Source organism: Bradyrhizobium sp. USDA 3397 (assembly GCF_054060965.1).
In genome coordinates, this window is record NZ_JBSSDS010000001.1 from 1960556 (window position 1) to 2409334 (window position 448779).

420 protein-coding genes, 1 tRNA gene, 9 pseudogenes and 1 riboswitch (2 of these 431 only partly in view) are annotated in these 448779 nt (G+C 64.9%); of the genes and pseudogenes, 205 read left to right on the top strand and 225 right to left on the bottom strand.

The genetic code is table 11. The features are described from left to right. The 4 genes from ACVWYQ_RS09290 to ACVWYQ_RS09305 all read left to right on the top strand — a co-directional run. Nucleotides 1-646: the 3' portion of an ABC transporter permease gene (locus ACVWYQ_RS09290; protein WP_157280642.1), read on the top strand. The gene continues 308 nt to the left of window position 1, outside the view; 646 of the gene's 954 nt are visible here — the last part of the coding sequence; its start codon lies beyond the left edge, outside the window; its stop codon occupies nt 644-646. Nucleotides 647-649: 3 nt separating this feature from the next. Then, on the top strand, nt 650-1528 hold the full coding sequence (locus ACVWYQ_RS09295) for an ABC transporter permease (protein WP_271544712.1): 879 nt from the start codon (nt 650-652) through the stop codon (nt 1526-1528). A 21-nt stretch (nt 1529-1549) separates the two neighbouring features. Next, complete coding sequence (locus ACVWYQ_RS09300; protein ID WP_271544714.1) at nt 1550-2281, top strand: aspartate/glutamate racemase family protein; 732 nt, start codon at nt 1550-1552, stop codon at nt 2279-2281. A gap of 180 nt (nt 2282-2461) precedes the next feature. Then, entirely contained in the window at nt 2462-2953 is a 492-nt protein-coding gene (locus tag ACVWYQ_RS09305) for a hypothetical protein (protein WP_271544716.1), read from the top strand. A gap of 180 nt (nt 2954-3133) precedes the next feature. Here ACVWYQ_RS09305 and ACVWYQ_RS09310 read toward each other — a convergent pair whose 3' ends face one another. The 4 genes from ACVWYQ_RS09310 to ACVWYQ_RS09325 all read right to left on the bottom strand — a co-directional run bounded on the left by ACVWYQ_RS09310 (nt 3134) and on the right by ACVWYQ_RS09325 (nt 6418). Further along, nucleotides 3134-3502, bottom strand: a complete 369-nt coding sequence (locus ACVWYQ_RS09310) for a hypothetical protein (RefSeq protein ID WP_404546179.1) — start codon at nt 3500-3502, stop codon at nt 3134-3136. A 145-nt stretch (nt 3503-3647) separates the two neighbouring features. Next, nucleotides 3648-5342: a PAS-domain containing protein gene (locus ACVWYQ_RS09315; protein WP_404540128.1), complete on the bottom strand. Its 1695-nt coding sequence runs from the start codon at nt 5340-5342 to the stop codon at nt 3648-3650. Nucleotides 5343-5473: 131 nt separating this feature from the next. Then, nucleotides 5474-6004, bottom strand: coding sequence for a gamma carbonic anhydrase family protein (locus tag ACVWYQ_RS09320; RefSeq protein ID WP_404540125.1), 531 nt, complete (start codon nt 6002-6004; stop codon nt 5474-5476). Between the two features lie 84 nt (nt 6005-6088). Continuing rightward, nucleotides 6089-6418: a DUF6949 family protein gene (locus ACVWYQ_RS09325; RefSeq protein ID WP_157280648.1), complete on the bottom strand. Its 330-nt coding sequence runs from the start codon at nt 6416-6418 to the stop codon at nt 6089-6091. 222 nt (nt 6419-6640) lie between these two features. On the opposite strand from ACVWYQ_RS09325, the gene ACVWYQ_RS09330 reads away from it, so the two are divergent. Together ACVWYQ_RS09330 and ACVWYQ_RS09335 are read left to right on the top strand one after the other, a co-directional pair. Further along, nucleotides 6641-7348 (top strand): hypothetical protein, encoded by a 708-nt coding sequence (locus tag ACVWYQ_RS09330; RefSeq protein ID WP_404540121.1) that lies wholly within the window; start codon nt 6641-6643, stop codon nt 7346-7348. 256 nt (nt 7349-7604) lie between these two features. Then, entirely contained in the window at nt 7605-9428 is a 1824-nt protein-coding gene (locus ACVWYQ_RS09335; protein ID WP_456725587.1) for a caspase family protein, read from the top strand. A 284-nt stretch (nt 9429-9712) separates the two neighbouring features. Here the strand turns inward: ACVWYQ_RS09335 and ACVWYQ_RS09340 are convergent, their stop codons facing one another. Beyond that, the gene (locus ACVWYQ_RS09340; protein ID WP_007602550.1) at nt 9713-9931 is read right to left on the bottom strand and encodes a DUF3126 family protein; all 219 of its coding nucleotides are present in this window, start codon (nt 9929-9931) and stop codon (nt 9713-9715) included. A gap of 130 nt (nt 9932-10061) precedes the next feature. Beyond that, nucleotides 10062-10886 (bottom strand): serine O-acetyltransferase, encoded by an 825-nt coding sequence (cysE, locus tag ACVWYQ_RS09345; protein WP_145640657.1) that lies wholly within the window; start codon nt 10884-10886, stop codon nt 10062-10064. A gap of 274 nt (nt 10887-11160) precedes the next feature. Between cysE and ACVWYQ_RS09350 the strand changes: the two genes are divergently transcribed. Then, nucleotides 11161-12519 (top strand): hypothetical protein, encoded by a 1359-nt coding sequence (locus tag ACVWYQ_RS09350; protein WP_404540115.1) that lies wholly within the window; start codon nt 11161-11163, stop codon nt 12517-12519. A gap of 123 nt (nt 12520-12642) precedes the next feature. Here the strand turns inward: ACVWYQ_RS09350 and ACVWYQ_RS09355 are convergent, their stop codons facing one another. After that, complete coding sequence (locus tag ACVWYQ_RS09355; RefSeq protein ID WP_404540112.1) at nt 12643-13056, bottom strand: hypothetical protein; 414 nt, start codon at nt 13054-13056, stop codon at nt 12643-12645. A 106-nt stretch (nt 13057-13162) separates the two neighbouring features. Here ACVWYQ_RS09355 and ACVWYQ_RS09360 point away from each other — a divergent pair, with 106 nt between their 5' ends. Then, nucleotides 13163-14098: a LysR family transcriptional regulator gene (locus ACVWYQ_RS09360; RefSeq protein WP_404540109.1), complete on the top strand. Its 936-nt coding sequence runs from the start codon at nt 13163-13165 to the stop codon at nt 14096-14098. Nucleotides 14099-14164: 66 nt separating this feature from the next. On the opposite strand, the gene ACVWYQ_RS09365 is transcribed toward ACVWYQ_RS09360, so the two are convergent. Continuing rightward, entirely contained in the window at nt 14165-14920 is a 756-nt protein-coding gene (locus tag ACVWYQ_RS09365; RefSeq protein WP_404540106.1) for an alpha/beta fold hydrolase, read from the bottom strand. A 117-nt stretch (nt 14921-15037) separates the two neighbouring features. Further along, on the bottom strand, nt 15038-16174 hold the full coding sequence (locus ACVWYQ_RS09370) for a hypothetical protein (RefSeq protein ID WP_275503286.1): 1137 nt from the start codon (nt 16172-16174) through the stop codon (nt 15038-15040). Nucleotides 16175-16482: 308 nt separating this feature from the next. On the opposite strand from ACVWYQ_RS09370, the gene ACVWYQ_RS09375 reads away from it, so the two are divergent. Both ACVWYQ_RS09375 and ACVWYQ_RS09380 read left to right on the top strand, forming a co-directional pair. After that, a complete protein-coding gene (locus ACVWYQ_RS09375) occupies nt 16483-16728 on the top strand; it encodes a zinc-finger domain-containing protein (RefSeq protein ID WP_008562814.1) in 246 nt (81 codons plus the stop codon). A gap of 20 nt (nt 16729-16748) precedes the next feature. After that, nucleotides 16749-17951: an FAD-dependent monooxygenase gene (locus ACVWYQ_RS09380; RefSeq protein WP_404540103.1), complete on the top strand. Its 1203-nt coding sequence runs from the start codon at nt 16749-16751 to the stop codon at nt 17949-17951. A gap of 25 nt (nt 17952-17976) precedes the next feature. Here the strand turns inward: ACVWYQ_RS09380 and ACVWYQ_RS09385 are convergent, their stop codons facing one another. Beyond that, nucleotides 17977-18387, bottom strand: coding sequence for a twin-arginine translocation pathway signal (locus ACVWYQ_RS09385; protein ID WP_157280657.1), 411 nt, complete (start codon nt 18385-18387; stop codon nt 17977-17979). Nucleotides 18388-18556: 169 nt separating this feature from the next. On the opposite strand from ACVWYQ_RS09385, the gene ACVWYQ_RS09390 reads away from it, so the two are divergent. From ACVWYQ_RS09390 to ACVWYQ_RS09400, 3 genes are all read left to right on the top strand, one after another. Then, a tRNA-Leu gene (locus ACVWYQ_RS09390) sits at nt 18557-18645 on the top strand. 93 nt (nt 18646-18738) lie between these two features. Further along, nucleotides 18739-18939 carry a hypothetical protein gene (locus ACVWYQ_RS09395; protein WP_456725588.1) on the top strand — a complete coding sequence of 67 codons (201 nt, stop codon included), beginning with the start codon at nt 18739-18741 and terminating at the stop codon, nt 18937-18939. A 198-nt stretch (nt 18940-19137) separates the two neighbouring features. Beyond that, nucleotides 19138-19527 (top strand): Fic/DOC family protein, encoded by a 390-nt coding sequence (locus ACVWYQ_RS09400; RefSeq protein ID WP_456727133.1) that lies wholly within the window; start codon nt 19138-19140, stop codon nt 19525-19527. A 124-nt stretch (nt 19528-19651) separates the two neighbouring features. Here ACVWYQ_RS09400 and ACVWYQ_RS09405 read toward each other — a convergent pair whose 3' ends face one another. Then, nucleotides 19652-20959: a hypothetical protein gene (locus ACVWYQ_RS09405; RefSeq protein ID WP_404540096.1), complete on the bottom strand. Its 1308-nt coding sequence runs from the start codon at nt 20957-20959 to the stop codon at nt 19652-19654. A gap of 326 nt (nt 20960-21285) precedes the next feature. On the opposite strand from ACVWYQ_RS09405, the gene ACVWYQ_RS09410 reads away from it, so the two are divergent. Then, nucleotides 21286-22536: a multidrug effflux MFS transporter gene (locus ACVWYQ_RS09410; protein WP_404540093.1), complete on the top strand. Its 1251-nt coding sequence runs from the start codon at nt 21286-21288 to the stop codon at nt 22534-22536. Between the two features lie 393 nt (nt 22537-22929). On the opposite strand, the gene ACVWYQ_RS09415 is transcribed toward ACVWYQ_RS09410, so the two are convergent. Then, complete coding sequence (locus ACVWYQ_RS09415) at nt 22930-24537, bottom strand: ABC transporter substrate-binding protein (RefSeq protein ID WP_404540089.1); 1608 nt, start codon at nt 24535-24537, stop codon at nt 22930-22932. A 266-nt stretch (nt 24538-24803) separates the two neighbouring features. Here ACVWYQ_RS09415 and ACVWYQ_RS09420 point away from each other — a divergent pair, with 266 nt between their 5' ends. The 8 genes from ACVWYQ_RS09420 (at nt 24804) to ACVWYQ_RS09455 (ending at nt 35147) form a co-directional block, all read left to right on the top strand. Then, nucleotides 24804-25934, top strand: coding sequence for a M20/M25/M40 family metallo-hydrolase (locus ACVWYQ_RS09420; protein WP_157280662.1), 1131 nt, complete (start codon nt 24804-24806; stop codon nt 25932-25934). Nucleotides 25935-26154: 220 nt separating this feature from the next. Beyond that, nucleotides 26155-27096, top strand: a complete 942-nt coding sequence (locus ACVWYQ_RS09425; protein WP_271544761.1) for an ABC transporter permease — start codon at nt 26155-26157, stop codon at nt 27094-27096. Between the two features lie 18 nt (nt 27097-27114). Then, a complete protein-coding gene (locus tag ACVWYQ_RS09430) occupies nt 27115-28002 on the top strand; it encodes an ABC transporter permease (protein WP_271544763.1) in 888 nt (295 codons plus the stop codon). 128 nt (nt 28003-28130) lie between these two features. After that, nucleotides 28131-29780 carry an ABC transporter ATP-binding protein gene (locus ACVWYQ_RS09435; protein WP_271544765.1) on the top strand — a complete coding sequence of 550 codons (1650 nt, stop codon included), beginning with the start codon at nt 28131-28133 and terminating at the stop codon, nt 29778-29780. A gap of 233 nt (nt 29781-30013) precedes the next feature. Continuing rightward, the gene (locus ACVWYQ_RS09440) at nt 30014-31519 is read left to right on the top strand and encodes a M81 family metallopeptidase (RefSeq protein WP_404540085.1); all 1506 of its coding nucleotides are present in this window, start codon (nt 30014-30016) and stop codon (nt 31517-31519) included. 14 nt (nt 31520-31533) lie between these two features. Then, nucleotides 31534-32706: a M20 aminoacylase family protein gene (locus ACVWYQ_RS09445; RefSeq protein WP_404540083.1), complete on the top strand. Its 1173-nt coding sequence runs from the start codon at nt 31534-31536 to the stop codon at nt 32704-32706. Continuing rightward, a complete protein-coding gene (locus ACVWYQ_RS09450; RefSeq protein WP_404540080.1) occupies nt 32699-34117 on the top strand; it encodes an amidase in 1419 nt (472 codons plus the stop codon). Before ACVWYQ_RS09445 ends, ACVWYQ_RS09450 begins: the two co-directional genes overlap by 8 nt. 139 nt (nt 34118-34256) lie before the next feature. Next, a complete protein-coding gene (locus ACVWYQ_RS09455) occupies nt 34257-35147 on the top strand; it encodes a crotonase/enoyl-CoA hydratase family protein (protein ID WP_404540077.1) in 891 nt (296 codons plus the stop codon). A gap of 104 nt (nt 35148-35251) precedes the next feature. On the opposite strand, the gene ACVWYQ_RS09460 is transcribed toward ACVWYQ_RS09455, so the two are convergent. The 3 genes from ACVWYQ_RS09460 to ACVWYQ_RS09470 form a co-directional block, all read right to left on the bottom strand. Continuing rightward, nucleotides 35252-36229 carry an NADPH:quinone oxidoreductase family protein gene (locus tag ACVWYQ_RS09460; RefSeq protein WP_271544773.1) on the bottom strand — a complete coding sequence of 326 codons (978 nt, stop codon included), beginning with the start codon at nt 36227-36229 and terminating at the stop codon, nt 35252-35254. Further along, a complete protein-coding gene (locus ACVWYQ_RS09465) occupies nt 36229-36837 on the bottom strand; it encodes a 2-hydroxychromene-2-carboxylate isomerase (protein WP_271544775.1) in 609 nt (202 codons plus the stop codon). The genes ACVWYQ_RS09460 and ACVWYQ_RS09465 overlap by 1 nt, the downstream gene beginning before the upstream one ends. A 126-nt stretch (nt 36838-36963) precedes the next feature. After that, a complete protein-coding gene (locus tag ACVWYQ_RS09470) occupies nt 36964-37665 on the bottom strand; it encodes a glutathione S-transferase N-terminal domain-containing protein (RefSeq protein ID WP_271544777.1) in 702 nt (233 codons plus the stop codon). A gap of 118 nt (nt 37666-37783) precedes the next feature. On the opposite strand from ACVWYQ_RS09470, the gene ACVWYQ_RS09475 reads away from it, so the two are divergent. Then, the gene (locus ACVWYQ_RS09475) at nt 37784-38806 is read left to right on the top strand and encodes a methionine synthase (RefSeq protein WP_404540072.1); all 1023 of its coding nucleotides are present in this window, start codon (nt 37784-37786) and stop codon (nt 38804-38806) included. Nucleotides 38807-38824: 18 nt separating this feature from the next. On the opposite strand, the gene ACVWYQ_RS09480 is transcribed toward ACVWYQ_RS09475, so the two are convergent. The 3 genes from ACVWYQ_RS09480 to ACVWYQ_RS09490 are packed head-to-tail and all read right to left on the bottom strand — an operon-like array spanning nt 38825 to nt 40812. Further along, nucleotides 38825-39487, bottom strand: a complete 663-nt coding sequence (locus ACVWYQ_RS09480) for a hypothetical protein (RefSeq protein ID WP_271544781.1) — start codon at nt 39485-39487, stop codon at nt 38825-38827. Nucleotides 39488-39510: 23 nt separating this feature from the next. Further along, complete coding sequence (gpt, locus tag ACVWYQ_RS09485) at nt 39511-40038, bottom strand: xanthine phosphoribosyltransferase (protein ID WP_404540069.1); 528 nt, start codon at nt 40036-40038, stop codon at nt 39511-39513. A 36-nt stretch (nt 40039-40074) separates the two neighbouring features. Beyond that, a complete protein-coding gene (locus tag ACVWYQ_RS09490) occupies nt 40075-40812 on the bottom strand; it encodes a competence/damage-inducible protein A (protein ID WP_271544785.1) in 738 nt (245 codons plus the stop codon). Nucleotides 40813-41090: 278 nt separating this feature from the next. Between ACVWYQ_RS09490 and ACVWYQ_RS09495 the strand changes: the two genes are divergently transcribed. The 7 genes from ACVWYQ_RS09495 to ACVWYQ_RS09525 all read left to right on the top strand — a co-directional run bounded on the left by ACVWYQ_RS09495 (nt 41091) and on the right by ACVWYQ_RS09525 (nt 48207). Next, the gene (locus ACVWYQ_RS09495) at nt 41091-42509 is read left to right on the top strand and encodes a circularly permuted type 2 ATP-grasp protein (RefSeq protein WP_036015353.1); all 1419 of its coding nucleotides are present in this window, start codon (nt 41091-41093) and stop codon (nt 42507-42509) included. A gap of 4 nt (nt 42510-42513) precedes the next feature. After that, the gene (locus ACVWYQ_RS09500) at nt 42514-43458 is read left to right on the top strand and encodes an alpha-E domain-containing protein (protein WP_036015356.1); all 945 of its coding nucleotides are present in this window, start codon (nt 42514-42516) and stop codon (nt 43456-43458) included. A 118-nt stretch (nt 43459-43576) separates the two neighbouring features. Then, nucleotides 43577-44425: a transglutaminase family protein gene (locus ACVWYQ_RS09505; protein WP_404540064.1), complete on the top strand. Its 849-nt coding sequence runs from the start codon at nt 43577-43579 to the stop codon at nt 44423-44425. A 70-nt stretch (nt 44426-44495) separates the two neighbouring features. Then, complete coding sequence (locus tag ACVWYQ_RS09510) at nt 44496-44903, top strand: carboxymuconolactone decarboxylase family protein (RefSeq protein ID WP_456725589.1); 408 nt, start codon at nt 44496-44498, stop codon at nt 44901-44903. 214 nt (nt 44904-45117) lie between these two features. Then, a complete protein-coding gene (locus ACVWYQ_RS09515; RefSeq protein ID WP_025037198.1) occupies nt 45118-45876 on the top strand; it encodes a proteasome-type protease in 759 nt (252 codons plus the stop codon). Between the two features lie 26 nt (nt 45877-45902). After that, complete coding sequence (locus tag ACVWYQ_RS09520; protein WP_275511250.1) at nt 45903-46661, top strand: SDR family oxidoreductase; 759 nt, start codon at nt 45903-45905, stop codon at nt 46659-46661. A 295-nt stretch (nt 46662-46956) separates the two neighbouring features. After that, complete coding sequence (locus tag ACVWYQ_RS09525) at nt 46957-48207, top strand: NupC/NupG family nucleoside CNT transporter (protein WP_404540059.1); 1251 nt, start codon at nt 46957-46959, stop codon at nt 48205-48207. Between the two features lie 118 nt (nt 48208-48325). Here ACVWYQ_RS09525 and ACVWYQ_RS09530 read toward each other — a convergent pair whose 3' ends face one another. Beyond that, on the bottom strand, nt 48326-49525 hold the full coding sequence (locus tag ACVWYQ_RS09530) for a rhomboid family intramembrane serine protease (RefSeq protein ID WP_404540056.1): 1200 nt from the start codon (nt 49523-49525) through the stop codon (nt 48326-48328). A gap of 150 nt (nt 49526-49675) precedes the next feature. Continuing rightward, nucleotides 49676-50203, bottom strand: coding sequence for a cupin domain-containing protein (locus ACVWYQ_RS09535; protein ID WP_404540053.1), 528 nt, complete (start codon nt 50201-50203; stop codon nt 49676-49678). 419 nt (nt 50204-50622) lie between these two features. On the opposite strand from ACVWYQ_RS09535, the gene ACVWYQ_RS09540 reads away from it, so the two are divergent. Continuing rightward, nucleotides 50623-52758 (top strand): O-linked N-acetylglucosamine transferase, SPINDLY family protein, encoded by a 2136-nt coding sequence (locus ACVWYQ_RS09540; RefSeq protein ID WP_404540050.1) that lies wholly within the window; start codon nt 50623-50625, stop codon nt 52756-52758. A 115-nt stretch (nt 52759-52873) separates the two neighbouring features. On the opposite strand, the gene ACVWYQ_RS09545 is transcribed toward ACVWYQ_RS09540, so the two are convergent. Then, nucleotides 52874-53161 carry an usg protein gene (locus tag ACVWYQ_RS09545; RefSeq protein WP_036015394.1) on the bottom strand — a complete coding sequence of 96 codons (288 nt, stop codon included), beginning with the start codon at nt 53159-53161 and terminating at the stop codon, nt 52874-52876. A 399-nt stretch (nt 53162-53560) separates the two neighbouring features. Here ACVWYQ_RS09545 and ACVWYQ_RS09550 point away from each other — a divergent pair, with 399 nt between their 5' ends. Continuing rightward, nucleotides 53561-53875, top strand: coding sequence for a co-chaperone GroES (locus ACVWYQ_RS09550; RefSeq protein ID WP_025037205.1), 315 nt, complete (start codon nt 53561-53563; stop codon nt 53873-53875). 47 nt (nt 53876-53922) lie between these two features. Further along, on the top strand, nt 53923-55563 hold the full coding sequence (gene groL, locus ACVWYQ_RS09555) for a chaperonin GroEL (protein WP_057029537.1): 1641 nt from the start codon (nt 53923-53925) through the stop codon (nt 55561-55563). A 241-nt stretch (nt 55564-55804) separates the two neighbouring features. On the opposite strand, the gene lepB is transcribed toward groL, so the two are convergent. The 3 genes from lepB to ACVWYQ_RS09570 all read right to left on the bottom strand — a co-directional run bounded on the left by lepB (nt 55805) and on the right by ACVWYQ_RS09570 (nt 58711). Continuing rightward, nucleotides 55805-56548, bottom strand: coding sequence for a signal peptidase I (gene lepB, locus ACVWYQ_RS09560; protein ID WP_404540046.1), 744 nt, complete (start codon nt 56546-56548; stop codon nt 55805-55807). 638 nt (nt 56549-57186) lie between these two features. After that, on the bottom strand, nt 57187-57471 hold the full coding sequence (locus ACVWYQ_RS09565; RefSeq protein ID WP_456725590.1) for a hypothetical protein: 285 nt from the start codon (nt 57469-57471) through the stop codon (nt 57187-57189). A gap of 400 nt (nt 57472-57871) precedes the next feature. Then, nucleotides 57872-58711 carry a LysR family transcriptional regulator gene (locus tag ACVWYQ_RS09570; protein WP_456725591.1) on the bottom strand — a complete coding sequence of 280 codons (840 nt, stop codon included), beginning with the start codon at nt 58709-58711 and terminating at the stop codon, nt 57872-57874. Nucleotides 58712-58837: 126 nt separating this feature from the next. Here ACVWYQ_RS09570 and ACVWYQ_RS09575 point away from each other — a divergent pair. The 3 genes and pseudogenes from ACVWYQ_RS09575 (at nt 58838) to ACVWYQ_RS09585 (ending at nt 61512) form a co-directional block, all read left to right on the top strand. Continuing rightward, nucleotides 58838-59418: pseudogene (locus ACVWYQ_RS09575) on the top strand (isochorismatase family protein). A gap of 13 nt (nt 59419-59431) precedes the next feature. Further along, nucleotides 59432-60070 (top strand): glutathione binding-like protein, encoded by a 639-nt coding sequence (locus ACVWYQ_RS09580; protein WP_271544811.1) that lies wholly within the window; start codon nt 59432-59434, stop codon nt 60068-60070. A 104-nt stretch (nt 60071-60174) separates the two neighbouring features. Beyond that, a complete protein-coding gene (locus ACVWYQ_RS09585) occupies nt 60175-61512 on the top strand; it encodes a caspase family protein (protein ID WP_271544813.1) in 1338 nt (445 codons plus the stop codon). A gap of 34 nt (nt 61513-61546) precedes the next feature. Here the strand turns inward: ACVWYQ_RS09585 and ACVWYQ_RS09590 are convergent, their stop codons facing one another. Then, entirely contained in the window at nt 61547-62626 is a 1080-nt protein-coding gene (locus tag ACVWYQ_RS09590) for a tlde1 domain-containing protein (RefSeq protein ID WP_225139793.1), read from the bottom strand. Between the two features lie 661 nt (nt 62627-63287). On the opposite strand from ACVWYQ_RS09590, the gene ACVWYQ_RS09595 reads away from it, so the two are divergent. Next, nucleotides 63288-63812 (top strand): FecR domain-containing protein, encoded by a 525-nt coding sequence (locus ACVWYQ_RS09595; protein ID WP_271544817.1) that lies wholly within the window; start codon nt 63288-63290, stop codon nt 63810-63812. Between the two features lie 56 nt (nt 63813-63868). Continuing rightward, on the top strand, nt 63869-65758 hold the full coding sequence (locus ACVWYQ_RS09600; RefSeq protein WP_271544819.1) for a CHASE2 domain-containing protein: 1890 nt from the start codon (nt 63869-63871) through the stop codon (nt 65756-65758). A 254-nt stretch (nt 65759-66012) separates the two neighbouring features. On the opposite strand, the gene ACVWYQ_RS09605 is transcribed toward ACVWYQ_RS09600, so the two are convergent. The 4 genes from ACVWYQ_RS09605 to ACVWYQ_RS09620 all read right to left on the bottom strand — a co-directional run bounded on the left by ACVWYQ_RS09605 (nt 66013) and on the right by ACVWYQ_RS09620 (nt 69633). Beyond that, on the bottom strand, nt 66013-67515 hold the full coding sequence (locus ACVWYQ_RS09605; RefSeq protein ID WP_404540036.1) for a glycosyltransferase family 39 protein: 1503 nt from the start codon (nt 67513-67515) through the stop codon (nt 66013-66015). 6 nt (nt 67516-67521) lie between these two features. Beyond that, on the bottom strand, nt 67522-68649 hold the full coding sequence (locus ACVWYQ_RS09610; RefSeq protein WP_404540033.1) for a glycosyltransferase family 2 protein: 1128 nt from the start codon (nt 68647-68649) through the stop codon (nt 67522-67524). Nucleotides 68650-68891: 242 nt separating this feature from the next. Further along, nucleotides 68892-69095: a hypothetical protein gene (locus tag ACVWYQ_RS09615; RefSeq protein ID WP_036043631.1), complete on the bottom strand. Its 204-nt coding sequence runs from the start codon at nt 69093-69095 to the stop codon at nt 68892-68894. Between the two features lie 142 nt (nt 69096-69237). Then, a complete protein-coding gene (locus ACVWYQ_RS09620) occupies nt 69238-69633 on the bottom strand; it encodes a hypothetical protein (RefSeq protein WP_404540030.1) in 396 nt (131 codons plus the stop codon). A 98-nt stretch (nt 69634-69731) separates the two neighbouring features. Here ACVWYQ_RS09620 and ACVWYQ_RS09625 point away from each other — a divergent pair, with 98 nt between their 5' ends. Together ACVWYQ_RS09625 and ACVWYQ_RS09630 are read left to right on the top strand one after the other, a co-directional pair. Then, complete coding sequence (locus tag ACVWYQ_RS09625) at nt 69732-70568, top strand: DUF72 domain-containing protein (RefSeq protein WP_404540027.1); 837 nt, start codon at nt 69732-69734, stop codon at nt 70566-70568. A 5-nt stretch (nt 70569-70573) separates the two neighbouring features. Beyond that, nucleotides 70574-71035, top strand: coding sequence for a DUF488 domain-containing protein (locus tag ACVWYQ_RS09630; RefSeq protein ID WP_404540024.1), 462 nt, complete (start codon nt 70574-70576; stop codon nt 71033-71035). A gap of 59 nt (nt 71036-71094) precedes the next feature. On the opposite strand, the gene ACVWYQ_RS09635 is transcribed toward ACVWYQ_RS09630, so the two are convergent. From ACVWYQ_RS09635 to ACVWYQ_RS09660, 6 genes are all read right to left on the bottom strand, one after another. Continuing rightward, nucleotides 71095-72009: a PhzF family phenazine biosynthesis protein gene (locus ACVWYQ_RS09635; protein ID WP_404540021.1), complete on the bottom strand. Its 915-nt coding sequence runs from the start codon at nt 72007-72009 to the stop codon at nt 71095-71097. 151 nt (nt 72010-72160) lie between these two features. Next, nucleotides 72161-73468 carry an adenylate/guanylate cyclase domain-containing protein gene (locus ACVWYQ_RS09640; protein WP_404540018.1) on the bottom strand — a complete coding sequence of 436 codons (1308 nt, stop codon included), beginning with the start codon at nt 73466-73468 and terminating at the stop codon, nt 72161-72163. Nucleotides 73469-73505: 37 nt separating this feature from the next. Then, entirely contained in the window at nt 73506-74669 is a 1164-nt protein-coding gene (locus tag ACVWYQ_RS09645; RefSeq protein WP_036012821.1) for an ABC transporter permease, read from the bottom strand. After that, complete coding sequence (locus ACVWYQ_RS09650) at nt 74666-75598, bottom strand: ABC transporter ATP-binding protein (RefSeq protein WP_456725592.1); 933 nt, start codon at nt 75596-75598, stop codon at nt 74666-74668. The genes ACVWYQ_RS09645 and ACVWYQ_RS09650 overlap by 4 nt, the downstream gene beginning before the upstream one ends. Further along, nucleotides 75595-76398, bottom strand: a complete 804-nt coding sequence (locus ACVWYQ_RS09655; protein WP_404651090.1) for an HlyD family secretion protein — start codon at nt 76396-76398, stop codon at nt 75595-75597. The genes ACVWYQ_RS09650 and ACVWYQ_RS09655 overlap by 4 nt, the downstream gene beginning before the upstream one ends. Then, nucleotides 76395-77090, bottom strand: coding sequence for a TetR/AcrR family transcriptional regulator (locus ACVWYQ_RS09660; RefSeq protein ID WP_275502256.1), 696 nt, complete (start codon nt 77088-77090; stop codon nt 76395-76397). The genes ACVWYQ_RS09655 and ACVWYQ_RS09660 overlap by 4 nt, the downstream gene beginning before the upstream one ends. A 112-nt stretch (nt 77091-77202) precedes the next feature. Here ACVWYQ_RS09660 and ACVWYQ_RS09665 point away from each other — a divergent pair, with 112 nt between their 5' ends. From ACVWYQ_RS09665 to ACVWYQ_RS09675, 3 genes are read left to right on the top strand one after another with little or no spacing between them, the layout of a single operon-like run. After that, entirely contained in the window at nt 77203-77538 is a 336-nt protein-coding gene (locus ACVWYQ_RS09665) for an ArsR/SmtB family transcription factor (protein ID WP_036043607.1), read from the top strand. Then, nucleotides 77535-77996 carry an SRPBCC family protein gene (locus tag ACVWYQ_RS09670; RefSeq protein ID WP_271544839.1) on the top strand — a complete coding sequence of 154 codons (462 nt, stop codon included), beginning with the start codon at nt 77535-77537 and terminating at the stop codon, nt 77994-77996. Before ACVWYQ_RS09665 ends, ACVWYQ_RS09670 begins: the two co-directional genes overlap by 4 nt. A 15-nt stretch (nt 77997-78011) precedes the next feature. After that, nucleotides 78012-78425 carry a GFA family protein gene (locus ACVWYQ_RS09675; RefSeq protein ID WP_404651089.1) on the top strand — a complete coding sequence of 138 codons (414 nt, stop codon included), beginning with the start codon at nt 78012-78014 and terminating at the stop codon, nt 78423-78425. Between the two features lie 120 nt (nt 78426-78545). Here ACVWYQ_RS09675 and ACVWYQ_RS09680 read toward each other — a convergent pair whose 3' ends face one another. The 10 genes from ACVWYQ_RS09680 to ACVWYQ_RS09725 form a co-directional block, all read right to left on the bottom strand. Continuing rightward, a complete protein-coding gene (locus ACVWYQ_RS09680; protein WP_198399601.1) occupies nt 78546-78956 on the bottom strand; it encodes a DUF2000 family protein in 411 nt (136 codons plus the stop codon). Between the two features lie 154 nt (nt 78957-79110). Then, nucleotides 79111-79500, bottom strand: a complete 390-nt coding sequence (locus ACVWYQ_RS09685; RefSeq protein ID WP_271544842.1) for a DUF4189 domain-containing protein — start codon at nt 79498-79500, stop codon at nt 79111-79113. Nucleotides 79501-79709: 209 nt separating this feature from the next. Next, on the bottom strand, nt 79710-81314 hold the full coding sequence (locus tag ACVWYQ_RS09690) for an NTP transferase domain-containing protein (RefSeq protein ID WP_456725593.1): 1605 nt from the start codon (nt 81312-81314) through the stop codon (nt 79710-79712). Next, nucleotides 81311-82012, bottom strand: coding sequence for an XdhC family protein (locus ACVWYQ_RS09695; RefSeq protein WP_404651088.1), 702 nt, complete (start codon nt 82010-82012; stop codon nt 81311-81313). Before ACVWYQ_RS09695 ends, ACVWYQ_RS09690 begins: the two co-directional genes overlap by 4 nt. 2 nt (nt 82013-82014) lie before the next feature. Then, nucleotides 82015-82338, bottom strand: coding sequence for an XdhC family protein (locus ACVWYQ_RS09700; protein ID WP_025037240.1), 324 nt, complete (start codon nt 82336-82338; stop codon nt 82015-82017). Nucleotides 82339-82348: 10 nt separating this feature from the next. Next, nucleotides 82349-83551 (bottom strand): vWA domain-containing protein, encoded by a 1203-nt coding sequence (locus ACVWYQ_RS09705; protein ID WP_271544848.1) that lies wholly within the window; start codon nt 83549-83551, stop codon nt 82349-82351. A gap of 138 nt (nt 83552-83689) precedes the next feature. Further along, entirely contained in the window at nt 83690-84613 is a 924-nt protein-coding gene (locus tag ACVWYQ_RS09710; protein ID WP_271544850.1) for an AAA family ATPase, read from the bottom strand. A gap of 62 nt (nt 84614-84675) precedes the next feature. Continuing rightward, complete coding sequence (locus ACVWYQ_RS09715) at nt 84676-85482, bottom strand: FAD binding domain-containing protein (protein WP_271544852.1); 807 nt, start codon at nt 85480-85482, stop codon at nt 84676-84678. A gap of 27 nt (nt 85483-85509) precedes the next feature. Beyond that, nucleotides 85510-85995: a (2Fe-2S)-binding protein gene (locus tag ACVWYQ_RS09720; protein ID WP_014494194.1), complete on the bottom strand. Its 486-nt coding sequence runs from the start codon at nt 85993-85995 to the stop codon at nt 85510-85512. Nucleotides 85996-86144: 149 nt separating this feature from the next. Then, nucleotides 86145-86591: an SRPBCC family protein gene (locus ACVWYQ_RS09725; protein ID WP_126260910.1), complete on the bottom strand. Its 447-nt coding sequence runs from the start codon at nt 86589-86591 to the stop codon at nt 86145-86147. A gap of 172 nt (nt 86592-86763) precedes the next feature. Here ACVWYQ_RS09725 and ACVWYQ_RS09730 point away from each other — a divergent pair, with 172 nt between their 5' ends. The 3 genes from ACVWYQ_RS09730 (at nt 86764) to ACVWYQ_RS09740 (ending at nt 89421) form a co-directional block, all read left to right on the top strand. Continuing rightward, nucleotides 86764-88119, top strand: coding sequence for a 3-carboxy-cis,cis-muconate cycloisomerase (locus ACVWYQ_RS09730; protein ID WP_404651085.1), 1356 nt, complete (start codon nt 86764-86766; stop codon nt 88117-88119). 15 nt (nt 88120-88134) lie between these two features. Continuing rightward, entirely contained in the window at nt 88135-88917 is a 783-nt protein-coding gene (gene pcaD, locus ACVWYQ_RS09735; protein WP_404651084.1) for a 3-oxoadipate enol-lactonase, read from the top strand. Between the two features lie 111 nt (nt 88918-89028). Further along, nucleotides 89029-89421, top strand: a complete 393-nt coding sequence (locus ACVWYQ_RS09740; RefSeq protein WP_404539967.1) for a carboxymuconolactone decarboxylase family protein — start codon at nt 89029-89031, stop codon at nt 89419-89421. On the opposite strand, the gene ACVWYQ_RS09745 is transcribed toward ACVWYQ_RS09740, so the two are convergent. Both ACVWYQ_RS09745 and ACVWYQ_RS09750 read right to left on the bottom strand, forming a co-directional pair. Further along, nucleotides 89383-89922, bottom strand: a complete 540-nt coding sequence (locus tag ACVWYQ_RS09745) for a hypothetical protein (protein ID WP_404539964.1) — start codon at nt 89920-89922, stop codon at nt 89383-89385. The two genes, ACVWYQ_RS09740 and ACVWYQ_RS09745, sit on opposite strands and share 39 nt — an antisense overlap. A gap of 321 nt (nt 89923-90243) precedes the next feature. Next, nucleotides 90244-90411: a hypothetical protein gene (locus ACVWYQ_RS09750; protein ID WP_271544864.1), complete on the bottom strand. Its 168-nt coding sequence runs from the start codon at nt 90409-90411 to the stop codon at nt 90244-90246. Between the two features lie 265 nt (nt 90412-90676). Here ACVWYQ_RS09750 and ACVWYQ_RS09755 point away from each other — a divergent pair, with 265 nt between their 5' ends. The 5 genes from ACVWYQ_RS09755 to ACVWYQ_RS09775 all read left to right on the top strand — a co-directional run bounded on the left by ACVWYQ_RS09755 (nt 90677) and on the right by ACVWYQ_RS09775 (nt 95762). After that, on the top strand, nt 90677-91594 hold the full coding sequence (locus ACVWYQ_RS09755) for an ABC transporter permease subunit (protein WP_271544866.1): 918 nt from the start codon (nt 90677-90679) through the stop codon (nt 91592-91594). 12 nt (nt 91595-91606) lie between these two features. Next, nucleotides 91607-92926: a high-affinity branched-chain amino acid ABC transporter permease LivM gene (livM, locus tag ACVWYQ_RS09760; protein ID WP_271544868.1), complete on the top strand. Its 1320-nt coding sequence runs from the start codon at nt 91607-91609 to the stop codon at nt 92924-92926. Further along, nucleotides 92923-93756 (top strand): ABC transporter ATP-binding protein, encoded by an 834-nt coding sequence (locus ACVWYQ_RS09765; protein WP_271544870.1) that lies wholly within the window; start codon nt 92923-92925, stop codon nt 93754-93756. The genes livM and ACVWYQ_RS09765 overlap by 4 nt, the downstream gene beginning before the upstream one ends. Beyond that, nucleotides 93753-94490: an ABC transporter ATP-binding protein gene (locus ACVWYQ_RS09770; RefSeq protein ID WP_271544872.1), complete on the top strand. Its 738-nt coding sequence runs from the start codon at nt 93753-93755 to the stop codon at nt 94488-94490. The genes ACVWYQ_RS09765 and ACVWYQ_RS09770 overlap by 4 nt, the downstream gene beginning before the upstream one ends. A gap of 153 nt (nt 94491-94643) precedes the next feature. Then, entirely contained in the window at nt 94644-95762 is a 1119-nt protein-coding gene (locus ACVWYQ_RS09775) for a branched-chain amino acid ABC transporter substrate-binding protein (RefSeq protein WP_271544874.1), read from the top strand. Between the two features lie 108 nt (nt 95763-95870). On the opposite strand, the pseudogene ACVWYQ_RS09780 reads toward ACVWYQ_RS09775, so the two are convergent. Continuing rightward, a pseudogene (locus tag ACVWYQ_RS09780) lies at nt 95871-96256 on the bottom strand (response regulator). A gap of 235 nt (nt 96257-96491) precedes the next feature. Between ACVWYQ_RS09780 and ACVWYQ_RS09785 the strand changes: the two are divergent. Genes ACVWYQ_RS09785 through ACVWYQ_RS09795 form a run of 3 tightly spaced genes read left to right on the top strand, consistent with a single transcriptional unit; the run spans nt 96492 to nt 100620 of the window. Beyond that, nucleotides 96492-99305 carry a PAS domain S-box protein gene (locus tag ACVWYQ_RS09785; RefSeq protein WP_404539959.1) on the top strand — a complete coding sequence of 938 codons (2814 nt, stop codon included), beginning with the start codon at nt 96492-96494 and terminating at the stop codon, nt 99303-99305. Nucleotides 99306-99360: 55 nt separating this feature from the next. Further along, on the top strand, nt 99361-100359 hold the full coding sequence (locus tag ACVWYQ_RS09790; protein ID WP_404539956.1) for a P1 family peptidase: 999 nt from the start codon (nt 99361-99363) through the stop codon (nt 100357-100359). 48 nt (nt 100360-100407) lie between these two features. Further along, entirely contained in the window at nt 100408-100620 is a 213-nt protein-coding gene (locus tag ACVWYQ_RS09795; protein ID WP_404539953.1) for a KTSC domain-containing protein, read from the top strand. A gap of 13 nt (nt 100621-100633) precedes the next feature. Here the strand turns inward: ACVWYQ_RS09795 and ACVWYQ_RS09800 are convergent, their stop codons facing one another. After that, nucleotides 100634-101386 carry an EF-hand domain-containing protein gene (locus ACVWYQ_RS09800; RefSeq protein WP_456725594.1) on the bottom strand — a complete coding sequence of 251 codons (753 nt, stop codon included), beginning with the start codon at nt 101384-101386 and terminating at the stop codon, nt 100634-100636. Between the two features lie 253 nt (nt 101387-101639). Here ACVWYQ_RS09800 and rpe point away from each other — a divergent pair, with 253 nt between their 5' ends. From rpe to ACVWYQ_RS09825, 5 genes are all read left to right on the top strand, one after another. Beyond that, nucleotides 101640-102341, top strand: a complete 702-nt coding sequence (gene rpe / locus ACVWYQ_RS09805) for a ribulose-phosphate 3-epimerase (protein ID WP_404539947.1) — start codon at nt 101640-101642, stop codon at nt 102339-102341. Between the two features lie 47 nt (nt 102342-102388). Further along, nucleotides 102389-102988 carry a hypothetical protein gene (locus ACVWYQ_RS09810; RefSeq protein ID WP_404539944.1) on the top strand — a complete coding sequence of 200 codons (600 nt, stop codon included), beginning with the start codon at nt 102389-102391 and terminating at the stop codon, nt 102986-102988. 90 nt (nt 102989-103078) lie between these two features. Further along, nucleotides 103079-103219 (top strand): hypothetical protein, encoded by a 141-nt coding sequence (locus ACVWYQ_RS09815; RefSeq protein WP_167361692.1) that lies wholly within the window; start codon nt 103079-103081, stop codon nt 103217-103219. Nucleotides 103220-103223: 4 nt separating this feature from the next. Then, nucleotides 103224-103403, top strand: a complete 180-nt coding sequence (locus ACVWYQ_RS09820; protein ID WP_157280726.1) for a hypothetical protein — start codon at nt 103224-103226, stop codon at nt 103401-103403. 21 nt (nt 103404-103424) lie between these two features. Next, nucleotides 103425-103613, top strand: a complete 189-nt coding sequence (locus tag ACVWYQ_RS09825) for a hypothetical protein (protein WP_109143246.1) — start codon at nt 103425-103427, stop codon at nt 103611-103613. A 28-nt stretch (nt 103614-103641) separates the two neighbouring features. Here ACVWYQ_RS09825 and ACVWYQ_RS09830 read toward each other — a convergent pair whose 3' ends face one another. From ACVWYQ_RS09830 to ACVWYQ_RS09850, 5 genes and pseudogenes are all read right to left on the bottom strand, one after another. Beyond that, nucleotides 103642-105075: a protein kinase domain-containing protein gene (locus ACVWYQ_RS09830; protein ID WP_404539940.1), complete on the bottom strand. Its 1434-nt coding sequence runs from the start codon at nt 105073-105075 to the stop codon at nt 103642-103644. A gap of 3 nt (nt 105076-105078) precedes the next feature. Next, a complete protein-coding gene (locus ACVWYQ_RS09835) occupies nt 105079-105819 on the bottom strand; it encodes a metallophosphoesterase family protein (protein ID WP_338122542.1) in 741 nt (246 codons plus the stop codon). 117 nt (nt 105820-105936) lie between these two features. Next, nucleotides 105937-106543, bottom strand: a pseudogene (locus ACVWYQ_RS09840) (hypothetical protein). Beyond that, nucleotides 106536-107222 (bottom strand): hypothetical protein, encoded by a 687-nt coding sequence (locus tag ACVWYQ_RS09845; RefSeq protein WP_036043556.1) that lies wholly within the window; start codon nt 107220-107222, stop codon nt 106536-106538. Before ACVWYQ_RS09845 ends, ACVWYQ_RS09840 begins: the two are co-directional and overlap by 8 nt. Further along, nucleotides 107219-107989: a MotA/TolQ/ExbB proton channel family protein gene (locus tag ACVWYQ_RS09850; protein WP_404539934.1), complete on the bottom strand. Its 771-nt coding sequence runs from the start codon at nt 107987-107989 to the stop codon at nt 107219-107221. Before ACVWYQ_RS09850 ends, ACVWYQ_RS09845 begins: the two co-directional genes overlap by 4 nt. A 200-nt stretch (nt 107990-108189) precedes the next feature. Between ACVWYQ_RS09850 and ACVWYQ_RS09855 the strand changes: the two genes are divergently transcribed. Both ACVWYQ_RS09855 and ACVWYQ_RS09860 read left to right on the top strand, forming a co-directional pair. Further along, a complete protein-coding gene (locus tag ACVWYQ_RS09855; protein WP_404539931.1) occupies nt 108190-109560 on the top strand; it encodes a sensor histidine kinase in 1371 nt (456 codons plus the stop codon). 7 nt (nt 109561-109567) lie between these two features. After that, nucleotides 109568-110221, top strand: a complete 654-nt coding sequence (locus ACVWYQ_RS09860; protein WP_404539928.1) for a response regulator — start codon at nt 109568-109570, stop codon at nt 110219-110221. A 451-nt stretch (nt 110222-110672) separates the two neighbouring features. Here ACVWYQ_RS09860 and ACVWYQ_RS09865 read toward each other — a convergent pair whose 3' ends face one another. Further along, entirely contained in the window at nt 110673-111260 is a 588-nt protein-coding gene (locus tag ACVWYQ_RS09865; RefSeq protein ID WP_404539926.1) for a TetR family transcriptional regulator, read from the bottom strand. A gap of 562 nt (nt 111261-111822) precedes the next feature. On the opposite strand from ACVWYQ_RS09865, the gene purB reads away from it, so the two are divergent. Together purB and ACVWYQ_RS09875 are read left to right on the top strand one after the other, a co-directional pair. Continuing rightward, nucleotides 111823-113130 carry an adenylosuccinate lyase gene (gene purB, locus ACVWYQ_RS09870; RefSeq protein ID WP_404539923.1) on the top strand — a complete coding sequence of 436 codons (1308 nt, stop codon included), beginning with the start codon at nt 111823-111825 and terminating at the stop codon, nt 113128-113130. A 167-nt stretch (nt 113131-113297) separates the two neighbouring features. Next, nucleotides 113298-114470, top strand: coding sequence for a M20 aminoacylase family protein (locus ACVWYQ_RS09875; RefSeq protein WP_271544902.1), 1173 nt, complete (start codon nt 113298-113300; stop codon nt 114468-114470). Nucleotides 114471-114490: 20 nt separating this feature from the next. On the opposite strand, the gene ACVWYQ_RS09880 is transcribed toward ACVWYQ_RS09875, so the two are convergent. The 3 genes and pseudogenes from ACVWYQ_RS09880 to ACVWYQ_RS09890 form a co-directional block, all read right to left on the bottom strand. Then, nucleotides 114491-116320: a caspase family protein gene (locus tag ACVWYQ_RS09880; RefSeq protein ID WP_404539916.1), complete on the bottom strand. Its 1830-nt coding sequence runs from the start codon at nt 116318-116320 to the stop codon at nt 114491-114493. A gap of 199 nt (nt 116321-116519) precedes the next feature. After that, nucleotides 116520-117167: an AMP-binding enzyme gene (locus tag ACVWYQ_RS09885; protein ID WP_456727134.1), complete on the bottom strand. Its 648-nt coding sequence runs from the start codon at nt 117165-117167 to the stop codon at nt 116520-116522. Between the two features lie 27 nt (nt 117168-117194). Then, nucleotides 117195-118428: pseudogene (locus tag ACVWYQ_RS09890) on the bottom strand (AMP-binding protein); the annotation flags it as partial. Nucleotides 118429-118654: 226 nt separating this feature from the next. Between ACVWYQ_RS09890 and ACVWYQ_RS09895 the strand changes: the two are divergent. The 7 genes from ACVWYQ_RS09895 (at nt 118655) to ACVWYQ_RS09925 (ending at nt 125522) form a co-directional block, all read left to right on the top strand. Then, on the top strand, nt 118655-119734 hold the full coding sequence (locus ACVWYQ_RS09895; protein ID WP_404539910.1) for a SecDF P1 head subdomain-containing protein: 1080 nt from the start codon (nt 118655-118657) through the stop codon (nt 119732-119734). 228 nt (nt 119735-119962) lie between these two features. After that, complete coding sequence (locus tag ACVWYQ_RS09900; RefSeq protein ID WP_404539907.1) at nt 119963-120769, top strand: Crp/Fnr family transcriptional regulator; 807 nt, start codon at nt 119963-119965, stop codon at nt 120767-120769. A gap of 137 nt (nt 120770-120906) precedes the next feature. Next, nucleotides 120907-121704 (top strand): glutamate racemase, encoded by a 798-nt coding sequence (gene murI / locus ACVWYQ_RS09905; RefSeq protein WP_271544911.1) that lies wholly within the window; start codon nt 120907-120909, stop codon nt 121702-121704. A 60-nt stretch (nt 121705-121764) separates the two neighbouring features. Next, nucleotides 121765-122538, top strand: a complete 774-nt coding sequence (locus tag ACVWYQ_RS09910; protein WP_157280734.1) for an HpcH/HpaI aldolase family protein — start codon at nt 121765-121767, stop codon at nt 122536-122538. Nucleotides 122539-122758: 220 nt separating this feature from the next. Then, nucleotides 122759-123526 carry an acyltransferase gene (locus ACVWYQ_RS09915; protein ID WP_404539903.1) on the top strand — a complete coding sequence of 256 codons (768 nt, stop codon included), beginning with the start codon at nt 122759-122761 and terminating at the stop codon, nt 123524-123526. A 223-nt stretch (nt 123527-123749) separates the two neighbouring features. Further along, nucleotides 123750-124367, top strand: a complete 618-nt coding sequence (rpsD, locus tag ACVWYQ_RS09920) for a 30S ribosomal protein S4 (RefSeq protein WP_036012915.1) — start codon at nt 123750-123752, stop codon at nt 124365-124367. An 87-nt stretch (nt 124368-124454) separates the two neighbouring features. After that, nucleotides 124455-125522, top strand: coding sequence for a threonine aldolase family protein (locus ACVWYQ_RS09925; RefSeq protein WP_271544936.1), 1068 nt, complete (start codon nt 124455-124457; stop codon nt 125520-125522). Nucleotides 125523-125634: 112 nt separating this feature from the next. On the opposite strand, the gene ACVWYQ_RS09930 is transcribed toward ACVWYQ_RS09925, so the two are convergent. The 4 genes from ACVWYQ_RS09930 to grxD are packed head-to-tail and all read right to left on the bottom strand — an operon-like array spanning nt 125635 to nt 129110. Continuing rightward, on the bottom strand, nt 125635-126894 hold the full coding sequence (locus tag ACVWYQ_RS09930; RefSeq protein ID WP_404539900.1) for a serine hydrolase domain-containing protein: 1260 nt from the start codon (nt 126892-126894) through the stop codon (nt 125635-125637). Nucleotide 126895: 1 nt separating this feature from the next. After that, the gene (locus ACVWYQ_RS09935) at nt 126896-128182 is read right to left on the bottom strand and encodes a serine hydrolase domain-containing protein (RefSeq protein WP_404539897.1); all 1287 of its coding nucleotides are present in this window, start codon (nt 128180-128182) and stop codon (nt 126896-126898) included. Between the two features lie 43 nt (nt 128183-128225). Further along, nucleotides 128226-128780 (bottom strand): O-acetyl-ADP-ribose deacetylase, encoded by a 555-nt coding sequence (locus ACVWYQ_RS09940; protein ID WP_404539895.1) that lies wholly within the window; start codon nt 128778-128780, stop codon nt 128226-128228. A 3-nt stretch (nt 128781-128783) separates the two neighbouring features. Then, complete coding sequence (grxD, locus tag ACVWYQ_RS09945) at nt 128784-129110, bottom strand: Grx4 family monothiol glutaredoxin (RefSeq protein WP_018647423.1); 327 nt, start codon at nt 129108-129110, stop codon at nt 128784-128786. 239 nt (nt 129111-129349) lie between these two features. On the opposite strand from grxD, the gene egtB reads away from it, so the two are divergent. Together egtB and egtD are read left to right on the top strand one after the other, a co-directional pair. After that, entirely contained in the window at nt 129350-130645 is a 1296-nt protein-coding gene (egtB, locus tag ACVWYQ_RS09950; RefSeq protein ID WP_404539893.1) for an ergothioneine biosynthesis protein EgtB, read from the top strand. A 48-nt stretch (nt 130646-130693) separates the two neighbouring features. Beyond that, nucleotides 130694-131665, top strand: a complete 972-nt coding sequence (egtD, locus tag ACVWYQ_RS09955; protein ID WP_275502209.1) for an L-histidine N(alpha)-methyltransferase — start codon at nt 130694-130696, stop codon at nt 131663-131665. A 409-nt stretch (nt 131666-132074) separates the two neighbouring features. Here the strand turns inward: egtD and ACVWYQ_RS09960 are convergent, their stop codons facing one another. Together ACVWYQ_RS09960 and ACVWYQ_RS09965 are read right to left on the bottom strand one after the other, a co-directional pair. Continuing rightward, nucleotides 132075-133250: a low temperature requirement protein A gene (locus ACVWYQ_RS09960; RefSeq protein ID WP_275502208.1), complete on the bottom strand. Its 1176-nt coding sequence runs from the start codon at nt 133248-133250 to the stop codon at nt 132075-132077. Nucleotides 133251-133291: 41 nt separating this feature from the next. Beyond that, on the bottom strand, nt 133292-133528 hold the full coding sequence (locus ACVWYQ_RS09965; protein WP_036012929.1) for a BolA family protein: 237 nt from the start codon (nt 133526-133528) through the stop codon (nt 133292-133294). A gap of 196 nt (nt 133529-133724) precedes the next feature. On the opposite strand from ACVWYQ_RS09965, the gene ACVWYQ_RS09970 reads away from it, so the two are divergent. After that, a complete protein-coding gene (locus ACVWYQ_RS09970; RefSeq protein ID WP_036043505.1) occupies nt 133725-134084 on the top strand; it encodes a DUF427 domain-containing protein in 360 nt (119 codons plus the stop codon). A 104-nt stretch (nt 134085-134188) separates the two neighbouring features. On the opposite strand, the gene ACVWYQ_RS09975 is transcribed toward ACVWYQ_RS09970, so the two are convergent. Further along, on the bottom strand, nt 134189-134362 hold the full coding sequence (locus ACVWYQ_RS09975) for a DUF1328 domain-containing protein (protein ID WP_157280741.1): 174 nt from the start codon (nt 134360-134362) through the stop codon (nt 134189-134191). Nucleotides 134363-134537: 175 nt separating this feature from the next. Between ACVWYQ_RS09975 and ACVWYQ_RS09980 the strand changes: the two genes are divergently transcribed. After that, a complete protein-coding gene (locus ACVWYQ_RS09980; protein WP_157280742.1) occupies nt 134538-135725 on the top strand; it encodes an acyltransferase family protein in 1188 nt (395 codons plus the stop codon). A 124-nt stretch (nt 135726-135849) separates the two neighbouring features. Here ACVWYQ_RS09980 and purL read toward each other — a convergent pair whose 3' ends face one another. Next, nucleotides 135850-138060, bottom strand: coding sequence for a phosphoribosylformylglycinamidine synthase subunit PurL (gene purL, locus ACVWYQ_RS09985; RefSeq protein ID WP_271544953.1), 2211 nt, complete (start codon nt 138058-138060; stop codon nt 135850-135852). Nucleotides 138061-138246: 186 nt separating this feature from the next. On the opposite strand from purL, the gene ACVWYQ_RS09990 reads away from it, so the two are divergent. From ACVWYQ_RS09990 to ACVWYQ_RS10000, 3 genes are all read left to right on the top strand, one after another. After that, nucleotides 138247-138726, top strand: coding sequence for a PaaI family thioesterase (locus ACVWYQ_RS09990; RefSeq protein ID WP_025037294.1), 480 nt, complete (start codon nt 138247-138249; stop codon nt 138724-138726). A 76-nt stretch (nt 138727-138802) separates the two neighbouring features. Further along, nucleotides 138803-139786, top strand: coding sequence for a DMT family transporter (locus tag ACVWYQ_RS09995; protein ID WP_271544956.1), 984 nt, complete (start codon nt 138803-138805; stop codon nt 139784-139786). A gap of 117 nt (nt 139787-139903) precedes the next feature. Continuing rightward, on the top strand, nt 139904-140572 hold the full coding sequence (locus ACVWYQ_RS10000) for a CPBP family intramembrane glutamic endopeptidase (RefSeq protein WP_404539887.1): 669 nt from the start codon (nt 139904-139906) through the stop codon (nt 140570-140572). An 8-nt stretch (nt 140573-140580) separates the two neighbouring features. On the opposite strand, the gene ACVWYQ_RS10005 is transcribed toward ACVWYQ_RS10000, so the two are convergent. Together ACVWYQ_RS10005 and ACVWYQ_RS10010 are read right to left on the bottom strand one after the other, a co-directional pair. Further along, nucleotides 140581-141324, bottom strand: a complete 744-nt coding sequence (locus ACVWYQ_RS10005; RefSeq protein WP_404539884.1) for a tetratricopeptide repeat protein — start codon at nt 141322-141324, stop codon at nt 140581-140583. Between the two features lie 133 nt (nt 141325-141457). Further along, nucleotides 141458-142063 (bottom strand): TetR/AcrR family transcriptional regulator, encoded by a 606-nt coding sequence (locus ACVWYQ_RS10010; protein ID WP_128264536.1) that lies wholly within the window; start codon nt 142061-142063, stop codon nt 141458-141460. 132 nt (nt 142064-142195) lie between these two features. Here ACVWYQ_RS10010 and ACVWYQ_RS10015 point away from each other — a divergent pair, with 132 nt between their 5' ends. Beyond that, nucleotides 142196-142594 carry a RidA family protein gene (locus ACVWYQ_RS10015; protein ID WP_404539881.1) on the top strand — a complete coding sequence of 133 codons (399 nt, stop codon included), beginning with the start codon at nt 142196-142198 and terminating at the stop codon, nt 142592-142594. Nucleotides 142595-142638: 44 nt separating this feature from the next. On the opposite strand, the gene ACVWYQ_RS10020 is transcribed toward ACVWYQ_RS10015, so the two are convergent. Beyond that, nucleotides 142639-143628: a tripartite tricarboxylate transporter substrate binding protein BugD gene (locus ACVWYQ_RS10020; RefSeq protein WP_456725595.1), complete on the bottom strand. Its 990-nt coding sequence runs from the start codon at nt 143626-143628 to the stop codon at nt 142639-142641. Beyond that, entirely contained in the window at nt 143625-144326 is a 702-nt protein-coding gene (purQ, locus tag ACVWYQ_RS10025; protein WP_109143222.1) for a phosphoribosylformylglycinamidine synthase subunit PurQ, read from the bottom strand. The genes ACVWYQ_RS10020 and purQ overlap by 4 nt, the downstream gene beginning before the upstream one ends. A gap of 168 nt (nt 144327-144494) precedes the next feature. On the opposite strand from purQ, the gene ACVWYQ_RS10030 reads away from it, so the two are divergent. After that, a complete protein-coding gene (locus ACVWYQ_RS10030) occupies nt 144495-145511 on the top strand; it encodes a magnesium and cobalt transport protein CorA (RefSeq protein WP_271544965.1) in 1017 nt (338 codons plus the stop codon). A 104-nt stretch (nt 145512-145615) separates the two neighbouring features. On the opposite strand, the gene purS is transcribed toward ACVWYQ_RS10030, so the two are convergent. Both purS and purC read right to left on the bottom strand, forming a co-directional pair. Beyond that, on the bottom strand, nt 145616-145858 hold the full coding sequence (gene purS / locus ACVWYQ_RS10035; protein ID WP_028137374.1) for a phosphoribosylformylglycinamidine synthase subunit PurS: 243 nt from the start codon (nt 145856-145858) through the stop codon (nt 145616-145618). Nucleotides 145859-145872: 14 nt separating this feature from the next. After that, nucleotides 145873-146640 carry a phosphoribosylaminoimidazolesuccinocarboxamide synthase gene (purC, locus tag ACVWYQ_RS10040; protein WP_172782948.1) on the bottom strand — a complete coding sequence of 256 codons (768 nt, stop codon included), beginning with the start codon at nt 146638-146640 and terminating at the stop codon, nt 145873-145875. A 320-nt stretch (nt 146641-146960) separates the two neighbouring features. On the opposite strand from purC, the gene ACVWYQ_RS10045 reads away from it, so the two are divergent. Then, nucleotides 146961-147284, top strand: coding sequence for a DUF1476 domain-containing protein (locus ACVWYQ_RS10045; protein ID WP_157280749.1), 324 nt, complete (start codon nt 146961-146963; stop codon nt 147282-147284). Nucleotides 147285-147289: 5 nt separating this feature from the next. Here the strand turns inward: ACVWYQ_RS10045 and ACVWYQ_RS10050 are convergent, their stop codons facing one another. Beyond that, on the bottom strand, nt 147290-148387 hold the full coding sequence (locus ACVWYQ_RS10050; protein ID WP_456725596.1) for a LysR family transcriptional regulator: 1098 nt from the start codon (nt 148385-148387) through the stop codon (nt 147290-147292). On the opposite strand from ACVWYQ_RS10050, the gene ACVWYQ_RS10055 reads away from it, so the two are divergent. Next, nucleotides 148368-149195: an isocitrate lyase/PEP mutase family protein gene (locus tag ACVWYQ_RS10055; protein WP_456725597.1), complete on the top strand. Its 828-nt coding sequence runs from the start codon at nt 148368-148370 to the stop codon at nt 149193-149195. The genes ACVWYQ_RS10050 and ACVWYQ_RS10055 overlap by 20 nt on opposite strands. Here ACVWYQ_RS10055 and cynS read toward each other — a convergent pair. The 4 genes from cynS to ACVWYQ_RS10075 all read right to left on the bottom strand — a co-directional run bounded on the left by cynS (nt 149182) and on the right by ACVWYQ_RS10075 (nt 153042). Further along, on the bottom strand, nt 149182-149670 hold the full coding sequence (gene cynS, locus ACVWYQ_RS10060; protein ID WP_025037304.1) for a cyanase: 489 nt from the start codon (nt 149668-149670) through the stop codon (nt 149182-149184). The genes ACVWYQ_RS10055 and cynS overlap by 14 nt on opposite strands. Before the next feature lie 66 nt (nt 149671-149736). Next, nucleotides 149737-150669 carry an ABC transporter ATP-binding protein gene (locus ACVWYQ_RS10065; protein WP_456725598.1) on the bottom strand — a complete coding sequence of 311 codons (933 nt, stop codon included), beginning with the start codon at nt 150667-150669 and terminating at the stop codon, nt 149737-149739. Between the two features lie 5 nt (nt 150670-150674). Further along, nucleotides 150675-151514, bottom strand: coding sequence for a nitrate ABC transporter permease (ntrB, locus tag ACVWYQ_RS10070; protein ID WP_456727135.1), 840 nt, complete (start codon nt 151512-151514; stop codon nt 150675-150677). 148 nt (nt 151515-151662) lie between these two features. Next, the gene (locus ACVWYQ_RS10075) at nt 151663-153042 is read right to left on the bottom strand and encodes a CmpA/NrtA family ABC transporter substrate-binding protein (RefSeq protein WP_404651069.1); all 1380 of its coding nucleotides are present in this window, start codon (nt 153040-153042) and stop codon (nt 151663-151665) included. A 160-nt stretch (nt 153043-153202) separates the two neighbouring features. Here ACVWYQ_RS10075 and ACVWYQ_RS10080 point away from each other — a divergent pair, with 160 nt between their 5' ends. Next, entirely contained in the window at nt 153203-155149 is a 1947-nt protein-coding gene (locus ACVWYQ_RS10080; protein ID WP_404651068.1) for a sigma 54-interacting transcriptional regulator, read from the top strand. Between the two features lie 117 nt (nt 155150-155266). On the opposite strand, the gene ACVWYQ_RS10085 is transcribed toward ACVWYQ_RS10080, so the two are convergent. The 3 genes from ACVWYQ_RS10085 to ACVWYQ_RS10095 are packed head-to-tail and all read right to left on the bottom strand — an operon-like array spanning nt 155267 to nt 157899. Further along, entirely contained in the window at nt 155267-156145 is an 879-nt protein-coding gene (locus ACVWYQ_RS10085) for a sulfurtransferase (protein WP_456725599.1), read from the bottom strand. Nucleotides 156146-156187: 42 nt separating this feature from the next. After that, nucleotides 156188-157321 carry an acyl-CoA dehydrogenase family protein gene (locus ACVWYQ_RS10090; RefSeq protein ID WP_456725600.1) on the bottom strand — a complete coding sequence of 378 codons (1134 nt, stop codon included), beginning with the start codon at nt 157319-157321 and terminating at the stop codon, nt 156188-156190. Nucleotides 157322-157356: 35 nt separating this feature from the next. Then, the gene (locus ACVWYQ_RS10095; RefSeq protein ID WP_027576569.1) at nt 157357-157899 is read right to left on the bottom strand and encodes an OsmC family protein; all 543 of its coding nucleotides are present in this window, start codon (nt 157897-157899) and stop codon (nt 157357-157359) included. Nucleotides 157900-158146: 247 nt separating this feature from the next. Between ACVWYQ_RS10095 and ACVWYQ_RS10100 the strand changes: the two genes are divergently transcribed. Beyond that, a complete protein-coding gene (locus ACVWYQ_RS10100; protein WP_271544983.1) occupies nt 158147-158794 on the top strand; it encodes a TetR/AcrR family transcriptional regulator in 648 nt (215 codons plus the stop codon). Between the two features lie 191 nt (nt 158795-158985). Here ACVWYQ_RS10100 and ACVWYQ_RS10105 read toward each other — a convergent pair whose 3' ends face one another. Continuing rightward, nucleotides 158986-160185 (bottom strand): TrmJ/YjtD family RNA methyltransferase, encoded by a 1200-nt coding sequence (locus ACVWYQ_RS10105; RefSeq protein WP_404539855.1) that lies wholly within the window; start codon nt 160183-160185, stop codon nt 158986-158988. 287 nt (nt 160186-160472) lie between these two features. On the opposite strand from ACVWYQ_RS10105, the gene ACVWYQ_RS10110 reads away from it, so the two are divergent. The 3 genes from ACVWYQ_RS10110 to ACVWYQ_RS10120 all read left to right on the top strand — a co-directional run bounded on the left by ACVWYQ_RS10110 (nt 160473) and on the right by ACVWYQ_RS10120 (nt 162956). Then, a complete protein-coding gene (locus tag ACVWYQ_RS10110) occupies nt 160473-161033 on the top strand; it encodes a hypothetical protein (protein ID WP_271544996.1) in 561 nt (186 codons plus the stop codon). 115 nt (nt 161034-161148) lie between these two features. After that, nucleotides 161149-162363, top strand: coding sequence for an NADP-dependent isocitrate dehydrogenase (locus tag ACVWYQ_RS10115; protein WP_036043844.1), 1215 nt, complete (start codon nt 161149-161151; stop codon nt 162361-162363). 98 nt (nt 162364-162461) lie between these two features. Continuing rightward, nucleotides 162462-162956 carry a DUF3455 domain-containing protein gene (locus ACVWYQ_RS10120; protein WP_404539851.1) on the top strand — a complete coding sequence of 165 codons (495 nt, stop codon included), beginning with the start codon at nt 162462-162464 and terminating at the stop codon, nt 162954-162956. Nucleotides 162957-163022: 66 nt separating this feature from the next. On the opposite strand, the gene alaS is transcribed toward ACVWYQ_RS10120, so the two are convergent. Beyond that, the gene (gene alaS / locus ACVWYQ_RS10125) at nt 163023-165704 is read right to left on the bottom strand and encodes an alanine--tRNA ligase (RefSeq protein WP_404539848.1); all 2682 of its coding nucleotides are present in this window, start codon (nt 165702-165704) and stop codon (nt 163023-163025) included. Nucleotides 165705-166014: 310 nt separating this feature from the next. Next, a riboswitch (glycine riboswitch) is annotated at nt 166015-166105 on the top strand. A gap of 145 nt (nt 166106-166250) precedes the next feature. Between alaS and gcvT the strand changes: the two genes are divergently transcribed. The 3 genes and pseudogenes from gcvT to gcvP all read left to right on the top strand — a co-directional run bounded on the left by gcvT (nt 166251) and on the right by gcvP (nt 170794). Further along, nucleotides 166251-167396, top strand: coding sequence for a glycine cleavage system aminomethyltransferase GcvT (gene gcvT / locus ACVWYQ_RS10130; RefSeq protein WP_404539845.1), 1146 nt, complete (start codon nt 166251-166253; stop codon nt 167394-167396). A gap of 9 nt (nt 167397-167405) precedes the next feature. Continuing rightward, nucleotides 167406-167774: a glycine cleavage system protein GcvH gene (gene gcvH, locus ACVWYQ_RS10135; RefSeq protein WP_404539842.1), complete on the top strand. Its 369-nt coding sequence runs from the start codon at nt 167406-167408 to the stop codon at nt 167772-167774. Nucleotides 167775-167928: 154 nt separating this feature from the next. Continuing rightward, a pseudogene (gcvP, locus tag ACVWYQ_RS10140) lies at nt 167929-170794 on the top strand (aminomethyl-transferring glycine dehydrogenase). Between the two features lie 130 nt (nt 170795-170924). On the opposite strand, the gene ACVWYQ_RS10145 reads toward gcvP, so the two are convergent. Both ACVWYQ_RS10145 and recA read right to left on the bottom strand, forming a co-directional pair. After that, nucleotides 170925-171857 (bottom strand): hypothetical protein, encoded by a 933-nt coding sequence (locus ACVWYQ_RS10145; protein WP_404539839.1) that lies wholly within the window; start codon nt 171855-171857, stop codon nt 170925-170927. A 106-nt stretch (nt 171858-171963) separates the two neighbouring features. Further along, a complete protein-coding gene (recA, locus tag ACVWYQ_RS10150; protein WP_027577058.1) occupies nt 171964-173052 on the bottom strand; it encodes a recombinase RecA in 1089 nt (362 codons plus the stop codon). Nucleotides 173053-173375: 323 nt separating this feature from the next. Between recA and ACVWYQ_RS10155 the strand changes: the two genes are divergently transcribed. After that, nucleotides 173376-173576: a hypothetical protein gene (locus ACVWYQ_RS10155; protein WP_404539836.1), complete on the top strand. Its 201-nt coding sequence runs from the start codon at nt 173376-173378 to the stop codon at nt 173574-173576. Nucleotides 173577-173732: 156 nt separating this feature from the next. Then, nucleotides 173733-173903, top strand: coding sequence for a hypothetical protein (locus ACVWYQ_RS10160; RefSeq protein ID WP_225114240.1), 171 nt, complete (start codon nt 173733-173735; stop codon nt 173901-173903). A 556-nt stretch (nt 173904-174459) separates the two neighbouring features. Here ACVWYQ_RS10160 and ACVWYQ_RS10165 read toward each other — a convergent pair. Next, nucleotides 174460-174711: a DUF2798 domain-containing protein gene (locus ACVWYQ_RS10165; RefSeq protein ID WP_271545012.1), complete on the bottom strand. Its 252-nt coding sequence runs from the start codon at nt 174709-174711 to the stop codon at nt 174460-174462. Nucleotides 174712-174947: 236 nt separating this feature from the next. Here ACVWYQ_RS10165 and ACVWYQ_RS10170 point away from each other — a divergent pair, with 236 nt between their 5' ends. Next, entirely contained in the window at nt 174948-175136 is a 189-nt protein-coding gene (locus ACVWYQ_RS10170; protein ID WP_109143203.1) for a hypothetical protein, read from the top strand. A 30-nt stretch (nt 175137-175166) separates the two neighbouring features. Here the strand turns inward: ACVWYQ_RS10170 and ACVWYQ_RS10175 are convergent, their stop codons facing one another. Both ACVWYQ_RS10175 and ACVWYQ_RS10180 read right to left on the bottom strand, forming a co-directional pair. Continuing rightward, on the bottom strand, nt 175167-175421 hold the full coding sequence (locus tag ACVWYQ_RS10175) for a hypothetical protein (protein WP_271545014.1): 255 nt from the start codon (nt 175419-175421) through the stop codon (nt 175167-175169). A gap of 98 nt (nt 175422-175519) precedes the next feature. Then, entirely contained in the window at nt 175520-175816 is a 297-nt protein-coding gene (locus tag ACVWYQ_RS10180) for a hypothetical protein (RefSeq protein ID WP_109145724.1), read from the bottom strand. A gap of 361 nt (nt 175817-176177) precedes the next feature. Between ACVWYQ_RS10180 and ACVWYQ_RS10185 the strand changes: the two genes are divergently transcribed. After that, nucleotides 176178-176642 carry a PaaI family thioesterase gene (locus ACVWYQ_RS10185; RefSeq protein WP_271545016.1) on the top strand — a complete coding sequence of 155 codons (465 nt, stop codon included), beginning with the start codon at nt 176178-176180 and terminating at the stop codon, nt 176640-176642. 114 nt (nt 176643-176756) lie between these two features. Here ACVWYQ_RS10185 and ACVWYQ_RS10190 read toward each other — a convergent pair whose 3' ends face one another. After that, entirely contained in the window at nt 176757-177050 is a 294-nt protein-coding gene (locus tag ACVWYQ_RS10190; RefSeq protein WP_404539831.1) for an HdeA family protein, read from the bottom strand. Nucleotides 177051-177251: 201 nt separating this feature from the next. Here ACVWYQ_RS10190 and ACVWYQ_RS10195 point away from each other — a divergent pair, with 201 nt between their 5' ends. The 3 genes from ACVWYQ_RS10195 (at nt 177252) to ACVWYQ_RS10205 (ending at nt 178742) form a co-directional block, all read left to right on the top strand. Next, on the top strand, nt 177252-177494 hold the full coding sequence (locus ACVWYQ_RS10195) for a PilZ domain-containing protein (protein WP_404539828.1): 243 nt from the start codon (nt 177252-177254) through the stop codon (nt 177492-177494). 407 nt (nt 177495-177901) lie between these two features. Beyond that, nucleotides 177902-178306, top strand: a complete 405-nt coding sequence (locus ACVWYQ_RS10200; protein ID WP_157280773.1) for a hypothetical protein — start codon at nt 177902-177904, stop codon at nt 178304-178306. 103 nt (nt 178307-178409) lie between these two features. Further along, the gene (locus ACVWYQ_RS10205; RefSeq protein ID WP_042336798.1) at nt 178410-178742 is read left to right on the top strand and encodes a hypothetical protein; all 333 of its coding nucleotides are present in this window, start codon (nt 178410-178412) and stop codon (nt 178740-178742) included. Between the two features lie 56 nt (nt 178743-178798). Here ACVWYQ_RS10205 and ACVWYQ_RS10210 read toward each other — a convergent pair whose 3' ends face one another. Further along, nucleotides 178799-179266: a DUF6691 family protein gene (locus ACVWYQ_RS10210; protein ID WP_271545026.1), complete on the bottom strand. Its 468-nt coding sequence runs from the start codon at nt 179264-179266 to the stop codon at nt 178799-178801. Nucleotides 179267-179271: 5 nt separating this feature from the next. Next, a complete protein-coding gene (locus ACVWYQ_RS10215) occupies nt 179272-179700 on the bottom strand; it encodes a YeeE/YedE family protein (protein WP_271545028.1) in 429 nt (142 codons plus the stop codon). Nucleotides 179701-179931: 231 nt separating this feature from the next. On the opposite strand from ACVWYQ_RS10215, the gene ccoG reads away from it, so the two are divergent. Continuing rightward, on the top strand, nt 179932-181368 hold the full coding sequence (ccoG, locus tag ACVWYQ_RS10220) for a cytochrome c oxidase accessory protein CcoG (protein WP_404539824.1): 1437 nt from the start codon (nt 179932-179934) through the stop codon (nt 181366-181368). 154 nt (nt 181369-181522) lie between these two features. Beyond that, nucleotides 181523-182692: a GNAT family N-acetyltransferase gene (locus ACVWYQ_RS10225; RefSeq protein ID WP_404539821.1), complete on the top strand. Its 1170-nt coding sequence runs from the start codon at nt 181523-181525 to the stop codon at nt 182690-182692. A 6-nt stretch (nt 182693-182698) separates the two neighbouring features. On the opposite strand, the gene ACVWYQ_RS10230 is transcribed toward ACVWYQ_RS10225, so the two are convergent. Next, a complete protein-coding gene (locus ACVWYQ_RS10230) occupies nt 182699-183364 on the bottom strand; it encodes a DsbA family oxidoreductase (RefSeq protein WP_404539818.1) in 666 nt (221 codons plus the stop codon). A gap of 171 nt (nt 183365-183535) precedes the next feature. Between ACVWYQ_RS10230 and ACVWYQ_RS10235 the strand changes: the two genes are divergently transcribed. Further along, nucleotides 183536-184336 (top strand): thioesterase family protein, encoded by an 801-nt coding sequence (locus ACVWYQ_RS10235; protein ID WP_404539815.1) that lies wholly within the window; start codon nt 183536-183538, stop codon nt 184334-184336. Here ACVWYQ_RS10235 and ACVWYQ_RS10240 read toward each other — a convergent pair. Together ACVWYQ_RS10240 and ACVWYQ_RS10245 are read right to left on the bottom strand one after the other, a co-directional pair. Further along, a complete protein-coding gene (locus ACVWYQ_RS10240) occupies nt 184324-185148 on the bottom strand; it encodes a helix-turn-helix domain-containing protein (protein ID WP_275502152.1) in 825 nt (274 codons plus the stop codon). The two genes, ACVWYQ_RS10235 and ACVWYQ_RS10240, sit on opposite strands and share 13 nt — an antisense overlap. A gap of 40 nt (nt 185149-185188) precedes the next feature. After that, entirely contained in the window at nt 185189-186010 is an 822-nt protein-coding gene (locus tag ACVWYQ_RS10245) for a helix-turn-helix domain-containing protein (RefSeq protein WP_275511327.1), read from the bottom strand. Nucleotides 186011-186110: 100 nt separating this feature from the next. Here ACVWYQ_RS10245 and ACVWYQ_RS10250 point away from each other — a divergent pair, with 100 nt between their 5' ends. From ACVWYQ_RS10250 to ACVWYQ_RS10260, 3 genes are all read left to right on the top strand, one after another. Next, nucleotides 186111-186341 carry a hypothetical protein gene (locus ACVWYQ_RS10250; RefSeq protein WP_197424487.1) on the top strand — a complete coding sequence of 77 codons (231 nt, stop codon included), beginning with the start codon at nt 186111-186113 and terminating at the stop codon, nt 186339-186341. 34 nt (nt 186342-186375) lie between these two features. Further along, nucleotides 186376-186774 (top strand): hypothetical protein, encoded by a 399-nt coding sequence (locus tag ACVWYQ_RS10255; protein WP_157280781.1) that lies wholly within the window; start codon nt 186376-186378, stop codon nt 186772-186774. 833 nt (nt 186775-187607) lie between these two features. Beyond that, nucleotides 187608-187847 carry a hypothetical protein gene (locus tag ACVWYQ_RS10260; RefSeq protein ID WP_456725601.1) on the top strand — a complete coding sequence of 80 codons (240 nt, stop codon included), beginning with the start codon at nt 187608-187610 and terminating at the stop codon, nt 187845-187847. Nucleotides 187848-187893: 46 nt separating this feature from the next. Here ACVWYQ_RS10260 and ACVWYQ_RS10265 read toward each other — a convergent pair whose 3' ends face one another. After that, nucleotides 187894-188457, bottom strand: a complete 564-nt coding sequence (locus tag ACVWYQ_RS10265; protein WP_404539809.1) for an SET domain-containing protein — start codon at nt 188455-188457, stop codon at nt 187894-187896. Between the two features lie 162 nt (nt 188458-188619). Between ACVWYQ_RS10265 and ACVWYQ_RS10270 the strand changes: the two genes are divergently transcribed. Continuing rightward, complete coding sequence (locus ACVWYQ_RS10270; protein WP_404539806.1) at nt 188620-189225, top strand: hypothetical protein; 606 nt, start codon at nt 188620-188622, stop codon at nt 189223-189225. A gap of 10 nt (nt 189226-189235) precedes the next feature. Here ACVWYQ_RS10270 and ACVWYQ_RS10275 read toward each other — a convergent pair whose 3' ends face one another. Beyond that, nucleotides 189236-189967, bottom strand: coding sequence for a TetR/AcrR family transcriptional regulator (locus ACVWYQ_RS10275; protein ID WP_404539803.1), 732 nt, complete (start codon nt 189965-189967; stop codon nt 189236-189238). Nucleotides 189968-190074: 107 nt separating this feature from the next. On the opposite strand from ACVWYQ_RS10275, the gene ACVWYQ_RS10280 reads away from it, so the two are divergent. The 5 genes and pseudogenes from ACVWYQ_RS10280 (at nt 190075) to ACVWYQ_RS10300 (ending at nt 193929) form a co-directional block, all read left to right on the top strand. Next, on the top strand, nt 190075-191472 hold the full coding sequence (locus ACVWYQ_RS10280; RefSeq protein WP_275502139.1) for a carotenoid oxygenase family protein: 1398 nt from the start codon (nt 190075-190077) through the stop codon (nt 191470-191472). 80 nt (nt 191473-191552) lie between these two features. Further along, nucleotides 191553-191810: a hypothetical protein gene (locus tag ACVWYQ_RS10285; RefSeq protein WP_404539800.1), complete on the top strand. Its 258-nt coding sequence runs from the start codon at nt 191553-191555 to the stop codon at nt 191808-191810. 225 nt (nt 191811-192035) lie between these two features. Beyond that, nucleotides 192036-192590: an inner membrane-spanning protein YciB gene (locus ACVWYQ_RS10290; RefSeq protein WP_225128851.1), complete on the top strand. Its 555-nt coding sequence runs from the start codon at nt 192036-192038 to the stop codon at nt 192588-192590. 105 nt (nt 192591-192695) lie between these two features. Next, nucleotides 192696-192992 carry a hypothetical protein gene (locus tag ACVWYQ_RS10295; RefSeq protein ID WP_036013050.1) on the top strand — a complete coding sequence of 99 codons (297 nt, stop codon included), beginning with the start codon at nt 192696-192698 and terminating at the stop codon, nt 192990-192992. Nucleotides 192993-193009: 17 nt separating this feature from the next. After that, nucleotides 193010-193929 (top strand): annotated as a pseudogene (locus ACVWYQ_RS10300) (SH3 domain-containing protein). 148 nt (nt 193930-194077) lie between these two features. On the opposite strand, the gene ACVWYQ_RS10305 reads toward ACVWYQ_RS10300, so the two are convergent. Then, nucleotides 194078-195733 (bottom strand): fumarate hydratase, encoded by a 1656-nt coding sequence (locus ACVWYQ_RS10305; protein ID WP_404539797.1) that lies wholly within the window; start codon nt 195731-195733, stop codon nt 194078-194080. 212 nt (nt 195734-195945) lie between these two features. Here ACVWYQ_RS10305 and ACVWYQ_RS10310 point away from each other — a divergent pair, with 212 nt between their 5' ends. The 3 genes from ACVWYQ_RS10310 (at nt 195946) to ACVWYQ_RS10320 (ending at nt 197692) form a co-directional block, all read left to right on the top strand. Beyond that, nucleotides 195946-196419 carry a hypothetical protein gene (locus ACVWYQ_RS10310; protein ID WP_404539794.1) on the top strand — a complete coding sequence of 158 codons (474 nt, stop codon included), beginning with the start codon at nt 195946-195948 and terminating at the stop codon, nt 196417-196419. A 308-nt stretch (nt 196420-196727) separates the two neighbouring features. Beyond that, complete coding sequence (locus tag ACVWYQ_RS10315) at nt 196728-196901, top strand: hypothetical protein (protein ID WP_167361693.1); 174 nt, start codon at nt 196728-196730, stop codon at nt 196899-196901. Between the two features lie 116 nt (nt 196902-197017). Continuing rightward, nucleotides 197018-197692, top strand: a complete 675-nt coding sequence (locus ACVWYQ_RS10320; RefSeq protein WP_271545061.1) for a methyltransferase family protein — start codon at nt 197018-197020, stop codon at nt 197690-197692. 22 nt (nt 197693-197714) lie between these two features. Here the strand turns inward: ACVWYQ_RS10320 and ACVWYQ_RS10325 are convergent, their stop codons facing one another. The 10 genes from ACVWYQ_RS10325 to flgB all read right to left on the bottom strand — a co-directional run bounded on the left by ACVWYQ_RS10325 (nt 197715) and on the right by flgB (nt 206863). Continuing rightward, nucleotides 197715-198422, bottom strand: coding sequence for a glutathione S-transferase (locus tag ACVWYQ_RS10325; RefSeq protein ID WP_057030310.1), 708 nt, complete (start codon nt 198420-198422; stop codon nt 197715-197717). A gap of 204 nt (nt 198423-198626) precedes the next feature. Beyond that, nucleotides 198627-199307, bottom strand: a complete 681-nt coding sequence (locus tag ACVWYQ_RS10330) for a lectin (protein ID WP_404539789.1) — start codon at nt 199305-199307, stop codon at nt 198627-198629. A 144-nt stretch (nt 199308-199451) separates the two neighbouring features. Further along, nucleotides 199452-200465 carry a Tim44 domain-containing protein gene (locus tag ACVWYQ_RS10335; protein ID WP_128264483.1) on the bottom strand — a complete coding sequence of 338 codons (1014 nt, stop codon included), beginning with the start codon at nt 200463-200465 and terminating at the stop codon, nt 199452-199454. Nucleotides 200466-200695: 230 nt separating this feature from the next. Then, on the bottom strand, nt 200696-203281 hold the full coding sequence (cckA, locus tag ACVWYQ_RS10340) for a cell cycle histidine kinase CckA (RefSeq protein WP_271545069.1): 2586 nt from the start codon (nt 203279-203281) through the stop codon (nt 200696-200698). A 155-nt stretch (nt 203282-203436) separates the two neighbouring features. Further along, the gene (gene flhB / locus ACVWYQ_RS10345) at nt 203437-204516 is read right to left on the bottom strand and encodes a flagellar biosynthesis protein FlhB (protein WP_271545070.1); all 1080 of its coding nucleotides are present in this window, start codon (nt 204514-204516) and stop codon (nt 203437-203439) included. A 13-nt stretch (nt 204517-204529) separates the two neighbouring features. Beyond that, a complete protein-coding gene (gene fliR / locus ACVWYQ_RS10350; RefSeq protein ID WP_157280795.1) occupies nt 204530-205300 on the bottom strand; it encodes a flagellar biosynthetic protein FliR in 771 nt (256 codons plus the stop codon). 17 nt (nt 205301-205317) lie between these two features. Beyond that, complete coding sequence (fliQ, locus tag ACVWYQ_RS10355) at nt 205318-205581, bottom strand: flagellar biosynthesis protein FliQ (RefSeq protein WP_025037372.1); 264 nt, start codon at nt 205579-205581, stop codon at nt 205318-205320. Between the two features lie 107 nt (nt 205582-205688). Continuing rightward, entirely contained in the window at nt 205689-205997 is a 309-nt protein-coding gene (gene fliE / locus ACVWYQ_RS10360) for a flagellar hook-basal body complex protein FliE (protein ID WP_036043790.1), read from the bottom strand. 16 nt (nt 205998-206013) lie between these two features. Further along, entirely contained in the window at nt 206014-206439 is a 426-nt protein-coding gene (gene flgC / locus ACVWYQ_RS10365; protein ID WP_036013073.1) for a flagellar basal body rod protein FlgC, read from the bottom strand. A 19-nt stretch (nt 206440-206458) separates the two neighbouring features. After that, nucleotides 206459-206863: a flagellar basal body rod protein FlgB gene (gene flgB, locus ACVWYQ_RS10370; protein WP_271545076.1), complete on the bottom strand. Its 405-nt coding sequence runs from the start codon at nt 206861-206863 to the stop codon at nt 206459-206461. A 351-nt stretch (nt 206864-207214) separates the two neighbouring features. Here flgB and ACVWYQ_RS10375 point away from each other — a divergent pair, with 351 nt between their 5' ends. Together ACVWYQ_RS10375 and fliP are read left to right on the top strand one after the other, a co-directional pair. After that, nucleotides 207215-208189, top strand: coding sequence for a flagellar biosynthetic protein FliO (locus tag ACVWYQ_RS10375; RefSeq protein ID WP_456725602.1), 975 nt, complete (start codon nt 207215-207217; stop codon nt 208187-208189). Further along, nucleotides 208186-208944 carry a flagellar type III secretion system pore protein FliP gene (gene fliP, locus ACVWYQ_RS10380; RefSeq protein WP_271540224.1) on the top strand — a complete coding sequence of 253 codons (759 nt, stop codon included), beginning with the start codon at nt 208186-208188 and terminating at the stop codon, nt 208942-208944. Before ACVWYQ_RS10375 ends, fliP begins: the two co-directional genes overlap by 4 nt. Before the next feature lie 189 nt (nt 208945-209133). Here the strand turns inward: fliP and ACVWYQ_RS10385 are convergent, their stop codons facing one another. The 3 genes from ACVWYQ_RS10385 to ACVWYQ_RS10395 all read right to left on the bottom strand — a co-directional run bounded on the left by ACVWYQ_RS10385 (nt 209134) and on the right by ACVWYQ_RS10395 (nt 214691). Next, a complete protein-coding gene (locus ACVWYQ_RS10385; RefSeq protein ID WP_456725603.1) occupies nt 209134-212856 on the bottom strand; it encodes a tetratricopeptide repeat protein in 3723 nt (1240 codons plus the stop codon). Nucleotides 212857-213070: 214 nt separating this feature from the next. Next, a complete protein-coding gene (locus tag ACVWYQ_RS10390) occupies nt 213071-213976 on the bottom strand; it encodes a tetratricopeptide repeat protein (RefSeq protein ID WP_271540228.1) in 906 nt (301 codons plus the stop codon). A gap of 64 nt (nt 213977-214040) precedes the next feature. After that, nucleotides 214041-214691, bottom strand: a complete 651-nt coding sequence (locus ACVWYQ_RS10395; RefSeq protein ID WP_157280800.1) for a FecR family protein — start codon at nt 214689-214691, stop codon at nt 214041-214043. A gap of 369 nt (nt 214692-215060) precedes the next feature. Between ACVWYQ_RS10395 and ACVWYQ_RS10400 the strand changes: the two genes are divergently transcribed. After that, on the top strand, nt 215061-219152 hold the full coding sequence (locus ACVWYQ_RS10400; protein WP_404539775.1) for a VCBS domain-containing protein: 4092 nt from the start codon (nt 215061-215063) through the stop codon (nt 219150-219152). 21 nt (nt 219153-219173) lie between these two features. Here the strand turns inward: ACVWYQ_RS10400 and ACVWYQ_RS10405 are convergent, their stop codons facing one another. Further along, nucleotides 219174-219512, bottom strand: coding sequence for a hypothetical protein (locus ACVWYQ_RS10405; protein ID WP_456725604.1), 339 nt, complete (start codon nt 219510-219512; stop codon nt 219174-219176). Between the two features lie 136 nt (nt 219513-219648). Here ACVWYQ_RS10405 and ACVWYQ_RS10410 point away from each other — a divergent pair, with 136 nt between their 5' ends. Next, nucleotides 219649-219888 (top strand): hypothetical protein, encoded by a 240-nt coding sequence (locus tag ACVWYQ_RS10410; protein WP_456725605.1) that lies wholly within the window; start codon nt 219649-219651, stop codon nt 219886-219888. 81 nt (nt 219889-219969) lie between these two features. On the opposite strand, the gene ACVWYQ_RS10415 is transcribed toward ACVWYQ_RS10410, so the two are convergent. Genes ACVWYQ_RS10415 through fliL form a run of 4 tightly spaced genes read right to left on the bottom strand, consistent with a single transcriptional unit; the run spans nt 219970 to nt 222903 of the window. Continuing rightward, nucleotides 219970-220731 (bottom strand): MotE family protein, encoded by a 762-nt coding sequence (locus ACVWYQ_RS10415; RefSeq protein WP_036013086.1) that lies wholly within the window; start codon nt 220729-220731, stop codon nt 219970-219972. A 9-nt stretch (nt 220732-220740) separates the two neighbouring features. Next, complete coding sequence (locus ACVWYQ_RS10420; protein ID WP_074448249.1) at nt 220741-221187, bottom strand: DUF6468 domain-containing protein; 447 nt, start codon at nt 221185-221187, stop codon at nt 220741-220743. Further along, complete coding sequence (gene fliM, locus ACVWYQ_RS10425; protein WP_036027916.1) at nt 221184-222386, bottom strand: flagellar motor switch protein FliM; 1203 nt, start codon at nt 222384-222386, stop codon at nt 221184-221186. The genes ACVWYQ_RS10420 and fliM overlap by 4 nt, the downstream gene beginning before the upstream one ends. Nucleotides 222387-222405: 19 nt before the next feature. Next, nucleotides 222406-222903: a flagellar basal body-associated protein FliL gene (gene fliL, locus ACVWYQ_RS10430; RefSeq protein WP_157280803.1), complete on the bottom strand. Its 498-nt coding sequence runs from the start codon at nt 222901-222903 to the stop codon at nt 222406-222408. Nucleotides 222904-223285: 382 nt separating this feature from the next. On the opposite strand from fliL, the gene flgF reads away from it, so the two are divergent. Genes flgF through flgH form a run of 4 tightly spaced genes read left to right on the top strand, consistent with a single transcriptional unit; the run spans nt 223286 to nt 226762 of the window. Then, a complete protein-coding gene (gene flgF / locus ACVWYQ_RS10435) occupies nt 223286-224047 on the top strand; it encodes a flagellar basal-body rod protein FlgF (protein WP_128264476.1) in 762 nt (253 codons plus the stop codon). Between the two features lie 16 nt (nt 224048-224063). Further along, nucleotides 224064-224852, top strand: a complete 789-nt coding sequence (flgG, locus tag ACVWYQ_RS10440; RefSeq protein ID WP_036013098.1) for a flagellar basal-body rod protein FlgG — start codon at nt 224064-224066, stop codon at nt 224850-224852. A 10-nt stretch (nt 224853-224862) separates the two neighbouring features. Next, entirely contained in the window at nt 224863-225993 is a 1131-nt protein-coding gene (flgA, locus tag ACVWYQ_RS10445) for a flagellar basal body P-ring formation chaperone FlgA (protein WP_404539766.1), read from the top strand. A 4-nt stretch (nt 225994-225997) separates the two neighbouring features. Further along, nucleotides 225998-226762, top strand: coding sequence for a flagellar basal body L-ring protein FlgH (gene flgH / locus ACVWYQ_RS10450; protein ID WP_271540245.1), 765 nt, complete (start codon nt 225998-226000; stop codon nt 226760-226762). A 134-nt stretch (nt 226763-226896) separates the two neighbouring features. Here the strand turns inward: flgH and ACVWYQ_RS10455 are convergent, their stop codons facing one another. The 3 genes from ACVWYQ_RS10455 to ACVWYQ_RS10465 form a co-directional block, all read right to left on the bottom strand. After that, entirely contained in the window at nt 226897-228063 is a 1167-nt protein-coding gene (locus ACVWYQ_RS10455) for a PcfJ domain-containing protein (protein ID WP_404539763.1), read from the bottom strand. Between the two features lie 322 nt (nt 228064-228385). Beyond that, nucleotides 228386-229165, bottom strand: coding sequence for a 2-keto-4-pentenoate hydratase (locus ACVWYQ_RS10460; protein WP_404539760.1), 780 nt, complete (start codon nt 229163-229165; stop codon nt 228386-228388). Nucleotides 229166-229248: 83 nt separating this feature from the next. After that, nucleotides 229249-230277, bottom strand: coding sequence for an SDR family oxidoreductase (locus ACVWYQ_RS10465; RefSeq protein ID WP_404539757.1), 1029 nt, complete (start codon nt 230275-230277; stop codon nt 229249-229251). Between the two features lie 15 nt (nt 230278-230292). Here ACVWYQ_RS10465 and ACVWYQ_RS10470 point away from each other — a divergent pair. Next, nucleotides 230293-230567 (top strand): annotated as a pseudogene (locus ACVWYQ_RS10470) (winged helix-turn-helix transcriptional regulator); the annotation flags it as partial. A 284-nt stretch (nt 230568-230851) separates the two neighbouring features. On the opposite strand, the gene dksA reads toward ACVWYQ_RS10470, so the two are convergent. Together dksA and ACVWYQ_RS10480 are read right to left on the bottom strand one after the other, a co-directional pair. Then, complete coding sequence (gene dksA / locus ACVWYQ_RS10475; RefSeq protein WP_085966600.1) at nt 230852-231217, bottom strand: RNA polymerase-binding protein DksA; 366 nt, start codon at nt 231215-231217, stop codon at nt 230852-230854. Nucleotides 231218-231434: 217 nt separating this feature from the next. After that, the gene (locus ACVWYQ_RS10480) at nt 231435-232046 is read right to left on the bottom strand and encodes an NAD(P)-dependent oxidoreductase (RefSeq protein ID WP_404539754.1); all 612 of its coding nucleotides are present in this window, start codon (nt 232044-232046) and stop codon (nt 231435-231437) included. A gap of 163 nt (nt 232047-232209) precedes the next feature. On the opposite strand from ACVWYQ_RS10480, the gene ACVWYQ_RS10485 reads away from it, so the two are divergent. Next, on the top strand, nt 232210-232581 hold the full coding sequence (locus ACVWYQ_RS10485) for a winged helix-turn-helix transcriptional regulator (RefSeq protein ID WP_025037390.1): 372 nt from the start codon (nt 232210-232212) through the stop codon (nt 232579-232581). 12 nt (nt 232582-232593) lie between these two features. Here ACVWYQ_RS10485 and ACVWYQ_RS10490 read toward each other — a convergent pair whose 3' ends face one another. Next, entirely contained in the window at nt 232594-233007 is a 414-nt protein-coding gene (locus ACVWYQ_RS10490) for a flagellar assembly protein FliX (protein WP_404539751.1), read from the bottom strand. 283 nt (nt 233008-233290) lie between these two features. On the opposite strand from ACVWYQ_RS10490, the gene ACVWYQ_RS10495 reads away from it, so the two are divergent. From ACVWYQ_RS10495 to ACVWYQ_RS10510, 4 genes are all read left to right on the top strand, one after another. Continuing rightward, the gene (locus tag ACVWYQ_RS10495; protein ID WP_036027924.1) at nt 233291-234415 is read left to right on the top strand and encodes a flagellar basal body P-ring protein FlgI; all 1125 of its coding nucleotides are present in this window, start codon (nt 233291-233293) and stop codon (nt 234413-234415) included. Continuing rightward, nucleotides 234415-234783: a flagellar assembly peptidoglycan hydrolase FlgJ gene (gene flgJ / locus ACVWYQ_RS10500; RefSeq protein ID WP_036013115.1), complete on the top strand. Its 369-nt coding sequence runs from the start codon at nt 234415-234417 to the stop codon at nt 234781-234783. Before ACVWYQ_RS10495 ends, flgJ begins: the two co-directional genes overlap by 1 nt. Before the next feature lie 11 nt (nt 234784-234794). Next, on the top strand, nt 234795-235292 hold the full coding sequence (locus tag ACVWYQ_RS10505; RefSeq protein WP_157280811.1) for a hypothetical protein: 498 nt from the start codon (nt 234795-234797) through the stop codon (nt 235290-235292). 158 nt (nt 235293-235450) lie between these two features. Then, nucleotides 235451-235810 carry a hypothetical protein gene (locus ACVWYQ_RS10510; protein WP_404539746.1) on the top strand — a complete coding sequence of 120 codons (360 nt, stop codon included), beginning with the start codon at nt 235451-235453 and terminating at the stop codon, nt 235808-235810. A 159-nt stretch (nt 235811-235969) separates the two neighbouring features. Here ACVWYQ_RS10510 and flaF read toward each other — a convergent pair whose 3' ends face one another. The 5 genes from flaF to ACVWYQ_RS10535 all read right to left on the bottom strand — a co-directional run bounded on the left by flaF (nt 235970) and on the right by ACVWYQ_RS10535 (nt 246660). After that, a complete protein-coding gene (flaF, locus tag ACVWYQ_RS10515) occupies nt 235970-236338 on the bottom strand; it encodes a flagellar biosynthesis regulator FlaF (RefSeq protein WP_018642830.1) in 369 nt (122 codons plus the stop codon). A 294-nt stretch (nt 236339-236632) separates the two neighbouring features. Next, the gene (locus tag ACVWYQ_RS10520) at nt 236633-238927 is read right to left on the bottom strand and encodes a DUF1522 domain-containing protein (RefSeq protein ID WP_157280812.1); all 2295 of its coding nucleotides are present in this window, start codon (nt 238925-238927) and stop codon (nt 236633-236635) included. 220 nt (nt 238928-239147) lie between these two features. Further along, nucleotides 239148-241427 (bottom strand): DUF1522 domain-containing protein, encoded by a 2280-nt coding sequence (locus tag ACVWYQ_RS10525; protein WP_404539741.1) that lies wholly within the window; start codon nt 241425-241427, stop codon nt 239148-239150. Nucleotides 241428-241743: 316 nt separating this feature from the next. Continuing rightward, a complete protein-coding gene (locus ACVWYQ_RS10530) occupies nt 241744-244023 on the bottom strand; it encodes a DUF1522 domain-containing protein (RefSeq protein ID WP_404539738.1) in 2280 nt (759 codons plus the stop codon). Between the two features lie 357 nt (nt 244024-244380). After that, the gene (locus tag ACVWYQ_RS10535; RefSeq protein WP_404539735.1) at nt 244381-246660 is read right to left on the bottom strand and encodes a DUF1522 domain-containing protein; all 2280 of its coding nucleotides are present in this window, start codon (nt 246658-246660) and stop codon (nt 244381-244383) included. A gap of 319 nt (nt 246661-246979) precedes the next feature. On the opposite strand from ACVWYQ_RS10535, the gene flbT reads away from it, so the two are divergent. Then, a complete protein-coding gene (gene flbT / locus ACVWYQ_RS10540) occupies nt 246980-247423 on the top strand; it encodes a flagellar biosynthesis repressor FlbT (protein WP_404539733.1) in 444 nt (147 codons plus the stop codon). Nucleotides 247424-247497: 74 nt separating this feature from the next. Here flbT and ACVWYQ_RS10545 read toward each other — a convergent pair whose 3' ends face one another. From ACVWYQ_RS10545 to ACVWYQ_RS10585, 9 genes are all read right to left on the bottom strand, one after another. Beyond that, nucleotides 247498-248994 (bottom strand): pyridoxal phosphate-dependent decarboxylase family protein, encoded by a 1497-nt coding sequence (locus ACVWYQ_RS10545; protein WP_404539731.1) that lies wholly within the window; start codon nt 248992-248994, stop codon nt 247498-247500. Next, nucleotides 248991-250244 (bottom strand): ATP-grasp domain-containing protein, encoded by a 1254-nt coding sequence (locus tag ACVWYQ_RS10550; protein ID WP_404539729.1) that lies wholly within the window; start codon nt 250242-250244, stop codon nt 248991-248993. Before ACVWYQ_RS10550 ends, ACVWYQ_RS10545 begins: the two co-directional genes overlap by 4 nt. Before the next feature lies 1 nt (nt 250245). Continuing rightward, complete coding sequence (locus tag ACVWYQ_RS10555) at nt 250246-251844, bottom strand: hypothetical protein (RefSeq protein ID WP_404539726.1); 1599 nt, start codon at nt 251842-251844, stop codon at nt 250246-250248. Between the two features lie 40 nt (nt 251845-251884). Next, the gene (locus ACVWYQ_RS10560; RefSeq protein ID WP_271540503.1) at nt 251885-252670 is read right to left on the bottom strand and encodes a hypothetical protein; all 786 of its coding nucleotides are present in this window, start codon (nt 252668-252670) and stop codon (nt 251885-251887) included. Nucleotides 252671-252743: 73 nt separating this feature from the next. After that, nucleotides 252744-254627 carry a flagellar protein gene (locus tag ACVWYQ_RS10565; RefSeq protein ID WP_157280820.1) on the bottom strand — a complete coding sequence of 628 codons (1884 nt, stop codon included), beginning with the start codon at nt 254625-254627 and terminating at the stop codon, nt 252744-252746. Between the two features lie 21 nt (nt 254628-254648). Then, complete coding sequence (gene flgK, locus ACVWYQ_RS10570; RefSeq protein ID WP_275502469.1) at nt 254649-256532, bottom strand: flagellar hook-associated protein FlgK; 1884 nt, start codon at nt 256530-256532, stop codon at nt 254649-254651. Nucleotides 256533-256566: 34 nt separating this feature from the next. Next, nucleotides 256567-258819 (bottom strand): flagellar hook-basal body complex protein, encoded by a 2253-nt coding sequence (locus ACVWYQ_RS10575; protein ID WP_157280822.1) that lies wholly within the window; start codon nt 258817-258819, stop codon nt 256567-256569. A gap of 223 nt (nt 258820-259042) precedes the next feature. Continuing rightward, complete coding sequence (msrB, locus tag ACVWYQ_RS10580; protein WP_036015643.1) at nt 259043-259555, bottom strand: peptide-methionine (R)-S-oxide reductase MsrB; 513 nt, start codon at nt 259553-259555, stop codon at nt 259043-259045. A gap of 87 nt (nt 259556-259642) precedes the next feature. Beyond that, entirely contained in the window at nt 259643-261100 is a 1458-nt protein-coding gene (locus ACVWYQ_RS10585; protein ID WP_404539718.1) for an NAD(P)/FAD-dependent oxidoreductase, read from the bottom strand. Nucleotides 261101-261192: 92 nt separating this feature from the next. Between ACVWYQ_RS10585 and ACVWYQ_RS10590 the strand changes: the two genes are divergently transcribed. Further along, complete coding sequence (locus ACVWYQ_RS10590) at nt 261193-261729, top strand: SixA phosphatase family protein (RefSeq protein ID WP_275502468.1); 537 nt, start codon at nt 261193-261195, stop codon at nt 261727-261729. A gap of 56 nt (nt 261730-261785) precedes the next feature. Continuing rightward, on the top strand, nt 261786-262211 hold the full coding sequence (locus ACVWYQ_RS10595) for a universal stress protein (RefSeq protein ID WP_036015633.1): 426 nt from the start codon (nt 261786-261788) through the stop codon (nt 262209-262211). A 178-nt stretch (nt 262212-262389) separates the two neighbouring features. Here ACVWYQ_RS10595 and ACVWYQ_RS10600 read toward each other — a convergent pair whose 3' ends face one another. Continuing rightward, nucleotides 262390-262626 carry a DUF1127 domain-containing protein gene (locus tag ACVWYQ_RS10600; protein WP_456725606.1) on the bottom strand — a complete coding sequence of 79 codons (237 nt, stop codon included), beginning with the start codon at nt 262624-262626 and terminating at the stop codon, nt 262390-262392. A 186-nt stretch (nt 262627-262812) separates the two neighbouring features. Between ACVWYQ_RS10600 and ACVWYQ_RS10605 the strand changes: the two genes are divergently transcribed. Next, nucleotides 262813-264156, top strand: coding sequence for an aminotransferase-like domain-containing protein (locus tag ACVWYQ_RS10605; protein ID WP_275502467.1), 1344 nt, complete (start codon nt 262813-262815; stop codon nt 264154-264156). Between the two features lie 59 nt (nt 264157-264215). Here the strand turns inward: ACVWYQ_RS10605 and ACVWYQ_RS10610 are convergent, their stop codons facing one another. Beyond that, entirely contained in the window at nt 264216-264797 is a 582-nt protein-coding gene (locus ACVWYQ_RS10610; RefSeq protein WP_456725607.1) for a hypothetical protein, read from the bottom strand. A gap of 76 nt (nt 264798-264873) precedes the next feature. Here ACVWYQ_RS10610 and ACVWYQ_RS10615 point away from each other — a divergent pair, with 76 nt between their 5' ends. Next, complete coding sequence (locus tag ACVWYQ_RS10615) at nt 264874-265308, top strand: hypothetical protein (RefSeq protein ID WP_275511895.1); 435 nt, start codon at nt 264874-264876, stop codon at nt 265306-265308. 4 nt (nt 265309-265312) lie between these two features. Here the strand turns inward: ACVWYQ_RS10615 and ACVWYQ_RS10620 are convergent, their stop codons facing one another. After that, a complete protein-coding gene (locus ACVWYQ_RS10620) occupies nt 265313-267712 on the bottom strand; it encodes a bifunctional diguanylate cyclase/phosphodiesterase (protein ID WP_456727136.1) in 2400 nt (799 codons plus the stop codon). A gap of 678 nt (nt 267713-268390) precedes the next feature. Between ACVWYQ_RS10620 and ACVWYQ_RS10625 the strand changes: the two genes are divergently transcribed. After that, complete coding sequence (locus ACVWYQ_RS10625; protein WP_271540526.1) at nt 268391-268729, top strand: hypothetical protein; 339 nt, start codon at nt 268391-268393, stop codon at nt 268727-268729. A gap of 38 nt (nt 268730-268767) precedes the next feature. Here ACVWYQ_RS10625 and ACVWYQ_RS10630 read toward each other — a convergent pair whose 3' ends face one another. Beyond that, on the bottom strand, nt 268768-269274 hold the full coding sequence (locus ACVWYQ_RS10630) for a YciE/YciF ferroxidase family protein (protein WP_275511897.1): 507 nt from the start codon (nt 269272-269274) through the stop codon (nt 268768-268770). 427 nt (nt 269275-269701) lie between these two features. Here ACVWYQ_RS10630 and ACVWYQ_RS10635 point away from each other — a divergent pair, with 427 nt between their 5' ends. From ACVWYQ_RS10635 to garD, 7 genes are all read left to right on the top strand, one after another. Further along, a complete protein-coding gene (locus tag ACVWYQ_RS10635) occupies nt 269702-270784 on the top strand; it encodes a lysylphosphatidylglycerol synthase transmembrane domain-containing protein (protein WP_271540529.1) in 1083 nt (360 codons plus the stop codon). A 98-nt stretch (nt 270785-270882) separates the two neighbouring features. After that, nucleotides 270883-272829: an SGNH/GDSL hydrolase family protein gene (locus ACVWYQ_RS10640; RefSeq protein WP_271540530.1), complete on the top strand. Its 1947-nt coding sequence runs from the start codon at nt 270883-270885 to the stop codon at nt 272827-272829. Nucleotides 272830-273305: 476 nt separating this feature from the next. Further along, nucleotides 273306-274211: a LysR substrate-binding domain-containing protein gene (locus ACVWYQ_RS10645; RefSeq protein WP_456725608.1), complete on the top strand. Its 906-nt coding sequence runs from the start codon at nt 273306-273308 to the stop codon at nt 274209-274211. A 123-nt stretch (nt 274212-274334) separates the two neighbouring features. Continuing rightward, a complete protein-coding gene (kdgD, locus tag ACVWYQ_RS10650) occupies nt 274335-275279 on the top strand; it encodes a 5-dehydro-4-deoxyglucarate dehydratase (protein ID WP_271540535.1) in 945 nt (314 codons plus the stop codon). A 23-nt stretch (nt 275280-275302) separates the two neighbouring features. Further along, nucleotides 275303-276646, top strand: coding sequence for a glucarate dehydratase (gene gudD / locus ACVWYQ_RS10655; RefSeq protein ID WP_456725609.1), 1344 nt, complete (start codon nt 275303-275305; stop codon nt 276644-276646). Nucleotides 276647-276669: 23 nt separating this feature from the next. After that, entirely contained in the window at nt 276670-278118 is a 1449-nt protein-coding gene (locus tag ACVWYQ_RS10660) for an aldehyde dehydrogenase family protein (RefSeq protein WP_057028773.1), read from the top strand. Nucleotides 278119-278262: 144 nt separating this feature from the next. Continuing rightward, on the top strand, nt 278263-279804 hold the full coding sequence (garD, locus tag ACVWYQ_RS10665; RefSeq protein ID WP_404539696.1) for a galactarate dehydratase: 1542 nt from the start codon (nt 278263-278265) through the stop codon (nt 279802-279804). A gap of 60 nt (nt 279805-279864) precedes the next feature. Here the strand turns inward: garD and ACVWYQ_RS10670 are convergent, their stop codons facing one another. Next, complete coding sequence (locus ACVWYQ_RS10670) at nt 279865-280605, bottom strand: hypothetical protein (protein WP_404539693.1); 741 nt, start codon at nt 280603-280605, stop codon at nt 279865-279867. A gap of 3 nt (nt 280606-280608) precedes the next feature. Beyond that, complete coding sequence (locus ACVWYQ_RS10675; protein WP_275511903.1) at nt 280609-281496, bottom strand: MipA/OmpV family protein; 888 nt, start codon at nt 281494-281496, stop codon at nt 280609-280611. A gap of 353 nt (nt 281497-281849) precedes the next feature. Here ACVWYQ_RS10675 and ACVWYQ_RS10680 point away from each other — a divergent pair, with 353 nt between their 5' ends. The 3 genes from ACVWYQ_RS10680 to ACVWYQ_RS10690 all read left to right on the top strand — a co-directional run bounded on the left by ACVWYQ_RS10680 (nt 281850) and on the right by ACVWYQ_RS10690 (nt 284353). Continuing rightward, nucleotides 281850-282530, top strand: a complete 681-nt coding sequence (locus ACVWYQ_RS10680) for a response regulator transcription factor (RefSeq protein ID WP_036015597.1) — start codon at nt 281850-281852, stop codon at nt 282528-282530. After that, the gene (locus ACVWYQ_RS10685; RefSeq protein WP_275511904.1) at nt 282527-283891 is read left to right on the top strand and encodes a sensor histidine kinase; all 1365 of its coding nucleotides are present in this window, start codon (nt 282527-282529) and stop codon (nt 283889-283891) included. Before ACVWYQ_RS10680 ends, ACVWYQ_RS10685 begins: the two co-directional genes overlap by 4 nt. Nucleotides 283892-284083: 192 nt before the next feature. Continuing rightward, nucleotides 284084-284353: a hypothetical protein gene (locus ACVWYQ_RS10690; RefSeq protein ID WP_271540550.1), complete on the top strand. Its 270-nt coding sequence runs from the start codon at nt 284084-284086 to the stop codon at nt 284351-284353. Between the two features lie 56 nt (nt 284354-284409). On the opposite strand, the gene ACVWYQ_RS10695 is transcribed toward ACVWYQ_RS10690, so the two are convergent. The 3 genes from ACVWYQ_RS10695 to ACVWYQ_RS10705 form a co-directional block, all read right to left on the bottom strand. Beyond that, the gene (locus ACVWYQ_RS10695; RefSeq protein ID WP_271540552.1) at nt 284410-284763 is read right to left on the bottom strand and encodes a hypothetical protein; all 354 of its coding nucleotides are present in this window, start codon (nt 284761-284763) and stop codon (nt 284410-284412) included. 257 nt (nt 284764-285020) lie between these two features. After that, nucleotides 285021-285614, bottom strand: a complete 594-nt coding sequence (locus tag ACVWYQ_RS10700) for a DUF2147 domain-containing protein (protein ID WP_157280838.1) — start codon at nt 285612-285614, stop codon at nt 285021-285023. Nucleotides 285615-285787: 173 nt separating this feature from the next. Further along, complete coding sequence (locus tag ACVWYQ_RS10705) at nt 285788-286816, bottom strand: NAD(P)/FAD-dependent oxidoreductase (protein ID WP_271540555.1); 1029 nt, start codon at nt 286814-286816, stop codon at nt 285788-285790. A 182-nt stretch (nt 286817-286998) separates the two neighbouring features. On the opposite strand from ACVWYQ_RS10705, the gene ACVWYQ_RS10710 reads away from it, so the two are divergent. Beyond that, nucleotides 286999-287466, top strand: a complete 468-nt coding sequence (locus ACVWYQ_RS10710; RefSeq protein ID WP_225114188.1) for an acyl-CoA thioesterase — start codon at nt 286999-287001, stop codon at nt 287464-287466. Between the two features lie 28 nt (nt 287467-287494). Here the strand turns inward: ACVWYQ_RS10710 and ACVWYQ_RS10715 are convergent, their stop codons facing one another. Together ACVWYQ_RS10715 and ACVWYQ_RS10720 are read right to left on the bottom strand one after the other, a co-directional pair. Further along, a complete protein-coding gene (locus ACVWYQ_RS10715) occupies nt 287495-287815 on the bottom strand; it encodes a 2Fe-2S iron-sulfur cluster-binding protein (RefSeq protein WP_008143731.1) in 321 nt (106 codons plus the stop codon). Between the two features lie 165 nt (nt 287816-287980). After that, nucleotides 287981-288355 (bottom strand): Hpt domain-containing protein, encoded by a 375-nt coding sequence (locus ACVWYQ_RS10720; RefSeq protein WP_271540558.1) that lies wholly within the window; start codon nt 288353-288355, stop codon nt 287981-287983. Nucleotides 288356-288751: 396 nt separating this feature from the next. On the opposite strand from ACVWYQ_RS10720, the gene ACVWYQ_RS10725 reads away from it, so the two are divergent. Beyond that, nucleotides 288752-294454 (top strand): apolipoprotein A-IV repeat region-like domain-containing protein, encoded by a 5703-nt coding sequence (locus tag ACVWYQ_RS10725; RefSeq protein WP_404539683.1) that lies wholly within the window; start codon nt 288752-288754, stop codon nt 294452-294454. Between the two features lie 143 nt (nt 294455-294597). Here the strand turns inward: ACVWYQ_RS10725 and ACVWYQ_RS10730 are convergent, their stop codons facing one another. From ACVWYQ_RS10730 to ACVWYQ_RS10740, 3 genes are read right to left on the bottom strand one after another with little or no spacing between them, the layout of a single operon-like run. After that, entirely contained in the window at nt 294598-295464 is an 867-nt protein-coding gene (locus ACVWYQ_RS10730; protein WP_057028765.1) for an MlaD family protein, read from the bottom strand. Between the two features lie 28 nt (nt 295465-295492). Continuing rightward, nucleotides 295493-296275 (bottom strand): ABC transporter ATP-binding protein, encoded by a 783-nt coding sequence (locus tag ACVWYQ_RS10735; protein WP_271537463.1) that lies wholly within the window; start codon nt 296273-296275, stop codon nt 295493-295495. Nucleotides 296276-296277: 2 nt separating this feature from the next. Beyond that, nucleotides 296278-297411, bottom strand: coding sequence for an MlaE family ABC transporter permease (locus ACVWYQ_RS10740; RefSeq protein ID WP_157280843.1), 1134 nt, complete (start codon nt 297409-297411; stop codon nt 296278-296280). 131 nt (nt 297412-297542) lie between these two features. Here ACVWYQ_RS10740 and dgcA point away from each other — a divergent pair, with 131 nt between their 5' ends. Beyond that, a complete protein-coding gene (gene dgcA / locus ACVWYQ_RS10745; protein ID WP_271537461.1) occupies nt 297543-298538 on the top strand; it encodes an N-acetyl-D-Glu racemase DgcA in 996 nt (331 codons plus the stop codon). On the opposite strand, the gene ACVWYQ_RS10750 is transcribed toward dgcA, so the two are convergent. Further along, nucleotides 298508-299704, bottom strand: coding sequence for an MFS transporter (locus tag ACVWYQ_RS10750; RefSeq protein ID WP_271537459.1), 1197 nt, complete (start codon nt 299702-299704; stop codon nt 298508-298510). The genes dgcA and ACVWYQ_RS10750 overlap by 31 nt on opposite strands. A gap of 75 nt (nt 299705-299779) precedes the next feature. On the opposite strand from ACVWYQ_RS10750, the gene ACVWYQ_RS10755 reads away from it, so the two are divergent. Further along, nucleotides 299780-301204: a hypothetical protein gene (locus ACVWYQ_RS10755; protein WP_271537456.1), complete on the top strand. Its 1425-nt coding sequence runs from the start codon at nt 299780-299782 to the stop codon at nt 301202-301204. Between the two features lie 127 nt (nt 301205-301331). Continuing rightward, on the top strand, nt 301332-301685 hold the full coding sequence (locus ACVWYQ_RS10760) for an ADP-ribosylation/crystallin J1 (RefSeq protein ID WP_271537479.1): 354 nt from the start codon (nt 301332-301334) through the stop codon (nt 301683-301685). A gap of 12 nt (nt 301686-301697) precedes the next feature. Here the strand turns inward: ACVWYQ_RS10760 and ACVWYQ_RS10765 are convergent, their stop codons facing one another. The 3 genes from ACVWYQ_RS10765 to ACVWYQ_RS10775 all read right to left on the bottom strand — a co-directional run bounded on the left by ACVWYQ_RS10765 (nt 301698) and on the right by ACVWYQ_RS10775 (nt 303248). Continuing rightward, entirely contained in the window at nt 301698-302057 is a 360-nt protein-coding gene (locus ACVWYQ_RS10765; protein WP_271537454.1) for a hypothetical protein, read from the bottom strand. Nucleotides 302058-302260: 203 nt separating this feature from the next. Then, a complete protein-coding gene (locus tag ACVWYQ_RS10770) occupies nt 302261-302797 on the bottom strand; it encodes an AAA family ATPase (protein WP_271537452.1) in 537 nt (178 codons plus the stop codon). A 7-nt stretch (nt 302798-302804) separates the two neighbouring features. Next, nucleotides 302805-303248 carry an RbsD/FucU family protein gene (locus ACVWYQ_RS10775; RefSeq protein WP_157280848.1) on the bottom strand — a complete coding sequence of 148 codons (444 nt, stop codon included), beginning with the start codon at nt 303246-303248 and terminating at the stop codon, nt 302805-302807. Nucleotides 303249-303412: 164 nt separating this feature from the next. Here ACVWYQ_RS10775 and ACVWYQ_RS10780 point away from each other — a divergent pair, with 164 nt between their 5' ends. Beyond that, on the top strand, nt 303413-305236 hold the full coding sequence (locus ACVWYQ_RS10780) for a caspase family protein (RefSeq protein WP_271537449.1): 1824 nt from the start codon (nt 303413-303415) through the stop codon (nt 305234-305236). Between the two features lie 182 nt (nt 305237-305418). Here ACVWYQ_RS10780 and ACVWYQ_RS10785 read toward each other — a convergent pair whose 3' ends face one another. The 4 genes from ACVWYQ_RS10785 to thiD form a co-directional block, all read right to left on the bottom strand. Further along, complete coding sequence (locus ACVWYQ_RS10785) at nt 305419-306402, bottom strand: threonine/serine dehydratase (RefSeq protein WP_157280849.1); 984 nt, start codon at nt 306400-306402, stop codon at nt 305419-305421. 157 nt (nt 306403-306559) lie between these two features. Then, the gene (locus tag ACVWYQ_RS10790) at nt 306560-307603 is read right to left on the bottom strand and encodes a glycosyltransferase family 4 protein (protein ID WP_404539664.1); all 1044 of its coding nucleotides are present in this window, start codon (nt 307601-307603) and stop codon (nt 306560-306562) included. Nucleotides 307604-307616: 13 nt separating this feature from the next. After that, nucleotides 307617-308429, bottom strand: coding sequence for a UDP-2,3-diacylglucosamine diphosphatase (locus ACVWYQ_RS10795; protein WP_128264429.1), 813 nt, complete (start codon nt 308427-308429; stop codon nt 307617-307619). 194 nt (nt 308430-308623) lie between these two features. Beyond that, complete coding sequence (thiD, locus tag ACVWYQ_RS10800) at nt 308624-309424, bottom strand: bifunctional hydroxymethylpyrimidine kinase/phosphomethylpyrimidine kinase (protein WP_404539661.1); 801 nt, start codon at nt 309422-309424, stop codon at nt 308624-308626. Nucleotides 309425-309781: 357 nt separating this feature from the next. Between thiD and ACVWYQ_RS10805 the strand changes: the two genes are divergently transcribed. Both ACVWYQ_RS10805 and ACVWYQ_RS10810 read left to right on the top strand, forming a co-directional pair. After that, the gene (locus ACVWYQ_RS10805) at nt 309782-311725 is read left to right on the top strand and encodes a PAS domain S-box protein (protein WP_456725610.1); all 1944 of its coding nucleotides are present in this window, start codon (nt 309782-309784) and stop codon (nt 311723-311725) included. 101 nt (nt 311726-311826) lie between these two features. Further along, nucleotides 311827-312072 (top strand): Lrp/AsnC ligand binding domain-containing protein, encoded by a 246-nt coding sequence (locus ACVWYQ_RS10810; protein ID WP_018642903.1) that lies wholly within the window; start codon nt 311827-311829, stop codon nt 312070-312072. A gap of 136 nt (nt 312073-312208) precedes the next feature. On the opposite strand, the gene ACVWYQ_RS10815 is transcribed toward ACVWYQ_RS10810, so the two are convergent. Further along, the gene (locus tag ACVWYQ_RS10815) at nt 312209-313132 is read right to left on the bottom strand and encodes a c-type cytochrome (RefSeq protein ID WP_271537437.1); all 924 of its coding nucleotides are present in this window, start codon (nt 313130-313132) and stop codon (nt 312209-312211) included. A 148-nt stretch (nt 313133-313280) separates the two neighbouring features. On the opposite strand from ACVWYQ_RS10815, the gene ACVWYQ_RS10820 reads away from it, so the two are divergent. Continuing rightward, nucleotides 313281-313700 carry a CHRD domain-containing protein gene (locus ACVWYQ_RS10820; RefSeq protein ID WP_157280854.1) on the top strand — a complete coding sequence of 140 codons (420 nt, stop codon included), beginning with the start codon at nt 313281-313283 and terminating at the stop codon, nt 313698-313700. 212 nt (nt 313701-313912) lie between these two features. On the opposite strand, the gene ACVWYQ_RS10825 is transcribed toward ACVWYQ_RS10820, so the two are convergent. The 4 genes from ACVWYQ_RS10825 to ACVWYQ_RS10840 all read right to left on the bottom strand — a co-directional run bounded on the left by ACVWYQ_RS10825 (nt 313913) and on the right by ACVWYQ_RS10840 (nt 318772). Then, nucleotides 313913-315196, bottom strand: a complete 1284-nt coding sequence (locus ACVWYQ_RS10825; RefSeq protein WP_157280855.1) for a cystathionine gamma-synthase family protein — start codon at nt 315194-315196, stop codon at nt 313913-313915. A 225-nt stretch (nt 315197-315421) separates the two neighbouring features. Next, the gene (locus ACVWYQ_RS10830) at nt 315422-315871 is read right to left on the bottom strand and encodes a cytochrome c (RefSeq protein WP_404539653.1); all 450 of its coding nucleotides are present in this window, start codon (nt 315869-315871) and stop codon (nt 315422-315424) included. 128 nt (nt 315872-315999) lie between these two features. After that, nucleotides 316000-318309, bottom strand: coding sequence for a xanthine dehydrogenase family protein molybdopterin-binding subunit (locus ACVWYQ_RS10835; protein WP_456725611.1), 2310 nt, complete (start codon nt 318307-318309; stop codon nt 316000-316002). A 181-nt stretch (nt 318310-318490) separates the two neighbouring features. Further along, entirely contained in the window at nt 318491-318772 is a 282-nt protein-coding gene (locus ACVWYQ_RS10840; RefSeq protein WP_275511920.1) for a hypothetical protein, read from the bottom strand. Nucleotides 318773-319039: 267 nt separating this feature from the next. Here ACVWYQ_RS10840 and ACVWYQ_RS10845 point away from each other — a divergent pair, with 267 nt between their 5' ends. Beyond that, nucleotides 319040-319504 carry a hypothetical protein gene (locus ACVWYQ_RS10845; protein WP_275511921.1) on the top strand — a complete coding sequence of 155 codons (465 nt, stop codon included), beginning with the start codon at nt 319040-319042 and terminating at the stop codon, nt 319502-319504. Between the two features lie 14 nt (nt 319505-319518). On the opposite strand, the gene ACVWYQ_RS10850 is transcribed toward ACVWYQ_RS10845, so the two are convergent. The 6 genes from ACVWYQ_RS10850 to ACVWYQ_RS10875 form a co-directional block, all read right to left on the bottom strand. After that, a complete protein-coding gene (locus tag ACVWYQ_RS10850; protein ID WP_456725612.1) occupies nt 319519-319863 on the bottom strand; it encodes a DUF1127 domain-containing protein in 345 nt (114 codons plus the stop codon). Between the two features lie 307 nt (nt 319864-320170). Then, nucleotides 320171-321697 (bottom strand): murein biosynthesis integral membrane protein MurJ, encoded by a 1527-nt coding sequence (gene murJ / locus ACVWYQ_RS10855; RefSeq protein ID WP_271537423.1) that lies wholly within the window; start codon nt 321695-321697, stop codon nt 320171-320173. 225 nt (nt 321698-321922) lie between these two features. Next, complete coding sequence (locus ACVWYQ_RS10860) at nt 321923-323074, bottom strand: DegT/DnrJ/EryC1/StrS family aminotransferase (protein WP_404546170.1); 1152 nt, start codon at nt 323072-323074, stop codon at nt 321923-321925. Between the two features lie 50 nt (nt 323075-323124). Continuing rightward, nucleotides 323125-324129: a Gfo/Idh/MocA family protein gene (locus ACVWYQ_RS10865; RefSeq protein WP_404539641.1), complete on the bottom strand. Its 1005-nt coding sequence runs from the start codon at nt 324127-324129 to the stop codon at nt 323125-323127. Between the two features lie 182 nt (nt 324130-324311). Then, the gene (locus ACVWYQ_RS10870) at nt 324312-325724 is read right to left on the bottom strand and encodes a mannose-1-phosphate guanylyltransferase/mannose-6-phosphate isomerase (RefSeq protein WP_404539639.1); all 1413 of its coding nucleotides are present in this window, start codon (nt 325722-325724) and stop codon (nt 324312-324314) included. A 7-nt stretch (nt 325725-325731) separates the two neighbouring features. Next, nucleotides 325732-326721, bottom strand: coding sequence for an SDR family NAD(P)-dependent oxidoreductase (locus ACVWYQ_RS10875; protein WP_271537419.1), 990 nt, complete (start codon nt 326719-326721; stop codon nt 325732-325734). 211 nt (nt 326722-326932) lie between these two features. Between ACVWYQ_RS10875 and ACVWYQ_RS10880 the strand changes: the two genes are divergently transcribed. Beyond that, nucleotides 326933-327892 (top strand): lysylphosphatidylglycerol synthase transmembrane domain-containing protein, encoded by a 960-nt coding sequence (locus tag ACVWYQ_RS10880; RefSeq protein WP_157287992.1) that lies wholly within the window; start codon nt 326933-326935, stop codon nt 327890-327892. Then, nucleotides 327889-328908 (top strand): MraY family glycosyltransferase, encoded by a 1020-nt coding sequence (locus tag ACVWYQ_RS10885; protein ID WP_271537413.1) that lies wholly within the window; start codon nt 327889-327891, stop codon nt 328906-328908. The genes ACVWYQ_RS10880 and ACVWYQ_RS10885 overlap by 4 nt, the downstream gene beginning before the upstream one ends. Here ACVWYQ_RS10885 and ACVWYQ_RS10890 read toward each other — a convergent pair. The 5 genes from ACVWYQ_RS10890 to rfaD form a co-directional block, all read right to left on the bottom strand. Then, the gene (locus ACVWYQ_RS10890; RefSeq protein WP_275511927.1) at nt 328896-329843 is read right to left on the bottom strand and encodes an NAD-dependent epimerase/dehydratase family protein; all 948 of its coding nucleotides are present in this window, start codon (nt 329841-329843) and stop codon (nt 328896-328898) included. The genes ACVWYQ_RS10885 and ACVWYQ_RS10890 overlap by 13 nt on opposite strands. A 35-nt stretch (nt 329844-329878) precedes the next feature. Continuing rightward, nucleotides 329879-331792, bottom strand: a complete 1914-nt coding sequence (locus tag ACVWYQ_RS10895) for an SDR family NAD(P)-dependent oxidoreductase (RefSeq protein WP_198400047.1) — start codon at nt 331790-331792, stop codon at nt 329879-329881. A gap of 84 nt (nt 331793-331876) precedes the next feature. Further along, on the bottom strand, nt 331877-333163 hold the full coding sequence (locus tag ACVWYQ_RS10900) for an O-antigen ligase family protein (protein ID WP_338122906.1): 1287 nt from the start codon (nt 333161-333163) through the stop codon (nt 331877-331879). Next, complete coding sequence (rfaE1, locus tag ACVWYQ_RS10905) at nt 333160-334644, bottom strand: D-glycero-beta-D-manno-heptose-7-phosphate kinase (protein ID WP_275511954.1); 1485 nt, start codon at nt 334642-334644, stop codon at nt 333160-333162. The genes ACVWYQ_RS10900 and rfaE1 overlap by 4 nt, the downstream gene beginning before the upstream one ends. 13 nt (nt 334645-334657) lie before the next feature. Then, entirely contained in the window at nt 334658-335638 is a 981-nt protein-coding gene (gene rfaD, locus ACVWYQ_RS10910) for an ADP-glyceromanno-heptose 6-epimerase (protein WP_404539629.1), read from the bottom strand. Between the two features lie 158 nt (nt 335639-335796). Between rfaD and waaF the strand changes: the two genes are divergently transcribed. Continuing rightward, nucleotides 335797-336861, top strand: coding sequence for a lipopolysaccharide heptosyltransferase II (gene waaF, locus ACVWYQ_RS10915; RefSeq protein WP_404539626.1), 1065 nt, complete (start codon nt 335797-335799; stop codon nt 336859-336861). Between the two features lie 183 nt (nt 336862-337044). Here the strand turns inward: waaF and ACVWYQ_RS10920 are convergent, their stop codons facing one another. Beyond that, nucleotides 337045-338082, bottom strand: a complete 1038-nt coding sequence (locus ACVWYQ_RS10920; RefSeq protein ID WP_404539624.1) for a glycosyltransferase family 4 protein — start codon at nt 338080-338082, stop codon at nt 337045-337047. A 126-nt stretch (nt 338083-338208) separates the two neighbouring features. Here ACVWYQ_RS10920 and galE point away from each other — a divergent pair, with 126 nt between their 5' ends. The 3 genes from galE (at nt 338209) to ACVWYQ_RS10935 (ending at nt 341878) form a co-directional block, all read left to right on the top strand. After that, nucleotides 338209-339222 carry a UDP-glucose 4-epimerase GalE gene (gene galE, locus ACVWYQ_RS10925; RefSeq protein WP_275514412.1) on the top strand — a complete coding sequence of 338 codons (1014 nt, stop codon included), beginning with the start codon at nt 338209-338211 and terminating at the stop codon, nt 339220-339222. A gap of 118 nt (nt 339223-339340) precedes the next feature. Next, entirely contained in the window at nt 339341-341143 is a 1803-nt protein-coding gene (locus tag ACVWYQ_RS10930) for an ABC transporter ATP-binding protein (protein WP_404539620.1), read from the top strand. A gap of 33 nt (nt 341144-341176) precedes the next feature. Continuing rightward, nucleotides 341177-341878, top strand: a complete 702-nt coding sequence (locus ACVWYQ_RS10935) for a fumarylacetoacetate hydrolase family protein (protein ID WP_157288072.1) — start codon at nt 341177-341179, stop codon at nt 341876-341878. Between the two features lie 72 nt (nt 341879-341950). On the opposite strand, the gene ACVWYQ_RS10940 is transcribed toward ACVWYQ_RS10935, so the two are convergent. Continuing rightward, nucleotides 341951-342409, bottom strand: coding sequence for a YybH family protein (locus ACVWYQ_RS10940; protein WP_404539617.1), 459 nt, complete (start codon nt 342407-342409; stop codon nt 341951-341953). A gap of 165 nt (nt 342410-342574) precedes the next feature. Here ACVWYQ_RS10940 and ACVWYQ_RS10945 point away from each other — a divergent pair, with 165 nt between their 5' ends. Beyond that, nucleotides 342575-343123: a hypothetical protein gene (locus ACVWYQ_RS10945; protein WP_404539614.1), complete on the top strand. Its 549-nt coding sequence runs from the start codon at nt 342575-342577 to the stop codon at nt 343121-343123. 94 nt (nt 343124-343217) lie between these two features. Here ACVWYQ_RS10945 and ACVWYQ_RS10950 read toward each other — a convergent pair. From ACVWYQ_RS10950 to ACVWYQ_RS10960, 3 genes and pseudogenes are all read right to left on the bottom strand, one after another. Beyond that, nucleotides 343218-344110, bottom strand: a pseudogene (locus ACVWYQ_RS10950) (aspartyl/asparaginyl beta-hydroxylase domain-containing protein). A 140-nt stretch (nt 344111-344250) separates the two neighbouring features. After that, nucleotides 344251-344406 (bottom strand): hypothetical protein, encoded by a 156-nt coding sequence (locus ACVWYQ_RS10955; protein WP_007612486.1) that lies wholly within the window; start codon nt 344404-344406, stop codon nt 344251-344253. A 146-nt stretch (nt 344407-344552) separates the two neighbouring features. Continuing rightward, nucleotides 344553-345476 (bottom strand): LysR family transcriptional regulator, encoded by a 924-nt coding sequence (locus ACVWYQ_RS10960; RefSeq protein WP_404539611.1) that lies wholly within the window; start codon nt 345474-345476, stop codon nt 344553-344555. Between the two features lie 213 nt (nt 345477-345689). Here ACVWYQ_RS10960 and ACVWYQ_RS10965 point away from each other — a divergent pair, with 213 nt between their 5' ends. The 3 genes from ACVWYQ_RS10965 to ACVWYQ_RS10975 are packed head-to-tail and all read left to right on the top strand — an operon-like array spanning nt 345690 to nt 346851. After that, nucleotides 345690-346400, top strand: coding sequence for an SDR family NAD(P)-dependent oxidoreductase (locus tag ACVWYQ_RS10965; RefSeq protein ID WP_271537399.1), 711 nt, complete (start codon nt 345690-345692; stop codon nt 346398-346400). 16 nt (nt 346401-346416) lie between these two features. Further along, the gene (locus tag ACVWYQ_RS10970; protein ID WP_404539607.1) at nt 346417-346653 is read left to right on the top strand and encodes a tautomerase family protein; all 237 of its coding nucleotides are present in this window, start codon (nt 346417-346419) and stop codon (nt 346651-346653) included. Between the two features lie 30 nt (nt 346654-346683). Continuing rightward, nucleotides 346684-346851, top strand: a complete 168-nt coding sequence (locus tag ACVWYQ_RS10975; RefSeq protein ID WP_404539604.1) for a hypothetical protein — start codon at nt 346684-346686, stop codon at nt 346849-346851. A gap of 25 nt (nt 346852-346876) precedes the next feature. Here ACVWYQ_RS10975 and ACVWYQ_RS10980 read toward each other — a convergent pair whose 3' ends face one another. From ACVWYQ_RS10980 to ACVWYQ_RS11035, 12 genes and pseudogenes are all read right to left on the bottom strand, one after another. Then, nucleotides 346877-347506: a phasin family protein gene (locus ACVWYQ_RS10980; protein WP_198399873.1), complete on the bottom strand. Its 630-nt coding sequence runs from the start codon at nt 347504-347506 to the stop codon at nt 346877-346879. Continuing rightward, entirely contained in the window at nt 347475-348137 is a 663-nt protein-coding gene (locus tag ACVWYQ_RS10985) for a nucleotide-binding protein (protein ID WP_404539601.1), read from the bottom strand. The genes ACVWYQ_RS10980 and ACVWYQ_RS10985 overlap by 32 nt, the downstream gene beginning before the upstream one ends. 142 nt (nt 348138-348279) lie before the next feature. Beyond that, nucleotides 348280-349740, bottom strand: a complete 1461-nt coding sequence (locus ACVWYQ_RS10990) for a flavin-containing monooxygenase (protein ID WP_404539598.1) — start codon at nt 349738-349740, stop codon at nt 348280-348282. A gap of 158 nt (nt 349741-349898) precedes the next feature. Beyond that, a complete protein-coding gene (gene ahcY / locus ACVWYQ_RS10995) occupies nt 349899-351320 on the bottom strand; it encodes an adenosylhomocysteinase (protein WP_157285529.1) in 1422 nt (473 codons plus the stop codon). 199 nt (nt 351321-351519) lie between these two features. Further along, the gene (metK, locus tag ACVWYQ_RS11000) at nt 351520-352716 is read right to left on the bottom strand and encodes a methionine adenosyltransferase (protein ID WP_271537390.1); all 1197 of its coding nucleotides are present in this window, start codon (nt 352714-352716) and stop codon (nt 351520-351522) included. 60 nt (nt 352717-352776) lie between these two features. Further along, nucleotides 352777-354132 carry a hypothetical protein gene (locus ACVWYQ_RS11005; RefSeq protein ID WP_157285531.1) on the bottom strand — a complete coding sequence of 452 codons (1356 nt, stop codon included), beginning with the start codon at nt 354130-354132 and terminating at the stop codon, nt 352777-352779. A 626-nt stretch (nt 354133-354758) separates the two neighbouring features. Beyond that, nucleotides 354759-355878, bottom strand: a pseudogene (locus tag ACVWYQ_RS11010) (cobalamin-independent methionine synthase II family protein). 19 nt (nt 355879-355897) lie between these two features. Beyond that, nucleotides 355898-356614, bottom strand: coding sequence for an ABC transporter ATP-binding protein (locus ACVWYQ_RS11015; RefSeq protein WP_404539593.1), 717 nt, complete (start codon nt 356612-356614; stop codon nt 355898-355900). Next, the gene (locus ACVWYQ_RS11020) at nt 356607-357362 is read right to left on the bottom strand and encodes an ABC transporter ATP-binding protein (protein ID WP_456725613.1); all 756 of its coding nucleotides are present in this window, start codon (nt 357360-357362) and stop codon (nt 356607-356609) included. Before ACVWYQ_RS11020 ends, ACVWYQ_RS11015 begins: the two co-directional genes overlap by 8 nt. After that, nucleotides 357359-358387, bottom strand: a complete 1029-nt coding sequence (locus ACVWYQ_RS11025; RefSeq protein WP_128266401.1) for a branched-chain amino acid ABC transporter permease — start codon at nt 358385-358387, stop codon at nt 357359-357361. Before ACVWYQ_RS11025 ends, ACVWYQ_RS11020 begins: the two co-directional genes overlap by 4 nt. 8 nt (nt 358388-358395) lie before the next feature. After that, the gene (locus ACVWYQ_RS11030; RefSeq protein WP_036015727.1) at nt 358396-359265 is read right to left on the bottom strand and encodes a branched-chain amino acid ABC transporter permease; all 870 of its coding nucleotides are present in this window, start codon (nt 359263-359265) and stop codon (nt 358396-358398) included. A gap of 198 nt (nt 359266-359463) precedes the next feature. Beyond that, a complete protein-coding gene (locus tag ACVWYQ_RS11035; RefSeq protein WP_404539589.1) occupies nt 359464-360642 on the bottom strand; it encodes an ABC transporter substrate-binding protein in 1179 nt (392 codons plus the stop codon). Nucleotides 360643-361217: 575 nt separating this feature from the next. Here ACVWYQ_RS11035 and ACVWYQ_RS11040 point away from each other — a divergent pair. Beyond that, nucleotides 361218-361499, top strand: a complete 282-nt coding sequence (locus ACVWYQ_RS11040) for a hypothetical protein (protein ID WP_271537376.1) — start codon at nt 361218-361220, stop codon at nt 361497-361499. Between the two features lie 76 nt (nt 361500-361575). Here ACVWYQ_RS11040 and purU read toward each other — a convergent pair whose 3' ends face one another. Next, nucleotides 361576-362439, bottom strand: a complete 864-nt coding sequence (gene purU, locus ACVWYQ_RS11045; RefSeq protein ID WP_404539586.1) for a formyltetrahydrofolate deformylase — start codon at nt 362437-362439, stop codon at nt 361576-361578. A 141-nt stretch (nt 362440-362580) separates the two neighbouring features. On the opposite strand from purU, the gene ACVWYQ_RS11050 reads away from it, so the two are divergent. Further along, complete coding sequence (locus ACVWYQ_RS11050; protein ID WP_036043312.1) at nt 362581-363423, top strand: uroporphyrinogen-III synthase; 843 nt, start codon at nt 362581-362583, stop codon at nt 363421-363423. 124 nt (nt 363424-363547) lie between these two features. After that, nucleotides 363548-364810: an MFS transporter gene (locus ACVWYQ_RS11055; RefSeq protein WP_338122748.1), complete on the top strand. Its 1263-nt coding sequence runs from the start codon at nt 363548-363550 to the stop codon at nt 364808-364810. Nucleotides 364811-364829: 19 nt separating this feature from the next. Here ACVWYQ_RS11055 and ACVWYQ_RS11060 read toward each other — a convergent pair whose 3' ends face one another. The 4 genes from ACVWYQ_RS11060 to ACVWYQ_RS11075 form a co-directional block, all read right to left on the bottom strand. Beyond that, complete coding sequence (locus ACVWYQ_RS11060; protein ID WP_404539582.1) at nt 364830-365231, bottom strand: DoxX family protein; 402 nt, start codon at nt 365229-365231, stop codon at nt 364830-364832. 10 nt (nt 365232-365241) lie between these two features. After that, nucleotides 365242-365460 (bottom strand): DUF4287 domain-containing protein, encoded by a 219-nt coding sequence (locus tag ACVWYQ_RS11065; protein WP_036015710.1) that lies wholly within the window; start codon nt 365458-365460, stop codon nt 365242-365244. Between the two features lie 61 nt (nt 365461-365521). Further along, nucleotides 365522-366136 carry a helix-turn-helix domain-containing protein gene (locus ACVWYQ_RS11070; RefSeq protein ID WP_157285539.1) on the bottom strand — a complete coding sequence of 205 codons (615 nt, stop codon included), beginning with the start codon at nt 366134-366136 and terminating at the stop codon, nt 365522-365524. A gap of 115 nt (nt 366137-366251) precedes the next feature. After that, nucleotides 366252-366932: a Crp/Fnr family transcriptional regulator gene (locus tag ACVWYQ_RS11075; RefSeq protein WP_036015705.1), complete on the bottom strand. Its 681-nt coding sequence runs from the start codon at nt 366930-366932 to the stop codon at nt 366252-366254. A gap of 334 nt (nt 366933-367266) precedes the next feature. On the opposite strand from ACVWYQ_RS11075, the gene ACVWYQ_RS11080 reads away from it, so the two are divergent. The 6 genes from ACVWYQ_RS11080 (at nt 367267) to ACVWYQ_RS11105 (ending at nt 374431) form a co-directional block, all read left to right on the top strand. Further along, nucleotides 367267-368088, top strand: coding sequence for an ABC transporter ATP-binding protein (locus ACVWYQ_RS11080; protein WP_128266395.1), 822 nt, complete (start codon nt 367267-367269; stop codon nt 368086-368088). Then, a complete protein-coding gene (locus ACVWYQ_RS11085) occupies nt 368085-370016 on the top strand; it encodes a long-chain fatty acid--CoA ligase (protein ID WP_404539577.1) in 1932 nt (643 codons plus the stop codon). The genes ACVWYQ_RS11080 and ACVWYQ_RS11085 overlap by 4 nt, the downstream gene beginning before the upstream one ends. Nucleotides 370017-370134: 118 nt before the next feature. Beyond that, nucleotides 370135-371028, top strand: coding sequence for a branched-chain amino acid ABC transporter permease (locus ACVWYQ_RS11090; RefSeq protein ID WP_036029874.1), 894 nt, complete (start codon nt 370135-370137; stop codon nt 371026-371028). A gap of 3 nt (nt 371029-371031) precedes the next feature. After that, entirely contained in the window at nt 371032-372105 is a 1074-nt protein-coding gene (locus ACVWYQ_RS11095; protein ID WP_157285543.1) for a branched-chain amino acid ABC transporter permease, read from the top strand. A 42-nt stretch (nt 372106-372147) separates the two neighbouring features. Then, nucleotides 372148-373431, top strand: coding sequence for an ABC transporter substrate-binding protein (locus tag ACVWYQ_RS11100; RefSeq protein ID WP_036015698.1), 1284 nt, complete (start codon nt 372148-372150; stop codon nt 373429-373431). Between the two features lie 160 nt (nt 373432-373591). Then, nucleotides 373592-374431 (top strand): ABC transporter ATP-binding protein, encoded by an 840-nt coding sequence (locus ACVWYQ_RS11105; protein WP_404539572.1) that lies wholly within the window; start codon nt 373592-373594, stop codon nt 374429-374431. A gap of 12 nt (nt 374432-374443) precedes the next feature. On the opposite strand, the gene ACVWYQ_RS11110 is transcribed toward ACVWYQ_RS11105, so the two are convergent. Next, entirely contained in the window at nt 374444-375595 is a 1152-nt protein-coding gene (locus ACVWYQ_RS11110; RefSeq protein ID WP_157285545.1) for an AGE family epimerase/isomerase, read from the bottom strand. A gap of 86 nt (nt 375596-375681) precedes the next feature. Here ACVWYQ_RS11110 and ACVWYQ_RS11115 point away from each other — a divergent pair, with 86 nt between their 5' ends. From ACVWYQ_RS11115 to ACVWYQ_RS11150, 8 genes are all read left to right on the top strand, one after another. Then, nucleotides 375682-376905 (top strand): phenylacetate--CoA ligase family protein, encoded by a 1224-nt coding sequence (locus ACVWYQ_RS11115; protein ID WP_456725614.1) that lies wholly within the window; start codon nt 375682-375684, stop codon nt 376903-376905. A 229-nt stretch (nt 376906-377134) separates the two neighbouring features. Beyond that, nucleotides 377135-378511 (top strand): GHMP family kinase ATP-binding protein, encoded by a 1377-nt coding sequence (locus tag ACVWYQ_RS11120; RefSeq protein ID WP_404539566.1) that lies wholly within the window; start codon nt 377135-377137, stop codon nt 378509-378511. Between the two features lie 22 nt (nt 378512-378533). Beyond that, complete coding sequence (locus tag ACVWYQ_RS11125) at nt 378534-380453, top strand: N-acetylneuraminate synthase family protein (RefSeq protein WP_456725615.1); 1920 nt, start codon at nt 378534-378536, stop codon at nt 380451-380453. Then, on the top strand, nt 380453-381142 hold the full coding sequence (locus ACVWYQ_RS11130; protein ID WP_404539561.1) for an acylneuraminate cytidylyltransferase family protein: 690 nt from the start codon (nt 380453-380455) through the stop codon (nt 381140-381142). Before ACVWYQ_RS11125 ends, ACVWYQ_RS11130 begins: the two co-directional genes overlap by 1 nt. Then, entirely contained in the window at nt 381135-381899 is a 765-nt protein-coding gene (locus tag ACVWYQ_RS11135) for an SDR family oxidoreductase (RefSeq protein WP_404539558.1), read from the top strand. The genes ACVWYQ_RS11130 and ACVWYQ_RS11135 overlap by 8 nt, the downstream gene beginning before the upstream one ends. Beyond that, on the top strand, nt 381896-382744 hold the full coding sequence (locus ACVWYQ_RS11140; RefSeq protein ID WP_271537342.1) for a sugar phosphate isomerase/epimerase family protein: 849 nt from the start codon (nt 381896-381898) through the stop codon (nt 382742-382744). Before ACVWYQ_RS11135 ends, ACVWYQ_RS11140 begins: the two co-directional genes overlap by 4 nt. Then, the gene (locus ACVWYQ_RS11145; RefSeq protein ID WP_271537340.1) at nt 382741-383502 is read left to right on the top strand and encodes an SDR family NAD(P)-dependent oxidoreductase; all 762 of its coding nucleotides are present in this window, start codon (nt 382741-382743) and stop codon (nt 383500-383502) included. The genes ACVWYQ_RS11140 and ACVWYQ_RS11145 overlap by 4 nt, the downstream gene beginning before the upstream one ends. A 13-nt stretch (nt 383503-383515) precedes the next feature. Continuing rightward, a complete protein-coding gene (locus ACVWYQ_RS11150; protein ID WP_404539554.1) occupies nt 383516-384355 on the top strand; it encodes an SDR family oxidoreductase in 840 nt (279 codons plus the stop codon). Nucleotides 384356-384366: 11 nt separating this feature from the next. Here the strand turns inward: ACVWYQ_RS11150 and ACVWYQ_RS11155 are convergent, their stop codons facing one another. The 4 genes from ACVWYQ_RS11155 to rfbF are packed head-to-tail and all read right to left on the bottom strand — an operon-like array spanning nt 384367 to nt 388396. Next, nucleotides 384367-385308 (bottom strand): Gfo/Idh/MocA family oxidoreductase, encoded by a 942-nt coding sequence (locus ACVWYQ_RS11155; RefSeq protein ID WP_271537336.1) that lies wholly within the window; start codon nt 385306-385308, stop codon nt 384367-384369. After that, nucleotides 385301-386542 (bottom strand): class I SAM-dependent methyltransferase, encoded by a 1242-nt coding sequence (locus ACVWYQ_RS11160; RefSeq protein ID WP_271537334.1) that lies wholly within the window; start codon nt 386540-386542, stop codon nt 385301-385303. Before ACVWYQ_RS11160 ends, ACVWYQ_RS11155 begins: the two co-directional genes overlap by 8 nt. A gap of 25 nt (nt 386543-386567) precedes the next feature. Further along, on the bottom strand, nt 386568-387629 hold the full coding sequence (gene rfbG / locus ACVWYQ_RS11165) for a CDP-glucose 4,6-dehydratase (RefSeq protein WP_271537332.1): 1062 nt from the start codon (nt 387627-387629) through the stop codon (nt 386568-386570). Continuing rightward, the gene (gene rfbF, locus ACVWYQ_RS11170; protein ID WP_271537330.1) at nt 387626-388396 is read right to left on the bottom strand and encodes a glucose-1-phosphate cytidylyltransferase; all 771 of its coding nucleotides are present in this window, start codon (nt 388394-388396) and stop codon (nt 387626-387628) included. Before rfbF ends, rfbG begins: the two co-directional genes overlap by 4 nt. Before the next feature lie 238 nt (nt 388397-388634). Between rfbF and ACVWYQ_RS11175 the strand changes: the two genes are divergently transcribed. Continuing rightward, entirely contained in the window at nt 388635-389576 is a 942-nt protein-coding gene (locus ACVWYQ_RS11175) for a glycosyltransferase family 2 protein (RefSeq protein WP_271537329.1), read from the top strand. A 32-nt stretch (nt 389577-389608) separates the two neighbouring features. Here ACVWYQ_RS11175 and ACVWYQ_RS11180 read toward each other — a convergent pair whose 3' ends face one another. The 4 genes from ACVWYQ_RS11180 to ACVWYQ_RS11195 all read right to left on the bottom strand — a co-directional run bounded on the left by ACVWYQ_RS11180 (nt 389609) and on the right by ACVWYQ_RS11195 (nt 394308). Further along, complete coding sequence (locus tag ACVWYQ_RS11180; RefSeq protein ID WP_271537327.1) at nt 389609-391054, bottom strand: DUF6056 family protein; 1446 nt, start codon at nt 391052-391054, stop codon at nt 389609-389611. 297 nt (nt 391055-391351) lie between these two features. Further along, nucleotides 391352-392554: a hypothetical protein gene (locus ACVWYQ_RS11185; protein ID WP_271537325.1), complete on the bottom strand. Its 1203-nt coding sequence runs from the start codon at nt 392552-392554 to the stop codon at nt 391352-391354. Nucleotides 392555-392635: 81 nt separating this feature from the next. Further along, nucleotides 392636-393511 carry a hypothetical protein gene (locus ACVWYQ_RS11190; protein ID WP_271537323.1) on the bottom strand — a complete coding sequence of 292 codons (876 nt, stop codon included), beginning with the start codon at nt 393509-393511 and terminating at the stop codon, nt 392636-392638. A 59-nt stretch (nt 393512-393570) separates the two neighbouring features. Next, nucleotides 393571-394308 (bottom strand): hypothetical protein, encoded by a 738-nt coding sequence (locus ACVWYQ_RS11195; protein ID WP_271537321.1) that lies wholly within the window; start codon nt 394306-394308, stop codon nt 393571-393573. Between the two features lie 725 nt (nt 394309-395033). On the opposite strand from ACVWYQ_RS11195, the gene ACVWYQ_RS11200 reads away from it, so the two are divergent. The 6 genes from ACVWYQ_RS11200 (at nt 395034) to neuB (ending at nt 403435) form a co-directional block, all read left to right on the top strand. Beyond that, nucleotides 395034-397538: a hypothetical protein gene (locus ACVWYQ_RS11200; RefSeq protein ID WP_404539545.1), complete on the top strand. Its 2505-nt coding sequence runs from the start codon at nt 395034-395036 to the stop codon at nt 397536-397538. Nucleotides 397539-397622: 84 nt separating this feature from the next. After that, on the top strand, nt 397623-398825 hold the full coding sequence (locus ACVWYQ_RS11205; RefSeq protein ID WP_404539543.1) for an HAD-IIIA family hydrolase: 1203 nt from the start codon (nt 397623-397625) through the stop codon (nt 398823-398825). A gap of 133 nt (nt 398826-398958) precedes the next feature. Next, nucleotides 398959-399978, top strand: a complete 1020-nt coding sequence (locus ACVWYQ_RS11210; RefSeq protein WP_404539540.1) for an NAD-dependent 4,6-dehydratase LegB — start codon at nt 398959-398961, stop codon at nt 399976-399978. Beyond that, entirely contained in the window at nt 399971-401197 is a 1227-nt protein-coding gene (locus ACVWYQ_RS11215) for a LegC family aminotransferase (protein ID WP_271537313.1), read from the top strand. Before ACVWYQ_RS11210 ends, ACVWYQ_RS11215 begins: the two co-directional genes overlap by 8 nt. Next, a complete protein-coding gene (gene neuC / locus ACVWYQ_RS11220; RefSeq protein ID WP_404539537.1) occupies nt 401190-402368 on the top strand; it encodes a UDP-N-acetylglucosamine 2-epimerase in 1179 nt (392 codons plus the stop codon). Before ACVWYQ_RS11215 ends, neuC begins: the two co-directional genes overlap by 8 nt. Next, nucleotides 402365-403435, top strand: a complete 1071-nt coding sequence (gene neuB, locus ACVWYQ_RS11225; RefSeq protein ID WP_157285559.1) for an N-acetylneuraminate synthase — start codon at nt 402365-402367, stop codon at nt 403433-403435. Before neuC ends, neuB begins: the two co-directional genes overlap by 4 nt. Here the strand turns inward: neuB and ACVWYQ_RS11230 are convergent. Next, the gene (locus ACVWYQ_RS11230) at nt 403432-404043 is read right to left on the bottom strand and encodes an acetyltransferase (RefSeq protein WP_404539532.1); all 612 of its coding nucleotides are present in this window, start codon (nt 404041-404043) and stop codon (nt 403432-403434) included. The genes neuB and ACVWYQ_RS11230 overlap by 4 nt on opposite strands. Before the next feature lie 198 nt (nt 404044-404241). On the opposite strand from ACVWYQ_RS11230, the gene ACVWYQ_RS11235 reads away from it, so the two are divergent. From ACVWYQ_RS11235 to ACVWYQ_RS11285, 11 genes are all read left to right on the top strand, one after another. Further along, nucleotides 404242-405291, top strand: a complete 1050-nt coding sequence (locus tag ACVWYQ_RS11235; protein WP_404539529.1) for a nucleotidyltransferase family protein — start codon at nt 404242-404244, stop codon at nt 405289-405291. Next, nucleotides 405288-406196 carry a Gfo/Idh/MocA family protein gene (locus ACVWYQ_RS11240; RefSeq protein WP_271537304.1) on the top strand — a complete coding sequence of 303 codons (909 nt, stop codon included), beginning with the start codon at nt 405288-405290 and terminating at the stop codon, nt 406194-406196. The genes ACVWYQ_RS11235 and ACVWYQ_RS11240 overlap by 4 nt, the downstream gene beginning before the upstream one ends. Further along, nucleotides 406193-406894 (top strand): acylneuraminate cytidylyltransferase family protein, encoded by a 702-nt coding sequence (locus ACVWYQ_RS11245; RefSeq protein ID WP_404539526.1) that lies wholly within the window; start codon nt 406193-406195, stop codon nt 406892-406894. The genes ACVWYQ_RS11240 and ACVWYQ_RS11245 overlap by 4 nt, the downstream gene beginning before the upstream one ends. A gap of 13 nt (nt 406895-406907) precedes the next feature. Beyond that, nucleotides 406908-407729 carry an SDR family oxidoreductase gene (locus ACVWYQ_RS11250; protein ID WP_271537301.1) on the top strand — a complete coding sequence of 274 codons (822 nt, stop codon included), beginning with the start codon at nt 406908-406910 and terminating at the stop codon, nt 407727-407729. 10 nt (nt 407730-407739) lie between these two features. Beyond that, complete coding sequence (locus ACVWYQ_RS11255; RefSeq protein WP_404539523.1) at nt 407740-409266, top strand: MATE family efflux transporter; 1527 nt, start codon at nt 407740-407742, stop codon at nt 409264-409266. After that, nucleotides 409263-410153, top strand: coding sequence for an SAM-dependent methyltransferase (locus tag ACVWYQ_RS11260; RefSeq protein WP_404650986.1), 891 nt, complete (start codon nt 409263-409265; stop codon nt 410151-410153). Before ACVWYQ_RS11255 ends, ACVWYQ_RS11260 begins: the two co-directional genes overlap by 4 nt. Next, a complete protein-coding gene (locus ACVWYQ_RS11265) occupies nt 410150-411082 on the top strand; it encodes a hypothetical protein (RefSeq protein WP_157285565.1) in 933 nt (310 codons plus the stop codon). Before ACVWYQ_RS11260 ends, ACVWYQ_RS11265 begins: the two co-directional genes overlap by 4 nt. A gap of 25 nt (nt 411083-411107) precedes the next feature. Beyond that, complete coding sequence (locus ACVWYQ_RS11270; protein ID WP_271537294.1) at nt 411108-412496, top strand: surface carbohydrate biosynthesis protein; 1389 nt, start codon at nt 411108-411110, stop codon at nt 412494-412496. 4 nt (nt 412497-412500) lie between these two features. Next, entirely contained in the window at nt 412501-413904 is a 1404-nt protein-coding gene (locus tag ACVWYQ_RS11275; protein WP_271537292.1) for a capsular polysaccharide export protein, LipB/KpsS family, read from the top strand. Nucleotides 413905-413915: 11 nt separating this feature from the next. Beyond that, nucleotides 413916-414665 carry a glycosyltransferase family 2 protein gene (locus ACVWYQ_RS11280; RefSeq protein ID WP_271537290.1) on the top strand — a complete coding sequence of 250 codons (750 nt, stop codon included), beginning with the start codon at nt 413916-413918 and terminating at the stop codon, nt 414663-414665. Between the two features lie 156 nt (nt 414666-414821). Then, nucleotides 414822-415784 (top strand): UDP-glucuronic acid decarboxylase family protein, encoded by a 963-nt coding sequence (locus ACVWYQ_RS11285; RefSeq protein ID WP_271537288.1) that lies wholly within the window; start codon nt 414822-414824, stop codon nt 415782-415784. A gap of 119 nt (nt 415785-415903) precedes the next feature. Here the strand turns inward: ACVWYQ_RS11285 and ACVWYQ_RS11290 are convergent, their stop codons facing one another. Beyond that, nucleotides 415904-418855: a M10 family metallopeptidase C-terminal domain-containing protein gene (locus ACVWYQ_RS11290; RefSeq protein ID WP_404539517.1), complete on the bottom strand. Its 2952-nt coding sequence runs from the start codon at nt 418853-418855 to the stop codon at nt 415904-415906. A 197-nt stretch (nt 418856-419052) separates the two neighbouring features. Here ACVWYQ_RS11290 and ACVWYQ_RS11295 point away from each other — a divergent pair, with 197 nt between their 5' ends. After that, entirely contained in the window at nt 419053-419355 is a 303-nt protein-coding gene (locus tag ACVWYQ_RS11295) for a hypothetical protein (RefSeq protein ID WP_057028692.1), read from the top strand. 118 nt (nt 419356-419473) lie between these two features. Next, entirely contained in the window at nt 419474-420667 is a 1194-nt protein-coding gene (locus ACVWYQ_RS11300) for a CaiB/BaiF CoA transferase family protein (RefSeq protein ID WP_404539514.1), read from the top strand. Between the two features lie 89 nt (nt 420668-420756). Here ACVWYQ_RS11300 and ACVWYQ_RS11305 read toward each other — a convergent pair whose 3' ends face one another. From ACVWYQ_RS11305 to ACVWYQ_RS11335, 7 genes are all read right to left on the bottom strand, one after another. Continuing rightward, on the bottom strand, nt 420757-421623 hold the full coding sequence (locus ACVWYQ_RS11305) for an outer membrane protein (protein ID WP_271537280.1): 867 nt from the start codon (nt 421621-421623) through the stop codon (nt 420757-420759). A 168-nt stretch (nt 421624-421791) separates the two neighbouring features. Next, complete coding sequence (locus ACVWYQ_RS11310; RefSeq protein WP_271537278.1) at nt 421792-423309, bottom strand: tripartite tricarboxylate transporter permease; 1518 nt, start codon at nt 423307-423309, stop codon at nt 421792-421794. Nucleotides 423310-423325: 16 nt separating this feature from the next. Further along, nucleotides 423326-423868, bottom strand: coding sequence for a tripartite tricarboxylate transporter TctB family protein (locus ACVWYQ_RS11315; RefSeq protein WP_036007459.1), 543 nt, complete (start codon nt 423866-423868; stop codon nt 423326-423328). Between the two features lie 74 nt (nt 423869-423942). Then, nucleotides 423943-424917, bottom strand: a complete 975-nt coding sequence (locus tag ACVWYQ_RS11320; protein ID WP_271537272.1) for a Bug family tripartite tricarboxylate transporter substrate binding protein — start codon at nt 424915-424917, stop codon at nt 423943-423945. 155 nt (nt 424918-425072) lie between these two features. Beyond that, a complete protein-coding gene (locus tag ACVWYQ_RS11325; RefSeq protein WP_404539509.1) occupies nt 425073-425870 on the bottom strand; it encodes an enoyl-CoA hydratase/isomerase family protein in 798 nt (265 codons plus the stop codon). Between the two features lie 57 nt (nt 425871-425927). Continuing rightward, nucleotides 425928-427127, bottom strand: a complete 1200-nt coding sequence (locus ACVWYQ_RS11330; RefSeq protein ID WP_404539506.1) for a pyridoxal-phosphate-dependent aminotransferase family protein — start codon at nt 427125-427127, stop codon at nt 425928-425930. 146 nt (nt 427128-427273) lie between these two features. Beyond that, nucleotides 427274-428476, bottom strand: coding sequence for a pyridoxal-phosphate-dependent aminotransferase family protein (locus ACVWYQ_RS11335; RefSeq protein ID WP_404539503.1), 1203 nt, complete (start codon nt 428474-428476; stop codon nt 427274-427276). Nucleotides 428477-428607: 131 nt separating this feature from the next. On the opposite strand from ACVWYQ_RS11335, the gene ACVWYQ_RS11340 reads away from it, so the two are divergent. From ACVWYQ_RS11340 to ACVWYQ_RS11350, 3 genes are all read left to right on the top strand, one after another. Beyond that, nucleotides 428608-429342: a GntR family transcriptional regulator gene (locus ACVWYQ_RS11340; RefSeq protein ID WP_404539500.1), complete on the top strand. Its 735-nt coding sequence runs from the start codon at nt 428608-428610 to the stop codon at nt 429340-429342. 104 nt (nt 429343-429446) lie between these two features. Continuing rightward, nucleotides 429447-432422: an FAD-binding and (Fe-S)-binding domain-containing protein gene (locus tag ACVWYQ_RS11345; RefSeq protein ID WP_404539497.1), complete on the top strand. Its 2976-nt coding sequence runs from the start codon at nt 429447-429449 to the stop codon at nt 432420-432422. After that, nucleotides 432415-432843 (top strand): GlcG/HbpS family heme-binding protein, encoded by a 429-nt coding sequence (locus tag ACVWYQ_RS11350; RefSeq protein ID WP_157285577.1) that lies wholly within the window; start codon nt 432415-432417, stop codon nt 432841-432843. The genes ACVWYQ_RS11345 and ACVWYQ_RS11350 overlap by 8 nt, the downstream gene beginning before the upstream one ends. 134 nt (nt 432844-432977) lie before the next feature. On the opposite strand, the gene ACVWYQ_RS11355 is transcribed toward ACVWYQ_RS11350, so the two are convergent. Then, a complete protein-coding gene (locus ACVWYQ_RS11355) occupies nt 432978-433760 on the bottom strand; it encodes an enoyl-CoA hydratase/isomerase family protein (protein WP_404539494.1) in 783 nt (260 codons plus the stop codon). Nucleotides 433761-433926: 166 nt separating this feature from the next. On the opposite strand from ACVWYQ_RS11355, the gene ACVWYQ_RS11360 reads away from it, so the two are divergent. After that, complete coding sequence (locus ACVWYQ_RS11360; RefSeq protein WP_456725616.1) at nt 433927-435306, top strand: caspase family protein; 1380 nt, start codon at nt 433927-433929, stop codon at nt 435304-435306. Here the strand turns inward: ACVWYQ_RS11360 and ACVWYQ_RS11365 are convergent. The 8 genes from ACVWYQ_RS11365 to ACVWYQ_RS11400 form a co-directional block, all read right to left on the bottom strand. Then, the gene (locus ACVWYQ_RS11365) at nt 435279-437405 is read right to left on the bottom strand and encodes a molybdopterin oxidoreductase family protein (RefSeq protein ID WP_404539490.1); all 2127 of its coding nucleotides are present in this window, start codon (nt 437403-437405) and stop codon (nt 435279-435281) included. The genes ACVWYQ_RS11360 and ACVWYQ_RS11365 overlap by 28 nt on opposite strands. A 166-nt stretch (nt 437406-437571) precedes the next feature. Further along, nucleotides 437572-438378, bottom strand: a complete 807-nt coding sequence (locus ACVWYQ_RS11370) for an SDR family NAD(P)-dependent oxidoreductase (RefSeq protein ID WP_404539487.1) — start codon at nt 438376-438378, stop codon at nt 437572-437574. Between the two features lie 22 nt (nt 438379-438400). After that, nucleotides 438401-439693 carry a TRAP transporter large permease gene (locus tag ACVWYQ_RS11375; protein WP_404650976.1) on the bottom strand — a complete coding sequence of 431 codons (1293 nt, stop codon included), beginning with the start codon at nt 439691-439693 and terminating at the stop codon, nt 438401-438403. Next, nucleotides 439684-440235 carry a TRAP transporter small permease gene (locus ACVWYQ_RS11380; RefSeq protein ID WP_275511421.1) on the bottom strand — a complete coding sequence of 184 codons (552 nt, stop codon included), beginning with the start codon at nt 440233-440235 and terminating at the stop codon, nt 439684-439686. Before ACVWYQ_RS11380 ends, ACVWYQ_RS11375 begins: the two co-directional genes overlap by 10 nt. A 65-nt stretch (nt 440236-440300) precedes the next feature. Then, nucleotides 440301-441272: a TRAP transporter substrate-binding protein gene (locus tag ACVWYQ_RS11385; protein ID WP_275511422.1), complete on the bottom strand. Its 972-nt coding sequence runs from the start codon at nt 441270-441272 to the stop codon at nt 440301-440303. A 321-nt stretch (nt 441273-441593) separates the two neighbouring features. Beyond that, on the bottom strand, nt 441594-442322 hold the full coding sequence (locus ACVWYQ_RS11390) for a Crp/Fnr family transcriptional regulator (RefSeq protein ID WP_271537244.1): 729 nt from the start codon (nt 442320-442322) through the stop codon (nt 441594-441596). 303 nt (nt 442323-442625) lie between these two features. Then, nucleotides 442626-442751 carry a hypothetical protein gene (locus ACVWYQ_RS11395; RefSeq protein WP_404539482.1) on the bottom strand — a complete coding sequence of 42 codons (126 nt, stop codon included), beginning with the start codon at nt 442749-442751 and terminating at the stop codon, nt 442626-442628. A gap of 95 nt (nt 442752-442846) precedes the next feature. After that, on the bottom strand, nt 442847-443560 hold the full coding sequence (locus ACVWYQ_RS11400) for a helix-turn-helix domain-containing protein (protein ID WP_404539479.1): 714 nt from the start codon (nt 443558-443560) through the stop codon (nt 442847-442849). Nucleotides 443561-443711: 151 nt separating this feature from the next. Between ACVWYQ_RS11400 and ACVWYQ_RS11405 the strand changes: the two genes are divergently transcribed. Beyond that, nucleotides 443712-444029, top strand: a complete 318-nt coding sequence (locus ACVWYQ_RS11405) for a c-type cytochrome (protein ID WP_404539476.1) — start codon at nt 443712-443714, stop codon at nt 444027-444029. 7 nt (nt 444030-444036) lie between these two features. On the opposite strand, the gene ACVWYQ_RS11410 is transcribed toward ACVWYQ_RS11405, so the two are convergent. From ACVWYQ_RS11410 to ACVWYQ_RS11420, 3 genes are read right to left on the bottom strand one after another with little or no spacing between them, the layout of a single operon-like run. Next, complete coding sequence (locus tag ACVWYQ_RS11410) at nt 444037-445140, bottom strand: ABC-type transport auxiliary lipoprotein family protein (protein WP_404539474.1); 1104 nt, start codon at nt 445138-445140, stop codon at nt 444037-444039. 3 nt (nt 445141-445143) lie between these two features. Next, on the bottom strand, nt 445144-445911 hold the full coding sequence (locus ACVWYQ_RS11415) for an ABC transporter ATP-binding protein (protein WP_036029007.1): 768 nt from the start codon (nt 445909-445911) through the stop codon (nt 445144-445146). A gap of 2 nt (nt 445912-445913) precedes the next feature. Further along, entirely contained in the window at nt 445914-447050 is a 1137-nt protein-coding gene (locus ACVWYQ_RS11420) for an MlaE family ABC transporter permease (protein WP_404539471.1), read from the bottom strand. A 169-nt stretch (nt 447051-447219) separates the two neighbouring features. Here ACVWYQ_RS11420 and ACVWYQ_RS11425 point away from each other — a divergent pair, with 169 nt between their 5' ends. Then, entirely contained in the window at nt 447220-447486 is a 267-nt protein-coding gene (locus ACVWYQ_RS11425) for a hypothetical protein (RefSeq protein WP_404539468.1), read from the top strand. Then, nucleotides 447487-447975 carry a phage holin family protein gene (locus tag ACVWYQ_RS11430; protein WP_404539466.1) on the top strand — a complete coding sequence of 163 codons (489 nt, stop codon included), beginning with the start codon at nt 447487-447489 and terminating at the stop codon, nt 447973-447975. A 546-nt stretch (nt 447976-448521) separates the two neighbouring features. Here ACVWYQ_RS11430 and ACVWYQ_RS11435 read toward each other — a convergent pair. Then, on the bottom strand, nt 448522-448779 hold the 3' end of the coding sequence (locus tag ACVWYQ_RS11435; RefSeq protein WP_404539463.1) for a bifunctional acetate--CoA ligase family protein/GNAT family N-acetyltransferase. 2436 nt of this gene lie beyond the right edge of the window; 258 of the gene's 2694 nt are visible here — the last part of the coding sequence; its start codon lies beyond the right edge, outside the window; its stop codon occupies nt 448522-448524.

Genomic DNA, 448779 nt, shown 5'->3' on the forward strand with positions numbered 1-448779 from the left:
GAAGCTCTGCTTCCTGGTCTGGGCCATCACCCTCTTCATCGGCTTCTGGGTCGCCTACTTCCTCGCCTTCCACGTCAAGTCCAAGACCTGGCAGATGGGCTTGTCGCTGCTCTGCACGATCCCGTTCTGGACCTCCAACGTGATCCGCATGATCGCCTGGATCCCGCTGCTCGGGCGCAACGGCCTGGTGAACACCGGCCTGATGAAGACGGGACTGATCAACCATCCGATCGAATGGCTGCTGTTCTCCGAATTCTCCGTCGTGCTGGCGCTGGTGCACCTCTTCACCTTCTTCATGGTGGTGCCGATCTTCAACTCGATGGTGCGCATCGACAAGTCGCTGATCGAGGCCGCCTATGATGCCGGCGCCAGCGGCTTCCAGACCCTCGTCAACGTCATCATTCCGCTGGCCAAGCCCGGCATCGTGATCGGCTCGATCTTCGTCATCACCATCGTGATGGGCGACTTCATCACCATCGGCGTGATGGGCGGCCAGCAGATCGCCGCCGCCGGCAAGATCATCGAGACGCGGGTCAACGCGCTGCAATTCCCCGCCGCCGCGGCCAATGCCGTGATCCTGCTCGCAATCACCTTCCTGATCATCACCATGATGTCGCGCATCGTCGACATCAAGAAGGAGCTCTAGAGCATGAAGGAAGGACGCCCGCGCTCGTTCTACGTGCTCGCGATCTTCTTCGCGGCCTATGTGCTGTTTCTCTACGGGCCGATGATCGCGATCTACGTGCTGTCGTTCCAGGGGCCGCAGGGCGGCCTCACCTTCCCGATGAACGGCGTGTCGACCTTCTGGATCGCGAAACTGTTCCAGGGCACCGGCATCGTCGATCTCGGTGCCGCCTTCCGCCGCTCGCTGCTGCTTGGCATCGTCGTGATGATCGTCACCGTCGTGCTGTCGGTCGCCGCCGGCATGGCATTCCGGCGCAAGTTCAAGGCGCAGAGCATCCTGTTCTACTCGGCGATCGCCAGCCTCATCGTGCCCTCGATCATCACCTCGCTCGGCATCTCGCTCGAGTTCCGAATCATCGACGACCTGATCAAGGCGCATTGGAACGAGAATTTCGAGACCTCGATGGGCCTGCTCACGTCCGGGCTCGGCGCGCACCTGACCTGGACGCTGCCGTTCGGGCTGCTCATCATGTTCGCGATCTTCAACCGCTTTGATCCGCGGCTGGAAGAGGCCGCGCGCGATCTCGGTGCGACACCGTGGCAGACGTTCCGCTATGTCGTGCTGCCGATCATCCTGCCCTCGGTGATCGGCATCGGCCTGTTCGGCTTCACGCTGTCCTGGGACGAGCTCGCACGCTCCAGCCAGGCGATCGGCGCGGTGAACACGTTGCCGCTGGATCTTCAAGGCCTCACCACCACCGTGACCAACCCCGACATCTACGCGCTCGGCACCGTGATCTCGGCAGTCTCGTTCACGGTCATCACGCTTGCGCTCGGCACCATTCACGTGCTCAACAAGCGGCAGGCGGCCAAGGGCTCGGACGCCGGCAAGGGACTCGTCTGAGATAAGGACTCGTCTGTTCTGATGCGGCTTCACGTCGTCAATCCCAACACAACCGCGTCGATGACGGCGAAGATCGCCGCTGCCGCGCGCAGCGTTGCCCTCGCGGGCACCGTGATCGATGCGCGTCAGCCGGCGATGGGCCCGGTCTCGATCGAGGGATTTTACGACGAAGCTTTCGCGGTGCCCGGCATGCTCGGCTGCATCCGCGAGGCCGATCGCGACGGCGCGGACGCACACATCATCGCCTGCTTCGACGACACCGGCTTGGATGCCGCGCGCGCCGCCGCCAAAGCGCCTGTGATCGGCATCGGCGAGGCCGGCTTCCACCTCGCGAGCCTGATCGCCGCTCGTTTTGCCGTGGTGACCACGCTCGGCGTCTCCATCGTTCCGATCGAGCACAATCTGCGCAAGTACGGCCTGGCCGAACGCTGCGTCCGCGTCCGTGCCGCCGAGGTCCCAGTGCTGGCGCTGGAAGAGCGCAACAATGATGCGCTCGGCAAGATCTCGGCGGAGATCACCGCCGCCATCCGTGACGATCGCGCCGAGGCCATCGTGCTCGGCTGCGCCGGCATGGCCGATCTCGCAGGCGAACTCGCCGCCACGCACGGCCTGCCCGTGGTCGACGGCGTCGCGGCCGCGGTGACGCTGGCGGAATCACTCGTGCGACTTGGACTGAAGACCTCCCGGCTCGGGCCCTATGCGGCACCGCGCGCAAAGAGCTATTCCGGGCCGTTCTCGCAATTTCAGCCTTGAGCCCTGCCCCCCGCGCTGCGCTCCGGGGCTGCAAGGGCCGCTGATCACTGGCTTTTTGCCGCTCAGCCTCTTTTTGGTCCCATTCCTTGCCGAAACGTAAGGCTTTCGGGACGCCCCGGTGACCCCTCTGGGTTGCCGGTCTTCGCCACTCACCAAGTTTCAATTTGGGTTTTGTCAGCGATGATCGATCTCGCCCAGGACAGGCCGTCCAACACCCTCCTTCGCCTTGGCGCCCAGCCGATCGCGCTGACTGCTGCAGCCCTCCTGCTGCTGATCGCCGGCGTGACGTCGATCGCAATCTGGCGGGCCTATACCGGCGCCGCCCCCGAGAGCGACCGGGTGGTGGCCTCGCGGCAGCTTCAGGCCCGCGCCGCCCAGGCCTCCGAGCAGCTGGTCGAGAAGACCAAGGGGCTGGAGGCGACCCAGCAGGAATCGATCGACCAGCTCCAGGTGGTGCAGGACCAGCTTCAGACGATGAAGCGGCTGCTGGCGGCGCAACAGGCCGACACCAAGCGCCTGTCCGAGCAAGTCACGGCCTTGAACGAATCCATCGACGGCCTGCGGCAGTCCTTTGCCAGTGCACGGGCGACCGAGGTCGAGACGCCCACGGTTACCCGCAGGAAACCGGCGCGCCGCGTCCACGCCAGCGCACGCAAGCGCTCGGGCGGCTGAGCCGGTCACGGTGCGGGAACTTTATTTTCGCCACTTGTGAACTGGATCACATTCGCCGGTATGATTCCGCGCGATGCTCGCCGTTACCGGATGGCGTGAGCCGATTTCAATATCCGGGGCTGGCAAGGTCGTTGACGGTATACTGCGTCAACGACCTTGTTTTTTAACAGCTATTCCGCCTCACTCGCAGACGTCGACCTGGCGGTAGCGCCATCCCGACGGGGTCATGACGCGCTTGCGCGCGACGTAGCAGCCGCCATAACCGTCGTTGTAGCCGGCGCCATAATAGGTGGGGCCGCCGTAGTAGGGGTAGCCGTAATAACCGCCGTAGTAGCCGGCGCCGGCGAGACCTACCCCGATCCCGACCCCTGGCCAGAAGCCGCCGCCATGCCAATGACGGTGCCCCCAGCCATGGAAGCCGCCACCATGGAAGCCGCCGCCGTGAAAGCCTCCACCACGTCCGAAACCGCCGCCCGCCTCGGCCTTTTGTGGCGCCGACAGCCCGACCGCCGCCACGGCCAGCGCCGCCATCATCATCCTGCGTAACATCACTCGATCCTCCGCGCGGAGGTCGCTCCACGCTTCAAAGCAGGACCAAGCTACCGTCAGTCGGCCATTCGTGACAGCCACGCTGTCTCACTTCCGCGCGAGCATCGGCGGCAGATGCTCTTCATTGTCCTACCTTGCCCGTCCACTACGCGGCAGCACCCATCTCCGCCCCGAGATCCTCGACCATGGTCACGAAGATATGCGAATCCTCTCCGTCGCCGCCGATTTGAAGGCGCCGCCACGACACCTTGCGCCGGCCGCGGATCGGGTTGTTGATCGTATCGGTGATGGGCTCGAGTTGCTGCTGCTGGGCGAGCAGCTGCTTGTCGCGCCGCTCGATCAGATCGGCAGTTTCCCTGGAGAACAGTTCGCGCGCGGTCTTGCCGACGATTTCGGCGCGCGACATGCCGATCTGCTTCTCGGCAGCCTTGTTGATGAACAGATAGCGCAGGTTGCGCGCATCCTTGGCGATGATGCCTTCGGTCACGTTCTCGACGACGATGGCGAGCAGGCGCTCCATGCGCTCGTGCATGCGCTCGCGCTGACGCTGTTCGGTGATGTCCTCCTGCACCGACACCCAGCCGCCGCCGTCCATCGGGCGCTCGTAGATCTTGATGACGCGGCCGTCGTTCAAGGCAAGCTCGTAGGCCGTCGGTTCGCGCCTGGCGATCCGGTCGAGCACCGCCGCGACATATTTCGCGACGTCGCCGCTGAACAATCCGCTCTTGACCCTGTGCTCGAGGATCTCCTCCAAGGTCGAGCCGGTCTGGATCGTCTCCGGCAGATCGTACATCTTCCGGTAATTGGCATTCATCGCGACCACATTGGCCTTGCCGTCGAGCATGATCAGCCCCTGCGGCATGTTGTTGATCGCCGCCGAAAGCTGCCACTTCTTGGCCTGGTACTTGTCGTTGAACTTGTCGCGCTCGGTCATCGCCGCGTCGCGCGCCTGCGCGGTGCCGAGCTCGAGCTCCTCGAGCTCGAAGATGCGCGCCACCGCGTCACGGAAATTCTGCACCGCGCGCGCAAGGCGCCCGATCTCGTCGTGACGGCGCAGATGCGGCACCTCGCTCTTGACGTCGCCCTGCGCGATCCGGTCGGTCGCCTGCGTGATATCGGCGAGGGCGCCGACCACCGAGTTCCGCATGACGACGACGTTCAACGCCGCGAGCATCAGCGCCACGAGCCCCAGCGCGAACAGATAGGCGGCTGCGTAACGGTGGCTGTCGGCGAGCTCGTCCGCCTCGCGGGCGCGCTGTTCGTAGATGCGCTCGAGCGCTTCGAGATCGCTGTTGAGCTTGCTGCGCAAGGTGCGGTTGGCGTCGTTGTCGCCCCACTCGCGGGCCGCGGCCGGGCTGATCTCGACGCCGCGGCGCACCAGCTCCTTGCGGAAGTCGATGAACTGCTGGATGCGCTGGCGGAAGGACGAGAACAGCTCGGCGTCGTCGTCGCGCACCGTGCGCTCCATGCTCTTCACGGCCTCGGCGAGCTCGCGGTTGCGCCGCACCAGCCCATCCGCGAACTGCTTCATCGCGGCACGATCGGCGGACATGTAGATGCCGCGCGATTCCATCACGACGGCGTAGATCAGGGCGTTGATGCGCCCGACGCCGACCGCCGCGTCGGCGGAGGTGGCATGCAGGTGGCGATACGTCGTCTGCAGGCGCACCGACTGGACCGACATCACCAGCAGGAACGTGGTGACGATCGCGAGAAAGGCGGCGATGCTGTAGACCTTCTCCGCGACGGTCAGCGTATCGACGCCGCGCACGAAACGGACCAATTTCTTCAAGAATTTGGTTCCGGCACTGAAGCCGGATTCCAGCGCCGCAGCGTTCATCGCGCCGCTCCTCCTGGTTGAAAACGCTGGATGATAAGCGTGATCGCGCTAGCAGAGGATTAAAGCGCCAACCTGTATTTTTACGGTCGAGCCGTGGCCGGGCTGGGGAGAAGCGCGGCCGGGCGGGCCGGTCAGTCGATCCGCTTCAGGCCCTGCTTGAAGCGCGGACCGTTGGCTACGTAGAACCGGGCCGCGCTCCCCATCTTCTGCACCTGGGCGTCGTCGAGCGTGCGGATCACGCGGGCGGGCGAGCCGATGATCAGCGAGCGTTCGGGGAACTCCTTGCCCTCGGTGATGACGGAGCCGGCGCCGACGATGCTGTTGCGGCCGATCTTTGCCCCGTTCATCACGATCGAGCCCATGCCGATCAGCGCGCCCTCCTCGATGGTGCAGCCGTGCAGGATGACGTTGTGGCCGACCGTGCAGTTCTTGCCGATGACCAGCGGAAAGCCGAGATCGGTGTGGCAGGTCGAGCCGTCCTGCACATTGGCGCCCTCGCCGACCTCGATCCACTCATTGTCGCCGCGCAGCACCGCGCCGAACCAGACGCTCGCGCCCGGCTTCAGGCGCACCCGGCCGATCACGGTCGCGGTCTCGGCGATGAAATAATTGCCGTCGGCGGGAAGGTCGGGCGCCTGCCCGTCGAGCTCGTAGATGGCCATGGGGGTCTCCTGTCGCGTTGACGAGTGGCATAGCCAAACAGCAGCCGCGACGCAAAGGGCCGGCCGCGCTCGAGGCGCTTCGGATCAGACCAGAAGGCCGGCGGCGCGCAGCGTCATCAGGAAGAAGGTGCCGCTCATCATGCTCCAGAACCCGGCGATGACGGTTGCCATCATCACGAATTCGACGCGGCGGCTTTCCACCCGCACGCCGCGCAGCGTGTTGCGCATGATGATGAAGGGCGCGGCGAACACCAGGAAGGGAACCGCCGCGAAGGTTTTCGGGGCCACGCCGTCCTGCAGCAGGCCGAAGCCGGCGGGCCGCTGCGCCAGCGCCTGGTATCCGTTCACGAGCGCGCCCGCGAGCGCGAAACCGATGCCGATCGAGAAGAAGGTGTTGAGAGCTTCAGGTGTCATCGGAAGTGCTCCGCCCTTACGCAACGCGCGTGCCTTCCTGTGACAAACAGAGCCCGTTAACGCTACATTATCCTTAAGGAAAGGTTAACGCGGCCGGGCGTCCGGTGCAGGGGCGTCCCCGATCCAAGCAGCCGGGAACGCTGCGCGAGAGCGCCGTCGCATGGCATATTCGCCGCTGATTCGTCGGCCATCGGCCGACCTCCGGTCGACCTCGCGCAATTCATGACATTGTTCTCGGCAGCTCCCCTCAGGTCCCCCCGCCCGCGCACTCGGGCGCATGTCGTCCCGATCGTGCTCGGCGGCGCGGCGGCGATCGCAGCTGTCGCGCTTGTCGCCTATCTGCTGTGGCCGACCTGGGGCAGCCGGGGCGCGAACGCGCCGGACAAGCTGCCGGTGAGCGTCGGCGGCACGTTGTTCAACCTGCCGGTGACCGCGATCCGGATGAAGATCCAGCGGCACTCGGGGCCGCAGGAGCGCATCGATCTCGACTTCCTCTATCCGTCGCTGGAGCCGCCGGGCGCGCCCAAGCACGTCACCTCCGACACGGCGGAAGCGGCGCTGCAGTCGATCGACCGCATCTTCCTGTCGATCGCGGCCCATCACGATGCGCTCTCGCCCGAGCAGCGCACGGCCATGATCTATCCGCGCTACCTCGACCAGGCAGCAGTGATGCCGGCGGACGGCCTGACGATGCGGATGTTCCGAAGCGATACGCCCTACGGCAGCGAGGACCTCTATTCGGCTGCGAGCCCGGCGCTGACCGCGCGCTGCACGCGCGATGCCGCCACCCCGGGCATGTGCCTCTCCGAGCGCCGCGTCGGCGGCGCCGACCTCACCTTCCGCTTTCCACGCAGCTGGCTGTCGCAGTGGCGCGAAGTGGCAGAGGCGATGGAGAGGCTGACCGCGCAGCTGCGCGGGCCGCGGGGCTGAGCGGGGTCGGCTGGAGCCTCCAAAAACAAAACGTCGAAAACAACCCCATGCACAGTAGCCAAGCGTTGGCAGCATCGAGTCTTTTCGTTTTTTTCGAATAATGATTGACCCATCGGGCCAAAACAGGGCATGATGGCCGCGATGCGTGGCACGGGGTTGCCCGGAGGGCGCATGGATGTGTGACTGATATCACTGAGCACAGATTGCGATTGGCCATGCTGCGAATAATCTGACGCTATTGCATTCGGGGGCTGGAATGCGGCTTCGGCTGTTTGTTTTGTTGATTGTTGCGAGCTGGGTCGGAGCCGGACCGGCGCTGGCTGAGAAGCGCGTCGCGCTGGTGATGGGCAACTCGGCCTACAAGAACGTGGCGCGGCTGGCGAACCCCGCGAACGATGCCACCCTGGTCGGCGGCATGTTCAGGAAGGCCGGGTTCGATACCGTCGACATCAAGCTCGACCTCAACGGTTCGGAGATGCGCCGGGCGCTGCGTGACTTCGGCGGCAAGGCGCGGGATGCTGGGGTCGCGGTGGTTTATTACGCCGGTCATGGCATTGAACTGGACGGCGTCAACTACCTGATCCCGACCGACGCGACGCTTGAGACCGACAGCGACGTGCTGGACGAAACGATCGCGCTGGACCGCGCGCTGTTCGCGGTCGAACCTGCAAAGCAGCTGCGCCTGATCATCCTCGATGCCTGTCGCGACAACCCGTTTGCCAAGACGATGAAGCGTACCATCGCCTCGCGTGCCATCGGCCGCGGCCTCGCCAAGGTCGAGCCAACCAGCCCGAATACGATGATCGCGTTCGCGGCGAAAGCGGGCTCGACGGCGTCCGACGGCGACTCCAAGAACAGCCCGTTCGCGGCGGCTCTCGTCGAACGTCTGCCGACGCCCGGGCTCGATCTGCGCAAGGCGTTCGGCTTCGTGCGCGACGACGTGCTCAAGAATACCGGCTACAAGCAGGAGCCGTTTGTGTACGGCTCGCTCGGCGGCGACGACGTGGCCCTGGTTCCGGCGAAGCCGGTCGCAGCGCCGGGCCCGCAAGCCAATCCTGACAGCGAAATCCGGCGCGACTACGAACTGGCGCTCCAGCTCGGCACGCGCGACGTTTGGACCGCGTTCCTCAATCGTTATCCCAGCGGCTTCTATACCGATCTCGCCAAGGCTCAACTCAACCGGATTTCTGCCGAAGACGCCCGCGCTGCAGCGGCGGAGAAGGCGCGGGCGGCCGAGGAGGAGAAGGCAAAGCTTGCCGCCGAACGGGCCAAGAGGGCCGAGCAGGAGAAAGCCGCAGCAGCGGCCAAGGCTGCCGAAGATGCTCGGATCGCCGCGGAGAAGGCCAATCGGATCGAAGAGGCCAAGGCGGCCGCCGCCGAGCAGCGCAGGAAAGACGCAGAAGCAGCCGCCAAGGCGCTGGCCGACAAGCAGGCTGCCGAGAAGGCGCTGGCCGAGAGGATCGCCAGCGAAAAAGCAGCGGCTGAGCTAGCCGCCAAAGAGAAGGCTCAGCGTGACGCTGAGCAGAAGGTCGCGGCCCTGGCCCCTGCTCAATCGGCGCCGAGTCTGTCGCCGCAGGAGACGGCCAAACTCGTGCAGTCAGAACTCCGTCGAGTCGGATGCCTCGCGAGCAATGCGGACGGCGACTGGAATGCGAACTCGCAGCGTTCGCTCACCCTCTTCAACAAATATGCCGGCACGAAGTTCGACGCCAAATTCGCGAGCTTCGAAGCGCTCGATGTCATCAAGGCCAAGCCGGGGCGCGTCTGCCCGCTGGTGTGCAATCACGGCTTCAAGGCGGACGGCGATACTTGCTTGAAGATCACCTGCCGCGCCGGCTTCCGCGTCAACGACGACAATCAATGCGAGAAGGTGCAGGACAAGAAGCCGATCGCGACCCGTGAAGATGCCCAAAAGCGAGACACGGAGCGCAAGCAAACCGAAGCTGCACCCGCGAAGCCGCAGTCGTCTGGTCAAATGGTCTGTTCCAGTGGAATCTGTCGTCCAGTTCGGTCAGGCTGTCGCCTTGAATCAAAAAGCACTACCGGCGGCTACAGTATAAACGTCGAAGTCTGCAATTGAAGGCGCGTGCCAGGATTCCTTGCTGCGGAAGAATTCCTGGATTGCTTCGCTTCGCTCGCAATGACGATGGGGAGAGCGCGCGCCTCGATCTCGATGCGTGCCCCGGACGCAGCGCAGCGTCACTTCGACGGTGCGCTGCTGAGCCGGGGTCCATGTCGGAGAGATGGGGTGTGTGGCTTCTGGGTTCCGGCTCTGCACTGCAACGCTAAGCAGCGTTGCAGTGCGTCCGGGACACGCGCGCGACCGAAGGCTCCGCTTCGCTCGCAACGACGGCATGACAACAATTATTCCTGATCGACCAGGTCGTCCTCGAGGATCGCCATCTGGAACTGGAACGAGCGATCGTCGTCCTCGTCGTCGACGAAGAGCACGCCGATGAATTCCTCGCCGATATAGACCTCGGCGGAATCGTCCTTCTTCGGCCGCGGCACGACGCGGATCTTGGGATTGCCGAATACGCGCTTCAAATATGCGTCGAGTTTTCTGACTTCTTTGACGTCCACGGCAAGTCTCCGATCGAAAATGGTCGGCGGGTTTTAGGACGAGATGCGGCGAACCGCCAGCACGAATTGTCAAAGAATTTAGGAACGAAAAGGGCCGGAAAATCCGGCCCTTCGCAGCATCAAGGCCTTCTCAGAGCCCCATCGCGTTGATCATCTGGTCCATGGTGCGCGACGGCTCGGCGCAGCCGGCTTCGCCGACGATCTTGGCCGGAACGCCCGCAACCGTGACGTTGTGCGGCACCGGCTTGACCACGACCGAGCCGGCGGCGATGCGCGCGCAATGGCCGATCTCGATATTGCCAAGGATTTTTGCGCCGGCGCCGATCAGCACGCCGTGGCGAATCTTCGGGTGACGATCCTCGTTCTCTTTGCCGGTGCCCCCTAACGTGACGCCGTGCAGGATCGAGACGTCGTCCTCGATCACAGCCGTCTCGCCGCAGACGAAGCCGGTGGCGTGGTCGAGGAAGATGCCGCGGCCGATGCGCGCGGCGGGATTGATGTCGGTCTGGAACACCGCCGACGACCGGCTCTGAAGGTAATAGGCGAAATCCTTGCGGCCCTTCAGATAGAGCCAGTGCGCGAGGCGATGGGTCTGGATGGCATGAAAGCCCTTGAAGTAGAGCAAGGGATCGATGAAGCGCGAGGTCGCGGGATCGCGATCGTAGACGGCGACGAGGTCGGCGCGGAAGGCGTTGCCGAGATCGGGGTCGTCGCGCAGCGCCTCGATATAGGCCTGGCGCACGAGGTCGCCCGACAGCGCGGAATGATCGAGCCGGTCGGCGACGCGGTGGACCACCGAATCCTCCAGCCGGCCGTGATGCAGCACCGCCGAATAGATGAAGGTCGCAAGCTCCGGCTCGCGGCGGACGATGTCCTCCGCTTCGCTGCGGATCCGGTCCCAGATCGGATCGAGCGATGCGAGCTTTCCTCCCGGATTGACCTGATGCACTGCCATGGGATCTGCTCTTTCGAATTGGCTGATTTTGTTGGCTCTATAGCACAGTCTAGGCGACTAAGTCCTGACGGGCTTGCCTGAGAGTGAACAGTGCCTTGCCCCGGAGAGCAAGCCAAAGCATTGATAAACAAGACTTTCTTCTGACGCCCGAGCGGCAAGGTTGGCTCAAGGTGGTCAGAGTTCCGCCAAATTCAAGGCGGGCCGCGTCAAACTATTGGTGAATTCGCCCCCAACCGTTATTGCGGGCATGATCCGAACTGGGGGCAGTGCCGATTTGACCATCACCACCGATCAACTGCGCGCGCGCGCCGCGGGCTCATTTTGGCTGCGGCTGGCGGCGGTGGCCCTGCCCCTCCTGATGATCGCGCCGGCGGTCTGGAACGGCTATCCGCTGTTGCAATGGGATACCGGCGGCTATCTCGCGCGCTGGTACGAGGGCTATCTCGTCCCCAGCCGCTCCACGGTGTTCGGCCTCTATTTGCACTATGGCGAGGGTTTCGGCTTCTGGATCAATCTCGCGATCCAGTCGCTGGCGACGCTATGGCTGCTGCAGCTCACGCTTCGCGTGTTGGGCTTGATGCAGACCTTCCGCTTCGTCGCGATCAGCCTCTCCCTGATGCTGTCGACCGCGCTGCCCTGGCTTGCGAGCATGCTGCTCACCGACATCTTTGCCGGGCTCGCGGTGCTGTCGCTGTTCCTCCTGGTGGTCGGCGCAAACCGGACCTCGACGCTCGAGAAGATCGCGCTGTTCGTCTTCACCGCCTTTGCCGCGGCAACGCACAGCGCCACGCTCGGCGTGCTGCTCGGACTTTGCGCAGCGGGTTGGATGGCGCGGCCGTTCGTGGGCAAACGGCTGCCCATTGCGGGATTGGCGCAGGCGAGCCTCACCATCGTTGCAGGCGGCCTGATGCTGGTCTCGGCGAATTACGCGCTGTCCGGCAAGCTGGCCTGGACGCCCGGCGGCTACGGCGTCGCCTTCGGCCGCATGATGCAGGACGGCATCGTCGCGCAATATCTCAACGACCGTTGCCCGCGCGAACGTTACAAGCTTTGTCCCTACCGCAACGAGCTGCCGGCGAGCGCCGACGAATTCCTGTGGGGCAAGAGCGTGTTCAACACGCTCGGCCGTTTCGCAGGCATGAATGAGGAGATGGGCACCATCGTCGTGCAGTCGCTGAAGGATTATCCGGCCTGGCAGGCCGGCGCGGCGCTCCGCGCGATGGGACAGCAATTGCTGCACGTGGCGACCGGCGAAGGCACCAACGGCTGGATCCCGCACACCCGCGGCATCATCGAGCGCTATATCCCCGCACAGGCCGCGCCGATGCGCGCGGCGCGGCAGCAGAACTGGGGCGTCAATTTCGATGTCGTGAACTGGCTGCATGTCCCGGTCGCGCTGGCCTCGATGCTGGCGCTGCTGGCGCTGCTCGGCCATGCGCTCGTGAGGCGCCGGCTGGACGATCTGACGCTGCTGGCGGCGACCGTGACGCTGGCCCTGCTCGGCAACGCCTTCATCTGCGGCGTGATCTCAGGGCCCCACGACCGCTACGGTGCGCGCATGGTGTGGGTCGCGACGTTCGTGGTGCTGATGGCGCTGGCGCGGCGTTGGGGCGATGATACCAAAGCGGAATGAACTTTGGTTCGATCGCGACAACGAGATACGCCCCTCTCCCGCTAGCGCAGGGCTATCGCCTATGACTTTTCGGACGGCCTGAGCACGCGCCTCGTCTTTCGAGATGACCGTAATGCCGTCATTTCACATCGCCTTGGCCAGCGCGAACAGCCGGAATTCCTCGAGTGCCGCGTGCCGATGCGGCGCGACTTCGCGCCGATAGGTCTCGGTGTCCACGATCGAGCGGAAGGTGGCGAAATCACCGTATTCATTGATGGCCGCTTCGTCCCAGCGTTCGCCCGGCGCGCCGACGAGGCTCGTCAGGACCGGGCCGGAAAACATCGGCGCGAGCGGCTTACCGGCTGCAAGACGCCGGAATGCCGGCCTGTAGCGTTCGTGAAAGGCTTCGCGGCCCGTGCACGGCGTGGCGTCGAAGCCGTCCTCGTAGCGCGCCTGCGCGCGGTAGCGCAGCAGATTGAGCATATAAACCGGCTGGCCGGGTGGGATTGCGCGCTCGGCGGCGTCGAGGGCTTGCAGCGTGATTTCGACGAGGTTCATGGGACTTCCCGCGTTTCGAGCGCCGCAGAATGCGGCTGACACTCCCTGAGTAGCCGTTCTCGAATGGGTCTTGTAGTGACCGCCTAGCCATGGCTATGTGGACTTTATGTCCACAACGACTTTGCCTCCCGATCTCTCGCGCCTGCTCGCCTTCGTCCGCGTCGTCGAGGCAGGCTCCTTCGCCGAAGCCGCGCGGCGGGCGGGTACGACCACCTCGGCGATGTCCAAGGCGGTCGCCCGCTTCGAACAGGCTCACGGATTGCGGCTTTTGCATCGCTCCACCCATTCATTGGCGCTGACCGAAGAGGGCGACAGGCTGATGACGGCGGGACGCGCGTTGGTCGAAAGTCTCGCCCGTGTCCAATCCGCCCTCGGCGAAGTCGCGCGCGACGATGGCGGACGGGTGCGCGTGACCGCCCCCGCCTCGTTCGCGCGCGCCTGCATACTGCCGCGACTGCCCGCGTTCCTGCGGGAACGGCCGGAAATCGAGATCGAGGTCAAGTTCCGCAACGAGATTCTCGATCTCGCGGCGGAAGGCGTCGACATCGCGATCCGCACAGGGCCCCTCGACCGCGCGCCCGGCCATCAGGCGCGGCGGCTTTGCACGTTCTCCTGGATCGCTTGCGCCTCGCCCGCCTATCTGAAAGCGCGCGGCGCGCCGGCCACTCCCTTCGAGCTCTCCGCGCACGACCACGTCGGCTTCCGCAATCCCGCAAGCGGTCAGATCCTGACCTGGCGCTTCGCCGACCCGCGCGGCAAAGGACCCATTCGCATCACGCCCAAACCCAAGCACATTTGCGACGACGCGCACGCTTCGCTGGCTTTGTTGACGAATGGGTTCGGTGTCGGCTGGGGGCCGGCGTGGCTCGTTGGCGAAGACCTTCGCGCCGGCCGGCTGGTCGAGGTGCTGGCGCCCTGGCGCGCGCCTGGGGAACCCCTATGGATGCTGCGCACCTCGGGCCGCCGCCCGCCCCTGCGCACACAGCGCGTCATGTCGTTCCTCAACACGCTTCCCGCACGGTTCAGCGACAAGGCGGTGTGAAGCAGCGGTCGTCACCCAAATTGAGGCGCTGAGAAACTGAGCTAAAGGTCCTAGGGATTTGCCGACTCAGCCGCGGCGTGAAAGGAAGTCGAGCACGCCGGTCTTGTAAACCTTGTCGCCGACCGCGCGCATGTGGTCGCGGTTCGGAATGTCGAGCACTTCCGCGCCGGGGATGATGGCGCCGAGCGCGCTGGCGCTTCCTGCGACGTCGTCGGCGCTGCCGACAGCGATCAGCACCGGCACCTCGATGCGCGCGGCCTGCTGCCTCGTCATGAGATCGCGCGTGCCGCGCAGGCACGCGGCGAGCGCGCGGCGGTCGGAGCGGGTCTGGTCGGCGAACGCGCGAAACGTGCGGCCGACGGGATCGGTGACGTCGTCCAGCGCGGGCGCCTCCAGCGCTTTGGCAACGTTCTCGCCGGGACCGGTGCCCTCGATCAGGCCGCCGATGCCGATGCCGCCAAGGATCGCCGAGCGCAGGCGCTGCGGCTCGTTGAGGGCGAGCCAGGCCGTCATCCGCCCGCCCATCGAATAGCCCATGATGTCGGCCTGCGGGATGGCGAGTTGATCCATCAGCGCGAGCACATCGCCGGCCATCACGGGTATAGAATATTGCGCGGGCTCGTAGAGCTTTGCGCTCTCGCCGTGGCCGCGATTGTCGAGCGCGATGACGCGGCGTCCGTTCTTGCGCAGTTCCGACACCCAGGTCGGATAGACCCAGTTCACGTTCTTGCTGGAGGCAAAGCCGTGCACCAGGATGATCGGATCGCCCTCGCCTTCGTCTAGATAGGCAATTTCAACGGCGCCGTTGTGAAAGCTCGGCATCAGCAGTTCCGTGAGGTTTTGAGGGGAATGACGCGATGTTAGAGCACGATCCGGCAAAGTGTGCAGCGGTTTTCCGGCAACATCATGCTCAAACAATAGCCCGAAGCGGATCGCGCCTCAGGCCGTCGCGGCCGCGTTAGCCAAAGCAGCGTCGGCCGCCATCTGCGCGCGGCGCAGCCGCCGCGCCCGCCTGCGATCGCACCAGGCCTGGGTCAGGCGCTCGGTCGTCGCCTTGATGGAGGAGAGCAGGCCGAACAGCGTCACGACCGCGCCGAACAACCACATCGCCAGATCGAACGCGCCGCCGACGAGCAGCAGCGCGCCGCGGCCGAGCAGCTTGATGATCGCGCGCGTCTTGCCGCCTTGCGCTTCCGCAAGCCGCACAGCGCGCGCGACGTCCTTGGGACCCTCGGCGATGCGGAGCGTATCCATGGCCCCGCGCGTGCCGGTCTTTCCGGCGACGCGCGTGACGTCCTTGCCGAGCCGGACCAGCGCACCGGCCTTCTCGGCCCGGAACGCGGCCTTGATCGCGCTCACGGTCTGGCCAGGGCGCAGCACCGAGCCCGATGCCACCGCGTTCCGCAGCATCGGCGCGTCGACGACCTCGCGCGCGGACCGACCGGCCCACGCGGCGAGCCCCTCGCCGAGCCGTCCGAGCTTGCGCGCATCCTTCACCAGCGTCAGTCCGGCGCGCACCGGCGCGGCACCGCCGACGGAGACATAGGTCGCCGCCGTCACCGCAAGGCCGACCGCCGCAAGGGAGAGTACGAGGCGGTCGGTGTCCTCGCCCATGGCGAGGTGCTTGCCCTCGCGCACCACGTCCCTGATGTCGCCGAACACGAAGAGATCGCCGGCCACGGTCCCGGACAGGCTCGCGACATCGTCCGCGTTGCCGGTGACGAGACCGGTGGCGAAGCGCTTGGCGAAATGCGCGGTGGAATTCTCCGCTTTCACGGCGTCATTGACGCGGCTCAGGAGGTCGTCGGGAAGCGCGATGTTGCGCTCGCGCGCCAGCGTGACGAAACTGTCGGCGAGATCGGCGTCGCCGGAGGCGAGCGCGGCCTCGATATTGTCCTGAACCAGGCGGTCGTTGTGCCGGAGTAGTGCATCGAGCTTCAGCTCGGAGAGCGCGACCGGATCATCCTGGGCGGCCAGGATCGCGCCGGCCTCGCGGGCATGCGGCGCCACCTGCGCGAGCACGAACCCGCACACGGCCATTCCCGCCAACGCCGTACTGATTCGCAGCCACTTCATGTGGAAAAGCCCGGATGCCCTGAGATCGCTTGCGCGGAACACTACGTCTTTCGTCCCGGTTTCACGCAACCACAGAGATAGTATGCCAAAATTGCGACACAACGTCCCCGACGAAAGAAGGGCTTCTCTCAGGCCGCAAGATTGTGTCGAATTTGCATGAGCAAATGAGCATGGGGCGCTTGCGAAGCTTTTCGGTTCCGCTGGACTAGCAATCACCTGTACCCGCCAGTATGGTCCGCAGCGCCTCAAAGATGCCGCGTCGGTTCGTGATTGTATCTGCCGCCATTGCCACTCCAGGATGAACTTCGATGTCCGACCATGTCGTCCCGCACTTCCATAACGATGCCGGTGTTCCCGTCATCGAGATTGGTTCGCAAGAGTTCATGTGCGTGGGCGCCAATCCTCCGTTCGACCATCCGCACGTCTTCCTCGACCTCGGCAACGACAACGAGATCATCTGCCCCTATTGCTCGACGCTGTACCGCTTCGCGGCCGACCTGAAGCCGGGCGAAGCCCGCCCGCCGGAATGTGTGCTGAAGGACAAGGTGGCCTGACCGCGTCCATCGGTTAAGGGGTGGCGCTCTCCCGAACGATTGTCATCGCCGGTGCCGGCATTGGCGGCCTGACGGCCGCGCTCGCGCTCGCCGCCCGCGGCTTCCGCATCGTCGTGCTGGAGAAGGCCGAACGCCTCGAGGAGGTCGGCGCCGGCCTGCAGCTCTCGCCCAATGCCAGCCGCGTGCTGGTCGAGCTCGGCCTCACCGAACGCCTCAAACTGCGCGCCGTCACCCCCGAAGCGCTCTCGATCATGAGCGCGCGCGCCGGCGGCGAGCTGCTGCGCATGCCGCTCGGCGAAGCCGCCTCGCTGCGCGCCGGAGCGCCCTATTGGGTGGTGCACCGTGCCGACCTGCAAGCGGCCCTCGCCGGCGCCGTCGCCGACCATCCCGACATCGACCTGAAGCTGGGCGCGACCTTCGAGGACGTCGCGCCTCACGCCAAGGGCCTGACCGTGGTCCATCGCAGCGGCACGATCCGCCGCAGCGATCTCGCCAGCGCACTGATCGGCGCCGACGGCATCTGGTCGACGGTGCGCCAGCATCTGTTTCCTGAGGTGCAGCCGCGCTTTTCCGACCTGATCGCCTGGCGCGGCACGCTCGATGCCACGCAATTGCCGAAGGACTATACCGCGCGCCGGGTGCAGCTCTGGATGGGACCGAACGCCCATCTGGTCGCCTATCCCATTGCGGGCGGACGCCAGATCAACGTGGTCGCGGTGCTGCCCGGCACCTGGAACCGGCCGGGCTGGAGCACGCCCGGCGATGTCAGCGAGGTGATGGACGCCTTTGCCGGCCCGCGCTGGCCGCCGGCGGCGCGGATGCTGCTCGCCGCGGTCGACAGCTGGCGCAAATGGGCGCTGTTCGGCGTTCCCGAGGGATGCCCCTGGAGCAAGGGTTCGGTGGCGCTGCTCGGCGATGCCGTGCACGCGATGCTGCCGTTCGCAGCGCAAGGGGCCGGCATGGCGATCGAGGATGCCGCCGTGCTCGCCCGGCATTTGAGCCTGGAAGCCGCCGAGGGCAGCAAAGCGGTTGCCGCCGCGCTGACGCAATACGGCCGTGCCCGCCAGGCGCGGGTACGGCGGGTGCAGCGGACCGCGCGGCAGCAGGGCCGCATCTATCATCTCAGCGGGCCGCTCGCGCTCGCACGCGATGTTGCGATCCGCGCGCTCGGCCCGCAGCGCATGCTGGCGCGACAGGATTGGATCTACGGCTGGCGGCCCTGATGCGGAGCGGCGCCGGCAGCATGCCTCAGCGGGCCGCTTTGCCGGATTTGGCGCTGGCCGCGGGCGATGCCGGAGGCGGCGGCGCCTCGGGCGGCGTCTCCCGGCATCTGTTGCGGCGCCAAGCGTCCTCGGCCAATTGGGCCTGCCCGCGCACGGCGACATAGTCGTTGCGGTAAGCGAGCTCGGACACGACGGCACCGCCCGCCCCGGTCTCGGCCTTCTCCATCAGCCGCTGCAAATCGGCGGTGCGCTTGGCGAGGTCCTTGCGCTCGGTCTCAAGCTGCTTGCAATCGTACAATTCGTATTTGGCGGGATCGGCAAAGGCCGGTGCGATCGTCTCGCTCACGCCGGCGCAGCCGGACAGCGCGAGGCCAGCCGCAAGCAGCGCGAACAGCGCGCCAACGCCGCGCAGCGAAAAGGAAAACGAAGCAGCCATGCCGGATGAATAGCCCCCGTGGATTGAGAATGCCTAAAGCAGCAACAGATGTCCGGATTGAGGCTTTGCCTTGTGCCCCCGGCTCGCTTAAGGAAGAACCGTCCCTCCGGCGAACGCGCCAATTCCAGACCGCCGGAACGGACTTAAGTGTTTGATCTCGTTGGATCAAGCGGGCATGGCGGAATTGGTAGACGCAAGGGACTTAAAATCCCTCGGTGCGCAAGCGCTGTGCCGGTTCGACCCCGGCTGCCCGCACCACTTCCTTGCAAGTACGCCAAAAGGGCCACTGCCGCTTCGCATTGATGTTCAATGCCTCGGGCGAGTCGGCCCGATCTGTGCTATGGTTTGCGTATGACAACCAAGAAATCATCCTCCAAGAAGGGCAAGGGCTCCGGTTTTGTGATCGGCAGCGCACGCTTCAGGAAGATCAGCTCCGTGGAAGGGATCGTTTATTCGGCCGAGATGAAGGGCAGCTCTGCTATCACGGCGAGCAAGGCACGCACGCCCGAAGAGCGCAGGAAGGCCATCATCAAGGCCTGCCGCAAGCCCTAGCCTGATGTACGACGCCGTCGCTGACGACTACTGTTATCCCGGCACAACAGTTCTAAAGAACAAGCTCGATCTCAGAAACCCTGAGGAGCTTCATTCCTTCGAAGCGGAAGTGAGCGATGCCCGGGCCGATGAGGAACTTCCGGCCGGCAAACTCGATTCGCGCATTTCAAGGCAGTGCACGAACACCTTTTCCAGGATGTGTACGACTGGGCTGGCAAGATTCGGACCGTTCGCATGTCAAAAGGCGGAAACCCATTCTGCTTTCCCGAGAACATCGAAGACCAGGCGAAGCTACTGTTCGCACAGCTGAAGCAGGACAAATTTCTGGCCGGCCTTGAGCCGGAGGCATTCGCAGAAAAGGCGGCCCATTTCCTATCCGAACTCAACGTCATCCACGCTTTTCGCGAAGGCAATGGTCGCGCACAGCTGTCGTTCTTCCTGCTGCTGGCGGACCGAGCTGGGCATCCGATTGATCTTAAGGACCTTGATCCCTACGCCTTTCTCAATGCAATGATCACTGCCTTCGATGGCGACGAAGCGCCTCTTGCGGGCGTGATTCAGGTCCTTGTCGAGAACAAAACCGACTAGCTCCTACATTCCGCTTGAAACGGAATGTTGCCTTGGTTGTCGGACGCAAACGCCGTCTGCTGACGGCGAAATCCCTCGGTGCGCAAGCGCTGTGCCGGTTGGCTGCCCGCACCACTAGCTTGTATCACCCTTGCTCGAGTCGCTTTGGCTCTGCGCGGAAATCGAGCAGCACGATCCAGAAGCAGATCAGCGCGGTGACGAGGAGGATGAAGGTGCCCTCGATCGGCGCGCCCAGTAGCGAGATCAGTGCCGGGAAGGCGAGGCCGATGCCGAGACTGGCGGCGAGCGCCAGGGGCGGAAGATCGACGATGAGGATCGCGGCAAGAAGCGCGAGCTCGAAGAAGGCATATTCCTTCAGACGCGGCGAGCTGAGATAGAGCGCGAACATGGCAAGCACCGTGATGCGCATGGCCGTGCGCGGGTGATCCATCAGCCAGCGATCGAGCTGCGTCAGCAGCGATGCTCCTCCCCGCACCGATCCGCTCGCGGCCGCGCGCAGGACGGACAGCGCGAACGGTACGAGCACGAGCGCGAGTGCCGCGAACGCATAGGCCGCCAGCATCGCCGGCTTGCCGCCACCGAAGCCGGCCTGGGCCATGAGGTCACGCGCCAGCAGCAACAGCGACGGATTGGTCTCGACGAGACCGACGGCGTGCTGGCCGGGAATTTGGCCTGCGATCGCGAGCAGCCAGCTCGCGAACAGATCGGGATACAGCAAGCGCGACAGCGCGACCGGCAACGCGAAGGCGAAGGCGGCCACCGCGATCAAGGCCAGCTTGCGGCCACGCGGCAGCGGCAGGAAATAGAGCGCCGCCAGCACCGGGACGAACACCAGCTTGAACGAGGTCACGAGGCCGAGCACCGCAGCACCGGCGAGGCGCGAGGAAAAGTTCGAATTCTGTTCGGATGCGAGCGGGCGTAGCAGGAGCTTCAGCGCGATCGCGGTCAGCACTCCGCTCAGCAGCGCAAAATTCCCCGACGCCACCACGAATTCGAAACCGACGAACGCGCCGAGCGCGCAGAGCACCTTCAAGCCAGCATCGCGCGCGCTGGCACGCGTTCCAAAGCCGGGCAAAAGCAGCGCGCAGAGCATGGCGAGAACGAGAAAGATGCTTCTGTAATGATCGAGCAGAACGCCGCCCGCGCAGAGCGGACGGAAGACGTCCAGCGTCACCGGCAGATAGGGATAAGAATAGGTGGTGCCCTTCAGGTTCTTGACGAAGTAGGGATCGAGCCCGTCGGCATGCGCATCGACGGCCGCGCAATTGACCCGGACGTCCCAGCCATACGGCAGGTCGAGCGAGGCATCGTTGGCGAGATTACCGAGCACCAGCAGCGCGGTCAGCGTGACCACGCCGGCAAGCCAGACGTTGCGCCCGGCAGCCTTGGCCGCAGGCGCCAACCATCGTGCTGCACCTGATATGTCGGACACGGGCGATACCCTGTTTGGCTTCTCGCGGCGCCGTTGCGGCAGCCGGTCCGACCACAATGGACAGGACGGGTTGCCGATTCATCTCCCCGGCGTGCCGGGCGCGTCCTATGGTGAATCCCTGGTTGCCGGCCCCAGCCGTCCGCTGACGCGGCTTCGGAAAACGTTTCGATGTGCGCGGCGATGCGGTCGAGGACGACCATCCGGCCGGCGACGGGCCCTCACCTGATCTTGACCTCTCCTGCCCCGCCTGCCAGCCATCCCGAAACATGGGTTGTGCGACGCAGCATCGAAGCTAGATAAGTGGCTCGATTGCAGAGGTAAGCTTCTTGTCCGACGTCAATGCCGACGGTTGGGTGTCCTCGGGACACCGCCCAATGGGTTTTCCGGAATTCGTCATCGTGATCGCGTCCATCATGGCGCTGAATCCGCTCGCGATGGACATGATGCTGCCGGCGCTGCCCAATATCGGCGCCGCCTTCAAGATTCCCGTCGAGAACCATCTGCAACTGGTGCTGTCGATCTTCCTGATCGGCTTCGGCGCCGGTCAGTTCGTCATGGGTCCCCTGTCGGACCGCTTTGGGCGCCGACCGGTGCTGCTCGGCGGCATGGCGGTCTATGCGGTGGCGAGCGTGCTGGCGGTCGCCGCGCCCTCGTTCGAGACGCTGCTGCTGGCGCGCGCGCTCCAGGGGCTCGGCACCGCGGCGACGCGCGTGATCGCGACCTCGATCGTGCGCGATTGCTATGTCGGCCGCCGCATGGCGAGCGTGATGTCGCTTGCCATGATGGTGTTCATCGCGGTGCCGGTGGTCGCCCCCTCGTTCGGACAGGCGGTGCTGCTGGTGACGGCGTGGCGCGGCATCTTCGTCGTGCTGATGCTGTACGGCCTGCTCGCGCTCGCATGGTGCGTGCTGCGGCTGCCTGAAACTCTCCCCCGGTCGGAGCGCCGATCGCTGGCGCCCGCCGACGTGCTCTCCGCGTACCGGCAGACCGTGACCCATCGCCAGACCATCGGCTATGCCACGGCTGCCGGCAGCGTGATGGGCGCACTGTTCGCCTACGTCTTCTGCGCCCAACAGATCTTCACCGGCATCTATCACCTCGGCCACTACTTCCCGCTTGCTTTCGCGGCGATCGCGGCCGGCGTCGCCATCGCCGGATTCCTCAATGCAAGACTGGTCGGGCGGCTCGGCATGCGCGTGATCTCGCACGGCGCGCTGACGCTCTACACGGCCGTGGCCGGCGTGATGCTGCTGACGGAAAGCCTTAGCGTGCTGCCGCTCGCCTTGTTCATGGTGCTCTCGGCCCTGATGATGTTCTCGTTCGGCATGATGGTCGCCAACTTCACCGCGCTGGCGATGGAACCGCAGGGCCACATCGCAGGCACCGCCTCCTCGCTGTACGGCTCGATCACCACGCTGATCGGGATCGTGGTCGGCATGGCGATCGGGCAGAGCTTCGACGGCACGCTGCTGCCGTTCTCGATCGGCTTTTTCCTGTCCACCCTCGCCGCGCTGGCGATCGTGCTGGTGGTCGAGAAGGGACGGCTGTTCAGGCCGCAACATCGTCCGATCAGCTAAAGCGCGATGAGATTCGGATGGATCGTCATCGTGATAGTTGTTGCGCATGATCTTTCCGGAAAGCCGCTTCGCACCTTTCCGGATCATGCTTTTAGGAACTTCCCGCCCCTCGCGATGTTGTACCGCAGCAATTCAAAGGATTGGCGAGATGGAACAAGAGAACAGGTCGGATCAGCCCGCGTCCGAGATCGAACAGCCGATTTCGCAGCCTCGTTCCGATGAACGAAAGGACTCGAGCTTGGCATTCGTGAGGGAAGGGCTCGAGCAGCTGCGCGACAGCCACTGCTAGACGAGAGCGATCACCGACTGCTTCATAGAAGCGCTGCTTGATAAAAAACGGCGCCGCAGGAGACTGCGGCGCCGTTCGTTTTTCACATGCAAGGCGCGCGGCGCTTACTCCGTCTTGTCGACGTTCCAGAATACCGGGGTCGCGGGACCGTCGAGCACACCGTTCAGCGACTTGCGCCAGCCGCTCGGGATGAGATACTGCCCCAGCGGAATGTAGATCACCTGCTCATAGGCCTGCTTCTGGATGTCGGCCGCGATCTTCTTCTGCTCGTCGACCGAAGCCGTGCGGACGAAAGCGTCCTTGAGCTGCTCGATCTTGGCATCCTCCGCCCAGCCGAACCAGCCCTTCTTGCCCAGGCCGCTGATCGAGAGATTGGCGATCGGGTTCGAGACGTCGGCCGCGACCCAGTTGGTGAAGAACATGTTCCAGCCGCCTTCCTTCGGCGGCTTCTGGCTGGCGCGGCGGCTCACCACCGTTTGCCAGTCGGTCGCCTGCAGGTCGACCTTGAAGCCGGCCTCGCGCAGCAGCTGGGCCGCAACGATCGGCTGCGCCTTCAACGTCGTGACGTCGCCAGGGGCCATGATCACGATCGGCGTGCCGTCATAGCCGGACTCGGCGAGCGCCTTCTTGGCTTGCGCCATGCCGTTCCCCTTGACCAGGGTCTCGGAGCCCACATCGGTCGCGAGCGGCGTGTCGCACACGAAGAAAGCGCCGCAGATCTTTTGGTACTTGGCATTGCCGACCAGCGCGTCGAGCACGTCCTTCTGGTTCATCGCCAGCAAGGCAGCCCGCCGCACCTTCACGTTGTCGAACGGCGGATGAAGGAAGTTCATCCGGCCGAGGGTCTGAAAGCCGAACTTGTTCAGGACCTCGATCTTGAGCTCCTTGTTCGCTTCCAGCACCGGCAACATGTCGAACGGCAGGTTCTCCATGAAGTCGATGTCGCCCGACTGCAGCGCGTTCACCGCGGTCTGCGAGTCCGGCATGGTGATCCATTCGACGCGGTCGACCTTCACCACCTTGCCGCCGGAGGTCCAGCTCGCCGGCTCCTTGCGCGGAACGTAATCGGTGTTCTTGACGTAGACCGCCTTCACGCCGGGCTGAAATTCGCCCTGCACGAACTTGAAGGGGCCCGAGCCGATCTGCTCGGGAATCTGCTTGTCCGCCGGCGTCTCCGCAAGGCGCTTCGGCATCATGAAGGCCACGCGCGAGGACGGCTTGCCGATGGAATCGAGGACGAGCCCATAGGGCTCCTTCAGCTTCAGCGTGATGGTCTTGGCGTCGGTCGCCTCGATGCTGGCGGTGAAGTCCATGAGCTTCTGGCCCATGCCGTCGACCGCGGCCCAGCGCTTCAGCGAAGCGACGCAATCTTCCGCCGTCACCGGCGCACCATCATGCCACTTCAGACCGTCGCGCAGCGTGAAGGTGTAGGTGAGCTTGTCGTCGGAGATCTTCCAGTCAGCCATCTGCGGCTGGACCTTGAAGTTCGAATCGGTGGCCACCAGCGTGTCGTAAACCATGTAGCCATGGTCACGCGTGATGTAGGCCGTGGTGAAGATCGGGTCGATGATGCGCAAATCCGAGTGCAGCACCGCCGTGAGGGTCTTGCCGGCTGCAAACACCGGCGAGGCCAGCGCGGTCGAGAGCGCGACGACTGACAGCGCGAGTGTGGAGGCGAACGCGCGAGGCCCCCGGCGCATGAAATGGAACATGGAAAGTTCTCCTGACGTGAAACTGTTCAAAGGCAGGTTATTGATTGAGCATGAAGTCCGTTCGTTGGGCGAACTAACCTCATGCATGCCTTTATCTTTTCGAGACTTGCAGACAGTGCCGAGCGCGTCAATCCGGTTTCGTTGCAAGCCCTTGCGGCGCAGGCACGGGCTCCACAGGGATCGATTTGGCTCTACAACACCTCCACTCGTCCTGCCCGCGCCGATGCAATGCGCGTTCCATCTTTCCAAGCTCGAGAGACATTGAGATGAATCCTGCCAATCTCCCCTTTGATTCCGAGGCAATGCTCGCGGGCCTGCGCACCTGGGTCGAATGCGAAAGCCCGACCTGGAACGCGGGCGCCGTGGACCGCATGCTCGATATCGCAGCGCGGGACATGGCGATCATGGGTGCGACGATCGAGCGCATCGCCGGTCGGCAGGGTTTTGGCGGCGTGATCCGCGCGCGCTTTCCGCATCCAAAGCAGGGCGAGCCCGGCATCCTGATCGCCGGACACATGGATACCGTCCACCCGGTCGGCACCATCGAGAAGCTGAAATGGCGGCGCGAAGGCAACAAGTGCTACGGCCCCGGCATCTTCGACATGAAGGGCGGCAATTATCTCTCGCTGGAAGCGATCCGGCAGCTGGCGCGCGCATCGTTCACCACGCCGCTGCCGATTACCGTGCTGTTCACGCCGGACGAGGAAGTCGGCACGCCCTCGACACGCGACATCATCGAGGCCGAGGCCGCGCGCAACAAATACGTGCTGGTGCCGGAGCCCGGCCGCGCCGACAACGGCGTCACTACCGGACGTTATGCCATCGCACGCTTCAACCTCGAAGCGACAGGCCGGCCGAGCCACGCCGGCGCCACGCTGTCGGCGGGACGCTCGGCGATCCGCGAGATGGCGCGGCAAATTCTCAACATCGACGCCATGACGACGGAGGACTGCACCTTCTCGGTCGGCGTTGTGCATGGCGGGCAATGGGTCAATTGCGTCGCCACCACCGCGACCGGCGAAGCGCTGTCGATGGCCAAGCGCCAGGCCGATCTCGATCGCGGTGTCGAGCGGATGCTGGCGCTGTCCGGCACCAAAGACGACGTCACTTTCAAGGTCACGCGCGGCGTGACGCGGCCGGTCTGGGAGCCGAATGCGGGCACGATGGCGCTGTACGAGAAGGCGCGCGGCATCGCCAGATCTCTTGGCATGGAACTGCCGCATGCAAGCTCCGGCGGCGGCTCCGACGGCAACTTCACCGGCGCGATGGGAATCCCGACGCTCGACGGCCTCGGCGTGCGCGGCGGCAATGCCCACACGCTCGAGGAGTATATCGAAGTCGAGAGTCTCGTTGAGCGAGGCCGCCTGATGGCGGGGCTGCTGGCGACGCTGGCGTGATCGCGAAGCGATCCCGTAGGTGGGCAAAGGCGCAAAGCGCCGTGCCCGCCGTATTCCCGACTGAAAGCAGGTGGGCACGCTCCGCTTTGCCCACCCTACGAAGATTGGCTGCACCGCAAAAACTGTGGCCCTCGTGGCACGGGAATTGCTGAAATGTTAGGCTGATGGCAGGCTGGCCGAAGAGCCCTGCCCAATTTGACTCTAAACTGACGGATCCAACTTGCTCGGATATCTCCTTCGCCGAATTCTCGCCGCCGTGCCCGTGATGGGCGTGGTCGCGCTGTTCGTTTTCCTCCTGCTCCGCCTCACCCCCGGCGATCCCGCCGCGATCCTCGCCGGCGACAACGCGACCCCGGAACGGCTGGAGCGCATCCGCGAATCGCTCGGCCTCAACGAGCCGCTGATCGTGCAGTTCATCACCTGGGTGAACAAGCTGCTGCACGGCGACCTCGGGACGTCGCTGATCTCCAATTTGCCGGTGATGAAGATGATCGGCCAGCGCGTCGAGCCGTCGATCTCGATCGCGTTGTGCACCATCATCCTCGCCGTCATGGTCGCAGTTCCCTTGGGGGTGATCGCGGCGTGGAAGCACGGCACCTGGATCGACCGTTTCGTGATGGGTCTGTCCGTGCTCGGCTTCTCGGTGCCGGTGTTTGTGGTCGGCTATGTCCTCATCCAGGTCTTCGCGATCGAGCTGCGCTGGGTGCCGGTGCAGGGCTTCCGGAGCATCTTCAACGGCTTCGGTCCGTTCTTCGAGCGCATGATCCTGCCGACCTGCGCGCTGTCCTTCATCTACGTCGCACTGATCGCGCGCATGACGCGTGCGGCGATGCTCGACGTGCTCGGCGAAGACTACGTGCGAACGGCGCGCGCGAAGGGCATCAACGAGGTTGCGGTGATGATGCGCCATGCGCTGCGCAACGCCGCCGTGCCCGTGATCACCGTGATCGGCACCGGCTTTGCGCTCTTGATCTCCGGCGTCGTCGTCACCGAGAGCGTGTTCAACATCCCCGGCATCGGGCGTCTCACCGTCGATGCGGTGCTGGCGCGCGACTATCCGGTGATCCAGGCGATGATCCTGCTGACCTCGCTGATCTACGTCGTCGTCAATCTTCTCATCGACGTCGCCTACACCCTGCTCGATCCCCGGATCCGGTACTGAGGCAAGGACAAGAACAAAATGTCGGTCGATACCCTTCCCCAGTCCTCCATTCCGATCACGTCGCCGCTGCGGCCGCGATTCGGATTCCTCACCTCGACCCCGATCATCGCCACCGCGACGTGCCTGCTCGCGCTGATCGTGGTGGTCTCGATCCTCGCGCCGCTGATCGCGCCGCATGATCCGGTCCAGCTCGCCCCGTCGCAGCGGCTCAAGCCGTCCTCCGCACAGTTCCTGCTCGGCACCGACGCCTACGGCCGCGACGTGTTGTCGCGCGTGATCTATGGCGGCCGCATTTCGCTCCTGATCGGCATCGGCGCGGCGATCCTGTCGATCGCCATCGGGCTCGCGATCGGCCTCGTCTCCGGCTTCTTCAAGCTGGTCGATTCCATCATGATGCGCGTCATGGACGGCCTGATGGCGATGCCGAGCATCCTGCTCGCGATCGCCGTGGTGTCGTTGTCAGGCGCCAGCCTCTGGACCGTGCTGATCGCGATCACGATCCCCGAGATTCCGCGCGTTGCACGCCTGGTCCGCTCGGTCGTGCTGTCGGCCCGCGAGGAGCCTTACGTCGAGGCCGCGATCTCGGTCGGCTCGAGCCTGCCGAAGATCATGTGGCGCCACCTGATGCCGAACACGATCGCACCGTTGATCGTCCAGGGCACCTATATCTGCGCCAGCGCAATCCTGACCGAAGCGATCCTGTCCTTCCTCGGCGCCGGCATCTCGCCGGAGACGCCGACCTGGGGCAACATCATGGCCGAGGGCCGCCAGTACTTCCAGATCAAGCCGTCGCTGATCTTCTGGCCGGGCCTGCTGCTCTCCATCGCCATCCTCAGCATCAACCTGATCGGCGACGCCGCCCGCGACGCCCTCGATCCGCGCATGAAGCAGCGGGAGGGGAAGTGACTTGTCTCGCCGGCCCATCCCCTTGTTCCGTCATTGCGAGCGAAGCGAAGCAATCCAGTCTGCATCTGCGGAGAGATTTCTGGATTGCTTCGTCGCTTCGCTCCTCGCAATGACGACGGAGTGACCTGATGACCAACACCATCCTCGACATCAACAATCTCGTCGTCTCCATCGGCAAGCAGCCGAAAGGCGCCAACATCATCGACGGCATCTCGATCCAGGTGCGCGAGCGCGAGACGCTGTGCCTCGTCGGCGAGAGCGGCTCGGGCAAGTCGGTGACCTCGCTCACCACCATGGGCCTGTTGCCGAAGGGCACGCTGGTGCCGACCGGCGGCAGCGTGAAGCTGGTCGGCGAGGAGCTGCTCACCGCCACCGACCGCCGCCTGCGCCAGCTGCGCGCGACCAAGATGGCGATGATCTTCCAGGAGCCGATGACCGCGCTCAATCCGGTGGTGCCGGTCGGCCGCCAGATCGACGAGGTGCTCCGCGCCCACACCAGCCTCGACGCGAGGGCTCGCAAGCAGCGCATCCTCGACATGATGGAGCAGGTGCGCCTGCCCCAGGTCGAGCGCATCTTCGCCTCCTACCCCCACCGCCTCTCCGGAGGCCAGCGCCAGCGCATCATGATCGCGATGGCGCTGGTGCTGGAGCCGAAGCTCCTCATTGCCGACGAGCCGACCACCGCGCTCGACGTCACCACACAGAAGCAGATCCTGACCCTGATCCGCGACCTCCAGCGCGATCACGGCACGGCGGTGCTGTTCATCACCCATGACATGGGCGTGGTGGCCGAGATTGCCGATCGCGTCGCGGTGATGCGGCAGGGCCGCCTGGTCGAGACCGGCCCGCTCGAGACCGTGCTGCGCAATCCGACCATGGAATACACCCGCAACCTGCTCTCCTCGGTGCCGAGCCTGGTGCCGCGCCCGCCGCGCGAGGAAACCCGCGAGCCAGTGGTGCTGGAGGCCAACGAGCTCGGCAAGGTCTACAAGGAGCGCTCCTTCTTCGGCAAAGGCCGCGAGGTCGTCGCTGCCGACAAGGTCACGCTCACCCTGCGCAAGGGCCGCACGCTCGGCATCGTCGGCGAAAGCGGCTCGGGCAAGTCGACGGTTGCGCGCTGCATCGTGCGCCTGATCGATCCGACCTCCGGCGGCGTGCGCCTCGCCGGCCGCGAGATCGCCGACATCTCGCGTCGCTTGCTGCAGCCGCACCGGCAGAAGATCCAGATCGTGTTCCAGGATCCCTATCGTTCGCTCAATCCGCGCATCACCGTCGGCGAGAGCATCGCCGAAGGCCCGGTCAATTACGGCGTGGCGCACGCCGACGCGATGAAGCGGGCGCGCGAGCTGCTCGAGCTGGTCGGCCTGCCCGCCGACGCCGTGACGCGCTATCCGCACCAATTCTCCGGCGGCCAGCGCCAGCGCATCGCGATCGCCCGGGCGCTCGCGCTCGATCCGGACGTGCTGGTCGCGGACGAAGCGGTCTCCGCGCTGGACGTCTCGGTGCAGGCGCAGGTGCTGGAGCTGCTCGACGAGATCCAGAAGCGGCTCGGCATCGCCATCCTGTTCATCACCCACGATTTGCGCGTCGCAGCCCAGATCTGCGACGAGGTCGTGGTGATGCAGCACGGCCGCGTCGTCGAACAGGGACCCGCCGCCGAAGTACTGACGCATCCGAAGGAGGCCTACACCAAGGCGCTGCTGGATGCGGCGCCCGGGCGGGGTTGGGATTTTGCGAACTTCCGGCCGGTGGCGGAAGGCGTGGGGGCGACGGCTTAACTCTCTCCGCCGTCATTCCGGGGCATCGCGAAGCGATGAGCCCGGAATCCATCAGGCTGCGAACTCTGTCGCACGATGGTTTCCGGGCTCGCGCTACGCGCGCCCCGGAATGACGGCGGAGCAGCATTCCCAAAACGATCTGACCCTATGCGTGGCACGATTGCTTCCTGCCTTGCTCTCTTCGCAAGGCCAAGGCTAACGTCGCGCACTTTCCAACGCTGGACCTGAACTGAATGACACGCATCGCCGTCGGCGGCTTCCTGCACGAGACCAACACCTTCGCTCCGACCAAGGCGACCTTCGCCGACTTCCAGCACGGCGGCGGCTGGCCGGCGATGACCAGAGGTAGCGACGTCTTGAAGGTGATGCGGCGCATCAATGTCGGCCTCGCCGGTTTCGTCGACAGTGCCGAGGCGAACGGCTGGGAACTCGTTCCGACCATCGCCTGCGGCGCGAGCCCGTCCGCTCACGTCACCAAGGACGCCTTCGAGCGCATCGTGAAGGTGATGGTCGACGGCATCGCAGCCGCCGGGCCGATCGATGCGGTCTATCTCGACCTGCACGGCGCCATGGTGACCGAGCATCTCGACGACGGCGAAGGCGAAATCCTCGCGCGCGTGCGCCGCGTCATCGGCAAGGATGTTCCGCTGGTCACCAGCCTCGATCTCCATGCCAACGTCACGCCCGAGATGATGGAGCATGCCGACGCGCTGATCGCCTACCGAACCTATCCGCATGTCGACATGGCCGAGACCGGCCGCGCCTGCGCGCGTCATCTCGCGCTGCTGCTGCAGACGAAGCAGCGCTTCGCAAAGGCCTTCCGGCAATTGCCGTTCCTGATCCCGATCAGCTGGCAATGCACCAACGACCAGCCCACGAAGAGCATCTACGAAAAGCTCGCCGCGCTGGAGGGCGATGCCGTTCCCACCCTCTCTTTCGCGCCGGGCTTCCCCGCCGCCGATTTCCGCGACTGCGGCCCGAGCGTGTTCGCCTATGGCAAGACGCAAGACGACGCCGATCGTGCGGCCGACGCGCTTCTGACGCTGATCGAAAGCCACGAGAACGATTTCGACGGCAAGATCTGGACGCCCGACGATGGCGTGCGCCACGCCATGGAACTTGCCAAGAGCGCGCGCAAGCCGATCATCATCGCCGACACCCAGGACAATCCGGGCGCCGGCGGCGATTCCGACACCACGGGCATGCTGCGCGCGCTGGTGCGCAACAAGGCGAGTGCCGCAACCGGCGCGATCTACGATCCGGAATCGGCCAGGGCCGCGCACGCAGCCGGCGTCGGCGCCACCGTGACGCTGTCGCTCGGTGGCAAGTCCGGCATCCCCGGCGACGAGCCCTATCGCGAGACCTTCGTGGTCGAGCAGCTCTCGGACGGCCGCTTCATCGCGCCCGGTCCCTATTACGGCGGCCGCGAGATGGAGATGGGCCCGTCCGCAGCCCTGCGCATCGGCGATGTCCGCATCGTCGTCTCCTCGCACAAGGCTCAGCTCGCCGACCAGGCGATGTACCGCTATGTCGGCATCGAGCCGACCGAACAGAAGATTCTGGTCAACAAGAGCTCGGTGCATTTCCGCGCCGATTTCGAGCCGATCGCGGAAAAGCTGATGATCTGTGCCGCCCCCGGTGCGATGCCGGCCGACACCGCTTCGCTGCCCTGGACGCGCCTGCGCCCGGGCATCCGCATCAAGCCGAACGGCCCCGTATTCACGCCTCCCTCACGCTAACCGGACAGGACCACATGCCCACGATCGATCGCATCGACGGCTACGCCGACGAGCTCACCGCAATCAGACGCGACCTCCACGCCCATCCCGAGATCGGCTTCGAGGAAGTGCGCACCTCCGGCATCGTCGCCGACAAGCTGAAGAGCTGGGGCATCGAGGTGCATCGCGGCCTCGGCGGCACCGGCGTGATCGGCGTCATCAAGGGCAAGGGCACGGGCAGCAAGCGCATCGGGCTTCGCGCCGACATGGACGCGCTCCCGATGGAAGAGAACACCAATCTGAAGTGGAGCTCGAAGATCCCCGGCCGCTTCCACGGCTGCGGCCATGACGGCCACACCACCATGCTGCTCGGCACCGCGCGGTATCTCGCCGAGACCCGGAACTTCGACGGCACGGTACATCTGATCTTCCAGCCGGCCGAGGAAGGCCTCGGCGGCGCCCGCGCCATGATCAAGGACGGGTTGTTCGAGAAATTTCCCTGCGACGAGCTCTACGGCCTGCACAACGCGCCCGACCTCAACCATGGCGAGATCGCGATCCTTCCGGGCCCGGCCATGGCCAGTGCCGACTTCTTCGACCTGCGCATCACCGGCTACGGCGCGCATGGTGCGATGCCCGAGCGCTCCAAGGATGCGGTGGTCATCGCAACGACGCTGGCGCAGGCGATCCAGACCATCGTCAGCCGCAACGTCGACCCGCTGCAGGCCGCGGTGATCTCGATCACCCAGATCCATGCCGGCTCCGCCTACAACGTCATTCCGGGCGATGCGCATCTGTGCGGCACCATCCGCACTTTCTCGAACGAAGTCCGCGCCCTGATCGCCGAGCGCATCCGCACCATCTGCGCCGGCATCGCAAGCGCCTATAGTTGCGTGATCGACGTCGACATCCGCGACACGTTCGGCGTTCTGGTCAACCAGGTCGAGCAGTCCAAGGTGGTCGAGGAGGTCGCGCGCACGATCGTCGATCCCGCCAACGTGATCACCCGCATCCAGCCGAAGATGGGCAGCGAGGATTTCGCCGACATGCTGGAGACGATTCCCGGCGCTTACTTCTGGGTCGGCCATGACGGCTCGGTGCCCGTGCACAATCCCGGCTTCGTGCTCGACGACAAGATCCTGCCGATCGGCGCCAGCATGTTCGCCCGCATCGTCGAGACGCGCATGCCGGTGGGTGGCAATGCATAAGCGCGTCGAGGAAGCGGTCACCTCGCTGCACGATCTTTCCGCGGTCGACCTGATCGCGGGTTATCGCGCCAAGCAATTCTCGCCGAGCGAGGTGCTGGAGGACGTGCTCGCGCATGTCGCGGCGTGGGAACCGCATCTGAAGGCGCTCTATGCGTTCGACCCCGATGGCGCGCGCGAGGCCGCAAAGGCCTCGACCGCGCGCTGGACCGGCGGCGAGCCCTCCGGGCCGCTCGACGGCGTGCCCGTGACGGTGAAGGACAACATCGCGACCAAGGGCGTACCGGTGCCGTTGGGGGCCGCCAGCGTCAAGCTCGTGCCGGCCGAGAAGGACGCACCGCCCGCCGCGCGGCTGCGTGAGGCCGGCAGCATCATCTTCGCCAAGACCACCATGCCCGATTACGGCATGCTGTCCTCCGGGCTCTCCTCGTTCCACGCGCTCGCGCGCAACCCGTGGGATCTCAGCAAGAACCCGGGCGGCTCCAGCGCCGGCGCTGGCGCCGCCGCCGCGGCTGGCTACGGTCCCCTGCATCTCGGCACCGATATCGGCGGCTCGGTCCGCCTGCCCGCCGGCTGGTGCGGCCTCGTCGGCCTGAAGCCGAGTTTTGGCCGCGTGCCGATCGACCCCACCTATGTCGGCCGTGTCGCAGGCCCGATGACCCGCACGGTCGACGATTGCGCGCTGATGATGAGCGCGATCGCAAAGCCCGACCGGCGCGACGGCATGAGCCTGCCGGCCGAGCTGCTGAACTGGAAGGGGCTGGAGAAATCTCCGCGCAAGCTGCGCATCGGGTTGATGCTCGATCCCGGCTGCGGCCTGGCGCTGGAGAAGCCGGTGCGCGAGGTCGCAGTGAAGGCCGCGAAGGCGTTCGAGTCCGCAGGCAGCGTCATCACCGAGGTCGAGGGCATCCTCACGCGCGAGATGCTCGACGGCCTCGACAATTTCTGGCGCGCGCGGATGTGGGACGATCTGTCCAAGCTGACGCCGGCCGAGCAGGCCAAGGTGCTGCCCTATATCTTCAAGTGGGGCGAGTCCGGGGCCAAGCTCTCGGGCGTCGACGTCATCCGCGGCTTCAACCAGACCATGGCGATCCGCGCGGCTGCGGCAAAGCTCTTTTGCGAGCTCGACTATGTGATCTCGCCGACCGCGCCGAACGTGAACTATCCGGCGGAATGGGCTTCGCCCACCAACGATCCGATGAAGCCGTTCGAGCATATCGCCTATACCGTGCCGTGGAATATGTCGGAGAACCCGGCGATCTCCCTCAACGGCGGCTTCGACGCCAAAGGTTTTCCCATCGGCGTGCAGATCGCCGGCCGCCGCTTCGACGACATCGGCGTGCTCGGCATGGCCAAGACCTTCGAAGGTCTGCGCGGCCCGCAGCGGCCCTGGCCGAAGCCGCCGGCAACGTAGCGGCGCGCATCTAGCGTCTCAGCACAACTCGTCATGCGCGGGCTCGCCCCGCGCATCCATCCTCTTCAAAAAGATGGATTGCCGGGTCAAGCCCGGCAATGACAGAATTGATTCAAGAATGACAGGGAAGGAAACCACCATGGCGTATGAGACGATCAAGTACGAGGTCGCCGATCAGATCCTCACCATCACGCTGAACCGGCCCGACAAGCTCAACGCCTTCAACGCGCAGATGCAAGCCGAGCTGATCGACGCGTTCGACGCCGCCGACAAGGACGACGATGTCCGCGCCATCATCGTCACCGGCGCCGGCCGCGGTTTTTGCGCGGGCGCCGATTTGTCCTCCGGCGCCGACACGTTCGACCGGGACGCGCGGCGCGGGCCGGTGAAGCGCCTCGCTGACGGCAAGGTTGATTATAGCGACCCGCAGGTGCGTGACGGCGGCGGCCAGGTGACGTTGCGCATCTTCAAATGCCTCAAGCCCGTGATCGCGGCGGTGAACGGCCCGGCCGTCGGCATCGGCGTCACCATGCAGCTTGCGATGGATATCCGCATCGCCTCGGAGGCTGCGCGGTTCGGCTTCGTGTTCTCCCAGCGTGGCATCGTGCCCGAGGCGGCCTCGAGCTGGTTCCTGCCGCGCATCGTCGGCATCTCGCAGGCGCTGGAATGGTGCTATTCGGGCCGTGTCTTCCCGGCGCAGGAAGCGCTTGCGGGCCGCCTCGTCAGCAAGGTCGTGGCCCCCGATGATCTGCTGCCGACCGCCCGCGCGCTCGCCAAGGAGTTTGCAGCAAAGACCGCGCCGGTGTCGGTCGCGCTGATCCGCCAGATGATGTGGCGCATGATGGGCGCCGACGATCCCATGGAAGCCCACAAGGTCGACAGCCGCGGCATCTATGCCCGCGGCCGCTCCGACGACGTCAAGGAAGGCGTGGTTTCGTTCCTGGAGAAGCGTCCCGCGCAGTTCAAGAACAAGGTGTCGACCGATATGCCGGATTATTTCCCGTGGTGGACGGAGCGAGAGTATAAATAGCGCTCTCGTAGGGTGGGCAAAGCGAAGCGTGCCCACGCATTTTTTGCAATCGGGAGAGATGGTGGGCACGGCGCAAGGGCGCCTTTGCCCACCCTACGGCACCGTCATTCCATCACCAGCGCGACCCGCCCGATAGCCTTGCGGTCGATTAGCAGCCGCATCGCCTTCGCGTAGTCTTCCAGCGGCAGGCGGTGCGAGACGTTGGGGCGCAGCTTGCCCTCCTCCGCCCATTGCAAAAGCGCCTTCAGGCGGACCTCGCCGAGCGCAGGATTCTTGCGCACCGCTTCGCCGGCGCGTACGCCGAGCACGCTGGCGCCCTTGATGAGCAAGAGATTGGTCTTGGCCGAGCCGATGCCGCCGGTGAAGCCGATCACCAAGAGCCGCGCGCCCCAGGCGATGCAGCGCATCGAATCTTCGAAGACCTGGCCACCGACGGGGTCGAACACGACGTCGGCGCCGCGGCCGTCGGTGATGCGCTTGACGGCATCGCGGAACGGCTCGCGGTCGTAGCGGATGAGATGATCGGCGCCGCGCGATTTCGCGATTCCGAGCTTCTCGTCGCTGGAGGCGGTCGCGATCACGGTCGCGCCCAGCATCTTGCCGATCTCGACGGCGGCAAGGCCGACGCCACCGCCGGCGCCGTGGACCAGCAGCACCTCGCCGGGCGCGACCCGGCCGCGATCGATCAACGCATGATAGGCCGTGCCGTGGCCTGCGAGATAGGTGGCAGCCTCCGCATAGTCGAAGGTGGACGGCATGGGAGTGAGCTGCGACGGCGTGACCACCGCTTCATCCGTGAAGGCACCAAAGCGCATCTTCACGATGACCTTGTCGCCGACGGCAACGCCGCTTGCCTCCGACCCCACCTCGATGACGTCGCCGGCCGCTTCCATGCCCGGCGTGAACGGCAGCTCCGGCTTGAGCTGGTATTCGCCGGCGGCCATCAGCACGTCGGGGAAGTTCAGCCCGGCGGCGCGGATGGCGACGCGCACTTCGCCCGGCTTGAGCGCGCGGGGCGGAAACTCCTCCAGCAGCAAACGCTCGGGCGCGCCGAGCTCGCGGCAGACGACGGCGCGCACCATCAGGCCGCGCTCGCCTTGCTGCGCTGAAGCGCTTCGCGGATCAGCGGCAGGCGGTCATTGCCGAAATACATGTCGGTCTTGTTCACGAAAATCGTCGGCGAGCCGAAGCCGCCGCGCGCGACGACCTCCTCGGTATTGGCCTTGAGCTGGTCCTTGATGCCCTGCTCGGCAATGCCGGCGAAGAACTTCTGTTCGTCGATGCCGACCTTTCTGCAGATCTCCGCAAGCACCGCGTCCTGCGAGATGTCCTTGTCCTCGCCCCAATAGGCCTCGAACACTGATGTCGCGAACGGCACCATGTCCTGACCGAGCCACAGGCAGCCGCGCATCGCCTTCACGCTGTTCACCGGAAACACCGTCGGCGGCATCTTGATGGCAAGGCCCGCCGAGCGCGCCCAGTCGGCGAGGTCCTTCTTCATGTAGCGCGCCTTCAGCGGCACCGGCTTCTCGCGCTGCGCGTAGACGCTCGGATTGACCGAATTGAAGATGCCGCCGACCAGGATCGGACGCCAAGTTATCTCGGCGCCCAGTTCCTTGGCGAGCGGCTGGATGTTGTGGAAGGCGAGATAGGTCCAGGGGCTGGAGCAGTCGAAGAAGAATTCGATCATGGGGGTTCCTTTTTGCTGTCATTCCGGGGCGCGCCCCCTTTGGCGCGAACCCGGAATCCATTTTGCCTCTCGGTACGCTGCCTGATGGATTCCGGGTTCGCGCTTCGCGCGCCCCGGAATGACGAGTCACTTCCTTCCCAACACTTCCTTAGCCCTTTGTCCGAACATGATCTTGCGTGATTCCTCGTCGAACGGCTCTTTCACGAATTTTCCGATCGCAAGCCCCGCCTGCACCTGCGGCCTTGCCCGGACCTCGGCATACCAGCGTTTCACATTGGGATAGTCGTCAAGCGTAAAACCCTGCGCCTTGTGGGTCATGGTCCAGGGGAAGCAGGCGATGTCGGCGATGGAATAATCGCCGGCGACATAAGCGCCGGTCCTGGCCAATTGGCGATCGAGCACGCCGTAGAGCCGCGCCGCCTCGTCGCGATAGCGCTCGATCGCGTAAGGGATCTTCTCGGCCGCATAGAGCGCGAAATGGCCGTGCTGGCCGAGCATCGGCCCAAGGCCCGCCATCTGCCACATCACCCACTGGATCGTGGTGGAGCGGCCGCGCCAATCGGCGGGCAGGAAGCGTCCGGTCTTCTCCGCGAGATAGATCAGGATCGCGCCGGTCTCGAACGCGGAGAACGGCGCGCCGCCATCTGCGGGCTCGTGATCAACGATCGCGGGAATGCGGTTGTTCGGAGAGATTTCCAGGAACTCAGGATTGAACTGCTCGCCGGCGCGGATATTCACGGGGATCACCCGATAGGGAAGCCCGAGCTCCTCCAGCATGATCGAGATTTTCCAGCCGTTCGGCGTCGGCGCGTAATAGAGGTCGATCATGGGCCTTCCCTTGCGCCGTCCCTATCGCTGCCGCCAGCCAATGACGACTTTTGTTGTTCTGTACCTCGACGTTAGGACATGGCAGGAAGGGGCGCAACAACCCGCCGGGAGGGCCGCCATGCTGTTTCCAACCACGATCGCCGGCTCCTTGCCGAAGCCGGAATGGCTCGCCGAGCCGAACATGCTCTGGGCGCCCTGGAAGTCCGAAGGCGACGAGTTGCTCCGCGCCAAGCGCGATGCGACGCTAATCTGGCTGAAGCTCCAGGAGGACGCCGGCATCGACATCGTCACCGAAGGCGAGCAGGCCCGGCAGCACTTCGTGCACGGCTTCCTGGAGAAGATCGAGGGCATCGATTTCGCCCACAAGGTCGAGATGGGCATCCGGAAAGACCGCTACAAGGCGATGGTGCCGCAGGTGGTCGCGCCGCTGCGGCTGAAGGATCGCGTCCATGCCTTCGAGGCGCGCGTCGCGCGCACGCACACCAGGAAGCAGCTGAAATTCACCCTGCCCGGCCCGATGACGATCATCGACACCATTGCCGACCGCTATTATGGCGACAGGGTCAAGATGGCCTTTGCCTTCGCCGAGCTCTTGAACGAGGAAGCCAAGGCCTTGCAGGCCGACGGCGTCGATCTCGTGCAGTTCGACGAACCCGCCTTCAACGTCTACATGGACGAGGTCAACGATTGGGGCATCAAGGCGCTCGAGCGCGCCGCACAGGGCCTCACCTGCGCCACCGCCGTGCACATCTGCTACGGCTACGGCATCAAGGCCAATACGGACTGGAAGGAGACGCTCGGCAGCCAATGGCGGCAATACGAGCAGATCTTCCCGGCCATCGACGCGAGCCCGATCCAGCAGGTCGCAATCGAGTGCCGCAATTCCAAGGTGCCGCTCGACCTGCTCGCGCTGCTGAAGAACAAGATCGTGCAGGCCGGCGTGATCGACGTCGCCAGCGATACGGTCGAGGCCGCCGAGGACGTCGTGAAGGTGATCGAGGCGGTGTCGCAATTCGTGCCGAAGAGCAACATCATCGCCACGACCAATTGCGGCATGGCGCCGATGCGGCGCGAGATCGCCGAAGCCAAGCTGATGACGCTCGGCGCCGGCGCGGCGCTGGCGCGCGAGAGGCTGGGATGATCACGAAACGTCGGCGCTTCAGCCCGACGCCGTCGGATGCAGCACGGGCCGATAGCCGGCCATGATGGCGCGCAGCGTCGAAGGCGGTGTCAACAACATCGCTTGATCGACCAGGCGTGCATGCGACGCGTAACCCGCCGGCGACCACAGCAGCGCCTGTCCCTGCCTCACCAGAAAGCTGTCTTCGCCCTGCTGCACCATTGCGCCGTCGGGCAGGTCTGCCAACGGCATCGGGAGCGGGTGCAATTGCTTGCGACCGCGATCGAGACGCTCGCGATGCAAAACGGCATCCATCGCCTTGGCGCTGATGTCGCTCGCGCCATTGCCCTTCTCCCACGCCGCGCGAAACCGCTTGGCGTCGTCGCGCCGGCAGAAGAAGCAGGGCCGGTGTCCTGCCGCGAAGGCCGTCGCCTCGTCGAGGAAGAACAGCTCGGTCCAGCTCCGCCGCGCCATCACCGGACGACGCCAGCCGCGGAATTCGCACAGGCATGTGATCCAGGCCGGCGTCGACCAGCGCTTCTTCAATAGCGTCTTCGTCGCGGGATCGTGGATGATGCCGCGATTGCCGGTGAACAGACCGCGGTGTGGGGTGGCGATGATGTCGCCGGTGGGCGTGACGCGGTTTTGCAGGGGGTGAGTGGCGAATGGCGAATGGCGAGTGGGGACGGTCTTACTCGCCATTCGCTACTCGCCATTCGCTCTGGTCACGCCGCGCCGTCGCGCAGCGGCGGGTGGTAGGACAGTGCGGTGTCCCAGGGGAAGAAGATCCAGGTATCCTGGGAGACTTCGGTGATGAAAGTGTCGACCAGCGGGCGTCCCATCGGCTTGGCGTAGACGGTGGCGAAATGCGCATCGGGCAGCATCTCGCGCACCATCCTGCCGGTCTTGCCGGTGTCGACGAGGTCGTCGACGATCAACAGGCCTTTGCCGGTGCCGCCGCCGAGCGTCATGGTCGCCTCGGAAATGCCCTTGAGCACCTGGAGCTCGCCCTGCTTGTTGTGGTCGTAGCTGGCGATGCAGACCGTATCGATGATGCGCACCCCTAACTCGCGCGCCACGATCGCGGCGGGCACCAGGCCGCCGCGGGTGATCGCAATCACCGCTTGGAACGGACCGACCTCGTTGAGCCGCCAGGTCAGCGCCCGGCAATCCCGGTGGAACTGGTCCCACGAGACGGGGAAGGCCTTGCCTGCCCGCTCCTGCGCGCTCAGTTCCGGTGCTTCACCAGCCATCGCCTGTCTCCTGCAATCTCCTCCGGCAATTCCCTGCTAGCGGTTGACGTTCAATCCCGCCAGCATTTCCTTCACCGCGGCCATTGCCGCCGCGAGCTTCTCCGGATCGCGCGAGCGCACCACCAGATTGGTGTTGGGCTTCTGCTCCTCGTCCATGAAGGGATAGCTGCCGATGATGGTGTCGGGATGGGCGGCGGCGATCTCCCGCAGCGGGCCGCCGATGTCGCCCTCGCGCGCATTGGCGCGGACCGAGTCCGACAGCATGCGCACGCCGGACTTCAGCTTGGGCGAGACGATGTCCATCATCGCCTGCATGATCGAGGGCACGCCGGCCATGACGATGACGTTGCCGATCTTGAAGCCGGGGGCGAGAATGGTCGCACTCTGGATCAGCTCGGCGCCGTCGGGGATGCGGGCCATGCGCAGCCGGGCCTCGTTGAGGTCCTGCTCGCTCCAGCGCTCGCGGAAGCGGGCGACCACTTCCGGATGATGGTCGATGCCGACGCCGAACGCCTTGGCGACGGCATCTGCGGTGATGTCGTCATGGGTCGGCCCGATACCGCCCGTGGTGAAGACGTAGGTGTAGCGATGCCGCAATGCATCCAGTGCAGCGATGATGTCGGGCTCGTCGTCGGAGACGACGCGGACCTCCTTCAGGTCGATGCCGATATTGGTCAGGTATTCGGCGATGAAGCCGATATTCTTGTCCTTGGTCCGGCCGGACAGGATTTCGTCTCCGATGACCAGAATGCCCGCCGTGACGATCTCGCTCATGCCTTAAGTCCCTCACCTGTGACGCCGACTTTGCCGAGGTAACGCGTTGAAGTCACGCGGTTTTGCTTCTGAAATAAGCAGTCTTCAGCCATTTTTTCAGGCACGCCGTCGGCCGTCGCCGGCAAATGCCCCCTCTCCATGCTTATCGCGCTGGCCCGGCCCTTGCTACCACATGAAAGTCATGCACTGTTGACGCATGGCCATAGGACGTTGCGGTCTCATCAAGGCCGACGCGACCTGGCGCATGGCGCAACGCCTGGGGAGACAAGTCGGGATCTATGGCAGTCGCGTTTGACGAAATGAACATTCCCGGCGGGGACCTCCGCCCCGCCTACCAGGAGCTGGCGCGCTGGCTCAAGGAGACGCCTCCCGAGGCGCTCGAATATCGCCGCCAGGAAGCCGAGCTGCTGTTTCGCCGGATCGGCATCACCTTCGCGGTCTACGGCGATTCCGAGTCCACCGAGCGCCTGATCCCCTTCGATGTGATTCCGCGGATCATGTCCGGCAAGGAATGGGCGCGGCTGGAGAAGGGCCTGAAGCAGCGCGTGCGCGCGCTCAACATGTTCCTGCGCGACATCTATCACGGCCGCGACATCCTCCGCGCCGACATCGTGCCCGACGATCTGATCTTCCAGAACCCGGTGTTCCGGCCCGAGATGAACGGCCAGCAGGTGCCGCACGACGTCTACGTGCACATCGCCGGCATCGACATCGTCCGGGTCGATGCCGAGGACTTCATCGTGCTGGAAGACAACGCCCGCACGCCGTCGGGCGTGTCCTACATGCTGGAAAACCGCGAGATCATGATGCGGCTGTTTCCGGATCTGTTCGCCCGCCACCGGGTGGCGCCGGTCGAGCGCTATCCGGACGAGCTGCTCGCAGCGCTCCGCTCGGTCGCGCCGCAAAGCGCCTCCGGCGAGCCGACAGTCGCCCTGCTCACCCCGGGCGTCTACAATTCGGCCTATTACGAGCACTCCTTCCTCGCCGACAAGCTCGGCATCGAGCTGGTCGAAGGCCGCGACCTCGTCGTCAAGAACAACGAAGTGTTCATGCGGACGACGGAAGGGCTGAAGCGGGTCGACGTGATCTATCGGCGCGTCGACGACGACTTCCTCGATCCCCTCACCTTCCGTCCCGATTCGGTGCTCGGCGTGCCCGGACTGATGTCGGCCTACGCGGCCGGCAACATCACGCTCGCCAACGCCGTCGGCACCGGCATCGCCGACGACAAGGCGATCTACTCCTACATGCCCGACATCGTGAAATTCTATCTCGGCGAGGAGCCGATCCTGAAGAACGTGCCGACCTGGCGCTGCCGCGAGCCGAAGGACCTCGCTTATGTGCTGGACAATCTAAGCGAGCTCGTCGTCAAGGAAGTGCACGGCTCCGGCGGCTACGGCATGCTGATCGGCCCCGCCGCGACCAAGGCGACGATCGAAGCGTTCCGCGACAAGCTCAAGCGCGAGCCGGAAGGTTTCATCGCCCAGCCGACCCTGGCGCTTTCGACCTGCCCGACCTGCACGGCGTCGGGCCTCGCTCCACGTCACGTCGATCTTCGCCCCTTCGTGCTCACGGGCAGCAAGAGCACGACCATCGTGCCGGGCGGGCTCACCCGCGTCGCGCTCAAGGAAGGCTCCCTGGTGGTGAACTCGAGCCAGGGCGGCGGCACCAAGGACACCTGGATTCTGGACGAGTAGAGAGATGCTGTCGCGTACCGCCGAAAACCTCTACTGGCTCGCCCGCTACGTCGAACGGGCCGAATATCTCGCGCGCACCATCGATGCGACGCTGCGCGTCACCGCGCTTCCCGCCGCCTATATCGGCAAGACCAATGAATGGGATTCGGCGCTGCTCACCGCCGGCGTCGCCGCGAGCTTCTATCAGGCCTATGAGGAAGCCAACGAGCACAACGTCGTCGAGTATCTCTCGTTCTCGCAGAACAACCCGTCCTCGATCCGAAACTGCATCGAAGCGGCGCGGCTGAACTCGCGCTCGGTGCGTACGGCCCTCACCAGCGAGATGTGGGACACCATCAACTCGGCCTGGATCGAGCTTCAGGCGGTGTGGAGCAAGGGCACCTCGACGCGCGAGGACCTCGCAAAATTCCTGCGCTTCGTGCAGGAGACCTCGCTGCGCTTCGACGGCTCGGCCTATCGGACCATGCTGCGCAACGACGCCTATTGGTTCTCGCGCATGGGCGTGCACCTGGAGCGCGCCGACAACACCGCGCGCATCCTCGACGTGAAGTATCACGTGCTGCTGCCCGAGGAGGAGCATGTCGGCGGGCCGCTCGACTTCTACCAGTGGAGCTCGATCCTGCGCTCGGTCTCGGCGCTGACGGCCTATCACTGGGTCTATCGCGAGACGCTGAAGCCCTGGCTGATCGCGGACCTCTTGATCCTCAACGACACGCTGCCGCGCTCGCTCGCCAGCTGCTACGGCAACCTCGTGCGCAACCTCGACCAGATCGGCGTCGCCTATGGCCGCCAGGGCCCGGCCCAGCGCCACGCCCGCGGCATCCGCAACCGGCTGGAACACAGCAACATGAACGACATTTTCCAGCATGGCGTGCATGAATTCATTCAGGAATTCATCGCGGACAATTCCAGGCTGGGCGAAATCATCACGAAGCAGTATTTGATCTAGTCGAACAGGGACCTACCTCAGCCTTCGTCATTCCGGGGCGCGCGCAGCGCGAACCCGGAATCTCGAGATTCCGGGTTCGGTCCTGCGGACCGCCCCGGAATGACGGAATCAAAACACCATGCGCCTGCGAATCCAGCACAGCACGACCTATCGCTACGAGCCGCCGGCCACCAGCGTGATCCAGATCCTGCGCATGACGCCGGGCAGCCATGACGGGCAGTACGTCGCGGAATGGCAGATCGACGTCTCCACCGACACCAAGCTCGACATGCATGAGGACGCGTTCGGCAACGTCACCCACGTGCTGTCCTGCGGGCCCGTCGGCGACATCCAGATCATTGCCGAAGGGCTGATCGAGACCCACGACACCGGCGGCGTGCTGCGCGGCAGCGACGAGCGTTTTCCCCCCGGCATGTTCCTGCGCGTCACCGACCTCACCTCGGTCAATCCGGCGATGACGGCGGTCGCGCGCCAGTTGCGCAGCGAGGCCGAGAGCGACACGCTGGGCTTCCTGCACACGCTGATGACCCAGGTGGCCGATCACATGACGTTCGACGAGGACCCCACCAACAGCGGCACGTCCGCAGCGGAGGCGTTCACGCTCAAGCGCGGGGTCTGCCAGGATTACGCGCACATCTTCATTGCCTGCGCCCGCGCCGGCGGCGTGCCGGCGCGGTTCGTCTCCGGGCATTTCCTGCGCGCAGATGATACGGTTCATCAGGAAGCGGGCCATGCCTGGGCTGAGGCCTACGTGCCCGATCTCGGCTGGGTCGGCTTCGATCCCGCCAACAGCATCTGCGCTACCGATGCTCATGTCCGCCTCGCGATCGGGCTCGACTATCTCGGCGCGGCCCCGGTGCGCGGCACGCGCTACGGCGGCGGCACGGAGACGCTGACGGTGGCGGTGAAGGTCGAACAGGCCGGCCGCGGCGGGCAGTCGCAATCGCAGTCCCAGCGGCAGGGCTAGTTAGCAGCCGCCGGCCGAACACATTCGGCGTGCTACAATCGCGGGATCGGATGAGACCCGCGAGGTAGCCATGGCGACTGTGAAACTGCTTTCGGATGATGAACTCTCGGCTGAAGCGCGCGCCGTCTTCGACGACATCCGCAAGGTGCGGAAATCGGACTTCGTCAACAATTTCTGGCGCGCGCTGGCGCATGATCCGAAGACGCTGCGGCGAACCTGGGAGAGCATCAAGGAGGTGATGGCTCCCGGCGCGCTCGATCCCAAGGTCAAGGAAATGCTCTACGTCGCGGTGTCGGTCGCGCACGGCTGCAGTTATTGCATCCACTCGCACACGGCCGCCGCACGGGCCAGGGGCATGACCGAGGCCGAATATGGCGAACTGCTCGCCATCGTGGGCATGGCCGCGGAGACGAACCGGCTGGTGACGGCGCTCGGCGTGCCGGTTGACGAGGTGTTTCTGGTGGATGCGGCGGGTTGAGGTGGGCGGTCGCCGCAGCGTACCTTGCTCGTCATTCCGGGGCGCGTCGCGCGAGCCCGGAATCCATTTATCCACCAACGCTGCGGCTCGATGGATTCCGGGCTCGCGACTTCGTCGCGCCCCGGAATGACAGCCTTCCCCCGCGGGAATCGGGGGTTTCATGGCTCCCTGAAATTGGCTAGTAATTCCGCGCAAACGCGTTCGGGGACTGGAAATGACCTATTGCTGCGGAATCCTGGTTCGGGACGGTCTGGTGATGATCGCCGATACCCGCACCAATGCCGGCCTCGACAACGTCTCGACCTTCCGCAAGCTGCACATCTTCTCCAAGCCCGGCGAGCGCATCATGGCGATCGCCAGTGCCGGCAACCTCGCCATCAGCCAGTCGGTGCTGTCGACGCTGACCGAGGGCCTCGAAGACCCCAATACGGGCGAGATCGAGACGCTGATGAACGCGCCGACCATGTTCCAGGCCGCCCAGCGCATCGGCCGGGCGATCCGGGCGGTGCACGCCACCGAAGGGCCGGCGCTGAAATCCGAGGACGTGTCCTTCGACGTCTCCTTTCTGTTCGGCGGCCAGATCAAGGGCGCGCGGATGCGCCTGTTCATGGTCTACACCGCCGGCAATTTCATCGAGTGCACCACCGACACGCCTTACTTGCAGATCGGCGAGCACAAATACGGCAAGCCGGTGCTCGACCGCGCCATGCATTACGACGTCGAGCTCTATGAGGCGCTGAAGACCGGCCTGATCTCGATGGATTCGACGATGCGCTCGAATCTCGGCGTCGGCCTGCCGATCGACGTGCTGGTGGTGCGCACCGACGCCTGCGAAGCCGATCTCAACCATCGCATCGAGGCGGGCGAGCCCTATTTCCACGACCTTCGCTCGCGCTGGTCGGCGGCCTTGCGCGCGGCTCATCAGAACATTCCGCGCCCGCCCTACAAGAACGACAAAGAACCCAAAACCTGACAGCAGAAGAGAGAAGGCAGGAAACGATGAGTGAAGCGAAAAAGATCGCATTGGTGACGGGCGCCGGCACCGGCGTCGGGCGCGCGGCGTCGCTGGCGCTGATGAACAGTGGCTTCACCGTGGTGCTCGCAGGCCGCCGGCTCGACATGCTCGAGGAGACTGCAAAGCTCGGTCCCGCGGGAAAAAGCCTCTGCGTCACCGCCGACATGACCAAGCCGGACTCCATCGCCGCGCTGTTCGACAAGGTGAAGGCGACCTATGGCCGGCTCGACGTGCTCTTCAACAATGCCGGCATGGGCGCGCCGGCCGTCAACTTCGAGGACCTCAGCCTTGAGCAATGGCAGGCCGTGGTGAACACCAACCTCACCGGCCCGTTCCTGTGCACCCAGCACGCCTTCCGCATCATGAAGGACCAGACCCCGCGCGGCGGCCGCATCATCAACAACGGCTCGATCTCGGCGCACGCGCCGCGGCCGTTCTCGGCGGCCTATACCTCGACCAAGCACGCCATCACCGGCCTCACCAAGGCCTCTAATCTCGACGGCCGCATGTACGACATCGCCGTCGGCCAGGTCGACATCGGCAATGCCGCAACCCCGATGACCGACCGCATGGTCAACGGCCCCGGCGTGCTGCAGCCCGACGGCACCACCAAGCACGAGCCGCGCATGGACGCCAAGGCCGTCGGCGACGCCGTGGCCTACATGGCCAGCCTGCCGCTCGATGCCAACGTGCTGACCATGACTGTCATGGCGACCAAGATGCCGTTCGTGGGGCGGGGCTGAACAAAAAACGCGAAAACAACCCCATGCACAGTAGGCGTCAAGAGGCGCCTGCTGCTGCCGGGCCGCGGGTGTGACGCGAGTTAAGTCTCCACGCCATCTCAACAATCGTCATTGCGAGCGCAGCGAAGCAATCCAGGCTGCCGCCGCGGTGAGATTCTGGATTGCTTCGTCGCAAGAGCTCCTCGCAATGACGCGAAGAGAGCGGAGCCCCAACAACGCGGCCCGCTTCCCCGCCCCGTCGGCATTGCCTTTGCAGCGCAGGCACGGCCATAATCATCGAGGGGCTTGGGACATCATGCTGCGCCTGCAATCTGCACTCGGCATTTTCGCATTGCTGCTGATCGCCTTCGCGCTGGCGGAGAATCGGCGCGCCGTGTCGCTGCGCCAGGCGGCGATCGGCCTCGCCGCGACCTTCGTCACCGCCCTCGTGCTGCTGAAGCTGCCGGTCGTCGCTCATGCCTTCGGCGCCATCAACGAGGCGGTCGGCGCGATCTCGGCGGCCTCGCGGGCCGGCTCCGCGTTCGTGTTCGGCTATATCGGCGGCGGACCCCTGCCGTTCGATCTGAAGGCGCCGGGCGCGGACTTCATTTTGGCGTTCCAGGCGCTGCCGATCGTGCTGGTCATGAGCGTGCTCACGACGCTGCTGTTCTATTGGCGCGTGCTGCCACCGATCGTCCGCGGCATGGCCTGGCTGCTGGAGCGCACGCTCGGCGTCGGCGGCGCGGTCGGGCTTTCGACCGCTGCCAACATCTTCCTCGGCATGGTCGAGGCACCGCTGTTCGTGCGGCCGTATCTGGCACAGATGACGCGCAGCGAGTTGTTCCTGGTCATGACCGGCGGCATGGCCGGCATCGCCGGCACGGTGCTGGTGCTCTATGCGACGCTGCTGGCCCCGCTTATTCCCGACGCCGCCGCACATTTCGTCATCGCCTCGGTGCTCGGCGCGCCGGCGGCGATCCTGATCAGCCTGATCATGGTGCCTGAAACCTCCGACAAGCGCACCGGCGGCGCGCTGGAGGATCCGCAAACGGAGGTCGTCAGCACGATGGACGCGATCGTGAAAGGCACCAGCGCGGGCATCGAGCTGCTGATCAACATCGTCGCGATGCTGCTGGTGCTGGTGGCGCTGGTCTATCTCGTCAACGCAATCCTCGGCCTGCTCCCACACGTCGGCGGCGCCGCGATCTCGCTGCAGCGGCTGCTCGGCCTCGTCATGGCGCCGGTGTGCTGGCTGATGGGGTTGCCGTGGGATCAGGCGATCACCGCCGGCAGCCTGATGGGCACCAAGACGGTGCTGAACGAATTGATCGCCTATGTCGACTTCTCGAAGCTGCCGCCCGATACGCTCGATCCGCGCTCGCGCCTGATCATGCTCTATGCGATGTGCGGCTTCGCCAATTTCGCCAGCCTCGGCATCATGATCGGCGGCTTAGGGGTGATGGCGCCGGAGCGGCGCGAGGAGATCAATGCGCTGGGGCTGAAGTCGATCGTGTCGGGGACGCTCACGACGTGTCTGATGGGAGCGGTGGTGGGGGTGTTGGCGTAGGTCTCTCTCCACCGTCATTGCGAGGAGCTCTTGCGACGAAGCAATCCAGACTGCCTCTGCGGATACATTTCTGGATTGCTTCGCTGCGCTCGCAATGACGACCGAAGGAGTATAGGCCTCAACCGCACAATTTCGACTTCTGCAGGATGCGACGCACCTCAGGCATCTTGGCACGGCACGGCTCGGCCGCCATGGCCTTTGCCTCGTCGGTTCGACCCTGCACCCACAGCAACACCGCCATCAAGCCCTGCGCCCCGGAGCGGACCGGCCCACCCGCCACATCCGAAGCTGCGAGCGACATGGCGGTTTGCGCTTCCCTCTCGGCGGCCTTGATATCCGCTTGTTCCAGGAAGAAGACGGCACGGTAGACGTGAGCCCGCGCGTCTTTCGGGTAGCGATTAACGAGATCGAGCGACCGGCTGGCCATCTCATCGCCCTTCATCGGCACTTCCGAGGCGCGGATATAGTGCGCGGCATCGGCCATGTAGGCCGAATAATGCGCGGCGGCGAAGCCGGCGCAGATGAGAGATCCGATGGATCCTGCCAACAAGGTCATGCTCGCGCTCCGCGGCAGGCTGTCATAGGACCAGAAGGCGAGCCACGGCGTGACGGCGAGCGCGGCGCCGGCCACGGCGCCACCTGCATGGGCGTAATAGTTGACGTTGCCGGACGCACCAAAGGCCATTGGCAGCAGTGCGGGAACGCCGAAAAACAGCGACGTCTTCAGCCGCGATATAGTTTGATCGGCGTCCGCTTCGGGATCGAAGCTCGCCACGAACAGCGCGGCGATCAGCCCGGTGATGGCGCCCGATGCACCGACGCCGACCGTGCCGGGACCGTTGCCCAGCAGCGAGCCGGCCTCTCCGGCCAGTGCACTGGCAACGAAGATCAGCGCAAACCAGCCGCGGCCGATCAGCGACTCCAGCCTGACGCCGACGATGAACAGCGCAACGCAATTGCTCACGAGGTGCCATCCGCTGCCATGCAGAAGCGGTGCAAGGCCGATCCGCCACCACTCCCCCCGTCCGACGACGAGATCGTAGCCGGACGCGCCTTGAGCGATCAACGAGCGGACATCGAGGTCGCCGTCTCGCGCGATGTCGATGGCGAGACTACGTTGCAGAACGAAGATCAGGAGCAGACCGAAGATCAGGCCGATGGTGAGGAAGGGAATGTCGGCCAGAAGCTTGTTGTCGGCAAACAGCGTCTCCTCGCTTGAGGAGGGCTTCTCTATGACGATCGGCGCGGCGGCGGGTCGAAACGATGCTGTTGGAGCTGGCGCCACGGTGCCGCGTCGGCCAAAAGTGTTGGTCGCCATGAAGCATCTCCCGCGTTGTCACAGCCTTGAGTTGACGCGAGAGGTATTTTCGACTGGTTAGCGCCAGGCTTGCGGGGCGGCTGAAATCATCCCGATTGCTGACCGCCCGGTTTCTCGGATCGACCGCATTTTAGCGATCGAGAGTTGCGCTTACGCCTTCAGCTCCACCGTCTTGAACTCAGCGGGGAGGATCACCTCCAGCAGCTCCACGTCGTCCGAATAGTCCAGGATCATGTGCCTGATCTTCGGCGGCTGGGTCCAGGCGCTGCCTTGCTGCATCAAGGTCTCGCCCTGGCCTTCCATATAGGTCTTCACCCAGCCCTTGAGCACGTAGACCATCTGGAATTCGACGTCGTGATAGTGGAGCTTGGAGACCTCGGCCGGATTGCAGGGGCCTTGCAAGCGGATCACATGCGCCTGCGCGAGGCCATGGGTCGCCTCGGCGATGCCGAGATCGCGATACTTCGCGTAGGCGCGCAGGCCGTCGGCCTTGAAGTCTTCCTCGCGGTGATGGCTGACGGCGATGCGCTGCTTCGGACGTGCGGGCTTTTTCGCAGCGGCGCTACGCGCCTTCGCCTTCACGACCTTGCGTGCCGAGGATCGCGCCGCCGCCTTGGCGCCGCTCCGCTTCTTCACCGCGGTCTTCAATGCGGGCCTCGATGCCTTTTGCTTGGCCATTGTGTGCCTCCCTGTTCTGAGCCGCGCCCGTCGCACGGGTATGGCTTGTACGCCAGCTTACCCTAGTCCCGCGCGAGGCAGCAATTGCAGAGCTCGTTGGGTTGAGTAGCGCCGCATCCGCGATCATACCCTCCCCTGGAGGGGGAGGGTCGGTTCACATTGAGCGCAGCGAAATGTGAGACGGGGTGGGGTGACGGTCTCTCCACGTCGCATACTGCCCGTGTGGAGAGATCACCCCACCCCGCTCGCGCTTCGCGCGATCGACCCTCCCCCTCCAGGGGAGGGTAAGAGGATGTTGCCCAGTCACGCGATCGCGTTGTCGATCGTAGCTTGCCCCAAGCTGTCGTGGCGGGCGGGGGTCGTCTCGTCTTCGTTCTCGCGTTCAACTAGTCTCGCCGGGACATTCGGGGAATTGATTCATGGGCAGCAATGTCGGTCAGCGTGCATTTCAAAATGCCCGGCTTCAGAAGCGGCAACAGGCCGACGTGCTGCCGTTGCTCGGGCAAGCGCTCGAGTTGCACAAGAAGGGCCGCCTCTCCGAAGCCAAGGCTGCCTATCGCCAGCTCCTGCAGATCGCGCCCAATCAATTCATCGCGCTGCATATGCTCGGCGCGTTGGAGTCCGATGCTGGGAATTATCAGCAGGCCGAGATCCTGCTGAGCCGGGCGGTTGCCGCGGATCCGCGCTCGGCCGAAGCCCATATGAGTCTGGGCGTCGCGCTGAACGGGCTGAAACGTCACGCTGAGGCCCGCGAGAGCTACCGCAAGGCCCTCGCCTTGCGGCCCAACTACGCCCTCGCCCTCTCCAACCTCGGGAACGCGAGCGCGGCCCTTGATCGCTACCAGGAAGCGCTCGACAGCTACGATCGGGCGCTCGCCATCGACGCAAATCTTGCCGAAGCCTACAACGGCCGTGGCTCTGCGCTCTGCCGTCTGCGCAACTACGACGAGGCTCTTGCAAGCCTGAACCGCGCGCTCGCGATCAAGCCCGACTATGCGGCGGCGCTGGCGAACCGCGCCGTGGCACTCCGGGAGTTGCAGCGATTCGACGAGGCCATGGCGGATTGCAACCGGGCAATCGCCCTCGCCCCTGACGACGTGAACGGATGGCTTTGGCGCGCCAATGTCTTGCTCCAGACCCGGCAGGTGGCCCAGGCACTATCCGATTGCGAGAAGGCGCTCGCGATCGCGCCCGATTCCGATCAAGCTCATCTGGTGCTGGGCCTTTGTCTTGCCGGACTGGGCCGGGTCGACGAAGCCCTCGCCAGTTTCGACAGAGCCCTCGACATCAGGCCCGACCTCGAGAGTGCGATCTCCAGCAAGATCTTCACGCTCGATTTCGTGCCGGACGCCAGCGTCGAGCGGCATCAGCAGGCGCGACGCGTATGGTGGGAGCGGATCGGGGCGAAAATCGCTTCAGAAGCGGCGGCACCGCATGACAACAGCCGCGATCCGGATCGTCGCCTGGTGCTGGGCTACGTCTCCTCAGACTTCAACGCGCATTCGGCTGCGTTCATCTTCAAGCCTGTCCTGCAACACCACGACCGCGCCCAGTTCGAAATCGTTTGCTATTCGTGCTCGGCGAGAGTGGATGCGACGACACGCGAATTTCAAGGCATTTCCGATCGCTGGCGCGACGCCTCGCAATGGAGCGACGATCGCCTTGCCGTCCAGATTCGCGCCGATCGCATCGATATCCTGATCGATCTGTCCGGCCATACAAGAGGAAACCGCCTCGGCGTATTTGCGCGCAAGCCGGCACCGATCCAGGCGCACGGCTGGGGCCACGGCACCGGCACCGGGTTGCCGGCGATCGACTATCTGTTCTCGGATCCGGTCGGGATTCCGCACGAGGTTCGGCATCTGTTTGCAGAGAAGGTGGTCGACCTGCCGTGCTTCGTGACGCTGGCGCCGCTGCCGGCCGGGATTGCGCGAGCCGCAACGCCGGCTCTCTCGAACGGCTTCGTCACGTTCGGTGTCTTCAACCGCATCAGCAAGATCTCGGACGAGGCGGCGGCAGTCTGGTCCAGGATCCTCGAGTGGGTGCCGGGCTCGCGCCTCCTGATCAAGGACGTTGCGCTCGACGACCAGCTGGTCCGCGACAAGCTGCTGGCGCGATTTGCGGCCTGCCGATTGCCGGCCGAACGCGTCGATCTGCTCGGGGCCACCTTGCGCGACGAGCATCTGGCATCGTTCAATCGCATCGATATTGCTCTCGATCCGTTCCCGCAGAACGGCGGCGTCAGCACATGGGAAGCCCTGCAGATGGGCGTGCCCGTGGTGGCGAAGCTCGGCAACAGCCTGCCCGGCCGCGCTGCCGGCGCCATCCTCACCGCACTTGGCCTGCCGGACTGGGTCGCCGACAGCGAGGAGGCCTATGTCGAGATCGCGGCCAGCCGCGCGGCCGAGATCGGCGAGCTCGACAAATTGCGCCGCGAACTGCCCGCAACGATCAACGCCGCGGCCGCGGGCAACCCCATCTCATATGCACAAGCGGTGGACGCGGCCTATCGCGCGATGTGGACACGCTATTGCAACGGCGCTGTCGGTGCGTGACATCGTAGGGTGGGCAAAGCGCAGCGTGCCCACGACTTCTCTCAATCGGAAACAGACGGTGGGCACGGCGCGCGAAGAGCGCGCCTTTGCCCACCCTACGAGACCGGTGCTCCGTTCAATGCAGACGGAACACGCCGTCGACGGCGCGAAGCTCGGCCGGCTTGATCAGCTTGGAATGGGCCACCGTCACCGAATGGAGGGGACCGTCGAGCTTCTCCTGCCAGAACGCCAGGAAATCGGTCAGCGCGGGGAATTTCGGAAACATGTCGTAGTTCTGCCAGACATAGGTCTGGAGCAGCGAGGGATGATCCGGCATCCGATAGAGAATTTGTGCCGTCGTCAGCCCGTAGCCCAGCATCTGTTTCCGGAATTCCTCGGAAACGCCCCCAACGCGCAGTCCCATGCCAAACCTCCTTTGCAGGAGCGCATCCGGCGAGTGGCTTGGTCCGTGCCCCGGGGAGCCACCCGGAAACGATGCGCTCACATGAGAGAAATGTGACGCAAACTGACAACTCATCTCAAGCCCAAAAGTTTAACAAGCTGTTGAAATTCAATGCTTTAGCAGCAGAGACGACTCCGTGCTAATACGGTCACCCAAGAGGCGTCGAGAGGCCTCCAAGGCGGTTAACGATGGCGAGGGGTTTCTGGCAGTCCGCGCTTTCGGCTGCTAATTTTTCTGCTACAAACCCTTGCCCCCGCAAAATTCCTGTCCTATTTCAGGCTCGCCCGTGCTAGCACTCACGGGCAACGACTGCTAACAATCTCAAAATCCTCAACACGTGCAATTGCTTAGGAGGACTGCATGAAATTCCGTCCGCTTCACGACCGCGTCGTGGTCAAGCGCATCGACGCAGAAGAGAAGACCGCTGGCGGCATCATCATTCCCGACACTGCCAAGGAAAAGCCCTCCCAGGGCGAAGTCGTCGCCGTTGGCCCCGGTGGCCGCGACGAAGCTGGCAAGCTGATCCCGATCGACCTGAAGGTCGGCGACCGCGTGCTGTTCGGCAAGTGGTCCGGCACCGAGGTCAAGATCGACGGCCAGGACTTGCTGATCATGAAGGAGAGCGACGTGATGGGCGTTCTCGAAGTCAGCGAGTCCAAGAAGAAGGCGGCTTAAGAGCCCCTCTCCTCCCTCCAGTCAAACTCACCTAAGGAAAACTCCAGATGGCAGCCAAAGAAGTCAAATTCTCGGTTGAAGCGCGCGACAAGATGCTGCGCGGCGTCGACGTTCTCGCCAACGCGGTGAAGGTCACGCTCGGTCCCAAGGGCCGCAACGTCGTGCTCGACAAGTCGTTCGGCGCTCCTCGCATCACCAAGGACGGCGTCACCGTCGCCAAGGAGATCGAGCTCGACGACAAGTTCGAGAACATGGGCGCGCAGATGGTGCGCGAAGTCGCCTCCAAGTCCGCTGACGCCGCCGGCGACGGCACCACCACCGCCACTGTGCTCGCCCAGGCGATCGTGAAGGAAGGCGCCAAGTCGGTCGCCGCCGGCATGAACCCGATGGACCTCAAGCGTGGTATCGACCTCGCGGTCGAAGCCGTCGTGGCCGACCTCGAGAAGAACTCGAAGAAGGTCACCTCGAACGACGAGATCGCCCAGGTCGGCACCATCTCGGCGAACGGCGATGCCGAGATCGGCAAGTTCCTCGCCGACGCCATGAAGAAGGTCGGCAACGAGGGCGTCATCACCGTCGAGGAAGCCAAGTCGCTCGAGACCGAGCTCGACGTGGTCGAGGGCATGCAGTTCGACCGCGGCTACATCTCGCCCTACTTCGTCACCAACGCCGACAAGATGCGCGTTGAGATGGACGACGCCTACATCCTCATCAACGAGAAGAAGCTCTCCTCGCTGAACGAGCTGCTGCCGCTGCTCGAGGCCGTGGTGCAGACCGGCAAGCCGCTGGTCATCGTCGCCGAGGACGTCGAAGGCGAAGCCCTGGCGACCCTGGTCGTGAACCGCCTGCGCGGCGGCCTGAAGGTCGCGGCCGTCAAGGCTCCGGGCTTCGGCGATCGCCGCAAGGCCATGCTGCAGGACATCGCGATCCTGACCGGCGGCCAGGCGATCTCGGAAGACCTCGGCATCAAGCTCGAGAACGTCACGCTCAACATGCTCGGTCGCGCCAAGAAGGTGATGATCGACAAGGAGAACACCACGATCGTCAACGGCGCCGGCAAGAAGGCCGACATCGAGGCGCGCGTGGCCCAGATCAAGGCGCAGATCGAGGAGACCACCTCGGACTACGACCGTGAGAAGCTCCAGGAGCGTCTTGCCAAGCTCGCGGGCGGCGTCGCGGTGATCCGCGTCGGCGGCGCGACCGAGGTCGAGGTGAAGGAGCGCAAGGATCGCGTTGATGACGCGATGCATGCGACCCGCGCAGCCGTGGAAGAAGGCATCGTTCCGGGCGGCGGCGTCGCTCTGCTCCGTGCCTCCGAGCAGCTCAAGGGTCTGCGCACCAAGAACGACGACCAGAAGACCGGAGTCGAGATCGTGCGCAAGGCGCTGTCGGCCCCCGCTCGCCAGATCGCGATCAACGCCGGTGAAGACGGCTCGGTGATCGTCGGCAAGATCCTGGAGAACAAGGCCTACAATTACGGCTTCGACTCCCAGACCGGCGAATATGCCGACCTCGTCAAGAAGGGCATCATCGACCCAACCAAGGTGGTCCGTACCGCGATCCAGAACGCTGCCTCGGTGGCCGCGCTCCTGATCACCACGGAAGCCATGGTCGCCGAGCTGCCCAAGAAGGGCGGCGCCGGCCCGGCGATGCCCCCGGGCGGCGGCATGGGCGGCATGGATTTCTGAGGTCCAACCACCTCGAGAACTACGAAACCCCGGCAGCGATGCCGGGGTTTTTGTTTTGGGGGGCCTCTGTTCTCTCAACCAGTCATTCCGGGGCGCGCCCCTTGGGCGCGAGCCCGGAATCCATAACCACGAAACTCACGGGCGACGGGCATAGCGGGCCCACTCCATCTGGCTGTGATTATGGATTCCGGGCTCGCGCCCAAGAGGGCGCGCCCCGGAATGACGGCGGAAAGGCTCCCCCTCACTCCGCCTTCCCGATCCGCTCGAAGCGCGGCTCGCCGTCTTCGTCGAGCGACCAGAAGATCCGCGTCACCTTGCCGATGAGATTGTCCATCGGCACGAAGCCGAATGTCGACATGCGGCTGTCGGTGGAATTGTCGCGGTTGTCGCCGAGCACGAAGATGTGGCCCGGCGGCACGGTGAAGACGTTGGTGTTGTCAAGATAGCCGTCGTCGAGGCAGTCATATGTCACATAGGACGCGCCGCTCGGCAGCGTCTCGCGCCAGCGCTTGACGGCCGCACCGTCGTCCACGCCGCAGGCCTCGTCGGCAAATGTCGCTTCCAGGGCGACGCGGGTCACCGGGCGATCGTTGAGGATGAGGCGGCCCTGCCGCATCTGGATGCGGTCTCCGGGCAGGCCGACGACGCGCTTGACGTAGTCGGCAGAACTGTCCTTCGCCGTCCGGAATACCACGATATCTCCGTATTCGGGATCGGCGGCGAGGATGCGGCCCGAGATCCAGGACGACGCGAAAGGGAGTGAATAGCGGCCATACCCGTAGGGATATTTCGCGGCGAAGACGTAGTCGCCGACCATCAGCGCCGGTGTCATCGAACCGGACGGAATGTTGAACGGCTGATACAGGACGAAGCGAAACAGGATCACCGGCGACCACAGCACCGGGATCATGAGGATCAGGACGACGATCGCCTTCCAGTCGCTGGATCGTGCTGCGGGGCGGATCGATTCCTGAAGAACGGTCATGTGCCTTCCCTGATCAAGACGTTGCGGCTCCAGGATGACGCAACCTGCGAGCGCGCTCAATCCCCGACGAGCTCAAATTGGTCGCGCCTCGCGCCGATCGCGTTCATCGCAGACCGCGGCAACACCGATGTGAAGGGCCGCTTGCTGCATTGCAGCCCGCCTCCGAACTTTTCGCTGGAGCACCTTGCGCCGCCCGCGTGTTTTCCGTTGCCGGTCCAGAGGCCGGAAGCAACAATTGGCATACATGGGCGGGCAGTCGCTTGAGCAAGGAGCCCACCAATCGCGCATCAGTCTGCCCTCGCTTTCAAATAAGATATAGGCGGGACGGCCGGGCGGCTTGAGGCTCTTGAACGAACCCTGAAGATTCGTGTGCAAAGGACCTAGTCGCAGCGTCCCAATAAGAATTCTTTCCGCTCTTATGGGACACCTTTGGTGGCGAGCTTCCTCTCGGTCACACCCGACTCCGCTACGCTCAAAACAAAACGCCCCGGGCGCGAGGCCCAGGGCACAAATCGGTATTGAATGTGATTTGCTGTTCAGTAGCAGGGCAGCAGCTGCACTACAAAGTTTTTTGTATCGACCTGCAAGTTATCAAGTGCAGCAAGTCGATTCACAACTGATCCTGATCGTCTGGGGCACTATTGGCGGACGACAGCCCAATCCACGGTCACCACAACGTTGAATCTGCCACCCTGAATGTCATAAACGAGAATTTCAAAGGCCTCCTGATTTTTCTCGCTGATGAAGGCGCAATAAAGGGGCCCCTTTCCTTCAGGGCCAGACGGGCCACCGTTCTGCGTGTATGGGGTTAGAAGTATCAGGTCATGGGGTTTCAATCCGGGCACATGAACAACTTCCGTGCCAAATTCTCTATGCCGGGTCTCAATCCTCGAGGTACCAGCCGCAAATATCGAATGGGGCATGCAATTCCTCCAATGATCTGAGTTGAAAGGTTGGTTTTCGAGCGTGTCTCCCGAGAGTTGGGACGCGCACTCACCTTCCGCTTAGGCATCGAACGATTATGGAGATGATTGTTGGCGCTTACGAATTGGTAGCGCAAATAACGGCGGGCTAGGGCAATGACCGGGTTGAATGACACGAAGACCACCACCCGAAAAATACTACCCGCTGAAGTAGCATCCATAAAAGCGGGAGCTAAAGATACAATCAATACGCTCTGCTACTTCTGCGTTCATCGGTCGCATATACGTAAGGGCCGATGACCATTCCAACTACACAGACTTAGCGGCGGCTGCGCCCGAACTTCTCCGTCCACTTCGATCTGCTTGCGCCGTGGTGCGACGATCACGGTAACATGCGATGTCAATTGCGCGAGACGTCCTGGAAGCACGCCCTCACCCACGCGATCGTCACGCGTGTCGCAGGATCGCGCTTGAGGTGGTTCTGCACGAGCAGCCAGACGTCGCGGCGCTTCGGCAGCAGGGTGGCGCGCAGGCTGCGGTCGGCGAGCAGCGGCCCGCAGCTGTGCTCGGGCAGCACGCCGATGGCCTGATGCGACTGGATCATGGTGCGGATGATGCCGATATTGTCGGTGACGCAGCGCACGTTCGTCAGCCGCTTCGCACGCAAGAACTGCGCTTCCGGAATCGCGTCGAGCTCGTCCGGATAGACGCACGCAATGGGCTCACTGCCGCCGCGGTCCGCGGGCTCGAAGAAGTACAGCCTGACGTCGCCGAGCTTGGAGATGGTGAAGTCGCCCTTCTCCGGCTTGCGCAGGCGGATGGCGAGATCGGCCTGCCAGCGCGAGAACTTGACGTTGCCGCTCGCGGTGAGGAATTGCAGCGTCAGTCCCGGATGATCGCGCAGGAAGCTGCTCGCATGCGGCGCCAGCAGCTCCTCGGCGACCGCATTGGTCGAGGCGATGCGCAGCCGCCCGACCGGGCCGACCTGGCTTTCCTTGATGCGGTCGATCGCCGCCGCATGCGCGGCCATCGCACCGACATGCGCGAGCACCGCCTCGCACTGGCGCGTCGGCCGCCGCACGCCGTCCACCGCATCGAACAGCTTCACGCCGAGATCGCGCTGGATGCGCGCAAGCCTGCGGCCGACGGTGGTCTCGTCGATGCGCAGCCGCGCGCTGGCGCCGGCATAGGTGCCCTCGTCCCTGACCGCAGCGATGATGCGCAGATCGTCCCAATTCATCGGGCGAGCCTAGCAGGCGCCGCCGCTGCCTGCAAATTTGCAGCCATCAGCTGCAATAGTCCTGCACAATGGCAGGCTGCTGCTGCGCTAATGTCAACGCATCCGAATTCACGAGGGCCTGACGGCATGACCGCTCCAAAGACGCTGCTCGAACTCGCCGGCGCCGATCTCGATCCGCCCCAGCTCAACGAGACATGCCTCGTTCTGATCGACATTGCGCCGGCCCGCTCGCCCTGCCCGATGCGCAAGCGGCGATCGCCGCGGCTGCGCGCCTGCTCGCGCGCGCACGGGAGAGCAAAGCTGCGATCTTCCACGTCGCGCACAAGGGCCGCGCCGGCGGCCTGTTCGACCGCGAGGCGGCGCGCGGCGCCATCGTCGAGCGCCTGACGCCGCTTGCGACCGAGCCCGTGATCGAGAAGGCGCTGCCGAATGCCTTCGCCGGCACCGACCTGCAGGCCCGGCTGGCCGCCACGGCGCGCAAGAACATCGTGCTCGCGGGGTTCATGACGCATATGTGCGTGTCTTCGACCGCGCGCGCCGCGCTCGATCTCGGCCTGCGCACGACCATCGCGGCCGACGCCTGCGCCACGCGCGATCTTCCCGACGGGCGCGGCGGCACGCTGCCGGCGAGAATTGTTCACGAGGTCGCTCTGGCCGAATTGTCGGATCGCTTCGCGATCATCGCGCAGAGCGACGCACTGACCTGAGGAGACCGTCCCGATGCTGCAGCTCTATTTCTTTCCGATGGCCTGCTCGCTCTCGAGCCGCATCGCGCTGCTGGAGGCCGGGATCGAGGCGCAGTATCACCTCGCCCATATCTGGACCAAGCGGCTCGTGGACGATGGCGGCGATTTCCTCCGCGTGTCACCGAAGGGCGCGGTGCCGGTCCTGGTGCTGGAGAACGGCGAGCGGCTGACGGAAAGCGCAGCGGTGCTGCAATACATCGCCGATGTGAAGCCGGAGGCACGCCTTGCGCCGCGGCCCGGCGACTTCGATCGTTATCGCCTGCAGGAATGGCTGAGCTTCGTCAGCGCCGAGATCCACAAGGCGTTCCTGTTTCCGACCTTCTGGTACAAGGACGACGGCTCGCTGGCCAAGCCGCGCGCGAGGATCATGCAGACCTTGTCGGTGCCGGCAGCGCATCTGGCGGGCCGCGAATTCCTCGTCGGCGACGGCTTCACCGTGGCCGATGCCCATCTCACCTGGACCTTGCTGCTGCTCCGTCCGGCAGGGATCGACATCGCGCAATGGCCATCGCTCGCGGCCTATCTCGAACGCATGCAGGCCCGCCCCGCGGTCCGGCGCGCGATCGCGACCGAGATGGCGCTGCGCAAGACCGTTGCGGCGAGCGCGGCGTGACGGGATGCGGTGCGATCTGCGCCGCAGGCAAGGCAGAGCATTGATGTCGGCGCGGCATGCGCTAATCTCAGGGATATTTTTCGATATTTCCTGGGACGGCATTCATGCGTGCTTCTTCCGGAATGTGCCTGGCACGGACTTGCGTCGCTCTCCTCGCCTGCTGGCTGGGCCTTGCTCCGGCATCGGCGGACACGCGGGTCGCGCTGGTCATCGGCAACGGCGCCTACGTCTCGACCGCGAAGCTTTCCAACCCCCTGCATGATGCCGAGGACGTCGCTGCCTCGCTGAGGCGCAGCGGCTTCGAGGTGCTCCAGGGCATCGATTTGCGCCAGGCCGACATGCAGGACCTGACCATCCGCTTTGCGCGAGCGGCGAGCCGAGCAGATGTTGCCATGTTCTACTACAGCGGCCATGCGATGCAGTACAACGGCGTGAATTACCTCATGCCCGTCGATGCCGTGCTCACGGATGAGGCGGATCTCAAACGCTTCGTGCGGGTCGACGATATCGTGAACGATCTGCAGCAGGCCAAGAACCTGCGCATCCTGGTGCTGGATTCCTGCCGCGACAATCCGCTGGCGGAAACTCTCAAGCGTTCCGCCGGCACGACGCGCGCCGCCTCGATCGGACGGGGGCTGTCGAAAGTCGATGCTCCTCGCGGCACGATCGTGTCGTTCTCGACGCAATCAGGTCAGGTGGCCGCCGATGGCACCGGCCGCAACAGTCCCTATACCACCGCGTTCCTCAAGCACATCGAGCAGCCCCAGGAGATCGGCGATGTCTTCCGCGACATCAGCAGCGACGTCTACGAGAGCAGCGGCAAGACCCAGCTCCCGGAGCTTTCGCTGTCGATCATCGGGAGGTTCTACCTGAACGGACCGGTATCGGTCACGGTTGCGGCTCCGCAAGGTGCATCTCGGCCTGATCCTTGCGCATCCGCGGAAGTACATTGGAGGGCCGCCGATGGAATCGGCACCGTCGGCGCCTTTGAGGATCACCTCGCACGTTTTCCGAATTGCACCTTCGCCAATCTGGCCAGGGCGCGGATCGAAAGCCTGAAACAAAAGGTGGCACTTGCGCCGACGAGCGGCGAGAACAAGACGTTCGATGGCAAGTGGGACGTCACCGTGAACTGCGCCAGCTCGGGCAAGGCATTGGGCTATACCCGCGCGCTGTCGGCCACGGTCGCGAACGGCGTATTTCATGCAGAGGACCGGGACCCGCGTACGAACAGTACGCTCGAAATCGACGGTCAGATATCGGCTGATGGGAAGAGCACGCTCAGTGCACGCGGCCTCACCGGTCCGAGCGCCTACACCATCAACAACGTCGCCCCCGGCTCATCCTACGCATACACGATCGACGCGCAATTCGAGCGCAGTCGTGGCAGCGGCAAACGCAACGAACAGCGTCCGTGCAGCTTCACCTTCGTCAAGCGATAGCTGGCTGTGCCCGCACCGGCGGCCACGCTACGCCTCACTCCACCCGCGCCAGCACCGCGAGCTTGCGGATGCCCTTGTTGCGGTAGGCGTCGAGGAACGCGTAGTAATCCTTGAACGACACGCAGCCGTTGGAATCGCCGCCCGGCCCGAGCATGAAGGTGTGGGCGAGCAGGCCGTCACGGCCGTAGATCGCGCTCTCGCCGCCGATCGGGGTGAGGCGCAGCGCCGGCACGCCGTGGAACAGCGCCTCGCGCGGCTTCAGCGTATAGATGTGCGGCGGCGTCACGCCGCGCATGCGCAGGCGGCGGGAGTCCGGATCGTCGCGGTTGGCGCCAAGGCCGGAATGCGCCTCGAGCCTGGTGCCGTCGGGCAGATACACCATCTTGGCCGTGATGTCGTAGACCGCGGTGTCCCGCTCATAAGGCGGAGCGCCGCCGAACATCGGGTTCTGCTCCTTCGGGGCGATGGACGCGGTGATGCTGGCATCGGCCGAGGCGTAGGCGAGCAGCCCGCCGGACGCTTCGCGCTTGCCCCACAGCTTTTCCACCATTGCCTGGCGCGGAGCGGTGATCGACATCACCGCGGCCTTGGCGCGATCGGCAAAGGATTTTTGCTTGGCTTCGGGCGCCGGCACGATCTCGGCCGGGTCGGCCGAGGCGAGTTGCAGCTGGGCAGCCGGCGCGCGCTTGGTCTTGTCCGCGGCGTTGTCGGCGCCCTTGGCTGCCGGCTTCAGCGCCTCCGCGACCTTCGCGATCACGCCCTGCTTCGGGGCGTCTTTGGCCACCGCAACGACCTGCGCCGGGGGTGCGGCGCTTGTGGCATTCGACGGCACGCCCTGCGTTGCGGCCGCCGCAAAGCGCTCGTTGAACATTTCGCGCGAGATCGGAGCTGCGACCTGGAGGCGGTCGGGCAGCAGCGCGAAGGTTTCCTTGATGGCCTCGCCGGCCTCGCGCAGCACCACCCTGGGCGCGCGCTTGATCACCGGCTCGTCGTAGCCGACGCTGCCGACCGAGGGATAGACGCTCGCGCCGAAGATGTTGCTGTGGATAGTCCAGCCGGCGCCCATCACGGCACAGCCGATCGCCGCGGCGCCAAGCCAATTGGTCGTGGTCATTTTCCGGGAAGATTTCCGCGAATTGGTCTTCGAGAAATTCTTGGACTTCCGTGCCGCGTTACTCTGCGCAGCGATACTCGTACTCATTCGCCTTGCGTCCAGGACGGTGTCACTCAGTCCCCCTTCGAAGTGCCGCTGGTCACGATCCGGGAACAGCATCTCGCAGAGGGTCGGAGCGTCATTAAGGCGACTTTTAGTTAAATGCGGATTAAGTTCGGGCGGATCTGCGGCAGCTCGTTAATGCTGTCCCGTTTTGAGAAAAAAGCCCGCAGAACTACGGACTTAGTCGGGTCTGTTAACTATAATTCTCGGCCGGTTCAGCACGCTCTGCGGACGTCTGCGGCCACATCCATGACGCACTTGAGAACGTCATTTTCGTGGTCCTCAACTGCCCCTGAACGTAACGTGCCAGCGTTGCGCGAGGCTGGTGGACGATGCGTCGGATTGGCCTCGTCGGCCGCGCGGGAATGGTGCATGCTTATGGCGCCGGGCGACCTCACGCGGCACGGCGCCGTGATTGAAAGTTGATCGTCGCGGTTCTGGACATCGCCGCCGCGAGAAAATAGCTCCCACTTCGGCACTTTTCAGCAGCCTCTGCGCGTGATACGGTACCGTATCATCCTGCCCTGAGCTGTGCCGAGCACGCAAAACGGAGGCTGGCATGAGAGGGATCGCGCGCGCAGGGTTTTTCGCCCTGGCGGGGTCGTTTCTGTTGATCGGATCTGCGACTGCGCAGCCTGCGGCGAATGCGGGCTGCACGGCATCGCCGTCGGCTGCCGGGACGCAGACCTGGCGCTGCGACAACGGCATCACCATCGTTGCGGAAAACGGCGCCAGATTTGAACTTAAGGACGCCAACCGCGACGGACATATAGACTCCGTGGAGTTGAGCAGCAAAGCGCTGCTGATCGAGGTGCCCAAGAAGCCGCGCGGCAATCCCTTCAAGGTGCTGACGCCGCAAGCGATTGCCGCGGTGCGCGGCACGAAATGGGCGGTCGATGTCGCTGACGCCAAGACTTCCGTGTTCGTCGCAGACGGCCGGGTTGGCGTGAGCCGCAGGGCTCGTGGACGCGCCGTCGTGCTCGGCCCCGGAGAAGGCGTCGATGTCGAGCCAACCGGTCCGTTGACCGTCAAGACCTGGGGCCAGCCGCGCGTTGACGCGCTCATGGCCAGACTCGGGCAATGAGCCCGGGCCGGCAAAGCCGGGCCCATGAGATTTGGATCATACGATTGCAAGACCGCATGCGCAGCCGACGCGTTCAGATCCTGGTGGCACTCGTCCTCACCGCACTGTGGGGCGCGGGCATCTATGCCATGCACGCCGACGGCCATCTGCGCTTCCTGGACCGCCTCGAAGCCACGTTGACGGATTGGCGGACGCAGGCGCGCGGCGTGCGGCGTCCGCCGGATTTCGTCACCATCGTTGCGATCGACGACACCGTCGTGAAGCGCGGCGGCACCTATCCACTGCCGCGCGCCGATCTTGCCCGCGTCGTCGACACCATCGTGCAGTTCAAGCCGAAGGTCGTAGCGATCGACCTGCTGCTGGTCGACCGCAGCGCCGCGATCGGCGATGCGACGCTGGCCAACACATTGGCCACCGGTCCCATGGTGCTCGCCGCCGCCGCGATCTTCCCCTCCGCCAGCGAAACAGTGGCACCCAGCCGAGAAGGTCCCCTCGCCGTGCTGCCGGAGGCCGAGCGTTTCCTGCAGCCATTGCCCGCATTCGCCGAGCACGCCGAGGTCGGCATCGTCAATGTCGCGACCGGGCAATCAGGCTCGCCGCTCTCGGTGCCGATGCTGTTCCGGACCCGCGACAAGGTCGAGCTGTCGTTTCCGTTGCGCGTCGCGGCCCGCGCGCTCGACGAGCCGCTGACCGTCGCGCCAGGCCATCTCATGCTCGGGGATCGCGTGGTGCCGACCGACAGCAATCTGGCATTGCCGATCACCTATTACGGCCCGCGCCGCACCATCCGCACCGTCAGCGCACAGAGCATCTTCGACGGCACGCTCGATCGCGCGGCCATCGAGAACCGTATCGTCGTGATCGGCGCCTCCGTCGCCGGCGGCGGCGACTTCTATCCGACGCCGTTCGATTCCCTGATGCCCGGCGTCGAGGTGGTCTCGACCGCAATCACGCATCTCGTCGCCGGCGATGCCATCCTGCGTGACCACCGGGTCCGCATTGCCGACGCGCTCACGGCGATCCTGCTGCCGGTGCTGCTGGTCGGCCTGCTCGCCTGGCGGCGCATCGCGCTCGGCACCATGGCGGCGGCCGCGGTGATGATCGCCTGGGCCGGGCTCAACCTGTTCGCGTTCACGCACGGCGTCTGGCTGAACGCCGCGACCACGCTCGCCGCCGCCGTGCCGCCGGTTGCGGTCTTTGCCGGCGTGCAGCTGTGGGCCGGAGGCCGCCGCACGCAATATTTCGCCGCTAAGAGCAGGTCGCTTGCGCAATTCCAGGCTCCGGCGCTGCGGGATTGGCTCTCGCGAGATCCGAACTTCCTGTCGAAGCCGGTGCGGCAGGATGCAGCCGTGGTGTTCGTCGATCTCTCCGGTTTCACCGGTTTGAGCGAGCGGATCGATCCGGACGAGCTCACGGATATTCTGAAGGCGTTTCATGCGCTGGTCGACCGGATCGCGATCGATTGCGGCGGCATGATCACGGGCTTTCTCGGCGACGGCGCCATGATCCTGTTCGGGCTACCGCGCGCGATGCCCGACGATTCGGCGCGCGCGCTGAAATGCGCGGTCGATCTGCATCGCGGCCTCGCACGCTGGATCGCCTCGCTGCCGCCGGCGATCGCAGGTCAACTCGGCTACAAGATCGGCGCACATTGCGGCCCGATCGTCGCCTCGCGACTCGGCGAAAGCCATCAGCACATCACGGCGACAGGCGACACCGTCAACGTCGCAAGCCGGCTGATGGAGATTGCCGCCCAGAACGATGCGCGCCTCGCGCTGAGCGACACGCTGCTGGATGCGGCCGACTTCCAGGGCGCGCCCGACGGTGTTCTGTCCGGCCCCTTGCTCGCCCAGGTCCGCGGCCGTTCCGGCGTCGTAACCGTCTGGTTCTGGCGCGATCGCGACGGGCCGGGACAGGATGCTGACAAGGCCGAGATGATCGACTAAAGCGCGATGAAGTGATGCTCGATCGTAGCAAAGACGGAGGTGCGCTCCCTCTCCCGCTTGCGGGAGAGGGTTGGGGAGAGGGTGTTTCCGCAATGGGACAATCCCCTAGAGGAGAAAACCCTCACCCGCGCCGGAGCCTGTCATCGGGCGCGCCTACGGCGCGACCCGGTGGGCGCGACCTCTCCCGCAAGCGGGAGAGGTTGCACCGAGCGCGCGGCAATTGATTCGACCTCAAGCCATTCCGCTCTAAGGCGCTACCGCGCTTCCGGTGGCGGCGAGCGGTCCAGCACTTCGCCTCTGGCGCCTTCCAGCAGGTCGATGCCGTAGGTCTCGACCACGAGCGGCCCGCGCTTGCGCTGCAGTTGCGCCACCTGCGTCACCTTTGCAAAGAGAGCATTGAGGGCGGGATGACCGTCGGCGCGCAGCTCGTCGACATAGAGCAGCTTGCCCGCGAGCAGCTTGGGATCCGGCTCAGCCATGTTGACCCAGCGGATACGCTGGCTTTGCTGCACGACGCAGGTGCCGCGCGGCAGATAGAAGGCGAGCCAGCTCGTGGTGCCGTAATCCTGTGCAAGCACGCAGCTCGCACCCACGCGCACGCGCACCGCTTCGATCTCCGAGGCGAGCTCGCGCCAGCCGACACCGACGCTGCGGACCGTGGCGTCACGGCGGTAGCCCGAAAGCCAGCCAGTGTTGGCCTGCACGATCAAGGCTGCAAACATCACGATGCCCACAGGCGCGGCCCAGCGCAAGCAGAAGTCGACGAGGCGCCGTTGGCGCGGCTTCCATTGCGCAAGATTGGCAGCGGCGGCCGCGGCAATGACGAACGGCGGATACACCGGCGCGAACCAGTTGGCCTCGACCCGGGCATGCAGCGAATGCCAGACGAAATAGGCGACGATGGTCCAGAACATCGTCTCGATCAGCACGCGCGAGGCGAGCGCGCCGGCGCGCTGCCAGGTCAGCGCGTGCAGGCCCATCGCACCGAGGATGAAGACCAGCGGCGTTGCGAACGCGATCTGGGTCGGGATCAGTTCGGCGATGAAGACGGGGCGGAAGTCCTCGATCTTGGCACGCCCGAGCTGCTTTGCGAACGAGACCCATTGATGGTCGGCATTCCAGAGGATCACCGGCGAGAACAGTGCCAGCGCCACGAGGCCGCCGAGATAGGGCCAGGGCGAGAGGAACCAGCGCCGCAGCTTCGGCACGCAAGCGAGCCAGATCAGGATCGCGGCGCCAAAGAACATCGCGGTGTATTTCGACAATAGCGCCGCGCCGACTGCGGCGCCGACCGCGAGCCACCAGGCGCCCCGTCCCGTCTCCAGCACCTTGGCGAGGAAGAACAGCACGAAGCTCGAGGCGACCAGCAGCGGCGCATCGGGCGTGACGATCAGCGTGCCGACGGAGGCCAGCAGTGTCACGTTGAGGAGGATGGCGCTGGTCGCGGCCACGCGTGTGCCGCCGAACAGGATCGCGGCCGAGCGATAGACCGCATAGCTCATCGGCAGCGCCAACAGGACCGAGACGAGGCGGACGCCGAGCTCGGTATCGCCCGCGATCATGGTGCCGGCGCGGATCACATAGGCGACCATGGGCGGGTGGTCGTAATAGCCCCCGGCGAGGCTCTTCGACCACATCCAGTAATAGGCTTCGTCGAACGTGATCGGCGTGAAGGCGGCTGCGACGAGCCGCAATCCCACCAGCGCGACAATCAGCAGCGCGGTGTTGCGGACGATCCGCGCATCGGCCCCGCCCATCACGCGCTATTTCTTGCGCCAGACGAACAGTCCGGACATCGCGTAGTTCCACACCACGCCCATCAACGCGCCGGCCAGGCCGGCCAGCCACCAGATCGGCTCCTGGTCGTAGACCGAGAAGGCGACGCCGACATTGGCGAGCAGGCCGACGCTGCACACGATGTAGAAGGCGATCAGGCCGCGCAGCAGCGCAAAGCCCTTCAGCCGCTGGTCGCGATAGGTGAGGAAATTGTTGAGGATGAAATTGCTGGTCATGGCGACGATGGCGCCGGCGGCCTGCGCCTCCGGGAACGGCGCGTTGAACAGGCGAAGCGCGATGAACAGCGTGGTCAGGTGCACAACGAGGCCGATGCCGCCGACCATCGCAAACAGGATGAAGCGCAGCGAGACGACGTCGTTGGTCAGCTTGGCGAAGACGAGACCGAGGAAGTCGAGCGCGACCATGGAATCGAGCTTGCTCTCGCCGTGCTGGCGGGCGCCGAAGGTGTAGGGAATCTCGACCGCCCGCAAGCTGCCATGCGCGGTCGCGACGATGTCGAGCAGGATCTTGAAGCCGTGCACGGAGAGTTTTGGCGCGAGCTGCTCGAAGCGGTCGCGGCGGATCATGAAGAAGCCGCTCATGGGGTCGGCAATCTCGACCCGCAGCATCTTCTTGGCGACCTCGGTCGCGAGCGCGCTGGCGCCGGCGCGCTGCCTGTTGAAGCCTTCGCTCCTGTAGCCCTCGATGTAGCGGCTGCCGACGACGAGGTCGGCCTGATCGCTCGCGAGCAAGAGCAGCATCTTGGGCAGCTGCGTCTCGTCGTGCTGGAGGTCGGCATCGATCACGGCCACATAGGGCGCGCTGGAGGCAAGGATGCCCTCGATGCAGGCGCCCGACAGGCCGCGGCGGCCGATGCGGCGGACGCAGCGCACGCGGCTGTCGCGCTGCGCCAGCTCGCGCACGACATCCCAGGTGCCGTCGGGCGAATTGTCGTCGACGAACACGACCTCCCAGGCGACGTTGGCGAACGTCGCCTCGAGGCGCCGGTACAGCACGGTGACGTTGTCGCGCTCGTTGAAGGTCGGGACGATGACCGACAGTTCCGGCCCCTCTTGAGCCCAGTTGTCGATGCCCGGTCTGATCGCTTCGTTCATGACGGCAGCGTATATCCGCCGCATCCTGCGCTGCCAAGCCGAGGTTCTGGGGAATGGCCGAAAAGAGGCCTAAAATGCCAACGACCCCGGAACGGCGGGCTGCGCGTACATCCGGCGCAAGCCTTAAGCTATTCCAAGGTCGTTCCAGCGACGGAGGTCTTTACGCTCAACGCCGCCGTTAGAAGCTAGATGGGGATGGCAAAGGCGTTCCGCAAGGGGGTTGGAAGCCCGATTCTCATGTCCTATTGGTTGGGCACTTCCCGGATGACCGGCCCGCGCGGCGCGGGCGCGACCGGGGCTGCGGGCGCCGCCGCAGGAGCCGGCTCGGCCTTCGCCGGCTTGGGCGGCTTGCCGTACTGGCCGATCGGCCCGAACACGACGGCAACCGCAAGGACGACCGCCGCGACGATCGCCCCCAGAATGCCACCCACCGACTCAGACGACATGCAAGTTCCTGCTCCAGACGGGCTCACTGATACCATGGATGAGCGCGCGACTGGAAGGCCCAGGGCGAATAGCGAATGGCGAGTGGCGAATGAGCATGGCCTGCCTTGTCGCCCTATTCGCTATTCGCCATTCGCCACTCCCCTACTTCTGGGGCGGCCGGTGCTTGACGAAGGCCATCACGATGTCCTTCTGCGCCGCCTCCACCGCTCTATTCGCGGTGGCGAGATGGGCGCCGGCATCGATATCAGGATATTGCGTGGTGAGATAATCGAGCAGCGTGACCCGGTAATATTGCCGCTCCGACGGACAGGCGCCCGCAACCGAGCGGCCGAAATCCTGCTCCGACAGGCCCTGATTGGACTCGCGCGAATATTCCCGCGCGAGGCAATGCCAGTAGCCGTCGCGGCCCTGCTGAGCGAGCTTTTGCGCGCCCTTCGTGTCGTCGTCATCCGCCACGGCAGAACTTGTCACGGCAGAACTTGTCATGGCAGCAGATGTCATCATGACGAGCGCGACCCCCACCGGCAGCATCCGCATCTTGTTCTCCTTCTTCGCGGGTCCGTCGCGAGCTTAGACCGGACCGGCCAACTGGCCAATCACATCTGGTTTGATTAGGATGAGATCCCTCCCCGTCGATGCGAGATACTCCCGTGGCCAAAGCAAAAACTGCGTCCAAAAAATCCGGCAACATCTTCATCGGAATCGGCGGCTGGACCTTCGAGCCCTGGCGCGGCGTGTTCTATCCGGAGAAGCTCGCGCAGGCGAAGGAGCTGTCCTATGCCGCCTCGAAGCTGACCTCGATCGAAATCAACGGTACCTATTACGGCTCGCAGAAGCCGGAGAGCTTTCGCAAATGGGCGAGCGAGGTGCCTGACGGTTTCGTATTCTCGGTGAAAGGACCGCGCTTTGCGACCAACCGCCGCGTGCTCGCGGAGGCCGGCGATTCCATCAAGCGGTTCTACGATTCCGGCGTGCTGGAACTCGGCGATCATCTCGGGCCGGTGCTGTGGCAGTTTGCGCCGACGAAGAAGTTCGATGGTGCCGATTTCGGCAAGTTCCTGGAGCTGTTGCCGCGCAAGCTTGAGGGGCGCGCGCTGCGCCATGTCGTGGAAGTGCGCCATGACAGCTTCTGCACGCCGGACTTCGTGGCGCTGATCCGCGAGTTCGAGACGCCCGTGGTTTTCGCCGAGCACGGCAAATATCCCGCCATCGCAGATGTCGCCGGCGATTTCGTCTATGCACGGCTGCAGAAGGGCAATGACGAGATCAAGACCTGCTATCCGCCGAAGCAGCTCGACGCCTGGGCCGAGCGCTTCCAGGACTGGGCTTCGGGCGGTGAACCCGACGATCTCCCGAAGGTTGACAAGGCCAAGCCGAAGAAGGAGCCGCGCGACGTGTTCGCTTACGTCATCCACGAGGGCAAGGTGCGCGCACCGCACGGCGCCATGGAACTGATCGCACGGGTGAGTTGAGGCCCATGGCAAAGGCGAAGAAGCTCTTCACCATCGGCTACGAGCAGACACCGCCGAAGGCCGTGCTGGACGAGCTGGAACAGGCCGGCGTCAAGCTCGTGGTCGACGTGCGCGCGGTGACCTCGTCGCGCCGGCCAGGCTTTTCCAAGAAGCAGCTTTCGGCGGGCCTCGACGAGCGCGGCATCGGCTATGTCCATCTCGCCGCGCTCGGCACGCCGAAGGAAGGCCGCCTCGCCGCCCGCAGCGGTCAATACGACGTGCTGGAGAAGATATTCTCCAAGCACCTGAAGACGCCGCAGGCGAAAGAAGAGATGGACGAGCTTTCTGCGCTGGTGAAAAAGGCCGGCCCGGTGTGCCTGCTGTGCTACGAGCGCGACCACACCCACTGCCACCGCCAGATGATCGCGGAGATCATCGAGGAGCGCGATGGGGTTGCGGTGAAGAATTTGGCGGGGCGGCAGGTGTAGTTGTCGCCGTCATTCCGGTTCGCGACTTCGTCGCGCCCTGGAATGACGGATAGATTGACCTACCCCTCCCCCGCCAGCCGGAACGTCCCCTCCATCATCTGCACGCAAGCGCCGCCGACGTGGGCGGAGACGATCTTGCCGTCCTGCTTGCGCACGCGGGTCGAGAGGATGCTTGGACGACCCATGTCAAAACCCTGGCCGACGGTCAGCTTCAGCTCGCCGTCGCGCGTGGGATCGAGATCGGCGAACAGCGCGGCGGCGGCAACCGTGGCGCTGCCGGTGGCGGGATCCTCGACGAGGCCGCTGGCACCGCGCATGAACATGCGCGCCTGTCGCTCGCAAGGCGCCTCCGCCGCCGGCACATCGCGCGTATAGAACCACACCGCGCGGGCACCATCGCGCGGCAAGACCTTGCCAAAGGCCGCAGCATCGGGCCGGGCCCGCTTCAGCGCCTCACGCGAATGCAGCTCCATCACCAGAAACGCGTTTCCGACGGTGACAATCTGCGGCTCGTGATTGTCGGCCCTGATGTCGTCGGCAACGAGCGAGATGCAGCTCGCGGCTTCCGCTGTTGACAGCGTTGAGAGCCGCTGCAGCGGCTGCGGCGCGGTGAGCTCGGTTCTGATCACCCTGCCCTGCTCTCGCACGATCTCGACCGGGACCAACCCGGCCTTTTCCTCGAACAGCAGGCGTGGCTTCGGCTCCTTCGCCATCGAGGCCAGCACGAAGGCGGTGCCGACATTGGGATGGCCTGCAAAGGCGATCTCCTGCACCGGCGTGAAGATGCGCACCTCGGCGTCGTTGGCCCTGTCGCGCGGCGGCAGCACGAAAGTGGTCTCGGAATAATTGAACTCGGTCGCGATCGCTTGCATCTGCTGCGTCGTCAGCCCGCCGGCATCGAGCACCACGGCGAGCTGGTTGCCGCCGAAGGCGCGGTCGGTGAACACGTCGACGGTGATGTAGCGGCGCTGCATCGTCACTTCCTCATGCAAGTCGCGGCCGCGACCGGCCGCATCGCGCAGCACTCTACAAGCCGAAAACATCGCCCGTCATGCCCCAAAATTGAGTGCAATCGGAGCAATCGCTTGCATGAAAGTGAACTGCGCGCGCCGATGTGTGATGCAGTTACCCCAGCTGAAACACCGGTACTTTCCGCTCGTAGCCGCGCACCTCGACCTCGCCGAGCGCGACGGCATCGCTCCCGTCATCGCCCAGCGCCTCGCGCACGGATGCGGAGATCAGGAGCTGCGAGCCGAAATCCTTGTTCAGCGCCTCGAGTCGCGAGGCGAAGTTCACGGTATCGCCGATGACCGTGTATTCCTTGCGCCGGGGCGAGCCGATATTGCCGGCGACGACCTCGCCGAAATGGATGCCGATGCCGATCCGCAGCGGCCAGCTCGTCTGCGCGTTGATGCGGTCCATTGCGGTCAGCATCTCACGCCCTGCGGCAACCGCACGGTGCGCTGCGTCGGAGGCCTCCAGCGGTGCGCCGAACAGGGCGAGAAACCCATCGCCCAGGAACTTGTTGACGATGCCGCCATGTCGGTCGAGGATATCCACCAGCACGGCAAAGGCGCCGTCGAGCCGGTCGACCACCTCCTGCGGACTGCGCGACTGCGCGCCGGCCGTGAAGCCGCGGAAATCGACGAACATCACCGCAACGCGGCGGACGTCGCCGCTAGCGCCCGTTCCCGCCGTCATCAGCCGCTCCACCACCTGCGGCGAGACGTGCTGGCCGAACAGATTGGTGACCCGGTCGCGTGCGGTCGCGGCCGCGATGCTCGCGGCGAACTGGCGGCGGAGCTGAGCGCCGACGGCGCCAGCGAGTACGCCGCAGATCAGGATGACGATGCTGCGCACGGCGTGGAGATAGACCAAGGGCTCATCCGTCTCGCCGGTCGAGTTGTAATATAGTGCGACTGCCAGGAGCCCGGCCGCGGCGACGAAACCAGTGAATGCAGAGAGCCAGAAGTCGAGCCGCAGCGTCGAGAGGATCACGAAGATGAAATACATCAGCGGCACGGCGAAGCCGAGGGCCTGGGGCGCGCCCATGGTCCGGATTTGCAGAATGAGAATCAGCGTCGGCAGCGACGTCTCGATCAGCGTGCCGATATAGCGCCTGATCACCGGCAGGTCGCGATCGAGGCGGAGGTTCTTCCTGATCTGGGTGTGGACCCAGGCCTCGAACAGGATGAAGCCGGCCAGAAGGCCGTAGACCTCCATGATCCCCTCCGTTCCGCGCCAGACCCGGTTCACCACTGCGGGATCGATCAGGTAAATGGCCGTCAGTAAAAACATCATGCAGCAGCCGGTCGCGATCAGCGCTCGCACCCGCAGCAGCTCGGTGCGCAGCACCTCCCGCGTCAGCTCGCGCTCGAAGTCCTCCGACAAGACGGCATGCTGCCGCGCTTTCCTGCTCGCAAACTTGGCCATTCCACCCCTCGATTCCGGGATTCCGGGGTATTGTGCCTCAATCCAGCGTGCGGCGGAAGCGCGTCACCGCGACGGTCATGGCGAGCAGCATCAGGGCCGCCAGCGCCAGCGTATCGAAGCGCAAATTCTCCATGGTCGCGCCCTTTAGCATGATGGCGCGGACGATCCGCAAATAATGGGTCAGCGGCAGGCATTCGCCGAGATATTGCGCCCAGGCCGGCATGCCTGCGAACGGGAACATGAAGCCGGAGAGCAGAATGCTCGGCAGGAAGAACATCATCGACATCTGCATGGCCTGGAGCTGGTTCTGAACCAGCGTCGAGATGGTGTAGCCGACCGCCAGATTGGTGGTGATGAACAGCGTCGACAGCAACGCCAGCAGGACGAGATTGCCGAGCACGGGCACGCCGAACAGGCCGACACCGATGCTGATGATCAGGAAGGCCTGGACGAAGCCGACCAGCACGTAGGGCACGATCTTGCCGAACATCACCTCGACCGGCTTGATCGGCATCGACAACAGGCTCTCCATGGTGCCGCGTTCGACCTCGCGCGTGACCGAGAGCGCGGTGAAGATCAGCATGGTCATGGTGAGGATGGTGCCGACGAGGCCTGGCACGATATTGAGGCTGGAATTCGCGGCCGGATTGTAGCGGGCGTGGGCGCGGATCTCGAACGGCATCTCCGGGGGCTCGCCGATATAGAGATCGTGCGCAAGCGCGGTCTGCACGATCATGCCGAGCGAGCCGAGCGCAGCGCTTGCGGCGACTGGATCGGTGGCGTCGGCCGCGACCAGCAGCGCCGGCCTGTCGCCGCGCCGCACCGCCCGCTCGAAGCCGCGCGGGATCTCGACCCCGAACAGCACCTTGCCGGACTTCAGGAGGTTGTCGAAATCGTCGACGTCGTGAACCTCGTAGAGGAAGCGGAAATATTTGGTGTTCTCCAGCGCCTTCAGCACCGAGCGGGCGAGATCGGAATCCTCCTGGAGCAGCACCGCGCTCGGCAGATGGCGCGGCGTGGTGTTGATGGCATAGCCGAACAGCATCAGCTGCATCACCGGCAGCATCACGATCATCGCGAACGAGACGCGGTCGCGCCTCAGCTGGATGAACTCCTTGACCAGCATCGCGTAGGAACGCCGCAGGAAGCCGAAACGCTCGCGGATTTCGCGCCGTGGTTCGGGATGTTCTACCGCGCTCATTGGAAATTGTCCTTGGAGCGTCCCATCAGCTCGATGAACACGTCTTCGAGCGAGGGCTTGGACTTCTGCCAGTGCAGGCCGCCTTTCTCGCGCCAGGGCGCGATGCTGGCTTCGAGCGCCGGGACGTCGCGGCCGGAAACATGCAGCGAGGTGCCGAACGGCGCCACCATGTCGATGCCGGGCTTGCCCGTAAGCGCGGCGCCAAGCTCGTTCAGGGCGTCGCCCGTGACGGTATAGGTCGTGAGCGCGGATTTCGCGATCACCTCCTCCACCGTGCCGTGCGCCAGCAGATAGCCGTAGGCGATGTAGGCGATCTCGTGGCAGCGCTCGGCCTCGTCCATGTAATGGGTCGAGACCAGCACTGTGAGGCCCTCGGCGGCCAGCGCATGGATCTCGTTCCAGAAATCGCGCCGCGCCTTGGGATCGACGCCGGCGGTCGGCTCGTCCAGCAGCAACAATTGTGGATTGGGCAGCGTGCAGGCCCCCAGCGCCAGCCGCTGCTTCCAGCCGCCGGAGAGCTCGCCGGCGAGCTGCTCCTCGCGGCCCGAGAGCCCGAGCCGCTTGATCATGTCGCGCGCGGCACCGCGCGCGTCAGCGAGGCCATAGAGCCGCGCCACGAATTCGAGGTTCTCGCGCACCGAGAGATCCTGGTACAGACTAAAACGTTGCGTCATGTAGCCGACCTGGCGCTTGATCTTCTCGGCATCGCGGCGGATGTCGTAGCCGAGGCAGGTGCCCTCGCCACTGTCGGGCGTCAGCAGCCCGCACAGGATGCGGATGGTGGTGGTCTTGCCCGAGCCGTTGGGACCGAGGAAGCCGTAGATCGAGCCGCGCTTCACCTGCATCGACAGATCGTGCACGACCTCGCGGCCACCGAATGACTTGGTCAGGCCCTTGACGTCGATTGCGATGCCGTTGCCGTTGCTCATCGCTTGTCCGCCACCGGTGTCTTGGTCTCAGGAGTTTTGGGATTGAGGTGGATGTCGATCGGCTGTCCGACGCGCAAAGCATCGGGCCGCGAGGGTCGCGCCTGGATCAGATAGACCAGCTTGTTGCGCTCTTCGAGGCTGTAGATGACGGGCGGCGTGTATTCGGCCGAGGTCGCGATGAAGTAGATCTTCGCGGTGAGGTCGGCGGCGCAATTGTCACAGGAGACACGCACCGTGTCGCCGATCGCGAGCTTCGGCAACTTGGTCTCCGGCACGAAGAAGCGCAGCTTCATGTTGCCGGGCGGCATGATCGAGAGCACCGGCCGCTGCGCCGCCACCATCTCGCCTTCGCGGAAATAGATCTGCTGGATGGTGCCGGCGACCGGCGCAAAGCCCTTGCGCCGCGCCATCCGCGTCTCCGAGGTCGCCACCCGCGCCTCCGCGACGCGCAAGGCGGACACGGCGGAATCGAGATTGGCCTGCGTGCCCGAACCGGTCTTGTTCAGCGAGGCCGCACGGTCATAGGTCTGCTGCGCATTCGCAAGCGTCGCCTTCTGTTGGTTGAGGTCGGCAAGCTGGAGATCGTCATCGACGGAATAGAGGTGATCGCCGACCTTGACCTCGTCGCCTTCGCGGACGTTGAGCTTGGTGACGCGCCCGGCTTCGTCCGGACTGACGAAGATCATGTCGGCCTCGACCCAGCCCTGGAAGCCGGGATCGCGCTTCTCCTTGCACCCGGCAAGCCCGGTGGCCAGCACCGCGAACAATACCACAACAGAAATTGCTTGCGACGACCTCATGTCGTCCTCCGTTCGCCAAAAATCAAATCGAGATGAACGCGCAGCATCTCCTGCGCGTCGAGCGGCGCATGCCGCGCAAACAGGCTCTGCCAGATCACGGCGATCATCGCGGGCGCGACCAGGATCTGTGGATAGCGCGCGAGGTCCTTCTGCCGGATCTCGCCGCGGGCGATGCCGAGCTCGATCAGCGCGCGCATGGCAGTGATCCCGCGCGAGACCACCTCGCGGTAGTAGAAGTCGGCGACGGACGGAAAGCGCGGCCCCTCCGCCACGATCAGACGCACCAGATCGCCCCGCCTCGTGCCGATCACCTCCTTCAGGAAGTTGCCGGCGAACGTCTCGATGAGGTCGCGCACCGAGCCTGCCGGCGGCGGCAGCGTGGTCAGCCGTGCGACCACGGGAACGATGACGACGCGCACCAGCTCCTCGAACATCGATTCCTTGTCCTTGAAGTGCAGGTAGATCGTGCCCTTGGCGACGCCGGCGCGCTTGGCGATGTCGTCGAGCCTGGTGGCGGCAAAGCCGCGGGCGATGAACTCCTCCATCGCTGCCTCGACGATCGCCGCACGCCGCTCCGCCGCGCGCGAGGCGCGGTTCGAGGCAGGCGCTGCATCGGGGCCAGTAGCCGCAGGGCCGTTCGCGAGGGTGGGAGCCGCAGGGGGCGAGGCGGCTTTGGTCGGCTTCTTCGTCATTCGAGATATATGACTGACTAGTCAGTCATAGTCAAGAGAGTTCAACGGTGAACTCGCCCGTCGCAGACGAATTAGCATTGACTAATGCATTAGCATCCGCTAATTTGATTTTATGATCGAAGCCACCCCAAACCCCGTCACCACCGTGATGCGCGCCCTCGCCGATCCGACCCGCCGCGCCGTGTTCGAGCGTGTGTTCGAGAGCAAAGAGATCAGCGTCGCCGAGCTGACGCGCGGCAGCGGCGTCACGCAAGGAGCCGTCTCGCAACACCTGAAATCGTTGAAGCAAGCGGGCCTCGTCGCCGAGCGCGCCGAGGGCCGCAACGTCTATTACCGCGCCGCGCCGCAGGGGCTGGAGCCGCTGGTCACCTGGATGGACCATTACGGCGTCTTCTGGCGCGAGCGTTTCCAGAACCTGCGTGACCTCTTGAAGGAGATCGACCCGTGAGTGCTGCCGCCTTGAAAGCCGACACAAGAGACATCGTCATCGACGAGGTCTTCCCTCACACAGCCGAGACGATCTGGAAGGCGCTGACCAGCGCACAGCTGATCGGGCGCTGGCTGATGCAGCCGACCGGCTTCGAAGCCGTCGAAGGCAAGGCCTTCACCTTCCAGACCACGCCGGGCGGCAACTGGGACGGCGTGATCCATTGCCGGGTTCTCGAGGTCGTGGCGCATCGCCGCCTCGTCTACGCCTGGAAGGGCGGCGACGAGCGCAACACCGGCTATGGCGCCCCGCTCGACACCGTCGTGACCTGGTCCCTCACCCCAGTCGAAGCCGGCACGCGGATCCGCCTCGTCCATGCGGGCTTCGTCCTGCCCAGGAACGAGTCGGCCTACACGGTGATGAGCGGCGGCTGGAAGCAGGTCGTTCGCAAGCTCGACGAGATCAGCGGCGAAGATTGAGCGGGAGAGATCGCGATGGAGAAGCCCTATACCGGCGGCTGCGCCTGTGGCGCGATCCGCTATTCGATCGAAGGGGAGCCCCTCTTCAGCAATCACTGCCAATGCCGCGACTGCCAGCGGGAAAGCGGCAGCGGCCATGGCTCGTACGCGACCTTCGCGCGCGCCGGTGTGACGCTGACGGGCGATGCCAAGCACTGGGACATGGTCGCCGACAACGGCCAGGTGAAGACGCGCAGCTTCTGTCCGCAGTGCGGCGTCGCCGTCTACATGACCTTCGCGGCACAGCCCGACGTGTTCACGATCCGCGCTGCGAGCCTCGACGAGCCCGCCCGCTACAGGCCGCAGGCGGTGACCTTCGCCGCGCGCGCCCATGAGTGGGATCCTCTCGATCCTGGCCTGGTGAAGTTCGACGGCATGCCGCCGGGGTGAGCACACCCTCCGTCATTGCGAGGAGCGAAGCGACGAAGCAATCCAGAAAACCTGCGCCGAACAATTCTGGATTGCTTCGCTTCGCTCGCAATGACGGATGTGGAGGCTATCGAGCGGCAACTAACTATGAAACTTCAACCCGTCGACGATCTTGTCGATCACCTTCCGCTCGGCGCGCATCGCAATGCCAACGAGATTGAGGTCGCCACGCGCAACCGCCCTCACCGCCTCCCGATTGGCAGCATCGTGCGTGGTCTTGAACATGTCCTCGGTGTAGACCGCCGCCTTGACGTTGCGGGTGAGCGCGCGGTCCAGCGCGCGCGACAATGCAGGACCGTCGGCGCCGTAGATCAGGATCGGCTGCCCGATCAGCGCATGATACTTCGTGCCTGAGGCGTCCTCATAGGCTTCGCCGATGCATTCCGGAAAGGCCGCGGCGATGCCGCTGGTGAGGAAGGAGGCTACGTTCAGCTTCTGCCAGGCTTGAAGATCGGTACGGATCACGACCGCGATCTTGGTGTCGAATTGCATGTAATTCCTCAAGTTGTCATTCCGGGGCGCGCCACTTGGCGCGAACTATGGTGCGCAATTGCGCACCTGAGAATCCATTCGTCCACCCGCTCTGCGGCACGATGGATTCCGGGTTCGATGCTACGCATCGCCCCGGAATGACAGCAAGAGAAAATCAGCCTTTCGCGTCGCAGGCCCAGGCGCGGATCACGCATTCCTTGCCGCCGTATTTGTAGCATTCACGCGTGGCGGCGTTGAGCGAGGCGGAAATCTTCGGCTTGACGGCATAGCCATAGGCGCCGCAGGGATTGGTCATATCGACCGACATCGCGGCACAGGCGCGCTTCATCGTCACGGTGGTGCAATCGCCCTTGCATTGCTTCTGCGCGGCGGCGCGGGCCTCGTGCTCGTGGCCATAATCATAGGCCTGGCCATAGGCGCCGCACTTGCCGACCGCAAAGGCGCCGGCGGCATGGGCTTCCGTAATGTGGCGAGCGCCGGCAACGCAAATGGACAACGCAAAGAAAAACATCGCGCAACGGCGCGCGACGATGTTCGAAGCCATGGAAAACCCCTCCCCCCAAGGCAGGTGGAGGCAACTCTAAGCGGCGGTCGTTTCCAGATGGTGAATGAGGCGTTGAAATCGAGAGGATGGGTAGATGCAGTAGGGTGGGCAAAGCGAAGCGTGCCCACCAATTGTCAATCGCCACGAAGAGGCCGTGGGCACGGCGCTCCGCGCCTTTGCCCACCCTACGGCCGTCGGTTACGGCACCTTCAGCCTCGCCGTGCCGCCTCCAGCGCCTGCGGCGTGTCGATGTCGAGGAAGGCGCTCTCGCCGTCGACGGGCACCTCGGCGACGGCCTCAGTGTGCTTGGCGATCAGATGCCGCGCGCCGACGTCGCCGTCGAGCGTCATCAGCTCCTTGAAGAAGCGGCGCGACCACAGCACGGGGTTGCCGCGGCGGCCCTCGCTGACGGGAACGACGATGAGATTGCCGCGGTCGGGCGCGAAACTGTCGATCAGCCTGTCGATCAGGCCGGCGTCGATCAGCGGCATGTCACCGAGACACACGACGGCGCCATCGCAGGTCTCGGGAACGGCGGCGATGCCGGCCTTCACCGAACTGGCGATGCCGCCGGCGAAGTCCGGATTGCGAACGAATGTCACCTTCAGGCCTTGAAGCGCCTGCTCGACGAGCTCGGCCTGATGGCCGGTGACGACGATCACCTCAGATGCCCTAGAGGCCAGCGCCTGCTCGGTCGCGAGGCGCACCAGCTTCTTGCCGTCGAGCTCGGCGAGCAGCTTGTTCGGCCCGCCCATCCGGGTCGAGCGGCCCGCCGCGAGCACGATAGCCGCGACCTGGCGGTTGCCTTCGGTCTCCGGCTTGGCGCGCGGCTGCGGCCGCGTCACGATCTCCATCAAGAGGCCGCCGACGCCCATGCCCATCAGCTCGGAGCGGGTCACCTTGATGCCGGCGAGAAGCCGCATCAAGACCCAGTCAAAACCGTTCTCGACCGGCGAGCGCGCACAGCCCGGCGCGCCCAGCACAGGCACCTCGCCGGCGCGGGCGATCAGCAGGAGATTGCCGGGGTCGACCGGCATGCCGAAATGCTCGATCTCGCCGCCGATTCCGGTGACGGCCGCCGGAATCACGTCGCGGCGGTCGGCGATCGCGGATGCACCGAACACGATCACGAGCTCGGCGCCGAGGCCGAGCAGTTCCTTGATCGCGGCCGACAGCGCCTGCTCCTCGTGCGGGACCCGGCGCTCGGCGATGATGCCGGCGCCGGCCGGCGCCAGCCGTTCGGCGGTGACGCGCAGCGTCTTGTCGATGACCTTGGTGGACAGGCCCGGCAGCAGCGTCGAGACCACGCCGACGCGCTTGATCACGTAAGGCGCGACCTTCAGCACATCCTTGCCCGCCGCCTTCACCGCGGCATCGCGCAAACTCGCCTCGACGCCGAACGGGATGATCTTGACGGTACCGACCATCTCGCCCTCGACGACCGGCTTGTAGGCGGCGAGCGTCGCAAAGGTAATGGCTTCGTCGATGTTGTTGATGCGGTCGACCGCGGCGCGGTCGATCACCAGCACGCCCGCTCGCGCGGCGAATAGATTGGCACGCCCGGTGAAAGCGCGCTCGACATGGATGCCCTCGCCGCCAATGGCGAGCGCAATGCTGGCGGCCGCAACGTCCTCGGAGACGTCGCCCGCCTCCATGCGCACCACGACTATGTCCTTGATGCCGGCGCGTTCCAGCGACTCGACCTCGGCAGGTCCGATCGTCGTGCCCTTCTTCAGCACCAGCGATCCCTGGCGCAGGGTGTGGACGGTCACCCCGCCAATCGCATCCCTGGGGCTCGCCGGGCCGAACTTCATGCCGCTTCTTCTTTTTCCTTTGGAGGCAGCCGAAGCACGGCCGTGATCTCGGCCATGATCGCCACCGCGATCTCGGACGGCGAGACCGCGCCGATAGCAAGACCAATGGGCGCGTGGATGCGCGCGATGTCGCTTTCCCTGGCGCCTTGCGCCCGCAACCGGTCGCCACGCTTGGCATGCGTCTTTCGCGAGCCGAGCGCGCCGATATAGAAGCAGTTGCGCTCGAAGGCGTGCAGCAGCGCGGGGTCGTCGATCTTGGGATCGTGCGTCACCGCCACGAACGCGGTGTAGGCATCGACATTGAGCGGCGGCAGCGCAGTATCAGGCCATTCGGCGATCAACGGAATGTCGGGAAAGCGCTCGGGGCTCGCAAAGGCCGTGCGCGGATCGACCACGGTCACGTCATAGCCGAGCGAGCGCGCCAGCGGCGCCAGGGCCTGGCTGATATGAACCGCGCCGATGATGACGAGCTTTGCCGTCGGGGCGTAGACGTTGAGGAACAGCTTCTTGCCGCCGGCCTCGACACTGGCGCTCTTGCCCATGCGAAGCTGCTTTTCCAGCTCGGCGCGCAGCGGATCCCTGGCGAAATCCTTCGCCTTCACCAGGCGCTGCTCGCCGCTCTCGGTGTCGGTTACCAGAATGACGGGCCGGCGCGCGGCGCGTTCGGCATTGAGTTCGTGCAAGATGTCGAGCTTCACGGCTAACCGACCTTCTCGACGAAGACGCGGATGGTGCCGCCGCAGGACAGCCCGACGTTCCAGGCGGTCTCGTCGGCGACGCCGAACTCCAGCATCTTCGGCTTGCCGCTCTGGATCACATCCATGGCCTCCGTAACCACCGCACCCTCGACGCAGCCGCCGGAGACGGACCCCAGGAACGTGCCTTCGTCGTTGATGACGAGGCTGGAGCCCGCCGGGCGCGGCGCCGAGCCCCAGGTTTCGACGACCGTCGCGAGCGCAACGCCACGGCCGGCCTTCTGCCAGTCCTCCGCCGCCTTCAGGATGTCCTCGTCGCGATCGAGCATGGCTGGCCTCTCAAGCTGCGGAGCGGATCAGGCTGCGGTGATGCGGCGGCAGCGGCTGGGAGAGCGTCGTGATCAGCTCCTGGATCGAACTCAAATTATGCACGGGCCGGAATTCGTCAACGTGGGGCAGCATCATTTTGATGCCCTGCGCCTTGGCCTCGAAGCCGCCAAACCGCAGCAGCGGGTTCAGCCAGATCAGCCGCCGGCAGGACCGGTGCAGCCGGTCCATCTCGAAGGCGAGCTTGGAATCGGCCTCCCGTTCCAGCCCGTCGGAGATCAAGAGCACGATGGCGCCCTGGCTCAGCACCCGCCGCGCCCACAATTTGTTGAAGTTATGCAGCGAGGCCGAGATGCGGGTGCCGCCGGCCCAGTCCTCGACCGAGGCCGAGCAGCTCGCCAGCGCCTCGTCCGGGTCGCGCTGGCGCAGCGCGCGGCTGACATTGGTGAGGCGCGTGCCGAACAGGAACACCGAGACGCGCTTGCGGGCATCCGTGATGGCATGCAGGAAATGCAGGAACAGGCGGGTGTATTCGCTCATCGAGCCCGAGATGTCGAGCAGCGCCACGATCGGCGCCGGCTTCTCGATCCGTCCGAGGCGATGGATGTCGATGATGTCGCCGCCGGTGCGCAAGGAGGCGCGCAACGTGCGGCGGAGGTCGAGGCGCAGGCCGCGCGCATCGGGCCGGCGCCGGCGCGTCAAGAGCTCGGCCTGCGGCAGATGCATCCGCTCGATGGCATGGAGCGCCTCGGCGATCTCCGCCGCGCTCATCTGCGCAAAATCCTTCTTCTGAAGGATCTCCTTGTCGGAAACCGACAGGCGCAGATCCTGCTCCTGGTGCTGCGGCGTCTCGGTCATGCGAGGCTGCGCCATCGCCTCCTGGACGCGGCGGGCGCCGGCCTGGGGCTTCTTCTTGGCCTCTTCCGGCAGCGGCACCGAATCCAGCATGTGCTTCCATTCTTCCGAGGCGCGGAAGAACAGGTTGAAAGCCTGCTTGAAGATCAGCGCATGCTCATGGCGCTTGACGAAGATCGCCTCCAGCGTGGTGAAGACGTCGGATCGGCTGCCGATGTCGATCACCTGCAGCGCGCTCATGGCATCGATGACAGCGCCCGGCCCGACCGGCAGGCCGGCCGCACGCAGCGCGCGGGCGAAGCCGACGATGTTGTCGGCGAACTGCTCGGTCTTTTCGGGGGCAAGGTGGTTGATGGCCATGGTCTACACTCTCAGCCGTCATTCCGGGGCGCGCCTCTTGGCGCGAGCCCGGAATCCATACTCCCGATCGTGGTTATGGATTCCGGGCTCGCGCTGACGCGCGCCCCGGAATGACGAGCTAGTTACGACGCCCGCGCGTCAATTCTCGCTCGTCGCGTCCTTCAACACCTTATGCAGAGCATCGCCCTGCATGCGGGTGATGTCGTCCTGGTACTTGAGCAGCGCGCCCAGCGTGTCGCCGACCACTTGCGGGGTCAGCGAGCGGGCATCGAGCTCGGACAGCGCCGTGGCCCAGTCGATGGTCTCGGCAACGCCCGGCGACTTGTAGAAGTCCTGGTTGCGCAGCGCCTGCACGAAGCGCACGACCTGCTGCGACAGCTTGGCGGAGATGCCGGGCACGCGTGTCTTGACGATCGCGAGCTCGCGCTCGGCGGCGGGATAATCGACCCAGTGATAGAGGCAGCGCCGTTTCAGCGCGTCGTGGATCTCGCGGGTGCGGTTGGAGGTGATGATGACGATCGGCGGGTGCGGCGCCTTCACGGTGCCGAATTCGGGGATGGTCACCTGGAAGTCACTGAGGATCTCGAGCAGGTAGGCTTCGAACGCCTCGTCGGCACGGTCGAGCTCGTCGATCAGCAGCACCGGCGGACCGGCGACATCAGGCTCCAGCGCCTGGAGCAGCGGCCGCTTGATCATGTAGCGGTCGGCGAAGATATCGCTCGAAAGCTGATCGCGATCAGTGTCGCCCGCGGCTTCCGCCATCCGGATCGCGATCATCTGCGACGCGCTGTTCCACTCATACACCGCGGAGGAGACGTCGAGGCCTTCATAGCACTGCAGGCGGATCAGCTTCCGCCCCAGCGCCGCCGAGAGCACCTTAGCGATCTCGGTCTTGCCGACGCCGGCCTCGCCTTCCAGGAACAGCGGCCGGCCCATACGCAGCGACAGATACGTCACCGTCGCCAGTGAGCGCTCAGCGAGATAGCCGCGCGACGTCAGGAGTTCGAGCATCGCATCGACCGATGCCGGCAAAGCACCGGAAGAAGTGGCCGCTGAAGTCATGGAAAAGCCAGTCTCGCTACGCCCTCACCGGGGACAGGTCTGGACCGAGGAATGAGGTCAGCTCATTCCTTGGCATTGGCAGCATCGACGGCGCGCCGCGTCAGCACCCCGATGAGATGCGCGCGGTATTCGGCGCTGCCGTGGATGTCGCTGTTGAGGCCTTCTGCCGGTACCGCGATGCCCTCCAGCGCCTTCGAGGCGAAGCGCTTCCTCAAGGCTTCCTCGAATGCGGTGACGCGGAACACGCCTTCGGAGCCCGCACCGGTGACGGCAACGCGCACGTCCGAAGGACGCCGCGCCACGAACACCCCGACAAGCGCATAGCGCGAGGCCTGGTTGCGGAACTTGACGTAAGCGGCCTTCTTCGGCAGCGGGAACATCACCTTGGTGATGATCTCATCCGCTTCGAGCGCGGTCGTGAACAGGCCCTGGAAGAACTCTTCCGCCTTGAGGCGGCGCTTGTTGGTGACGATGGTGGCCCCGAGCGCGAGCACCGCGGCCGGATAATCGGCAGTCGGATCGTTGTTGGCGAGCGAGCCGCCGATCGTGCCCTTGTGACGCACGGCGGGATCGCCAATGCCGCCGGCAAGGTTCGCCAGCGCTGGAATGGCTTCACCGACGATGGCGGAGGTCGCGACCTCGGCATGCTTGGCGGTGGCGCCGATCACCAGCGAGCGGCCCTTCATCTCGATCGTGTTGAGCCCCTCGATGTGGGAGAGGTCGACCAGATGCGGGGGGCTGGCGAGGCGCTGCTTCATGACTGGAATCAGCGTGTGGCCGCCGGCGATCACCTTGGCGTCCTCGTTCTTCACCAGGAGGTTGGCCGCCTGGCGAACGGTCCCAGGGCGATGATATTTGAATTCGTACATCTGTATGTCCTGATCGCGGGAGGCGCGTTACGCGAGGTCGGATTTGGCCATCGCCTTCGCGCCGGCGGAGATCGAGGCGACGATGTTCTGGTAGCCCGTGCAGCGGCAGAGATTGCCTTCGAGCTCCTCGCGAATGGTGTGGTCGTCGAGCTCGTGGCCCTTGCGGTGCACGATGTCGATCGCGGTCATGATCATGCCGGGCGTGCAGAAGCCGCACTGCAGGCCATGGTGCTCGCGGAAGGCCTCCTGCATCGGATGCAGCGGCGCGCCGTCCGCAGCCAGCCCCTCGATCGTCTTGACCTCGTGGCCATCGGCCATCACCGCAAGCGTGGTGCAGGACTTCACGGCCTTGCCGTCGAGATGCACGACGCAGGCGCCGCACTGCGAGGTGTCGCAGCCGACATGGGTGCCGGTCAGCCGCAGATTCTCGCGCAGGAATTGCACCAGGAGCGTGCGGGGATCGACATTGGCGGTGACTGGATTGCCGTTCACGATGAGGGAGATTTTTGCCATAAGCACTCTCTGTCAGCACCCCGACGGGTCCCGTCGAAGCGGTTCTTATAATTATTCCAACCCATCATATGGGCCATTATGCCCCGGGGCAACATCGCCCCGGGCGCAAGGCGCCATGCCGAAGGCGCTACCCTAAAAGTATTGGACCTTCAGCTCTGTACGGCCTTGGCGAAGTTCGCGAAAAACTCGTCGGCCAGCTTCTTGGCGGCACCGTTGATGAGGCGCTGGCCGAGCTGCGCCAACTTGCCGCCGATCTGCGCCTCGACGTCGTAGGAGAGCAGCGTGCCGCCGTCCTTCTCGGCGAGCTTGACGGCCGCGCCGCCCTTGGCGAATCCGGCCACCCCGCCCTCGCCCTCACCGGAGATCTTGTAGCCGTTCGGCGGGTCGAGATCGGACAGCGTGACCTTGCCCTTGAAGCGCGCCGACACCGGGCCGACCTTCATTTTCGCCGTCGCGCGGAAGCCGCCGTCGTCGGTCTTCTCCAGCTCCTCGCAGCCGGGGATGCAGGCCTTCAGCACCTCGGGATCGTTGAGCTTGGCCCACACGGCCTCGCGCGGCGCCGCAAGCTGGACTTCGCCGTTCATCGTCATGGCCATGAGGGTGCCTCCCTGATCGCGTAACTATAGTACTGATCAAGTAACGCAGCGACGCGGCAAAGGAAAGACCGGCGCCCGGTCACGTGCAATGCATATTCGCAACTGCAAAATGACGTGTGCGGGCGGTGGGGGATTGGCACGGCCGGGCCATGATGATTAGGTCGCGCGCAACATGAGCACATCCATCTCCCCCCTGCTCGCACCGATGCTGTCGAGCGCCGCCATGCGCGTGGTCTGCGACGATCGGTCGACCTTGCAGAACATGCTCGATTTCGAGGCAGCCTTGGCACGCGCCGAGGCGGCAAGTGCGGTGATTCCCGCATCCGCCGTCGGACCAATCGAGGCGGCGTGCAAGGCCGATGGCTTCGACATGGCCGCACTGGCCGAGGCCGCGACGCGGTCGGGCAATCTCGCGATTCCCCTGGTCAAGATGCTAACCGCCAATGTCGGCAAGAATGACGCGGAGGCCGCGCGCTACGTGCATTGGGGCGCGACCAGCCAGGACGTCATCGACACCGCGACCATGCTGATGCTGCGCGCCGGCATCGCGGCGCTGGATGCCGACCTCAGCCGCGCCATCAAGGGCTTTGCCGCGCTGGCGCGCAGCCACCGCAACACCGCGATGGTGGCGCGGACCTGGCTTCAGCACGCGCTGCCGATGCCGTTCGGGCTGAAGGCCGCCGAATACGCCTCGAGCCTTGCCCGCGCCCGCTGCCGCCTGCGGCGGCTCTCCCGCGAGGGCCTCGCGCTGCAATTCGGCGGCGCCGCCGGCACGCTCGCTGCGCTCGGCGACAAGGGGCTCGCGGTGGCCGAACGGCTGGCGCAGGAGCTCGAGCTGCCGCTGCCCGAGGCGCCCTGGCATACCCATCGCGACCGCATCGCCGAGGCCGCATCCTGCTTCGCCATTCTCGCCGGCAGCTGCGGCAAGATCGCGCGCGACGTCTCGCTGCTGATGCAGACCGACGTCGCCGAAGCGTTCGAGCCCGCCGGCGAAGGCCGCGGCGGCTCCTCGACCATGCCGCACAAGCGCAACCCGGTCGCCGCCGCAAGCGCGCTGGGCGCTGCGACCATGGCCCCGCAGCTTGCCGCGACGATCTTCGCCGCCCAGGTGCAGGACCACGAACGCAGTGCCGGTCCCTGGCACGCGGAATGGCCGACGCTGCCGCAATTAATGCTGGTCACATCAGGCGCGCTGGCTGCCGTCGTCGACATCGCCGAGGGTCTCGAGGTCGATGCGGCGCGCATGCTCCGCAATCTCGATGCGACGCATGGCTTGATCATGGCCGAGGCCGTCACCTTCGCGCTCGCCGAAGCCATCGGCAAGAGCAACGCGCATCATCTCGTCGAGGCCGCGAGCAAGCGTGCCGTCGCCGAGAGGAAGCATCTGCGCGAGGTGCTGTCGGCCGATTCGCAAGTCACCGCGCACCTTACGGCGGAAAAAATTGCGGCATTGTTCGAGCCGAGGGCCTATCAAGGGGCGTCACAGGCGCTGATCGATCGCCTGCTCGACAGCCTCGATCAAGATTAGAAACGGAGACGCCGCATGCCCATGATCGATGCCGACGGATGCCTCCTCAACGTCTCCGTCGAAGGCCGCGACGGCAGGCCGACCTTGATGCTGTCGAACTCGCTCGGCTGCACGCTGCAGATGTGGGAGGCGCAGATGAAGGCGCTGACGCAGGTGTTCCGCGTCATCCGCTACGACCGCCGCGGCCACGGTAAGTCGAACGTCCCGCCGGGTCCTTACTCGATGGAGCGGTTCGGCCGCGACGTGCTCGCGATCCTCGACGATCTCAACATCGAGAAGGTGCATTGGTGCGGCCTGTCGATGGGCGGCATGGTCGGGCAATGGCTCGGCGCCAATGCGCCCGAACGGTTCGGCAAGCTGATCCTCGCCAACACCTCCTGCTACTACCCCGATCCAACTAACTGGCACAACCGCATCAAGGCGGTAAAGGAGGGCGGCATCGCCGCCGTCGCCGATGCCGTGATCGCGGGCTGGCTCACCCAGGATTTCCGCGAGCGCGAGCCTGCGATCACCGCGAAGATGAAGTCGATGCTGCTCGCCTCGCCTGTCGAGGGCTATCTCGCCTGTTGCGAAGCGCTGTCGACGCTCGACCAGCGCGCGCTGCTGCCGAAAATCAAGAGCCCGACGCTGGTGATCGCCGGCCGCCACGACGTGGCGACGCCGATCTCGGCCGCCGAACTGATCCGCTCCAGCATTCCCGGCGCCAGCATGACGATCATCGACGCCGCGCACATTTCGAACGTCGAGCAGCCGCATGCGTTCACGGATGCGGTGGTGGGGTTCCTGACGCAGCGCTAGCAACAACCCGTCATTGCGAGGAGCGTAGCGACGAAGCAATCCAGTCCGTCTCCGCGGGCACATTTCTGGATTGCTTCGCTGCGCTCGCAATGACGAAAGAGGAGAAACACCATGGACGACCAGAAGCGCCGCGATGGCGGCATGAACGTGCGCCGCAAGGTGCTGGGCGATGCCTGGGTCGACAAGTCGATCGCGAACCGCAACGCCTTCAACACCGACTTCCAGGACCTGATCACCCGTTACGCCTGGGGCGAGATCTGGACGCGGCCGCATTTCGACGAGCGCACGCGCCGCGTGCTGGTGATCGGCACCATGGTCGCGCTCGGGCAATGGGACGAATTCCGCCTGCACGTGCGTGCGGCGCTCGCTGAGGGCGGCTTCACGCCCGAGGACATCAAGGAGATCCTGCTGCAGCAGGCGATCTATTGCGGCGTGCCGGCCGCCAACCACGCCGTCAAGGAAGCCTCAGCGATTGTGCAGGAGCTCGGCCTGCTCAAGACCTAGAGGCTGAAGATTCGGCGGTGCGGCGACCTCGGCCACCTTCGGCGCAGCTGCCGGCTTCTCGATCACGAGCACGACCGCGGCACCGAGCAGCATCAGGAGCTCGGTGGCGTGCAGCCGAAGCGCAGCCAGCTCGCCGACCTTCGAGGCCATCACCATGCTGGCAAAGGAGATCAGGCTGCCGATTGCCAGCGCAATACCGAGCGCCTCGTCGCTGCCGCCGCCCTTGCGGGTGCGGGGAATGCAGAGCAGCACGAGGTAGATCGCAAAGAACGCCACCACGGTCAGCCGTCCGAGCGCCAGCAGCCAGGCGGCACGTACCGTGTCCATGCCCGCCATCTGCAGATGGTCGCTCAGGTACAGCGCCACCGCGACGCTCGGCCGCTCGTAGAGGCCGCGCACGGGCGCCACGATGATGCTGAAGGCTATGAGGCTCCAGACGGGAATGAAATAGGCCGCCAGCAGCGCGCCGTTGACCGAGCCGATCCGCCAGTTCCTGAACATGCCGCTTCCCGCCTGGTTTGCCGAGCCTTCGATGGAAGGCGGCGGCCATGCCGGAGCTAACTCGCATCAGACTGTGGCGGCAATTTAAACCCTTTGTTTACCTTAACTGCCCGCCCGCTTTCGTCATTCCGGGGCGGCTCGCAGAGCCGAACTATGGTGCACAATTGCACAGCCGAGAATCTCGAGATTCCCCGGTGCGCAGTTGCGCACCTGAGGTCTGGTGCTGACGCACCTCCCGGAATGACGGGCAAACGATGGCCCCAAGAAAAAAGGCCCCGCCTTCCGGCGGGGCCTCTCCTCACTCCTGGGTTCCCAAACTCGCTATTCCTGGTCGCGCTGGCCGCCCTGCTGCTGGCCCGGGCGATCGCCCTGGCGCGGATCCTGCTGCTGCTGTCCGGGTTTCTGACCCCCACCCTGCTGCTGCCCGGGGCGCTGCTGGCCGGGGTTCTGGTTCTGCTGACCCGGATTCTGGTTCTGCTGCTTCGTCATTCGGGGAAACTCCCTTGTTGGACGTCAGAGGCAAGACAACGGCCTGCATCCACTTTGGTTGCCTTGGGGACCAGGTTCCTCGCAGGACCGAGGGAACCCGGCACTGAAATGATCTCTGTACAAGCCTTAAGGCGGAGACCGGGCCAGTTGCAGCCGCCAGTTCCCTCCTGTTACAAAACCTGGTGAACGCTCAAGGGCTGCCGGGGCCCAAGAACTCTCTGCAAGAGCTCCCTTTGAGCCGCGTCAAGTTTGGGTACGGCAGCTTATGGATTATTTCGCCCAGCAGCTCATCAACGGCCTCGTGCTCGGCTCAATCTACGGCCTGATCGCGATCGGCTACACGATGGTTTACGGCATCGTCGGCATGATCAACTTCGCCCATGGCGACGTCTTCATGATCGGCGGCTTCATCGCCCTCATCACCTTCCTGATCCTGATCTCGCTCGGCCTCACGGCCGTTCCCGTGATCCTGCTCTTGGTGCTGCTTGTCTCGATGGCGATCACGGCGCTCTATGGCTGGACTATCGAGCGCATCGCCTACCGGCCGCTGCGCCATTCCTTCCGCCTCGCCCCGATGCTGTCGGCCATCGGCATGTCGTTCGTGCTGACGAATTATTCGCAAGTGGCGCAAGGCGCCCGGGTCAAGCCGATCCCGCCCGTCATCACCGGCGGCTATACGCTGCATGAAAGCGCGGACGGCTTCGTCATCCAGCTCTCCAACATCCAGATCATCGTCGTCATCACCACCATCGTGCTGCTGGCCATCTTCACCTGGCTGGTGTCGAACACCCGGCTCGGGCGCGACATGCGCGCCTGCGAGCAGGATCAGACCATGGCGGCGCTGCTCGGCGTCAACGTCGACCGCACCATCTCCATGACCTTCGTGATCGGCGCGGCGCTCGCCGCCGTCGCGGGCCTGATGTACCTGCTCTATTACGGCCTGGTCGACTTCTTCATGGGCTTCGTCGCCGGGATCAAGGCCTTCACGGCCGCGGTGCTCGGCGGCATCGGCTCCCTGCCCGGCGCCATGCTCGGCGGGCTTTTGATCGGCCTGATCGAGACGTTCTGGTCGGCCTATTTCTCGGTCGAGTACAAGGACGTTGCGGCGTTCTCGATCCTGATCGTCGTGCTGATCTTCATGCCGACCGGCCTGCTCGGCCGTCCCGAAGTCGAAAAAGTCTAACGGATCGGCCGCGTGACAGCACCCTCGACCCACACGACCAAACCTGCAACGGGCACCGCCGCCCTCCTCAAGACCGCCTTCATCAACGCCCTCATTGCGCTGGTGCTGTTCTCGCTGATGGTCGGCATCCGCACCGAGGCGGGGCCCGAGGGCCAGCTCACCTACTGGACGCGATTCGGCGAGCTCGCCTCCCTCGTCGCCGCGGTGTTCGGCGGCTCGATCGCGATCGAGCTGCTCAGGCAATGGATCGGCCCTGCCGGCACCGAGACGCTCGTGCCGCCGGCGGTGCAGAAGGGCATGTCGCTGGTCGGCCGCTATCTTGCGCCCGCGCTGCTGATCTTCACGCTGCTGGTGCCCGTGATCTTCTATAACCAGCGCTATATCCTCGACCTCGCCATTCTCGTGCTCACCTATGTGATGCTGGGCTGGGGCCTCAACGTCGTGGTCGGGCTCGCCGGCCTGCTCGATCTCGGCTACGTCGCGTTCTATGCGGTCGGCGCCTATTCCTATGCGCTGCTCGCCACCAATTTCGGCTGGTCGTTCTGGATCTGCCTGCCGCTCGCCGGCATCCTCGCCGCATTCTGGGGCGTGCTGCTCGGCTTCCCCGTGCTGCGCCTGCGCGGCGACTATCTCGCCATCGTGACGCTCGCCTTCGGCGAGATCATCCGCCTCGTCCTGATCAACTGGCAGGATCTGACCGGCGGACCGAACGGCGTATCCGGTATTCCGCGTCCGACCCTGTTCGGCATTCCGCTCGACAGGAGCGACGATGGGTTGGCCGCCCTGCTCCGCATCGAGTATTCGCCGACCCACCGCATCGTCTTCCTGTTCTATCTGATCCTGGCGCTGGCGCTGCTCACCAATTGGGTGACGATCCGCCTGCGCCGGCTGCCGATCGGGCGCGCCTGGGAAGCCTTGCGCGAGGACGAGGTCGCCTGCCGCGCGCTTGGCATCAACACCACGACGACCAAGCTCACGGCGTTCGCGACCGGCGCCATGTTCGGTGGCTTCGCCGGCGCCTTCTTCGCCACCCGGCAGGGCTTCATCAGCCCGGAATCGTTCACCTTCCACGAATCGGCGCTGGTGCTCGCCATCGTCGTGCTCGGCGGCATGGGCTCGCAGCTGGGCGTCGCGCTGGCGGCGCTGACCATGATCGGCGGGTTCGAGCTGTTCCGCGGCCTCGAAAACTATCGCATGCTGGTGTTCGGCTGGGCGATGGTGCTGATCATGATCTGGCGGCCACGCGGCCTGGTCGGCCATCGCGCGCCGACCGTCTACCTGAAGAAGTCGCAGGCCATCTCCTCCGACCTCGTCAAGGAAGGCCACGGATGAGCCGCAGCACGATCCTCAGCGTCGACCGGCTGACCATGCGCTTCGGCGGCATCGTCGCCGTGCAAGATCTCTCGTTCGCCGCCGAGCGGAAGAAGATCACCGCGCTGATCGGGCCGAACGGTGCCGGCAAAACCACCGTGTTCAACTGCATCACCGGCTTCTACAAGCCGACCGGCGGGTCGATTCGCCTGACCCATGACGACGGCAGGGAAATCGCGCTGGAGCGGCTCAACGATTTCCGCATCGCCAAGCAGGCCAAGGTCGCCCGCACGTTCCAGAACATCCGCCTGTTTCCCGGCATGACGGCGCTGGAGAACCTGATGGTGGCGCAGCACAACGCGTTGATGCACGCCTCGGGCTTCACCTTGCTCGGCCTCGTCGGCGCGCCCGCCTACCGCGAGGCCGAAAAGCGCGCGATCGATCTTGCCACCGACTGGCTGAAGCGGGTCAACCTGCTCGACCGCGCCGACGATGCCGCCGGCAATTTCGCCTATGGCGACCAGCGCCGGCTGGAAATCGCGCGCGCGATGTGCACCGAGCCCGCGCTGCTGTGCCTGGACGAACCCGCCGCCGGCCTCAACGCGCGAGAGAGCGCGGCGCTGAACGAGCTCCTGCTTTCGATCCGCAACGACCTGGGAACGTCGATCCTCCTGATCGAACATGACATGTCGGTGGTGATGGAGATCTCCGACCACATCGTGGTGATGGATCACGGCGTGAAGATCGCACAAGGCACGCCGCGCGAGGTGCGCGACGATCCCAAGGTGATCGCCGCCTATCTCGGCACCGACGAGGAAGAAGCCGCGGCCGTCATGGAGAGCGGATCGTGACGGCGGCGCCCCCCCTGCTCGCGATCCGGGGCCTGCGCGCGGCCTACGGCAAGATCGAGGCTCTGAAGGGCGTCGACGTCGACATCAATGCGGGCGAGATCGTGGCGCTGATCGGCGCCAACGGCGCCGGCAAGTCGACGCTGATGATGACGATCTTCGGCAAGCCGCGCGCCCGCGCCGGGCAGATCCTGTACGAGGGCAAGGACATCACGGCCGTCCCGACCCACGAGATCGCCCATTTGCGCATCGCGCAGTCGCCCGAAGGCCGCCGCATCTTCCCGCGCATGAGCGTCGCCGAGAACCTCCAGATGGGGGCCGACGTCACCGAGAGCACGCCGGCGGAACGGGAGAGCACGCTCGAGCGCGTGTTCGCCCTGTTTCCCCGCCTGAAGGAGCGTTTCGCCCAGCGCGGCGGAACCCTGTCCGGCGGCGAGCAGCAGATGCTCGCGATCGGCCGCGCCTTGATGAGCCGCCCTCGCCTGCTCCTGCTCGATGAACCCTCGCTGGGGCTCGCCCCGCTCATCGCGCGGCAGATTTTCGACGCCATCCGCACACTGAACCGGCAGGACGGCCTGACCGTGCTGATCGTCGAGCAAAACGCCAACCATGCCCTCAAGCTCGCCCACCGCGGCTATGTCATGGTCAATGGCCTGATCACGCTGGCCGGCAGCGGCGCCGAATTGCTGCAGCGCCCCGAAATCCGGGCCGCTTATCTGGAAGGCGGACGGCACTAACCCGGGCCCCGCCCTGCGCGAGGATGCGGCTAGATATCTTGGCGTATGCCCGTATTTTGCCGGTGACTTCTCCTCGAATTCATTCAAGAATGGCGCCGGTTTGAACCGGGCATGCCCGGCAACTTCCACAGGCGACCACCCGCGAGGTATCTCATGAAATCACTGAAGCTCATCGGTCTGGCATTCGGCGCATCGCTCGCGCTGTCGAGCGCGGCATTCGCGCAGGATGTCACCGTCGCAGTCGCAGGCCCGATGACCGGCGGCGAGTCCGCCTTCGGCCGCCAGATGAAGAACGGCGCCGAGATGGCCGTGGCCGACATCAATGCCGCCGGTGGCGTCAACGGCAAGAAGCTCGCGCTCAACGCCGAGGACGACGCCTGCGATCCGAAACAGGCCCGCTCGATCGCGGAAAAGATCGCCGGCGCCAAGATCCCGTTCGTCGCCGGCCATTTCTGCTCGTCGTCTTCGATCCCTGCCTCTGAAGCCTATGCGGACGGTAACGTCCTGCAAATCACCCCGGCTTCGACCAACCCGCTCTTCACCGAGCGCAAGCTGTGGAACGTGGCCCGGGTGTGCGGCCGCGACGACCAGCAGGGCCTGATCGCCGCGCAGTACATCGCCAAGAACTACAAGGGCAAGAACATCGCGATCCTCAACGACAAGACCACCTACGGCAAGGGTCTTGCCGACGAGACCAAGAAGGCGCTCAACAAGGCCGGCATTACCGAGAAGATGTACGAATCCTACAACAAGGGCGACAAGGACTTCAATGCGATCGTCTCGCGCCTGAAGAAGGATAATGTCGAACTCGTCTATGTCGGCGGTTACCATCAGGAAGCCGGCCTCATCCTGCGCCAGATGCGCGATCAGGGCCTGAAGACGGTGCTGATGTCGGGCGACGCGCTCGCCGACAAGGAGTACGCCTCCATCACCGGTCCCGCCGGCGAAGGCACGCTGTTCACCTTCGGTCCCGACCCGCGCAACAAGCCGACCGCGAAGAAGATCGTCGAGGCGTTCAAGGCCAAGGGCATCGATCCGGAAGGCTATACGCTCTATACCTACGCTGCGCTGCAGGTCTGGACGCAGGCGGTCAAGAAGGCCGGTACCACCGACGCCAAGAAGGTCATGGAGACCATCAAGGCCGGCAAGTGGGACACGGTGCTCGGCCCGATCGAGATTGACGCCAAGGGCGACCTCAAGCAGATCGACTATGTCGTCTACAAGTGGGACGCAAAGGGCAATTACGCCGAGCTCGGCGCCAAGGGCTCCTGATCAAGGGCTCTTGATCCAGAATGCTCTTCGGGGATCCCGATCAGCGATCCCCCGAAGGCTCCCGCCATCGCGACCACGCCCCGGCTTGCCGGGGCGTTCTTTTGCCGGTCAGACCGCGGCCGAAATCTCGCCGCCGGCCGCGGCCTGGGCCTTCCGCAGGGCCTGCAGCAGATCGTTCGGCCGAAACGACTTTTGCAGGCCGACCACGTTGGCGAGGTGGGGCGATTGGTCCATGAAATCGAGTGCCGTCATCCCGGATACCGCAATCACCGGCAGCGCCGGCGCGCGTTCGCGCAAGGCGGTGATGACGTCGACGCCGCTGGTATCACCGAGGAAGATGTCCACATTCGCCGCGTCAAAGCGGCCTTCCGCAAAGGCCTTCAGCCCCGCCGCGCCGCTTTCGGCCTCCACGACCTCGAAATGGTTGACCCGAAGCACGATCGCCACATCGCACGGACGTCCTTCTGGTCGTCGATGATGAGAACGCGGGGCATAGGGCAAACTCCCGATCTCGACATCAAAATCGCCTGTTTCAAACCTGGAACCGGCCGCGGCGGCAGGGCATTATGACACCGCCCCGTAAAGCGCCCCTTACCGATCACTGTTCCGTGCGCTCACCGAAATTAGGTAAGCTGTAACCCTCGGTTGAGTCGTAAACCGGTTCCGTTGACCACCCGCGCCCAGAACCCGCTACGATGAACGGACAGCCGGCCAATGAGACTAGCGGAGATGCTTAAGCCCACCGACTCGCGCGAGATGGACGTGCCGGCGGCGATCGACCGAAGCACATTTCTGTCGACCCTGCCGGCCACCGGGGCCGACCGCACCGCAGCATTGACGATCGTCGGTGTATCCTCGCTCCTGTTCGCCGCAGCCGTGCCCTTCGCTGGTACCCCGCTCCTGCCGGTCCCCGCCTTTGTCGCCAGCTATCAATCCGCGCTGGCCGTGAGCGACATCGTCACGGCCGTGCTGCTGCTGTCACAATTTGCGATTCTGCGGACCCGCGCGCTGCTGTGGCTCGCGGGCGGCTATCTCTTCACCGCGGCGGCGGCGCTGGTTCATGCCCTCACCTTCCCAGGGCTGTTCGCCCCGACGGGACTCCTGGGCGCGGGCCGGCAGACCACGGTGTGGCTCTACATGATCTGGCACGCCGGCTTTCCGCTCTGCGTGATGGCATATGCCTGGCTGAAGGAACAGGACGGTGGGCCCCGGATCCGCGGCGCGGTAAGCAAGGCGATTTATGCCTGCGGGCTCAGCGTGGTCGCCGCGATGGCGGTCTTCGCCTGGATCGTCACCGCGCAGCACGATCTGTTGCCGGTGCTGTTGAGCGAGGGCCGCTACACGGCAACCATGATCGGCGTCGTGTCCTTCGTGTGGTCGCTGAGCTTTGCCGCGCTGATCTCGCTCTGGTTCCGCAAGCCGCATACGGTGATCGACATCTGGCTCATGGTGGTCATGTGCGCCTGGCTGTTCGACATCGCCCTGTCGGCGATCGTCAACGTCGCGCGCTTCGATCTCGGATTCTATGCCGGCCGGCTCTACGGCCTCGCCGCGGCGACCTTCGTGCTGGCGGTGCTCCTGGTCGAGAATGTCCGCCTCCAGGCGCGTACAGTGGGCCTCGTCGGAAAGCTGCGCCAGCAATCGGCCTCGGAACGCGACTATTTCGGCAAACGCCTCGCGCTGTACGGCGCCGTGGTCGAATCCTCCAATGACGCGATCATCACCAAGTCGCTCGACGGCATCATCACCGGCTGGAACAAGGCCGCCGAAAATCTGTTCGGCTACGCCGCCGCCGAGGCCGTCGGCAAGCCGATCGACATCATCGTGCCGCCGGATCGCAAGGGCGAAATCAGAAGCATCCTCAACCAGATCGCCAGCAACGAGTCGATCGCCCAGCACGAGACGGTCCGAATCCGGAAAGACGGCCGCCCGCTCAACGTCGTCCTAAACGTCTCACCGCTGCGGACCGACGATGGAGAGATCATCGGCGCTTCCAAGATCGCCCACGACATCACCGAAGAAAAGCAGGCCAGAGAGAAGCTGCGCCGCGAGACCGAGGAACGCCAGCGCATCTTCGAGACATCGCAGGACCTGATCCTGGTCACTGACGGCTATGGCAATTTCATCCAGGTCAGCCCGAGCGTGCGGAACATTCTCGGCTACGCTCCCGAGGACATGGTCGGGCACAGCGCGACCGAATTCATCCATCCCGACGATCTCGAGAAGACGCGGAACGAGATGCGTGCAGCCCGTCGCGGCGCGGTCAAGCGCAGCTTCGAGGCGCGCTACTACCATTACGACGGTCACGACGTCACGCTGAACTGGATGGGCACGTGGTCGGAGCCGGTGAAACGCCACTTCTTCATCGGCCGCGACCTCACCGACAAGCAGGCCGCCGAAGCCCAGCTCCGGCAGGTCCAGAAAATGGACTCGATCGGCCAGTTGACTGGCGGCGTCGCGCACGACTTCAACAACGTGCTGACGGTGATCACGGGCACGATCGGCATTCTCAGCGACGCGGTCGCCGACCGGCCCGAGCTTGCCGCGATCACCAAGCTGATCGACGACGCCGCCGAGCGCGGCGCGCAGCTGACCAAGCATCTGCTCGCCTTCGCCCGCAAGCAGCCGCTCCAGCCGCGGGAGATCGACGTCAACGCACTGGTGCTCGAAGCCGCCAAGCTCTTGCATCCGACGCTCGGCGAGCAGATCACCATCATGCCGCAGCTCACCGAGGATGCCTGGCCAACGCTGGTCGACCCGGGCCAGCTCTCCACCGCGATCCTCAATCTCGCGCTGAACGCGCGCGACGCCATGCCCGAGGGCGGCACCCTGGTGCTGGAGACCCGCAACATCTTCCTCGACGACGGCTATGCCAGCATGAACCCCGACGTCGTTGCCGGCAATTACGTGATGATCGCAGTCAGCGACACCGGCAGCGGAATTCCTGCCGAGCTGATCGACCGGGTGTTCGATCCCTTCTTCACGACCAAGGAGGTCGGCAAGGGCACTGGCCTCGGCCTCAGCATGGTGTTCGGCTTCGTCAAGCAATCGGGCGGGCACATCAAGATCTACAGCGAGGAAGGCCACGGCACGAGCGTGAAGATCTACCTGCCGCGCTCGACAGGTGTGCAGGAGACCGAGTTCGAATCGCTCCAGAATGCGCCAATCACCGGCGGTAACGAGAAGATCCTGATCGTCGAGGACGATGCCTTGGTGCGGCAGTATGTCGTGACGCAGGTCAAGAGCCTCGGCTATACCGCGCTCGAGGCCGCCAACGGCGCAGAGGCGCTCAATATCATCGACAGCGACGAGACCATCGACCTGCTGTTCACCGACATCATCATGCCCGGCAACATGAACGGCCGCCAGCTGGCGGACGAAGCGCACAAGCGCCGCCCCGACCTGAAGACGCTGTTCACCTCGGGCTACACCGAGAACGCCATCGTCCATCACGGCCGGCTCGATTCCGGCGTGCTGCTGCTGGCCAAGCCCTACCGCAAGTCCGAGCTCGCCAAGATGCTGAGGACCGCGCTCGCCGGTTGAGCCTGCGGCATTGCTGCGCTATCGCATATCGCGAATTCTCAAACACGAGGCCGCCTTGAAGAACCTTCTCACCGATATCGCCGGCGTCCGGGTCGGCCACGCCGAAGATTCGAAAGTCGGTTCCGGCGCGACCGCGATCATCTTCGATTCTCCTGCGATCGCCGCGATCGACGTGCGTGGCGGCGGCCCCGGCACGCGCGAGGATGCACTGCTCGATCTCGCCAACACGGTCGAGCGCGTCGACGCCATCGCGCTGTCGGGCGGCTCGGCCTTCGGCCTCGACACCGGCGGCGGCGTGCAGGCCTGGCTCGCCGAGCAGGGCCGCGGCCACCGCGTTCGCGAAGCGCTGATCCCGATCGTGCCGGGGGCGATCCTATTCGACCTGCTCAATGGCGGCGACAAGGCCTGGGGGCGCTTCTCGCCCTATCGCGACCTCGGCTATGCCGCAGCGACTGCCGCCACCAACGCGGATTTCGCGCTTGGCAGCGCCGGCGCCGGCTTCGGCGCCACCACCGCGACGTTCAAGGGCGGGCTCGGCTCGGCATCGGCCGTGACGCCGAGCGGAATCAAGGTCGCGGCGATCGTCGCCGTCAATGCCGTGGGCAGCGTCACCGTCGGCGTTGGCCCGTGGTTCTGGGCGGCGCCGTTCGAGGTGGACGGCGAATTCGGTGGACGCGGCCTGCCGGACAAGTTCACCGAGGACATGCTCCGCATGCGCATCAAGGGCGGTCCTGCCGCGAGCGCGCGCGAGAACACCACCATCGGCGCCGTCGTGACCAACGCGGTGCTGACCAAGCCGCAGGCCAAGCGGCTGGCGATGATCGCGCATACCGGCTTCGCCCGCGCGATCTATCCGGTGCATGCGCCGACCGACGGCGACGTGCTGTTCGCCGCCGCCACCTGCGAAAAGCCGATCGAGCCGCTGGTTGGTCTCACCGAGCTCGGCACGATCGCCGCCAACGTGGTCGCCCGCGCGATCGCCCGCGGCGTCTACAGCGCGACGGCCCTACCGTTTCCGGGCGCGCAGGCGGCTTGGAAGGACCGGTTCGGCTAGAAACGAAACCGTCACCCAAGCGTTACCCGGCGGACAAGGTGTGCGGCCATGCCCTCTTCCGTGATCCGCTTCTTTTGCTATGCGCCAGATAGACGCGAGCTGAAGGTGACGTTCGTCAGCGGGCGCCTCTATGTCTATGAGGATGTTCCGCCCGAGATCGCTGCCGCGTTCAGGGATGCGCGCGCAAAAGGAACGTTCTTCAATCGCGAGATCCGCGACCGCTATGCCTGTCGTGACATCACGCACGAACCTGCCGGTTAGCTTCGGGATGGGCTCACACGCTGATCGACATCGATGAAGCTGCTGATCCCGCGCTGGCCTGCGCCTGGCGCTGCATCATCTGCCCGAACCAATCATAAGGCGAATTGCCGCCTCCTTTCGCATTCGACGAGCTGGCGGCGCCCGGCACCGTGGTCGACATCTTGAAGCCGTCGGCATAGGTGACGGTGGTGGTGGTCGAGCCGTCGGCGTTGGTCGTCGTGGTCGACGTCGAACCGCGGCTGGGTTGCGACGAGGAATCCGAGCCATCGCCCGCGCCTTCCGCGTGATCACGGCCGTGACCGCCCCTCAGCGCCTTCGTCATCTCGCCGAGATTGACGCTGCCGTCCGCATTCGCGTCCATCTTCGAAAACACGTCGTCGGCCTGGGCCAGATTGGTGCCGCCCGCGCCAAGCGCTTCCTCGAACTCGGACTTGGTGATCTTGCCGTCGCCATCCACGTCGATCCGCGAGAAGAGATCCTTCAGCGCAGCCTTCCGGCCCTTCGACGTCGAGGATGTGCCGTCGGCCGACTGGCTCTGCGCCGCGAACAGCGCATTCATCGTCTCCGCCGAGATCTGCGGATATTTACCTGCATTGACCGACGAGGTCGCGCCGGTCGTGCTGCTGCTGCCGCTGTCGATTGCGAACGGATTGGTCGGCGCGCTCTGCGAGGAGCCCGTCTTGTGCGCCGCCGACGACGATTTCGCGTTTGTCAGCGACTGGATCGCGTCGAGCGCGCTCGATACCGCACCAAGGGCGAACAACATTGCACAACTCCAACAGGATGCGGCATGCCGCGACCAATGTTCTGCGGCTGAACTCAGCAAGCGCCGTGCCATCGCGAAAAGCTCAACGATATCCGCATCCGTCGGGTCGTGCAGCCGCGGAAACATCGGCAATTCATGCCGCCGGCGGCAGAAATTTCCGCCCACAGGAAGCGCGCCCCTCCTGCATTGCCCGCCACAAGGGCCCATGTTAGGCGAGGCCATTCGTCGTCCGTCCGTCCCGGGAAAACGCGCCATGACCCAAGCTTTCGCCCCCCGCCCCCTGGCCATCGCGCCCTCGATCCTGGCCTCGGACTTCTCGAAGCTCGGCGAGGAGGTGCGCAGCGTCGACGCCGCCGGCGCCGACTGGATCCATCTCGACGTGATGGACGGGCACTTCGTTCCGAACATCTCCTACGGTCCTGACGTCATCAGGGCGATGCGCCCGCACACCAAGAAGATCTTCGACGCGCATCTGATGATCTCGCCCTGCGATCCCTATCTCGAGGCCTTCGCGAAAGCCGGCTGCGACCACATCACCGTGCACGCGGAGGCAGGTCCCCATTTGCACCGCTCGCTCCAAGCCATCCGCGCGCTCGGCAAGAAGGCCGGCGTCTCGCTCAATCCGGCGACGCCGATCAGCGCGCTCGAATACGTTCTCGACCTCGTCGACCTCGTGCTGGTGATGTCGGTCAATCCCGGCTTCGGCGGCCAGGCCTTCATCTCCTCCGCGATCGGCAAGATCCGGGACATCCGCGCGATGGTTGCGGGCCGCCCGATCGACATCGAGGTCGACGGCGGCGTCGGCCCCGATGTTGCGGGTGCGCTCGCCGCGGCCGGCGCCAACGCTTTCGTCGCGGGCACCTCGGTGTTCAAAGGCGGCACGCAGGAGGCCTACAAGACCAACATCGCCGCGATCCGCAACGCGGCACTTGGGGCACGCGGCGAGGCGATCTGAGACCATCGCGATCCGAACCGGAGCCGCGGCCGCTACGACCAAGTGGAATGGATAAACTCCGCGCCACTCCGTTTACTGCCGGCCTGCTTCGTCTTCTCGCCGAGTCCCTTCAGGATGGAGAGCAAGTGGTCTGGCAGGGGCAGCCCGACGCCATCGCCAACGCGACAATGTGGCGATTTCTCTGGTGGATCGGATTTCCCTGGTTGTTGCTGACCGTCATCGCCGTCAGCAACGATTGGATCGACCAAGCGACCCAACCTCTGGCAATGATTGGAGTTGGGATGATTGCAGCTCCGTTCGTGATGCTGCTGCAAGACCTGCAGACGCTTTATGTGATCACCGACCGCCGCGCGCTGATCGTGCGCACGGCCTGGAGCAGACGCAGCGTGAGTGCTACTTCGTTCGACGCCATGGATGAAGTATTCGAAATCCTCGACATCGGCGGCGGCGTCGGCCACCTCAACTTTGCGTCAGGGCGCTCGACCCGTTCGCCCGATGCCGACTACACCGGGCGCTATGGATTTCGCTGTGTTCGAGACGCAAGGCGCATCCGGGATATCCTCGACGATGCGCGCACCGGCAAAGTGCGTCGGCCGCACGCGGGAAGAACTGCGGCTTCCACGGGTTCTGCAAGGCGCAAACCTTAAAATTGTAGCCTTGGTCCGTACTCATCCGGACTTCACTGATTCGCGCAAATCATTGCTAGTGATTCCTGCCTGTTTTCGCGGGAGCACATCATGACGACGACCCTGGTTTGGACTGGCGTGGCGTTGTGGATTGGTTTCAGTGCGTTCGTGGTGTTCGGTCCCTCGGCCGGACCGGTCGAGGCCCCGGCACGTCCGGCCCGCAACATCCGTCGCGACCGCACCAGGGGCTGACGTCATGCAGATCGCACTCGTGAGGCGTCAGCCGAAGCGCCGGTGCCGGATTCCACGGCGCCCGCATCCGAGCCTCGATTATTTCTTCGGCCGCCTCGAGCGCGCCGATGGCACGCTGGACGACGATGCCGGGCTCGACACTTCGGACCTCGACCGTTCGCTTGGCTCGCCGCGCCGACACTAAGAACTCTTTTCCGGACCGCCCATGAAACCGCATTGCCCGAACTGCCTGAAGGAAATGACCAAGGCGTCCGCGTCGCGTAACCTGTTCAATTGCGAACCCTGCCGCGAGATCATCCAGTATTTCGGCGGCAGCGCGGATCACGGCGAGCCGGGACCGCAATTCGCCTGGCCGATCCGCCGCAAGCGCGCATTTGCCGTCCACGCGGCCTGATCCGGCCTGTAAAATCGCCCCGGCCGGCCTAACCTTCGCCGGCCTCCGGCCCGCCGACGTCCCCCGCCAATCGCGGCGGCCGCACCACGGTGACGGTGCAGCTCGCCTCCGAGGCCACCTTGGCCGATACGCTGCCGAGCAGCATGCGCCGGAACGAGCTCTGTCGCGCGCCGATGATGACATGGTCGACCTGGTTGGCCTTGGCAAACTCCAGGATCGCGGCGGCGGGATCGACCGCCTCCAGCACATGAGCCGACAGCCGGCTCTCATCCAGCTTGAGCGGCGTTGCCCAATGCCTGAGCGCGACCAGGCGATCGATATGCTTGTTGGAGCCCTGCTCGTCCAACGTCCGATCGATCGCAATCCGGTTCAGCTTCAGCACGTTGACGCAGGCAAGCCGCGCCGAGGGCAAGGTGGCGAGGATGCGCTCGGTGGTCACGCGCAGCGCCTCGTTCAGCTCCGGAGCGCCCTCCGCCGTGTCGAGCGCAACAGCAAGGATCGGGCTCGATGCGATCTGGGCTGCGACATCGGATTTCGCGCGCGGCGCCATGGCGCCCTGGTTGAAACGCCGGCGCCAGACTGTGCCGAGGGAATCGCGTTTCACCCGCTCCGAGCGCGCGGTGAGCTTGACCTGGTCCGGATAAGCGAGATCGAAGGCAAGCTGGGACGCGGTCGGATAGCGCCACACCGGCTCGATCTCCAGACAGCGCAACACCACCTCCTGAAGCCAGGGCGGACAATCCGCACGAAGCTTCCGCGGCGGATGCGGATCGCGCCACAGCCGGCGCCGCATCGCCCGCAGCGTCTCACCCTCGCCGAACGGCCGCTCGCCGGTGGTGAAGAAGTAAAGCAGCACGCCGAGCGAAAACAGATCGCTGCGCGGATCGTCACGCACCCCGAGCAGCCGCTCGGGTGCCATATAGGGCGCGGTGCCGTAAGGCAGGCGGAATTCCTCCTGCAATAGGTCCGGCAAATGGTTGTGATGCGACAGGCCGCAGTCGATCAGCACCGCCTCGCCGCTCTCGCGGACCATGATGCTGCTCGGCTTGATGTCGTGGTGGATCACGTTCTGCCGGTGCAGATCCGCAAGCGCTGTCGCGATCCTGGCGACGAGCTGGCGCGCCTCGTCATAAGGCAGCGGCAGGTCGGGGAGCCGCTTGTACAGCGTGGAACCGGGAATGCGCTCGATCACGACATAGGCTTGGCGGGCGAAATCGCCGGTGCCGAAGCAGGCCGGCACGTGCGGCCCTGCGAGCCGCGGCAGGATCATCATCTCCATCTCGAAGGAGACGATCGCGGCGGCGTCCTCGCCCTCCGACACCCGCGGGATCTTCATCAGCAAGGGCACGTCGATGCCGGGATGGGTGACGGTCCACAGCGTCGCCATGCCGCCGGCATGAACGCATTCGCCGATCGTAAAACCGTCGATCTCCGCGCCTGACTTGACCAGGGGTTTGGGCATCCGTCAGCGCCCTTGCAACAAGCGGTCGGCAAGCCAAGGCGGCAGGCCGTTGTCGCGGATCCTGCTCGCTGCGGTCTCGACGTCATAGGGCGCGCGGCAATAGGTGATCTGGCACGATTCGGTGTCGAACAGTGCGAAGGCCGCTGACGGATCGCCGTCGCGGGGCTGGCCGACCGAGCCGAGCACGGCGAGCCATTGCCGTCCGCGCAGCAGCTGCACGGGGACGTCGGACTTCGGCACGAAGCTCGTCATCTTCGCCGTCACCGACATCGAATAGAGCGCCGGCCTGTGGATGTGGCCGCAAAAGGTGACGTGGGCCCGTGTCGCAATCAGGCTCTTGGCGGCGTCCACGGTCGAGCGGACATAGTGCCAGCGCTGGGGATGCGAGGCTTCCGCATGCACGAACAGGCGGCCATCGTCCTCCACCTGCATCGGCAATTCGGCCAGAAACCGCCGCTGCGCCGTGTCGAGGCGGCCGCGGGTCCATTCGATCGCGATCTGCGCCTCGGCGTTCATCGTCTCGGCCGTGGAATTGATCGCCTGGTCATGATTGCCGCGCACCGCGACGGCGCCCTGCGCGACCAGCTCCATCGCGGTGTCCACCACCCATTCCGGATCGGCGCCATAGCCGACGAAGTCGCCGAGCAGGACGAAGCCCTCCGCGCCCTTCGCACGCGCGATCTTCAGGCAGGCCTCGAATGCCTGCCTGTTGCCATGGATATCCGAGAAGACAGCGAGAAGCACGCACCCTCCACCCTCAGATTCTTATTGGAAGCCGATAAGGCCAAATTGAGGGAGGTCAACAAGATGCGCCAGCACTGGGCCGTTTGCCAGCACTGCTCTACGATGATGGCGATGGGCCTATTGCTCGTCCTTGGGCGGCATCCGGGGCGGCGGAATCGGCGTGAACACCGCGTCCTGGGCACCGGCCGGCGGCGCAGTGAACTCGCCGGTCGAGGAATCGCCGCCGCTGGTCTCCAGGATGGTCTTCGGCGTCACATATTCTCGAACCAGGTCGATCAGGCTGCCGTCGCCGCCGCCGAAATCCGCCGCGCGCCCTCCTTGCGGATGTCCGGCCGCGATCTCGTTCTCGGCGGCGTGGGTCTTGTCGGCCAGGCGGTCATTGTACGGCACACGAAAAGCGCGCGGGATGCCGCTCGGGCGATTGTCCTCGTCCAGCGCCTCGACCCAGAGATAGATCGAGCCGGGATCGCCATCAAGCGAATGCGGCTCGACGATGCGGGCCTTCAGGAGCTTGAACGTGGTCGGCAGCCGGTCCGTGCTGGCCCAACCGAGCAGGCCGCGCATTTCCGTGAAGCTGACGATGTAGAAGGTGCTGGTCACGACCACGGCGACCGCCTTCAGCGACCAGTGCAGCCGCGCATAGACCAGAACGACCCAGCAGCAGCGCGCCGATGACGGCATACGCGACCGACAGCGTCAGGATGACCGTTTGCAGGTTACTCACGGCGTACCCTCGTAGCGTTCCTGCTCACGCCGGTCCTGGCATCGAGATCGCCGCCGTTGCGCCAGCTGCTGCGGAACGTCTCCAACAGCGATTTCGGCCGCTGATCGACATCGACGACCTTGCCTTCCGCATCGATCCGGAATCGGACCGCGGTCTTCTCGTCGCCAGTGTGGTCGAGCGTGAACTTGTTGTCGAAGATCACCTGCGCGGTCGGATTAAGCTTCTGCACCTTCACACTGGCCGTCACAGGCTCTCCGGTGGTGGCGACGAAATGCGAGACGTTCACGACGTACTCGCCGGCGAGGATGCCACGCACCGTGACGATCTCCTCGCGGATCGGCGAGGCGATCTTCTTGCCGTTGACGATGATGAAATTGTTGGCGCCACCGCGGTCGTCGCGGTCGAGCGTGAGGAAGCCGGCCTCGCGGTGGCGATACCAGGCGATGTTGCCGGCGGGATCCTGCACGAACAGGTCGAGGTCGTCGGGGTGGTTGTCCGGCCAGTCCAGCGTGATCATGAACTCCGCCTTGGAATCGATCTTGCCGTCCTTGGCGTCGGGGGAGACCGCCAGCAGCGCCAGGAAGAACAGGAAGGCGATCACCTGGAGCGCCTTGAACAGCATCACGCCCAGCGGGTCGAACGGCTCCTCGCGCGGATAGAGACCGAAATCATCCATCATGACGGCGTTCCAAAACCCTTGCGCTCCAGCACCGGCGTCACATAGGTCTCGGTCAGCACCACCGCGTCCGAGAACACCCGCTGGGTCGCGGCGTCGAGCATGTAGTACTGGATGCGGATCAGGATCGAGCCGACAAGGCCGGCCAGCGTCGTGTACATCGCGATCGCCATGCCGTCGCTCATCAAGCCCATCGAGGAGCGCATCGCGACCTTGTCGGCGGCGTCCAGCCCCGCGATCGGCGCCAGCATGATGATGAAGCCGATGATGGTGCCGAGCAGACCGAGCTTCATCAGCGTATCGGAGACGAAGGCGCCGAACCCGTTGGAGCCGCGCAAGCGATCGGCGAGATTACGTAGCAGCAGCGTCTGGTCGACCGGCCGGTAGTCCTGCGCCGCGGCTTTCGTCACCAGGCTCTGGATATGGTCGCGCACCAATCCGCGCGGCAGCACCGCCGCGCTCGCATCCAGCGCCTTGCTGCCGTCCGGTGCCGCCAGCACGGCGCGGCAGCGCCGCGCCGCGGCCCCTTCCCGCGCGATGGCCCGGGTCCGCAGGAAGCAGTGGCCGCAGGTGAGGACGTAGAGCGCCGCGATCACCGCTGAAATGTAGGTGCGGTCCGAGGTCAGCATCAGATGAATCAGGCCGAAGCGCCACAGCAGCACGACAGCGAAGATCGACAGCCCGGTGAAGATCATCCAGAACAGCAGCGCGCTGCGCTCGGATGGATCGGCAGCCTGGCTTGCGATTGGTCCAATCGTCATCGAACTCATGCTGCACCGCTCCTGGCTTGCAGGCGCCGGCCTGCAACGTGTCCTCACCGATTAGATCAAAGCCGCCGTTTCAGGTCCAAAGACCCATGCCCAATCCGGCTTGGGAAATTTGCCCGAGCTGCAATCCCTAGCGTTCCCTGCGATTGGCAAGGCACGGCGGCGTTGTTAGGCTGACCTTAGCAAACGTCGGGGGTGATCGCATGCGCCTCGTGCTTCAGCTTGTAGCCCGCCTGCTTCTGATCGTAGCGCTGTGCCTAGGAGCCGCGACCGTATGGGCCACGTTCGATGCCTACCGCAGCGTCGATCGGGCGACGGCGGCGTCGGCGCAGCGGGTCGCGCAGGCGCTTCAGGCGCTGTATTGGCGCGAGCTGTTGTTGCGCAGCAGCAGGGCCCGCGAGCATCTCCTGCCGGTTCCGGACTGGCGCACGCTGGAGACGATGAAGCTGATCTCGCCCGGCGTCTGCGTCGAGTTCCAGCCCGCTGCGGCCTTCGAGAAGCCGCTCTGCGGCCAGAGCGAGGGGCTGGGCAAGACGCCGCCGCGCTGGTTCGCCGCCATCGTGCCGACCTTCCTCGGCAGCCACGCCGAGGTGGTGCGGCCCGTCAGTCCCCGCGCCGCAGCCGCCGGCACCGTCGTTGCGACGCCCCATGCGGCCGCCGCGATCGCGCTCGCCTGGGACTATGTCCTCAACGTCATCGACGTCGCGCTGCTGATGGCGGCGGCGATCGCCCTGCTTGCTTCGCTCGCCATCGCGCATGCGCTGGCGCCGGCGCGCGCGATCGTCACCGCGCTTCAGCGCATGGCGCGCGGTCAATACCGCACCAGGCTGCCGCGGTTCCGCTCGATGGAGCTGGCGATGATCGGCAGTGCCGTCGACGAGCTCGGCGGCCGGCTGGAGGAAGCGACCGAGCAGCGCGCCGCGCTGACGCGCCGCCTGATCGAGATCCGCGACGACGAGCGCCGCGCGCTCGCCCGCGAGCTGCACGACGAGTTCGGGCAGAATCTGTCCGCCATTCTCGCCTTCGCCAACACGATCGAGACGGCGAGTACGAAGCAGCACAAGGATGATGGGATCGCGCAGGACGCGCGCATGATCTCGCAGGCGACGCACCATCTGATGGCCTCGCTGCGCGACGCGCTGAACCGGCTGCGCAATCCGCTGCCGGAGGAGCTCGGGCTCGAGGCGAGCCTCGTCAATCTCGTCGACAGCTGGCGCTCGCACAGCGCGGCGCGGCCGGCGATCCAACTCGATCTCAGGGGCGACCTCACCGATATCAGCGGCCCGGCCGCCACCACGGCCTATCGGGTCGCACAGGAATGCCTGACCAACGCGCTGCGCCACAGTGCGGCGCGCGAGATCTCGCTCCGCGTCGAGCGGCGCGCAGGCGAGGACGATGCGCTGCTGATCCGCGTCGAGGACGACGGCGGCGGCGATGCGGAGCGCGTCGCGCAATCGGCCGGCTTCGGCCTCACCGGAATCCGCGAGCGCGTCACGGCGGCCGGCGGATCGCTGTCGATCCTGCCCGCCCGCGGCGGCCTCAGCGTTGCCGCGACCATCCCGCTCGCTGCGTGAGGCCGGGATGAACGAGGTGGCGGCAACAGGCATCACCGTGCTGCTGGTCGACGACCATCCGATCGTGCGGCAAGGCTATCGGCGCGTGCTGGAGAGCCAGGGCGATCTGCATGTCGTGGCGGAAGCCGACAACGCCGCCGACGCGTACGGCGCGTTCAAGGCGCATGACCCCGACGTGGTGGTGCTCGACATTTCGATGCCCGGCGCGAGCGGGCTGGAGGCGATCCGCAACATCCGCGCCCGCAGCCCACGGGCGCGGATTCTCGTCTTCACCATGCACAACGAGGCCGTGCTGGTGAAATCGGCCTTCGGCGCTGGCGCCTCCGGCTTCGTCACCAAGAGCAGCGAGCCGTCCGCGGTCGTGAACGCCATCCGCAGCGTCGCGCGCGGCGAGCGCGCCATGAGCGACGACATCGCACATGTGCTGGCGGAGGACAGCCTGTCTCCGACCGGCTCGGTGCTGGACCAGCTGGGCGAGCGCGAGATCGAGATTTTGCGTCAGTTTGCCGGCGGCGCCACCACCGAAGAGATCGCGGCGCATCTCAATCTCAGCGTCAAGACCGTGCAGAATTATCACTACCTGATCAAGTCGAAGACCGGCGCGCGCACCGATGCGCAGCTGGTGCGGCTCGCCGCGACCTGCGGGCTGACGAGGATCTAGCAGCAAAGCTGCCGCACAGCCTCATCCCTCGCAATCCTCAATCTGCTGAACGAAATTGGAACGGTTCCGACCCGGCTCCGGTTAGTACGGCAGACAAGGAGTAAAGGGTCATGAGTAAGGGTCACCCCAAAGCAGTCGACCATCCCCCCATCATCACAGTAGGCGAGCTCATCGACGAACTTTGCCGCCTGCCGGACACCGCCATCGTCCACTTTCGCTGTCCGATGTTCGATCAGGAGCTGACATTCTACCGGCTTCGAAGGCGGTCGAAGGACGCCGTCGAAATCGCGGTCAACGCTTATCCGGATAGTCCGCCGGTCGTGCCATCGTCAGATCCTGCCTTCCACACGCGAAGACATTCGGCATCCGCACCCTTGCCCCGCGACGGCGCCGCTCTCCAGAAAACGCGAGGTTGATTGACAGCACCCAGGGCTGAACGGGTTCTGCAGCCTTAGGCCGCCTTCAGCCCACGCAGCAGCAGCGCCAGCGTCGCATCGAGGCGTGCGGGGAGATCGGCGTCCTTCCATTCCTCGGCATGGGCCGGATGGTGGAAGCGGACGGTCGCATCGAAGATCGCGCGCGCGGTCACCTTGACGTCGCCCACGGCAAACTCGCCCCGCTTCACGCCGTCGGTCAGGATCGCGGCGATCTGGTCGATCATCGCGTCCTTGTGGCACTTGACGGCCGCGCAGGCCTCACGCGCCAGAGTCAGATAAGTCTCGAACATTTCAGGATCATCGAGCACACGCGAACGCTTGGCCGCGAACAGCGTGCGCAGCCAGCGGTCGAGCCTGTCGGGCGCCGACCCCTGCTCCCTGGCGATCGCCAGCAGCGGGGCGTCGATGCGGTCCAGCCAGCGCTTGGCAACGGCCTCGCGTAGCGAAGCCTTGCTGGGAAAATGGCGGTAGACGCTGCCGTGGCTCACGTCGAGCGCACGGGCAACGTCGACCACGGTGGCCTTGGCAAGCCCGTAACGCCTGAGCACGTCCTCGGTGACTTCGAGGATCCGCTCCGGCGTCAAGACAACGGCTTCATTCATGCCAGCACCATGTTCCCATTCAGGGCTCAGTTTACTCCGGCACTAGGGCTGCTTCCGAAGCGCCCTGGCCGGTCTGTTCGGAAAGCCTATGCCTTAATGCGGCAGTTTTGCAGCCTGCGCCGCGATCTGGCGCGCCACCAGCAAATTGAGCCAATGCCCAATCACGCCGGTGAAATTGAGGATTTCGGTCGTCATTGTCTAAGTCTCCATTCGTCCGCGGTCCCCGCTCTTCAATCCGCCCTCCGATCCGAGCGTGGCTCGGATGTCGGGCTCCCCGGGGCTTGTCGCGGGACGCCCAATCGGAGCGTCCGAGAACGGATATACACGTCTCGCTGACAGATTTCAATATCTGTCAGTCAATGATCCGTGATTGACAGTTAATATCTGCGGCCAGGCGCCGCCATCCCGGCCGGCCGGTCCGGTGGAAAGGTCGGCGATGCCCTTCTTCCGGGGCCCAGACCGTTTGTTTCGCCCTGCCTGCTCTGTTACATCACGGCGTAAAAAGCATTTTGGCCGGCGCCGCCGTTCTCGGGACCGCCCGCCCACCTTCCTGGAGCGCCCAATGATCCCCCGCTACACCCGCCCGGAAATGGCCTCGATCTGGGAGCCGCAGACCCGGTTCAAGATCTGGTTCGAGATCGAGGCGCATGCGGCGGACGCCCTCGCCGAGCTCGGGACCATCCCCAAGGAGGCCGCCCGGACGGTCTGGGCCAAGGCCAAGGACGCCATCTTCGACGTCGCCCGCATCGACGAGATCGAGCGCGAGACCAAGCACGATGTCATCGCCTTCCTCACCCACCTCGCCGAGATCGTCGGTCCCGAGGCGCGCTTCGTGCACCAGGGCATGACCTCCTCCGACGTGCTCGATACCTGCCTCAACGTCCAGCTCACCCGCGCCGCCGACCTCCTGCTCGCAGACCTCGACAAGGTGCTGGCCGCGCTCAAGAAGCGCGCCTTCGAGCACAAGATGACGCCGACTATCGGCCGCAGCCACGGCATCCATGCCGAGCCCGTGACCTTCGGCCTCAAGCTCGCTTATGCCTATGCCGAATTCACGCGTGCCAAGGAACGTCTGATCGCGGCGCGCAAGGAGGTCGCGACCTGCGCGATCTCCGGCGCCGTCGGCACCTTCGCGCAGATCGATCCGCGCGTCGAAGAGCACGTCGCCAAGGCCATGGGACTCGTGCCGGAGCCGATCTCGACCCAGGTGATCCCGCGCGACCGTCACGCGATGTATTTCTCGACCCTCGGCGTGATCGCCTCCTCGATCGAGCGCATTGCCGTGGAGATCCGCCACATGCAGCGCACCGAGGTGCTCGAGGCCGAAGAGTTCTTCTCTGAGGGACAAAAGGGCTCCTCCGCCATGCCGCACAAGCGCAATCCGGTGCTGTCGGAGAACCTCTCCGGCCTCTCCCGCATGGTGCGCGCCTATGTGACGCCGGCGCTGGAGAACGTCGTGCTCTGGCACGAGCGCGACATCTCGCACTCCTCGGCCGAACGCATGATGGGCCCGGACGCCACCGTGACGCTCGACTTCGCGCTGGTGCGCCTCGCCGGCCTGATCGACAAGCTGCTGGTCTATCCCGCCAACATGCAGAAGAACCTCGACCGCCTCGGCGGCCTCGTGCACTCGCAGCGCGTGCTGCTGGCACTGACCCAGAAGGGCGCAAGCCGCGAGGACGCCTACAAGCTCGTGCAGCGCAACGCCATGCCGGTCTGGCGCGGCGAAGGCGACTTCCTTCAGCTGCTGAAGAAGGACCGTGAGGTGAAGACATATCTCACCGACGCCGAGATCGAGGAGCAGTTCGACCTCGGCTATCACCTCAAGCACGTCGACACGATCTTCAGGCGCGTGTTCGGGGAAGCGTAGGATCGTAGGGTGGGTTAGCCTTGCGGCCTGCGCGAAGCGCAGTCCGCTGGGCGTAACCAACCTCTTTCGCTCCCACGGAAACCGTGGTGGGTTACGCCCGTGGATGCGCTTGCGCATCCACGGGGCTAACCCACCCTACAAACGACAACCAGAAAACGGATTCCCTCATGCCCATCGTCAATCGCGTCGCCGCCCTCTCCGACGAAATGGCCGCCTGGCGCCATGACTTCCACGAGAATCCCGAGCTGCTCTACGAAGTCCACCGCACCGCCGGCATCGTCGCCGATCGCTTGCGCGAATTCGGCTGCGACGAGGTGGTGACGGGCATCGGCCGCACCGGCGTGGTCGGCGTGATCCGCGGCCGCAAGTCGGCCTCCGGCAAGACAATCGGCCTGCGCGCCGACATGGACGCGCTGCCGATCATGGAGACGTCGGGCGTGCCTTATGCCTCGAAGGTCCCGGGCAAGATGCACGCCTGCGGCCATGACGGCCACACCGCGATGCTGCTGGGCGCGGCCAAATATCTCGCCGAGACGCGCAATTTCGACGGCACGGCCGTGATGATCTTCCAGCCGGCCGAGGAAGGCGGTGGCGGCGGCAAGGCCATGGTCGAGGACGGGCTGATGACGCGCTGGAATATCCAGGAGGTTTACGGCATGCACAACATGCCGAACCTGCCCGAGGGCCATTTCGCCACCACGTCGGGTGCGATGCTCGCCTCCTCCGACAACATCCAGATCACCGTCCGCGGCAAGGGTGGCCACGCCGGCGCCGGCCCGCATAAGTCGGTCGACAGCGTGCTGATCGGCTCGCAGATCGTCAACGCGCTGCAATCGATCGTGGCGCGCAACGTCGATCCGCTGAAATCGGCGGTGATCTCGATCACGCAATTCCACTCCGGCACCGCCTTCAACATCATCCCGGAGGTCGCCGAGCTCGCCGGCACGGTGCGCACGCTCGACCCCGAAGTGCGCGATCTCGTCGAACGCCGCATCGGCGAAGTCGCCGACAGCATCGCCCGCGCCTATGGCGGCTCGGCCGAGACGAAGTACACGCGGATGTATCCGGTGACGATGAACCATGCCCGCGAGGCCGGCCTTGCCGCCGACGTCGCCCGCGACATCGTCGGCGCCGATCGGGTCAACGACAAGTTCGTCCCGATGATGGGCGCCGAGGACTTTTCGTTCATGCTGGAAGCACGCCCCGGCGCGATGGTGCTGGTCGGCATGGGCGACGGCAACGAGTGCCACCACCCAGCCTACGTCTTCAACGACAACATTCTGGGTCACGGCGCCTCGTTCTGGGCGCGCCTGGTGGAAACACGAATGCCGGCGGGCTAGCGGCGCGGGCACTCGCCGGTTCAGTTGCAGACTTCGATCATGCTGGTGCCGCCGCCGGCCATCAAGCCAGCAGCCCTGTTGGCGCCCCACGTCTCGAGCCGACAACCTTGCCGGACCGGCCGGCACCCTGCACTGTTGCAAAAGACCTGACCGGTCGCCTGCGGCTTTGACGGCGCGGACTCGCTTGCCTTCCGCTCATCGTCTCGCGGTCTGGAGTTCTCGCGCGTCGCAACAGGCTTCTTCTCCTGCACCTTTTCGCATTCGTTATCGTCATTGACACGATAACCGGCCCGGCAGGTGATCTTGACGCATTGATCGCCGTCGGCCTTGAATCCGAAATTGCACACCAGCGGACAGACCCGTCCCGGCTTGGCCTTCAGCGCGTCGAGTGCGTCGACGCTGGCCAGCTTCACGTCGAACTTGGTGCCGGCATATTTGTTGAACAGCGTCAGCGAACGCTGAGCGGCCGAACTCCACTCGCTCTCCGCAAACGAGGTCAGGCAGCCGACGCGGCGCAATTCGCTTTGTACCGATTTGGAAAGCTCGGCTGCCGATAATGTGGATGTGGGTCCGGGCGCGAGCGCAGCCACTTTCTGGTTCTCGACTTCGGGCATCTGCCGATCGGCGGCCGGTTTGGCGGCCTGCTCCGCTTTCTCGGCGGCCTGCTTGGCGGCCAGCTCGGCCTTGGCCTTCTCTGCCGCCTGTTTCTCGGCCAGCGCTTTCGCGGCCGCCGCCTCGGCGGCCTTGCGCTGCTGCTCGGCCGCTTCCGCCCTGGCCTGTTCGATCTGCTTTTGCTTCTCCGCGGCGATGCGCGCCTCTTCGGCGGCCTTGGCTGCAGCAGCCGCCTTCTCCTGCTCGGCTTTCTGAGCGCGCTCGGCGATAAGCCTTGCCTTTTCCTGCTCGGCCGCCTTGGCCTTTTGCTCGGCAGCCACGCGTGTCTCTTCGGCGCCGATCTTGTTCAACTGTCCCTTGGCGAGGTTGGCATAGAAGCCGTCCGGATAGGCCGCCAGAAACGCCTCCCAGGCATCGCGCGTCGCAAGCTGGAGCGCGAGCTCGTAGTCCCTGCGAACCGCGTCCTGCGGGTTGGCCTGCGGTCCGGTTGCGGCCGGCTTCACCACGAGCGGCACGTCGTCGCCGCCGAGCGAGCCGTAGACGTAAGGCTCCTGCTTGTAGCCGGTTGTTTTGAGCACGTCGTCGCGGACGAAGCCGAACGCCTTGCGCAGATCGAGGCCCGGCTTCGGCAGGTGCTCGACCAGCGCGGCAGCGAACGGACTGTTGCGAGAATCGCCGTCGGATGCGGTCGAACCGGCCTTCGCAGCGAAGGCAATCATCGTATTCGGGCTGGTTGGCTCGACCTTGGCGAGGCCCCGTCCGATCGCTCGCGAGGCCAGCGTGCGCTTCATCGTCTTCGCAAACGGGTTATCGCGGCAGGCATCGAGAATGATCAGGCGCAGCTGCTTGGCGGGCTCGACTGCGAACAATGCGCGCTCGACAGGGATGGTCTCGTCGAGGACGTCGCCATCCGTCTCCAACGTCGCGTCAGTCGGAATGAGATAGTTGTTGCCGTCGAGCTCGATGCCGTGGCCGGCATAGTAGATCACCGCCATGTCCGCATCGCGTGACCTGCCGGCGAACTCGCGCAACATGCGCCGCATCTCGCTCGCACTGAGATCCAGCCTGACGTCGACGGAATCGAAGCCCGCCTTCTTGAACATGCCGCCAATCAGCGTGGCGTCGTTCGCGGGATTGGTGAGCTTGGGCGCGCTCTTGTAGGCTGAATTGCCGATGACGAGCGCAACCCGCCGATCGGCGTGTGCCGATCCGCAGGCCAGTAAGGTCGCAAAAATCAATAAACCAAACAGCCGCAACGGAATCACTGCAGCCCCCTCGGATGCAATTTCCTGAGACTATTCGGAGCGTCGACGAAAGCCAAATTTTTCTATGTGAGGTCTATCACACAAGCTCCTCGATCGCGACTTATAGCTAATGCAGTCGACCCTCGCCGTGCACGCGCGGCGCGAGCCTGGTCGATCCGACGTGCCATCATACCTATCCCTGCACCACCTCGTGGCGCATCACGAAGGGTGCGAGCAGTGCGTGCACCTCCCCCTTCACCGCTTCGCGCTGGCCTGCCGGCAGGCCCGTCAGCGTTACGGTCGCGATCGAGCCGTGGCTGCCGTGCGGACCGACCTTCACCTTGCAATCAATGCCGCGCTCGACCAGCGGCGCCAGCACCTTTGTGAACACCCGCTCGGCCGCGTCCCAGCGCAGCTGCGGCTTGAACACCTTGCCGACGCCCGTCACCGGCATCGGGTCGATCGGGATGACCTGCACCGGGACGGCGGCGCGCTCCGGCGTGCGCTCGCGCACCCAGGCTTCCAGCTCACCCGGCTCGACCTTTGCGCCGGGCTTCAACTGCACGTAGCCCACCGGCAGTTCGCCGGCGTAAGCGTCGGGCTGGCCGACCACCGCGGCGAAGCCGACGGCGGGATGGCGGAACATGATCTCCTCGATCGGCGCCGGATCGATGTTGTGGCCGCCGCGGATCACGAGATCTTTGGCCCGGCCGGTGATCCACAGATAGCCGTCGGCATCGAGCCGGCCGAGATCGCCGGAATTGACCCAGACCCCGTCGATGAAGGCATTCTTGTTGTGCTCGTCGTTGAGATAGCCGCCGAACACGCCGGGTCCGGCCATGATGACGACGCCGATCTCGTCCGGCTTGCAGTCGCGGATCAGGCGGCCATCGGCGTCGAGCTGCACGATGCGCACCCGCGCATAGGGCATGGGAAGGCCTACCGAGCCGAGCCGGATCGGCCGGCCCGGATAAGCGAGCGTGTGCACGCTCGAGGTCTCGGTCATGCCGTAGACCTCGACCACCGGCAGCTTTAGCTTCTCCTGAATCGCCGAACCGACCGCGACCGGAATCGCCGATCCGCCGCCGGCCGCATATTTCAGGCTCGAGATATCCGCATTCCCCGGCGGCACCGCGAGCGTCGCGGCGAGCACGGTCGGCACGCTCGACAGAGCTTCAGGCTTGAAGCGCGCGACGAGCTGCCAGATGTTCTTCACCGCGTTCGGGTTGCGCCAGCCGCTCGGCGACAGCACGACCAACGAGCCCCCGCCCGACAAAGTCGTCAGCACCTGTGTCAGCGATCCGCCGACGTGAAACAGCGGCATGCCGAACAGCAGGTTGGCGCCGGGCTTGCCCTTCAGCAGCAGATTGAGTGCCCAGGCCTGATAGACCTGATTGGCATGGGTATGCCGCACCAGCTTGGGCGTACCCGTGGTGCCGCCGGTGTGGAAATAGGCGGCGATGTCGCTGCCGCCAATCTTGCGCCCGCTGACCAGCCGATCCGACGGCTGCTGCTTGATCAGGTCGTTGAAGGCGAAGATGCCATTGGCCGGATCGCCGCCGCCGAACACCTGCACGATGGCTTTCAGATGCTTCAGCTGCGGGCGGATCTGCTCGACCTTCTGCCAGATGTCGGTGCCCGGCATCGGCCCCGAGCGCCACCAGGATCTTGGTGTTCGCGGCTTCCAAGATTTCGGCGAGCTGGTGCGGCTCGAGCAGCGGATTGACGGGATTGGCGATGCCGGCGGCCTCGGCGCCGAACAGAGTGACGAACGCATCCGGCACCAAGGGCAGCATGAAGCTGATAACGTCGCCCTTCTCGGCGCCGAGCGCGTGAAACATGTTGGCGGCCTGGGTGACGCGCGCGATGAAATCGCGGTGCGTGACCACCAGCGGCGTGTCGGCAGGATCGGCATTTTGCAGGAACTGGATCGCCGCCCCGTCGGGATTGCGCTCGGCACCAAGCCTGATGGCGTCATAGGTGCTCTTGGCCGCGACGCGGTCGGCGTAGGGGACCTGCTCGAATGCCCGGACCTCCTCGTCCGTCAACAGTTCCGGATAGTCGTTGCCGATCAACCGATCGAGCGCGTGGATGCCCGCCATGAATTCCGTCCTCCCTCAGATGCATGTCCCCGCCGCCGTATCTTTTGACAGTTTGGTTCGGCGAGGCCTCGGCCGTGTTCGGCCGAGCCGGACCAGAATGATGGATGATTTGCCGTTCGTCCATTGCTTACCGGCTGCGCCGCTTGAACCTGTGCGGCTGATCGGGGGACCAAGTACTGGCACTGAATTCGCTCGCCAGCGCCCTGCCGCAAGACTTGAGGTCATCATGACGACGCCCCTGCGGAACCGGATCACACGGCTGGTCGCTGCGTTCACAATGGTATCCGCGATCGCCCTGCCCGGTGCCTCGCTTGCCGACGGCCAGCTCGACAAGGTGCGGGTCAAGGTCGCGGCCTTCATCGCCGACAAGATGGAGAAGCTGGGCGGATCGCGGATCGTCTACAGGGTGGACACCGATGCCTTGCGGGAGGCGGTCGTCACGGATTTGCGCGACGACGTCTACAAGATCCTGCGCGAGGGCCGCATCGCGTTCTCCGGACTTGCGATCCGCGACGGCGGCGTCGACGTGAAGATCGCTGACGGCAAAGGCCGCGAACAGCTCACGCGCAAGCTCGTCGCGGCGGCGGAGGGGCTGCCCACACAAGCGCTCAACGTCACCGACGCCGGCGACGGGCTGCTCAAGCTCGCGCCGACCGATGCCGCATCAGCCGCGCGGCTGCGCGATCTCGTCGAAGATTCCATCGCCATGATCGAGCAGCGCCTCAAGGACGCCGGCGTCAAGCTCGCCAGCGTCCAGCCCGAGGGGATAGACCGTATCCGCATCTTCCTGCCCGGCGTGATGGAGCCCGAGCAAATCACCGCGATCTTCGCCCGGAAGGTCAAGGTCGGCTTTCGCCTGATCGACCTCTCGATGTCCGCGCAGCAGGCGCAATCGGGCACGCCACCGGCGGGCACGGAAGTCCTGCTCGGCTTCAAGGACAAGCTTCCTTATCTCGTCGCCAAGGACAGCGCGCTCGAGGGCGGCGATATCAGCTATGCCGGGCCGGGATTGACCGGCGAGAGCAAGGAGCCGATCGCATCGTTCCGCTTCAACGGCCGCGGCACGCGGCGCTTTGCCCATATCACGGCAGAGAACGTCGGAAAGCCCTTTGCCATCGTGCTCGACGACAAGGTGATCTCAGCGCCCGTGATCCGCGAGCCGATCACCGGCGGCTCCGGCCAGATTTCCGGCAATTTCACCCTGGAAGAGGCCAACAGCGTCGCCATGCTGCTGCGCGCCGGCTCGCTGCCGGGGCGGCTCGGCCTGGTCGAACAGCAGGTCGTGCAGCCCGCCACCAAGCCGTAAGCGAAGGTCGCTTCGGCCCGTCCGCGACGCTCAAGCCCGCAGGGATGGCCCGAATCACGGCTGCCCGCGGCCGGACGCGCAACCAACGGGCAATTGCCGAAACGCCCGATCAGGCTAAAATTTGCCCCTTGCGGCACGATGGCCGGAAGCGTCATTCAAGCGGTCGTCATTCGAATTCGGCTATACGGGTGCCGACCAGGACTGAATGCCTTACGTGGGGTTAGTACCATGCCGTCCGGCAGCGCAGACGTTTCGTCGATCCTCGACCGCATCCTCGAAGCGGCCACGGACAACCTCAGGATCGCGAAAATCCTGGTCCAGATGGGCCTCGATCCCGACAGCGTCACCTACGAGGCGATCTTCAACCGGCTCCTGGAGATCTTCGTCCACAACATCACACTCGCCAATCTGTTCGCCGTGGTCGGGGCGGTCTTCTTCGTCGCCACACTCCTGATGCGGACGATGGTCCCTCTGCGCGTGGCCAACATGATCGGCTGCGCGTTCTTTGCTCTCTTCGGCGCGCTCTCCGCCAACGTCGCGACGTTCCTGCTCTATCTCCTGATGCTTCCGATCAACGCCCTGCGCCTGCGGCAGATGCTCAAGCTGGTCAAGAAGGCGCGGCATGCGACCGAAGGCGACATGTCGATCGAATGGCTCAAGCCATTCATGACCGAGCGCAGATACCGGCGCGGCGACATCCTCTTCAAGATGCGTGACCCAGCCAACGAAATGTTCCTCACCGTCACCGGCAAGTTCCTGGTCAAGGAGATCAACGTCGAGATCGGGCCCGGAGCGCTGATGGGCGAACTCGGCTTCCTCACGCCGGACAACCGGCGCACGGGGACGGTCGAATGCATCGAGGACGGCCAGGTGCTGACCATCACCTATGACCGGCTGCTCGAGATCTACTTCCAGGATCCGCAATTCGGCTATTACTTCCTGGTGCTGACCAGCCAGCGCCTGTTGCAAAACATCGACCGCCTGCAGAAGCAGCTGGCAACCGAGCGCGGGACCACCACCAACAGGATCGCGTGAGCGCCGCGCGGCCGATGTGACGCCGGGGATGACGACGCAGCGCGTCCGTGACACGAGACGCCCCCCGGGTCTTTGCGGGATCGCCGCAAAATCGCCCTAAAAACCGAATGGTAACCATGCCGGGCTAGGGTGGCGACGTGACCAATTCTCCGACGATCCTGGTGTTCGATTCCGGCCTTGGCGGGCTCACGGTGCTCCGCGAGGTCGTGGCGGGGCGGCCCGACGCGCATTACGTCTACGTCGCCGACGACGCCTTCTTCCCCTATGGCCACCACAGCGAGGACGAGATCATCGCCCGAGTCGTGCCGCTGATGGGGGAGCTGATCGGCCGGCATAGTCCAGACCTCGTCGTCATCGCCTGCAACACGGCGTCCACCCTGGTCCTGTCTCGCTTGCGCGCCGCCTATTCCGTAGCCTTCGTCGGCACGGTGCCGGCGATCAAGCCGGCCTGTGCGCAGTCCAGGACCCGCCGCGTTTCGGTGCTCGGCACCAAGGGCACGGTGAAGCGCGAGTACACCAAGGCGCTGATCCGCGATTTCGCGCAAGGATGCGAGGTGACGCTGGTCGGCTCGCCCGAGCTCGCTTCGCTGGCCGAAGCCGCGCTCGGCGGCATCCCGATCAGCGACGAAGCCATCCTCGCCGAGCTCGCTCCTTGCTTCGTGGGCGACGCCTCGGATGCGAGCGCGCGCACCGACACTGTGGTGCTCGCCTGCACGCACTACCCGCTTCTGCTCGACCGGATGAAGAAGCTCGCGCCCTGGCCGGTCGACTGGATCGATCCGGCGCCCGCGATCGCCCGCCGCGTCTCCGACCTGCTCGGCCCGCCGACCGGCGGCATCGCGCAGTCCGGCGCCGAGATGTTTTTTACATCGAACCGCGTGCATGGTCTCAGCGCCACGCTGACGCCGTTCTTCGGCGGACGCGCGGTGGCCTGAGCTTGCGCACTGGCGGCGCGCTGCTAGGCTTTGCCGTCGCCATCGTCCCGCAGGTTTTCCATGTCGGTCCCGACTCCGCCGCTCAACCGTCTCCGTCAGCTCTGGCGCGAGGGTCGCCCCGCCTTCGGTGCGATCGCGACCATCCCGAGCGTGCAGATGGTGCAGATCATGGCGCGCTCGCTCGACTGGATCATCGTCGATCTCGAGCACGGCCCGATCGGATTGACCGAAGCCCACGCGATGATCGCCGCGACCACGGGCACGCCGTGCACGCCTCTGGTGCGGATCGCCGCCAACGAGCCGTGGCTGGCGAAAGCGCCGATGGACATCGGTGCCTTCGGCATCAACTTCCCGATGATCACGAGCCGCGCGGATGCCGAGAAAGCGGTGCGCAGCGTGCGCTACCCGCCGCGCGGCGATCGGCTCTGGGGCCCCTTCCACGCGCCGTTCCGCTGGGGCCAGTCGATGCCTGATTACATGGCCTCTGCCGACGACGAGATGATCTGCATGATCACGATCGAGCACGTCGACGCGGTCGATCGCATCGACGAGATCATGGCAACACCCGGTATCGACGTCGCGGTGATCGGTCCCGGCGATCTCGCCACCTCCATCAACAAGCGCGGCCAGATGGATGATCCGCAATTGCTGGACCTGATCGCGCGCGCCGAGGCCGGCATCCTCAAAAGCGGCGTGCCGATCGGCGGCGTGGCGCGCACCGCCGACCAGGCCAACGCGTTGATCGACCGTGGCTACCGTGCGATCGCGCTGGGCTTCGACTGGTCGCTGTTCCAGCGCGGCATCATGGCGGCCTGCGAGGGAGTCAGGCGCTGAACAAGCCGATTGACGCGTGACGACCGGCGCCGCCAGGACCGCCCGCTCAAGATGTAAATAATTGAAAATAGAGTATTTTTTGGTCTAAAGGAGGCTCCTCATTGGCGATCCCTTCTGCGGCGAACCGACTGGTCCCAAGCGGGTTGGTTCGTGCTAGAGCGAGCGGGCGGGCCCCGCTCGCTGCACATATTTTGATCTTTTGATTTGGAACCGGAGGCCTATGCGCGGGACGCCCAAGACCATTTCGCTGCGGCGCCGTCTGATCTGCGACCTCATGCACGCCTCGATGGGCGTACCTTTCGTTTCGCTGGCCCGTTCGCTCAATATCCGCCCCCTGCTGGAGGCCCGTGCGGACGCAGCCGCACCCGCTGGCTGGGCCGCGATGTTCGTCAAGGCTTTCGCCCTGGTTGCAAAGGACGAGCCGATTCTGCGCACGGTTTACACCAAATGGCCTTGGCCGGCCCTCTATGAGCTGCCGAGGAGCGTGGCGACGGTCGCGATCGCGCGCGTCGATGATGGCGAAGAATGCGTTCTGCCGCAGCGGATCGCAGGTCCCGAGGACCTTTCGCTGGCAGCCGTCGATGCGGAGATCCGACGCGGCAAGATGGCCCCGATCGAGGACGTCCCGATGTTCCGAAAGATCATGCGGGCGACGCGCCTGCCGCTGCCATTGCGGCGCCTGTCCTGGGCCGCCGGCCTGAATTTCGGCCGTCAGCGCGGCAATTGGTTCGGCAGCTTCGGGGTAAGCTCGGTGGCTGCCTATGGCGGCGGCGAGCTCCACCCGATCACGCCGGGCCCCTACGTCTTGAGCTATGGGCTGGTCGAGCCGGATCAGACCATCCATGTCGTGATCCGCTGGGACCACCGCGTCACTGACGCCGCCCCGATCGCGAGAGTCCTGACCCGGCTGGAACAGGTCCTGAACACTGAAATTGCTGCCGAATTGCGGGCGGCGGGGTCAAAGCCGGTCCGGGCGGTCAGGACATAAGAATACCGTCGTCGCAGGTCCCGGAATGACAGGCTAAAGAATTGACAGCCAACCCCAAAGTCCCCTAAAAGCCGCCTGCTCGCGGGCCGGTTTCGGCCCGCGAAGCGTTTCGCGACCCGTGGTCCTCTTCCCTTAAGCTTTGGGGATCGGACCTGTCGGTGCCGGGACCATCCCGTCACACAGGAGGGCGCGTTTCCTCAAACCATGACCTGAAGAGGACGCGATGACTAAGCGCAGTGAGGCGAAGTACAAGATCGATCGCCGTATGGGCCAGAACATCTGGGGCCGCCCGAAGAGCCCCGTCAACCGCCGTGAATACGGCCCCGGCCAGCATGGCCAGCGCCGCAAGGGAAAGCTCTCCGACTTCGGCGTGCAGCTGCGCGCCAAGCAGAAGCTGAAGGGCTATTACGCCAACATCTCCGAGCGTCAGTTCCACGGCATCTATGTCGAGGCCAGCCGCCTCAAGGGTGACACCGGCGAGAACCTGATCGGCCTGCTGGAGCGTCGTCTCGACGCGGTCGTGTACCGCGCCAAGTTCGTCTCCACGATCTTCGCCGCACGCCAGTTCATCAACCACGGCCACATCAAGGTGAACGGTCGCAAGGTCAACATTTCGAGCTATCAGCTCAAGGTCGGCGACGTGGTCGAGGTCAAGGAAGCCTCCAAGCAGCTCGCCCACGTGCTCGAAGCCAGCCAGCTTCCCGAGCGCGAGGTCCCCGACTATCTCGAAGTCGACCACGGCAAGATGACCGCGAAATACGCCCGCATCCCCGGCCTCTCCGACGTGCCGTTCCCGGTACAGATGGAGCCGCACCTGGTCGTCGAATTCTATTCGCGCTAAGATCTGAATATCGAAAGGCCCCGGTTCGCCGGGGCCTTTTTGCTTAAGAGCCACACTTCAGTGGCCGCACTGCTTAGGAGCCGTCGCATGCTCTACACCCCTCCCCCCGTCGATCCCAAGGCGCCGCCGGTGCGCATCAATCTGCTCTCGGACACGCAGACCAAGCCGACGGCAGGCATGCGCGAGGCGATGGCGCGGGCGGAGGTCGGTGACGAGCAGGTCGGCGATGATCCGACCGTGAACGCGCTGTGCGAACGCGTTGCCGACCTGCTCGGCAAGGAAGCGGCGGTCTACATGCCCTCCGGCACGATGTGCAACGTCACCGCGACGCTGGTGCATTGCCGCCCCGGCGACGAGATCCTCGCCCATGAGACCGCGCATATCATCGCGCGCGAAGGCGGCGCGCATGCCGCGATCGGCGGTTTCCAGGTCACCCAGCTCAAGGGCCCCGATGGCCAGTTCACGCCGGAGACTCTTCGCAAGGCGCTGCATCCGCGCACGCGCTACCAGCCGCCGCAGACCGTCGTCAGCGTCGAGCAGACCGCCAATATCGGCGGCGGCACGATCTGGAAGAAGGCGGTGCTCGACGAGATCGTCGCGATCGCCAGACAGCACGGCCTCGTCACCCATATGGACGGCGCGCGCCTGCTCAACGCCACGGTCGCGAGCGGCATCTCGCCACGCGACATGACCGCGGGCTGGGACTCGGCCTGGATCGACTTCTCCAAGGGCCTGGGCGCACCGATCGGCGGCGTGCTCGCAGGCTCGCGCGCCTTCATCGACGCGGTCTGGCAGTGGAAGCAGCGGCTCGGCGGCTCGATGCGGCAGGCCGGCATCTGCGCGGCAGCCTGCATCTACGCGCTCGACCACCACGTCGAGCGCCTGGCCGACGACCACGCCAACGCGCGCGCGCTCGCCCGCGGACTGTCGCAGATCTCGGGCATCGAGGTGCAGGAGCCCGAGACTAATCTCGTGTTCTTCAAGCCCGACGGCGCCGGCATTCCCGGCGACAAGATGGTCCCGGCCCTCCGTCAGCGCGGCGTGACACTCGCGATGATGGACGGCCGCATCCGCGCCTGCACCCATCTGGATGTCAATGCGAGCCAGATCGAGGAGACGATCGGGTACGTGCGCGAGATCGTGCGCGGGGCGTAAAGCTCAGCCCCGTAGCCCGGATGGAGCGCAGCGAAATCCGGGATCTATCCACGCGGTGAGGACGTCCCGGATTGCGCTTTGCTCCATCCGGCTACGCAAAGGGGGAGAGGTCTCACCGCCCCATCGCCTGATAGATCAGCGTCTTCAGCTCGAGCTGGATCCGGCCGCGCTGCGAGGGGGTCTGCACCATGAAGATTCCGAACAGGTCGTCTTCGGGATCGATGAAGAAGAAGGTGCCGCCAACGCCGTCCCAACGATATTCGCCAAGCGGCCAGTTCGTGCCCGGCCGCACCGCGGTACGTACGGCGAAGCCGAGGCCGTAGCCGCTGGTCTCACCCGGATAGTAGTGCTTGTCGCGCGCGACGCGGGTTTCGGGACCGATATGATCCCTCGCCATCAAGGCGATGGTTTCCCGCTTCAGGTAACGTCGACCTTCAAGCGTGCCGCCGTTGAGCAGCATTTGCGAGAAGCGGGCATAATCGCCGACCGTGCCGACGAGGCCGCCGCCGCCCGACTCCCATCGCAGCGGTTTCCTGATATCGCGAACCTGCGTGATCGGGCTGATCGCCCGATCGTGCGGCATCGGCTCGGCGATGCGCGGCCATTTGGCGGGATCGGCGACGTAAAACGCCGTGTCCTTCATCCCGAGCGGGTCGAGCAGCCGCGTCTTCGCGAACTCGAGCAGCGATGTCCCCGAGATCACCTCGATGATGCGCCCCAGCACGTCGGTGGAGTGGCCGTAATCCCAGATCGTGCCGGGCTGTTCGGCGAGCGGCAGCGCGGTGATCTTCGCGACGAATTCGGCATTGGTCGAATTCCTGTCGAACAGACCGGCGTCGGCGTAGAGCTTGTTCACCAGGTCCCCGCCATAATAGCCGTAAGGGATCCCGGCGGTATGCCGCATCAAATCCTCGATCGTCACCGGGCGTTTGAGCGGCTCCAGCTCCAGCGAGACCTTGTTGTCCTCGGCCTTCTTCTCGACTCCGACCTGCATGCCGGCGAAGGCCGGAATGTATTTCGAGACGGGATCGCCGAGCGCAAGCTTACCCTCCTCGACCAGCATCATCGCCAGGACCGAGGTGATCGGCTTGGTCATCGAATAAAGGCGGAAGATCGTATCCGCGCTCATCGAAAGTTGTGTCGCGACGTCGCGGACGCCGAAACTCTCGTAATAGACCGGCTTACCGTGTTGCTGGAGCAGCAGAATCGCCCCCGGAAATTTTCCGGTCGCGATTTCGTTCCTGATGTAGTCGGAGACCTTTGCCAGGCCTTCGGGCGTGAAGCCGTGCGCACGGCCCTCTGAGCTCGCCCGCGCACTTACCGCGCCAAACAAAAGAACGAGCGCCGCGAACAGCGCGCGGCGCCCGTTCATGTCACTTCTCCATAGCTTCATAGACCAGCTGCTTCAACGTCCGCTGCACGCGCTGGCGCTCGCTCGGGGTCTGCTCCAGCAGCACGAAGAACATGTCCTGCTTGGGGTCGATCACGAAATAGCAGCCGGAGGCGCCATCCCACTTGAGTTCGCCGAGGTTGCCGGGCGGCGGCGGCTTGGCGTTGCCGGGCTCGGTACGGACCGCAAGCCCAAGGCCGAAGCCAAAGCCGTCGCCGGGGAAATAGAAATAGTCGCGCTCGACCCCGGAGCCGGGGCCGACCTGATCAGTGGTCATCAGCTTGAACGTCTCGGGCTTGAGGATGGTCTTGCCGTCGAGACTGCCGCCATTGAGCAGCATCTGCGAAAAGCGCCTGTAATCCGCCATGGTCGTGACCATGCCGCCGCTGGCGAACTGGATCTTCTTGACGACCGTCGGATCATTGATGCGGCCGACGCGGAAATCGGCATCGTTCGGCACGGGCTGGGCCAGGAGCTTCTGCTTCGCGGGGTCCGTGACCAAGAAGCCGGTATCGACCATGCCGAGAGGATCGAGCAGCTTCTCGCGCATGATGTCGATCAGCGGCTTGCCGGCGGCGATCTCCATCACACGCGCCAGCACGTCGGTCGAGTGGCCGTATTGCCAGAGCGCGCCCGGCTGGTTGTGCAACGGCAGCTTGGCGATGCGTTCGGCGAACTCGGCCAGATCGAAATCGCCGGCATAGATGTTGGCCTCGCGATAGGCTTTGCGGACCAGGCTGTCGCCATAGAAGCCGTAGGTGATGCCCGAGGTGTGCGTCATCAGATCGTGCACGGTCATTGCCCGCTTCGGCGGCACCAGCTCGAGCGCCTTCGTGCCGTCCTCGGCCTTCTTCTCGACACCGACCTTCACATTGGCGAAGGAGGGAATGTATTTCGAGACGGGATCGTCCAGCTTGATCTTGCCTTCCTCGACCAATTGCATCGCGACCACCGCAGTGATCGCCTTGGTCATCGAGAATAGGCGGAAGATGGTCTTGTCCGTGATCGGAGCCTTGCTGACCACGTCCTGCACGCCGAAGACTTCGTGATAGACCGGCTTGCCATGCTGCTGGATCAGCACGTTTGCACCGGCGATCTTGCCGGTCGCGACCTCGTTCTTGAAGAAGTCGGTGATCCTGCCGAGCTTCTCCTGATTGAAATGCGCGCCGGCCGGAATCTCGTAAGTGCCCTCCGCGTGCGCCGGCGACATCGCGGCAAGCGACACCAACGCGCCGCAGGCGAGCGCACGCAGTCCAAATTGTGAAATCATATCCCCTCCCCGGAACATGGCGCCTCGGAGTGTACCGACCAGCTCAATCGGCACAAGGGCCGCCCTGTCGCGCAAGCGCCTCGGCATGGAGCTTTGCGCCCGGTTCAGAGAAGCAGCAGAACACGACGCGAGCGACGGTAGGCGCCAAAGCCAGCCCTTCGATCGTCGTGCGCACGGCGATATCGGCCGCCCGGTCGGCAGGAAAATGGTAGATGCCGGTCGAAATCGCGGGAAATGCCACCGAGGTCAGCTTGTGCTTCCCGCAAAGCTCCATGCACCGCCGATAGCAGGAGGCGAGCAGATCGTCCTCGCCGAGCGTGCCGCCATTCCAGACCGGACCGACGGTGTGGATGACATGCGTGGCCTTGAGGCGATAGCCCCTGGTGATCTTCGCGTCGCCCGTCTTGCAACCGTGGAGCATGCGGCATTCGGCGACGAGCTCGGGCCCGGCTGCCCGGTGGATCGCGCCATCCACGCCGCCCCCACCAAGGAGCGACGTGTTCGCGGCGTTGACGATGGCGTCAACGCCGAGCGTGGTGATATCGGCGACGATGACATCGAGCTCCGCGCCGCCAATCCGGCGCGTCAGCAGGGTCACGTGTCAGGCCGCGACGACGACGCCCTTCTCGGAGAAGAGCTGCTGCAATTCGCCGGCCTGGAACATCTCACGGACGATGTCGCAGCCGCCGATGAATTCGCCCTTCACGTAGAGCTGGGGGATGGTCGGCCAGTTCGAATATTCCTTGATGCCGTTGCGCAGCTCGGCGGATTCGAGAACGTTGAGGCCCTTATAGCCGACACCGATATGGTCGAGGATCTGGACCACCTGGCCGGAGAAACCGCACTGCGGAAATTGCGGCGTCCCCTTCATGAACAGAACCACGTCGTTCGACTTCACTTCATTGTCGATGAATTCCGCGATGCTCATTTCCGTGTCCTTCTGGGGCAGAGCCCTCACCAATTGCTTCGGGCCGGCTCAGCCGATTTAACCCGATACCTGCCCATATATGTAGCCCAAACCGTTGTGCATCCAAAGTAAAATGGCGGCGACGGGTCTCCGGCGGCCGGATTGACCCCAGCCGGGTCCATAGGCTGATGACATCAATATCATCGCCGCAGAGGACTTTCATACCGTAACGGAGCCCCTATCTAGGACGAACCCTGTTCATGGAACCGGGTCGTGCGAACAACGTTCTCTTGTCCTGTCTGGAGAAAAACGTGACGAAACAAGCCTCAGCCACGGCCTCCCTGCGTTCGTCACCGTCCTCCCGCGAGGACGACCTCGCCCAGCGGCTGGAAGCGGCGTTCTCGACTGTCCGCAATGAGACCGAACGCCGGGCCGCACCGCTGTCGCCCGAGGACCAGCAGATCCAGTCCATGCCCGATGCCAGCCCGACCAAATGGCACCGGGCCCATACGACCTGGTTCTGGGAGCAATTCCTGCTCGGCGAGCATGCTGCGGGCTACCGGCCCTTCCACCCCGATTTCGCATTCCTGTTCAATTCCTATTACGTCAGCGCTGGCCCGCGACATGCCCGCAATCATCGCGGCGACATCACCCGCCCCAGCGCCGACGAGGTTGGCGCCTATCGCAAATACGTCGATGCGGCCGTCGGCAAATTCTTCCGCGAGGCCGGCGCGGACAAGCTCCGCGCAATCGCCCCGCTGGTCGAAGTCGGGCTCAATCACGAGCAGCAGCATCAGGAGCTGATGTTCACCGACATCCTGCATGCCTTTGCGCAGAACCCGATCTATCCGGCGTATGACCCGGCCTGGCGCTTCCCGGCCGCGACGCGCGGCGGTGATGACTGGCTCGCACTGAACGAAGGCATCCACACCGTCGGCCATGTCGACGACGGCTTTCATTTCGACAACGAGAAGCCGGCGCACCGCGCCCTGGTCGGTCCGGTCAGGATCGCCCGCAATCTGGTCACCAATGCCGAATGGCTCGCCTTCATGCAGGACGGCGGCTACCGGACCGCGACCCTGTGGCTGATGGACGGCTTTGCCGCAGCGAGCAAGGAAGATTGGCAAGCCCCCGGCTATTGGCGCGAGGTCGACGGCGCATGGCAGGTCATGACGCTGGCCGGCCTCAAGCCGGTCGATCCGGACGCGCCGGTATGTCACGTCAGCTATTACGAGGCGGATGCGTTCGCGCGCTGGTCCGGCAAACACCTGCCGACCGAGATGGAATGGGAGGTCGCGGCGCGCGCCGGCCAGCTCAACGACGCCTTCGGCCTCGTCTGGCAATGGACCCGCAGCTCCTACGCGCCCTACCCCGGCTATCGCGCCGTCGAGGGCGCGCTCGGCGAGTACAACGGCAAGTTCATGGTCAACCAGCTGGTGCTGCGCGGCTCCTCGCTTGCAACTCCGCAAGGCCACAGCCGTACCACCTATCGCAACTTCTTCTATCCGCACCACCGCTGGCAGTTCACCGGGCTGCGGCTTGCCGATTACGACTAAGTATTCCGACGACAGATGCGCGCCGGACAGCGCGTTCAGGAGAGTATCATGAATGTGCACGCCAGCGCTTTGGCCGAGGCCCATCTTCCCGACGAGCAGACCACCGCTTTCGCCCGTGAGGCCATCGAGGACCTCTCGCAGCACCCGAAAAAGCTGTCGCCGAAATATTTCTATGACGCGACCGGATCGGAGCTGTTCGAGGCGATCACGAAGCTGCCGGAATATTATCCGACGCGCACCGAGCTATCGATCCTGAAGCAGCGCGGCAGCGAGATCGCGAAGATCATCCCGGAGCACGCCGCGCTGGTCGAGTTCGGCGCCGGCGCGACCACGAAGGTGCGCCTGCTGCTCGATCATTGCAAATTCGCGGCCTATGTGCCCGTCGATATCTCCGGCGACTTCCTGAAGGCACAGGCGAGCGGCCTGAAGCGGGATTTCCCGGCGCTCGGCATCTATCCGGTCGCGGCCGACTTCACCACGCCGTTCGAGCTGCCGACGGCGGTCGCCTCCATGCCGAAGGTCGGCTTCTTCCCCGGCTCGACCATTGGCAATTTCGAGCCGCAGGAAGCGCAGGCCTTCCTGAAAAGCGCGCGCAAGATCCTCGGCAAGGGCGCGCAGATGATCATCGGCGCCGATCTCGAGAAGGACGAGCGGATCCTCTTCGACGCCTATAACGATGCAGCAGGCGTCACCGCGCGCTTCAACCTCAATGTGCTGGTGCGCATCAACCGCGAGCTCGGCGGCAATTTCGACCTGTCCGCCTTCACCCATCGCGCGATCTACAACCGCGAGCGGCACCGCATCGAGATGCACCTGATCAGCAGGAAGAGCCAGACCGTGCGCTTGCTCGGCACCAGCTTCTCGTTCCGCCCGGGCGAGAGCATCCACACCGAGAACAGCTACAAATACAGCATCGCGCGTTTTGCCGCGCTGGCCCAGAGCGCAGGCTGGCGCGTGCGCGAGAGCTGGACGGATGCGGCGAAGATGTTCTCGGTGCACGCGCTGGAGGTCGCGGAGTAGACCGGCAGCCGTCGTTTGGCCGGTCTCATTCGAGCGGACACGATTCTACCGACACAAGCCGTTGGTGCCGGATCACGGCACGGAAGCTGTGGGTGCTAGCCTTGCCGCACGACCAGGAGAAATTCTCACCATCTCGCTGGAGTGGCTCGCCGAGCCAGAAAACCACCTTTGAGACGTGGTCGCCTGGCTTGACACGATCGAGCCACTGCGGCGGATAGGCCCAATGCCCGCAATCGCCTTGCCAGTAGCACGCCGGCATGATGCAGCGTCCGGCGGCTGGAGCAGGCTTTCCTCCCATGGCACGGCAGGTGGACGGGATTTGGCCAAGCGCCCAGCCCTGCGTCGCTTCCTCGACGACAAGTATCGCAGCCAGGGCCGCGCCGACGATGAGGAGGTGTCTCATACCCGCCTATTGCTCGGTCCCCAGCGACACCGATTCCCACACCGCCACCAGGATCAGGATCATCGTCGTCGCGACCGAGAGCCAGAGCGGCGACACGTCCGAGGCGAACCAGCTCAGCGCCAGCAGCAGCAAGATGCCGATGCCGTGCGAGAGCTGGAGGAAGCCGCGGATCGCAAGCTTGAACAGGATTGTGCCGATCAGAAAAATCAAGGGCCCACCGATCGTGCTCACGATCGTGCGCATGTCGGAATGGCCGGTCGGATGCTTCAGCACCAATTCGTCCGACACCGCGGTCAGGATGATGCCGGCAACGATCGGCAGGTGCAGATAGGTGTAGGCGAGCCTTGCCAGGCGCCCGGATTCGGCCGACTTCGAGATCCACTCGGCGCCGGCTTCCGCGCCCTTGTGGAAATAGACCCACCACATTGCGATGGCACCGACCAGGGCCGAGACGAAGGCCAGGATGTTGGCCGCGGTCCATTCCAGCGCGGCGAAGGTCGCGCCGTTGACGATGACGGCCTCGCCGAGCGCAATGATGACGAAGAGAGCGCAGCGCTCGGCCATGTGGCCGCCCTCGACGGCCCAGGCCTCGACAGAGGAGAAGCCGAGCCCGGGCACCCAGAAGCGGGCCGCGGGCGAGATGTATTCGATCGCAAGCGCGGCGATCCAGAACCACAGCCGGGCTTCGTGATGGGCGAGGCCACCGAGGATCCAGAAGACGGCGGAGACGGAGAGCCAGACCAGAATTCGAATCGCGTTGTGCCGCACCGCGGTCCGGTGCGGTGGCGTTGCGAACAGCCAGAATGCGGTGCGTCCGACCTGCATGGCTGCGTAGGCAAGAGCGAACCACAGGCCACGCCCCTCGAAGGCGGTCGGGATCGTGGTCGACAGCACGAGGCCGCCGAGCATCATTGAAAACAGCAGCAGGCGGACCGGCGTCAGCTCGGGATTGAGCCAGTTGGTGACCCACGCGGTGAAGACCCAAACCCACCACACTGCCAGGAACAGCACCGCGACATGCACCGCGCCGATCAGCGTGAAATGATGCAGCAGGGCGTGCGAGACTTGCGTGACGGCAAAGACGAAGACGAGATCGAAGAACAGCTCGGCATAGGTCACGCGGCTGTGCCGGTTCGGCGTGATGACGCGGAACATCGCGCCGTGCGGATTGTCCGCAGCCATCATCGTCCCCCGTGGCGCTGGTCAGGTCAGGTGCAGCTTCGTCAGTTACCTGGCACGCCGGTTTGCAGCGCCAGCGCGTGCAGCACGCCGCCCATCTGGCCGCGCAGGGACTGGTAGACGATCTGGTGCTGCTGGACGCGCGATTTGCCACGGAAGGATTCCGAGATCACGGTCGCGGCATAGTGGTCGCCGTCGCCGGCGAGGTCACGGATGGTCACCTCGGCATCGGGGATCGCTGCCTTGATCATCGCCTCGATATCGTGGGCGTCCATGGGCATTCGGGTCTTGCTCCTATCTCGGCTGCAAAGCAGCCTCATCATCGAATCGCTGCCGGGGGTCCCCTCACCGGCAAGGTCAAACTTAGCGTGAACGGCCTTCTACGTCACGCTTTCCGGCACTATATCCCTGATCCCATCAGGACATAGGCACGACAAAGTGCCGCGCGCGGCAGATTGATCGAAAAGGCGTGAAATCATGAAGCTTCCAGGGCCCGACCACCCGATCACGATCACCCCAAATCCCCGGCGCGTCCGCGTCACGGCGGGCGACATCGTGATCGCCGAGACCAGCAAGGCGCTGACCTTGAAGGAGGCCAGATATCCGGCAGTGCAATATGTACCGCGGGAGGACGCCAACATGGCCCTGTTGGAGCGTACCGACCGTGTCACCCATTGCCCCTACAAGGGGGACGCGAACTATTACAGCGTGAAGGCCGACGGCAAGACGCTGGACAACGCGATCTGGACCTACGAGACACCCTTCCCAGCGATGACGGAGATTTCAGGCCATCTCGCGTTCTATCCGGACAAGGTGAAGATCGAGGAAGTGGGATAAGCGCCGCACCCCCAATCGTCATGCCCGGGCAGCCACCATCTGTCCGCGGTAGGCGTGGATGGCCGGGTCGAGCGCGGCCATGACGGCGAAGAGGGCTCAATCAGCTACGCCCTGAAGATCGTGAGTCCCAATATCAGCAGCACCAGGAAGATCACGACGAAGACGTAGAACAGGAAGCGGGCGATGTCGGCCGAGGCGGCCGAGATGCCGGTGAAGCCGAGCACGCCGGCCACGATCGAGACAAGGAGGAAGATCAGCGCCCATTTCAGGATCGACATCGCCAGCTCCGAACTGCCGCGTCTCACGGCCTACGCTGTTTTCGGCCAACGCTAACATCGCTGCGAGGAACTGGTTCCTAGAGGTGGTCGGGGGCGACCTACCGAACAAACTGCCCTTGCTGAATCGAGTTCCCGGCGGCAGAGTCCAGCCGAGGTTAGGATCGGGGCGGCCACGATGACGATGTCACATTCAGCGACGATCGGCGCGGAGGTGCATGCCGCGCCCCAGAGCAAGGTGCGCAACTTGGCGATCGATCGCGCCCGCACCTTCCTCACTCTGGTGGTGCTGCTGCATCACGCGGTGATCCCGTATACCTATTTCGGTCATACCGATCCGAGTTATTTCTTCGGCTTCGACATGATCGTGCTCGCCACCGACAGTTTCTTCATGGCGATGTTCTTCTTCCTGTCGGGACTGTTCGCCTGGTCCGGCATCGCCCGGAAGGGAGTGCGGAGCTATTTGGCAGATCGCCTGCTTCGGCTTGGCCTACCCTTCGCGATCTGCGCCTTTACGGTCATTCCACTCGCCTACTACGCGATCTCCCTGCGGCACCATCCCGAGATCGGTTTTGCGGAATTCTGGTGGAATATGGTCACGAAGGGTCCGTGGCCGAGCGGGCCGATTTGGTTCCTGTGGGTCTTGTTCGCCTTCGACCTGGTTGCCTGCCTTTTGTACCGGCTGTCACCCAATCTGCTCGATCCGATCAATCGCCTCTCGCTGCATGGTCGCCGCCGGCCCGCCGTGTTCTTCGCGGTCATGCTGGCCGTCACCGCCGCGTTCTACATTCCTGGGCTGGTTCACTACGGACACAGCAGCTGGTTCGAGTTCGGGCCGTTCTCGGTCCAGCACGGGCGCGTGATGCTGTACGCGACCTATTTCTTTTTCGGTGCCGGCATCGGCGTTGCGCAAATGGATCGTGGGCTGCTCTCTGTCGACGGCCGCATGGCAAAGGTCAGCTGGGACTGGATGGTCCTCGCGATCGTTCCGTATTGCCTGTTGTGGGGGCTGATCTTCATCAAGCGCGAAATATTGGGCAACCCGTCGCCGCTGCCGGACTGGTATGAAGCGCTCTATGCCATCTGCTTCACCGTCTTCAGCGTGGCCATCATGTTTCTGATCCTGGCCCTTTTCCAGAGGTTCAAGCAATCAGGCTCAGCCAGGCTGCTTGATCCAATGCAGGGCGACGCATTCGGCATGTTCCTGGTGCATTATCCGATCGCATTGTGGCTGCAATACTGGCTGTTCGACTATGACCTGCCGGCGATCGTCAAGGCCACGATCGGGTTTGTGCTGACTGTCGCGGCGAGCTGGGCGCTGACGCGCGCGTTGCGGCAGATCCCGGGCGCGTCACGCGTGTTGTGAGGCGCGGTCTCTCGGTCCGTAGCCCTGATGTAGCGCAGCGCAATTCGGGACCTTGCCACAAGTGATAGGGTCCCGGATTACGCTGCGCTCCATCCGGGCTACAGATCTGATTTGCGGCAGCGCCTTACGCCGCCTTCCCGCCCATATATTCCGGCAGCCAGCGCTCGAACGAGGTCCGCAGCGTGTCGATCGCAACCGGCGCTTCGCCGGCGATCGCGATGGCATCGCCGCCGGTGGTGCCGATGCGCACGCAAGGCACCTCGCAGCCGCGCATCTTGGCGAGCACGCGGCCGGCTTCGGTTTCCGGCACGGTGACGAGATAGCGCGCCTGGTCCTCGCCGAACCAATAGGCCTGCGGCACCAGCGCAGTCGGCGCCGCCAGCAGCTTGGCGCCGATGCCGCCCGCCATCGCCATCTCGGCCAGCGCGATCAGAAGGCCGCCGTCCGACAAATCATGCACCGCAGTCGCGGTGCCCGCATGGATCATGCCGCGCACGCAATCGCCGTTGCGCTTCTCGGCCGCAAGATCGACCGGTGGCGGCGCCCCCTCCTCGCGGCCGCAGATGTCGCGCAGATAGACCGACTGGCCGAGCCAGCCATGGGTCTCGCCGATCAAGAGGATCGCCTCGCCCTCGGCCTTGAAGGCGAGCGACGCCGACTTGGTGAAATCGTCGAGCAGGCCGACACCGCCGATCGAGGGCGTCGGCAGGATCGCGCGGCCGTTGGTCTCGTTGTAGAGCGAGACGTTGCCGGACACGACCGGGAAGTCCAGCGTGCGGCAGGCTTCCGAAATGCCCTTCAGGCAGCCGACGAACTGGCCCATGATCTCGGGCCGCTCAGGGTTGCCGAAGTTGAGATTGTCGGTGATCGCGAGCGGCTTGCCGCCGACGGCGGTGATGTTGCGCCAGGCTTCGGCGACGGCCTGCATCCCGCCTTGATAAGGATCGGCCTCGCAATAGCGCGGCGTGACGTCGACAGTGAGCGCGAGGCCCTTCGGCCCATCCTGCACGCGCACCACGGCCGCATCGCCGCCGGGACGCTGCATGGTGTTGCCGAGGATGACGTGGTCGTATTGCTCCCAGACCCAGCGCTTCGAGCACATATCAGGCGTGCCGATCAGCTTCTCCAGCGCAGCTCCAAGGCCCATGGGTGCCGGCACGTCGCGGGCATGCACGACCGGCAGCGCTGTGGACGGGACGTGCGGGCGGTCATAGACCGGCGCCTCGTCGCCAAGCTCCTTGATCGGCAAATCGGCCATGACATCGCCGCCATGCTTGACCACGAAGCGCTTGCTCGGCGTGGTGTAGCCGACCACGGCGAAGTCGAGGCCCCACTTCTTGAAGATCGCCTCGGCTTCCTTCTCCTTCTCGGGCTTGAGCACCATGAGCATGCGCTCCTGGCTCTCCGAGAGCATCATCTCGTAGGCGCTCATGCCGGTCTCGCGGGTCGGCACCGCATCGAGGTCGAGGTCGACGCCGAGATCGCCCTTGGCGCCCATCTCCACCGCCGAGCAGGTCAGGCCCGCCGCGCCCATGTCCTGGATCGCGATGACGCAGCCCTTTTCCATGATCTCGAGGCAGGCCTCTAACAGCAGCTTCTCGGCGAAGGGATCGCCGACCTGCACGGTCGGGCGCTTCTCCTCGGACTTGTCGTCGAACTCGGCCGAAGCCATCGAGGCGCCGTGGATGCCGTCGCGGCCGGTCTTGGAGCCGAGATAGACGATCGGCATGTTCACGCCGGAGGCCGCCGCATAGAAGATCTTGTCAGAATCGGCGAGGCCCACCGCCATGGCATTGACGAGGATGTTGCCGTCGTAGCGGGTGTGGAAGCGTACCTGGCCGCCCACCGTCGGAACGCCGAAGGAATTGCCGTAGCCGCCGACGCCCGCCACCACGCCGGAGACGAGATGCCGCGTCTTCGGGTGCTCGGGCGCACCGAAGCTCAGCGCATTGAGGCAGGCGATCGGGCGCGCGCCCATGGTGAAGACGTCGCGCAGGATGCCGCCGACGCCGGTGGTCGCGCCCTGATACGGCTCGATATAGCTCGGATGGTTGTGGCTCTCCATCTTGAAGACCACAGCCTGGCCGTCGCCGATGTCGATCACGCCGGCGTTCTCGCCGGGGCCCTGGATCACCCAGGGCGCCTTGGTCGGCAGGCCGCGCAGATGGATGCGCGAGGATTTGTACGAGCAATGCTCGTTCCACATCGCCGAGAAGATGCCGAGCTCGGTGAAGGTCGGCTCCCGCCCGATCAGCTTCAGGATGCGCTCATACTCGTCGGGCTTGAGCCCGTGGGCGGCAACCAGTTCGGGGGTGATCTTGGGTTCATTCTTCATGGATTCGAGGCTTTCGGCGGCGGTTTGGCCGTTCTTAGGAACATCGGACGGCTTCGAAAAGCCCTTTATGGCGCATTTTCCCGCTGTCCCACGTTTTGCGCCGGCAGGGCCGGCGGGAACGGGAATTGCGCGGCGCGGTCGGATCGGATTTAAGGTCTAAAGACCCGCAATTGAAGGCCTATTTCCTTGCACGAATTGACCAAAGCGCCCCCGCCGCGCCGCCCCGACCTCCATGTCGCCACCGAGGGCGAATTTGTGGGCTGGCGGACCTGGATTCGCGACAGTTTTGAGTCCCATGTCGGCCCCTTCTGGCACCGGATCGAGGCGGACGGCAGCGTCCGCAGCGCCTTCCGCGTCGAGAAGAAGCACCTCAACGGCTCCGGCAACGTCCATGGCGGCTGCTACATGGCCTTTGCCGACTATTCGCTGTTTGCGATCGCCACCCATGTCCTGGACAGCCGGGCGGTGACGACCAATTTCGCCTGTGAATTCCTCGATGCGGCACGCGAGGGCGAGCTGATCGAATGCACCGGCGAGGTGACCCGCGCCGGCGGCTCGCTGATCTTCCTGCGCGGCAAGATGATGTCCGGCGAGCGCCTGCTGCTCACCTTTTCCGGCACGATCAAGCGGATGAAGCGGAAGGCACTCCCTCAGCCAAACGCATAGCTCGACGCCTTCCCTTTTCGCGCCCCCTCGCCCAGACTTCCCACCAAGCGCTTTCGCGCCGGGGAGCAAGAACAAGGTGCCGCAGAGCACATCCGAGGCGGGTCGCGCGAGGCCGGCCGCATCATCGCCGTTGCCGTCCATCGCCACCGGCGCACGCAACTGGCGCGATTATGCGCTGCTGCTGGCGCTCGCCTGCTGCTGGAGCTCCACCTATCCGCTGACCAAGCTGGCGCTTCCCACGATCCCACCCATCACCTTCATCTCGGCGCGCTCGCTGATCGCCGCCGCCTTCCTGTTCGCGATCCTGTGGATGCGCGGCACCAGGATCCCCACCGACGCAAAAGCCTGGAAGCTGTTCGCGACCCAGCAACTGATCAACTCGACCTTCCCGTTCCTGATCATCACCTGGTCGCAGCAATATGTGCCGGCCTCGAACACGGTTGTGCTGGCCTCGACCACGCCGATCTTCGCCTTCCTGATCACCTCGCTGATCACGCGGCACGAGCCAGCGACACTGCTCAAGCTCACTGGTGCGATTTTGGGACTCGCCGGCACCGTCGCTATCGTCGGGCTCGATGCGCTGCGCGGCTTCGGTAGCGAGATCGTGGCGGAGATCGCGATCCTGCTCGCCACCATCTCCTTTGCCTGCGCGACGATCTTCGGCCTCCGCCTGTCCGAATACGATCCGATGGTGGTGGCAGCCGGCTCGCTGCTGTTCGGCGGCCTCGTGCTGCTGCCGCCCTCACTACTGATCGACCAGCCCTGGACACTGCAGCCCACGCCGACCGCGATCATCGCCACCATCGTCATGGGCATCGTTTCGAGCGCGCTCGGCCTGATGTTGTTCTATGTCTGCCTCGGCCGCCTCGGCACGCTGACGACGAACGCCCAAGGCTATTTGCGCATCCCGATCGGCGTCGGCCTCTCGGTGCTGCTGCTCGGCGAGAGCGTGCCGTCGAACCTCGCACTGGGGTTATTGCTGGTGATGGCCGGTGTTGCGGCGATGACGGTGCCGGCGGAGGTGTATAAGCGGTGGTCGGGGCGGGTGCGCGGGCTCTGAGCGCTAACGCAACGAGGCGCACGGAGGCACAGTCACAACCTGATTGACACATGTTGGACGAATGTGAGGTAGTCGCGCGCAAGCCTGTCGTGACGCATCCCTCCCTCAAGGCCCAGCATGGAAAGTCGTTCTCCGGCCGCCATTGGTGATTCAAAAACCGATCGCGTGCCCAGCGTCTGGTGGTTCGCACTCGCGCTTGTCCCGCACTTTGCATCCCAGCTCATGCGACTGCATCAGCACACTGCAGCGGGTTGGCTTGTCTGGGACTACGCCGGCCGGATCGCCGCTCTGGCCATTCTTGCGGTGATTCCAGCAGCACGGACCGTTGCCTATCGACGCGAGCAACGCCGAATTTCCTTTCTCGAGATCGGCGTCTGGATCGCAGGAATTGCGCTGCTGGACCGCTTCGGTCAGTGGCCGCAGCATCTCATCAATGCAGCACTTCCGGCTACCGTCATTGGCAAGTATCCGCAGCCGACCGGCTGGCTTAATGTCTTCGATCTCGTCGTTGGCCTCGCGCTGGTCGCGGCCAGCGAAGAGATCATCTTCAGGCGATTGCTTCGGAACGCATCGCAGCCTTACGTGGGTGATGGAGTCGTCGCCATCCTCATCACGTCGCTCGTCTTCGGCGCCTATCATTGGTGGGCCGGGATCGGAAACATCCTGCTCTCTGCAACAATCGGCATCCTTTTCATGGTGATGTACCGGCGCTCAGGCGCGCTTTGGCCGGTTATGCTCGTGCACTACCTGGTTGACCTGATCGCCTTCTCTGGAGTTTGGCGTTGAGGTAGCGATCAGCGTGACGCCGACAATTGCTTCTCGGCGATGTTGAGCCACTCCGCCTGCGCCTTGCGTAGATATTTCGGCGCGCGCCGCATCTGGATCAGGAGCTCGTTGAAGACCATGCGCGCCTCTGCGGTGCGGCCGACCGTTTGCAGCAGCATGCCGTAGCGCACCCGCGCCTCGGCGCCGGGGAAGTAACCGGCGAGCGCGTGATATTCCTCCAGCGCCTCGTCGACACGTCCGACCTCGGCGAGCGCGCGGGCATAGAGCAGATGCGCGTCGGCGGAATCGAAATCGGGCCATTGCTTCTGCAGATCGTCCAGCGTCGCCAGCGCATCGGCTGGGCGGCTGGCGGCAAATTGCGCCTGCGCCCTGCGCAGCGCGTAGGCAGGATCGTGGCCCATCGGCAGCTTCAGGATGTGATCATAGTGCGCTTCAGCTTCGCCGAACCGGCCGATATTCGCGCACTCTTCCGCCAGCGCCGCGCGGTTGGCGATGGTGTCGGTGCCGGCGAGTTGGTCGGACAGCTCGCGATAGCGCTTCTCGGGATCGAGGCGATTGGCGACACGCTGGCGCGCCTGCCGGGCACCGGGGCTGGAAAACCATTCGGGAATGAGCTCGACCGCGATATAGGCGATCGCGCCCATCATCGGCACCAGCAGGATGATGAAGGCCCAGGGCCGCAACCGTCCGGTTCGCGAGGCGTGATAGATCAACGTGATGTCGAGCAGCAGAACGACCAAAGCAACAGGCATGTGACATCCGGACAGCCGGCCTCCTGATATCGCAATCGAACCAATAAAACAACTTTGAGTTGCCTCGACCGGCAAAAATCAGCGAACCCGGACGCGCGCCGTAATGGTGACGAGGAGTCAGTCGCCGCAAAACCTATGCAGGTTCACGCGCCTCGCGTAGCAATCCACTCGCCAGCGCTCGAAACGCGTCGACGGCCTTGCTCAGCACATTCTTGGGATCGTCGGCTGCCGCGACCCACAAGGCGGCGCTGAGCGCAGCCCCGTTCAGCAACCGCCCCGCCGCTTCGACATCGACCGGCTTCACGATTCCCTCCTCGATCAGCGCACGGATCGTTCGCATGGTGATATCGAGACAGGCGTTCTCGCCGGGCCATTTGGAGGGATCGCCGAGCACCGCAGGTCCATCCAGAAGCATGATGCGCTGAATCTCGGGTTCGAGCGCCATCTCGATATAGGCGCTTCCCTCCGCGAGCAGGCCCAGCCACGGGCTGGGCGCTTGCTCCCGGACGATGCGGAGCCGCTCCGCCATTTCACCGTCGATCTGCTCGACAACGGCCCAGAGCAGCCCCTTCTTGTCTTCGAAGTTGTGATACAGCGCGCCCCGCGTCAGACCGACGGCCGCAGTGAGTTCGTCCATCGACGCGTCTGCATAGCCCTGCGTGGCAAATGCCGCGCGTGCGGCGCGGATGAGCCTGGCCCGATTTTCCGCCATGGCCGCTGCGCGCTTTCCCTTTGCCATGCTCCCTGGCCCCTCTTGACATACGCCTCGTATGTAAATTATCACATACGAACCGTATATGAAATGGGCTTGAAACGCCACCCGTGGAACGCCCCGTTCCACCCGCTCCCGATCCGATGAAAGGTTCCTGACATGGCCCAGCGAGAGGCAATCTTCCCCGCGAACCGCCACGCGCTCTATCAACAGCATCGCTACTCCGCAGCGATCCGCTCCGGTGACCTGCTGTTCGTGTCGGGGCAGGTCGGCAGCCGCGAGGACGGCTCACCCGAGCCGGTATTCGAGGACCAGGTCCGGCGCGCATTCGCCAATTTGCGTGCCGTGCTCGCCGCTGGTGGATGCACGTTGGACGATGTTGTCGATGTCACCACGTTCCACACCGATCCGGCGAGCCAGATCGAGACGGTGATGGCCGTTCGCGCCGAGGAGATCGGCGGACCGCCCTATCCGAACTGGACGGCCGTCGGCGTGAACTGGCTTGCCGGCTTCGACTTCGAGATCAAGGTCATCGCCCGCATTCCTGTGCTCCAGTAAGCCTTCCGGGCGGCCATACGCCGGCCGCCACCAGGGTGAGCAGGCTACTTGTTGGCGTCGTCCGCGAGCATCTTCCGGTATTTCTCGACGTCGCGCGTCACGAGCTTTTGCAGCACATCGGGCGCGTGCTCGTCGGCATCGGGCGCGACGGTCGACAGATCCGCGAAGCGCTTCTTCACCGCTTCGGTCTCGACGGCCGTGCGCGCCGCGGCATTCAGCTTGGCGATCACGGCCGGCGGCGTGCCCTTGGGCGCGAACAGGCCGTTCCAGCCTTGTGCCTCGAACTCGGGCAGGCCGGCTTCCGCCGAGGTCGGCAGATCCGGCAGCGTGGCGAGCCGAACGGTCGAGCCGACCACGAGGCCCTTCACCAGCTTGTCGTTGATCGACTGCGACACCGAGGCGGCCGCGTCGCAGACGCCGTCGATCTGGCCGCCGACCGCGTCGGTCAGCGCCGGCGCGGCGCCGCGATAGCCGATCAGCGTCGCGTCGATCCCGGCTGCTGTGACGAAGCTTTTGCAGATCAGATAGTTCGAGGAGCCGACGCCGGCATGGCCGAGATTGATCTTGCCCGGATTGGCCTTGGCATAGGCAATGAACTCCTTCAGGTCCTTCGCAGGAAAGTCCTTGCGCAGCGCGATGATGCCGAACGTCTTCGCCACCATCGCGATCGGCACGAAGGAATCAGGCGTGAACGGCAGTTTTGGATAGATCGTGTAGGTCGCGGCATTGGTGCCGGCATTGCCGATCGCAATCGTATACCCATCGGGCTCGGCGCGGGAGGCCCGCGCCAGCGCGGTCGAGCCGCCGGCGCCTGCAACGTTCTCGATCACGATGGTCTGGCCGAGCGCGATGCCCATCTGCTCGGCCACCGCGCGCGCGATCACGTCCGAGGTGCCGCCGGCCGCGAACGGCACGATCATGGTGATGGGACGCTTGGGATAATCCTGCGCGGATGCGCAAGTCGCGATCGAAAATGTCGCGAACGCCAACGCCGCGATCGCGGCGAGCGCACGCTTCACCACGAACGAGATCACGCGGCTTTTTCCAGATGCTGGGCGAGACCGGCGAACAAGCCGCGACCATCGGTGCAGCCCATGATGTCTTCGACGTGGTTTTCCGGATGCGGCATCATGCCGAGCACGTTGCCCCGGTCGTTGACGATGCCGGCGATCGAATGCGCCGCGCCATTGATGTTGTTGAAATCGTCGACTTCGCCGGCAGCGGAGCAATAGCGATAGAGCACCCGCCCCTCGCCTTCGAGCCGCTTGATGGTCTCTTCGTCCGCCTCGTAATTGCCCTCGCCATGGGCGACCGGCACGCGGATCACCTGGCCGGCATTGTAGCCGCGGGTGAACGGCGTGTCGGAGCGCTCGACGCGCAGATGCACGTCGCGGCAGATGAATTTCAGCCGCGCATTGCGCATCAGCACGCCCGGCAAGAGGCCGGACTCGCAGAGGATCTGGAAACCATTGCAGACGCCGAGCACGAGGCCGCCCTTGGCCGCATAGTCGCGCACCGCATCCATCACCGGCGCACGCGCCGCGATCGCGCCACAGCGCAGATAATCGCCGTAGGAGAAACCGCCGGGCACGACGACGAGATCGGTGCCTGATGGCAGCGAGGTCTCGGCGTGCCAGACCATCGCGGGCTCGCTGCCGGAGATCAGCCTCAACGCGCGCGCCATGTCGCGCTCGCGGTTGATTCCGGGAAAGACGAGGATGGCGGCTTTCATGGCAGGGGTTCCGACGCGGCTGGGAATCGAAGCTGGCCAACGGGCCAATTCGCGAACAGACATAACCATTTGACGGGGATTTTACCAGTGCTAGCGTTGCGGAGCGCCCTTGTACACAGGCCATAGCCACGCGCCCTTTGGCCGCTCGATTTGCCCGGGATTGAAGCCATGAACGTCCCGTCGCTGCCCGCGTCCCTCTCCGAACCGGTATCCGCCGAGGGCGTCGTCGCCGCCGGCGCTTATGTCGACGGCCGCAGAGTCGCCAATATCGCCATCAGCGAGGCCTCGAGCTGGCGAGCCAAGCCCGGCCATGTCGTGTGGATCGGACTGCACGAGCCCGACATGGCGCTGCTCGGCGCGGTGCAGAAGCAGTTCGACCTGCACGATCTCGCCATCGAGGACGCCAACCACGCCCATCAGCGGCCCAAGATCGAGCAATATGGCGAGGCCCTGTTCATCGTCGCGCGCACCGCGCAGCTGATCGAGGGCCGCATCGCCTTCGGCGAGACCCACATCTTCGTCGGCGAAGGTTATCTGGTCTCGGTTCGCCACGGCGCTTCGACCTCCTACACGCCGGTGCGCGAACGCTGCGAAAGCTGCCCGCGGGCGCTCGCGCGCGGCGAGGACTACATCCTCTACGCCATCCTCGATTTCATCGTCGACAATTACTCGCCCGTGCTGGAGAGCATCCACGACGAGATCGAAGGCATCGAGGACGACGTGCTCTCCAAGCAGATCAGCAAGGCGCAGATCGAGCGGCTCTACATGCTGCGACGCGACCTCTTGCGGCTCAGGACCGCAATCGGACCGCTGGTGGAGGTCTGCCGCCGGCTGGAGCACGACGAGTTGTCGATGGTGCGCAAGGCCATGCAGCCGCTATTCCGCGACGTCACCGACCACGTCCGCAACATCCAGGAGCGCATCGATTCCATGCGCGAGGTGCTGGCCTTTGCTTTCGAGGCGAGCCTGCTCGTCGGCCAGGCCCAGGAGACGGCGGTGTCCAAGAAGCTCGCATCCTGGCTGGCCATCATCGCGGTCCCGACCGCGCTCGCCGGCATCTACGGCATGAACTTCAAGCACATGCCGGAGCTGGAGTGGGAGTACGGCTACTTCATGCTGCTCGGCGTGATGCTGACCGCGTGCGGCTCGCTGTACTGGCGTTTTCGGCGGGCGGGATGGCTGTGAGTATGTTGCCTTGTAGCCCGGATGAAGCGAAGCGCAATCCGGGACAGTGCCACCGCGGATAGACCCGGATTTCGCTTCGCTCCATCCGGGCTACAAGCGCGGGTCTAGCTGAGCAGCTCGACCCGGTAATTCTCGATCACGGTGTTCGCCAAGAGCTTGTCGGCGGCCTCCTTCAGCGCCGCCTCCGCCTTGGCCTTGTCGGCGCCGGCGAGCTCGATGTCGAACACCTTGCCCTGGCGGACGCTGGCGACGCCGTCGACGCCGAGCGACTTCAGCGCGCCTTCGATGGCCTTGCCCTGCGGATCGAGGATGCCCGTCTTCAGGGTAACGGTGACACGTGCCTTCACGTCAAAAGTCCTCTTCAGCTCTTCACCAGCACCGGGCCGGTGCCCTGGGGACGCTCATTCTCCATGAGGATGCCGAGACGCTTCGCAACTTCCGTATAGGCCTCGAGCAGACCACCGAGATCCCTGCGGAAACGATCCTTGTCGAGCTTCTCGTTCGACTTGATGTCCCACAGCCGGCAGCTGTCCGGCGAGATCTCGTCGGCGACGATGATGCGCATCATCTCGTTCTCGAACAGGCGCCCGCACTCCATCTTGAAGTCGACGAGGCGGATGCCGATGCCGAGGAAGAGGCCGGTGAGGAAGTCGTTGACGCGGATGGCGAGCGCCATGATGTCGTCGATCTCCTGCGGCGTCGCCCAGCCGAAGGCGGTGATGTGCTCTTCCGACACCATGGGGTCGTTGAGCTGGTCGTTCTTGTAATAGAACTCGATGATCGAGCGCGGCAGCTGCGTGCCCTCCTCGATGCCGAGGCGCTGCGACAGCGAGCCGGCGGCGACGTTTCGCACCACAACCTCCAGCGGCACGATCTCGACCTCGCGAATCAACTGCTCGCGCATGTTGAGGCGGCGGATGAAATGGGTCGGCACCCCGATGTCGTTGAGGTGCTGAAACAGGTACTCCGAGATCCGGTTGTTGAGGACGCCCTTGCCCTCGATCACCTGATGCTTTTTCGCATTGAACGCGGTGGCGTCGTCCTTGAAGTGCTGGATCAGGGTACCGGGCTCGGGGCCTTCGTAAAGAACCTTTGCCTTGCCTTCATAAATGCGACGCCGACGGCTCATGGGGATGTACCGTGTTTTGTTGAAATCCATGAATTTGGTGTGCTCCGGTTGACTAGGATTACGACCCACAGCGGAGCTGCCGTGAACGGCCAGGAACCCATCTATAACCCGTTGGAAACAGAACGGGAACCAAGCCTTAGGCAACCTATCCGATTGGCTGTCCGAGCACAATCGATCCGGCCGTCCGGCACCAACTTATACCGTCTTGCCTGCGGCTTAACGGCCCGTTGTTTTGCCGATTCGTGCTATCTATGTAGGCATGCAGCCGGGTCGCCGCAACGGAAGGCTCCCGCTCCATTCAGCGAGGATTTGGAACAGGCATGAGCGAGTTCGACAAACGCCAGGAAGGCTTCGAGAAGAAGTACGCCCTCGACGAGGAGCAGAAGTTCAAGGCGGAGGCCCGCCGCAACCGGCTGCTCGGCCTGTGGGCAGCCGAGAAGCTCGGAATCACGGGTGATGCCGCCACCGCCTATGCCAAGGAGGTCGTCGCGGCCGATTTCGAGGAGGCCGGCGATGCCGACGTCCTACGCAAGCTGACGGCCGATTTCGCCGCCAAGAACGTTGTCGTCACCGAGCAGACGATTCGCGCCAAGATGAGCGAGTTGCTCGCGGTCGCCGCCGCCGAGGTGAAGGCGGGGAAATAATCGAGTCAACCGACCCGCCGGCGCGCAATAGCCTTGCGCGCCGGCGTTCTTCTTCTGCCTTCCCGCGTGGTCGAGACAATCGGCCCGGCATAGTTGCGGCGGATGGTTTCGAGCAGGCGCTCTGCGGCGGCGCTCAAAAACCCGCCACGACGCGTGACGAGGATGATATCCTGGTGCGCATCAAGGTCGCCCACGGCGACCGTCGCGATCGAGCCCGCACGCAGCTCCTCCGCCACATGGCTTTTTGCCAGCAGTGCAAGACCGAAGCCCGATTCCACCAGCCGCTTCTGCGCAGTGAGGCTGTCCACGGCCGTCCATTCCACCTCGCCAAGTCCCCGCGTCAGAAACAGCGCGAACACGTGAGCCGCGGCAATCTCGCGGCGTCCGCGAATCTCGGGGAATGCGATCCAGCGCTCCCCACCAAGCTCGGCGAGGCGTTTCACACGCTGTCCGGCGCGAGGATGGTCTGGCGCACAGACCACTTGCAACGATTCGCGCAGGACCTGCTCGCAGGCGAGATCGCCGGAGCCGTCGGCGTTGTAGCGCAGGCCTATCGTGGCCTCGCCGCGCCGGATGAGATCGCTGACCTCCGCGCTGGTCGCCGTCCGCAAGCTCAGCACGACGGCGGGATGCTCCTTGGCAAACCGCTTCATGATGGTCGAGAGGCGGCTGTCAGCGAGCGTCCCGGTCACGGCCAGCGAAACCGGCCCTGCATTCTGCTTGGTCAGTGCGCGGATCGCCTGTTCGGCATCCTGCGCCGCGGCCACTGCGCGCTCGGCATAGGGGATCAGCACGCGCCCGGCATCGCTGAGTCGCGTGCGGCCTGCCACCCGCTCGAACAGGGGAACGCCGAGTTCCTGCTCCAAGAGAGCGATACGGCGCGAAATCGCCGGCTGCGAGCGGTGCAGGAATTTCGCGGCATGCGAAATCCCACCTCTGCGATGAACCGCCAGGAAGGTGTTGAGGGCGTCACTGTCCATCGCGACCTCATGCAAAAAGCTGATGATATCTGACAGAATAACAAATTTGGCGGATGACGGAAGTGCGCCTAAAGCTCGTTGGGACGGACAATGGAGACGAGCCATGACGAGCCAGTTGGACAAGGCGAGAGCGTTTCGCGCGTTGCACGAGCGGCCCAGTGCCTTCATCATTCCTAATCCTTGGGATGCCGGCACCGCCAAGCTGCTCGCGGCGATGGGCTTCGAAGCCCTAGCCACTACGAGCCTCGGGGTCGCCAATATGTTCGGCAGCAGCGGCGTCAGCCTCGACGTCATCCTCGCCAACGCGCGCGCGATCGTCGAAGCCACCGACCTTCCCGTCAGCGTCGACCTCGAGAATTGCGGCGCACATGAGCCGAGAGGCGCCGCCGAAGCTATTCGGCGTGCCGCAGACACCGGCGCGGTGGGCGGCTCGATCGAGGATTTCAGCGGCGATCGCGATCGCCCGATCTACGACTTCGCCCACGCCGTCGAGCGCGTCCAGGCCGCGGTAGAGGTGGCACGCGCGCTGCCCATTCCGTTCACGCTGACGGCGCGGGCCGAGAACTTCCTGCACGGCCGCAAGGACATCGACGATACGATCCGCCGCCTGCAGGCCTTCGAGGCCGCTGGCGCCGACGTCCTCTATGCGCCGGGCCTGTACGATCTCGCCACGATCAGGACGGTGGCGTCCTCGCTGGGCAAGCCGTTCAACCACGTGATGGGCTTTGCCGACCCGACGCTAACCGTCGAGCAATTGTCCGCCGCTGGCGTCAAGCGCATCAGCGTCGGCGGAGCCATGTCGCGCTACGCGCTCGCAGCGTTCCTGAACTGCGCGCGCGAGATGAAGGACAAGGGGTCCTTCACCTACATCCGCGAGATGGCGTCGGTCGGCGAGCTGCGCGCCGCCTTCGCCGCGGTCACTCCTCCTTGAAGCCATACTCCGGCACGTTGCCGCTGGCGCCGTAATATTTATACGGCAGGAACTTGCCGCTCATGGTGATCTTGACGCGGTCGCCTTTGGGGTTGGCGACGCGTTCGATGCCCATGTCGAAGTCGATCGCCGACATGATGCCGTCGCCGAACTCCTCCTCGATCAGCGCCTTCCAGGCCGGACCGTTCACCATCACCATCTCGTAGAAGCGGTAGATCAGCGGGTCGGTCGGCGGCATCGGCGTGCCGGTGCCGCGCATCGGCACCTCGTTGAGCATCGCAACTTCCGCCTTCGACAGGCCGAACAGCTCGCCGGCGTTGGCAGCCTGCGGCTTTGTCAGCTTCATCTGGCCCATGATCGCGCCGACGATCAGCACCTCGGAATAGCCGCCGATCTTTTCGCAGATGTGTTTCCAGCTCCAGCCCTTCTCGCGCTTGATGTCGAGCAGCTTCTCGGTGAGGTCTTCGCGTTTCATGTGGGTCTCCTTGGCTTGTTCGTCATGCCCGGGCTTGTCCCGGGCATCCACGTTCTTGGTCGCATCTCAGGAAAACGTGGATGGCCGGGACAAGCCCGGCCATGACGTCTCCCGTGGCGGCTCGGGCTTGGCATCCGAGGCGATCGTCAGCCCGGGCTTGCCGATCTGGATCAGCGGCACGTTGCGCGGATCGTAGCCGGGCGTCTCGGCGGCAAACGTCTTGCTGCGCGTCACCAGAAAATCGATGATGTGGTTGCGCAGCGCGTAGTACAGCGGATGGCGGTGCAGATCGGTGCGGCCGCGATCCCGCGGCAGCGGGTTCTCGACCACCTCCGCCAGCACCGCGCCGGGACCGTTGGTCATCAGAAAGATCTTGTCGGCGAGATAGATCGCCTCGTCGACGTCGTGGGTTATCATGAACGCGGTCTGACCGGTCTCCAGGCAAATGCGCCGCACCTCGTCCTGCAGCGTGCCGCGCGTCAGCGCGTCCAGCGCCGAGAACGGCTCGTCCATCAGCATCATCTTCGGCGTGATCGACAGCGCCCGTGCGATGCCAACGCGCTGCTTCATGCCGCCCGACAGCTCCGAGGGACGCTTGTGCTCGGCGCCGGACAGGCCGACGAGATCGATGAACTTCTGCGCATGCGCCCTTACCTTGGCGCGGTCCCAGCTGCGCCATTTCGAGCTGACGGCATAGGCGACGTTGCCGAGCACCGTGCGCCAGGGCAGCAGCGCATGGCTCTGGAAGATCACGGCGCGGTCGAGGCTGGTGCCCGAGATCGCCTGGCCGTCGACGATGACCGCGCCCTCGCTCGGCGCATCGAGCCCGGCGAGGATGTTGAGCACCGTGGTCTTGCCGCAGCCGGAATGGCCGATCACGCAAGCGAACTCGCCGCGCGCCATCGAGAGCCAGAGGTTCTGGAAGATGGTGGTCGTCGCGCCGCCCGCGCCGGGATAGCGCTTGGCGATGCCTTCGATCGAGATGAACTTGTCGGTCATCGCCTCTACTCCGGAAACGTGACCATGCGCGTGAAGCGCGCGAGGATCTGGTCGAGCAGCATGCCGACAATCCCGATCAGGAGGATCGCGATGATGACGTTGGTGATCGAGAGATTATTCCACTCGTTCCAGACGAAGTAGCCGATGCCGGTGCCGCCGACGAGCATCTCGGCGGCGACAATCACGAGCCAGGCGATGCCGATCGAGATGCGCATGCCGGTCAGGATGGTCGGGGCCGCCGCGGGCAGGATCACGGTGAAGGCGCGCCTGACGGTGCCGACCTCGAGCGTCCGCGCGACGTTGATCCATTCCTTGCGCACGCTCGCGACGCCGAACACCGTGTTGAGCAGCATCGGCCAAATCGAGCAGATGAAGATGACGAAGATGGCGGAGACCGAGGAATCCTTGATGGTATAGAGCGCGAGCGGCATCCAGGCCAAAGGCGAGATCGGCTTCAAGACCTGGATGAACGGATCGAGCGCCTTGCTCAAGAGCGGCGACATGCCGATCAGGAAGCCGAGCGGGATCGCGACCAGCACGGCCAGCAGATAGCCGGTGCCGACGCGCGCGATCGAATAAGCGAGCTGGATGCCGAGCCCCTTGTCGTTCGGCCCGTTGTCGTAGAACGGCCGCTTCAGATGCTCCCAGAGCTTTGCGCCGACATCGAGCGGCCCCGGCATCGCCGATTTGCCCTGCGTCGCGGTTAGGCCCATCAGCTTGGCGTATTCGGGGCTCATCGTCGCCACCTGTGCGGTGGAGCGCGTGGCGAGATGCCAGATGCCGAGAAAGGCGGCGAGCAGCACGAGGGAGACGAGGCCCGCGCGAAGGCGGAGGGAGGCGGTCATCATTCAAACCTCACCGGTTGTGTCCCGGACGCGATGCAGCACGTAGTGCTGCTTCGCAGAGCCGGGACCCAGTTGGGCCGCATGGGTCCCGGTTCTGCGTCGCACCGCTTCGCGCTGCGCCGCGCCCGGGACACGAGAGTGCAACTCATCACGACGCCTTCCTGATCTTGAAGCTCGCCAGATAGTCCTCGGGCTTGGCCGGATCGAAATTCTTCCCCATCACCGCGAACGACTTGTAGGCACTTGCCGGCGGCGTGAGGCCCATCTCGGTCATCAGCTTCTTGGTGTCGGTCGCCAGATACACCTGCTCGGCCACCGCCTTGTAGTCGACGTCGCCCTTGATCTGGCCCCAGCGCTTCATCTGCGTCAGCATCCACACCGCAAAGGACTGCCACGGGAACGGATCGAAATCGACGCGCTTGGGATCGGTCTTCACCCCGCCGAGGCCGTCGGCATAGGTGCCGGTCAGGACCTGCTCCAGCACGGTGACAGGCGCGTTGATGTAGTTCGCAGGCGCGATGGCTTCCGCGATCTGCTTGCGGTTCTCCGCCTTCGAGGCGTAGGCGGTGGCATCGACGATCGCCCGCGTCAGCGCCGCGAAGCTGTTCGGCGCCGTCGTGATGAACTCGCGGCTGGCGGCAAAGCTGCAGCAGGGATGGCCGTCCCAGATCTCCTTGGAGAGCAGATGCATGAAGCCGATGCCGTCATAGATCGCGCGCTGGCAGATGTTGTCGGGCGCGAGGAAGCCGTCGATGTTGTCGGCACGCAGATTCGCGACCATCTCCGGCGGGGGCACCGAGCGCAGCTGCACGTCGGTATCGGGATCGAGACCGTGCTCGGCGAGGTAATAGCGCAAGAGGTAATTGTGCATGGAATAGTCGAAGGGGATAGCGAATTTCAGCCCCTTCCAGTCCTTCGGATCGCGCTTGTCCTTGTGCTTGCTCGCCAGCACGATGCCCTGCCCGTTGATGTTCTCGATGGCCGGGACGGTGAACGGAATGGCGTTGGCGCCGAGCCCGAGCGAGATCGCGATCGGCATCGGTGCCAGCATGTGCGCGGCGTCGTATTCCTTGTTGATGGTCTTGTCGCGGATCACGGCCCAGCCGGCGGTCTTCACCACTTCGACGTTGAGGCCGTGCTTGGCATAGAAGCCCATTGGCGCTGCCATGATGATCGGCGTCGCGCAGGTGATCGGGATGAAGCCGACCTTGAGGTCTTTCTTCTCGGGCGCGCCGGCTTGCGCGAACACCTCGGTCGCCGTCTTGATCGGGAAGAATTGCGACAGCGCCGCGAGCGCGGTCGAGGCGCTGACCGACTTCAGGAAAGCGCGCCGCGCCACGTCTTGCGGAAACATCGCGCGCATCAATGCGGAGGCGACCACGCCCTCGTAGCGCTTCTCTTCGCTTGCGACCGGCTCGCAATGCAGCGCCGTGGCCTGCTCGTGCTCAGCCGCGGAACCATGCTGGCCGCAAACACAGCCGGCTCGAAGCTTGCGATCGGGATCAAACGGATTGTCGAACGTGGACATCGGCCCTCCTGCGCGTCAATGCGAGGAGCAATTACGCAAGGAGCATGCCACCGACGAAGAAGCGGGCATTGCCTTGATGACGCAGCATTTTCACCCGCGCTTGGCCGCTACGAAAACTCGTGATAAACGAGATTTCGTAGTTCAATTACGAGATTTCGCAATGGCAACGACGCCAATGCCCGTCCACGACGAGATGGCCCCCGTCATCGACCCGCGCATCGCGGCGTTCGAATCCTCGGTCGAGGCGATGCTGCTGGTCGATCCCTATGGCGACCAGATCGTCGATGCCAATCCCGCCGCCTGCGCCCTGCTCGGTTACGACCGCGCTTTGCTGCGGCAGACCAGGGCCAGCACGCTCCACGCCGGCGAGCTTGCCGCCCTCACCGTCTTCACCCAGGCCGTGCTGCACAAGGGCGCCTACTGGACCACCGCGCTCAATCCCCGCCACGCGACCGGGCAAGATCTCAAGCTCGAATATGCCGGCTGCCTGCTGCCGCATGACGGCCGCTCGCTGCTGCTGCTGACGCTGACCGACCTCGAAGCCCGCCGCCGGCGCAATGTCGATGCCGCCGCCGAAGACCATATGCGCGGCGGCATCTCGACCTGGCAGCGGGTCGAGCGCGTGTTCCAGGACATCGAGCGCGAGAACCAGCTGATCCTGCGCGCCGCCGGCGAAGGGATCTATGGCGTCAACGCCGAAGGCAAGACCACCTTCGTCAACCCTGCGGCCGAGCGCATGCTGGGCTGGACCGCCGAGGAGCTGGTCGGCAAGGAGATCCACCCGATCGTGCACCACACCCACCACGACGGCCGGCACTATCACAATCATGACTGCCCGATCTATGCGGCATTCCGCGACGGCGCCGTGCACCAGGTCGACGGCGAGGTGTTTTGGCGCAAGGACGGCTCGCCCGCCTGGGTCGAATACACATCGACGCCGATCCGCGATCGCGGCGTCGTGGTCGGCGCCGTCGTGGTGTTTCGCGACGTCAGCCAGCGCCGCGAGGCCGCCGAGAAGCTGCACGCGGCGCTTGCCGAGGTCGACCGTCTGCGCGAGCGGCTCGAGCTGGAGAACGCTTATCTCCAGGAGGAAATCCGCATCGAAACCAACCCGCGCGGCATCATCGGGGGCAGCGAGGCGATCCAGAAGACGCTGCGCCAGGTCAAGCTGGTCGCGCCGACCGCCGCGGCGGTGATGATCACCGGCGAATCCGGCACCGGCAAGGAGCTGATCGCGCGCGCCATCCACGAGGATTCCACCCGCAGCGACCGGCCGCTGATCCGCGTCAACTGCGCTGCGATCCCGCGCGAATTGTTCGAAAGCGAGTTCTTCGGCCATGTCCGCGGCGCCTTCACCGGCGCAACGCGCGACCGCATCGGCCGCTTCGAGCTCGCCGACGGCGGCACGCTATTCCTCGACGAGGTCGGCGAGATCCCGCTCGAGCTGCAAGGCAAGCTGCTGCGCGTGCTGCAGGAAGGCCATTTCGAGCGTGTCGGCGAGGCGCGCACCCGCGCCGTCGACGTTCGCGTCATCGCCGCGACCAATCGCGATCTCAAGCAGGAGGTCCAGCGCGGTCGCTTTCGCGAAGACCTCTATTTCCGCCTCAACGTGTTTCCGATCGAGACCGTCCCCTTGCGCGAGCGGCGCGAGGACATTCCCCTGCTTGCCCAGCATTTCCTGACGCGCGAGAGCAAGGCGCTGAAATCGAACCTGCGTCTGTCGGAGGGCGACGCGCGGCGGCTGACCCGCTACGACTGGCCCGGCAACGTCCGCGAACTGCAGAACGTGATCGAGCGCGCCGCGATCCTGTCGCAGAACGGCCGCCTGCGCATCGATCTGCCGGATACTTCAGGCGCACAAGCGCCTAGCGGCGCCACCCGCCAGAGGCCCGACGCGCGCCCCGCAATCATGACGTCGTCGGAAATGCGCGACCACGAGCGCGCCAACATTCTCGCCGCGCTCGAGGCCTGCGCCGGAAAAGTCTTCGGCCCCGGCGGCGCCGCCGAGATCCTCGACATCAAGCCGACCACGCTGGCCTCGCGGATCAAGGCGCTGGGAATCGCGCCTCGTCCGCAAGGGGCCCATCCTTCGAGACGCCCGCTTTAGGCGGGCTCCTCAGGATGAGGTCGGAGTGCGCGGCAACAGTATCAACAGACACCGGTCCCGCTTAGCCTCATCCTGAGGAGACCGCGAAGCGGTCGTCTCGAAGGACGAGGCGCTTGCTCACGCCGCCTTGGTCGTCACGCCAGCCGCCATCGGGAGGCCCTGCTCGATCGGCAAGGACGGATCGCGCGACCATTCGTTCCAGGAGCCGAAATACATCCGCACGTCCTTCACGCCGGCGTTCTTCAGCGCCAGGAACGTGTTCGAAGCGCGCGCGCCCTTGAAGCAATAGAGATAGACCGGCGTGGTCTGCGAGATGCCGACGGTGGCGCATTCGGCCAGAATCTCATCCTTCGATTTGAAGCGCGGGCCTTCGGCGGTCGGCTTCATCATGCGATACCATTCCAGCCACACGGCGCCGGGAATGCGGCCCTTGCGCGGGCAGAAATCCTTGCCGTACGGGGATGAGCTGTCGCCGATCCACTCGTCGACGTCGCGCACGTCGAGGATCGCGATGCCGGGCTTGCCGACCGCGGCGAGCATGGTCTTGGCGTCGATCAGGATCTCGCCCGCTTCGGGCACGATCACGAACGAGGCCTTCTCAGGCGCGGGCACATCCTTGGTCACCGGGAAGCCCGCGGCCGACCAGGCGTCGAAGCCGCCATGCAACACCTTCACCTTGGGATAGCCGAGCATGGTGAGCAGGTAATAGCCGCGGCAGGATTGGCCGAAGCCGGAGTTCATCGACTGTTCGTAGATCACCGCCGTCTCCTTGCCGGAAAGACCGGCAGCGCCGAACGCATCGGCGAATTTCGTCTTGAGTTCGGCCACGCCTTCCGGCGTCGAGGTCGCTAGGAACGTAAAGATCTCGTGCACGTCCACGGCGCCCGGCAGGTGCCCGGCGGCGTAAGCATCGGGGTTGCGGGTGTCGATGACGACACACGGCTCGGTCTTCAAGAGATCGGCGAGTTCGACGGCAGTGATCAGAACGTCAGTCATGGCAGCCTCTCCGTTGAGGTTGGTGGGGTGGACTCGTAGAACTCAGAAATCGGCGAGCATCTTGCGCAGCTGCTTGGTGGCCGGCGTGACGATCGCGACGAAATAGGCCTCGCGCAGGCGCCGCTGCGCCCGGTGGCTTTTGAGATAGCCGCGGGCACCACAATGCAGCATCGCCGCATGCGCCGCCGCGACACTGGCTTCGCCGGCGCGCAGCCGCAGCGCAATCACCTTGCGCCAATAGGTCTCCTCCTCGTTGTAGGGATCGCGCGCCAGCGCCATGGCCTCGGCCTCGAGCTCGGCGGCGAGCTCGCGGAAATGCACCGGCTGCTGCGGCAAATAGCGGTTGATATGGCCGAGGGGATTGTCGACCTCGTCCATGATGTTGATGCAATCCTTGATCACCCCCAGCGCCATGCCGGCCTGCAGCAAGATGAAGCCGGCGCGGATCTTCTTGACGAAGGGCGCGGCGGGATCGGCCAGGATCAGCTCATCGGGCACGAAAGCGTCGCGGAACTGCACGCCATAGGTGCCGGTGCCGTCCATCGCGAGGAACGGCTTGCACGGCGTCAGCGTGATCGCGGGGTCGGAGCAATCGGCCAGGAACATGACAGTGCCGTGCTCGCCACTTGCGATGCCCGCAACATCCTCGCGTTCGAAGATGGTGCCGAAGTAGTGATCAGGCCCGAGGTTGGAGACCCAGGGCAACGCACCGCGCACGATGTAGCCGCCCTCGACCTTGCGGCCCTTCAGCTTGAGCTTCTCGATGCCGAAAAAGCTCTTCATGGGATTGGAGAGCCCGGTGCCGCCGAGCACGTGACCGGTCGAGAAGGCATCGCCGAAGCGCTTTGCGAGCTTCACATTGGTGGAATTCGCCGCGTACCAGACCAGCGTGTTCTGGCACCAGGCCATGAAGGCCGTCGCACCGCAGACCTCGCCGATCGCCGCCATCGCCTGGATCGCGCAGCGCAGATCGGCGGGGCCTTCGTGCGGTACATGACTGCCCCACGCCCCGACCGCGCCGAGCTTGCGCAGCACCTCGGCCGGATAGACCGAACCGTCGTCGATGCCGGCGGCCAGCGGCGCGAGTTCTTGGCGCGCGATCCGCGCCACCTCGTCCGCAATCGACGGTGCGGGCTGATCCAGAACGTCGGCCCGCGATAAAGCCAGTGAACCCATGATCGTCTCCCGCACCCTGTCCTGATTGCCGCCTGCTAGATGCCGACCTCGAGATTGACCGGCCGGGTGAAGGTGTTGGCGACCGGCGACCATTTCTTCACATGGGCCACCAGCGCATTGATCTCGTCCGGCGAGATGCCCTCGCATTCCATGTCGACCTTGACGCGGACATCGGTGAAGCCGACCGGCTTGTCGGAGGTGTCGCCGGTGCCCCAGACCGCGGTGATGTTGAGATCCCCTTCCAGCTCCAGCTCGAGCTTGTTGACGATCCAGCCGCGATGCACGGCGTTGGCATGCAGGCCGACGGCAAGGCACGAGCCGAGCGCGGCCAGCGAGGCCTCCGACGGATTGGGCGCGGTGTCGTCACCCAAAAGCCCCGGCGGCTCGTCGACGATGTAGGGCGGCAGGTTGCGGATATAGTTGGCGTGGCGGAATTTGCCCTCCGCGACCGTCTTGCACTTCAAGGTCTTGATGACCTTCGGGTTTGCCTTGCCGTTGGCAATCAGTTGCTCGAGCCCGTTCTTGTCGATGGGCGCGAGGCACCCCGTCAGCACTGTCTTCTGAACGACGGCAGTCATCAATCTTCTCCCTGGCAGAAGTGGAAATCGGCAGGATACCGAACGGTCTGTTTCCTTGCATGGAGCGTGCCAGAGCCCGCGAAAAACAAAAGCCGAGGCTTTGGAGCCGCTTAAGCCTTCATGCCTGCGGATTGAACAGCCGGTCCTTGCTCAAACGCGATGCAGAGCGGCCAGGCTTTGCGAATCTTTTCAGCGCGAAACAGATGCGGCTTGCTGATGCGGCACGGCTGCGGGTAAGTTTGAGTCCATGGCAAAGACGTCATCGAAGAAGAATTCGCCCCACGCCGCTGCTGGCGACGACGAATCCGCACGCGGTCGCCTTCTCAACGCGGCGACGCATCTGTTCTGCAAGAACGGCATCAACGCCACCGGCATCGATGCGATCATCGAGGAAGCCGGCACCGCCAAGACCACGCTCTACAAATTGTTCGGCTCCAAGACCAACCTCGTCAACGCGGTGCTGGAGAGCGAAGGCAAGCAATGGCGCGAATGGTTCATCGGCGCCATGGAGCAAGGCGGCGGCGATGCGCAGGCGAAACTCACGCGCATCTTCCCTGCGCTGAAGAGCTGGTTCGCCGAAGAGCGCTTCTACGGCTGCCCCTTCATCAACGCCGTCGGCGAGCACGACAAGGACGCCAAGCAATTCCGCAACATCGCGCTGAAGCACAAGAAGATCGTGCTCGGCCACATCGAGAAACTCGCCGGCGAGCTCGGCTCAGCCGAGCCAGCAGTGCTGGCGCACCAGCTCGGCCTCATCATCGACGGCGCCATCGTCGCCGCGATGATCTCGCGCGACCCGGGCGTCGCGGATACCGCGGCGCTTACGGCAGGTCCCCTGCTCGGCCAGGCCAAGGCGAAGAAGAAGCGCGCGGCGGATCAGCTGGAGGCGGTGTGATCGCGCCGGTCTCGTAGCCCGCATGCAGCGAAGCGGAATGCGGGGACACCGTCCCGGATTACGCTCCGCTCCATCCGGGCTACGAAGATTTCGTAGGGTGGGCAAAGGCGCAAAGCGCCGTGCCCACCATTCTGTCTCAGCTTCGTTGATTGATGTGGTGGGCACGCTTCCCTTTGCCCACCCTACGGCACCTACGCGCTCTGCTCCACCATCCCCTGCAGCCGCACCAGCTCCGCCTCGAGATCGCGCTCCACATCCACTGCCCGAATGTCGAGCACCCGATAGTCGCGCGCTTCCAGCCACGTCCGCCGCGCCGCGCGATCTGCCGCGATCGCCTCGCCCTCGCCCGGGTTCACCAGCTCGATCGCGATCCGGTGCGGGAAGGAGACGAAATCCGGGATGTGCCGCCCGACCGGGGTCTGGCGCTTGAACCCACCTGCGAAGCGGCGATCACGCGTCAGCGCCTGCCAGAGCAGGCGTTCGGCGTCGGTCGGGTTGCGGCGGAGCAGGCGAGCAAGGCCCCGCACGGTCGAGCCGCTGTCGGGGACACCGCCGCCCTGCCCGTGCTCGGCCAGCAGCGCGCGCAGGCGCGTGGCCTGCTCGCCGTCGAGCACGCCGCCCTTGGCCGGCCCCTTGCGCCCCTCGGCGATTGCCATGATCACGCCGTGCAGGGTGTGCATGTCCTGCTTGGTCGGCTCCATCCGGGTGAAGATGTTGCGCAGGTTCACCAGCATGGTGTCGCGCTTCTCGGCCGGACGCAGGAACTCGACCTTGTCGAGCTCGCGCACGAGGTTGTCGAAGAAGGCCTGCATCTGGTGCTGCGAGGCGCGCTCGGATCTTTCAGGCATGGCGTGCGGCAGCGCGCCCGACGTCGCACGCTTGAACCATTCATAGCCGACCAAGAGCACGGCCTGGGCGAGGTTGAGCGAGGCAAAGCCCGGATTGACCGGGAAGGTGATGATGCGGTTGCAGAGCCCGACCTCCTCGTTGGTCAGCCCCCAGCGCTCGCGGCCGAACAGGATGCCGGCCCTGCCGCCGGTCGCGACGTGACCCGCGATCTCGGCCGCTGCGGCCTCCGGCCCGACCACGGGCTTGGCTTGGTCGTGGGGGCGTGCGGTGGTGGCGAACAGGAGGTCGAGATCGGCAACCGCCTGCTCGACCGTGTCGAACAGCTGCGCCTTCTCCAGGATATGGTCCGCGCCGGCGGCCGCTCGCTGGGCGGCGATGTTTGGCCAGCCGTCGCGCGGGTTGACGATGCGCAATCGGCTCAGGGCAAAATTGCCCATGGCGCGCGCGGCCATGCCGATGTTCTCGCCGAGCTGCGGCTCGACCAGGATCACGATGGGACCGTCGAGGGAAAGGCCGGCCTTGCTCTTGTCAGTCCCCGACATGTCGTTTCACTTTCGCGCTGGTTCTCAAGGCCTAGCCAACCAACTTTCTCGAGCCGGCTGTTCAGGAATGGATTGAGAGGGGGCCGTGAGCCGGCCCGTTTCTGTGTCCTTGCGTTTGCCTGTCCTGTCAGAATTCTCAAGCAAAATAATGAGGTTAAATTCCACTTTTCGCGCAGCTCCGGAGCTGCCTTGAACCCGATCGCGGCTTGTAGCGACGCAAGCGCGTGATGTCCGCAGCGCCGCCAATGTCCCGCTCTCGCTCTCCCTCACCCTCGCGCGCCTCGGTTATGGGACGCCACCGTGCGCACCAGCTTGCTGCCACGAACGTTCCGGCGGCGCTCCAGGCAGCGCGCGGCTGCCCAGATGCCTGGTATCGCGTCCAGGCGCTGGCGTCGGTCGCCGAGCATGCCGACCCGAAGCTCGCTTTGTCGATTCTCGAGGAGGCGGCGCGCGAGGCTCTCGCCTGTCACGATGCCTATGGCACGGTCGCCGTGATGTCGTGGCCGCTGAGCGTGGCGATGGCGCGCGGCTTTCGCGATTTCGTCGAACGCGAGTTGCCCCGATGTCTGGCGCTCGCAGGCCAGGTCACTCCCGCAGCGTCGCAGGCTTATGCGCTGGAGACGCTGTGGACCGCCTGTTTCGCGGTCGACGCCCACTGGGCCAAGCCGGTCTGGACCAGGATCCTGGCACTCTGTCATCCCGACCGGAGCTGGCGTGCCGCCCGACTGTACCTCCATGTCGCCGAGCGCCAGCAGGGCAAAAGCCCTGACGGGGCCGCCCGGGTGGTCCGGGCAATGCCCCAGGGCAAGACGCGTTCGTGGCTGGAGCGACGGTTCTGCCTTGCATAAAGGCCAGTCAATTCCTCCGGCCCATTCGCCTTCCACCCTCTTCACCGCGGTGCTATAGGGCCTGACCGGGACGCGCTGTTCCCTACGACACCCTCAAAGTAAGGCCCCATCCGCCATGGCAAAAATCAAGGTATCCAATCCCGTCGTCGAGCTCGATGGCGACGAGATGACCCGGATCATCTGGCAGTACATCAAGGACAAGCTGATCAACCCGTTCCTGGATGTCGAGCTGCTCTATTTCGACCTGGGCATGGAATACCGCGACCACACCAACGATCAGGTGACGATCGACGCGGCCGAGGCGATCAAGAAGGTCGGCGTCGGCGTCAAATGCGCCACCATCACCCCCGATGAAGCCCGGGTGAAGGAGTTCAATCTCAAGCAGATGTGGAAGTCGCCGAACGGCACCATCCGCAACATCCTCGGCGGCGTGATCTTCCGCGAGCCGATCATCTGCAAGAACGTGCCGCGCCTGGTTCCGGGCTGGACCAAGCCGATCATCATCGGCCGTCACGCCTATGGTGACCAGTACCGCGCCACCGACATCAAGTTCCCGGGCAAGGGCACCCTCTCGCTGAAGTTCGTCGGCGAGGACGGCACCGTGATCGAGAAGGAAGTGTTTAAGGCGCCCGGCGCCGGCGTCGCGATGGAGATGTACAATCTCGACGATTCCATCATCGACTTCGCCCGCGCTTCCTTCAATTACGGCCTGCTGCGCAATTACCCGGTGTACCTGTCGACCAAGAACACGATCCTCAAGGTCTATGACGGGCGCTTCAAGGACATCTTCCAGGACATCTTCGACCGCGAGTTCAAGAAGGAGTTCGACGCCAAGGGCCTGACCTACGAGCACCGCCTGATCGACGACATGGTGGCCTCGGCGCTGAAATGGTCAGGCGGCTATGTCTGGGCCTGTAAGAACTACGACGGCGACGTGCAGTCCGACACGGTCGCGCAGGGCTACGGCTCGCTCGGCCTGATGACCTCGGTGCTGCTCACCCCCGACGGCAAGACCGTCGAGGCGGAAGCTGCCCACGGCACGGTGACCCGCCATTACCGCGAGCACCAGAAGGGCAAGGAGACCTCGACCAACTCGATCGCCTCGATCTTCGCCTGGACGAGAGGCCTGTCGCACCGCGCCAAGCTCGACAACAACCCCGAGCTCGCCAAGTTCGCGGCCACGCTGGAGAAGGTCTGCGTCGACACCGTCGAGGCTGGCTACATGACCAAGGACCTCGCGCTCTTGGTCGGCGCCGACCAGCGCTGGCTCTCGACCACCGGCTTCCTCGACAAGGTCGCAGAGAACCTCACGAAAGAGCTGGCGGCGTAAAACCGGCCGCACTTTCGCGCGACCGGGCCAGACATCATCACGGGCCGCGCGACCAGCGCGGCCCGTTTCTTTTTGTGAGCTTTCGCGGAGATGCGACCATGTCGATCAAGCTTGCCGTGCCGTGCCTGTTGCTGCTCGCCGGACCGGCTGCGGCCGCCGACCCGCTCCCCGACGCCATCGCCGCACCGGGCGAGAGCGTCGTGCTCAGCGTCCACGCCGAGGGCGCGCAGGTCTATGAGTGCAAGGCGGGCACCGAGGGCAAGCTCGCCTGGGCCTTCCGCGAGCCGATCGCAACGCTGCTTTCAGACGGCAAGACGATCGGCCGCCACTATGCCGGCCCGAACTGGGAGCATGCCGACGGCAGCGCCGTGGTCGGCAAGGCCGTCGGCAACGCGCCAGGCGCGTTGGCCGCCGATATTCCCTGGCTGAAGCTGGAAGTCACGGCCCACCGCGGCAACGGCGTGCTCACATCAGTCGCCACGGTCCAGCGCATCAACACAAGTGGCGGCAAGCTCGACGGTGTCTGCGACAAGGCCGGCGAATTCAGGAGCGTGCCCTACTCGGCTGACTACGTCTTCCTGAAGAAGGGCTGACCGCTTTCCGGGCCGAACGGCGCGGAAAGGCGCCACGCCGTTGCCATTGAAGCCGCGACGCGCGCCTTAAGCGCCCGCCATCGCTTTTTCGATCGCGCTCAGGGCCTCGGACGCCTTGGCGCCATCGGGGCCGCCGGCCTGGGCCATGTCGGGCCGGCCGCCGCCGCCCTTGCCGCCGAGCGCCTCGGAGGCGATACGCACGAGATTCACGGCATTGAAGCGCGCGGTGAGGTCCTGTGTGACGCCGACCACAATTCCGGCCTTGCCGTCCCCGGTGACGCCGACGATGGCGACGACGCCCGAGCCAATCTGCTTCTTGCCGTCGTCGGCGAGACTCTTGAGATCCTTCATCTCGATGCCTTCGACCGCACGCGCCATCAGCTTGACGCCGCCGGCCTCGCGCACGCCCGACGCTGCGCCATTATTGCCGGCGGCAGCGCCGCCGCCCATCGCCAGCTTCTTGCGGGCATCGGAGAGCTCGCGCTCGAGCTTCTTGCGCTCCTCCATCAGCGCCGAGATGCGCGCCGGCACGTCGTCGAGCGAGGTGCGCAGCTCGTTCGCCGCAACCTTCGCCAGCGCCATGGTGTCGTTGGCATGCTTTCGCGCGTAGTTGCCCGTCAGCGCCTCGATCCGGCGCACGCCCGACGCGACCGCGCTCTCGCTCGTGACCGTGATCAGGCCGATATCGCCGGTGCGCTTCACATGCGTGCCGCCGCAGAGCTCGACCGACCAGCCGAGCGCGTTCGCGCCGCGCTCGCGCGCGGTCCTGCCCATCGAGACGACGCGGACCTCGTCGCCATATTTCTCGCCGAACAGCGCGCGCGCCCCGGCCTCGCGGGCCTCGTCGACGCCCATGACGCGCGTGGTGACCTCGTCGTTCTCCAGCACCACGTCGTTGGCGATGTCCTCGACCCGCGCGAGCTCTTCCGGAGTGATCGGCTTCGGATGCACGAAGTCGAAGCGCAGCCGATCCGGCGCGACCATCGAGCCGCGCTGGGCAATGTGATCGCCGAGCACCTGGCGCAGCGCCTCATGGATGATGTGGGTCGCCGAGTGATGGGCGCGGATGGTCGAGCGCCTGGAATGATCGACCTCGAGCTGCAGCGCGGTGCCGAGCTTCACTTCGCCACTCTCGACCGTGCCGATATGGACGAAGAGGTCGCCGAGCTTCTTCTGCGTATCGGTGACGCGGACCTTGATGCCGCCCTCGCCCGAGAACACGCCGGTGTCGCCGACCTGGCCGCCGGACTCCGCATAGAACGGCGTCTGGTTCAGCACGATCGCGCCCGTCTCGCCGGCCTTGAGGCTCGCGACCTCGGCGCCGTCCTTGACCAGCGCCGAGACCACGCCTTCGGCGCTCTCGGTCTCGTAGCCCAGGAATTCGGTGGCGCCGAGCTTCTCGCGCAGCGGGAACCAGATCGCCTCGGAGGCCGCCTCACCCGAGCCCTTCCAAGACTCGCGCGCCTTGGCCTTCTGGCGCTCCATCGCGTCGGTGAACGCCGCCTGGTCGACGCCGATGCCGCGCAACTTCAGCGCGTCCTGGGTCAGGTCGAGCGGGAAGCCGTAGGTGTCGTACAGCGTGAAGGCGACGTCGCCGTCGAACATGTCGCCTTTCTTCAGACCGGCGCTCTTCTCGTCCAGGATCGCCAAGCCGCGCGAAAGAGTCTTGCGGAAGCGGGTCTCTTCCAGCCGCAGCGTTTCCTCGATCAGCTTTTCCGCGCGGACCAGATCAGGATAGGCCTGGCCCATCTCGCGCACCAACGCCCAGACCAGCCGATGCATCAAGGGCTCCTTGGCGCCCAGGAGCTGCGCATGGCGCATCGCGCGGCGCATGATCCGGCGCAGCACATAGCCACGGCCCTCGTTGGAGGGCAGCACGCCGTCGGCGACCAGGAAGGCCGAGGAGCGCAAATGGTCGGCAATGACGCGGAACGAAGCCGCGGTGCGCTGGTTCGGCCCGGCGCCGAGCGCGGATGCGGCCGCATCGATCAGGTTCTTGAACAGGTCGGTCTCGAACACGGTCTCGACGCCCTGGAGGATGCAGGCCATGCGCTCCAGGCCCATGCCGGTGTCGATCGAGGGACGCGGCAGATTAACGCGCTCCTCCTTCGTCACCTGCTCGTATTGCATGAACACGAGATTCCAGAATTCGAGGAAGCGGTCGCCGTCCTCTTCCGGCGAGCCGGGAGGACCGCCCCAGATGTGCTCACCGCGGTCGATGAAGATCTCCGAGCAAGGGCCGCACGGCCCGGTGTCGCCCATCGCCCAGAAATTGTCGGAGGTCGGAATGCGGATGATGCGGTCGTCCGAGAAGCCGGCGATCTTCTTCCACAGCCCTGCCGCCTCGTCGTCGGTGTGGTAGACGGTGACGAGCAGCTTGTCCTTCTTCAGCCCGAACTCGGTCGTGATCAGCTTCCAGGCGAGCTCGATCGCGCGCTCCTTGAAGTAATCGCCGAACGAGAAATTGCCGAGCATCTCGAAGAAGGTGAGATGGCGCGCGGTGTAGCCGACATTGTCGAGGTCGTTGTGCTTGCCGCCGGCGCGCACACACTTCTGCGAGGTGGTGGCGCGCTGATAGGGCCGCTTCTCGACGCCGGTGAAGACGTTCTTGAACTGCACCATGCCGGCATTGGTGAACATCAACGTCGGGTCGTTGCGCGGCACGAGCGGCGAGGACGGCACGATCTCGTGGCCGTTCTCGGCAAAGAAGTTCAGAAAGGTCGACCTGATCTCGTTGACGCCGCTCATGTTCATCCAATCGGGTGTGCTAGAGCATGATCCGGAAAAGTGCGAAGCGGTTTTCCGGAAAGATCATGCTCAAACAAAGAGCTAAAGCGCGATGACTCATCGTGCTTTAGGGCCCGCTTTTTGCCGTCCAAACCGGACCGTTAAGGCTGATATCTGCGGGCCAAAGCGCTTTTAGACAAGGCCAGCTTCGCTGTCCAGAAACTGTGCAAGGAGATCAGAGGGTTGCCGCAGGCGCGCAATCTCGTTGGATAGGGCGCGCGGACGCGTTGACAGGCTTGGCTCCGCTGTGGTCTCTACCCATCTGTATCGTACGGCCACGTCGGGAGAGACCGGCACCTGGTAGCCGGCGCCGAAGGAGCAACCGCCCCGGAAACTCTCAGGCAAAAGGACCGCGTGGCTTTGACAGCATCTGGAAAGAGGCGCCGACGGGTGTAGACCCGGACAGCGTCCGCCGACGGGATAATACTCTCAGGCACAGCGACAGATGGGGCTTCGACTGGTGTCCATCGGGGAATCCTCCCCGGGGAACCGCCGAGGGCCCTCAAGATGCTAGCGCACGACCAAGACTCCCTGAAACGCACCCCCCTCTACGACCTCCATGTGTCCCTGGGGGGCAAGATGGTGCCGTTCGCGGGCTATGACATGCCCGTGCAGTACCCCGCGGGCGTCTTGAAGGAGCACGTCCATACCCGCACCAAAGCGGGCCTGTTCGACGTCTCCCACATGGGCCAGCTCGCGCTCCGGCCGAAATCCGGCAATGTGGAGGACGCCGCCCGCGCGCTGGAGCGGCTGGTGCCGCAGGATATCGTGGCGATCGCCGCAGGGCGGCAGCGCTACGCCCAGTTCACCAATGACGACGGCGGCATTCTCGACGACCTCATGGTCGCCAATTTCGGCGATCACCTGTTCCTGGTCGTCAACGCCGCCTGCAAGGCTGAGGACGAGGCGCACCTGCGCGCCAACCTGTCCGACGCCTGCGTGATCGAGCCGCTTGCCGACCGCGCGCTGATCGCGCTGCAGGGCCCGAAGGCCGAAGCTGTGCTGGCGAAATTCTGTGCAGAGGCGCCCGCCATGACATTCATGGACGCCGGCCCGCACGAGGTCGCCGGCATCAAGTGCTTCGTCTCGCGCTCCGGCTACACCGGCGAGGACGGCTTCGAGATCTCGGTTCCATCAGGCGATGCCGAACGCCTCGCAAAGATGCTGCTGGAAGATCCCGACGTGCTGCCGATCGGCCTCGGGGCCCGCGACAGCCTGCGGCTGGAAGCCGGGCTCTGCCTGTACGGCCACGACATCGACACCACGACCACGCCGGTCGAGGCCGCGCTGGAATGGTCGGTACAGAAAAGCCGCCGCACCGGCGGTGCACGCGCCGGCGGCTTTCCGGGCGCTGCGAAGATCCTCGCTCATTTCGATGGCGGCGCATCACGCCGCCGCGTCGGCTTGCGCGCCGAAGGCCGCGCGCCGGTGCGCGAGGGCGCGCTGCTGTTTGCCGACGCTGCGGGCGGCGAGCGGATCGGACAAGTCACCTCGGGCGGTTTCGGCCCGAGCCTGAATGCGCCGGTTGCGATGGGCTACGTGCCCACGAATCTGAGCGCGCTTGGCACAAAACTCTTCGCCGAGGTGCGTGGCCAGCGACTGCCGCTCGCGGTCGCCGCCATGCCCTTCGTGAAAAACACCTACAAACGCTGAGGACGAGACATGACCACGACGCTGTACACTTCCGACCATGAATGGCTCGCCATCGACGGCGACGTCGCCACGGTCGGCATCACCGATTACGCCCAGCAGCAGCTCGGCGACGTCGTGTTCATCGAGCTGCCCAAGGTCGGCCGCGCGCTGAAGAAGGCCGAAGCCGCCGCGGTCGTCGAATCCGTCAAGGCGGCCTCCGACGTCTACGCGCCCGTGACCGGCGAAGTGCTCGAGACCAATGCCGAGCTCGTGGCCGAGCCGGCGCTGGTGAACTCGGACGCGCAAGGCAAGGCCTGGTTCTTCAAGATCAAGATGGCCGACAGAAGCGAGCTCGGCGGCCTCATGGATGAAGCCGCCTACAAGGCGCATACGGCGTGAGATGACGAGTGTAGCCGCCCAATACTCAGTGTCATCACCCGCGAAGGCGGGTGATCCAGTACGCTGCGGCTTCTCGGCTCTAGCAATACTGCCTGCGTTTACTGGATGCCCCGCCTCCGCGGGGCATGACAGCGAAATCTAGCGAGGACCCATGATGACCGCGCACCGCAAATCCAACGGCGACACCGCCTCCTTCGTTCGCCGCCACATCGGCCCCTCCGCGCGAGACGTCACCGCGATGCTGGAGGCCGTCAGCGCCAAAAGCGTGGACGCGCTGATGGCGGAGACACTCCCCGCCTCGATCCGGCAGGCCTCTCCGCTCGATCTCGGCAAGCCGCTCAGCGAGACCGAGGCGATCGCGCACATGGCCGAGCTCGCAGGCCAGAACCAGGTCTTCACCTCGCTGATCGGCCAAGGCTATTCAGGCACCATCCTGCCCGCAGTGATCCAGCGCAACATCCTGGAGAACCCGGCCTGGTACACCGCCTATACGCCCTATCAGCCCGAGATCAGCCAGGGCCGGCTCGAGGCACTGCTCAACTTCCAGACCATGATCTGCGACCTCACCGGGCTCGACGTCGCCAACGCCTCGCTGCTCGATGAAGCCACCGCCGCGGCCGAAGCCATGGCGCTGGCCGAGCGCCACTCGCAGGTGAAAGCGAAGGCCTTCTTCGTCGACAAGGACGTGCATCCGCAGACGCTTGCGGTGATGCGCACCCGCGCCGAGCCGCTCGGCTGGACTCTGGTCGTCGGCGATCCCCTCACTGACCTCGACAAATCAGACGTGCTCGGCGCGCTGCTGCAATATCCCGGCTCTTCCGGTGCGGTGCGCGACCTCAGGCCGGCGATCGCGGCGCTGAAGGCCAAGGGCGCGCTCGCGATTCTGGCCGCCGATCTCCTCGCGCTGACGCTGCTGGCCTCGCCCGGCGAGTTGGGCGCCGACATCGCGATCGGCTCGGCCCAGCGCTTCGGCGTGCCGATGGGCTATGGCGGGCCGCACGCGGCCTATATGGCGGTGCGCGATGCGCTGAAGCGTTCGCTGCCCGGCCGCATCGTCGGCCTCTCCGTCGATTCCCGCGGGGCGCCGGCCTACCGGCTTGCGCTGCAGACCCGCGAGCAGCACATCCGCCGCGAGAAGGCGACCTCCAACATCTGCACCGCACAGGTGCTGCTCGCCGTGATCGCTTCGATGTATGCGGTCTATCACGGCCCCGAGGGCCTCACGCAGATCGCGCGCAACGTGCATCGCCGCACGGCGGTACTGGCGAGCGGCCTGCGCAAGCTCGGCTTCGCGCCGCAATCGGACAGCTTCTTCGACACGCTGAGCGTCGATGCCGGCGGCAAGCGCGCCGAGATCGTCGCGCGGGCAGCAAGCGAGAAGATCAATCTCGGTGTCGGTGATACCGCGCTTCGCATCGCGCTCGACGAGACCACGACGCCTGCGACGGTCGAAGCGGTCTGGCGCGCCTTCGGCGGCTCTCTCGCCTATGCCGAGATCGATGCCGAGACGCGCGAGGCACTGCCGGACGATCTGAAGCGCACCACCGCTTTCCTGACCCACCCCGTGTTCCACGCGCATCGCTCGGAGACCGAGATGCTGCGCTATATGCGCAAGCTCAGCGACCGCGACCTCGCGCTCGACCGCGCCATGATCCCGCTGGGATCCTGCACCATGAAGCTGAACGCGACCACCGAGATGATGCCGCTGACCTGGCCGGAATTCGGCTCGCTGCATCCGTTCGTCCCGCGCGAGCAGGCGGCCGGCTACCACGCGCTGTTCGCGCGGCTGGAAAAATGGCTGTGCGACATCACCGGCTATGACGCGATCTCGCTGCAGCCGAACTCGGGCGCGCAGGGCGAATATGCCGGGCTGCTCGCGATCCGCGGCTATCATGCCGCGCGCGGACAAAGCCATCGCAAGATCTGCCTGATCCCCTCCTCCGCCCACGGCACCAATCCGGCCTCGGCGGCGATGGTCGGCATGGACGTCGTGGTGGTCGCTTGCGAGAAGAACGGCGACGTCGACGTCAATGATCTTCGCGCCAAGGCGGAGAAGCATGCGAACAATCTCGCCGCGGTCATGATCACCTATCCCTCGACCCACGGCGTGTTCGAGGAGCACATCCGCGAGATCTGCGACATCGTGCACGGCCATGGCGGCCAGGTGTATCTGGACGGCGCCAACCTCAATGCGCAGGTTGGCCTCTCGAGGCCCGGCGATTACGGCGCGGACGTCAGCCATCTCAATCTGCACAAGACCTTCTGCATCCCGCATGGCGGCGGCGGCCCCGGCATGGGCCCGATCGGCGTCAAGGCGCATCTCGCGCCGTTCCTGCCGGGTCATCCGATGACGAATGCTGAAGCGCCGGTCGGCCCGGCCTCGGCCGCGCCGTTCGGGTCGGCTTCGATCCTCACCATCTCCTACATCTACATCCTGATGATGGGCGACGAAGGCCTGAAGCGCGCCACCGAGATCGCGATCCTCAACGCCAATTACATCGCAGCGCGTCTCGATCCGCACTTCCCGGTACTCTACAAGAACGCCAAAGGCCGCGTCGCGCATGAGTGCATCGTCGATCCCCGTCAACTGAAGACGACCAGCGGCGTCACCGTCGACGACATCGCAAAACGCCTGATCGATTACGGCTTCCACGCCCCGACCATGAGCTTCCCGGTGCCGGGCACGCTGATGATCGAGCCCGACCGAGTCCGAATCCAAGGCGGAGCTCGATCGCTTCTGCGACGCCATGATCGCGATCCGCAAGGAGATCGCAGAGGTCGAGGCCGGCCGCTTCAAGATCGAGGCCTCGCCCCTGCGCCACGCCCCGCACACCGTGCACGACATCGCCGACGACGATTGGAAGCGCGCCTACACCCGCACCGAGGGTTGCTTTCCCGCCGGCGTCTCGCGCACCGACAAATATTGGTCCCCGGTGGGCCGCGTCGACAACGTCTACGGCGACCGCAACCTCGTGTGCTCCTGCCCGCCGGTGAGCGATTACGCGGAAGCTGCGGAGTGAGGTTTCGTAGGGTGGGTTCGCGGGCGGCGGCGCGAAGCGCTGTCGCCTGCGTAACCCACCACGTCTGCTTTCACCGAGATGAACAGTGGCGGATTACGCCTTCGGTTACCCCACAACAGTGAATGTGTCTCTAGGGCGCAACCAACAACCGGCGTTCGTCATCCCAGCGCCAAAGCCGTTCGTTGGCGAGAAGGGTGCCGCCCCACCAGCGCCGAAGCGGATTATGGCGGCAGAAGTCCTCGTCTCCTGCGAGGATCGCCTTGCCGAGATCCGTGAGCGACAAGCGGGATTGCTTGTATCGTGCATGACGGAGGGCATCATCATGCATGTCGAGCGTGAACGGTCCCTCCTCCAGGCCGGATACGGCCGGCACCGGGCAGCGCGCAAGTCCATCGAGCAACGCCCCCACCTCCCAGTAGTCGAAGACGCGACGCTCGTTAGGCTTCTGATATCCCGGGAAGACGTCATAGGGCTGCACCCCACCCGGCGCGATTGATTCCAGCATCCGCATTTCCGTGGCGCCAAGGCCACTGGTCACGTTTGGAAGCTCTTCGAGCAGGGCGACGACGCAATGCTCGAGCTTCGGAAGCAGGCGCAAGTCCGTTTCGAGCAGGCCGAACCAGGCCTGTGGCGTCGGCGCACGATAAGCTCGCCACGCGCGACCCGCCAGGCCAACGTGATCTTGCGTGAGCCTGACCAGCGGCGGGTTCAGCTTCGCGAGGCCCTCGGGACCGAGACCGCTCACGGCGATGTCCAGCGGACGCATCACGAGTTTGGAGGCTGCCGCTCTATCGCTGCCGCAATGGTCGAGCAGCCAGAGCAAGATCAATTGCGCATTTGGCTCTGGCTCCATCCACAGTTCGACCGTGTCATACTCTAAGAACAGCTCGATCAGCCCGTGAGAGCCCGAGCCTTCGAGGCGCCAGAATGCATCGAGTTCCGCGGTGGACGGCAGCGATCCCCAAACAAGCCGGCGCTCGATCGCCATGACGAGGTCGGCGAGGCCCGCCCGCTGTATCGCGCCGGCGGCGGATGAATCTGTCGTCAAGATCAGCCGCTTCATCGCACCACCTGATCAACGCAACGCACAAACGAAACGGGCACCGAAGACGTCGGCAACTCAACGTCCTCAGTGCCCGCTCCTCGCGAAAAGCTCTTCGCGTTAAGGCTTACTCGTCCGCCGGCTCCTCGCCGTCGGCGTCGCGCTCCGGCGTGCCGGCGAGGATCTGCTCGGCGATCAGGCCGGAATTCTGCCGGATCGCGGTCTCGATCTTGGCGGTGATGTCGGGGTTGCCCTTCAGGAACGCCTTGGCATTCTCGCGGCCCTGGCCGAGGCGCTGGCTGTCATAGGAGAACCAGGCGCCGGACTTCTCGACGATGCCGGCCTTGACGCCGAGATCGAGGATCTCGCCCATCTTGGAGACGCCCTCGCCGTACATGATGTCGAACTCGACCTGCTTGAATGGCGGCGCCAGCTTGTTCTTGACCACCTTGACGCGCGTGGTGTTGCCGACCACCTCGTCGCGCTCCTTGATCGCACCGATGCGGCGGATGTCGAGGCGGACGGAAGCGTAGAATTTCAGCGCATTGCCGCCGGTGGTCGTTTCCGGCGAGCCGTACATCACACCGATCTTCATGCGGATCTGGTTGATGAAGATCACCATGGTGTTGGACTTGTTGATGGAGGCCGTCAGCTTGCGCAGCGCCTGGCTCATCAACCGCGCCTGAAGACCCGGCAGCGCATCGCCCATCTCACCCTCGAGCTCGGCCTTCGGCACCAGCGCCGCCACCGAATCGACCACGAGAACGTCGACCGCGCCCGAGCGCACCAGGGTGTCGCAGATCTCCAGCGCCTGCTCGCCGGTGTCGGGCTGCGAGATCAGGAGCTCGTCGATGTTGACGCCGAGCTTGCGGGCATAGACCGGATCGAGCGCGTGCTCGGCGTCGATGAAGGCGCAGATGCCGCCCTTCTTCTGCGCTTCCGCCACCGTATGCAGCGCCAGCGTGGTCTTGCCGGAGGATTCCGGCCCGTAGATCTCGACGATGCGTCCCTTGGGCAGACCGCCGATGCCGAGCGCGATATCGAGCCCGAGCGAGCCGGAGGACACCGCCTCGATGTCCATGGAGCGGTCGTTCTTGCCGAGCTTCATCACCGAGCCCTTGCCGAACTGCCGCTCGATCTGGGAGAGCGCGGCGGCCAGAGCTTTACTCTTGTCCATGGAGGATCCTTCGACGATACGCAGGGCAGTTGCGGACATTGGGTCGTGCTCCTTATGGCGAGGATTCGCGTGAGGGACAAACAGTTGCGAGGCAGCTCGGCGATAAAAGCAATGTACCTCATTTGTTCTCAGTTCGCAATATGTTCTTTTGCGGATTTTGTCTTTCTAACTGGACCAGGAGACAACGGAGCTGGTCGAACCTGCCATGCTGGATCGTCACGCCGTCCGCACTGAGTGCACAACTGAACAGACGCGGATCCATTTCTGGATCCTAATGCATCATCACCGCGCGGACCGTGGCCACTTCGGTGATGAGACCGCTGACCTCGCGCTCCCGCCTCCTGGCACGGAAAGAGCGCGCCATGTTGAAGCGACGACGTTTCAAGCAGCAACTGACCCTTCAGGACCGGCTGTCGGCATGGGTGAAGCAGCTCCGCGAGCAGGCGTCCAAGCTACCTCCGGGGCCGGAGCGGGACGCGCTGCTCAAGAAGGCGCGCCAGGCCGACGTTGCCAATCATCTGAACGATTGGGTCAAATCGCCAGGGCTGCAGCCGCCGAAATAGCCGGGCCTGCGCCGGGTTCCTCGAAGCGAACATGACCGGGATCAACGACGCGCGACTGGGCCGCCGTCATGTTTCCGTAATCCTACGGCACCGAACCTTTTGGCGGTCTCGGGCCTTCTGTGGGGATGGGACCGCAACTTTTGGGGACCTCTGATCATGACGAACAACGACACGCAGCACGATACGCTCAGGCGAAAGCCGCTGCTGGACGCGGCGCACGAGGAGATGGTGAAGTTCGAGCGCAAGGAAAACGAGTTCCGCAAGAAGGACCGCGAAGAGCGCGCCGCCGAGCTCCGTCTGCCGCTGAACGAGATCAAGGTTCATTAAGCACTGCCAGGACCGCCCTCCGGAGCGGGCCTGGCCCGCCCGCGATGCGGCACTCCGCTCCGGTCCTTGGCCGGAACCTCCGATCGGCATCGCCGGTCGGGGCGCCGCGACCGCAGATGCACCGGGTAGCTAAATACTACCAGCGAGCCATTGGCGAAGCGATGAAATCGCCAGGACCTACTGTGCATGGGGTTGTTTTGCCACTTTTGAGAGGCAAGGCGCGCCGGCACCGTCGATGGGACGGCCCGGCACGTCAATTCCGTCCGCAGCAGCGCGCCTGCTACAGCACCGCCAGCAGAACCAGGCCTATCACCAGCACGACGAAGCCAGCCGCCGTCGCGGCGGCGAATGACCGCTCTACGTTATCCATATGATGCCACCCCGTTTCCGGCGCGCCACGTTTCCCCCATGGCTGCGCCGAACGGATAAAATCTTGCCGACGGGTGTGTCCGCAGTGGTGCGGACGGATGTCGAAATTGGGACCGGTACGGGGCCAGTGTGCGGCCTTTCGCTCGCGCGCCTGCTTTCGCCAGCCAGCCGGCTATGGTTCGCCCGGCTACCGGCCGGCGCGGGGCTCCCGCTCCTCCTGGGTCAGGCGCAGCGAGAAGGCGCGGATCGCGGGCGCCGCCAGCAGCACGACCGGCAGCATCGCGGCCCATGCGATCAACCAGGACACCATCCAGTGCCGCACGAAGAGCATCGGGCTGCCTGCGGGAAAGCTGGCCACTCCCGCCGCGATCAGCGAGGTCAGCCCGGATTGGATGATGCCGAAGACGAAATGCGAGTAGCGGCGGGGAATGCCGAGCATGAAGCGCCCATGGTTGCTTGCCCGGGGATCACGCAAGCAAGGCACATGCCGTCGAGCGGATCCGGCGCTTCGATTGGAACCGCGCTGCGGGACCGCCGGATGCACCCCGGCCGGCTCCAGGAACTTTGTTCATGGTCGGAGAACCACGGAGGCCGCGGGCGACATTTTTCTTGCCTGCGGAATATTGCGACGACCAACATGTTTGCAGGCACAAGGGTGAATCGTGGGAGGTGACCATGAATCACAGGGGCGTCGAGTTCACCATCGCCAAGACGGCGATTCCCGGAATCTGGCAGTGGCAGTTCCGCATCGGCGACCGGATCAAGACCGGCAAGACCGAGACCAGGATCGATCTGCTGGCGATCCGGCGCGTGCAGCTGCGCATCGACCGCGAGCTGAAGGCGATCGGGCGAAAGACGGCCTGAACCGTTTCGCCTTCTGCGTCATAGCGCGCGTCAGTCGGCGCTGGGCAGCCGACGCATGGTGAACTCGATATCGCCGCCGGGCAATTCGCGCCAGGTCTCGACCTCGCTCATATAGCCGGCCTTGGGGTAGCGGGCGAAGAAGGCCTGCGCCCGCTCCCGCGCCGCCGCCCGCGGCAGCGTGAAGGTCTCGCGCAGATAGCCGTCGCCGGCGGACTGGCCGGACTTGCCGGCGGCCTTGCGCCGGCGCGCCATCCGCTCGGCGAGATCCTGCGGACGATCGGCCATGTCCTGCCTTCCTCTGCGCACTACGCTACGGACAATGTAGGGCGCCGGCCGGATCAAGAGGAGTCCTTCCGAGGAGCGTTGTGCCTCCCCGGAACGGATCAGTTGGCGGCCGTCCCGCTCTTGGTCTTCTTCGGCGCACTGGTTGCGGCCGACGCCTTCGGCGCCGCCGGCTGCTTCGGCTGTTCGGCGCGCATGCCGCCCCAGGGATCGCTGGACGGCTTGGAATCCGGAATCTTCTTCAGCGTTTCCTTGTAGGCCTTCTCACGCTCGGCCTCGATGGCCTTCTCCTCCGGCGACTTGCTCGGGGCATCCTGCATCAAATTGATGTTGGGCATTTGCGCGTAGGCAGGTCCCGCCAGCACGGCCAGCACCGCGGCCAAACGGAAAAGCTTCATCATCCACTCCTTAAGTCTTCCATGAGGCGCGGATCGCTGCGCGCCGTGTCATCCTCGTCAGCCCGGTCACGACCCGGTGGCCGCTAGTGCCGATCCGATCGGCATGATTTGGGCGCCTGCAGCCAATCGTCCCAGATCGGACCGCATTTGGTGCACCCGCTCAGCGCGAGACCGAGCAGGCCCATGCAAAAGACGAGGACACACCGACGCAACATCATCCACCCCTACCCAAGCGAGGCATCATATCGGGCCAAGTCAGGCATTTTCAAGCCGAGGCGGCCGGCGCGAGACCGGGTGACTTTGCCTCGGCGATGCGCACAATGCGGCGAAACATCCGGCAACACAGGAGAGCGCGACAGCAATGCAAATGCAGCCAGAAGCCGAGTTCGGCCCCGCCGACGCCAGTCGCATCCTCGGCGAGGTCTTTGCGCCCTGGGTCCAGGATCTCAACCTTGCGGTCGAGCGCATCGAGCATGTGCCGCCCGCAGACGTCCCCGATTGGCAGCCCGGCGCGCTGCTGCGCATGCCGTTTTCGGAGCGGCTGTGCCGCAATGGCGGCGTGGTCTGCGGCCAGGCCCTGATGGCGCTCGCCGATACCGCGATGGTGATCGCGATCCTCGCGGCCAATCGCGGCTACCGTCCCATGACCACGGTCGATCAGACCACGCATTTCATGCGCGCGATCGCCGCGTCCGACGTGCTGGCGGACGCGCGCGTGGTGCGGCTCGGGCGCACAATGAGCTTTGGCCGCGTCACGCTGCTCTCGGCCGCCGACGGCAAGCCGGCCGCGATGGTGTCGAGCGCGTTCGCAATGCTGCCGGGGTGAACGCGCCCTGAAAACAAGAGAGCCGCGCGAAGCGCAAGGCTTGGCCCGGCTCTCGATGGAAATCGTGTCGGGACAGCAAGCGCGATCGCGCTTGCCGTCATTGCGCCGGGAATGTCACTTGCCGAGGATCTCGTCGGCCGCAGTGACGACGCTGACGGTCGGATTCTTTCCGCAATAGGCGCCGAACTTCTTGGCATTCTCGATGAAGACGTCGGTGTCGATGATCGCGTTGTCCTCGTCGCCCTTGTACCAGCCCTCCATCCAGGTTAGCACGACGCCGATGTTGTCCTCGCCGCTCTCGAGGAACTGCTTGCAGGTCATGGTCGAGAGGTCCCACTTGACGGCGTGGGCGGGCATCGAGGCCAGCGAGAGCGCTGCGGCGAACAAAATCGAAAGCGAAGTCTTCATCAATATCTCCATCGGCGCGTCGCGCCATAAAGGAAAGGCACTTGTGTGGGCTCTTGGCTCTTTGGGCAGGTTCGTGGGAGCGGCTCGCCGCTCCAACGTCGTAAACAAAGTCTGAAACGCCGTGCAAGTAGCGCCAGTATTGAGTTTAGTTCAACGTAATTTCTCTGCACTACTTCCTACTCATCGGCAGGACTAACGCGGATGATTGAGAAGCGCACATCGCAACGTCACCGTGTTTTCAAGGGTGGAAAGATCACCTTTGAAAACGGCGGCATTGCTTGCACGGTGCGCAACATGTCGGCGGGCGGCGCGGCGATCGACCTCGACACTCCCGTCATGTTGCCGCCATCGGTCACGCTCTCGATCGCGTGCGACGATTTCGTACGGCATTGTCGCACAGTTTGGCGCAGCGACAAGCGCGTCGGCCTCGCTTTCGTGCAATAGCGGGCGCGATGTGAACGAAGGTTCGCATCGCATGCACAACACGATCACGATTGCTTAGATGCGGCGGCGCCGGCCCGCGACTCGCAATCACGAGCCTAGCGACCACGCGCGCGATCGAAGATGAAACCGCAACAGATCGTGTGCGACAGGAGCGACGGCGCCTCGCCGAAACCAAGAGGCAGGTCCGCACCATCCGCTCACGTCATTTCGGCGGCGTCAGCACCAACACGGCGCCCGCGATCACCAATATGCTCACCACAGCAATCCCCCGCCTCTGGGGTAGAAACTAGCCCGCAATCGCGGAATAGCAATGTCGCAGGTTCCAAGACTTCAGCAAATCTTGATCGGCCGCGACTTCGTCGGATCGCAATCGTGCCTATCTGTTGGCCCGCAGGGGACCTTCACGGATGTTGCGGATCATTGCTCATGCGGCGCTGCTCGTCGGCGCGCTTGCGCTCGGTGCCTGCGGCTTTGCCGACAGCCGCGCACCGGTGCCGGAGTTCATGCGCATGAAGGAGGCCGAGCAGCCGCCGCCGGAAGCGCCGCCCGACGTCAAGCGCGTGCTGCGCGAACAGATCGACGTCGTCTTTCTCGCAACGTCCTATCCGCGTGAGGTTCACGTCGCCCCGCCGCATCGTGAGCTGCGAGGACCGGGCTGGACGGCGTGCGTCCGCGCGCAGCTCACCTCGGCGACCGGCACGTCGCTCGGCGCCCAGACCTACGTCGTGACGATCAACGCCGGCAAGGTCGTGGACCGCCGGCGCGCCGACGCCGACGACATCTGCGGCACCGAGACTTACGAGCCGATCTAGGAACCCGCCTTAACGACAGGGTTCCGGGAAAAACCAGTACCGCGACCGGGAACGATCACCGCCTCCCCTTCTTGTTACCGCCGAGGGCAGTTTCGAGGAGGACATGATGAGGACGTTGACTATTGCGCTGTTAGCAGGCGTGGGTGCCTTGGCCGCCGCCTCGGGGGCCAAGGCTTCCGATATCTATACGAGCAGCGAATACACCAATCCGGATCTCGTGCAGCAGGTGCGACTCGTCTGCGACGAGGACGGCCGCTGCTATCGCACTCGCGGCGGTTCGCGCGTGATCGTGCGCGATTCCTATAACTACATGCCGCGCGATCGCTATTACGAGCGCCGGACCTATCATCGCCACTACGACGACGGCCCGCGCGCCGGCGTCGGCATTCGCGCGCCCGGCGTCAGCGTCGGCGTCGGTGTGGACGACCGCTGGTAAGCGATGAAGGCTTGATGGTCGGGGACCGGGCGAGACTATTTGCCCGGTCCGTGACTTCAGGTTTCGAGTGGATCGGCCGGCATGACGTAGCGCGTCGATGACGGCAGCTGAGCGATGAAGCGGGCGAGCACCATGCCGGCGCACATCGCCAAGACGAAGATGACGGCGGAGAGCGAGCCAAATCCGAGCGCGGTCAGCGCCGGCCCCGGGCAAAAGCCCACCAAGCCCCAGCCGACACCGAAGATCGCAGGACCTGCGACGATCCTGGGATCGATGTCTCGCCGAGTCGGCAAATAGAAGCGATCAGCGAAGAATGGACGCGGAAGCTTGAGAACGCGGCTGAAGCCGACGAAGGTCACGGCCACCGCGCCCGCCATCACGAAGGCGAGGCTTGCATCCCATGTCCCTGCCGGAATGCCGGCGACGTCCAGGAAGTTCAGCACTTTCGCTGGGTCCGACATGCCGGAGACAATGAGGCCGAGACCGAAGATCAGCCCGATCGCGAATTGAACCAGGATTGCCATCGCCGTCAGCTCCAGTGCCGCATCAAGAACACGGTCGCCATGCCGGCGGCCATGAAGGTGATGGTCGCAACCAGGGAGCGCACCGACAGCCGCGACAGGCCGCAAACGCCGTGGCCCGAGGTGCAGCCGCTGCCCCACACCGAACCGAAACCCGTCAGCATTCCGCCGATGATCAGGAGGGCCGGCCCCGCCGCGATCGTCTGCTCCGGCAGACCTCCGGTGACGAGCCGCACCAGCACGGGCGCAGCAGCGAGACCGGCGACGAAGGCGAGGCGCCCGGCGAATTCGCGATCCTCATAGGGCGGAAACAGCCGCGCAGCGATGCCGCTGACGCCGGCAATCCGCCCCGTTGCCCACATCAGCAGAACGGCCGCGAGGCCAATCATCGCACCGCCAACGAGCGACGCGATCGGCATAAAAGACGTCGTGACCATGACCTCTCCCGAGCGAGAGCGCCCTTGCGTTGGGCGCAAATACCATGGCGGCACTATTCCAGCATCTCGGAAATGATGCGCGCATTGAGTCTGGTCAAACCGAGGCGGGACGGCCGAACGATATACTACAGCATCGCGAGCCAAAGTCCGCGCAGTGCTGGAGGTTTTGTACCGCCTCTTCTGCGCCGCCAGGTGGGACTCTCGCCTTCGCAAGACGCGGGGAGCACTGCCATGACCGACGACACCTTCATCGAGGGACCTCTCTACGAGAAACGGAAGAAGGTCTATCCGCAGTCGGTCCATGGCCCTTTCCGCCGCATCAAATGGGCGATCCTGTGCGTCACGCTCGGAACCTATTACCTGCTGCCGTTCGTGCGCTGGAATCGCGGACCCGGCCTGCCCGACCAGGCCGTGCTGATCGACTTCCCGCATCGGCGCTTTTACTTTTTCTTCATCGAGCTGTGGCCGCAGGAGGTCTACTACTTCACCGGCCTCCTCATCATCGCGGCGATGATTCTGTTCCTGATGAACGCGGTCGCGGGGCGGCTGTGGTGCGGCTATATGTGTCCGCAGACCGTGTGGACCGACCTGTTCTATGCGGTCGAGCGTTGGGTCGAGGGCGACCGGCGCGAGCGCATGCAGGGCGACAAGCGCTACTGGACGTACGACCATCTTCGCAAGGTCGCGCTCAAGCACTTCCTCTGGATCATGATCGCCTGGTGGACCGGCGGTGCCTGGGTGCTCTACTTTTCCGACGCGCCGACGCTGGTGAAGGAGCTCGCCACCTTCCAGGCCCCGTTCATCGCCTATCTCTGGATCGGCATCCTCACCGCCACGACCTATGTCTTTGCCGGTCATGCCCGCGAGCAGATGTGCATCTACATGTGCCCGTGGCCGCGGATCCAGGCGGCGCTGACCGACGAATGGGCGCTCAACGTCACCTATCGGCGTGACCGCGGCGAGCCGCGCATGTCGGTGAAGAAGGCGGATGCCGCGCGCGCCCATGGCGATCCCGCCGGCGACTGCGTCGACTGCCATCAGTGCATCAATGTCTGCCCGACCGGCGTCGACATCCGCCACGGCATCCAGCTCGGCTGCATCCAGTGCGGCCTGTGCATCGACGCCTGCGACAACGTCATGCGCGAGATCGGCCGGCCCCAGGGCCTGATCGGCTACGACACCGACATCAACATGCAGCGCCGACGCGAGGGCAAGCCGCCGATCTACCGCATCATCCGTCCGCGCACGCTGATCTATGCCGCGGCAATCGCCATTGTGGGCAGCATCATGCTGTACACTCTCGCCACCCGCGCGACGATGGACGTCAACGTGCTGCACGAGCGCAATCCCGTCTTCGTCCAGCTTTCGGACGGCGGCGTGCGCAACGACTACACCGTGCGTATCCTCAACAAGAGTGCACAGCGATCGTTTGCGCTCGAAGTCTCCGGTCTGCCGGGCGCGACCATTCGCGTCGCCGGCATCGAGGCGGAACCCGGCGGCAAGCCCATCATCGAGGTCGGGCAGGATCAGACCCGCGAGGTCAGGCTGTCGGTACAGGTCGGGCCCAGCGACCTGCCGAAGACCTCCCGCGACATCGAGATCACCATCACCGATACCGCCAGCGGCGGCCGCGCAAGCACCCCCGATCATTTCGTGCCGAGAGACTAGCCAAGATTCCTCAGGGTCACCCCCCGCCGGATGCTGAATGGAATGTTAACACTACCGCTCGAATTACGGCGGCGTGCCAACGGTATTTTCCAATCTTTGCGCTAAGCATGACCGGTGGCACGAGCCCAGCTCGTGTGAACGGGGACGACGGGACGTGGTCGACATCGCGCATCAGGCTGCGATCAATCCGGCATCGGCAAGGGATGCCCCGATGGCGCGCGCGCCTGTCCCGCTCGCCGCCGTCGACACCGGCCAATGGCGCGCGCTGGCGCAGCGGGCGATCGAGCCGAACGGATATTACCTGCCCGCCTGGGAGCTCGCCGTCAGCGCAACTGCGCGCGGTCGCACGGATGCCTCGGCACTGTCCGCATTTGACGGCACTTCGGCCCGGCTGATCGGCCTGATGCCGGTGGTCTCCCTCTGGCGCGCCCTGAAGATTCCCCTGCCCGCCCTGGTGAGCGCGCATCCCTATGGCACGCTGTGCAGCCCGCTGCTCGACCGCGACGCTCCGCTCGAAGCCGCTGCGCATCTGCTGCAGCAGGCGCGCAAGGCCGGCGCGCATGCGCTCGTGCTGAGCGACGTCGCGCTCGACGGCGCAGCGATGGCGTCACTCAACCAGGCGCTGAAGCGCGACCGCCTGAAGCCGAGAATCCTCAGCTCCTACATCCGCGCCAGCCTCGATGCGACGCAGGATGGAGACGCACTGTTGCGCGAGGCGCTCGGCGCCAAGAAGCTGAAGGAGCTGCGGCGCCAGCGCCACCGTCTCGATGAGCACGGCCCCGTCGTGTTCGAGATCGCGCGCAGCTCCGACCAGATCGGACGTGCGCTCGAAACCTTCCTGCAGCTCGAAGCCAGCGGCTGGAAGGGCAAGCGCGGCACCGCGCTGGTTCAGCACGCGGGCGACGCAACTTTCATCCGCCGCGCAGTTCCCGCGCTGGCGGAGACCGCGCAGTGCGAGATCGTCACCCTTCGCGCCGGCGCGACGCCGATTGCCGCCGGCATCGTGCTGCGCCACCAGGACCGCGCGTTCTTCTTCAAGCTCGGCATCGACGAGCGCTTTGCAAAGTATTCGCCGGGCGTGCAGCTCACGATCGAGCTCACCCGCCATCTCTGCGCCGACCCCGCCGTCGCCAGCGCGGACTCGACGGCGAATGCCGATCACCCCATGATCAACCCGATCTGGCGCGGACGCCTCGCGATCGGCGATGTGCTGATCCCGCTGCGGCGGCACGATCCGGTCGTGGCGCTCATTCACGGCGCGCTGGTCGGCCTCAACGCCGCGCACGAGGCCGCGCGCGGCGTGGTTCGCCGGCTCCGCAAATGAGCGAGGCTACTCCGCCGCCTGCGCGTTGATCTCCTCGGAGACCTGGCGGATGGCGCGGGCGAGCAGGTTCGGATCCTGCGCGCCGGAGACGGCGTACTTCTGCGCAAAGACATAGGTCGGCACGCCGGAGATGCCCTTGTCGGCGGCTTCCTGCGCATCTGCCGAGACGCGCGCGACGTCCTCGTCGGTGGCGAGGCGCTTGCGCACGTCGTCGGCGTCGAGGCCGATGTCGGCGGCCGCCTGCACCAGCACGTTCACATCGGTGAGATCGCCGCCATCGCGGAAGTACAGCTCCATCAGGCGCTGCTTCATCTCGGGCGCCTTGCCGATCGCGTCCGCCCAGAGGATCAGGCGGTGGCAGTCAGTCGTGTTGGGCTGGCGCGCCACGAGCTCCGGCTTGTAGACGAGCCCCTCCTCGCTCGCGGCCGCGACAACGCGTCCCGCAATGCCCTTATAGGCTTCGACCGAGCCGAACTTCTGGGTGAGATAGGCCTCGCGGCTGATGCCCTCGCGCGGCACCCAGGGATTGAGGAAGAAGGGACGGAAATTGAGCTTGACCGGAACGTCAGGCACCAGCGCCAGCGCGCTCTCGATGCGATGCTTGCCGATATAGCACCAGGGGCAGACCACATCTGAGACGACGTCGATCTGGAGCGGTTTCAGCGTGCTCATGTCAGGCGCCTCCTTCGGGCACTTCGAGGGTCCGCCCGAACATAGGCCGAACCGGGGGCGGCGCAAGGCACCCGTCCCGCATGGCTCACGACTTCACCTCTGCGGTTATTGTGACCGGTTCTCCCCGCCCCGATACTTACGGCCACGATCAAGCCCAGAGGGGAGACCGCGATGAGCGCCATTTTCAAGCCGGACGGCGATCTGTTCCGGGCCACCGAGCATGCCGGCGGGCCGTGGTCGCCGGACATGCTGCAGGGAAGCGCCACCACCGCGCTGATGACCCGCGAGGTCGAGCGCCTCGCCGCCACATCCGGCTTTGCGGTGCGGCGCCTGACCTTCGATCTGTGGCGGCCGGCGGGCCTGCGCCTGTTCAGGCCGGTCAGCGAGCTGCTGCGCGACGGTCGCAAGGCCAAGACCCTGCAGGTGCGGCTGATGGACGGCGAGACCGAGATCGGCCGCTGCACGGCGCTGCTGACGGCGCCGAGCGGCGAGTCGCCCATCGATCCCTTCGCGAGGCCCTTGGCCCCCGACAGTGGTCCCGAGGCCGGCAGCCCGCCGCCCGCCTTCGCCCAGAAATGGAGCCGCTATTTCCAGAACGTGTCGGTGCGCCTCATCGAGGGCGCGCTGGAGAAGCCGGGCCCGGCGGCGGCCTGGATGCGGCTCGATGCGCCGCTGGTCGAGGGCGAGCCGAACACGCCGCTGCTCCAGGCGGTGCAGGCCGCGGACTTCTCCAGCGGCGTCGCGCAGATCGTTGACATGCGCCAATGGACCTTCATCAACCCGGAAATCAGCCTCTATTTCTTCCGTCCGCCCGAGGGCGAATGGATCCTGATCCGCGCCGCGACGCGCGTCGGCGCCCATGGCGCGGGCCTCACCACGGCGACACTGAGTGACCGCAACGGGCCGTTCGCGGAGGTGATGCAGGCCATGAGCTTCGAGCGGCGCGAAGCCGTGCAGGCTCAGGCGTCCTGATCTGCAAGCGCGACCAAGGCGCCTTCCGAGGCGGCATCAACAGGCATGAACATCTCGACGCGAAGCTCCTGCAGCGTCACGTCCTGGGGAGTGCCGAGCGTCAGCACCGCACCGATCAGACCAATGCCGATGTCGCCCTTGCGCAGGCGCACCTCGCACAGCGGCCCCGGGGCGGCATTGTCCTCGGTCGCCGGCGCAGGCAGCTGCGGCAGCCGCATCAATTCGCGCCAGGTCGATTGCAGGGCCTCGTCTAGCGGCGCGGCCATTGCCTCATGCCGCGCCCGCGTCAGCAGCGCGGCCGCAACAATCGGCCAGTTCTCGACGAACGGCTTGAGCTCGTCGGGAGCGAGGAACATGCGCATGTGGTTGAGCGGCCGCTGCATGCGTGCAGGACCAAGCAGCATGGTCATCAGGCGCGAGGCGGCGCGATTGGCCTGCATCACGTTCCAGCGCCGGTCGGTGACGATCGCCGGGAACGGCTCGTGACGGAGAAGCAGAAGATCGATGGCACGCCGCGCCTCGGCAAGCTCCGGCGCCGACAGATCGCGCTCGCCATATTGCCGCGCGAAGCCGCCGGCTTCGAGCAGCGCATTGCGATCACGCAAGGACAGATCGAGCGCGGAGGCGAGCTGCAGCAGGATGTCCCGGCTTGCCGCCGCCTTTCCGGTCTCGACATAGCTCAGATGCTTGACAGAAATGCCGGCCTCGAACGCCAGCTCCGCCTGGCTCAACGCGCGGCGGGTGCGCCAGCCGCGCAGGAGATCGCCGACGGGATTGGCCGGCCGCAATCGCCGGAACGCGCGTGTGTCCATCCGCCAATTATGCGAGCGCTGCTCCGTCCTGTAAACGGCGCTAGCGCAGCCCGGCCGCCATCTGCTTCAGCCGTTCGGCGGTGCGCTCGTCCGCCGGAAAGAACGTCTCCAGCGCCAGCTCCGACAGGGTGATGTCAACAGGCGTGCCGAACACCATGGTCGTGGAGAAGAAGCTGAGGATCTCCCCGCCATGCCGCAGCTTGAACGGGATCGCCACGTTGTCGGCTGGCAGCGGCGCCGAGCGCGCCGGAATCGGATAGCTCTTCAGATCATTGTAGAGCTTGATCAGCTCAGGGTCCGCTGTCGCCTCGCACTGCCGGTGCAGCCGTTCCAGAAGATGCCCGCACCATTCGGCGAGATTGACCGTGCGCGGTGCCAACGCCTCGGGATGGAAGGCGAGCCGCAGCACGTTGACGGGCTGGCCGAGCAGATGCTGCGGGATGCCCTCGAGCAGCGGCGCCACCATGCGGTTGGCGGAGACCAGGTTCCAGTGCCGGTCCACCGCGAGCGCCGGATTGGGCTCATGCGCTTTCAAGACGAGGTCGATCGCCTGACGGGCTGACTTCAAGGCGGGATCCTCCAGCGGGCGCTGCGGAAAGGCCGGCGCGAAACCGGCTGCGACCAGCAGCACGTTGCGTTCGCGCAAGGGCACGTCGAGCCGCTCGGCGAGCCTGAGCACCATGTCGCGCGAGGGCGCGGCGCGACCGGTCTCGACGAAGCTCAAATGCCGTGCCGAGATTTCGGCCTCGCCGGCGAGATCGAGCTGGCTCATGCGGCGGCGCTGCCGCCATTCGCGCAAATGGTCGCCGATATGGACCGGCTGGCTGCGTTCGGTGCGTGCGGTGGATGCATGTGCGTTCATGGTCAAAAACTAGCACGCGGATTTAGGCGCTTCCATTACCACCGAGGTAATCGAATTGGGGGACGAGCACGCGCATCTTCGGTCGCAACAGGAGATGACCATGATCGCGTTGCTGCTCTACCGGACCGTCGCAGACCACGTTTTGCCCTGGGCCATGGCGTTCGCAACGCGGATGCTGGCGCGCAGCCTCAACATGCCCGAGCCGCTGCTGCATTCGACCGGCGACTATGTCCTCGCGCAGGTCATCGCCTTCGAGCACGGCGTCGGCAGGAGCCTCTGCCCGTTCCGGCTCGCCCGTCTGCTCCGCGCCTGGTGGCGCGGTCGGCGCTAAAGTTCCACCCCAGCCCAACCAAGGAGACCCTGAGATGATCGATGCATCCACCTTCCTGCGCCGCGCCCTGTTCGCCGACGCCATCTTCAGCGGCGTCGCCGCACTCGGCTTCACCTTCGGCGCGACCGCATTCGCAGCGCTGTTCAACCTGCCCGAAGCGCTGCTGCGCGAGACCGGCCTGTTCCTGATCGCCTACACCGCCCTGGTCGGCTGGCTCGCCTCGCGGGCCACGGTCGCGAAATCGCTGGTGCTGCTGGTCGTGATCGGCAATGCCGCCTGGACCGTCGGCAGCATCGCGCTGCTGCTCTCGGGCATGGTGTCGCCGAACCTCGCCGGCCAGCTCATGGTCGTCGCGCAAGCCATCGCTACCGGCGTGTTCGCCGAGCTGCAATATGTGGGCTTGAAGAAGAGCGGGCGCGCCGTGGCGGCGTGATCCTTGCGTGCCAGCTCCGCGGCGCAAACCGGGGAACGCGAAGGCTTCGTCATATCGGATCGTACCCGGATGCATGCATGACCTCGCGTTCTCGCGGCGGATTTCGCCCGAGCTTTGCTTCATTGCTTGCGCCCTTCGGTTGCCGGAGGGCGCAGGGAAGGCCGGGCGCCGGCGGCACCCGAGTCCGTGTACAAGGAAATGCACACGGGGTGGACTACAGGTGATGCCGGTCGCCCGGCCTTCCCTGCGCGGATGGTTTTGACGGTGTCCTTCGTGCTCTCCTCGGGGAGCGATGCACTATTGCCCCCGTCGCATTGCGGCTTCTGATGCGCGCACCCGGTCGGGCCGCCGCATCACCGCAAGACTTGACGCACAGACCCCGGGCGTCAGGACCACACGACTTCTCCGTCCGCGGACGATTTGGCCTCAGCACCCGGGGCTTAGTGTGCGCACCCCAGACCATCGACCAAACCGCTGTGACCGCGCCGTGTCGTATGCGCATCGCCTGAGACTCACGATTGCCCGCCCTGTCCTCAAGCAAATCGCGCCGGCGCTACCGCGTCCACCGCACCCCGGCCCGCATCTCGTGACGATCGCGAAGCGCCCTCTGGCAGGACCAGGATGGCGGATGTATGCCACAAATCCGAAATTCGGAAAATCGATATTTCTTACGCGACGAGATTGACAGACTTTGGGTGTTTTGCCCGACGCCTCGCCGGTAGGCAGCGAGAACGGCGAGCGGCGCGGAAAAGCGATAGGTTTCGCAAGGGCTCAATTCATCCGACGGGGCCAGAGGCGCTCGCGCAGCGAGCCTCGAAGTATGAACGACCCCGATGCAAGCGGGCCGCCCCCCTTCGAGGGCCGCCGAAGAGGCGGGCCGCCTCAGGGTGACGGTCAGACATCTGAACGCGCTGTATCAACAGCGTCATTGCGAGCGCAGCGAAGCGATCCAGAGTCTTTCCGCGGTGGGATTCTGGATTGCTTCCGCCTTCGCCAAGGCTTCGGCGGACAAGTCGCTTTCGCTCGCAATGACGGTGCGTGGAGACTCCGCTGCATTTCAGCCGGCAGCCTGAGGATCAATCAGGGGGACTCGTGAAAGCCGGCGGCCGCCGCGCGAGGCTACGCCTTGGCGCGGCCGACCTTGCCGGGGAAGTGCTTGCCGTTCAGCTTCTTCTTTTTCGCAGCGGTGGTTTTCGCGGCCGCCTTCTGCGCCTTGCGCTCGGCCCGCGCCTTCGCCTTGGCGGCTTCCGCCCGCGCCTCGGCACGCAGCTTCTTGCGCTTCTTCTCGCAGGAATCGCACTTGCAGCCGATCGGCTTCAGATAGGCTTTGAAATAGTCGGTGCCGTAATCGTAGTTGATCTCGTCGCCCGGCTCGATGTTCCTGATGGCGCGGATGAACACCTTGCGCTCACGCGGGCGGACGTCGGATTCCGCGTTGGGCCGGCAGGAGTGGTTGATGTAGCGCGCGAGGTTCTTGCGCACCGATCCGTCGATGGTCCAGCGCCCGTTGAGCTCGAACAGATATTTGTTCTCGATCTCGTCGTGCTCTGGAATCCGCGAGTCCAGGATCGGTCCGAAATAGCGGATGATCCGGGTCCCCTTCTTGATCGGCTTGGTGGCGAAGAGGCCGAGCCCGGTCTTGGAGCGGCCGACGCGATAAGGTTTGTTCGAGGTGGCTGGCATGATCGAGAAAATGAGAACGCGAACGAGGCAGGAGGAGCCCAAGCGAAGCCGCTCTTGTAGAACGATTCCGCGCTGCTGTCAGGTATATCCCACCAGGGTTTGAACCTTGCCCACAATCAAGACGTCTGATGGTACGAAGTTCCCACTGCATCGAAGCCGCATATGAACCGCGTTACCAGCATCGGCATGGTTGCCCTGATGACCTGCATCGGCCTGAATTGCGCTGAGGCCCAATCCCTGGGCAGCAGCTACACCTCGACGGCTCCAAAGGATTGCCGGCAAATCGGCAAGCCAAGCGCGCTCGACGGCAGCAGCACACGGGTTTGTCCGGGCAAGGACGGCCTGATCGTGCTGATCGCCGAGGATGACCTTCGCGAGATCGTCTCGGTCGGACGCAACCGCAAGGCAGCAAGCGAGGAACCCGCGGCCAACCTCTGGTTCGCGCCGTTCAATTCGTCCGAGACGACCATCGAATGGCGCGCTGCCGGCGCAAAGCCGTTCGCGATCATCCAACGCTGGCACATCGCCGACAATTCCGATCCCGACAAGCAGGGGCGGCCGAGCACCAAGGCCATGCTGGTGGTGACCCGGCTGCCGCCGGGCCCGGTCTGCCACGTCGCTTATGTCGACGCCGTCGCCAACCCTAACGCCAACGAGCTCGCGCGCAAGGCCGCGGACGATTTTGCCCGCGGCTTCGCTTGCGGCAAGGACGAGGTCAAGATCATCGGCACGCCCGGCCGCGCCGTCGAGCTCGCGATCAGGCGCTAGCCTTCGTGGTTCAACAGCCGGGTAGCTTCGGCGTCACTGGCACCGTCAGCATCGTCTCGAGCAGCCGCTCCGCCGTCGTCCCCTCCGGCAGCCGCGCGAGAATGTCCTTCAGCCGTCCGTCAAGCAGCAGCATGGTGAAGCCGTGCACCAGCGACCAGGCGCGCGCGATTGCCGCGCCCTGGTTCAGCGTCAGCGCGTCGCCGCTGATCTGCTCCTGCCGCATCATGCCGATGGCATTGGCAAGTCCGGCGAAAGACGCCTCGGCCGCCTCGTGCAGCGACGGCCTCGAATAGTCCAGCCGCTCGGTGCGGAACATGATGCCGTACATGCCGGGATGGGCCTGCGCATAGGCGATATAGGCTTTCGGCCGCGCCAGCGCGGCTTCGAGCGGCGTGGTGGCGGCATCGCACGAAGCGGCCATGACCACGTTGAACTGGCGGAAGCCGACGGCCGCGAGCTCGCTGAGCAGGCCCGTCAGGTCGCCGAAATGATGGGTGGGGGCGGCGTGCGAGACGCCAGCCTCGCGCGCCACCGCACGCAATGTCAGGCCGGCAAGCCCGTCGCGCTCCAGCACCCGTTCGGCGGCCTGGAGCAGCGCTTCGCGGAGCGCGCCGTGATGATACGGCGTCTCGGTCTTGGCGCTTCTGGCGCGCCGCGCGGTGCGCGATGCTGCGGTCGAGGTGGTTTTTCTTAGGGTACGCGGGCTGCGCGCCGCGTCGCCCTTGGTGTCTGTCTTAGCCATTTACAAGCTATATGACGCAATATTGACAGTGTAAAGATTTCACTTGACGAAAGCTGCGATCGGGCCTATCCAAATCTTTACGATGTAAAGATATCGGAGGATTCGCCGTGCAGCACGACGCCATGGCCGAGCGCAGCAACAACATCGCGCCGATCCCATTCGAGGCCGACGCGCCATTCCTGAAGATCGTCGGCGAATTGCCGCGCGAGCTGAACGGCACGCTCTATCGCAACGGCCCCAATCCGCAGTTCGATTCGCCCGGCGCGCACTGGTTCGTCGGCGACGGGATGCTGCACGCCTTCCATCTCGAGAACGGGCGCGCCAGCTACCGCAACCGGTGGGTCCGCACGCCGAAATGGCTCGCCGAGCACGACGCCGGGCGCGCGCTGTTCGGCGGCTTCGGCCGCAAGCTGCCGGATGCGCCGGCAAACCTGACCGATGGCGGCGTCGCCAACACCAACATCATCTTCCACGCCGGCAAGCTGCTGGCGCTGGAAGAAGCGCACCTGCCGACCGAGATCGAGCCGGGCACGCTGGCGACGCGCGGCTATCACAACTACCAGGGCCGCGTCGCCGGCAGCTTCACCGCGCATCCCAAGATCGATCCCGTCACCGGCGAGCTGGTGTTCTTCGGCTACAACGCGGCGGGCCCGCTGACGCCTGCCCTCTCCTACGGATCGATCGACGCAACAGGAAAGGCGACGCGCTTCGAGCGGTTCGAGGCGCCCTATGCCAGCATGGTGCACGACTTCATCGTCACCGCGAACCACGTGCTGTTTCCGATCCTGCCGATCACCGGCAGCATGGAGCGCGCGATGAGCGGAAAGCCGCCCTATGCCTGGGAGCCGGACAAGGGCGCCTATGTCGGCGTGATGAAGCGCAGCGGCACGGCCAAGGACATCGTCTGGTTTCGTGCCGAAGCCTGCTACGTCTTCCATGTCATGAATGCGTGGGAGGACGAGAGCCGCATCGTCGCCGACGTCATGCAGTTCGAGGAAGCGCCGCTGTTTCCGCATCCGGACGGCCGCCCCACCGATCCCGAGAAGTCGCGCGCCCGCCATTGCCGCTGGACCTTCGATCTCGCAGGCAATACCGACCGCTTCCAGCAGACGTATCTCGACGATCTCACCGGAGAATTCCCGCGCATCGACGATCGCCGCGCCGGCCTGAAGAGCCGTCACGGCTGGTACGCCTGCGCCAATCCGAAATTGCCGATGTTCGGCGCGCTCGCAGGCATCGTCCATGTCGACGGCAACGGCAGGCGGCTCGGCCAATACCTGCTGCCGGCCGGCGACACCATCTCCGAGCCTGTTTTCGTCGAGCGATCCAGGGATGCCGCCGAAGGCGACGGCTGGCTGCTCGCGGTGGTCTGGCGCGCGCGGGAAAACCGCAGCGACCTCGCCGTATTCAATGCCACCGATATCGAGGCCGGTCCCGCTGCGTTGGTGCAGCTCGGCCACCGCGTCCCCGACGGCTTCCACGGCAATTGGGTCGGCGCGGCGTAGCCCTCGCCAATGGGGACGCGAGGAGATCGCGACCCCGGAATCCACGTGGATATTGCGTGGTCAAAGAAAGCCCGATGCACATGCTCTCGATCACCGCGTATTCCACCGCTGTCATCGCTCCGGCCGGCGCCGTACTTGCATGCTTCGCGATACGGCTGCGCCGGCGCAGCCTCACGTTCTTCGAAGGCGGCGTCCTGCTCGCTGCCGGCCTTCTACTCGCGGCCGCACTCCCGATGGTGTCGCGCCTGCCCTGGACGGGGTTGGTCGACGAGATGACCAGCCAGCTCGTTGCAGCACTTCATTTTCTGGAGGTCGTTTACGTCGTCTTGACATTGTAAGAGACGAGTGGTCCGGCGCGGCTCCCTGTCTCGCGTATCGCGCTCTGCTTGTTGCGGTTCCGAATCCCGCGCTGCTGGTCCCGGCCTGGCATTCTGGTCGGGAGGCTGCCATGCGCCATCTCGTACCAGCACGGTTGTCTTCACAAAGTGATATGCCGGGCATCGCCGGATCAAGTAGGGTGCGCCCGTCTGCGCCCTGCCCACGACCGCGAAACAGGAATGACGATGAAGGACGTATTCGCCCGCCTCGCCTCCGACCTCCTCTCCGTTATCATCTTCCTGGCGGTCTATCTCCTCACCGACAACGTGATCCTCGCAACGGCGGTCGCGATTGCCGGCGCGTTCGCGCAGGTGATCTATGCGCGTCTCAAGGGACAGCCGCTCCACTACATGACCTATGCAAGTCTCGCTCTAGTCATCGTGCTCGGCGGTATCACACTGCTGACCAATGATCCGCGCTTCATGCTGGCAAAACCCTCGATCGCACATTTCGCGATCGGCGCGATCATGCTCAAGCGCGGCTGGATGCTGCGCTATATGCCGCCCGTCATCGTCGAGACCGTCCCGGAATATGTCACCATCGCGGGCTATGCCTGGGCGGCGCTGATGTTCGTGATCGGCGCCGGCATGATGGCAGTCGCCGCCACCGGCGATCTGAAGCTCTGGGCGTTCTATCTTATGGTGGTCGCAGGCGGCGCCAAGATCCTGGCTTTTGCCGTGCAGTACTTCGTTCTGCGGCTGATCGTAACCAACCGCCGACGTGCCGCTGCCCGCGCCTAAATGCCCTACCGGAGCGTTAGGCAGGAGCTGCGAGTTGGGCTATAGGCTCGGCCAGGGACGGCCGCGGATCGTCGCGGACCGCCGCAATCTGTTCGGGAGACGGGAATGGCCGTAGACGGCAACTGGAATCTGACCATGACGACGCCGATGGGCGAGCGCCAGGCGACGCTGAGCCTGAAGGCTGCGGGCGGCACGCTCACGGGCACGCAGGGCGCGGAAGGCAATACCACCGAGATCTTCGACGGCACGGTCTCCGGCGACAACGTCTCCTGGAAGGTCTCGATCGACAAGCCGATGCCGCTCACGCTCGAATTCACCGGCACGGTTTCCGGTGACAGCATCAGTGGCGAGATGGGCATCGGCCCGATGGGCAGCTTCCCGTTCACGGGCGCGCGGGCGTAAAGCCACGCGCTGCACCGATGCGTGCGCTCCTCCTCATCGCGGTGGCAGTCCTGTCTGCCGTAGCACAGGCCGCGCGCGCAGGTGACAGCGAACCGGCGTGGCGCGCGAGCGCGCTCGCTCTGGTGCCGGCAGGCTATGTTGCCGGCACCGCTTATCGAACCGAGGGGTCGACCAGCTATCTCGCGGTCTATCCCGCGACCTCGAACGATCCGAAGACACGGGCAAGCGCCTTTGCAGCGCGCCAGGCTCTGGTCGTCACGCTGACGGCGGACGCGACGCGGGCGACGTCAGCCGAGTTGCAGCCGCGTATCGAGCCGGACCCTGACAACCACGACAATGATTTCGCCAGGCTGCACGCTGAGCTCGCCGCCAAGCGCGCAACGCTGCCTGCTGGCACCGAGCCCTGCGATCTCGGCGCCTGGTCCATCGACAAGGATTCCAGCGGCCTCAACGTGCGTGCCGAACCCTCGGTGAAAGCGCGCGTGCTTGGCACCTTGCCGCCCCTTACCGGCTGAGGCTCGGCGGCGCCGAGAACACGCCTGAGGGCGGCTGGCTCACCGAATTCCGCATCATCGGCTTCAAGGACGGCTGGTTCCTGATCGAAGGCGCGAGGCCGCCCGGCAAGGACTATGAGGACGAGAAGCGATATCCGCGCAACGCGCCGAGGCCCTATGCCGGCCGCGGCTGGGTCGCCTCGAACAAGGTCGGCGCGAACTATGCCAATGGCGCCACGCGCATGGGCGGGCTGTTCCAGGCGCCCTTCACCGATGCCAAATGGATGCCGGCACAGCGCGAGCTCGGCGGTGCGCTCGACACCGACGGCGGCCCGAAGCGCATCTTCGCCTGCAGTGGGTATTGGGGCCTGGTCGAGAGCCACGACGGCGTCCGCGGCTGGTGGCGCGCGCTGTGCTCCAACCAGGTCACGAATTGCAGCTAGCGAAATAGGCGAGCAAGCGCCGCGCTCGTGTCCCGGACGCGGCGCAGCACGAAGTGATGCAACGCAGAGCCGGGACCCAGGCTCCACGATGGACCCCGGATCAGCAGCGCAGCATTTTATGCTGCGCAGCATCCGGGGGAACGCCGCCTCAGCCCAAATTCAACTCCTTGAAGAAGTCGTTGCCCTTGTCGTCGATGATGATGAACGCGGGGAAATCCACGACCTCGATGCGCCAGATCGCTTCCATGCCGAGCTCGGGATATTCGAGCACCTCGACCTTCTTGATGCAGTGCTCGGCGAGGTTCGCAGCGGCGCCGCCGATCGAGCCGAGATAGAAGCCGCCGTATTTCTTGCAGGCCTCGCGCACGGCTGGCGCGCGGTTGCCCTTGGCCACCATCACCATCGAACCGCCGGCGGCCTGGAACTGGTCGACGAAGGAATCCATACGGCCCGCGGTGGTCGGACCGAACGCGCCGGAGGCGTAGCCCTCGGGCGTCTTGGCGGGGCCGGCATAATAGACCGGGTGGTTCTTGAAATAATCCGGCAGCGGCTCGCCCTTCTCCAGACGCTCGCGCAACTTGGCATGGGCGCTGTCGCGCGCGACGATCATGGTGCCGGTCATCGAGACCCGCGTCTTGATCGGATATTTCGAGAAGGTCGCCAGGATGTCCTTCATCGGCTGGTTGAGGTCGATCTTGACGACCTCACCGCCGAGCGACTCTTCGACCTGCGGCAAATATTGCGCGGGATTGTGCTCGAGCTCCTCGAGATAGACGCCGTCCCTGGTGATCTTGCCGAGCACCTGGCGGTCGGCCGAGCAGGACACGCCAAGCCCGATCGGCAGCGAGGCGCCGTGGCGCGGCATGCGGATCACGCGCACATCGTGGCAGAAATACTTGCCGCCGAACTGCGCCCCGACGCCGAGCGACTGCGTCATCTTGTGGATTTCCTTCTCCATCTCGACGTCGCGGAAGGCGTTGCCGTCGGGCGAGCCGTGCGTCGGCAGCGCATCGAGATAGCGCGCCGAAGCGAGCTTCACCGTCTTCATGCACAGCTCGGCCGAGGTACCGCCGATCACGATGGCGAGGTGATAGGGCGGGCACGCCGCGGTCCCGAGGGTGAGGATCTTTTCCTTCAGGAACGCGAGCAGCCGGTCCTTGGTCAGCACCGAAGGCGTGGCCTGGAACAGGAAGCTCTTGTTGGCGGAGCCACCGCCTTTCGCCATGAACATGAACTTGTAGGCGTCATCGCCCTCGGCGTAGATCTCGCACTGCGCCGGCATGTTGTTGGCGGTGTTCTTCTCCTCGTACATCGAGAGCGGCGCGACCTGCGAGTAGCGCAGATTGCGGCGCAGGTAGGCGTCACGCGCGCCTTCGGACAGCGCCGCCTCGTCGTCACCGTCGGTGATGACGTTGCAGCCCTTCTTGCCCATGATGATCGCGGTGCCGGTGTCCTGGCACATCGGCAGCACGCCGCCGGCCGCGATGTTGGCGTTCTTGAGGAAGTCCAGCGCGACGAACTTGTCGTTGGGGCTGGCCTCGCCGTCCTCCAGGATCGCGCGGAGCTGCTTCAGATGGCCGGGGCGCAGATAATGGTTGATGTCGCCAAAGGCTGCCTCCGACAGCGCCCGCAGCGCCTCGCGCGACACCACCAGCATGTCCTTGCCGAGCACCTTCTCGACCCTGACGCCCTCGGACGAAATCTTCTTATAGGGCGTCTCGTCCTTGCCCAGCGGGAACAGCGGGGTGTGCTTGTAGGGCGGAACGGGCTTGGACTGGTCGGGGAAGGCGGTGGGAGCGTTCATGGGGCAAATCTCGGGGTTTTGCGGCCCTGGCGGGCCTCTCAGCATAGAAGCGTTCTAAGCGCATTCCAGCCAGAAAAGAAAGGGAGCGGTGCGCATGGGAGGGGTAGGTTCGGCACGGGAAGGCATTGGCACAGCTCGTGGAAATGCCTCTGACCACCCTTGCGATTCGCGTCCGCCGACGCTTGAATGCGTGCCCTAAGGGACTTTTCATCATGACATTGAAACTGAACGTCCGCGGCGCGATCCTGGTCGCCGCCGCCATCACCGGCCTTGTGGCCCTCACTTCGGCTGCCCGCGCCGATCGCTGCGACGACAGCGCCAAGGAGCTGGCGAGCCAGGTCGATCGCCTCAAGGTGAATTTCCGCGCCGCCAACGTCGTCTATCTCACGCACCCGGCGGCCAAGGAGCTGTCCGTGGGTTGCCGCGGCGACAAATACTCCATCGAGCTCTACGCCAAGGGCGATCGCAAGCCGAAGCCGGAATTCTACGCGCTGGTCGGCTCGATGGCGGCGATCGTCTTCACCGTGACCAAGGACGACACCACGACGGGCGCGACGCGCTGCCTGAAGCGGATGGGCCTGCTCCGCGGCGACAAGGTCACCATGCGCTACCGCCGACTCAACATGGAATGCACCCGCACCAAGACGGAAGCGTCGATCGCGATCACGCGCGGCAAGGACGAATAGGGGCGCAGTTGGGCCGCCACGCGGTCGCCACGCACTCCGTCGTTGCGAGCGCAGCGACTTGTCCGCCGAAGCCTTGGCGAAGGCGGAAGCAATCCAGAACTGTATCCGCGGAAGCAGTCTGGATTGCTTCGTCGCAAGCGCTCCTCGCAATGACGGGGAGAGGCCTCGTCGTCTCGGTTTGCACCACGCGGATGCCAGCGTGCACAGCCTTCACCGCGCCAATTCCCTCACATTTTAACGATTGGCTTGAAGGAAATTTCGCTCCTCGCAGGGCAGGCTTGATTGTTTCCATGTGTGAGGATTTGCGGATGAAGGTTTCTACCGTTGCGCCCCCGCCGATCGCGATCGTGGTTCCGAACTACGACACGACCAAGCCGCAGGACGATCAGACCAAGGTCAAGGACGAGAATCCGACCTTCAAGCCGCAGCCGCCGGCGCCGCTGCCGCCGGGTCAGGGCACGCGGATCGACCAGCTCGCCTGATCAGGCGTCCCGAGACCGAAGCGCCCGATCCGGTCGATCGGGCTTTTGGCGTGTCCGGCCGCATCTTTGCCGGATAGCTGCACGAGGATCATGCGCCGTTCACTCGGGACCTGCGCATGTTCGCACGGCTGCTATTGCGGAACACGGTGTTCGTCGTCGGCATGGGCGCGCTGCTGTTCGCGTGCGCCGGGACGCTGCATTGGCCGTCGGCCTGGGCCTTCCTCGCAACCTCCGTCCTGCTCGGCCCACTCTGCGGCTGGTGGCTCTACCGGACCGATCCGGCGCTGCTCGCCGAACGCCTGCGGCCGGTGCTGCAAAAGGATCAGCCCGCCGCCGACAAGATGTTCATGGCGCTGTTCATCGTCGCCATCCTGGCCTGGCTTGCCGTGATGGGGCTCGACCGGCGCGTTCGATCCTCAGACATGCCGACGGCGTTGCAGGTGCTCGGCCTCGGGCTATTCCTGGCCTCGACACTGTTCACCATGTGGGTGTTCCGCGAGAACTCGTTCGCCGCGCCCGTGGTGAAGCTGCAAGCCGAGCGCGCGCAGCACGTGATCTCGACCGGTCCCTACGCCTATGTCCGCCACCCCATGTACAGCGGCATGACCCTGTTCTTCACCGGCGTGCCGCTGCTGCTGGGATCGTGGTGGGGACTTGCGATGATGCCGCTCCTCCTCGCCTTGCTCGCGGTCCGCATCCCGATCGAGGAGCGCACGCTGCGCGAGGGCCTGCCCGGCTATGCCGATTATACGGCGCGGGTGCGCTATCGCCTCATCCCCGGCGTCTGGTGAACGCGCCAACTGCACGAAGCCGCTATCGATCCAGCTCGCGATAGCGGCGGAAGATGCCCTGCTCGTTGAAGGGAATGCGGCGCTCGCTTGCGAGATAGGCTTTGATGTTGGGCCGCGCGGCGATGCGCTCGTGCAGGCCGACCAGGCCCGGGACATCCTTCTCGAACGCCTTCATGCGCTTGGGGAAAGCATAACGCAGCCCATCGACGAGCTGGAACAGCGAGAGGTCGACATAGGTCAGGCGCCGGCCCGTCACGTAAATGCCGCCGCTCCCGGCGAGAAGCCGCTCGAAATAGCCGAGATATTTCGGCACGCGCTCGTCCCAGAAGTCGGCCGTGCGCTTCTTCGCTGGCGCCTTCTGATCCTCATAATAGAGCGAGGGCCCGAGCGGATGATGGGTGTCGTGGATCTCGACGACGAAGTCGGTGATCGTGAGCTGAAGCTGGTGCACCCAAAGCCTGCCGGCTTCCGTCTTCGGCGCAAGCCCATGGCGGGAGCCGAGATAGAGCAGGATGTTGGCGGTCTGGCCGATGACGAGCTTGCCCGCTTTCAGGAACGGCGGCGCAAAGGGCGGCGTGCCCTTCTGCGCATCCATCATCTTCATCATCGCGGCCGATCCGCGCGGACCGCGCGCGACATCGACGTAAGCGGCACCCGCCTCCTCCAGCGCCAGCCGCACATATTCGCCGCGGCCCTGGATCTCGGGCCAGTAGTAGAGCTCGTATTTCATGGGAGAGGTCCGTGAGCGTGGAGGCGATCGGACCAATGTAGCACGTGGCTGAAGGTTCCGTCAGCGTGAGGCAACGGCCGCGCAACCTGCCCGTCATTGCGAGCGCAGCGAAGCAATCCAGACTGCCTCTGCGGAAAGACTCTGGATTGCTTCGTCGCAAGAGCTCCTCGCAATGACGGCTGGAAAGAACTTAGCGCCCCAAACTCAATTCGTCGCGAAGCAGTACAGCAGACCGTCGCCGCCGGTGGTCTTCAAATCGGCCTGCGAGCAGCCGCCGTCGGGCCCGCGCGAGGGGTGAGAGCTGTTCCAGGATTTCGAGGGCTCATCGTCGCGCAGACCCCGGCGATCAAAATGGCCGACCATCGCGGCGCCTTGCGTGCTCGACGTCCAGTTCTTGCAGGTGCGATCGTCCGGCCCGGCGAACGCGGTGCCGTCCGGTTGCGATCCCGTGAGGATGTCGTGCCGGTTCGGCTGGTCGCCGGCACCATTGATGACCTCGCCCTTCTCGCTGAGCGCGGTCTGCTTGGTGAGATTGTTCCTCGCGCCGTGCAGCTCGGCGACGTCCTTGGCGATCACCGTGCCCTTGGCGTTCTGCCACGGCCCCTTGTCGATGCGATCCTTGGCGTTGATGGCCGGCTTGCCGTCGGCGGCCTGCGTCGACAGATAGGCGCGCCCAGTCTTTGTGCCGGCGCCGGCGGCTTGTGCAAGCTTCTGGCATTGCGCGTCGGCTCCTTCGAGACCGCCGAGATCGGCGCCCTTGCCGGGGCCGTTGGAGGTCACGAAGAAGGTCATGTCGGCCGACTGCGCCAGCGCCGATGGGGAAGCAAGCAAGACCATGGCCAGCGCTACACCGGAAATCGTCATGGATCTCTCGATACGGATCATCCTGTCCTCCCAACGTTGTTTTTGTTCGCCGCCTGACTTCAACCCGAGGCGCCCCCGCTTATTCCGATGCCGTGCTGCGAGAGGCCCAAAAGAAAAGGGCGCCGTGCCGAAGCACGACGCCCTGGTTCCTCATCTCGTCCGCGATCAGTTGGTCTGCTGAATCGCTGACAATTCCCAGCCTGTGCCCGGCCGGCGGGCGAAGGTCCAGATCTCGGTCGCCTCGCCCGGCTGCTCGCTGCCGGCGACGATTGCGCCGGTGTTGCGATCCACCGTCTTGTCGGTGAGCGCGAAGCGCAGCGCCACCGTGGCATAGTCGGTCTCGCCTTCGCGCCAGGCTTCCGCGAGGTCGCCCTGCAACAGCTTCACATCCGTGACCTTGTTGACCACATTGCGGGCGCGGTTCTGGGCGAGGTCCTGCTCGAAATAGGAGACCATTTCCGGCGTCGCGAGCGTGTGCAGCTTGGCCACGTCCTCGTTCGACCAGGCGGCCTGGACGTCGCCGAGCAGGCGCTCGAACGCCTCATAGTCGTCCGGCTTGATCTCGAGCGGCGCGTTGTTGGCGCCGAAGCCGAAGCCGCCGAGGCCGCCACCAAGGCCACCACCGAGACCGCTGCGATAGTTCGTCTGCGGTCCGGGCGCTGCGCCGGCCTCAGCATTGGCGTAAGCCGCCCGCGGAGCGTGACGGCGCTGCCACCAGGACATCGCCAGCCGGACCACGAGCACCACCAGCGCGATCTGGATGATCAGGCCGATGATCGAGGACAGGCCGCCGAGGCCGCCGAACAGGCCGCCACCGAACAGCATGCCGAGCAGGCCGGCGCCGAGGAAGCCGGCTGCAAGGCCGCCCATGAAGCCGCCGGCGCGGCCAAACAGGCCGCCGCGCGCCGGCGCGGTCGCCGCCGAGTTCATGCCTGCGCCCGGCTGGGTGTAGGTGCGGTTGAACTGCGAGGCCGAGCCGGGGGCGGTCGTGGTCGACGGCGGCGCCGAATAGGAGCGCGTACCGCGCGAACCGGACGACATGCCGCCACCCGCGCGGGCGTCGGCCGACGAGATCGTCAGCGCGGTCGGCAGCGCAAGCGCCAGAACGACGGCGATCGCGTTGAAGAATTTCCGGGAGCGAAGCGAGAAAGTCATGTGCGTTTCCCAAATCCCCGGCATGGGGACGTACCCCTAAGATGGTCAGACTTCCCGAAAAGTGAAGCCGGTTTCGAAACTTGCGGCTGCGGCCCTCAGTCGCGGGGATGTGGCAAAAGCCCATATATGACAGGGGTTTTACGGGAACCATTGGAGGATGCTTACCGCCGGGTTTACGACCCGATTTCCGCTTTTCCCCGGGTCCGCGAGCCGAGCTGGCCCACCAGCCGTCATTGCGAGGAGAGCGGCAGGTCTCACCCCTGCTTCGTCATCGTCTCCTTCACCGCCGCCACCAGCTGGCTGAGCGTGAAGGGCTTTGGCAGGAAGTCGAACTGCTGGCCTTCGGGCAGGCTCTTCTCGAAGGCATCCTCGGCATAGCCGGAGACGAAGATGAACTTGATGTCGGGGTTCTTCTCGCGCATGGCCTTCAACAGCGTCGGGCCGTCCATCTCCGGCATGACGACGTCGGAGACGACGAGATCGATCGCGCCACTTTGCTCGTCCAGCACCTCCATGGCCTCGACGCCGTTCTCGGCCTCGACCACGGTGTAGCCGCGCGAGCGCAGGCCGCGGGCATTGAGCGCGCGCAGGCCCTCCTCGTCCTCGACCAGCAGGATGGTGCCCTGCCCGGTGAGGTCGGTACGCGGCTTCGCCTCTGCCGCCGCGGGCGCGGCTTCCTTCGCGGCGCCGCTGGTCGCGCCGATTGCGGCTGCGGGCTGCTCGACCTGCACCTCCGGTTCGGCGATGTGGCGCGGCAGGAAGATGTGGAACGAGGTGCCCTGCCCCGGCTCGGAATCGACGTAGATGAAGCCGCCGGTCTGCTTGACGATGCCGTAGACGGTGGAGAGCCCGAGGCCCGTGCCCTTGCCAACCTCTTTGGTCGAGAAGAACGGCTCGAAGATCTTGTCGCGGATGTCGGCGGGGATGCCGGTGCCGGTGTCGGCGACCTCGATGCGGACATAATCCGCGGCCGGCATGCCCTTATAGGCGAGCTTGCCCGAATCGTCGCTGGTGACGTTGGCGGTGCGGATGATCAGCTTGCCGCCGTCAGGCATGGCGTCGCGCGCGTTCACCGCGAGGTTGACGATCACCTGCTCGAACTGGGAGACGTCGACCTTCACCGGCCAGAGGTCGCGGCCGTGGACGAGGTCGAGCTTGACCTTCTCGCCGATCAGCCGGCGCAACAGCATGGTGAGATCGGACAGCGCGTCCCCGAGATCGAGCACCTGCGGCCGCAGCGTCTGCCGCCGCGAGAACGCCAGCAACTGCCGCACCAGGGTGGCGGCGCGCGTTGCGTTCTGCTTGATCTGCATGATGTCCTGGAAGGACGGGTCGGTCGGCTTGTGCGCGTTTAGCAGGAAGTCGTTCGCCATCATGATGGCGGACAGCACGTTGTTGAAGTCGTGGGCGATGCCGCCGGCGAGCTGGCCGACCGTCTCCATCTTCTGCGACTGGTTGATCTGGTTTTCCAGCGCGCGCCGCTCGGTGGTCTCGAGCATGTGCACGATGGCGGCTTCCGCCTCGGTCTCGGCCGAATCGACCGGCGTCACGAAGAACTGGCCCCAGCGTTCCTTGGCCCCTTCCAGCGCCACCTCGACCGGCGCGATGTCGGCCTTGCCTTCGGCGGCCTGGTTGATGGCCGCGATCAAGAGGTGCCGGTCGCGCGAATTGACCGCGCGGAAGATCGACTTGGAGGAGGTGTCGAGCCCCAGCGCCTGACTGAGCTTGGCGTAGCGCGCATTGGCTCGCACCACGTTGCCGGCGCGATCGACGGTCGCGATCGCCATTGGCGTGTGGTCGAAGAACCGCATGAAGCGCACTTCGGCGGCACGATCAGGGTCGCTGCGCTCGTCGCGGGCGCGGCTGATCACGAGCGTGCGCGAGGGCCCCGGCGCGCCGTCGGCGCCGAAGGCGAGCTTGTGATAGAGCCGCACCGGCATGGTCTTGCCGGTGCGCATGCGCAGGTCGATGTCGAACACCTCGGTCTTCACCTCGCCCGGCACCGCCACGATCGAGGTCAAGAGCGAAGCGCCGTCGCCGGAGACGATGTCGGTGAGCTTCAGGCCGCCGGAGCCGATCTCGGCGAGGTCGTAGTCGAGCCAGTTCGCCAATGTCGCGTTGACATAGGCGAGCTCGCCGGCCGGATTGACCGAGAAGAAGCCGCACGGGGCGTGATCGAGATATTCGATCGCGTGCTGGAGCTCCTGGAACACGTCCTCCTGGCGTTCGCGGTCGCGCGTGATGTCGGCGATCGACCACACCGCGTATTTCGCCTCGCGCTTGCCGGTGCCGAGCGGGCGCACGCGCATGCGCAGCCAGCGGCCCTGATTGCCGTCGTGGCCGGAGATGCGCACCTCTTCCTGCTGCCGCTTGCCCTCGCGGGCGGCCTTGAGCAGCCGGAACACGGCTTCCGAGACGTCGGGATTGCCGATGAAGACGCGCTCGACCGGGCGGACGTCCTGCGGGCCGGTGGCGCCGGTCAGCGTCAGATAGGCGGCATTGGAATAGACCACGTGTCCGCGCGCGTCGGTGACCGCGAGGCCGTCGAAGGCGTGATCGGAGATGCGGCCGATGACGGGATCGTCGAGATTGCGGTCGGCGAAGCGGATGATGCCGGCGGCGAAGGCGAACAGGTTGAACAGGCCGACCATCGCCAGCACGGCGAGGATACCGAGGATATAGGGCTGCGCCTGCGCGCGCCCGAGCGTCATCAGCCCGACGGCCACGGCGACGAGGCCGGCTGCCACCAGCAGCACCAGCGCAATGCTGCCCGAGCGCGGCGACGGCTCGTGCGCCGCAACGGGCTCGCGTGTGAGGTCGTGGTCGGTCTCGGCGGTCATTCTCGAGCTGGCGCAGCCTGTCGGCAGAGAATCAACGCGCCACCGGGCGCGTGGGGTCCTCCCTGCCTGAATCGGACCCTAAGGTGCAAGGGCAGCAAGGGCGAAAGGTACGCTGATTCCCAGATTACGGCCATTTCCGGTACTTTTCGGGCATCTTATCCCCGCCCGGCGCTGAATCCGCGCTTCAGGCGCATGACGTAGCCGATGACTTCGGCAACGGCATGGTAGTGCTCGGTCGGGATTTCCTGGTCGATGTCCACGGTGGCGTAGAGCGCGCGGGCCAGCGGCACGTTCTCCACGATCGGGATGTCGTGCTCGCGCGCGATCTCCCGGATCTTGAAGGCGAGATTGTCGACGCCCTTGGCAACGCAGATCGGCGCGGTCATGCCGCGCTCGTAGGACAACGCCACCGAATAGTGGGTCGGGTTGGTGATGATCACGGAGGCCTTGGGAACCGCCGCCATCATGCGTTTCTTGGCGCGCTGCTGCCGCAGCTGCCTGATCTTGCCCTTGATGTGGGGGTCGCCTTCGGACTGCTTGTACTCTTCCTTGATCTCCTGGAGCGACATCTTCTGCCGCTGGAACCAGCTTCGGTACTGGAAGAAATAGTCGGCGATGGCGACGATCGCCAGCGCGGCGACCACCGCGCCGAGCAGTTGGATGGTCATGCTGGTGCTGGCGCCGAGCATGGCGGCCGGATCGAGCCTGACCATCGCCTCCATGCGATGCCGCTCCGGCCACAGGATCATGGTCATGACCACGGCCAAGGCGACGAGCTTGCCGATGCCCTTGAGAAAATTGGCCGCCGCCTGTTTGCCGAAGATGCGTTTGAAGCCGGCGCCGGGCGAAATCTTGTTGAACTTGGGTTTCAGGGATTCGGCCGACCAAACCAGCCGGTGCTGCAGCATGTTGCCGGTAATGGCCGCCAGCACCAGCATCAACAGGGGCACGCCGACCGCGGCAAGCACGGCGAGCTCGATCTGCTGCATCAGCGCGAGCAGGGCCTTGCCGTCGGTCTTGATCATCCAGGAATTGGCAAGCAGGTTGCGCATCGGCGTCAGCAGCCCGCTGCCGACCGAGCCCGAGAAGGTAGAGACGACGAGCGTGCCGCCCGCCATCATGAACCAGGTGTTGATCTCCTGGCTCTTGGCGACGTCGCCGCGTTCGAGCGCATCGTCGAGGCGCTTTTGCGTCGGGTCTTCTGTTTGACTTTCGGGATCGTTGTCTTCGGCCACCGATCGATCCCCCTCACTTGAGCGGCATCATCTGGTGCATGACACCGATGAAGTAGTCGAGAAAGGTGCCCATCATCGCGGTGAGCACCACGGCAAGCACCAGGAAGCCCGCGAAGATCGACAGCGGCACGCCTACGAAATAGACCTGCATCTGCGGCATCAGCCGCGCCAGCACGCCCAGTCCGATATTGAAGACGAGGCCGAACACCAGGAACGGCCCGGAGAGCTGCAAGCCGAGGCGGAACGCGGCGGAGAAGGCGCGCGTTGCCAGCGAGGCGACGTCGCCGCTCGACACGGTCTCGCCCGGCGAGAAGATCCTGTAGCTGTCGTTCAGCGCCGCGATCACCAGATGATGGCTGTCGGTGGCAAACAGCAGCGTCACGCCCAGCATGGTCAGGAAGTTGCCGACCAGCACGCCCTGCTGGCCCTGCGTCGGATCGACCGAGGTGACGAAGCCGAGCCCCATCTGCTGCGCGATCACGGATCCCGCAACCTGGAGCGCCGACAACGTCACGCGCGCGGTCGCGCCGAGCACGATGCCGATCGCGATCTCATGCAGCATCAGCACCAGCAGCGGCGCCAGCGAGCCCATGTCGACCTGATAGGCGTTGCGATGTAGCGGCAGGATGATCAGCGTGAGCAGCAGCGCGATCGACAGCTTGATCCGCGTCGGGATGTTGGTCTCGCCGAGGCCGGGCAGCAGCATCACCATCGCGCCGACCCGGGCGAAGGCGAGCATGAAGGAAGCGGCGAGCGCCGGCAGCAGCGAGACGTCGATGCGCATAATTCACGCATAGTGCCTCAGCCGCCTATGATTCGCGACGATATCCGCAGCATGTGGGCGTGCATCGAATCGGCCATGAACGGCAGCGCCAACAGCATCGTGGCAAAGATGGCGAGGATCTTCGGCACGTAGATCAGCGTCTGCTCCTGGATCTGCGTCAGCGCCTGGAACAGCGACACGATGACGCCGACCACGAGGCCGACCACCATCAGCGGCGACGACACGATCACGATGGTCCAGATCGCATCGCGCGCGACGTCGAGGGTCTCGGGTCCGGTCATTTGGAGGTTCCGATGGGGTTAGAGGAAGGCGCGAGAAGCGAGTAGCGAATGGCGAGTAGCGGATGGTGGCCAGAGCTGGCCATTCGCCATTCGCCACTCGCTTCAAATCAGATCGGCATCTTCATGATGTCTTCATAGGCCGCGATGACACGGTCGCGGACCGAGACCAGTGTGGACACCGCGACATCGGTGTCTGCGACCGCCGTAACCACGTCCATCACGTTGGCCTTGCCGGAGGCCATTGCCACGGTCTGCGCGTCGGACTTGCGGCCGGATTCCACGACGCTGCCGACGGCGTCCTTCAGCAGCGCGGCGAAGGATTGCCCGTTCGGTTCGCTGCCCTTGCCGGCGCCGGTGTTCTCGAGCACGCGGGCGAGGCTGGCGTAAGCATTGGCGGCGATTGTCGGTGATGCCATGGCTTAAATGTCCTGTTCAGCTCTTGAGGATGTCGAGCGTGCGCTGGATCATCCGGCGCGTCGCACTGATGATGTTGAGGTTGGCCTCGTAGGACCGCTGTGCGTCGCGCATGTCGGTCATCTCGACCACCGAGTTCACGTTGGGATATTTGACGTTGCCGCTGGCATCCGCCGCCGGATTGTTCGGCTCGTATCTGACGCGGAAGGCGGACTGGTCGGGCTTGATCCTGCCGAGGGTGACGACCTGCGCGTCGAGCGTGCGGTCGAGCGCGGATGAGAAGGTCGGCACCTTGCGCCGGTAGGGATCGCCGCCGGCAGTCTGCGCCGTCGAATCCGCATTCGCGATGTTCTCCGAGATCACCCGCATGCGGCCGGCCTGCGCGCGCAGGCCCGAGGTCGCGATTGCCATGGAGCGGGCGAAGTCGCTGCTGTCATTTGCCATGATCCGCCTCCTTTAGGGCCTAACCTTTGCCGATCGCGGTCTTCAGCAGGCGCAGGCTCTTCGAATAGAGCGAGGTCACCGCCGCGTAATCCATCTGGTTGCTGGCGGCCTTCATCATCTCCTCCTCGAGATTGACGGCATTGCCGGCCGGGCGGGTCTCGAAGCCCGCATTCTTGTTCTGGTCGAAGGCGGAAGGGGCCCCCGACGGCGCCAAATGCGAGGCGCTGGTCCGGGTCAGGACCAAGGGCCCCATGGACCCCGTGACGGTGCCGGCCTTGTCGAACTTGGGCTCGACCAGGTCGCGCGGCCGGAATTTCGGCGTGTCGGAATTGGAGACGTTCTCGGACAGGACGCGCTGGCGCTCCTGATGCCACTGCATCTTGGTGCGAAGCACCGACAGTTCCGGAATATCGTTGATGGACATCGTCGCGGCCCCCTCCGCCCCGACGGACCCTAGGGACCGCCGCTAGGCAGAATTTGCCGCCTGTATGGTTAACAGCTGGTTAAGGACCGGTCGTGATGCATGTCCCCAGCCGAAACTGATTCTTGCGCCCCGCCATTCGACGCCGCGAAAAGTGGCATTAACCCAGCCGTTTGGCGAGACGTGCACAGGGCAAGAAGTCGTTTTGGATCGGGCGATTCATGGGTTATTAAGAGTTGGGGACGGCAAAACTTGCCGTGGAACGTTAATAAATCGCAGTTTGGGGCATCGTCCGCCGGTGGTCGATTCGACTGACCATGGGCACGAAAAAAGCGCCATTTGTCGGGGACAAGTATGCAAGGCAGCCCTATCACCTTCATCGTCGCGTTCATCGTCGTTCTGGCGTTGATCGGCGTCGCTGCATGGCTGGTTCGCCGATTCGCCGGAAACCGCATCGGCGCCAACACCCAGCGCGGCCGGATGCCCCGCCTCGCCGTGATCGACGCCGCCGCGGTCGACGGCCGGCGCCGCCTGGTGCTGGTCCGGCGCGACAATGTCGAGCATCTGCTGATGATCGGCGGCCCGACCGACATCGTCGTCGAGCCCAACATCGTTCGCGCCGCGCCCAGCCGCGACCAGATTCCGCAACGTCCGAGTGCCGCCGAACCGCCGCGCCTTGCCCCCCTGCCCGATGCCGGCGGCTGGGCCGACGACGCGCCGCGGCCCGAGCTGCTCGATCATCCCGAACCGCAAATGCCCGAGCCACCGCCGCGGCCCGCGCGGCCATCCTTCGCCGACGAAGTGCGCCGGCCTGCGCCTGCACTGGCCGAACGCCGCAGCGAGCCGGCTCTTGGCGGCTTTACGCCGGAGCCGATCGCGCCACGTCCCGAGCGCGAACCGAGGCCCGAGCCGCTGCCGCCGCGCATCGCCCGCGGCGAGCCGCCGCTGATGCCGCGTCCGCTGCGCGGCAGTGAGCCGATGAAGATGCCGCCGGTGCGGGCCGAGCGCGCCGCGGCGCCACCGCCTCCTCCGCCCGTGCCGCAGGCTGCGCCCGTTCCGCCGCCGGCAGCGGCTGCCGCGCCCTCGAGCGCCGAGCAGAATCTCGCCGAAATGGCGCAGCGACTCGAGGCTGCCCTGCGCCGCCCGGCTGGGGAGGCGGTCGCGCCTCCGGTTGCGCCCGAGCCGCCGCCCGCTCCGGCGCGCGCCGCCCGCAGCGAGCCGCCGGCACCGCCCGCTGCGCCGGCGAAGCCGGCTGCGGAAAAGACCAGCTTTGAAAATCTCGAAGACGAGATGGCCTCCCTGCTCGGCCGTCCGAAGCCGTCTTCGTGAGCTTGCCCGCCCTCCCGCGTAGAGTTCTTTTCCTTTCTGTCCTGGTCGGCGCGGCTTCGCTCGCAATGCCGTCGCATGCCCAGGACATCAGCATCAATCTCGGCGGCGGCGCCGGTGGCGGCGGCGTCACCGAGCGCGCGATCCAGCTGATCGCGCTGCTCACGGTGCTCTCGATCGCCCCGTCGATCCTGATCATGATGACGTCGTTCACGCGCATCGTCGTGGTGCTGTCGCTGCTGCGCACCGCGATGGGCACAGCGACCGCCCCGCCGAACTCGGTGATCATCGCGCTCGCGATGTTCCTGACCTTCTTCGTGATGGGCCCCGTGCTGCAGAAATCCTACGACGAGGGCATCCGCCCGCTTGTCGCCAACCAGATCGGCGTCGAGGATGCATTCCAGCGCGCCTCCGTGCCGCTGCGCGGCTTCATGCAGAAGAACGTGCGCGAAAAGGACCTGAAGCTGTTCCTGGATCTCTCCGGGGAGGCGCCGCCGGCCACGCCCGACGATCTCGCACTTCGCATTCTCGTCCCCGCCTTCATGATCTCCGAGCTAAAGCGCGCCTTCGAGATCGGCTTCCTGTTGTTCCTGCCCTTCCTGATCATCGACCTCGTCGTCGCCTCGGTGCTGATGTCGATGGGCATGATGATGCTGCCGCCGGCGACGATCTCGCTGCCGTTCAAGTTGATCTTCTTCGTGCTGGTCGACGGCTGGTCGCTGGTGGCGGGGAGCTTGGTGCAGAGTTACGGGGGGTAGGGGCTTCGTTCGCTGCCGCGTCCTTTCCGCTCTCAGCGGCAGCCCCCGCTCTCTCCTCGTCATTGCGAGGAGCCCTTGCGACGAAGCAATCCAAACTGCCGCCGCGGAGAGACTCTGGATTGCTTCGCTGCGCTCGCAATGACGAGTTTGCGGCGCGGTCACGGGCCGCGCTTCGCGCGGCACCGAGCTCTACCGCGTCATCTTGATCTGCCGCACGACCGGAATCGTGGGCAGCGAGCCGGTGTGGTCGCTCGTATCTTTGGCCTGCGGCGCGCCGGGCGCGCGGGCGGTGGCGTCGGGGAAGCGCTGCTTCATCTCGCGCAGGAAGCCGTCGAGCGTGTCGACGCTGGCAGCGAGCTTGGCGATCTCGGCGAATTCGGCGCTGGAGGCAGCGGCCGGTTTGCTCGCAATGTCGAAGGCGAGACGGTCGGCGCTCTCGCTCATCAGCGGGGCGTATTTCTCGCGGAAGCGCGACAGGCCGATCGAGTCGTCGGCGAGGGCGTAGCCGACGGCGGCGCGGATGATGTCGCTCTTCTCGACCGCATTGAGCGGCTTGAAGTCGCGGAAGCGGTCTCCGTAATAGAGCTCGATCTGCTCGGCGGACTCGCGCCAGCGCCGCGCTGCCCAGAAGATGTCGGAGCGCAGGCGGAGCACCTCCCGCCCGGCGACGTTGGAGACGATGTCGAGCGCGAGATCATGACGGCCGACGTCGCTCTGCGCACGCGCCTCCAGCAGCAGGCGCTGCTGCCGGAGCTCCCCGGAGAGATCGCTGATGCGGCTGGCGCGCAGCGCGGTGATGGCCAAGTCGGGCTTGCGGTTGGCGAGATAGATCATGGCGAGGCGCGCGGCGACCTGGGCGCGCGCGGCGCCTTCGAGGCGATGATCGATCTGGTATTGCAGGAGCTCGGCGGCCTGGTCGAGCAGATCGATCGAGGCGAGACGGTCGGCGAGACGGCGGATCAGCTCGTCGCCGCGGCGGCCGATCGGCGTCAGCTCGCGGAACTCGTAGAACATCCCGAGCGCCTCGACCGGCGGCAGCTCGTCGCCCTTCGGCCCGAGGAAGATCTGCGTGAACAGCTCGGAGGCGAGATCCTGCGCCTGACGCGAGGCTTCGGCGTTCGGCTGCAGCCTCGTCGCGGTGCGCGCGGCGGTGAGCGCATCGCGGAAGCGCCCGTTCTCGGCATAGAGGCGCGACAGCATCTGCAGCGTCTTGACCTCGATCGCATCGCCGCGCCAGGTCATCGACAGCGTCTCGAGCTCGCGCAACGCCTCTTCCTTGCCGATCTCGTCGCGCTTCTGACGCAGCGCGATCTCGAGCTGCTTGGCCTCGGCCGCAGCCGGACGATCATTCGAGGCGACCGCGAGCTTGTAATCGTCGAGCGCATCCTTGTCGTGGCCGAGCGCCTCGGCGAGCCGGCCGCGCAGCACGGCGAAGCCTGGCGCGGCCTCGGGCGGGACACCGACCACCTCGAGCTCGTTGCGGCGCTTGGAGGCGCCGGCATAGTCCTTCACCTCGAGGGATGCGCGCATAGCGTCCATCGTCACGATGCGCTGGATGTCGAGCGGCAGCGAGGCGATGGCGAATTCGACGTTCTTGAACTTTTCGCGCGCATCGGCCCATTTGCCCTGGCGCGCATAGGCGAGCGCCTTCCAAAGCTGGGAATCGTGGCTATTGCCGATCGCAGGATTGGCGAGATCTTTCAGGCCCTGCGCCGGCCGGCCGATCAGGATGTTGGCGATCGCATGCATGATCAGCGCGCCGCTCTCCTCCTTGTTGAGCGGATCGCTCAGCATCACGTCGGTCACGGCCTTGGCCTCGTGATACATGGCGCGCGACATGTAGAATTGCGCAAGATCGAGCCGCGGCAGCGAACGCAGCGCCGGCTCGACCGCCGAGATCGCCGTCATCAGTTCGCCCTGGCGCGCCATGAAGTTTTCCGACTGGCCCTTGCGCCAGCCTTCGGGACTGAAGATCGGGCGCACGGCGGTCGGCGCCCGCTCGGCCGAGATGTCGACCGGCGACAGGGTCAAACCGCCCTTCTTACCGAGAATGACCTTGTCGGAGCCGACCTCGACGCCGATCTCGTCGGAGTTCGGCCGGATCGCAATGCCGTGCGCGGATTCCAGCAGCGAGAGATCGACGAGGTCCTGCCGCTTGATGAAGCCGCGCACCGGCCGCAGCGCGGTGACGACATAGAGCGTGTCGCCGGCATCGGGATCGGTGAGCTTGTGCAGCTGGCCTGGATTGGCGAACGGGATCGCGATATTGGCGAGCGCGGGATCGGTGATGTTGCGCGACATCATCAGCGGCAGCGGCGTCGCCTGGATCTTGTCGGCGAGCGTCAACATCCAGTTGGTCTCCTTGCCGACCTCCTCGCTCGTCAGCGAATAGACCAGCGGACGTGTGAGACGGATGCGCACCGCCTGTCCCTTGTCGAGCGGGACGCGGCCCACCTCGCCGATCATCGCGCCGCCCTTGGTGCGGATCGCCTCGACATCGACGGGTTTGGGCGTATCGAACACCAGCCACACGGTGTCGCCGCGGCGGAACGCCGCCGCCGGCGTTGCAACCTGAAGCGGGAACGTCACGCGCAAGCCGTCGCTGTCCCGGCGCACATCGACGCTGGCAATCGCGGGCGCGACCGGCACCTCCGCCGGCCCAGCCTTGGCAGCATCCTTGGCAGCATCCTTGACCGGTTCCTTCGCGACCTCCCTGGGCGCTTCGACGGGCGCAGCCGCAGCCGCCGGCGCTGGCGCCGGCTTCGCAGCTTCCTTGGGCGGTTGGGCCGCTTCGGCCGCGGGAGAGGCTGCCGGTTTCGGCGCTTCGGCGGGCGGCAGCGCGGCGGGCGCTTCCACCTTCACCTCGGGCTTGATGTCGATCCTGGCCTCGCGCGCGATCGTCTCGGAGGTCGGCGGTGGGATCTCGCGATGGGCGTCCTTCTTCTCGGCGGCGAGCTTTTCCGGTGCAGGTGCAGGTGCAGGTGCAGCGGCAGCCGCCGGCCCGCGACCGGCCGGCTTCATCTGCGCGATCGTCGCCTCGGGCGTTGCCGCCAACTTACCCTTGTCGGGCTGGAAGGAGACGTCGACGACGTAGTTCTTCTCGTCGCGGAACGAATGCACGTCGGCATCGCCGATCAGCGCAATCTCGACATTGGTCTGGTCGATATCGGACTTCTGCTTGATCGAGGCGACGTTCGGCGGCGCGGCGAGAACCGCGTCCGCCAGGTCGAAATTGAGATTGGCGTTGAAGACGAGCGTCAGCTTCTGCTCGTTGAGCACGGAGGAGACGCCGACCCCGTCGGGCATCTCGAACACGAAGCGCACGAACGTCGGCTGCACCGAGGCGCGCGCGCGGATCGGCGGACGCTTCCTGGACTCCGCGGCGGCACGCTGGGCGCGCAGCGCTCGCTCGGCCGCGCGTGCCCGCTCGGCGAGCTCCTTGACCACGTCCATGGGCAGGCTCGGCGGCGGCCCCTTCCAGCCCTCGGGCAGCAGGTCGATGAAGGTGCGCTCGCCGGCGTTCATGGTGTTGACGGTGACGCGCCGCGCCAGCGACAGGCGGATGGCGCCGCCGTCAGGGTCGCGGCGGGCGGAATTGACGTAATCGGGCGCGCCTTCCGGAATGCGCTCGACGGGAACATCGACGGGCCGGTCGAAGCGGATGACGAGGATCGAGCCCGCGGTCGTCACCTCGGAGGGAACGTCCTCGCCGAGCTTGATGACGAGACGGGCAAAGCCGCCACCGGCTGAAAACGTCGCCTCGCCCCTGATCGGATCGGCCGCCCGGCCGGGCGCCGCAAGGCCAAGCAGGAGACAAGCCGCCAACAAGGCCGCGGCGCGGGCGTGACGCGGCAAGCCCCGCGCCGATGCGCGGGCTCGCGACACAAATCCAGCGGCAGCCTCTCGCGCCATTGGCGGCATTTCTTCCGGTTCGGCGGGCATGCCGGCACTGGCGCCGGCCCGTGCCGTCGACTGTAGGTCTCGCCAATTAAGGACTTGTTAATGCTATGTCTTGATTTGCGGGAACAGCACGCCGTGCCGGATGGAGCGGGGGCCGGTCCGCCAGTTTGAATTTGAGACGCAGGCGGTTAAGCAGTTGTTAACGGCTGCACGACGTCGCGGCCTGTCAGTCCCTTTGCGGCACCCCATAGCGGACAAAATCTTCGGCGATTCGGGCCTCGATCCTTCTGGCTGCCGAGATATCGCTATTGCCGCCCTCTGTGTCGCCGAGCTTGAATCTGGCGACCCCGCGACCGTACAGCGCGCTCGCCAGCTTGGGGGCGTACCGCAGCGCCGCGTTGTAGTCGTCGATAGCCGCGGAGAGTTGTCCCATTTTCAGATTTATCAGGGCTCGCGAATCGTATGTCGCGGCGTTACCCGCTCCCGATCGAAGCACCATGTCGCAGTCCTCCATCGCAGCCTGCAAGGCGCCAAGGACGGCCCGGGCCCAACAGCGTCCGCTCCAAGCCACCTCCATCTTCGGGTCAAGGCGAATTGCTTCGTCATAGTCCTGCGCTGCACGGTCGTACGCATTCCTCTTCAAGAACGCTGCCGCACGGTTGGCAAAGGCAGTGGCATAGTTGGGGTTGAGCTTCAGCGCCTCCTGAAAAGCGCCAAGGGCGAGGTCGTGCGAGCCCGTCCTCAGATAGGCCACTCCGAGGTTGTTGAAGGCTTTCGCATAATTCGGGTTAAGCCGGGTCGCTGCGACGAAGTCCTTGATCGCGCCTTCGTAGTCGGCTTTGGCGCTATGGGCATTGCCCCTGTTGTTGTGGGCGACGGCGAAGCCGTTTGTGCTCCCCTCGCCCGCATCGATAAAGGCCGTGCAGGCCTCGATCCGAGCTTCGGGCGAGACCCGATCTGACCCGTTACATAGCTCGATATTCTTGAGTGAGCTGCTCTTCTTCGACGTCTGCGCCAAGCCTGACGAACCGGACAGTCCAACGATCAGAATGAGCATCCCTGCCCTGATGACACTGGCCCGTGCGATTTTCACACCAAGCGCCGAACTCCGCGAGCGAAACGAAGCACTCATGTTGCGCCTTTCTGCCGGCCGGACGCTGCGCCGGCATCACGGCGGCTTCGATCGAGCAAACTTCTCAGCATCCCCGACAGATAATGAGCCTGCGATTGGCGCTTCGATCGGGCTCCGGCGCCGCGCCGGCCGGCGGCTTCTTCAGGAGCTTGCTTTTGCCCTCTTCGATCAGCGTCGAAAATTTGGCTGACCCGTCATCAGAAATCTCGATGTGCGGCGTCGTACCTCGGATCCCCAACGTGGCGACGGGCGTATCGACCTTCATATCGCCGGTCTTCGCAACATTGCCCGCAACAAAAGTGAACGTTCCCTTGGCAAGACTGAACAGGGTCGCATTGGACTTGCCGGCCGGCTCATACACATAGTGATCCAGCACGATACGGGCGTTGCTCGATAGATTGAACGAGCTGCCGTCGCTAAAATTTATTCCGACCCGGCCGTCGTCTCCGGTCAGCACCACGTCACCAAGATATACGGGATCACCCCTCTTGGCCCGGCCGGGCTCACTTGAGACATTCGCTTGAACGATCACTGCGCCCGCATGTTCGATCGTGACGGAGCCTGTGGCCGTCGCCACCTTCCCGATCGGTTTGGAAGACGAGTTGGCGTCGGCGGGCCCGGCGGAATCGACTTGCGCTTGAGCCGCACTCGGCGAGAAATTTAGAAGCGCCAAGACCAGGCCCGCCGCTATTGAGAATATTTTGGTTCTGCACATGATCCCCCCTTTCTCGAGAGACCTTGTCGGCTGTCGGCGGCTCCATTTTTTGAGTCGCGACGCGCAGCAACAACAAACATAATTCTTGTTTAATATGATTAATCGGCCTACTTTATCGCGGCGGTATGAAAACGCCACAAATTAAATACGTCTGGTTTCTCGATTTAATCACTTTGGCGGGAGGAATGCGCGAATGGCGGCACGCGTTACCGTCGCCGCGCAATGCAACTCTCGATAGCAGATTTGATATTTCGGCGGGCATGCCATCGGCTGCCAGCGCCCAGGATATTTGTCCTTTGGCGAGGGCCGCCCCGAATAGACCACGGCAGCACGCCGAGCCTGAATCGATCACCCAGGCGAGGTCGAGCCATGTCAGCATCCGACATCCAGGTTGGTACCAGGCCCGCAATGGCCTTGCCCGTCCAAATCATCGGACATATTCAGACAGTGATTGGTTGCGGTACGCTTACGCGAGCCAGCGGCATCGCCACACAGGCCGTAGCTGGCGCGCCTGTCTATCGGACTGACGTGATAGAGACCGATGCCGACGGACAGATCACAGTTCGCTTCATCGACGGTACTTCCTTCGACATCTCCTGCGGCACTCGCGTCTCGCTGAGCGCATTCGTGTTCGAAGTCGAAGGCGAGCCATCGACGGCCCTCCTCGACCTGACCCGAAGGAGCTCCACTTCAGCACCAGGCCGGCCGGCAGAAGCCCGGTCTCACCAGACGAACGCGTCAATTGCAGGCATTCGTGGCCGGAGTCACGCAGGCGGGTCCGGAATGTTGACGCTTGCAGCATTGACTTTCTCGCTCGGACGAAATGCCGAAGCCGCGGACCCGGACGTCACGCTCCTGGATGACGACTCCATCACTTACAAGGACCTTGCCCATGGTGCATTTGAGCTCGTAACCAAGGAGCGGATCCCGCGGCGCATCATCGTCGAAGATCCCGGCGAGACGATCGTGCTCAGGAAGGTGGGCTCCAGCATCAGTATCAATCAGGTCACGAACACGGCCGCTCGCATGGATGAGTTGCACGCCGCGCAACAGGACGTGCTCGCCAATCTCGAAGGACAGGGGCCGCATGGCTCAAGCACGCCTCCCTTCGTCAAAACCCAGTCGCTGCAGCCGATCAATTTCATTCAGCCGGATGCGCCCGCGCTGCAGAATTTGCTGGCGCCTGTGTCGCCATTCGTCATTCCCGTTTTCGACCCCATACCGCCGACACTCAGCACCGGAGCGGGGCCGACCGAGCTCGATACGGTGGTGTTTGATACATTCACTGCGACGAGCGGAATCTTCGCTGCCAGCAGCACCAGCGGCAGCGCCAAGCTGACCTTTGGCGTCATAGGGGCGACCGCCGGCGAGACGGTCCTCGGCGGGGTGACATACGACCTGTCAAAGCCCGGTCCGTACGGGACGCTCTACGTCAATAGTACGAGCGGCGCCTACACGTTCGTGCCTGACAGCATCGCAATCAACGCACTGAAGGCGCCCACGACCGACGGTTTCGTCATCACGGTTTCCGACGGCCTCAGTTCTGCGAGCCAGACGTTCACAATCACCGTCAACGGTGTCGACGACGCTGCAATCATCTCCGGCACCACGACCGGCTCGATCGTCGAGGCTGGCGGCATTGCCAATGGAACGCCCGGCACGCCGATTGCGACCGGCACGCTTTCCGATACCGACGTCGACGACCCACCAAATACGTTCACGGCCGTGAGTTCGCCAACGACGAGCACCGGCGGCTATGGCACCTTCACGATGACGGCTGCCGGCGTGTGGACTTACACCGTGGACAATTCGAACCTCGCAGTGCAGAGGCTCAATGCCGGCCAAACGCTGACCGACAGCTTCACGGTGACCACGATCGGAGGCACCCCCCAGGTGGTGACGATCACCATCCAGGGAGCCAGTGATGCAGCGGTCATCTCCGGCGACACGACCGGCGCCGTCATCGAGGCTGGCGGCATCGCCAATGCGAATCCCGGCACGCCTGCCGCGACCGGCACGCTCACCGACACCGACGTCGACACGATCGCAAATGCATTCACGGCAGTCGTCTCGCCAACGGCGAGCACGGCCGGCTACGGCACGTTCACCATGACGGCAGCGGGCGTGTGGACCTACACGCTCGACAACGCCAACAGTGCGGTGCAGGCGCTCAATGGCGGGCAGACACTGACCGACAGCTTTACGGTGACGACTCTGGACGGAACCGCCCAAGTGGTGACGATTACCATCCACGGCAGCAACGATGCTGCCGTGATTTCCGGCACAACCGCCGGATCGGTGACCGAGGCCGGAGGCGTTGCCAACACGACCCCCGGCGCGCCGAGCGCAACCGGCACGCTCGTTGCCGCCGACGTCGACAATGCATCCAATACTTTCACAACTGTGAGTTCGCCCAAGGCAAGCACGGGTGGTTACGGTACCTATACGATCACCGCGGCCGGCGCGTGGACCTACATGCTCGACAATGCGAGCGGCGCGGTGCAGGCGCTGAATGTCGGGGACGCACTCACCGACAGTTTTACTGTCACGACCCTCGACGGCACGCCGCAGGTGGTGACGATCACCATTCACGGCAGCAACGACGCGGCCCTCATTTCCGGCACCACGACCGGCTCAGTGACCGAGGCAGGAACCTTCTCGCCCGGCGCTCCCATCGCGACTGGCACGCTGACCGATACCGACGTCGACAACGCGCCGAATACGTTCACCGCGATCTCTTCACCGACCGCGAGCGACGACGGATACGGCACCTTCACGATGACCGCAGCCGGCGCATGGACGTACACCCTCGACAACAACAACAGCGTGGTTGAGGCTCTCGATTCCGGCGACACCCTGACCGACACATTCACGGTGACCGCGATCGACGGTACCACGCAGACGGTGACCGTCGCCATTCATGGCGCCAGCGATGCTGACCCCAACGATTTTGACAACCTGGCCACCGGATCCGTCGTGATCTCCGATCCCCCGAACGTGTACGGAACGCCGGGGAGCGAAACCATCGCCGGTGGCGGCGACACGGGTCAGGTCATCTATGCGGGAGCCGGCAGTGATACGGTCAATGGGACCGGCAAGACGGACGTTCTCTATGGCGGCTCAGGCAATGACACGATCAAGGGCAACGATGGCAATGATGCCATCTACGGCGGCTCGGGAAACGATACGGTAAACGGCAACAACGGCGCCGATACCATAACCGGCGGATTTGGTGCGGACCAACTCACCGGCAGCAATGGCAACGATCGTTTCGCATATTTGTTCGTCGCCGATTCCCGCGCCGGCCAGTTCGACACCATCACCGACTTCGCGTCGGGATCGGACAGGATCGACCTGACCGCCTTTGGCGCGCTTGGATTTGCCATCCTGGCGTTGAGCTCGACCAGCACGACGGTGCCGGCACATACGATCGCCTGGATCTATGACAGCGCGACGAATGAAACCATCGTGTACGTCAATTCAACGGACCGAACCCTGCACATCGGCGATTCCAGTCTGCTCGAAATCCATTTGCAGGGGATTGCGACCGTCGACGCCTCGGACTTCATCCTGGCACCGGCGGCCGCACCTGTGATCGCCGCCGCCGGCGAGCTCGTCGACCTCACCGCACCCCTGCAGAGTGATGCAGCCGCGGTAGTGACGACCACTTCCGAGATCTCGTCCGTTTCCGGAAGCGGCGACAGCACGCTCCTCGCAGACAGGAGTCCGGAAATTAAGTCAAGCGATTCGACCTACAACCTGAATTCAACTTCGGACCAGATCGGACGAACAGAATATTCCAGCATCTCCGGTTCGGATCCGGTGCAAACGCCCACGACCGAAACGCCCCACATTGATGCGGGAGCTCCCTCGGCCAGCGGAACGTCTACGACCTTGCAATCCGTCGTCGCACCGACGGAGGCCAGCTTTGTCTTCCACTTCACGGGCTTCGACACAGCCTCGGCGGCCGGGAAGAATGGCGCGAATGGTGGTCAGATGCCTGACATTGCCATCGCCGCGCTGAATTTTGATCATATTGCCGCCGAACAGCATGCCGGCCGCGGGCTTGCGCTCGGGAACGATGCTGGGCATCACGGCGTCTCTCCCCAGGAAAGCGCCGACGGGGCGGCTCATGCCCATGGTCGTCGCAGCGATGACACGGCAGACACGGCGCTCAATCCAGGCCTTTCGAAGGCATCGTCCGGAGGTAACGCCCACTCGCTTGCAGGCGAGACGCAGCAGCTCGGCGACTCGTTCCAGTTCAAGGATAACGCTTCAAAGGGCTCACAGCACAACGTCGTGCCGGATCATCTTACAGAGCTTGCCGGTCATCACGCCCACGCAGGAGGACGCGTTGGGTCCGAACCGGCGTTCACGCCTGAACCATCTCCGCCCGATGGTGATCCGCCTCATGGGCCAAGTGCAGCTCACGGCCACGGCTTGCACGATCTGATCGTGTGACGCCCCGAGCCAATGGCGTCTTCAGTGCTGCTTTCCGGCGCCATCGGGCGCCGAGGAACTCTCTTCGTCGAGACAGGATTCCTCATCGTTGCCGGCCTCGCCATCCGGCGGCGCGGCATGCTGATGGCTTAGCGCGGATGTCCATGCGGATGTCATCGCCGTTATGAGCAGCCGGTTGACGGCCTCGATGACGCGTTCTGCTGCGGACGAGTAGTTCATTGCCTCCTCCTGCGCTGCGGACTGCGAATGGGCCGGAGCGTAGGACGACGCCTTGTGCGCCACTGTACGCCACTTCACACCTGCGCGCGTCAAGTCATCGCAGTCCCGGAGGATGCCGCCTGCCCCGGCTGCATCCGCCACGGGATTCTGATTTCCACCTTGACGAGTTGCTGAGCGCGCGCTCACAACCTTCGGCTCGTTGCGGTTCGCGCGCGACTCTGAATCAGATGTGAATCTCGGCGATGCAAATCGCATTGGTTAGCTCTGGGGGTAATCAATGAGCGGAGAAGCCGGTTGCATTGTGTGTAGCAGTGCAAGAGCGGTCGTCGCGATCGTCCCGATTGCCAGAGGATATGCCCTGAAGACATATGAATGTGCCTGTTGCCACAGCACCCTGCAGCTCGTGACCCGCGTCTCAAAGGCGGCGCTGATCAAGCAGCAGGTCAATATCCTCGCCCAGATGGAGCAGCAGTTGCGCCCGCCTGTTCGCAGGGTGCAACAGGCCTTCGCGAATTAGGCGCACGAGTCATTTCGCTGGGCTTCAGTCGAACGACCGCGCGACAGCGCGCGGATTTAAAGCGCGTTTCTCCTCGAGCCCTCAATTCGGCTTTTGCGTCGGCTTGCCGTCGATCTTGGGCAATTCGCCGGCCGAGGCGGACTGATCGCCGCCGCCATTGGCGCGGCGGGCCATCTCGACGGTCAGCCGCTCGGCGGCTTCCGATGACATCAGACCCAGGATGTCCGACATCTTGCGCGGCGCGATCGCCGAGGCGATCTCGATCAGCACGCCCATTTCGAGCCGGTCGAACACCCGCGCGGCATCCTTGGGCTTCATGCCCTCGTACATGGTCACGAGGCCCTTCATGCGCTGGGCTTCGGCGGCCTTTTGCTCGGCCTGGGTCGCGGAGATGCGGGTTTCCACCGCCTTCATCTCCTCGACCTTGGTCTCGATGCGCTTCTCGGCCGACTTGAGCAGGCTTTCGCGGATGTCGATCTCGCGCTGCCGCGCCTCGATCTCCTGCCGCCGCGCCTGCAACCGTTCCAGGATCGCGCGCTCCGCGGCCGAGACCTGCGGCTGGCCCTCGTCGATCTTGACGACGGTGCCACCCTCCATCTTGGTCTCGGGCGCTGCCGGCTTGGGTGCTTCCTTCGGCGCAGGGGTCGAGCCGGTGATGTCGGGATCCTCGCGGCCGGTCGGGAAGTTCAGGTTCTCTTCCGCCCAGGATTTCTTGCCCTGGTTCGGCTTGTAGTCGAAGACGTAGCCGCCGTTGATCGCAAGGCCCGCCACCTTCAGCGTGGCGAGGCCGGCGACGGCGACCAGGACGACCGGAATGACGCGGATGTTACGAAAGGACTTCATACCCAGGCTTCATGCGGCAAGGCCGTTGGATCGTCGGCGCTCGGAGAAGGCTTCGGCGGCCGCCGCCACCGCCTTCGCGGACGACGGCTTGGGCGCGGGCGCGGCGACCGTCTCCGGATTGGTGACGGGACGCGCGGCGATCGCGATCTTGGACAGGCGCCGCACCACGTTGTCGGCCTCGCCGAGCTGCTTGTAGAGCTGATCCGACATCTGCGTCGCGGCGGCGAGCTGGCTGCCGAGGTTCTCGTTGACGTCGCGCACGGCCAGCTTCAGCCCGCCGATCGCGCGCTCGGCGATCTCGGTCGCGGTGATCAGCTCGGCGATGACGGCCTTCAGCGAATGCTCGTCCGCCTTCAGCCGCCTCAAGCGCTTGTTGAGCGTGACGCAGTAGACGATCGTCAGCATCAGCAGGATAGCCACCAGCGTCTCGATCGCCATTCCCAGGGAGTGGTTCATGGGGCCTCCATCATCTTGTTCTGCTCGTCCACCTTTTCGAACATCGCAAGTGTCGTACTTGGCTTGCGCAAGGGTTTCGTCACACGGATCGCGACGCGGTCGCCGACCCGGCCCATCCGCCCCTCGGTCAGCGTGACGTCGCCGCAACGCACGGTGACGTTGGCGTCGGCGCGCATGTCGAGCGGCAGCGTGTCGCCCACCTTGAGCCGCATCAGCTGCTTGAGCGGAATGTCGGCCTCGTAGAGCACGGCGTCGACCGCGATCTCGGCCTGCACGATCTCGGTGGCGAAGTGGCCCTCCCAGACCGGGTCGCGGCCGAACTTTTCGCCCATGAACATCTGGAGCAGGACGCCCCGGATCGGCTCGATGGTCGCGTAAGGCAGCAGCAGCTCGATGTTGCCGCCGCGGTCTTCCATGTCGATGCGCAGGCGCACCAGGATCGCGGCGTTGGCGGGACGGCTGATCGCGGCGAAACGCGGATTGGTCTCGAGCCGGTCGATCGAGAAGGTCACCGGCGACAGCGGCCGGAACGCCTGCTCGGCGTCGGCCAGCACCACCTCGACCAGCCGCTTGACCAGCTCGGTCTCGATCGTGGTGTAGGGCCGGCCCTCGATGCGCAGCTGGCTGGTGCCGCGGCGGCCGCCGAGCAGCACGTCGATCATCGAATAGATCAGGTTGGAATCGACCGTCGCCATGCCGAAGTTCTCCCACTCCTCGGCCTTGAAGACGGTGAGGACGGCGGGCAGCGGGATCGAGTTCATGTAGTCGCCGAAGCGCACCGAGGTGATGCGGTCGAGCGAGACTTCGACGTTGTCTGAGGTGAAATTGCGCAAGGAGGTCGTCATCAACCGCACCAGGCGGTCGAAGACGATTTCGAGCATCGGCAGGCGCTCGTAGGAGACCATCGCCGAATCGATGATCGCGCGAATGCCGGAATGGTCGTCGAGCGTGACGTCACCGACGGTGAAGCCGAGGAGATTGTCGATCTCCTCCTGGGACAGCACCCGCTCGCCGGAGTTCTTGCCGGTGCCGAGATCGCGGCTGCCGTCCTCGACCATGGCGGCCCATTGCAGGGCCATGGTCTCCGATAGTTCGTTCTCGGCGGCAGCCTTTGCCGCCTCGGCGGGATCCTCGCTATCGAGCGAGGCCTCCCACTGGGCGGCAATTGCATCCTGGTCGACTTGGTCGTTGCCCGCCATGATCCCTAGCCCGTCATGCTCACTGGACCACGACTTCCTTGAACAGCACGGCGCTGACCTGGATCGGGGCGACCGCCGCGTTGACGCGCTTGGTCAGCTCCTCCTTGAGGCGGAAGATGCCGGCCGAACCGTTGAGGTCGGACGGGCGCAGCTCGCGCACATAGGTCTGGAAGATGTCGGTGACGCGCGGCATCGTCGGCTTGATCGCCTCGATCTGCTTCTCTTCCTTCAGCTCCAGCACGATCTTCAACCGCAGATATTGCACGCGCTCGCCGGGCGAGCCGGCGAGGTTGACCATGAGGTCGGGAACGTCGACGAAAGCCGGCGGCTTCGGCGGCGGCGCGGCCTCGGCATGATGCTCGGCATCGCCATGACGGAAGAAGAAGAACCAGGTCGCGGCACCGCCGCCGAGCACAGCAAGCACGCCGACGACCATGATGATGAGCTTGAGCTTGTTCTTCGGCGGAGCGGCTTCCGCGCCCTCGGCGGCTGCGCCACCTTCCTCATTCTCTGCCATGGTTGCCGCGCCCGGTTATCTCTCAAAGGGGTCGAAAGAGCGAAGCCTCCTGGCAGACAATGACGCGATACGAATGCCCCAGCGCAATGCGCTCCTCTGATGCGCAAACGCTACGGTAATAATGGTTAACGGAATCTTTCGATTGGGCCGCCGCTAGGAAAAATCTGCCGGGCAAACATGGCTAACAGAACCTTTCTGCCGCCTGCTCCCGCCCCTCGAAAGGCGCCAACACATTGAAGTTACGTGATTTTCCTGATTGGCACGGCTTTCGCTGAGAGAGGCCCGAGACCTCACGGCTTGGGAGAGCCCGACGGTCTCGGTCACGGGGTCCGCCAGGCGCTTGGGAGAGCGAAATGGCAGATCCGCTCAGGGGAGATTTCCGATGCAGAACGCGCGTCTGATCGGCTTGTCACGGCAGATGACGTTGGAACGGCAGATGGATGTCATCGCCAACAACGTCGCCAATGCCAACACCAACGGCTTCAAGTCCGACCATTCGCTGTTCGAGGAATACCTGAACTCGAACGCGCGTGAGGACAATTTCATCGGCCGCGACCGCCGGGTCTCCTATGTCCAGGACCGCGGCACCTTCCGCAACATCAGCCAGGGGCCGCTGGAGCCGACCAACAATCCGCTCGACATGGCGATCAACGGCGGCGCCTATTTCGCAGTGCAGGCCAACGGCGGCGAGTTTTATACCCGCGACGGCAAGTTCTCGCTCAACAGCACCGGCCAGCTCGTCACCGCCGACGGCAATCTCGTGCTCGGCAATGCCGGCCCGATCACCTTTCAGCCGACCGACCACGACATCAACGTCGCGCCCGACGGCACCGTCACGGTGCTCGAGGGCACGGCGCGAACCGACTCGATCCGCGGCAAGATCCGCATGGTCTCGTTCGACGATCCGGCCAAGCTGACCAAGCTCGGCGCCAATCTCTATGCCGCTGGCTCGGCGAACCAGCAGCCCGACACCAAGTCCACCCTGCAGCAGGGTTATGTCGAGAAGTCGAACGTGAATGCGGTCGGCGAGATGACCCGCATGGTCGAGGTGATGCGCAGCTACGCCGCGGTTGCCAACCTGCTGCAGCAGCAGAGCGACCTCCACAAATCGGCGATCGAGAAGCTCGCCGACGTTCCGGCCTGATTGAAGGAGAACTGAGATGCAGGCGCTTCACACCGCAGCGACCGGAATGGCGGCACAGGAACTCAACGTTCAGGTGATCTCCAACAACATCGCCAACCTCCGCACCACCGGCTTCAAGAAGCAGACGGCGGCGTTCCAGGACCTGATCTACGAGCACGTCCGCCGCGTCGGCGCCCAGTCGTCGGACCAGGGCACCATCCTGCCTGTCGGCGTCGACATCGGCGGCGGCGTCAAGACCGTCGGCACGCCGCGCAGCATGACGCAAGGCACGCTGTCGCAGACCGGCAACGACCTCGATCTCGCCATCTCGGGCGAGGGCTTCTTCAAGATCCTGATGCCCGATGGCACCTTCCAGTACACCCGCGACGGCACCTTCCAGATGGACAATCAGGGCCGCGTCGTCACCGCGCAGGGCAATCCGGTGCAGCCCACTATCACCATTCCCAACAACGCCTCGGGCATCTCCGTGAGCGAGCAGGGCCAGGTCTCGGTGACGTTGCCGGGCTCAACCACCTCCTCGATCGTCGGCCAGATCGGCGTCACGCGCTTCATCAACAAGGCGGGCCTGCAGCCGGTCGGCAACAACCAGTTCACCGAGACGCCCTCGTCCGGTGCGCCGCAGGACGGCACCGCGAACACAGAAGGTTACGGCAAGCTCACGCAAGGAAGCCTCGAGCAGGCCAATGTCGACGTCGTCTCGGAGATGAGCGACCTGATCGCCGCCCAGCGCGCCTACGAGATGAACGCCAAGGTGATCAGCGCCGCCGACCAGATGATGCAATCGACCACGGCGCTGTTCCGCTGAGGTGATGACGATGATCCGCGCCACCCTCGCCGCCATCTCCACTCTTGTCGCGCTGGCTTTGCCAGCAGCGGCCGCCAACGATTTCATCGCCGCGCCGACGCTGCGCGCAAGCGTCACGGTGACCTCGGACGTGGTCCGGATCGGCGATCTCATCGACAACGCCGGATCGGCCGCGCTGATCCCGGTCTACCGCTCGCCCGATCTCGGCACCACCGGCACGCTGACGGTCGGCGAGGTGCTGTCGGTGCTGCGGGCCAAACAGGTGATCGGCGTCATGACCGGGGACATCAAGGAGGTCCAGGTCACCCGCCTCGCGCGCACGCTCGCGAGCAAGGATATCGAGAACGCCGTCGCCGCGGCGCTTGAGCGGCGCTTCGGCCTCGGAGACGCCGCCAACATCACCATCACGTTCGACCGCAGCGTCGCCGAGATGCGGCTGGACGCCTCCAACAGCGGCGGGCTGCAGCCGGTCGCAACCCGCTATGATGCCCGCAGCGGCCGTTTCGATATCGCCTTCGAGATCGCCAACGACGGCAACGCCGCGCCGACCAAGCTGCGCTTCACGGGCACCGCGATCGAGACGGTGGAGGTGGCCGTGCTGACGCGTGACATCGACCGCACCGAGTTGCTGAAATCCTCCGATCTGTCGTTGGAGCGCCGGCCGAAGGCCGAGGTCGCCGGCGAGCCGGCCTCGCGCGACCGCAGCATCGGCATGCAGCTGCGCCGAGCAACGCGCGCGGGCACGCCGATCCGCGCCGCCGACCTCGTCAAGCCCGACTTCGTGGTGCGCGATCAGGCCGTCACCATCATCTACCAGGTGCCCGGCCTCTATCTCACCACGCGCGGCAAGGCGATCGAGAGCGGCGCCGAGGGCGACACCATCAGCGTGCTCAATCTGCATTCCAAGCGCACGTTGACCGGGGTCATCACCGGCCGCGGCCAGGTGACCGTCCAGGGCGCCAGCCAGTCCGCGCCGATGGCGCCGGTGGTCGAGCAGACCTCGTCGGTCAAGCGCGACGAAGCGCCGGCGGCCGCGGCCCTGGCGCAGAGCCTGGTCCAGGCGCCCGCGTCCGCAGCCGAGATCGCCCAAGCCCGGATTCCGCAAGTTCGTCTCTCGCAAGCTCCAGCCAAGTCAGAGTAGATTCATGTCCACGTTCAGTTCGGCCTCCCGCCTTCGTCGCATCGCGATCTCTGCCCTGCTGCTGGCGACTTGCACCTTGGCGAGCGGCTGCTCCTCGATCGACCGCCTGTCGCAGATCGGTGAACAGCCGAAGCTGTCGGCCATCGACAATCCGACCGCGCAGCCCGGCTACAAGCCGGTGCAGATGCCGATGCCCAAGCCCGAGGTCGCCTCCTACAATCCGAACTCGCTGTGGCGCAACGGCAGCCGCGCCTTCTTCAAGGACCAGCGCGCCCGCCAGGTAGGCGATCTCCTGACCGTGACCGTGAACATCACCGACAAGGCCAACATCGAGAACGACACCTCGCGCAGCCGCTCCAACAAGGAAGATTCGGGAATCACCAACTTCATTGGCGCCCAAACCATCACCCAGGCCAACAAGATCCTGCCGGGCCGCGTCCTGACCGCCGACTCGACCTCGTCGAGCGAGGGCAAGGGCAGCGTCGACCGCAAGGAAGCCCTGCAGACCAACGTCGCCGCAGTGGTGACGCAGGTGCTGCCGAACGGCAACCTGGTCGTCGAAGGCAAGCAGGAGATCCGCGTCAACTTCGAAATCCGCGAGCTGATCGTCGCCGGCATCGTCCGCCCCGAAGACATCCAGAGCGACAACACCATCGACTCCACCAAGATCGCCCAGGCCCGCATCGCCTATGGCGGCCGCGGCCAGATCACCGACGTGCAGCAGCCGCGCTACGGCCAGCAGGTCATGGACGTGCTGCTGCCCTTCTAAGCCCCTTCAAGAGCTCCCACATCGTGCTCGCGAACTAAAGGCGCGAACGACGATGTACGACGCGGCCCTCGCTAGCTCCCCTGGCGAGGGCCGCATGTATTTTGCCTGCGCCGCCGAAACGGCGCAGGCTTCTCTCACAGCAGCATGATCCCGCGTGCTTGCGCCCATCGCTGGAGGATCTTGTACTCCTCGGCAAGCGGCGGGCGGTTCGCAAACCCGCGAACCTGAACCGCCCTGGAACGGGTATCAAGCTCGATGGTCAGCAGCCGCTGGACGTCACCCGAGGCACGGCGACGGAGCGACCAGATCGAGGCATGCCCGGCAATGCACTTCGTCGCGTAAGTGGCGACGCAGTGACGCATGCTGCGCGTCTCAGCCACGAGATCGGCTGCCGTCCTCAACTGGACCACAACATATTCTTCGCGCTTGGCCCGGTCCTTGGACGACTTGGTCCATGACCAGTCCGCGATCGCTGCACCGAGCCAACGGTCCTCGCTCTGCTCGGGGCCTGCTGCCAGCCCCCGCGCACGGTTTCGCGCCGCCTCGGCGCGACGGCGTGCGGCCTCGATACGAGCAATCGCATCAAGATCGCGATGCCATTCGCGCATCTGCCGCCCAAGGGAGACCAGAGAACGCCCCTTGAGGGTGTACTCGGGATCTCGCCGGTGGCAATCGGCGAGGTAATCATGGAAGTCATCCATGTCCTCGACCGTGGTGGGATGCGCGCAGAAGAAGCGCACCACCTCGCGCCAGAAGCGATGCTGAGCGCGCTGCGTCTGCGTGATCCTGGTGCGCGCGATCCGCATCGCAACAGCGGGATCGGTCGCATAGGAACGCGCAATCGCCTGCCAGATCGCAGCTTCGAAGCCGACCTTCCCGAACGGATTGAGGAAGGCATGGACCTCCTTGCGAGACAGCCATTCGGCCGCACCGGCAGCGTAGAGCGAACCGCCGCCGGCCGCCGCGATGTACCAGCGCTTGCGCAAGTGGATCTCGTCGGCGCCCAGTCCCGCGCCGTCGATCCAGATCTGCTCCAGATGTTCGGCAACGGGATAGCGCGCAAAGAGATAGCGAGCCGCGGCAAGACGAAGACGCGCGGCATCGCGAGTCTTCATTCGCGGCTGCCAGGCCTCGGCATCGCGCACGATGTCTGCCTCGAAGCCACGCCTGGCCTCTTTGATCGCGTTCTCGAAATCCGGTGGAGGACGTGTCCGCTGCGACACATGCCGCAGCGACAGCTCGTAGGCTTCAACCCGCGTGCGCTCGGCCTCCCGCCGGCGCTGAATCAATGACTGTGCCATTGTCGTTCAACATGATTGGATGACTGTCAGCCGGACGCACTGAGAGCGTCGGCACGGAATGTGTCGATCGCCACAACGTACGCACGGCTGGTCTCCTCATTGTTGAACACGCAGGTTGAATGGGACGGGGCTCATAGACCCGATCGCCAGTGGGCGCAAGATGTCTCTGCTGATGGAGCCAGAAGCTGAACATCACGAGCGAAGCTCGCGACATTTTGGCAACGCAGCGACGTCACACGCCGTCATTGCGACGCGCAGCGACTAGCCCGCCGAAGCCTTGGCTGCTCACAATGACGGAGAGTGCCGATGTGCCCCTGCCCCCTCACGTAAACTCCGCCTCCACCACGCCGAGCCCGTCCAGCTCCATCCGCACCTTGTCGCCGGCCTTCAGCCACAGCGTCTTCACCAGGCTGCCGGTGAGCACGAGCTGCCCCGCGTGCAGCCCCTTGTCCTCGGCGGCGAGATGGTTGGCGAGCCAGGCGAGTGCGTTATGGGGATGGCCGAGCACGTCGGCGCCGGTGCCGTGGCTGACCTCCTCGCCGTTGACGATGGCGCGGCCTTTGACCGCCTTCAGGTCCGGCACCGACGAGCGCGGGACCGATGGGCCCAGCACGCAGCCAGCGGCGAAGAAATCGTCGGCGATCAAGGTCGGCGCGCCCATCGTCTCCCATTTCACGTAGCGATCGTCGACGATCTCGATCGCGGGATGATAGGACTCGACCGCCTCGCCGACCCATTCGGCCGTGAACGGCGCCTCGCCGGCGGCAAGGTCCCGCTTCAGCCGCACCGCGATCTCGCATTCGACCCCGACCCGGACATAATTGGAGGCGGCGAGCTTGGCGCCGCTCTCATGGACGCCCTTCTGGAACACGCCGCCGCCGCAGGGGTGCGGGATGCCGATATAGTCCTGCATCACTTGGCTGGTGCAGCCGATCTTGTAGCCGACGAGCGGCCCGACATGCGGCAGCAGCAGATCGTGCAGGGCGCGCTGGACCTGATAACCCTCGGCTTCGTCCGCAGGAGGCCGCTCCAGCGCCGCGAGCGGGGCATGGTTGCGGCGCGCCAGCGCGATCGCCTTTGCGGCTTGGAGAATCTTGTCCATCGGCGCCGCCTCCCACGCTACGCAGTCGCAGGGCGGCACTTCAGCATCCCCGCTCCGGCCTGACAAGCGCGAGTGGCATGCCCTCACCCCTTGACGAGGCCGAGCCGGATCAGGCCCTCGGCGGTCGCAAGGATCGCCTCCTCGTTGGAGCGGGCCTGCCAGCCGAGCAGCGAGCGCGCCTTGGCGCTGGTGGAATGCCTGACCTTTCCGAGCATCGGCACGACCGCACGCAGCAGCGGAATCTGGCGCGCGGCCAGCCGCACCAGCCAGTCCGGCGCTTGAAGCCGCGGAACCCGGCGCGCCCGGGGCCCGAGTTCCCGCCGCAGCACGCGGGCGATGTCGAGGATCGACATCGTCTCGCCGGCGACCGCGATGAAACGCTCGTTCTTCGCCTCCGGCGCAGTCATCGCCCGCAGGTGCAGCTCCGCGACGTCGCGGACGTCGACCACGCCGAGATAGACCCGCGGCACGGCCGGCATGGCGCCGTCGAGCAGCGATCTGACGATCTCGATCGAGCCGGAAAAGTCCGGTCCCAGCACGGGCCCGAAAATGCCGGCGGGGTTGATCACCGACAGCTCCAGCCCATCCCCCTCGCGCGCGACGAAATCCCAAGCCGCCCGCTCGGCCAGCGTCTTGGACTTGACGTAGGGTTGGCCGTCGACACCAGCGAGATTGGTCCATTCGGTCTCGTCGAACGGCTTGTCGCGCGGCGGATGACCGTAGCCGATCGCGCCCAGCGACGAGGTGACGACGACCCTCCTGACGCCGGCCGCGCGCGCGGCCCGGAGCACCCGGAGCGTTCCGTCGCGGGCCGGGATGATCATCTCGTTCTCGTCCGTCGGGACGGTGGTCGAGAGCGGGGACGCCACGTGGAGAACGTAGTCGCAGCCCGCGACCGCCGCCGCCCAGCCGTCGTCCCGGGTCAGATCGGCGGTGACGAAGGCCACGCTCTCGGGCGTCGCCGCCCCGCCCTCGCGCAGCATGGCGAGCACATCGGCCTGGCGCTCCGGCCGGCGCACCGTCGTCCGCACGGCATGGCCGGCGGCCAGAAGTTGCAGGACGACATGGATGCCGACGAAGCCAGACCCGCCGGTGACCAGAACAGTGCTCATGACCCGCTTTCCCTCAGGCTGGAGATCCTGTTTGCGCTGATGAACGGCGCGGTTCGTTTCGGCGCCTTGCGGCGTTCGATCGGCGGCATCACCCAGCACATGCTGACCACGCAGCTGCGCGAGCTCGAGCAGGACGGCCTTGTGTCGCGCACTGTCTTCGCGGAAAAGCCGTTGAGGGTCGAGTACGAGTTGACCGATGCGGCCTACGCCTGTTGCCGGCGTTTAAGGAAATATTGAGCTGGTCCGGGCTTTATGGGAATGCCCGTCTCGAGACGTCGCAGCAGGCCTGATTGCAGCGATGCTTGATGCAGCTGGATCAGCGTCTCAACTTCAGAGTCGATCTCGTTGATGCGACTCGCAAAATCTCCCGCACCTGAAGTGAAGGCTGTTTCTCATCCGAACTCACGTGAGCTCGGAGCAATCCAGTCTAGCCCGTTGATCGCGATTCACTTTTCGCGATCGCGCCGTCGCGATGGTGGGCGCGACGGCAAGCGACGGGCAATATACCGAGCACGGCGCGAAACGGCGCGCCTTGCGTCCAAAAACAAAGAGCCGCATCTCTGCGGCTCGGACCTTATTCGTCGCGATAGACCTTCTCGCGTTTCTCGTGGCGCTCCTGCGCTTCCACCGAGAGCGTCGCGATGGGCCGGGCCTCGAGCCGCTTCAACGAGATCGGCTCGCCGGTTTCCTCGCAATAGCCGTAGGTATTGTCCTCGATACGCTGGAGCGCGGCGTCGATCTTGGCGATCAATTTGCGCTGGCGGTCGCGGGCGCGGAGCTCGATGGCACGGTCGGTTTCGGACGAGGCCCGATCGGCGAGATCGGGGTGGTTCACGTTCTCCTCCTGCAGGGCTTGCAGGGTGAGCTTGGACTCTTTGAGGATCTCATCCTTCCAGGCGAGGAGCTTCAAACGGAAGTACTCCTTCTGCCGGTCGTTCATGAAAGGCTCTTTGTCGGTCGGTCGGTAGTTTTTCAACTTTTCCAAGGGAGGCCTATCTTCTAAAGCAACGACTCGCTGACGGACCGGGGTCCGTTGAGCCGGGCCTTATATAGTGGCCTCCCGTGACAGACAATATTTCCCTCGCCGCCCGGTCCGCGCCCCCAAGCCCTTGCACAGGAAGGTTTATCCTTACGGGCTCGGAGGCGGCTTGCGGACCTTAATAGCCGACCGTGAAGCGCTGCTTCAGGTGGGCCGGCTTTTCGATCTCGTCGGCGAGCGCAATGGCGTAGTCGGCGAAGGTGATCCAGCTCTTGCCGTTCGCATCTGCGAGAAGCTGGTCGGTCCCGAGCCGGAACTTGCCGGTGCGCTCCCCCTCCTCGAACAGCGCCGAGGGCGAGATGAAGGTCCAGTTCAGGTCCTTTTCCTGCCGCAGCAGGTCCAGGAAGGCCGAGCCCGCCTCCGCTTCGGCCTTGTATTGGGCCGGAAAATTGGGAGTCGTGACCAGCTTCACGCCCGGGGCAACCTCGAGGCTCCCGGCGCCGCCCACCACGAGGTAGCGACCGACCTTGGAGTCCTTCGCCGCACCGATCAGCTTGAGCGGATCACTGGCCAGGAAGTGCACGGAACTCACGGCGACGTCGTGACCGGCCCACAGCTTGGCGAGGCCCGCTTGGTCGAGCACATCCCCCTTGGTTGGCGTGACGTTCGGCAGGGCCGCAATCTTTTCCGGGTTCCGGGCGATGGCCGTGACCGTGTGGCCGCGGCGGGACAACTCCTTGGTGATCTCGGACCCTGCCCGGCCCGAGGCGCCGGCGACTGCGATTTTCATGGAAGGCTCCTTTGCTTCTATGGTAACTGACAGAGACTAGATATCGCAAAGAATGCTGGTGTTAAGAGAGCACTTTGTGCTTACCTGATTACGCTGAGGTAACTGATCGCGTACAACCGGCACGCGGATGCCAAGCAACGGTATGGATTTCCGAGAACTGACGATGAAACCCGACGTCTACGCAGCGAACTGCCCCACCCGCCAGATCCTCGATCGCGTCGGCGACAAATGGGCGGTGCTGATCCTCTTGCTCCTGCGCGAGGAGCCGATGCGCTTCAATCAGCTGCGCCGCACGATTGAAGGCATCTCGCAGAAGATGCTGAGCCAGGTGCTCAAGTCGCTCGAACGCGACGGCCTGATCAGGCGCCGCGCCATCGCGACCGTGCCAGTGACGGTGGAATATTCGATCACCCAGCTCGGCCTGACGCTGGCGGCGGCTGTGGATCCGTTACGCGATTGGGCTGAGCAGAACCTGAAAGACGTGCTCGCCGCCCAGCGCCGCTATGATGCGCAGTTGAAGGAGGAAGCGGCGTAAGAGCCTCCGTGACTACGCCTGCCCGGCCTTCGCCAGCTCGACCTCGACCCGCAGCTCGATCTCGGAGAGCACCGCATCGAGGCCGGCATCGCCCGAGGACGATTTCAGGTTGGCCGCCGCATCACGCAGCCGCATCACGGTCGAGGCGTCGAAATTGCCGGACAACAGGCCCATCTTGAGATCGTCGAGCACGTCCAGCGCAGTCCTGCCGCGGGCGACCGAGCGCTTGCGGCGCTCGACCGGATCCTCCTCGACACCCTGCAACGCCAGCAGCGCATCGATGTTGGCGGCCGCCTTCGGTGCGGCAGCGCTCCGCGTCTCCTGCGCCGATGAGGTGTCGGGCAGAACGAAGCTGCCGGAGCCCGTCCGCTTGGCCTGGCTGGCCGGTGTGCCAAGCGTCGTACCGTTCGGTCCGTAGATGCGCATCGGAAAGAATCCGGGTGATCGATGCCTCACCTTCGCTGTCTTATGGTTAACGGTGCGTAAACGGCCCGGCAAAATCTGCCGACAGGCGGCAGTTTCGCTCCCCAGGGCGAACGAGTGCTGACAGCGGTCGCAACAGATTTATTCAAGCTATTCAGCCACCTACCTCGCCGTCGGGCGTTGGCACAGCGCTCGCAAGGAAAGCGCCGGACCAGCTCGTCATGGGAGTGTCGTGCAAGTCCTGTCCGATTTGAGGAGCCTCTTCTAGGGGTCTTGGGGAGCAGAGATGCCAGGCGTTCGTTGGGTGAGGATTGTTGGGTTGGCCTGCGCCGCGCTGTCGGCGCTGGCGCTGTCGGTCACCTCCGCGGCGGCGACCTCGCGCATCAAGGACCTCGCCAATATCGAGGGCGTGCGGCAGAACCAGCTCATCGGTTATGGCCTCGTCGTCGGCCTCAACGGCACCGGCGACACGCTCAACAACATCCCCTTCACCAAGCAGTCGCTGCAGGCGATGCTCGAACGCATGGGCGTCAACATCCGCGGCGCCACGATCCGCACCGGCAACGTCGCCGCCGTCATGGTCACGGGCAACCTGCCGGCCTTCGCCACCCAGGGCACGCGCATGGACGTCACCGTGTCCGCGCTCGGCGACGCCAAGAACCTCCAGGGCGGCACCCTGCTGGTCACCCCCCTGCTCGGCGCCGACGGCAACGTCTATGCGGTGGCGCAGGGCTCGCTCGCGATCTCCGGCTTCCAGGCCGAGGGCGAGGCCGCCAAGATCGTGCGGGGCGTCCCGACGGTGGGACGCATCGCCAACGGCGCCATCATCGAGCGCGAGATCGAGTTCGCGCTCAACCGGCTGCCGAACGTCCGCCTGGCGCTGCGCAATCCCGACTTCACCACCGCCAAGCGCATCGCGGCCGCAATCAACGACTATCTCGGCGTCAAGACCGCCGAACCGATCGATCCCTCGACGGTGCAGCTGTCGATTCCGCCCGAGTTCAAGGGCAACGTCGTCGCTTTCCTCACCGAGATCGAGCAGCTCCAGGTCGACCCTGATCTCGCCGCCAAGATCGTCATCGACGAACGCAGCGGCATCATCGTGATGGGCCGCGACGTCCGCGTCGCCACCGTCGCGGTGGCGCAGGGCAACCTCACGGTCACCATCTCCGAGAGCCCGCAGGTGAGCCAGCCCAATCCGCTGTCACGCGGCCGCACCGTGGTCGCGCCGCGCAGCAGCGTCACCGTCACCGAGGACGGCAAGAAGCTGGCGCTCGTCAAGGACGGCGTCTCGCTCCAGCAGCTCGTCGACGGCCTCAACGGCCTTGGCATCGGCCCCCGCGACATGATCAGCATCCTCCAGGCGATCAAGGCCGCCGGCGCCATCGAAGCCGACATTGAGGTGATGTGATGCAGACCAGCGCGATCAACACCCCTCGCCTCGCCACCAGTTCGGCCTTCTCGGTCGAGAGCCGGAACGGCCGGCCGGACTTCGAGCTCGCCGCCGCGCTGCAAAAGGTCTCGCCGCAGCAACAGGCCAAGGCGCAGAAGACCGCCACCGACTTCGAGGCAATGTTCCTCAACAGCATGTTCGCGCAGATGACCTCGGGCCTGAAAGGCGAAGGCCCGTTCGGCGACACGCCCGGCACCGGCGTATGGCGCTCGATGCTGACCGAGCAATATTCCAAGAACTTCGCCCAGGCCGGCGGCGTCGGCATCGCCAGCGACGTCTACCGTACCCTCATCCTGCAGCAGGCGAAAACGATCCGCACGGCATAAGGTCAAACGAGATGAACCATTTCAACGCCTCACGTCAGCCGATGCAGGCCCAGCGCCCGGGCAGCGCGCCCGTCAGCAGCGAGGCGCGCAAGCTCGCCGAAGACCTGATGGACGCGATGAGCGCGCTGCTCGGATTGATCGAGCGAGAGACCGAGCTCGTCCGCGCCGGCAAGGTCCGCGAGGCGATGACACTCGAGGGCAAGAAGCAGGAATTGTCGCGCAGCTACGTCAGCGCAGTCGGCCAGCTGAAGGCAAACCAGGACCAGCTCGCGAAGTCCGCGCCGGAGCTGCTCTCGACGCTGCATCGCCACCACGATGCGTTCCGCGCGATGCTCCAGGTCAATCTCACCGTGCTCGCGACCGCGCACGCGGTTTCCGAAAGCGTCGTGCGCGGCGTCAACGCCGAGATCCAGAAGCGCAACGTGCCGAACACCTATACCGCCGCAGGGCGCAGCGCGGCGCCAGGTCCGCGCCATATCACGCCGCTTGCGGTCAGCCGCTCGCTCTGAGCAGCACAAGAACAACCGACGATTTTAAGAAAAACCGCGCGGCGATGGCGTCGCGCGGTTAGGCACGTTTCCTTACCAGGTGTTCAGTCCTGGTGTTCCATGCTTGCGTGATTAGAGGGGTTGGGATTTGACTCACGTAAGGCAACCAGGAGGCTGCCATGAGTACAGATTTCAGCATCAGGCCGGTGGGGATCCCGGCCCCCGTGCAGTTCGTACCGACGTCGAATTCGGCGGCGAACGAGGCTGTGCAAACTGATCTTCCGGTGAGGCAAACGGTCGCCGCGAGCGATACGAGCGCGCCGGTGCGCAATGATTTGCCGAACCACGAGAACATCTCGCGCCAGGTCGTGTTCGACCAGGCGGCCGCGTCCTTCGTCTTTCAGGTCGTCAACGACAAGACCGACACGGTGGTCAACCAGTTCCCTGACGAGGCGATGCTTCGCCGGCGTGCCTATTTCCACGCACTGGACATGAAGTCCGAGCCCTCGCGTCCGCTCAGCACGGATCTCAGCGCCTAACGATCACGCGATCGATGCCGATGTTTCTGCTCTGCGCCTGGCCGTCATCGGTCAGCGCGGAGTTCGCGTGCCGAGGCAAGACCACTGGCCGTGATCAGCTCCTGCCGACATTTGCGAGTTTCGCCGATGTGCTCGTGATGGCGACCATCACGAATTCCGTCACGGCCGTCCGGACAGCCCTGCCGCGATATTGCGGTTGATCTCGATCAGCGGACGGAAGTGATCGAACTGCGGGCTCATCTGCAGCGCGGCGGTCTGGCTCAGCACGAACACGCTGATGTTGGCGATCTTCTGTCGAACGTCGATCGGCTGCGGATTGCTGTCGCGCATCGCCTCGCTCAGGAAGATTGTCCAGAGCTTGCGGTTGAACATCAGGGCCTGCATGGTCTGCTCGCTGAGCGGATCGGCGTTGTTCACCGCGTCCTGGAGCTTGTTGGCGGCCTTGAGCAGAGTCTGCGCCTCGATGTCGCGAGGAGATGCGGTGGTGGTTGCAACACGCGCATAAGCCGAGGCAGCGGAATTCGACATCAATCACACCCTGGAGGTTACCTAGCACGTTGTACGCGCTTAAGGATTTCTTTCCCAACCCTAGGCAGCACCGCTTAAGATTTGCTTACGTATCGTGCTTGGAAGTACTCCGCAGAATTACGGGGCACGGAGTCCTTCGTCAGCGCAACGCTAGATCCACGCACGCACGATGTAAACTCGCCTGGCGTGATGCGCGTCGATCTCGGCTAATCTCGTCTTAGCGATCTTCCTCAAAAGAACGGCGGAGCATCAGCTCCGCCGCGTAATCTCGAATAGCGAAGTTGCGCTGCGGAATTAGCGGAGCAGCTGCAGCACGCTCTGTTGCGACTGGTTGGCCAGCGACAGCGCGGAGACCGCGATCGACTGGCGCGTCGACAGCGCCTGGCTGTTCGCCGCTTCCTCGTTGGTGTCGGCGAGCGTCAGGTTGGCTGAGCCGGTCTGCAACACGTTGATCAGGTTCTTGGAGAAGTCCTGACGCACCTGCACGATCGACAGGTTCGAACCGAGCGTGGAGCCTTGCGAACGCAACGTGCTCGAGGCCGCGTTCAGGCTGGCCAGCACCCTGTTGGTGGCACCGTTGTCGATGAAATCGACGCCGTTGACCAGATTGCTGAGACCGAGGCCCGCCGCATTGAACACCACGCCGTTGATGCTCAGCGTGGAGCTGCCGGTCTCGTTGAAGACCAGCTTCAGCGTGTCGCCATTGAGCAGGTTGACGCCGTTGAAGGAGGAGTCCTGCGAGGTCGTGTCGATCTGGGCCAGAATGTTGTTGAACTGGTTGACCAGGTTGGAGCGCGCGGTCTGCGCCACGGGATCCTGGACCGGCGGCTGCGCGGTGGTGAAGGCGAGAACGCCGGTGATCGTGCCGCCGACCGCGCCGCCCGCGATCGTCGAGCCGAGCGTCGAAGAGGCGTATTCATTGACGGTGGTCACCGTGAGCACGCCGTTGGCATCGATCGTGGCCGTCAAGTGATTGGCCTGAAGCTGCGCGTTGAGTTGGTCAAGTGTCTTGACGGTGCCGTTGGTGCCGTCGCCGAAGGTGACGTTGACAGGCGTGCCGCCGTTGAAGGAGGTGAAGGTCAGGGTCTTGCCGCTGATGCCGCCGACGCCCGAAGTGCGCGCCGCGGTGAAGGCCGTCGCCGTTCCCGTGTTGCCGCTGAGGCCGAAGGCGCTGAGCGCATTGCCGGTGCCGGTGATCGACAGGTCGGCATTGATGCCGGTCGAGAGCGCAAGCTGACCGCTGCTGTTGACCGACGACGGGATCTGGCCCGCAGTGGTCGAGATGGTTGCCGCGCCGTTGAAGATGCTGGCGGTCTTGACGCCGGTGGCGAGGTCGACCGCGTTAAGCAAATCGGTCAGCGTCGCGCTCTGGATGTAGACCGTCGAGTTACCGTTGCCGTCTGTGACGACGTTGCCGCTGACGCCATAGCCGGTGGCCACGCTCGCTGTCGATTGCGGCGTCTGCGCGTTCTTGAACGTGATGGTCTTGCCGCCGATGTTCAGCGTCGAGCCGTCCTGGACCAGGGTGCCGAGCGAACCCGCGGTGGTCGAGCGGTTCGCGGTCACGTTCGCATTGCCCGCACCGGTCGCGGAGGTCAGGCCGAGCGCCTTGAGGAAGTCTGCCTTTCCGGTCACGCTGAGATCGGCGCCGGTCGAACTCTTCAGCGTCACCGCGCCGCCGCCCGATATCGACGATGCCACCTGAAGCGTGCCGACAGGGCCGGCCGAGCCGCTGACAGCGAATGTGGCCGCGCCTGCGCTGATGGTTGCGGTCTTGACGCCGCTGGCGAGGTCGATGGCGGTGAGGACGTCGTTGACGGTCGCTAGGGGCGCGGCAGCCGTTCCCTGATAAATGATCGAATTGCCGTTGCCATCGGTGGCGATGTGCCCGCTGGCGTCGAGGCCCCAGCCGGTCGGCTGGGTGCTCGGAGCAGCGCCGGTGCGGAAGGTGATGGTCTTGCCGTTCACCGTGATGGTGTCGCCGTCCGCGGGCGGCGTGCCGAAGGTGGTCGATGCCGTTGTGCCGACCAGCGTCGCCGTGCCGGACAGCGCGGTGGTGCCGTCGGCCGCGAGCGCGGCCGTACCTGTGAAGGTGCCGGCGCTCGAACCGAGCGAGGCGCCGAGTGCGGCAGTTCCCGTGACCGGGGTCACGCCGCCAGCCGCGCCGGTATAGAGCACGTTGCTCTTCGCGGTCGCGCTCGCATACGAGGTCGTGCCGCGCAGGTCGGCCGGGGTCGCGCCGGGAATCGTGGTGGAGACGTTCGACTTGGTGGAATAGCCGACCGTGGTCTGCAGCGCCTGGTTGGCGATCGACTTGGCGCTGTCGATCAGTTTCTGCAGCGAGGTGATGCCTGTGTTGGCCGCCTGCAACACCTGGACGCCGTTATTGATGCCGTCGAGCAGGTTGCTGATGTCGCTCGCCCGGTTGTCCAGCCCCTGCGCCGTGAAGAAGTTGGTGGGATTGTCGAGCGCCGTGTTGACCTTCTTGCCGGTCGACAGCCGCTCCTGCGTCGTGGCCAGCAAGTCGGCCGTCGACTGCAGCGACAACAGGTTCTGGCGAACTGACGCCGAGAGAACGATGTTGGACATTGGCGAGTCTTCCTCTTGAACCAGATACGAATCGGCCGCGCGGACTGGAAAGCCGGCCTTTTGTCCAGTTTTAGAAGGTGTCCTTTAAAGTATGGTTAACGGCGGTTTAAGGGATAGGGTTAACCGCCGATGAACGCCCCTGCCCGCCCCCGGACGCAAAGAAAAAGCGGCGGGGCCAAGGCCCCGCCGCTCGATTTTAGTCAGTGATTTCAGCTGCTTGTTAGCGGAGCAGCTGCAGCACGCTCTGCTGCGACGTGTTGGCCAGCGACAGGGCGGAGACCGCGATCGACTGCCGGGTCGACAGTGCCTGGCTGTTGGCCGCCTCGACGTTGGTGTCGGCCAGGGTCAGGTTGGACGAGCCAGTCTGCAGCACGTTGATCAGGTTCTTGTTGAAGTCCTGCCGGATCTGCACCACCGAGAGGTTCGAGCCGAGGCTCGAGGCCTGCGAGCGCAGCGTGCTCGAGGCGGCGTTCAGGTTGGTCAGCACCCGGTTGGCGGCGGCGTTGTCGATGAAGTCGACGCCGACCGTCAGCGAGGCAAGGCCGAGACCCTTGGAATTATAGGTCACGCCCGTGATGTTCAGGCTCGACTTGGCGGTCTCGTCGAACACCAGCTTGAGCTGGTCTCCATTCAAGAGGTTGACGCCGTTGAACGAGGAGTCCTGCGCGGTGGTGTCGATCTGGTTCAGGATGTTGTTGAACTGAGTCACCAGATTGGCACGCGCCGTCTGGGCAACGCCATCCTGGACGGGCGTGGAAGCGGTCGAGAAGGTCAGGGCCGAGGTGAGCGTGCCGCCGATCGCACCGCCGGCAGCCGTCGAGCCCAGCGTCGAGGACGCATAGTCGTTGGAGGCGGTGATGGTCAGCAGGCCGTTGGCGTCGATCGTCGCGGACAGGTTGTTGGCCTGCAGCTTGGTGTTGAGCTGATCGAGCGTCTTGACCGTGCCGTTGGTGCCGTCGCCGAAGGTGACGTTGACCGCCGTGCCGCCGTTGAAGGAGGTGAAGGTCAGCGTCTTGCCGGCGATGCCGCCGATGCCGGAGGTGCGGGCCGCGGTGAAGGCGGTCGCGCTGCCGGTGTTGCCGGCGAGGCCGAACACGTTGAGCGCATTGCCGCTGCCGGTGATCGACAGGTCGGCATTGATGCCGGTCGAGAGCTTGAGCTGGCCGGACGTGTTGATCGTCGAGTTCGACTGACCGGTGGCGGTCACAAGCGTCGCGGTGCCGTTGGCGGCGATCGTCGCGGTCTGCACGCCGGTGGCGAGGTCGATCGCCTTCAAGACGTCGTTGACCGTGCCGCCCTGCAGATAGACCGTCGAGTTGCCGTTGCCGTCGGTGAGGATGTTACCGCTCGCACCATAACCAGCCGGAACGCTCGGAGCACCGGTCGAGCCCGGGATCGGCGCGTTCTTGAAGGTGATGACGTGACCGTTGACGTTCAGCGTCGAACCGTCGGTGATCGTCGCGCCGAGCGAGGCCGAGGTCGTGGTCCGGTTCACGTTGACGGTGGCATTGCCGCCACCCACCGATGCGCTCAGGCCGAGAGACTTGAGCAGGTCGGCTCTGCCGGTGACGCTGAGATCCGCACCCGTCGAGCTTCTCAGTGTGACGGCACCGCCGCCAACGCTCGAAGCGGTCTGGTTGAAGCTGGTGGCGATTGTCGCGGCGCCGGAGCTGATGGCAACCGTCTTGACGCCGCTGGCGAGATCGATCGCGGTCAAGAGATCGCTGACGTTCGCAGCCGGGGTACCGGCAGTGCCGAGGTAAACGGTAGTGTTGCCGTTGCCGTCGGTGACGAGGTTGCCGCTGACGCCCGAACCAGCCGGAACGCCGGCCGACGTCGGCGCGGCGCCGCTGCGGAAGGTGATGGTCTTGCCGTTGACGGTCAGCGTGTCGCCATCGGCGGGCTGGGCGTTGCCGACGAGGCCGGTGGCGGTCGTGCCGTTGGTGGCGATCAGGGTGATCGTGCCGGTCAGGGCCGTGGTGCCGTCGCCGGCCGTTCCCGCGGTGCCCGTGAAGGCGCCGATGGTGGCGCCGAGCGTCGTCGTGCCGTTCGCAGCGGTCGTGCCGCCGGCCGTGCCGTTATACAGCACGTTGCTGCTCGCGGTCGCGCTGGCGAAGCTCGTCGTGCCGCGCAGGTCGGCCGCGGTCGCACCGGAGATGGTGGTAGAAACGTTGGACTTGGTGGAGTAGCCGACGGTGGTCTGCAGCGCCTGGTTGGCGATCGACTTGGCGCTGTCGATCAGCTTCTGCAGCGAGGTCAGGCCGGTGTTGGCGGCCTGCAGCACCTGCACGCCGTTGGCGATGCCGTCGAGCAGGTTGTTGATGTCGCTGGCGCGGTTGTCGAGCGACTGTGCCGTGAAGAAGTTGGTGGGATTGTCCAGGGCCGAGTTGACGCTCTTGCCGGTCGACAGACGGTTCTGTGTGGTGGCGAGAAGATCGGCGGTGGACTGGAGAGACAGCAGGTTCTGACGAACCGACGCAGAGAGAACAATACCGGACATGACTCTTACCCTTCTGGCTTACGCGTCTTCGTTCGATCGCTTCTGGATCGAGTGACGGGCACAGGGTGCCGTGACATGGCTAATAAAGGGTGAAACGCATGACGCCCGCATAAGCGCCGGTTCACCATAAGCGAGTCGAACGTACGGGCACGGCTCGCAATCCATCTGAAACTATTGGCAATTCCTGACGCTTACGCTCGGTTAACCATAACCGCTGGTTACTTTTCTGCCCTCCTCGAAATCTCCGAGTGCGCAAAAAAGAAACGGCGGGGCCGAAGCCCCGCCGCCGTGATCGTCTTGCGATGTCGTCCGCGCCTTAGCGGAGCAGCTGCAGCACGCTCTGCTGCGACTGGTTGGCCAGCGACAGCGCGGAGACCGCGATCGACTGGCGGGTCGACAGCGCCTGGCTGTTGGCCGCCTCGACGTTGGTGTCGGCCAGGGTCAGGTTGGACGAGCCGGTCTGCAGCACGTTGATCAGGTTCTTGTTGAAGTCCTGACGAACCTGCACGATCGTCAGGTTCGAGCCGAGGCTCGAGGCCTGCGAGCGCAGCGTGCTCGACGCGGCGTTCAGGTTGGTCAGCACCTTGTTGGTGGCAGCGTTGTCGATGAAGTCGACACCGCTGGTCAGTGCGGCGAGGCCCAGACCTTTGGAGTTGTAGGTCACGCCGGTGATGCTGAGGCTCGACTTGGCAGTCTCGTCGAACACCAGCTTGAGCTGGTCGCCGTTCAAGAGGTTGACGCCGTTGAACGAGGAGTCCTGGGCAGTCGAGTCGATCTGCTGGAGGATGTTGTTGAACTGATTGACCAGGTTGGCACGCGAGGTCTGGGCAACCGTATCCTGGACGGGGGTAGAAGCCGTCGAGAAGGTTAGCGACGAGGTCAGCGTGCCGCCGATCGCACCACCCGCGGCGCTCGAACCGATGGTCGAGGACGCATAATCGTTGGTGGTCGAGACCGTCAGCAGGCCGTTGGCGTCGATCGTCGCCGTCAGGTTGTTGGCCTGCAGCTTGGTGTTGAGCTGATCGAGCGTCTTGACCGTGCCGTTGGTGCCGTCGCCGAAGGTGACGTTGACCGCCGTGCCGCCGTTGAAGGAGGTGAAGGTCAAGGTCTTGCCGCTGATGCCGCCGATGCCGGAGGTGCGAGCCGCGGTGAAGGCGGTCGCCGTCCCGGTGTTGCCGGCGAGGCCGAGCGCGTTCAGCGCGTTGCCGGTGCCGGTGACCGACAGATCGGCGTTGACGCCGGTCGAGATCTTGAGCAGGCCCGAGGCGTTGACCGACGAGTTGGTCTGGCCGGAAGCCGTCGCAAGCGTGGCGGTGCCGTTGGCAGCGATCGTCGCGGTCTGCACGCCGGTGGCGAGGTCGATCGCCTTCAGCACGTCGTTGAGCGTGCCGCCCTGCAGATAGACCGTCGAGTTGCCGTTGCCGTCGGTGAGGATGTTACCGTTCGCACCATAACCAGCCGGAACGCTCGGCGCACCGGTCGAGCCCGGGATCGGCGCGTTCTTGAAGGTGATGACGTGACCGTTGACGTTCAGCGTCGAGCCGTCGGTGATCGTCGCACCCAGCGAGGCGGCGCTCGTGGTCCGGTTGACGCTCACGGTGGCGTTGCCGCCGCCGACCGAGCTGGTCAGGCCCAGCGCCTTGAGCAGGTCGGCCTTGCCGGTGACGCTCAGATCCGCGCCCGTCGAGCTCCTCAGCGTGACGGCACCGCCACCAACGCTCGAAGCGGTCTGGTTGACGCTGGTGGCAAACGTCGCAGCACCCGAGCTGATGGAGACCGTCTTGACGCCGCTGGCGAGATCGACCGCGGTCAAGAGATCGTTGACGTTCGCAGCCGGAGTGCCGGCGGTGCCGAGATAGACCGTGGTGTTGCCGTTGCCGTCGGTGACGAGGTTGCCGCTGACGCCCGAGCCGGTCGGAACGGCGGTCGCAGCCGGAGCGGTGCCGCTGCGGAAGGTGATGGTCTTGCCGTTGACGGTCAGCGTGTCGCCGTCGGCGGGCTGGGCGTTGCCGAGCAGGCCGGTTGCGGTCGTGCCGTTGGTGGCGATCAGGGTGATCGTGCCGGTCAGGGCCGTGGTGCCGTCGCCGGCCGTTCCCGCCGTGCCCGTGAACGCCCCGATGGTCGCGCCGAGCGTCGTGGTGCCGGTCGCCGCGGTGGTGCCGCCGGCCGCGCCGCTATACACGACGTTGCTGCTCGCCGTCGCGCTGGCATAGGAGGTCGTGCCGCGCAGGTCGGCCGACGTCGCACCGGAGATGGTGGTGGAGACGTTCGACTTGGTGGAATAGCCGACCGTGGTCTGCAGCGCCTGGTTGGCGATCGACTTCGCAGAGTCGATCAGCTTCTGCAGCGAGGTGATGCCGGTGTTGGCAGCCTGCAGCACCTGCACGCCGTTGGCGATGCCGTCGAGCAGGTTGTTGATGTCGCTGGCGCGGTTGTCGAGCGACTGTGCCGTGAAGAAGTTGGTGGGATTGTCCAGGGCCGAGTTGACGCTCTTGCCGGTCGACAGACGACTCTGTGTGGTGGCGAGAAGATCAGCGGTGGACTGGAGGGAGAGCAGGTTCTGACGAACCGACGCGGAGAGGACGATACCGGACATTGAGTGTTACCCTTCTGGTACGCAACGCAACAGGACTTCGATTAGGATTAATCGATGTCGGGGACGGTGAACGCGGAGGGCTAACAAAGCATGAAGCGTGTCGCGCCAGTCCTTGCGCGGATTCACCATATGCGCCTTCGAGGCCCAAACGTGCTCACCGATATCATCATGATAGGATGATACTTTTTCGGGCAGCTAGGAGGCATTTGCGACTTGTCAACCATAACTCAGAGTGAGCAATTGGCTGCATTCGAATGCAGCACTCCCTCCGCCGAGCAGCATTCCGATGCCGGCACAAAAGAAAGCGGCGGGGCCGAAGCCCCGCCGCCGTGATCGTCTTGCGATGTCGTCCGCGCCTTAGCGGAGCAGCTGCAGCACGCTCTGCTGCGACTGGTTGGCCAGCGACAGCGCGGAGACCGCGATCGACTGGCGGGTCGACAGCGCCTGGCTGTTGGCCGCTTCGACGTTGGTGTCGGCCAGGGTCAGGTTGGCTGAGCCGGTCTGCAGCACGTTGATCAGGCTCTTGTTGAAATCCTGACGGACCTGCACCACCGAGAGGTTCGAGCCGAGGCTCGAGGCCTGCGAGCGCAGCGTGCTCGAGGCGGCGTTCAGGTTGGTCAGCACCTTGTTGGTGGCGGCGTTGTCGATGAAGTCGACACCGCTGGTCAGCGAGGCGAGGCCCAGACCCTTGGAGTTGTAGGTCACGCCGGTGATGCTGAGGTTCGACTTGCCGGTTTCGTCGAACACCAGCTTGAGCTGGTCGCCGTTCAAGAGGTTGACGCCGTTGAACGAGGAGTCCTGCGCGGTGGTGTCGATCTGGTTCAGGATGTTGTTGAACTGGGACACCAGGTTCGCACGCGCCGTCTGCGCGACGACGTCCTGGACGGGGCTGGAAGCCGTCGAGAACGTGAGCGACGAGGTCAGCGTGCCGCCGATCGCACCACCCGCGGCGCTCGAACCGATGGTCGAGGACGCGTAGTCGTTGGTGGTCGAGATCGTCAGCAGGCCGTTGGCGTCGATCGTCGCCGACAGGTTGTTGGCCTGCAGCTTGGTGTTGAGCTGATCGAGCGTCTTGACCGTGCCGTTGGTGCCGTCGCCGAAGGTGACGTTGACCGCCGTGCCGCCGTTGAAGGAGGTGAAGGTCAAGGTCTTGCCGCTGATGCCGCCGATGCCGGAGGTGCGAGCCGCGGTGAAGGCGGTCGCCGTCCCGGTGTTGCCGGCGAGGCCGAGCGCGTTCAGCGCGTTGCCGGTGCCGGTGACCGACAGGTCGGCATTGACGCCAGTGGACAGCTTCAGCTGGCCCGAGGCGTTGACCGACGAGTTGGTCTGGCCGGAAGCCGTCGCAAGCGTGGCGGTGCCGTTGGCAGCGATCGTCGCGGTCTGCACGCCGGTGGCGAGGTCGATCGCCTTCAGCACGTCGTTGAGCGTGCCGCCCTGCAGATAGACCGTCGAGTTGCCGTTGCCGTCGGTGAGGATGTTACCGCTCGCACCAAAACCGGTCGGAATGCTCGGCGCACCGGTCGAGCCCGGGATCGGCGCGTTCTTGAAGGTGATGACGTGACCGTTGACGTTCAGCGTCGAGCCGTCGGTGATCGTCGCACCCAGCGAGGCGGCGCTCGTGGTCCGGTTGACGCTCACGGTGGCGTTGCCGCCGCCGACCGAGCTGGTCAGGCCCAGCGCCTTGAGCAGGTCGGCCTTGCCGGTGACGCTCAGATCCGCGCCCGTCGAGCTCCTCAGCGTGACGGCACCGCCGCCAACGCTCGAAGCGGTCTGGTTGACGCTGGTGGCAAACGTCGCAGCACCCGAGCTGATGGAGACCGTCTTGACGCCGCTGGCGAGATCGACCGCGGTCAAGAGATCGTTGACGTTCGCAGCCGGAGTGCCGGCGGTGCCGAGATAGACCGTGGTGTTGCCGTTGCCGTCGGTGACGAGGTTGCCGCTGACGCCCGAGCCGGTCGGAACGGCGGTCGCAGCCGGAGCGGTGCCGCTGCGGAAGGTGATGGTCTTGCCGTTGACGGTCAGCGTGTCGCCGTCGGCGGGCTGGGCGTTGCCGAGCAGGCCGGTTGCGGTCGTGCCGTTGGTGGCGATCAGGGTGATCGTGCCGGTCAGGGCCGTGGTGCCGTCGCCGGCCGTTCCCGCCGTGCCCGTGAACGCCCCGATGGTCGCGCCGAGCGTCGTGGTGCCGGTCGCCGCGGTGGTGCCGCCGGCCGCGCCGCTATACACGACGTTGCTGCTCGCCGTCGCGCTGGCATAGGAGGTCGTGCCGCGCAGGTCGGCCGCCGTCGCACCGGAGATGGTGGCGGAGACGTTCGACTTGGTGGAGTAGCCGACCGTGGTCTGCAGCGCCTGGTTGGCGATCGACTTCGCAGAGTCGATCAGCTTCTGCAGCGAGGTGATGCCGGTGTTGGCAGCCTGCAGCACCTGCACGCCGTTGGCGATGCCGTCGAGCAGGTTGTTGATGTCGCTGGCGCGGTTGTCGAGCGACTGTGCCGTGAAGAAGTTGGTGGGATTGTCCAGGGCCGAGTTGACGCTTTTGCCGGTCGACAGACGGTTCTGCGTGGTGGCGAGAAGATCAGCGGTGGACTGGAGGGAGAGCAGGTTCTGACGAACCGATGCGGAGAGAACGATACCGGACATGACTCTGTTACCTTTCTGGTAAACGACGCTACTGTTACACGTCTGCTTGGATCGCGATTGATCCAGCGACGGCGGACCGTGGCGCCGAGACCTCTAACGAAACATGAAATGAAATCCGCGCTTTTACCCGGTCACGCGTGATTCGGCCTCGGAAGCGGCGCGCCCAGTCGTACCGCCGCCAAATCCCGCCCTTGAAAGCATTGAGCTTTTTGGCCGGAAGGACCTGAGTTTACAGCTCGTTAACTAGTTGCAAGCGAGAATCAGGGTCTGACAGGCCGCAACGAACGCTCGGTTACGAAAGCGTTGATGGAGAACAGGAATGGCCCTCAAGGTCGAGCTCAAGCCGCACGAACGCATCATCGTCGGCAATTCCGTGATCACCAACACCGACCAGCGGGCCCGCCTCCTGATCGACGGCGAGAACGTTCCGATCCTGCGCGAGCGCGACATCCTCACGCCGGAGACCGCCGACACGCCCGCCAAGCTCGTCTATCTGGCGGTCCAGCTCATGTACATCTCCCCGGATCCGCAGACCCAACACGGCACCTATTTCAACCTGGTGCGGGACATCGTCACCGCGGTGCCGAGCTCCTGGCCGATCATCGAAGGCATCAACAACAACATCCTGAACGGCGACCTCTACCGAGCGCTGAAGGACGCCCGCAAGCTGATCGCCTATGAGGACAAGCTGCGCAACCAGTTCGAGGCCACGCATCCCACGGCGGCAGCGGACAAGGACGACGTCAGCACCGCCGCCGCCTGATACAGGCGTTCGCGCCAACGACAACGGCCCCGGATCGTCTCCGGGGCCGTTGTCGTTTTCAGGCGCTCGTCAAGCTATTGCGCTACGAGCGGCGGCGCGTCGACCTCGATCACTCCGCCGCTCCGCTGGTCACCGAACTGCAGCACGGCAGCGACCAGCGCATCGATGTCCGCCGCCTCGGTGCGGTGATTGACGATCGCGGCGCGGATCGCGAACTTTCCGTCCAGCATCGTGCTCGATGGCGCGGCGATGCCGGACTCCTGGACGTCGGCGACGATCTCGCGATTGACCGCATCCCCGCTGCGATAGCGGAAGCAGACGATGTTGAGATTGACCGGCACCAGCAATTCCAGCCGCGGTTCGGCCAGCACGAGCGCCTCCAGATATTTGGCGAGCGCGCAGCTTCGTGCGATTGCCCGGCCCAGCCGGTCGGTGCCAAACGTCTTCAGCGTGAACCACGTCTTCAGCGCACGAAAGCCGCGCGACAGATCGGGACCGAGATCGCAGGGCCAGACTGTGCCCGCCGCAAGCCCCCTCGCCTCGCGGCTCAGATAGGCCGCCGGCTGCGCGAAGGCCTGCCGATGCTGCTCGCCGTCGCGCACCAGCAGAAAGCCTGCATCGTACGGCACCTGCCCCCATTTGTGGAAGTCGAGTGCGATGGAATCCGCAAGCTCGATGCCGCCGAGCAGCGGCGCAAGCTCCGGCGACAGGATCGCGAGCGCTCCGAAAGCGCCGTCGACGTGAAACCAGATTCCCTCCTCGCTGCACAGCGCAGCGATCGCCCTGAGGTCGTCGATCGCACCGATATCGACCGTGCCTGCGGATGCGACCACCAGGAAAGGCTTGAAGCCGACCTCGCGATCGGCGGCGATCTGCGCGCGCAATGCGGCAACGTCGATGCGATGATCGGCATCGATTGGGATCTTGCGCAGCGCATCGGTGCCGAACCCGGCAATGTCCATCGCCCTCGATATGCAGCCATGCGCTGCCTGCGACGTATAGGCCGCGAGCAGCGCACCGTCATTGCCGATGCCGTGCTGCCGCGCCAGCGTGCCGAGCGCGGTGGTGCGCGCCACCAGCACGGCCATCAGATTGGCCATCGACGTGCCGGTGACGAAGATGCCGCTCGCGCTCTCGGGAAAGAGGAACAGGCGGCGCATCCAGTCGACGATCTGGCGCTCCACCTCGATCGGCATGTGGTCGCGTCCGCCTAGATTGGCGTTGAGGCCGGCGGCGAGCATCTCCGCGAGCATACCGACGGCGGTGCCGCCGCCATGCACCCAGCCCATGAAGCCGGGATGGACGTTGCCCGTCGCATAGGGCGCGACATGCTCGGAGAATTCGCGACAGACCTCGGCAAGGTCGCTCGCTTCGCGCGGCACGTCCGACCTGAATGCCGCACGAACGTCATCGGGAATCGGCCGCCAGACGGGGCGCGCACGAACGTTGGCGATGCCGTCGATCGTCTCGTCCAGCATGCGGTGGGCCAGCGCGCGAAACTCGCTCCAGTCCTGCGGATCGAGCGGGGCATCCGCAACGGAGCTTTGCGTATTGCGGATGATCTCGTTCATGCTGCGCTCTCCCCGCCCGTCTTCGCATGCCGCAACAGCATCGCCGTGAACGCTGAAAAGATCTTGCGCATCTGCGGCGGCTTGTAAGGAAACACGACCGGCGAATCCATGTTGTGCACGACGGCGGTGTTGTCGGCCTCGAACACCAGAAGCTCGCCGCCCGCGTTCTCGGCGCAATCGACGATGAAATAGTCGAGGCCGACGCGCCGGCTCATCTCCTCGATCGCGTTTCTGTGACGCTCGCCGAAAGCATGATCGAAGTCGCGCATGAAGACGGCTTCCTCGGCCCGCTTCTCTTCGCTGAAGGCCATGTAGGCGTTGAGATACCAGATGTCCCAACGGTCGGCGATCGCCATGTGGCACGCGTACGGCTTGCCGTCGACCATGGCAAGGCGATATTTGCGGTAGAGCCCGTCGGGGCTCACATAATCAACGAAGCGTGCGACGAAGAAGTCCTGCTCTTTCCGTTCGGCGAGATAGGCCGCCAGAGCCGCCGCATCATCGAGCTTTGCGAGCCCGACGCCGGCATGCGAGCCGCGCGGCCGCGCGATCATCGGAAAGTGCAATTCGCTTGCGATGTCCGCGCATGCGATCCGCGCCTGCGCGAGGTCCGACAATTGCGCGCGCGTTGCGTGGATGGTCGCGGGAATGTCGAGGCCGGGCACGTCCATCAGCAGCCGATACAGCTTGTCGCGATCGAGATTGCCGATGCGATCGGGGCGATTGAGCAGCGGCCGCGGCCAGTGCGGCGCGGCCCCTTCGATCAGCGCGAGCGCCTCGCGGCATTCCTCGGAATCGGACGCGACCACGATGGCCACGTCGTGCTCCGGCAAGGTCTCGGGCAACCCGACGCCCTTGATCACATAGAGAGTCAACAGCTCGACATCGGAGCCCTCGAGCAGGAAATCGATCGGCGTGTTGCCGCCCATGTCGATGTCGGCTGCAAGCGCGAGCAGGCGCAGGCCCGGCTTCGGGGCGGCGCTAGGCGTTCGGAACAATTGATGGAAGGCCAGCACCTCGGACTGGATCGCAAGCCCCCGATCCTTGTCACCCAGCAGCTGGGTGATCAACGACAGGTCCAGCCCCTCGCCCGCCAGCGCGGTCCCCGCCGCGATGCGCGCGACGAGCTGATCGCGCAACGGATGCAGATCGACGCCTTCGAAGGCCCGGCGCGTCAGCTGCGCAAAGCCGACGCGGTCGGCATAGTTCGCCGCGGTCAGGCCGATCGGCGCGGAAACCGGATGCTGCATCTCACACCTCGAACGCGGACTTTACTGGCACGGCCGCCGCTGCGCCACCGGCGAGCAGCAGCTCGATCTTCACCAGGACGTGGGCGATCTGGTCGAGAAGGCGCTGCACGTTGCGCTGCGCCTCCGCCCTGTCCGGCGACCAGGCCTCAGTCACGAGCCGCGCGCCGACGCAGAGGCGCAGCACGGCCTGCGGCGTCTCGTCCTGCCGCTCCAGCCGCACCGGCTGGCCGATCAGGCAGCGCTGCGCGGCGACCTGACGGTCCTCCGTGCTGCCGTTGGTCCCTTCGCTGACGTCACGCGCCAACGCGCGATGAACAGGAGCGGTCTCGGCAACAGAAACCGGCTTGCCGTCGCGCAGCAGCGTGAACGGAAAGATGGTGGGTTGCGCGAATTCCTCATCGTCGATGCCGGCCGCGTGGGTCGCGGCCGAAACAGCGCGCAACGACGGCGACAATGCGATCATGCTGTCGATGCCGGCAGCGACCTCGGCGAGCATCCCGGCGCGGAAGGCCCCGGGCACGCCGTAGTAGCTGCCGATCTCGGCCAGCGCCGCCTCCCAGCGCAGCCATTGACCGAAATTCGGACGGCGCTCGAAGCGCGAACGCAGCGCCGTCCAGGCCATCGGCCAATCGCAGCGGCCGGCGTAATCACGGATTCCAGCTGCGATCCCCTCGACGCGATCGAGCGACCGCGACAGGCCCTTCGGCACCAGCAGCGCACCGCTGAAGGCAGGTCCGCCGAAGAATTTTGAGCCGGTGATCAGCACCATATAGCCGCGGCCGAGATAGGAGCGCAGCCGTCGGCGGCCGAGTCGGGCCTGGCAGGCATCGACGACGATCTGGACCTTGCGCGGCCAGCGCCGCGCGATCTCGTCGAGGCAGGCCGCGCTCGGCGCACGCCATCCGAGCTTCGAGGAATCCATGATCTGGAGCAGCACCGGCGCGCCTTGCGCGATCGTGGCCTCGACCGCATGCAGCACCGCTTCATCGGCGTCCATGCGCATCGCGATCCCGTCCCCCGCCGCGCGCAGCGGCAGCGAGATGCTGGCGCCGGCCAGCCCCGCGACCGGACCGTCCTTGCGAACCGCGAAGCCGCTCGCCGTCAGGGCGCTGAAATGATGTCCACGCGCGGTATGGACCGTGCCGCTGCCGGTCTGGTCGGCGCCGACCACGATCGTCACCGGCCGCGCGCCGAGCATCGCGCGCGCCAGGAACAGGGCATGGAGCTGGGAGTCCGTGCCGGACGGCGAGAACACCACGTCGACGCGCGGCGAGAGCTGGAGATGACCGCGCAGCTCGTCGCGCATATCTTCGCAGCGTGCATCGAAAGCGAGCTCGACCTCGTCGAGCAGGCACTTGTGCATCAGCTCTTCACGCGCCAACGCGGCGCGGTCATAGGCCGCCTGCGAGATCGTCGACGCGGTCGAGGAGGCGAAATTCCACACCTCCGGCTCCGGCGAAGCCGGGCAGCCATAGGCGTTGGCGCGGCCGGTGGGATCGAGCGCCAGGCGCGGATCTCCGCCGGAAACGAGCAGCGTGTCGAGCGGCGTGAAGAGGTCGCGCAGGCGATAACGCGAGCCGCCGTCGGCGGCGCGTTGCATCTCGCGCCGAGGGGATGGGCCGCCGCTCATCCCGAAAGGCTCACGCCGCGGCATCGGCCGCCGCCGCAGGCACGGCTGCGAATTGCGAGGCGATGTCGCCGTGGAACACCGATGGCCCGACGTGGTCGAGCGGGCTCTGGATGTCGGCCCAGATCTCGCCGCCGATGTCGGTCCAGCGCTTGCAGAAGGCGAAGTCCTCGGACAGATAGGTGCCGGTCGCCGGATCGATCATACATTCGAATAGCGCGAACCGGTTCCGGCTCGCCGCCAGCGCATCATGGGAATGTTCGCGGAAGAACTGGAGGTTCGCGTAGTCGGGGTGGCGGCACATCGCCTCCAGCACGTGACGCCGGATCATCAGGAAGCCGGTGCCGGCATAGCGCACGCGGGTAAATCCGTTGACCACCACGATGCGGTCGGGATCCTCGATCTCGAGCACGTAGTCGAGCGAGGCGGCCGGCACGTCGGCCCGACCCGACTGGATCGCCCGCGCGGCCTTGTCCCAGTTGACCCGCTTGATCGGATAGCAGCCGGCGACGACGTCCGCGCCGCATTCGATCAGGCGGAACACCTGCTCCGGCCGGAAGCCGATATCGGCATCGATGAACAGGAAATGCGTCGCCTTCGGATCGTCCAGGAACATCGCGACCAGGTTGGCCCGCGCACGGGTGATCAGCGCGTCGCCGTCGCGCAGGAGAACCTTGAGCTCGAGATTGGACATGCCGTGCACGGCCCGCTGCAACGCGAAGATCGAGCTCGCATAGATGCTCGACACCTGCCCGCCGAAGCAAGGCGTCGCCACCACCAGCTGCAAATTGTCCGACATCGACCGCTCCGCCCCCGCTTGCAATCCTCACCAAGAGGTAAACAGGCATGGTTAACGGCGTCTTAACGCTTCCTTACAGGAACTTGACGAGCGAGAGCTGCGCCAGGTTCGAGGTCACCTGGTAGGACGCCTGCAGGGCGTTCTGCAGCGCCAGGATCTCGCTCGCGACCTGGTCGGGCGAAGCCGATTCCGCCTGGTCAATGATGGTCTGGAGCTGCGCCTTGGCCTGGGTCTGGCGCGTGCTCGCGTCCTTCATCGTGTTCTGGGCCATCGCGATGTCGGTCTGGATGTCCTCGATGCGCTGCTGTCCGGGCTGCTGGGTCAGCGCCTGGGTCGTGCGCAGGCTCAGCGCCGAGACCTGCCCGCCCGAATATTGCCCGGTCGGCGAGGTCGAGAAGGTGCCGAACACCGCGATCGCCTGCAATTGCCGGCGGATCGCATCCTCATTCGCCTGGGCTCCGTACTGCACCGTCACGGCATCGTCGACCCGCGCCATCGCGGTCGAGCGCGCCGAGCCGGGCCCGTCATTGCCCAAATACCATTTCACCGTATTGGCCGAGCCGTTCACCAGCGTGGTCGCCGAGCTCGCAGGCGAGGAGCCGACGCGCAGCGGCGGCTGCGCGGCGGTCACCGGCGTCGAGCTGAACCCGAGCGCGCTCAGCGCGCCGGTGTTCGACGTCGTGATGTTGAGGCTCGCCGCATCGTCGGTGTTGATCGTGATCGAGCCGCCGTGGACCGTCGAGGGCTTCGACGTGCCCGTGATCGTGTCGATCTTGCTCAGCAAACTCTGGATGCTGTCGGTAACGTTGAGCTGGTTGCCGGTCGCGCCCGAGGCCACGAAGGTCAGCGTGGTCCCGTTGACGGTGATGGTATCGCCTGCGACGAAGCCCGGCGAGATCGAGTCCGAGGGGCTCGCGCCCGACAGCGCCGTCGCGCCGGTGACCGGGGTCGGCGGCGCCGCCTGGTTGTTGACAGGGGTGCCGATCGCAGAGCTCGCGGTGTTGAAGAAGTTGTCGCCCGCAACGATCGCCGATGCCGCCACCAGCGAGGTGTTGGCGAGCTTCTGAATCGCGGTGTTCAGCGCCGTGTTGAGATTCGCAGCGGTATTGTTCGGGTTGACGGGCGTGCTCGCATCGATCGCGAAGCTGCCGAGCGGCGTCGGCGTTGCCGAGGAGGCCGTCAGGTCGATCTGCTCGGTCGTGCCGTCCGGCAGGGTGAACTGAATGCTGAGCTTGTCGCCGTTGTTCGGATTGACGCCGTTGAGATCGACCGAGAATGACACCGGCGAGCCGCTCGGGCCGGTGACGGTCGCCCCGTTCAGCGTCGAGGACACCGCCTTGATCTTGAGGCCGAACGGCGATCCGGCGACGTCCTCCGACACCTGCACGGAGCTCGCCGTCGGCTGCGTCTGCACCAGGCGGCCCATGCCGCTGGCCCCCAAGTCCGCGGCCTGGCGCTCGGCCATGACGGTCTTGAAGCCGGCCTGCGTCGTGGTGCCGTTAATGATGTCGCCGGCATCGGCGACTGACTGGGTGTTGACGGCCGTTCCGGAGAACAGATAGCGGCTGCCGGTCTGCGTGTTGAGGACACCGACCATCGAGCCGAACTGGGCGGCGGCGGTGTTCTGGGCAATCGTCTGACCGTTGACGTTGAGGTCCTGCGCGGTAGAGGCCGAGCCGGTCTGCACCGTGCTGCGGATCTTGGTCAGCGATTGCAGCGCGGTGTTGGCGAGGTTGATGCTGACGTTGACGTTGGTGATCGTGTCGGTATAGCCGGCGATGTTGGAGAGCTGCGCGCGCCCGGCGATCGCAAAGCCCTCGTTCGTCCCCATGCCGGCATAGTTCTGCGACAGCTTGCCGGTCGAGAGCTGCGTCGAGAGGTCGGTGAGCTGCTGATTGATGTTGCGGATCTGCGCGCCCAGGATCGACGAAGAATAGTTGATGCTGCTGATCGCCATCTTTCGGAGCCCTGTTACTGTTTACAGTTGAGCCTGGATCAACGTGTTCATCATGGTCTGCACCACCGACATGACATGGGCGTTGGCGGCATAGGCATTCTGAAGCTGGATCAGGTTCGACATCTCCGAGTCCAGGTTGACCTTGGAGGTCGAGTCGAACTTGGCCTGGAGCGTCGAGACCACGACGCTCTGGCCTTGCTGGAGCTGGGTCGCCTGGGTCGCGGCGTTGGCCTGCACGCTCAGGAACTGCTGGAGGAAGTTCGAGACGCTGCCGGTGAAGGGCTGACTCGCCGAGCCGAGGCCGCTCTGCGGCGAATAGGAAAACACTGCACTGGTGAGCTGCGAGTAGAGATAGTCCGAACGCGTGGTGTCGCCTGCGGGCGTCACCGGCGAGGTATTGTAGACCGACATCCGGGTGGGATCGGTCACGAGCTGCGTGTTCACGGCGATGCGCCCGGCAAGACCGGTCATCTGCGAGCCCGACGCCGTGATTGCGCCGGTGTAGAGCGCCTGCCCGCCGTCGGTGAACAGCGGCAGCTGCGGATTGCCCGAGGTCAGCGACGAGATCGTCTTGGTGGTCGAGGCCGAACCGACCTTGGCAAGCCCGGTGTTGTCGTCGGTCACCCTCAGTGTCGTGGCGGTCGCGGGCGACGGGGCGGCGGAGAACGACAGATGCGTGCCCGACAGCGCGGTGTTCAGCGCAGAGGCGATCGCGCCCATGCCACCGGCGAAGTCGACGCCAATCCGCATCGGGTTGGCGTTGGTCGCGTTCTGGAGCGGCAGCGCGGCTGGGTCGGTCACGTTGACGAGCGTGATCTGGCGCTGCGTGTTGGTCGCCGTGTCCGTATAGGTGATGTTGACCGTGTTGCCCGGCAGCGCACCGGCGAGCTCGAGATCGAAGCCGGCCGGCGGGCCGGTGACCGTGCTGCCCGCCGTTGTCTTATCGGACAGCGCGCTCGCCATCGTGGCGGCGAGCTGGTCGATCTGGTTCTGCGCCTGCACCAAAATGTCGTCGCGCAGCTTCAGATCGGCCGCGATCTGGCCGGACGACACCACGTTGTTGGCGACGACGTCGACTTGCGAGCCGTTCGGCAGCTTGATGTTGAACGCGCCGACGCCGGACTTGGCAGGGTCGATGTTGTAGAGGGACGTTGCCGACAGCGCGCCGGCGGAGGCAAAGGAGAATTCGGAGGCGAGCCCGGCGCCGACCAGCTGAATGCCGGTCGTGGTGTAGATGTTGGCCTGGTTCGAATTGTCGGTGGTGACGCGGACGTCGACATATTTCGACAGCGTGTTGATGGCTTGGTCGCGCTGGTCCATCAGCGTTGCGGCCGAGGGATCGTTGGCCGACAGGCCCTGGAGCCTGGTGTTGATGTCGGCGATCTGCTTCATGGCCGCATTGGCGGCCTGCGCCGAATTGCCGAGATCCTGTTCGACGTTGGAGCGCAGCGACTGGATGCCCTTGGTGGTGACGTTGAGCTGCGTCGCGAGCGCCTGGGCCGCCCCGAGCGCGACGGTCTGCGCCGACGACGCACCCGAGCTGGTCGACAGCGCCTGCAGCGCCGTCGTGAACTTGTTCAGCGCGCTTTCGAGCGTGCCGGAATTGCCGGGCGTGCCGTAGACATTCTGAAGCTGCTTCAGGATGTTGGCCATCTGGTCGGCGTAGCCGCCGCCGCCGGTCTCGGTCCGTAGCTGGTTCTGCACATAGGTGTCGAGCAGGCGGCTGACGCCGGTCGTCATCGCCGTCGCGCCGAACTCGCCGGTGGTGACCTCGATCTGGTTCGGCGTCTGGACGACGTAACCCGGCGTCTGCGCATTGGCGACGTTCGAGGAGACGATCGAGAGCGCGGCCTGGTTGGCACGCAGACCGCTCATCGCACTGGCGAGGGCTGAACTCAAACCCATATCACTGGCCCGCCTTTGTTACGTCACGCGCCGATCAGCGCAACACGTTGAGGAGATCCTGCACCATCGAGTTTGCCGTCGTGATCACCTTGGTGTTGGCCGAATAGGCCTGCTGGGTCACGATCAGCTTGGTGAATTCGTCGGCGATGTCGGTGTTGGATCCCTCCAGCGACGAGCCGCTGATGGTGCCCGAAGCGCCGTCGATGGCGTCACCCGATTGTTCGGTCGCGGCATAGGCGCCGCCGTCCATCGCCTTCAGATAATTGGTGCCGTTGAAGTGCGACAGCTGCACCTGCGCGAGGTTGAGGTTCTGGCCGTTGGAGAAGGTGCCGACCACCACGCCGTTGTTGTTGACGGCGACCGAGCGGAGCTGACCGGCGGCGTAGCCGTTCTGGGTGATGGTGTTGATCGTCACCGCGCCGCTGGTGCTGGCATATTGCGTCAGGCCGCCCGAGGAGATGTTGAAGGCGACCGAGCCGAGCGACTGGCCGCTAACGGTGACGTTGTTGATGGTGATGCCCGAGCCGCTCGGCGAGGTCAGCGAGCCGTCGGCGGCAAAGGTGAAGGTCTGGCCGGTATTGACCCATCCGACCGTCGTGCCGGTCGCGTTCGGGTCGGTCTGGTAGAACAGGTTCCAGCTGTCGGAATGACCTGCGCCCAGCGAGGCGCTGTCGGTCTTGGCCCAGCGCAATTGCAGGTTCACCGGCGTACCGGCGGCATTGTAGGCGGTCACCGCGCCGCCGCTGATCGATTCCTTGGTGAAGGTGGCGATGTCGTTGCCGATCACGCCGCCGGTGCCGGCCGTGCCGCCACCCTCGCGATTCCTGGTGATGGTCGAGGTGAAGCCGAGCGCGGAGAAGGCCGCGCTGTTGGAGCTGGAGACCGTCAGGTTGGAGACCGTGCCGGTGTTCAGCGTGATCACGCCGCCGCTGCTGACCGACGATCCCGAGGCGCCGGAGAGCGCATCGATCTTGCCGAGCAGGGTCGTGACGTTGTCGGTGACGTTGATCTGGTTCGGGCCCGAGGCGCCGGAGTTCATGAAGGTCAGGGTCTGACCATTGACGGTGATGGTGTCGCCGGCGGAGAAGCCGGATGTGAGCACCTGGGCGCCGCCGGCCGTCGCGCTGCCGCTCAACACGGTCGCGCCGGAGATCGCCGGCGACGACAGCACGTTGCCGCCGCGTGTCACGCTGCTGATGCCGAGCGCGGTGGCGGCCGTGCCGCTGCCGATCGCAACGTCCGTGCCGGTGCCGGTCGCGATCTGGATATTGCCGCTGACCGAGAGCGAGGCCGTGACGCCGGCGCCGCCGGCGGTCTGGATCGCATTCAGAATGTCGGCCACTGTCGCCGTGGTGCCCGCACCGAGACCGATCGTGGTGTTGCTGCCGACGGTCGAGACCGTGGTGCCGCCGTTGAACGTGATGGTGTTGCCGTTGATGGTCAGCGTCTGGCCGCTCAACGCGGTCAGAATGCTGGAGGCGAGATGCGTGCCGGCGGCATTGTCGAGCGAGGTGGTGGTCGAGGCGACTGCCGAGGAATTGTTCTGGAGCGCAACTGTGCCCGTGGCCGTCGTCGAAGAATAGGCCGAGCGGATGTTGCCGGTTGCGGCCGCGCCCGAGACCGTCGCGTTGGCATAGGGCGCCGGCGGCGTGCCGACCGGCAGCGGGTTGGCGGCGAAATCGGACGGGTTCAGGCCGCCGGCGGCGAGCAAGGTGCCGGTCGATGCCGTGGTTTTTGCCACCGTGTTCGGCTGGGTCGGCAGGTTCGCCGCGTACTGGATCGAGGTGGTCGCCTGCGCCGGAATGAAGTTGTTCTGGAATTGCAGGACGTTTGCCACGCTGCCGGTCGGGTTGCCGGTCTTCGGGTCGACGGTGACGCCCATCAAATAATAGCCGGCGCCGTTGACCAGGTTGCCGTTGGCATTGAGCTGGAAGTCGCCGCGCCGCGTGTAGTAGGTCACCCCGGTGAAGACAGGCACGTTGTCGACGACGCCGCTCGCCTTCTGGATCGAGAAGAAGCCGTCGCCGGTGATCGCCATGTTGGTGGCGACGCTGGAGGACGAGATCGTGCCCTGCGTCGTGATGGTAGCCTTGGCGTTGGCCTGCACGCCGCCTGCCACCTGCTTGCTCGGGACTGAGGAGTCCGGAATGAGGTCGACGAAGCTGGTGCCGATGCCCTTGTAACCGGTGGTGGATGAGTTCGCGATGTTGCCGGAAATGTTCTGCAGCGCGAAGGACTGCGCCTGCAGGCCACCCACCGAGGTGTTCATTGCATCGAAGATACCCATAACTTTGTCTCCAAATCCGATCTCGGCGGCCGGTCGACCATGGCCGCAATCGGAAAGAGACGTCGCAAGGCCTATGCCAATGCGGGTATCTTCAGCAAATCAATGACTTAATGAAAAAGCCCCGGTCTGACGACCGGGGCACATTTGCCGGGACCGGCAACAATTGCCGGGGCATCCTGTCGTTCCGGAGCGGTCCGCAGGACCGGAATGACTCCCGTGAAACCTACGTCGCCGACGCCGCCGCGGGATGGAAGACCAAGCCGAAACCGTCGATGCAATAGCGCAATCCGGTCGGCTTCGGGCCGTCGTCGAAGACATGGCCGAGATGGCCGCCGCAGCGCCGGCAATGCACCTCGGTGCGGACCATGCCGTAGCTGCGGTCCTCGGTCTTGCCGACATTGCCTTCGATCGGCGCATAGAAGCTCGGCCAGCCGGTGCCGCTCTCGAACTTGGTCTCCGACGTAAACAGCGGCAGGTCGCAGCCGGCGCAGGCGAAGATGCCCTTGCGCTTCTCCTTGAGCAGCGGGCTGGAGCCGGGCCGCTCGGTGCCGTGGTTGCGCAGGATCTCATATTGCTGCGGCGTGAGCTGCGCGCGCCATTCGGCCTCCGTCTTGGTGATCTCGAACTTCTGCGCGGCCTTCTCGCCGGCCTCGGCAGGTGTTCCCCTCAGCCAGCGCAAGGCCGAAAGGCCAAACAGGCCGGCGACAGTCGTGAGCAGGATGCGGCGGTCAAGCATGTCATTCTCCGTGCGCGGGAAGTCCACGCCCTGAGATACGGGCTTCTGCCGGCCCAAGTTACACGTCGGAGCGGAATTTCGCTCAACTTATTGCGAGACGCGGTCCTCGTGCACGACCGGTTCCGCAGCGCCGACCGCGGCTTTCGGCGGTGGCGCCGGCCGGGGTCGCACGCCGGGCGGCGCTCGGCGCGGACCGGTGCCGGCGGCGCGGTTGGCTTCGGCGACGCGGGCCTCGCGTTGCCTGTCCTTGACCCTGGCGCGCTCGCGATAGCGGGCGAGCGCACCTGCGGCGGCGGAGCTCGCCCTGCCCCAGATCCCGACCAGCTGGCCGGCGACGCGCCCCGTGGCGCCGCCCGCCCAGACCAGTTCGAACGGCGAGAACAGCTTCCAGCGCTCATCGCCCCACAAAATGCTGCGTGCGATCATCTGTCCGGCCATGGCGGAGGTGTTCATGCCCTGACGACCGAAGCCGCTCGCCACCCACAGGCCTTTGCGCAGCTGGCCGATCTGCGGCATGCCGTGCACGGTCTGGCCGGTGGCGCCGCCGAAGATGTCGGTGATCTCGACATTGCCGAGCTCGGGAAAGATCGTCCGGATCCGCCGCTTGATGGCGCCGGCGAAGCGCTGCGGACGCGCGGCCCAGGTGGTCTCCGGGCTCTCCCACATCAGCCGGTCGCCGTCGACGACCCGGAAATGGTCGACGCCGTCGGAATCCATCACCGATCCCTTGAAGGCGATGATTTCGTGCACACGCTCGCCGAGCGGCGCGGTCACGCCGGCATAGCGCCAGACCGGAAGCAGCGTCTCCGACAGGCGCTTGGAGGGGGCGCCGAGATGAATGTTGCCGGCGAGCACGATGTGGCTCGCCCGCAGCCGCGCCGAGGGCGTGACGATGCGCTTGCGGATGCCGGAATGATCGATGCTGACGACCGGCGTGTCCTCGAAGATGCGGGCGCCTGCCCGCCGTGCCAGCGCCGCAAGGCCGTGCACATATTTCCGGCCGTCGACCTGGAACGCTTTCGGATAATACACGCCGTGGAAGTAATGATCGGTCTTGAGCGCCTCGCGCACGCGATCGACCTGCCAGCCTTCGACCTCGGTATCGAAATCCTCGTTCAGCATCTGCAGCCGGCTGATCAGCCGGTCGCCTGCATCGACGTTGGAGACCTCCAGCGCGCCGTCGCTGAGGCCGATCCCCGGCATGCTCTCTTCGCTGGCGTTGGCCCGGACGAACGCGGCGCCCTGCTTCGACAGGGTCCACAATTCGCGGGCGTCCTCCAAGCCGATGCGCTCGATCAGGTCCGTGAGCGGCAGCGCAAAGCCCGGCATCACGGTGCCGAGCTGGTTGCCGGAGGCGTTCCAGCCGATATGCCGACCCTCGAGCACCGCGACGCTGGCCCCGAGCCGGGCCGCCTCCAGCGCCACGGTAAGCCCAGCTAGGCCCGCCCCGATCACACAAATGTCGGCATCGAGATCGAACGACAGCCGCACGCGGTCGCGAAAGCCGGCTTCTTCCTGGGACACGCTTGTGAAAGTCTCGCTCATAGCGTTTCTTAAGATACCAACCGGGCGCCTGTCACCTTGTCCTCAACCGGCGCCTGTAGATTATCGTGGACGTGGAACGATTCGAGAATGCCATGCGCCGTTTGATGCTGCTGCGTCACGCCAAGACCGAGACCGACGCACCGAGCGGCCGTGACCAGGACCGCCGGCTCGACGACCGCGGTCACAAGGATGCCGCGCGGATGGGAGACTGGATCGCGGCCCATCCGCCCTTCCCCGATACCGTATTGGTCTCCCACGCCGTGAGGGCCCGTCAGACCTGGGACATCGCCTGGGAGGCGATGAAGGACCGCGTCCCGGCGCCGCAGGTCGAGGTCCTGCCGGAACTCTATGGCGCCGATCCCGCGCAGATCCTGGACACCATTCGCACCGCAACCGCCCCCGCCGATCCGAAGCGGCTGCTGCTGATCGGCCACAATCCCGGCATGCACGAGGTCGCGCTCATGCTGATCGGCGGCGGCGATCCCGATGGCGCCAAGGCACTCGGCGACAACCTGCCCACAGCGGGGCTTGCGATCTTCGACTTTGACGTCAAGGATTGGGATGACGTGGCCTACCGCCGCGGCAAGCTGGTGCTGTTCGTCAGCCCCAAGCTGCTTCGATCGAGCTAGAGACGCGCGGGCGCCGTCTCGACCGGTTGTTCAGCTTGGTCTTCAGGGAGGCGCAGATGTTCAAGTCCATCCTCGTGCCCATCGATCTCGCCGACACCGATCTCGCCAAGCCGGCGATCGCGACCGCGGCGACTTTGTCGCAGACCTGGAGCGGCACCGTGCGCCTGCTCAACGTGCTGCCGATGACGCCGGTGATGCTGGCCGAGTACGTCCCGGCCGATTTCGACGAGCAACAGCGCCAGACCTCGGAAGAGGCGCTTGCCATCGTCGCGCGGGAATCCGGCATCGAGCCGTCCCGCATCTCCAGCGTGGTGCGCCAAGGCGGCATCTATCACGAGATCCTGGAGGAAGCCGTGCACGTGAAGGCCGATTTGATCGTGATGACCTCGCATCGCCCGGCGATGCGCACCTATTTCCTCGGCTCCAACGCCGGCCACGTCGTGCGCTACGCCAAGTGCTCGGTGCTGGTGGTGAGGCACTGAAGGGCAGCAGACTCCGTCATTGCGAGCCACACTCGCGCTCCCGTGCCCCGGACGCCGCGCAGCGTCTCTTCGCCGATGCGCTGCAGAGCCGGGGCCCATGCGTCAGCGAGTGCGATCCGCTGGGTCCCGGCTCTGCGCAGCAGCGCTTCCCGCTGCAGCACTTCTGGACACGCGAGTATCACAGATACCGCGACAGCTCGGTCTTGAACTGCCCGTACACGGCATCCTCGATCTGGCTGCGTGTGATGCCGATGTCGCGCAGGGCGCGGTCGTCGAGCTCGTTCAGGGTCTTGACGGCGGAGCGGCGCTCCAGGCTGTCGAACAGCGCGGTGAGGCGCAGGGCTAGGGCACTGAAAAATCCGCCCGATGAGGATGGGCGTAAAGTCCGCCCGGCAGTTTGCGAGATCGTGGTCATTCTTCTTCTCCGGCCTGTCGTTCCGCGCGGCGAAGCAGGTGCCGTTGGCGCGGACGCTTGCGGGCGCCTGCACCTCATTTGCCATCGGATTGCTCTCGCTCTCCTCGGCTCAATCGCGGAACTTGATGGAACTTAAATGCTCCAGTACACTCCTCGGAGCAAGCAAAACATTGCTCTCGGTGCAATATGTCCAAGTTCGAGTATGTGAAGCTGGCCGACGCCATTGCGGCCGATATCACTAACGGCACGTTAAGGCCCGGCGACCGGCTGCCGCCGCAGCGCAATTTTGCCTATGACCGCGGCATCGCGGTCTCGACCGCGAGCCGGGTCTATACTGAATTGCTCCGCCGTGGCCTCGTGGTCGGCGAGGTCGGGCGCGGCACGTTCATCTCCGGCGACGTCAGGCGTGAAGTCGAGACCATGCGCGAGCCGGCCGACGCGCGCATCAATCTCGAGGTCAATTACCCGCTATTGCCGCAGCAATGGGCGATGATCGCCAAAAGCCTCGCGGGGCTCGAGCGCATCGACGCGCTCGAATCCGCACTGCGCGTTTCCACCAGCACCGGCACCAAGAGCGCCCGCGTTGCCGCGGCTGCCTATCTCGCACGCAAGGATTTTTCGCCGCAGCCCGAGCAGATCTTCTTCACCGCCAACGGCAAGCAATCGCTGGCGGCCGCGCTTGCCGCGCTGGTGCCCACCGGCGGCCGCTGCGGCGTCGAGGCGCTGACCTACCCTTACGTCAAGAGCATCGCCGCGCGGCTCGGTGTGACGCTGGTCCCGATCCCCATGGACGAGTTCGGCGCGCGGCCCGACGCCATCCAGAAGGCCCATCGCGAGGCGCATCTGTCGGCGCTGTATCTGCAGCCCATCATCCAGAACCCGCTCGGCGTCACCATGAACGCGACGCGGCGCGCCGACATCATGCGCGTCGCCGAGAAGCTCGATCTGACCATCATCGAGGACATCGTCTACGGCTTCCTCGCCGACGACACGCCGCTGGCCGCGCTCGGGCCCGACCGCTGCATCGTGCTCGACAGCCTGTCCAAGAAGGTCGCGCCGGGGCTCGCGCTCGGCATCCTCGTCGCGCCGCCGCATCTGCGCGAGAGTGTGATGAGCGCGGTGCGGACCGGCGGCTGGATCGCCTCCGGCCATGCGCTCGCGGCCGGGCAGCGGCTGATGGCCGACGGCACCGTCGCCGAGCTGACCCGACTGAAACGCATCGATGCCGCGCGCCGACAGCAGACCGCCGCTAGGCTGCTCTCCGGCTACCAGCTCGCCGCCGATCCGCGCTCCTATCATCTCTGGCTGACGCTGCCGCCGCACTGGCGCTCGCAGACCTTCGTCGCCGCAGCAGCAAGGCGCGGCATCGCGCTGACGCCGTCCTCGACCTTTGCAATCGCGCACGGTCATGCGCCGAACGCGGTGCGGCTCGCGCTGGCCCCGCCCTCGCCCGAGCAGCTCGATTCCGGCCTGCGCACCATCGTCTCGCTGCTCGGCACCAAGGAGGACGATTTCGATTCGACGGAGTAGGGCTCTCATTTGACGCGTTTTCTTCACGCGAACCGGACCTCACTTCGCTCGCAAACGCTTTAGGGCAGCAGGGCCTTCGGCACGCGATCGAAACTGTAGCTCTGCGGCCGGTTGCGCCGCACGAAGCCGCCGACCTGCCAGGCGAACAGCGCGGCGAAGCCGAGGATGAACAGCACGCCGGCGAGTTCGCCGGTCAGAAGCGCGCGGATCAACAGCCCCGCCATTGCCACGGCGAGCACGGCCAGGAACGCCAGCACCGCCGCATAGGTCTTGCGGCCGAGGCCCGCGGTCAATTCGGCGCGGCTGCCGGCTTTGGCCATCCGCGCATGCAGCTCGATCAGGAAATCGCGAAAGCCGTTGTCCTGCGGCGCCATCAGCGCCGCGGTCTGCCAGCTCGTCGACAGGATCGCGATGCGGCCGCCGCCAGTGCGGCTGATATCGGCGCGGAAGCGGTGCTGCTGCATCGACACCGGGCGGAACGACAGCCGGATCGCCGAGATCTCGTCATAGCGCCACAGGCCGGAGCGGCCGGCGATGTGCCAGGACAGCCCCTGCTCCGTCAGCTCGAAGCGATGCGCCGAGCCGATCAGCGAGGCCTTGTAGGCATAGCTCGTGGTCGAATCCGCTTCCGCTCCCGGCATGTCGTCAACGAACCCATGGGCGATCGCTTGGGCGATCGGCTTGCGCGATCGCCCCCGGCCATCCTACAAGCGAGACATGGCTGAGACGACCTTTTTTCCGCGCCGCCTGATTCTCGGCGCCGCGATGATCTCCGGTGTGTTGCTGGCGCTCGCGGTGCACATGCTGGGCGCGCGCTACGGTCTCGATCTCGGCCGCCTCTGGCGCTCCGACACGCATGAGTTCATTCCGGCGGGCGCCGCCATCGCCTGGTGGCTGATCGCCACCGTCGGATTCTCCGGCGGCTATTTCACGGCGAGCCTGATGCAGAGCGCCGTCTCCGGACAGATCCCGCAGCGGATGCGGCAATTCCTGATCGCGGTCGGCGTGCTGCTGCTTGCGGGAGCGGGTCAGGCGGCGTCGGCGCCGAGCCCGGTCCCGACCGTCTCGGGCGTGCTCGCCGGGCTTGCAGCCCTGTGTCTCGGCGCCGTGATGGCGTTCTGCGGCGCGCATTTCGCGCTGCGCCGAAGCTGACCTCTCAAGCCGACGCGCGCAGCCGCGGCCGTTCCAGCATGATCGCGACATCCGAGGCGGGCCGCGGCTTGCTGAACAGATAACCCTGCGCCTGGGTGCAGCCCTCGCGCCGGAGCAGCTCGAGCTGCGCGTCGTTCTCGACGCCCTCCGCCGTGGTGACGATGCCGAGGCTGCGGCCGAGGCCGGTCACGGCGCGAATGATCGCCATGGAATCCTCGCGCGTCGCCAGCTCCGACACGAAGGAGCGGTCGATCTTGATCTTGTCGAACGGGAAGCTGCGCAGATAGCTCAGCGACGAATAGCCGGTGCCGAAATCGTCGAGCGAGATCCGCACGCCCATGGCACGCAGCTCGTGCAAGGTGGTCAGCGTCGCCTCGCTGTTCTGGAGCAGGACGGATTCGGTGATCTCGAGCTCGAGGCGGCGCGCACCGAGTCCCGATATGGCCAACGCCTCTGTCACCGCCGCGATCAGGTTCGGGCTCTTGAACTGCACCGGCGACAAATTGACGGCGACGTCGACATCGTCGGGCCAGGTGGCCGCGTCGGCACAGGCCCGGTGCAGCACGAACTCGCCGAGCTGGATGATGAGGCCCGTCTCTTCGGCCAGCGGAATGAATTTGATAGGTGCGATCAGCCCGCGCTGCGGATGTCTCCAGCGCAGCAGCGCCTCGAAGGCCACGACGCGCTCGCTGAGGACGTCGCGGATCGGCTGATAATGCACCTCGAATTCGTTCCGTTGGAGCGCCGCGCGGAGATCCATTTCCAGTAGCCGCCGCGCCTGCGCGCGCGCATCCATACCGGTCTCGAAGAAGCGGTAGGTGCCCCGACCGTCCGCCTTGGCGCGGTACAATGCGAGGTCGGCGTTCTTCAACAGCTCGTCTGGACTGCTGCCGTCCTGCGGCGACAGCGAGATGCCGATCGAGACGCCGATCACGATCTGATGCTGGTCGATCTCGTAAGGCGCCGAGATCACCTCGACGAGACGGCTGGCCAGGGATCTAGCCACCGCCTCCTCGGAGCGCCCGATCAGGACCACGGCGAACTCATCGCCGCCAAGCCGGGCCACGGTGTCGTTCTCGCCGACGCTCGCCTCCAGCCTGCGCCCAACCTCCTTCAACAAGGCATCGCCGATGGGATGGCCGAGCGAGTCATTGATGTCCTTGAAGTGGTCGAGATCGAGACAGAGCACCGCAAGCTGGTCGCCCGAGCTGGTCCGGCGCAGCCCATGCTCGAGCTGTTCGTGGAACAGCACGCGGTTAGGCAGGCCGGTCAGCGCGTCATGGCGCGCCATATGGGAGATCTTCGCCTGCGCCTCCAGCCATTCGGTGATGTCCTCGAAGGTTGCGACCCAACCGCCGCCCTGCATCGGCTGGTTGACCACCCGGATAGAGCGGCCGGAGCGATTGAGGATTTCGGTCGTGGTGCGGCCGTCCCGCGCATCGGCGACGAGGCGGGCGAAGAATTCATCGGCATTGCCCTGCCACTCGCCGCTGGCCTGCTCTTCCCTCAGCACGTCGGCCAGCAGGCGGCCGGTCAGGGCGATCCCGGTGCGGCGGAGCAACGATGCATAACGTTCGTTGAACAGCATGATCTTGCCGTCGGCGTCGAACATGCAGAGCCCCTGCGACATGTTTTCGAGCGCCGTATCCAGCACCATCTGCTGGCGGCCCAATTCGCCCTTGGCGCGGCGGTCGAGGAGCGCGGCGAGCAATGCGATCATGATGATCGCAGCCGCGGCGCTCGCGGTCAAAACCGACAGCGACGTCGGCGGGATTGATAGCCCGCTGATCACCAGTGTCGGATCCGGCGTCAGCTGCACCGCCCCCATCGCCGTGAAATGATGCGAGACGATGGCCACGGTCAGCAGCACCGTGGCACCGAGCGCGCCGGACAGGCTGTCACGCCGGTCAGCAACATGGAGCGCGAGCGCGCCGAAGATCAGCCCGAGCAAGATCGACACGGCCACGGTCCCCGTTGACCAGCTAACGCGCGCAGGGATTTCGAGCGCCATCATGCCCGTATAGTGCATCGCCGCCACGCCGCCTCCGACAACTGCCCCCCCGAGGGCGACGAGGCTGGGCCGGATGGTCGAGACCGCAACACTCAAGCCGACAAAGGTGACGGCGATGGCGAAGATCAGCGACACCAGCGTCACCGGGACATTGTAGGCGCCGCCGACGCCCGGTCCGTACGCCAGCATTGCGATGAAATGCGTCGCCCAGATGCCGCAGCCGGCGACGACTGCGTCGAGCGTTAGCCACACCAGGCGCCCCGATCCCTGCGTCGCGCGCGCCCTGTGAAACAGGCTGATCGCCGCCGCACTGGCGAGCAGACACACCGCGCCGGCAAGCGCGACCAGCCGCCAGTCATGTTCGTCGGTCAGACAGTAGAGCACCTGATACATAAGCATTCCCCAAGCCTGCCATCACCAAAGCCGGGAAGTGGTGGATATTAGGTAACGAAGGATGATTGGCGTGCCGGATGGTGAACAGGAGCTTCCAAAATCAACCGATCGTTGCCGGTCAGCACGCGTTCGCTCCCCGTTTTTCAATTGGCGGATGAGCGGGTGCCAATACAATCAACCTTCCCGCGCGCGCATGCCAGCCGCGCCGGGGACACAGGGAACGGGGGTGATTGCTTCGAGTTGGCCGCCGGGACTACATCCATAGGTTAGGCATGGCAACGAAGCACTACTCCATTGATCACACAGTGGGTCCGAATTCGGCAAGCTGGCTACGCTTGCAATCGTCGCCGGCCTGATCGGCGTGCTGTTCGCGGGCAGCACCCTGGTGACGCCGCTTTATGTGCTCTACGAGCGACAGTTCGGCTTCTCGCAAATCACCCTGACGCTGATCTACCTATGTGATCGGCAATCTGGCTGCGCTGCTGGTGTTCGGGCGCATCTCGGACCAGATTGGCCGCCGCCGGACAGCGCTCACTGCAACGGTCGTTGCCATCATCACGCCGTGGCCGGGGCTGTCTTCCTCGAGTTCTCCGCAGTGGTGGCCCATCGTTATCGCGCTGACGCTCGCTGTCGAGCCGCACGGCCATGCTGTGCTCCCTCGGCCTCATGCTCCCGAGCGTGGCACTGATCGTCGCTGCACAATTTCAGGCATCGATGGCCCTGATGATCGCGGCAACTACGCTATGCGCAGTTGCGGTGGGGCTGGGTTATCGTGGCAGCCTGCAGGTGGTGAACCAGATCGCGCCGGAGGATCGTCGCGCGGAAGTGGTCTCGGCCTATTTCATCTGCGGCTTTCTAGGCAACGCGCTTCCTGTGATCGGCATCGGGGTGATCTTGACGCTGGCAAGCCCGCGCCTTGCGAGTATCGTCTTCGCCGCCATGATCGCGGCCTTTGCCGTGATCGCGCTCGGCTTCGGGCTCAAATATAGGCCCACTAAATCAGGAACGCCGCGCTGATGGCGCGGCGTTCTCGGCGTCGGTCCAGTGCAATCGCATCAGCTCGCCGCGCGCAGATTCACCTTGCTCTCGGCGAGCGTCGTCAGCTTCTGGTCGGTCGCCTTCTCCTCCTCGAGCGTCTTGGCGAGCACCGCCGCACAATCGTTGCGGCCGAGCTGCTTGGCCCAGGCGATCAGGCTGCCGTAGCGGACGATCTCGTAATGTTCGGCAGCCTGCGCCGCGTTGATCAGGGCCGCGTCGAGCACCGCCTTGTCGGCAACTTCGCCGGCGGTCTCGTCGGCTTCCTCGATGATGCCGTCGATGGCTGGGCAGTCGACTGCCTTCACCGCGGCGCCGTGCATCTTGAAGACCTCCTCGAGCCGCGCGACGTGCTGCTTGGTTTCTTCGAGGTGCGTCAAAAAGCCCTGTTTCAGCTGCGGATCAGTGGCCTTGCTCGCCATCTTCGGCAGCGCCTTGGTGAGCTGCTGCTCGGCGTAATAGATGTCCTGGAGCTGATGCACGAACAGGTCGTTCATGGTCTTGATGTCTTTTGTGAACAGTCCCATCGTTCCGATCCTCGGGTGTTGGGAACACGGAGGCGCCGGCTCGTGCGAAAATGCCGCGTATTCCGCCATGTTCGATTGCTGATGGAGCCTAACGACCACGCGACATCGACGTTCCAAAAACGTCGATGCGGCCTGCGCTGGAACAATGCGGACGGCGCCGGGATTTGAGATCGTGCCGGCACGGTGAGCGCGCGGACGGAGCCGGGTTTCGCGACTCATATGCTTAACGGGCCGCCGATATGAACCGCGTATGACAAAGTTGCTCGCCGAACGCAGAACCTATTGTTGTCAAGGGCTGCACAAGCCGCTGATTTTGCCTTAAATGAGCTGGATCATGCCTAGCGATCGATGCCTTCCTTTTGGCCGTGATCGCACCCGACCGGCCAATGCCTGGCCCGGTCGATCTTGCCCCCCGCCGGGAGGATGAATGCACGGACTGCTGCCCGCGCTGAAGCGCGGCTTCAAGAGATGGATCGGCTGGCGACGGCTCGGAGTTGCCGCGAGCATCTTCATCATCGCCTTTGCGATCACCACGCTGGTGCGAACCCTCAAGGGCATCGATACCGGGGTCATCCTGACCGCGTTGACGGAGATTCCCCGCGGCAACATCGGGCTGGCGGCGATCTGCGTCGTCTTCGCGTTCTGTACGCTGACCTTCTACGACTATTTTGCACTGCGAACGATCGGCAAGAAGCACGTGCCCTATCGCATCGCGGCGCTATCCAGCTTCACGTCCTATTCGATCGGCCACAACATCGGCGCCACGGTCTTCACCGGCGGCGCGATCCGTTTCCGGATCTATTCGGACTACGGATTGAACGCGATCGACGTCGCGAAGATCTGCTTCCTGTCGGGCCTGACCTTCTGGCTCGGTAACATCTTCGTGCTCTCGATCGGCATGGCCGTCCATCCGGATGCGGCCTCCTCGATGGATCAGCTCCCCTCTTCGCTCAATCGGTTGATCGCCCTCGGCGGCCTCGCATCGATCGGCGCCTATCTGGTCTGGCTCTGCATGGGCGAGAAGCGCCGCGAGCTCGGCCAGAAAGGCTGGAAGGTGGTGCTGCCCTCGGCACCGCTGACCTTGGTGCAGATCCTGATCGGCGTCGTCGATCTCGGCTTCTGCGCCACCGCAATGTACCTCCTGATGCCGGCTAACCCGCCGATCGACTTCATGTCGCTCGCGGTCGTGTTCATCCTGGCGACCCTGATCGGCTTTGCCAGCCACGCCCCCGGCTCGATCGGCGTGTTCGATGCCGCCATGCTGGTGGCGCTGCCCCAGTTCGGCCGCGAGGAGCTTCTGGCCACGCTGCTGGTGTTCCGCATTCTCTATTTCGTGATCCCGTTCGGCCTCGCCATCTCCATCATGGGCATGCGCGAGCTCTGGATGAATGTGGTCGCACCGTGGCAGGAGCGGCGGCGGCTGGCGGAAGCCTGCGCGCAGGCCAACCTGCCGAAGGAGGTGACGCCGATGGAGCGCGAACGGCTGCTGCGGCAGGCCGGCAAGCGCTGAGCCGCCGAAGGCACCTCGGAATCATCGGACAAAGGTTGCGGGCCGGCGCGCAATCCTCTCTTATTTCCGCCTCAACTTTGCCGTTGAAGACGCGGGCCATGATTTCCGTATTCCTTCGCACCCTTTCGGCAGGCGCCGTGCTGCTTACCAGCCTCCTCGCTTTGCCCGAGCGTGCCGCCGCGCAGGACGCCGGCACCATGCAGATCAGCTGGGAGGTGCGTAACCGCTTCCGGCTATTCCGCGAGGAGCGTGATTTCCTGCTCCATGTCGAGAACGCGCGTAACCGCAGCATTCTGGCCGCCGAGCAGTCGCTGGAGCTCCAGAGCGAGGGCCGCGGCTGGGCCCGCAACATGGTCAACCGGCTGTGCATCGATCTGCAGGGGCGGGTCAACCAGCCCTGCACCCGCGACAATGTCAAAGAGAACTACATCACGCCGATCGACCATCCGGTGACAGTGCGCCTGACCGGTGCGGTGCCGGTCGGCGCCACCTGCGCCTGGTCGTTCGATGACGGCGACGGGCCGCAGAGCTCGACCTTCGACTGTGCCGAGCCGGTCAATTTGCGCGTCCGCTACGGCAAGCAGACGGTCGCGACCGTCGATGTCTCGGCCGGCTCCGATCCGACCCAGCGGGTCCAGACCGAGATCCAGGTCCGCGACATCTTCATCGCAGGTCTAGGCGACAGCATCGCCTCGGGCGAAGGCAACCCGGACCGGCCACTGGCGCTGTCGGACGAAGGTTTTTGCTTCCGCTCCTATCTCGGCACCGCCGGCGAGCAGTACTATCGGCCGAGCCGCCACGGCTTCAAGGGCGGCCGCGCCTGCGAGGCGCCGGATACGCTCGCCAACTGGCAGCGCTACAGCGCGCTCTGGTTCAATGCGCCGTGCCATCGATCGCTCTACAGCTATCAGGCGCGCACCGCGCTGGCACTCGCGGTGCGCTACACCCACATCGCCGTGACCTTCCTGCCGCTCGCCTGCACTGGCGCCAGCATCGTCGACGGGCTGCTCGGCTCGCAGCGCGCCCGCGAATGCCCGCCCGGCAAGACCGGCGTCTGCAACACCAGCGTGAACGCGCAAGTCGCCGAGCTGCGGGAAGCCGTCACCGCGGCCAAGAAGCGCCAGCCCGATCGCACGCTCGATCTCGTGCTGCTCTCGGTCGGCGCCAACGACGTCTATTTCTCCGGCCTGGTCGCCGACGTCATCGTCGAAACCGCCACCGAGCGCGCGCTGTTCCGCCGCTCCGGCGTGATGGCAAGCGTCGACGATTCCCGCGATGCGCTCCAACGCGAGCTGCCGCAGGCTTTCGTCAAGCTGCGCGAGGCGTTGAAGCCGCTGGTCGGCGGCGACCTCTCGCACGTGGTCTATGTCTCCTATGCCAATCCTGCACTCGCCGACGGCGGCGCGCCCTGCCGCGGCGGCCGGGCCGGCTTCGACATCCACCCGTCCTTCAATGCCGATCCGCAGCGCCTTTCCCGCGTCTCCGCCTTCGTCGACAGCGAATTCCTGCCGCAGCTGAAGGGGCTCGCCACCTGCACCCGCGGTGCGCTGTGCCGCGATCCCGAAGCCGACCGCATGACCTTCGTCGATGCGCACCAGGCCGCGTTCGCCGAGCACGGCTTCTGCGCCCGTTCCGGCAACGATCCCGAATTCGACCGCAGCTGCTTTGCCGCGAACGGCCAGAGCTTCGATCCCGACATCGTCAGCGCGGCGAGCCAGCCGATGCTGTGCGGCCGCGGCGCCTCGGAATACCGCGCCTACCTGCCCCGCGCGCGCTGGATCCGCGACGCCAATGACAGCTATTTCGCCGCGATGACCTATCCGCAAGGCCTGCCGGCGGCGAGCCAGCCGACCGACATCCACGATGCGGCCTGGGGCGTGCTCTCCGCCGTCTATGGCGGCGCGGTGCATCCGAGCGCCGAGGGCCATGCCGCGATGGCCGACGCGGCGCTGCCGGCGGCGAGCGCCGTGCTCGGTCTCGACGCCGTGCCGCCGAACGTGACGCGCGGACTGCTGCCGCAGTTGCTGCCCAGCGCGCAGCAATAGCGCGCGCTGCCTCCACACACCCACCGTCGTCGCCCGGCTTGACCGGGCGATTCAGTACTCCGTGACAGCAGTGATTGAATCGAGACGCCGCTGCGTACTGGATTCCCCGCCTTCGCGGGGAATGACAGCGCTGGTTTGATAGGGTTTCCCAACACCGATCATCCCCCACTTCGCCGTTCCATCGATCCAAAAACAGCATCGATCGATACTGCCTTGAACTTGGACACTTCGCCGCGCGCACCTCTAGGACTCGTGTCGGGCAAACGGCCGAGGCTTAAGAGAGGCGCGTGATGAGCGCAGTGGCGTCCGCAGCGGACGTCAGGCGGTCTCGCATCAGCCTGTTCCTCCTGAGGGCTCCCATGGGAGAGCCTGACCAGGCAACTCAACGGCGGCCCACAAGGCCGCCGTCTTTGTTTTGGGGGTGATCGATGCTAGAAGTGCCGGGGAAACGCCTTATTCATCTAAGGCATGTATCGATGTTCGACCTCAACCAGCTCCGCTGTTTCGTCACGGTGGCGGAGGAATTGCATTTCGGCCGCGCCGCCATGCGGCTCAACATGACGCAGCCGCCGCTGTCCCGGCAGATCCAGGTGCTCGAGCACATCATCGACGCGCCGCTCTTGGAGCGCACCAGCCGCTCGGTACGCCTCACCCCGGCCGGGCGCAGCTTCCTGCCGGAGGCGCGGCGCATCCTCAAGCTTGCGGAAAGCGCCTCGCAGGTGGCCCGCCGCATTGCGCTCGGCAAGACCGGCTCGCTGAAGGTCGGCTTCACCGCGGCCGCGGCCTATGGCTTTCTGCCCGAGCTCATCGCCGCCTGCCGCGCCAAATTGCCGGAGGTCGATTTCTCTCTGAAGGAGATGGTATCGGGCGACCAGTTCGAGGCGCTGACCTCGGGCCAGATCGATGCCGGCCTGCTGCGGCCGCCGATCGCGCGGCCCGAGCTTGCCAGCCGCCGCGTCGTCGCCGAGCCGCTGCTCGCGGCGATCCCGAAGAAGCATCCGCTGGCGAATGCCGACGGCATCACCATCAAGGATTTCGACGACCAGCCCTTCGTGATGTACTCGCCCTACGAGAGCCGCTACTTTCACGACCTCCTGGTGGCGCTGTTCACCCGCGCCGACGTGCTGCCGCGCTACGTCCAGCATCTCAGCCAGATCCACTCGATCCTCGCGATGGTGCGCGCCGGCCTCGGCCTCGCCATCGTACCGGCGGCAGCGGCGAGCCTGAAGATCTCCGACGTCCGCCTGCGTCCGCTGAAGCTGCGCACGCGCGTTCCGGTCGAGCTGTTCATGGTGTGGCGGCGCGAGGACGAGAACCCGTTGCTGTCGGCCCTAGTCAAGATCGCCGGCGAATTGTCCTCCGCGGAGCTGGCGGAGGATTGATGCTCAATCCGCATCGGTCGATATAGGCTTTGGCTTGGACGCGCATCGAACGGTCTCCTAAACCACGGCGCATGGACGTGCGGCCTCTGCTTGCGTCCTCCGCAACACGAGAAGGGAGCGCCCATGAGCAAGATGACCCCGCAGGAAATGGCCCAGAAGATCGGATCGGGCCTCCTGTCCTTCCCCGTCACGCCGTTTAGGGTGGACTATTCCTTCGACGAGGCGACCTATCGCGCCAACATGGACTGGCTGTGCGGTTATGACGTCGCAGGCCTGTTCGCCGCGGGCGGCACCGGCGAGTTCTTCTCGCTGACGCCATCAGAGGTTCCGCAGGTCGTCAAGGTCGCCGTCGACGAGACCAAGGGCCGCGTGCCCGTGCTCGCCGGCACCGGCTACGGCACCGCGATTGCCCGCGAGATCGCCATCGGTGCGGAAAAGGCAGGCGCCGACGGCCTCCTGCTGCTGCCGCCCTACCTCACCCATTCCGAGCAGGAAGGCCTTGCCGCCCATGTCGAGGCGGTCTGCGCCGCCGTGAAGATCGGCGTCATCGTCTATAACCGCGACAACGCCATCCTCCAGCCCGACACGCTCGCGCGCCTTGCTGAGCGCTGCCCGAACCTCGTCGGCTACAAGGACGGCATCGGCGACATCGAGCTGATGACCCGCGTCTACACCAAGCTCGGCGACCGCCTCACCTATGTCGGCGGCCTGCCGACCGCCGAGACCTTCGCGCTGCCCTATCTCGACATGGGCGTGACGACCTATTCCTCGGCCGTGTTCAACTTCGTGCCGGAATTCGCCACCAACTTCTACGCCGCGGTGCGCAAGCGCGACCACGCCACGATCCAGGCCGGCCTGAAGGATTTCATCCTGCCGCTGATCGCGATCCGGAACCGCAAGAAGGGTTACGCGGTCTCGATCATCAAGGCCGGCATGAAGGTGATCGGCCGCGATTCCGGCCCGGTCCGTCCGCCGCTGACTGATCTCACCGAGCAGGAGATGGCGGAGCTGACCGCACTGGTGCAGAAGCTGCCCGCCGCACGATCGTCACAACAGGCTGCAGAATAATAAGACGAACGGAGGAGCCTGCGATGGCCCAGACTGAGATTTCCGGCGCACCTGTTATCACGGCGATGCAGGTGATCCCGGTCGCGGGCCGCGACGGCATGCTCCTCAACCTGAGCGGCGCGCATGCGCCCTTCTTCACCCGCAACATCGTCATCCTCACCGACAATGCCGGCCACACCGGCGTCGGCGAGGTGCCGGGCGGGCAGAAGATCTGGCAGACGCTCCAGGACGCGCGCGACCTCGTGATCGGAAAGACGGTCGGCGCGATGAACAACATCCTCGCCGATATCCGTACCGCCTTCGCCGACCGCGACGTCGGCGGACGCGGCAAGCAGACCTTTGATCTTCGCGTGATGATCCATGCGGTCACCGCGATCGAATCCGCGCTGCTCGACCTGCTCGGCCAGCATCTCGGCCTGCCCGTCGCAGCACTGCTTGGCGAAGGCCAGCAGCGCACCAGCGTCGAGACGCTCGGCTATCTCTTCTTCGTTGGCGACCGTCGTAAGTCGAAGCTCGACTACGTCACGGGCGAGACCGGAAAGGCGGAATGGTTCAATCTCCGCCACCAGGAGGCGATGACGCCCGAGGCCGTGGTGCGGCTCGCGGAGGCGACCCACGACCATTACGGCTTCGCCGACTTCAAGCTCAAGGGCGGCGTGCTCCGCGGCGAGCAGGAGATCGAGGCGGTTACCGCAATCGCAAAACGCTTCCCCAGCGCGCGCGTCACGCTGGACCCCAACGGCGCCTGGTCGCTGGATGAGGCGATCAGCCTCTGCAAGGGCATGCATGGCATCCTCGCCTATGCCGAGGACCCCTGCGGCGCCGAGGCCGGCTTCTCCGGCCGCGAGATCATGGCCGAGTTCCGCCGCGCCACCGGCCTGCCGACCGCCACCAACATGATCGCGACCGATTGGCGGCAACTCTCCCATGCGCTGCGGCTCGGGGCGGTGGACATCCCGCTGGCCGATCCCCATTTCTGGACGATGCAAGGCTCGGTGCGCGTGGCGCAGACCTGCCGTGACAACGGCCTGACCTGGGGCTCGCACTCCAACAACCATTTCGACATTTCGCTTGCCATGTTCACCCATGTCGGCGCCGCCGCCCCCGGCAAGGTCACCGCGATCGACACCCACTGGATCTGGCAGGACGGTCAGGCGCTGACAAAGGAGCCGCTCCAGATCAAGGGTGGCAAGATCGCCGTTCCGGACCGCCCGGGCCTCGGCATCGAGATCGACCGCCCCGCCATCGAGGCCGCGCACGAGCTTTATAAGAAGCATGGACTCGGCGGGCGGGATGACGCTATGGCCATGCAGGACTTGATCCCCGGCTGGACGTTTGACGACAAGCGTCCCTGCCTCGTGCGTTAGAAACGTTCCCCTGGAGGAAAAAGATGACAGCGATCCTGAAGAACTTCATCGGCGGCGAATGGGTCGACGGCTCCGGCGTCACCAGGAACATCAACCCCTCCAACACCAATGATCTCGTCGGCGAATATGCCAAGGCCGACAAGGCGCAGACCGAGAAGGCGATCGCCGCCGCGAAGGCCGCCTTCCCCGCCTGGGCACAGTCGACCCCGCAGGCGCGCTACGACGCGCTCAACAAGATCTCGACTGAAATCCTCGCCCGTAAGGAAGAGCTCGGCCGCCTGCTCGCGCGCGAGGAAGGCAAGACCCTCCCCGAAGGCATCGGCGAGGTCGCCCGCGCCGGCCAGATCTTCGCGTTCTTCGCCGGCGAAGCGCTGCGCCTGATCGGCGAGAAGGGCGCCTCGGTGCGTCCCGGCCTCGACGTCGAGCTCACCCGTGAGCCGGTCGGCGTCGTCGGCATGATCACGCCCTGGAACTTCCCGATCGCAATCCCCGCCTGGAAGATCGCGCCGGCGCTCTGCTACGGCAATACCGTGGTGTTCAAGCCGGCCGAGCTGGTGCCCGGCTCGGCGCATGCGCTGTCCGAGATCATCACCCGCTCCGGCATTCCCGCGGGCGTGTTCAACCTCGTCGTCGGCTCCGGCTCGGTCGTCGGCCAGACCCTGCTCGAGCATCCGGACGTCGCCGCGATCTCCTTCACCGGCTCGGTGCAGACGGGACGCAAGATCGCGCAGGCCTGCGTGCTCTCGAACCCCATGAAGAAGTTTCAGCTCGAGATGGGCGGCAAGAATCCGCTGGTCGTGCTCGACGACGCCGACCTCAAGACCGCCGTCGAGGTCGCCGTCAACGGCGCTTATTTCTCGACCGGCCAGCGCTGCACGGCCTCGTCCCGCCTGATCGTCACCGAGGGCATCCACGACCGCTTCGTCGCCGCCATGGCCGAGCGTCTGAACAGTCTGTCGGTGGACGATGCGCTCAAGGCCGGCGTGCATATCGGCCCCGTGGTCGACCAGAACCAGCTCGACCAGGACCTGCGCTACATCAAGATCGGCCAGGACGAAGGCGCCAAGCTCGCCTTCGGCGGCGAGCTGCTGAAGCGCGAGAATCCCGGCCACTATCTCCAGCCGGCGCTGTTCACCGAAGCCAACAACAACATGCGCATCGCGCGTGAGGAGATTTTTGGTCCGGTCGCCGCCGTCATTCGTGCGAAGAATTACGAAGAGGCGCTCGCCATCTCCAACGATACCGAGTTCGGCCTCGCCTCCGGCATCTGCACCACCAGCCTGAAATACGCCTCGCACTACAAGCGCAACAGCGAGTCCGGCATGGTGATGGTCAATCTGCCGACCGCCGGCGTCGACTATCACGTGCCGTTCGGCGGCCGGAAGGGCTCGAGCTACGGCGCCCGCGAGCAGGGCTCCTACGCGCGCGAGTTCTACACCACGGTGAAGACGGCTTATACGTTCCCGGGCTGAGATATCGTTGAGATTGTAGGGTGGGTTAGCGCAGCGTAACCCACCTCTTCTGCTTTCCGCAGATACAGACATTGGTGGGTTACGCCGAGTGATTGCGCTCCGCGCAATCACGGGGCTAACCCACCCTACACTTCGGAGTCCTCGATGGACCAGGACGTCGCCGCGAAAGAGCAGCCCCGCTACATCAAGCTCAACGAGCGCGACAATGTCGCGATCGTTGTCAATGATTTCGGGCTCCCCGCCGGCGCGCGGTTTGCCAGCGGCCTGACGTTGCGCGCCTTCGTGCCGCAGGGACACAAGACCGCGCTGGTCGACATCGCGGAAGGCGAACCGATCGTCCGCTATGGCGAGATCATCGGCTACGCGCTGTCGCCGATCCTGGCCGGCGAATGGGTCGACGAGGCGCGCATCCGCATGCCGGAGGCCCCTGCCCTCGACAAGCTCGAGATCTCGACCGCCGTCCCCGCACCGCTGCCGCCGCTCGAAGGCTTCACCTTCGAGGGCTACCGCAATCCGGGCGGTTCGGTCGGCACCAAGAACATCCTCGGCATCTCCTCCTCCGTGCAATGCGTCAAGGGCACGATGGAATATGCGGTCAAGCGCATCCGCGCCGAGCTGCTGCCGAAATATCCGAACGTGGATGACGTCGTGCCGCTGACGCACGCCTATGGCTGCGGCGTCGCCATCACCGCGCCCGACGCGGTGGTGCCGATCCGCACTCTGCAGAACCTCGCGCTCAACCCGAATTTCGGCGGCGAGATCCTCGTTGTCGGCCTCGGCTGCGAGAAGCTCGCACCCGAACGCCTGGTGCCGGAAGGCGTGGGTGACGCGATCATCCGCATGCAGGATGAGGCTTTCGACGGCTTTGGTGCGATCGTCGAGGCGATCATGACCCAGGCCGAGGCGCGGCTGAAGGTGCTCAACACGCGCAAGCGCGAGACCTGTCCGGCGTCCGACCTCGTGATCGGGCTGCAATGCGGCGGCAGCGATGCCTTCTCCGGCGTCACCGCCAATCCCGCCGTCGGCTTCGCCGCGGACCTCCTGGTGCGCGCCGGCGCGACCGTGATGTTCTCGGAAGTGACTGAAGTGCGCGACGCGATCCAGCTGCTCACTCGCCGCGCCATCAACGAGGACGTCGGCCGCGCGCTGGTGCGCGAGATGGCTTGGTACGATTCCTATCTCGCCCGCGGCGGCGCCGACCGCAGCGCCAACACCACGCCCGGCAACAAGAAGGGGGGCCTTGCCAACATTGTCGAGAAGTCGCTCGGCTCCATCGTCAAGTCCGGCTCGAGCGCCATCACCGGCGTGCTCTCGCCCGGCGAGAAGGCGACGCAGAAGGGCATGCTGTTCGCCGCGACACCCGCCTCCGACTTCATCTGCGGCACGCTGCAGCTCGCCTCAGGCATGACGTTGCAAGTGTTCACCACCGGCCGCGGCACGCCCTATGGCCTTGCTGCAGCACCGGTGATCAAGGTCGCGACGCGCAGCGAGCTGGCGCGGCGCTGGAAAGACCTGATCGACTTCGACGCCGGCAAGATCGCAACCGGCGAGAAGACCATCGAGGAGACCGGCTGGGACCTGTTCCGCCTGATCCTCGATGTCGCCAGCGGCCGAACCAAACCCTGGTCGGACCGCTGGGGCATCCACAACGACCTCACGCTGTTCAATCCCGCGCCGGTGACCTAAAGCGTTTCCGAGCGAAGTGGGTCCCGGTTCGCGTCAAGACAACGCGTCAAGACAGAACCGTCACTGCCCCTCGATCAAGTGCATGTCGCCCAGCGTGAGCGGCAGGCTTCGGACGATGAGGTTCGCGATCGCCGCACGCAGCCGTTCGCTCGAACCCGCCTCCTCGAACGTCCCTTCGATCGGTCCGCTCGGGCCGGCGATCCGCACCGTTCCAGTGTTGTCGAGCGGCGCGGCCGCCCTCTTCTCGATCACGTCGAACGACTTGCCCTCGATGATGCGAACCTCGTACAACGCGTGGATCAGTCCGTAATCCGCAAGCAACGTCCGATATTCGGCGAACCCGACGCCCTCGACGTTGCGGCCGTTTCCAAGCTTCGATCTCGCCCGGGTGATGACGATATACGCGTCCAGTCCCTGCGGCGTGACATCGCTGCGAACCAGCTCCTTGAACGGGTCGCTCCGCAGCAGATTGACCGGGGCGACCGCCGAATCCCTGATCGCGGCGAAGGCCGCGCGCCGGTAGCTCACCGGCTGCACATGAAACCGTCCGCTCAGCAGCTTCGTCGCCTGCTGGACGATCAGCTCGTCCAGCCCCCATGCGCCGATCGAGGCGGTCTGCGCGGCGTTGTCGAGCCCGGTCAGGCCGGCTCGCGTCAGGCTGATCTCCTCGCCGATCGCCGAGATGATGCCGACGGTCTTGATCGCCTGGAGCCGGCTCGCACGCGTCTCGAACGCCGCGGCGGCACCGAGCGCGACGCTGGCGATCGCGCAGGCGAGAGTTAGGATTATCTTGCCGCGCATGGTCTATCGGATCCTGAAATCGAACGAATAGGACGCACCGAGACCGATGGTGGTCTGGTTCGAGGATCCCCGCAGCTTCACCAGTGGGCTGTCCGCGACATCGCCGAGCAGCTTCTGGTACTCGACATAGGCGTGGACCTCCCACTGCGGGTTGATGCGGTAGGAGATCTGGCTGCCGAAACCGACCGAGTGCGCACCGCCCCTGGCATCGTATCTCGGAAGCCCCGATGCCAGTGCCTGCGTGTCGGTGACGCCGAAATATGGCGCAGTGGCATTGGCGCTCTTCCAGGTGAAGCGCGGGCCGGCCGAGATCGTCAGCCTTTGAATCAGCGGCACGATGACGTCGGCGGACACATCCGCGACGGTGCCGGTATGGCCGCCCATGCCCTGGCGCAACTCGCTGCGCAGGCGCAGCCAGTCGACCGGATAATACTCCACGAAGCCGCCGAGCTCATAGGCGGCGTCGACATTGCCAAGGCCGGTCAGCTCGGCATATTTGTCGGCCTTCCTTGAGGCGACGTATTTGAACGCGGGGCCGGCGCGAAAATTGCCGACGTCGAGCAGCGCGATGCTGGCGCTGTCGCGCGGTCCGCGAAACTGGTCGATCGATCCGGCGCGGCGGATGGAGAAGATCGGGATCGGAAGAAACTTCCCGTTGTTCGATCCGACGAACTCGGGCTTGTACTCACCGCCGATGCCGACCATGACGGTCCAGTTTCCCGACGGCGAGGGCAACATCGGCAGCTCCAATGGCGGCGCTGGCAGCGTGAAGGCGGTCTGCGCCGAGACTGATGGCGCAGTTGCCATGATCGCACCGAGTGCGGTGAGACAGGCGGTCGTCCGCCGCACAATCGCCGTGAGGCGGAGAGCGGCTTCTTCGAAATCATTCATTGCGGGGCCCCGGACCGGCCTTGCAGGCCAAGTCGACTGTTGTGGTTAGGAGCCACAGCATCTGGTCCGGCAAAATTGCCCCAAGATTGCAAGGTGCGATCGGATGCTCCCAGGGCCATGTCTGGCGCTGGCAGGCACGCCCGCCGGATCAACATTGCCCCAACTTGCACCACCGCGATCACGCCCTCAAAAACGTGACGAGCCGTGCCCGCGAGCTCACTCGGTCCTGCCTTTTATTCGCCAAGCTCGCCGCCTTTATGGGAACCCTCGCGCACGAGCCGAAGCGCCAGACTTCGGCCAGGGAGCGTCACGGTCAGGGTTTTGTTGCCCCAGCAGAGTCAAGGACGACCCGCGTGCGCTCCCTCGTGATCGAAGACGAACCACAGATCGGCGCCTATGTCAGCCGGCTGCTCGGGCAATTGCACGGCATCGTCGACCTCGTCGGCTCGATCGCCGATGCCCGCCAGGCACTGAACAATTTCAAGTATGATCTGGCGATCGTCGACCGGATGCTACCCGACGGAGATGCGCTCCAGGTGGTCACGGCGCTGAGCCAATCGGCGGAGCGGCCCGCAATCATCATGCTGACGTCCAAGGACGCCAAGGAGGATGTCGTCGAAGGGCTCAACGGCGGGGCCGACGATTATCTCGGCAAGCCGTTCGAGCCGCAGGAGCTGCTTGCGCGCGTGCGCGCGGTGCTGCGCCGGCCTCGGCTGCTGGCCCCATCGGTGCTGTCGCTCGGCAACGTCGAGCTGCACCTCGGCAGCAACGAGGCGGTAGTCGCCGACACCAGGATCCTGCTGCGCCGGCGCGAGGCGCTGATCCTGGGGGCGCTGCTGATGCGGCGCGACCGCGTCATCACCCGCGCCGCCCTGATCGAGGAGATCTACGGCTTCGACGACGAGATCGAGTCCAACACGCTCGAGGCGCAGGTCTCGCGCTTGCGCAAGAAACTGGCCGAACTCGGCGGCGACGTCGAGATCCGCAGCATGCGGGGCATCGGCTACATCCTGCGGCTGGCAACGCCGCGATGAAGTCAATCGCCCGAACCTTTGCGTTCTCGCTCGGTATCGCCGCCACCACGATCTTCCTGATCATGCTTGGCCTCTTCATATGGCGTTACCCGACGGAGGAGCGCGAGTTCAGGGCATGCCAGGTCGTAGCGGCCGTTCTCGATCGCGCGACGGTGATCGAAGGGCAAAGTCTGATAATACGCTCGACTCCTGCGCTCGAGGAATTGAAGCTGGACAGCCCAAACCTCTGGTACGTGGTGTCCGCGGGCGACCTGCTCAGCGAGTACGGCAGCGAACACCGGCCTCCCCTTCCCTTCGTGCTGCCCTACCACGGGCCCATCGGCTCGTCCGTTTTCAGCACGCTCGACCAGAAGAGCACCTTCTGTCTTTCCGCCGTGCAACGGGGCCCGTTGCGGCTCGCGATGATGGTCGGCGAGCCTCAGGTTCGCTTTGGCCGGATTGCAAGGACTTTTCTCCTCCGCAGGGTCTTTTCGATCGCCCTGGTGGCGCTGGCCTTTGCCGCGACCGTCGCCATCGGTTCAGCGCTTGCCGCACGTTTCGTCTCTCGCAGCATCGAGCGGGTGGCGCGTCGCGCGCTCGCGATCGACCCCTCGGCGCCGCAAGGTTTGATATCGCTGTCCGAGGTCCCTCGCGAGTTGAAGCCGCTGGTCGAGGCGCTGAACCGCGCTTTCGGCGAGATCGACGCCTATATCAGGATGCAGCGCCGCTTCCTCGGCAATGCCGCCCATCAGCTTCGCACGCCGCTGACGCTGCTGCGCGCCAAGATCGAGGACGTGCCCGAGCCGGCCCTGAAGGCCGAGCTGGTGCGCGACGTCCGCCGGCTGACCTCGCTGGTCTCCGCGATGCTGGACCTGGCGCGATTGCAAAATCATGCGATCGAGAAGCGGCCGATCGATCTTGCCCAAATCACGCTGGACGTGCTGGCCGATTTCAGCCCGTCGGCGCTGGACGCCGGCATCGAGCTTGCGCTGGAGCACGATGGAAGAGGTCCCTTCGTGGTGCAGGGCGTAGACGCTGCGATCCGAAGTGCACTTGCCAATCTCGTCGGCAATGCGCTCATCCACGCCCATGGCGCGCGGCGCATCGTCGCCACGATCGGCTGCGATGGCGTGGCTATTCACGATGATGGGGCGGGCCTGCCCGATGGCGCCGAACACAGGCTGACCGAGCCGTTTCAGACCGGCAACGCCGCAGGTGCAGGCGCCGGTCTCGGCCTGTCGATCGTCCGCGAGATCATGGCGGCGCATGGCGGGGAGTTGGTCGTCGCTTCCGCGCCCGGCTACGGCACGACGATGCGCCTGCGCTTTGCCGCGGCCGCCGCGCTGGCGAGATCTGCGCAGTTCGATCTGCAAGAGCATTGAGCGGGCGCATCGGCGCTTTTCGCGAAACCGTCCGGAAACATTGGCGCGGAAAACGTCTTCCGCGTTTCGTCCCTTCGCATCACGCAATCAATATCTGCGCCGAAGACAACGGGAATGTTCCCGCCCGGGCGAACCTGTTCCGCCATCGCGGCGACCAAACCTCCGATTGACATCTTCCACGGAGATTTTCCAATGCGTGTTCTCTCGATGATTGCCGTTGCCGGCGCCATGATTGCGAGCTCTGCCGCCGCGTTCGCCAGCGAGCTTCCCTCCTACGAAGTGACGTCGTTTCCGATCACGACAACGCAAGTGCAGGTGCTCGGCGGCGCCGGCGTCCAGGAGCAGTCTGCGAGCCCCGCGATGATCGTCGCCGCCATGCCGGCCTCGCCCGTGCAGGTCGCCGTGCTGTCGCCGCGGATCAAGCAGCTCGCGAGCGCGGATTCGAACAACCAGGCGCGCTAAGCCTGGCGTTGTCGTTCCGGCTCGGCGCTCCGCGCCGGCCGGAATGGCACGCGCGTCTACGTCATGCTGCCCGGCATGAAGCAGCGCACGCGCGGATGGCCGTCGATATAGTGCTTCCACACCATGGTGCGGCCGATCTTGTTCGGCACGGTGATCACGGCGCCGTCGGGCACCACGACCCACTCGTCGTCGATGCGCACGCGGTAGCGACCGCGATCGGACTCCCAATCGACGTCGGCGATGACGTAGCCGTCGGCATCCGAGCAGCATTGCCCGAACTCGCTACGCAGACTCTCGAACCAGGGTTTCAGGGGCGAGTTGGCGAAGCGGCCGTCGTCGCGCGCCAGCGCCGAATGCGTCACAACCGCCAGCCCCAGCAGCACGGCGGCACACTGTCTTGCAGGTTTCATGTGGTCTCCGCGGTCGAAGTGATCACCGCGGGGCAAACGCTGCCGTCCGCCTTCCGCATGGTGCGCGGCAGGCGTGGAGACGGCGACTCGCTCCCCCAGCAGCTTTGCCGACAGCTATGCAAATCCGGCGCCAGCGCGCATTCCGGGGAACTACTGGAGGGCGCCCGAGGCACGTTCGTCCTTCGGCGAAGGTGCCCGCACAGGCTGGAGACCCTGCGCTAGGGCCTTTGAGACCGCGCGGCGCGCGGCTTGCGCCTTTACTGCTTTGCCGGCGCCATCATCGCGCCGCCCTTCTTCGCCGCGGGCGCCGGTTGCTTGGCGGCTGCAGCCTGCGCGGGCAAGTATTTTGCGACGATGGCCGGATCGACCTGCGCGATGTTGGCATCAGGCAGGCGCGTCCAGGTCTCGTCCTTGCCGAGCAGCGCGATGCCGAGATAGCCGCGCAACGTCAGGGTCTGACCGTCGGGGCTGACCCGCATGTTGGCCTTCCAGATCTGGCCGTCGCGCGGATTGAGCACGTTGCCGCCCTCGTACTTCAATCCTTCGCGCTTCATGTCGCGGACGAAGGAAATGCCGAGCACCCGAGCGTTCTTGCGATCGTCGGTGCACTTGGAGCAGACCTCATTCGGGTCGTCGGTTGGCCGCGGGAAGGTCTTGGCGATCACGCCTTCGAAGACGCCGTTGCGATCGACGAAGAGGAACCATCCGACCGTCCTGCCGTCTTCGACCTTCTGCCAGAGGCCCGCCGCCGTGGGCTCGGCGGTCTGCGCCGCGCACGGCGTCACGATCGCGAGCGACAATGCGAGCGCCAGGAAGGAGAGCAGCCGAAAGCTGGAAACGAGAGTCCGCATTATGATCACCTTGCTGAGCCAATCACCTTTGCTGAGCCAAGACTTCGCAGAGCCAAACTGTGCTAAGCCAAAAACCTGGCCAAGCCTATGACCGGAATGGCCGTAGACTACGGCGATTTCACGAACGGTTCCAGCACCAGAAACATGGGGCATCGCCGCCCCGAACGCTTCCGTCAGTTGACACCGAGCTTCTTTTGCAGGCTGGAGGACGAGGTCGTGTACTGGAACACGAGCCGCTTCTCCGGATAGACATAACGATGGGCTTTTTGCGACATCAGCGCGCCCTCGTGGAAGCCGCACAGGATCAACTTGATCTTGCCGGGATAGGTGTTGATGTCGCCGATCGCGAAGATGCCCGGCACATTGGTCTCGAACGCGGACGTCTCGACCGGCACCAGATTGTTCTCCAGCGCGATGCCCCAATTCGCGACCGGGCCGAGCTTCATGGTCAGCCCGAAGAACGGCAGCATGGTGTCGCAGGCGATTTCGGTGACGCTGTTGTCGTTGCCCTTGACGGTCGCGCCGGTGAGCTTTCCGTCAGCCCCGGAGAGCGCGGTGACCTGGCCGAGCCGCAGATCCATCTTGCCGCCGGCAACCAGCGCGCGCATCTGCTCGACACTATGGGGCGCGGCGCGAAACTCGTCGCGCCGATGCAGCAGCGTGATGCGCTTCGCAATCGGATGCAGATTGAGCGTCCAGTCGAGCGCGGAATCACCGCCGCCGACGATCAGCACGCTCTTGTCGCGGAACGTCTCCATCTTGCGCACGGCGTAATGCACCGAGGTGCCTTCATAGGCCTCGATACCCGGTACCGGCGGGCGCTTGGGCTGGAACGAGCCGCCGCCGGCCGCGATCACCACCACCTTGCATTCGAACACCTTGCCGGCATCCGTGGTGCAGCGAAACAAGGGATCGCCGATCTTCTCCACGGTCTCGATCATCTCGCCAAGATGGAAGGTCGGATGAAACGGCTTGATCTGCTCCATCAGCGCGTCGGTCAGCCCCTGCCCCGAAACCTGGGGAATGCCGGGAATGTCGTAAATCGGCTTTTCCGGATAGAGCTCGGCACACTGGCCGCCGACCTTGTCGAGGATGTCGACGAAATGCGCCTTCATGTCGAGAAGGCCGAGCTCGAAGGCGGCGAACAGACCACAGGGCCCGGCCCCAATAATCAGCACATCGGTTTTGATCACGTCGCTCATGTCGTCTCTTTATCGATCGTTATCGGTTGGACGGCGCCCGTTGGGCAGAGGTGACCCTGCCTGTCTAGCCAACGGGGATGGAACAGGAAAGGCATAAAAGCGGGATCGCCCCGCCGCCGCGCCCACTTGCCGGGCCAAAATAACTGGGCTGTAACGAGGATGGATATGACGGAGATCAATCGGTGAACGCGCCAGCCCGCCTCGACACGACCCCGCGCCTTGAGGACTTTCCGTTTCGCCTCAGCGACAACGTCCGGTTCGGCGACCTAGACCCGAACCAGCACGTCAACAACGCGGTCTATGCCACATATTTCGAGACCGGCCGTGTCACGCTGATGAAGCTTCCCGAATACGGGCTGACCCCGCCGGGGCTCGCCTGGATCATGGTGCGGCTCGACATGCATTTTCGCGCCGAGCTGCACTGGCCCGGCTCGATCGAGCTCGGCCTCGGCGTGGTCAAGCTCGGGCGAACGTCGGTGACATTCGAGCAGGTCGTGTTCTCGAACGGCACGTGCATTGCGTCGGCGACGTCGGTCGGCGTCCTGCTCGACGAGGCGACGCGGCGACCGGCGCCGCTGACCGCAGAGGTGATCGAGAAGCTCAGACCCTGGCACAAGCGCGGCATCGAGGTCGCGCCGCCGAGCACCTAGTCGACTTGGACAGTCTGCTTGGAGACGATCAGGCCTGGCGCTCGGGCGTCGCCACGACGAGGCCGTCGAGCTCGTCGGAGACCTTGATTTGGCAAGACAGGCGCGAATTCGGGCGCACGTCGAAGCCGAAGTCGAGCATGTCCTCTTCCATCGGCGTCGGGCTGCCGACCTTCTCGCGCCAGGCTTCGTCGACATAGACATGGCAGGTTGCGCAGGCGCAGGCGCCGCCGCATTCGGCCTCGATGCCGGGAATGCTGTTGCGGATCGCAGCTTCCATCACGGTTGCGCCGTTCTCGATTTCCACCGTGCGGGTTTCGCCCTTGTGGTCGACAAAGTGAATCTTGGCCATGTGTGCTCGTGCTGCCGCGGTGCTTTGAATGAAGGAGGGTCCCGGCTGTCCTATAACGGGTCGGTCAGCCCGGCGCCATAGCGTTTTGAAGCCAAATGATTCCCGCTTTGCGGGAAGAAAACGCGTCAAAACAAGCGACTAGAGCCCGGCTCCGATCGTATCGGCTCAACGCTTCAGCATCGCCGCGATGGCAGCGCGGGCCTCGGCCACCGACTCTTTCAGCGCGGCGAAGGCGTAGGGCCGGCCATGGCCGGTCCGGATCGCAGTCTCCAGGCTGGCAGCGGCATCAGCGACCGCAAAGGCGCCGATCCCGCGCGCCGAACCCTTGAGCTTGTGCGCAAGCGTGCCGGTCTCGGCCGGCAATGCCGTCATCGCCGCGAGCAGGCGGGCCGCCTGCTCCGCGAACATGGCCAGCACTTCCTGCTCCAGCTCAGCGTCGCCGAGCGTCATTCGGGAGAGGTGATCGAGGTCGAGCGGGCTGTCGATGGGCGCAAGCGGGGGCGAAGGCATCCAGTCCATCCCTTGCAGTTCAGGCGTCATGGCGCAGGCCCCGGCTTCGCGCGACGGCCGCCGGTCCGGCGGTCAGATTCCCCTCACCCAAGCATGGAAATGGTTAACGAAATGTTTGGGGGATTTGACGCAGATCCGCCGGTTTATTGACGAAAAGTTGCCGCAATTGGCCGAGTCCGGTTGAGAATTGCGTTGATTGCTAAGGCGTTACGGCGCGATCCTGTTAACGATGATTAAGAATGTCTTAATCGCGGGCATTTCATTCGCGACGCTCTGCCAATAGGATGTTGCAGAAATTGGCGGACAAGCCGTCCGGGTGGGGACGGCTCGGAGATCCGCGCAAGCGGCATGATCCGGTCTGTGGGCTTGCGCCGCGCGCAGGGCTCGCGGGGGGACGCGTACAAGTAACGAGGGCTCGGACTGAACATGGCGAACACTCCGAAAAAGGTCAAAGACCCTACAGAAGTTGCGCTTTCTGCAATCCAGGAAGCTCTGAACATCAGCGACACCGCGGCCGATACCAGCCGCAACGCCGCAATGCGCAACGAAGCGGCGCCCCCGGTGCCGCCGGCCGCGCCTCCGGTCTTCGACGAGCCGAGCTTCGAGCCGCGCCCCGCCGCCAACGAGCGCTCGACCGTGTTCGACCCGGTCGAGGAGCCGCGCGCCGCGCGCCGCGCTGCCAACGACGATCGCGAGACCATCGGCCAGTTGCTCCAGGCGCTGCAGAAGGGCCGCCCTGCGCGCAGCGTCTACACCTTCGCCACCATCTTCGCCGGCATCTGGCTCGCCGCCTGCGCCGCGTTGACCGTCGGCTTCCTGCCCTCGATCCAGGCCGCGATGGGCCAGAGCGGCGGCGTGCTCGTGATCGCCGGCCTCGTCGCGATGTTCTTCGCGCCAGTCATGCTGTTCTACTTCCTCGCGAGCCTCGTCTGGCGCGGCCAGGAAATGCGCATGATCGCGCAGGCGATGGCGCAGGTCGCGATCCGCTTCTCCGAGCCGGAAGGCTCGGCCTCCGATTCCATGGTCACCGTCGGCCAGGCCATCCGCCGCGAGGTCGCGGCGATGGGCGACGGCATCGAGCGTGCGATCGCGCGCGCCGGTGAGCTCGAGACGCTGGTCGCCAACGAGGTCGCCGCGCTCGAACGCGCCTATTCCGACAACGAGGTGCGCATCCGCGCTTTGCTCCAGGACATCGCGCATCAGCGCGACAACCTGGTCGGCCAGGCCGAGCAGGTTCGCAGCGCCATTTCCGGCGTGCAGATCGACCTGCGCCACGACATCGCGCTGATCTCGGACGCGATCGCCTCCCGCGTCGACGAAGTGGCCAAGTCGATCACCGGCGCTCTGGAAGAGCGCGGCGCCCACATCACTCAGGCGCTGAGCAATGCCGGCGACAACATGATCCTGGCGCTCGGCGAGCGCGGCGGCGACCTGCTCGACCGTCTCGAGGAGGCCAGCAACGAGACCACGCGCGCCGTGCTCGACGCCAGCGAGCGGCTGACCACCAGCCTCAACTTCAAGACCGGCCACGTCCACGACGAATTCGTCGACCTCGCCGACCGCGTCCACGAGATGCTGAACGAGCGCATCGACCGCATCACCGGCGAGTTCGAGCAGCGTTCCGCCGCGATCGTCGACGGCATCTCCGAGCGCACCGAGCAGGTGCACGATTCCTTGAAGAACTCGTCGGACTCCCTGCTGCTCGAGCTCGAGCTGCGGTCCAACGACATCTCCGCCAAGATCGACGACGCCGGCAACCGCCTCGCCGGCCAGATCATGACGAGCGGTGACAAGGCCAGCGAGGCGCTCGACGCCACCGTCAACGCCCTGGTCGCCAAGGTCGTCAGCCAGACCGAGACCGCGCACGATTCGCTGTCGCTGCAGATGAGCGCGTTCGACGAGCTGGTGCGGAACCAGGGCACCGAGCTGGTCGAGAAGTTCGCCCGCGACTCCGGCACGCTGGGCGCGCTGATCACCCGCCACATCTCCGAATTCGACCGCACCGTGAAGACCTTTGGCGGCGAGATCGTCGAGCGCATGGGCCAGCGCACGCAGGATATCGCCGAAACGCTGAAGACCTATGTCGACGATTTCGACACCCGCTTCACCTCGAACGGCGGCCAGATCACGGCGGTGCTCGACCAGCGCCTCGCGCAGTTCGAGACCACGATCGGCGAACGTGTCGGCAATATCGATGCCTCGCTGAACGGCAAGATCGCCAGCCTCGACGGCACCATCCAAGGCCACATCAGGACCTTCGACGAGCAGCTCGTCGGCCGCGTCGCCGCGCTCGAGCTGTCGTTCGACAGCCGCGCGAAGTCGATGACCGAGACCATCGACGGACGCATCAACACGCTGGCGAACTCGCTGACCGACGGTGCCGCGCAGGCGATCCAGTCGATCGACTCCCGCCTCACCTACCTCACGACGACGCTCACTGGCGGCGCAACGCAGGCCATCGAAACCATCGATGCGCGCCTCAACCACCTCACGAGCTCGCTGACCGACGGTGCATCGCAGACCATCCAGACGATCGATACCCGCCTGACGCATCTCACGACGACGCTCAGCGGCGGCGCGACGCAGGCGCTCGAATCCATCGATTCCCGCCTCACCTACCTGACCACCGCGGTAACGAACGGCGCCTCGCAGGCGGTGCAGTCGATCGATACGCGGCTGACCCTCCTCACCTCGACCCTCACCGACGGCACCGCGCAGGCGATCGAGGCGGTCGATCGCCGCATTACCGGGGTTGCCGAGATCATCGACGGCCGCAGCACCCATCTGACCGACACGGTCACCGCGCGTTTCCAGGAGATCCAGCAGGCCATCGAGACCAAGGTCGGCTCGGTCGCCAGCGACATCGACGTGCGCGTGGCACAGTTCGAAGACCTGCTCGGCTCGCGCGTCGAGGCCGTCGCCGGCCGCATCGAAAGCAGCGGACGCCAGGCCAGCGAGGACATGATGTCCCGCGCCGAGATGATCTCGACCGCGATCCGCTCGCATGTCGAGGACGCCGAGCGCTCGCTCACCAACCTCGTCGTCAACACCAGCGAGACCATCCAGACCGGCGCGCGCACCGCCCAGCAGTCGCTGCTGACGGTCTCCTCCGATGTCAACGCCCAGCTCAAGATGACCTCTGCCGAGGTCGAGCAGGCGCTGACCGCAGTCGGCACCGGTGCGGCGAACTCGATCCTGACCAGCGCGCGCGAAGCGCAGTCGACGCTGGTTGCGGCCTCGGGCGAAGCCTCCAACCAGATCAAGGGGCTGGCGGCCGACGTCGAGCGCACGCTGTCGGCGGCGGGCTCCGCCACTGCGGCCTCGATTCTGGCCGGCGCCCGCGAGGTGCAGACCACGCTGGTCACGGCGTCCTCGGATGCGGCGAGCCAGGTCAAGACGCTCACCGCCGACGTGCAGCGCTCGCTGTCGATGGCCGGCACCGCCACGGCGGAGTCGATCACCGCCGGCGCCCGCGATGCGCAGAGCACGCTGATCGCGGCCTCGACCGAGACCGCAAACCAGATCAAGGCGCTGTCCTCGGACGTGCAGCGCTCGCTGACGATGGCGGGCACCTCGACGGCCGAGACCATCATGAGCGGCGCCCGCGAGGCTCAGAGCACGCTGGTGACGGCGTCCTCGGACGCGGCGAGCCAGGTCAAGTCGCTCGCGGCCGAAGTGCATCGCTCGCTCTCGCAGGTCGGCCAGACCACCGCCGAGACGATCACCACCAGCGCCCGCGACGCCCAGAGCACCCTTCTTGCTGTCTCCGCAGAACAAACCAGCCAGGTCCGTTCGCTCGCGGCCGAGATGCAGCGCGCGCTGGCGACCGCCGGCGGCGCCACCATCGAGGCGCTGACCAGCGGCGTGCGCGAGGCCCAGGGTACGCTGATCTCCGCCTCGACCGATGCGGCGGGCCAGATCAAGTCGCTGACGGCGGACATCGAGCGCACGCTGACCGCGGTCGGCGCCGACACCGCTTCGACCATCCTCAACAGCGCGCGTGAAGCCCAGATCTCGCTGACCTCGACCTCGGCCGATGCCGCGAGCCAGATCCGCACGATCTCGACCGAGATCGAGCGCACGCTGAGCGCGGCCACCGCCAACGCGACCAACGACATCCAGACCAGCGCGCTCAACGCCCAGAACGCGCTGATCTCCGCCTCCAACGAGGCGAGCTCGCGCGTCAAGTCGAGCTCGGCCGACGTCGAGCGCTCGGTGCTCGCCGCCAGCTCCAGCTTCGGCCAGGCCATGACCGGCAAGACCGACGAGATCGTCACCTACGTGCAGCAGCAGGCCGACCGCCTGTCGAACATGATCGACGCCAAGCGCGGCGCACTGGTCGACGCGATCGGCTCGAAGACCAGCCAGCTCACGCTCGACATCGACCGCGTCACCTCCGACGCGCTGAAGTCGATCGAGACGCGCGGCCAGGCCTTCTCGCAGACCATGATGGGCAACGGCTCGGAAGTCGCCCGCACCATCAACGCGGCGAGCGAGGTCGCCACCAGCGCCGTCGGGAAGTCGCTCAAGGACCTCGAGCAGGCCTCGCGCTCCGCAATCGACCAGTCGCGCCAGGTCTCGATCGCGGCCGTCACGGAGATGCAGGAGACCAGCAAGATCCTGCGCACCGACACGGTCGCCCTGTTCGAGCGCCTGCGCGAAGGCAACATCCTGCTCCAGGAGGTGCTGACCGGTGCGCACGACAACCTCAACTCGCTCGAGCGGGCGCTGGTGACCCGCGTCGCCGACTTCGTCTCGGCAATGAACGACGTCACCTCGCGCAACGGCGCGGCGACGCAGAACCTGGAAGAGCAGCTCAACGTCTTCAACAGCAAGACCACGAAGGCGCTGCAGGATCTCGGCGAGCTGTCGACCCAGTTCGACAAGCATGGCCAAGCGCTGGTCGAGGCCGCGCAGGTCGTCGAGCAGAGCAACAAGAACACCACTGCCTCGCTCGCCGAACGCAAGCAGGCACTGGAATCGCTCGTCACAACGATCGACCTGCGCACGGCCGATCTCGACCAGCGGCTGTCGCGCTTCACCGGCCTGCTCGATGAATCGCTTGCCGCGGCCGAAGAGCGCGCCCGCGACATTGCCCGCGTCGTCGCCGAGACCGCCGGCGCAGGCTCGGCCGCGATCACCCGCCAGTTCGAGGCGGTGCGCGCGGCGTCTGAAGAGGAGCACCGGCAGACCATCGAGGCCATGCACGACATCTACCGCCAGACCACGGACGAGGCGGATACGATGTTCAAGCAGTCGACCGAGAAGTTCACCAACCTCGTCGCCAGCATGAAGCAGATGGCTCTCGAGATGCACAACGAGCTCGAAGCCACCCGCAACGAGCTGCGCCGCGGCGTACTCGAGATGCCGCAGGAGGCCGCCGAGAGCACGGCGCAGATGCGCAAGGTGATCGTCGACCAGATCGAGGCGCTTGCCGAGCTCAACCGCATCGTGGCCCAGCACGGCCGCGGGCTCGACGTCACCACGGCGGGCCGCGCCACCGTGCAGCGCCAGGAAGAGCCGGTGCTGGCCGCCGTCGGCGGCCGCGCTCCCGAGACCCGCATGCGCGACATCGGCAGCGCCTCGACGCTGCCGCCGCCGGACCTCGGCATGCCGGCCGCGCGTCGCACCGAAGCGCCGCCGGTCGCACCCGGTGGCAACGACCAGGGCCGTGACGGCTGGCTGTCGGACCTGCTCAACCGCACCGACGCCAACCAGGGCGCGCCGGCCGGCCAGGCTCCGCGTGGCCGCGCGGCACCCGTGCCGCAGCCGCAGGCGCCGCAGGCCAGCAGCAATCCGCTGGAATCGCTGTCGCTCGACATCGGCCGGCTGATGGACCGCAACCTCGCCACCGAGATGTGGGACCGCTACCAGCGCGGCGAGAACAAGGCCTTCACCAAGCGCCTGTACACGCCCGCCGGCCAGAAGGCCTTCGACGAGGTCGCCCGCAAGTACCGCGCCGACCGCAACTTCAAGGGCACGGTCGACCGCTACGTCGCCGAGTTCGAGCGCCTGCTCGACGAAGTCGCCCGCGACGGCCGCGGCCCGCAGGAGCTGCGCAGCCACCTGATCTCGGAGACGGGCCTGGTGTACACCCTGCTCGCGCACGCGGCGGGCCGGCTGGGGTGAGCGGAAGCTCGCCGATTACGAATTGCGAATAGCGAATGAAAACGGAGCCCTCGCGGGCTCCGTTTTTGTTTGGGATCGATCCGTGAGGAACGCTGTATACGCTACTCGCTACTCGCCACTCCCCATTCGCGCTTCCCTACCGCCTACCGCCTCGGCGCTGCCGCAGGCTTCGGCGGCTCGGGCGGCGGAGCGGGCTGCGACGAATTGCTGGCGCCGAACAGGACGCGGGTCGGGTTGCGATCGAAATTGTTCACGGCCCGGCTGATGTCGCCGAGGGTGCGGCGGCCGTCGGCCATCAAGGCACCCGAGCGCTTGTCGAAATCCTCGGCGAGCTCGCGGATCGACTTCACCGCCTGGAACAGCTCGCCGCCATCCTTGCCGCCGGCCAGCGTGTTGAGGCCGAGCATGAGATTGTCGGCCTTGAGCATGACGCCGTCGACCTTGGCCATCACGGCGTCGATCTTCTCGGAATTGCGCGCCAGCGAATTGGTGAAGGTCTCGAGGTTCTTCAGCGAGTTCTTCACCGATTCCTGATTGTCGGCGACGATCTTGTTGACGTTCTGCAGCGTGGCGCGGATCGCCTCGGTGACGTCCTGGAGCTTGTTGGGGTCGGCCGTGAGCGTCGGGATGCCGTCCTGGTCGAGCGGCGGCGGGGCCGCAGCCTCCTCGCCACCCTTGAGCGAGATCGCGGCAACACCGGTGAGGCCCTGGAATTCGAGGCCGACGAGCGTGTCCTTGCGGATCGGGGCGTTGTTCTCGATCATCGCGAGTGCGACAACCCGCCGCGGGTTGTCCAGCTTCACCGAGACCACCTCGCCCACCCTGATACCGTTGAAATTGACGCTGCCGCCGTTGCGCAGGCCCGCCGCCGGGCCCTCGAACACGACGCGCAAGGGGCTGCGCTGCTTGGTCGTGTGCAGCGACTGAAACCACAGCACGAAGCCGATCGCGGCGGCGATCACCGCCAGCGTGAACGAGCCGATCAAAATGTAGTTCGCCCGCGTTTCCATCAGGTGCTCCGGCTACTCAACCCAGCTCTCAACCCATGACCGCGCGGGCGCGCTTGCCATGAAAATACTGCCTCAGCCAGGGATGCTGCGAGGCCTGCATGTCGGCGATCGACCCTGCCGCAATGATCTTACCGTTCCCTAAAACGGCGATGCGGTCACATGCTGTGTATAGGCTGTCGAGGTCGTGGGTTACCATGAAAACCGTCAGCCCCAAAGTGCGCTGGAGTGTCCTCACCAACTCGTCGAAGTCGCCGGCACCGATCGGGTCGAGGCCCGACGTCGGCTCGTCCAGGAAGACGAGGTCGGGATCGAGCGACAGCGCGCGCGCCAGCGCCACACGCTTGATCATGCCGCCGGAGAGCTCGGACGGGAAACGCTCGGCGACCTCGGGCTTGAGGCCGACCATGGTGAGCTTGGCCATGGTGATCTCGTCCATCAGCCGCTGCGAGACGCGCAGATATTCGCGCATCGGAAACTGAATGTTCTGCCGCACGGTCAGCGAGGAGAACAGCGCGCCCTGCTGGAACAGGACGCCCCAGCGCCGCTCGACGTTGCGCCGCTGCGACGCGCTCGAGGAATCGAGATCGACGCCGAACACTTCGATGGAGCCCGCGACCTTCGGCACGAGGCCGATGATGGTGCGCGTCAAAACGGACTTGCCTGCGCCCGAGGGGCCGACAAATCCCAAAATCTCGCCGCGCTTGACGTCGAGGTTGAGCCCGTCCAGCACGCGCGTGGCGCCGAACTGCACGGTGATGCCGCGGACGCGGATGATCGGGTCCTGGATCTCGCTTTGAGTTTCTCTTGCCATCGTCACATCCCGATCGAGGCGAAGAAGATGGCGAAGATGCCGTCCATGACGATGACGAAGAAGATGCCCTTCACCACCGACGCGGTGGTGTGCTGACCCAGCGATTCCGCGCTGCCCTGCACGGCGAGCCCTTCGACGCAGGCGACGATGCCGATCACGGCAGCCATCACCGGCGCCTTGACGATGCCGACGATGAAATGGTCGATCGAGATGGCGTCGCGCAGGCGCAGCAGGAAGGCCTCGGGCTGAACGCCGCCATAGAGCCAGGCCACCAGACCGCCGCCATAGAGCGCAGCCATGGCGCCGAGGAATGCGAGGATCGGCAGCGCCAGCACCAGCGCCATCATGCGCGGCAGCACCAGGACCTCGATCGGATCGAACCCCATGGTGCGCAGCGCGTCGATCTCCTCGCGCATCTTCATCGAGCCGAGCTCGGCGGTGTAGGCGCTGCCGGAGCGACCGGCGACCATGATCGCGACCAGGAGCACGCCGATCTCGCGCAGCACCAGCACGCCGAGCATGTCGACGACGAAGATATCGGCGCCGAAGCGGCGGAAATGGAAGATGCCTTGCTGCGCGATGATGCAGCCGATCAGGAAGGTGATCAGCACGATGATCGGCACCGCGCGCCAGCAGACCTGCTCCATGTGATGCACGGTCGAGGTCAGGCGGAACGAGCGCGGATGAATCAGGACGCGAAACCACGCCGCGAGCACGGCGCCCAGCATGTCGACGAGGCCTGCCACCGTACCGGCGACGCCGGCCACGGTCCGGCCGATCTGCTCCAGCATGCCGGAGATGGTGATCGGGTCGCTGTCGACCACGGCCGCCCCCCTGACCCGCCGCACCTCGTCCACGAGGCTGGAATAATTGGCGGAGAGCCCTGCGATCTGCGCCTCGACGGCCCCCTGGGTCAGGCTGCGGCGCAGCCGCTCGATCAGCCAGGCGCCGAACGTGTCGAGCTTGGCGACCTCGGAGACGTCGATGAAGATGCTTTGCGGGGTGCCTGCGAGCTTCTCGGCCTCAGTCACCATCCGCTCCAGGACCGGCGCAAAGCTCGCGGTCCAGGTGCCGGTGGCGCACAGTGCCAGGGCGTTGCCCTTGGCAATCCGTTCCAGCTTCGGATCGCCACTCATGTCCGCTCCCGCGCCGGGGCGGAGAAAATCAGATGGTTGCGCACGCGCCCTTACCCAGAGAAGGTATCCCCAAGGGGTTAATGTTAGTTGCTAGAGGTAACTAGCAGGTTCAGATTTCGCCAGAGTTCAAAATGACTTCCATGAAATTTGCAGCTCTGGCGACGCGAATCGAGCGCTTCCCGATCGCCGGCAGCTTTACCATCAGCCGGGGCGCCAAAACCGAGGCCGTCACGGTCGTGGCGGAGGTCAGCCGGGGCGGCCTGACCGGCCGCGGCGAGTGCGTGCCCTATCCCCGCTACGGCGAGACGCCGGAGGCGACGCTGGCTGCGATCCAGGCCATGCAGGAGGCCGTCGCGGGCGGGCTGACGCGAGAGACCCTCCAGGCCGCAATGCCATCAGGTGCGGCCCGCAACGCCCTGGATTGCGCCCTGATCGACCTCGAGGCCAAGGCGGCGGGCTTGCGCGCCTGGAACCTACTGGACCGCCCGGCGCCGAAGGAGCGCACCACGGCTTACACGATCTCGTTAGCAACCCCCGAGGCGATGGCCGCGGCGACCGCCAAAGCGGCGCACCGCCCGCTGCTCAAGATCAAGCTCGGCGGCGGCGGCGATCCGGAGCGTATCGCGGCCGTGCGCAAGGCCGCCCCTGAGGCCGAGCTGATCGTCGATGCCAATGAGGCCTGGACCGAGGCCGATCTGGAAGCCAATCTCGCCGCCTGCGCCGCCGCCGGCGTCACCCTGGTGGAGCAGCCGCTGCCGGCAGGCCGCGACGAAGCGCTGGCGCGCATCAAGCGCCCCCTCGCCGTCTGCGCCGACGAGAGCGTGCATGACCGCGCTTCGCTTGCGCCCTTGCGCGAGCGCTACGACGCCGTGAACATCAAGCTCGACAAGACCGGTGGCCTCACCGAGGCGCTGGCCATGGCCGATGCTGCCCGGGCGCTCGGCTTCGAGATCATGATCGGCTGCATGGTCGCGACCTCGCTGTCGATGGCGCCTGCGATGCTGGTGACGCCGCAGGCGCGCTTCGTCGATCTCGACGGCCCTTTGCTGCTGGCGCGCGACCGCGAGCACGGCCTGCGCTATGACGGCAGCCTGGTCTACCCGCCGGACGCTTCGCTCTGGGGCTGAGCCGTGAGGCGATGCCGCGCCGACCAGATCAGGATGGCACCGGCAGCGGCCATCGCCGCCATGACGTAATAGACATTGTCGCCGATGCGGGCGTAGATCGCGCCTGATGCGATCGACGTCGCCGCCCCCAGGAGCCCGTTGCACGCGGCGTAATAGCCCTGCCCGCGCGCGATCTGATGCGAAGACACGCGCTGCGCCAAAAGGTTCATGGTGCCGACGATGGTCAGGCCGAAGCTGAAGCCGTGGCCGAGCTGGGCGATCGCGAGCAGCACGAGCGGCGGCTCGCTCGCGGTGACGATCCAGCGCAGCACGGCGATCACGCCGCCGATGGCTATCAGCGTGGACGGCTGCAGCGAGAAGCGCGGCGACAGCGCGAACACGACGATCTCAGCCATGATGCCCAGCGTCCACAGCACCGCGATGGTCAGCCCGCTGATGCCTTGGAGCTGCCAGTTGATGGCCGAGAAGGTGTAGAAGGCGATGTGACTGCTCTGGATCAGCGCCGCCGACGCGATCACGGCCCAGAAGGCTGCATCGCGCAGCAGCGGCTTGCCGGCATGCCGCTCCGGCGTCCTCCGCCTGAGATCGTCGAGCGGCTGCAGCAGCAGGCTGGCTGCTACCGCGACGACGGCCCAGGCGACGATGACCCAGATCAGGTCGCGCGGAGCGATGATGTCGACGAGATAGCCGCAGGCGAGCGAGCCGGCGGCAAACGCCGCCGACCCCCACAGCCGAAGGGGTCCGTAATTGAGCCCGTAGCGGGCGACGCCGCGCAGCGCATAGGCATCGGTCAGCGGCATCGTCGGCGTCCACATCATGCAGGTCAGCGCGTAGACCAGGAACAGCGCCAGCGGCTGCTGCTGCAGGCCGACCGCCGTAAATCCGATCGCAGTGGCCAGCGCCGACACCATGATGGCGGCGCGAATCGCCTGCCGCTTTTCGGCAAAGGCGGTCACTTGCGGCAGCGTGGTGAAGCGCGTGATCGCCGGCAGCGCGGCGATGATGCCGATCCAGACAGCGTCGATGCCGATCGCCTTCAGCCAGACCGGGAAGAACGGCACATGCGTGCCCAGAACCGCAAAGAAGGCCGAATAGAACACGGCGAGGCTCACGGCGAATCGCCGCTTCGTCGCTGCCGCGATGGGGATTTGTGATTCGGACTGCATCAAACCAATTGCGATTCGGTCGATATCGTGGTGATCGTTACAGTAACGCGCACTGATTTGCGCGACGAGATTGTCATGGCCAACGAAGCATTCGCCCTCTCGCCCATGTCTGCCCGCGCGGCCGCGCCGAACGAGCAGGATTACGAAGCGATCCGCGAAGCCTTCATGGAGACCGCGCGCGGCCGCTGGTTCCTCGGCGAATATGCCAAGCGCAACCGCAACGCCGACACGCGCATGGTGCTGGATGCGGTCGCGAAAATCGAGGAAACCCTTGCGGCACAGCGGCAACCGGTCGTCGAGGACCGCCTGCCCGAGGCGCTGGTCGAGATCCGCCGCGCCATCCGCGAGGCCGAGACGATCGCGCTCGCCGCGGTCGATCCCGGCGCGATCGAGGCGAGTCTCGCGCCGATCCCGCGCGGGGTCCGCATCATCAAGGAGATCTCCTGGCGCTGGCGCGAGATCGGCGCCGACGGGCGAATCTGCGACCTCATTGATTCGCAGCTCGCCTCGATCGAGGCCGCCTGCGGGCAGATCTCGACCCTCGATCCCCGCATCGAGCTCAAGGCTGCGTTCGATCTGCTGAAGGACCGCGTCGAGCAGCTCGACGGCGACGCAACGCCGCGGGCCGCTCCGGCCCAGGAGGCGGCTTCATCGGTCGCAGAAGCCTCGCCCGTCGAGACGGCGCCTGCGGCGATGGCCGGCGACGCACCCGTGGCTTTTACGGAGACGCGCGAAGAGATCGCAGCAGCTCCGGAACTCGATGCGGCCGTCGAAGCAACGGCGGCCGCTGAAACCGCCGCCATGGCCGAGCAGGCCATGGACGCCGCTGCCGCCGAGGGGATCGCGGCCGACAGCCGGATCCCTGCCGAAAGCGCGGCGCTCGAAAACGTCGCGCCTGATGATGCCGAGCTCGAAGCCGTCGCGTTTGAAGAGCCGGCCGCTCAGCCTGAGGCCTTGACGGAAGTCAGCGAGGAGTTCGCGCTCGACGCCGCAGCCGAGGCCGAGGACGAAGCCATCCTCGAGGCCATCGCGATGGAGATGGCCGCGCCCGATCCCGACTTCGACGAGATCATCGAGCCGGTGGAGATGGCAGCCGCGACGCCGGAGCCGGCGCTCTCGGATCTCGTGGCGCCCATTGCCACCGAACAGCCGGAGCCGGTCGCAGCCGAGCCTGTCCTCGCAGCCATCGCCGAAGAGCCCGCCGCAGACGCGCCGATCGCGCTGGACTCGCTCGCGCGCCTCACCGACGCCATTGCGGAAGCCGCCGCCGAAGTGATGGAGCAGCAGGCGCCGGCCATGGCGGCCACCGCATCAATGGCGGCAGCCCCGACCGCGACGCTGCCGATGCCCTCGCCCCTGCCCGCGTCCATGTCCGACGCCTCGCTCGGCGCCACCATCCTCGCCAGCGGCATCCTGCAAAAACCCCGCGCACCGGCCAACGACCCGCTCGCCCCGATCCGCCGCATGACCCAGGCCGAGAAGATCGCGTTCTTTTCGTAAGAGAGCGCGCACTCCCCAACCCCGTCATTGCGAGCGCAGCGAAGCAATCCAGGCTGTCTCCGCGGAAGGATTCCGGATTGCTTCGCTGCGCTCGCAACGACGACGCTCGATCTTGGACCTCACGCCCATGTCCCCCACCGAAGATACTCTCACCCTCTGGCGGCCCGTCGGTCCAAAAGAGCTGGAATTGATCCAGCAATCCGGCATGCGCGCGTTTCCGCCGCGCCTGCCTGACCAGCCGATCTTTTATCCGGTGCTGACCGAAGACTACGCCATCAAGATCGCGCGGGACTGGAATGTCCCGGCGAGCGGATCGGGCTTCGTGACCCGTTTCACAGTCAAGCGCAGCTTCATCGAAAAATACGATGTGCAGGAAGCGGGCGGACGTTCACATCTGGAGTACTGGATTCCGGCTGAGGAGCTCGATGCGTTCAATGCGGCAATCGTCGGCTTGATCGAGGTCGTCCGTAGCTTTCCCTAACCGCCGCGCGCCTCACCCGCAATTCCAGATCGGACCGATCGGCGTGCGCGTCCAGCACGGACCAAAGCTGCCGCCGTTGTAGCGGCCGCCGTTGAATCCGGGGCGGCCGAAATAGTGCCACTCGCCGTCCCAGCGATAAAATTGCGGAACCGGGTCGATGTACCAATGGCGCCGGTCGGCGCGCGACAGACGGCGCATCGCGTCTTTCTGCTTGTAGAGCGGGATGCTGTTGCTGAGCGGCTGCCGATAGCCCGGCAGGAAGCCGTAGCCCTTCCAGACCGGCTTGGGGCGCTTTTGCACGGGCTCGGCGGGTGCGACGGCGGGCAGCAGCGACAGGACGACAGCAACGAAGAGACACAGAAGGCGAGACATGAATCGACGATAGACAGGCGGATGCGAGAAGGCCACTCAAATTCGAGTGCGAGGTGCACTCCCTCTCCCGCTTGCGGGAGGGGGCTGGGGAGAGGGTGTTTCCGCAATGGGATAGCCCCCTAGAGGAGAAAGCCCTCACCCGCGCCTTCGGCGCGACCTCTCCCGCAAGCGGGAGAGGTTGCACCGAGCCCGTGGCAATCGATTCAACCTAAAGCCATTCTGCTGTAGCCCATCTTGTCGCGCACATGCGCTTCAACGCGGTCCAGGACATGATCGAGCGAACTCTCGGCCGTATCGAGCACCAAGTGCTCCCGATCCCACGGTTCGAAAGTCAGGCTCACGACGTCATCCCAGGTTGGAACCTTGTGACCGTCAATGTCGGGCAGCCGGTTTTCCACGCGCTGCCGGTGTAACGCCGGTTCGCTGCAAATCACTTCAATCTCGACGATGCCTGCGCCGGTTCGCAAGGCGGTCTGCCGCCATCCGGCGCGGCTTGCCAGCACGGGATTGACGCAGTCCGCGATGACGATGCGCCCGAGCTTGAGGTTTTCGGCGGCGAGCGTGTTGGCAACGGCATAGCCGGCCGCGCCGACGATGAGGCCTGCGTCCCGCAATGGCTGCTCGATCGCATCGATACGAAGATAGGTCGCCGCCAGCCTGGCGGTGAGTTCGCGAGCGATCGTCGTCTTACCGGTACCTGGAAGGCCGCCGAACACGATCAGTGAGGATGGATGCTTCATGATATTCCTAACCGATCACGCCCTTGCGGATCAGGAAGCAGCCATAGCCCCTGCTGTCACCGACCTGCACGACGCCAAAGCCTGCCGCTGCCGCGCAATAGAAATCGGGACGCGCGAGCTTGCCGGGCGTGACCGGCCGGCCAGCCGCACGTGCGATCTCCGCGAGCACCGCGCGCTGCACCTCGGGCACGCGGTCGGGATCGTCGACCGGCATCATCACACGCACCGGATCGGGATCGAAATTGTCGAGCGGATAGACCGACATGATGGCCCGGATGGCAGTTTCCATCGTCATGCCCGGCAATTGGATCAGGCGCTGCGACGAGGTGCTCTGCGCGATCCGGGTGGCGGGGTGATTGGCGTCGACGAACACGAGGTCGTCGCCATGGCCCATCGCGGCGAGCAGCCAGAGCAAATCGGGGGTGAGGATCGGATCGATCGATTTCAGCATGTGGCGGAGTTCCTCCCAATCGATCGCTAACCATACAGGTTCCGAGCGTGATTCAGATCACGGAGGCGAGCATGGTGACTGGGATCACGGACCGCAAGGCTCGAACGCAGCCAAGCTTGGCCGCAACCAATCTCGCATCGAGATGAGTGCCAAAGGAGCACGCCATGTTCCGCCTAAAGCCCTTTTTCATGACGGCGAGCCTGTTGGGAAGCCTGTTCGGCTTCGCCTGCGGGCCCGTTTCCGCGCAAGTCGCCCCGGTGCAGCCTGCCCCCACCGCGCTGCAAGGCCCGGAGCAGCGGGTGGCGCTGGTGATCGGCAATGCCAACTACCAGAACGCGCCGCAGCTTGCGAACCCCGACGATGACGCCCAGTCGATGGCGCAGTTCCTGAACTCCGCCGGGTTCGAAGTGGTCGCCGCGACCGACTTGACCCAGAACGACATGCTCCGCGTCGTCCAGGACTTCTCCGCCAAGGTCGCCTCGCGCGGTCCGAACACGGTGGCCATGGTCTATTACGCCGGTCACGGCGTGCAGCTCGCCGGCGAGAACTATCTCGTTCCGGTCGACGCCAAGGTTTCCAGCCCGACCGAGCTGGTCAACAATTCGCTGCGCCTCGTCGACGTGATGTCGACGCTGGAGACGATCCCGAGCCGCATGCGCATCGTCATCCTCGATGCCTGCCGCAACAACCCGTTCCCTGAAATCAACGACGCCGGCCGCGGCTTGGCAATCGTCGATGCGCCGAACGGCTCGATCGTCGGCTACTCGACCGCGCCAGGCGCCGAGGCGCTCGACGGCACCAATGGCCACAGCCCGTACACACAGGCATTCCTGAACGTCGCGCGCGAGCCCAACGTGCCGATCGAGCAGCTGTTCAAGCGCGTGCGCCTGCAGGTCAACCAGACCACCAGCGGCGCGCAGATTCCGTGGGAGAGCTCCTCATTGACGAGCGACTTCACCTTCTTCGGTGACACCGCCGTTGCCGCCAACCGCGCGCCGGTGAAAGCGCCGGTCGTGCAGATGGCCTCCAATTTGCCGAGCCGCTCCACCCGCCAGGCCTATGACTACGTCGTGTCCGAGGGCCGGCCGGAGTACTATCAGGAGTTCATCCGCATGTACCCGCACGACCCGCTGTGCGACCACATCCGCTGGCTGCTCAACAACATCCTGATCTCGCAGGCCTGGCACAAGGCGGTGCTCGCCAATTCCCCGCTTGCCTACAAGAGCTTCTATGACAGCTACGGCAACAGCCCCTATGCGCAGGTCGCGCTGAAGCTGCAGACGCAGCCGAAGCAGATCCCCCTGATGCAGGCGACCAAGTTCCTGGCGCCGCAGACCCTTGCTCCGACGATCAAGATCGGCAATCTCGGCCAGCCCAAATACATGCCGCTGATGCAGCAGGGCAATGGCGCGCAGATGAACGGCAATTTGCCGGTCGTGCAGAAGCCGCTCGACGGCAATGTCGTCGGCAAGCTCGGCAATGGCGGACAGATCGTCACCCTGCCTGCCGGCAATAACCAGCCGAACCCGCAGAACGGCACGCCGCCGCAGACCCCGAGCAAGATCGTCACGCTGCCTGCGCCGACCAACACGATCAACGGCAAGGTCGGCATTGGCAAGATCGTGACCCTGCCTGCGACCAACAAGCCGCAGAACGGCGGCAACAATGCCGGCAACGGCTCTCCGCCCAAGATCGTGAGCATGCCGGTGAATGTCGGCAAAGGCGGCACCAAGATCGACGTGAAGCCGGTCAACGTTCAGACGCAGAACCAGCCGATCCGCGTCAACAACGGCAACACCGGCATCGTGAGGCCCAACATTAGCCCAGTCAACAAGGTGCAGGTGCAGACCAACGTGCAGACGAGCCGTCCGCAGCTCAACACGGTGCCGAACCGCATGGTCAGCAGCAACAACAACTTCCGGCAGTCAATGAACCAGGCGCCAAGCATGAACAATGGCGGCAACCGTCGCGGCGGCTTCACGCACTGATTGGGCAAGAAGGAAGGTGCGCTCCCTCCCCCGCTTGCGGGGGAGGACTATCGCAATGAGATGTGGGCCATGGGCACCAACTCTCTCTACGTCGTCATGCCCGGGCATGACGGCCTCTCGAAATTCGAATGCGATTGCCCTGCCCACGCGGTGGACTGCGGCTCACACCGTTTCAGCCAAAGTCAGGCCACCAGCTCCGCGAACAGATCCGCATCCACATTGCCGCCTGACAGCACGATGACGACGTTCTTGCCGGCCACATCAAGGCGGCCCGCGAGTAGCGCAGCAAGCCCCACCGCGCCGCCGGGTTCCACCACCAGCTTCAGCTCGCGATAGGCAAAGGCGACCGCCGCGCCGACTTCCTTGTCCGACGCCGTGACGCCGCGCGCCAAGAGCTTGCTGTTGATCGCAAACGTCATCTCGCCCGGCATCAGCGCCATCAGCGCATCGCAGATGGTGCGGCCGGCTGGCGGATGCGGCTCGCGATGGCCTGAGCTGAGTGAAATGCCGTGATCGTCGAAGGCCTCGGGCTCGGCGACCACGATCTCGGCTTGCGGATAGCGCGCCTTCACAGCGGTCGCGACACCCGCGATCAGACCGCCGCCGGAGGCCGGCGCCACCACGATGTCGGGACTGAGGCCAAGCGTTGCCATGTCCTCGGCGATCTCGCGGCCGGCGGTGCCCTGCCCTGCGATCACGAAGGGATCGTCATAGGGTTTGACTAGCGTCGCGCCGCGCTTCTCGGCGATGCCGCGCGAGATCGCCTCGCGGTCCTCGTTATAGCGATCGTACAGCACGACCTCGGCGCCGTAGGATTTGGTGCGCTCGCGCTTGGACAGCGGCGCATCGGCGGGCATCACGATGGTTGCCTGCATGTCCAGGATCTTTGCCGCCGCCGCCACGCCCTGCGCGTGGTTGCCGGAGGAGAACGCGACGACCCCGCCGGCGCGCTTGTCCTGCGGGATCGAGAACACCTTGTTGAAGGCACCGCGGAACTTGAACGAGCCGGTGCGCTGGAGCATCTCCGGCTTCAGGAACACTTTTGCACCGACGCGCTCGTTGAGCACGGGGAAGGACAACAGCGGGGTGCGAATGGCGTAAGGCGCGATCACGCGCGCTGCGGCATCGATGTCGGCAGGGCCGACCGGAAGGGCCTGTTCGGTCATGGCGGAATGTTATCGCGGCCGATCAGGCCCGGGCAAGACACCTCCGCGAGAGGATTTCCCCATAGCGTTTTCGAGCGAAGTGGATCCCGGTTCGCGTGAAGAAAACGCGTCAAAACAAGAATCTAGAGCTATTTCGATCCATCGGATCGAGATAGCTCTAGGCGACTTGGCGCGGCTGTTCCGCGGCGGTCCGGCCGGGCAGCACCGCCCCGACCGCCAAAATGCTGTCGATAAAGACCGTTGCCGAGGCCTCCCAGGTGTAATTGGCGGCAAAGGCGACGCAGTCCTGCCGGGAGATATCGAGCGCGGCGAAGCAGGCATTGCGCAGATCGTGATCGAGCGCGCCGACCGGCGCATCGCCAATCACGTCGCGGGGACCCTTCACAGGGAAGGCCGCGACCGGCAGGCCGCTGGCGAGCGCCTCCAGCAGCACCAGGCCGAAGGTGTCCGTCTTGCTCGGGAACACGAACACGTCGGCGGCCGCGTAGATATCCGCCAGTTCCTCGCCGTGCTTCTCGCCGAGGAAGATCGCATCGGGGTAGGCCTCTTCCAGCGAGGCGCGCGCCGGGCCGTCGCCGACGACCACCTTGGTGCCGGGTAGGTCGAGGTCCAGGAACGCCTCGAGATTCTTCTCGACTGCGACGCGGCCGACCGACAGGAACACGGGTGCCGGCAGGCAGAGATCGATGACGCGCGGGTGGAACAACGTAGTGTCCACGCCGCGCGGCCACAGCACGACATTGTCGAAGCCGCGCTCGGTCAGTTCGCGCGCGAGCGCCGGCGTCGCCGCCATCACGGCGCGGCTGGCGCTGTGGAAGCGCCGCAGCGCCCGCCAGATCAGCGAGCCCGGCACTGGCACGCGGGCGCGGACATATTCGGGAAAGCGGGTATGGAAGCTGGTCGTGAACGGCAGCTTGCGCTGGCGGCAATAGCGGCGGACCATCAGGCCGATCGGCCCTTCGGTCGCGATGTGGATGCTGTCCGGGCGCGCCTCCTCGATCAGCCTTGCGATCCGGGCCGGGCGCGGCATGGCGAGGCGCACGTCGCGATAGCTCGGCATCGCAAAGGTGCGGAACGATTGCGGCGTCAGGAACGTGAACTCGACGCCGAGCGCTTTTGCAGCATCAGCGAGCTTGGTCAGCGTCCGAACCACACCGTTGACTTGCGGGTGCCAGGCGTCGGTCGCGACCAGGATGCGCATCAAGTGGTCCTTGTTATGCAGCTCTGGCTGCGACCTGTGGCACCTGCTCCGGCTTCCGCAACTGATCCGCCCAGGTGATGATCTCGAAATGGCCGTCGTCATGCTCCACCAGGGCGGTGCAACTCTCCACCCAGTCGCCGCAATTCATGTAGCGGATGCCGCCCTCGTCGCGGATCACGGCGTAGTGGATGTGGCCGCAGATCACGCCGTCGGCCTGGTGACGCCGCGCCTCGGCGGCGAGCGCCTGCTCGAACGCGCCGATATAGTTGACGGCGTTCTTGACCTTCTGCTTGGCCCATTGCGAGAGCGACCAATAGGGCACGCCGAACAGCCGGCGGAAGAAGTTGACCAGGCGGTTCATCTGGATCGCAAAATCGTAGGCCTTGTCGCCGAGATGGGCGAGCCAGCGCGCGTTCTGCACCACGAGATCGAAGATGTCGCCGTGAATGACGAGATAGCGCTTGCCGTCGGCGCCGGTATGAACCGTGTTCTCGACCACGTCGATGCCGCCGAAATGCGTGCCGTAATAGTTGCGCAGGAACTCGTCGTGATTGCCGGGAATGTAGATGACCTTGGCGCCCTTGCGCGCCTTGCGCAAAAGCTTCTGGACCAGGTCGTTATGCGATTGTGGCCAGTGCCAGCTCGATTTCAGCGCCCAGCCGTCGACGATGTCGCCGACGAGATAGATCGTATCGGCATCATGGTAGCGCAGGAAGTCGAGCAGAAGATCGGCTTGTGAACCGCGGGCTCCGAGATGGACGTCGGAGATGAACAACGTGCGAAAGCGCCGCTCCGGGCTCTCGTCACTCACATCGTAACTTCCCATGCGCCAGCCTGTAACAATGTCCCGTGACAGCGGGATGACCGATTGAACCCTTGAGGCACTTTCAAATACGAATCACGCCTTGCCTCGCCCTCCCCGCGAATATCAGTCGCATGCGACAATCAGGCGACATGGCGCCGCAGGGTAGGTGCGCTCCCTCCCCGCTTGGCTTGCGGGAGAGGCGAAGCAAGCCCGCCTCAGTAGAACTTGTGGAAATGATGGATCGGCCCGTGGCCGTGGCCGACGCTGAAGCGGTCGGCGGCGGCGATCGCGGCGCTGATCCAGGTCTTGGCGTTGCGCACGGCGGCCTCGAGGTCCTCGCCCCTGGCCAGCCTCGCTGCGATGGCGGAGGACAGCGAGCAGCCGGTGCCATGGGTGTTGCGGGTGGCCACACGCGGCGCGGCAAGCGCGATCGCGGTCTCGGCAGTGACGAGATAGTCGGTGCTCTCGGCGCCCTCCCCGTGCCCGCCCTTGATCAGGACGGCGCGGCAGCCCAGCGCCAGCAGGCGGCGTCCCTGGCTTTCGATCTCGGCCTCGCTCGCCGCCACCGGCGCATCGAGCAGGGCCGCAGCCTCCGGCAGGTTCGGCGTGATCACGGCAGCCAGTGGCATCAGCCTGGTGCGCAGGGCGTCGACGGCCTCCGCGGCGAGCAGGCGGTCGCCGGAGGTCGCCACCATGACGGGATCGAGCACGACATGCCGCGGCGCCCAGCGGGACAGCGCGGCCGCGATGGCATCGATGCTGGCGGCCTGGGCCACCATGCCGATCTTCACCGCACCGATGTCGAGGTCGGAGAACACCGCGTCGATCTGCTCGGTGACGAACCCGGCCGGCACCGCGTGAATGCCGGTCACGCCGCGCGTGTTCTGCGCCGTCAGCGCCGTGATCACGGAGGCGCCATAGACGCCGAGCGCGGCAAAGGTCTTCAGGTCCGCCTGGATGCCGGCGCCGCCGCTCGAATCGGAACCGGCGATGGTGAGTGCGACCGGGGTCGTCATCGCGGGAGACATGTGTTTGAGGAGGCCGCCATGGCCTCTCGTAGCGCGACTGTGGAACGTCAGCAAGCGCGCCGGGCCGCCGCCAGGCGTGATTCGCGAACCGATTGCGCACCTTGCGAATCAGTCGGACACCGCGCGGACCAGGGCCCGCAATGGTGCGGACTTGAAAATGCAACGGCGCCGGACCCTTGCTATAGTCGCGTACCTTAGCGTGCTTCGCCGGTGACGCGAGACGTCAGGTGGTGGAACCGTCCGGCGCCCCCATGTTGCGGGCCGCCCGGCCGCGCAAGCCACCTGAACAAGACTCCTTGGGGTGGAACGATGTGGGCCTTCTTCGAACGTCTCCTCGACTCGTCCATGCTGTCGCCGCACGGCATCTGCCTGTTGTGGGAGCCTGAGCTGATCTGGCTTCACGTCGTTTCCGACGCCAGCATTGCCGCCGCCTATTTCTCGATCCCGTTCGCCCTCGCCATCCTCGTCACCAAGCGGCGCGACCTCAAATTCGGCTGGGTCTATTGGGCGTTCGCGATCTTCATCATGGCGTGCGGCCTGACCCACGTGCTGTCGATCTACACGCTCTGGGTTCCGATCTATGGCATCGAGGGCATGGTCAAGGCCGCCACGGCGGTCGCGTCGGTCTTCACCGCCGCCGCGCTCTGGCCGCTGCTGCCGAAGATCCTGACGATCCCCTCGCCGTTCGAGCTGCGACAGGTCCAGGCCGCGCTCGAGGAGGAGGAAATCAAGAGCCGCGACGCCGCGCTGCTGCTGCAGCAGGTCCGCGACGCCCAGCGCGCGATGCGCGAGAGCGTGGCGCGCCTCACAGCGATCGTCGAGACCGCGGTCGACGGCGTCATCCTGCTCGATGCGGAGGACCGGATCCTGCTGTTCAATCCGGCCTGCGAGCGCTTGTTCGGCTACCGTGCCGACGAGGTGATGAACCGCAACGTCGGCATGCTGATGCCCGAGGCGGATGCGGCGCCCGACCGCCAGGCGCGGCATTTCGCGACCGGCGGCGAGGCCGTCGGCCTGCGCAAGGACGGCACGACGTTTCCGATGGACCTGTCGGTCGGCGAGGCGCGGCAGGACGGCGAATTGATCTTCGTCGGCATCGTCCACGACCTCACCGCGCGCAAGCTGACCGAGCAGCAGCTTCAGCAGGCGCAGAAGATGGAGACGGTCGGTCAGCTCTCCGGCGGCATCGCGCACGACTTCAACAACCTGCTGACCGTGATCATCGGCAATGCCGAGCACCTGAGCGAGCAGCTCAAGGCGAGGCCCGACCTCGGGCGCTTTGCCGACGACATCTGCCAATCGGGCGAACGGGGCGCCGAGCTGACGCAGCGCCTGCTCGCCTTCAGCCGCCGCCAATTGCTGCGGCCTCAGACGATCGATTGCCGGAGCCTGCTCGATTCCATGTTCAAGCTGCTCAAGCGCACCTTGCGCGAAGACATCGAGATCAGGACGACCTCCGGGCCCGGCACGATCCTGGCCTTTGCCGACCGCGCCCAGCTCGAATCCGCCGTGCTCAATCTCGCGCTCAACGCGCAGGATGCCATGCCATCGGGAGGCCACCTCACGCTGGCCACGGAGCTGGTCACGATCGAAGATGATGACGGTGCCGTTCACCGGGAGGTCGCGCCCGGCAGCTACGTCCTGATCGCGGTCACCGATGACGGCGAAGGCATGACGCCCGAGGTCGCCGTACGCGCGTTCGAGCCGTTCTTCACCACCAAGGAGGTCGGCAAGGGCTCGGGCCTCGGCCTCAGCATGGTCTACGGCTTTGCCAAGCAATCAGGCGGCCATGTCTCGATCTACAGCGAGGCTGGCCTTGGGACCACGGCCAGGATCTACCTGCCGCGCGCGAGCACCGGTAGGTCGCAAGCCGATCTTCCCGACGGCGAGGACACGGCGCCGCGAGGCTACGAGACGGTCCTGATCGTCGAGGACGATCCGTTCGTCCGCTCCTCCGTCATTCGCAGGGTGGAAGCGCTCGGATATCGCGTCGTCGCTGCGGTCAACGGCAAGGATGCCTTGCACCAGTTGCAGGGCGATCCCGGCATCGACTTGCTATTCACCGATATCGTGATGCCGGGCGGCATGAGCGGCTGGGAGCTCGCCGATCAGGCGCGGCGTGTGCGTCCCGGCCTGCCGGTCCTGTTCACCTCGGGCTACGCGCTGGAGGCCCTGGTCGAGCAGGGCCGCGCGCAGGCGCGAGCGGTCGTGCTGACCAAGCCGTACCGCAAGGTCGAGCTCGCCCAGCGGCTGAGGGATGCATTGGCCGCCGCAGCGGTCCCATCCTAGCATCGCGCCCGAAGCGCCTCGAATGATCCAGCAAGTTCGCTTGCTAAATCCAGCCGGTTTTGGCCTATTAGCCGGAAGAATACGCTTTCGGAGTGCCCGCGATGGTTCCTTTTTTCGTTCAGATCAAGTGCAAGCTCGGCCAGTCCTATACGGTGGCCAATGCGCTTGCCGAAGCCGAGATCGCCTCCGAGATCTACTCCACGGCCGGCCAATACGACCTCCTGGTGAAGTTCTACGTCGACAAGGACACCGACATCGGCCACTTCGTGAATGAGAAGGTGCAGGTGCTGCCGGGCATCCAGGACACTCTCACCATCATCACCTTCAAGGCGTTCGGCACCGGCTAAAGCATGATCCGGAAAAGTGCGAAGCGGTTTTCCGGAAAGATCATGCGTAAACAACAACCTAAAGCGCGATGATGATTCATCCCAATCTCATCGCGCTTTAGATCACGCGCAAACAACGGCCGAAGCGCCGGCAGCGCTAGCCGCCCTCCTTGCGCTTGGGCGGTGTCGGTCCCTGCACCGGCGGCAGCGACTTCAGATAGGCGGCCATCGCGGCGCGGTCTTCCGCGGTCAGTTGCGCAAGGTTCTTGATCACCGGCCGCATCGCACCCGAAGCGCTGTCGCCCTCGGGCATGTCGCCGGTCTCGAGAAAATCCGCGATATCCTTCTCGCTCCAGCTGCCGATGCCCTGCTGCGTGATGTTGGGCACCCAGCCCTCCCCTTCCGGATTGGGCCCACCGGCAAAGCGCTGGCCGGCGATGATGCCGCCGAGCGCATTGCGCGGGCTGTGGCATTCGGCGCAATGGCCGAAAGCGTTGACGAGATAGGCTCCGCGATTCCATTGCGGCGAGCGCGCGGCGTCCGCGACGAACGGCGCGGTGTCCATGAACAGCAATTTCCAGATGCCGATATTGCGGCGGATGTTGAACGGAAACGGCAGTGCGTGGTCGCCCACTGTGCCGGACACCGGCGGAAGCGTCTTCAGATAGGCAAAGAGATCGCGGACGTCGTCGACGCTGGCCAGACGATAGGACGTGTAGGGAAACGCGGGGAAATAGTGCGTGCCCGCGGGCGATATGCCGCGCATCACGGCGTTGACGAAATCGGCCTCGCTCCAGCGGCCGATCCCGTAGGCCGGGTCGGGGGAAATGTTGGGGACGTAGAACGTCCCGAACGGCGAGCCCAGCGCGAGCCCGCCGCCGAGCCGCAGGCGATCGGGCTGATTGGGGGTGGCATGACAGGACGAACAGCCGCCAGCGTTGAACAGCTCCTGCCCGTTGGCGACATCGAGGTTGCGTGTCGGCGCCGGCACGGCCAGCACGGCCGGGGCGGTCAACCACCAATAGAGGGCGAACGCCGCGACGGCGGCGATCAGGGCGGCAAAAAGCGTTCGTCGCAACATTCGATCATTCCATCGTGAACGCGCGAACTTAAGGGTCATGTCGCGCCCGATCCAACACACGAATATTTTAGACGGTCCGGCTGTAATGCCGGAATAAACCGCATGACGCACTGTTTGAAAAGCAATCAGGCGTCAACAGGAGAGACCCATGACCAAAGCCGTTTTTGCCACACTGGTACTCGGAGCTGCCGTTGCGTTCGCCGCCCCGGCCGGCGCGGAGAAACTGAAGGCGACGCTGGACGGCAAATCCGAAGTCCCCGCCAACACCAGCAGCGCGACCGGAACGGCCGATCTGGACTACGACGCTGCCAGCAAGAAGCTGTCCTGGACCGTCACTTATTCCGGTCTCTCGGGTCCCGCCACCGCCGCACATTTCCACGGGCCTGCCGAAGCCGGCAAGAACGCCGGCGTCGCAGTCCCGATCCCGAATGCAGCCTCGAGCCCGGTCAAGGGCGAAGCCACGCTCACGGACGCGCAGGCCGCCGATCTGCTCGGCGGCAAGTACTACATCAACATCCACACGGCCGCGAACCCGGGCGGCGAGATCCGCGGTCAGGTGACGAAGTAAAGCGAAAACGCGGGCTTCGTCGCGGAAAGGCCGGACGCAAGGAGGGAGCGTCCGGCCTTTTCGATTCCAAGCAACTTCGTAGCCCGGATGGAGCCAACGGTCGGCGCAAAGTGCCGCCCGTTGGTGCAATCCGGGAGCCCTGCGCGTTGCGGACAGGTCCCCGGATTTCGCTGCGCTCCATCCGGGCTACGACGCTACGACTCTGACCGTGCTCAAGCCACGTTGAGCGCCTGTGCGAGATCGGCGATCAGGTCCGACGGATTCTCGATGCCGATCGACAGCCGGATCGTGGAATCTAGCACGCCGATCTTTTGGCGGATGTCGGCGGGAACGCCGGAATGGGTCATCGTCGCCGGCAGGCTTGCGAGCGATTCCGTGCCGCCAAGGCTCACCGCCAGCTTGAGGATCTGCAGCGCGTTGAGGAATTTCACCGCCGCCTCCTTGCCGCCGACGATGTCAAACGAAAACGTCGAGCCCGCGCCCAGGCATTGCCGCGCGAACACGCGGCCGGACAGCGAGCCCTGCTCGTGATGACCGAGGTAGTGCACCCTGGCGACCTTCGGGTGATCGCGCAGGAAGTCCGCCACGAGCCGCGCATTCGCATCGGCCTTCTCCATCCGCAGGCTGAGCGTCTCGAGCGAGCGGTTGATCATCCAGCAGGAATGCGGATCGAGCTGGGTGCCGATGGCGCCGCGCAGCGCCTTGATGCCCTTCATGATCGCCTTCGATCCGAGCGCGGCGCCCGCGATCAGGTCGGAATGGCCGCCGACATACTTGGTCAGCGAATACAGCGACAGGTCCGCGCCGTGCTCGATCGGCCGCTGAAACACCGGCCCGAGCAGCGTGTTGTCGCAGGCGATGACCGGCGTGTGTCCCTGCGCCTTGCCGATGGAATCGGCGATGCGGCGGATCATTGCGATGTCGACGAGGCCGTTGGTCGGATTGGCGGGCGTCTCGATCAGGATCATCGACACCCGCCCCTTGCCCATGGCCTCCTCCGAGGCCTGCTTGACTGCCGTCTCGTCAATGCCGTCGGCAAAGCCGACAGCGCCGATCGACAGGCGCGCGAGCGTATTCGTCAGCAGCGTCTCCGTCCCGCCATAGAGCGGCTGCGAGTGCAGGATGACATCACCGGGGCGAACAAAGGCCAGGATCGTGGTTGCGATGGCCGCCATGCCGGACGAGAACAGCGCGCAACTCTCCGTGCGCTCGTAGATCGCGAGCCTGTCCTCGACGATCTCGCTGTTGGGATGATTGAAGCGCGAATAGACCAGGCCCGCGCCCATGCCTTCCGGCGGCTCGCGCCGGCCGGCGACGTAGTCGAAGAAGTCCTGCCCGTCCTCGGCGGTCTTGAACACGAAGGTGGAGGTCAGGAACACCGGCGGCTTGATGGCGCCCTCCGACAATTGCGGATCATAGCCATAGGTCAGCATCAAGGTTTCCGGATGCAGCATATGATTGCCGATATGGGTCTTGGACGGGAACGGTTTTGCCATGGCCTGTCTCGCTGTTGATCGAGGTGCTCGCCGCGCGTTGGGAAACCCGACGTGAGGATGCCGGGAGGAGACTCGTGTGAGCGCACGGCCGCTGGCACAAAGATAGCCGCTCTCGCGGCAATCCGTCAGGCCTTGCGGACAGAAGTTCCTGCGGGCCCGCGGTCATGAAAAAGGGCGGTTGCTTTCGCAACCGCCCTTTCTGAAGTCCTTGGTAGCTCCGCCCCGCTATTTCAATTTCACGCGATAGGTTTCGTGACAATCATTGCAGCGGTCGTTGATCGTCGTGTAGGCCGCCTTCAGACCCGCGACATCGGTGATCTTGCCTTTGGCGTCGGCGATCGCCTTCTGCACCGGCGGGATCTTGGCATCGAAATCGGCCTTGTTCTGCCAGACCTTCGGCGAGGAGCCATAGGTCGCGTTGACGACATCCTGCTTAGGGTTGATCTCGAAGGTCTTGGCGATCTTGGCAACATCGGCCTCGATGGCGGCGATGGCCTGATCGGCGGCTTTCTTGTCGAAGGGAATATCGCCCTTGCTCATCTTCTGGAGGACGCCGTACTGATTCTTGGCGATCGCTCGCATCAGATTGTCCTGCTGGACGGCAATCTCCTGTTGCGCCATGACGGCGCCCGCGCCCAGCACGAAGGCGCCCGCGACAATCATCGTCCGTTTCATTGGTTCGTTTCTCCGGCTCTCGAGACGTTCAGGGAATGAAACGTCACCGGCTTCTGGTGAAGCCGGGACCCATCATGGGTAGAACCCCGCGCGGCGCGTTTATTCCCGTGCGCGCGGGAAGCGCGGCTTCACAAGCTGTGACGGCGGCGATGCTCGCTGATCGCAACCCACACCCGCTCGGGCGTTGCCGGCATGTCGATGTGGTCGATCTTATACTCGCGCCAGAGCGCATCGACGATGGCGTTGACGACGGCCGGACAAGAGCCGATCGCGCCAGCCTCGCCGGCCCCCTTCACGCCCATCGGATTGGTCTTGCAGGGGACGTTGTGGGTCTCGAACACGAAGGCCGGCCCGTCCGCCGCGCGCGGCAGCGCATAGTCCATGAAGGTTGCGGTGATGAGCTGGCCGTCGGTCGGTCCATACACAACCTGCTCCATCAAGGCTTGGCCGATGCCCTGCATGGCGCCGCCATGGACCTGGCCCGCCAGAAGCAGCGGATTGAGCGTCTTGCCGAAATCGTCGACGATCACGTAGTTGACGATTTTGATGATGCCGGTCGCCGGATCGATCTCGACCTCCGCTATATGGGTGCCGTTGGGATAAGTGCCGTCGGCGCTGGCAAAGGTCGCGCTGCCGTTCAGCTTCGACGGATCGACGCCGGGCCGCTTGGCGAGATCGGCAAACGAGATCGAGCGGTCGGTGCCGGCGATCCGCACCACGCCTTCGGAGATTTCGAGGTCGCCCGCGCTGGCTTCCAGCGCCTGCGCCGCGATCTCCTTCAGCCTCGAACCGAGTTCGCGCGTGGCGCGTTCGACACTGACGCCGCCGGAGGGGATCGAGGCCGAGCCGCCGGTGCCGAGGCCGGTTGCGATCTCGTCGGTGTCGCCCTGGCGAACATGCACGCGCTCGGGCGTGACGCCGAACTGCTCGGCGACGATCTGCGCATAGGCGGTCTGATGGCCCTGCCCGCTCGATTGCGTGCCGATCAGCACCGTGACGTCGCCATTGGCATCGAGACGTACGTTGGCCGTCTCTTCACCCATCACGCCGCAAATCTCGACGTAGCTCGCAAGCCCGATGCCGCGGATGAGGCCGCCCTTCTTGGCCACCTTGGCGCGCTTGGGAAATTCTTTCCATTCCGCGATCTCCATCGCGCGCTTCAGGTGCGCGGCGAAGTCGCCGGAATCGTAGACCTTGCCGGTTGCGGTCTTGTAGGGCAGCGCCTTCGGCGGGATGAAATTCTTGCGGCGGATGGCATCCGGCGTCATGTCGAGTTTCCGCGCGCAGGCATCGACGAGGCGCTCGATGACGTAGGCGGCTTCGGGCCGGCCCGCGCCGCGATAAGCATCGACCGGCACGCTGTGGGTGAAGATCGTGCGCACCCGGCAATGGAAGGCCTGGATGTCGTAGAGGCCCGGCAGCATGCCGGCGCCGCCATGCGGGATGTAGGGCCCGAAGGTCGACAGATACGCGCCCATGTCGCCCATGAGGTCGCAATCCATCGCGAGGAACTTGCCGTCTTCAGCCAGCGCCATCTTGGCGGTGGTGACGTTGTCGCGGCCCTGCGCATCGCCCATGAAATGCTCGGAGCGGTCGGCCGCCCACTTCACCGCCTTCTTCAGTTTGCGCGCAGCGACCGCCATCAGGGCATATTCCCGATACGGAAACAGTTTTGTGCCGAACCCGCCGCCGACGTCGGGGCAGATCACCCGCATCTTGTCGGTGGGAATGTTGAGCACGTTCTGGCAGAGGATGTCGCGCAGGCGGTGGCTGCCCTGGCTGCCGACCGTCAGCGTCAGATGGTCGCGCTTGGAATCGTATTCGCAGACCGCCGCGCGGGTCTCCAAGAAGCTCGCAACCACGCGCGGATTGACGATGGAGATTTCGGCCACCGCATGCGCTTTCGCGAAGGCAGCTTCCGTCGCCGCTTTGTCGCCGATCGAGACGTCGAACAGCACGTTGCCCGGCTTGTCGGGCCAGACCAAGGCTGCGCCTTTCTTCACGGCGTTGACGACGCCGGTCACCGCGGGCAGCGGCGACCATTTGACCTCGATCGCCTCGATCGCGTCGCGAGCCTGGTCGATGGTCTCGGCGACCACGAAGGCGACGGCGTCGCCGACATGGCGCACCTCGTCCTTGGCCAGGATCGGGTAAGGCGGGCCGGTGAACGGATCGGTCTCGAGGTTGAACAGGCAGGGCAGATTGCCGAGATCCCCGACGTCGTCCGCCGTCAGGATCAGCGCAATGCCCGGCAGGCCGCGCGCGCGGCTCGCATCGATGGTGTATTTGGCATGCGCATGCGGCGAGCGCAGCACCAGGCAGCGGAGCGCGGCCTGCGGCGCGTAATCGTCGGTATAGCGGCCCTTGCCGCGGATGAGCGCGTCATCCTCCTTGCGCAGCACGCTTTGGCCAACGCCGAACTTGATGGGAGCCGCCATGTTATCTTCCCGTTCTCATGGTTGTTTTGTGGGCATATTGCCGTGGAAAAACTGGCAACGCAAACGGGTTTAGCCGGGCGCAGGGGTCGCAGCTTCAAAAGCGCCACGCGTGCCTCACTGGGATGCTCGGCAGGTCCCAGCGTGATGTGTGACGCTGACGGCGAGAGCCAAGCGCTCACACTTAGCTGTTCTCGTGCTCACCCCGAGCTTCAAACAGCTGATGAGCATCGGAGGCCGTGAGCGTCAGCCCGTACAAATCCTTCAGCGTCGAAATGCGTTGCAGCGTCGCAGGCTCGAACGGAGTCTTGCCTTCGAACGAATGCAGGAGAACGCCCTCCAGCAAATCACCGAGGCTCATATCCAGGTATTCGGCGAGGCCCTTCGCGACCTTGAGAATGCGCTTCTCGATCCGAACTCCCGTCTGTACGCGTTGGACTGAATGCTCGTGGCTTTCTGAACTCATGATGTGTGACCTCGATCGGAAGGCGGGGTTTAATCGCATCATGCCATTGCCGGACTTGCTCGGGCATCGGTCTCCAGCCCTGCAACTCGCGTCCCTCAGAGATCAGGTGAATCCTGCATTCGTCCGGACGCCTGCGGGGTCGACGCTCTGACCGCGAAACGACTGTTGCCACACAGGCAGAGCCTGGGCGGCCGTTCGACCGATTCCCAATTTGCCTTTCCCGCACCAGAATGTTACCTTGGTACCAAGGTAACATATGGCGCCTCCATGAGCAACAGACGTAGCTGCACGGATGCTGCAGAAGTCGCCGAACTGAGCGAGGGCTTCCTCGCGCGTACACTTCCGGGGGCACGTTTCAGCCATCGTGAACATCTGATCGTGACGAGCTACTTGCTCGCCACTGATCCGACTCGGGACTGGCGGGTCGAGCTCCCCGAGATGATCTGCGCCTACAATGTTGCCGCTGGCGGCGTGAACGACGATGTGCGTGGCTACCACCACACGATTACGCTGGCCTTCTTGATGATCATCGAAGCAATTCTTGCGGAGGTCGGCCGCCACGACATTGTCGCCGCCTGCAACGCGGTGCTGGCGTCCCCGGCAATCGAAAAGGACGTACTCTTACGTTTCTGGAGCCGCGACGCGCTGTTCTCGCGGGAGGCTCGGCACGGCTGGATTGAGCCAGACCTTGCCGAGTTCAACCCGCGCGCGGCAGGTCATATGTCGGTGTGAGGATCGTCGATCACTCACATTCCGCGGCTCAACAGATACCTCGTACTATCTCTGAGCGCATCGATCGCCCGCCCAGGTACGAGATAGTTGATCTCGGCGCGCGTCAGGCCGATGTCCATCAGCTCCCTGTCGCTCAGATCCAGCAAACTGCCCCGCGGGTGCAGGCGACAATTCCTAAAAGCAGACCAATATCGCTTGAGCAGGCCCGGGAGGCTTTGCGCCGGCGCGGCTGCGGCAGCTTCTCTCCCCGACAAGGCTTGGCCCGGCGTTGCAACGGACACGTTGAGACGAGCCGCTGCCGCCAGAACCTCGTCCATGGCCTGCTTCGCGAGCGCAATGGATTGGTCGAGGCGAAGCACCGCCGCATCGTGCTCGGCCTCGGATGAAATGTTCGTCAGTTGTGGTGGCATCGGACGCTCCTGCTGTTGAGCCGGCAGGGAGCGTGGCCAAAGAAAAGGCCCCGTCCGATGCCGGCGGGGCCTGGTGGAAAAGATGTCGTCGAAATCCTAGCGCACGACTCCTCCCACCGCCCAGCCGAAGCGGGTGATGTGATTGCGGGAGACTTTGCGCGACGATTTGATCATGACGCGCTGATATCACGGCAACCGCGCAAAATCAAGAGATGTGGGAGTACCGGTTGCAGCCTGGAGGCGAACGCCGTGCTTACTAGCCGCGCACCAGCGAGACCAGCCACTTGCGTCCGAACAACACGAGGATCGCGAGCGCGTAGACGATCGTGCCGCCGACGGCGAGCAGGATCAGCATCAATTCATCCCGGAAGTGCATCGCGCCCAGCCAAGGGCTGCTGAAGTGCGCAATCAGCCAGAACGCGGCGGCGAGGATCAATCCGGCCAGCAGAAATTTGGCGAGCGACAACAGCCAGCCGCGATCGAGCACGAGAAAGCCGCGCCGCACGGCGAAGTACAGCACGAGGAGCAGATTGGTCCAGACGCCGACGGCGGTGGCCAGAGCGAGGCCGATCTGGGCCAGCGATCCCATTAAGGCGACCTTCAGCGCGACATTGACCGCGATACCAGTCAGCGACGCCCGCACTGGCGTTGCGGTGTCCTTGCGGGCATAGAAGGTCGCAACCGCGCTGCGGATCAGCACGAACGGGATGAGGCCAATGGCATAGGCCGCGAGAGTCGCACCGGCGGCCGCTGCATCGGCCTTGGAGAACGCACCGCGCGCGAACAGCGCGCGCATGATCGCATCGGGCACGGTGAGGAAGGCCGCGACGAACGGGATCGAGAACAGCAGCGTGAAATCGAAGGCGCGGCGCTGCGCCCTCAGCGCGCCATCGTGGTCGTTTGCAGTGATCCGCCGCGACATCTCCGGCAGCAGCACGGTGCCGATGGCGATGCCGATGACGCCGATCGGGAGCTGGTTGAGCCGGTCGGCGTAATAGAGCGCCGACAGCGCGCCGGCGGGCAGGAAGGTCGCGATGATGGTGTCGGCGAACAGCGCGACCTGCGTTCCCATCGAGCCCAATGTCGCCGGCCCCAGTGCCTTGAAGAAACCACGGACGTCCTCATCAAGCTTCAAGGGCGCAAAGCGCGGCAGGCCGCCATGGCGGGCGAGATCGCCTGCGAGCAGGAAATATTGCAGGAAGCCGGAGATCAGCACGCCCCAGGCCGCGGCATGGCCCGCGGTCGGAAACCAGACGGCAACCGCCAGCGTCATCATCATGGCGACGTTGAGGAAGATCGAGGCGGCCGCGGCGCTGGCAAAGCGCTGCATCACGTTGAGCATGCCGCCATAGAGCGTCACCAGCGTGATCAAGAGCAGATAGGGAAAGGTGATCCGGGTCAGCTCGATCGCGAGCTTGCGCTGCTCGGCATCCTCACCGAAGCCTGGCGCCAAGATGCTCATGGCCTGCGGCATGAACAGCCAGGCCGCGATCAGCAGCATCACCTGCGAGGCCAAAAGCAGCGTGAAGATGCGATCGGCGAATAGCTTTGCCGCCGCCTCCCCCTTCTCGCCATGGACATGGGCATAGGCCGGCACCCAGGCGGCGTTGAAGGCGCCCTCGGCGAAGATCGCGCGGAAATGGTTGGGCAGCCGCAGCGCCACGAAAAAGGCATCGGCCACCGGACCGGCGCCCAGGATCGCCGCGAGCATGATGTCGCGGGCAAACCCCGTCAGCCGCGAGAGCAGCGTGTAGCCACCGACCGTGAAGATGCGTCCGAGCATGCGGACTCTTCTAGAGGCTTATCGGGCAGCCGATAAGGCTTTGAACGATGGCGGGATCAAAAAAGAGGCTCGCTCGGTGTGTCCACCTCTCCCCGGCGGGGAGAGGTCGGATTGCGCAGCAATCCGGGTGAGGGGCCGCAGCATTCCGTGGGGCCGTAACCCCCTCACCCGGATCGCATCTGCGATGCGATCCGACCTCTCCCGCAAGCGGGAGAGGTGAAGAACTCACCCCGCCAGCGCGCCGCTGACGGCGGCGATGATTCGTTCCTGGTCAGCTTCGGTCAAATAGGCATGCATCGGCAGGCTGATGACGTCCTGCGACAGGCTCTCGCAACCCGGCAATCCGCCCTCGGCGACCGGGTACTGTTTGTAGGCGGTCTGCTGGTGCATCGACTTGCCGTAATAGATCGCGGTCGGCACGCCCTGGGCTTTTAGCGCGGCAGCGAAACCGTCGCGGTCGGTACCTTCAGGCAGGCGGATCGTGTACTGCGCCCAGACCGAGGTATTGCCGGGCGCGAGGCGCGGCACGGTGACGACATTGGACAGGCCGCGCGCATAGCGCTCCGCGACCTTGTTGCGGGCGGCGATCTCATCGTCAAAAATCTTCAGCTTCTCGATCAGGACCGCGGCCTGCATGGTGTCGAGCCGGCCGGTGAGGCCGAGGCGGACGTTGTCGTATTTGTCGACGCCCTGCCCGTGCACGCGGATGCTGCGCAAGGTCGCGGCGAGCTCGTCGTCATCGGTGAAGATCGCTCCGCCGTCGCCGAAGCAGCCGAGCGGCTTTGCCGGGAAGAAGCTGGTCGCGGTCGCGTGCCCAAGCGTGCCGAGCTTGCGCCCCTTGTAGCTCGCGCCAAAGCCTTGCGCGGCGTCGTCGAGCACGAACAGGCCTTCGGCCCTGGCGATCTCGGCGATGGCGTCGTGATCGGCGGGCTGGCCGAACAAATCGACCGGAATCACCGCGACGGGCTTGAGGCCGGCCTTGCGAGCGGTGGCGATGCCGCGCTTGAGCGATTCCGGGCTCATGTTGAAGGTTGTCTCGTCGACGTCGACATAGACAGGCGTCGCGCCGGTCCGCGCCACCGGCGAGGCCGTCGCGATGAAGGTGAAGGACGGACACAGCACGGCATCGCCGGGCCCGACATTCCTGGCCATCATCACCATCAGAATGGCGTCGGTGCCGCTGGCGCAGCCAATCACGTGCTTGGCGCCTGAGTAGGCCGCAAGCTGCTTCTCGAGCTCGAAGACTTCGGGGCCGTTGACGAATTGGCAATGGTCCATCACGCGCTTCACGGCCGCATCGAGCGAGGCGCCGAGCCGGCGGCGCTGCGAGGCGACGTCGATGAAGGGAATGGGTTCGGAACGTAAGTGCTGGTTCATGACCTGATTCTTGGCGCCTTGTGACGTTTGAGCGGTCGACATGGAAGAGATCAGCCGGCGACGCGGCGTGGCCCCTTGCGCGCAGGTGACGTCGCCGCAGGACGCGAGGGCGTCTCCAGGCATTGCGTGGCGATCTCGAGGCTGGCGACGCCCTCGTCGCCCGTCACCGCCGGCGTCTCGCCGTTGCGCACCGCCTTGAGGAACGCGATCAGCTCGGCGCGGAGCGGCTCGTCATGGCCGACCGGCAGATGCCGCATCGAGTAGCTGCCGTCCGGCTTGAAGCCGAAGCATTCGGTGACCTGGCGCGTCAAGAGATCGCCCATCACGTATTTGCCGCGCGTTGCGACCGTGACGCTGCGCGCCTTGAACGGCGTCAGCCAGTTGGTGTTGATGTGGGCGAGCACGCCGCTCTCGGTGCGGAATTGCAAGAGCGCGATGTCCTCGCGCTCGGCGACCGCGCTCGACAATTGCGGCTGCACCTCGACGATGTCGGATTCGGTGAACCAGCGGATCAAATCGATGTCGTGCACGGCAAGGTCGATGACGACGCCGACATTGGACATGCGCGGCGGGAACGGGCCGACGCGGGTGATCGCGATGGAGAGAATGTCCTCGCCCGCGATCGCCTGCTTGACCGCGGCGACCGCCGGATTGAAGCGCTCGACATGGCCGATCATCAGCGTCACGCCCGCCTTATGCGCGGCGGCGACGATCTCGCGGCCCTCTGCCACCGTGGATGCGATCGGCTTCTCGACCAGCACGTGGATGTTCTTGGCGATGCAGGCGAGCGCGACCTCGTGATGCAGATGGGTCGGCGCTGCGATGGTGACGGCATCGACACCGGCGCTGAGCAGTTGGTCAAGCGTCTCGAAGCTTTCGCAATTGGCGAGCTCCGTGGCCCGCGCACGATGCGCCGGCGAGGGATCGACGACGCCGACGAGGCTGACGCCGGGCAGGCCGCTCAGCACGCGCGCATGGTTGCTGCCCATCACGCCGGCGCCAATGACACCGACGCGCAAGCCGGCCTTTGCCGGTGCAGACCCTTTGGAAGTCATCTGAGCAAACCCCGATTCAACGCAAATCCCCGGGCCGCTTCTAGCACGGACGCCACATTTGTGGCGAATGCCGCCCTGACGGGCCGGACACGATTTGATTCAAAAAGTTACACGTTCCCCGGGCCTTAGGCCGAAAAAGATACCGCTTCTCGGCCCGGGTCGCGTGATTCGGAGTTTGCTGGTTACGACCTTTGATAGTCGTCTTCAATCCGGATGATGTCGTCTTCCCCCAGATAGCTTCCAGTCTGGACCTCGATCAGCTCCAGCTGGATCTTGCCGGGATTCTCCATCCGGTGGACGGCGCCCATCGGGATGTAGATCGACTCGTTCTCATGCACCGTCTTCACCGTCTCGTTGACGGTCACCTGCGCCGTGCCGCGGACCACGATCCAGTGCTCGGCACGATGATGGTGCTTCTGCAGCGACAGCCGCCCGCCCGGCTTCACCACGATGCGCTTGACCTGGTGGCGCTCGCCATTGTCGACGGATTGATAGCTGCCCCAGGGCCGGTGCACCTTGAGATGCTCCTCGGTGACCTTCGGCGCGACCGATTTCAATTTCGTCACCAGGCGCTTCAGCCCGTTGGCATCCTTCTGCCGCGAGACCAGCACCGCGTCCGCGGTCGCGACCACGACGAGATCGTCGACGCCTTCGAGCGCGACCAGCGCGGAATCCGTGGTGACGTTGCAGTTGCGGGAATCCTCGAACACGGCGGTGCCGTGCGCGGCATTGCCCTGCGCGTCCTTCTCCGACAGCTCCCATACCGCATGCCAGGAGCCGACGTCGGACCAGCCGCACGACACCGGCACGACGGCGGCGCGCGAGGTCTTCTCCATCACCGCATAGTCGATCGAGATCGCCTTGGCCGCGCCGAACGCCTCGGGCTCCAGCGTGACGAAGCCGAGATCGCGGCCGGCATTGTTGACTGCATTGGTGACGGCCTCGACGCTTGCCGCATCGACCTTGCGATATTCGTCCAGCAGCACGCTCGCCGGGAACATGAAGTTGCCGCTGTTCCAGAGATAGCCCGAATTGACGTAGTCGGAGGCCTTCACCGCATCCGGCTTCTCGACGAAGCGCGCAACCGCCTGCACCTCGCCCGCGATCACCTCGCCCGGATTGATGTAGCCATATTCGGTCGCCGGCCGCTCCGGCTTGACGCCGAAGGTGACGATGCGCCCGGCATTCGCGGCGGTGAGGCCCTCGCGACAGGCGGCGACGAAGGCGGCATTATCCTGCACGACGTGATCGGCGGCGAGCGCGAGCACGATCGCCTCGCTGGCGCGGTTCTGCGCGAATACCGCGCCGGCGGCGATCGCAGGGCCGGAATCGCGCCGCATCGGCTCGAGGATCACGTCGGCCTCGATGCCGATCTCGGCGAGCTGCTCCAGCACCATGAAGCGGTAGGAGGCGTTGGTGATGACGATCGGCCGGTCGAACAAAGAGGGATCGGACACGCGCAGCAGCGTGTCCTGGAACGTCGAGCGCGTGCCGAACAGCGGCAGGAACTGCTTGGGCCGAACCTCGCGCGAGGCGGGCCACAGCCGCGTGCCGGCACCGCCGCACATGATCAGGGGGATTATGCGTTTGTCCATCGTGATCTCAAACCTTGAAATGGTCCCGATACCAGGTGACGAAGTTATGAACCCCATGCTCGATCGGCGTTGACGGTGCAAAGCCGGTGTCGCGCGAGAGATCCTCGACATCCGCGAACGTTTCCAGCACATCTCCCGGCTGCATCGGCAGCAATTCTTTGATCGCCGTCCGGCCCAGCTCCCGCTCCAGAAGACCGACGACGTGCATCAGTTCCTCCGGATGATGATTGCCGACATTGTAGAGCTTTGACGGCGCATTTGCGGCAGCCGGATCGTCCGCAGGCACGAGATCGATCAGCTTGGACACGACGCGCGTCACATCGTCGATATAGGTGAAATCGCGGCGCATTTTGCCATGGTTGAAGAGCCGGATCGGCTTGCCGGCCATGATGGCGCTCGCGAACAGAAACATGGCCATGTCGGGGCGGCCCCATGGCCCGTAGATGGTGAAGAACCGCAGCCCCGTGACCGGTAGGCGATAGAGATGGCTGTAGGACTGCGCCATCACCTCGTTCGCCTTCTTGGTCGCGGCGTAGAAGCTGACCGGATGGTCGGTGCGGTCCGCAACCGCAAATGGCAGTTTTGTGTTGGCGCCGTAAACGGAGGATGACGAGGCGTAGACCAGATGACCGCAGCCATTGTTGCGGCAGCCCTCCAGCACGTTGAGAAAGCCGACGAGATTGGAATCGGCGTAGGTCTGCGGCTGCTCGATCGAGTAGCGCACGCCGGCCTGCGCGGCCAGATGCACGACTTTGGCAAAACGATGTTGCGCGAACAGCGCCGCCATGGTCTTGCGGTCGGCGAGATCGGCCTCGACGAACGAAAAGCGCGGCTGATCCCGGAGCAGAGCAAGGCGCGCTTTCTTCAGCGCCGGATCGTAATAGCTGTTGAGATTGTCGAGCCCGACGACGGCGCGACCTTCGCCCAGGAGCTGCCGGGCGACGTGGAAGCCGATGAAGCCGGCCGCACCCGTGACCAAAATCGCCTGATCCGTCATCCTGTTCCCTGGGTGATCCCTCGCCCGATCCTGTCTAGCCGCCACCTCGACGGGGTCGCAATAGGTTCCCCGCTCCTTCACGCGGTCTCCTCATGGCGTCCTTAACGACGGCTATTGCAAGATCGGCGCCAAAACCATACCAAAGCGGCCGAATTCGGCGCCTCGCGTCGGGTTGCCTCCAATCTTAGCAAACCCTGTTCATGCGGACGAGATGCGCCGAATCCTGTTGTCGACGGCCAAGATTCTGATTTCCGCGGCGCTGCTCTATCTGGCGCTGCGCAAGGTCGACCTGTCCGAGCTGTTTTCCCGATTCACCCTGACCAGCCTGTTCTGGCTCGGTGTGGCGATCGCGGTCACGTTCCTGCAGATCTTCGTCGGCGTGCTGCGCTGGCGCGAGATCAGCGCCGCCTGCGGCGCGCCGCTCGAGCTCGGCCGCGCCATGCGATACAACGTGATCGGCTCGTTCTTCAACCAGACGCTGCCGTCGGCGATCGGCGGCGATGCGGTGCGCCTGTGGCTGGTCGCCCGCGCCGGCGCCGGCTGGCGCACGGCGACCTACTCGATCTTTGTCGACCGCGCCATTGGCCTGATCGCGCTCGCGATCTTGATCGTCGCCAGCCTGCCCTGGAGCTACACCCTCATCACCGATCCGCACGGTCGCTCGGCGCTGCTGCTCATCGACCTCCTGGCGCTCGCCGGCGGCCTCGGCTTCCTGATCTTCGGCGCGCTGAAATGGCGCTGGCTGAAGACCTGGTGGGCAACGCATCACATCCACGCCTGCGCCGTCATCGCCAACCGCGTGATCTTCGGCGGCACAAGCGGCGCCATCGTCGCGATCCTGTCGATCCTCGTTCACGTGCTCGCCGTCGTCATCGCCTGGTGCGTCGTGCAGTCGATTGGGGCGCCGGTTCGCTTCAGCGATGTCTTTCTGCTCGTGCCGCCGGTGATGCTGATCACGATGATGCCGATCTCGATCGCCGGCTGGGGCGTGCGTGAGGCCACGATGAGCCTTGCGTTCGGCTTCGCGGGACTTTCCGCCAACGAGGGCGTCAACGTCTCGCTGCTGTTCGGCGCCGTGTTCTTCCTGGTCGGGGCGGTCGGCGGCCTGGTCTGGATCCTCAGCGCCGAGAAAGCCGCGCAAGGGTCGGCCGCGATCGGAGTGCCGGAGTGAATTCGGCTGCCGATGCGCTCGCCGGCGCGGTCCTGCTGCTTGCCGTTGCGGCCGCCGCGCTGATCTCGGCGCTGGTGACCTGGACCAGCCGCCCCCTGCTGCAGCGCTACGCGCTGGCGCGGCCGAACGCGCGGTCCTCCCATCGCGTCCCGACCCCGCAGGGCGCCGGCATCGCGGTGATCGCCGCGACGCTGATCGTTGCCTCGCTGTGGGGGATCTCCGCCAATGTCGCGATCCCGCCGGCGCTGGTCGCTGCGACAATCGTGATCGCGCTGGTCGGCTTCGTCGACGACATCGTGTCGCTGCCCGTGCTGGTGCGCCTGGTGCTGCAGGCCGCCTGCGTCGGCGCCGTGGTGTTCACCGCCCCCGACACCGCGCGCATCCTGCCGGCGCTGCCGCTCGCGCTGGAGCGCGGCCTCATCGTCCTTGCCGGCGTCTGGTTCGTGAACCTCGTCAACTTCATGGACGGGCTCGACCTGATGACGGTGGCGGAAGTCGTTCCGGTCACCGCTGCGCTGCTGCTGCTGGGAATGCTCGGGGATCTCCCATGGCCGGCCGTGCTGATCGCCACCGCGCTGTGCGGCGCCATGCTCGGCTTCGCGCCGTTCAACCGTCCTGTCGCAAAAGTCTTCCTGGGCGATGTCGGCAGCCTGCCGATCGGCCTCCTGCTCGGCTGGTGCCTGCTTGAGCTCGCCTGGCATGGACAAGCGGCTGCGGCGCTGCTGCTGCCGGCCTACTACCTCGCCGATGCCACCATCACACTGTTTCGGCGCATCGCGCGCCGCGAGCCGTTCTGGTCGGCGCACCGTTCGCATTTCTATCAGCGCGCGACCGACAACGGTTTCTCGGTGTCCCGGGTGAGCGGCGAAGTCTTCCTGCTTAACCTCGTGCTCGCAGGGCTGGCGATCCTCGCCGTTCGCGCCGCGACGGTGGCCGTCACGCTGCCCGCGCTGATCGCCGGCGCGATCGCGGTCGCCCTCCTGCTGCGCCGCTTCTCCCGCCCTCAGGCGTCCTGAGCCGACACGGCGAGCCGCAGCCCCTCGTCGAGCGAAACCTCCGGCCGCCAGCCCGTCGCGAGCGCCTTGGAGACGTCGAGCTCGAGCGAGCCGATCAGGCTATCATGCATGTCCTGCCGGCCGATCATTCGGAAAAGCGCGCTGAGCAGGCCCGGCGGCACGCCGAACAGTCGCGGGCGCTTGCCGGACGCCTTCGCCAGACGCGCGATGAATTCGGGCGTCGAGAACTGCTCGCTGTCGGCGAGCAGGAATATCTCGAAATGGCCGGCCGCATCTGGATGAGCGAGCCGGTGCAGGATGAAGGACGACAGGTTCTGCACGGCAAGGAAGGCGCGGCGATTGCGGATCGCGGCGAACGGCAACGGCACCCCAAGGTTCATCGCGCGCGTCAACAGGGCGAAACTTCCTTTGGCTCTTGCGCCATAGACCATGGGCGGCCTGATCACAGAGAACTTCATGTCGCTGTCGCGCGCGAGCGTCCTCAGGCCCGCCTCGGCCGCGGCCTTGGACGTACCGTAGAGGCCGCGCGGCGTCGGGACGTCGGTCTCGCTGAACGGGGCCCTGCCCTCGTTGCTGCGGCCATGCACCAGCACGGTGCTGATGAAGATGAAATGGCGCACGCCCGCCTTCGCCGCAGCGCGCGCCAGGTGCACGGTGCCGGCGGTGTTGACGTCCTGGTAGAGCTGGGCTGCATGCTCCTCGCGCCTGTGATGCACGCGCGCGGCAAGGTGGACGACCGCCTCCACCCCCTCGAGCGCGGCCCGCCAATCGGTGTCGGGGCCGATCGATTCGATCACGACCTCGCCGTCGATGCCCTGACGCTTGCGGACCACGGGGCGGACCGACCATCCCTCGCACGCCAGCGCCTGCCCGAGATGACGGCCGATGAAGCCGCTCGCTCCCGTCACCAGCACGACTGGCTTACGTTCGCTCATCGTCGCTCCCCGAGCGCTGGATTGCGCAACAATGGTCAGGCCGCCGTGGATCCAAATTCCGGCACGGCATCCTTCAGGATGGTCCTGATGGTGGCGCGATCGTCGCGCGCGATCGCCTGCTCAAGCGCCGCATTCCATTTGCGCAGCGTCTGCATCGGCGGCTCGTTCGGCTGCGCGGCCATGATGCCGGGCACGCCGATCTCGCGGGTCGGCTCCTCCGAGGCAAACAGGATCTCGTGCAGGCGCTCGCCCGGCCGCATGCCGGTGAACACGATCTCGATGTCGTAGCCCGGCTGCAGCCCGGACAGGCGGATCATGCGCTCGGCGAGATCGACGATCTTCACCGGCTGGCCCATGTTGAGCACGTAGACCGAGACGTCGGGACGCTGCGTCCCAAGCGCATGCGTCGCCGCGGTGATGACGAGATCGCAGGCCTCGCGGATGGTCATGAAGTAACGGACCATGTCGGGATGAGTTACCGTCACCGGCCCGCCGGCCTCGATCTGGGCCTTGAACTTCGGCACCACCGACCCGTTCGAGGCCAGCACGTTGCCAAACCGGACCGAGATCAGCCGCATCGGCGGCTTGCTGCCGTTCGCTCCGGCTGCGAGGTCGCGATCGAGCGCCTGGCAGTACATTTCGGCAAAGCGCTTGGTGAGGCCGAGCATCGACACCGGCTCGATTGCCTTGTCGGTAGAGATCATCACCATCGCCTCGGCGCCGGCGGCAACGGCGGCGTCCGCGACGTTGATTGAACCGAAGATGTTGGTTTTGACGCCCTCGCTCCAATCGCGCTCGAGGATCGGCACGTGCTTGAGCGCCGCGGCATGGAAGACGATGTCGGGCTTGAACTCGGCCATCAGGCGCATGACGCGCTCGCGGTCGCGAATGTCGGCAATCCGGCCTTCGATCTGTGCGGTGGCACCACGCGCGGCCAGCGCCTCGGTGACCGCGTAGAGAGCCGGCTCGGAATTTTCCACGATCAAGAGACGTGCCGCGCCGAAGGCGACCACACGCTCGCAGATCTCGGATCCGATCGAGCCGCCGCCGCCGGTGACGATCACGGCCTTGCTCCTGATCAAGGCCTCCAGGCGCGCATAGTCGATCTTCTCGCTCGGACGCAGCAGGAGGTCCTCGACCGCAACCGCCGTGAGCCTTGGCGTATCGCCGCTCTCCAGCGAGGGCATCCGGCTCACGATCACACCCAGTTTGCGCGCCCGCATCAGGATCGATTCCGGATGCGACTCCGGCTCGAAAGCCGATGGTGTCATGATGAGGCGCGCGATGGGCTTGTCGCGCTTGGCGAAATCCGAGATCACATCCTCGACGTCGTCGATGCCGCCCAGCACCGGCACGTTGCGAATGAGCTGGCCCCGATCGGCAGGCGATGGTGACAAGACGCCGATCGGCCAAATGCGCTTGATCGCTCCGCTCTCGATGCCGCGCAGCAGCACTTCGGCATCCGCGGCGCGGCCGATCAGCAGCGTCGGCGCGGCTTCCCCGCCCCTCGCGTGACGCCGCACCCGCGTGTAGCGGAAGTAGCGGTACGCCATGCGCAGCGCGCTGAGGAAGAAGATCTCGAGAAACCAGTAGAGGACAATCGTCACCTTGCCGAGAAAGAAGGCGCCGCGAACGTTGGGGGCAACGAGGATGTAGTCGAGCACGAGCAGCGCAACCGTGAGCACGGTCGCCGCGCGAATGATGTTCAGCGCGTCAGGCAGCGAGATGAAACGCCATTTCGTCGTGGTCAGATTGCAGAGGAAGAACACGACCACGCTGAAGGCGAGGAAGTAGGGCAGGATCTGGAACAGCAGCGGCAATCGAGCGTAGAAATCGTCGCCACCCTCGAATCGCAGATAGAAGGCGGCAAAAAGCGCCGCCGTGGTCGCCAGCAGGTCGTGGAGCGCGATCAGGAAATTGCGCGAGGTGAGATGCGAAAGTCGCGTCATCCGCCGACCGATGAAAACCCAGTTAAATGCAACTTGACCGCGCTGATAGCCCATCTCGACAAGTCTTGCCAGCCGCGTGGCCCCTCAGGAACCGGCTTCCCTCATCTTAGCCCCGAGCTGTTGTTCCCGGATCACCATTCCGCCGGCGACGCCGACGCCAATGACGTACATCCAGCCCTCGTGGAAGTCGAACAAATGCGAGTTGAACAGCGAGGTGAAGACGTTCTGCACCACCACCAGCAGCCCGATCCAGTTGGCAAGCCCGTCGCCGCGAAACAACCGGAGATGCAGTATCCAGATCGCGTAGAGAATGGCGACGCCGATCGCGCCCCATTGCACCGCAACGTTCAGCGTCTGGTTGTGCGGGTTGCCGACCACCTCGGCCGACGCCCGCCGCTGACCGGCGGGCGTAGCGACGCGTTCGAACAACCCGCGGGTCGAACCGGTGCCGTGCCCCAGGACCGGCGCCTCCGCGAAGAAGCCGAACGACTTCCGCCAGAACTCGAGCCGCATGCCCATGGAGGTTGCCTCGCCCCGTTCCACATAGCCGGTGTAATCGGTGGTAAACCTCTCGGCGGTGTGGCGCAATTGCGGCGAGGCCTGCCAGGCGAGAACGGCGCCGACGAGCAGCGCGCCGGAGATGATGGCGATGCTGCGCCATTTGAGGTGAAGCAGTGCAAACACGCCGAACATGATCGGAATGGTGACGAGCGCGGTGCGCGACACCACCACGAAGGTCATGTTGATGAAGAAGCTCAGCGCCAGCGCCGTCAGCAGCGCGGCGAACCAGTACCGCTTCTCGCGCAACAGCATCACGATCGGATAGGCCAGCGCAACCGCGCAAAGCGCGAATTCCTGGCTCTGGTCGATGTAGTTCTTGACGAAGATGCCGCGTTCGGGCGGGTCGGTCTTGAGCGCGAGGTTCGGGTAAAAGGCGACCAGCCAGGACATCACCGACAACAAGGCGCAAGACACCAGGAAGGCGACGAAGACCCACCGGCCGCGCGGTGAGCGCTCGAAATGATAGAGCAGGACCGGCAGCACGAGCAGCTTGACGGTCGGATTGACCGCGTAGAGGCGCGCACCCCAGGCCGCGTCCGACCATAGCGTCCCCAGCAGCGCGAGAAAGACGAGCGCGATCGGCGCAATGCAGATCGGACGCTTCAGGGACTGCAGGAAGTCGCGTAGATCGAGGAACGGCACCATGCAGAGCAGCATCAGCGCGTTGAAGATCCCCGCAAGCGAGGTCGACCAGGGCAGCGAGGCCGCGGTCAGGATCGCAAACAGATCGACCGTTTCACGCCAGGCCGCCGGACTGCGCAGGCGCCGCCGCAACATCTGGCCGGGGGTCTCGCGTGCGAGCGCCGTCACTTGCCCCCTCCCCGGGCGCGATGAACCAGCGCCGTCGTGCTGAAGCCCTGGAGGATGTCGACCAGCACGACTGCCCCGCCCGCGGCCTCGACCACCTCATGGCCGACGACCTGTTCGCGTGTGTAGTCGCCGCCCTTCACCAGCACGCCGGGCTTGATCCTGGTGATCAGGTCGATCGGCGTGTCCTCCGTGAAGATGACGACGAGATCGACGGCCTCCAGTGCGGCGAGCACCTCGGCACGCGCGCGCTCGTCCTGGACCGGACGATCGGCACCCTTCAGGCGCCGCACCGAGGCGTCGCTGTTGAGCCCCACGATCAGGCGATCGCAGGCGGCGCGCGCCGCGGTCAGCACCTTGACGTGGCCGGGATGGAGAATGTCGAAACAGCCGTTGGTGAAGCCGACGCGCAGGCCCTGCCTGTTCCATTCGGCAACCTGCGCGTCGAGTGCGGCCGGATCGAGCACGATCTTCTCCTCGGCGGCGAGCGTTGCATGCGGCAGGATCTTGCGTCGCAGCTCGGCCGCGCTGACGCTGGCGGTGCCCTGCTTGCCGACCGCGACGGCGGCGGCGGCGTTGGCCATGCGCAGTGCCGTGTCCCAGTCCGCGCCGGCCGCGAGCGACACCGCAACCGCAGCGGCGACGGTGTCACCGGCGCCGGAGACGTCGCGCACCTTCACCGTGACGGCCGGCACGTGGACGGCCCCGCCATTCCGCGGCACCAAGGTCATGCCGTGCTCGCCCTGGGTGACTAGGATCGCCTCGCAGTCGGCGAGCCGCATCACATCCTCGCTGGCCTCGACGATGCTCTGCACCGTGTCGGCGCGGCTGCGGGTCGCTTCCGAGAATTCCTTGCGGTTGGGGGTGAGCAGCGTGGCGCCGCGATAGATCGCCCAGTTCAGGCTCTTGGGATCGACGATGACGGGCTTGCCGAGCTTGCGCGCGGCATCGATGGTGTGGCGGATCACGCGCGCCGTCAGCACGCCCTTGGCATAGTCGGACAGCAGCACGATATCGGCGCGCGCGATCTGCGGCAGGATCGCGTCGATCACCTTCGTTTCGACCTCGTCGGACGCAGCCAGCGCCTGCTCCCAATCCGCGCGCAGCATATGCGTGGAAAAATGTTCGGAGACGAAGCGGACCTTTCGCGTGGTCGGCCGCGAGGCGTCGCGCACCAGCACGCTCTCGATGCCGGCTTGATCATTGAGCGCGGCCTCGAGCCGCGTACCGGCGTCGTCCTCGCCGACGAGGCCTACGAAGATGCAGCGCGCGCCGAGCGAAGCGACGTTGCGCGCGACGTTGCCGGCGCCGCCGACGTGGATCTCGCTGCGCTGGGCGGCGATGACGGGCGCCGGCGCTTCCGGCGAGATCCGCGACACCTCGCCGTAGACGAACTCGTCCAGCATGATGTCGCCGATGCACAGCACCGTACGGCCTGAGATGGCTTGCGCGAGGGCATCGAAATCGAGAATGGGCGTCGGCATGGTCGAAAGGGCCTCAGCGAAAGCGGTCGGGCCGGTCGAGATAATCCCCGACATAGGCCTTCACCGCGTCCTCGAGCGTCGTGAAGCCGCCGTTATAGCCGGCGCGGAGCAGACGATCGACCTCGCTCTGGGTGAAATACTGGTAGCTGTCCCGGATCTGCTCGGGCATGTCGATGTATTCGATGTTGGGCCTGGCGCCGAGCGCCGCATAGGCAGCCAGCATGATGTCCTTGAAGCTGCGGGCCTTGCCGGTGCCGACGTTGAACAGGCCGGACACCGACGGCGTCGCGAGCAGCCAAAGGACCACGCGCACGACATCGTCGACATAGATGAAATCGCGACGCTGATCGCCGTCCTCGATGCCCTCGCGATGCGACTTGAACAGCTGCACGACGCGGCCTGCCCTGACGTCGTCGAAGCGCCGCGCCAGCACGCTCATCATCGAGCCTTTGTGATATTCGTTCGGCCCGAACACGTTGAAGAATTTCAGGCCGGCCCATTGGGGCGGGAGCCGATCGCCGCGCGCCACACGTTCGGCGACAGCGAGATCAAACAGGTGCTTGCTCCAGCCGTAGAGATTCATCGGCCGCAACTTCTTCAGCGCCGGCAGCGAAGAATCGTCGTCGAAGCCTTCCGTGCCGTCGCCATAGGTCGCCGCCGAGGACGCGTAGATGAACGGCACCGCATTCATCGTGCACCAGTCCAGAAGGCGCATCGACAGGCGGAAATTGGTCTCGACGACGAGATCACCGTCGGTCGCCGTAGTCGCGGAAATCGCCCCAAGATGGATCATAGCCTCCAGCTTGCGGCCCTTCAGCCAGTCCATCAGCTCGGTCGGGGGAACGATATCCACAAGCTGCCGCTTGGCGAGGTTGCGCCATTTGCCTTCTGTTCCGAGGAGATCGCAGATCACGACGTCGCTGCGACCGGCCTCGTTCAGCGCGGCCACGACATTCGATCCGATAAAACCGGCCCCGCCGGTCACCAGCAACATTCCACCTACCTGCCCGATTTTAGGTGCCCGATCCTGCCCTAGCGCATGATCCGCCAAAGTGTAAGCTGTTTTGGGATTGCTCTTCTGCCGCCTTTACCTGCCGGCCCGGAGCGGCTAACCGAGCCGCCATATCGGCACGTGTTCGGCCCTCATAACGAATGAATATTGATTCGCAACTTGGTAGTGATGGAGACCGGAGCGACACACGCCCGATCCTGATCGTCCCCTACATGTGGATCGGCGATTTCGTGCGGAATCACACCGTCGTGCGGGTCCTGAAGGAGCGCTGGCCGAACCGGCCCGTCGACCTCCTCACCACCTCCCTGTGCGCCCCGCTGGTGGACTACATGCCCGGGGTGCGCGCCGGCATCGTCTGGGACATGCCGCGCAGCCGGTTGGCCATCGCCCGCCAGTTCGGCCTGGCAGGGCTGCTGCGGAAACAGAACTACGGCACCGCCCTGGTGCTGCCCCGGACCTGGAAGGCGGCCATCGCGCCGGCACTGGCCGGTATTCCTGAACGGGTCGGCTTCGTCGGCGAGTTCCGGTTCGGCCTGCTCAACCGCTGGCGCTGGGGTGAAAAGAAGCTGCCCCGCTTCATCGACAAGAACGCCGCCCTCGCCCAGCCCGACGGCGCGCCCCTGCCGGCGGAATGGCCGGTGCCGCAACTGCGCGTCCCGACCGAGGAGATCGCCCGCTGGCGCGAGGCCAATGGTCTCGGCGCCGGCGCTGCGGTGGCGCTCGCCCCGGGCTCGGTCGGCGTCTCCAAGCGCTGGACCAATTATCCGGAAGCCGCCCGCCTGCTGGTCGAGCGCGGCCTCGAGGTCTGGGTGGTCGGCGGCCCCGCTGAAAAGGGCCTCGCCCAGGAGATCGTCGCCGCCGGCGGCCCGGGCGTCCGCAATCTCACCGGCACGGACTTGCGCAACGGCGTCCTCGCCATGGCGGCGGCCGGCGTTGCGATCTCGAACGATTCCGGTCTGATGCACATCGCAGCCGCCCTGGGCACGCCGACCATGGGCATCTTCGGTCCCACCAGCCCCTATCTCTGGGCCCCGTTGAACGGCCTCGCCGCGACGCTGGTGCAGGACAAGGAAAAGCTGTCCTGCCAGCCCTGCCAGAGCACGGTCTGCAAGATCAACGATCACCGCTGCATGCGGAATATTGCGGCGAGCGAGGTGGTGGGGATTGCAGAGAGGGTGCTGGGGGAGGCTGGGGCGCGGACTTAGATCTAAGGCGATCGCGGCTCGCGCCGATGATGACATCCTGCCACTGTTTTGCCCGACGAGTCAAAATTCGTTCGAAAAATCCGCAATCTCTCGAACCCTCCGCCAACTCCTTGATTTTGCTGACCCCGGCTACTGTGCATGGGGTTGTTTTCGCGGTTTTGTTTGCGACAGGCGAAAACGGCCTCAGAGCAGCGGCCGATAGACCGCGCCGATCCGCGCCGCTTCGGCATCGAGGCTGAAGTTCTCTAGCACCCGCGCCCGCCCGCGCTCGCCCATCGCGGTTGCCGCAGCCACCTCGCGCATCAATGGCTCGAGCGCTGCTGCGAGCGCGTCGGCGTCGCCCGTCGGGATCAGCACGCCGGTGACACCATCCTCGACGACGAGCTCGGCCGCGCCGGCGCGTGCGGCAACCAGCGCGCTCCCCGCCGCCATCGCCTCGATCAGCGTCAGCCCAAAGCCTTCGTTGCGCGAGGTGAAGGCGTAGATCGTCAGCCGCTGATACCAGCGCTGCACCGCTTCGATCGGCAGCTCGCCGGTGATGACGATGCGGGATTGCAGGCCGGCTGCCTCGATGCGCTTCTTCAGGTCGTTGGCAAAGGGCGTCTGCTCGGCCGTGACCTGTCCGACGATGACAGCAGTGAAATCCGGATAGTGCGGCAGCAAGCGGCACATCGCATCGACGAACAGATCGGTGCCCTTCTGCGCCCGCACGCGGCCGAAGCAACCGATGGCATAGCGGCCCGGCAGGCCGCTTTCGGCAAAGGCCGCGGCGCGGTCCTGCGGCGGCGCATAGACGTCGGTGTCGACACCATGCGGGATCACCGTCGCCTTCACCTTCAGGAACGAGGCCGAGAGATCTGTTGTTGCGATGATCGCGTCCATGCGCCGGATCAGCCAGCGCGTGATCCAGCTGTGATGCCGCTGCGCCGCCGAGGTGAACACGAGCTTGAGCGGCCAGCCGAGCGCGCGCAAGCCAACGCCCGCGATCATCTCGTTGTTGCGGCGCGCATGCCAGATCATCGGCCGCTTGCGGCGCCAGAGCTTGAGGAAATCTCCGATGCTCAGGCGCGCGATCCCCGCCGGCGCGTCGGATCCGAACCAGGCGGCGCGGTACAGTTTCGCCAGCCGCGGCGCCACCATCCGGTTGGTCGCGGTGACCCCGGAATAGCGCCTGTGCAGATTTGGCACGATCACTTCGAGATCGCCGGGGGAATTCGCCACGTCACACTCCGTTTCGCAAAGTCCCTATACGCAACATTAAGCATAGTGACCAGTTCAGCACCGCCGATACCCCCTCTTCACCACGCAAGCGCTAGCCTTGCGCGTTGATCGAAGACGGGTGAGATCATGACTGTGCTAGTCACCGGCGGCGCCGGCTATATCGGAAGTCACACGGTCCTGGCGCTGGCGGAAGCCGGCGAGGACGTCGTCGTGATCGACGATCTCTCCACCGGCTTCTCGGCCTACCTGCCCGAAGGCGTGCCGCTGTTCATCGGCGATGCCGGCGACGAGAACCTGCTCGAAGGCGTGATCGCCCAGCACGACATCGAGAGCATCATCCATTTCGCAGGCTCGGTCGTCGTGCCGGATTCGATGCGCGATCCGCTCGGCTATTACCGCAACAACTTCACCACCGCGCGCAACCTGCTCAACGTCGCGGTCAAGCGCGGCATTGGCCGCTTCATCTTTTCCTCGACCGCCGCGGTCTACGGCAATCCGGACCAGGTGCCGGTGCCCGAGCACGCGCCGACGCGGCCGCTGTCGCCTTACGGCTCCTCGAAGCTGATGACCGAGATCATGCTGCACGACGTCGCTGCCGCCTACGGCATGCAATACGTGACCTTGCGTTATTTCAACGTCGCCGGCGCCGATCCGCAGGCGCGCATCGGGCTAGCCACCGTCGGCGCCACGCACCTGCTCAAGATCGCGGTTGAAGCCGCCACCGGCCAGCGCGCCAAGATCGACGTGTTCGGCACCGACTATCCGACCCCGGACGGCAGCTGCATCCGCGACTTCATCCACGTCACCGACCTGTCGCAGGCGCATCGCTCGGCCCTTGCTTATCTGCGCAACGGCGGCGCCTCGACCACACTGAATTGCGGCTATGGCCGCGGCTATTCGGTGCTGGAGACCATCGACGCGGTGCGCCGGGTTTCGGGCCGCAGCTTCGCCGTGCAATACGCCCCGCGCCGGCCCGGCGACATCATGACCATGGTCGCCGACACCAGCCGCATCCGCAGCCTGCTCGACTGGCGCCCGCAATACGACGACCTCGAGACCATCGCAGCCCATGCGCTGGCCTGGGAGGACAAGCTGTTCCGCGAGCGCCACGGTGAGCTTCGCCACGCCGTCTCGGCCTAGAATCATCCCAAGCGCAAGCCCTTAATTGGGCTTGAAAAACCCGGCTTGACCGGGCACAGAGGCCCATCGATCCCTGACGCGCGGGCAGGCTTTGTCCTGCGCCGTCAATGGACACCGGATGGCCCAGTTTCCAAAGAAAATCACCGACGATCCCTACGCGGCAGCGGTCCTGATTCGCCGCCTGATCACGGAACAGGGAATCGTCTACTGGCGACGCTACCTCGTCGCCTTCGCGCTGATGGCGCTCGCGGCCGGTTCGACCGCTGCTGCGACCTACGTCCTCGGCCAGGTCATCAACCAGGCCTATGTCGACAAGAACATCCCGGGCATCGCGATGTTCTCGGCCATCACGGTCGCTCTGCTGTTCGTCAAGGGTGTGGCAACCTACGGCCACATGGTGATCCTGACCAAGATCAGCAACGCGATCCTCGCCACCAACCAGCGCCAGCTGTTCGCAAAATTGATGCGCGAAAGCGTCGGCTTCTTCTCCGAGCGGCACTCCTCTGAATTCCTCGCGCGGCTGACCGCCGGCGCCAAGTCGATCACCGACGTGCTCAACATGCTGGTCAACGCCATCGGGCGCGATCTCTTGATGCTGCTCGCCATGATCGGGGTGATGGTCTGGCAGGACCCGCTGATGTCCTTCATCGGCCTCGTCGCGGTGCCGCCGGCGATGCTGGTGCTGCGCAAGCTGGTCAAGCGCATCAAGGGCCTCGCCTTCAACCAGTTCACCGGCACCGCCGACATCATGGAGACGATGCAGGAATCGCTGCAGGGCATCCGCACCGTCAAGGCGTTCACGCTCGAAGAGACCATGCAGAAGCGCATCGACGAGAACATCGCGGTCGTCGAGCGCAACGCCAACAAGATGGCCCGCGTCGCCAACCGCTCCAACCCGCTGATGGAGATGCTGGGCGGTTTCGCCGTCGCGGGCTGCCTGATGTATGGCGGCTATGCCGTGGTCGCGCTCAACGCCACGCCCGGCGCGTTCTTCTCCTTCATGACCGCATTCCTGATGGCGACCGAGCCGGCCAAGCGGCTGGCCCGGCTCAACATCGATCTCAACAGCCAGCTGGTCGGCGCCCGCATGCTGCTCGAGGTCGTCGACAGCCCCGCGAGCGAGCAGTCCGACGATGACAAGCCGGCGCTGAAGCTGAAAGATGCCCGCATCGAGCTGCGCGACGTCAGCTTCTCCTACCGCTCGGGCGAGACCGTGCTCAACCGCATGAGCTTCGTCGCCGAGCCCGGCAAGGTGACTGCGCTGGTCGGCCCCTCCGGCGGCGGCAAGTCGACGGTGCTGGGGCTGCTCCTGCGCTTCTACGAGGTGACGCAGGGCGACATCGTGATCGACGGCCAGTCGATCTCGTCGGTCTCGCGCAAATCGTTGCGCGCCCAGACCGCCTATGTCGGCCAGGACGTCTACCTGTTCCGCGACACCATTCGCAACAACATCGCCTTCGGCAAGCCGGGCGCCAGCGAGGACGAGATCGTCGAGGCGGCGAAGGCGGCTTGCGCGCACGACTTCATCACGGGCTTTCCGCTCGGCTACGACACGCCCGTCGGCGAGCACGGCACCCAGCTCTCGGGCGGACAGCGCCAGCGCATTGCGGTTGCGCGCGCGCTGCTCAAGAACGCGCCGATCATCCTCTTGGACGAAGCCACCGCAGCCCTCGATTCCGAATCCGAGCGGCAGGTGCAGGAGGCGATCGAGCATCTCTGCCAGAACCGCACCACCATCGTGATCGCGCACCGCCTGCACACCATCATGCACGCAGACAGCATCCTGGTGATCGAAGGCGGCGAGATCGTCGAGCAGGGCTGCCATGACGAGCTGCTCCGTCGCGGCGGCCGCTACGCCTCGTTCTTCCGCCTGCAACATCACGACGCCGGCGCTCTGGCGCCGATCAGCGCAACCGCATAGAGTTCGTTTCACCTCAAGAGCAGCGAGACCCGCATGAACGCCGCCTCCTACGTCATCCCGCTTCCGCCCCAGGCTTCGCTTCCCGTCGTCGGCGAGAGCGGCCGTTATCCGGTGCGCCGCATCTGGTGCGTCGGCCGCAACTATCTCGAGCACATTCGCGAGATGGGCAATGACGAGCGCGCCCCGCCGTTCTTCTTCGCCAAGCATGCCGACATGCTGGTGCCCGACGGCGCCACCATTCCCTATCCGCCTCTGACCAAGGATCTGCATCACGAGGTCGAGCTGGTCGTCGCGATGAAGAGCGGTGGACTGAACATTCCCGCCGACAAGGCTCTGGACCACGTCTACGGCTACGCCGTCGGCATCGATCTCACCCGCCGCGACCTCCAACTCGCCTCGCGCAAGAAGGAGCGCCCGTGGGAGATCGGCAAGTCGTTCGACTATTCGGCGCCCTGCTCCGCGCTGCAGCCGGCCTCGAAGATCGGCCATCCTTCCAAGGGCAAGATCTGGCTGACGGTCAACGGCAAGGAAGCGCAGAAGGGCGACCTCACCGAATTGATCTGGAACGTGCCCGAGATCATCTGGCAGCTCTCCCAGCAGGTGAAGCTCGCCGCCGGCGACATCATCATGACCGGCACGCCCGCCGGCGTGTCGCAGCTCCAGCCTGGCGACAAGCTCGAATGCGGCGTCGACGGCATCGGCACGCTGAAGGTCAGCATCGGCCAGCCGGAGTAAGGCTCGCTGCAGCTCGAACTCAAAAGGCCCCGGAATGGGGCCTTTTGCATGTCGATCGTGCACGCGGTCGAGCTACCAGGCCTTCACCGGCCGATTGGCGTGGCTCGCCTGCGGCACACCGCGATTGAGCGACATGTGCGAATGCACGCACAGCCAGCCATCGCCGTTCCTCGAAAACACCATCGTCGCGCGGCCCGGGCGTGCGAACGTGCTGCCATCGGGATGATAGCCCGTGCTCGTCCACGGCGCGACGACGGTTGCCATCATGCCGTCCGGTGATGCCAGAACGGACGCCTGATCGAGGACGAAGCGGAAGTCGGTCGTCTTCGGCCAAACGTTATCCCATTGGGTTTTGACCCATTGATCGAGGCCGGGGATGACGTCGTTATGGGTTCCGAAGGCGAGCACGTCGGGATGGATGAGCGGCCTCGCCGAGGCGTAATCGACGTCGCGGACATAACTCGCGAAGGTGTCCAGCCATCGGCGGAAGAACTGCATGATCTCAGCATTCGCGGTCGGCAACGAGGCCATCACCTGCTCCAATTCGGCAACTCAATCGCGGCGATCTTTGTTGCCACGGGCCGGACTATCCAGCAAGATTTGCGCGCCGGGATCACTCGATCGCTACAGGGGTAACGTCACAGCCGGGTTCGATGCTTCGACATCGGCCGGCTCCATTTTGTGGGAGCCAGATTCATGAACCGCGTCCTTCTGCTCGCAGCCTCCCTCCTCCTCACCAACAGCGCGGCCGGCGCACAGTCCAGTCAACCCTATGTCGGCCTCGAGAAGCGCCCCATCAAGGCGCTGTCACAGCAACAAATCGACGATCTCCGCGCCGGACGCGGGATGGGCCTGGCTCTTGCTGCGGAGCTCAATGGATATCCCGGTCCCAGCCACGTACTCGAGCTCAGTGATCGTCTCGACCTGACCGCCGATCAGCGCGCCGAGGTTCAACGGCTGTTCGATGCCATGAAACAGGAAGCCGTTCCGCTGGGTAACAAGCTCGTCGAGCAAGAGAGAGCGCTGGTACACCTCTTCTCGTCCCGTGCGATCACATCGGAAGCGCTCAAGACCAGCATCGGGGCCATTGCCGAAACTCAGGGGCAGCTCCGCGAGAGCCACCTCAAATACCACCTATCAACCGGTGTCTTGCTCGATCAGAGCCAGATGCAGCGGTATGCAGAGTTACGAGGCTATCAGCGTCCCGACGGCTCCGCAGGGCACAAGCACAAGCACCATCACTAGACAATGCCGACCGAGATCAGACGATCGCGCCAGGGCGGATCGAGATGAGGCATGGCGGACCAAGCTTCGCTGATCCGCGCCCCGTGCATTTGCCTCAATTCAGTGCCGAATACACGATCAGCCCGAGGATCAGCGCCGTCAGCGAGTATTTCAGCGTGTAGTAGACGTTGCGGTTCCACTCCTTCACCTTGCGGCTGGCGAGGTGGATTTCGTAGAGCTTGCCGAACACCTTGTTGAGCACGCCGACGTGCTCACCATCGACATTCTGCGTCGCCGACGCCTTGACGATGTGATGGCTGACCCAGCGGTTGATCGCGGTCATGAAGCCGTACTTCATCGGGCGCTCGACGTCGCAGAACAGGATGATGCGGTTGACGTCGGTCGCATTCTCGGCACTGTGGATGAAGGTCTCGTCGAACATGAAGGCCTCGCCATCGCGCCAGACGCATTCGACGCCATCGACGAGGATCCGGCACTTGTTCGAGTTCGGCGTGACCAGGCCGAGGTGATAGCGCAGAGAGCCGGCGAAGGGATCACGGTGAGCGCCGAGCTTGCCGCCGGGCGGCAGTATCGCGAACATCGCGCCATGCACGCTCGGGATCGATTTGAGCAGCTCCACCGTCTTCGGGCACAGCGTGTTCGCCGACGGCAGAAAGTCGTCGTACCATTTCAGGTAAAACCGCTTCCAGCCGCTCTTGAAGAACGAGTAGAAGCCCCAGTCGTTGTTCTTCGCCGCCGCGCGGATAAAACCTTCATCGAACAGGCACACGGCTTCAGCTCCGGAAACTGATCGACCGAGATCACCGGCTTGTTCGGCACCGCCGAGCCCGCATACATCAGCACATTGTAAGGTGCGAGATAGGTCGAGTGATCGCCGAGCTGGCGCGCGAAGCGCAGCCGCTCCTTGCCGCGGAAGTGGACGTAAATCGTCGAAGCCGCAAGCACGTACAAAATGACGAGCTGCGGCGCAAAAAGCTGTTTCAACATTTCCCCAATCCCCAAGTGACCCAGCCGGGGTGTCGTGTAGGCCGACCCGGCCGGAGCGGCAAGATATTCCCGCTGGGTTGCAATCACGCCGGGGAGAGCAAGGGGATGGACTGGGGTCCAAACCGGCCGAAACGAGGCGATCAAGCCCGCGACAGCGCCTGCAGGCCCTTGAAGGTCAGGCGCTTGGGGTCGGTGACGCCGGCGAGGTAGAGGCGGCGGATGAAGGCGATGACGGCGTCGCGGTCGCAATCGGTCAGCGCGACGACGGCGTCGACCGCTATTCTCTGGGCTTCCATTGGGCTCACCTCGGCCTTGCGAGTAACCCCGGCCGAGACAGGCTAGGACTCATCCGTTAAATCGGCGTTAACCGTTTCGGAACCATCGCCGATTCAGCCGCCCCGCCGTATACGCGAAAACGCGCATTGCGGAGGCATGAAGCGGCTCAGCGCGCCTTGATGCTCTGCTTCAGCAGCGCAAACTGCTTCTTCAGCCGGGGCACGGCGAAGTCGGTGAAGGCGCGCACCTTGGGCACCGAAAGCCGGCCCTGCGGGCAGATCAGATGCGCCGGCATCTCCGGATCCTCGTCGTCCGCCAGCACGATCTCGAGCTCGCGGCGCGCGACCTGCTCGGCCACTTGATACGAATACATCCGCGCCACGCCGCGCCCGGCCACAGTGGAGGCCACTGCCGCATAGGTGCTGTTGACGACGAGCCGCGGGGTGAACTGCACGGTGCGCGGTGCCGATGAGCCCCGCTGCGGCGCAAAGGTCCAGGAATTGGGCAGATGCGCCATCGCGACGATCTGGTGTTTGGCGAGATCGCCCGGCTCGGTGATGCGCGGATGCTGTTTCAGGTAGCGGGGAGCTGCCACCACGACGCGGCTGATCCCGCCGACCCGCATCGCCACCATCGCCGAATCCGCCAGCGGACCGATGCGAAGCGCGATATCGACGCCTTCCTCGATCAGATTGACGGCACGGTCGAACAGCAGGAGTTTTGCCGACACGGTCGGATAGGCGTCGAGAAACGCGTCGAGGATCGGCCGCAGTACCATCTCGCCGGAGACCACCGGAGCGGTGATCGTGAGCAGACCACGCGGAGCCGTGCGCGGTCCGGCCGCGATGTCCTCGGCCTCCTCCAGATCGGTGAGCACGCGGCGGCAGATCGCGACATAACGCTCGCCTTCCTCGCTCAGCTTGATCGAACGTGTCGTCCGGTGCAGCAGCTCGGCGCCGACCCGATGCTCCAGAAAGGCGATGGCGCGGCTCACCGCCGCCGGCGAGCGGCCGAGCTTGCGTCCTGCGGCAGCCAAACTGCCCTCGTCCACCGCAAGGACAAACACCTTCATCGCGTCCAAACGATCCATGCGCTCGCCGCACCCCCCCTGAGATTTCGGCTGAAAGCTAGGCGTTTGCGCCGGCTGCGACAACCTCCGCAAAGATCGATCCGGCATTCGTTCGCGCCGCGAAAGAGTGTCTGCCGGGCAGCGGATATTCGCAAGCAAGCCGCCGCAGCGTACCTCAACGCCCAAGCCAGCCGCCGCTGGCGCAGGTTTTCAAGCCAACAACAGGAGCCCGTCATGGGTATCGAGCAGAAGGTCGCCATCATCACCGGTGCATCGCAGGGTATCGGCGCCGCCCTGGTCCAGGGTTTTCGCGACCGCAACTATCGCGTCGCCGCAACGGCGCGCTCCATCAAGCCGTCGGGTGACGACGACGTCCTCGCCGTTGCAGGCGACATCGCCGACCGGTCCACCGCAGAGCGCGTGGTGTCGCAAGCGATCGCCCGCTTCGGCCGGATCGACACGCTGGTCAACAACGCGGGCATCTTCGTCGCAAAACCGTTCACGCAGTACACGGCCAAGGACTATGCCGCAGTGATGGGCACCAATGTCGCGGGCTTCTTCAACATCACGCAGCTCGCCATCGCCGAAATGGAGAAGCAGGGGTCTGGCCACCTCGTCCAGATCACGACGACGCTGGTCGATCAGGCCAATTCGAATGTGCCCTCGGTGCTGGCCTCGCTGAGCAAGGGCGGGCTGAACGCCGCGACCAAGTCGCTCGCGATCGAATACGCCAGGCGCGGCATCCGCGTGAATGCGGTGTCGCCCGGCATCATCAAGTCGCCGATGCATCCGGTCGCGACGCACGCGCAGCTCGACGCGCTGCACCCGGTCGGCCACATGGGCGAGATGTCCGACATCGTCGATGCCGTGCTCTATCTCGAACGTGCCTCCTTCGTCACCGGCGAGATCCTGCATGTCGACGGCGGCCAGAGCGCCGGCCACTGAGCGGAGGAGAACGACAATGCCCATCGTCACCATTCAAGTGACCCGCGAGGGAACGGCGCCGGGTGCGGCGTCGCTCACGGCGGAGGAGAAGGCCGCACTGATCAAGGGCTCGAGCGAGCTGCTGCGCGATGTGCTCGGCAAGCCGCTCGAGTCCACCTTCGTCGTGATCGAGGAAGTCGACACCGACAATTGGGGCTGGGGCGGCCTGCCCGTGCAGGAATTCCGCCGTCACCGCGCCACCCAGGCAGGATGATCTGCACGCCGTCGCGCGCAAGAGGATGACATGATCTCGGCGCGATCGTCGGCCCGCTCGTCACCGGCCATCTCGGCGAGGATCTATGCGCAAAGCGGCGGAGACTATCTCGTCCTGTTCTGCCTCGGTGGCGGTGCGGTGGTACTGGCACTGGCAATCGATCTCGGCGGCGCCCTGATCATCCCGCGCAGATCCTGAGCGGGATGATGGCAGGCGAACTGCATCAACTGGCACTGGGCTTTGTCATGCCTTGAGCAAGCGATCTCAGCAACTCGGTTTGCTTCAGGACCAACTCACATTGCTTTCGCGCATGCGTGCCCGACAGCTCAACCAACTCCGCCAGCGTTTTTGCACGGCCTAGCTCCCGCGCATACTCCAAGGTCGCGCCCGCATTGACCTTCATCAGTTCGAGCACGACGGTGCGACACTCGGCTGCCGTCCCAATCGCGTCGATGAGATCGCTTTCCGCGACGACGGCTTCATTGGCCTCTGAACTCACACTGGCCAGCCGTGACTTTGCGAGGTCGTTGGCGTAGTTGAGCGTAGCGCTCATGCCGTCCAAAGCGCGGGCTTGATACTCCTTGACCATGTCCACGATGAGATCCGTGGTGGTGCTGCTCGGAGGTTCAGGTGTTGCAACGATGACGCTGGCCGCTTCTTGTACCGGAACAGTCATCGGAGCAGGTGCTTCTTGCGCGATCTGCGGCGCATCCTGGGGGAAGACGACCACTGGGCCCGGCGGCATGGCCAAGCCCTCGTCGACCGCACGACTCACTTCCGCGGCCAGTTCCAGCAGCGAGCGACGCCCGGTGCGTGCAACGTCAGCAGGCAGCTTTGAGCGCGCCTTTCCCATAATCATCCGACTCCTCGGCCAAGTGCGCCGCGATCCAACCCCACAAACTTACAATTTCGTCCGAAGCTTTGCCGGCCGGTGCGAACTCCGTCACGCCCAACCCTGCTCCGAGTGCATCCTGGTGATCGTTACGCTGCGCAATAAACGGGAGTGCAAGCACGCCGAGCGAGCTTAGCGATGTGGCAGCTTCGCTCAGCCGGCACCCTCGCGTCGGTGCCTGATTGAGGATGAAGGCAAATCGGCGGTTGAGCCTGCGAATGGCGATCAGTGTGGGAATTGCCGCTTCGATGTCGGCCGGGCTCGGACGCGCCGGGATGAGACAGAGATCGGCGCAGGCGATGACGCGCATCGCCAGGCTGTTGGTCGTGGCAGCTGTATCGATGATGGCAAGCCAGACGCCTTCGGCCTTCAGCCGCGCGATCAACGGTTCGATCTCGGCAGGATCGGCAACGCGCTCGACGCGGGGATAGGGATGATCGCGGCGCTCTTTCCATTTCGAGATCGTACCTTGCGCGTCCGCTTCAATGAGAACGACGCGCTCAGCGCGCTCCATTGCTGCCACCGCCAGTCCAACGGACAGCGTACTCTTGCCGCTTCCGCCTTTTTGCGTGACCAGGGCAAGGACGTGCATGTCCTGCGCTCCCCTTAAGACGGCGACTACGCGGAACTCAGACGTTGTCGGAACTAAACTTCTTGCAGCGCAAAAATACTACCGCAAGTCGCGATTCGTCTCAAGCGAACGCAAGGCTATCGCGGTATCCTACGTGGCAAGATCAGGAATACTGCATCACGCCGTCGTCGATCCGGCCGAAGCGCAACGAGACGATGTCGAGCGCGTAGTTCTGGTGGAGCCGCCAGGGCCGCTTCGAGCCCTGCTTCGGCATCTTGGCGATCGAGCGCTGCACGTAACCCGAGGTGAAATCGAGCGAAGGCTGCGCGGTGATGGTGGGATCATCGTTGTGCGGCATGCACTGGCGGAAATTGTGCCGGTCCATGTAATTGATGAGGCGGCAGACATATTCGCAGGTGAGGTCGCATTTCAGCGTCCAGGACGCATTGGTGTAACCGAAGGCCGAGGCCATGTTCGGCACGTCGGCATACATCATGCCCTTGTAGGTCAGCGTGTTGGCGAAATCGACGGAGCGGCCGTCGACGCTGACCTCGAGGCCACCGGCGACCTGGAGCACCAGCCCGGTCGCCGTCACGATGATGTCGGCCGCCAGCTCGCGGCCGTCCTTCAGGCGGATGCCGTCATGCGTGAAGGTGTCGATCTCGCTGGTGACTACGCTGGCGCGCTGCTCGCGGATCGCCTTGAAGAGGTCGCCATCGGGCACGAGGCACAGCCGCTGGTCCCAGGGATTGTAGCGCGGCGTGAAGTGGGTCGCGACGTCGTAGTCCGGGCCGAGCGCGATTCTCGCGCCCTTGAGGATGAGATCCTTCACCTTCGCCGGCCTGCTCCGGCTCAGCTGGAAGAAGAACATCCCCCACATCACGTTGCGCCAGCGGATCAGGTGATAGGCGAACTTCGCCGGCAGATTGCGGCGCAGCTTGTTGGCGAGGATATCCTGTGCCGGCCGCGACACCACATAGGTCGGCGAGCGCTGCAGCATGGTGACCTGCGCCGCCTGCTTGGCGAGCTCCGGCACCAGCGTCACCGCTGTCGCGCCCGAGCCGATCACGACGACACGTTTGCCCGCGTAGTCGATGTCCTCGGTCCATTTCTGCGGATGCACGATGCGGCCGGCGAAATCAGCGGCGCCCTTGAACTCCGGCGTATAGCCCGCTTCGTATTTGTAATAGCCCGAGCACATGAACAGGAAGTTGCAGGTGAAGCGCACCACCTCGGTCGCGCCCTCGCTCGTGATGTGCTCGGCTTCGACGGTCCAACGAGCATCCGGCGTCGACCACGCCGCGCGCTTGACGCGGTAGTGGAAGCGGATGTGCTTGTCGATGCCGTTCTCGCTAGCAGTCTCGCGCACATAGTTCAGGATCTGCGGCCCGTCGGCGATCGCCTTCGGATCGGTCCACGGCTTGAACGAATAGCCGAGGGTGAACATGTCGCTGTCGGAGCGGATGCCGGGATAGCGGAAGAGGTCCCAAGTGCCGCCGATGCAATCGCGTCTCTCGAGGATGACGTAGCTCTTGGCCGGACACTTGGTCTGCAGATGATAGCCGGCGCCGATGCCTGATAGCCCGGCGCCGACGATCAGCACGTCGAAATGTTCTTGTTGCATGGTTTCCTCGCCGGCGCGGATTGTCCGCCTGCCGCTGCTGGCCGTCAATCGGCAATCAACGTGCCGCAACTGCAAAGCGAGTTGAATTCCATGCCCCGAAACAACAAAGCCCCGGATCGCTCCGGGGCTTTGCGTCGATGGTTGGTCGAACCGGCGGATCAATACCGGTAATGATCGCTCTTGTACGGGCCTTCCGGCTTCACGCCGATATAGTCGGCCTGGTCCTTGCGGAGCTCGGTGAGCTTGACGCCGATCTTGGAGAGGTGCAGGCGGGCGACCTTCTCGTCGAGCGTCTTGGGCAGCACGTAGACCTTCTTCTCGTACTTGCCGTCCTTGTTGTTGGCGAACAGCTCGATCTGCGCCAGCGTCTGGTTGGTGAAGGACGCCGACATCACGAAGGACGGATGGCCCATCGCGTTGCCGAGGTTCACGAGGCGGCCCTCCGACAGCAGGATGATGCGGTGCTTGTCGGGGAACTCGATCTCGTCGACCTGCGGCTTGATGTTGGTCCACTTCAGATTGCGCAGAGACGCGATCTGGATCTCGTTGTCGAAGTGGCCGATGTTGCAGACGATGGCGCGATCCTTCATCGCGCGCATGTGCTCGATGGTGATGATGTCCTTGTTGCCGGTGGCGGTGACGAAGATGTCGGCCCGCGGCGCGGCGTCTTCCATGGTCACGACCTCGTAGCCTTCCATCGCCGCCTGCAGCGCGCAGATCGGATCGACCTCGGAGACCATGACGCGGCAGCCGGCCTGGCGCAGCGAGGCGGCCGAGCCCTTGCCGACGTCGCCGAAGCCGGCGACCATCGCGACCTTGCCCGACAGCATCACGTCGGTGCCGCGGCGGATGCCGTCGACCAGCGATTCACGGCAGCCATAGAGGTTGTCGAACTTCGACTTGGTGACGCTGTCGTTGACGTTGATGGCCGGCCACAGCAGCGTGCCTGCCTTCTGCATGTCATAGAGACGATGCACGCCCGTCGTGGTCTCCTCGGAAACGCCCTTGATGCTGTTGGCGATCCCGGCGAAGTAGCCCTTCGGCTTTTCCTTGAGCTGCTTCTTCAGAAGCGCGAAGAACACTTCCTCTTCCTCGGAGCCGGGCTTGTCGAGGAAGGCGGTGTCGCCGTTCTCGGCGCGCAGACCGAGATGGACATACATGGTGGCGTCGCCGCCGTCATCGAGGATCATGTTCGGGTGACCGCCGCCGTGCCAGTCGAACAGCTTGGCGGTGTAGTCCCAGTACTCGGTCAGCGTCTCGCCCTTGACGGCAAAGACGGGAATGCCGGCGGCGGCGATCGCAGCGGCAGCGTGATCCTGCGTCGAATAGATGTTGCAGGAGACCCAGCGGATGTCGGCGCCGAGCGCGGCGAGCGTCTCGATCAACACGCCGGTCTGGATCGTCATGTGCAGCGAGCCGGCGATGCGCGCGCCCTTCAGCGGCTGCTTCGGGCCGTACTCCTCGCGGGTGGCCATCAGGCCGGGCATCTCGGTCTCGGCCAGCGAGAGCTCCTTGCGGCCGAAATCGGCGAGCGAAATGTCCTTGACGATGTAATCGGTGAAGCCGGGCTTCGCGTTCATGTCTGTTTCCTAATCAGTGAGGCTGGCGTGTCAGTAGCAAGGCAAGCTGAACGCTATGTGGCACCATTCTCCCTCTCCCCGTTCTTACGGGGAGAGGGCCGGGGTGAGGGGCTCTATCCAAGCACCGAGCTTGCGGAGAGTCCCCCTCACCCGCCGCTTCGCGGCGACCTCTCCCCGCAAGCGGGGCGAGGTAAGAGCGTTAGAGCGCGCGCTTGAGCTGCTCGACGAGATCGGTCTTCTCCCAGGAGAAGCCGCCCTCGTTGTCGGGCGTGCGGCCGAAATGGCCGTAGGCCGAGGTGCGCGCGTAGATCGGCCGGTTGAGATCGAGATGAGTGCGGATGCCGCGCGGGGTGAGGTCCATCGCCTTGGCGGCGGCCTTCTCGAGCTGGTCTTCCGAAACCTTACCGGTGCCGTGGGTGTCGATGTAGATCGACAGCGGGCGCGCCACGCCGATGGCGTAGGCGAGCTGCAGCGTGCAGCGGTCGGCAAGACCGGCGGCGACGATGTTCTTGGCGACGTAGCGCGCGGCATAGGCCGCGGAGCGGTCGACCTTGGTCGGATCCTTGCCGGAGAACGCGCCGCCGCCATGCGGGGCCGCGCCGCCATAGGTGTCGACGATGATTTTGCGGCCGGTCAGGCCGGAATCGCCGTCGGGACCGCCGATGTAGAACTTGCCGGTGGGGTTGATGTGCCAGATCGTCTTCGGCGTGATCCAGTCTTTCGGCAGCGCCTCGCGCACATAGGGCTCGACGATGTCACGAATCTGCTTGGACGAGATGTCCTCGACCAGGTGCTGGTGGGAGACCACGATCTCGCGCACGCCGACCGGCTTGCCGTTCTCGTACTGCACGGTCACCTGGCTCTTGGAGTCCGGACCCAGCACCTTTTCCTTGCCGGAGTGACGGGCTTCGGAGATGAGGCGGAGGATCTTGTGGGCGTAGAAGATCGGCGCCGGCATCAGATCGGGCGTCTCGTTGGTGGCGTAGCCGAACATGATGCCTTGGTCGCCCGCGCCTTCTTCCTTGACCTCGCCCGGCTGCAGCGCATCGACGCCCTGGGCGATGTCAGCCGATTGCGGGTGCAGGAGGATCTCGATGTCGCAGGTCTTCCAGTGGAAGCCTTCCTGCTCGTAGCCGATGTCCTTGATCGCGCCGCGCACGACGCCCTCGATCTGCTCGTTGGTCACCGACTTCGGGCCGCGGGTCTCGCCGGCGATCACCACCTTGTTGGTGGTCGCGAGCGTCTCGCAGGCTGCGCGGATCTGCCAGGGGTCGATGCCCGCCTTCGGCCCTTCACGGTAGAACAGGTCGACGATCTCATCGGAGATCCGGTCACAGACCTTGTCCGGATGGCCCTCGGACACGGACTCGCTGGTGAAGAGATAGGACGCGCGCATCAGTAACCCCTTGTTCCGCCGCTAGCCGGCGGGCGTTTGCGATGTTTACTTTTGATGATGTCAATCACGCCGGCGCGAGATGACGTAGGATTCGTCGAGAAACCAGAGCCCGTTGTACTTCCGCAGCACATCCCTGGCGGCATCCAGAGTGCGGCCGCTTTGAGTCATTTCTGTCAATCGGTCGTCCTCAATCTGAGCGACATACACCGCCGCATTCCACGCTGCAAAGGCCGTCGAGGTTCCGATGGTGCCGGTGACCTCGTTGGGCAGAGCTTCCATATCATACCTGAAGATCGAACGATTGTCCGCGTATGCATTAAAATTTAAGTCGCGGCCCACCGATCCAAGTTCATACTTAACGGCACGCAGTAGCTCATGACGGCTGACTGAGAAAGGGTTTTCTCCCGGCCAGATCGCCTGGATCATTTCCATACCTGGATCCTGCCCATGGGAGTGGATTCCGATCAGCCTGCCGCCCGGCCGCAGCGCCCGCGCCAGAGGTGCAATGATCCGCTTGGCCCGGAAATTGACCGATGACAGGGCCCGGTAGGGCTGGGATGCGATGACGAGGTCGAAATTGGCCTCAGTCTGGCCCGGCCGCGGAATGGTCGAATCCAGCAGGAACCTGTGGTCCTCGCGATAGAGCACGAGAACGACAGGCCGCTCGTAGAGCGGCATGGCCGTGCGTGAGCTGATCGCAGCGCGCCAGTTCTGCTCCAGAAACGGCCTCAGCTCCGCGATCTGCTGCTCGAACTCGCCCGACGAAGCGCCGCGGAGCGGCACCTCGTGCCAGACGGTGGCAGCGGCTGCAGCAGGCGATGCTGGGGTCAGCCAGGGCGCCTCGGCGTAGAACATGTTGGTGAACACGAACACCGATGCCGGGTGCTCGAAAATGCGGTCCGGCACCTTCTCCAGCGTCAGGCGCAAATCCTCCAGGCTGAGCTCCTTGCCCGCGACGTAGAACGGCATGTGCGGAAAGCGCTGGTGCGTGGCGCGCAGCACCCGCGCCAGCACCGTTCCGTCGCCGACGCCGGCGTCGAACAGACGCAGCGCCGGCGGGCGCGGATGGATCGAGGCAAGCTCGAGCGCGACGCGGTCCGCGATCACCCGCTTTTCGCTGCAGGTGTGGACGAACAGCAGGTATTTCTGACGGTTCTCGAAGAAGCGGAAATTGCCGCGCGGATCGCGCTTCTCGGGCGGCACTTGAAGTCCCCGCGGCGGCGGCACGCCGCCGGCCATTGACGCCGCCATATAGGCCTGGATCCGCTCCAGCGTGTCGATGGTGATGCGCTTTCCCTCGCGCAGGCGGTGCACCAGCTTCCCATCGTTCACCGCACGCCGGCCGAACGTCGATTCCGCCATGTCCGCCTTGCGGCAGAAGTCGGTGATCTGGCTCAGGATTTCGTCGTTCTTCATGAGTGGGAAATCGGTGGGCAGACGGATTGGGACCAATCTCCTAGCAAAATCTGCCCACTGAGGGAATAGCGGATCCAAGCGCCTCCTTCACAGTTTGCTCCGTCCGCGAGCCGCGCCCCACTCTGGCCCCGCCGAGCAACAGCTGGCGCTTCTCCTCTGATCGCGTCCTTACCGTGCGCGCCTGCCCGGTCGCCCTGCTCGCCGCGATCCTGTGGTCCGCCCGCGGTCGGGCAGGCACGCACAATCAGCTCGAGCCGAGCTGCACGGCGGACACGACGCCGGCGGACAAGATGATCAATGCCTGCGAAGGAATCATCGCGTGGGAGATGCAGGGGCACGGCCCGCCGAGCGGCACGAGCTCAATCGCGGCAAAGCCAGGCGCGGCAAGGTGATCTCGACCACGAAGAACAAGCACGTGCCCATGGTCGAACTCCTCTCTGTTGGGTCTATCTGGCGGAGAAAGTGACTCGTGCCCGGACGCAGCGCAGCGCTTCTCAGCGGTGCGCTGCAGAGCTGAGGCCTATAGCTCCGCGCAGCAAGTCGAGCAGCATGGATCCCGGCTCTGCGCAGCAACGCTGGAGCGTTGCTGCGCGTCCGGGACACGGGTGAGCCTTAACGGCGGAGCCTTACTGCCCCCACACTTCCTTCGCGATCTCGACCGCGAGGCTGAGCTTGGCCCACTGCTCCTCCTCGGAGAGGATGTTGCCCTCTTCCGTCGAGGCAAAGCCGCATTGCGGCGACAGCGCGAGCTGCTCCAGCGGGGCGAACTTGGCGGCTTCTTCCAGGCGGCGCTTGATGTCGTCCTTCTTCTCGAGCTCGCCGAACTTCGAGGTGATGACCGCCGACCACGACGACCTTGTTACCCTTGGGCAGGAAGCGCAGCGGCTCGAAACCGCCGGCCCGGTCGGAGTCGTACTCCAGGAAATAGCCGTCGTAATTGGTGCCGGCGAGCATGGTCTCGGCCACCGGCTCGTAGCCACCCGAAGAAATCCAGGTCGAACGGAAATTGCCGCGGCAGACGTGGGTCGTCACCACCATGTCGGCCGGCTTCTCCGCCAGCGCGTAGTTGATGATGCGCGCATAGATCTGTTGCAGCCCATCCGGATTATCGCCGCGCTCGCGTGCCTTCTGCAATTCGTCCTGCGAGCAGAGATAGGCCCAGACGGTGTCGTCGAACTGGAGATAGCGGCAACCGGCGTCGTAGAACGCCTTCACGGCCTTGCGGTAGGTCTTGCCGAGATCTTCGTAGAAGGCGTCGAGATCGGGATAAACCTCCTTGGAGATCGACTTGCGCCCGCCGCGGAAGTGGAGCACCGCCGGCGAGGGAATCGTCATCTTGGCGGTGACGTGGGCCTGGTCCGCGATCTTCTTCAGAAAGCGGAAGTGGTCCAGCATCGGGTGGCTGTCGGGAAAGTCGAGCTTGCCGATGACGCGGACCGCATCGTGACGGGTCTGCACGCCCGTGAACTGGATGCCGGTGTCGGGGTGAAACAGCTCGCAGCCGGTGAGCTTGGCCAGGAAGTCGAAATGCCACCAGGAGCGGCGGAATTCGCCGTCGGTCGCGAGCTTCAGCCCGATCGAGGCCTGCTTGTGCACGACCTTCTCGATCTCCACGTCCTCGATCTTGCGCAGATCGTCGGCCGAGATCTCGCCCTTTTCCAGCCGGCTACGGGCTTCCTTGATCTTGGGCGGACGCAGGAGGCTGCCGACCTCGTCGGCGCGGAAGGGGGCTTTGGTTCGCTGCATGTGTCACTCCCTGGACATCTTAGTGGGCCGCCGCCCCGGCGACGCCGAGATGGCGCTCCAGGACAGAGGGGTCGGTCTTCAGCGCGGCGCTCGGAGCGTCGTGGACGATCGTTCCGCGCTCCAATATCACAACGCGATCGGCGAGCCCCAAGATCTTTTGGGCATTCTGCTCGACGATGATCGAGCAGATACCTCCGGACCGGGTGATGGTCCCGATCGCCTTCAAGAGTTCCTCGACGATGATGGGCGCAAGGCCCTCGGTCGGCTCGTCCAGCAGCAGGACTTTCGGATTGAGGGTAAGTGCGCGGCCGATCGCCAGCATCTGCTGCTCGCCGCCGGAGAGTTGGTTGCCGAAATTGCTCCGTCGCTCCTTCAGCCGCGGGAACATCTCGTAGACCTTCTCGACCGTCCAGGGACCGGGCTGCGCTACGGCGGTCATGTTCTCTTCCACCGTCAGCGAGCGGAAGATGTTACGCTCCTGCGGCACCCAGCCGATGCCGGCGCGCGCCCGCTGGTCGGGCCGCATCGCCGTGACATCAGTGCCGGCCAGCGCAATGGAGCCTGCGAAGCGGCGCGTGACGCCGACGATGGAGTTGATCAGCGTGGTCTTGCCGGTGCCGTTGCGCCCGAGCAGCGCCAGCACCTGTCCTTCGGCGAGACGGAGCGTCATCTTCGGCAGCACCACCGCCTCGCCGTAGCCGGCGCGAAGCGAATCGATCGCGAGCAGGTCAGACATCGACCGCCTCCTCGCCGAGATAGACCGCCTTCACCTGCGGATCGCGCGCGACCTCTTCGGGCGGGCCTTCGGTCAGCAGCGCGCCCGAGACCAGCACCGAGATGCGATCAGCAAAGGAGAACACGAGGTCCATGTCGTGCTCGATCAGGAGCACGGTGACGTCCCGCGGCAGGCTGCCCACAACGGCGAGAATGTCGTGGCGCTCGCTCTCGGGCACGCCGGCGGCGGGCTCGTCGAGAAGCAGCACGCGCGGTTTGGTCGCAATGGCCACCGCGATCTCGAGCAGGCGCTGCTTGCCGTAGGGCAGCGTCACGGTCTCTTCGTTCATGACGTCGAGCAGATGGAAGCGGGAGAGCAGATCGGCGGTCTCGCCATTGACGTCACTGCGCGTGCCCATCCGTCGCCACCAGTCGCCGCCATGGCCGAGGCGCTCGGAGACCGCGAGCCCGATGGTCTCGAGCGGCGTGAGATCAGGATAGAGCTGATTGATCTGGAAGGTGCGCGACAGTCCGCGCAGCACGCGCTTGTGCACCGGCAGATCGGTGATGTCCTGACCTTCGAGCAAGATGCGGCCCGAGTTCGGCTTCAGCACGCCCGTGAGCTGGTTGATGACCGTGGTCTTGCCGGCACCGTTCGGGCCGATCAGCGCGTGGCGGGCGCCCTGCTCGACCTTCAAGGACAGATCGCGGGTGACGCGGAGGCCGCCGAACTGCTTCTCGAGATTTTGGGTTTCGAGCGCGATGGTCATGAATCGCTCTCCGGCACGGCAACGATCGCATTGCGCCCCGCAATCCGCCCGATGATCAGGTTCGGCACATACAGCACCCAGCGATGCAGGCGCTGGCGGCCGACCAGCACGATCACGACCAGCACGAGGCCGATCCAGAACTGCCAGTATTGCGGCGTGATGGTCGAGAACAATTCCTGGAGCAAGCGGAAGATCACCGCGCCGATCAGCCCGCCATAGAGATAGCCGGTGCCGCCGATGACCAGCACCAGCATCAGGTCCGCGGAGCGCTCCATAGAAAACACGTCCAGCGAGGCGATCGCGGTCGTCTGGGTGAACAGCGCCCCGGCAATGCCGGCATAGAACGCAGCCAGCGTATAGATCGCGACCAGGCGACGGTTGACCGGAATGCCAATGGCGGCGGCCCGGAGGGGATTGTTCTTGATGGCGCGCAGCGACAGGCCGAACGGGGAATGCACGACGCGGCGGGCGAACAGGAACAACAGGAACAACACGGCCAGCGAATAGAAGAATCCGGCCTTGCCGAACATGTCGAACGGGATCTCGCCGAAGATCGGCTGCATCTCGATGCCCTGCAGGCCGTCGGTTCCGCCGGTGATATTGGAGAAGCGCTCGGCGAGCGCTTCCAGCAGCAACGCAATGCCGAGCGTCACCATCAGGCGCGTCAGGTCGACGCCGCGGATCACCAGAAAGCTGGTGGCAAAGCCGAGCACCATGGCGGCAAGGCCGGCGACGATCAGCGCCAGCACGGGCTCCTTGACGATGCCGTGCAGCGCCAGCAGCCCCGCGGCATAGGCGCCGACGCCGAAGAAGGCGGCATGGCCCAGCGAAACGATGCCGGCATAGCCGAGGATGAGATCGAGCGACATCGCGAACAGCGCGAGGCGCAGGATGTCGGTCATGATCAGATAGCGCGAGGGAAATGCGAAGCCGCAGGCCAGCACGATCAGCCAGAAGGCGATTTCGCCGTAGTGCCAGCGCGCCTTGCGCTGGGCATGATGGCCGACGTCGGAAGCAGCGCTCATCGGCGCACTCAACGCGCGGCCGTGCGGCCGAACAGGCCGTTCGGGCGCCAGATCAGGATCACGATCATGATGGTGTAGATCACGAAGGGGCCCATCTTCGGCACGTAATATTTGCCGGCGACGTCGCCGATGCCGAGCAGCAGCGAGGCGAGGAACGGGCCCGTTATCGAGGAGGAGCCGCCGACGGTGACCACGATCAGGAAGTAGATCATGAACTTCAGCGGGAAATACGGATCGAGGCCGAGGATCTCGGCGCTGAGCGCGCCGCCGAGGCCGGCGAGCCCGCAACCGAAGGCAAAGGTGAAGGCGAATACCTGCGGCACGTTGATGCCGAGACCGCTCGCGGCGCGGGGGTCATCGACCGCCGCCCGCAGGCGGCTGCCGAAACGCGTCTTCGCCAGAACCATTTGAAGCGCGATGGTCAGCAGGCCGCAGATCACGATGATCATCAGCCGGTAGCGGCCGATACCGACGCCGAACAGATCGAACTGGCCTTGGAGCGCGGCGGGCAAATTGATGAAGACCCGCGAGGATCCCTGGATGTAATCGACGGCTGCCACCGACATGAAGGTCAGTCCGATCGTGAACAGCACCTGGTCGAGATGGCTGCGGGCGTAGAGATGACGGTACAGCGTCCGTTCGAGCGCGATGCCGATTGCAGCCGAGGAGACGAAAGCGAGCGGCAAAGCGGCAAAGAACGGCCAACCCATCCGGTTGACCAGCACCATGCAGATATAGCCGCCGGCCATGGCAAAGGCGCCATGGGCGAGATTGACGAAGTTCATCAGGCCGAGCGTGACCGCGAGCCCGCAGGCGAGCACGAACAGCAGCATGCCGTAAGCGACGCCATCGAACAGGTTGGTGAGGATTGCGGTCATCGGCAGTCGAGGGTCATCTCAAGTGTGGCCAAGGGCCGTGCTGCACTCCCTCTCCCGCTTGCGGGAGAGGGTTGGGGAGAGGGTCTTTCCACTTGGAGGACTCCCGACGAGGAGAGAACCCTCACCCGGCGCTCCGCGCTCACCTCTCCCGCAAGCGGGAGAGGTGAGGAGAGCCCCGGGATGACGCGCTTTCGCGCGTCACTTCTTGGTCTTGCCGAGATCTTTGACAGCCTCGAAGGTCGCGAACTCGACGTTGTAGAGTTCGCCATCCACTTTCTCGACCTTGCGGATGTAGATGTTCTGCACGATGTCGCGGGTCTCGGGGTCGATCGAGATCGGACCGCGCGGGCTCTCCCACTTCTGGCCCTTCATGGCCTCGATCAGCTTGTCGCCGTTGGTGTCGCCACCTGTCTTCTTCAGCGCCTCGTAGATCAGGTGGATGCCGTCATAGCCGCCCACGGCCATGAAGCCCGGACGGTTGCCGAAGGCCTTCTTGTAGGCCGCGACGAAGTCCTTGTTCATCTGCGAGGGGTGCGCCGCGGAATAGAGATGCGCAGTGACCGTGCCGAGCACGGCGTCGCCCATGTTGTTGAGCAAATCGTCGTCGGTGACGTCGCCCGGCCCGATCACCTTAATGCCGGCCTTGTCGAGGCCACGCTCGGCATATTGCTTCATGAAGTTGCCGCCCTGGCCCGCCGGCACGAACACGAAGATCGCGTCCGGCTTTGCGTCCTTCATGCGCTGCAGGAACGGAGCGAAGTCGGGGTTCTGCAGCGGCACCTTGACTTCTTCGACCACCTCACCGCCCCCGGCCGTGAAATGCCGCTTGAAGAAGTTGAGCGCGTCATTGCCCGGCGCGTAGTCCGAGGTGAGCGTCGCGACCTTCTTGATGCCGTTCTTCACCGCCCAATCGCCGATGATGGTCGAGGACTGCGCCAGCGTGAAGCTGGTGCGCACGATATAGGGGGAACGTTCGGTGATAATGGAGGTGCCGGCCGCCATCACGACTTCAGGAATCTTGGCCTGGGTGGCCAGCGGCGCGGCGGCGAGCGCGGCCGGCGTCACGCCGAAGCCGGCGATGAAGTTGACCTTGTCGTTGACGATCAGCTCCTGCGCGGCAGTCTTGGTCTTATCCGGGATCGCCGCGTCGTCCTTGACGATGATTTCGATCTTCTTGCCGGCGACGGTGTCGCCCTTCTGCTGCATGTAGAGCTTGATCGCGTTCTCGATCTGCTTGCCGGTCGAGGCCTGGCCGCCGGTCATCGGCAGGATCAGCCCGATCTTGACCGTGTCTTGCGCCTTGGCAGGCGCGACGGCCGCGAGGCCCGCGATCGCAACGACCGCTGCGGTGCGTAAAAAAATCCTGCGTTCGAACATCAGATGTCCCTCCCCTTCATTCCCTCACCTCTTGTGCGCCGGACCGAGTACCCGGTCCTTGCCGCGCTTCACTCACGGACAAGCCATGCCGTGCGGCCACATGGCGTCCTCTGCAACCCCGTTGTCAATCGAACGTTGGGCGACCATTCGGCGCAAGCCGCGCAATCTGCCTCAACAACGGCGGAGAGCTATTTGTACGATTGTACAAATGAAATGGTCCTGTCAACGAAAAAGCCCTGTGACACTGGGCCGGAGGGCGATGGCTTTGCCAGCCTACGAGGGCCGCACCACACCGGGGATGGAGGATTCAGTCTCTCATTTGCAGAATCCGGACATCTCAAGTGCGTCCTGGCATTCCCCGTCCTACGATCCGTCCAATGACAAATACCCAGTGTATACCGTATCAGCTGCCGCGACCTCATCAAGTGCAAAATATGCCTATTATAATACCTTCTCTGTATACAGCTTTACCTCCCTCGAATAGGCCAATTTTACGTATTGAGAGATATGGTTGCCGCTGACGCCTATGGCGCTCCACCATCCGCGCCCCGTCGGGGGCACGACCAGAGATATTCATGCGTTCTCTCTCGCTTTCGATCGCCGCCGCACTCGCCCTGCTCAATCTCGCAGGCTGCGGGACGGTCAACGAGAAGCTCTCCGCCGGGATGGGCGACTACGTCCCGCAATGGGCCGGCGGCCTGCCCGCCGATGCGCCGCCGCGGCCCGGCACCCCGCAATACGATGCCTACATGAAGGAGCGCGAGCGCAAGCGGCTGATGCCGGCGGCCGATCGCGAGAAGGAAGAACAGGCCCAGAAGGGCGCGACGGGGACAACGTCGTCTGGCGCGGGGCGCTGAGGAAGCGAATGGCGAATAGGGAGTAGCGAATAGGGCGCTCTCCCGCTTCCACTCACTATTCGCCACTCCCCATTCGCTAATCCACAAACACCACGGTCTTGCGGCCGTTGAGGATGACGCGGTCGTCGAGATGGTAGCGGATGGCCCGGGCCAGCACGCGGCGCTCAATGTCACGGCCTTTGCGGACCAGATCTTCCGGCGTGTCACGATGGCTGATGCGTTCGACGTCCTGGTCGATGATCGGGCCCTCGTCGAGATCGCGCGTGACGTAATGCGCGGTGGCGCCGATCAGCTTGACGCCGCGCTCATGGGCTTGGTGATAGGGCTTGGCGCCCTTGAAACCCGGCAGGAACGAGTGGTGGATGTTGATGCAGCGCCCCGACAGCTTTGCCGAGAGATCGTCGGACAGGATCTGCATATAGCGGGCGAGCACCACCAGATCGGTCTTCGTCTTGCCGACGAGGTCCACGATCTGTGTCTCCTGCTCGCGCTTGGTCTCCTTGGTGACGGGCAAATGGTGGAAGGGGATGCCGCCGAAATCGAGCCCGGCATAGACCTCGCGTGGGTGGTTGGAGACGATCGCGGTCGGAATCATCGGCAATTCGCCGGTTCGCCAGCGATAGAGGATGTCGACCAGGCAGTGATCGGACTTCGACACCAGCAGCATCACCTTGCGATGCGCAGCGCGGTCGCGCATCTGCCATTCCATGCCGAAACGCTCGGCGATCGCGGCGAAGCCGGTCTGCAGTGCCGCCAGTTCCACGGCAAGATCGGCCGCTGTGAACACCACCCGCATGAAGAACTTCTTGGTCTCGACGTCGTCGAACTGCTGGGCGTCGAGGATGTTCTGTCCGTTATGAGCAAGAAACGTCGACACCGCCGAGACGATGCCTGGGCGATCCGGACAGGACAGGGTCAGGACATATTGATGGTCGGGCAAGGCTCGGCTCTTGATGAAGGTTTGTGCAGCGGAACGATCCAGCGGATTGCGCCCTGCTCTAGCACCGACCCGCCCTTGCGCCAATCCCAGCCGCGGAGTCAGGATGAACGGACAATTGCGAATTCTCAACGGAGCACAGCCATGGCCGACCGCTTGAACGGCTACCGCATCCTGATCCTGGAAACGCGTGAGGAGGCGCAGTTTTCCAAGCTTCTGGCCGAGCAAGGCGCCGAGGTCGTGCAATGCCCGATGTTCACCATCCATGATGCGCCGGATCCGGCTCCAGTCGAGGCCTGGATCCGCCGCGCCATCGACAAGCCCTTCGACGATCTCGTGCTGATGACCGGCGAAGGCCTGCGCCGCATCATGAAGCTCGCCCGTGCCCGCGGGCTCGACGCCGCCCTTGTCGCGGTGCTCGCCAAAGCGCAAAAATTCACCCGCGGCCCGAAGCCGGGCAAGGCACTGCGCGAGATCGGCCTCGAGGCGCAGCAGACCACGGAGAAGCCGACCACCGAAGGCGTGATCGAGATGCTGGCCAGACTCGACCTGAAGGGGCGGCGCCTCGGTCTCCAGCTCTATCCCGACAAGGATCACAGCGCGCTGACCGGCGCGCTGGCTGCGCAAGGCGCCGACGTCGATACGGTGCTGCCCTACGTCTACGATTCCAAGGCTGCCGATGCCAACATCGTCGCCGCCATTGACGACATGGCAGAGGGACGCATCGACTCGATCGCCCTGACCAATCTCGGCCAGGTCCGCCGGCTGATCGAGGTTGCCAAGGCGCGTGGCAGCGAGACGAAGCTGCGTGCAGGTCTCGAACGCACGCTGATCGCGTCGGTCGGCCCGGCCGTTTCCGGCGAGCTCGCAGCGCATGGCTTGCGCACGGACGTCTCACCCGCCGACGAAGCCTACTTCATGCGTCCTCTGATCTCGGCCATGGCAAGTGCGTTGGCCGACAGGAAAGCGGCCAGCGCAGCGAGGTAAGAGCCGAGCGCGGGGGCGGCCTGCGGCGGCTGCAATTGACACCGGCATCGCCAGCGTTAGGTTGCGCCACAGCAAGAAGAAACAACAAGGTTAAGGAAATCGCCGTGACACGCGTCATCGCGTTGTGAGCGCCACTGCACGACCTTCGGCGCTCGCGCCATTCCGCATCCGCAACTACCGCTTCCAGTGGCCGTCCGATCTGCTCACCTCCTGGGCCTTCGAGGTCGAGACGCTGGTGCTCGGCTGGTACGTCATCGTCGAGACCGGCTCGGTGCTGCTGCTCACGCTGCTGGCTTCACTCCAGTTCGTCGGAACATTGGTCGCGCCCGTGTTCGGCATGATCGGCGACCGAATCGGCCATCGCGATCTCCTGGTCGTCATGCGCCTTGCCTATACGGCGCTGTCGTCGACCATCATGGTCCTGGCGCTGAGCGGTCATCTGTCTCCGCTGAGCGTCATGATCATCGTCACGATCATGGGCTTGATCCGCCCCTCCGATCTCGGCGTTCGCGGCGCGCTGCTCGCCGATATCATGCCGGCCGAGCAGCTAGTGGGCGCCATCAGCGTTGCGCGCACGACCCAGGACAGCGCGCGCATTGCCGGAGCGTTGACAGGGGCCGGGCTGTTCGCCGTGCTCGGTATCGGCCTCGTTTATATGGCGATCGCCTGCCTTTACTTCACGGCAGCGCTTCTCATGCTCTGCCTGACTCGGCCGAAAAGGACCGTCATCACGAGCGATCTTCCCGCAAGCAGCCACACCGTTTCGCGGCTGCTTGGCGACCTCAAAGAGGGGATCGTTTATGCCTGGAACGGGCCGGCAATGCGCGCGGCGCTGTGCGTCGCTTTTCTGGCGAATCTCACCGCATTTCCTTTCACGGGCGGATTGTTGCCCTACATCGCGCGGGAGATCTTTCACACCGACCAGACCGGCCTCGGATATCTCTCGGCGAGCTTCGCCGTCGGCTCGCTGATCGGCTCCATCACGCTCAGCCTGGTCGGTGGCGTACGCATTGCCCGGCTTCTGATCGGCGCAACGCTGGCCTGGTACGCCATGCTGCTGGTGTTCGTCGAGGTCAGGACGATGCCGGTGGCGATGGCCTGCCTCGTCCTCGCCGGTATCGCCCAGAGCATGTCGATGATCTCGGCTGCCGTCATCCTGATGCGTACCGCGAGCGCACATCTGCGCGGCCGTGTCATGGGCGTGCGCATGATGGTGATCTATGGCTTGCCGATCGGACTGCTCGCGGCCGGCAGCCTGATCGACGTCATCGGCTATTCCGCGACGGGCGCGCTCTATGCCGGCGCAGGATTCGTCGCGATGCTGGCAATCGCGATCCGCTGGCGCGCCGATCTGTGGCCGGCGCACGCGCCGGCCAATGCGCGATGACGGCGTCCCCGCAACGACGTCAGACCTCCGCCGGCGGCGATCTCAGTGGAAGCAACGCCGCCACCCGCGAATCGCGCAAATAGAGACCGCCCCAGGCAAGACCAGCAAGATAGACGCCGAACAGCATATGGCTGAAGAGCGGGTTGCCGACCCGCAAGTGAACAGCCACCGTGCCGCCCATATAGGCGGTCAGCAGGATCGCACCGAGCACGGCCGTTCGCGGGAGGGCGTAGATCGCGGTGCAGGCCAGCGCCACCACGCCCAGCGCGCGCGCCAGATCGGCCGACGGGGGATAGCCGAGCTCGGCGGTCGCGTTGATCACGACGTCCAGCGGGACGAGCTTCATCCCGGCATCAAACAACATGAAGGCAATCACGAGCCCGCTCATGACGGAGCCGGCCACATGTCTCGACGTGGACATCGTCATCACCCTACGACGCCTTCCCCTTGAGAAGCGCGACGATGGCCATCGCATGGCCATGGCCAAGGCCGAACTCGTCCTTGAGCGCGGCCACGATGGCACCCGCTTTCACGCCGGCCGCCAATCCCGCCCCGGTCGAAAAACCCCGGTCCTTGCCCCATTTGCGAAATTGGTCCGGGCTCTTGCCGGTCTTGGCCTGGATATTGTCGAGATAGGCCTTGAAACTCACCGCAGCGCTCCTCCGATGTTCGCTCCACCAGCGCGGCCGGAGCGATCCAGGCATATTGCGGTCAGGACGCGGTCGTCTTGTATGAAAACGACAATTGCGGCCGCTCGCGCGAGAGGCGCGCAGGCGTCATGCCGATCAGTTGCCTGACCGAGCGGGTGAGGTGGGCCTGATCGAAATAGCCGGCACCCGATGTCGCGTCGAGAGCGGAGCTGCCGCTCACCAGCAAGGCCGCGGCGCGACGCGCCCGCTGGATCTGCTGATGGCTGCTGAACGTCATGCCCGTAACGCGGCGAAAGTGGCGCTGAACCGAACGCCGGCTCATCCAGTCGACGTCGCCGTCGATCGCCGCATCGGTCGCGTGGCTGCGTGCGATGACACCCGCGCGCGCCATGCGAGCGACGAGACTTTCCGCATCGTCGTAGCCTGGAATGTCCCAGCTTTGACCCGAAAACAGAAAACGGCTGTTGGGCAGCACCGGCAACTGCATGTTTTGATGGTCGATCAGTGCGCTCGTCGGTATCTGCGGCAGGTAGGTTCCCAGCCGAAACCGGATCGCGAGCCATTCGCCGTTCGCGGGACACTCGACGAGTGTCCCGCGGGTGACCGGCCCTCGGAGCGTCACCGCCAGAAGCTCCGGGAGCCTGGTGACCACAAGCTCGATATTTCCCTCGGCCATCGACAGGAACGAGCCGCCACGCCGGCTCCGGCTGCGCCATACCCGCTCGACGTAAGGCGAGTCCGACGCGCGATGGTCGAACTCTATGAGCACGGAAGCACCGGGAATGCGCAGATCATCGTTCCTCCCCGTAGCTCCCGAGCCGCGCGATATCAAGGATCGTGACCCCGCCATATTCCAGCCGCAGCAGCCCCTCCTTCTCCAGCCGGTTCAGCGCGCGGTTGGCGTTCTGGCGGGACATGCCGGAGAGCGCTCCGATCTCCTCCTGGGTGATCTCCAGATGCGCGGTCGATTCCGGATAGAGAATCGGGTTGAACAGCGAGGCGATGCTGCGGGCGAGGCGCGCGGTGGCATCGAGCGTGCGGTTGACCTCGAGCATGCCGATGAACTGGCCGAGCCGCTCGTTGAGCTGGCGCACCAGGAAGCGGTTGAAGCCGACGCTGTTCTCGAACAGCCACATGAAGGCGCTGCGTTCCATCAGCGCGATGCGGCTGTCGCGCAGCGCGACCACGTCGTAGCGGCGCGGCTCGTTCTTGAGCACGCTGCCCTCGCCGAACCAGGCCCCTGCCGTCAGCCCGGCAAGGCTGGTCTCCTTGCCGTCGCGCGAGACCCCGCCCATGCGGGCAAGGCCGCCCACCATGCCGGCCCAATAGGCAAAGATATCACCGCGCATGAACACGCTCTCGCCGGTGCCGTAGGACCGTTCCGTGATTCCGGCGCGCGCAACCTCGATCTCGGCTGGTGTGAGCTCACGCGACCAGGCGGCAATGCGCTTCAGATGATCCTCTGAAATCATGATCTCGAAGCCAGCCGCACCGTTCTGTCACCCCTTGCTCCTGTTGCACTGCAACAGAATCGCTTCGGCCATCCATCCGACGAAAGATGAAGACCCGCTCGGCCCGACAAACTTTGTCGCAGAATTGTCAGGCCGGAGACATTTCAAAATAGCGCTTTCCCCTATTGAGGACCACCTCGGGCGATGCGGCTTTTGATCCCTCACGGGAACGAAGGTGGCGCCGGTCCGGTCGAGACCAATAGCTGCATGGTCTGGCCGGCACGACCGTACTAGGATCGCCTGACAGGAACGGAAGAGCGCCAATCAAGCGCCATCACCGGGAGGGATTCGTTTGGTGGCTACCAGTCTCGAAGTGCGCGGCGTGTCCTTACGATTCGGCGGCGTCCGTGCGCTGACCGACGTCAGCTTCGCTATCAGGGATGGCGAGCTGTTCTCGATCATCGGCCCCAACGGCGCCGGCAAGACCTCGATCGTGAACTGTATTTCCGGCCGCTACAAGCCGACCGAAGGCCAGCTGTTCTATCAGGACCGCGACATCACCGGCTTGACGCCGAATGCCCGCGCCTCACTCGGCATCGGCCGCACCTTCCAGAATCTCGCGCTATTCCACCACATGAGCGTGCTCGACAACATCATGGTCGGCCGCCATCACCTGCTGAGGAACAATTTCCTCACAGGCTCGCTGTACTGGCTCACCGGCGCGCGCAAGGAGGAGCTCGAGCACCGTCGCAAGGTGGAAGAGATCATCGACTTCCTCGATCTGCAGTCGGTGCGGAAGGCCACCGCCGGCACCCTCTCCTACGGCCTGCGCAAGCGCGTGGAGCTCGCCCGCGCCATGGCGCTGGAGCCGCGCCTGATCCTCCTCGACGAGCCCATGGCCGGCATGAATTTCGAGGAGAAGGAGGACATGGCCCGCTACATCGTCGATCTCAACGAGGAGTTCGGGATGACGGTGGTGATGATCGAGCACGACATGGGCGTGGTGATGGATATCTCCCACCGCGTCATGGTGCTGGATTTCGGCAAGAAGATCGCCGAGGGCGATCCGGCGACCGTGCTCGCCGATCCGCACGTCAGGCGTGCCTATCTCGGCGAAGAGGACGAGGTGCTGGTCGATCCCGATGATGCCTCTCCGGCGCAGGAGAGCGCGGCATGATGGATTATGCGGGCCGCGTCGCGCAGGCCGACACCTATCCGAAGATGCTCCGGCTCAATGCCAGGGAGCACGGCAACGAGATCGCAATGCGCGAGAAGGATCTCGGGCTCTGGCGCATCTTCACCTGGAACGACTATCAGTCGCGCGTGCGCGATTTCGCGCTCGGCCTCATCGAGCTCGGCCTGGGCCGCGGTGACGTCATCGGCATCATCGGCGACAACCGGCCCGACTGGGTCGCGGCAGAAGTTGCGACACATGCCATTGGCGGCCTCAGCCTCGGGCTCTATCGCGACGTGCTGGACGAGGAAGCTTCTTATCTCCTCAACTATGGCGAGGCGCAGCTGGTCTTCGCCGAGGACGAGGAGCAGGTCGACAAGCTGCTCATCCTTGCCGAGCGCGTGCCGAAGCTGAAGCACATCATCTATTCCGATCCGCGCGGGATGCGGAAATACGACGACCCGCGCCTGATGCCGGCGGAGAAATTCGCCGAGCTCGGCCGCGCCCGCGCTGCACGCGAGCCGGAGCTCTACGACAGACTGGTCGATGCCACGAGGGGCGAGGACGTCGCGATCCTGTGCACCACGTCCGGCACCACCTCGCATCCGAAGCTCGCGATGCTGGCCGCCGGCCGCGTACTCGGCCATTGCGCCACCTATCTCGCCTTCGACCCCAAGGGTCCCGACGATGAATACGTCTCGGTGCTGCCGCTGCCCTGGATCATGGAACAGGTCTACGTGCTCGGCAAAGGTCTGCTCTGCCGGATGAAGATCAACTTCGTCGAAGAGCCGGACACGATGATGAACGATCTGCGCGAGATCGCACCGACCTTCGTGCTGTTCGCGCCCCGCGTCTGGGAATCGATTGCCGCCGACGTCCGTGCCAAGGTGATGGACGCAACGCCCTTCAAGCAGCGCCTGTTCGACATCGGCATGAAGTCGGGCCTTGCCGCGCTCGAACAGGGCAAGCGCTCGGGCTTTGCCGACGCGCTCCTGTTCCGCGCGCTGCGCGACCGCCTCGGCTTCACCCGGTTGCGCTCGGCCGCGACCGGCGGCGCGGCGCTCGGGCCTGACACCTTCAAGTTCTTCCAGGCCATGGGCGTGCCGCTGCGCACGCTCTACGGTCAGACCGAGCTGCTCGGGGCCTACACGCTGCATCCCGAGGGCAAGGTCGATCCTGATACCACCGGCGTACCGATGGCCGACAATGTCGAGATCCGTATCGACAATGCCGACGTCCACGGCGTCGGCGAGATCGTCGTGCGGCACCCCAACATGTTCCTCGGCTACTACAAGAACCCCGAGGCCAGCGTCGCCGACATCAAGGACGGCTGGATGTGCTCGGGCGACGCCGGCTATTTCAACGCCAACAACCAGCTCGTCGTCATCGACCGCATCAAGGATCTCGCCGAAACCTCGCGCGGCGAGCGCTTCTCGCCGCAGTTCATCGAGAACAAGCTGAAATTCTCGCCCTATATCGCCGAAGCCGTGGTGCTTGGGGCCGGCCGCGACGCGCTCGCGGCAATGATCTGCATCCGCTACTCCATCATCTCGAAATGGGCGGAAAAGAACCGGCTCTCCTTCACGACCTACAGCGACCTCGCCTCACGGCCGGAGGTCTACGCCCTGCTGCAGAAGGAGGTCGAGACCGTCAACGGCACGCTGCCGCCGGCCCAGCGCATCTCGCGCTTCCTGCTGCTCTACAAGGAGCTCGACGCCGACGACGGCGAGCTCACCCGGACGCGAAAGGTGCGCCGCGGCGTCATCAACGAGAAATACGCCGGCATCATCGATGCCATCTACCGCGGCGATTCCGACATCCCCGTCGACACCGTGATCCGCTTCCAGGACGGCACCACGCAGCGGGTGCGAACGACGCTGCGGGTGGTGGACCTCGGCGGGCACGGGCACATGGCGGAGGCTGCGGAGTGATACAGATCCTCGTTATGCGCGGGCTTGACCCGCGCATCCATCCTCTTCCGAACAGCCTTCCTTCCGCATCGATGGACTGCCGGGTCAGGCCCGGCAATGACGGGCCGAGTCACCCAACATGAACACCGCCTTCCTCATCCAGCTCCTGGTCAACGGCCTCGTGGTCGGCACGCTCTATGGCGTGGTCGCGATGTCGTTCGTGCTGATCTACAAGGCGACGCAAGTCGTCAACTTCGCGCAAGGTGAATTGCTGCTGGTCGGCGCCTGGGTGTGCTGGGCCTTGCTTGCGAAATACCAGGTGCCGTTCTGGATCGGCATGCCGATCACGCTGGTGTTCATGTTCGTGTTCGGCATCGCGGTGCAGGTGCTGATCCTGCGGCCGATGATCGGCGAGCCCATCATCTCGGTGATCATGGTGACGATCGGCCTCTCCACCGTGCTGCAGGCGACGCTGAAATGGATGTTCGGCGTCAATCCGCAGCCGTTTCCGCGCGTGTTCGAGAGCCAGTCGGTCGACCTGTTCGGACTGCAGATCCAGACCGTCTACGTCATGAGCCTCGTGGTGTCGGTTGCGATGATGATCGGCATGGCCTGGTTCTTCCGCGCCTCGAAATACGGCCTTGCGATGCGCGCCACCGCGTTCAACCAGCAGGTCGCGCAGTCGCTCGGCATTTCCGTCAAGAGCGTGTTCGCGATGGCCTGGGCGATCTCGGCGACGGTGTCGGCGGTCGCGGGCGTCGTCGTCGCCGTGGTCAATGGCGTGTCCTCGGGCCTTGCTGCCTACGGCATCAAGGTGTTTCCGGCGGCGATCCTCGGCGGGCTGGATTCGGTTGGCGGCGCCGTGCTTGGCGGCATCATCATCGGGCTTTTGGAGAACGTCGCCCAATATGTCGACAGCGAGTATCTGCACTGGGGCAATCTCTACGAGATTGCGCCGTTCTACGTCCTCATCATCGTGCTGATGATCAAGCCCTACGGCCTGTTCGGCACCCACGACATCGAGCGGATCTGACCCATGGCCGGCCCTGCCCTCATCCCCGCTGGTGATTTCCGCACCACTTACGCCGCGGACACCACGATCTTTCCGACCACCACCAGCCGCAACTTCGCAATTCTGGGCGTCGCACTGCTCTGCCTCGCGCCGCAATTCTTCAGCGGCTACTGGCTCAGCATCTTGATCCAGATAGGCATCTTCTCGATCGCGGCGCTCGGCCTCAACATCCTGGTCGGCTTCACCGGCCAGATCTCGATCGGACACGCGGCCTTCTTCCTGCTCGGCGCCTTCACCTCGGCCTACATCTCGAACAACGCGCCGATCCCGGTGTTCTTTGCGATCCCGCTCGCGGGGCTCGTCACCGCGCTGGTCGGACTGGTCTTCGGCATCCCCGCGGCGCGGCTGAAAGGACTCTACCTCGTCATCGCGACGCTCGCCGCACAATACATCCTGCTCGACTTCTTCTCGCGCGCCGAGTGGTTCTCAGGCGGATCGGTGCCGGCAAGCGCCGAGCCGTTCTCGATCTTCGGCTACACGCTGCGGGGCGACCGGCAATATTTCTATGTCGTGCTGGCCTACGTGCTCTTGAGCTACATCCTCGTCACCAACCTGATGCGCACGCGCGATGGCCGCGCGCTGGTGGCGATCCGCGACCATTATCTCTCCGCCGAGATCATGGGCATCAACCTCACCAGGTACCGCACGCTGTCGTTCGGTCTCGCCGCCTTCTTCGCCGGCATCGCGGGCGCGCTCTACGCGCACTATCAGCTCGTGGTCTCCCAGGAAGGCTTCGGCATCGAGCGCTCAATACTGTTCCTGGCCATGATCATCATCGGCGGCACCGGCTCGATCATGGGCACGCTGATGGGCACCGCCTTCGTGGTGCTGCTGCCCGAGGCGATGGAGTTCATCAGCCATCATTTGAAGGGCGGCGCGATCGACAAGGCGCTCTCGCTTAACACCAACATCACCTTTCTGCGCGAGATCGCGATCGGGGTGATCATCATCGCATTCCTGATGTTCGAGCCCGATGGGCTCGCGCATCGCTGGCGACAGATCAAGGCGTATTGGAAACTCTACCCGTTCTCGCATTGAGCACGGCTACTTCACTTAAACGATAACAGGAGGAACCAACCCATGAAGACCAAATCGCTTTTAAGCACCGCGTCGCTCGCGTTTGCGATCGCTGGTTTTGCGGCCAGTGCGCAGGCCCAGATCGCCGTCGGCCATCTCGCCGACTACTCCGGTGCGACGTCGGACGTTGGCACGCCCTACGGCCAGGCCGTCGCCGACACCTTTGCCTGGATCAACAAGAACGGCGGTATCGGCGGCAAGCAGGTCAACCTCGATACCAACGACTACGGCTATCAGGTGCCGCGCGCGATCGCGCTCTACAAGAAGTGGTCGGCGCCGGATGGCAAGGTTGCAACGATCATGGGCTGGGGTACCGCCGATACCGAAGCGCTGACCGGCTTTGTCGCGCAGGACAAGATTCCCTATATCTCCGCCTCCTACGCGGCGGCGCTGACCGATCCGGAAGGCGTGAGCGGCAAGGCCAAACCCGCGCCCTACAACTTCTTCTACGGTCCGAGCTATTCGGACGCGATGCGGGCATTGGTGACCTGGGCAGCGGAAGACTGGAAGGCCAAGGGCAAGAGCGGTAAGCCGAAATTCGTCCATATGGGCGGCAATCATCCGTACCCGAACGCGCCGAAGGCCGCCGGCGAGGCGATCGCCAATGAGCTCGGCTTCGAAGTGCTGCCGCCGATCGTGTTCGCGCTGACGCCCGGCGATTACTCCGCGCAATGCCTCAGCCTGAAGAGCTCCGGCGCCAACTACGCCTATCTCGGCAACACCGCAGCCTCGAACATCTCCGTGCTCAAGGCCTGCAAGACCGCCGGCGTGGACGTGCAGTTCCTCGGCAATGTCTGGGGCATGGACGAGAACGCCGCCAAGACCGCGGCTGACGCCGCCGACGGCGTCGTCTTCCCGCTACGCACGGCCGTAACCTGGGGCGGCAACGCGCCAGGCATGAAGACGGTGATGGAAATCTCGAAAATATCGGATGCAAGCGGCAAGGCCTATCGCCCGGTGCACTATATCGCAGGCGTCTGTAGCGCTCTCTACGCCAGGGAAGCGCTCGACTGGGCCGCCAAGAACGGAGGTGCCACCGGTGAGAACGTCGCCAAGGGCTTCTACCAGAAGAAGGACTGGGTGCCGGCCGGCATGGACGGCGTCTGCAATCCCTCGACCTGGACCAACAAGGACCATCGCGGCACCCTCAAGGTCGATCTCTATCGCACCAAGGTCTCCGGTTCGACCAATGCCGACCTGAACGACCTGATGGCCAACGGCACGATCAAGCTCGAGAAGGTCAAGACCGTCGAGCTGCCGCGCAAGCCGGAATGGCTGGGGTGGTGAGCCCGGCTTTCACCACGCGAACACTGTCATCCCTCGCGTTGTGCGCAATTGCGCACCCGGGCGGGGGATCCAGTACGCTGCGGCTTCTCGATGAATCTCAGGCGCCTCTGGAATACTGGGTCGCCCGGTCAAGCCGGGCGACGACAGCGGAGTTTGAAGCATGACCGACACCCTCGAAGCATCCCGCGCCAAGCCAACCGCCGTGGCGTCCGCTCCCCTCCTCGCCGTGCGCAACATCGAGGTCGTCTATGACGATGTGATCCTGGTGCTGCGCGGCCTCAGCCTCGACGTGCCCAAGGGCGGGATCGTGGCGCTGCTCGGGGCCAACGGCGCCGGCAAGTCCACGACGCTCAAGGCGATCTCGGGGCTGCTCAAGACCGAGGACGGCGAGGTGACGCGCGGCGAGATCCTGTTCGAGGGCGAGCGGATCAACGGCATCGATCCCGACAAGATCGTCCGCCGCGGCATCTTCCAGGTGATGGAGGGCCGGCGCATCGTCGCCGACATGACCTCGCTCGAGAATCTCAAGCTCGGCGCCTTCACGCGCCGGGACCGCGAGGTCGATGCCGATCTCGACATGGTCTTCAGCTATTTCCCGCGCTTGAAGGAGCGCACCGGCCTTGCCGGTTATCTCTCCGGTGGTGAGCAGCAAATGCTCGCAATCGGCCGCGCGCTGATGGCGCGCCCGAAGATGATCCTGATGGACGAGCCTTCGATGGGCCTGTCGCCGCTGCTGGTGAAAGAGGTGTTCTCGATCATCCAGAAGATCAACCGCGATCTCGGCGTCACCATCCTGCTGGTCGAGCAGAATGCACGCGCGGCGCTCTCCGTGGCGAGCCACGGCTACATCATGGAACAGGGCAAGGTCGTGCTCGATGGCAGCGCCGACGCATTGCGCGACAATGAGGACGTCAAGGAATTCTACCTCGGCGGCGCCGGCGACCAGCGCAAGAGCTTCAAGAACCTCAAGAGCTTCAAGCGGCGCAAGCGCTGGCTATGATCCACAAGGAGCCTAGCCGAGCACCTGCTCGGCTTCCGTGACCGCGCAGAGAACATGATAGAACGACGACGCAGGAATGATGTCGATCAGCGATCTGCCGTCGCGATCGAACTGGTCGTACCAGCCGCCCTTGACGGGATGGCTGAGATAATGCCGTTCGAGCCGCACCAACGCCGCGCGCGCCTCGTCCGCCGCACCCGCCTCGCCAGATTCGGCCTGCGCGATCCACGCCTTCGCGATCTCGGTTTGCGGCCACAGCCGGCGCGTGCTGCGGCGGATGTTGCCGCTTGCATCGCCCTCGTCGACGAGGCAGCCCGTTGCCTCGTCACGATAGCGCAGCGAGGTCTCCAGCAATTCCGCACGCCGCTGGCCGGTCGGGCATCCCGTGATGCGTTCAAAATTCTTCAGCAGCCAGACCCATTCCGCCTGGTGGCCCGGCTCGACGCTGACCGGCTCGATCTTCGACCAGTCCTCCTCGAAATACTCGGACAATACGTGCTTCTGCTTGTCGTAGAGGTTGGCGAGGAACAGTGCGAAGAATTCTCCGGCACGGTTCTGGAACGACAGATCATGCGTCGCCTCGAAGCACGCGATCATCGCCTCGAACAGATGCATATGCGGGTTCTGCCGGCGCGGCAGCGAGACCGGAAGGCCTTCGTGAACGCCGCCATGCGGCGAGCGCAGGTGGCCGTCGAGGAAGGCGAGCAGCGCATCGATCTCGGCGCGGACCTGCGCATCCTGGTCGAGCGCATAGACGCTGGCGAGCGCAAACAGGATGAAGGCGTGGTCATAGGCATCGCGCCGGGCATCCAGCACCGATCCGTCCGGCGTCAGCCGGTGCACATAGCCGGGCCGGCCATCGGGCGCTTTCGCTTTGGCCAGCAGGTGCTCCAGCCCCTTCAGCGCAATCGCGCGCCCCTCGGGATACCAGCCCATCTGTGCCGCCTTGGCGTAGCACCAGATCTGGCGGGCCTGCACGAACACGCGCCGGGGCGCGGCCGCATCCGCCGCACCGTCGCGGTGCAGCCTGTCGATGAAGCCGCCCGCGGCGTGATCCCAGCCGACCGTCGACCACAGCGGCAGCGCCGCGTCGATCATACGGCGCTTCAGGCGCGCAACGACGTTCGACGCCTCGTCGGCCGCGATGATTCCTTCGTCCGCCATCGGATCCCTTTCAAGCCTCGCCAATGGCGGTCTGATAGCCATGCCGGTGGCGGCGCGCAACGGATGCCAACACGGAAAGAACAGCCATGACCGCCCATTACGACGCCCGCGAGACGCGTGAGCAGGCCGCGCGCGAGGCCGACCTGTTCGCCCGCCTCCCGGAGGTGCTGCGAGCCGCGATGGCCGCCCCGGCCTATGCCGAGCGGCTCAAAGGCTTAGATCCCGCCGCCGTGACCTCCAGGGCGGCTCTGGCGGATTTGCCGGTGTTGCGCAAGTCGGAACTGCCCGCCCTGCACAAGGCCTCCGCACCCTTCGGAGGCTTCGTGGCGGCGGCGCCTGGCTCGTTCGCCCGTCTCTTCACCTCCCCCGGTCCGATCTTCGAGCCGGAAGGGCGACAAGCCGATCCCTGGCGCGGCGCAAGGGCGCTGTTCGCAGCCGGGTTCCGCCCCGACGACATCGTCCTCAATACCTTCAGCTACCATTTCACCCCCGGGGGATTCATCTTCGATGCGTCGGCGCGGGCGCTAGGGTGCGCGGTGATCCCCGCCGGCCCCGGCAACACAGAGCAGCAGTTCGAGCTGATCGAGGCCTACCGGCCGGTCGGCTACAGCGGCACGCCGGACTTCTTGAAGATCCTGCTCGATGCCGCGGCAAGCTCGGGGCGTGACGTTTCCTCGATCAAGCGCGCGCTGGTCTCGGGCGCTGCGTTCCCGCCCTCGCTGCAGGCCGAGATCAAGGGGCGCGGCATCGATGCCTACCAGGCCTTCGGTACCGCCGATCTCGGCCTCATCGCCTTCGAGACCGAGGCACGCGAAGGCATGGTCGTGAACGAGGATCTGATCCTGGAGATCGTCAAGCCCGGCACGGGCGATCCGGTCGCACCAGGTGACGTCGGCGAGATTGTCGTGACTTCGCTCGACCCGCACCATCCCTGGATCCGGCTCGCGCTCGGCGACCTCACCGCAGCCTTGCCCGGCACGAGCCCGTGCGGGCGCACCAACATGCGCATCAAAGGCTGGATGGGCCGCGCCGACCAGACCACCAAGATCAAGGGCATGTTCGTCCGTCCCGAGCAGATCGCCGAGATCGGCAAGCGCCACGCGGGGCTCGGAAGACTTCGCCTCGTCGTCACGCGCCAAGGCGAGACCGACGCCATGACGTTGAGAGCGGAAGCCACGACTGCTGGCGACTCGCTCCGCGACGACATCGCGGCCAGCTTGCGCGCGATAACGAAGCTCGGAGGAGCCGTCGAGCTGGTCGGTCCCGGCACGCTGCCGAATGACGGTAAGGTCATCGTGGACGAGCGCTAACCTCAGCTCGATTTCGACAGCAGGTCATTGCCGGGGCTGAGCACATCCCTCCGCGAATGCGGGAGCGCGGAACGAGCTCGCGGCGCGACGAAGATGACGAGCGTAGAGCCCGACCTTCGGGCCATGGCTGCGATGCCGCCGGGCGCAGGAACCTTGCATCGTCCGGGCTGCTCCCGTATTACCAGACGCTGCGATATGGCCGGAATCGGCCCTTTCTGGACCCCAAAACGTGCTTGACCGAACCCTCGTCACGATCGCCGAGACGGAGACCATTGAGGAAGCCTTCCGGCGCCTGAACGCGAACATGCTCGGCATCCTGTTCGCGCAGGACGCGAGCGGGCGAATCGTCGGCGCCGTGACGGACGGCGACATCCGCAGGCGCATGCTGACGGGTATCACGATCCAGGACCAGGTTGGGTCCTGCATCAACCGCAAATTCGTCTGGGCACCGACCGGCGGGCCACGCGAGCAGATCCTCAAGCTGCTCGACCAGCGCGTCCACGTGGTGCCGATCCTGGATGGCGAGGGACGGCTGGTCGACGTGTTCAGCCGCGAACTGTTCAACCTGTCGGAAGAGAGCGAGGTGTTCGCGCGCGCCCGCTCGCCGGTGCGGATCAGCTTCTCCGGCGGCGGCACCGATCTGACGCATTACTTCGTGGCGAATGACGGCGGCGCGGTCATCAGCGCCACGATCAAGATGTACGCTCACGCGACGTTGCGGCGCCGGAGCGATCCCAGCATCCGGATCTACTCGCACGACTTCCGCCGCACGGTCGAGGCCGGTAACCTCGCAGAGCTCGGAACGGGCGGAGATCTCGCACTGATCAAGTCGGTCGTGCGCCTGATCAAGCCGACTTACGGCTTCGAGCTCGAAGTGTCCGCCGACTTCCCGGTCGGTTCCGGCCTCGGCGGCTCCGCGGTGGTCTCGTCGGCGATCATCGGCTGCTTCAACGAATTTCGCAGCGACCAGTGGGACCGCCACGAGATCGCGGAGATGGCGTTCCAGGCCGAGCGGTTGATGCTCAACATCCCCGGCGGCTGGCAGGATCAGTACGCCACCGTGTTCGGCGGATTCAATCACATGGAATTCTTCTCCGACCAGAACACCATCGTGCCGCTCCGCCTCGATCCTAACATCATCGCCGAGCTCGAGGAGAGCCTGGTGCTCTGCTATGTCGGCGCGGGGCGCGATTCCGGCGCCATTCACCGCGACCAGAAGGCTCAGCACGAGACCAGCGACGCGGTGGCCGCAGCTGCCAAGCAGAAGGAAGTGACGCGCGACATAAGACGGCATCTGCTGCGCGGCCAACTGCTGGAATGCGGCCGGCTGATCGACGAGGCCTGGCACGCCAAGCGGAAGCTGAGCTCCAAGATCTCGTCGGACGCGATCGACGCGATCTATGATTTTGCCAAGCAGCATGGCGCGGTCGGCGGCAAGTTGCTCGGCGCCGGCGGCGGCGGTTACTTCATGTTCTTCGTCCGCCCGTTCGAACGCTACCAGCTGATCGCGGCGCTGGAACAGCAGGGGCACAACTGTTCGCGCATCATGTTCGAGGAGAACGGGCTGCGGACGTGGAAATCGCGTGTTCCCGCCCAGCCAGCCTGACGCATATGAGACGAGAATGTTGATGACATCGCCCAAACAGCCTGCTCCGGTCCGCATCGGCAACCGTCTTCTGGGCGATGGCGAACCCTGCTACGTCATCGCCGAGATCGGCAACAACCATAATGGCGATTTCGACCGCGCCATTGCGCTGGTCGATGCCGCGGTCGCGGCCGGAGCCGATTGCGCCAAATTCCAGATGCGCAAGCTCGACGAGGTCTATCGCGCCTCGAGCCTGTCCGGGAAAGACGACGACCTCGCCGTCGAATATACACTCGATCTTCTGCGCCGCTTCGAGCTCCCGACCGCACAGCAGAAGAAGATCGCCGAGTACTGCGCAGCCAAGGGCATCGAGTACCTCTGCACGCCCTGGGACGCCAAGAGCGTCGCCGTGCTCGAAAGCTTCGGCGTCGAGGCCTACAAGGTCGCCTCGGCCGACCTCACCAACCTGCCGCTGCTCGCCCGCCTCACCGCCACCGGAAAGATGCTGATCGTCTCGACCGGCATGAGCACGACGGACGAGATCAAGGCCGCGGCGAAGTTCCTCGACGACCGCAATGCCAGCTACGTGCTGCTGCATTGCCAGAGCACCTATCCGGCCGCGCTCCACAACATCCATTTGCGTTTCATGGAAACGCTGCGCGAGATCCATCCGGTCGTCGGCTATTCGGGCCACGAGCGGGGCATTGCCGTTTCGACCGCCGCCGTCGCGCTCGGTGCCCTCGTCATCGAACGCCACATCACGCTCGATCGCGAGATGGAAGGTCCGGACCATGCCGCAAGTCTCGAGCCGGAGGAATTCAAGGCGCTCGTCTCCGGCATTCGCGAGGTGGAAGCGGCCCGCGGCGAGAAGCTCGCCGAGCGCGCGCTGAGCCAGGGTGAGCTGATCAACCGCGAAAACCTCGCCAAGAGCCTGGTGGCCGCGCGCGACCTGTCGGCCGGCACCGTCATCTCCGAAAGCGATATCGCGGTGAAGAGCCCGGGACAGGGCCTGTCGCCGCTGAAGATGCCGGCGCTGCTCGGCCGCAAGCTGACGCGAACGATGGCGGCCGACGACTATTTCTTCCAGAGCGACCTCAATGAAGGCGCCGCGAAGGCCCGGCGCTACCGCTTCGACCGCCCCTGGGGCGTGCCGGTGCGTTATCACGATACCGAACGCTTCCTGGAGATCTGCGAGCCCGACATCATCGAATTCCATCTCAGCTACAGCGACATGGAGCGCGATCCGGCGGCCTATCTGTCGGGCACCTATGATCTCGGTTTCGTCGTGCATGCGCCGGAGCTGTTTGCCGGCTCCAAGCTGATGGACCTTGCAACGCCCGACGAGGCGCTGCGGCGCTACTCGCTGGAGCAGACGCAGGCGGTGATCGACATCACCCGCGGCCTGAAGAAGTTCTTCCCCAAGACCAAGCGCCCGCCCATCGTCGCCAATATCGGCGGCTTCACCATGGACGAGCCGCTGCCGCCGGAGGAGAAAGCCGAGCGCTACCGCATCTTTGCGCAGAGCTTGACCGAGCTCGACATGGAGGGTGTCGAGCTGACGCCGCAGACCATGGCGCCATTCCCCTGGCATTTCGGCGGCCAGCGCCACCAGAACATCTTCATCTTCCCGGAGGAATCGGCCGCGTTCTGCGCCAAGCATGGTTTGCGCATGTGCGTCGATATCTCCCACACCAAGCTCGCCGCCAATCATTTCGGCTTCGACTTCGCGCAAGGCCTCGCCCAGCTCGGGCCGCACACCGCGCATCTGCATTTCGGCGACGCCAAGGGCCTCGATGGCGAAGGTCTCCAGATCGGCGAAGGCGAGATCGATTTCGACGAGATCGGACAGGTGCTGCGCAAGCATGCACCGACGGCCTCGTTCATTCCCGAAATATGGCAGGGCCACAAGAACATGGGCGAAGGCTTCTGGACCGCGCTCGAGCGTCTGGAGGGACACATCTGATGGCGCGCAAGACGCTGGCTGTGATCGCCGCGCGCGGCGGCTCCAAGGGCATCCCGCACAAGAACCTGCTCGATCTCTGCGGCAAGCCCCTGATCGCCTGGACGGTCGAACAGGCTCGCACGGCGCGCGGCGTCGACGTGGTGGCGGTCTCGTCGGACAGCGAGGCGATCCTCGCCGCGGCCGAGGCCGCCGGCGCGGTCGGCGTGCGGCGCCCGGACGACATTTCGGGCGACCTCGCCTCCTCCGAATCCGCCTGGCTGCATGCCCTCGATGCGACCGAGGCGCGACTGGGCCGGTTCGAGCGCGTGGTCGCGCTTCAGGCCACATCGCCGATCCGTGAGCCCAGCGACATCGAGAACGCGCTTGGGACCTTCGATCGCGACCATCTCGACAGCCTGCTGTCCGTCTGCGAGGTCGAGGACTACTTCAACTGGCGGATCGGCGCGAACGGCCCGGAGCCGATCAATTACGACTATCGCAACCGCCGCATGCGCCAGCAGATCGAGAAGCGCTACCTCGAGAACGGCTCGTTCTACGTCCTGATCCCATCCCTCCTGCGCGAGCAGAACAATCGTCTCGGCGGCAAGATCGGCTTCCACGTCATGGATCGTCACAAGATGTTCCAGATCGACCGCCCCGAGGACGTCAAGCTTTGCGCCGCCATCATGCGCAGTTACGGCTATGCCTGATCTCAGCGCCTTCTCGCTCGCAGGCAAGATCGCGGTGGTCACCGGCGCCTCGCGCGGCATTGGCGCGGCGATTGCGAGCGGCCTCAAGGATGCCGGAGCCACCGTGTTCGGCCTCAGCCGGTCCGGAATCGCGCCGCAGGGCGTCACCGCCATTGCCTGCGATCTCTCCGACGACAGCGCGATCGAAGGCGCATTCCGCAGCATCGCGGCAAAAGGCGATCGCATCGACGCACTCGTGAATGCCGCAGGCATCAGTCTTCCGGCCGAAGGCGGCGAAAGCGAGCTCGCGCGCTTCCGCGCCACGGTCGCAACCGATCTCACCGGCGTCTACGCCACCATCCTCGCCGCCTATCCGCTCCTGAAGAACGCGGGCTCGGCGGCGATCGTCAACGTCACCAGCATCAATTCTGTGCGCGGCTTCCCCGGCAATCCCGGCTACGTCGCGGCAAAGGCGGGGCTTGCCGGGCTGACGCGCGCACTCGCCGCCGACTACGCACCGGACGGCATCCGCGTCAACGCACTTGCGCCGGGCTACGTCGCGACCGAGATGACCGCGAAGAGCTATGCCGACCCCGTCATGCACGAGGATCGGCGCCGCCACACCATGCTCGGCCGCTGGGGGCAACCCGCCGACATGGTGGGTGCCGCCGTCTTTCTCGCGTCGGAAGCCTCCGCCTATGTGACCGGCCAGGAAATCTTTGTCGACGGCGGCTGGACCGCCAAGGGCCTCGCCATTAGTTCGGATAGCACATCGTGACCGCAACGCTCGACCGCATCGGCTTCATGCAGGGACGCCTGTCGGCCCTGGTCGACGGCAAGATCCAGGCGTTCCCGTGGAACGAATGGCAGGAGGAATTTCCCCGCGCCAAGGCGCTCGGCTTGAGGCGGATGGAATGGACCATCGATCAGGAACGGCTGCGCGAAAATCCGCTGATGACCGAGCCGGGACAACAGGAGATTCTGACGCTGGCACGCGAGAACGGCGTGCGCATCCCGAGCCTGACCGGCGATTGCTTCATGCAGGCGCCGTTCTGGAAGGTCGATGCCGTCGTGCGCGATGCTCTCGTCAACGATCTCGATCTCCTGATTGCCGCCTGCAGCCGCATCGGCATCGCGTTCATCGTGATCCCGCTGGTCGACAACGGCAAGATCGAGCGCGAGAGCGAGAGCGACACACTCAAGCGGGTGCTGATCGCCCGCCGCGAGCAGCTCATAAGACAAAACGTCAAGATCGTCTTCGAGTCCGATCTGCCACCGCGCGACCTCGCCCGCTTCATGGAGGCGTTTCCGGCGGAGGTCTTCGGCATCAACTACGACAGCGGCAACAGCGCCTCGCTGGGCTACGACAGCGCCGAGGAGATCGAGGCCTACGCGCCCCGCATTCTCAACGTCCATGTGAAGGACCGCGTGCGCGGCGGCACCACCGTGCCGCTCGGCACCGGCAACGCTGATCTCGCCAAGACGATCCGGCTGATCGAGCGCTCCGGCTATCGGGGACAATACATCCTGCAAACCGCGCGGGCCGGCGACGGCGATCACGCCGGCGCGCTGGCGACATATCGCGACATGACGGTTCGCTGGATCGAGGATGCCGCGCGATGAAGCTCGAGCTGGATGATCGCGTCGCGCTCGTCACCGGCGCCAGCCGCGGCATCGGGCTCGCAATCGCGACGACGCTCGCCGCGGAAGGCGCCAGGGTCGCGCTGGCGGCCCGCGGCGCAGATGCGCTCGATGCCGCGCGGGCTACGGTCGGCGGCAGCACGTCGGTCCACGTGGCCGATGTCACCGATCCGGCTGCCGCAGCCAGGCTGCTGAACGAGGTCGAACGGCAGTGGGGACGCCTCGACATTCTCGTTTGCAACGTCGGCAGCGGCGCTTCCGTGCCGCCGGGGCAGGAAAATGCGGCGGAATGGTCGCGGGTGATGGACCTCAATCTCTTTGCCGCGACCAACATGATCGAGGCCGCACGGCCGCTGATGGCGCGCGGCAGCGGCGACCGGTCGATCGTCTGTATCTCCTCGATCGCCGGCATGGCGGCGCTGGGCGCGCCCGTCACCTACTATGCCGCGAAGGCGGCGCTGAACGCCACCGTGCGCGGGCTGGCACGCCCGCTGGCGCTCGAGGGCATCCGCATCAATGCGGTCGCGCCCGGCAACATCCTCGCCGCCGATGGCACCTGGGCGCGCAAGCTCGCCGAGAACAGGGCCGCGGTCGAGGACATGCTTGTTCGCGAGGTGGCGCTGCGCCGGCTGGGGAAGCCGGAAGAGGTTGCCGACCTCGTCGCATTCCTCGCCTCGCCGCGCGCGGCGTTCATTACCGGCAGCGTCATGGTCGCCGACGGCGGCCAATTGCGCAGCTGAACAGGAGCTCCCGATGCCAAGCCCGTCCTCGCGCTATGACCTGACCGGCCGCACCGCTCTCGTGACCGGTGCAGGCGGCCTGCTCGGCCGGCAGCATGTCGCCGCGCTCTCCGAAGCCGGCGCGCGCGTCGTCGTCACCGACGTCGGACTTGCGCAGGCCGAAGCCGCAATTGCCGCACTCAAGCAGAATGCGCCGTCTGCCGACCTGATCGCGCTTGCGATCGACGTCACCACACTCGATTCGGTGCGCGCTGCGCACGAGCAGCTTTCCGGCCGCGGCGTCTCCGTCGACATCCTCGTCAACAACGCGGCCATCGATCCCAAGGTGACCTCCGCACCCGGCGTGATGCATTCCTCCCGCTTCGAGGCGTTTCCGGTGCCGCAATGGCAGACCGAGATCGCCGTGGGCCTGACCGGCGCGATGCTGTGCGCTCAGGTGTTCGGCGGTGCAATGGCATCGCGTGGCCGCGGCGTGATCCTCAACATCGCCTCCGATCTCGGCGTGATCGCGCCGGACCAGCGGCTCTATCGCCAACCGCAGGTGACGCGCGAGGAGGAACAGCCGGTGAAGCCGGTGACCTACTCCGTGATCAAGCACGGGTTGATCGGACTGACGAAATATCTGGCGACGTACTGGGCCGATCACGGCGTCCGCGTCAACGCGATCTCGCCGGGCGGGGTCTTCAACAACCAGGATCCGGCCTTCGTCGAGCGACTGACGCGCCTGATCCCGATGGGCCGCATGGCAGATGTCGACGAGTACCGCGCCGCGGTGCAGTTCCTGTGCTCGGATGCCTCGAGCTACATGACCGGGCAGAACCTGGTGATGGACGGAGGAAGGAGCGTCTGGTAGCGGCTCGCACTTCAGGATGCAGATGTTCGGCGGGATACCGCCTCGATCCGAGCCCATAGCGCGATGATCTTGCGCTGACGCTCAGCGTGGTTCGCGTCGGCCGCGCCCAGCGAGCGGCAAAGTTGCGCCAGCACGTCGACCCTGGGATCGCGAACGTTCATCGAGCTCTGCTGGACCGACGAAAACGGATCAGGCTGGTCGACGATCGTCACATCGGTTTTCCCGCGCCGTCCGGCCGCGATGCTAAAGCATGTATGTGGCGCGCGACTGTCGATGCGCAGCGCGAATGACGGCAGGCCTTTGGCAGTGAACACGGCATCCCACGACGATGTCTCGGCGTCTGAAGGTCCCGCGAGCATCGACATCGCCACGTCGTCGTAACCGAGCTCTGCAAGAAGCGCGATCAGATGGATTCCGTAGAAGCGGAGCGCACCGCCGCCACTGGCGTCGAACCGCTTCCAGTTCGTCAGGTTGGCGCGATAGTGATGCGCCATGAAGCTCCAATCCAGCGAGAGGCCATCGGTGTTCTCGCTGAGCACCGCGCGAAGCCGCTCCGCCCACGGCATGAAACGAAAGGTGTAGCCGACGCGGTAGCGCTTGCCGGCGCGCTCGAATGCCTCGACGAACTGCGCCGCAAGCTGCGGTGTCGGCGCAACCGGCTTCTCCAGGATCAGCTCGCGGATGCCAGGCATGTCTGCCAGACGCGCCATCCAGCCAGCCTGATCGGCAGGACGAAGCGCAACCACCGCCCCGCTCGCCTGTGCCAACGCCTCCTCGGTGCCGGGGTACCAAATCACCTCGGGCACATATTGGAGGAGCTCGCTTCGGCCGCCAACTACCGCACGGTAGCGTTCCGGCAGTGCCACCTTCATCCCGCACTCGATCAGCGCAGGCAGATAGCCGTACATCCCGAAACCCGATCCGAGGATCGTGAAAACGGGCGCCTCAGGCATGAAAATCGTCCGCGCTGAGCACGTCGATCACGGGCCCCTTGTATCCGTTGTCCTGCAGATACTGGCGGATCTCGCGTGAGATGTGCCAGGCGAGATTGAGCAGTGGCTTGGCTTGGTCGCCATGCGCGAACAATTCATCGTCGGAGACGATCGGGATGCGCGTGCCCGGCACGTAGTGCCCGATCTTGATCGAGCCCGGCTTCTCGTGGACTGCAACAATCTCCTTTTCGGTCAGTCCCAGCAACTTGACCAGGATCGCCGCGCGGCCCGGAAACGCCTTGGCCCTGACCGGACCATGGGCCGCGATGATCTTCTTCAGCTCTGCGCTCTTGCGTGCCTTCCAGAGTTCGACGTCGCGCGCGAGCTGGGCGAACTCGGCCTGGAAATTGTTCTCGCGCGCAACGATGTCGGCTGCGACGGCATCGCTCTTGGCCGCATGTCCGAGAATGACGCGGATATTGCCGCCATAGCGCGCAGGAAACTCGACGTTGACGATGTCGAGGCCGAGCGATTTTGCGATGAAGCTGAACGATTTGTACGAATAGGTTCGCGGATGCTCGTGGTAGAAGGTGTCGAACTGATGCCGGTCCAGCACCGCTCCGAGATAATGGTTCTCGATCACGATCGCCGTTTCGGGCCCGAGCAGGGTCTTCATCGCCGCAAGCACACCGTTCAGATCCTCGATATGCGCGAAGACGTTGGTGAAGGTGATGATGTCGGGCGTGCCGACCGCGCGGCGGATCTCTGCCGCGGTCTCCGTGCTGAGATAGTTTTGCACCACGTAATGGCCCTTGGCGGCGGAGTCCTGCGCCGCGCCGGTCGGCTCGATGCCGGCTGTTGTCGCACCGGCTTCGCGGAAGAAGTCGAGCAGGCTGCCGTCATTGCAGCCGATGTCGAGCGCGATCTTGCCGGTCAGCGGTCCCATCCGCTCGGCGCAGGTCGCAACGAGGCTCTTCATGCCGGAGAGCACGTCGGCGGTGAAGCGCGAGCGGTAATGATAATCCTTGGGAAACAGATCCTCCTTCGGCACCTGGAAGCGCTGATGGCCGGTGGCGCAGGTCGGGCAGAAATCGATCTGGATCGGGTACTCGCGGCACTGGCGCGAATCGCCGACCGCCACCAGGTCGTCGCACAGGGGATGCAGGCCGAGATCGAGCACCGGCACGAGCTTGTCATTGCCGCAGACCTCGCAACCTCTGATCTCGGTAAGCGGTCTCGTCGACGTGGTGGCCATCATACTCATCCAATTGGAAAGGCGGCTAGTCCCGCTGTGTGTTCATGAAAGCGTCGATTTGGTCAACCATCACCGGCTTGACCGCGGCGCCCTGCTCGAACGCCTTGTACCACGCCACCACAGCGGAGGCGGCGCGATCGAGGCCCCAACGCGGCGCCCAGCCGAGATGAGCCCGCGCTTTGGAACTGTCCAGTGACAGCAGTCGCGCCTCGTGCGGATGCTGTCCCGGCTGCGGCATCTGCTGCGGCGGTACACCCCACAGCAGCGCGAGGCGATCGACCAGCCAGCGCACCGTGCGCACGCTGTCGGCGTCGGGACCGAAATTCCATTCGCTCGAGAAGGCAGCCGGATCGCGCCATAGATGCTCGGCGAGCAGAAGGTAGCCCGACAGCGGCTCGAGCACGTGCTGCCAGGGCCGCACCGCGTCCGGATTGCGGACCGGCACTGGCTGGCCGCTGCGGATCGCGGCGATCACATCGGGGATGAGACGATCCTGCGCCCAGTCCCCGCCCCCGATCACGTTGCCTGCGCGGGCGCTGGCGAAGCCGATCCGGCGAGTTCCACCGAAGAATGAGGACCGGTACGCAGCCGTGACCAGTTCCGCACAGGCCTTGCTGCTGGAATAGGGGTCCTTGCCGCCGAGCGGATCCGTCTCGCGGTAGCCCCAGACCCACTCCCTGTTGTCGTAGCATTTGTCGCTGGTGACGTTGACCACCACGCGCACGCCGGAGCTCCGCACCGCCTCGAAGACGTGCACGGTGCCCATGACGTTGGTCGCGTAGGTCCCGACCGGATCGTCATAGGATGTTCGCACGATCGCCTGCGCCGCCATGTGAAACACGATCTCGGGCTGGAACTGGTCAAACACCGCCTTGACCGCGAGTGGATCGCGGATATCGGCGAAGACCGACACGATGTCCTGCTCAGTCTGCGCCAGATCGAACAGGTTGGGCGTCGTCGACGGCGGCAGCGCCAGACCCGCGACTTCGGCGCCGAGACGCCGTAGCCACACGACCAGCCACCCACCCTTGAAGCCAGTGTGCCCGGTGACGAGAACGCGCTTGCCGCTCCAGAAGCCTGGATTCATTGCCAACGCTTCCAGGGCGCCTGCCCGCTGTCCCAGAGCTGCTCCAGGTGCACCTTGTCCCGCAGGGTGTCCATTGCCTCCCAGAAGCCGGCGTGGCGATAGGCTGCAAGCTGGCCGTCCTGCGACAGGCGCTTGAGCGGCTCCTGCTCCCAGATGGTGGCGTCGTCGCCGAGATAGTCGAAGATCGCCGGCTCCAGCACGAAGAAACCACCGTTGATCCAGCGGCCGTCACCGCGCGGCTTCTCCTCGAAATGGCGGACCACGTCGTCGCCGATATCGAGCGCGCCGAAACGCGCCGGCGGCTGGATCGCGGTGACCGTGGCGTGACGCCCGTGAGCGCGATGAAACTCCCGCAGCGCACCGATATCGACGTCGGCGAGACCATCGCCATAGGTCATGCAAAAAGTCTCGTTACCGACGTAGTCCCTGATGCGCTTGAGGCGGCCGCCGGTCATGGTGTTGAGACCGGTATCGACCAGAGTCACCTTCCAGTGCTCGGCGAACTTGTTGTGCACTTCCATCGAATTGTTGGCGAGGTCGAACGTCACGTCCGCCATATGCAGGAAGTAGTTCGCGAAATATTCCTTGATGACGTAGGACTTGTAGCCGCAGCAGATGACGAATTCGTCGATACCGTGCGACGAGAAGATCTTCATGATGTGCCAGAGGATCGGCTTGCCACCGATCTCGATCATGGGTTTCGGCTTGACGTGGCTCTCTTCGGTGATGCGAGTCCCGAAGCCACCTGCCAGAATCACGGCCTTCATGCTCATACCCGTCCAGCAGAAAACGTCACATCAGAACGATTAGCCCAGTCTTGTCAACAAGATCAAACCGCCCCGCCCCGTTTCCCGGAACGGTTGAAGTTGCCGACTTACCTGCTAAAGAAACGATTGAAGGATGGCAACCCCACCACCGGTGCGCCAGTCCTCTCGGGCGGTTCGCCGGCTGCCTGATTCCCACGCGGGGAAGTGGCCCCCGCTCGACGGACGTCCTGGAGGATTGATGCGAAAGAAGATCAGCCTTGTGACGCCCTGCTACAACGAGGAGACCGGAATTCGGGAATGCTACGCGGCGGTCAAGGAAATCTTCGACCGCGAGCTCCCGGGTTATGAGCGCGAGCACATCTTCTGCGACAACGCCTCGAGCGACCGGACGGTGGAGATTCTCAAGGAGATCGCAGCGGCCGATCCCTCGGTGAAGGTCATCGTGAATGCCCGGAACTTCGGCGTTTTGAGGAACACCTACAACGGCGTGCTTGCCTCGACAGGCGATGCCACCGTGCTGTTCATGCCCGCGGATTTGCAGGACCCGCCATCGCTGATCCCGACTTTCGTGAAGCACTGGGAGCAAGGCTACGAGATCGTGTTCGGCATCCGGGCCCGGCGCGAGGAGCCTTTCCTGAGCCGGACCGCGCGGCATCTCTACTACAAGATGATCAGCCGCATGTCGTATGTCGACTATCCGGCCGACGTCGGCGACTATCAGCTCGTCGACCGCAAGGTGCTGGACGCCATGAAGCAATTCGAAGACGTCCAGCCCTTCATGCGGATGATGCCGTTCGAATGCGGCTTTCGCTCGATCGGCGTGCCCTACACCTGGCTGGCGCGCAAGCACGGCATCTCCCGCAACCGGCTGTCGAGCCTGATCGACCAGGGGCTGCTCGGCGCCATCAGCTTCTCGACCGTGCCGCTACGTACTGCGTTTTTCTTCGGACTGATCATCTCGTCGCTGAGCTTCGCCTATGCGTTCGTCGTGTTCCTGCTCAAGATAGCCGGCTTCGACATCGGTCCGCACGGCATCCCCACGATCATCATCGGCCTGTTCTTCTTCGGGGGCGTGCAGCTGTTTTTCCTCGGCGTGCTCGGCGAATACATCGTGGCGATCTTCAATCAGGTCCGGCGACGGCCGATCGTGGTCGAGCGCGAGCGGATCAATTTCGATTGAACGCGCCCAGCTCTCGCTGGACGCATCAACAATCACTCCGGAACCACGCTTTTTATCTGATATGCCCGAGCGATACAGTCGTTTGGAAGACGGTCGGGATCACGCCCCAAATCCTGACTTACCAGTAGCTCCGGGCGAACCGTCCAGCCGGGCAGCACAAGGTCAGATCCTCCTGCGGATAACAGGAGATGCTCGCGGTGCAAGCTCTGTGTGCGGAAAGCATCTAAGAGAGGCCACTCGGCACGCATCAGCTTGAAGGCGCTTCCGTTGAGAATCGGCACCGTGAGCAGCGCGCACGCTATTGCTGTACCGACAGTACCGAGTCTTAAGTTGCTGACAAATGCCGTGATTGCAGAAAAAGCACAAGCAAACCCCACGATCAGCACGATGATCACTTCGTTGTTCGCTCTTGGGGGCAAGCGATCCGCTGTCGCATAGTACGCAACGAAGTGCGCCAAGTACGCACAACCAAAAAGCACGATTACCAATCCACCGGACAAGACTGCCAGCTTCTTTGTATTACCCTGTTTGGCTTTGAACGGAGCCAAACAAAGGCTAGCGGCAAGGGACCAGGGTATCGCGATAAAGAACGCTCGTATCCAATCCGCGCGCGATGGCCTGACGGCATATTTCAGCGCCTCCACCAAGTTCCCACTGCCCGGAAACAGGCCCATTCGTGTCGAATTCGCGGGCGCCAACAGAAGAATGGCAAATCCCGCCAGCGTGGCCGTCAACAATACGATATGCGCAGCTAACTGCGGTCGTGGATGGCCCGAAAATCGCCTGAATAAGAAAGAGCTACCGACGATCCCCACCAGCCAAAGAGGTGTAAATTCGTTGCACATCGCCGAAAGAAACGAAATCGCGGCAAGGCTGCTTACTCCCAGGCGCGAGAGCTCGCGGCCATCCGCAGCGCTGGTATATAGCTCCGCCAGAATGATCGCTACGAACGCCGCCGGGACCGCATAACACGCAGTCCCAGGTAACCAGTAGAGCAGTTCGCGAGGATCCTGCGAGTTGGCCCAGATCGTCGCGACTAGACCGAGGGACAGGAAGATCAGTCGACTGACCGGAGCGCCGCGGCACAACCGAGCTGTAACCCAAACCATGGAGCCTGCGAAAAACAGTGCGAAGGCAAGAAGCACTCCGGGATATGCTGCAACGAAATGTTGGGCGGAGCCGCCGGTAACGATTCCCGGCACTGCGATCAAGGCCAGTGGGACAACTCTACCGACGAGACTATGATAAAAGATGATCATCATCTTCAATAGGCCGTCGTCCCTGTAACGATAGAACCAGCAGAAGTCGTCGGACTCAGGGAAGGCATAAGGGGCAACAAGCAAGAACTTCGAAATCACATAGATTGGGACCGCGGCCGCGACGGCAAACAAGATGATGAACAAAAGTTCTGTCGTAAAAGGCTTGGATTTGTCCCCAGACTTCAGTCCCTCTTGGCTAGTAGTAACAATGTGATCCATTCTAAGAACTTTCATTCGGCAATGTTCGCCGCAACGTGTTTGGCCCCACAGGTCATTCTCTTCCGATGCGATGAGAGAAGACCGCCGAGAAGATCGACGCACGAATGCGTGGGCCTAGTGGTCAGGATATTGTTCGCAACCCCACTTAGCTTCGCCCGTGTAACGCCGCCCGCGTTCCCCTAGTCATGTGTTAGAATTTACCATACGGCGTCAGAGCGGCGCAACCAATGATCGAAACACCGAGCAACTGTCTAAGTCCGATGTAGGTGACCTGCCATCATCCAACCGGTCCACACTTCAGCCGGCGCTGAGCTTTTCTCTTTTTTCGCTTGCCAAGAGATTTCCGAGCGCCTCACTGCTAACGAACGCGAGCGCACCGAGCGCGGGAATGATCAGCCGAACTTCGGAGAAATCGGCAATTAGGAACACGATTCCTACATGGATCAGGGCCGGTGGGATGACAGCGGCCATCGTCCGGGTGATCGCGCGTGTTTTCAAGATGACAATCGCGAGCACCGGGCAGGCAATGGCGACCGCAATCTTCATGGTCAAAAGATTGCCTTTGAGCTTGGTAAAGTAGTCGCCACGCGCAATCAGGAATGAGCTGAAGTTCGCGTCAGGATGCATCCACAGCAGAATTTTTGGCACCGCCAGAGAGATGCCGACCAGCACTGCAAAAGCGAACCATTCCTTCGCAGTAGGCCAACGCCGCTCGAAGGCCGCGAGACTGACCAATACGAAGGCCGATGCGAATACGACGTCCGTCCGAGCAAAACTGATGATAAGCCCCGATATGATGGCGGCGGGGTAACGCTGAGATACCAGCAGAAACAGCTGCCAGAACAACCCACCTGCAATGAATACGGGCCCCATGCGCCCCGGATAGATGGCGATCTGCGTGTAGAACGCGAAGGTGAACAGGCAGAGCCAAGTCGAGATCGGCGAGAGCAGAAGGGTCGCCAGCGCAAACACCCCGAGGAACGATAAGGAGTCGAACATATAGTTGATCGCGATATGCGTGCGGTAAGTCGATCCTTGCAGGCGATCGTCGCCGAGAACCTGAACGTAGGTTTCCACGACCTTCGATATCAGCGGACGGATAATGCCTTCAACGAGCTCTCCATGGGCAAACGCCCGCTCGTGATCAAGGCTGTGCTGCATCTGCTCACGCAGCAAATTGGCCTCGTGAGCTGTGATTGACGCGGCCAGACAACAGCTGACGAGCAGTCCCAAGGCGACTGGACCGCGAAAATTCCTCCGAAACTTGAAGAGTAGTGGCAGCGGCGCCAGCGCGACGAGCACATAGAATGTTATGCTAGCAGCCCGCAACACATCGGGAAAAGTTACTCCAAGCTTCCGCAGCACCCAGGGAACGCGGTATCTGTCGACACTTCCAATCCACCACCACGTGTCGGAAAGCTCGAGCCACCACCAACCAACAACCAAGAGATTGGAGATGATCCAGAACACCATTACAAGAGTGAGCGATGGCGCCTTCATGCCGTCGCCGAGATCTAAGAGCCGCCCGTGAGGACCGGGCGATGACGTTATTGATCCATCTTGTGACAATCGATCGCTCAACTAGTGCTGGAGGATCCCGGCGAGATTCATGTGGGCGGGGCGCGAGTGCTCGATGCCCAGCAGCGTCCGCCGATTGTCGTTCGTGCGCTGCAGGTGCAGGCTGGCGAGCGTGACCCCGGCGCAGGTGGTGACTGTGCTTCCGCGACCGCTGAACGGCTTGAGGAAGTCGAACACACGAGGGCCGAACATATCCACGACCGACGTCTCGCGCGCCCCGAGCGGCGGGATCTCGCCGAAGTCCGCCTCGAGCTCCTCGCCGTCCTCGCGGATCAGCCTCGTCGTCGGCCGTGCCGGATGGGCATATTCGGGATCGGAAGAGTGATTGATTAGCAGCACACTGCTGACGATGTCGCTGGTCGCAATGATCTTCGGATTGATGCCGGTGAAGCCGACATGCGCCTTGAGCCGGCCCTCGTTCAAGGGCCGGGCAAACGCGCCGGTGCGGTAGATCGCGACGTTGTCCTGGTCGACATAGGTCATGGAATAGCTGGCAGGCGAGGATCGGAAGCCGTCCATTCGTCCGCGCGACATCACGGCGATGACCAGATAATCGTCCTGTGGCAGCTTGAGCGAGGCGAAAAGACGCGACAGCTCGATCTCGACGGACGCACCCGGCGCGTAATCCCGAGGGAACTCGTAAGTTGCCCGGTACTCGCCATTGCGCGAAAGAATGTGCAGCTTGAACCTCAGCTTCTTGGTGAAGCCCGATGCGACCAGGCTGGCGAGCTCGGGGACAAGATCCTTGAACGTTTCGCGAAAATTCTTGCGCAGGCTGCCGGCGACGAGGCTACGCAGATACCTGATGTCGATCGGACGATACCAGACAGGAATCGAGAAACCCATGCGCGATTCGACGCCGGCAAACGTCGGGAACATGAATCTGGGCTCGTAGGGCTTCCAGGGACGGGATGGGAAACGAGTCACGGACGCGCCCTTCAAAAATGATGCAAGCTGAACTTGCCGTTGGCAAACTCGTAATAGCTGAACGGACTGGCGATGTTGGTGCCTTTGAACTCGAGGGCAAAACCTTCGGCCACGCCGATCAGCTTTTCGGCCTCGGGGAAAAGATCCAGCGTGCCGATGCGCGCGGCTCCCATCGGTGAGATTTCCGGCAGCGCACGCTGGCCCAACTCGGTGCCGTCCAGGGCCATGAGCCGGGCCGTCCCGACGGAGACGCCCTCGGGCGCCATGCAGGAGTTCACCAGCACGACGCCCGATTCCTTCAGGAAACGGGTGAGATAGGATTGCATCCAGGCGGAAGTCGGGAATGGTGCCGCGGCGACCGGCTCGCGCTCGTGCGACAATGTCACCGCGCCGTGCTGCGAGAAATATTGTGCGTAATAGCCGGTGGTCACCTTCCGACCGGGACGAAGCTTATCGTGCTTCGGAATCAGCGCCATCGCCACCGTACCCGAAACCCGGGGACACAGATCCGAAGTTTGCAACTGCAGTTGGCCGTTGATGCCGAGTTCCCTGTGGAAATGACCGGCCGGCGTGCCCGCACCATCAAAGAACCAGACATGCGCATCCACCTCCGGATGGTCCTTCATGAAGACCGAGAAGTAGTTGAATGCGGAGACCTCCGTCGTGACGGTCTCGTCATTGCGGAGATAGAGAACAGCGGGCGGATAACCTCTGGCGACGGCTTCGCCAATCAGCAAATCACCGGGCATTCGACAGGACTCGGCGGGAGAGCAAGGGATCGACACAGCTGGTCGGCGGCTTAACCCAAATCATACGCGATGTTCTTGCCCGCATGCTAAAACGTCAGCGCGATTTCAGCGCCTGTTTACGCTGTGCCGACAAGGGAATCAACCGGGAACGCCGCTGCAGCGAGCGATACGCAACAATGCACTTTAAGTCCGCAAGGCCGCCGTCAGGCTCAAGTTTCGGCGCCGAAGCGGCCGCTGGACATGAGGGTGCTCTTGCTACCAGAACGAGTGCTGCCATCGCTGCGGTCGAATCCTTGCATTGGGGCTGCGGCTCCCGTATGACCGAACTGGCTAGTGACTTGGTATCCACCTCACACAGGCGGAACATCGGCCTTTCCTGGACCTACACCGTGCTTCAACGACCGCTCGTCAGCATCACTCCGATTCTGGCCGTTCCATCGAGGAAGTGCTGACGTGCGCTGGCAAACAAAGGCGCGGGCGTTCTCCGTATTGTCGAACATTCCCTGGGGCAAATGTCTGCAATACGCCCCGCAGCGCACGTCCCACGACGGCTGCTGCGGGCGGAAAGGCAGGTCCTGATGGCCGCGCACTTAAGAAGCTTTTCGCCGGAACACCCGTTCACGCTCTGCTTCCTGATCATTGGCAGCGAGGCCAAGCTACCGAAAGGAGATTGAAGATCTTCAATTCTCGGCTGCTACGACGGCCCCCATCCTAGAGATCTCGCGATGTGGACGACCACCTTTGTCCTAACCTTGCTGTACTTCCTGATCCAGCTCGGCACCGGGTTTTCGATCTTGGCCATTGCGCCTGCGAGCCTGGTATCGGCATGCCGGCTCACGAAGGCTCAGTTCGTTGTCCTTGGATTTAGCGTCGGCGCCTCTGCCACGGGCATCCTGCTCGGCGCCCTATCGCTATTCGTGACCGACATCTGGCTTCAGTTCGCGACATTGGTCGTCGTATCCTGCTTCGGACTTGCCTGGTCATTGCCTAGCTGGTGCCCGAGCCCCAATGAGGCGCGCGCGGCTGCCACTTGGTGCATTCTGTCGCTACCAATCGCGCTGCTGACATGGTGGTGGTCGTTCGGCGCATTTTCCAGCTTTCCCTTTGCGGACATCGGCGCTGATGTTCACTGGATGAAGACTGCACAAGAGTACGCCGATGGCGGTATCATCAATCCGTATGCGGCCCAGTCCTATGTCGATCTTCGTTCGGGAGTAGCAGGCGCGCTCGCGGGAACGCTGGGCCTCGAACTCCTTAGATTTACCTGGACCTATCGCTTCTTCTCGATCCTGTTTTTCCTATTGGCGTCCTACGCCTTCGTGCAGGGCGTCTATCCCACCTCGCCCCGGAAATGGATCGCTTTCTTCTTTGCCGCGACCAGCAATGCAGTCGCCCTGATGACGAACGGCAGCCTGGCGGTCGTCAGCAGCGTCGTATTTCTCGGCGTGCTGATCAGCAATGCGCCGCGCGAGGCAAACGCTATCTCGGCCCGATCTGTTCTGCTGCTGACTATTGCCGCGGGCGCGACTCTGCTGCTCGCGTTCGTCTTGAACAACAACACGCTCGTGCTTGCTCTGCTCATAGCCGGGCTGTTCCTGCTCAGGATTTTCGGCGGCGCCGGAAGATATGGCGCGGTTTTCCTTCTTGGTTGCATCTGGCCGGCGACGCTGGTGCTTGCACATCGCGGCTCCTACCTGTTCGTTCCGATCGCTGTGGCCAGCTGGCTCATGTATCTCGCGATGGCGCGAATGAATTCCGCCTGGCCATCGCCCAGCCTCGCGGTGCTGCGGATTCTGTCCTTCGTGTTGCCCCCGATCATTCTCGGAATTGTCGTCAGCGTGGTGGGAATGCGCTTCGGCTACATCCCTTCAATGAGCGCCAACGACACATTTTCCTCGATTACGGAATTGATGCTGGGCAGAAGGATAGAAGGCGGTGAAGAGCTCTTCCTGGGCTCCGGACCGCTGGTCGCCACGATCGAGCTCGGCCGGACGATCGGTCCGGTCTTGTCCATCTGTACTACGCTGGGCATTGGGTGTTGGTGGATGACCCGACCCGCCCTCCGTAATACCTCCGGGGCGATCGGAGCTCGTGGCGACCGCTTCGTGACACTCGTTTGGTCATGGGTCGTAGGCTGTGGTCTGAGCCTTGCCGTGCTTTCGGGCTTCCCGTTCCTGTATCGCACCAGCGCGATCATACTGTCGCTGTTCACGATCACGGCTACCGAGCTCTTTAGTCAGTTATTCGTCGATTCTGATCGCTCCCCGCGTTATCGGAGAGCCCTGACGGCCGCCGCCGTCGCGCTGCTCGGGACGGCTCTCGTGATTCTGGTTTACGCATTTGCATGGCGAGCCGAGCTGCCCGTTGCCCGCTATCAGGCAGTCCTGCGACCGGTGGAATTGGCCGGCGTCGCGCTGCTCGTCGCGCTCGCGCTATTGACCCTGATTCAGTCGCGACGGGTCTCCATCTTCGCTCTGGCGGGGATCGTGGGCTTGGGAATGGCCATCGATAAGATCGGTCTGTCCGGCATCAACAGGAGTTACAGTTACGGCACCCTTCCCGACCGCACTGCGATCGTCTCACACTACAACGCCGACGAGCTCGAATTGGCCCATTGGCTCCGCCAGAATTTACGAAAAGGAATCATCCTCTCGGACCCGTATACGATGGGCATCGTGCGGGCGACCACCGGCGCGCCGGTCGTCTATCTGTTCTCCAATCTGGACACTGTGAACGAAATGACCGCAACGCGGGCGAAATCGGTCGTGCGCACGATTCTGCAGCCGGCCGAGGGCGATCAGCGGCTTGCAAGTACTTGCAGCCTGATCGCCCCTCTGATGGCATCCATCAGCACAGAAGTCTTGTTCCAAATGCGGAGGGCCGATGCTCTGAGCGGAATCATGCGGTCGGTCCGCAGTGCGCGGGCACCGGGCCAGGCCCCACCGCCTGCCGACGTTGCCGCCGCATTAATCCCTGAAATTCCGCCTGAGGAGGCCAAGGCTGCGATTAAGAACATCCTGGGGACGGGCGAAAACGCCTGGGAGCTCGTCGCGATCATCACACCCCGCACGATCGAGTGGACCCATCTCGCAGCCAACCAGCGTCTCGGTTATTTTCCTCCCGCAGAGCCGATAGAGCCGACGATCATTGATGCCCTTCGCGCAGGCCCGTTTCCGGTCCTGTTCGCCAACAGGCAGACCGTCGTCGTTCGCATTCCTTGTTCGCGCTGATATGAAGACAAGACGGGAATTGCCCGCCGCATTGCGGCAGATTGGCGTCGTGCTGCATCATTCATGCTGTCGAAGGGACAAATCATGCTGAGACAGGCTGTCGTCCTCGTCGGAGGGCTGGGCACGCGGCTTGGCGCGCGCACCAAGGCGGTGCCGAAACCGATGCTCGAGATCGGGGGCAGGCCGTTTCTCGACACTCTGATCGATGAACTCGTCCGCTATGACGTCTTCGACGAAATCCTCCTGCTAGCCGGCCACAAGGCCGACATCGTCGAGAGCCACTACGCCGGCGCTGTGCGGGGCCGGGCAAAGATCCTGGTGGCGCGCGAGACCGAGCCGCTCGGTACCGGCGGCGCGCTCGTGAACGCGCGCGATCTGCTGCACGACCGCTTCCTGCTGCTCAACGGCGACTCGCTGTTCGACTTCAACCTGCTTGATCTGATCGCGCGTGCGCGGAACGGCCGGATTCACATGGCATTGCGCGACGGCGTCGTCGGGGACCGCTACGGGCGCGTCGCGCTCGATGGCGACGTGGTGCGCGATTTCATCGCCCCGGGTGCGGGCGCCACCGGTCCGGTCAATGCCGGAATCTACGTCGTCGACAAGTCCGTTCTCGCCGATATCGCGAAGCTTCCTGCCTCTCTCGAACAGGACGCGTTTCCCGGCCTTGCCTCGCGCGGCGAGCTGCGCGGCACCGCCTATCGCGGCTATTTCATTGACATCGGCATCCCCGACGATTTCGCGCGCGCCGATCGCGAGCTGCGCGAGAAGCTGCGGCGTCCCGCCGTGTTCTTCGACCGCGACGGCGTGCTCAACCATGATTCCGGCTACACATTCGAGACGCACAAGCTCGAATGGATCGACGGGGCACGCGAGGCCGTGAAGGCCGTCAACGACGCCGGCTATTTCGCTTTCGTCATCACCAATCAATCCGGCGTCGCGCGCGGCTATTACGAGGAGCATCACGTCGACACCCTGCACCGCTGGATGGCGGACCAGATGGCACTCGTCGGCGCGCATATCGACGCGTTCGAATATTGCCCCGACCATCCCGAGGGAACCGTGGCCCGCTATTGCCGTGTCAGCGACCGCCGCAAGCCGGGCGCGGGCATGATCACCGACCTGGCGCAGCGTTTTCCCATCGACATGGCGCGCAGCATGGTGATCGGCGACAAGCCAAGCGACCTCGAGGCCGCGCAGGCGGCCGGCCTTCCCGGCCATTTGTTCCAGGGCGGCAATCTCGAGGCCTTCGTAAGAGCGCGTCTGAAGGCAGCCGGCAAGACTTAGATGGCGCATCAAAACCGCTGCATCCCCGGGCATTTGGCAGCTTTCGTACCGCTGCTCTGTTGCGCGCGACCGCCAGTATGCTATAGCGCCATCTTGTTGCGAAGACTGGCTTAATCGCCTTTTGGGGTCCGGCATGGCAGATCTGAGGGACGCCCGCGTCCTCGTTACCGGCAGCGACGGCTTCATCGGTTCGCATGTCGTCGAGGAGCTGGTGAAAGCCGGGGCCCGCGTCAAGGCGATCGTCTACTACAACTCCTTCAACTCCTGGGGCTGGCTGGACACCGTTCCCGCCGACATCATGAAGTCCGTGGAGGTGGTCGCCGGCGACATCCGTGATCCGCATTTCATGATCGCAGCCGCCAGCGGCTGCACCGACGTGCTGCACCTGGCGGCGCTGATCGCGATTCCCTTCTCCTATGTCGCGCCCGATTCCTATGTCGAGACCAATGTGCGCGGCACCGTGAACCTGCTCCAGGCCGCGCGCATGGCCGGCGTGCGGCGCTTCGTGCAGACCTCGACCAGCGAGGTCTATGGCACGGCACAGACCGTTCCGATCAAGGAGAGCCATCCGCTGGTCGGCCAGTCGCCCTACTCGGCCTCGAAGATTGCCTCCGATCAGATGGCGCTATCGTTCCACGCCTCGTTCGACATGCCGGTCGTCGTGATCAGGCCGTTCAACACCTATGGACCGCGGCAATCGGCACGTGCGGTGATCCCCACGATCATCAGCCAGATCGCGACCGGCAAGCGCAGGATTCGTCTCGGCGCCGTCAGCCCGACCCGTGACTTCTCCTTCGTCACCGACACCGCGCGCGGCCTGATCGCAGGACTCACCGCTCCGGCCGAGCAGACCGTCGGCCAGACCATCAATCTCGGCAGCGGCTTCGAGATCTCGGTCGGCGCCACCGCGCAGATGATCGCCGACGTGATGGGGACCACGATCGAGATCGAGACCGACGAGGCGCGCCTGCGCCCGGCGAACAGCGAGGTCGAGCGCCTCTGGGCCGACAATTCCAAGGCGCGCCAGCAGCTCGGCTGGGCCCCGGAATTCGGCGGGATCGAAGGCATGCGCCAGGGCATCGAGAAGACGGTGAACTGGTTCACCAATCCCGTCAATCTCGGCCGCTACAAGGCGGACGTCTACAATGTCTGAGGCAATTGTGGGAACGGCCGCGACCAGATCCGACATTTCTACGCGCACCTTCGATCCGAAGGCCGTGGTCGATGCCGTCCGGCGCGCCGCAGGCACGCCCAACGGCATCCTCGGCCTGCACGAGCCGGTGTTTGCCGGCAACGAGGTCGCCTATCTCGAAGAATGCATCAAGAGCACTTTCGTCTCCTCGGTCGGCCCGTTCGTCGACCGATTCGAGCGGATGCTGGAAGAGGTGACGGGCGCCAGGCGCGCGGTCGCCGTCGTCAACGGCACGGCGGCACTGCACGCCTGCTTCCGCCTCGCCGGCGTCGAGCCCGGCGACGAGGTCATTTCGCCGGCACTGACCTTCATCGCGACCACGAACGCGATCGCCTATTGCGGGGCGGTGCCGCATTTCGTCGACAGCTCCTTCGCCACGCTCGGCATGGACCCGCGCGCCATCGCCGCGCGGCTCGAGAGAATTGCCGAGCGAACGCCAAAGGGCGCGGTCAATCGCGAGACCGGACGCCGCATCGCCGCGATCTCGCCGATGCACACGTTCGGGCATCCCGTCGAGCTCGACGAGATCGCCGCGATCGCCCGCGACTGGGGCATCGCACTGGTGGAGGACGCCGCGGAATCCTTGGGCTCGACCTACAAGGGTCACGCCGTCGGATCGCAGGCGCGGCTCGCGGCGCTGAGTTTCAACGGCAACAAGATCGTCACCACAGGCGGCGGCGGCGCCATCCTCACCAACGACGAGGAGCTGGGACGCCGCGCCAAGCATCTCACCACCACCGCGAAGCTGCCGCACAAATGGGCCTTCGTGCACGACGAGATCGGCTTCAACTACCGCCTGCCCAACCTGAACGCCGCGCTCGGCTGCGCCCAGCTCGAGCAACTCGACGGATTCCTGGCAAGCAAGCGCCGGCTGGCGGCAGCCTATGAGCGCGTCTTTGCGGACGTTCCCGGCGTGAGCTTCTCGCGCGAGCCCGAGGGCACCACGAGCAATTACTGGCTGAACGCGATCCTGCTCGACGAGGCCCATGCCGGACGGCGGGACGACCTGCTGACGGCGCTGAACGAAGCCGGCTTCGGCGCGCGGCCGGCCTGGACCCTGATGCACCGCCTGCCGATGTTCTCGGACAGCCCGCGCGGCGATCTCTCCACCGCCGAGTCGATCGAACGCCGGCTGATCAACCTGCCGAGCAGCGCCAGCATCAGAGCCCGCGATGAATAGCGGCGCGCGAAAGATCTGCTTCGTCACCGGCAGCCGGGCCGATTTCGGGCTGCTGGTCTGGCCGATGCGCGCGATCCGCGAGACGTCAGGCTTGAAGCTCCAGCTCATCGCCACCGGTATGCATCTCGCGCCCGAGTTCGGCTACACCTTCAACGACATCCGCGACGAGGGCTTCGAGGTCGACGAGCGCGTCGAGACGCTGCTTGCCAGCGACACCGGCGCGGGCGTTGCAAAATCGGTCGGGCTCGGCGTGATCGGCTTTGCCGACGCGTTCACGCGGCTGCGACCGGATCTCGTCGTCGTGCTCGGCGACCGCTTCGAGATGTTCGCGGCCGCCCAGGCCGCGATGTTCATGCGGCTGCCGATGGCGCATCTGTTCGGCGGCGACGTCACCGAAGGCGCCGTCGACGAATCCGTCCGCCACGCCATCAGCAAGATGTCGCATCTGCATTTCACCAGCAATCAGGACTCGACGCGGCGCTTGATGCAGCTTGGCGAGCACCCAACCCGTGTTCACACCATCGGCTCGGTCGGCATCGACGCCATCAAGCATCTCGTTCTGATGAACCGCGACGACATCGGCAACGCGATCGGGATGCCGCTCGGCGAACGCAATGCGCTCGTGACGTTCCATCCGGTGACGGTCGAGGCCGGACGCTCGGTGGCCGAGCTGGACGAGCTGTTCGCGGCGCTGTCGAGGCTCGATCCCGGCTTTCGCCTCATCTTCACGCTCGCCAATGCCGATGCCGAAGGGCGCGCGCTGAACGACCGGACCAAGGCCTTCGCGGCCGGCCGGCCGAACACGATCGCGGTCGCCTCGCTCGGGCAGCTCCGCTATCTCAGCCTGATGAGCCAGGTGGACGTCGTGATCGGCAATTCGTCGAGCGGCATCCTCGAAGCGCCGTCATTCGGTGTTCCGACGGTGGATATCGGCGACCGTCAGAAGGGGCGCGAGCGCGCCGACTCGGTATTTCACGCCACGCCCGAGCGCGGCGCGATCGCCGCGGCGATCTCGCAAGCGCTTCAGCGGGGCCGCAAGGACACCGTCAATCCCTATGGCGACGGCGATTCCAGCCGGCGCTTTGCCGACATCATCGCGGCCATCCCGGATTTCGGCCAGCTCCTGAAGAAGGGCTTCTACGAAGCTCCCGCAAACGGAGCGCGGCCATGACGAGACACACGCTGATCATCGCGGAGGCCGGCGTCAATCACGACGGCAGCCTGGACAAGGCACTGGCCCTCGTCGATGCTGCGGCCGATGCTGGTGCCGACATCGTCAAGTTCCAGACCTTCAGCGCGAAGGCGCTGGCGGGCGGAGCGGCGAAGAAGGCCGACTATCAGCAGCGGACGACGGACGCCGCCGAGAGCCAGCTCGCCATGCTGGAACGTCTCGAGCTGCCCCAGGCGGCGCATCACACGCTGATCGCGCGCGCCGAGGAGCGCGGCATCGCGTTTCTGTCGACACCGTTCGACGACGCTTCGCTGGCCTTTCTGCTGTCGCTCAAACTGCCGCGCATCAAGATCGGTTCGGGCGATCTCACCAATGCCCCGCTGCTGCACGCTGCAGCGAGGGCCGGTGCGACGCTGATCCTCTCGACCGGCATGGCGACGCTCAGCGAAATCGAGGAAGCCCTCGGCGTATTGGCGCACGGCTACGCGCAGCGCAACGATGCTGCGGGCCTCGCATCTTTCCGCGCGGCGTGGCGCGATCCGGCAGCGCGCGCCACGCTGGCGCGGCACGTCAGCCTGCTCCATTGCACGACCGAATATCCCTGCCCCATCGCCGATGTGAACCTCGCTGCGATGGCGACGATGCGGTCGGCGTTCCAGCTTCCAGTCGGCTATTCCGATCACACTGACGGTTTCGAGGTTTCGGTCGCCGCGGTCGCGCTCGGGGCGGCGGTCATCGAGAAGCACCTGACGCTGGATCGCAGCGCGCCGGGTCCCGACCACGCGGCCTCGCTCGAACCTGATGATTTCAAGCGGATGGTCGGCGCTATCCGCAATGTCGAGGCCGCGCTCGGCGACGGCGTTAAGGCGCCGAGGGAGTCCGAGGTCGGGAATGTGCCGGTGGCGCGCAAGAGCATCGTGGCGGCACGCGCACTGAAGGCCGGCGAGATCATTGGTCCGGCCGACATCACCGCCAAGCGGCCGGGCACGGGGCGGTCGCCGATCGAGTACTGGTCCCTGATCGGAACCGCGGCACCGCGGGCGCTCGAGCCGGATGATCCGGTCTAGCGGCGAGGCTTGGCAGGAACCCCGCGCAGCACCGAGCCGGGCGGCCATGAGCCCGTGACGACAGAGCCCATCGCGACCAGCGTATCATTGCCAATGGAAATGTGATCGCGAACGCGGCTGCCGAGCCCGACGAAGCAATTGTCGCCGATCTCCGCGCCGCCGCCGACCACCGTTCCCGGAGACAGATGGGTGTAGTGCCCGACCCGCACGTCGTGCTCGACGACCGCGCCCGAATTGATGATGCAGTGATGGCCGATCATGCTTCGCGCATTGACGATCGCGCCCGGCATGACGACGCTGCCCGGACCGATCGTGGCCGACGGCGAGACGAACGCGCGGGGATGGATGACCGACGCCCAGCGATTCAGCTGCAGCCGGCCGATCATCTGCCGGCGCGCGGGCCCCGCCTGCATCGTTCCGACCCCGACCACGAAGGCGGCATCGGGATAGTTCGGCGCAACATCATCGGTTCCGAGATAGCGCGCATCGCCCAACGTTCCCGGCTGGCGGTCGAGGAAACCGATGACGTTGAACTGGCCCGACAGAAGCGCTGCCTCGTAGACCATGAAGGCATGTTCGCCGCCGCCGATGATGATCAGATCGTCCATCGCGATTCCCCTGAGCTGCACCGATCTTAGCGGGCGGGCCCGGACGCTTCAAACCGACCGATTGCGCCCGAAAACGCGTGAATTAACAAGGACAAGCCCGGGTCCCCTGACGGGGTTGACGCCGCCTCTCGCAGCCGCGATATAGCAGGCTCAGCCGTGGGCTGCCCACAAATCCGGCGTGTACGAGGCAGAATTGCCATGAAATCCTGGCGCAAGGCCATCGTCGGTACCCAGGCCAGTGTGGGCGAGGCCATTGCCGCGATCGAGAGCGGAAGCATCCAGATTGCGCTGGTGCTGGACGACCAGAACCGGCTGCTCGGCGTGGTCACCGACGGCGACGTCAGACGCGGACTGCTGCGCGGCATCGCCCTCACGGGGCTTGCAACCGATATCATGAACCGGACGCCAGTGTCGGCCCCTGCGACCTTGTCCCGTGAGGATCGCCTGCATTTGATGCGGCAGAGGTCGATCAAGCAGCTCCCGCTCGTCGACGAGGGCGGCCATCTCGTCGTGGTCGAGACGCTCGATGAACTGCTCGAGCCGCGCCAATATCAGAATCCGGTGCTGATCATGGCCGGCGGCCTTGGCGAGCGCCTGGGCGCGCTGACGCGCGACGTGCCGAAGCCGATGCTCAATGTCGGCGGCCGCCCACTGCTCGAGACGATCGTCCGCAACGTCGTGCAGCAGGGCTTTGGCAACATCTTCATCTCGGTGAACTACAAGGCCCAGACGATCAAGGATTACTTTGCAGATGGCGCCGCCTTTGGCGCCAACATCCAGTACGTGCACGAGACCGAGCGCCTCGGCACCGCCGGTGCGCTCGGGCTGTTTGCAACACCGCCGGATCTGCCGATGATCGTCACCAACGGCGACATCCTCACCACGATCAACTACGGAGCGCTTCTCGACTTCCACAACGGAGCGCCGGCAGAAGCGACGATGGCTGTCCGCGAGCACAAGGTGCACGTCCCCTATGGGGTGGTGTCCACCACGGACGGATTTCTCCAGACCATTCGCGAGAAGCCGACCGAGAGCTGGTTCGTCAGTGCCGGCATCTATGTAATCGGCAGGTCGGTCTTCCGCCACGTCACGCCGGGCGTCAGCATCGACATGCCGACCGTGCTCGAGCGCGTGATTGCCGACAAGGGACGCGTCGCGGTCTATCCGATTCGCGAGTACTGGCTCGATATCGGCCGGCTGGAGGATTTCGAGCAGGCGCATGCGGAGTTTCACGAGGTCTTCCCGTGACCTCGACAACAGCCGTCGTGGTTGGCCTCGGCTCGATCGGCACAAGGCATGCGCGCGTCCTGCGCGAACTCGGCCTTCGGGTCGCAACGGTCAGCCGGCGCGAAGGTGGCGACTACGGTTCGATCGCGCAGGCCGTTGCGGCGGCGCATCCGGACTACGTCGTGATTGCCACCGAGACGGCGCGCCATGCGGACAATCTGCAAGAGCTGGCGCAAACCGGCTTCCATGGCAAAGTCCTCGTCGAAAAGCCGCTTTTCGCAACGCCGGCACCGCCCCCGAAATATCCGTTTGCCCATGTCAGCGTCGGATACAATCTGCGCTTTCACCCAGTGATGACGGCGCTGGCGGACACGCTGCGCGGACGCGACGTGATCACGGTCGGCGCCTATGTCGGCCAGGACATCAGGGACTGGCGACCGGACCGCGATCACCGCACAACCGCCTCCGCCACGGCTGATGCCGGAGGCGGCGTGCTGCGGGATCTCAGCCACGAGCTGGACTATCTGCTCTGGCTGTTCGGGCCATGGCATCGCGTCGCAGCACTTGGCGGCGCCTCCGGCACGCGCGACATCGACGTCGAGGACCACCTCGACCTGCTGCTCGATATGCAGCGGGCGCCGTCCGTCCACGTCCATATGGACTATCTCGATCGTCAGGGCGTCCGTCGCATTCGCGTCAATGTCGATGACGACACCATCGAGGCCGATCTCGTCGGCGGGCGCCTCGCCGTCAACGGCAAGGCAAGGGAGATCCCCAGCGAGCGCGACCAGACCTATCGCGACATGCATGTGGCGGCGATGCGTGGCGCCAGTCCGGCCTGTTCGCTGCCGGAGGCCCTCGGCGTCATGCATCTGATCGACGCCAGCGAGCGCGCGCTGCGCAGCAAGACCTGGGTTTCGCCATGAGCCTTGTCTGTACCATCTGCGCGCGAGGCGGCTCGAAAGGTGTCGTCGGCAAGAACGCGCGCGATCTCCTGGGTAGGCCCGTGCTCGCGTGGAGCATCGAGCAGGCGCGCGAGACCCGCCTGTTCGACGCGATCGCCTTCAGCAGCGATTCGGACGCCTTGCTCGATGCGGCGGTGAAGGCCGGCGCCGATATCGCGGTCAAGCGCCCCGACGAGATGGCGACCGACACCGCGCCGAAGCTGCCGGCGATCCGGCACTGCCTCGAGCAGGCCATAGCGCAAATGGGTCGGACGCCGGAAATTTTCGTCGATCTCGACGTCACGTCCCCGCTCAGGCTGGCCTCGGACATCACCGGTGCAGTGGCGTTGCTGCGCGAGAGCGGCGCGCGCAATGTCATCACCGGTGCGCCGGCGCGGCGCTCGCCGTATTTCAACCTCGTCGAGCAGCGCACCGACGGCAGCGTCGGCCTCTCGAAATCCGCGAATCCGCCGATCACCCGACGGCAGGACGCCCCGCGCTGCTTCGACATGAACGCGTCGATCTATGTCTGGCGGGTCGCACCGTTCCTGGAGCACCCCGCGGTGTTCTATCCGGATACGCGCCTGTTCGAGATGCCGGAAGAGCGTTCGATCGACATCGATTCGGATCTCGATTTTGCAGTGGTGGAACTGTTGCTCCGCCAGCGGCCGCCGGCCTGAGGAGGCGCAAGCGATGACCACGAGCTTCAAGGCTCTGTTCGATCTGACTGGGCGGACGGCCGTCGTCACCGGCGGCTGCGGCATTCTCGGACGTCGATTTGCCGAGGGGCTTGCCGAGTTCGGCGCCAATGTCGCGATCGTGGATCTCGATCAGGCTGCGACCGACGCCGCGGCGGCCGACGTCGCCTCACGCCATGCCGTCCGGGCCAAGGGCTATGGTTGCGACATCACCAATCCCGATGCGGTGCGCAAGACGGCCGATGCAATCGAATCCGACCTCGGAGTGGTCTCGATCCTGCTCAACAACGCCGCCAGCAAGACCCGCGATGTGGACGCCTTCTTCGCCCCGGTCGAGACGTTCTCGCAGGATACCTGGCGCGAGATCATGTCGGTCAATCTCGACGGTATGTTCACCGTCGCGCAGGTGTTCGGCGGCCGGATGGCCGAGCGCGGCTATGGTGCGATCGTGCAGACCGCCTCGATCTACGGCCTGATGGCACCCGACCAGCGCATCTACGACGGCTCCGAATATCTCGGCCGCGCCATCAACACGCCGGCGGTCTATACGGCGTCTAAGGCCGGGGTCATCGGCCTGACCAAGCACCTCGCGACCTACTGGGGGGCGAAGGGCGTTCGGGTCAATACGCTCACCCCGGGCGGGGTGGAGAGCGGACAGAACGAGACGTTCAAGACGCGCTACGGTGCTCGCGTCCCGCTTGGCCGCATGGCGCGGGCGGATGAGATGGTGGGGACCATGCTGTTCCTGGTGTCCGACGCGGCCTCCTACGTGACCGGGCAGAACATCGCCGTCGATGGCGGATTGAGCGCTTGGTAACGAAACACCAATGATCAAGCGCCTGATCCAGAACACGGTGATTTCGGCGTTTGCCTTCGGCGTGGCCGCCTTGCTGGGCCTCGCAGTCATTCCGCTGATCATCGGAACCTGGGGGGTGACCGAGTTCGGTCTCATCGTCATTTCGCGGCTTCTGCTTCCCAGCGGCATGATGGCGGTGCTTGACCTCGGTCTGTCCGAGGTCGCAACCCAGGTCGTCGCGCGCGCGCGCGAGCACCGCAACTGGACCCAGGCCAGCCGCCAGATCGCCTTCCTGGGCGCGGCCTCCATCGCTCTTGCCTTGATCCTCAGCGCCGCGATCTGGCTCGCGACGCCACTGTTCGTCATCGCGATGAAGGTTGACGCCGCGCACCTCGAGACGTTCGCCCGGATCATGCACTACACTGCCCTCGCAAATCTGATCTTCGTTCCGGCGCTGGTGTGGGAAGGCATTGTCAAAGGCTTCGAGCGCTACAACCTGCTCCGCGCCGCCGAGGTCACGTCGACGGCGGCCTATGTCGGCCTGACATTCGCAGCATCGTGGGCGGCGGCAGGCTTCGAGGTGGTCGCCTACATCTATCTCGCCACCCTGGTCGCCCGCGCCGTCGTCATCGGAATTGCCGCCTTCGTCGCCCTGCGGCACAAGCACGTGCGATTGCTGCCCTGGACCCGGGACATCCGAAAGGACATTCTGCATCGTTGCCTGCTGCTGCTGCAAGGCAAGCTGATGGGCGGCATTTCCGGACCGCTTCAACCGTTCCTGATCGGATTGCTGTTCGGCCCCAGGGCCGTCGGCACCTACGACGCGCTGGTACGATTGTCGCGGCTCTCCAAGGTTGTGGTCAGTCTCCTGACTTCCGCTCTGCTTCCGGTTGCCAGTCGGCTCGACGAGCGCGGCAGCGCCGCGTCGTTCCAGCGCCTCGGTGACCTCGGCCTCGTCATGATGCCGATGTTCGTCGTGCCGCCGCTCGCCAGCACCGCTATCCTTTCGCCTCAAATCATGGAGATCTGGATCGGCCCGCTTCTTACGCCTTACGCGTTCTGGATGGGCCTGAGCTTCCTGGTTCCGATCTGCGCGCAATATGTGGCAATCGGCAGCCTGATCTTCCTGACGCGGCCCGAGGTGCAGGCCAAGCTCAACCGGCTGGTGGCCGTTCAGCTTCTGATCTGGGCGGCGGTGTCCGCCGCGACACTGCATTTGTTCGCGGAACGCGCCCTGATACTTGGCCAGGTCATCGGCAGTATCGCCGTGCTTCCCTTGCAGTTGAGAGAGTTGCGCAGTGCACTCGAGCTCGATCGCAATCAGTTCGCGAAGATGATCAGAACCCAGTTCGCAATCCTTCTCCTGGCAAGCGTTTTTCTAGCAACAATTGCAGGTTACATTCGGTTCGACAGCGTGCTAAAGCTCGCGCTCGGTTCCATGGTTTTCTGTCTGGTGACCTGGGCGCTCCAGTACTTTCTGGTCCTCGAGCATCGGCACCGGACCGTATTTCCCGCAGTCGGGCAACTGATGGGACTGACATCCAAAGCAGCTAAATGAACATCCACGCGACAGATTCGAAGGCGGTCAACACAGGGTTCGCTCCGGCGTCGTTGTCGGACAAGGCCACGACTTATGCCATAGACGCGGCAAGGAGCATTGGCCGTCTTGCCTTGCGCCGCGTGAAGCGCACGGCAGACGTCGTCGATTCCGAGTACAATCTGACGCATTGGCTGCGAATGCTGACCGAGAAGAGCTGGACGAAAGCCGCCAGCATCGACGAGTTCCTGATACCAGAGAATCCCGCGCAGGGTCTTCGCAAGGTGGACAATCAGATCTGCAGGGTCGCGGCCGACGACTATTATCGCTACCGGGCCCGAGCCCTCGGCGACTTGCTCGCGCGGCACGCAGGTGGCGCCACGGAGATCGTCGAGCTCGGCGCCGGCTGCGGCATCAACCTGCTTTCGCTTCACCTCAATCATCCCGACTGGAAGCTGCACGGGTTCGACATTGCACCGAACGGAATCGCCGCAGGCCGCGAGATCGCGGCGCATTTTGGCCTGTCGGACCGGATTTCGCTCGACAGGATCGACCTGACCGACGGCAACGACCCGAGTTATCCCGCCATCAGTGGTCAGGTCGTCTTCACCTATTTCTGCATCGAGCAGATCCCTTATGACGTGCGCAAGGTGGTGGACAACATCATTGCTGCGAAGCCGAAGCGCGTCATCAACATCGAGCCGACGACGGAGCTGCTGAATCTCTCGAGCCCGCGAGATATCGTCAGCTTCCTCTATATCCGTTCGGTCGACTACCAGACGCAGCTGTTCTCGACGCTCGACGAGTATGAGCGACAGGGCCGCGTCCGCGTCCTGGCGCGAGAACGGATGCCGTTCGCGCCGACGATCCACAATGATGGTTTTTTGTATTGCTGGGAGCCCACATGACAACCATCAACACGACGGCCGATCAGTCTACCCCGAAGAGGGCCAAGATCAGCCAGTTCCGCCGCCTGTTGTGGCACGTCAACCGCACCGACCTCGGATGGGCGGTGAAGGCGGCTCTGACCGCCCTGCAACTGCCTGCGCGCAGCAAGCGCGTCGCACTGCTGAAGCAGCTTCCCACGAAGCCCGAGTGGTCCGAGGCGAGCCGCAAGCTCGCCGAGGATGGTTATGTCGACGTGTCCGCGCTCGTGGATCGCAGCCTCGCGGAAGCCGTTGCCTCGTTCGCGGACCGCAAGGTGAAGCGCCTCAACGAGCTCGTCGGCCAGCAGAAGGAACGGCACAAATCCTTTTGGGTTAGCCTGCTGGATGAAGATCTCGTCAACGGCTCCTTTGCCACCGACCATCCCTTCGTGCGCTACGCCCTGCAGCCTGCTGCACTGCGCATCATCGGTGACTTCATGCACGATCTGCCGCAATTGTCCGACGTGGTATTGACGTTGTCGCAACCGACCCCGAATCAGGCGCTGAGCTTCTCGCAATTGTGGCACCTCGATCACGACGACAAGCGCGTCTGCAAGCTCTTCATCTATCTGACCGACGTTCGGGAGAGCGCGGACGGACCGTTCACCTTCATTCCGGCCGGGCCATCGAAGGCGTTCCGCAACACGCTCAAGAGTCACATGAGCGACGCCCAGGTGTTCGCCAAGACCGGCCCCGATGCGGTCAAGGAAATGATCGCGCCGCGCCTGTCGTCCTTCATCGTCAACACAGCCCGCTGCCTGCACATGGGAAGCCGGATCCAGTCGGAACACAGCCGCCTGCTGTACACGGCGACATACATCCAGCAGCCGCGCATTTATCCCGAACCGCCGCCGCGCTTCCGCGCGGTCGGTGCCCTGACGGAGCTCGAGCGCACTGTGATGCGGCTCTGACGCGGATCTGCCGGGAGCTCACATCTTGCGCATAGGCCTCGTGGTCGATCACCCCAAGCGTGACCTGCCTGGGGCAGTCATGCTCGCTTATCAACTCGCGCGGCGCGGCGTCTCCGTCATGCTGGTGCCGATGTACGAGCAGGCCGTCGACGTGCCGCGGCTCGGGCTGGACGCACTGGTCGTCAACTACGCACGTGCCGTCAATCTCGACCTGATGCGCAGCTTCGCCAAGGCGGGCCTCGCGCTTTACGTGCTCGATACCGAGGGCGGCGTGCTCGCCGAGAAAGGCGGCAATTCGCCACCGGCGATGGCGGCCCACATCAAGGGCAGCGGCTACGCGGACATCCTGACGGGCTATTTCTTCTGGGGCAGCCGGCTGCACGACGCCTTTCTCGCCGCCGAAACGATGAAGCCGGAGCAGCTTCACCTTACCGGATGCCCGCGCTTCGACTTTGCAGCCCCACGCTGGCGCACGCTGCTCGACGGCGAGCCGCGCGGCTATCTGCTCGTCAACGCCAACTTTCCACTGGTCAATTCACGCTTCACCGGCAAGCCGGGCGGCGAGCGCGAAGCGATGGTGCGGGCCGGCTGGGACGGCACCTATGTCGATCGCTTCATCGCGGACCTGAAGCAGGTCTTCGCGAGCTATCTCGCCGAGATCGACCGGCTTGCCGCAGCGCGCCCCGACCGCAACATTCTCGTGCGACCGCACCCCTTCGAGAGTGAAGACGTCTACCGCAGCGCGCTCTCGCGCCACGCCAACGTCCTGATCGACGGCACCGGCAGCGTGCTCGACCGCATCCGCAATGCGGCCGCCGTCATTCATCTCAATTGCGGAACGGCCGTCGAATCGGTCCTGCTCGGCAAGCTCCCGCTCCAGCTCGAATACCTGAACACGCCGACGACCGCCGGCCATGCCGCGCTGCCCGCACGCGTGAGCCGGCCGGTCGCCTCGTTCGACGAGCTGCTCAGCGCCATCGACCATATCGAGCGCGAGACCGAGGCCTTCGATTTCGCCCGCGTTCACGCTGCCGATATCGAGGCCTTCTTTCACCTGAACGACGGGCAAGCCGCCGAACGCGTCGCCGACGTCCTGACGCGCGCGACGAACGCGCGCCGGCCCTACGTATCGCTGCTTGCCACCATGAAGGGCACGCGCGACAAGCCGAGCATCGGCCAGATCATCAAGGGCGCCGCCAGCGCGGCGCTCGGCTCGGCCGTCACCGAGCGGCTGCGCAGCCAGTTCAATCCCGCCCGTCGCGACAAGCGGATCGCACCGTCCCTCGTCCAGCCCCTGCTTCAGCGCATCGCCGCGCACGATCAGGCGAGCCCGTCGCAATATACGGCAAGGCGCGCACATTGCGCGATGACGGGCTTGCCGCTCGCGAGCATTGCGATCGAACACGCCCACTAGAGCCATGACAGCATCCGCAACGACCATTCTCATCACCACGCTTGCCGAATATCAGACGCGGTTCTGGATTCCGGTAGCGCAACGCTTGCGCGCGGCAGGCCATGACGTGGAGCTGCTTGCCTTCGACGATCGCAGCGCCGAGATGTCGGCGGCCGGGGGCGTGCCGGTCACGAACATGTATCGCGAAGGCCTCAAGGCCGCCCCCTCGCCCGACGATCGCGGCGCGTTCGATACGCGCGTCGCCGCCTACGGCCTCGACGGAACCAATTTCCTGTTCAGCCATGAACGCTTCACCTTCGGTATCCGCGATAGCGCCGCCTTGCGCCGCCGCTTCATGATCTACGCCAACGCGATGGAGACACTGCTCGACCGGCTGGAGCGGCAAGGCAAGCGCGCCGAGCTGGTGCAGGAGCTCGGCGGCTTTCTTTCGGTGATCGCGAGCTTCTACGCCGCAAGGCGCCGCAACATCCGCAACTGGTTCATCGAGCCGTCGTTCTTTCGCGGCCGCATGTACTTCACGCCCGACACGCTCGGCGCGCCCGACGTGATGCCGACGCCGGCGGACACGGTGTCGTCCGAGGTCCGCGCCTATCTCGACGACACGCTGACGCAGCGCGCGATCGTCATTCCCAAGAAGGACCAGCATCATTATTCGGCGGCCTTCAAGAAGGTCGTCAATTTGCGCAACGCCAATCGTCTCGTCGAAAAGCTCTGGGACCAGTTCGCGCTCGGCAAGCACCAGGAATTCGGGCACAATCTGCGTCACGCTCAGGTGCATGCCGCCATGGCGCTCAACGCGACGCGGCTGCGCAAGCTCTACCAGCCGCTTCCCCAAACGCCCTTCGTCTACTATCCGTTCCACGTTCCCGCCGACATGGCGCTGACGCTTCGCTCGCCGGACTATCTCGACCAGGTCGCGACCGTCGACTTCCTGCTGCGCACGATCCCGGATTCGCATGTGCTGGTAGTGAAGGAGCATCCTGCCCAGATCGGGGCAATCTCGGCCGCCCGCCTGTTCGAGCTCGCGCGCCGGTTCGACAATTTCGTGCTGTTGCCGCCGCAGACCAACAATTACACCGTGCTCGATCGCGCCGCTGCCGTCGTCTCCGTCAACAGCAAGTCGGGCGCCGAAGCGCTGCTGCTCGGCAAGCCGGTGGTGGTGATGGGCGACGCATTCTACCGCTCCTGTCCGCTGGTCTATGCGGTCGATCGTCTGGCCGACGTACCCGCACGGTTGCGCGAGGCGCTCGCCGCCGGGCCGTTCGATCCCGCCAAGGGCGCGCCCTATTTCGAGTCGGCCTGGCGGCGGTCTTATCCGGGCGAGCTCTATGTCAGCGACACTAAGCTGCTCGACACCTTTGCGGCCTCCTTGCGTGCCGCAATCGCCGCGCCTGACCGCGCGAACTGAACGGACCCGTCATGCCGCTCGTTTCGATCATCACTCCATCCTGGAACGTCGAAGGCCTGATCGAGGAGACGATCCGCTCGGTGCAGAGCCAGACGTTCACAGATTGGGAGCTCTTGATCGCCGACGACTGCTCGACGGACAAGACCCCGCAGATCATCGCCGACATCGGCGAGCGCGATCCGCGCGTCAAGCTGATCCGGCAGGCGAAGAACGGCGGGCCGGCGTTGGCGCGTCAGGCCGCGATCGACGCCGCGCAGGGCCGCTATCTCGCCTTCCTCGACAGCGACGATCTGTGGCTGCCCGAGAAGCTCGAGCGGCAGCTCGCCTTCGCAAAGGCAAAGCAGGCCGCGCTCAGCTACACCGCCTTTCGCCGCATCAACGACACCAACACGGTGACTGGCCGGCTGATCGAGGTGCCGGCCTCGCTCACCTATGGGCAGCTCCTGAAGAACACTGCGATCGCGACGCTGACCGCGATGGTCGACCGCGAGATCGCAGGTCCCGTCGCGATGAAGAACGAGGGCTACGACGATTTCTGCCTGTGGCTCTCGATCCTCAAGCGCGGCCATACCGCATACGGCCTCAACGAGGATCTGGCCCGCTACCGGGTCAGAGGCTCCTCGGTCTCCAGTCGCCCGCTGCGCTCGGCCAAATGGGTCTGGCAGATCTATCGCAATGTCGAGCAGCTCTCCTTGCCCCGGTCGGCCTGGTGCTTTGCCCATTGGGGGGCGCGGGCCTGGCTGAAGCGGCGGGAGTTCTAGACGTATGGCGGGGATCCAACTGAAAAAAGTGCCAAAACAACCCCATGCACAGTAGGGGTACTTTAACACCTCCATCCAAATCCATTTGGCTATTGGCGAGTCCGGCCGTTGCCGATACCACTCAGCCTGCTCCCCGCCGACAATCTGGAACCGATCATGCCGTTTGAAAACTACAGGAACAGCCGCATCCTCGTGACCGGGGGCGCCGGGTTCATCGGTTCGCACCTCTGCGAGCGGCTGCTGGATGCCGGCGCCGAGGTGGTGTCCGCGGACAATTATTTCACCGGCAGCCGACGCAACATCGCCCATCTGATCGCAAATCCGCTGTTCGAGGCGGTCCGGCACGACGTCACCTTCCCGCTCTACATCGAGGTCGACGCGATCTTCAACCTGGCCTGTCCGGCCTCACCAATCCACTACCAGCGCGATCCCGTGCAGACCACCAAGACCTCGGTGCACGGCGCCATCAATATGCTGGGGCTCGCCAAGCGGCTCAAGGCGCGCATCTTCCAGGCTTCGACCAGCGAGGTCTATGGCGATCCGCTGATCCACCCGCAGACCGAGGATTATTGGGGCAACGTCAACCCGATCGGCATCCGTTCCTGCTACGACGAGGGCAAGCGCTGCGCCGAAACGCTGTTCTTCGACTACTGGCGCCAGCACAGCCTGCCGATCAAGGTCGCGCGCATCTTCAACACCTACGGCCCGCGCATGCAGCCCAATGACGGTCGTGTGGTCTCGTCCTTCATCGTCCAGGCGCTGAAGGGCGAGCCGATCAGCGTGTTCGGCGACGGCGGCCAGACCCGCTCGTTCTGCTATGTCGATGATCTCGTCGAGGCCATCATGCGGTTGATGGTGACTGGGGAAGACGTCACCGGCCCAATCAATCTCGGCAACAATTCCGAGTTCACGATTCGCGAGCTCGCCGAAAAGGTCATCGAGCTCACCGGCTCGCGCTCCAAGCTCGAGTTCAAGCCGCTACCGCAGGACGACCCGCGTCAGCGCCAGCCCGACCTCACCAAGGCGAAGGCCGTGCTGAACTGGGAGCCGAAGGTTGCGCTCGAAGACGGGCTGAAGGAGACGATCGCTTACTTCAAGCACTCGCTCGAAATCGCCTGATCCCGCTCGCTAGCCATTCCCGTCACTGCGGATAGCTGCGATTTAGTCGCCAGGATGGGACATCGGCGAACCAAGACAGAGATGTTTGCCGGAGAAGCCTCGCGGAAACGACCTCGCCTTCAGGTCAGCTGGAAATCGAAATCGTGACGGGCCTGGAGAAAGTCGGCCGGAATGTCGATTGCGGCCGTGCCGTGACTGTCCGCCGGTGGAGTCCACTGATCCGACGCGGTCCACGGATCGGCTGGTGCCGGGATAAAGTCCGGCGGCTCGGATGGAGCAGTCAGCGACGCCCCGCTTTGGGTGAAATCGAACGCGAAACCATCGCCGGATGTCGGCGCAGCGCCCACCGTGCCGTCGCCGTTGAGATCCTGCTGGAGCGTCGGCTCCAACGCTTTCAGAGACGGATCGGACCCGAGCACTTCCGGAGCCGCGGCAAGGGTGGTCAGGAAGTTGCCCGTGCTGTCAGTGCTCCAGACCGAGTAGTGCCCGTTGGCCGAGTTCTTCCAGACCACGTCGTAGTCGCCACCGGACACCTGCTCGGCAGCAATGACGGACCACGTCGTGTAATTGGCCGTGTCCACCACATTGCCTTGGTATTTCAGCGTTGGGCCGGTGCCGGTCGAGATGTTATTCAGATAGTAATTGCCCCCGGACACCACCACGCTGGTCGATCCCAACGCCTCGATCGTGACGGGGCTGGCAATCGGCACTCCGATCGTGCCGTCGCCATTGAGATCCTGCTGCAGCGTCGGCTCCAGTGCTTTCAGGGTCGGATCGCTCCCCAGGACCTCGGGAGCCGCGGCCAGCGTCGTCACGAAATTGCCGCTGCTGTCGGTGCTCCAGACCGAGTAGTGCCCGTTGGCCGAGTTCTTCCAGACCACGTCGTAGCCGCCACCGGACACCTGCTCGGCAGCAATGACGGACCACGTCGTGTAATTGGCCGTGTCCACCACATTGCCTTGGTATTTCAGCGTTGGGCCGGTGCCGGTCGAGATGTTGTTCAGATAGTAATTGCCCCCGGACACCACCACGCTGGTCGATCCCAACGCCTCGATCGTGACGGGGCTGGCAATCGGCACTCCGATCGTGCCGTCGCCATTGAGATCCTGCTGCAGCGTCGGCTCCAGTGCTTTCAGGGTCGGATCGCTCCCCAGGACCTCGGGAGCCGCGGCCAGCGTCGTCACGAAATTGCCGCTGCTGTCGGTGCTCCAGACCGAGTAGTGCCCGTTGGCCGAGTTCTTCCAGACCACGTCGTAGCCGCCACCGGACACCTGCTCGGCAGCAATGACGGACCACGTCGTGTAATTGGCCGTGTCCACCACATTGCCTTGGTATTTCAGCGTTGGGCCGGTGCCGGTCGAGATGTTATTCAGATAGTAATTGCCCCCGGACACCACCACGCTGGTCGATCCCAACGCCTCGATCGTGACGGGGCTGGCAATCGGCACTCCGATCGTGCCGTCGCCATTGAGATCCTGCTGCAGCGTCGGCTCCAGTGCTTTCAGGGTCGGATCGCTCCCCAGGACCTCGGGAGCCGCGGCCAGCGTCGTCACGAAATTGCCGCTGCTGTCGGTGCTCCAGACCGAGTAGTGCCCGTTGGCCGAGTTCTTCCAGACCACGTCGTAGCCGCCACCGGACACCTGCTCGGCAGCAATGACGGACCACGTCGTGTAATTGGCCGTGTCCACCACATTGCCTTGGTATTTCAGCGTTGGGCCGGTGCCGGTCGAGATGTTGTTCAGATAATAGTTGCCGCCGGACCGGAACACGCTGGTCGACCCGAACGCCTCGATCGTTGTCGAAACGAGGCTGGAGCTGGCTACCGTGCCATCCCCAAACCGAAAATATTCGGTGCCGGTGACGGTATCGGTACCGTCAGGCGATCCGCTGCGCAGGTCGACGAGGGTGAAGGTCTGTGTCGCCGCGTTGTAGGAGATGGTGTAGTTGGCCCGGCTGCCCGAATACACTGCGGTGTCCGTGCCTGAGCCGCCGTTGATGGTATCGCTGCCCGCACCGCCGGTGATCGTGTCGTTGCCGCCGGCGCCGTTCAGCGTGTTGGCGATGGCGTTGCCGATGATCGTGTCGTTGCCGGACCCGCCGGTGGCGTTGTCGATGTAGGAGCGCGCGTCGCCGCTATAAAGATAGGCGTTGTAGACGTTGCCCGATGCATAGTGGCCGTTGCCGAGATAGGCCAACTGCACGGAGGAGAACACCGACGAGGCACCGGGATTGAGGTTGATGCTCAGGTTCGTCGTGTAGTTCGAGAGGTCGTAGGTATCGGTGCCGCCGCCGTCCCAGACGGTCTCGTAGATGCGGTTGGCCGAGCCGCCGACGCCTCCGCCCGGTGCGAGCTGGCCGACGCCATTGATGAACTGCTGCCCCGTGGTCGGATTCCAGGTGTAGACGGTGCTGCCGCTCTGCGTCGTGTAGTCCGCGCCGTACATCGTCTGGAGCGCGAGGATATCGTTGGCCATGTAGGTCTGCGAATATCCGTAGGCTTCGTTGGTGTAGCCGCCCGTGGTCGAAGCGCCGACATAGCTGCGATAGCTCATGACGGTGTATTCGCTGCTGTCATGCGCGCTCGGCACCGCAACGTTGCCGGGGCCGCCGGCCTCCTGGCTGTGCTTGAGGCCGATCGCGTGTCCGAGCTCGTGCAGCGCAGTGGTGAAGTAGTAATTGCCGAGCTTGGCCAGCGAGAAATTGTATTGAGTCCCGAACCAGATGTCGCCGCCGGGTGCATAATTGCCGGGATAGTAGGCGTAGGCGGTCGGATTGGCGGCCGACGACTGCGCGATCATGAGGTCGGCGCCGTTGGTGCCCGCATATTGGATGTTGGCGTTGGTGTAGCTCAGGATCAATCCGACGGCGTAGTTGATCGCCGCCTGGATCTGCGTGGGCACCGAGGCAAAGCCCGAGGTGGTTGGCTCGCCGCTGCCGCCGGAATAAGGATTCGAATAGTCGCTCGGCGCGTCAGGAAAGCTGTAGGTGATCGTGCCCGACCATTTGACGCCGGACAGCAGGCCGTCAATCTCGGCGTTGTTGGTGGCACTGACATAAACGGCGGTGGCCAATGGACTCTCCAAGCAACGCGTCGTGTGATTCGCCGCGGGGGCACATGATTCTAGCTAGAGAGTTAAACGTTTGGTTTAAATGGGGCAGCGGCGTTTGCGCTGCTCCCATAAGGCCGTGTTAGCCATTAAATCCCGTAGTCATACGGAACGGCAGCATAGAGTTTCGTTCCCGGAACTCCCGTGATTTGCAGGGTTTCATGAAACGACGCACACTCCCGGCCGGCCTGTTTGGCGCCTTGATTGCGCTTGCTGGACTGTCCCATCAACCTCTCGGAGGACTGCCCGTGATGGTGGAGAAGGCCAAGGCAGACGACAGCAGCAAGGCAGGGCGCGCGCCCTCCATGCCGATGGCGCGAGATCCTGCCGCTGCGGTGGCAGAGGAATATGAAGCTGCCCGCCGGAAGGGAACGCGGGAGGCCCTTGAACTCTTCATTGCGCGCCATGGCGATGATCCCCTTGCCGCGCAGGCGCGGGCCGAATTGAAGCGCCTGTCGCGCTAACCTCGCAGACAGCGCCTCAGGCAAGGCATTTCAGCAGGCGGGATCGGCACCGGCCCGGCTTGTCGCGTGATCTCTGGCCACTATGGTAGGCCCGCAACCTGTCCCGGAGCCTTTCACGATGCCCTTCCCGCATGCCTCGGAAGCCCTGTCGCGCTTCACCGTGCTCGATCTGACCCGTGTCCGCTCCGGGCCGACCTGCGTGCGACAGCTCGCCGACTGGGGCGCTAACGTCGTCAAGATCGACGCCCTGACCGAGGATGCCGGCGGCGAGCAGCCGGGCGGGCCGCGGCGCGGTTCCGACTTTCAGAATTTGCACCGCAACAAACGGGCGATGACGCTGAACCTGAAGGACGAGCGCGGGCTCGCGGTGTTCAAGCGCCTTGCCGCCAAGGCCGACGTCGTGGTCGAGAATTTCCGGCCCGACGTGAAGAAGAAGCTCGGCATCGACTACGACAGCCTCGCCGCGATCAACCCGCGCATCGTCTATGGCAGCATCTCCGGCTTCGGCCAGGACGGTCCCTACCACAAGCGGCCGGGCTTCGATCAGATCGCGCAAGGCATGGGTGGGCTGATGTCGATCACCGGCGCACCGGGCGAAGGCCCGATGCGGGTCGGCATTCCCGTCGCCGACCTCAGTGCCGGCCTGTTTTGCGCGATGGGTATCCTCACCGCCCTGCTCGAGCGCGAGGTCTCGGGCAAGGGACAGTGGGTGCAGACCTCGCTGCTGCAGGCCCAGATCTTCATGCTCGACTTCCAGGCCGCGCGCTGGCTGATGGAGAAGGAGGTCGCCAGGCAGGCCGGCAACAACCATCCGACCAGCATTCCGACCGGCGTGTTCAAGACCTCCGACGGCTACATCAACATCGCCACGACGGGCGGGCGGATCTGGGAGCGCTGCGCGCAGGCGATCGGCGCGCCCGAGCTTTACACTCATCCCGACTATGCAACGGCTCCCGCCCGCTCGAAGAATCGCGATGCGCTCAACGCCGAGATCGAGAAGCGCACCGTGACGAAGTCGACCGAGACCTGGGTCCGCGAGCTCAACGAGGCCGGCGTGCCCTGCGGGCCGATCTACGCCATCGACCAGATGTTCGAGGACGCGCAGGTCAAGCATCTCGGCATTGCGCAGGACGTGCCGAACGATGAAGGCCGGCATATCCGCTTGGTCGGCCAGCCCGTGACGCTGTCGCGCACGCCGAGCAGGATGGTGGCGCGGCCGCCGGAATTCGGCGAGCAGACCGACGAAGTGCTGAAGGAGTTCGGCTTCGAGACCGACGAGATCGGAAGGCTCAAAGACGCGAAGGTGGTGTGAATCTCAAGGCCCCTCTGCAACGACAAAGCCCGGCGCGAGCCGGGCTTTGCTTGTTGTTGGACGCCTTGTTGATCTCAGTACTTCGTCGCTCAGTACTTGGCGACCACCGGGCCACCGAACTGATAGTTGATGCCGGCGCGCAGGATGTGGTCTGTGAAGCGAGAGGAAGCACTGGCCGCAATCGTGGGCAACGGCGCGAGCGAGAACGGACCTGACGAGAACCGGCCGAGATCCACATAGAGATATTCGAGCTTGGCGCTCCAGTTCTGAGTGATCTTGCCTTCCACACCGGCACCCAAGGTCCAGCCGACGCGCGTGTCCGATGAAGAGCTGGTCGAGGCGACCGCGACACCAGCCGGCGTGAAACCGGCGATAGTGCCCGTGGTCTTGATCTCGCCGAAGGCCACACCGCCGGTGCCATAGAACAGCACTTTCGGCGTCGCCAGAATGCCGACGCGGCCGCGGACCGTGCCGAACCATTGCAGATCCTGGTCGAGCGTCAGAGTGGTGCCGGCAGCAGCGCCGGGGGGCAGAAAGGTCAGGCCCGGAAGACAGGCGCCGCCTGCAAGGCTGGTGGGGGCGCAGTTGAAGCCGGCGCGCCCCCTCTCGTCCGACCAATTCAGGTCGCCCTCGATGCCGAACACCCAATTCGCGCTCTGCCAGTTGTAGCCGGCCTGGCCACCGGCGACGGCACCGTTCATGTCGAACGAGGCGTTGGTGACGGATCCGGCCGGCGGCACGATCACCGCACCGGTCGCCGTGTTGGTGTAGGTGACGTCAGTGCGCGAACGGCCCCAGCTGTAGCCGCCGTTGGCGCCGACATAGAAGCCCGTCCAGCTCCAGACCGGATCGACCATAGGCGCCTTGACGTACGGCTTTGCCGCGAGATCGGCGGCCAGCGCGCCCGTGGCAAACAGCGACATCGCAGCCGCCATTCCAATCACTATCCGCTTCATGGAGAATTCCCCCTTGCACGATCTTGTGATCGAAATATACGCGCATCCTCACCCAAGGGCTGTGCCGCCGCGGCAACATTCGGAAACAATCGCAGATCGCGGTGGCATCCGGATCAAAGAGCTAACCTTGACATAAGCCATTGATTTAAAAAATATTTCTCTACCACCCTAGGGCGATGTCGCCTTGGTCCCATGCGTCAACCCGACACGGCCGAGCAGGCCGTCGATCACCGGCCAGAACAGCAGCACAATCGCCAGGGTCGTGATCGAGCCGACTAGGCCGTTCGACCAGAACACCTTCAAGGTGCCGCCGGAGCCGATCATCGACAGGCGGAAGGCATCCTCGGCACGGTTGCCGAGCACGAGCGCCAGGGTGAACGGGGCCAGCGGAATGCCGATCTTCTTGAAGACGTAGCCGACCACGCCGAAGCCCAGCATCAGCCAGATGTCGAACATAGCGTTCTGGATGGCATAGGCGCCGATCGCGCAGGACACCACGATCATCGGCGCCACCGCCGCGAACGGCACGCGCAGGATCGAGGCGAAGATCGGCACCGTCGTCAGCACCAGCACGAGGCCGACGACGTTGCCGAGATACATCGAGGCGATCAGGCCCCAGACGAAATCCTTGTGCTCGACGAACAGCAGCGGCCCCGGATTGAGGCCCCACACCATCAGCCCGCCGAGCAGGATCGCGGCCGTGCCCGAGCCGGGAATGCCGAGCGCCAGCATCGGCAGCAGCGCCGAGGTGCCGGAGGCATGCGCCGCCGTCTCCGGCGCGAACACGCCCTCGATGCGGCCCTTGCCGAAGCTCGCGGGCTCCTTGGCGAAGCGTTTTGCCAGATTGTAGCCCATGAAGGAGGCCGCGATCGCACCGCCCGGGGTGATGCCGAGCCAGCAACCGATGAAGGAGGAGCGTAGCAGCGTCACCCAGTATTTCGGCAGATCCTTCCAGACGCCGAGCACGACGCGCAGCGAGATGCTGGCCGCATGCCCGCGCAGCGCAAGGCGCTCCTCCATCGTCAGCAGGATCTCGCTGATGCCGAACAGGCCGATGACGGCGACCAGGAAGTTGATGCCGCGCAGGAGCTCCGGCGAGCCGAAGGTCATGCGCAGACTGCCGGACACCGTATCCATGCCGATGCCGGCGAGCAAAAGGCCCAGCGACATCGAGATGACGGTCTTGTGCTTGGCTTCGCGCCCGAGGCCGACGAAGGAGCAGAAGGTGAGGAGATACACCGCGAAGAACTCGGGCGGGCCGAATTTCAGCGCAAAGGACGAGATCATCGGCGCGAGGAAGGTGATCAGGAGCACCGCGACCAGCGAGCCGACGAAGGAAGAGGTGAACGCCGCAGTCAGCGCCTCCGCCGCCCTGCCCTGCTGCGCCATCGGATAGCCGTCGAAAGTGGTCGCGACCGACCAGGCTTCGCCCGGGATGTTGAACAGGATCGAGGTGATGGCACCGCCGAACAAGGCGCCCCAATAGATGCAGGACAGCATCACGATGGCCGAGGTCGGGTCCATCGTGAAGGTCAGCGGCAACAGGATCGCGACGCCGTTGGGGCCGCCGAGCCCGGGCAGCACGCCGACGAAGATGCCGAGCACCAGCCCGACCATCATGAGCACGAGCGTCTTCCACGTCAGCAGGACGGCAAAGCCGTGGAGCAGGAGACCGAGAGCTTCCATCGCGCGGGGGCTCCGCCTAGCGCCCGAGGGCCGCTTCGAGCGGCCCCTTCGGCATGATGACGTCGAAGGCGACGTCGAAGGTAACGAACATGATGGCCGTGAACGCGAACGCGGTGAGCAGCGACTTCCACAACGCGATCCGGCCGACGAGGCGCATGAAGCCCGCGATCAGGAGAAAGCTCGCGACATAGAGGCCGAGGAACTGCGTCGCCAGGCAGAACAGCGACGTCGGCACGAACACCGCCAGCACGCGGCGGCCTTGCGCGCGCGTGACGAAGGTTCCGGACGAGGCGCGCCGCGCAAGCAGCGCGGCGATCAGACCGTAGAGGCTGCCGCCGGCGAGAATGACGGAGAGATAGAACGGGAAATAGCCGGGCTCCGGCCCGGTCGCGTCCCAGGACGCGCCGGTGCGCCAATTGTCGTAGCCGAGCGTGACCGCGAGCGCGAGCAGCAGCAGGCAGACGACGATTTCGATCGTGCCGGAAGAGACGACGGAAGGGGAATCGTCTTCGGGCGCGGTGGGATCCTCGACGACGATTTCGATATCGGTTTGGGACATGGACTGTTAGGGACGGAGTGCGTTCAATTCTCCCTCTCCCCGTAAGAACGGGGAGAGGGAGAAAAAAGGGACAGCTACTTCGCGACGAAGCCGGCTTCCGTCATCAGCGACTTGTTCAGCGCATCGTCCTCCTCGAGGAACTGCACCATGTCCTTGCCGGTGAGGAAGATCGGCTTCAAGGCCTGCTTCTCCATGTAGTCCTTGTATTCCGCGGTCTGCGTCACCTTGTGGAACAGATCGACGTAGAACGCCTGCTGCTCCGGCGTGACCTTGCCGGGCAGGAACATCGCGCGCAGCATCAGATATTGCACGTCGACGCCCTCCTCCTTGCAGGTCGGGATGTCGGCCCAGGACTGGGTGTCGGTCACCTTGGTCCTATAGGCAATGCGCTCCCTGTCGAACACGCAGAGCGGACGCACCTGGCCGGCGCGCCAGACCTCGAGATTTTCGGATGGGTTGTTGACGTTGGCTTCGGTGTGGTTGCCGACCAGCTGGGTCGCGGCCTCGCCGCCCGACTTGTAGGGCAGATAGGAGAATTTCGCGCCGGTCTTCTGCTCCAGGAACACGGTGAGCACGTGGTCCTCGCGCTTGGAGCCGGTGCCGCCCATCTTGAACGGCGCGCTCGCAGCCTTGGCGGCCGCGACGAATTCCTTCAGCGTCTTGGGGCCCGCGCTGTTGTCCCACAGCACGAACTGGTCGAGCGCGACCACCGCGACCGGCGTCAGCTCGCGCCAGTTGAACGGGATCTTCGCCGACAGCGGCAGCATGTAGATCAGCGAATAGGCGATCAGCACCTTGTTGGGATCGCCCTCGCTGGACTTCATGTACATCAGCGCTTCCGCGCCCGAGGCACCGCCCTTGAGCGAGACCACCACCGGCTGCTTCATCAGATTGTTCTTCTGGATCGCGGCCTGCATCATCCGGGCCATCTGGTCGGAGGCGCCGCCCGCGCCCGCCGCCACCACGATCTCCACCGGTTTCGTCGGCTCCCAGGCCGCAACGGCCGGCGTACTCAACAACAGCGCCGTCGCAGCGCCGAGGGCTTTCACTGGAATTCGCACGAGTTTCGTCCCCTGATGTTTTTTGAGTTGTAGGTGCGGAAAATTCTATCGCTGCATAGTGCGGATTAATCCTGTAGAGTTCAAGCAGACGGGCAATTGCGCGCATATGACTTTCGACTGACGGAGCCGAAAGCCCGTGAGACTTACTTGCCCTTCCAGACCGGCGTCCGCTTGTTGAGGAAGGCATCCATGCCCTCGCGGAAATCCTCGCTCATATAGGCTTTCAGGATCAGGTCCTCGCCTTCCTCGCGCGAGAGCGTGCGGCGGATGCGGCGCACCGCTTCCTTGGTCGCTTCCAGCGTCAGCGGCGCGTGGCTGGCGACGAGCTTTGCAGTCTCGTCGGAACGGCGCTGCAGCGTCTCAACGTCAGGCACGATTTCGTTGAGCAGGCCGAGCGCCAGCGCCTCCTGCGCCTCGACCAGGCGCGCCTTGAAGATCATATCCTTGGTGCGGGCGGGACCGACCAGCGCGACGATGCGGCTGATGTTGGACATCGACAGGCAGTTGCCGAGCGTGCGCGCAATCGGAAAGCCCATCCGCGTCGTCTCGGTGCCGATGCGAAGATCGCAGCAGGCCGCTATCCCTGCGCCGCCGCCGGTGCAGGCGCCGGCGATCGCCGCGATCACCGGCACGCGGCACTGCTCGAGCGTGCCGAGCACGCGATCGATGCGCGCCTCGTAGTCGAGCGCATCCTGCGCGGTCTTGAAGGCGCGGAATTGCGAGATGTCCGTGCCGGAGGCGAACGCCTTGTCGCCCGCGCCGGTCAGGATCAGCGCCTTGATCGAGCGGTCGGCGTTGATCTCCTCGCAGATCTCCGCCATGCGGTCATACATGGCGAAGGTCATGGCGTTGCGCGCCTGCGGGCGGTTGAAGGTGATCCGCGCGATGCCGTCCGTGACGGAGTAGAGCAGGTCTTCGTTGGCAGTCGTCGGTGCGTTCATCGCGCGCTCACTTCCTTCACTACAGTTCAGTCAGGCCGCCCTCAGGCAACCTGAGCCTCAGGCAACTTGAGCCTTGGTCATCGGCACAACGTCGCGTCCCTTGAGGACGTCCATGGCCGCCAATACGCCGCCGCTCCGGTGCGGGATCTTTGCGAGATCGAGGCCCATCTCGACGCCGGCGAGCGTGCCCATCAGCATCAGATCGTTGAAATGGCCGATATGGCCGATGCGGAACACCTTGCCCTTGACCTTGTTCAGGCCGGTGCCGAGCGACATGTCGAAGTTCTCCAGCACCACCTTGCGGAAGGCGTCGGCATCAAAGCCCTCGGGCACGCGCACGCCGGTCAGCGCCGGCGAATGCGCGGCGGGATCAGCACATTGCGTCTCGAGGCCCCAGACCTTGACCGCAGCACGCGTCGCGGCGCTGTGGCGCTTGTGGCGGGTCCAGACGTTCTCCAGCCCCTCCTCCTCCAGCATCTTCACCGCCTCGCGCAGGCCGTAGAGCAGGTTCGTTGCGGGCGTGTAGGGGAAGGTGCCGAGCTTGTTGAAGCTGATCACCTCCTGCCAGTCCCAGTAGGAGCGCATGCCGGGGTTGGCTTTGGCGACCGCGAGCGCCTTCTCCGAGACGGCGTTGAAGCCGAGGCCCGGCGGCAGCATCAGGCCCTTCTGCGAGCCGGCGACCGAGACGTCGATGCCCCAGGCGTCGTGCTCATATTCCATCGAGCCGAGCCCGGAGATGGTGTCGACCATCAGCAGCGCCGGATGCTTGGTGCGGTCGAGGATCTTGCGCACCTCCAGCGGCGGCGTCACGCAGCCGGTCGAGGTCTCGTTGTGCACGACGCAGACCGCCTTGATGGCGTGCTGCTTGTCGGCGGCAAGGCGCTTCTCGATCTCCGCAAGGTCGGCGCCATGGCGCCAGTCGCTCGGGATGAAGTCGACATCGAGCTTGAACTTGTCGGCGATGCCGCGCCACAGCACGGCGAACTGGCCGGTCTCGCACATCAAGACCTTGTCGCCGGGCGCGAAAACGTTGACCATCGCCGCTTCCCAGGCGCCGGTACCGGACGAGGGGAAGATGATCACGGGCTGCTTGGTGCGGAATACGCGCTGCATTGCGGCAAGCACGGCATAACCGAGCTCGGCGAACTCCGGACCGCGATGGTCCAGCGTCGGCATATCCATCGCCCGCAGCACCCGATCGGGCACATTGGTCGGTCCTGGAATCTGTAAGAAATGCCTTCCAGTATGCACGGTCATCGGCGTCCTTCCCGGTCTTGCCTTGGTTTGGTGGCGCCGAATAGCACCATTTGACCGGCTTGTCCTCTCCTCCAAAGGGCCGTTCGTGCATAGCGGGCCGGCCTGCCCTCGGCCGCTCCGTCGCGACCACCTTTGCGTGCCGACCTTTACGTGCCGACGATCTTCAGATGCTGCGCGGCATTGCCCTGCGGGCGCTGCTCCAGCAGCTTCATCGCGACATCCACACCGCCGGAGCGGTGCGGCACGCCGGCCACCGACAAGCCCATCTCGACGCCGGTGAGCGCGCCGAGCAGCGTCAGCGCGTTGCATTCGCCGAGATGGCCGATGCGGAAGACCTTGCCGGCGACCTTCGACAGGCCCGAGCCGAGCGACATGTTGTAATTGTCGAGCACGACTTTCCGGAACTGATCGGCATCATGCCCCGGAGGCATCAGCACGGCCGTGAGCACCGGCGAGAACTCCGAAGGCTCCTGGCACAGCACTTCGAGACCCCAATGGTTGACCGCGGCCCGCGTCGCGGCCGCCAAGCGCTGATGCCGCGCAAAAACATTGTCGAGCCCCTCCTCGAGCAGCATCGCGATCGCCTCGCGCAGGCCGTAGAGCAGATTGGTCGCGGGCGTATAGGGGAAGAAGCCCTTAGCGTTGGGCTTGAGCATCTCCTCCCAGTCGAAATAGGAACGCGGCATCTTGTTGGTTCTGGACGCAGCCAAGGCCTTGTCCGAGATCGCGTTGAAGCCGAGGCCGGGCGGCAGCATGAAACCCTTCTGCGAGCAGCTGACGCTGACATCGACCTTCCACGCGTCGTGACGATAGTCGACCGAGCCGAGCGAGGAGATGGTGTCGACCATCAAGAGTGCCGGATGCGAGGCGCGGTCGATCGCGGCGCGGATCTCGGCGATGCGGCTGGTCGCGCCGGTCGAGGTCTCGTTGTGCACGACCATCACCGCCTTGATGGTGCGCGCGGCGTCTTCGGAGAGCTTGGCCTCGATCACCGTGGGATCGGCGCCGCGGCGCCAGTCGCCCGGGACGAAATCGACCTCGATGCCCAAGCGGGCGGCCATCTGCCGCCACATCGTGGCGAAGTGGCCGGTCTCGACCATCAGCACCTTGTCGCCCGGCGACAGCGTGTTGACGATCGCGGCTTCCCAGGCGCCGGTCCCGGATGAAGGGAAGATCACGACCGGCCCCTTGGTCTGGAAGATCTGCTGGCTGCCTTCGAGTACCGTCCGGCCGAGCTCGCCGAATTCGGCGCTGCGGTGGTCGATGACGGGCATGTCCATCGCGCGCAGGACGCGCTCGGGGATCGGGCTCGGGCCCGGAATCTGTAGGAAATGGCGTCCCTGAGGCATGTGAAGCTCCTTTCCGGCGGGTGATGCAGGCTCCATCGGCTATTTTGCATTCATTCTTTGTCCCTTCAATTGAAATCTGGTATTCGATTTGAGCGTCGACGCGACCAATCGGGCAAATTATTGTGCTGCAAATGAAATCCACGATTCCCGACACCGGGGTTCCGATCACCCCGCTCGCCGGCAATGGCGACCGGCAGGAGGCCTCGCTGCATGGCGAGATCCTGCTGCGGCTGCGCGACTACGTGGTCGAAGGCAATATTCCGGAAGGCGCGCGCGTTCCCGAGCGGCAGCTTTGCGAGATGCTCGGCATCTCCCGCACGCCATTGCGCGAGGCGCTCAAGGTGCTCGCCGCCGAGGGCCTGATCGAGCTATTGCCCAACCGCGGCGCACGGGTGCGCCAGCTCAGCCAGCGCGATATCGAGGAACTGTTCGACGTCATGGCAGGCCTGGAAAGCCTGGCAGGGCGCCTCGCCTGCGAAGCCATAACGGATGCGGAAATCACGGCGATCGAGCAGCTGCACTACGAGATGTACGGCCATTACCTGCATCGCGACATGCACGGCTATTTCCAGGCCAACCAGCGCATCCACGAGAGCATCGTCGCGGCCGCGCGCAACGAGACGCTGAAGATCGCCTACGCCAATTTCGCCGGCCGGATCCGACGCGTCCGCTACTCCGCCAATTTCGCCCGCAAGCGGCAGCGCTGGGCGGAAGCCATGCGTGAGCACGAGGCCATTCTCGATGCATTGCGCCGCCGCGCCGGGAGCGAGCTTAGCGACATCCTGTTCCAGCATCTGCGCAACAAACGGACGGCAGCGATCGAGCACCTGACCGAGCCCCAAGAGGGCGCGCCGGCATCGCCTTGAGGGGCGCCCGGCTTGCCCATTTTGCATTCGCAATATAGTCGGTCAGGAACCACAATGAATATCCCAGCAAGGCTGAGCCTGGCCGGGTCAGTCCGGAATCAGGGATGACGAACGCCTCCTCGCTCGAACGGCGCCTGCGGTCGGAATTGACCGGCGACGTGCTGTTCGACGGCTTCAGCCGCGGCCGCTACGCCACCGACGCCTCGTTCTACCAGATCATGCCATCAGGCGTGGTCGTCCCCAAGACCATGGACGAGGCCCTGCGGGCGCTGGCGATCGCGCGCGACGAGGGGCTGAAGGTCACCCCGCGCGGCGGCGGCACCTCGCAATGCGGCCAGACCGTCAATGACGGCCTCGTGATCGATCTGTCCAAGCACCTCAACCGGATCCTGTCGCTCGACGTCGAAGGCCGCACCTGCGTGGTCGAGCCCGGCATCGTGCTCGACGACCTCAACCGTCAGCTCAAAAAGCACGGCCTGTGGTTTCCGGTTGACGTCTCCACGGCCTCCCGCGCCACCATCGGCGGCATGGCTGGCAACAATTCCTGCGGCGGCCGCAGCCTGCGCTACGGCACCATGCGCGACAACACGCTGTCGATGGAGGCCTCACTCGCCGACGGCACGCTGAGCCGTTTCGGCGAGGTCGCGCGCGATCTCTCCGACCTCGAGGCCGGCGACAGCACCCGCGCCCTGTTCCGCGACATGCTCGACCTCGGCGCCCGCGAGGCCGACGAGATCGCCGCGCGCTTCCCGAAGGTGCAGCGCCGCGTCGGAGGCTACAATCTCGATGCGCTGGTGCCACGCAATGCGCCGAACAACATGGCGCATCTCTTGGTCGGCTCGGAAGGCACGCTCGCCTTCACCACCAAGGTCGAGCTGAAGCTGTGGCCCGTGATCCGCAACAGGGCGCTCGGCGTCTGCCATTTCGGCAGCTTCTACGAGGCGATGGACGCGGCCCAGCACCTCGTCAAGCTCAAGCCGATCGCTGTCGAGCTGGTCGACCGCACCATGATCGCGCTCGGCCGCGACATCGCGATGTTCGCACCCGTCATCTCCGCGGCGATCAAGGGCGATCCCGACGCCGTGCTGGTGGTCGAATTCGCCGAAGAAGACCAGTCGGACAATCTGGTGCGCCTCAAGCAGCTCGGCGAGTTGATGGGCGATCTCGGCTTCGGCTGGAACAACGACACGCGTAAATGGGGCGGCGTGGTCGAGATCACCGAGCCGGCGCTGCAGAGCGGCATCGCCGATTTCCGCGCGGCCGGCCTCAACGTGATGATGTCGATGAAGCAGGAGGGCAAGCCGGTCTCCTTCGTCGAGGACTGCGCCGTGCCGCTGCCGCACCTCGCCGACTACACCGCACGGCTGAACGAAGTGTTCGCCAAGCACGGCACCAGCGGCACGATGTATGCGCACGCCTCGGAAGGCTGCCTGCATGTGCGCCCCGTTCTGAACCTGAAGCTGGAGAAGGACGTCAAGGCCATGCGCGCCATCGCCGAAGAGGCCTTCGCCCTAGTGCGCGAGTACAAGGGCTCGCATTCCGGCGAGCACGGCGACGGGCTGGTGCGCTCCGAATTCCACGAGGCCATGTTCGGCGAGCGCCTCGTCGCCGACTTCAGGGAGGTGAAGCAGCGCTTCGATCCCGCCGGCGTGCTCAATCCCGGCAAGATCGTCGATGCGCCCAGGATGGACGACCGCTCGCTGTTCCGCTTCAAGCCGGACTATCGGGTCGGCGAGCTGAAGACGAAGCTCGACTGGTCCGCTTATCCCGGCGCCGGCAGCGGCTTCCAGGGCGCAGTCGAGATGTGCAACAACAACGGCGCCTGCCGCAAGCTGGAGGGCGGCGTGATGTGCCCGTCCTATCGCGCCACGCGCAACGAGAAGGACGTTACCCGCGGCCGCGCCAATACGCTGCGGCTTGCGATCTCCGGCCAGCTCGGCCCGGATGCGCTCTCTTCCGACGAGATGATGGAGACGCTCAAACTCTGCGTCTCCTGCAAGGCCTGCCGCCATGAATGTCCGACTGGCGTCGACATGGCCAAGATGAAGATCGAGGTGCTGGCCGCGCGCGCCGCTTCTCACGGCCTGACGCTGCGCGACCGGCTCGTCGGATATCTGCCGCGCTATGCCGGCCTTGCTTCGCGCTTCGCGCCGCTGGCGAATTTGCGAAACAGCAGCCCGCTGCTGCGAAGGCTGTTCGAGCGCTTCGCCGGCATCAGCGCACGCCGGACCCTCCCCGCCTTCCGCCGCGATGTGTTCGTGCCGCCCGCCGAAAGCATCGGCCCGGAGACCGGCCGCGAGGTCGTGCTGTTCGCCGATACCTTCAACTGCATCTATGAGCGCGAGAATCTGGACGCCGCTCTGCGCGTGCTCACGGCCGGCGGCTATCGCGTGCATCTGCCAAAACTTGCGAGCGGCAGCCGTCCGCTGTGCTGCGGCCGCACATTCCTGTCAGCCGGCCTCGTTGACGAAGCCAAGGTCGAGCTCGACCGGCTGGTCTCGGCCTTCGCGCCATACGCGGCGCGCGGCGTGCCGATCGTCGGCCTCGAGCCGAGCTGCCTCCTGACGCTGCGCGACGAGCTCGCTTCACTGCGCAAGGACGACGAGGCCAAGGCGATCGGCGCCCACGCGCTGACCTTCGAGGAGTTTCTGGTGCGCGAGGCCGAGGCCGGAAGGCTGCAACTGCCGCTCGGCATCGTCGCCGACAAGGCCGTGGTGCATGGCCATTGCCATCAAAAATCCTTCGGCGCCTTCAAGCCGGTCGAGCAGGTGCTGCGCCTCGTCCCGGGGCTGAAGGTCGAGACCATCGAGTCGAGCTGCTGCGGCATGGCTGGCGCGTTCGGCTATGGCGCGGACACCTACGATGCGTCGATCGAGATGGCCGAGCTGTCGCTGCTGCCGGCCGTGCGGCGCGCGGACCCGGATACGCTAGTCGTCGCCGATGGCACCTCCTGCCGGCACCAGATCCACGACGGCACCCAGCGCGAAGCGCTTCACGTCGCGCGCGTGCTGGCCATGAGCCTCGATCGCGCCAAATCCAACGCCACCTCTCCAGCTGCAAAGGAAACCAGCCATGGCTGACCTCACCCTCGACACCGCCCGAAAAATCCTCGACGCAGCCTTCGCGAAGGCCGGCGAGCTGAAGCTGAAGCCGCTGGTCGTCACCATCCTGGACGCGCGCGGCGTGCTCAAGCTCGCGGCGGCGCAGGACGGCACCAGCCTGATGCGCGCCGAGATCGCGCATGGCAAGGCCTATGGCGCGCTCGCCATGGGCATGGGCTCGCGCGCTTTGTTCCAGCGCGCGCAGGAGCAGGCCTATTTCGTCGATGCCGTGAACACGATCGCCAAGGGCGCACTGGTGCCGGTCCCCGGTGGCGTGTTGATCATGGACGGCGCGACCCTGCTCGGCGCGGTCGGCGTCTCCGGCGATACGTCCGACAATGACGAGGCCTGCGCGGTGGCGGGGATCCAAGCGGCGGGGCTGAAGGCGAACGCGGGGTGAGATCGTCATTCAGGGGGCGCGCGCAGCGCGAGCCCGGAATCCGTCGTGCAGCAGATCATATCGACAAATGGATTCCGGGCTCGCGCCAAATGGCGCGCCCCGGAATGACAGCAGAGAGCAGTGCCCCTGCCTCCTCACCTCCCCGTCCAGACCGGCTTCCTCTTCTCGCTGAACGCCTTCAACCCTTCCTTGGCGTCCTCGGTCATCGCGAGCAGCGCGATCTGGCTTTCGGTGTAGGCGATGCTCTCGTCGAACGACATCGAGGCGATCGCGCGCATGGCGTATTTGCCGCGGCGGATCGCGGTCGGGGATTTGTCGACGATGCGGCCGATCAGCCAGTCGACCTTGGCATCTAACTCGGCGGCGGGCACGAAGTAGTTGAGCAGCCCCGCGGCCTGCGCGGCCCTGGCGTCGAACGGCTCGCCCGTAAGCGCCCATTCGTTGACGAGACGGGGCGGAGCGATGCGCTGGAGCAGGCTCAGCACCTGCATCGGGAACACGCCGACCTTCACCTCCGGCAGGCCAAAGACGACGTGATCGGCCGCAACCGCCATGTCGGTCATGCACAGAAGGCCCATGCCGCCGGCCATGCAGACGCCATTGAGGCGCGCAATCGCGGGCTTGGTGGCGTTCTGTGACAAACGTAACAGATCGGCATAGTCGACATTTGGTTTGGAATGATCCATCGCGAAAGCCGCGCCGGAATTCTGCAAGTCGGCGCCCGCGCAGAACGCCTTGTCGCCCGCGCCCGTCAGCACGATGACGCGGACGTCCTTGTCCTCATGCGCGTCGCGATAGGCTCTTGTGATCCCGGCGATGACCTCGCCGTTCAGCGCGTTGCGTTTCTCCGGCCGGTTGATGGTGATCCAGAACGCCTGCCCGCGCTTCTCGGTGATGACGGCTGTGGTGTCGGTCATGACATGCTCGCTCGCTTGGTCCGGTTTTGCAGCCATTTGCGGCAGGACCGGCGGCGCGCGCAAGGGCAATCTGCAGGGTCGCCTCACCATAGCGTGTGGGCGCAACTTCGCTTCGCGATTGAACTGGGGCTTGCGCGCGTTATCCTGACCGGAGATTTGATCACCGATGAGCCATTTCATGCGCGCCGCATTGATGTTGTTGCTGGCAGGATTGGTCGTGCTGAGCGGCGGTGCCGCATGCCATGCGGCCGACACCGCGAAGATCGCGCTGGTGATCGGCAACGCGAAATATCCCGACAATGAGTTCGTCCTGAGCGAGGTCGCCAACGATGCCCAGGACGTCGCCGAGGAATTGAAGCGCGGCGGCTTCGTCGTCGACAGGCAGAGCAATCTCACCGGCGATGCCATGCGGCAGGTGCTGGGCCGCTTCTACGACCGCATCGAGCGCGGCGCGGTGGCGCTGATCTTCTTCGACGGCTTTGCCATCCAGTCCAACCGTCAGACCTATCTGCTGCCGGTCGATGCCCAGATCTGGACCGAGCCGGACGTCTCGCGCGACGGCTTCGGCCTCGACGCCATCCTCGCCGAGATGAACACGCGCGGTGCCGCCATCAAGATCGCGCTGATCGACGCTTCCCGCCGCAACCCGTTCGAGCGGCGCTTCCGCCGCTATTCGGCCGGCCTGGCACCGGCGATCGCACCGAGCAATACGCTGGTGCTCTACTCCGCCGCGCTCGGCGCGGTCACGGCGACCGGCAAGACCGATCGCAGCCTGTTTGTCGCCGAGCTGCTGCGCGAAATGCGCGCGCCGAACATCAGCGCCGAACAGGCCCTGACCAACACCAAGAACGGCGTGGTTGCCGCCACCAACCGCGAACAGGTGCCCTGGCTGTCCTCCTCGCTGACGACCGAGTTCTCGCTCGCAAGCCCGGCGACGCGGCCGCGGGACGACGCGGCCAAGCCACAGGTGCAGACACCCGAGCCGCAAAAGCCGGTCTGCGAGGTACCGCAGGCGGAGCCCGCCCCGAATGCGGACGAACTGGCACGAGATCCCGTCATCGCCGATCTCAGCCGCAAGATCACCGCCAACGCCAACGATGTCACCTCGCGCTACAAACGCGGCCAGGTCTACGCGATCAAGCGCGCCTATGCGCTCGCGATACAGGATTTCGACGCAGTGCTCCGCCGCGCGCCCAAGGACGCGGAAGCCCTGAACAACCGCTGCTGGAGCCGGGCTGCGACGGGCGACCCGCAAGGCGCGCTCGCCGACTGCAATCTGGCGCTCCAGATCAACCCGGGCTTGAGCGATGCACTCGACAGCCGCGGGCTCGTCAACCTCAAGCTCGGGCGCAATGGTGAGGCAATCAAGGATTATACCGACGCGATCCAGCGCAACCCGCGCTCCTCGTCCTCGCTGTTCGGCCGCGGTATCGCTGCGCGCAGAAGCGGCGGCGACGGCGTCACCGATATCGCGCAGGCGAAGTCGATGAACCCGAACATTGCGAAGGAATTCGCAGGCTACGGCGTTACGGAGTGCACGCCTTGAGCTGAGGCGGCCTTCCTGATCCAGACCTTATTATCGTGGAACGCCGCGCCGCCGATCGGCGCGATGGTGTCCGCGCCGGTCAGCACGTTGATGCCACGGCCGCCGATATGGTTGCTGTTGGGATGGACGGATTCGGCGATCAGGACACCGCGCCGCACGCCCTCGAACAGCGTCGCGATCAGCGTGGTCTCGCCGCGGCCGTTGCCGAGCGTCACCGCATCGCCATCGGCGATGCCGAGCGCGGCGGCGTCGAGCGGGTGGATCATCACGCTGGCCCGGCCCTCGCGCGCCTGCGAGGACGGCGTCTCGTTGAAGGTGGTGTTGAGGAAGCTGCGCGAGGGACTGGTCGCGAGCCGGAACGGGTGGGCCCGGTCGGCGTGCTCGATCACCGCCCAATGGTCCGGCAGATCAGGCATTTTGTCGAAATCGCCCATCGTCTGCCCGAACGGCGGGTGCGCCCAATCGGCTTTAAAATGGAACTTGCCGTCGGCGTGAGCGAAGCCGTCGAGATAATGCGACGTGCGGAAATCCGGCTGCAGGTCGCGCCAGATGTCGGCTTCGAGGCCGGCGATGTCGCCGTGATTGCTCAGCTTCAGCGTGGCGTCGATCAATTCGCGCGGGCTCATCTCGAAGCCCGGATGCCTGGCGCCCAGCCGCGGCGCCAGCGCCTGCAACACCTCGTGGTTGGAGCGGCATTCGCCCGGCGGGTCGATCAGCTTTGGCCCGACCGAGATGTGCTGATGGCCGCCGCCGTAATAGAGGTCGTCATGCTCCATGAACATGGTCGCCGGCAGCACGATGTCGGCCATCTGCGCCGTCTCGGTCATGAACTGCTCGTGCACCGCCACGAACAGATCCTCGCGCGCAAAGCCCTGCCGGACCAGCGCCTGCTCCGGCGCCACCGTCATGGGGTTGGTGTTCTGGATCAGCAACGCCTTGACCGGGCCCTTGCCCTGCAGAGCTTCGGCATCGCCGGTGAGGATGCGTCCGATCTGCGACTGGTCGAGCGCGCGGGTGGTCTTGTCGATGGCGTCGTGGCCTTCGATGATGGATTCGTTGAAGTGCCACAGCGCGTAATTGTTGAAGAAGGCGCCGCCGCCTTCATACTGCCAGGCGCCGGTCACCGCGGGAATGCACAGCGCCGCATGCATCTGCGTCGCGCCGTTGCGCGAGCGGGTGAAACCATAGCCAAGACGGAAGAAGGTCCGCTTGGTCTCGCCGACAGCCTTGGCGAAGGCCTCGATCTCCGACACCGGGACGCCGCAAATGGCCGAGGCCCATTCCGGCGTGCGCGACTTCAGATGTGCCTCGAGCTCGGCCGGGCAATCGGTGTACTTGTCCATGTAGGCGCGGTCGGCATAGAAGTCGCGGAACAGGACATGCATGACGCCGCAGGCGAAGGCGCCGTCGGTGCCGGGCCGCAGGATGATCCTGATGTCGGCCTGCTTCATGGTCTCGTTGTCGTAGATGTCGATCGCCGCGATTTTCGCGCCGCGCTCCTTGCGGGCGCGCGAGGCGTGCGTCATCACGTTGACCTGGGTATTGACGGGATTGGTGCCCCAGATCACGACGAGATCGGACAGCGCCATCTCGCGCGGGTCGACGCCGGCGATCTTGCCGGTGCCGATCGCAAAGCCGATGCGCGCGACATTGGCGCAGATGGTCTGGTAGAAGCGCGAATATTTCTTCACATGGGTGAGGCGGTTGAGCCCGTCGCGCATCACGAGGCCCATCGTGCCCGCGTAGTAATAGGGCCAGATCGATTCCGCGCCGAACTCGCGCTCCGCCTGGTTGAAGCGGTGGCCGATCTCGTCCAGCGCCTCGTCCCAGGAGATCCGCGCGAACTGACCTGAACCCTTGGGGCCGGTGCGGCGCAGCGGATAGATCAGCCGCTCGGGATGATGGATGCGCTCGGCATAGCGGGCGACCTTGGCGCAGACGACGCCGGCGGTGTAGGTCTGCTTCTTCGAACCGCGGACGCGGCCGATGCTGCGGCCTTCGACCACCTCGACATCGAGGGCGCAGGCCGAGGGGCAATCATGCGGACAGGTCGAATGGCGGATCTCGATCTTCGGGCTGATCTTGGCGTGCTGGTTCATGTCCCAGTTCGTAACACCAAAATACCGGCCAGCCGAGCGCATTTATCCGGCAAGCCCCATGCGATTTGCTCAAGCCGCGCGCGCCGGAGCTTCCTGCTGCGGTTGCGAAGGAGGCTCGGCCAGTAAGCCGCCCGACGTGCAAGCGCAACCCGAGCTACAACCTTTGCTATTTGTGCAACTGGGTGAGACCGGTCGGCGGGCCGTCGACGGCAGTCCAGCCGCCGTCGACGAACAGCGTGCTGCCGCTGACATAGCTTGCGGCATCCGAGGCGAGATAGGCGACGGCGGTCGCGACCTCGTCGGCGCTGCTCCAGCGGTTGAACACGGTGTGGCCGGCGTAGAGATTGTAGATGTCGGGGCGCTGCTTGAACGGGCCGGTCAGCGCGGTCTCGGCAATGCTCGGGGCGATCGCGTTGACGCGCACGCCGGCGTGGCCGACCTCGGAGGCAAAGCCCTTCACCAGGAGGCCGATCGCCGCTTTGGTCGAACCGTAGACGCCGAGGCCCGGCTCGATGGTCACCGCGCGGACCGAGGAGCAGGCGATGATGCTGCCGCCCCTCTGCGCGACCATGATGCGGCCGAAGGCCTGGAAGAACCAGACCGTGCCCTTGACGTTAAGGTTGAGGACGCGGTCGAGATCCTCCTCGGTGTAGTCGAGGATGGTCTTGCGGATGTTGAGCCCGGGCGTCGTCACGGCGATGTCGAGCCGCGGGAACTTCTGCATCACGGTTTGGGCGAGCGCGTTGACGTCCGCGGCGCTTGCGGCGTCGCAATCAGCTGCTTCCGCCCAGCCGCCCTTGTCGCGAATGCCGGCGGCGGTCGCCTCCGCTGCGTCGAGCGCACGATCGGCGCAGACGACCCGCGCACCGAGACCGGCAAGCGCTTCGGCCGACGATTTGCCGATGCCGGATGCGGCGCCGAGAACGACCGCAGTCTTGCCGGTGAGATCGAAGAGCTTGCGATAGTCCGTCACTGACAATGTCTCCCTGGTGCTGCTAGCCCTTGTAGCCCATCAAGAGGCGCGGCAGCCACAACGAGAATGCAGGGACGTAGGTCACGAACATCAGTGCTGCGATGAGCGCAGCATAGAACGGCAGGATGGTGCGCATCACCGCACCGACCGAGATGCCGCCGATGGCGCAGCCGACGAATTGCGTCGTTCCGACCGGCGGCGTATTGAGCCCGAGGGCGCAATTGATCAGCATCAGCATGCCGAACTGCACCGGGTCCATGCCCGCCTTCATCGCGATCGGCAGGAAGATCGGGGTGCAGATCAGGATGGTGGCCGCCATGTCCATGAACGTGCCGAGCACGAACAGGATGATGTTGATGAGCAGGAAGATCACCCAGGGCTGCGTCGACAACTTGTTCATCATCGCGCCGGCGAGATCCGCCACTTCGTAAAGTCCCATCAGGTACTGGAACATGGTGGAGACGCCGATCAGCAGCAGCACCACTCCCGTCGTCTTCACCGCCTTGGCCGCGGCGCGCAGGAAGTTGCCCCAGGTCATGGTGCGGTAGATGAAGAACGTCAGCAGGATCGAGTAGGTGACGGCGATGGCCGCCGATTCGGTTGCCGTGAAGACGCCGGACAGGATGCCGGCCAGGATGATGCCGACGATCAGAAGCCCCGGCAGCGCCGCCGCCAGCGAGCGGACCACCTCGGCCCAGCCCGGGAACTTGCCGGCGGGATAGCCGCGCTTCACCGCGACCGCGTAGGCGGCAACCAGCATGCAGACCATCAGCACCAGCGCCGGCAGCAGGCCGGCCGCAATGAGCGCGCCGATCGAGACCTTGCCGCCGGCCGCCAGCGCATAGATGATCATGTTGTGGCTGGTCGGCATCAAGGCGCCCACGAGCGAGGCATGGGTGGTGACGTTGACGGCGTAGTCGGTATCGTATCCCTCCTTCTTCATCATCGGGATCATCACCGCGCCCATCGCCGACACGTCGGCCACGGGCGAGCCGGAGACGCCGCCGAACAGCGTGCAGGCGACCACGTTCGACATGCCGAGCCCGCCGCGGATGTGCCCGACGAGATTCTTGGCGAGCTGCACGATCTTGTCGGCCACGCCGCCATGCAGCATCAGCTCACCGCTGAAGACGAAGAACGGAATTGCGAGGAAGGAGAAGATGTTCATCCCCGACATCATCTGCTGGAAGATGACGGCGACCGGCAGGCCTTCGTAGAGGATGGTGCAGATGGCCGCCAGGCCGATCGCGAAGGCGACCGGTACGCCGAGGATCAAAAAGCCGAAGAAGGTGGCGCCGAGGATGATCAGTTCCATGAGGGGACGACCTCTTCGCCGCGCAGGAGAGCAATGATGTGCTCGATGGAAAACGAAACGATCAGGATGCCGGAGGCGAACAGCGGCACGTAGCGGATCACCTCGGGCAGGCCGAGATTGGGGATCTTCACGGTGCCGACCGACGCGCCGAGGATCCAGCCGTTATAGGCCATGGCGAGGCCGAACACGGCGACCAGAACGTGGATCACGATCTCGATCTTCTCCCGCGCGTGATCGGGGAGCATGACCAGCAGGCTGTCCATGCCGATATGCCCGGCATCGCGTACGCCGACGGCGGCGCCGATCAGCGTGACATAGAGGATCAGGACCAGCGCCAGGTTCTCCGTCCAGGTCGGGCTGGAGTTGAGCACGTAACGTCCGAACACCTGGTAGAAGACGATGGCGACGATGACGAGCAGGCCGGTGACCGAAAGGTACATGCCAATGCGCGCGATGGGGGCATTGACCCGCGACAGCAAGCCGGTGGACGGGCGTGCTGCTACGGCCCCCTGCTCGTGACTTGCGACGTGTGGGTCTGTCATCCCGCGCCTCCTCACGGCATCCGGTGCCGCCTGGCGGCGACGCCGGACCCGATTCCCGTATTGTCTTACTTGGTGTCCTGGATACGCTTGACGAGGCTCTGCAGCTTCTCGCCACCGGCGAACTTCTGGTACACCGGCTTCATCGCATCCACGAACTCCGCCTTGTTGCCGATCGTGACGACCTGAACGCCAGCGGCTTCGACGGTCTTGCGGGCGGCCTGCTCGCGCGCGTCCCAGAGCTTGCGCATGACGGGCACCGATTCCTTGGCGGCCTTGCGGACCATCGCCTGGTCCTCCTTGCTCAGCGTGTCCCAGACCTTTTTCGAGATCACGAGAACTTCGGGCGCGAGGGAGTGCTCGGTGATGTTGTAGAACTTGGCGGCTTCGAAGTGACGGGAGGATTCGTAGGACGGCCAGTTGTTCTCGGCAGCGTCGACGAGGCCGGTCTTGAGCGCGGTGTAGACCTCGCCATAGGGCATCGGCGTCGGGTTGGCCCCCAAGCTCTGGATCATGCCGACCCACAGGTCGGATTGCTGGACGCGGATCTTCAGGCCCTTCAGATCGGCCAGCGATTTGACCGGTCCCTTGACGGTATAGACCGAGCGCGCGCCGCTGTCGTAATAGGCAAGGCCGACCAGGCCCGCGGGCTCCATGGCTGCCAGGATCTCATCGCCGATCGGACCGTCGAGGACGGTGCGCATGTGCTGCGTGTCCCTGAAGACGAAGGGCAGGCACAAGGCGATGGTCTCGGGCACGAAATTGTTCAGCGGCGATGCGTTGATCCGCATCATGTCGAGCGCGCCGATCTTGAGTTGCTCGATCGTGTCCTTCTCCGAACCCAGGGCGCCGTTCGGAAACACCTTCACGCCAAGCTTGCCGCCGCTCGCCGCCGCGAGTTGCTGGCCCATGAACTTGACCGCCTCGACGGTCGGATAATCGGCGGGGTGAACGTCAGCCGAGCGGAAATCGCGTGCAGTGGCCAGGGGTGCTGAGACCGCCAGTGCAACGGCTGTGATGATACCGGTGAGCGTCTTCATGTGGGCTTCCTCCTGGGTTGATTGGATTGATTATATCGTTGTCGGCCCGGCTGCAGGCCGCCTTGGGTCGCTCCGCTTCAGGTGTGAAGTCAAGCGCCAATGTCGTCCCTAGGGCGGGCGGCATTCTCTGTCCAAGCCAAATCCGGCATCGATCGATGCAAGACTTGCATCGATCGATCTCTGGCGCAATTCGCACTATGGGTGGGTATGGCGGGCTGGCTCGACGTCGCTGGGCCCGTGACTTGACGCCTCCAAAGATCGAGCGGGCCTCCGCGGGCTGGACCTGCGCGGTCGCCATCATCGACGATTAGGCCGACGGCGTCACTCGCCGCCGAGGCCGCTCTCGGCGAGCTCGCGCAGCGCGTCCGTATCGAGCACGACGATGGCGCCGTGCTCGAGGCGGACCCAGTTGCGGCCGGCCCAGGCGCGCAATTGCTTGTTGATGCTCTCGCGCGTCATCCCGACCATCTCGCTGATCTCCTGCTGCGTGATGGCGAGCGTGCCGCTGCCGGAAGCCAGCTTGCGCTCTTCGGTGAGACCGAGCAGCGCACTGGCAAGCCGGCCCGGCAGATTCTGCAGGATCACCTGCTCGACCTGCTGACTGGTCCAGCGCAGGCGCGCGCACAGCAGCTCGATGAACTTCATCGCCAGCGCCGGCTGGCTCTTCACGAACGGCAGGAAGTCCCGGCGATCGATGACGTAGAGCTCGCAATTGGTGTTGGCGGTCGCATCCGCCGACCTGGGCGCGCCGTCGAGCACGGCGATCTCGCCGAAGATTTCTCCCGGGCCGATGAGATTGAGAATGGCGTTCCGCCCATCAGGCGATGAGGAGGAAATCTTGACTGTTCCCGCGATCACCGCGAAGAGATTGTTGCCGGGATCGCCCTTGGCCGCGATCGTCGCCCCACGCTTGACGGTGGTGTGCTTGGCGTAGCGGCAGAGTTGATCGAGCGCTTCCGGCTCCAGATCCGCGAAGATCGGGTGCTTGCGCAGGACCGATAGTTTGTTGCCCGCCGGTTGTCGGGGATCGCCGGTCTTGTCCTGAGGCACGCCGCGGGGCTCCTAAGACTACGAGGCACTGGGTTCCTGCGTAGTCAACGTTACCAGGCATTTCAACCGGAAAGCACGCGCGCGATTTGAGGCAAATGCCACGAAAAGGCCGGTAACGAGGAAGTCAGCAGCCAAAAGCTGCGGCGATGCGTCTTCTTCGACGCAGAGTTGCGGATTACGCAAACTGCGATTGCGTCGAGACGCTGCCGAGGGCCAGCGCCCGCCTGGGCGAACATCGACCCTGGCGCGCCGGACTCGGACCTAAACCTGGACTTGGACTTGGACTTGGACCTGCAGAAGGCTTCAGTGCCTGGAATCCGGATCGAGCCGGCCCGCCCTGGTTTGCCGGTCAGCCCAGGCCAGAACTGCGGCGAACACGACAAAGATCGCGACAACGACAACGATCACCAGCAACGCGTCAGCAGGCATCATCCCCTCCCGGATTTCTCTCCGGCGTTATTTTGCGGGGCATGGCCGCCGTCATTGATCGGGATCAAATTGCCGAGAGAGTCCCGGAGATGAGGTCAGGCTGCGGCCATAGCCTCGACACGGGCCGGATCGAGCAGGCTGATTCCGCCGTGAATGATCTCGATCACGCCGTGACGCTCAAGCTTGGTAAAGGTGCGGCTGACGGTCTCGATGGTCAGGCCGAGATAATCGGCGATGTCCTGACGGCTCATCGGAAGCGCGACCATGTCGGACGGACCCTTGAGCGCGACCAGCCGCTCACGCCAGCCGAGCAGAAAGGTCGCGACCTTCTCGTCGGCCGAGCGGCGGCCGAGCAGAACCATGTGGTCGCGAGCCTGGCTCAACTCGCGAATGGCCAGCTCGTTGATGCGCCTGAGCAATTGCGGCCGGTCTTCGATGAAACGGCCGAAAGGCCCTTTAGGGAATTGGCACACTTTCACCACGCCGATCGCATCGGCCGAAAAATTGTGCCGGCCGGACAGATTCATCCCGAGGAAGTCACCGGGCAAGGCAAAGCCGACGATCTGCCGCCGGCCGTCAGGCAGCAGCTTGTACAGCCGCATGACGCCTTCGAGGACGTTGTAGAACGAGGTCGTGATGTCCTCCTCGGAAAACACGGTCTCGCCCGAATCGAAATGGACGCGGCGGCCGAGATGCTCGAACTCCCGGAGTTCGGCTGCATCGAGCGACGAGCAGACCGCCGCTCCACGCACGGCACAATCGTCGCAATGATGTCCGTTCGGCTCACTCGTGACCACGGAAGGCTTCATCCATCGCTCCCCACGCCGGCCGCTCCCGACGTCAGGCCGAGTCCACCGCGCGGCTGCATTTTACTGCACCGTGCCGCAGCCGATTGACCCAGATCAAATTTGGCTGGCATCCCGCTCTTATTCTGCGTCCACGGTTCGACGGGATGATTCCATGCTGCAAAGCGCACTGCGTCACGGCCTGATTGGGCTGCTTCTGATCACGCCTGCGCTCGCGGCCCCGGCCGCCCAACAACGCGGCAAGGCTTTCGCCCGAGCAAATTGCGCACGCTGTCACGCGATCGACCGCGCCTCCAAGAGCCCGCTGGAGATCGCGCCTCCCCTACGCAACCTGCATCGGCGCTATCCGATCAACAGCCTTGGCGAGGCGCTGGCCGAGGGGATCTCCACCGGACATGCCGACATGCCGGCCTTCGCGCTCAGCCCGGACCAGATCCACGACCTGCTATCCTATCTGAAGACGCTGGAATAGTCGCCCCTCACACCGCCTGCACGGTCCATCCGATCAGCTCCTTGGCGATGCGCGCGAAGGCGACATCGAAGGCGGCGACAGAAGCGGCCGGTTCGACCTTGTCGAGCTTTTCGCTGGCCTCGATGAGCCGCGATGCGATCACCTTGCCATTCTTGTCGACGATCCGCGCCGACAGTCCGATTTCGGCCCGAGCCTCCCCATCCGTCGCGATCCGAAAGCGCCGGATGTCGAGCAGGAGCTGGTAGTCCGCCGCGCCGAGATCCGTCGTGCGCAGCGGGGCGTGGGCGATGTCGTAGTTCTCGAAACTGTCGATCAGGCGCGCCTGCACCAGTTTCGGAATGCTGTCAGCCCAGAGGAACTCCGCAAAGCCCGGCCTGTCCCCGGCCGGCGCGAACAGCATGCGCTGGGTCTGCAGCATTGCCACTGCCGTCGGCTCTGGGATGGCCAGCGACGCCGACAGCGTCTTGCCGGCCGGCCCGGGATTTTGCGGCGTCCGCAGGTCGTAGGTGACCTTCGGCGCGGGCGTGCCGCCGCCGGTCATCTTCTCGAGGCCCGCCAGGATGCCGTCGATCTTGCCGGTGTTGCGCGCGAGCCCGTCGGAGAAGGTCTTGAAATTGGCAATGGTGTCCTTCAGCGGGCCGGAATTGTCCTGAAGCACCGTGTCGACCCGCCGCAGCGCATCGCGCGCCGCCTGCGTCATGCTCTGGCCTGCGCCGGCCTCCGCGATCAAAGTCGGCAGCTCGCCGGACTTCGCGATTATCACGCCGCCCTCCAACGTCACCACGGGAACGCCGGTCAGGCCCTGGAATTCGAGACCGACCTTGGTGTCGGCACGCACCGGCGTCGCGGTTGCAACGGAGATCGTGGCATTGACGAAGCGCGGGTTTTCAGGCGCGAGTCCGAGCTGGGTGACCTCTCCGACCCGAATGCCGTTGAACAGCACGCCCGCGCCGACGAGGAGGCCGGGCACCGGTCCCTGGAATTGCACGTGATAGTTCGTGCGCGGGCCGATGCCGCCGGTGTTGTTCAGCCAATAGACGAAGCCGAACACTGCGACGATCGCGACCAGCACGAAACTGCCGATCAGCACATAGGGAGCGCGGGTTTCCATCTCTCATCTCATCTCGTGTTGCAGCATCTGCGAGCGCTTGCCGTGGAAATAGGCGCGCACCCAGGGATGCTCGGATTGCAGCAATTCGCGCATCGGGCCGATCGCCACGATCTTGCCGTCGGCGAGCGCGGCGACGCGATCGCAGACCGTGGTCAGGCTCGCAAGGTCGTGGGTCACCATGAACACCGTGAGCTCCAGGGTCTTTTGCAGCGTCTTGATCAACGCGTCGAACTCGCCGGCGGCGATGGGGTCGAGGCCCGAGGTCGGCTCGTCCAGGAACAGGATCGGCGGATCGAGCGCGAGCGCGCGCGCCAGCGCCACGCGCTTGGTCATGCCGCCGGACAGCTCCGCCGGATATTTGTCGGCGTCCTCCGCACGCAGGCCGACCATCTCGAGCTTGGCGATCGCGATCTCATCCATCAGCTCCTGCGACAGGACGAGATTTTCGCGCAAGGGAAACTGGACGTTCTGGCGCACCGTCAGCGAGGAGAACAGCGCGCCCTGCTGGAACAGGATGCCCCAGGCCATCGCGGCGCCGCGGCCGTGGCCTCCGCCGGGTTGTCCCATGACCTCGATGGTCCCGCTCCGGCGCGGGATGAGGCCGATGATGGTCCGCATCAGAACCGACTTGCCGCCGCCGGAGGCACCCACCAGCCCGAGGATCTCGCCGCGGCGGACGTCGAGCGACAGATGGTCGAGCACGGTCTGGCGACCGAAACCGACCACGAGATCGCGGACGCGGATCGCGAACTGGTCTTGCGATTCTTCCATCGTCACATTCCGATCGAGGCAAAGAAGATCGCGAACAGGCCGTCGAGCACGATCACCAGGAAGATCGATTTCACCACTGACGTCGTGGTCTGCCGCCCCAGCGACTCCGCGCTGCCCTTGACGCGCAATCCCTCGCTGCAGGCCACGATCCCGATCACCAGCGCCATGAACGGCGCCTTCAGGATGCCGACCTCGAAATGGGTGACAGAAATGGCCTCATGCAGGCGTGCGATGTAGATCGCCGGCCCCATGTCGCCGTAGAACTGCGCGACGAGCCCGCCGCCGTAGAGCGCGGCGATCGATCCGATGAAAGTGAGGATGGGCAGCGCAATGACCAAGGCCGCAACGCGCGGCAGGATCAGGACGTCGACCGGATCGAGCCCCATGGTGGAAAGCGCGTCGATCTCCTCGCGCATCTTCATCGAGCCGAGCTCGGCGGTGTAGGCGCTTCCCGACCGCCCTGCGACCATGATGGCGACGATCAGCACGCCGAGCTCGCGCAGCACCAGGATGCCGACCATGTCGACCGTATACGATTCCGCGCCGAACCTGCGGAAGTGGAAAAAGCCCTGCTGTGCGATGATGGCGCCGATCAAAAACGTAATCAGCGTGACGATGGGGATCGCCTGCCATCCGATGCGGTAGAGCTGATATACCAGCGAGGTCAGCCGCAGCGAACGCGGCCGGCGCAGCACGCCGATGACGGCCATGAACAGGGCGCCGAGCATCTGGAGAAAGACCGTGACGTCCTCCCGCGCCCCGACCGTGGACTTGCCGAGATCGCCCAGCCGCGCCAGGACCGGATTGGGCGCGGCCGCCGGAGCCGGCGTGCGGCGGTTGACCTGGCGCACCTCGTCCATCAGCCCGCTGAAATGATCGGCGACGCCGACGAACTCGGCCGACCTACCTGACGACGACACCCTGCGCGACAACTTCTCCAGGACCCAGGCGCCGAGCGTATCGAGCGCGCTGATGCCCGACATGTCCAGGGTTACGGCGCGCGAACGATCGACGTCGGCCCCGACCGAGCGGGACAAAGTCTCGAGCCTCACCACGTTCGCGGCGGTCCAGCGCCCTTCAGGACGCAATTTCAGCACATCGCCCGACGGCGTCGCGCGTAGCAGCGGTTCGTGGTCCACGCTTTCCACCTCATCGGGACAATCGGTCCCCATCCAGCCGGTACTTCTAGGCCAGCATGTGGCGGCCGGCTTGACCTGTCTCAAGACACCCCCGCCTCTTGACGCAAATCAAGCGCGATCGCTGCGCGGGGTCTTAGGCTCGTTTCAATTCAATGAGGGTGCCAGATCCATGTTCGACGCCAACAGGATGAGCGAAGAGTTGCGAACGCTGAAGGTCGACGTCACGCGCCTGTTGAGCACCGCCGGCGAGGAGATGTTCGAGAGCTCGAAAGCTCGCACCGAAGCGCTCGCCGATCAGATCAGGGCTGCGCTCGGCGAGACCGTCGAACAGGAGGGGGAGAAGCTCCAGGGCCTCGTTGCGGAGCGCCCGATTACCTCGCTCGCCTCCGCCTTCGCGCTGGGCGTGGTCGTCGGCTTCATGCTGAGGAGACACTAGGTGAACACCGAGAACGTCGTCAAACATCTGCGCGTGCTGTGGCGCACCGACAGGATCATCGCCGACATCAGGCTGCGCCATCTGCTGATCGGCCTCGGCCTGCGCGCCTTCGCGGCGCTGATCGCCGCGTTCGGACTGCTGATGCTGGAGCTGTCGGCCTATTTCGCGCTGGTGCAGATCTGGAGCGCGATCGCCGCGGCGGCCATCCTCGGCGCCGTCAATTTCGCCATCGCGGCCGCTCTCTTCCTGATCGCCGGCCGGCCTCCGTCGGGCCGCGATATCGAGCTCGCCAACGAAATTCATGACGCGTCCATCGAAGCGCTCCAGCTCGAGGCACGTGCGCTCCAGGCCCAGGTGTCGGGCGCGGTGCATCATCCGCTGAGCACGATCGTGCCGACGCTGCTGCCGCTGATCGCAATCGTCGTGAAGAACTTGCGAACGGCGGCCAAGACGGCGCCCGATGCAGATTCGGCCAAGGCGCGCTCCTAGAGGAACGGCTTCGGCTCGAGTCGGATGCCGCGGCGACTTGTTCAACTCTCGCGGCAGAGCAATCGCATGGAGCGATTTCTGCAATGGCCATCCTTCGAGACGCCCGCCGTCGGCGGGCCTCAGGATGAGGATCGAGGGCGCTACGCCAGACGCTGCCTCCCAGCAAAAATGCGAAAACAACCCCATGCACAGTAGACCGCCCCTGTCAGAACAAGGACTTGCGGGGATGGACGAGGTCTTTTCGGATTTGCGAAATAAATTCTGGCACGTCGGGCAAAACAGTGGCATACTGGCACCATCGCAACAGTCGCGAGCGTCAGGCCTGCAAGGCTGCGCCAACCCCGACGCTGTTGCGCATAAACCCTTCATCCACATTTCGAAATTCGCATTCGCGCGCAGCGCGCCTGCGCCGCCCAGGAGGACACGGCACGTGACCACAGCTCTCTCGCATCCCATCACATCGCCGCTCGCGGCAAACGATCGCGGCGCCCCCGCCGCGAACCCCATCGCGGTCAGGCGTCCCGACCCGCAGGCCGGCGAACGGCATCAAAGCTTCAGCCTGACGTCGCAGATGTCTGGCTCGGCCGGGTCCGGCTTGACCTCGAAGCCGAGCTGCCGGCACATGTCGAGCATGACGGTGTTCTCCTGCAGCACGTCGCCCGATATGGTCTTCAATCCTTCCGACCGCGCGTAGTCGATGATCAACTGCATGAGGGCCCAGCCGAGCCCCCTGCCCTTGAGGTCGGACCTCAGCAGGATCGCGTATTCGCCGGTCTCGTAGATCGAGTCGGAATGGAGCCGAAC

Coding starts and splice junctions, on each gene's coding strand:
- ACVWYQ_RS09705 (WP_271544848.1), bottom strand. CDS start 83,551: ATGGCCATCAACCACCTTGCCCCCGAAAAGACCGAGCAGTTCGCCGAC.
- ACVWYQ_RS10545 (WP_404539731.1), bottom strand. CDS start 248,994: ATGAACGAGATCATCCGCAATACGCAAAGCTCCGTTGCGGATGCCCCG.
- ACVWYQ_RS11230 (WP_404539532.1), bottom strand. CDS start 404,043: ATGGACGATCTGATCATCATCGGCGGCGGCGAACATGCCTTCATGGTC.
- ACVWYQ_RS09320 (WP_404540125.1), bottom strand. CDS start 6,004: ATGGCCATCTACGAGCTCGACGGGCAGGCGCCCGACCTTCCCGCCGAC.
- ACVWYQ_RS10330 (WP_404539789.1), bottom strand. CDS start 199,307: ATGATCCGTATCGAGAGATCCATGACGATTTCCGGTGTAGCGCTGGCC.
- ACVWYQ_RS11075 (WP_036015705.1), bottom strand. CDS start 366,932: ATGATTTCAGAGGATCATCTGAAGCGCATTGCCGCCTGGTCGCGTGAG.
- fliE (WP_036043790.1), bottom strand. CDS start 205,997: ATGGCATCACCGACAATCGCCGCCAATGCTTACGCCAGCCTCGCCCGC.
- ACVWYQ_RS10555 (WP_404539726.1), bottom strand. CDS start 251,844: ATGCAACGCGCCGCCGACGGCGGCTCGCGTTATCGCCTGCGCGACCTC.
- ACVWYQ_RS09815 (WP_167361692.1), top strand. CDS start 103,079: ATGACGACGACCCTGGTTTGGACTGGCGTGGCGTTGTGGATTGGTTTC.
- purQ (WP_109143222.1), bottom strand. CDS start 144,326: ATGAAAGCCGCCATCCTCGTCTTTCCCGGAATCAACCGCGAGCGCGAC.
- alaS (WP_404539848.1), bottom strand. CDS start 165,704: ATGAGCGGCGTCAACGAGATCAGGTCGACCTTTCTGAACTTCTTTGCC.
- dgcA (WP_271537461.1), top strand. CDS start 297,543: ATGACTTCCATGAAATTTGCAGCTCTGGCGACGCGAATCGAGCGCTTC.
- ACVWYQ_RS09645 (WP_036012821.1), bottom strand. CDS start 74,669: ATGAGCGCGGTAGAACATCCCGAACCACGGCGCGAAATCCGCGAGCGT.
- ACVWYQ_RS10725 (WP_404539683.1), top strand. CDS start 288,752: ATGGCGAACACTCCGAAAAAGGTCAAAGACCCTACAGAAGTTGCGCTT.
- ACVWYQ_RS10675 (WP_275511903.1), bottom strand. CDS start 281,496: ATGAATGATTTCGAAGAAGCCGCTCTCCGCCTCACGGCGATTGTGCGG.
- ACVWYQ_RS09315 (WP_404540128.1), bottom strand. CDS start 5,342: ATGAACGCTGCGGCGCTGGAATCCGGCTTCAGTGCCGGAACCAAATTC.
- pcaD (WP_404651084.1), top strand. CDS start 88,135: ATGCCCATGATCGATGCCGACGGATGCCTCCTCAACGTCTCCGTCGAA.
- ACVWYQ_RS11175 (WP_271537329.1), top strand. CDS start 388,635: ATGCGAAAGAAGATCAGCCTTGTGACGCCCTGCTACAACGAGGAGACC.
- ACVWYQ_RS09455 (WP_404540077.1), top strand. CDS start 34,257: ATGGCGTATGAGACGATCAAGTACGAGGTCGCCGATCAGATCCTCACC.
- ACVWYQ_RS10325 (WP_057030310.1), bottom strand. CDS start 198,422: ATGAAATACGAGCTCTACTACTGGCCCGAGATCCAGGGCCGCGGCGAA.
- ACVWYQ_RS11085 (WP_404539577.1), top strand. CDS start 368,085: ATGATGGATTATGCGGGCCGCGTCGCGCAGGCCGACACCTATCCGAAG.
- ACVWYQ_RS11180 (WP_271537327.1), bottom strand. CDS start 391,054: ATGGATCACATTGTTACTACTAGCCAAGAGGGACTGAAGTCTGGGGAC.
- ACVWYQ_RS10585 (WP_404539718.1), bottom strand. CDS start 261,100: ATGAGCGAGACTTTCACAAGCGTGTCCCAGGAAGAAGCCGGCTTTCGC.
- flgC (WP_036013073.1), bottom strand. CDS start 206,439: ATGGCAAATGACAGCAGCGACTTCGCCCGCTCCATGGCAATCGCGACC.
- flgF (WP_128264476.1), top strand. CDS start 223,286: ATGCAGAACGCGCGTCTGATCGGCTTGTCACGGCAGATGACGTTGGAA.
- ACVWYQ_RS09435 (WP_271544765.1), top strand. CDS start 28,131: ATGACCAACACCATCCTCGACATCAACAATCTCGTCGTCTCCATCGGC.
- ACVWYQ_RS10945 (WP_404539614.1), top strand. CDS start 342,575: ATGAACCGCGTCCTTCTGCTCGCAGCCTCCCTCCTCCTCACCAACAGC.
- ACVWYQ_RS10685 (WP_275511904.1), top strand. CDS start 282,527: ATGAAGTCAATCGCCCGAACCTTTGCGTTCTCGCTCGGTATCGCCGCC.
- ACVWYQ_RS11185 (WP_271537325.1), bottom strand. CDS start 392,554: ATGAAGGCGCCATCGCTCACTCTTGTAATGGTGTTCTGGATCATCTCC.
- ACVWYQ_RS11360 (WP_456725616.1), top strand. CDS start 433,927: ATGAGCCATTTCATGCGCGCCGCATTGATGTTGTTGCTGGCAGGATTG.
- fliQ (WP_025037372.1), bottom strand. CDS start 205,581: ATGACCGGACCCGAGACCCTCGACGTCGCGCGCGATGCGATCTGGACC.
- ACVWYQ_RS11125 (WP_456725615.1), top strand. CDS start 378,534: ATGACATCGCCCAAACAGCCTGCTCCGGTCCGCATCGGCAACCGTCTT.
- fliM (WP_036027916.1), bottom strand. CDS start 222,386: ATGGCGGGCAACGACCAAGTCGACCAGGATGCAATTGCCGCCCAGTGG.
- ACVWYQ_RS11365 (WP_404539490.1), bottom strand. CDS start 437,405: ATGAACCAGCACGCCAAGATCAGCCCGAAGATCGAGATCCGCCATTCG.
- ACVWYQ_RS09720 (WP_014494194.1), bottom strand. CDS start 85,995: ATGGCAAAAATCTCCCTCATCGTGAACGGCAATCCAGTCACCGCCAAT.
- ACVWYQ_RS10530 (WP_404539738.1), bottom strand. CDS start 244,023: ATGTCCGGTATCGTCCTCTCCGCGTCGGTTCGTCAGAACCTGCTCTCC.
- gpt (WP_404540069.1), bottom strand. CDS start 40,038: ATGGCTGGTGAAGCACCGGAACTGAGCGCGCAGGAGCGGGCAGGCAAG.
- ACVWYQ_RS09615 (WP_036043631.1), bottom strand. CDS start 69,095: ATGTCGTCTGAGTCGGTGGGTGGCATTCTGGGGGCGATCGTCGCGGCG.
- ACVWYQ_RS10205 (WP_042336798.1), top strand. CDS start 178,410: ATGATGAGGACGTTGACTATTGCGCTGTTAGCAGGCGTGGGTGCCTTG.
- ACVWYQ_RS10595 (WP_036015633.1), top strand. CDS start 261,786: ATGTTCAAGTCCATCCTCGTGCCCATCGATCTCGCCGACACCGATCTC.
- ACVWYQ_RS10230 (WP_404539818.1), bottom strand. CDS start 183,364: ATGAGCACGCTGAAACCGCTCCAGATCGACGTCGTCTCAGATGTGGTC.
- ACVWYQ_RS09385 (WP_157280657.1), bottom strand. CDS start 18,387: ATGGCTGCTTCGTTTTCCTTTTCGCTGCGCGGCGTTGGCGCGCTGTTC.
- ACVWYQ_RS09965 (WP_036012929.1), bottom strand. CDS start 133,528: ATGCCCATGGACGCCCACGATATCGAGGCGATGATCAAGGCAGCGATC.
- ACVWYQ_RS09715 (WP_271544852.1), bottom strand. CDS start 85,482: ATGTACGAATTCAAATATCATCGCCCTGGGACCGTTCGCCAGGCGGCC.
- ACVWYQ_RS10375 (WP_456725602.1), top strand. CDS start 207,215: ATGCAAGGCAGCCCTATCACCTTCATCGTCGCGTTCATCGTCGTTCTG.
- ACVWYQ_RS09470 (WP_271544777.1), bottom strand. CDS start 37,665: ATGATCGACCTCTATTACGCGCCGACGCCGAACGGCTGGAAAATCTCG.
- ACVWYQ_RS10090 (WP_456725600.1), bottom strand. CDS start 157,321: ATGGGTTCACTGGCTTTATCGCGGGCCGACGTTCTGGATCAGCCCGCA.
- ACVWYQ_RS09980 (WP_157280742.1), top strand. CDS start 134,538: ATGACGATGTCACATTCAGCGACGATCGGCGCGGAGGTGCATGCCGCG.
- ACVWYQ_RS10870 (WP_404539639.1), bottom strand. CDS start 325,724: ATGGACAAACGCATAATCCCCCTGATCATGTGCGGCGGTGCCGGCACG.
- ACVWYQ_RS10165 (WP_271545012.1), bottom strand. CDS start 174,711: ATGCTCGGCATTCCCCGCCGCTACTCGCATTTCGTCTTCGGCATCATC.
- ACVWYQ_RS10275 (WP_404539803.1), bottom strand. CDS start 189,967: ATGGCTAAGACAGACACCAAGGGCGACGCGGCGCGCAGCCCGCGTACC.
- ACVWYQ_RS10825 (WP_157280855.1), bottom strand. CDS start 315,196: ATGGCAAAACCGTTCCCGTCCAAGACCCATATCGGCAATCATATGCTG.
- ACVWYQ_RS10955 (WP_007612486.1), bottom strand. CDS start 344,406: ATGGAAGCCCAGAGAATAGCGGTCGACGCCGTCGTCGCGCTGACCGAT.
- ACVWYQ_RS10480 (WP_404539754.1), bottom strand. CDS start 232,046: ATGAAAATCGCAGTCGCCGGCGCCTCGGGCCGGGCAGGGTCCGAGATC.
- cynS (WP_025037304.1), bottom strand. CDS start 149,670: ATGAAACGCGAAGACCTCACCGAGAAGCTGCTCGACATCAAGCGCGAG.
- ACVWYQ_RS10505 (WP_157280811.1), top strand. CDS start 234,795: ATGAACCATTTCAACGCCTCACGTCAGCCGATGCAGGCCCAGCGCCCG.
- ACVWYQ_RS09635 (WP_404540021.1), bottom strand. CDS start 72,009: ATGCAGCGCCGCTACATCACCGTCGACGTGTTCACCGACCGCGCCTTC.
- ACVWYQ_RS10600 (WP_456725606.1), bottom strand. CDS start 262,626: ATGACCACGATCTCGCAAACTGCCGGGCGGACTTTACGCCCATCCTCA.
- ACVWYQ_RS10670 (WP_404539693.1), bottom strand. CDS start 280,605: ATGCGCGGCAAGATAATCCTAACTCTCGCCTGCGCGATCGCCAGCGTC.
- ACVWYQ_RS10805 (WP_456725610.1), top strand. CDS start 309,782: ATGCTGTCGCCGCACGGCATCTGCCTGTTGTGGGAGCCTGAGCTGATC.
- ACVWYQ_RS11040 (WP_271537376.1), top strand. CDS start 361,218: ATGCGTTCTCTCTCGCTTTCGATCGCCGCCGCACTCGCCCTGCTCAAT.
- neuB (WP_157285559.1), top strand. CDS start 402,365: ATGACGAGACACACGCTGATCATCGCGGAGGCCGGCGTCAATCACGAC.
- ACVWYQ_RS11310 (WP_271537278.1), bottom strand. CDS start 423,309: ATGGAAGCTCTCGGTCTCCTGCTCCACGGCTTTGCCGTCCTGCTGACG.
- ACVWYQ_RS10065 (WP_456725598.1), bottom strand. CDS start 150,669: ATGACCGACAAGTTCATCTCGATCGAAGGCATCGCCAAGCGCTATCCC.
- ACVWYQ_RS09375 (WP_008562814.1), top strand. CDS start 16,483: ATGTCCGACCATGTCGTCCCGCACTTCCATAACGATGCCGGTGTTCCC.
- ACVWYQ_RS10535 (WP_404539735.1), bottom strand. CDS start 246,660: ATGTCCGGTATCGTTCTCTCCGCATCGGTTCGTCAGAACCTGCTCTCC.
- ACVWYQ_RS11060 (WP_404539582.1), bottom strand. CDS start 365,231: ATGTCCACGTCGAGACATGTGGCCGGCTCCGTCATGAGCGGGCTCGTG.
- ACVWYQ_RS09480 (WP_271544781.1), bottom strand. CDS start 39,487: ATGGCGAGTAAGACCGTCCCCACTCGCCATTCGCCATTCGCCACTCAC.
- ACVWYQ_RS10085 (WP_456725599.1), bottom strand. CDS start 156,145: ATGACTGACGTTCTGATCACTGCCGTCGAACTCGCCGATCTCTTGAAG.
- ACVWYQ_RS11260 (WP_404650986.1), top strand. CDS start 409,263: ATGAACATCCACGCGACAGATTCGAAGGCGGTCAACACAGGGTTCGCT.
- rpe (WP_404539947.1), top strand. CDS start 101,640: ATGACCCAAGCTTTCGCCCCCCGCCCCCTGGCCATCGCGCCCTCGATC.
- ACVWYQ_RS09450 (WP_404540080.1), top strand. CDS start 32,699: ATGCATAAGCGCGTCGAGGAAGCGGTCACCTCGCTGCACGATCTTTCC.
- ACVWYQ_RS09570 (WP_456725591.1), bottom strand. CDS start 58,711: ATGAATTGGGACGATCTGCGCATCATCGCTGCGGTCAGGGACGAGGGC.
- ACVWYQ_RS09590 (WP_225139793.1), bottom strand. CDS start 62,626: ATGACCACGACCAATTGGCTTGGCGCCGCGGCGATCGGCTGTGCCGTG.
- ACVWYQ_RS11340 (WP_404539500.1), top strand. CDS start 428,608: ATGAAATCCACGATTCCCGACACCGGGGTTCCGATCACCCCGCTCGCC.
- ACVWYQ_RS10265 (WP_404539809.1), bottom strand. CDS start 188,457: ATGCCAGCCACCTCGAACAAACCTTATCGCGTCGGCCGCTCCAAGACC.
- ACVWYQ_RS09910 (WP_157280734.1), top strand. CDS start 121,765: ATGTCGGTCCCGACTCCGCCGCTCAACCGTCTCCGTCAGCTCTGGCGC.
- ACVWYQ_RS11205 (WP_404539543.1), top strand. CDS start 397,623: ATGCTGAGACAGGCTGTCGTCCTCGTCGGAGGGCTGGGCACGCGGCTT.
- ACVWYQ_RS11145 (WP_271537340.1), top strand. CDS start 382,741: ATGAAGCTCGAGCTGGATGATCGCGTCGCGCTCGTCACCGGCGCCAGC.
- ACVWYQ_RS09395 (WP_456725588.1), top strand. CDS start 18,739: ATGACAACCAAGAAATCATCCTCCAAGAAGGGCAAGGGCTCCGGTTTT.
- ACVWYQ_RS10190 (WP_404539831.1), bottom strand. CDS start 177,050: ATGAAGACTTCGCTTTCGATTTTGTTCGCCGCAGCGCTCTCGCTGGCC.
- ACVWYQ_RS09440 (WP_404540085.1), top strand. CDS start 30,014: ATGACACGCATCGCCGTCGGCGGCTTCCTGCACGAGACCAACACCTTC.
- ACVWYQ_RS10055 (WP_456725597.1), top strand. CDS start 148,368: ATGACGAGCCAGTTGGACAAGGCGAGAGCGTTTCGCGCGTTGCACGAG.
- ACVWYQ_RS10795 (WP_128264429.1), bottom strand. CDS start 308,429: ATGGGAAGTTACGATGTGAGTGACGAGAGCCCGGAGCGGCGCTTTCGC.
- ACVWYQ_RS11210 (WP_404539540.1), top strand. CDS start 398,959: ATGGCAGATCTGAGGGACGCCCGCGTCCTCGTTACCGGCAGCGACGGC.
- purB (WP_404539923.1), top strand. CDS start 111,823: ATGATCCCCCGCTACACCCGCCCGGAAATGGCCTCGATCTGGGAGCCG.
- ACVWYQ_RS10690 (WP_271540550.1), top strand. CDS start 284,084: ATGCGTGTTCTCTCGATGATTGCCGTTGCCGGCGCCATGATTGCGAGC.
- ACVWYQ_RS10605 (WP_275502467.1), top strand. CDS start 262,813: ATGTCCAAGTTCGAGTATGTGAAGCTGGCCGACGCCATTGCGGCCGAT.
- ACVWYQ_RS09960 (WP_275502208.1), bottom strand. CDS start 133,250: ATGGCTGCGGACAATCCGCACGGCGCGATGTTCCGCGTCATCACGCCG.
- ACVWYQ_RS11070 (WP_157285539.1), bottom strand. CDS start 366,136: ATGGCCGAGGGAAATATCGAGCTTGTGGTCACCAGGCTCCCGGAGCTT.
- ACVWYQ_RS10015 (WP_404539881.1), top strand. CDS start 142,196: ATGGCCCAGCGAGAGGCAATCTTCCCCGCGAACCGCCACGCGCTCTAT.
- ACVWYQ_RS11415 (WP_036029007.1), bottom strand. CDS start 445,911: ATGGAAGAATCGCAAGACCAGTTCGCGATCCGCGTCCGCGATCTCGTG.
- egtB (WP_404539893.1), top strand. CDS start 129,350: ATGGAACCGGGTCGTGCGAACAACGTTCTCTTGTCCTGTCTGGAGAAA.
- ACVWYQ_RS11095 (WP_157285543.1), top strand. CDS start 371,032: ATGGCCGGCCCTGCCCTCATCCCCGCTGGTGATTTCCGCACCACTTAC.
- lepB (WP_404540046.1), bottom strand. CDS start 56,548: ATGACCGTTCTTCAGGAATCGATCCGCCCCGCAGCACGATCCAGCGAC.
- ACVWYQ_RS11280 (WP_271537290.1), top strand. CDS start 413,916: ATGCCGCTCGTTTCGATCATCACTCCATCCTGGAACGTCGAAGGCCTG.
- ACVWYQ_RS09620 (WP_404540030.1), bottom strand. CDS start 69,633: ATGCGGATGCTGCCGGTGGGGGTCGCGCTCGTCATGATGACATCTGCT.
- ACVWYQ_RS09825 (WP_109143246.1), top strand. CDS start 103,425: ATGAAACCGCATTGCCCGAACTGCCTGAAGGAAATGACCAAGGCGTCC.
- flgK (WP_275502469.1), bottom strand. CDS start 256,532: ATGGGTTTGAGTTCAGCCCTCGCCAGTGCGATGAGCGGTCTGCGTGCC.
- ACVWYQ_RS10740 (WP_157280843.1), bottom strand. CDS start 297,411: ATGAGTGGCGATCCGAAGCTGGAACGGATTGCCAAGGGCAACGCCCTG.
- ACVWYQ_RS10315 (WP_167361693.1), top strand. CDS start 196,728: ATGAAGGTTTCTACCGTTGCGCCCCCGCCGATCGCGATCGTGGTTCCG.
- ACVWYQ_RS09625 (WP_404540027.1), top strand. CDS start 69,732: ATGCGAGATACTCCCGTGGCCAAAGCAAAAACTGCGTCCAAAAAATCC.
- ACVWYQ_RS11295 (WP_057028692.1), top strand. CDS start 419,053: ATGAAACGACGCACACTCCCGGCCGGCCTGTTTGGCGCCTTGATTGCG.
- ACVWYQ_RS11135 (WP_404539558.1), top strand. CDS start 381,135: ATGCCTGATCTCAGCGCCTTCTCGCTCGCAGGCAAGATCGCGGTGGTC.
- ACVWYQ_RS10310 (WP_404539794.1), top strand. CDS start 195,946: ATGACATTGAAACTGAACGTCCGCGGCGCGATCCTGGTCGCCGCCGCC.
- ACVWYQ_RS10575 (WP_157280822.1), bottom strand. CDS start 258,819: ATGGGTATCTTCGATGCAATGAACACCTCGGTGGGTGGCCTGCAGGCG.
- ACVWYQ_RS10755 (WP_271537456.1), top strand. CDS start 299,780: ATGGCCAACGAAGCATTCGCCCTCTCGCCCATGTCTGCCCGCGCGGCC.
- ACVWYQ_RS10095 (WP_027576569.1), bottom strand. CDS start 157,899: ATGACTGCCGTCGTTCAGAAGACAGTGCTGACGGGGTGCCTCGCGCCC.
- rfbF (WP_271537330.1), bottom strand. CDS start 388,396: ATGAAGGCCGTGATTCTGGCAGGTGGCTTCGGGACTCGCATCACCGAA.
- ACVWYQ_RS09725 (WP_126260910.1), bottom strand. CDS start 86,591: ATGGCCATGACGATGAACGGCGAAGTCCAGCTTGCGGCGCCGCGCGAG.
- ACVWYQ_RS10735 (WP_271537463.1), bottom strand. CDS start 296,275: ATGGCAAGAGAAACTCAAAGCGAGATCCAGGACCCGATCATCCGCGTC.
- neuC (WP_404539537.1), top strand. CDS start 401,190: ATGAATAGCGGCGCGCGAAAGATCTGCTTCGTCACCGGCAGCCGGGCC.
- ACVWYQ_RS09675 (WP_404651089.1), top strand. CDS start 78,012: ATGGAGAAGCCCTATACCGGCGGCTGCGCCTGTGGCGCGATCCGCTAT.
- ACVWYQ_RS10115 (WP_036043844.1), top strand. CDS start 161,149: ATGGCAAAAATCAAGGTATCCAATCCCGTCGTCGAGCTCGATGGCGAC.
- ACVWYQ_RS09515 (WP_025037198.1), top strand. CDS start 45,118: ATGACCTATTGCTGCGGAATCCTGGTTCGGGACGGTCTGGTGATGATC.
- ACVWYQ_RS11235 (WP_404539529.1), top strand. CDS start 404,242: ATGAAATCCTGGCGCAAGGCCATCGTCGGTACCCAGGCCAGTGTGGGC.
- dksA (WP_085966600.1), bottom strand. CDS start 231,217: ATGAACGACCGGCAGAAGGAGTACTTCCGTTTGAAGCTCCTCGCCTGG.
- ACVWYQ_RS09915 (WP_404539903.1), top strand. CDS start 122,759: ATGCGCGGGACGCCCAAGACCATTTCGCTGCGGCGCCGTCTGATCTGC.
- ACVWYQ_RS10620 (WP_456727136.1), bottom strand. CDS start 267,712: ATGTATCAGGTGCTCTACTGTCTGACCGACGAACATGACTGGCGGCTG.
- ACVWYQ_RS10895 (WP_198400047.1), bottom strand. CDS start 331,792: ATGACGCGACTTTCGCATCTCACCTCGCGCAATTTCCTGATCGCGCTC.
- ACVWYQ_RS10520 (WP_157280812.1), bottom strand. CDS start 238,927: ATGTCCAACATCGTTCTCTCGGCGTCAGTTCGCCAGAACCTGTTGTCG.
- ACVWYQ_RS11130 (WP_404539561.1), top strand. CDS start 380,453: ATGGCGCGCAAGACGCTGGCTGTGATCGCCGCGCGCGGCGGCTCCAAG.
- ACVWYQ_RS10045 (WP_157280749.1), top strand. CDS start 146,961: ATGAGCGAGTTCGACAAACGCCAGGAAGGCTTCGAGAAGAAGTACGCC.
- ACVWYQ_RS10260 (WP_456725601.1), top strand. CDS start 187,608: ATGCAAGCGGGCCGCCCCCCTTCGAGGGCCGCCGAAGAGGCGGGCCGC.
- ACVWYQ_RS10765 (WP_271537454.1), bottom strand. CDS start 302,057: ATGTCTCGCCTTCTGTGTCTCTTCGTTGCTGTCGTCCTGTCGCTGCTG.
- flgB (WP_271545076.1), bottom strand. CDS start 206,863: ATGTCCATCAACGATATTCCGGAACTGTCGGTGCTTCGCACCAAGATG.
- ACVWYQ_RS10455 (WP_404539763.1), bottom strand. CDS start 228,063: ATGGCACAGTCATTGATTCAGCGCCGGCGGGAGGCCGAGCGCACGCGG.
- ACVWYQ_RS09935 (WP_404539897.1), bottom strand. CDS start 128,182: ATGATTTCACAATTTGGACTGCGTGCGCTCGCCTGCGGCGCGTTGGTG.
- metK (WP_271537390.1), bottom strand. CDS start 352,716: ATGCGCGCGTCCTATCTCTTCACCAGCGAGTCCGTGTCCGAGGGCCAT.
- ACVWYQ_RS10610 (WP_456725607.1), bottom strand. CDS start 264,797: ATGCCGGGAGCGGAAGCGGATTCGACCACGAGCTATGCCTACAAGGCC.
- ACVWYQ_RS10790 (WP_404539664.1), bottom strand. CDS start 307,603: ATGCGCATCCTGGTCGCGACCGACGCCTGGCACCCGCAAGTCAACGGT.
- ACVWYQ_RS09975 (WP_157280741.1), bottom strand. CDS start 134,362: ATGTCGATCCTGAAATGGGCGCTGATCTTCCTCCTTGTCTCGATCGTG.
- ACVWYQ_RS10180 (WP_109145724.1), bottom strand. CDS start 175,816: ATGAAGCTTTTCCGTTTGGCCGCGGTGCTGGCCGTGCTGGCGGGACCT.
- ACVWYQ_RS09520 (WP_275511250.1), top strand. CDS start 45,903: ATGAGTGAAGCGAAAAAGATCGCATTGGTGACGGGCGCCGGCACCGGC.
- ACVWYQ_RS09465 (WP_271544775.1), bottom strand. CDS start 36,837: ATGATCGAATTCTTCTTCGACTGCTCCAGCCCCTGGACCTATCTCGCC.
- ACVWYQ_RS09700 (WP_025037240.1), bottom strand. CDS start 82,338: ATGCTCGATCGCGACGAGGACATCCTGAAGGCGGCGGAGGACTGGCAG.
- ACVWYQ_RS10660 (WP_057028773.1), top strand. CDS start 276,670: ATGACAGCGATCCTGAAGAACTTCATCGGCGGCGAATGGGTCGACGGC.
- ACVWYQ_RS09845 (WP_036043556.1), bottom strand. CDS start 107,222: ATGATGGATGATTTCGGTCTCTATCCGCGCGAGGAGCCGTTCGACCCG.
- ACVWYQ_RS09875 (WP_271544902.1), top strand. CDS start 113,298: ATGCCCATCGTCAATCGCGTCGCCGCCCTCTCCGACGAAATGGCCGCC.
- ACVWYQ_RS09680 (WP_198399601.1), bottom strand. CDS start 78,956: ATGCAATTCGACACCAAGATCGCGGTCGTGATCCGTACCGATCTTCAA.
- ACVWYQ_RS10760 (WP_271537479.1), top strand. CDS start 301,332: ATGTCCCCCACCGAAGATACTCTCACCCTCTGGCGGCCCGTCGGTCCA.
- ACVWYQ_RS10750 (WP_271537459.1), bottom strand. CDS start 299,704: ATGCAGTCCGAATCACAAATCCCCATCGCGGCAGCGACGAAGCGGCGA.
- ACVWYQ_RS11385 (WP_275511422.1), bottom strand. CDS start 441,272: ATGAAGACGCTCACCGGTATCATCACAGCCGTTGCACTGGCGGTCTCA.
- ACVWYQ_RS10940 (WP_404539617.1), bottom strand. CDS start 342,409: ATGGCCTCGTTGCCGACCGCGAATGCTGAGATCATGCAGTTCTTCCGC.
- ACVWYQ_RS10980 (WP_198399873.1), bottom strand. CDS start 347,506: ATGGGAAAGGCGCGCTCAAAGCTGCCTGCTGACGTTGCACGCACCGGG.
- ACVWYQ_RS09810 (WP_404539944.1), top strand. CDS start 102,389: ATGGATAAACTCCGCGCCACTCCGTTTACTGCCGGCCTGCTTCGTCTT.
- ACVWYQ_RS09580 (WP_271544811.1), top strand. CDS start 59,432: ATGCTGCAGCTCTATTTCTTTCCGATGGCCTGCTCGCTCTCGAGCCGC.
- ACVWYQ_RS09430 (WP_271544763.1), top strand. CDS start 27,115: ATGTCGGTCGATACCCTTCCCCAGTCCTCCATTCCGATCACGTCGCCG.
- ACVWYQ_RS11155 (WP_271537336.1), bottom strand. CDS start 385,308: ATGCCTGAGGCGCCCGTTTTCACGATCCTCGGATCGGGTTTCGGGATG.
- galE (WP_275514412.1), top strand. CDS start 338,209: ATGACTGTGCTAGTCACCGGCGGCGCCGGCTATATCGGAAGTCACACG.
- ACVWYQ_RS09685 (WP_271544842.1), bottom strand. CDS start 79,500: ATGGCTTCGAACATCGTCGCGCGCCGTTGCGCGATGTTTTTCTTTGCG.
- ACVWYQ_RS10395 (WP_157280800.1), bottom strand. CDS start 214,691: ATGTGCAGAACCAAAATATTCTCAATAGCGGCGGGCCTGGTCTTGGCG.
- ACVWYQ_RS11380 (WP_275511421.1), bottom strand. CDS start 440,235: ATGACAGACCCACACGTCGCAAGTCACGAGCAGGGGGCCGTAGCAGCA.
- purC (WP_172782948.1), bottom strand. CDS start 146,640: ATGAGCCGTCGGCGTCGCATTTATGAAGGCAAGGCAAAGGTTCTTTAC.
- ACVWYQ_RS10705 (WP_271540555.1), bottom strand. CDS start 286,816: ATGAGCGACGTGATCAAAACCGATGTGCTGATTATTGGGGCCGGGCCC.
- ACVWYQ_RS10145 (WP_404539839.1), bottom strand. CDS start 171,857: ATGAAGCGGCTGATCTTGACGACAGATTCATCCGCCGCCGGCGCGATA.
- ACVWYQ_RS11100 (WP_036015698.1), top strand. CDS start 372,148: ATGAAGACCAAATCGCTTTTAAGCACCGCGTCGCTCGCGTTTGCGATC.
- ACVWYQ_RS11050 (WP_036043312.1), top strand. CDS start 362,581: ATGGCCGACCGCTTGAACGGCTACCGCATCCTGATCCTGGAAACGCGT.
- ACVWYQ_RS09310 (WP_404546179.1), bottom strand. CDS start 3,502: ATGTTACGCAGGATGATGATGGCGGCGCTGGCCGTGGCGGCGGTCGGG.
- groL (WP_057029537.1), top strand. CDS start 53,923: ATGGCAGCCAAAGAAGTCAAATTCTCGGTTGAAGCGCGCGACAAGATG.
- msrB (WP_036015643.1), bottom strand. CDS start 259,555: ATGCTTGACCGCCGCATCCTGCTCACGACTGTCGCCGGCCTGTTTGGC.
- ACVWYQ_RS09325 (WP_157280648.1), bottom strand. CDS start 6,418: ATGACACCTGAAGCTCTCAACACCTTCTTCTCGATCGGCATCGGTTTC.
- ACVWYQ_RS10645 (WP_456725608.1), top strand. CDS start 273,306: ATGTTCGACCTCAACCAGCTCCGCTGTTTCGTCACGGTGGCGGAGGAA.
- ACVWYQ_RS11020 (WP_456725613.1), bottom strand. CDS start 357,362: ATGACCATCGCGCTCGAAACCCAAAATCTCGAGAAGCAGTTCGGCGGC.
- ACVWYQ_RS10640 (WP_271540530.1), top strand. CDS start 270,883: ATGATTTCCGTATTCCTTCGCACCCTTTCGGCAGGCGCCGTGCTGCTT.
- ACVWYQ_RS11255 (WP_404539523.1), top strand. CDS start 407,740: ATGATCAAGCGCCTGATCCAGAACACGGTGATTTCGGCGTTTGCCTTC.
- ACVWYQ_RS10930 (WP_404539620.1), top strand. CDS start 339,341: ATGGCCCAGTTTCCAAAGAAAATCACCGACGATCCCTACGCGGCAGCG.
- ACVWYQ_RS09750 (WP_271544864.1), bottom strand. CDS start 90,411: ATGACGAAGCAGCAGAACCAGAATCCGGGTCAGCAGAACCAGAACCCC.
- ACVWYQ_RS09795 (WP_404539953.1), top strand. CDS start 100,408: ATGCCCTCTTCCGTGATCCGCTTCTTTTGCTATGCGCCAGATAGACGC.
- flgJ (WP_036013115.1), top strand. CDS start 234,415: ATGCAGACCAGCGCGATCAACACCCCTCGCCTCGCCACCAGTTCGGCC.
- ACVWYQ_RS10335 (WP_128264483.1), bottom strand. CDS start 200,465: ATGCCGGGGATTTGGGAAACGCACATGACTTTCTCGCTTCGCTCCCGG.
- ACVWYQ_RS11090 (WP_036029874.1), top strand. CDS start 370,135: ATGAACACCGCCTTCCTCATCCAGCTCCTGGTCAACGGCCTCGTGGTC.
- ACVWYQ_RS09785 (WP_404539959.1), top strand. CDS start 96,492: ATGCTTAAGCCCACCGACTCGCGCGAGATGGACGTGCCGGCGGCGATC.
- ACVWYQ_RS09740 (WP_404539967.1), top strand. CDS start 89,029: ATGGACGACCAGAAGCGCCGCGATGGCGGCATGAACGTGCGCCGCAAG.
- ACVWYQ_RS11195 (WP_271537321.1), bottom strand. CDS start 394,308: ATGCCCGGTGATTTGCTGATTGGCGAAGCCGTCGCCAGAGGTTATCCG.
- ACVWYQ_RS10715 (WP_008143731.1), bottom strand. CDS start 287,815: ATGGCCAAGATTCACTTTGTCGACCACAAGGGCGAAACCCGCACGGTG.
- ACVWYQ_RS10385 (WP_456725603.1), bottom strand. CDS start 212,856: ATGGCGCGAGAGGCTGCCGCTGGATTTGTGTCGCGAGCCCGCGCATCG.
- ACVWYQ_RS10840 (WP_275511920.1), bottom strand. CDS start 318,772: ATGAGTTCAGAAAGCCACGAGCATTCAGTCCAACGCGTACAGACGGGA.
- ACVWYQ_RS09900 (WP_404539907.1), top strand. CDS start 119,963: ATGCCGTCCGGCAGCGCAGACGTTTCGTCGATCCTCGACCGCATCCTC.
- ACVWYQ_RS10415 (WP_036013086.1), bottom strand. CDS start 220,731: ATGAAGTCCTTTCGTAACATCCGCGTCATTCCGGTCGTCCTGGTCGCC.
- ACVWYQ_RS11200 (WP_404539545.1), top strand. CDS start 395,034: ATGTGGACGACCACCTTTGTCCTAACCTTGCTGTACTTCCTGATCCAG.
- ACVWYQ_RS09600 (WP_271544819.1), top strand. CDS start 63,869: ATGCGCAGCCGACGCGTTCAGATCCTGGTGGCACTCGTCCTCACCGCA.
- ACVWYQ_RS09865 (WP_404539926.1), bottom strand. CDS start 111,260: ATGAATGAAGCCGTTGTCTTGACGCCGGAGCGGATCCTCGAAGTCACC.
- ACVWYQ_RS09860 (WP_404539928.1), top strand. CDS start 109,568: ATGAACGAGGTGGCGGCAACAGGCATCACCGTGCTGCTGGTCGACGAC.
- ACVWYQ_RS10960 (WP_404539611.1), bottom strand. CDS start 345,476: ATGGATCGTTTGGACGCGATGAAGGTGTTTGTCCTTGCGGTGGACGAG.
- flgG (WP_036013098.1), top strand. CDS start 224,064: ATGCAGGCGCTTCACACCGCAGCGACCGGAATGGCGGCACAGGAACTC.
- ACVWYQ_RS10010 (WP_128264536.1), bottom strand. CDS start 142,063: ATGGCAAAGGGAAAGCGCGCAGCGGCCATGGCGGAAAATCGGGCCAGG.
- ACVWYQ_RS09585 (WP_271544813.1), top strand. CDS start 60,175: ATGCGTGCTTCTTCCGGAATGTGCCTGGCACGGACTTGCGTCGCTCTC.
- ACVWYQ_RS10975 (WP_404539604.1), top strand. CDS start 346,684: ATGATCTCGGCGCGATCGTCGGCCCGCTCGTCACCGGCCATCTCGGCG.
- ACVWYQ_RS10105 (WP_404539855.1), bottom strand. CDS start 160,185: ATGTCGGGGACTGACAAGAGCAAGGCCGGCCTTTCCCTCGACGGTCCC.
- ACVWYQ_RS09445 (WP_404540083.1), top strand. CDS start 31,534: ATGCCCACGATCGATCGCATCGACGGCTACGCCGACGAGCTCACCGCA.
- ACVWYQ_RS11375 (WP_404650976.1), bottom strand. CDS start 439,693: ATGGAACTGATCATCCTCGGCGCCACCTTCTTCGGCTTTTTGATCCTC.
- ACVWYQ_RS09605 (WP_404540036.1), bottom strand. CDS start 67,515: ATGGGCGGGGCCGATGCGCGGATCGTCCGCAACACCGCGCTGCTGATT.
- ACVWYQ_RS10200 (WP_157280773.1), top strand. CDS start 177,902: ATGTTGCGGATCATTGCTCATGCGGCGCTGCTCGTCGGCGCGCTTGCG.
- ACVWYQ_RS09970 (WP_036043505.1), top strand. CDS start 133,725: ATGAAGCTTCCAGGGCCCGACCACCCGATCACGATCACCCCAAATCCC.
- ACVWYQ_RS10240 (WP_275502152.1), bottom strand. CDS start 185,148: ATGGACACACGCGCGTTCCGGCGATTGCGGCCGGCCAATCCCGTCGGC.
- ACVWYQ_RS10700 (WP_157280838.1), bottom strand. CDS start 285,614: ATGCGGACTCTCGTTTCCAGCTTTCGGCTGCTCTCCTTCCTGGCGCTC.
- ACVWYQ_RS10485 (WP_025037390.1), top strand. CDS start 232,210: ATGAAACCCGACGTCTACGCAGCGAACTGCCCCACCCGCCAGATCCTC.
- ACVWYQ_RS11285 (WP_271537288.1), top strand. CDS start 414,822: ATGCCGTTTGAAAACTACAGGAACAGCCGCATCCTCGTGACCGGGGGC.
- ACVWYQ_RS10420 (WP_074448249.1), bottom strand. CDS start 221,187: ATGAACCACTCCCTGGGAATGGCGATCGAGACGCTGGTGGCTATCCTG.
- ACVWYQ_RS10510 (WP_404539746.1), top strand. CDS start 235,451: ATGAGTACAGATTTCAGCATCAGGCCGGTGGGGATCCCGGCCCCCGTG.
- ACVWYQ_RS09800 (WP_456725594.1), bottom strand. CDS start 101,386: ATGTTGTTCGCCCTTGGTGCGGTATCGAGCGCGCTCGACGCGATCCAG.
- ACVWYQ_RS10210 (WP_271545026.1), bottom strand. CDS start 179,266: ATGGCAATCCTGGTTCAATTCGCGATCGGGCTGATCTTCGGTCTCGGC.
- ACVWYQ_RS11035 (WP_404539589.1), bottom strand. CDS start 360,642: ATGTTCGAACGCAGGATTTTTTTACGCACCGCAGCGGTCGTTGCGATC.
- ACVWYQ_RS09640 (WP_404540018.1), bottom strand. CDS start 73,468: ATGGCCAAGTTTGCGAGCAGGAAAGCGCGGCAGCATGCCGTCTTGTCG.
- flgA (WP_404539766.1), top strand. CDS start 224,863: ATGATCCGCGCCACCCTCGCCGCCATCTCCACTCTTGTCGCGCTGGCT.
- ACVWYQ_RS10235 (WP_404539815.1), top strand. CDS start 183,536: ATGAGCGCCATTTTCAAGCCGGACGGCGATCTGTTCCGGGCCACCGAG.
- ACVWYQ_RS09930 (WP_404539900.1), bottom strand. CDS start 126,894: ATGAACGGGCGCCGCGCGCTGTTCGCGGCGCTCGTTCTTTTGTTTGGC.
- ACVWYQ_RS09730 (WP_404651085.1), top strand. CDS start 86,764: ATGAGCACATCCATCTCCCCCCTGCTCGCACCGATGCTGTCGAGCGCC.
- ACVWYQ_RS11335 (WP_404539503.1), bottom strand. CDS start 428,476: ATGCCTCAGGGACGCCATTTCCTACAGATTCCGGGCCCGAGCCCGATC.
- ACVWYQ_RS09540 (WP_404540050.1), top strand. CDS start 50,623: ATGGGCAGCAATGTCGGTCAGCGTGCATTTCAAAATGCCCGGCTTCAG.
- ACVWYQ_RS10295 (WP_036013050.1), top strand. CDS start 192,696: ATGGCCGTAGACGGCAACTGGAATCTGACCATGACGACGCCGATGGGC.
- ACVWYQ_RS09820 (WP_157280726.1), top strand. CDS start 103,224: ATGCAGATCGCACTCGTGAGGCGTCAGCCGAAGCGCCGGTGCCGGATT.
- ACVWYQ_RS10695 (WP_271540552.1), bottom strand. CDS start 284,763: ATGAAACCTGCAAGACAGTGTGCCGCCGTGCTGCTGGGGCTGGCGGTT.
- ACVWYQ_RS11345 (WP_404539497.1), top strand. CDS start 429,447: ATGACGAACGCCTCCTCGCTCGAACGGCGCCTGCGGTCGGAATTGACC.
- ACVWYQ_RS10860 (WP_404546170.1), bottom strand. CDS start 323,074: ATGAACCAGCACTTACGTTCCGAACCCATTCCCTTCATCGACGTCGCC.
- gcvT (WP_404539845.1), top strand. CDS start 166,251: ATGCTAGCGCACGACCAAGACTCCCTGAAACGCACCCCCCTCTACGAC.
- ACVWYQ_RS10985 (WP_404539601.1), bottom strand. CDS start 348,137: ATGCACGTCCTTGCCCTGGTCACGCAAAAAGGCGGAAGCGGCAAGAGT.
- ACVWYQ_RS11030 (WP_036015727.1), bottom strand. CDS start 359,265: ATGACCGCAATCCTCACCAACCTGTTCGATGGCGTCGCTTACGGCATG.
- ACVWYQ_RS11425 (WP_404539468.1), top strand. CDS start 447,220: ATGTTCGACGCCAACAGGATGAGCGAAGAGTTGCGAACGCTGAAGGTC.
- ACVWYQ_RS10720 (WP_271540558.1), bottom strand. CDS start 288,355: ATGACGCCTGAACTGCAAGGGATGGACTGGATGCCTTCGCCCCCGCTT.
- thiD (WP_404539661.1), bottom strand. CDS start 309,424: ATGACGACCCCGGTCGCACTCACCATCGCCGGTTCCGATTCGAGCGGC.
- ACVWYQ_RS10175 (WP_271545014.1), bottom strand. CDS start 175,421: ATGGCCGATCGTCCGCAGGATCTCGCCGAGCGGATGGCGCGCCGGCGC.
- ACVWYQ_RS09360 (WP_404540109.1), top strand. CDS start 13,163: ATGTCCACAACGACTTTGCCTCCCGATCTCTCGCGCCTGCTCGCCTTC.
- ACVWYQ_RS11245 (WP_404539526.1), top strand. CDS start 406,193: ATGAGCCTTGTCTGTACCATCTGCGCGCGAGGCGGCTCGAAAGGTGTC.
- ACVWYQ_RS10875 (WP_271537419.1), bottom strand. CDS start 326,721: ATGACGGATCAGGCGATTTTGGTCACGGGTGCGGCCGGCTTCATCGGC.
- ACVWYQ_RS09525 (WP_404540059.1), top strand. CDS start 46,957: ATGCTGCGCCTGCAATCTGCACTCGGCATTTTCGCATTGCTGCTGATC.
- rfaE1 (WP_275511954.1), bottom strand. CDS start 334,644: ATGCCGACGCCCATTCTCGATTTCGATGCCCTCGCGCAAGCCATCTCA.
- ACVWYQ_RS10590 (WP_275502468.1), top strand. CDS start 261,193: ATGCGCCGTTTGATGCTGCTGCGTCACGCCAAGACCGAGACCGACGCA.
- ACVWYQ_RS10160 (WP_225114240.1), top strand. CDS start 173,733: ATGACGAACAACGACACGCAGCACGATACGCTCAGGCGAAAGCCGCTG.
- ACVWYQ_RS10965 (WP_271537399.1), top strand. CDS start 345,690: ATGGGTATCGAGCAGAAGGTCGCCATCATCACCGGTGCATCGCAGGGT.
- cysE (WP_145640657.1), bottom strand. CDS start 10,886: ATGGCAGTGCATCAGGTCAATCCGGGAGGAAAGCTCGCATCGCTCGAT.
- ACVWYQ_RS10820 (WP_157280854.1), top strand. CDS start 313,281: ATGACCAAAGCCGTTTTTGCCACACTGGTACTCGGAGCTGCCGTTGCG.
- ahcY (WP_157285529.1), bottom strand. CDS start 351,320: ATGAACGCGAAGCCCGGCTTCACCGATTACATCGTCAAGGACATTTCG.
- ACVWYQ_RS10075 (WP_404651069.1), bottom strand. CDS start 153,042: ATGTCCACGTTCGACAATCCGTTTGATCCCGATCGCAAGCTTCGAGCC.
- gudD (WP_456725609.1), top strand. CDS start 275,303: ATGGCCCAGACTGAGATTTCCGGCGCACCTGTTATCACGGCGATGCAG.
- ACVWYQ_RS11330 (WP_404539506.1), bottom strand. CDS start 427,127: ATGACCGTGCATACTGGAAGGCATTTCTTACAGATTCCAGGACCGACC.
- ACVWYQ_RS09650 (WP_456725592.1), bottom strand. CDS start 75,598: ATGAGCAACGGCAACGGCATCGCAATCGACGTCAAGGGCCTGACCAAG.
- ACVWYQ_RS09420 (WP_157280662.1), top strand. CDS start 24,804: ATGAATCCTGCCAATCTCCCCTTTGATTCCGAGGCAATGCTCGCGGGC.
- ACVWYQ_RS09530 (WP_404540056.1), bottom strand. CDS start 49,525: ATGGCGACCAACACTTTTGGCCGACGCGGCACCGTGGCGCCAGCTCCA.
- ACVWYQ_RS10560 (WP_271540503.1), bottom strand. CDS start 252,670: ATGTCGGACAATTTGCAGCTGGTGGTGGCGACGCCTTGCTTCGGCGGG.
- ACVWYQ_RS09565 (WP_456725590.1), bottom strand. CDS start 57,471: ATGCCCCATTCGATATTTGCGGCTGGTACCTCGAGGATTGAGACCCGG.
- fliL (WP_157280803.1), bottom strand. CDS start 222,903: ATGGCAGAGAATGAGGAAGGTGGCGCAGCCGCCGAGGGCGCGGAAGCC.
- ACVWYQ_RS10490 (WP_404539751.1), bottom strand. CDS start 233,007: ATGCGCATCTACGGACCGAACGGTACGACGCTTGGCACACCGGCCAGC.
- ACVWYQ_RS09745 (WP_404539964.1), bottom strand. CDS start 89,922: ATGTTCAGGAACTGGCGGATCGGCTCGGTCAACGGCGCGCTGCTGGCG.
- ACVWYQ_RS09545 (WP_036015394.1), bottom strand. CDS start 53,161: ATGGGACTGCGCGTTGGGGGCGTTTCCGAGGAATTCCGGAAACAGATG.
- recA (WP_027577058.1), bottom strand. CDS start 173,052: ATGTCCGCAACTGCCCTGCGTATCGTCGAAGGATCCTCCATGGACAAG.
- ACVWYQ_RS10215 (WP_271545028.1), bottom strand. CDS start 179,700: ATGGTCACGACGTCTTTTATGCCGATCGCGTCGCTCGTTGGCGGTGCG.
- ACVWYQ_RS09690 (WP_456725593.1), bottom strand. CDS start 81,314: ATGAAGTTCGGCCCGGCGAGCCCCAGGGATGCGATTGGCGGGGTGACC.
- murJ (WP_271537423.1), bottom strand. CDS start 321,697: ATGCTCGGACGCATCTTCACGGTCGGTGGCTACACGCTGCTCTCGCGG.
- ACVWYQ_RS10770 (WP_271537452.1), bottom strand. CDS start 302,797: ATGAAGCATCCATCCTCACTGATCGTGTTCGGCGGCCTTCCAGGTACC.
- purL (WP_271544953.1), bottom strand. CDS start 138,060: ATGAAGAATGAACCCAAGATCACCCCCGAACTGGTTGCCGCCCACGGG.
- ACVWYQ_RS10170 (WP_109143203.1), top strand. CDS start 174,948: ATGAATCACAGGGGCGTCGAGTTCACCATCGCCAAGACGGCGATTCCC.
- ACVWYQ_RS10400 (WP_404539775.1), top strand. CDS start 215,061: ATGTCAGCATCCGACATCCAGGTTGGTACCAGGCCCGCAATGGCCTTG.
- ACVWYQ_RS10285 (WP_404539800.1), top strand. CDS start 191,553: ATGCTCTCGATCACCGCGTATTCCACCGCTGTCATCGCTCCGGCCGGC.
- ntrB (WP_456727135.1), bottom strand. CDS start 151,514: ATGACCGCCTCCCTCCGCCTTCGCGCGGGCCTCGTCTCCCTCGTGCTG.
- ACVWYQ_RS09305 (WP_271544716.1), top strand. CDS start 2,462: ATGATCGATCTCGCCCAGGACAGGCCGTCCAACACCCTCCTTCGCCTT.
- ACVWYQ_RS10495 (WP_036027924.1), top strand. CDS start 233,291: ATGCCAGGCGTTCGTTGGGTGAGGATTGTTGGGTTGGCCTGCGCCGCG.
- ACVWYQ_RS10775 (WP_157280848.1), bottom strand. CDS start 303,248: ATGCTGAAATCGATCGATCCGATCCTCACCCCCGATTTGCTCTGGCTG.
- ACVWYQ_RS09550 (WP_025037205.1), top strand. CDS start 53,561: ATGAAATTCCGTCCGCTTCACGACCGCGTCGTGGTCAAGCGCATCGAC.
- flgH (WP_271540245.1), top strand. CDS start 225,998: ATGTCCACGTTCAGTTCGGCCTCCCGCCTTCGTCGCATCGCGATCTCT.
- ACVWYQ_RS10990 (WP_404539598.1), bottom strand. CDS start 349,740: ATGCAACAAGAACATTTCGACGTGCTGATCGTCGGCGCCGGGCTATCA.
- ACVWYQ_RS11410 (WP_404539474.1), bottom strand. CDS start 445,140: ATGGAAACCCGCGCTCCCTATGTGCTGATCGGCAGTTTCGTGCTGGTC.
- ACVWYQ_RS09370 (WP_275503286.1), bottom strand. CDS start 16,174: ATGAAGTGGCTGCGAATCAGTACGGCGTTGGCGGGAATGGCCGTGTGC.
- ACVWYQ_RS10525 (WP_404539741.1), bottom strand. CDS start 241,427: ATGTCCGGTATTGTTCTCTCTGCGTCGGTTCGTCAGAACCTGCTGTCT.
- ACVWYQ_RS10935 (WP_157288072.1), top strand. CDS start 341,177: ATGAACGCCGCCTCCTACGTCATCCCGCTTCCGCCCCAGGCTTCGCTT.
- ACVWYQ_RS11315 (WP_036007459.1), bottom strand. CDS start 423,868: ATGTCCCAAACCGATATCGAAATCGTCGTCGAGGATCCCACCGCGCCC.
- ACVWYQ_RS11400 (WP_404539479.1), bottom strand. CDS start 443,560: ATGAAGCCTTCCGTGGTCACGAGTGAGCCGAACGGACATCATTGCGAC.
- ACVWYQ_RS11350 (WP_157285577.1), top strand. CDS start 432,415: ATGGCTGACCTCACCCTCGACACCGCCCGAAAAATCCTCGACGCAGCC.
- ACVWYQ_RS10155 (WP_404539836.1), top strand. CDS start 173,376: ATGTTGAAGCGACGACGTTTCAAGCAGCAACTGACCCTTCAGGACCGG.
- ACVWYQ_RS11215 (WP_271537313.1), top strand. CDS start 399,971: ATGTCTGAGGCAATTGTGGGAACGGCCGCGACCAGATCCGACATTTCT.
- ACVWYQ_RS10100 (WP_271544983.1), top strand. CDS start 158,147: ATGGCAAAGACGTCATCGAAGAAGAATTCGCCCCACGCCGCTGCTGGC.
- ACVWYQ_RS09535 (WP_404540053.1), bottom strand. CDS start 50,203: ATGGCCAAGCAAAAGGCATCGAGGCCCGCATTGAAGACCGCGGTGAAG.
- ACVWYQ_RS10000 (WP_404539887.1), top strand. CDS start 139,904: ATGGAAAGTCGTTCTCCGGCCGCCATTGGTGATTCAAAAACCGATCGC.
- ACVWYQ_RS09665 (WP_036043607.1), top strand. CDS start 77,203: ATGATCGAAGCCACCCCAAACCCCGTCACCACCGTGATGCGCGCCCTC.
- egtD (WP_275502209.1), top strand. CDS start 130,694: ATGAATGTGCACGCCAGCGCTTTGGCCGAGGCCCATCTTCCCGACGAG.
- ACVWYQ_RS09660 (WP_275502256.1), bottom strand. CDS start 77,090: ATGACGAAGAAGCCGACCAAAGCCGCCTCGCCCCCTGCGGCTCCCACC.
- ACVWYQ_RS10305 (WP_404539797.1), bottom strand. CDS start 195,733: ATGAACGCTCCCACCGCCTTCCCCGACCAGTCCAAGCCCGTTCCGCCC.
- ACVWYQ_RS10250 (WP_197424487.1), top strand. CDS start 186,111: ATGATCGCGTTGCTGCTCTACCGGACCGTCGCAGACCACGTTTTGCCC.
- ACVWYQ_RS09595 (WP_271544817.1), top strand. CDS start 63,288: ATGAGAGGGATCGCGCGCGCAGGGTTTTTCGCCCTGGCGGGGTCGTTT.
- ACVWYQ_RS10255 (WP_157280781.1), top strand. CDS start 186,376: ATGATCGATGCATCCACCTTCCTGCGCCGCGCCCTGTTCGCCGACGCC.
- ACVWYQ_RS09630 (WP_404540024.1), top strand. CDS start 70,574: ATGGCAAAGGCGAAGAAGCTCTTCACCATCGGCTACGAGCAGACACCG.
- ACVWYQ_RS09855 (WP_404539931.1), top strand. CDS start 108,190: ATGCGCCTCGTGCTTCAGCTTGTAGCCCGCCTGCTTCTGATCGTAGCG.
- ACVWYQ_RS10815 (WP_271537437.1), bottom strand. CDS start 313,132: ATGTTGCGACGAACGCTTTTTGCCGCCCTGATCGCCGCCGTCGCGGCG.
- grxD (WP_018647423.1), bottom strand. CDS start 129,110: ATGAGCATCGCGGAATTCATCGACAATGAAGTGAAGTCGAACGACGTG.
- ACVWYQ_RS11105 (WP_404539572.1), top strand. CDS start 373,592: ATGACCGACACCCTCGAAGCATCCCGCGCCAAGCCAACCGCCGTGGCG.
- ACVWYQ_RS11325 (WP_404539509.1), bottom strand. CDS start 425,870: ATGAACGCACCGACGACTGCCAACGAAGACCTGCTCTACTCCGTCACG.
- ACVWYQ_RS10630 (WP_275511897.1), bottom strand. CDS start 269,274: ATGGGACTGTTCACAAAAGACATCAAGACCATGAACGACCTGTTCGTG.
- ACVWYQ_RS10195 (WP_404539828.1), top strand. CDS start 177,252: ATGATTGAGAAGCGCACATCGCAACGTCACCGTGTTTTCAAGGGTGGA.
- garD (WP_404539696.1), top strand. CDS start 278,263: ATGGACCAGGACGTCGCCGCGAAAGAGCAGCCCCGCTACATCAAGCTC.
- ACVWYQ_RS11305 (WP_271537280.1), bottom strand. CDS start 421,623: ATGAAGCGGATAGTGATTGGAATGGCGGCTGCGATGTCGCTGTTTGCC.
- fliR (WP_157280795.1), bottom strand. CDS start 205,300: ATGCGCATCGACGTCTCGCTGCTGCCGGCGCTCGCCGCTTCCTTCATG.
- ACVWYQ_RS10810 (WP_018642903.1), top strand. CDS start 311,827: ATGGTTCCTTTTTTCGTTCAGATCAAGTGCAAGCTCGGCCAGTCCTAT.
- ACVWYQ_RS10780 (WP_271537449.1), top strand. CDS start 303,413: ATGTTCCGCCTAAAGCCCTTTTTCATGACGGCGAGCCTGTTGGGAAGC.
- ACVWYQ_RS11015 (WP_404539593.1), bottom strand. CDS start 356,614: ATGTCTGACCTGCTCGCGATCGATTCGCTTCGCGCCGGCTACGGCGAG.
- ACVWYQ_RS11250 (WP_271537301.1), top strand. CDS start 406,908: ATGACCACGAGCTTCAAGGCTCTGTTCGATCTGACTGGGCGGACGGCC.
- ACVWYQ_RS10245 (WP_275511327.1), bottom strand. CDS start 186,010: ATGAACGCACATGCATCCACCGCACGCACCGAACGCAGCCAGCCGGTC.
- ACVWYQ_RS11265 (WP_157285565.1), top strand. CDS start 410,150: ATGACAACCATCAACACGACGGCCGATCAGTCTACCCCGAAGAGGGCC.
- ACVWYQ_RS10185 (WP_271545016.1), top strand. CDS start 176,178: ATGCAAATGCAGCCAGAAGCCGAGTTCGGCCCCGCCGACGCCAGTCGC.
- ACVWYQ_RS10730 (WP_057028765.1), bottom strand. CDS start 295,464: ATGGAAACGCGGGCGAACTACATTTTGATCGGCTCGTTCACGCTGGCG.
- ACVWYQ_RS11005 (WP_157285531.1), bottom strand. CDS start 354,132: ATGAAGAACGACGAAATCCTGAGCCAGATCACCGACTTCTGCCGCAAG.
- ACVWYQ_RS11150 (WP_404539554.1), top strand. CDS start 383,516: ATGCCAAGCCCGTCCTCGCGCTATGACCTGACCGGCCGCACCGCTCTC.
- ACVWYQ_RS10565 (WP_157280820.1), bottom strand. CDS start 254,627: ATGGCGATCAGCAGCATCAACTATTCTTCGTCGATCCTGGGCGCGCAG.
- ACVWYQ_RS09330 (WP_404540121.1), top strand. CDS start 6,641: ATGACATTGTTCTCGGCAGCTCCCCTCAGGTCCCCCCGCCCGCGCACT.
- ACVWYQ_RS09295 (WP_271544712.1), top strand. CDS start 650: ATGAAGGAAGGACGCCCGCGCTCGTTCTACGTGCTCGCGATCTTCTTC.
- ACVWYQ_RS11300 (WP_404539514.1), top strand. CDS start 419,474: ATGCCCTTCCCGCATGCCTCGGAAGCCCTGTCGCGCTTCACCGTGCTC.
- ACVWYQ_RS10460 (WP_404539760.1), bottom strand. CDS start 229,165: ATGGACAAGATTCTCCAAGCCGCAAAGGCGATCGCGCTGGCGCGCCGC.
- ACVWYQ_RS10320 (WP_271545061.1), top strand. CDS start 197,018: ATGTTCGCACGGCTGCTATTGCGGAACACGGTGTTCGTCGTCGGCATG.
- ACVWYQ_RS11190 (WP_271537323.1), bottom strand. CDS start 393,511: ATGTTCCCGACGTTTGCCGGCGTCGAATCGCGCATGGGTTTCTCGATT.
- ACVWYQ_RS10465 (WP_404539757.1), bottom strand. CDS start 230,277: ATGAGCACTGTTCTGGTCACCGGCGGGTCTGGCTTCGTCGGCATCCAT.
- ACVWYQ_RS09765 (WP_271544870.1), top strand. CDS start 92,923: ATGAGCCGCAGCACGATCCTCAGCGTCGACCGGCTGACCATGCGCTTC.
- ACVWYQ_RS11355 (WP_404539494.1), bottom strand. CDS start 433,760: ATGACCGACACCACAGCCGTCATCACCGAGAAGCGCGGGCAGGCGTTC.
- ACVWYQ_RS09610 (WP_404540033.1), bottom strand. CDS start 68,649: ATGAACGAAGCGATCAGACCGGGCATCGACAACTGGGCTCAAGAGGGG.
- ACVWYQ_RS10030 (WP_271544965.1), top strand. CDS start 144,495: ATGAACGTCCCGTCGCTGCCCGCGTCCCTCTCCGAACCGGTATCCGCC.
- ACVWYQ_RS09505 (WP_404540064.1), top strand. CDS start 43,577: ATGCGCCTGCGAATCCAGCACAGCACGACCTATCGCTACGAGCCGCCG.
- ACVWYQ_RS09365 (WP_404540106.1), bottom strand. CDS start 14,920: ATGCCGAGCTTTCACAACGGCGCCGTTGAAATTGCCTATCTAGACGAA.
- ACVWYQ_RS09300 (WP_271544714.1), top strand. CDS start 1,550: ATGCGGCTTCACGTCGTCAATCCCAACACAACCGCGTCGATGACGGCG.
- ACVWYQ_RS09755 (WP_271544866.1), top strand. CDS start 90,677: ATGGATTATTTCGCCCAGCAGCTCATCAACGGCCTCGTGCTCGGCTCA.
- ACVWYQ_RS09475 (WP_404540072.1), top strand. CDS start 37,784: ATGCTGTTTCCAACCACGATCGCCGGCTCCTTGCCGAAGCCGGAATGG.
- ACVWYQ_RS09830 (WP_404539940.1), bottom strand. CDS start 105,075: ATGCCCAAACCCCTGGTCAAGTCAGGCGCGGAGATCGACGGTTTTACG.
- ACVWYQ_RS09510 (WP_456725589.1), top strand. CDS start 44,496: ATGGCGACTGTGAAACTGCTTTCGGATGATGAACTCTCGGCTGAAGCG.
- waaF (WP_404539626.1), top strand. CDS start 335,797: ATGAATATTGATTCGCAACTTGGTAGTGATGGAGACCGGAGCGACACA.
- ACVWYQ_RS09335 (WP_456725587.1), top strand. CDS start 7,605: ATGCGGCTTCGGCTGTTTGTTTTGTTGATTGTTGCGAGCTGGGTCGGA.
- ACVWYQ_RS10270 (WP_404539806.1), top strand. CDS start 188,620: ATGAACCGCGTTACCAGCATCGGCATGGTTGCCCTGATGACCTGCATC.
- ACVWYQ_RS10390 (WP_271540228.1), bottom strand. CDS start 213,976: ATGAGTGCTTCGTTTCGCTCGCGGAGTTCGGCGCTTGGTGTGAAAATC.
- cckA (WP_271545069.1), bottom strand. CDS start 203,281: ATGACCGCCGAGACCGACCACGACCTCACACGCGAGCCCGTTGCGGCG.
- ACVWYQ_RS09490 (WP_271544785.1), bottom strand. CDS start 40,812: ATGAGCGAGATCGTCACGGCGGGCATTCTGGTCATCGGAGACGAAATC.
- ACVWYQ_RS10290 (WP_225128851.1), top strand. CDS start 192,036: ATGAAGGACGTATTCGCCCGCCTCGCCTCCGACCTCCTCTCCGTTATC.
- ACVWYQ_RS09710 (WP_271544850.1), bottom strand. CDS start 84,613: ATGACTTCAGCGGCCACTTCTTCCGGTGCTTTGCCGGCATCGGTCGAT.
- ACVWYQ_RS10110 (WP_271544996.1), top strand. CDS start 160,473: ATGGGACGCCACCGTGCGCACCAGCTTGCTGCCACGAACGTTCCGGCG.
- rpsD (WP_036012915.1), top strand. CDS start 123,750: ATGACTAAGCGCAGTGAGGCGAAGTACAAGATCGATCGCCGTATGGGC.
- ccoG (WP_404539824.1), top strand. CDS start 179,932: ATGACCGACGACACCTTCATCGAGGGACCTCTCTACGAGAAACGGAAG.
- ACVWYQ_RS09925 (WP_271544936.1), top strand. CDS start 124,455: ATGCTCTACACCCCTCCCCCCGTCGATCCCAAGGCGCCGCCGGTGCGC.
- ACVWYQ_RS10830 (WP_404539653.1), bottom strand. CDS start 315,871: ATGAAACGGACGATGATTGTCGCGGGCGCCTTCGTGCTGGGCGCGGGC.
- ACVWYQ_RS10005 (WP_404539884.1), bottom strand. CDS start 141,324: ATGCCTGTTGCTTTGGTCGTTCTGCTGCTCGACATCACGTTGATCTAT.
- ACVWYQ_RS10550 (WP_404539729.1), bottom strand. CDS start 250,244: ATGCAGCATCCGGTTTCCGCGCCGATCGGCCTGACCGCGGCGAACTAT.
- ACVWYQ_RS09460 (WP_271544773.1), bottom strand. CDS start 36,229: ATGGTGCGCGCCGTCGTCTGCCGCGAGCTCGGCGCGCCCGAGCGTTTG.
- flaF (WP_018642830.1), bottom strand. CDS start 236,338: ATGTCGAATTCCGCTGCCTCGGCTTATGCGCGTGTTGCAACCACCACC.
- ACVWYQ_RS10845 (WP_275511921.1), top strand. CDS start 319,040: ATGAGCAACAGACGTAGCTGCACGGATGCTGCAGAAGTCGCCGAACTG.
- ACVWYQ_RS09655 (WP_404651090.1), bottom strand. CDS start 76,398: ATGAGGTCGTCGCAAGCAATTTCTGTTGTGGTATTGTTCGCGGTGCTG.
- ACVWYQ_RS10615 (WP_275511895.1), top strand. CDS start 264,874: ATGGCTGAGACGACCTTTTTTCCGCGCCGCCTGATTCTCGGCGCCGCG.
- rfbG (WP_271537332.1), bottom strand. CDS start 387,629: ATGAATCCAGGCTTCTGGAGCGGCAAGCGCGTTCTCGTCACCGGGCAC.
- ACVWYQ_RS11025 (WP_128266401.1), bottom strand. CDS start 358,387: ATGAGCGCTGCTTCCGACGTCGGCCATCATGCCCAGCGCAAGGCGCGC.
- ACVWYQ_RS11275 (WP_271537292.1), top strand. CDS start 412,501: ATGACAGCATCCGCAACGACCATTCTCATCACCACGCTTGCCGAATAT.
- ACVWYQ_RS11395 (WP_404539482.1), bottom strand. CDS start 442,751: ATGCCTGCTGACGCGTTGCTGGTGATCGTTGTCGTTGTCGCGATCTTT.
- gcvH (WP_404539842.1), top strand. CDS start 167,406: ATGACCACGACGCTGTACACTTCCGACCATGAATGGCTCGCCATCGAC.
- ACVWYQ_RS10970 (WP_404539607.1), top strand. CDS start 346,417: ATGCCCATCGTCACCATTCAAGTGACCCGCGAGGGAACGGCGCCGGGT.
- ACVWYQ_RS09895 (WP_404539910.1), top strand. CDS start 118,655: ATGACGACGCCCCTGCGGAACCGGATCACACGGCTGGTCGCTGCGTTC.
- ACVWYQ_RS10635 (WP_271540529.1), top strand. CDS start 269,702: ATGCACGGACTGCTGCCCGCGCTGAAGCGCGGCTTCAAGAGATGGATC.
- ACVWYQ_RS10785 (WP_157280849.1), bottom strand. CDS start 306,402: ATGACCGAACAGGCCCTTCCGGTCGGCCCTGCCGACATCGATGCCGCA.
- ACVWYQ_RS09500 (WP_036015356.1), top strand. CDS start 42,514: ATGCTGTCGCGTACCGCCGAAAACCTCTACTGGCTCGCCCGCTACGTC.
- ACVWYQ_RS09415 (WP_404540089.1), bottom strand. CDS start 24,537: ATGTTCCATTTCATGCGCCGGGGGCCTCGCGCGTTCGCCTCCACACTC.
- flbT (WP_404539733.1), top strand. CDS start 246,980: ATGGCCCTCAAGGTCGAGCTCAAGCCGCACGAACGCATCATCGTCGGC.
- ACVWYQ_RS10865 (WP_404539641.1), bottom strand. CDS start 324,129: ATGACTTCCAAAGGGTCTGCACCGGCAAAGGCCGGCTTGCGCGTCGGT.
- ACVWYQ_RS10880 (WP_157287992.1), top strand. CDS start 326,933: ATGCGCCGAATCCTGTTGTCGACGGCCAAGATTCTGATTTCCGCGGCG.
- ACVWYQ_RS09495 (WP_036015353.1), top strand. CDS start 41,091: ATGGCAGTCGCGTTTGACGAAATGAACATTCCCGGCGGGGACCTCCGC.
- ACVWYQ_RS11115 (WP_456725614.1), top strand. CDS start 375,682: ATGACCGCCCATTACGACGCCCGCGAGACGCGTGAGCAGGCCGCGCGC.
- ACVWYQ_RS10835 (WP_456725611.1), bottom strand. CDS start 318,309: ATGGCGGCTCCCATCAAGTTCGGCGTTGGCCAAAGCGTGCTGCGCAAG.
- kdgD (WP_271540535.1), top strand. CDS start 274,335: ATGAGCAAGATGACCCCGCAGGAAATGGCCCAGAAGATCGGATCGGGC.
- ACVWYQ_RS11110 (WP_157285545.1), bottom strand. CDS start 375,595: ATGGCGGACGAAGGAATCATCGCGGCCGACGAGGCGTCGAACGTCGTT.
- ACVWYQ_RS09775 (WP_271544874.1), top strand. CDS start 94,644: ATGAAATCACTGAAGCTCATCGGTCTGGCATTCGGCGCATCGCTCGCG.
- ACVWYQ_RS10120 (WP_404539851.1), top strand. CDS start 162,462: ATGTCGATCAAGCTTGCCGTGCCGTGCCTGTTGCTGCTCGCCGGACCG.
- ACVWYQ_RS11160 (WP_271537334.1), bottom strand. CDS start 386,542: ATGGCCACCACGTCGACGAGACCGCTTACCGAGATCAGAGGTTGCGAG.
- ACVWYQ_RS09355 (WP_404540112.1), bottom strand. CDS start 13,056: ATGAACCTCGTCGAAATCACGCTGCAAGCCCTCGACGCCGCCGAGCGC.
- ACVWYQ_RS09850 (WP_404539934.1), bottom strand. CDS start 107,989: ATGAGTTCGATGACGATTGGACCAATCGCAAGCCAGGCTGCCGATCCA.
- ACVWYQ_RS10890 (WP_275511927.1), bottom strand. CDS start 329,843: ATGAGCGAACGTAAGCCAGTCGTGCTGGTGACGGGAGCGAGCGGCTTC.
- ACVWYQ_RS09885 (WP_456727134.1), bottom strand. CDS start 117,167: ATGGCCGGACCCGGCGTGTTCGGCGGCTATCTCAACGACGAGCACAAC.
- ACVWYQ_RS10080 (WP_404651068.1), top strand. CDS start 153,203: ATGGCAACGACGCCAATGCCCGTCCACGACGAGATGGCCCCCGTCATC.
- ACVWYQ_RS10410 (WP_456725605.1), top strand. CDS start 219,649: ATGAGCGGAGAAGCCGGTTGCATTGTGTGTAGCAGTGCAAGAGCGGTC.
- rfaD (WP_404539629.1), bottom strand. CDS start 335,638: ATGTTGCTGGTGACCGGCGGGGCCGGTTTTATCGGATCGAATGTCGTG.
- ACVWYQ_RS11405 (WP_404539476.1), top strand. CDS start 443,712: ATGCTGCAAAGCGCACTGCGTCACGGCCTGATTGGGCTGCTTCTGATC.